General features: G+C 66.1%; 415 protein-coding genes, 11 pseudogenes and 2 riboswitches (2 of these 428 cut by a window edge). Of the genes and pseudogenes, 196 read left to right on the top strand and 230 right to left on the bottom strand.

Annotation, left to right across the window (positions count from 1 at the left end; all coding sequences use genetic code 11):
• Positions 1–1,384: the 5' portion of a class I adenylate-forming enzyme family protein gene (locus tag I6H87_RS22155; protein WP_011616746.1), read on the bottom strand. The gene continues 137 nt to the left of window position 1, outside the view; 1,384 of the gene's 1,521 nt are visible here — the first part of the coding sequence; its start codon is at positions 1,382–1,384; its stop codon lies beyond the left edge, outside the window.
• Between the two features lie 344 nt (positions 1,385–1,728).
• On the opposite strand from I6H87_RS22155, the gene I6H87_RS22150 reads away from it, so the two are divergent.
• The 4 genes from I6H87_RS22150 (at position 1,729) to I6H87_RS34735 (ending at position 5,973) form a co-directional block, all read left to right on the top strand.
• Entirely contained in the window at positions 1,729–2,922 is a 1,194-nt protein-coding gene (locus I6H87_RS22150) for an acyl-CoA dehydrogenase family protein (protein ID WP_010813959.1), read from the top strand.
• A gap of 13 nt (positions 2,923–2,935) precedes the next feature.
• Positions 2,936–4,063 (top strand): acyl-CoA dehydrogenase family protein, encoded by a 1,128-nt coding sequence (locus I6H87_RS22145; RefSeq protein WP_062804632.1) that lies wholly within the window; start codon positions 2,936–2,938, stop codon positions 4,061–4,063.
• 301 nt (positions 4,064–4,364) lie between these two features.
• On the top strand, positions 4,365–5,744 hold the full coding sequence (locus I6H87_RS22140) for a DUF1329 domain-containing protein (RefSeq protein WP_010813961.1): 1,380 nt from the start codon (positions 4,365–4,367) through the stop codon (positions 5,742–5,744).
• 106 nt (positions 5,745–5,850) lie between these two features.
• Positions 5,851–5,973, top strand: a complete 123-nt coding sequence (locus I6H87_RS34735) for a hypothetical protein (protein ID WP_255266304.1) — start codon at positions 5,851–5,853, stop codon at positions 5,971–5,973.
• A 71-nt stretch (positions 5,974–6,044) separates the two neighbouring features.
• Here the strand turns inward: I6H87_RS34735 and I6H87_RS22130 are convergent, their stop codons facing one another.
• From I6H87_RS22130 to I6H87_RS22025, 22 genes are all read right to left on the bottom strand, one after another.
• On the bottom strand, positions 6,045–6,836 hold the full coding sequence (locus I6H87_RS22130) for an SDR family oxidoreductase (protein ID WP_041688004.1): 792 nt from the start codon (positions 6,834–6,836) through the stop codon (positions 6,045–6,047).
• A 26-nt stretch (positions 6,837–6,862) separates the two neighbouring features.
• On the bottom strand, positions 6,863–7,963 hold the full coding sequence (locus tag I6H87_RS22125; RefSeq protein ID WP_011616743.1) for a 3-ketosteroid-9-alpha-monooxygenase, oxygenase component: 1,101 nt from the start codon (positions 7,961–7,963) through the stop codon (positions 6,863–6,865).
• A 75-nt stretch (positions 7,964–8,038) separates the two neighbouring features.
• Complete coding sequence (locus tag I6H87_RS22120; RefSeq protein ID WP_371852264.1) at positions 8,039–9,217, bottom strand: NADH:flavin oxidoreductase; 1,179 nt, start codon at positions 9,215–9,217, stop codon at positions 8,039–8,041.
• An 86-nt stretch (positions 9,218–9,303) separates the two neighbouring features.
• A complete protein-coding gene (locus I6H87_RS22115) occupies positions 9,304–11,745 on the bottom strand; it encodes an efflux RND transporter permease subunit (protein ID WP_011616741.1) in 2,442 nt (813 codons plus the stop codon).
• A 28-nt stretch (positions 11,746–11,773) separates the two neighbouring features.
• Positions 11,774–12,739, bottom strand: coding sequence for a WD40/YVTN/BNR-like repeat-containing protein (locus I6H87_RS22110; protein WP_011616740.1), 966 nt, complete (start codon positions 12,737–12,739; stop codon positions 11,774–11,776).
• 70 nt (positions 12,740–12,809) lie between these two features.
• Complete coding sequence (locus I6H87_RS22105) at positions 12,810–14,012, bottom strand: acetyl-CoA C-acyltransferase (protein ID WP_011616739.1); 1,203 nt, start codon at positions 14,010–14,012, stop codon at positions 12,810–12,812.
• 13 nt (positions 14,013–14,025) lie between these two features.
• Complete coding sequence (locus tag I6H87_RS22100; protein ID WP_010813969.1) at positions 14,026–14,481, bottom strand: MaoC family dehydratase; 456 nt, start codon at positions 14,479–14,481, stop codon at positions 14,026–14,028.
• A gap of 40 nt (positions 14,482–14,521) precedes the next feature.
• Positions 14,522–15,325 (bottom strand): SDR family oxidoreductase, encoded by an 804-nt coding sequence (locus I6H87_RS22095; protein WP_011616738.1) that lies wholly within the window; start codon positions 15,323–15,325, stop codon positions 14,522–14,524.
• Positions 15,322–16,524: an acyl-CoA dehydrogenase family protein gene (locus tag I6H87_RS22090; protein WP_010813971.1), complete on the bottom strand. Its 1,203-nt coding sequence runs from the start codon at positions 16,522–16,524 to the stop codon at positions 15,322–15,324. Before I6H87_RS22090 ends, I6H87_RS22095 begins: the two co-directional genes overlap by 4 nt.
• Positions 16,521–17,684 (bottom strand): acyl-CoA dehydrogenase family protein, encoded by a 1,164-nt coding sequence (locus tag I6H87_RS22085; RefSeq protein ID WP_011616737.1) that lies wholly within the window; start codon positions 17,682–17,684, stop codon positions 16,521–16,523. Before I6H87_RS22085 ends, I6H87_RS22090 begins: the two co-directional genes overlap by 4 nt.
• 11 nt (positions 17,685–17,695) lie before the next feature.
• Positions 17,696–18,580 (bottom strand): SDR family oxidoreductase, encoded by an 885-nt coding sequence (locus tag I6H87_RS22080; protein ID WP_010813973.1) that lies wholly within the window; start codon positions 18,578–18,580, stop codon positions 17,696–17,698.
• Positions 18,581–18,590: 10 nt separating this feature from the next.
• Complete coding sequence (locus I6H87_RS22075; RefSeq protein WP_011616736.1) at positions 18,591–19,742, bottom strand: acetyl-CoA C-acetyltransferase; 1,152 nt, start codon at positions 19,740–19,742, stop codon at positions 18,591–18,593.
• A gap of 20 nt (positions 19,743–19,762) precedes the next feature.
• On the bottom strand, positions 19,763–20,830 hold the full coding sequence (locus I6H87_RS22070) for an acyl-CoA dehydrogenase family protein (RefSeq protein WP_011616735.1): 1,068 nt from the start codon (positions 20,828–20,830) through the stop codon (positions 19,763–19,765).
• Positions 20,831–20,850: 20 nt separating this feature from the next.
• On the bottom strand, positions 20,851–22,017 hold the full coding sequence (locus I6H87_RS22065) for an acyl-CoA dehydrogenase family protein (RefSeq protein ID WP_011616734.1): 1,167 nt from the start codon (positions 22,015–22,017) through the stop codon (positions 20,851–20,853).
• Positions 22,007–22,798, bottom strand: coding sequence for an enoyl-CoA hydratase family protein (locus I6H87_RS22060; RefSeq protein ID WP_010813977.1), 792 nt, complete (start codon positions 22,796–22,798; stop codon positions 22,007–22,009). Before I6H87_RS22060 ends, I6H87_RS22065 begins: the two co-directional genes overlap by 11 nt.
• 19 nt (positions 22,799–22,817) lie before the next feature.
• Positions 22,818–23,900 carry an NAD(P)H-dependent flavin oxidoreductase gene (locus I6H87_RS22055; RefSeq protein ID WP_011616733.1) on the bottom strand — a complete coding sequence of 361 codons (1,083 nt, stop codon included), beginning with the start codon at positions 23,898–23,900 and terminating at the stop codon, positions 22,818–22,820.
• The gene (locus I6H87_RS22050; RefSeq protein WP_010813979.1) at positions 23,897–24,784 is read right to left on the bottom strand and encodes an enoyl-CoA hydratase; all 888 of its coding nucleotides are present in this window, start codon (positions 24,782–24,784) and stop codon (positions 23,897–23,899) included. Before I6H87_RS22050 ends, I6H87_RS22055 begins: the two co-directional genes overlap by 4 nt.
• Before the next feature lie 7 nt (positions 24,785–24,791).
• Complete coding sequence (locus I6H87_RS22045; protein ID WP_011616732.1) at positions 24,792–25,592, bottom strand: CoA-transferase subunit beta; 801 nt, start codon at positions 25,590–25,592, stop codon at positions 24,792–24,794.
• A 23-nt stretch (positions 25,593–25,615) separates the two neighbouring features.
• Complete coding sequence (locus I6H87_RS22040) at positions 25,616–26,506, bottom strand: CoA transferase subunit A (RefSeq protein WP_011616731.1); 891 nt, start codon at positions 26,504–26,506, stop codon at positions 25,616–25,618.
• A gap of 7 nt (positions 26,507–26,513) precedes the next feature.
• Positions 26,514–27,410 (bottom strand): VOC family protein, encoded by an 897-nt coding sequence (locus tag I6H87_RS22035; protein WP_011616730.1) that lies wholly within the window; start codon positions 27,408–27,410, stop codon positions 26,514–26,516.
• Positions 27,411–27,515: 105 nt separating this feature from the next.
• Entirely contained in the window at positions 27,516–28,232 is a 717-nt protein-coding gene (locus tag I6H87_RS22030; protein WP_011616729.1) for an EthD domain-containing protein, read from the bottom strand.
• A 256-nt stretch (positions 28,233–28,488) separates the two neighbouring features.
• Positions 28,489–29,676: a helix-turn-helix transcriptional regulator gene (locus I6H87_RS22025; protein WP_010813984.1), complete on the bottom strand. Its 1,188-nt coding sequence runs from the start codon at positions 29,674–29,676 to the stop codon at positions 28,489–28,491.
• A gap of 232 nt (positions 29,677–29,908) precedes the next feature.
• On the opposite strand from I6H87_RS22025, the gene I6H87_RS22020 reads away from it, so the two are divergent.
• Positions 29,909–30,739: an SDR family NAD(P)-dependent oxidoreductase gene (locus I6H87_RS22020; protein WP_011616728.1), complete on the top strand. Its 831-nt coding sequence runs from the start codon at positions 29,909–29,911 to the stop codon at positions 30,737–30,739.
• Positions 30,740–30,782: 43 nt separating this feature from the next.
• A complete protein-coding gene (locus tag I6H87_RS22015) occupies positions 30,783–31,682 on the top strand; it encodes an NAD-dependent epimerase/dehydratase family protein (protein ID WP_011616727.1) in 900 nt (299 codons plus the stop codon).
• A 45-nt stretch (positions 31,683–31,727) separates the two neighbouring features.
• Here I6H87_RS22015 and I6H87_RS22010 read toward each other — a convergent pair whose 3' ends face one another.
• The 3 genes from I6H87_RS22010 to I6H87_RS22000 are packed head-to-tail and all read right to left on the bottom strand — an operon-like array spanning position 31,728 to position 33,785.
• On the bottom strand, positions 31,728–32,486 hold the full coding sequence (locus tag I6H87_RS22010; protein WP_011616726.1) for an SDR family oxidoreductase: 759 nt from the start codon (positions 32,484–32,486) through the stop codon (positions 31,728–31,730).
• 25 nt (positions 32,487–32,511) lie between these two features.
• On the bottom strand, positions 32,512–33,369 hold the full coding sequence (locus tag I6H87_RS22005; RefSeq protein ID WP_011616725.1) for an SDR family NAD(P)-dependent oxidoreductase: 858 nt from the start codon (positions 33,367–33,369) through the stop codon (positions 32,512–32,514).
• Entirely contained in the window at positions 33,366–33,785 is a 420-nt protein-coding gene (locus I6H87_RS22000) for a nuclear transport factor 2 family protein (protein WP_011616724.1), read from the bottom strand. Before I6H87_RS22000 ends, I6H87_RS22005 begins: the two co-directional genes overlap by 4 nt.
• 205 nt (positions 33,786–33,990) lie before the next feature.
• On the opposite strand from I6H87_RS22000, the gene I6H87_RS21995 reads away from it, so the two are divergent.
• Entirely contained in the window at positions 33,991–34,857 is an 867-nt protein-coding gene (locus I6H87_RS21995; RefSeq protein WP_041688002.1) for an SDR family NAD(P)-dependent oxidoreductase, read from the top strand.
• Positions 34,858–34,953: 96 nt separating this feature from the next.
• On the opposite strand, the gene I6H87_RS21990 is transcribed toward I6H87_RS21995, so the two are convergent.
• The 9 genes from I6H87_RS21990 to I6H87_RS21950 form a co-directional block, all read right to left on the bottom strand.
• The gene (locus tag I6H87_RS21990; protein ID WP_010813991.1) at positions 34,954–35,418 is read right to left on the bottom strand and encodes a nuclear transport factor 2 family protein; all 465 of its coding nucleotides are present in this window, start codon (positions 35,416–35,418) and stop codon (positions 34,954–34,956) included.
• Positions 35,418–37,058 (bottom strand): FadD3 family acyl-CoA ligase, encoded by a 1,641-nt coding sequence (locus I6H87_RS21985; protein WP_011616722.1) that lies wholly within the window; start codon positions 37,056–37,058, stop codon positions 35,418–35,420. Before I6H87_RS21985 ends, I6H87_RS21990 begins: the two co-directional genes overlap by 1 nt.
• Position 37,059: 1 nt before the next feature.
• Complete coding sequence (locus I6H87_RS21980) at positions 37,060–38,127, bottom strand: ferredoxin--NADP reductase (RefSeq protein ID WP_011616721.1); 1,068 nt, start codon at positions 38,125–38,127, stop codon at positions 37,060–37,062.
• A gap of 28 nt (positions 38,128–38,155) precedes the next feature.
• On the bottom strand, positions 38,156–38,920 hold the full coding sequence (locus tag I6H87_RS21975; protein WP_010813994.1) for an SDR family oxidoreductase: 765 nt from the start codon (positions 38,918–38,920) through the stop codon (positions 38,156–38,158).
• Positions 38,904–40,610: an FAD-binding protein gene (locus tag I6H87_RS21970; RefSeq protein WP_011616720.1), complete on the bottom strand. Its 1,707-nt coding sequence runs from the start codon at positions 40,608–40,610 to the stop codon at positions 38,904–38,906. The genes I6H87_RS21975 and I6H87_RS21970 overlap by 17 nt, the downstream gene beginning before the upstream one ends.
• Positions 40,611–40,629: 19 nt before the next feature.
• A complete protein-coding gene (locus I6H87_RS21965; protein WP_010813996.1) occupies positions 40,630–41,154 on the bottom strand; it encodes a flavin reductase family protein in 525 nt (174 codons plus the stop codon).
• Positions 41,151–42,905 carry an FAD-dependent oxidoreductase gene (locus tag I6H87_RS21960; RefSeq protein WP_011616719.1) on the bottom strand — a complete coding sequence of 585 codons (1,755 nt, stop codon included), beginning with the start codon at positions 42,903–42,905 and terminating at the stop codon, positions 41,151–41,153. Before I6H87_RS21960 ends, I6H87_RS21965 begins: the two co-directional genes overlap by 4 nt.
• A gap of 25 nt (positions 42,906–42,930) precedes the next feature.
• Positions 42,931–44,124 carry an acyl-CoA dehydrogenase family protein gene (locus I6H87_RS21955; protein ID WP_011616718.1) on the bottom strand — a complete coding sequence of 398 codons (1,194 nt, stop codon included), beginning with the start codon at positions 44,122–44,124 and terminating at the stop codon, positions 42,931–42,933.
• Positions 44,125–44,317: 193 nt separating this feature from the next.
• Positions 44,318–45,469: an LLM class flavin-dependent oxidoreductase gene (locus I6H87_RS21950; RefSeq protein ID WP_011616717.1), complete on the bottom strand. Its 1,152-nt coding sequence runs from the start codon at positions 45,467–45,469 to the stop codon at positions 44,318–44,320.
• A 211-nt stretch (positions 45,470–45,680) separates the two neighbouring features.
• On the opposite strand from I6H87_RS21950, the gene I6H87_RS21945 reads away from it, so the two are divergent.
• Entirely contained in the window at positions 45,681–46,025 is a 345-nt protein-coding gene (locus tag I6H87_RS21945) for a VOC family protein (protein WP_010814000.1), read from the top strand.
• Between the two features lie 15 nt (positions 46,026–46,040).
• Here the strand turns inward: I6H87_RS21945 and I6H87_RS21940 are convergent, their stop codons facing one another.
• Positions 46,041–47,225 (bottom strand): helix-turn-helix transcriptional regulator, encoded by a 1,185-nt coding sequence (locus tag I6H87_RS21940; RefSeq protein ID WP_010814001.1) that lies wholly within the window; start codon positions 47,223–47,225, stop codon positions 46,041–46,043.
• A gap of 402 nt (positions 47,226–47,627) precedes the next feature.
• On the opposite strand from I6H87_RS21940, the gene I6H87_RS21935 reads away from it, so the two are divergent.
• The 3 genes from I6H87_RS21935 to I6H87_RS21925 are packed head-to-tail and all read left to right on the top strand — an operon-like array spanning position 47,628 to position 50,521.
• Entirely contained in the window at positions 47,628–48,437 is an 810-nt protein-coding gene (locus I6H87_RS21935) for an SDR family NAD(P)-dependent oxidoreductase (RefSeq protein ID WP_041688331.1), read from the top strand.
• Positions 48,438–48,470: 33 nt separating this feature from the next.
• Positions 48,471–49,427, top strand: a complete 957-nt coding sequence (locus I6H87_RS21930; RefSeq protein WP_011616715.1) for an alpha/beta hydrolase — start codon at positions 48,471–48,473, stop codon at positions 49,425–49,427.
• Positions 49,424–50,521: a 3,4-dihydroxy-2-butanone-4-phosphate synthase gene (locus tag I6H87_RS21925; RefSeq protein WP_011616714.1), complete on the top strand. Its 1,098-nt coding sequence runs from the start codon at positions 49,424–49,426 to the stop codon at positions 50,519–50,521. The genes I6H87_RS21930 and I6H87_RS21925 overlap by 4 nt, the downstream gene beginning before the upstream one ends.
• A 4-nt stretch (positions 50,522–50,525) precedes the next feature.
• Here the strand turns inward: I6H87_RS21925 and I6H87_RS21920 are convergent, their stop codons facing one another.
• From I6H87_RS21920 to I6H87_RS21905, 4 genes are read right to left on the bottom strand one after another with little or no spacing between them, the layout of a single operon-like run.
• Entirely contained in the window at positions 50,526–51,491 is a 966-nt protein-coding gene (locus tag I6H87_RS21920; protein ID WP_011616713.1) for a hypothetical protein, read from the bottom strand.
• 15 nt (positions 51,492–51,506) lie between these two features.
• Positions 51,507–52,298 carry an SDR family oxidoreductase gene (locus tag I6H87_RS21915; RefSeq protein WP_011616712.1) on the bottom strand — a complete coding sequence of 264 codons (792 nt, stop codon included), beginning with the start codon at positions 52,296–52,298 and terminating at the stop codon, positions 51,507–51,509.
• 33 nt (positions 52,299–52,331) lie between these two features.
• Complete coding sequence (locus I6H87_RS21910) at positions 52,332–53,525, bottom strand: sulfotransferase family protein (protein WP_011616711.1); 1,194 nt, start codon at positions 53,523–53,525, stop codon at positions 52,332–52,334.
• Complete coding sequence (locus I6H87_RS21905; RefSeq protein WP_010814008.1) at positions 53,522–54,640, bottom strand: DUF1214 domain-containing protein; 1,119 nt, start codon at positions 54,638–54,640, stop codon at positions 53,522–53,524. Before I6H87_RS21905 ends, I6H87_RS21910 begins: the two co-directional genes overlap by 4 nt.
• A gap of 212 nt (positions 54,641–54,852) precedes the next feature.
• Here I6H87_RS21905 and cysD point away from each other — a divergent pair, with 212 nt between their 5' ends.
• From cysD to I6H87_RS21885, 4 genes are all read left to right on the top strand, one after another.
• Positions 54,853–55,749: a sulfate adenylyltransferase subunit CysD gene (cysD, locus tag I6H87_RS21900; RefSeq protein WP_010814009.1), complete on the top strand. Its 897-nt coding sequence runs from the start codon at positions 54,853–54,855 to the stop codon at positions 55,747–55,749.
• Complete coding sequence (gene cysN / locus I6H87_RS21895; protein WP_011616710.1) at positions 55,749–57,683, top strand: sulfate adenylyltransferase subunit CysN; 1,935 nt, start codon at positions 55,749–55,751, stop codon at positions 57,681–57,683. The genes cysD and cysN overlap by 1 nt, the downstream gene beginning before the upstream one ends.
• A gap of 325 nt (positions 57,684–58,008) precedes the next feature.
• Positions 58,009–59,148, top strand: a complete 1,140-nt coding sequence (locus I6H87_RS21890) for a helix-turn-helix transcriptional regulator (RefSeq protein ID WP_011616709.1) — start codon at positions 58,009–58,011, stop codon at positions 59,146–59,148.
• 78 nt (positions 59,149–59,226) lie between these two features.
• Positions 59,227–59,667: a nuclear transport factor 2 family protein gene (locus tag I6H87_RS21885; protein WP_011616708.1), complete on the top strand. Its 441-nt coding sequence runs from the start codon at positions 59,227–59,229 to the stop codon at positions 59,665–59,667.
• A gap of 36 nt (positions 59,668–59,703) precedes the next feature.
• Here the strand turns inward: I6H87_RS21885 and I6H87_RS21880 are convergent, their stop codons facing one another.
• The 4 genes from I6H87_RS21880 to I6H87_RS21865 form a co-directional block, all read right to left on the bottom strand.
• Entirely contained in the window at positions 59,704–60,285 is a 582-nt protein-coding gene (locus I6H87_RS21880; RefSeq protein ID WP_010814013.1) for a cysteine hydrolase family protein, read from the bottom strand.
• 175 nt (positions 60,286–60,460) lie between these two features.
• Positions 60,461–62,407, bottom strand: coding sequence for a sensor histidine kinase (locus I6H87_RS21875; protein WP_011616707.1), 1,947 nt, complete (start codon positions 62,405–62,407; stop codon positions 60,461–60,463).
• A gap of 2 nt (positions 62,408–62,409) precedes the next feature.
• Positions 62,410–63,117, bottom strand: coding sequence for a response regulator (locus tag I6H87_RS21870; RefSeq protein ID WP_011616706.1), 708 nt, complete (start codon positions 63,115–63,117; stop codon positions 62,410–62,412).
• 172 nt (positions 63,118–63,289) lie between these two features.
• Positions 63,290–64,210, bottom strand: a complete 921-nt coding sequence (locus I6H87_RS21865; protein WP_011616705.1) for a pyridoxal-phosphate dependent enzyme — start codon at positions 64,208–64,210, stop codon at positions 63,290–63,292.
• 144 nt (positions 64,211–64,354) lie between these two features.
• On the opposite strand from I6H87_RS21865, the gene I6H87_RS21860 reads away from it, so the two are divergent.
• A complete protein-coding gene (locus I6H87_RS21860; protein ID WP_011616704.1) occupies positions 64,355–65,263 on the top strand; it encodes a LysR substrate-binding domain-containing protein in 909 nt (302 codons plus the stop codon).
• A gap of 80 nt (positions 65,264–65,343) precedes the next feature.
• Here the strand turns inward: I6H87_RS21860 and I6H87_RS21855 are convergent, their stop codons facing one another.
• On the bottom strand, positions 65,344–65,634 hold the full coding sequence (locus I6H87_RS21855; protein ID WP_081050256.1) for an excalibur calcium-binding domain-containing protein: 291 nt from the start codon (positions 65,632–65,634) through the stop codon (positions 65,344–65,346).
• Between the two features lie 132 nt (positions 65,635–65,766).
• On the opposite strand from I6H87_RS21855, the gene glnA reads away from it, so the two are divergent.
• Entirely contained in the window at positions 65,767–67,242 is a 1,476-nt protein-coding gene (gene glnA, locus I6H87_RS21850) for a type I glutamate--ammonia ligase (RefSeq protein WP_010811649.1), read from the top strand.
• Between the two features lie 19 nt (positions 67,243–67,261).
• Here glnA and I6H87_RS21845 read toward each other — a convergent pair whose 3' ends face one another.
• Positions 67,262–68,179 carry a LysR family transcriptional regulator gene (locus I6H87_RS21845; protein WP_010811648.1) on the bottom strand — a complete coding sequence of 306 codons (918 nt, stop codon included), beginning with the start codon at positions 68,177–68,179 and terminating at the stop codon, positions 67,262–67,264.
• 278 nt (positions 68,180–68,457) lie between these two features.
• Between I6H87_RS21845 and I6H87_RS21840 the strand changes: the two genes are divergently transcribed.
• The 4 genes from I6H87_RS21840 to I6H87_RS21825 are packed head-to-tail and all read left to right on the top strand — an operon-like array spanning position 68,458 to position 72,040.
• Entirely contained in the window at positions 68,458–69,660 is a 1,203-nt protein-coding gene (locus I6H87_RS21840) for a CaiB/BaiF CoA transferase family protein (RefSeq protein WP_011616703.1), read from the top strand.
• A gap of 13 nt (positions 69,661–69,673) precedes the next feature.
• Positions 69,674–70,627: a hydroxymethylglutaryl-CoA lyase gene (locus I6H87_RS21835; RefSeq protein ID WP_011616702.1), complete on the top strand. Its 954-nt coding sequence runs from the start codon at positions 69,674–69,676 to the stop codon at positions 70,625–70,627.
• 19 nt (positions 70,628–70,646) lie between these two features.
• On the top strand, positions 70,647–71,033 hold the full coding sequence (locus I6H87_RS21830) for a VOC family protein (RefSeq protein ID WP_010811645.1): 387 nt from the start codon (positions 70,647–70,649) through the stop codon (positions 71,031–71,033).
• A 38-nt stretch (positions 71,034–71,071) separates the two neighbouring features.
• A complete protein-coding gene (locus tag I6H87_RS21825; RefSeq protein ID WP_011616701.1) occupies positions 71,072–72,040 on the top strand; it encodes a Bug family tripartite tricarboxylate transporter substrate binding protein in 969 nt (322 codons plus the stop codon).
• Between the two features lie 49 nt (positions 72,041–72,089).
• On the opposite strand, the gene I6H87_RS21820 is transcribed toward I6H87_RS21825, so the two are convergent.
• On the bottom strand, positions 72,090–73,244 hold the full coding sequence (locus I6H87_RS21820) for a glycerate kinase (RefSeq protein WP_011616700.1): 1,155 nt from the start codon (positions 73,242–73,244) through the stop codon (positions 72,090–72,092).
• Between the two features lie 31 nt (positions 73,245–73,275).
• Entirely contained in the window at positions 73,276–74,232 is a 957-nt protein-coding gene (locus I6H87_RS21815) for a D-2-hydroxyacid dehydrogenase (RefSeq protein ID WP_011616699.1), read from the bottom strand.
• A 349-nt stretch (positions 74,233–74,581) separates the two neighbouring features.
• Here I6H87_RS21815 and I6H87_RS21810 point away from each other — a divergent pair, with 349 nt between their 5' ends.
• Positions 74,582–75,292 carry a DUF899 domain-containing protein gene (locus I6H87_RS21810; protein WP_010811641.1) on the top strand — a complete coding sequence of 237 codons (711 nt, stop codon included), beginning with the start codon at positions 74,582–74,584 and terminating at the stop codon, positions 75,290–75,292.
• 18 nt (positions 75,293–75,310) lie between these two features.
• On the opposite strand, the gene I6H87_RS21805 is transcribed toward I6H87_RS21810, so the two are convergent.
• A complete protein-coding gene (locus I6H87_RS21805) occupies positions 75,311–75,685 on the bottom strand; it encodes a VOC family protein (RefSeq protein ID WP_010811640.1) in 375 nt (124 codons plus the stop codon).
• A gap of 294 nt (positions 75,686–75,979) precedes the next feature.
• Here I6H87_RS21805 and I6H87_RS21800 point away from each other — a divergent pair, with 294 nt between their 5' ends.
• The gene (locus I6H87_RS21800; protein ID WP_011616698.1) at positions 75,980–76,459 is read left to right on the top strand and encodes an SRPBCC domain-containing protein; all 480 of its coding nucleotides are present in this window, start codon (positions 75,980–75,982) and stop codon (positions 76,457–76,459) included.
• A gap of 35 nt (positions 76,460–76,494) precedes the next feature.
• On the opposite strand, the gene I6H87_RS21795 is transcribed toward I6H87_RS21800, so the two are convergent.
• Entirely contained in the window at positions 76,495–77,394 is a 900-nt protein-coding gene (locus tag I6H87_RS21795; RefSeq protein WP_010811638.1) for a LysR family transcriptional regulator, read from the bottom strand.
• Positions 77,395–77,538: 144 nt separating this feature from the next.
• On the opposite strand from I6H87_RS21795, the gene I6H87_RS21790 reads away from it, so the two are divergent.
• Both I6H87_RS21790 and I6H87_RS21785 read left to right on the top strand, forming a co-directional pair.
• On the top strand, positions 77,539–78,576 hold the full coding sequence (locus tag I6H87_RS21790) for a tripartite tricarboxylate transporter substrate binding protein (protein ID WP_010811637.1): 1,038 nt from the start codon (positions 77,539–77,541) through the stop codon (positions 78,574–78,576).
• A gap of 42 nt (positions 78,577–78,618) precedes the next feature.
• Entirely contained in the window at positions 78,619–79,794 is a 1,176-nt protein-coding gene (locus I6H87_RS21785) for a M20 aminoacylase family protein (RefSeq protein WP_010811636.1), read from the top strand.
• Positions 79,795–79,867: 73 nt separating this feature from the next.
• On the opposite strand, the gene I6H87_RS21780 is transcribed toward I6H87_RS21785, so the two are convergent.
• The 5 genes from I6H87_RS21780 to I6H87_RS21760 all read right to left on the bottom strand — a co-directional run bounded on the left by I6H87_RS21780 (position 79,868) and on the right by I6H87_RS21760 (position 82,956).
• Positions 79,868–80,104 (bottom strand): hypothetical protein, encoded by a 237-nt coding sequence (locus tag I6H87_RS21780; RefSeq protein WP_010811635.1) that lies wholly within the window; start codon positions 80,102–80,104, stop codon positions 79,868–79,870.
• A gap of 86 nt (positions 80,105–80,190) precedes the next feature.
• Entirely contained in the window at positions 80,191–80,844 is a 654-nt protein-coding gene (locus tag I6H87_RS21775) for a TetR family transcriptional regulator (RefSeq protein ID WP_011616697.1), read from the bottom strand.
• Between the two features lie 13 nt (positions 80,845–80,857).
• On the bottom strand, positions 80,858–81,235 hold the full coding sequence (locus I6H87_RS21770; RefSeq protein ID WP_010811633.1) for a nuclear transport factor 2 family protein: 378 nt from the start codon (positions 81,233–81,235) through the stop codon (positions 80,858–80,860).
• 23 nt (positions 81,236–81,258) lie between these two features.
• On the bottom strand, positions 81,259–82,044 hold the full coding sequence (locus tag I6H87_RS21765) for an SDR family NAD(P)-dependent oxidoreductase (protein ID WP_010811632.1): 786 nt from the start codon (positions 82,042–82,044) through the stop codon (positions 81,259–81,261).
• A 39-nt stretch (positions 82,045–82,083) separates the two neighbouring features.
• Complete coding sequence (locus I6H87_RS21760) at positions 82,084–82,956, bottom strand: alpha/beta fold hydrolase (RefSeq protein WP_011616696.1); 873 nt, start codon at positions 82,954–82,956, stop codon at positions 82,084–82,086.
• A gap of 126 nt (positions 82,957–83,082) precedes the next feature.
• Between I6H87_RS21760 and I6H87_RS21755 the strand changes: the two genes are divergently transcribed.
• The 8 genes from I6H87_RS21755 (at position 83,083) to I6H87_RS21720 (ending at position 90,879) form a co-directional block, all read left to right on the top strand.
• Positions 83,083–83,871 (top strand): SDR family oxidoreductase, encoded by a 789-nt coding sequence (locus I6H87_RS21755; protein WP_010811630.1) that lies wholly within the window; start codon positions 83,083–83,085, stop codon positions 83,869–83,871.
• Between the two features lie 138 nt (positions 83,872–84,009).
• Positions 84,010–85,572 carry a DUF1302 domain-containing protein gene (locus tag I6H87_RS21750; RefSeq protein WP_011616694.1) on the top strand — a complete coding sequence of 521 codons (1,563 nt, stop codon included), beginning with the start codon at positions 84,010–84,012 and terminating at the stop codon, positions 85,570–85,572.
• A gap of 69 nt (positions 85,573–85,641) precedes the next feature.
• Positions 85,642–86,424 carry a 2-oxopent-4-enoate hydratase gene (gene dmpE / locus I6H87_RS21745; protein WP_011616693.1) on the top strand — a complete coding sequence of 261 codons (783 nt, stop codon included), beginning with the start codon at positions 85,642–85,644 and terminating at the stop codon, positions 86,422–86,424.
• A gap of 45 nt (positions 86,425–86,469) precedes the next feature.
• Positions 86,470–87,378, top strand: a complete 909-nt coding sequence (locus I6H87_RS21740) for an acetaldehyde dehydrogenase (acetylating) (RefSeq protein ID WP_011616692.1) — start codon at positions 86,470–86,472, stop codon at positions 87,376–87,378.
• A gap of 10 nt (positions 87,379–87,388) precedes the next feature.
• Entirely contained in the window at positions 87,389–88,414 is a 1,026-nt protein-coding gene (dmpG, locus tag I6H87_RS21735; protein ID WP_010811626.1) for a 4-hydroxy-2-oxovalerate aldolase, read from the top strand.
• A 92-nt stretch (positions 88,415–88,506) separates the two neighbouring features.
• Positions 88,507–89,499, top strand: coding sequence for a 5'/3'-nucleotidase SurE (gene surE, locus I6H87_RS21730; protein WP_011616691.1), 993 nt, complete (start codon positions 88,507–88,509; stop codon positions 89,497–89,499).
• Positions 89,500–89,510: 11 nt separating this feature from the next.
• Positions 89,511–90,173: a carboxypeptidase-like regulatory domain-containing protein gene (locus I6H87_RS21725; protein ID WP_010811624.1), complete on the top strand. Its 663-nt coding sequence runs from the start codon at positions 89,511–89,513 to the stop codon at positions 90,171–90,173.
• A 295-nt stretch (positions 90,174–90,468) separates the two neighbouring features.
• Positions 90,469–90,879, top strand: a complete 411-nt coding sequence (locus I6H87_RS21720) for a hypothetical protein (protein ID WP_011616690.1) — start codon at positions 90,469–90,471, stop codon at positions 90,877–90,879.
• A gap of 64 nt (positions 90,880–90,943) precedes the next feature.
• Here the strand turns inward: I6H87_RS21720 and I6H87_RS21715 are convergent, their stop codons facing one another.
• The 4 genes from I6H87_RS21715 to I6H87_RS21700 form a co-directional block, all read right to left on the bottom strand.
• On the bottom strand, positions 90,944–92,116 hold the full coding sequence (locus I6H87_RS21715) for a thiolase family protein (RefSeq protein WP_010810369.1): 1,173 nt from the start codon (positions 92,114–92,116) through the stop codon (positions 90,944–90,946).
• Between the two features lie 4 nt (positions 92,117–92,120).
• Entirely contained in the window at positions 92,121–92,513 is a 393-nt protein-coding gene (locus I6H87_RS21710; protein ID WP_010810370.1) for a Zn-ribbon domain-containing OB-fold protein, read from the bottom strand.
• 131 nt (positions 92,514–92,644) lie between these two features.
• A complete protein-coding gene (locus I6H87_RS21705) occupies positions 92,645–94,189 on the bottom strand; it encodes an acetolactate synthase large subunit (RefSeq protein WP_010810371.1) in 1,545 nt (514 codons plus the stop codon).
• 76 nt (positions 94,190–94,265) lie between these two features.
• Entirely contained in the window at positions 94,266–95,042 is a 777-nt protein-coding gene (locus tag I6H87_RS21700) for a GntR family transcriptional regulator (RefSeq protein WP_011616689.1), read from the bottom strand.
• Between the two features lie 328 nt (positions 95,043–95,370).
• On the opposite strand from I6H87_RS21700, the gene I6H87_RS21695 reads away from it, so the two are divergent.
• The gene (locus I6H87_RS21695; RefSeq protein ID WP_010810373.1) at positions 95,371–95,868 is read left to right on the top strand and encodes an acyl-CoA thioesterase; all 498 of its coding nucleotides are present in this window, start codon (positions 95,371–95,373) and stop codon (positions 95,866–95,868) included.
• A 53-nt stretch (positions 95,869–95,921) separates the two neighbouring features.
• Here the strand turns inward: I6H87_RS21695 and I6H87_RS21690 are convergent, their stop codons facing one another.
• From I6H87_RS21690 to I6H87_RS21660, 7 genes are all read right to left on the bottom strand, one after another.
• The gene (locus I6H87_RS21690) at positions 95,922–97,340 is read right to left on the bottom strand and encodes a sensor histidine kinase (protein WP_011616688.1); all 1,419 of its coding nucleotides are present in this window, start codon (positions 97,338–97,340) and stop codon (positions 95,922–95,924) included.
• Between the two features lie 238 nt (positions 97,341–97,578).
• Positions 97,579–97,782 (bottom strand): CsbD family protein, encoded by a 204-nt coding sequence (locus I6H87_RS21685; protein WP_010810375.1) that lies wholly within the window; start codon positions 97,780–97,782, stop codon positions 97,579–97,581.
• 101 nt (positions 97,783–97,883) lie between these two features.
• A complete protein-coding gene (locus tag I6H87_RS21680; protein WP_010810376.1) occupies positions 97,884–98,492 on the bottom strand; it encodes a hypothetical protein in 609 nt (202 codons plus the stop codon).
• Between the two features lie 321 nt (positions 98,493–98,813).
• Complete coding sequence (locus I6H87_RS21675; protein ID WP_010810377.1) at positions 98,814–101,936, bottom strand: efflux RND transporter permease subunit; 3,123 nt, start codon at positions 101,934–101,936, stop codon at positions 98,814–98,816.
• A 13-nt stretch (positions 101,937–101,949) separates the two neighbouring features.
• Positions 101,950–103,149 carry an efflux RND transporter periplasmic adaptor subunit gene (locus tag I6H87_RS21670; RefSeq protein ID WP_011616687.1) on the bottom strand — a complete coding sequence of 400 codons (1,200 nt, stop codon included), beginning with the start codon at positions 103,147–103,149 and terminating at the stop codon, positions 101,950–101,952.
• Between the two features lie 54 nt (positions 103,150–103,203).
• Positions 103,204–104,586: a TolC family protein gene (locus I6H87_RS21665; protein WP_051398555.1), complete on the bottom strand. Its 1,383-nt coding sequence runs from the start codon at positions 104,584–104,586 to the stop codon at positions 103,204–103,206.
• 325 nt (positions 104,587–104,911) lie between these two features.
• Positions 104,912–106,069, bottom strand: coding sequence for an acyl-CoA dehydrogenase family protein (locus I6H87_RS21660; protein ID WP_010810380.1), 1,158 nt, complete (start codon positions 106,067–106,069; stop codon positions 104,912–104,914).
• A 233-nt stretch (positions 106,070–106,302) separates the two neighbouring features.
• On the opposite strand from I6H87_RS21660, the gene I6H87_RS21655 reads away from it, so the two are divergent.
• The gene (locus tag I6H87_RS21655; protein WP_010810381.1) at positions 106,303–106,551 is read left to right on the top strand and encodes a hypothetical protein; all 249 of its coding nucleotides are present in this window, start codon (positions 106,303–106,305) and stop codon (positions 106,549–106,551) included.
• 10 nt (positions 106,552–106,561) lie between these two features.
• On the opposite strand, the gene I6H87_RS21650 is transcribed toward I6H87_RS21655, so the two are convergent.
• Positions 106,562–107,422, bottom strand: coding sequence for a LysR family transcriptional regulator (locus I6H87_RS21650; protein ID WP_011616684.1), 861 nt, complete (start codon positions 107,420–107,422; stop codon positions 106,562–106,564).
• A 124-nt stretch (positions 107,423–107,546) separates the two neighbouring features.
• Here I6H87_RS21650 and vapB point away from each other — a divergent pair, with 124 nt between their 5' ends.
• Complete coding sequence (vapB, locus tag I6H87_RS21645; protein WP_011616683.1) at positions 107,547–107,795, top strand: type II toxin-antitoxin system VapB family antitoxin; 249 nt, start codon at positions 107,547–107,549, stop codon at positions 107,793–107,795.
• Positions 107,795–108,205, top strand: a complete 411-nt coding sequence (locus I6H87_RS21640) for a type II toxin-antitoxin system VapC family toxin (RefSeq protein ID WP_041687997.1) — start codon at positions 107,795–107,797, stop codon at positions 108,203–108,205. The genes vapB and I6H87_RS21640 overlap by 1 nt, the downstream gene beginning before the upstream one ends.
• A 127-nt stretch (positions 108,206–108,332) precedes the next feature.
• Here I6H87_RS21640 and I6H87_RS21635 read toward each other — a convergent pair whose 3' ends face one another.
• From I6H87_RS21635 to I6H87_RS21610, 6 genes are all read right to left on the bottom strand, one after another.
• Complete coding sequence (locus I6H87_RS21635) at positions 108,333–108,695, bottom strand: hypothetical protein (protein ID WP_010810385.1); 363 nt, start codon at positions 108,693–108,695, stop codon at positions 108,333–108,335.
• 232 nt (positions 108,696–108,927) lie between these two features.
• Positions 108,928–109,752 carry a class I SAM-dependent methyltransferase gene (locus I6H87_RS21630; protein ID WP_010810386.1) on the bottom strand — a complete coding sequence of 275 codons (825 nt, stop codon included), beginning with the start codon at positions 109,750–109,752 and terminating at the stop codon, positions 108,928–108,930.
• Positions 109,753–109,894: 142 nt separating this feature from the next.
• On the bottom strand, positions 109,895–110,734 hold the full coding sequence (locus I6H87_RS21625) for an EamA family transporter (RefSeq protein ID WP_010810387.1): 840 nt from the start codon (positions 110,732–110,734) through the stop codon (positions 109,895–109,897).
• 77 nt (positions 110,735–110,811) lie between these two features.
• Complete coding sequence (locus I6H87_RS21620) at positions 110,812–112,143, bottom strand: PQQ-dependent sugar dehydrogenase (RefSeq protein ID WP_010810388.1); 1,332 nt, start codon at positions 112,141–112,143, stop codon at positions 110,812–110,814.
• A gap of 141 nt (positions 112,144–112,284) precedes the next feature.
• A complete protein-coding gene (locus tag I6H87_RS21615) occupies positions 112,285–112,989 on the bottom strand; it encodes a glutathione S-transferase N-terminal domain-containing protein (protein ID WP_010810389.1) in 705 nt (234 codons plus the stop codon).
• Between the two features lie 101 nt (positions 112,990–113,090).
• Positions 113,091–114,896: a hybrid sensor histidine kinase/response regulator gene (locus I6H87_RS21610; protein ID WP_011616681.1), complete on the bottom strand. Its 1,806-nt coding sequence runs from the start codon at positions 114,894–114,896 to the stop codon at positions 113,091–113,093.
• Between the two features lie 224 nt (positions 114,897–115,120).
• Here I6H87_RS21610 and I6H87_RS21605 point away from each other — a divergent pair, with 224 nt between their 5' ends.
• Entirely contained in the window at positions 115,121–115,780 is a 660-nt protein-coding gene (locus I6H87_RS21605) for a response regulator (RefSeq protein WP_011616680.1), read from the top strand.
• A 157-nt stretch (positions 115,781–115,937) separates the two neighbouring features.
• Here the strand turns inward: I6H87_RS21605 and acnB are convergent, their stop codons facing one another.
• Positions 115,938–118,529: a bifunctional aconitate hydratase 2/2-methylisocitrate dehydratase gene (gene acnB / locus I6H87_RS21600; RefSeq protein ID WP_010810392.1), complete on the bottom strand. Its 2,592-nt coding sequence runs from the start codon at positions 118,527–118,529 to the stop codon at positions 115,938–115,940.
• A 443-nt stretch (positions 118,530–118,972) separates the two neighbouring features.
• Between acnB and fliL the strand changes: the two genes are divergently transcribed.
• The 8 genes from fliL (at position 118,973) to nadC (ending at position 124,319) form a co-directional block, all read left to right on the top strand.
• Positions 118,973–119,464, top strand: a complete 492-nt coding sequence (gene fliL / locus I6H87_RS21595; RefSeq protein ID WP_011616679.1) for a flagellar basal body-associated protein FliL — start codon at positions 118,973–118,975, stop codon at positions 119,462–119,464.
• A 59-nt stretch (positions 119,465–119,523) separates the two neighbouring features.
• Positions 119,524–120,543, top strand: a complete 1,020-nt coding sequence (fliM, locus tag I6H87_RS21590; RefSeq protein ID WP_010810394.1) for a flagellar motor switch protein FliM — start codon at positions 119,524–119,526, stop codon at positions 120,541–120,543.
• Positions 120,536–120,985 (top strand): flagellar motor switch protein FliN, encoded by a 450-nt coding sequence (fliN, locus tag I6H87_RS21585; RefSeq protein WP_010810395.1) that lies wholly within the window; start codon positions 120,536–120,538, stop codon positions 120,983–120,985. Before fliM ends, fliN begins: the two co-directional genes overlap by 8 nt.
• A complete protein-coding gene (gene fliO, locus I6H87_RS21580; RefSeq protein WP_010810396.1) occupies positions 120,982–121,437 on the top strand; it encodes a flagellar biosynthetic protein FliO in 456 nt (151 codons plus the stop codon). The genes fliN and fliO overlap by 4 nt, the downstream gene beginning before the upstream one ends.
• 62 nt (positions 121,438–121,499) lie before the next feature.
• Positions 121,500–122,219, top strand: coding sequence for a flagellar type III secretion system pore protein FliP (gene fliP / locus I6H87_RS21575; RefSeq protein WP_136227900.1), 720 nt, complete (start codon positions 121,500–121,502; stop codon positions 122,217–122,219).
• Between the two features lie 40 nt (positions 122,220–122,259).
• A complete protein-coding gene (gene fliQ / locus I6H87_RS21570; RefSeq protein ID WP_010810398.1) occupies positions 122,260–122,529 on the top strand; it encodes a flagellar biosynthesis protein FliQ in 270 nt (89 codons plus the stop codon).
• A gap of 47 nt (positions 122,530–122,576) precedes the next feature.
• The gene (gene fliR / locus I6H87_RS21565; protein ID WP_011616678.1) at positions 122,577–123,362 is read left to right on the top strand and encodes a flagellar biosynthetic protein FliR; all 786 of its coding nucleotides are present in this window, start codon (positions 122,577–122,579) and stop codon (positions 123,360–123,362) included.
• 123 nt (positions 123,363–123,485) lie between these two features.
• Positions 123,486–124,319 (top strand): carboxylating nicotinate-nucleotide diphosphorylase, encoded by an 834-nt coding sequence (gene nadC, locus I6H87_RS21560; protein ID WP_010810400.1) that lies wholly within the window; start codon positions 123,486–123,488, stop codon positions 124,317–124,319.
• Positions 124,320–124,419: 100 nt separating this feature from the next.
• On the opposite strand, the gene I6H87_RS21555 is transcribed toward nadC, so the two are convergent.
• Complete coding sequence (locus I6H87_RS21555; RefSeq protein ID WP_010810401.1) at positions 124,420–124,965, bottom strand: MarR family winged helix-turn-helix transcriptional regulator; 546 nt, start codon at positions 124,963–124,965, stop codon at positions 124,420–124,422.
• A gap of 354 nt (positions 124,966–125,319) precedes the next feature.
• Between I6H87_RS21555 and phnN the strand changes: the two genes are divergently transcribed.
• From phnN to I6H87_RS21540, 3 genes are all read left to right on the top strand, one after another.
• Positions 125,320–127,125, top strand: coding sequence for a phosphonate metabolism protein/1,5-bisphosphokinase (PRPP-forming) PhnN (phnN, locus tag I6H87_RS21550; RefSeq protein ID WP_011616677.1), 1,806 nt, complete (start codon positions 125,320–125,322; stop codon positions 127,123–127,125).
• Positions 127,126–127,168: 43 nt separating this feature from the next.
• The gene (locus I6H87_RS21545; protein WP_010810403.1) at positions 127,169–128,161 is read left to right on the top strand and encodes a tripartite tricarboxylate transporter substrate binding protein; all 993 of its coding nucleotides are present in this window, start codon (positions 127,169–127,171) and stop codon (positions 128,159–128,161) included.
• 510 nt (positions 128,162–128,671) lie between these two features.
• A complete protein-coding gene (locus I6H87_RS21540; RefSeq protein WP_011616676.1) occupies positions 128,672–129,397 on the top strand; it encodes a hypothetical protein in 726 nt (241 codons plus the stop codon).
• A 90-nt stretch (positions 129,398–129,487) separates the two neighbouring features.
• Here I6H87_RS21540 and I6H87_RS21535 read toward each other — a convergent pair whose 3' ends face one another.
• The gene (locus tag I6H87_RS21535) at positions 129,488–130,717 is read right to left on the bottom strand and encodes an RtcB family protein (RefSeq protein ID WP_011616675.1); all 1,230 of its coding nucleotides are present in this window, start codon (positions 130,715–130,717) and stop codon (positions 129,488–129,490) included.
• Between the two features lie 75 nt (positions 130,718–130,792).
• A complete protein-coding gene (locus I6H87_RS21530; protein ID WP_010810406.1) occupies positions 130,793–131,758 on the bottom strand; it encodes a threo-3-hydroxy-L-aspartate ammonia-lyase in 966 nt (321 codons plus the stop codon).
• A 336-nt stretch (positions 131,759–132,094) separates the two neighbouring features.
• Here I6H87_RS21530 and I6H87_RS21525 point away from each other — a divergent pair, with 336 nt between their 5' ends.
• Complete coding sequence (locus tag I6H87_RS21525; RefSeq protein WP_231881491.1) at positions 132,095–133,573, top strand: serine hydrolase domain-containing protein; 1,479 nt, start codon at positions 132,095–132,097, stop codon at positions 133,571–133,573.
• Here I6H87_RS21525 and dmpG (I6H87_RS21520) read toward each other — a convergent pair.
• The 17 genes from dmpG (I6H87_RS21520) to I6H87_RS21440 all read right to left on the bottom strand — a co-directional run bounded on the left by dmpG (I6H87_RS21520) (position 133,534) and on the right by I6H87_RS21440 (position 149,531).
• Entirely contained in the window at positions 133,534–134,598 is a 1,065-nt protein-coding gene (gene dmpG, locus I6H87_RS21520) for a 4-hydroxy-2-oxovalerate aldolase (protein WP_011616673.1), read from the bottom strand. The two genes, I6H87_RS21525 and dmpG (I6H87_RS21520), sit on opposite strands and share 40 nt — an antisense overlap.
• 17 nt (positions 134,599–134,615) lie before the next feature.
• Positions 134,616–135,560: an acetaldehyde dehydrogenase (acetylating) gene (locus I6H87_RS21515; protein WP_010810409.1), complete on the bottom strand. Its 945-nt coding sequence runs from the start codon at positions 135,558–135,560 to the stop codon at positions 134,616–134,618.
• Positions 135,561–135,584: 24 nt separating this feature from the next.
• Complete coding sequence (locus I6H87_RS21510; RefSeq protein WP_010810410.1) at positions 135,585–135,776, bottom strand: 2-hydroxymuconate tautomerase; 192 nt, start codon at positions 135,774–135,776, stop codon at positions 135,585–135,587.
• 23 nt (positions 135,777–135,799) lie between these two features.
• On the bottom strand, positions 135,800–136,588 hold the full coding sequence (gene dmpH, locus I6H87_RS21505) for a 2-oxo-3-hexenedioate decarboxylase (protein WP_010810411.1): 789 nt from the start codon (positions 136,586–136,588) through the stop codon (positions 135,800–135,802).
• 36 nt (positions 136,589–136,624) lie between these two features.
• Positions 136,625–137,407, bottom strand: a complete 783-nt coding sequence (gene dmpE / locus I6H87_RS21500; RefSeq protein WP_011616672.1) for a 2-oxopent-4-enoate hydratase — start codon at positions 137,405–137,407, stop codon at positions 136,625–136,627.
• 9 nt (positions 137,408–137,416) lie between these two features.
• Entirely contained in the window at positions 137,417–138,871 is a 1,455-nt protein-coding gene (locus I6H87_RS21495) for a 2-hydroxymuconic semialdehyde dehydrogenase (RefSeq protein ID WP_041687992.1), read from the bottom strand.
• 115 nt (positions 138,872–138,986) lie between these two features.
• On the bottom strand, positions 138,987–139,922 hold the full coding sequence (locus tag I6H87_RS21490; protein ID WP_011616670.1) for a catechol 2,3-dioxygenase: 936 nt from the start codon (positions 139,920–139,922) through the stop codon (positions 138,987–138,989).
• A 71-nt stretch (positions 139,923–139,993) separates the two neighbouring features.
• Positions 139,994–140,317 carry a 2Fe-2S iron-sulfur cluster binding domain-containing protein gene (locus I6H87_RS21485; protein WP_010810415.1) on the bottom strand — a complete coding sequence of 108 codons (324 nt, stop codon included), beginning with the start codon at positions 140,315–140,317 and terminating at the stop codon, positions 139,994–139,996.
• Positions 140,318–140,328: 11 nt separating this feature from the next.
• Positions 140,329–141,396 carry an NADH:ubiquinone reductase (Na(+)-transporting) subunit F gene (locus tag I6H87_RS21480; RefSeq protein WP_011616669.1) on the bottom strand — a complete coding sequence of 356 codons (1,068 nt, stop codon included), beginning with the start codon at positions 141,394–141,396 and terminating at the stop codon, positions 140,329–140,331.
• A 37-nt stretch (positions 141,397–141,433) separates the two neighbouring features.
• A complete protein-coding gene (locus I6H87_RS21475; RefSeq protein ID WP_010810417.1) occupies positions 141,434–141,793 on the bottom strand; it encodes a phenol hydroxylase subunit P4 in 360 nt (119 codons plus the stop codon).
• Positions 141,794–141,825: 32 nt separating this feature from the next.
• Positions 141,826–143,346: an aromatic/alkene/methane monooxygenase hydroxylase/oxygenase subunit alpha gene (locus tag I6H87_RS21470; protein WP_010810418.1), complete on the bottom strand. Its 1,521-nt coding sequence runs from the start codon at positions 143,344–143,346 to the stop codon at positions 141,826–141,828.
• A gap of 35 nt (positions 143,347–143,381) precedes the next feature.
• Complete coding sequence (locus tag I6H87_RS21465) at positions 143,382–143,663, bottom strand: MmoB/DmpM family protein (RefSeq protein ID WP_010810419.1); 282 nt, start codon at positions 143,661–143,663, stop codon at positions 143,382–143,384.
• 32 nt (positions 143,664–143,695) lie between these two features.
• Positions 143,696–144,691 carry an aromatic/alkene monooxygenase hydroxylase subunit beta gene (locus I6H87_RS21460; RefSeq protein WP_010810420.1) on the bottom strand — a complete coding sequence of 332 codons (996 nt, stop codon included), beginning with the start codon at positions 144,689–144,691 and terminating at the stop codon, positions 143,696–143,698.
• A 50-nt stretch (positions 144,692–144,741) separates the two neighbouring features.
• Positions 144,742–144,966, bottom strand: a complete 225-nt coding sequence (locus I6H87_RS21455) for a phenol hydroxylase subunit (protein WP_010810421.1) — start codon at positions 144,964–144,966, stop codon at positions 144,742–144,744.
• A 502-nt stretch (positions 144,967–145,468) separates the two neighbouring features.
• Positions 145,469–147,196, bottom strand: a complete 1,728-nt coding sequence (gene poxR / locus I6H87_RS21450) for a phenol degradation transcriptional regulator PoxR (RefSeq protein ID WP_011616668.1) — start codon at positions 147,194–147,196, stop codon at positions 145,469–145,471.
• Positions 147,197–147,352: 156 nt separating this feature from the next.
• On the bottom strand, positions 147,353–148,348 hold the full coding sequence (locus I6H87_RS21445; RefSeq protein WP_011616667.1) for a tripartite tricarboxylate transporter substrate binding protein: 996 nt from the start codon (positions 148,346–148,348) through the stop codon (positions 147,353–147,355).
• 64 nt (positions 148,349–148,412) lie between these two features.
• Entirely contained in the window at positions 148,413–149,531 is a 1,119-nt protein-coding gene (locus tag I6H87_RS21440) for a muconate/chloromuconate family cycloisomerase (protein ID WP_010810424.1), read from the bottom strand.
• 112 nt (positions 149,532–149,643) lie between these two features.
• Between I6H87_RS21440 and I6H87_RS21435 the strand changes: the two genes are divergently transcribed.
• Entirely contained in the window at positions 149,644–150,534 is an 891-nt protein-coding gene (locus I6H87_RS21435; RefSeq protein ID WP_010810425.1) for a LysR family transcriptional regulator, read from the top strand.
• Between the two features lie 6 nt (positions 150,535–150,540).
• Here I6H87_RS21435 and I6H87_RS21430 read toward each other — a convergent pair whose 3' ends face one another.
• Entirely contained in the window at positions 150,541–150,714 is a 174-nt protein-coding gene (locus I6H87_RS21430) for a hypothetical protein (RefSeq protein ID WP_010810426.1), read from the bottom strand.
• A 286-nt stretch (positions 150,715–151,000) separates the two neighbouring features.
• On the opposite strand from I6H87_RS21430, the gene I6H87_RS21425 reads away from it, so the two are divergent.
• Positions 151,001–151,210 (top strand): hypothetical protein, encoded by a 210-nt coding sequence (locus tag I6H87_RS21425; RefSeq protein WP_037025585.1) that lies wholly within the window; start codon positions 151,001–151,003, stop codon positions 151,208–151,210.
• Between the two features lie 46 nt (positions 151,211–151,256).
• The gene (locus tag I6H87_RS21420; RefSeq protein ID WP_011616665.1) at positions 151,257–153,461 is read left to right on the top strand and encodes a phosphocholine-specific phospholipase C; all 2,205 of its coding nucleotides are present in this window, start codon (positions 151,257–151,259) and stop codon (positions 153,459–153,461) included.
• Positions 153,462–153,584: 123 nt separating this feature from the next.
• On the opposite strand, the gene I6H87_RS21415 is transcribed toward I6H87_RS21420, so the two are convergent.
• Positions 153,585–154,511 (bottom strand): MBL fold metallo-hydrolase, encoded by a 927-nt coding sequence (locus tag I6H87_RS21415; protein ID WP_011616664.1) that lies wholly within the window; start codon positions 154,509–154,511, stop codon positions 153,585–153,587.
• Positions 154,512–154,838: 327 nt separating this feature from the next.
• Here I6H87_RS21415 and I6H87_RS21410 point away from each other — a divergent pair, with 327 nt between their 5' ends.
• Positions 154,839–155,813: a Bug family tripartite tricarboxylate transporter substrate binding protein gene (locus I6H87_RS21410; RefSeq protein WP_010810430.1), complete on the top strand. Its 975-nt coding sequence runs from the start codon at positions 154,839–154,841 to the stop codon at positions 155,811–155,813.
• A gap of 11 nt (positions 155,814–155,824) precedes the next feature.
• Complete coding sequence (locus tag I6H87_RS21405) at positions 155,825–157,294, top strand: N-acyl-D-amino-acid deacylase family protein (protein WP_041687988.1); 1,470 nt, start codon at positions 155,825–155,827, stop codon at positions 157,292–157,294.
• A gap of 13 nt (positions 157,295–157,307) precedes the next feature.
• On the opposite strand, the gene I6H87_RS21400 is transcribed toward I6H87_RS21405, so the two are convergent.
• Positions 157,308–158,216 (bottom strand): LysR substrate-binding domain-containing protein, encoded by a 909-nt coding sequence (locus I6H87_RS21400; protein WP_136227853.1) that lies wholly within the window; start codon positions 158,214–158,216, stop codon positions 157,308–157,310.
• A 192-nt stretch (positions 158,217–158,408) separates the two neighbouring features.
• On the opposite strand from I6H87_RS21400, the gene I6H87_RS21395 reads away from it, so the two are divergent.
• Entirely contained in the window at positions 158,409–159,875 is a 1,467-nt protein-coding gene (locus I6H87_RS21395; RefSeq protein WP_231881490.1) for an amidase, read from the top strand.
• Between the two features lie 66 nt (positions 159,876–159,941).
• Positions 159,942–160,877, top strand: coding sequence for a LysR family transcriptional regulator (locus I6H87_RS21390; RefSeq protein ID WP_011616661.1), 936 nt, complete (start codon positions 159,942–159,944; stop codon positions 160,875–160,877).
• A 31-nt stretch (positions 160,878–160,908) separates the two neighbouring features.
• On the opposite strand, the gene I6H87_RS21385 is transcribed toward I6H87_RS21390, so the two are convergent.
• Complete coding sequence (locus I6H87_RS21385) at positions 160,909–161,880, bottom strand: aliphatic sulfonate ABC transporter substrate-binding protein (RefSeq protein WP_011616660.1); 972 nt, start codon at positions 161,878–161,880, stop codon at positions 160,909–160,911.
• A 154-nt stretch (positions 161,881–162,034) separates the two neighbouring features.
• Between I6H87_RS21385 and I6H87_RS21380 the strand changes: the two genes are divergently transcribed.
• Positions 162,035–162,400: a glyoxalase superfamily protein gene (locus I6H87_RS21380; RefSeq protein WP_010810436.1), complete on the top strand. Its 366-nt coding sequence runs from the start codon at positions 162,035–162,037 to the stop codon at positions 162,398–162,400.
• Between the two features lie 40 nt (positions 162,401–162,440).
• On the opposite strand, the gene I6H87_RS21375 is transcribed toward I6H87_RS21380, so the two are convergent.
• The 4 genes from I6H87_RS21375 to I6H87_RS21360 form a co-directional block, all read right to left on the bottom strand.
• Complete coding sequence (locus tag I6H87_RS21375; protein ID WP_011616659.1) at positions 162,441–163,817, bottom strand: DUF1214 domain-containing protein; 1,377 nt, start codon at positions 163,815–163,817, stop codon at positions 162,441–162,443.
• Between the two features lie 178 nt (positions 163,818–163,995).
• On the bottom strand, positions 163,996–165,792 hold the full coding sequence (locus tag I6H87_RS21370; protein WP_011616658.1) for an ATP-binding response regulator: 1,797 nt from the start codon (positions 165,790–165,792) through the stop codon (positions 163,996–163,998).
• Positions 165,789–166,478, bottom strand: coding sequence for a response regulator transcription factor (locus tag I6H87_RS21365; RefSeq protein ID WP_011616657.1), 690 nt, complete (start codon positions 166,476–166,478; stop codon positions 165,789–165,791). The genes I6H87_RS21370 and I6H87_RS21365 overlap by 4 nt, the downstream gene beginning before the upstream one ends.
• A 248-nt stretch (positions 166,479–166,726) precedes the next feature.
• Complete coding sequence (locus I6H87_RS21360; RefSeq protein ID WP_011616656.1) at positions 166,727–167,335, bottom strand: glutathione S-transferase family protein; 609 nt, start codon at positions 167,333–167,335, stop codon at positions 166,727–166,729.
• 116 nt (positions 167,336–167,451) lie between these two features.
• Here I6H87_RS21360 and I6H87_RS21355 point away from each other — a divergent pair, with 116 nt between their 5' ends.
• Genes I6H87_RS21355 through I6H87_RS21340 form a run of 4 tightly spaced genes read left to right on the top strand, consistent with a single transcriptional unit; the run spans position 167,452 to position 172,672 of the window.
• Positions 167,452–168,192, top strand: a complete 741-nt coding sequence (locus I6H87_RS21355; protein WP_011616655.1) for a DUF3348 domain-containing protein — start codon at positions 167,452–167,454, stop codon at positions 168,190–168,192.
• A gap of 10 nt (positions 168,193–168,202) precedes the next feature.
• Positions 168,203–171,340, top strand: coding sequence for a DUF802 domain-containing protein (locus tag I6H87_RS21350; protein WP_011616654.1), 3,138 nt, complete (start codon positions 168,203–168,205; stop codon positions 171,338–171,340).
• The gene (locus I6H87_RS21345; protein WP_010813237.1) at positions 171,337–171,984 is read left to right on the top strand and encodes an OmpA family protein; all 648 of its coding nucleotides are present in this window, start codon (positions 171,337–171,339) and stop codon (positions 171,982–171,984) included. Before I6H87_RS21350 ends, I6H87_RS21345 begins: the two co-directional genes overlap by 4 nt.
• Positions 171,977–172,672 (top strand): DUF2894 domain-containing protein, encoded by a 696-nt coding sequence (locus I6H87_RS21340; RefSeq protein WP_011616653.1) that lies wholly within the window; start codon positions 171,977–171,979, stop codon positions 172,670–172,672. Before I6H87_RS21345 ends, I6H87_RS21340 begins: the two co-directional genes overlap by 8 nt.
• A 16-nt stretch (positions 172,673–172,688) precedes the next feature.
• Here I6H87_RS21340 and I6H87_RS21335 read toward each other — a convergent pair whose 3' ends face one another.
• Positions 172,689–173,702 (bottom strand): zinc-dependent alcohol dehydrogenase family protein, encoded by a 1,014-nt coding sequence (locus tag I6H87_RS21335; protein ID WP_174549474.1) that lies wholly within the window; start codon positions 173,700–173,702, stop codon positions 172,689–172,691.
• A 92-nt stretch (positions 173,703–173,794) separates the two neighbouring features.
• On the opposite strand from I6H87_RS21335, the gene I6H87_RS21330 reads away from it, so the two are divergent.
• Positions 173,795–174,715, top strand: a complete 921-nt coding sequence (locus I6H87_RS21330) for a LysR family transcriptional regulator (RefSeq protein WP_011616651.1) — start codon at positions 173,795–173,797, stop codon at positions 174,713–174,715.
• Between the two features lie 22 nt (positions 174,716–174,737).
• Here the strand turns inward: I6H87_RS21330 and I6H87_RS21325 are convergent, their stop codons facing one another.
• Positions 174,738–175,592: an amidohydrolase family protein gene (locus I6H87_RS21325; protein ID WP_011616650.1), complete on the bottom strand. Its 855-nt coding sequence runs from the start codon at positions 175,590–175,592 to the stop codon at positions 174,738–174,740.
• A 119-nt stretch (positions 175,593–175,711) separates the two neighbouring features.
• Here I6H87_RS21325 and I6H87_RS21320 point away from each other — a divergent pair, with 119 nt between their 5' ends.
• The 3 genes from I6H87_RS21320 (at position 175,712) to I6H87_RS21310 (ending at position 178,519) form a co-directional block, all read left to right on the top strand.
• The gene (locus tag I6H87_RS21320) at positions 175,712–176,461 is read left to right on the top strand and encodes a GntR family transcriptional regulator (protein ID WP_010813242.1); all 750 of its coding nucleotides are present in this window, start codon (positions 175,712–175,714) and stop codon (positions 176,459–176,461) included.
• A 26-nt stretch (positions 176,462–176,487) separates the two neighbouring features.
• The gene (locus I6H87_RS21315) at positions 176,488–177,468 is read left to right on the top strand and encodes a tripartite tricarboxylate transporter substrate binding protein (RefSeq protein WP_010813243.1); all 981 of its coding nucleotides are present in this window, start codon (positions 176,488–176,490) and stop codon (positions 177,466–177,468) included.
• Between the two features lie 61 nt (positions 177,469–177,529).
• Positions 177,530–178,519, top strand: a complete 990-nt coding sequence (locus tag I6H87_RS21310; protein ID WP_011616649.1) for a Bug family tripartite tricarboxylate transporter substrate binding protein — start codon at positions 177,530–177,532, stop codon at positions 178,517–178,519.
• 25 nt (positions 178,520–178,544) lie between these two features.
• Here the strand turns inward: I6H87_RS21310 and I6H87_RS21305 are convergent, their stop codons facing one another.
• The 3 genes from I6H87_RS21305 to I6H87_RS21295 are packed head-to-tail and all read right to left on the bottom strand — an operon-like array spanning position 178,545 to position 182,621.
• The gene (locus I6H87_RS21305) at positions 178,545–179,048 is read right to left on the bottom strand and encodes a TlpA family protein disulfide reductase (protein ID WP_011616648.1); all 504 of its coding nucleotides are present in this window, start codon (positions 179,046–179,048) and stop codon (positions 178,545–178,547) included.
• Positions 179,045–180,268, bottom strand: coding sequence for a sialidase family protein (locus I6H87_RS21300; protein WP_011616647.1), 1,224 nt, complete (start codon positions 180,266–180,268; stop codon positions 179,045–179,047). The genes I6H87_RS21305 and I6H87_RS21300 overlap by 4 nt, the downstream gene beginning before the upstream one ends.
• Positions 180,269–180,293: 25 nt before the next feature.
• On the bottom strand, positions 180,294–182,621 hold the full coding sequence (locus I6H87_RS21295) for a TonB-dependent receptor (protein WP_011616646.1): 2,328 nt from the start codon (positions 182,619–182,621) through the stop codon (positions 180,294–180,296).
• A gap of 156 nt (positions 182,622–182,777) precedes the next feature.
• Positions 182,778–182,876, top strand: a riboswitch (glycine riboswitch).
• Positions 182,877–182,995, top strand: a riboswitch (glycine riboswitch). It begins immediately after the preceding riboswitch.
• 56 nt (positions 182,996–183,051) lie between these two features.
• On the opposite strand from I6H87_RS21295, the gene I6H87_RS21290 reads away from it, so the two are divergent.
• A complete protein-coding gene (locus I6H87_RS21290) occupies positions 183,052–184,320 on the top strand; it encodes a D-amino acid dehydrogenase (RefSeq protein ID WP_011616645.1) in 1,269 nt (422 codons plus the stop codon).
• 348 nt (positions 184,321–184,668) lie between these two features.
• Here I6H87_RS21290 and I6H87_RS21285 read toward each other — a convergent pair whose 3' ends face one another.
• The 13 genes from I6H87_RS21285 to I6H87_RS21225 all read right to left on the bottom strand — a co-directional run bounded on the left by I6H87_RS21285 (position 184,669) and on the right by I6H87_RS21225 (position 195,897).
• Positions 184,669–185,262: a type VI secretion system amidase effector protein Tae4 gene (locus I6H87_RS21285; protein ID WP_011616644.1), complete on the bottom strand. Its 594-nt coding sequence runs from the start codon at positions 185,260–185,262 to the stop codon at positions 184,669–184,671.
• A 3-nt stretch (positions 185,263–185,265) separates the two neighbouring features.
• On the bottom strand, positions 185,266–185,832 hold the full coding sequence (locus I6H87_RS21280) for a PAAR domain-containing protein (RefSeq protein WP_010813250.1): 567 nt from the start codon (positions 185,830–185,832) through the stop codon (positions 185,266–185,268).
• A 9-nt stretch (positions 185,833–185,841) separates the two neighbouring features.
• The gene (locus I6H87_RS21275) at positions 185,842–186,258 is read right to left on the bottom strand and encodes a PAAR domain-containing protein (RefSeq protein ID WP_231881489.1); all 417 of its coding nucleotides are present in this window, start codon (positions 186,256–186,258) and stop codon (positions 185,842–185,844) included.
• Positions 186,259–186,550: 292 nt separating this feature from the next.
• Positions 186,551–187,495 (bottom strand): branched-chain amino acid ABC transporter permease, encoded by a 945-nt coding sequence (locus tag I6H87_RS21270; protein WP_371852261.1) that lies wholly within the window; start codon positions 187,493–187,495, stop codon positions 186,551–186,553.
• 71 nt (positions 187,496–187,566) lie between these two features.
• Positions 187,567–188,451: a branched-chain amino acid ABC transporter permease gene (locus I6H87_RS21265; RefSeq protein ID WP_011616641.1), complete on the bottom strand. Its 885-nt coding sequence runs from the start codon at positions 188,449–188,451 to the stop codon at positions 187,567–187,569.
• Between the two features lie 10 nt (positions 188,452–188,461).
• The gene (locus I6H87_RS21260; protein ID WP_011616640.1) at positions 188,462–189,199 is read right to left on the bottom strand and encodes an ABC transporter ATP-binding protein; all 738 of its coding nucleotides are present in this window, start codon (positions 189,197–189,199) and stop codon (positions 188,462–188,464) included.
• Between the two features lie 17 nt (positions 189,200–189,216).
• Positions 189,217–189,990, bottom strand: coding sequence for an ABC transporter ATP-binding protein (locus tag I6H87_RS21255; RefSeq protein WP_011616639.1), 774 nt, complete (start codon positions 189,988–189,990; stop codon positions 189,217–189,219).
• A gap of 49 nt (positions 189,991–190,039) precedes the next feature.
• Entirely contained in the window at positions 190,040–190,729 is a 690-nt protein-coding gene (locus I6H87_RS21250; protein WP_011616638.1) for a DUF2848 domain-containing protein, read from the bottom strand.
• Positions 190,730–190,796: 67 nt separating this feature from the next.
• On the bottom strand, positions 190,797–192,023 hold the full coding sequence (locus I6H87_RS21245; protein WP_011616637.1) for an ABC transporter substrate-binding protein: 1,227 nt from the start codon (positions 192,021–192,023) through the stop codon (positions 190,797–190,799).
• Positions 192,024–192,070: 47 nt separating this feature from the next.
• Positions 192,071–193,414 (bottom strand): amidase, encoded by a 1,344-nt coding sequence (locus I6H87_RS21240; RefSeq protein ID WP_010812509.1) that lies wholly within the window; start codon positions 193,412–193,414, stop codon positions 192,071–192,073.
• 2 nt (positions 193,415–193,416) lie between these two features.
• Positions 193,417–193,797: a cupin domain-containing protein gene (locus tag I6H87_RS21235; protein ID WP_010812510.1), complete on the bottom strand. Its 381-nt coding sequence runs from the start codon at positions 193,795–193,797 to the stop codon at positions 193,417–193,419.
• Positions 193,798–193,842: 45 nt separating this feature from the next.
• Positions 193,843–195,327 carry a 4-hydroxyphenylacetate 3-hydroxylase family protein gene (locus I6H87_RS21230; protein WP_010812511.1) on the bottom strand — a complete coding sequence of 495 codons (1,485 nt, stop codon included), beginning with the start codon at positions 195,325–195,327 and terminating at the stop codon, positions 193,843–193,845.
• Between the two features lie 36 nt (positions 195,328–195,363).
• Complete coding sequence (locus I6H87_RS21225; protein WP_011616636.1) at positions 195,364–195,897, bottom strand: flavin reductase family protein; 534 nt, start codon at positions 195,895–195,897, stop codon at positions 195,364–195,366.
• Between the two features lie 369 nt (positions 195,898–196,266).
• Between I6H87_RS21225 and I6H87_RS21220 the strand changes: the two genes are divergently transcribed.
• Positions 196,267–197,490, top strand: coding sequence for an IscS subfamily cysteine desulfurase (locus I6H87_RS21220; RefSeq protein WP_011616635.1), 1,224 nt, complete (start codon positions 196,267–196,269; stop codon positions 197,488–197,490).
• On the opposite strand, the gene I6H87_RS21215 is transcribed toward I6H87_RS21220, so the two are convergent.
• Entirely contained in the window at positions 197,487–198,029 is a 543-nt protein-coding gene (locus tag I6H87_RS21215) for a MarR family winged helix-turn-helix transcriptional regulator (protein WP_010812514.1), read from the bottom strand. The two genes, I6H87_RS21220 and I6H87_RS21215, sit on opposite strands and share 4 nt — an antisense overlap.
• 108 nt (positions 198,030–198,137) lie before the next feature.
• On the opposite strand from I6H87_RS21215, the gene I6H87_RS21210 reads away from it, so the two are divergent.
• Positions 198,138–198,719, top strand: coding sequence for a nuclear transport factor 2 family protein (locus I6H87_RS21210; protein WP_010812515.1), 582 nt, complete (start codon positions 198,138–198,140; stop codon positions 198,717–198,719).
• Positions 198,720–198,729: 10 nt separating this feature from the next.
• On the opposite strand, the gene I6H87_RS21205 is transcribed toward I6H87_RS21210, so the two are convergent.
• Together I6H87_RS21205 and I6H87_RS21200 are read right to left on the bottom strand one after the other, a co-directional pair.
• Positions 198,730–199,902 (bottom strand): M20 aminoacylase family protein, encoded by a 1,173-nt coding sequence (locus I6H87_RS21205; RefSeq protein WP_010812516.1) that lies wholly within the window; start codon positions 199,900–199,902, stop codon positions 198,730–198,732.
• Between the two features lie 25 nt (positions 199,903–199,927).
• Positions 199,928–201,271: a DUF3100 domain-containing protein gene (locus tag I6H87_RS21200; RefSeq protein ID WP_011616634.1), complete on the bottom strand. Its 1,344-nt coding sequence runs from the start codon at positions 201,269–201,271 to the stop codon at positions 199,928–199,930.
• 187 nt (positions 201,272–201,458) lie between these two features.
• Between I6H87_RS21200 and I6H87_RS21195 the strand changes: the two genes are divergently transcribed.
• A complete protein-coding gene (locus I6H87_RS21195; protein ID WP_010812518.1) occupies positions 201,459–202,379 on the top strand; it encodes a LysR family transcriptional regulator in 921 nt (306 codons plus the stop codon).
• A gap of 18 nt (positions 202,380–202,397) precedes the next feature.
• Here the strand turns inward: I6H87_RS21195 and I6H87_RS21190 are convergent, their stop codons facing one another.
• A complete protein-coding gene (locus I6H87_RS21190; protein WP_010812519.1) occupies positions 202,398–203,633 on the bottom strand; it encodes a CaiB/BaiF CoA transferase family protein in 1,236 nt (411 codons plus the stop codon).
• Between the two features lie 125 nt (positions 203,634–203,758).
• On the opposite strand from I6H87_RS21190, the gene I6H87_RS21185 reads away from it, so the two are divergent.
• From I6H87_RS21185 to I6H87_RS21175, 3 genes are all read left to right on the top strand, one after another.
• Positions 203,759–204,604, top strand: coding sequence for an IclR family transcriptional regulator (locus I6H87_RS21185; protein ID WP_371852257.1), 846 nt, complete (start codon positions 203,759–203,761; stop codon positions 204,602–204,604).
• Between the two features lie 122 nt (positions 204,605–204,726).
• Positions 204,727–205,725 carry a Bug family tripartite tricarboxylate transporter substrate binding protein gene (locus tag I6H87_RS21180; protein WP_011616632.1) on the top strand — a complete coding sequence of 333 codons (999 nt, stop codon included), beginning with the start codon at positions 204,727–204,729 and terminating at the stop codon, positions 205,723–205,725.
• 35 nt (positions 205,726–205,760) lie between these two features.
• A complete protein-coding gene (locus I6H87_RS21175) occupies positions 205,761–206,963 on the top strand; it encodes an acyl-CoA dehydrogenase family protein (RefSeq protein ID WP_011616631.1) in 1,203 nt (400 codons plus the stop codon).
• Between the two features lie 28 nt (positions 206,964–206,991).
• Here the strand turns inward: I6H87_RS21175 and I6H87_RS21170 are convergent, their stop codons facing one another.
• Positions 206,992–207,903: a LysR family transcriptional regulator gene (locus I6H87_RS21170; protein ID WP_081225793.1), complete on the bottom strand. Its 912-nt coding sequence runs from the start codon at positions 207,901–207,903 to the stop codon at positions 206,992–206,994.
• A gap of 98 nt (positions 207,904–208,001) precedes the next feature.
• Here I6H87_RS21170 and I6H87_RS21165 point away from each other — a divergent pair, with 98 nt between their 5' ends.
• Positions 208,002–209,615 carry a sulfatase family protein gene (locus I6H87_RS21165; RefSeq protein WP_011616630.1) on the top strand — a complete coding sequence of 538 codons (1,614 nt, stop codon included), beginning with the start codon at positions 208,002–208,004 and terminating at the stop codon, positions 209,613–209,615.
• Positions 209,616–209,677: 62 nt separating this feature from the next.
• Positions 209,678–210,646 (top strand): Bug family tripartite tricarboxylate transporter substrate binding protein, encoded by a 969-nt coding sequence (locus I6H87_RS21160; RefSeq protein ID WP_011616629.1) that lies wholly within the window; start codon positions 209,678–209,680, stop codon positions 210,644–210,646.
• 18 nt (positions 210,647–210,664) lie between these two features.
• Here the strand turns inward: I6H87_RS21160 and I6H87_RS21155 are convergent, their stop codons facing one another.
• Positions 210,665–211,594, bottom strand: a complete 930-nt coding sequence (locus I6H87_RS21155) for a LysR substrate-binding domain-containing protein (RefSeq protein WP_011616628.1) — start codon at positions 211,592–211,594, stop codon at positions 210,665–210,667.
• Positions 211,595–211,748: 154 nt separating this feature from the next.
• Between I6H87_RS21155 and I6H87_RS21150 the strand changes: the two genes are divergently transcribed.
• The 11 genes from I6H87_RS21150 (at position 211,749) to I6H87_RS21100 (ending at position 224,028) form a co-directional block, all read left to right on the top strand.
• The gene (locus I6H87_RS21150) at positions 211,749–212,738 is read left to right on the top strand and encodes a Bug family tripartite tricarboxylate transporter substrate binding protein (RefSeq protein WP_011616627.1); all 990 of its coding nucleotides are present in this window, start codon (positions 211,749–211,751) and stop codon (positions 212,736–212,738) included.
• 101 nt (positions 212,739–212,839) lie between these two features.
• Positions 212,840–214,135: a hypothetical protein gene (locus tag I6H87_RS21145; protein WP_011616626.1), complete on the top strand. Its 1,296-nt coding sequence runs from the start codon at positions 212,840–212,842 to the stop codon at positions 214,133–214,135.
• Between the two features lie 704 nt (positions 214,136–214,839).
• Entirely contained in the window at positions 214,840–216,132 is a 1,293-nt protein-coding gene (cqsA, locus tag I6H87_RS21140) for an alpha-hydroxyketone-type quorum-sensing autoinducer synthase (protein ID WP_011616625.1), read from the top strand.
• Positions 216,133–216,140: 8 nt separating this feature from the next.
• Complete coding sequence (locus I6H87_RS21135) at positions 216,141–217,469, top strand: sensor histidine kinase (protein ID WP_011616624.1); 1,329 nt, start codon at positions 216,141–216,143, stop codon at positions 217,467–217,469.
• A 464-nt stretch (positions 217,470–217,933) separates the two neighbouring features.
• On the top strand, positions 217,934–218,959 hold the full coding sequence (locus I6H87_RS21130) for an acetamidase/formamidase family protein (protein ID WP_010812531.1): 1,026 nt from the start codon (positions 217,934–217,936) through the stop codon (positions 218,957–218,959).
• Between the two features lie 32 nt (positions 218,960–218,991).
• On the top strand, positions 218,992–219,201 hold the full coding sequence (locus tag I6H87_RS21125) for a XapX domain-containing protein (RefSeq protein WP_010812532.1): 210 nt from the start codon (positions 218,992–218,994) through the stop codon (positions 219,199–219,201).
• Between the two features lie 32 nt (positions 219,202–219,233).
• The gene (locus tag I6H87_RS21120; RefSeq protein WP_010812533.1) at positions 219,234–219,425 is read left to right on the top strand and encodes a DUF1427 family protein; all 192 of its coding nucleotides are present in this window, start codon (positions 219,234–219,236) and stop codon (positions 219,423–219,425) included.
• A 97-nt stretch (positions 219,426–219,522) separates the two neighbouring features.
• Positions 219,523–221,886, top strand: a complete 2,364-nt coding sequence (locus I6H87_RS21115; protein ID WP_041687979.1) for an acetamidase/formamidase family protein — start codon at positions 219,523–219,525, stop codon at positions 221,884–221,886.
• A gap of 192 nt (positions 221,887–222,078) precedes the next feature.
• A complete protein-coding gene (locus tag I6H87_RS21110) occupies positions 222,079–222,765 on the top strand; it encodes a hypothetical protein (protein ID WP_011616622.1) in 687 nt (228 codons plus the stop codon).
• Between the two features lie 232 nt (positions 222,766–222,997).
• The gene (locus tag I6H87_RS21105; RefSeq protein WP_011616621.1) at positions 222,998–223,495 is read left to right on the top strand and encodes a hypothetical protein; all 498 of its coding nucleotides are present in this window, start codon (positions 222,998–223,000) and stop codon (positions 223,493–223,495) included.
• A gap of 311 nt (positions 223,496–223,806) precedes the next feature.
• Positions 223,807–224,028: a DUF1484 family protein gene (locus tag I6H87_RS21100; RefSeq protein WP_041687977.1), complete on the top strand. Its 222-nt coding sequence runs from the start codon at positions 223,807–223,809 to the stop codon at positions 224,026–224,028.
• Between the two features lie 392 nt (positions 224,029–224,420).
• Here the strand turns inward: I6H87_RS21100 and I6H87_RS21095 are convergent, their stop codons facing one another.
• On the bottom strand, positions 224,421–225,647 hold the full coding sequence (locus I6H87_RS21095; RefSeq protein WP_011616620.1) for a hypothetical protein: 1,227 nt from the start codon (positions 225,645–225,647) through the stop codon (positions 224,421–224,423).
• Between the two features lie 794 nt (positions 225,648–226,441).
• On the opposite strand from I6H87_RS21095, the gene hxsA2 reads away from it, so the two are divergent.
• The 5 genes and pseudogenes from hxsA2 to I6H87_RS21070 form a co-directional block, all read left to right on the top strand.
• Entirely contained in the window at positions 226,442–226,738 is a 297-nt protein-coding gene (gene hxsA2 / locus I6H87_RS21090; protein ID WP_011616619.1) for a His-Xaa-Ser repeat protein HxsA2, read from the top strand.
• Positions 226,739–226,796: 58 nt separating this feature from the next.
• Positions 226,797–227,087, top strand: coding sequence for a His-Xaa-Ser system protein HxsD (gene hxsD, locus I6H87_RS21085; protein WP_041687975.1), 291 nt, complete (start codon positions 226,797–226,799; stop codon positions 227,085–227,087).
• The gene (gene hxsB / locus I6H87_RS21080; protein WP_011616618.1) at positions 227,084–228,547 is read left to right on the top strand and encodes a His-Xaa-Ser system radical SAM maturase HxsB; all 1,464 of its coding nucleotides are present in this window, start codon (positions 227,084–227,086) and stop codon (positions 228,545–228,547) included. The genes hxsD and hxsB overlap by 4 nt, the downstream gene beginning before the upstream one ends.
• 146 nt (positions 228,548–228,693) lie before the next feature.
• Positions 228,694–229,713: a His-Xaa-Ser system radical SAM maturase HxsC gene (hxsC, locus tag I6H87_RS21075; protein ID WP_231881488.1), complete on the top strand. Its 1,020-nt coding sequence runs from the start codon at positions 228,694–228,696 to the stop codon at positions 229,711–229,713.
• Positions 229,714–229,812: 99 nt separating this feature from the next.
• Positions 229,813–229,914: pseudogene (locus tag I6H87_RS21070) on the top strand (P-II family nitrogen regulator); the annotation flags it as partial.
• 218 nt (positions 229,915–230,132) lie between these two features.
• On the opposite strand, the gene I6H87_RS21065 reads toward I6H87_RS21070, so the two are convergent.
• The 5 genes from I6H87_RS21065 to I6H87_RS21045 all read right to left on the bottom strand — a co-directional run bounded on the left by I6H87_RS21065 (position 230,133) and on the right by I6H87_RS21045 (position 234,508).
• The gene (locus tag I6H87_RS21065; protein WP_011616616.1) at positions 230,133–231,089 is read right to left on the bottom strand and encodes a 2-hydroxyacid dehydrogenase; all 957 of its coding nucleotides are present in this window, start codon (positions 231,087–231,089) and stop codon (positions 230,133–230,135) included.
• A 78-nt stretch (positions 231,090–231,167) separates the two neighbouring features.
• Positions 231,168–231,629: a type II 3-dehydroquinate dehydratase gene (locus I6H87_RS21060; RefSeq protein WP_010812539.1), complete on the bottom strand. Its 462-nt coding sequence runs from the start codon at positions 231,627–231,629 to the stop codon at positions 231,168–231,170.
• A gap of 18 nt (positions 231,630–231,647) precedes the next feature.
• Positions 231,648–232,268 carry a glutathione S-transferase gene (locus I6H87_RS21055; RefSeq protein WP_011616615.1) on the bottom strand — a complete coding sequence of 207 codons (621 nt, stop codon included), beginning with the start codon at positions 232,266–232,268 and terminating at the stop codon, positions 231,648–231,650.
• Positions 232,269–232,288: 20 nt separating this feature from the next.
• Positions 232,289–233,266: an NAD(P)H-quinone oxidoreductase gene (locus tag I6H87_RS21050; RefSeq protein WP_010812541.1), complete on the bottom strand. Its 978-nt coding sequence runs from the start codon at positions 233,264–233,266 to the stop codon at positions 232,289–232,291.
• A 93-nt stretch (positions 233,267–233,359) separates the two neighbouring features.
• Positions 233,360–234,508, bottom strand: a complete 1,149-nt coding sequence (locus I6H87_RS21045) for an ABC transporter ATP-binding protein (RefSeq protein ID WP_011616614.1) — start codon at positions 234,506–234,508, stop codon at positions 233,360–233,362.
• A gap of 409 nt (positions 234,509–234,917) precedes the next feature.
• On the opposite strand from I6H87_RS21045, the gene I6H87_RS21040 reads away from it, so the two are divergent.
• Both I6H87_RS21040 and I6H87_RS21035 read left to right on the top strand, forming a co-directional pair.
• On the top strand, positions 234,918–236,171 hold the full coding sequence (locus I6H87_RS21040) for a flavin-containing monooxygenase (RefSeq protein ID WP_011616613.1): 1,254 nt from the start codon (positions 234,918–234,920) through the stop codon (positions 236,169–236,171).
• A gap of 108 nt (positions 236,172–236,279) precedes the next feature.
• Positions 236,280–237,425, top strand: coding sequence for an alpha-hydroxy acid oxidase (locus tag I6H87_RS21035; protein WP_011616612.1), 1,146 nt, complete (start codon positions 236,280–236,282; stop codon positions 237,423–237,425).
• Between the two features lie 46 nt (positions 237,426–237,471).
• Here the strand turns inward: I6H87_RS21035 and argE are convergent, their stop codons facing one another.
• The 4 genes from argE to I6H87_RS21015 all read right to left on the bottom strand — a co-directional run bounded on the left by argE (position 237,472) and on the right by I6H87_RS21015 (position 240,882).
• Positions 237,472–238,647 (bottom strand): acetylornithine deacetylase, encoded by a 1,176-nt coding sequence (gene argE, locus I6H87_RS21030; RefSeq protein WP_011616611.1) that lies wholly within the window; start codon positions 238,645–238,647, stop codon positions 237,472–237,474.
• Between the two features lie 59 nt (positions 238,648–238,706).
• A complete protein-coding gene (locus I6H87_RS21025; protein WP_010812546.1) occupies positions 238,707–239,681 on the bottom strand; it encodes a LysR family transcriptional regulator in 975 nt (324 codons plus the stop codon).
• 109 nt (positions 239,682–239,790) lie between these two features.
• Positions 239,791–240,462 carry a DUF1028 domain-containing protein gene (locus tag I6H87_RS21020; RefSeq protein ID WP_011616610.1) on the bottom strand — a complete coding sequence of 224 codons (672 nt, stop codon included), beginning with the start codon at positions 240,460–240,462 and terminating at the stop codon, positions 239,791–239,793.
• Between the two features lie 6 nt (positions 240,463–240,468).
• The gene (locus I6H87_RS21015; protein WP_010812548.1) at positions 240,469–240,882 is read right to left on the bottom strand and encodes a RidA family protein; all 414 of its coding nucleotides are present in this window, start codon (positions 240,880–240,882) and stop codon (positions 240,469–240,471) included.
• A gap of 390 nt (positions 240,883–241,272) precedes the next feature.
• Between I6H87_RS21015 and I6H87_RS21010 the strand changes: the two genes are divergently transcribed.
• From I6H87_RS21010 to I6H87_RS21000, 3 genes are all read left to right on the top strand, one after another.
• The gene (locus tag I6H87_RS21010) at positions 241,273–242,298 is read left to right on the top strand and encodes an ABC transporter substrate-binding protein (RefSeq protein WP_011616608.1); all 1,026 of its coding nucleotides are present in this window, start codon (positions 241,273–241,275) and stop codon (positions 242,296–242,298) included.
• Positions 242,299–242,391: 93 nt separating this feature from the next.
• A complete protein-coding gene (locus I6H87_RS21005; RefSeq protein ID WP_011616607.1) occupies positions 242,392–243,240 on the top strand; it encodes an ABC transporter permease in 849 nt (282 codons plus the stop codon).
• 3 nt (positions 243,241–243,243) lie between these two features.
• A complete protein-coding gene (locus tag I6H87_RS21000) occupies positions 243,244–244,065 on the top strand; it encodes an ABC transporter permease (RefSeq protein WP_011616606.1) in 822 nt (273 codons plus the stop codon).
• A 152-nt stretch (positions 244,066–244,217) separates the two neighbouring features.
• Here I6H87_RS21000 and I6H87_RS20995 read toward each other — a convergent pair whose 3' ends face one another.
• Positions 244,218–244,601, bottom strand: coding sequence for a winged helix-turn-helix transcriptional regulator (locus I6H87_RS20995; RefSeq protein ID WP_011616605.1), 384 nt, complete (start codon positions 244,599–244,601; stop codon positions 244,218–244,220).
• A 137-nt stretch (positions 244,602–244,738) separates the two neighbouring features.
• Here I6H87_RS20995 and gstA point away from each other — a divergent pair, with 137 nt between their 5' ends.
• Together gstA and I6H87_RS20985 are read left to right on the top strand one after the other, a co-directional pair.
• A complete protein-coding gene (gene gstA, locus I6H87_RS20990) occupies positions 244,739–245,371 on the top strand; it encodes a glutathione transferase GstA (RefSeq protein ID WP_011616604.1) in 633 nt (210 codons plus the stop codon).
• A 114-nt stretch (positions 245,372–245,485) separates the two neighbouring features.
• Positions 245,486–246,646: an IS30 family transposase gene (locus tag I6H87_RS20985; protein WP_041687973.1), complete on the top strand. Its 1,161-nt coding sequence runs from the start codon at positions 245,486–245,488 to the stop codon at positions 246,644–246,646.
• 148 nt (positions 246,647–246,794) lie between these two features.
• On the opposite strand, the gene I6H87_RS20980 is transcribed toward I6H87_RS20985, so the two are convergent.
• The 4 genes and pseudogenes from I6H87_RS20980 to I6H87_RS20965 form a co-directional block, all read right to left on the bottom strand.
• Positions 246,795–247,892, bottom strand: coding sequence for a Leu/Phe/Val dehydrogenase (locus I6H87_RS20980; RefSeq protein ID WP_011616602.1), 1,098 nt, complete (start codon positions 247,890–247,892; stop codon positions 246,795–246,797).
• Between the two features lie 209 nt (positions 247,893–248,101).
• A pseudogene (locus tag I6H87_RS20975) lies at positions 248,102–248,487 on the bottom strand (amino acid permease C-terminal domain-containing protein); the annotation flags it as partial.
• Positions 248,488–248,544: 57 nt separating this feature from the next.
• A pseudogene (locus tag I6H87_RS20970) lies at positions 248,545–248,757 on the bottom strand (ABC transporter substrate-binding protein); the annotation flags it as partial.
• A 112-nt stretch (positions 248,758–248,869) separates the two neighbouring features.
• Entirely contained in the window at positions 248,870–249,775 is a 906-nt protein-coding gene (locus I6H87_RS20965) for a fumarylacetoacetate hydrolase family protein (RefSeq protein ID WP_010812556.1), read from the bottom strand.
• Between the two features lie 550 nt (positions 249,776–250,325).
• Between I6H87_RS20965 and I6H87_RS20960 the strand changes: the two are divergent.
• The 7 genes and pseudogenes from I6H87_RS20960 (at position 250,326) to I6H87_RS34470 (ending at position 257,704) form a co-directional block, all read left to right on the top strand.
• Positions 250,326–250,954, top strand: a pseudogene (locus I6H87_RS20960) (tyrosine-type recombinase/integrase).
• A gap of 1,957 nt (positions 250,955–252,911) precedes the next feature.
• Entirely contained in the window at positions 252,912–253,466 is a 555-nt protein-coding gene (locus tag I6H87_RS20955) for a cysteine peptidase family C39 domain-containing protein (RefSeq protein WP_041687970.1), read from the top strand.
• A gap of 15 nt (positions 253,467–253,481) precedes the next feature.
• Positions 253,482–254,555, top strand: coding sequence for a GNAT family N-acetyltransferase (locus tag I6H87_RS20950; protein WP_011616598.1), 1,074 nt, complete (start codon positions 253,482–253,484; stop codon positions 254,553–254,555).
• A 202-nt stretch (positions 254,556–254,757) separates the two neighbouring features.
• Positions 254,758–255,123, top strand: a complete 366-nt coding sequence (locus tag I6H87_RS34820; RefSeq protein ID WP_081225792.1) for a DUF2188 domain-containing protein — start codon at positions 254,758–254,760, stop codon at positions 255,121–255,123.
• Positions 255,124–255,837: 714 nt separating this feature from the next.
• Positions 255,838–256,305: pseudogene (locus I6H87_RS20940) on the top strand (tyrosine-type recombinase/integrase); the annotation flags it as partial.
• Between the two features lie 59 nt (positions 256,306–256,364).
• Positions 256,365–257,294: a bestrophin-like domain gene (locus I6H87_RS20935; RefSeq protein WP_231881487.1), complete on the top strand. Its 930-nt coding sequence runs from the start codon at positions 256,365–256,367 to the stop codon at positions 257,292–257,294.
• A 131-nt stretch (positions 257,295–257,425) separates the two neighbouring features.
• Positions 257,426–257,704: a hypothetical protein gene (locus I6H87_RS34470; RefSeq protein WP_041687966.1), complete on the top strand. Its 279-nt coding sequence runs from the start codon at positions 257,426–257,428 to the stop codon at positions 257,702–257,704.
• 159 nt (positions 257,705–257,863) lie between these two features.
• Here I6H87_RS34470 and nhaA read toward each other — a convergent pair whose 3' ends face one another.
• From nhaA to I6H87_RS34465, 3 genes are all read right to left on the bottom strand, one after another.
• Positions 257,864–259,276: a Na+/H+ antiporter NhaA gene (gene nhaA / locus I6H87_RS20925; protein WP_051398553.1), complete on the bottom strand. Its 1,413-nt coding sequence runs from the start codon at positions 259,274–259,276 to the stop codon at positions 257,864–257,866.
• A 216-nt stretch (positions 259,277–259,492) separates the two neighbouring features.
• A complete protein-coding gene (locus I6H87_RS20920) occupies positions 259,493–259,933 on the bottom strand; it encodes a universal stress protein (RefSeq protein ID WP_010812563.1) in 441 nt (146 codons plus the stop codon).
• 624 nt (positions 259,934–260,557) lie between these two features.
• Entirely contained in the window at positions 260,558–260,797 is a 240-nt protein-coding gene (locus I6H87_RS34465; protein WP_058698841.1) for an SDR family oxidoreductase, read from the bottom strand.
• Positions 260,798–260,813: 16 nt separating this feature from the next.
• Here I6H87_RS34465 and I6H87_RS20910 point away from each other — a divergent pair, with 16 nt between their 5' ends.
• The gene (locus I6H87_RS20910; protein WP_232626217.1) at positions 260,814–261,593 is read left to right on the top strand and encodes a substrate binding domain-containing protein; all 780 of its coding nucleotides are present in this window, start codon (positions 260,814–260,816) and stop codon (positions 261,591–261,593) included.
• 825 nt (positions 261,594–262,418) lie between these two features.
• Here I6H87_RS20910 and I6H87_RS20905 read toward each other — a convergent pair.
• The 7 genes from I6H87_RS20905 to I6H87_RS20875 form a co-directional block, all read right to left on the bottom strand.
• Positions 262,419–262,802, bottom strand: coding sequence for a c-type cytochrome (locus I6H87_RS20905; RefSeq protein ID WP_010812567.1), 384 nt, complete (start codon positions 262,800–262,802; stop codon positions 262,419–262,421).
• A 254-nt stretch (positions 262,803–263,056) separates the two neighbouring features.
• The gene (locus tag I6H87_RS20900; protein WP_011616590.1) at positions 263,057–263,611 is read right to left on the bottom strand and encodes a RidA family protein; all 555 of its coding nucleotides are present in this window, start codon (positions 263,609–263,611) and stop codon (positions 263,057–263,059) included.
• Between the two features lie 235 nt (positions 263,612–263,846).
• The gene (locus tag I6H87_RS20895; protein WP_041687964.1) at positions 263,847–265,310 is read right to left on the bottom strand and encodes an amidohydrolase family protein; all 1,464 of its coding nucleotides are present in this window, start codon (positions 265,308–265,310) and stop codon (positions 263,847–263,849) included.
• Between the two features lie 43 nt (positions 265,311–265,353).
• Positions 265,354–266,109 carry a sulfite exporter TauE/SafE family protein gene (locus tag I6H87_RS20890; RefSeq protein ID WP_011616588.1) on the bottom strand — a complete coding sequence of 252 codons (756 nt, stop codon included), beginning with the start codon at positions 266,107–266,109 and terminating at the stop codon, positions 265,354–265,356.
• Complete coding sequence (locus I6H87_RS20885) at positions 266,106–267,356, bottom strand: MFS transporter (protein ID WP_010812571.1); 1,251 nt, start codon at positions 267,354–267,356, stop codon at positions 266,106–266,108. Before I6H87_RS20885 ends, I6H87_RS20890 begins: the two co-directional genes overlap by 4 nt.
• A 62-nt stretch (positions 267,357–267,418) precedes the next feature.
• Entirely contained in the window at positions 267,419–268,297 is an 879-nt protein-coding gene (locus I6H87_RS20880; protein ID WP_010812572.1) for a polysaccharide deacetylase family protein, read from the bottom strand.
• Between the two features lie 24 nt (positions 268,298–268,321).
• Positions 268,322–269,008: a fumarylacetoacetate hydrolase family protein gene (locus I6H87_RS20875; RefSeq protein WP_010812573.1), complete on the bottom strand. Its 687-nt coding sequence runs from the start codon at positions 269,006–269,008 to the stop codon at positions 268,322–268,324.
• Between the two features lie 154 nt (positions 269,009–269,162).
• On the opposite strand from I6H87_RS20875, the gene I6H87_RS20870 reads away from it, so the two are divergent.
• Positions 269,163–270,146 (top strand): helix-turn-helix transcriptional regulator, encoded by a 984-nt coding sequence (locus I6H87_RS20870; RefSeq protein WP_051398552.1) that lies wholly within the window; start codon positions 269,163–269,165, stop codon positions 270,144–270,146.
• Positions 270,147–270,289: 143 nt separating this feature from the next.
• Here the strand turns inward: I6H87_RS20870 and I6H87_RS20865 are convergent, their stop codons facing one another.
• The gene (locus I6H87_RS20865) at positions 270,290–270,685 is read right to left on the bottom strand and encodes a GFA family protein (RefSeq protein WP_011616585.1); all 396 of its coding nucleotides are present in this window, start codon (positions 270,683–270,685) and stop codon (positions 270,290–270,292) included.
• Positions 270,686–270,804: 119 nt separating this feature from the next.
• Here I6H87_RS20865 and I6H87_RS20860 point away from each other — a divergent pair, with 119 nt between their 5' ends.
• Positions 270,805–271,713 carry a LysR family transcriptional regulator gene (locus tag I6H87_RS20860; protein WP_010812576.1) on the top strand — a complete coding sequence of 303 codons (909 nt, stop codon included), beginning with the start codon at positions 270,805–270,807 and terminating at the stop codon, positions 271,711–271,713.
• 245 nt (positions 271,714–271,958) lie between these two features.
• Here the strand turns inward: I6H87_RS20860 and I6H87_RS20855 are convergent, their stop codons facing one another.
• The 7 genes and pseudogenes from I6H87_RS20855 to I6H87_RS20830 all read right to left on the bottom strand — a co-directional run bounded on the left by I6H87_RS20855 (position 271,959) and on the right by I6H87_RS20830 (position 278,456).
• Positions 271,959–272,357 (bottom strand): VOC family protein, encoded by a 399-nt coding sequence (locus I6H87_RS20855; RefSeq protein WP_081225791.1) that lies wholly within the window; start codon positions 272,355–272,357, stop codon positions 271,959–271,961.
• Positions 272,358–272,482: 125 nt separating this feature from the next.
• Positions 272,483–272,860 (bottom strand): annotated as a pseudogene (locus tag I6H87_RS34460) (ISKra4-like element ISBte1 family transposase); the annotation flags it as partial.
• 386 nt (positions 272,861–273,246) lie between these two features.
• Positions 273,247–274,152: a TauD/TfdA dioxygenase family protein gene (locus I6H87_RS20850; protein WP_011616581.1), complete on the bottom strand. Its 906-nt coding sequence runs from the start codon at positions 274,150–274,152 to the stop codon at positions 273,247–273,249.
• 111 nt (positions 274,153–274,263) lie between these two features.
• Positions 274,264–275,685, bottom strand: a complete 1,422-nt coding sequence (locus I6H87_RS20845) for an aldehyde dehydrogenase family protein (RefSeq protein ID WP_011616580.1) — start codon at positions 275,683–275,685, stop codon at positions 274,264–274,266.
• A gap of 128 nt (positions 275,686–275,813) precedes the next feature.
• Positions 275,814–276,590, bottom strand: coding sequence for an enoyl-CoA hydratase/isomerase family protein (locus I6H87_RS20840; protein WP_011616579.1), 777 nt, complete (start codon positions 276,588–276,590; stop codon positions 275,814–275,816).
• A 34-nt stretch (positions 276,591–276,624) separates the two neighbouring features.
• The gene (locus tag I6H87_RS20835; RefSeq protein WP_011616578.1) at positions 276,625–277,428 is read right to left on the bottom strand and encodes an enoyl-CoA hydratase/isomerase family protein; all 804 of its coding nucleotides are present in this window, start codon (positions 277,426–277,428) and stop codon (positions 276,625–276,627) included.
• A 23-nt stretch (positions 277,429–277,451) separates the two neighbouring features.
• Positions 277,452–278,456, bottom strand: coding sequence for a Bug family tripartite tricarboxylate transporter substrate binding protein (locus tag I6H87_RS20830; RefSeq protein ID WP_011616577.1), 1,005 nt, complete (start codon positions 278,454–278,456; stop codon positions 277,452–277,454).
• Positions 278,457–278,627: 171 nt separating this feature from the next.
• On the opposite strand from I6H87_RS20830, the gene I6H87_RS20825 reads away from it, so the two are divergent.
• From I6H87_RS20825 to I6H87_RS20810, 4 genes and pseudogenes are all read left to right on the top strand, one after another.
• A complete protein-coding gene (locus I6H87_RS20825; RefSeq protein ID WP_011616576.1) occupies positions 278,628–279,443 on the top strand; it encodes an IclR family transcriptional regulator in 816 nt (271 codons plus the stop codon).
• Between the two features lie 39 nt (positions 279,444–279,482).
• Positions 279,483–280,231: pseudogene (gene fabG / locus I6H87_RS20820) on the top strand (3-oxoacyl-ACP reductase FabG).
• 45 nt (positions 280,232–280,276) lie between these two features.
• On the top strand, positions 280,277–280,786 hold the full coding sequence (locus I6H87_RS20815) for a MaoC family dehydratase (RefSeq protein WP_011616575.1): 510 nt from the start codon (positions 280,277–280,279) through the stop codon (positions 280,784–280,786).
• 63 nt (positions 280,787–280,849) lie between these two features.
• Positions 280,850–281,626: a citryl-CoA lyase gene (locus tag I6H87_RS20810; RefSeq protein WP_011616574.1), complete on the top strand. Its 777-nt coding sequence runs from the start codon at positions 280,850–280,852 to the stop codon at positions 281,624–281,626.
• 88 nt (positions 281,627–281,714) lie between these two features.
• On the opposite strand, the gene I6H87_RS20805 is transcribed toward I6H87_RS20810, so the two are convergent.
• A complete protein-coding gene (locus tag I6H87_RS20805) occupies positions 281,715–282,722 on the bottom strand; it encodes a helix-turn-helix domain-containing protein (protein WP_231881484.1) in 1,008 nt (335 codons plus the stop codon).
• Positions 282,723–282,750: 28 nt separating this feature from the next.
• Between I6H87_RS20805 and I6H87_RS20800 the strand changes: the two genes are divergently transcribed.
• A complete protein-coding gene (locus I6H87_RS20800; protein ID WP_011616572.1) occupies positions 282,751–283,491 on the top strand; it encodes an IclR family transcriptional regulator in 741 nt (246 codons plus the stop codon).
• A gap of 49 nt (positions 283,492–283,540) precedes the next feature.
• On the opposite strand, the gene I6H87_RS20795 is transcribed toward I6H87_RS20800, so the two are convergent.
• The 3 genes from I6H87_RS20795 to I6H87_RS20785 all read right to left on the bottom strand — a co-directional run bounded on the left by I6H87_RS20795 (position 283,541) and on the right by I6H87_RS20785 (position 289,778).
• A complete protein-coding gene (locus I6H87_RS20795) occupies positions 283,541–287,242 on the bottom strand; it encodes an alkyl sulfatase dimerization domain-containing protein (protein ID WP_231881483.1) in 3,702 nt (1,233 codons plus the stop codon).
• A 149-nt stretch (positions 287,243–287,391) separates the two neighbouring features.
• Positions 287,392–288,564 carry a porin gene (locus I6H87_RS20790; RefSeq protein WP_011616570.1) on the bottom strand — a complete coding sequence of 391 codons (1,173 nt, stop codon included), beginning with the start codon at positions 288,562–288,564 and terminating at the stop codon, positions 287,392–287,394.
• Between the two features lie 587 nt (positions 288,565–289,151).
• Complete coding sequence (locus I6H87_RS20785; protein ID WP_157886305.1) at positions 289,152–289,778, bottom strand: AMP-binding protein; 627 nt, start codon at positions 289,776–289,778, stop codon at positions 289,152–289,154.
• Positions 289,779–290,165: 387 nt separating this feature from the next.
• On the opposite strand from I6H87_RS20785, the gene I6H87_RS20780 reads away from it, so the two are divergent.
• From I6H87_RS20780 to I6H87_RS20760, 5 genes are all read left to right on the top strand, one after another.
• Positions 290,166–290,510, top strand: coding sequence for a hypothetical protein (locus tag I6H87_RS20780; RefSeq protein WP_011616568.1), 345 nt, complete (start codon positions 290,166–290,168; stop codon positions 290,508–290,510).
• Positions 290,511–290,528: 18 nt separating this feature from the next.
• Positions 290,529–291,134, top strand: a complete 606-nt coding sequence (locus I6H87_RS20775; RefSeq protein WP_011616567.1) for a DUF2889 domain-containing protein — start codon at positions 290,529–290,531, stop codon at positions 291,132–291,134.
• Positions 291,135–291,205: 71 nt separating this feature from the next.
• On the top strand, positions 291,206–292,372 hold the full coding sequence (locus I6H87_RS20770) for a thiolase family protein (protein ID WP_011616566.1): 1,167 nt from the start codon (positions 291,206–291,208) through the stop codon (positions 292,370–292,372).
• A gap of 36 nt (positions 292,373–292,408) precedes the next feature.
• Positions 292,409–292,807, top strand: a complete 399-nt coding sequence (locus tag I6H87_RS20765; RefSeq protein ID WP_011616565.1) for a Zn-ribbon domain-containing OB-fold protein — start codon at positions 292,409–292,411, stop codon at positions 292,805–292,807.
• A 50-nt stretch (positions 292,808–292,857) separates the two neighbouring features.
• The gene (locus tag I6H87_RS20760; RefSeq protein WP_011616564.1) at positions 292,858–294,963 is read left to right on the top strand and encodes an acetate--CoA ligase family protein; all 2,106 of its coding nucleotides are present in this window, start codon (positions 292,858–292,860) and stop codon (positions 294,961–294,963) included.
• A 93-nt stretch (positions 294,964–295,056) separates the two neighbouring features.
• Here the strand turns inward: I6H87_RS20760 and I6H87_RS20755 are convergent, their stop codons facing one another.
• The 4 genes from I6H87_RS20755 to I6H87_RS20740 form a co-directional block, all read right to left on the bottom strand.
• Positions 295,057–295,347 carry a helix-turn-helix domain-containing protein gene (locus tag I6H87_RS20755; RefSeq protein ID WP_011616563.1) on the bottom strand — a complete coding sequence of 97 codons (291 nt, stop codon included), beginning with the start codon at positions 295,345–295,347 and terminating at the stop codon, positions 295,057–295,059.
• Positions 295,337–295,489: a hypothetical protein gene (locus I6H87_RS34455; RefSeq protein ID WP_231881482.1), complete on the bottom strand. Its 153-nt coding sequence runs from the start codon at positions 295,487–295,489 to the stop codon at positions 295,337–295,339. The genes I6H87_RS20755 and I6H87_RS34455 overlap by 11 nt, the downstream gene beginning before the upstream one ends.
• Positions 295,490–295,758: 269 nt before the next feature.
• Entirely contained in the window at positions 295,759–296,595 is an 837-nt protein-coding gene (locus tag I6H87_RS20745) for an enoyl-CoA hydratase/isomerase family protein (RefSeq protein ID WP_011616562.1), read from the bottom strand.
• 22 nt (positions 296,596–296,617) lie between these two features.
• Complete coding sequence (locus I6H87_RS20740) at positions 296,618–297,592, bottom strand: NAD(P)H-dependent flavin oxidoreductase (RefSeq protein ID WP_041687954.1); 975 nt, start codon at positions 297,590–297,592, stop codon at positions 296,618–296,620.
• Between the two features lie 332 nt (positions 297,593–297,924).
• On the opposite strand from I6H87_RS20740, the gene I6H87_RS20735 reads away from it, so the two are divergent.
• Positions 297,925–299,088 carry an acyl-CoA dehydrogenase family protein gene (locus I6H87_RS20735; protein WP_011616560.1) on the top strand — a complete coding sequence of 388 codons (1,164 nt, stop codon included), beginning with the start codon at positions 297,925–297,927 and terminating at the stop codon, positions 299,086–299,088.
• A gap of 103 nt (positions 299,089–299,191) precedes the next feature.
• Positions 299,192–300,163: a Bug family tripartite tricarboxylate transporter substrate binding protein gene (locus I6H87_RS20730; RefSeq protein WP_011616559.1), complete on the top strand. Its 972-nt coding sequence runs from the start codon at positions 299,192–299,194 to the stop codon at positions 300,161–300,163.
• 135 nt (positions 300,164–300,298) lie between these two features.
• Here I6H87_RS20730 and I6H87_RS20725 read toward each other — a convergent pair whose 3' ends face one another.
• The 7 genes from I6H87_RS20725 to I6H87_RS20695 form a co-directional block, all read right to left on the bottom strand.
• A complete protein-coding gene (locus I6H87_RS20725) occupies positions 300,299–301,309 on the bottom strand; it encodes a Bug family tripartite tricarboxylate transporter substrate binding protein (RefSeq protein WP_011616558.1) in 1,011 nt (336 codons plus the stop codon).
• 306 nt (positions 301,310–301,615) lie between these two features.
• Positions 301,616–302,071 carry a MaoC family dehydratase gene (locus I6H87_RS20720; RefSeq protein WP_011616557.1) on the bottom strand — a complete coding sequence of 152 codons (456 nt, stop codon included), beginning with the start codon at positions 302,069–302,071 and terminating at the stop codon, positions 301,616–301,618.
• An 11-nt stretch (positions 302,072–302,082) separates the two neighbouring features.
• On the bottom strand, positions 302,083–303,216 hold the full coding sequence (locus tag I6H87_RS20715) for an acyl-CoA dehydrogenase family protein (protein WP_011616556.1): 1,134 nt from the start codon (positions 303,214–303,216) through the stop codon (positions 302,083–302,085).
• 15 nt (positions 303,217–303,231) lie between these two features.
• Positions 303,232–304,449 carry an acyl-CoA dehydrogenase gene (locus tag I6H87_RS20710; protein ID WP_011616555.1) on the bottom strand — a complete coding sequence of 406 codons (1,218 nt, stop codon included), beginning with the start codon at positions 304,447–304,449 and terminating at the stop codon, positions 303,232–303,234.
• Positions 304,450–304,480: 31 nt separating this feature from the next.
• Positions 304,481–305,392 (bottom strand): SDR family NAD(P)-dependent oxidoreductase, encoded by a 912-nt coding sequence (locus I6H87_RS20705; RefSeq protein WP_041687953.1) that lies wholly within the window; start codon positions 305,390–305,392, stop codon positions 304,481–304,483.
• 411 nt (positions 305,393–305,803) lie between these two features.
• Positions 305,804–309,676: a LuxR C-terminal-related transcriptional regulator gene (locus I6H87_RS20700; RefSeq protein ID WP_011616553.1), complete on the bottom strand. Its 3,873-nt coding sequence runs from the start codon at positions 309,674–309,676 to the stop codon at positions 305,804–305,806.
• A gap of 80 nt (positions 309,677–309,756) precedes the next feature.
• Positions 309,757–310,803: a Bug family tripartite tricarboxylate transporter substrate binding protein gene (locus I6H87_RS20695; RefSeq protein ID WP_011616552.1), complete on the bottom strand. Its 1,047-nt coding sequence runs from the start codon at positions 310,801–310,803 to the stop codon at positions 309,757–309,759.
• Positions 310,804–311,236: 433 nt separating this feature from the next.
• Here I6H87_RS20695 and I6H87_RS20690 point away from each other — a divergent pair, with 433 nt between their 5' ends.
• From I6H87_RS20690 to I6H87_RS20670, 5 genes are all read left to right on the top strand, one after another.
• Positions 311,237–312,202: a Bug family tripartite tricarboxylate transporter substrate binding protein gene (locus I6H87_RS20690; RefSeq protein WP_041688295.1), complete on the top strand. Its 966-nt coding sequence runs from the start codon at positions 311,237–311,239 to the stop codon at positions 312,200–312,202.
• 9 nt (positions 312,203–312,211) lie between these two features.
• Complete coding sequence (locus I6H87_RS20685; RefSeq protein WP_011616550.1) at positions 312,212–313,390, top strand: CaiB/BaiF CoA transferase family protein; 1,179 nt, start codon at positions 312,212–312,214, stop codon at positions 313,388–313,390.
• 72 nt (positions 313,391–313,462) lie between these two features.
• Complete coding sequence (locus I6H87_RS20680) at positions 313,463–314,248, top strand: crotonase/enoyl-CoA hydratase family protein (protein WP_011616549.1); 786 nt, start codon at positions 313,463–313,465, stop codon at positions 314,246–314,248.
• Positions 314,249–314,261: 13 nt separating this feature from the next.
• The gene (locus I6H87_RS20675) at positions 314,262–315,017 is read left to right on the top strand and encodes a 3-hydroxyacyl-CoA dehydrogenase (RefSeq protein ID WP_011616548.1); all 756 of its coding nucleotides are present in this window, start codon (positions 314,262–314,264) and stop codon (positions 315,015–315,017) included.
• Positions 315,018–315,200: 183 nt separating this feature from the next.
• On the top strand, positions 315,201–316,139 hold the full coding sequence (locus I6H87_RS20670) for a LysR family transcriptional regulator (protein ID WP_041687951.1): 939 nt from the start codon (positions 315,201–315,203) through the stop codon (positions 316,137–316,139).
• A gap of 52 nt (positions 316,140–316,191) precedes the next feature.
• Here the strand turns inward: I6H87_RS20670 and I6H87_RS20665 are convergent, their stop codons facing one another.
• Genes I6H87_RS20665 through I6H87_RS20625 form a run of 9 tightly spaced genes read right to left on the bottom strand, consistent with a single transcriptional unit; the run spans position 316,192 to position 326,828 of the window.
• Positions 316,192–318,336 carry an acetate--CoA ligase family protein gene (locus tag I6H87_RS20665; RefSeq protein WP_011616546.1) on the bottom strand — a complete coding sequence of 715 codons (2,145 nt, stop codon included), beginning with the start codon at positions 318,334–318,336 and terminating at the stop codon, positions 316,192–316,194.
• A 7-nt stretch (positions 318,337–318,343) separates the two neighbouring features.
• Positions 318,344–319,114, bottom strand: a complete 771-nt coding sequence (locus tag I6H87_RS20660) for an SDR family NAD(P)-dependent oxidoreductase (protein WP_011616545.1) — start codon at positions 319,112–319,114, stop codon at positions 318,344–318,346.
• Positions 319,115–319,168: 54 nt separating this feature from the next.
• Positions 319,169–320,266, bottom strand: coding sequence for an acyl-CoA dehydrogenase family protein (locus I6H87_RS20655; protein ID WP_011616544.1), 1,098 nt, complete (start codon positions 320,264–320,266; stop codon positions 319,169–319,171).
• Positions 320,263–321,408: an acyl-CoA dehydrogenase family protein gene (locus I6H87_RS20650; protein ID WP_011616543.1), complete on the bottom strand. Its 1,146-nt coding sequence runs from the start codon at positions 321,406–321,408 to the stop codon at positions 320,263–320,265. Before I6H87_RS20650 ends, I6H87_RS20655 begins: the two co-directional genes overlap by 4 nt.
• Before the next feature lie 19 nt (positions 321,409–321,427).
• Positions 321,428–322,198, bottom strand: coding sequence for an enoyl-CoA hydratase/isomerase family protein (locus tag I6H87_RS20645; RefSeq protein ID WP_011616542.1), 771 nt, complete (start codon positions 322,196–322,198; stop codon positions 321,428–321,430).
• Positions 322,199–322,208: 10 nt separating this feature from the next.
• Positions 322,209–323,387: a thiolase family protein gene (locus tag I6H87_RS20640; RefSeq protein WP_011616541.1), complete on the bottom strand. Its 1,179-nt coding sequence runs from the start codon at positions 323,385–323,387 to the stop codon at positions 322,209–322,211.
• A gap of 7 nt (positions 323,388–323,394) precedes the next feature.
• On the bottom strand, positions 323,395–324,408 hold the full coding sequence (locus I6H87_RS20635; protein WP_011616540.1) for an acyl-CoA dehydrogenase family protein: 1,014 nt from the start codon (positions 324,406–324,408) through the stop codon (positions 323,395–323,397).
• A gap of 19 nt (positions 324,409–324,427) precedes the next feature.
• Entirely contained in the window at positions 324,428–325,591 is a 1,164-nt protein-coding gene (locus I6H87_RS20630; RefSeq protein ID WP_011616539.1) for an acyl-CoA dehydrogenase family protein, read from the bottom strand.
• A 25-nt stretch (positions 325,592–325,616) separates the two neighbouring features.
• The gene (locus I6H87_RS20625) at positions 325,617–326,828 is read right to left on the bottom strand and encodes a CaiB/BaiF CoA transferase family protein (RefSeq protein ID WP_011616538.1); all 1,212 of its coding nucleotides are present in this window, start codon (positions 326,826–326,828) and stop codon (positions 325,617–325,619) included.
• 441 nt (positions 326,829–327,269) lie between these two features.
• Between I6H87_RS20625 and I6H87_RS20620 the strand changes: the two genes are divergently transcribed.
• Positions 327,270–328,862 carry a PAS domain-containing hybrid sensor histidine kinase/response regulator gene (locus I6H87_RS20620; RefSeq protein WP_041687949.1) on the top strand — a complete coding sequence of 531 codons (1,593 nt, stop codon included), beginning with the start codon at positions 327,270–327,272 and terminating at the stop codon, positions 328,860–328,862.
• 11 nt (positions 328,863–328,873) lie between these two features.
• Positions 328,874–330,061, top strand: coding sequence for an adenylate/guanylate cyclase domain-containing protein (locus I6H87_RS20615; RefSeq protein ID WP_011616536.1), 1,188 nt, complete (start codon positions 328,874–328,876; stop codon positions 330,059–330,061).
• 42 nt (positions 330,062–330,103) lie between these two features.
• Here the strand turns inward: I6H87_RS20615 and I6H87_RS20610 are convergent, their stop codons facing one another.
• From I6H87_RS20610 to I6H87_RS20585, 7 genes are all read right to left on the bottom strand, one after another.
• Complete coding sequence (locus I6H87_RS20610; RefSeq protein WP_081225786.1) at positions 330,104–330,415, bottom strand: enoyl-CoA hydratase/isomerase family protein; 312 nt, start codon at positions 330,413–330,415, stop codon at positions 330,104–330,106.
• A gap of 249 nt (positions 330,416–330,664) precedes the next feature.
• Positions 330,665–332,557 (bottom strand): LuxR C-terminal-related transcriptional regulator, encoded by a 1,893-nt coding sequence (locus I6H87_RS34450; RefSeq protein WP_011616535.1) that lies wholly within the window; start codon positions 332,555–332,557, stop codon positions 330,665–330,667.
• Positions 332,558–332,575: 18 nt separating this feature from the next.
• Positions 332,576–334,342 carry an IS630 family transposase gene (locus I6H87_RS34445; RefSeq protein WP_011616534.1) on the bottom strand — a complete coding sequence of 589 codons (1,767 nt, stop codon included), beginning with the start codon at positions 334,340–334,342 and terminating at the stop codon, positions 332,576–332,578.
• An 82-nt stretch (positions 334,343–334,424) separates the two neighbouring features.
• On the bottom strand, positions 334,425–335,561 hold the full coding sequence (locus I6H87_RS20600) for an acyl-CoA dehydrogenase family protein (protein WP_011616533.1): 1,137 nt from the start codon (positions 335,559–335,561) through the stop codon (positions 334,425–334,427).
• Between the two features lie 3 nt (positions 335,562–335,564).
• Positions 335,565–336,734 carry an acyl-CoA dehydrogenase family protein gene (locus tag I6H87_RS20595; RefSeq protein ID WP_011616532.1) on the bottom strand — a complete coding sequence of 390 codons (1,170 nt, stop codon included), beginning with the start codon at positions 336,732–336,734 and terminating at the stop codon, positions 335,565–335,567.
• Positions 336,735–336,739: 5 nt separating this feature from the next.
• Positions 336,740–338,896: an acetate--CoA ligase family protein gene (locus I6H87_RS20590; RefSeq protein WP_011616531.1), complete on the bottom strand. Its 2,157-nt coding sequence runs from the start codon at positions 338,894–338,896 to the stop codon at positions 336,740–336,742.
• A gap of 56 nt (positions 338,897–338,952) precedes the next feature.
• The gene (locus tag I6H87_RS20585) at positions 338,953–339,894 is read right to left on the bottom strand and encodes a Bug family tripartite tricarboxylate transporter substrate binding protein (protein ID WP_041687945.1); all 942 of its coding nucleotides are present in this window, start codon (positions 339,892–339,894) and stop codon (positions 338,953–338,955) included.
• A gap of 483 nt (positions 339,895–340,377) precedes the next feature.
• Here I6H87_RS20585 and I6H87_RS20580 point away from each other — a divergent pair, with 483 nt between their 5' ends.
• The 3 genes from I6H87_RS20580 to I6H87_RS20570 all read left to right on the top strand — a co-directional run bounded on the left by I6H87_RS20580 (position 340,378) and on the right by I6H87_RS20570 (position 343,402).
• Positions 340,378–341,355: a Bug family tripartite tricarboxylate transporter substrate binding protein gene (locus I6H87_RS20580; protein WP_136227848.1), complete on the top strand. Its 978-nt coding sequence runs from the start codon at positions 340,378–340,380 to the stop codon at positions 341,353–341,355.
• A gap of 69 nt (positions 341,356–341,424) precedes the next feature.
• Positions 341,425–342,657: a CaiB/BaiF CoA transferase family protein gene (locus I6H87_RS20575; protein WP_011616528.1), complete on the top strand. Its 1,233-nt coding sequence runs from the start codon at positions 341,425–341,427 to the stop codon at positions 342,655–342,657.
• Between the two features lie 43 nt (positions 342,658–342,700).
• Positions 342,701–343,402, top strand: a complete 702-nt coding sequence (locus I6H87_RS20570) for a nitroreductase (RefSeq protein ID WP_011616527.1) — start codon at positions 342,701–342,703, stop codon at positions 343,400–343,402.
• Positions 343,403–343,487: 85 nt separating this feature from the next.
• Here the strand turns inward: I6H87_RS20570 and I6H87_RS20565 are convergent, their stop codons facing one another.
• The 3 genes from I6H87_RS20565 to I6H87_RS20555 form a co-directional block, all read right to left on the bottom strand.
• The gene (locus I6H87_RS20565; RefSeq protein ID WP_011616526.1) at positions 343,488–344,318 is read right to left on the bottom strand and encodes an enoyl-CoA hydratase/isomerase family protein; all 831 of its coding nucleotides are present in this window, start codon (positions 344,316–344,318) and stop codon (positions 343,488–343,490) included.
• Positions 344,319–344,331: 13 nt separating this feature from the next.
• Positions 344,332–345,306, bottom strand: coding sequence for an NAD(P)H-dependent flavin oxidoreductase (locus I6H87_RS20560; protein ID WP_011616525.1), 975 nt, complete (start codon positions 345,304–345,306; stop codon positions 344,332–344,334).
• A gap of 92 nt (positions 345,307–345,398) precedes the next feature.
• Complete coding sequence (locus I6H87_RS20555; RefSeq protein WP_136227847.1) at positions 345,399–346,421, bottom strand: Bug family tripartite tricarboxylate transporter substrate binding protein; 1,023 nt, start codon at positions 346,419–346,421, stop codon at positions 345,399–345,401.
• A 313-nt stretch (positions 346,422–346,734) separates the two neighbouring features.
• On the opposite strand from I6H87_RS20555, the gene I6H87_RS20550 reads away from it, so the two are divergent.
• From I6H87_RS20550 to I6H87_RS20495, 12 genes are all read left to right on the top strand, one after another.
• On the top strand, positions 346,735–347,475 hold the full coding sequence (locus tag I6H87_RS20550) for an IclR family transcriptional regulator (RefSeq protein ID WP_041687941.1): 741 nt from the start codon (positions 346,735–346,737) through the stop codon (positions 347,473–347,475).
• Between the two features lie 25 nt (positions 347,476–347,500).
• The gene (locus I6H87_RS20545; RefSeq protein ID WP_011616522.1) at positions 347,501–348,250 is read left to right on the top strand and encodes an SDR family NAD(P)-dependent oxidoreductase; all 750 of its coding nucleotides are present in this window, start codon (positions 347,501–347,503) and stop codon (positions 348,248–348,250) included.
• The gene (locus tag I6H87_RS20540; RefSeq protein WP_011616521.1) at positions 348,243–349,409 is read left to right on the top strand and encodes an acyl-CoA dehydrogenase family protein; all 1,167 of its coding nucleotides are present in this window, start codon (positions 348,243–348,245) and stop codon (positions 349,407–349,409) included. Before I6H87_RS20545 ends, I6H87_RS20540 begins: the two co-directional genes overlap by 8 nt.
• A 27-nt stretch (positions 349,410–349,436) precedes the next feature.
• Positions 349,437–349,937: a MaoC family dehydratase gene (locus I6H87_RS20535; protein WP_011616520.1), complete on the top strand. Its 501-nt coding sequence runs from the start codon at positions 349,437–349,439 to the stop codon at positions 349,935–349,937.
• Positions 349,934–352,099: an acetate--CoA ligase family protein gene (locus I6H87_RS20530; protein WP_011616519.1), complete on the top strand. Its 2,166-nt coding sequence runs from the start codon at positions 349,934–349,936 to the stop codon at positions 352,097–352,099. The genes I6H87_RS20535 and I6H87_RS20530 overlap by 4 nt, the downstream gene beginning before the upstream one ends.
• On the top strand, positions 352,093–352,863 hold the full coding sequence (locus I6H87_RS20525) for a citryl-CoA lyase (protein WP_011616518.1): 771 nt from the start codon (positions 352,093–352,095) through the stop codon (positions 352,861–352,863). The genes I6H87_RS20530 and I6H87_RS20525 overlap by 7 nt, the downstream gene beginning before the upstream one ends.
• Before the next feature lie 60 nt (positions 352,864–352,923).
• Complete coding sequence (locus tag I6H87_RS20520) at positions 352,924–354,093, top strand: acyl-CoA dehydrogenase family protein (RefSeq protein ID WP_011616517.1); 1,170 nt, start codon at positions 352,924–352,926, stop codon at positions 354,091–354,093.
• Positions 354,090–355,316, top strand: coding sequence for a CaiB/BaiF CoA transferase family protein (locus I6H87_RS20515; protein WP_011616516.1), 1,227 nt, complete (start codon positions 354,090–354,092; stop codon positions 355,314–355,316). The genes I6H87_RS20520 and I6H87_RS20515 overlap by 4 nt, the downstream gene beginning before the upstream one ends.
• A gap of 62 nt (positions 355,317–355,378) precedes the next feature.
• Positions 355,379–356,434 carry a MaoC family dehydratase gene (locus I6H87_RS20510; RefSeq protein WP_011616515.1) on the top strand — a complete coding sequence of 352 codons (1,056 nt, stop codon included), beginning with the start codon at positions 355,379–355,381 and terminating at the stop codon, positions 356,432–356,434.
• Between the two features lie 28 nt (positions 356,435–356,462).
• Complete coding sequence (locus tag I6H87_RS20505; protein WP_011616514.1) at positions 356,463–357,458, top strand: HpcH/HpaI aldolase/citrate lyase family protein; 996 nt, start codon at positions 356,463–356,465, stop codon at positions 357,456–357,458.
• Between the two features lie 630 nt (positions 357,459–358,088).
• Positions 358,089–358,754, top strand: coding sequence for a helix-turn-helix transcriptional regulator (locus I6H87_RS20500; RefSeq protein ID WP_011616513.1), 666 nt, complete (start codon positions 358,089–358,091; stop codon positions 358,752–358,754).
• The gene (locus I6H87_RS20495; RefSeq protein ID WP_011616512.1) at positions 358,751–359,317 is read left to right on the top strand and encodes a DUF6036 family nucleotidyltransferase; all 567 of its coding nucleotides are present in this window, start codon (positions 358,751–358,753) and stop codon (positions 359,315–359,317) included. Before I6H87_RS20500 ends, I6H87_RS20495 begins: the two co-directional genes overlap by 4 nt.
• Positions 359,318–359,765: 448 nt before the next feature.
• On the opposite strand, the gene I6H87_RS20490 is transcribed toward I6H87_RS20495, so the two are convergent.
• Positions 359,766–360,536 (bottom strand): IclR family transcriptional regulator, encoded by a 771-nt coding sequence (locus I6H87_RS20490; RefSeq protein WP_011616511.1) that lies wholly within the window; start codon positions 360,534–360,536, stop codon positions 359,766–359,768.
• A 97-nt stretch (positions 360,537–360,633) separates the two neighbouring features.
• Here I6H87_RS20490 and I6H87_RS20485 point away from each other — a divergent pair, with 97 nt between their 5' ends.
• The 5 genes from I6H87_RS20485 (at position 360,634) to I6H87_RS20465 (ending at position 365,265) form a co-directional block, all read left to right on the top strand.
• Positions 360,634–361,614 (top strand): Bug family tripartite tricarboxylate transporter substrate binding protein, encoded by a 981-nt coding sequence (locus I6H87_RS20485; RefSeq protein ID WP_011616510.1) that lies wholly within the window; start codon positions 360,634–360,636, stop codon positions 361,612–361,614.
• Between the two features lie 42 nt (positions 361,615–361,656).
• Positions 361,657–362,340: an RraA family protein gene (locus I6H87_RS20480; RefSeq protein ID WP_011616509.1), complete on the top strand. Its 684-nt coding sequence runs from the start codon at positions 361,657–361,659 to the stop codon at positions 362,338–362,340.
• Positions 362,337–363,272, top strand: a complete 936-nt coding sequence (locus I6H87_RS20475) for an NAD(P)-dependent oxidoreductase (RefSeq protein WP_011616508.1) — start codon at positions 362,337–362,339, stop codon at positions 363,270–363,272. The genes I6H87_RS20480 and I6H87_RS20475 overlap by 4 nt, the downstream gene beginning before the upstream one ends.
• 91 nt (positions 363,273–363,363) lie before the next feature.
• Positions 363,364–364,329, top strand: a complete 966-nt coding sequence (locus I6H87_RS20470) for a Bug family tripartite tricarboxylate transporter substrate binding protein (RefSeq protein WP_011616507.1) — start codon at positions 363,364–363,366, stop codon at positions 364,327–364,329.
• 12 nt (positions 364,330–364,341) lie between these two features.
• Positions 364,342–365,265: an SMP-30/gluconolactonase/LRE family protein gene (locus I6H87_RS20465; protein ID WP_011616506.1), complete on the top strand. Its 924-nt coding sequence runs from the start codon at positions 364,342–364,344 to the stop codon at positions 365,263–365,265.
• A 102-nt stretch (positions 365,266–365,367) separates the two neighbouring features.
• Here the strand turns inward: I6H87_RS20465 and I6H87_RS20460 are convergent, their stop codons facing one another.
• Positions 365,368–366,636, bottom strand: coding sequence for a patatin-like phospholipase family protein (locus I6H87_RS20460; RefSeq protein WP_010812584.1), 1,269 nt, complete (start codon positions 366,634–366,636; stop codon positions 365,368–365,370).
• 715 nt (positions 366,637–367,351) lie between these two features.
• On the opposite strand from I6H87_RS20460, the gene I6H87_RS20455 reads away from it, so the two are divergent.
• The gene (locus tag I6H87_RS20455) at positions 367,352–368,050 is read left to right on the top strand and encodes a hydrolase (protein WP_010812585.1); all 699 of its coding nucleotides are present in this window, start codon (positions 367,352–367,354) and stop codon (positions 368,048–368,050) included.
• A gap of 300 nt (positions 368,051–368,350) precedes the next feature.
• Positions 368,351–370,015, top strand: coding sequence for an ABC-F family ATP-binding cassette domain-containing protein (locus tag I6H87_RS20450; RefSeq protein ID WP_010812586.1), 1,665 nt, complete (start codon positions 368,351–368,353; stop codon positions 370,013–370,015).
• A gap of 193 nt (positions 370,016–370,208) precedes the next feature.
• Here the strand turns inward: I6H87_RS20450 and I6H87_RS20445 are convergent, their stop codons facing one another.
• Positions 370,209–371,477, bottom strand: a complete 1,269-nt coding sequence (locus tag I6H87_RS20445; protein WP_011616505.1) for an MFS transporter — start codon at positions 371,475–371,477, stop codon at positions 370,209–370,211.
• Positions 371,478–371,585: 108 nt separating this feature from the next.
• Here I6H87_RS20445 and I6H87_RS20440 point away from each other — a divergent pair, with 108 nt between their 5' ends.
• Both I6H87_RS20440 and phaZ read left to right on the top strand, forming a co-directional pair.
• On the top strand, positions 371,586–372,473 hold the full coding sequence (locus I6H87_RS20440; protein WP_010812588.1) for a LysR substrate-binding domain-containing protein: 888 nt from the start codon (positions 371,586–371,588) through the stop codon (positions 372,471–372,473).
• A 336-nt stretch (positions 372,474–372,809) separates the two neighbouring features.
• Positions 372,810–374,048, top strand: coding sequence for a polyhydroxyalkanoate depolymerase (gene phaZ, locus I6H87_RS20435; protein ID WP_011616504.1), 1,239 nt, complete (start codon positions 372,810–372,812; stop codon positions 374,046–374,048).
• Positions 374,049–375,208: 1,160 nt separating this feature from the next.
• Here phaZ and I6H87_RS20430 read toward each other — a convergent pair.
• On the bottom strand, positions 375,209–376,093 hold the full coding sequence (locus tag I6H87_RS20430; RefSeq protein ID WP_011616503.1) for a LysR family transcriptional regulator: 885 nt from the start codon (positions 376,091–376,093) through the stop codon (positions 375,209–375,211).
• 201 nt (positions 376,094–376,294) lie between these two features.
• Here I6H87_RS20430 and argC point away from each other — a divergent pair, with 201 nt between their 5' ends.
• Both argC and I6H87_RS20420 read left to right on the top strand, forming a co-directional pair.
• Positions 376,295–377,248, top strand: coding sequence for an N-acetyl-gamma-glutamyl-phosphate reductase (gene argC / locus I6H87_RS20425; RefSeq protein WP_011616502.1), 954 nt, complete (start codon positions 376,295–376,297; stop codon positions 377,246–377,248).
• Between the two features lie 275 nt (positions 377,249–377,523).
• Positions 377,524–377,628 (top strand): annotated as a pseudogene (locus I6H87_RS20420) (MBL fold metallo-hydrolase); the annotation flags it as partial.
• Positions 377,629–377,734: 106 nt separating this feature from the next.
• Here the strand turns inward: I6H87_RS20420 and I6H87_RS20415 are convergent.
• Positions 377,735–378,631 (bottom strand): LysR family transcriptional regulator, encoded by an 897-nt coding sequence (locus I6H87_RS20415; protein WP_010812593.1) that lies wholly within the window; start codon positions 378,629–378,631, stop codon positions 377,735–377,737.
• A 113-nt stretch (positions 378,632–378,744) separates the two neighbouring features.
• Here I6H87_RS20415 and I6H87_RS20410 point away from each other — a divergent pair, with 113 nt between their 5' ends.
• From I6H87_RS20410 to I6H87_RS20395, 4 genes are read left to right on the top strand one after another with little or no spacing between them, the layout of a single operon-like run.
• Positions 378,745–379,752, top strand: a complete 1,008-nt coding sequence (locus I6H87_RS20410) for a Bug family tripartite tricarboxylate transporter substrate binding protein (protein WP_011616501.1) — start codon at positions 378,745–378,747, stop codon at positions 379,750–379,752.
• 20 nt (positions 379,753–379,772) lie between these two features.
• On the top strand, positions 379,773–380,816 hold the full coding sequence (locus I6H87_RS20405) for an Ldh family oxidoreductase (RefSeq protein WP_010812595.1): 1,044 nt from the start codon (positions 379,773–379,775) through the stop codon (positions 380,814–380,816).
• A gap of 22 nt (positions 380,817–380,838) precedes the next feature.
• On the top strand, positions 380,839–381,576 hold the full coding sequence (locus I6H87_RS20400) for an ABC transporter substrate-binding protein (protein ID WP_011616500.1): 738 nt from the start codon (positions 380,839–380,841) through the stop codon (positions 381,574–381,576).
• A gap of 39 nt (positions 381,577–381,615) precedes the next feature.
• On the top strand, positions 381,616–381,924 hold the full coding sequence (locus I6H87_RS20395) for a DUF302 domain-containing protein (protein ID WP_231881480.1): 309 nt from the start codon (positions 381,616–381,618) through the stop codon (positions 381,922–381,924).
• Here I6H87_RS20395 and I6H87_RS20390 read toward each other — a convergent pair.
• The 3 genes from I6H87_RS20390 to I6H87_RS20380 all read right to left on the bottom strand — a co-directional run bounded on the left by I6H87_RS20390 (position 381,861) and on the right by I6H87_RS20380 (position 385,292).
• A complete protein-coding gene (locus I6H87_RS20390) occupies positions 381,861–382,997 on the bottom strand; it encodes a zinc-binding dehydrogenase (protein ID WP_011616499.1) in 1,137 nt (378 codons plus the stop codon). The genes I6H87_RS20395 and I6H87_RS20390 overlap by 64 nt on opposite strands.
• 314 nt (positions 382,998–383,311) lie before the next feature.
• Positions 383,312–384,280, bottom strand: a complete 969-nt coding sequence (locus I6H87_RS20385) for a Bug family tripartite tricarboxylate transporter substrate binding protein (protein WP_010812599.1) — start codon at positions 384,278–384,280, stop codon at positions 383,312–383,314.
• 31 nt (positions 384,281–384,311) lie between these two features.
• The gene (locus I6H87_RS20380; protein ID WP_011616498.1) at positions 384,312–385,292 is read right to left on the bottom strand and encodes an amidohydrolase family protein; all 981 of its coding nucleotides are present in this window, start codon (positions 385,290–385,292) and stop codon (positions 384,312–384,314) included.
• A 106-nt stretch (positions 385,293–385,398) separates the two neighbouring features.
• Between I6H87_RS20380 and I6H87_RS20375 the strand changes: the two genes are divergently transcribed.
• The 4 genes from I6H87_RS20375 (at position 385,399) to I6H87_RS20360 (ending at position 390,235) form a co-directional block, all read left to right on the top strand.
• Positions 385,399–386,364, top strand: coding sequence for a LysR family transcriptional regulator (locus I6H87_RS20375; RefSeq protein WP_011616497.1), 966 nt, complete (start codon positions 385,399–385,401; stop codon positions 386,362–386,364).
• Positions 386,364–387,677, top strand: coding sequence for a hypothetical protein (locus I6H87_RS20370; protein ID WP_011616496.1), 1,314 nt, complete (start codon positions 386,364–386,366; stop codon positions 387,675–387,677). The genes I6H87_RS20375 and I6H87_RS20370 overlap by 1 nt, the downstream gene beginning before the upstream one ends.
• Positions 387,678–388,020: 343 nt before the next feature.
• Entirely contained in the window at positions 388,021–388,905 is an 885-nt protein-coding gene (locus I6H87_RS20365) for a helix-turn-helix transcriptional regulator (protein WP_010812603.1), read from the top strand.
• A 193-nt stretch (positions 388,906–389,098) separates the two neighbouring features.
• Positions 389,099–390,235, top strand: coding sequence for a helix-turn-helix transcriptional regulator (locus I6H87_RS20360; RefSeq protein WP_011616494.1), 1,137 nt, complete (start codon positions 389,099–389,101; stop codon positions 390,233–390,235).
• A gap of 118 nt (positions 390,236–390,353) precedes the next feature.
• Here the strand turns inward: I6H87_RS20360 and I6H87_RS20355 are convergent, their stop codons facing one another.
• Entirely contained in the window at positions 390,354–391,292 is a 939-nt protein-coding gene (locus I6H87_RS20355; protein ID WP_011616493.1) for a LysR substrate-binding domain-containing protein, read from the bottom strand.
• Positions 391,293–391,442: 150 nt separating this feature from the next.
• On the opposite strand from I6H87_RS20355, the gene I6H87_RS20350 reads away from it, so the two are divergent.
• The 4 genes from I6H87_RS20350 (at position 391,443) to I6H87_RS20335 (ending at position 397,300) form a co-directional block, all read left to right on the top strand.
• The gene (locus I6H87_RS20350; protein ID WP_011616492.1) at positions 391,443–392,642 is read left to right on the top strand and encodes a fumarylacetoacetate hydrolase family protein; all 1,200 of its coding nucleotides are present in this window, start codon (positions 391,443–391,445) and stop codon (positions 392,640–392,642) included.
• Positions 392,643–392,774: 132 nt separating this feature from the next.
• Positions 392,775–394,106 carry an MFS transporter gene (locus I6H87_RS20345; protein ID WP_011616491.1) on the top strand — a complete coding sequence of 444 codons (1,332 nt, stop codon included), beginning with the start codon at positions 392,775–392,777 and terminating at the stop codon, positions 394,104–394,106.
• A 36-nt stretch (positions 394,107–394,142) separates the two neighbouring features.
• Positions 394,143–395,747 carry an aldehyde dehydrogenase (NADP(+)) gene (locus tag I6H87_RS20340; protein ID WP_011616490.1) on the top strand — a complete coding sequence of 535 codons (1,605 nt, stop codon included), beginning with the start codon at positions 394,143–394,145 and terminating at the stop codon, positions 395,745–395,747.
• Positions 395,744–397,300 carry a UxaA family hydrolase gene (locus I6H87_RS20335; RefSeq protein ID WP_010812609.1) on the top strand — a complete coding sequence of 519 codons (1,557 nt, stop codon included), beginning with the start codon at positions 395,744–395,746 and terminating at the stop codon, positions 397,298–397,300. Before I6H87_RS20340 ends, I6H87_RS20335 begins: the two co-directional genes overlap by 4 nt.
• Before the next feature lie 53 nt (positions 397,301–397,353).
• Here the strand turns inward: I6H87_RS20335 and I6H87_RS20330 are convergent, their stop codons facing one another.
• From I6H87_RS20330 to I6H87_RS34440, 5 genes and pseudogenes are all read right to left on the bottom strand, one after another.
• Positions 397,354–398,133 carry a DeoR/GlpR family DNA-binding transcription regulator gene (locus tag I6H87_RS20330; protein ID WP_010812610.1) on the bottom strand — a complete coding sequence of 260 codons (780 nt, stop codon included), beginning with the start codon at positions 398,131–398,133 and terminating at the stop codon, positions 397,354–397,356.
• Between the two features lie 79 nt (positions 398,134–398,212).
• Positions 398,213–399,214 (bottom strand): 4-hydroxythreonine-4-phosphate dehydrogenase PdxA, encoded by a 1,002-nt coding sequence (gene pdxA, locus I6H87_RS20325; protein WP_011616489.1) that lies wholly within the window; start codon positions 399,212–399,214, stop codon positions 398,213–398,215.
• Between the two features lie 36 nt (positions 399,215–399,250).
• Entirely contained in the window at positions 399,251–400,498 is a 1,248-nt protein-coding gene (gene dtnK / locus I6H87_RS20320) for a D-threonate kinase (RefSeq protein ID WP_010812612.1), read from the bottom strand.
• The gene (locus I6H87_RS20315; protein ID WP_010812613.1) at positions 400,495–401,478 is read right to left on the bottom strand and encodes a 2-keto-3-deoxygluconate permease; all 984 of its coding nucleotides are present in this window, start codon (positions 401,476–401,478) and stop codon (positions 400,495–400,497) included. The genes dtnK and I6H87_RS20315 overlap by 4 nt, the downstream gene beginning before the upstream one ends.
• A 235-nt stretch (positions 401,479–401,713) precedes the next feature.
• Positions 401,714–401,895: pseudogene (locus I6H87_RS34440) on the bottom strand (2,4-dienoyl-CoA reductase); the annotation flags it as partial.
• A 367-nt stretch (positions 401,896–402,262) separates the two neighbouring features.
• On the opposite strand from I6H87_RS34440, the gene I6H87_RS20310 reads away from it, so the two are divergent.
• Both I6H87_RS20310 and I6H87_RS20305 read left to right on the top strand, forming a co-directional pair.
• Entirely contained in the window at positions 402,263–403,657 is a 1,395-nt protein-coding gene (locus I6H87_RS20310) for a hypothetical protein (protein ID WP_011616488.1), read from the top strand.
• A 242-nt stretch (positions 403,658–403,899) separates the two neighbouring features.
• Entirely contained in the window at positions 403,900–405,702 is a 1,803-nt protein-coding gene (locus I6H87_RS20305; protein ID WP_011616487.1) for a sulfatase family protein, read from the top strand.
• Positions 405,703–405,755: 53 nt separating this feature from the next.
• Here I6H87_RS20305 and I6H87_RS20300 read toward each other — a convergent pair whose 3' ends face one another.
• Complete coding sequence (locus I6H87_RS20300) at positions 405,756–406,460, bottom strand: GntR family transcriptional regulator (protein ID WP_010812617.1); 705 nt, start codon at positions 406,458–406,460, stop codon at positions 405,756–405,758.
• Between the two features lie 145 nt (positions 406,461–406,605).
• Between I6H87_RS20300 and I6H87_RS20295 the strand changes: the two genes are divergently transcribed.
• The 4 genes and pseudogenes from I6H87_RS20295 (at position 406,606) to I6H87_RS20280 (ending at position 411,446) form a co-directional block, all read left to right on the top strand.
• Positions 406,606–408,300, top strand: a complete 1,695-nt coding sequence (locus I6H87_RS20295) for a thiamine pyrophosphate-binding protein (protein WP_011616486.1) — start codon at positions 406,606–406,608, stop codon at positions 408,298–408,300.
• A gap of 65 nt (positions 408,301–408,365) precedes the next feature.
• Complete coding sequence (locus tag I6H87_RS20290; RefSeq protein WP_011616485.1) at positions 408,366–409,367, top strand: tripartite tricarboxylate transporter substrate binding protein; 1,002 nt, start codon at positions 408,366–408,368, stop codon at positions 409,365–409,367.
• A 94-nt stretch (positions 409,368–409,461) separates the two neighbouring features.
• Entirely contained in the window at positions 409,462–410,154 is a 693-nt protein-coding gene (locus I6H87_RS20285) for a TVP38/TMEM64 family protein (protein WP_011616484.1), read from the top strand.
• A gap of 177 nt (positions 410,155–410,331) precedes the next feature.
• Positions 410,332–411,446, top strand: a pseudogene (locus tag I6H87_RS20280) (sensor histidine kinase).
• 48 nt (positions 411,447–411,494) lie between these two features.
• Here the strand turns inward: I6H87_RS20280 and I6H87_RS20275 are convergent.
• Positions 411,495–412,523 carry an AraC family transcriptional regulator gene (locus I6H87_RS20275; RefSeq protein WP_167686590.1) on the bottom strand — a complete coding sequence of 343 codons (1,029 nt, stop codon included), beginning with the start codon at positions 412,521–412,523 and terminating at the stop codon, positions 411,495–411,497.
• A gap of 252 nt (positions 412,524–412,775) precedes the next feature.
• Between I6H87_RS20275 and I6H87_RS20270 the strand changes: the two genes are divergently transcribed.
• Genes I6H87_RS20270 through I6H87_RS20255 form a run of 4 tightly spaced genes read left to right on the top strand, consistent with a single transcriptional unit; the run spans position 412,776 to position 415,689 of the window.
• Positions 412,776–413,120 carry a hypothetical protein gene (locus I6H87_RS20270; RefSeq protein ID WP_011616480.1) on the top strand — a complete coding sequence of 115 codons (345 nt, stop codon included), beginning with the start codon at positions 412,776–412,778 and terminating at the stop codon, positions 413,118–413,120.
• The gene (locus I6H87_RS20265; protein ID WP_011616479.1) at positions 413,110–413,769 is read left to right on the top strand and encodes a Dabb family protein; all 660 of its coding nucleotides are present in this window, start codon (positions 413,110–413,112) and stop codon (positions 413,767–413,769) included. The genes I6H87_RS20270 and I6H87_RS20265 overlap by 11 nt, the downstream gene beginning before the upstream one ends.
• Positions 413,766–414,641 (top strand): SDR family NAD(P)-dependent oxidoreductase, encoded by an 876-nt coding sequence (locus tag I6H87_RS20260; protein ID WP_010812625.1) that lies wholly within the window; start codon positions 413,766–413,768, stop codon positions 414,639–414,641. Before I6H87_RS20265 ends, I6H87_RS20260 begins: the two co-directional genes overlap by 4 nt.
• 16 nt (positions 414,642–414,657) lie before the next feature.
• Positions 414,658–415,689: an NADP-dependent oxidoreductase gene (locus tag I6H87_RS20255; protein WP_010812626.1), complete on the top strand. Its 1,032-nt coding sequence runs from the start codon at positions 414,658–414,660 to the stop codon at positions 415,687–415,689.
• Between the two features lie 43 nt (positions 415,690–415,732).
• On the opposite strand, the gene yddG is transcribed toward I6H87_RS20255, so the two are convergent.
• The 3 genes from yddG to I6H87_RS20240 all read right to left on the bottom strand — a co-directional run bounded on the left by yddG (position 415,733) and on the right by I6H87_RS20240 (position 418,842).
• The gene (yddG, locus tag I6H87_RS20250; protein WP_011616478.1) at positions 415,733–416,677 is read right to left on the bottom strand and encodes an aromatic amino acid DMT transporter YddG; all 945 of its coding nucleotides are present in this window, start codon (positions 416,675–416,677) and stop codon (positions 415,733–415,735) included.
• A gap of 282 nt (positions 416,678–416,959) precedes the next feature.
• Positions 416,960–417,928 (bottom strand): tripartite tricarboxylate transporter substrate binding protein, encoded by a 969-nt coding sequence (locus tag I6H87_RS20245; RefSeq protein WP_011616477.1) that lies wholly within the window; start codon positions 417,926–417,928, stop codon positions 416,960–416,962.
• A gap of 26 nt (positions 417,929–417,954) precedes the next feature.
• On the bottom strand, positions 417,955–418,842 hold the full coding sequence (locus tag I6H87_RS20240) for a pyridoxal-phosphate dependent enzyme (RefSeq protein WP_413227103.1): 888 nt from the start codon (positions 418,840–418,842) through the stop codon (positions 417,955–417,957).
• A 386-nt stretch (positions 418,843–419,228) separates the two neighbouring features.
• Between I6H87_RS20240 and I6H87_RS20235 the strand changes: the two genes are divergently transcribed.
• A complete protein-coding gene (locus I6H87_RS20235; RefSeq protein WP_010812630.1) occupies positions 419,229–420,140 on the top strand; it encodes a LysR family transcriptional regulator in 912 nt (303 codons plus the stop codon).
• A gap of 110 nt (positions 420,141–420,250) precedes the next feature.
• Here I6H87_RS20235 and I6H87_RS20230 read toward each other — a convergent pair whose 3' ends face one another.
• Complete coding sequence (locus I6H87_RS20230) at positions 420,251–421,699, bottom strand: PQQ-dependent sugar dehydrogenase (protein WP_041687930.1); 1,449 nt, start codon at positions 421,697–421,699, stop codon at positions 420,251–420,253.
• A 142-nt stretch (positions 421,700–421,841) separates the two neighbouring features.
• Between I6H87_RS20230 and I6H87_RS20225 the strand changes: the two are divergent.
• Positions 421,842–422,147: pseudogene (locus tag I6H87_RS20225) on the top strand (LysR substrate-binding domain-containing protein); the annotation flags it as partial.
• Between the two features lie 58 nt (positions 422,148–422,205).
• Here I6H87_RS20225 and senA read toward each other — a convergent pair.
• On the bottom strand, positions 422,206–423,408 hold the full coding sequence (senA, locus tag I6H87_RS20220; RefSeq protein WP_011616473.1) for a selenoneine synthase SenA: 1,203 nt from the start codon (positions 423,406–423,408) through the stop codon (positions 422,206–422,208).
• Here senA and senB point away from each other — a divergent pair.
• The 6 genes from senB to phnE are packed head-to-tail and all read left to right on the top strand — an operon-like array spanning position 423,407 to position 428,770.
• Positions 423,407–424,402 carry a selenoneine biosynthesis selenosugar synthase SenB gene (senB, locus tag I6H87_RS20215; RefSeq protein WP_010812634.1) on the top strand — a complete coding sequence of 332 codons (996 nt, stop codon included), beginning with the start codon at positions 423,407–423,409 and terminating at the stop codon, positions 424,400–424,402. The two genes, senA and senB, sit on opposite strands and share 2 nt — an antisense overlap.
• Positions 424,399–425,472: a selenide, water dikinase SelD gene (selD, locus tag I6H87_RS20210; RefSeq protein WP_174549463.1), complete on the top strand. Its 1,074-nt coding sequence runs from the start codon at positions 424,399–424,401 to the stop codon at positions 425,470–425,472. The genes senB and selD overlap by 4 nt, the downstream gene beginning before the upstream one ends.
• Positions 425,456–426,307, top strand: a complete 852-nt coding sequence (locus I6H87_RS20205) for a putative selenate ABC transporter substrate-binding protein (protein WP_041687928.1) — start codon at positions 425,456–425,458, stop codon at positions 426,305–426,307. Before selD ends, I6H87_RS20205 begins: the two co-directional genes overlap by 17 nt.
• A gap of 10 nt (positions 426,308–426,317) precedes the next feature.
• Positions 426,318–427,160 carry a phosphonate ABC transporter ATP-binding protein gene (locus I6H87_RS20200; RefSeq protein WP_010812637.1) on the top strand — a complete coding sequence of 281 codons (843 nt, stop codon included), beginning with the start codon at positions 426,318–426,320 and terminating at the stop codon, positions 427,158–427,160.
• Positions 427,157–427,978: a PhnE/PtxC family ABC transporter permease gene (locus I6H87_RS34435; protein ID WP_011616470.1), complete on the top strand. Its 822-nt coding sequence runs from the start codon at positions 427,157–427,159 to the stop codon at positions 427,976–427,978. The genes I6H87_RS20200 and I6H87_RS34435 overlap by 4 nt, the downstream gene beginning before the upstream one ends.
• A gap of 3 nt (positions 427,979–427,981) precedes the next feature.
• Positions 427,982–428,770: a phosphonate ABC transporter, permease protein PhnE gene (gene phnE, locus I6H87_RS34430; protein ID WP_231881478.1), complete on the top strand. Its 789-nt coding sequence runs from the start codon at positions 427,982–427,984 to the stop codon at positions 428,768–428,770.
• Here phnE and I6H87_RS34425 read toward each other — a convergent pair.
• On the bottom strand, positions 428,745–428,879 hold the full coding sequence (locus I6H87_RS34425; protein WP_231881503.1) for a hypothetical protein: 135 nt from the start codon (positions 428,877–428,879) through the stop codon (positions 428,745–428,747). The two genes, phnE and I6H87_RS34425, sit on opposite strands and share 26 nt — an antisense overlap.
• Here I6H87_RS34425 and I6H87_RS34730 point away from each other — a divergent pair.
• Positions 428,817–428,945 carry a hypothetical protein gene (locus I6H87_RS34730; RefSeq protein WP_255266289.1) on the top strand — a complete coding sequence of 43 codons (129 nt, stop codon included), beginning with the start codon at positions 428,817–428,819 and terminating at the stop codon, positions 428,943–428,945. The genes I6H87_RS34425 and I6H87_RS34730 overlap by 63 nt on opposite strands.
• Positions 428,946–429,060: 115 nt before the next feature.
• Positions 429,061–429,525 carry a YaiI/YqxD family protein gene (locus I6H87_RS20185; protein WP_011616468.1) on the top strand — a complete coding sequence of 155 codons (465 nt, stop codon included), beginning with the start codon at positions 429,061–429,063 and terminating at the stop codon, positions 429,523–429,525.
• A gap of 249 nt (positions 429,526–429,774) precedes the next feature.
• Here the strand turns inward: I6H87_RS20185 and I6H87_RS20180 are convergent, their stop codons facing one another.
• Both I6H87_RS20180 and I6H87_RS20175 read right to left on the bottom strand, forming a co-directional pair.
• Positions 429,775–430,110, bottom strand: coding sequence for a hypothetical protein (locus I6H87_RS20180; protein ID WP_041687924.1), 336 nt, complete (start codon positions 430,108–430,110; stop codon positions 429,775–429,777).
• Positions 430,111–430,156: 46 nt separating this feature from the next.
• Entirely contained in the window at positions 430,157–430,456 is a 300-nt protein-coding gene (locus I6H87_RS20175) for a hypothetical protein (RefSeq protein ID WP_041687922.1), read from the bottom strand.
• A gap of 177 nt (positions 430,457–430,633) precedes the next feature.
• Between I6H87_RS20175 and I6H87_RS20170 the strand changes: the two genes are divergently transcribed.
• The 3 genes from I6H87_RS20170 to I6H87_RS20160 all read left to right on the top strand — a co-directional run bounded on the left by I6H87_RS20170 (position 430,634) and on the right by I6H87_RS20160 (position 433,643).
• On the top strand, positions 430,634–432,217 hold the full coding sequence (locus I6H87_RS20170) for an MFS transporter (RefSeq protein ID WP_011616467.1): 1,584 nt from the start codon (positions 430,634–430,636) through the stop codon (positions 432,215–432,217).
• A 167-nt stretch (positions 432,218–432,384) separates the two neighbouring features.
• Positions 432,385–433,263 (top strand): alpha/beta hydrolase, encoded by an 879-nt coding sequence (locus I6H87_RS20165; RefSeq protein WP_011616466.1) that lies wholly within the window; start codon positions 432,385–432,387, stop codon positions 433,261–433,263.
• Entirely contained in the window at positions 433,260–433,643 is a 384-nt protein-coding gene (locus tag I6H87_RS20160; protein WP_011616465.1) for a RidA family protein, read from the top strand. Before I6H87_RS20165 ends, I6H87_RS20160 begins: the two co-directional genes overlap by 4 nt.
• A gap of 8 nt (positions 433,644–433,651) precedes the next feature.
• Here I6H87_RS20160 and I6H87_RS20155 read toward each other — a convergent pair whose 3' ends face one another.
• Complete coding sequence (locus I6H87_RS20155; RefSeq protein ID WP_011616464.1) at positions 433,652–434,368, bottom strand: FCD domain-containing protein; 717 nt, start codon at positions 434,366–434,368, stop codon at positions 433,652–433,654.
• A gap of 358 nt (positions 434,369–434,726) precedes the next feature.
• On the opposite strand from I6H87_RS20155, the gene I6H87_RS20150 reads away from it, so the two are divergent.
• From I6H87_RS20150 to I6H87_RS20140, 3 genes are all read left to right on the top strand, one after another.
• Positions 434,727–435,716, top strand: a complete 990-nt coding sequence (locus I6H87_RS20150; protein ID WP_011616463.1) for a Bug family tripartite tricarboxylate transporter substrate binding protein — start codon at positions 434,727–434,729, stop codon at positions 435,714–435,716.
• 9 nt (positions 435,717–435,725) lie between these two features.
• Positions 435,726–436,685, top strand: coding sequence for an NAD-dependent epimerase/dehydratase family protein (locus I6H87_RS20145; RefSeq protein ID WP_011616462.1), 960 nt, complete (start codon positions 435,726–435,728; stop codon positions 436,683–436,685).
• A 134-nt stretch (positions 436,686–436,819) separates the two neighbouring features.
• Positions 436,820–437,914 (top strand): porin, encoded by a 1,095-nt coding sequence (locus tag I6H87_RS20140; RefSeq protein ID WP_136227844.1) that lies wholly within the window; start codon positions 436,820–436,822, stop codon positions 437,912–437,914.
• Between the two features lie 330 nt (positions 437,915–438,244).
• Here the strand turns inward: I6H87_RS20140 and I6H87_RS20135 are convergent, their stop codons facing one another.
• The 3 genes from I6H87_RS20135 to ilvD form a co-directional block, all read right to left on the bottom strand.
• Positions 438,245–438,676, bottom strand: a complete 432-nt coding sequence (locus tag I6H87_RS20135; RefSeq protein ID WP_037025644.1) for a hypothetical protein — start codon at positions 438,674–438,676, stop codon at positions 438,245–438,247.
• Positions 438,677–438,841: 165 nt separating this feature from the next.
• A complete protein-coding gene (locus I6H87_RS34420; protein ID WP_231881477.1) occupies positions 438,842–439,024 on the bottom strand; it encodes an RraA family protein in 183 nt (60 codons plus the stop codon).
• A gap of 43 nt (positions 439,025–439,067) precedes the next feature.
• Complete coding sequence (ilvD, locus tag I6H87_RS20125; protein WP_011616459.1) at positions 439,068–440,927, bottom strand: dihydroxy-acid dehydratase; 1,860 nt, start codon at positions 440,925–440,927, stop codon at positions 439,068–439,070.
• A 225-nt stretch (positions 440,928–441,152) separates the two neighbouring features.
• Between ilvD and I6H87_RS20120 the strand changes: the two genes are divergently transcribed.
• Both I6H87_RS20120 and I6H87_RS20115 read left to right on the top strand, forming a co-directional pair.
• Positions 441,153–441,488, top strand: coding sequence for a DUF3175 domain-containing protein (locus I6H87_RS20120; protein WP_011616458.1), 336 nt, complete (start codon positions 441,153–441,155; stop codon positions 441,486–441,488).
• Positions 441,489–441,573: 85 nt separating this feature from the next.
• Positions 441,574–442,596, top strand: a complete 1,023-nt coding sequence (locus I6H87_RS20115; protein ID WP_011616457.1) for a class I fructose-bisphosphate aldolase — start codon at positions 441,574–441,576, stop codon at positions 442,594–442,596.
• Positions 442,597–442,905: 309 nt separating this feature from the next.
• Here I6H87_RS20115 and I6H87_RS20110 read toward each other — a convergent pair whose 3' ends face one another.
• Together I6H87_RS20110 and I6H87_RS20105 are read right to left on the bottom strand one after the other, a co-directional pair.
• A complete protein-coding gene (locus I6H87_RS20110; protein ID WP_010812652.1) occupies positions 442,906–443,361 on the bottom strand; it encodes a carboxymuconolactone decarboxylase family protein in 456 nt (151 codons plus the stop codon).
• A gap of 9 nt (positions 443,362–443,370) precedes the next feature.
• Positions 443,371–443,787, bottom strand: coding sequence for a cupin domain-containing protein (locus I6H87_RS20105; RefSeq protein WP_011616456.1), 417 nt, complete (start codon positions 443,785–443,787; stop codon positions 443,371–443,373).
• 87 nt (positions 443,788–443,874) lie between these two features.
• Between I6H87_RS20105 and pdxR the strand changes: the two genes are divergently transcribed.
• Positions 443,875–445,287 carry a MocR-like pyridoxine biosynthesis transcription factor PdxR gene (gene pdxR / locus I6H87_RS20100; protein ID WP_011616455.1) on the top strand — a complete coding sequence of 471 codons (1,413 nt, stop codon included), beginning with the start codon at positions 443,875–443,877 and terminating at the stop codon, positions 445,285–445,287.
• Positions 445,288–445,758: 471 nt separating this feature from the next.
• Positions 445,759–446,277, top strand: a complete 519-nt coding sequence (locus tag I6H87_RS20095) for a DUF1697 domain-containing protein (RefSeq protein ID WP_081050322.1) — start codon at positions 445,759–445,761, stop codon at positions 446,275–446,277.
• A gap of 96 nt (positions 446,278–446,373) precedes the next feature.
• Here I6H87_RS20095 and I6H87_RS20090 read toward each other — a convergent pair whose 3' ends face one another.
• Complete coding sequence (locus I6H87_RS20090; RefSeq protein WP_011616453.1) at positions 446,374–446,781, bottom strand: PPC domain-containing DNA-binding protein; 408 nt, start codon at positions 446,779–446,781, stop codon at positions 446,374–446,376.
• A 280-nt stretch (positions 446,782–447,061) separates the two neighbouring features.
• Here I6H87_RS20090 and I6H87_RS20085 point away from each other — a divergent pair, with 280 nt between their 5' ends.
• Complete coding sequence (locus tag I6H87_RS20085; protein WP_231881476.1) at positions 447,062–447,640, top strand: DNA-binding response regulator; 579 nt, start codon at positions 447,062–447,064, stop codon at positions 447,638–447,640.
• A 271-nt stretch (positions 447,641–447,911) separates the two neighbouring features.
• On the opposite strand, the gene flgL is transcribed toward I6H87_RS20085, so the two are convergent.
• From flgL to flgG, 6 genes are all read right to left on the bottom strand, one after another.
• Positions 447,912–449,141 (bottom strand): flagellar hook-associated protein FlgL, encoded by a 1,230-nt coding sequence (gene flgL / locus I6H87_RS20080; protein ID WP_011616451.1) that lies wholly within the window; start codon positions 449,139–449,141, stop codon positions 447,912–447,914.
• Between the two features lie 46 nt (positions 449,142–449,187).
• Positions 449,188–451,107, bottom strand: coding sequence for a flagellar hook-associated protein FlgK (flgK, locus tag I6H87_RS20075; RefSeq protein ID WP_011616450.1), 1,920 nt, complete (start codon positions 451,105–451,107; stop codon positions 449,188–449,190).
• A gap of 136 nt (positions 451,108–451,243) precedes the next feature.
• Positions 451,244–452,287, bottom strand: a complete 1,044-nt coding sequence (gene flgJ, locus I6H87_RS20070; protein ID WP_011616449.1) for a flagellar assembly peptidoglycan hydrolase FlgJ — start codon at positions 452,285–452,287, stop codon at positions 451,244–451,246.
• Positions 452,288–452,289: 2 nt separating this feature from the next.
• Positions 452,290–453,459, bottom strand: coding sequence for a flagellar basal body P-ring protein FlgI (locus I6H87_RS20065; protein ID WP_011616448.1), 1,170 nt, complete (start codon positions 453,457–453,459; stop codon positions 452,290–452,292).
• On the bottom strand, positions 453,443–454,141 hold the full coding sequence (gene flgH, locus I6H87_RS20060; protein WP_010812662.1) for a flagellar basal body L-ring protein FlgH: 699 nt from the start codon (positions 454,139–454,141) through the stop codon (positions 453,443–453,445). Before flgH ends, I6H87_RS20065 begins: the two co-directional genes overlap by 17 nt.
• A gap of 11 nt (positions 454,142–454,152) precedes the next feature.
• Positions 454,153–454,712, bottom strand: partial view of a flagellar basal-body rod protein FlgG gene (gene flgG, locus I6H87_RS20055; protein ID WP_010812663.1) — the 3' portion only. It continues 226 nt past the right edge of the window; 560 of the gene's 786 nt are visible here — the last part of the coding sequence; its start codon lies off the right edge, out of view; its stop codon occupies positions 454,153–454,155.

Below are 454,712 nucleotides of genomic sequence, written 5' to 3'. Positions count from 1 at the left end.
GGTCAAGCTCGGCGCCGTCCTGCATTTCAATGAAGGCCACCACTTCCTCGTTGCCGTCGCCGGTGGTGCGTCCGACCACGGCCGACTGGCGCACGCCCGGGAAGGCATTGATCACAGACTCGACCTCGATCGGGTAGACGTTGAAGCCGGAGCGGATGATCAGGTCCTTGGAGCGGCCGGAGATAAACAGCGCGCCGTCGGCATCCAGGTAGCCCAGGTCGCCGGTATTGAGCCAGCCGCCGGGCAGCAGCGCCTCGGCGGTCTGCTCGGGGTTGCGGTAGTAGCCCAGCATCACGCCCGGGCCGCGCACGCGGATCTGGCCGCGCTCGCCGGCGGGAAGCAGCTTGCCTTCGGCATCGGTGATCTCGATCTCGACGCCTTCGACGATATAGCCGGCCGAGCAGTCGGCGCGCGGGGCTTCCATGCGCGTGATGAAGAGCGAGCCGGCGTATTCGGTGATGCCGTAGCCATGGTGCAGCGCCTGGCCGAACAGGGTTTCGACCTCGCGCTTGAGCGTGGGGTCCAGCGGCGCGCCGCCGGTATAGAGGTAGCGCAGGCGCGGATAGGCGCCGGGCTTCGCGCCGACGGTGGGCGCCACCGCCATGATGCGCGTGAACATGGTCGGCACGCCCTGCAGGATGGTGACGCCGGGCGATGCCAGCGACTCGAACACTTCATTGGCGTCGAAGCGCGGGCGCAGGAACAGGCTGGCGCCCGCATACAGCGTGGCCATCAGCACCGTGGCAATGCCGAAGATATGCGACATCGGCAAGGCGCCGTAGGCCACGTCGGCCGGGCCCATGTCGCGCGAGGTGGCAGAGATGCGCGCAAACTGGGTCAGGCCCGCATGCGGCACCATCACGCCCTTGGGCGCGCCGGTGGTGCCGGAGGTATAGATCAGCGTGGCGACGCTGCGGGCCAGCCCGGCCGGCTCGCGCTGCGGCGCGGTGGCCGCGCGCACCACCCGCATGCCAGCGTCGAACACCGGGCAGCCGGTGGCCTGTGCGCCCAGCCGCTCGCCGTGCGCCGCGGCCACGTCGGAGACATGGCCGGTGAACAGCACCAGCGCCGGCTGCGCATGATCGCGGATATTGTCGATCTCGCGCGCGGACAGGCGCGCATTGACCTGGATCGGCCAGGCATGCAGCAGGCTGCTGGCGAACAGCGTGACCACCATCTCGTTGCAGTTCTCGCCGACCACCATCACGCGGTCGCCCTCGCCCACGCCCCGCGCCGCCAGCCAGTCGCGGGCGGCCTCGATGCGCCGCCACAGCTCGCCGTAGCTGATGACGGCGCCGTTCTCGTGCAGGCACGGCGCGTCGGGCGTCTGCGCGGCCCAGTAGCGGGGGATGTCGTGGATGTATTCGGGGCGGAAGGAAGACATGGTGCTGGTGGGTCTCTCGATGCAGGCTGACTCGGATATGCGGCGGAATACACCCGGCCACATGAAACTGGCTGCATCAGTTTGCTGCAAGCCCCGTGCCGCAGCCATTTGGAATTCACTAAGGCCGTGTTCGTCAACGCCACTGGCCAGCCGCAGTTCGCCCCGCCACCACCCGGCGCAGGTGGTTCCGCCTCCACGAAGGACGGCTTTATCATTGATGAAGCAAAGAATCGCGCCCGGCCCCTACAATCGGCCGGCACAGTGAGGGCCGCCGCTTTGACGCACTGCACAACCAGGCAGGGCAAGAAGCGCCGCGCGGCCCGCGTACCACAGGGGACATTCAGATGGATTTGCGTTTCACCGCCGAGGAACAGGCCTTCCGCGAGGAGGTCCGCGCATTCGCGCAGGCCAGCCTGCCGGAAGACATCCGCAACAAGGTTCTCAACCACCAGCGCGTGGAAAAGGACGACTACATCCGCTGGCACCGCATCCTGCAGGCGCGCGGCTGGGGTGCGCCGACCTGGCCCAGGCAATGGGGCGGCACCGGCTGGACCGCGCTGCAGCGCCTGATCTTCGAGATCGAGACCTTCCGCGCCGGCGCGCCGCGCCTGCTGCCGTTCGGCCTGACCATGATCGGGCCGGTGCTGATGAAGTACGCCAGCCCCGAGATGCAGCAGCGCTTCCTGCCGCGCATCCCCAATATCGACGACTTCTGGTGCCAGGGCTACTCCGAGCCGGGCTCGGGTTCCGACCTGGCCTCGCTGAAGACGCGCGCGGTGCGCAAGGGCGACAAGTACATCGTCAACGGCCAGAAGACCTGGACCACCATGGCCCACTTTGCCGACTGGATCTTCTGCCTGGTGCGCACCGACCCGGAGGCCAAGGCCCAGGAAGGCATCTCGATGCTGCTGATCGACATGAAGTCGCCCGGCGTGACGGTGCGCCCGATCAAGACGCTCGACGGCGGCCATGACGTCAACGAGACCTGGTTCGAAGACGTGGAAGTGCCGGTCGGGAACCTGGTCGGCGAAGAGAACCGCGCCTGGACCTATGCCAAGTACCTGCTCGGCCATGAGCGCACCGGCATTGCCGGCATCGGCCACTGCCACCGCGAGCTGCGCCTGCTCAAGCACTACGCCAGCCAGGCCACCGACGGCGCCGGCCGCCCGCTGATCGAAGACGTGCGCATGCGCGACAAGATCGCCCGCGTCGAGATGGACATCATGGCGCTGGAAATGCTGCTGCTTCGCGTCGCCACGCAGGCCGCCGGCACCCCCGGCCCCGAGGCCTCGATCGTCAAGATCCGCGGCTCCGAGGTGCAGCAGGACCTGGGCATGCTGATGATGGAAGTGGCCGGCCCCAACGCCTGGCCGTATTCGCCGGACTGGCTTGAGCCGGGCGCGACGCAGCCGGTGGCGGGCCCCGACTGGGCCGCCCCTGCCGCCTCCACCTACTACGACATGCGCAAGACCTCGATCTACGGCGGCGCGACCGAAGTGCAGAAGAACATCATCTCCAAGATGATCCTGGGTTTCTGAAGGGATAGCTGACATGGACTTCACCTACAGCGAAGAGCAACAGATGCTGGCGGACAGCCTGCGTCGCTTCATCGATACCGAATACACGTTCGAGGCCCGCCGCAAGAGCGCGCGCGCAGGCGAGAGCCTGGATCGCGGCGTGTGGAACAAGCTCGCTGAAATGGGCGTGCTGGGCCTGACCGTGCCGGCCGACTTCGGCGGCTTCGGCGAAGGCCCCGCCAGCCAGCTGGTGGTGCAGCGCGAACTGGGCCGCGGCCTGGTGCTGGAGCCGGTCACGCCCAGCGGCGTGATGGCCGCGGCCATCCTGGCCGCCCACGGCAGCGCCGCGCAGAAGGAACAATGGCTGCCCGCGATCGCCTCGGGCGAGCGCATCGTCACGCTGGCCTACCTGGAGCCGACCACCCGCTACCGCCCGGAATCGGCCCGCGCCAGCGCCGAGCGCAGCGGCGACGGCTACGTGCTCAACGGCATCAAGAGCGTGGTCTGGCACGGCGCCGCCGCCGACGCCTACCTGCTGACCGCGCGCGTGGCCGGCAGCAATGAGATTGCGTTGTTCCTGGTGCCGCGCGACAGCAAGGGCCTGGGCGTCACCGCCTACCCGACCGTCGACGGCCTGCGCGCCGCCGACCTGTCGCTGCAGGACGTGACGGTGCCGGCCAACGCGCTGGTGGGCCAGCCCGCCGACGGCCTGGCCGCGCTGGGCGTGGGCCTTGAGCACGGCGTTGCCGCGCTGTGCGCCGAGGGCGCCGGCGCCATGGAAAAGCTGATCGAGATCACCGCCGAGTACCTGGGCACGCGCCAGCAGTTCGGCAAGCCGCTGGCCAGCTTCCAGGCACTGCAGCACCGCATGGCCGACATGCTGGTGCAGAAGGAGCTGGCACTGTCGATGGCCTACGTCGCAGTCCAGGCGCTGGACGAGGCCGATCCCGCCGCGCGCCGCCGCATGCTGTCCGCGGCCAAGGTGACGCTGGCCCGCGCCGGGCGCTTCGTCGGCCAGCAGGCCGTGCAGCTGCATGGCGGCATGGGCATGACCGATGAGCTGTCCGTGGGCGACTACTTCAAGCGCCTGACCATGCTGGACCAGTTGCTGGGCGACAGCGACTACCACCTGCAGCGCTTCGGCGAAGTGATGGAAGCCTGACCCTGGCTGCGGCCGCTGGCCGCATGCTGGCGCGCGAGGCCGGGCACTTGCCCGGCCTCGCGCCGTTTAAGTCCCCCTACCCCCGCCCCCCTTCCCGTACCACCCCGGTACGCTCCCGCAATCCTCGCGGGATGCTGGCACGCCACCCGGATTGTCCCCGCCCCCTCCGCCACGCCGGGCGCTAGGGAAATCCACTAGTCCGTTCCAACGATTCCCCGCCGCCGCGCCATCACTACGCTGTCACCACAGGCACAGGCACAGCCGGCGCCGGCAATTCCTCTTTACAAGGAGCGAGACTTCAATGAAATCCAGCACAAGACAACTGATACGCGGTGGCCTGCTGCTCACCAGCATGGCCCTGGCGGCGGCATCGTGGGCGAAGGCCACCCCGGAGGAGCTCAAGCAACTGGATGGCCCCCTCACGCCGATGGGCGCCGAGCGTGCCGCCAGCAAGGACGGCGAGGTCCCGGCATGGTCCGGCAAGTGGCTGGGCACGCCGGCGCATGTCAAATACCAGCGCGGCGAACGCTACCCGGACCCGTATGCCGATGAGAAGCCGCTGTTCGTCATCACGGCGCAGAACATGGCGCAGTATGCCGAGCGGCTTAGCGACGGGCAGAAGGCGCTGTTCAAGAAGTATCCCGACACCTTCAAGATGCCGGTGTACCCAAGCCATCGCGATTTCCGCTACGAGGACGCGGTCTACAAGGACATCCGCACCTACGCCACCACCGTCAGCATGACGAGCGATGCCAACGGCCTGAAGGAAGCGGGTCCGCAGGTTCCCTACCCGATTCCGAAAACCGCGATGGAGCTGTTGTGGAACCAGCGTTTCTCGTCGGCCATCGGCACCGAGAAGGCTCAGTTCGACCAGGCCGTGGTGTATCCGAACGGCTCGATCGCGTGGGGGCGCGTCTCGTACAGCATCCTGTCGCCGCGCAACAATGGCAAGTTCGACCCGCGCAGCGCCCTCAACGAGCGCTCCTTCTTCCGCACCGCCACCGACCTGCCGTTGCGTGACCGCGGCCAGGTGATCGTTGGCTACGCGGTCTGGGACCAGGAGGGTTCCGACACCAACCGCACGTGGATCTACAACCCGGGCACGCGGCGGGTGCGCCAGGCGCCGGAATTCGGCTTTGACCAGCCCCAGGGTCCCGGCGGCTTCCGCACCGTGGACGACGACCGCCTCTTCAACGGCTCGGGCGAACGCTACAACTGGAAGATCGTCGGCAAGAAAGAGATCTTCGTCCCGTACCACAATTACAAGCTGCAGAGCACTTCCGTCAAGTACAAGGAGCTGCTCACGAATGGCCATGCCAATCCGGACGCGATGCGCTATGAACCGCATCGGGTATGGGTACTGGAAGCCACGCTCAAGTCCGGTTTCCGGCACCAGTATGCGAAACGCGTGCTGTATCTCGACGAAGACAGCTGGCTGGCCCTGGCGGCCGACAACTACGATGGCCGGGGCCAGTTGTGGCGCACCAATCTCCAGGCCTCGGTGTACGCCTATGATGCACGCCGCTACTATCCGACCACGGTGTTCTACCATGACCTGATTTCGGGTGCCTACATGGCCGACCGCCTGACCAACGAAGGCCCGATGGCAACGCTGAACAACAGCCCGGAATTCAACGAGGCGTTCTTCTCCCCGGACGCCGCGCGCGGGTCGGGTACCTGATCCCATCGTGATATCCGGCCGGGCGCAGCCTTTGGCGCCCGGTCGCGCTCCCCTCCCCGCCCTGAACTGCCCCCAGAAGTCGGAGACGACTTTTGGGGGTTTTTACATGGCAAAGCCCAGCCGCTCCGATTGCAACCCGGGCTGCGCCGAGTGCTTCTACCTCGAAATGAAGGCCCTGTATCCCGGCGAACGCGAGCGCCGGATGCAGGACGATGTCATGGTCACGTAAGTCCGGAGCGCCATCGAACAAAAATGGGGCATCCGCCGCGGCTCGCGGCGGATGCCCCATTGGCCAGGAGATCAGAAGTTCAGCGGTCGCTGCGCGGCATCCAGGCCGCCGTCGATGAACACCACGTTGCCATGGATGTAGGCAGCGTGCGGCCCGCACAGGAACGCGATCAGCGCGGCCACCTCTTCAGGCTGGGCGCGGCGCCCAAGCGGCGGCAGGAAATCGCGAATGGCATCGCCATAGCGCGGATCCTTCAGCCCGGCCTGCAGCAGCGGCGTTTCCACCGCCCCCGGCGCGACCACGTTGAGGCGCACGCCGGCCTGTCCCCACGCGGCCGCACGTTGCCGCGCGGCCGCCGCCACCGCATGCTTGGAACTGGCATAGGCGATATAGCCAGCCTGGTCCCGGGTGGCTTCCGCCGCCGCGGCGGCCGCCACCATCGTGCACACGCCTGGCTCATCGCCGGCAAGGTAGGCATCACGCAGCGGGCTGCCCTCCCAGGACTGGAGCGTGGCCGAGTTGGACGACACCACCACGGCGCACGGATCCGAGCCCTGGCGCAGCGCCTCGAACAGGCCATCCAGCAGTGCTACCAAGCCGAAGTAGTTGACCGATGCCACCAGCGTTGCGGGTTCGACATGCGGGCCCAGGCCGGCGCAGCAGACCAGCCGGTCGATGCGGCCGCCTGACCGCGACAGTACGGCGTCGATCGCGGCAGCGCGGCCCTGCGGGCTGGACAGGTCGGCAACGATGTCGGCATCGCGCAGGTCGATGCCGATGACCCGGCAGCCGTCGGCGAGCATGCGCTGGCGCACGGCCGCGCCCATACCGGACGCGGCTCCGGTAATGACGACGGTTTTCATGGTGCGAGGTTCCGTGGAGGTTGCCATCAGGCCTCGAACACATGCCGCAGCGCCGGCGGTTCGATATTGCCCGGGTTCAGCTCAAAGATGCGCCGTGCCACGCTGGACGGCCGCACCTGCTCCACGTCGGTGTAGAACTGCTGGTACCAGTCACGCATCTGGTAGAGGGGCCCGTCGCCTTCGCACAGCAACGGGTTGTCGATGCGGATCTTGCTGTCCCAGATCGCCACGTCCTCGTAGAAGGCCTGTTTGGCCTGCTCCACATAGGCTTGCGCCATGGCACGGTTCTGTTCCTCGGACAGCCCCGGGATCTTCTTCACCAACACGCCGTAGCGCAGCGCGAAGCTGTTGAGGTCGATCGGCACATGGCAGTTGAGCAGGATCGAGTGGATCTGCTGGTCGCCCATCTGTCCGATCATCTCGGTGATGTGGTATGCGGGCCCGAAGTACGTGGACAGCGCCGTCAGCTGCGCATCGCCCGAGAGCCGGGCACTGCGCCCGATCATCAGCTGCGTGGCCTTGTGGTCTTCGAACAGGTTGGCAAAATAGTCCACCGGCGCGCCATGGACCGTGCCGAAATGCGCCATGTCGGAGATATTGTCGACCAGCTCGCGGCAATTGGTGCGGATCAGCATCTCGTCGATGGCCCAGTCCGACCAATCCGAAGAGAAGCAGGCATCGATGCGCGGAATCGCCACCTCGAGGGGTGCCGGGCGGCCTTCGGGATCGTGCCAGATGAAGAGCAGGTGGTTCTGCTCGCAGGTCTCCCAGGCGCCGACGCGGGCCTTGGGCGGCACCCGCTTGCAGTAGGGAATGGACTTGCAGCCGCCGTCGCCGCCCCACTGCCAGCCGTGGAACGGGCAGACCAGGTTGTCGCCCTGCACGGTGCCGGTGCTCAGGTCTGCGCCCATGTGCGGACAGTAGCCGTCGATCACGCGAATCGCGCCGGTCGAGTCGGCAAACGCCGCCAGGCGCCGGCCGAAGATATTCAGCGTGTGCGGCACGCCGTCGCGGTAGCCATCGGCCAGGCCGAGGCAATGCCAGCCGCGCGCGTAGCGGGCCTCGAGCGGGCGTGATTCGATCTTGTAGCCGGTCTTGTAGCCAGTCTGGTTGCCGTCAGCGGTCATGGCGTCTGTCTCCTTGAATTCCCGTGGGACCTTCAAGATAAGAGCGTCTGGCCGGCGGCTCATCGTCCCATCGGACTACTGCAGCGCGGCAATCTTCGTCAGCGCCGGGTCATTGCCCGGGCCATGCACGCAACTGACACCGGCCGGATCGTAGATCCGCGCCACGCAGCCATTGCAGCTGTCACAGGCCGAATGCGCCACCGCGCCGCTGCGCCAGTTGGCGACCAGTGCGGGATCGTGGATCAGCGCGCGCGCCAGCGCGATGCAGTCGAAGCCCTCTTCCATCAGCTGCGCGACATTGCCGATCGACTTGACGCCGCCGATATAGGCCAGCGGCATGCGCACCGCCCGCCGCACCACGCGCGACGCCTCCAGGAAGTACAGCTCGCGAAAGGCCAGCGCGCGCGGCGTGCGCTTCTCCAGCATGGTGATGCCGAAGCGCGCCACCGCGGTCGGTGCGGCGGCCTTCATCTGCGCCGTGGGCATGGGGCTGCCGAACAGCGCCCACGGGCTCTCGACGTTGCGCCCGCCGCTGAGGGTCAGCAGGTCGGCGCCTTCCGCCTCCAGCAGGCGCGCGCTCACGGCGGAATCCGCGGGTTCGTTGCCGCCCGGCACGCCGTCGCTGACGCTCAGCTTGCAGCAGACCGCCAGCTCGGCGCCGACCGCGTCCTTCACCTGGCGCAGTACCGCGGCCGGAAAGCGGGTGCGGTTCTCCACGCTGCCGCCGAACGCATCGCGCCGACGGTTGCTCAGTGGCGACAGGAACTGGTTGAGCAGGTAGCCGTGCCCCATGTGGATTTCCACCGCGTCGAAGCCGGCTTCGCGCGCCAGCCGCGCCGCGGCGGCAAACTGGCCGGCAACGCGCGCCATGTCCGCCTCGCGCATGGCACGCTGGAAATACACGCCATGCAGCATGCCAAAGGCATTGAGTCCGGATGAAGCACTGCCCGGCGCGCGGCTGCCGCCATGGCGCATGGTGGTGAACGAGCCCGCATGGGTGATCTGCAGGCAGGCCGCCGCGCCTTCGCGATGCACGGCATCGGTCAGCACGCGCAGGTGCGCAACCTGCTCCGGGCGCATACTGAGCTGGTGCGAAAAAGTCAGGCCGTCGTCGGCCACCGCCGCATACGCCACCGTGGTCATGCCCACGCCGCCCGCGGCAAGCTCGCGGTGGTGCCTGACCAGCGCCTCGGTCGGCAGGCCCTGCGGCGTCATGCCCTCGTTGGCGCCGGCCTTGATAATGCGATTGCGCAGCGTGAGCGGGCCGATGCGGACCGGTGTGAATGCCGCCGCCGCGTAAGCCTGGTGATCGTGCATGCTGTCTCTCCGGGTCATCGGCCTTACACCGCGTCGGATTTCAGGGCGTGCGCCGGCGGCACCGTCTCGCCGCGCGCGGCGCCACCGGCACCACCGGCGGCCACGCGCGCACGCTCTTCTTCCTCCACCCCCAGCCACGCAGCCAGCGCCGGCAGCAGCGACACCGCGCCGAACAGGTTCACCAGGAACATGAAGGCCAGCAGGATACCCATGTCGGCCTGGAACTTGAGCGCGGCAAAGGCCCAGGTGCCCACCCCGATGCACATCGTCAGCGCCGTGAACAGCGCCGCCGAACCGCGCTGGCGCATGGCCTCGGCAAAGGCCTGCGGCAGGGCCTGCCCTTCCTCGCGGATCTGGTGCTGGATGCGCTCATACAGGTAGATGCCGTAGTCCACGCCGACGCCCACGCCCAGCGTGATGACCGGCAGCGTCGACACCTTCAGCCCGATGCCAAGCCGCGCCATCAGCGCATTGCACAGCACCGACACCAGCGTCAGCGGCACGATGATGCACAGCACCGCGCGCCACGAGCGGAACGTCAGCAGGCATAGCAGCGTGATCGCACCGAAGATCGACAGCAGCATGGTCACTTCGGCTTCTTCCACGGCCTCATTGGTGGCCGCCATCACGCCGATATTGCCCCCGCCCAGGCGGAACGCCACGTTGGGGGTCTTGTCGGCGGCGGTGAAGCGGCGGATCTCGCGGATGATGTGGGCGATGGTGGCGCCCTCATGGTTGGCGGTGTAGATCAGCACCTGGATGGCCTGGCAGTTCGAGGTATTCATGCCGTTGTCCGGGTCGAAGGCCTTGGCGCCCTGGCTCAGGCCCTCGCTGCTGCGCGGCAGCGCCTCCCAGCGCGGGTTGCCCTCGTTGTAGGCGCCGATCACCACCTTGGCCAGCGACGACACGCTCACCACCGACTGCACGCCGGACACGCCGCGCATATGCATCTCGAAGCGTTCCACCGCACTCATCACCGGGTAGTGCAGGCAGCCGTCGTCGAAGCCGGTGGGTTCCACCACCACGGTCAGCGCATCCGAGCCGATGTTGTACTGGCTCACGATGCTGGCGCTGTCGCGGTTGTAGCGCGAATCCGCGCGCAGTTCCGGTGCGCCGCTGCCGACATCGCCAATCTTGAGGCCGCGCGAATCGATGGCGCCGGCCGCCAGCAACGCGAGCGCGGCAACGAACACGCCCAGCGCCGGGCCCGGACGCGCCAGCGCGCCGAACTTCTGCCACAGCCCGCCGGTTCCGTGCGCGCGCCGGGCCTGCGCCGATGCCAGCGCCGACGGCTCCAGCCGCGTGTACGACAGCAGGATCGGCAGGAACACCTTGTTGGTCACGATCATCAGCAGCACGCCCAGGCAGGCGGTGATGCCAAGCTCGCGCACGATGTCGATCTCGATGCGCATGATGACCATGAACCCGAGCGCGTTGGTCAGCAGCGCGACCGTGCCGGGGATGAACAGCTTGCGGAAGGCCGCGCTGGCGCTGTCCAGCGCACCATGTCCCTGCACCACCTCTTGCTTCCAGGCATTGGTCATCTGCACCGCGTGCGAGACCCCGATCGAAAAGATCAGGAACGGCACCAGGATCGACATCGGATCGATGCCGTAGCCCAGCAGCGGCAGCAGGCCCAGCAGCCAGGCCACGGGCAGCAGCGCCACCGCCAGCGACAGCAGCGTGATACGCAGCGAGCGCGTGTACAGCCACAGCAGCAGCGCGGTCACGGCGAAGGCCAGCGCGAAGAAGCCCATCACGCCGGCGATGCCCTCTTCCACATCGCCCACCAGCTTGGCAAAGCCGACGATATTGACCTCGACGTCGGTGCCGCTGAAGTCCCCGCGGATCTTCTCCAGCTGGCGCGCGACCGAACCGTAGTCGATGGTCTTGCCGGTGGCCGGATCGGTCTCGCGCAATTCCGCGCGGATCAGCGCGGACCTCAGGTCGTTGCTGACCAGGCGGCCGATCTGGCCGGAGCGCGCCACGTTGCGGCGCACCTTGTCGAGCTCGGCCGGCGTGCCGGAGAAGCGCCCCGGCACCACCACGTCGCCGCGAAAGCCCGCCTCCGTCACCTCGGTGTAGCGCACATTGGGCGTGAACAGCGAGAACACGCGCGAGCGGTCCACGCCGGGGATGAAGAACACGTCATCGGTGGCGCGGCGCAGCTTGTCCATGAAGGCCGCGTTGTAGATATCGCCGTCGCCCTTCCAGCGCAGGCTCAGCAGCACCGTATTGGCACCGGAAAAGGTGCTCGCGTACTTGGTGAACACCTGCATGAACGGGTGCTGCAGCGGGATCATCTTGTTGAAGCCGGGATCGAGCCGCAGCCGCGTGGCCGAGGCGCCCAGCGCCACGGTCACGGCCAGGCACAGCACCAGCAGCAGGCGGCGCCGGTGCATCAGCAGGCTGGCGCAGGCATCGACAAGGCGGCCCAGGCGGCCGGAGGAATGGGGGCGGGTCATGATCGTTCTCGCATTCGGTAAGCCAGGGTCAGCGGGGGTTGGCGGCGAGCGTGGCGCCGGCAAGGCCGCCATTGCCGCCCAGCGCCAGCTTGTCCTTGCCGGCAGGGGCCAGCGCGGCCAGGGTCTGCGGGCTGCCGGCGGGCAGGGCGGTGAAGTGGCGCCCGCCGTCGGCGGACATCACCATCGTGCCACCCTGCCCGGCCAGCACGATGCGCCCATCGGGCAGCTCGACGCCGCCGAAGAACGAGGTCTTGAGGCCAGTGTCCGCGGCCTGCCAGGTGGCGCCGAAGTCCTCGCTGCGCAAGGCGTTGCCGCGCATGCCGAAGGCCAGCCAGGCGCCATCGCGCAGCGGCTGCACGCCGTACAGCGATCCCTCGTAGGGGGACTTCACCACCTCCCAGCGGCTGCCGCCGTCGGGCGAGCGCAGCACCAGGCCGGTTTCGCCGACCAGCATCAGGCGCCCCTGCCCGTCGCCGGCAATGCCGTTGAGGTGGCGGTCCTGCATGGCCTTGTCTGCGGCCGGCTCCCAGTGCCTGCCCTGGTCGCGCGAGACCAGGAAGCGGCCAAAGCTGCCGACCGCGAACCACGGGCCGCCCGCCTGGGCCCAGGCGCCGAGCAGCGGATCGGACGAGCTCGCGTCGAACGCCACCTGCTGCCAGTGCGCACCGCCGTCTTCCGTGCGCAAGATCCAGCCGCTGTGCCCGACCGCCATGCCGTGGCGGCTGTCGGCAAAGGCCACCTGGGTCAGCGCGGCGCCTTGCGGATGATCCACCACGGCCGTGCGCCAGTTGCCGCCCTGGTCGTCGCTGAACAGGATCTGGCCGCGCTCGCCCACTGCCACCAGGCGCTCGCCGGCGCGCGCGATGCCGTTGACCTGCAGGCCGTCCGGGCGCAGCGTCGTGGCCGCGAACGGCGGCAGCGGGCGCGGCGCGAAGGCCCATACCGCGGTGGCCAGCACGGCCAGCGACATGGCGACGCCGATCAGTCGTTTCATGATGTCTCCTCCGGTTGGAGTGATGGCAGGCGGCCTCGTTGCGGGCCGTCCCTGCAGGGGCTGCTTGTAATTACAGAACGTCGAACAGCGCGGCGGCACCCATGCCGCCACCGATGCACATGGTCACCACTGCCTGCTGCACGCCGCGGCGCCGGCCTTCAATCAATGCATGCGCGGTCATGCGCGCACCCGACATGCCGAACGGATGGCCGATCGAGATCGCGCCGCCGTTGACATTCAGGCGCGCATCCGGGATGCCCAGCTTCTGCTGGCAGTACAGCACCTGGCAGGCAAAGGCCTCGTTCAGCTCCCACAGGCCCACGTCGGCCACCGTCATGCCATGGCGCGCGAGCAGCCTGGGTACGGCGAATACCGGGCCGATCCCCATCTCGTCCGGCGCGCAGCCCGCCACCGCCATGCCGCGGTAGCGGCCCAGCGGGCGCAGGCCGCGCCGGCGGGCCTCGTCGGCACTCATCATCAGCACCGCGGCGGCGCCGTCCGACAACTGCGAGGCATTGCCGGCAGTGATGTGCTCGCCGGCGGCCACCGCCTGGCCGCCGCTCCAGACCGGCTTCAGCGCCTCCAGGCTGCTGGCCGTGGTATCGGGCCGGTTGCACTCGTCGTGCGCAAGCCGAACGGTCTCGTGGCCGGTCAGCGTGCCGGCCTTGTCGAACAGCGCGCGGCGCGTTTCCAGCGGCACGATCTCGTCATCGAAGGCACCGCGCCGCTGCGCCTCGGCGGTGCGCTGCTGGCTGCGCCAGGCGTAGGCGTCCTGCTCGGCGCGGCTGATGCCATAGCGGCGCGCCACCACCTCGGCGGTCTCGATCATTGCCATATAGGCTGCCGGCTGCCGCGCCAGCACCGCTTCGGACTGGGCGCGGTAGCTGTTCTTGTGCCTGGTCTGCGTCAGCGAGATAGATTCCGCGCCGCCGGCGATGATGATGTCGGCCTCGCCGCACTGGATCGCGCGGGCGCCCGCAGCGATCGTCATCAGGCCCGAGCCGCACATACGGTCCATGGTCATGCCGGGCACGCTGTCCGGCAGGCCGGCCGCCACAGCGCACAGGCGGCCCAGGTTGTAGCCCTGGGTGCCCTGCTGCGCGGCCGCGCCGATCAGCACATCTTCCACCTCGGACGGATCCACGCCGGCGCGCTCCACCACCGCGCGCACCACGTGGCCGCCCAGCACCGGGGCCTCGGTGTCGTTGAAGGCACCGCGGAAGGCCTTGCCGATCGGTGTGCGCGCGACGGCGACAATGACTGCTTCTTTCATTCTGGATTCCTGTTCAGAAGTAATAGCGGCTGATGGTCTCGGCCACGCAGGCCGGCTTGTCTCCGCCTTCGATTTCCACGGTCATGCGCACCACCGACTGCACGCCGCCCTGCAAGGTCTCGGCCCGCACCAGTTCCCCCACCCCGCGCACGCGCGCGCCCACGCGCACCGGCGCCGGGAAGCGCACCTTGTCGCAGCCGTAGTTGACGCCCCACTTCATGCCTTCGACCGTGACCAGCTCCGGCAGGAACTGGTTGACCAGCGCCAGCGTCAGGTAGCCGTGCGCGATGCAGGCGCCGTATGGGCCCTGCGCGGCGCGCTCCGGGTCCACGTGCAGCCACTGGTGGTCGCCAGTGGCATTGGCGAACTGGTTGACCTGTTCCTGGGTGATCTGGGTCCAGGCGCTCTCGCCGAGGCGCTGGCCGACGGCGGCGTGGATGTCTTCGGCAGAACGGAAGATTCTTGGCATGTCTGGTTCCTGCGTTGTTCCCGGTCCCAACTGTTTCCCTTCAAGCCCGCTGGCTGCTCACCGGCAGCACCTCGCCCGTCATGTACGAGGCATAGTCGCTGGCCAGGAATACCATCACATTGGCCACCTCCCACACCTCGGCCGCGCGCCCGAACGCTTCGCGCTCGCTGAGCTGGCGCAGCAGGTCGGCCGGCGCCGACTTCTTCAGGAAGTCATGCAGCGCGATGCTGGGCGCCACCGCATTGATGCGCACGCCAAATTCGGCGGCTTCCATCGCGCTGCAGCGCGTCAGCGCCATCACCCCGGCCTTGGCCGCGGCGTAGTGCGACTGCTCCTTCTGCGCACGCCAGCCCAGCACCGAGGCGTTGTTGACGATGGCGCCGCGCCGGCGCGCCTGCATGTGCGGCAACATCGCTCGCGTCATGCGGAAGGTGCCCGTGAGGGAAATATCGATCACGCGCGACCACTCGGCATCGTCCATATCAACTAGGCGGCGCGAGCCGCCCAGGCCGGCGTTGTTGATCAGCACGTCGGTTCCGCCCAAGGCTTCTTCGGCGGCGGCCACAAGTGCGCGCACCTGCGCTTCATCCGATACATCGCAAAGCTGGCCATGGATCGCCTGCAGGCCGGTTTCCGCGCGCAGGCGCCCGACCGCTTCGGCCAGGCGCTTCTCATGGACGTCGGAGATCATCAGCGCGCGGCAGCCCTCCTCGGCGCAGCGGCGCGCGGCGGCAAAGCCGATGCCGGCGCCCGCCGCGGCGGTGATGAGCACACTCTTGCCGGCGAGCAACTGATGGCCAGGCACATAGGCCGGGCCGCTGGGGATTTCGGTGTTCAGGGTCATGACTGTCCTCGTGCTTCGCGCGGCATGCCGAGGCCGCGTTCGGCGATGATGTTGAGCTGGATTTCGTTGGTGCCGGCGTAGATGGTGTCGGCGCGCGAGAACAGCGCCATCTGCTGCAGCCGCGTGCGGCGCGTGTCGCCGGCGTCCAGCACATTGGCCAGCGGACCCAGCACGTCCAGCGCCAGCTGGCCCAGGTCTCGGTGCCAGTTGGACCAGTAGTACTTGTAGATCAGCGCGTCGCGCTGCAGCGCGGTGCCGCCGTCCTGGCCCGCCTGCGCCGCGCCCGCCAGCATGCGCAGCGCATTGGCGCGCATCACGCGCAGGCCGGCCCAGGCGCGCGCGATGCGCTGGCGCACCAGCGCGTCGCGGCTGCTGCCGTTGTCGCGCGCGGCCTGCGCCACCCATTCCAGTTCGTGCGTGAACTGCATCTGCTGGCCCAGCGTGGAGATGCCGCGCTCGAAGCCCAGCAGCGCCATGGCGATGCGCCAGCCATCGCCGGGCGCGCCCAGCACATCGGCGGCGGCGGCACGTGCGCCGTCGAAGAACACCTCGTTGAATTCGGCGCCGCCGCCCATCTGGCGAATCGGCCGGATCTCGATGCCGGGCTGGTCCAGCGGCAGCATCAGGAAGACCAGGCCCTTGCTGCCGCGCGAGCCGGGCTCGCAGCGCGCCAGCACGAAGATCCAGTCCGAATCGTGCGCGAGCGAGGTCCACACCTTCTGGCCGCTCACCAGCCAGTCGCCGGTGGCCGCATCGCGCTCCGCCCGCGTGCGCACATTGGCCAGGTCCGAGCCCGCGCCAGGCTCCGAATACCCCTGGCACCAGAACGTGGTGCCGTTCAGGATGCCGGGCAGCAAGCGCGCCTTCTGGTCGTCGGTGCCGAAGGCGACCAGGGTCGGGCCGATCAGCCCCTCGCCGATATGGCCCATGCGGCCCGGCCCCCCTGCCCGCGCGTATTCCTCATGGAAGATCACCTGCTGCATGACCGGCAGCTCGCGCCCGCCATGCGCGCGCGGCCAGCCCAGGCCGGTCCAGCCGCCTTCGGCCAGCCGGCGCTCCCACGCCTTGCGCAGTTCGGGATAGGCCTCTTCGTCGCCGGGGCCGCCGCGGTGCTTCAGGCAGGCGAACTCGCCGGCCAGGTTGGCGGCCATCCACTGCGCGACTTCGGCGCGGAATGCCGCCTCTTGATTCGCTGTCATGCTGTCCTCCACGCGTTCGGGCCATTTGCTGCGAGATACGCCAGCGCCGCGCCGGCACCGCCCAGCCAGTGGCTGGCGGCCTGCGCGCGCTTGAAATAGAGCTGGGGGTCGTATTCCCAGGTGAAGCCGACACCGCCATGCAACTGGATGGCCTCCTGCGCGCAGAAGCGCAGGGCATCGTCGGCTGCCACGGATGCGGCGGCGATGTCGAGGCGGATGCCGGTACCATCGGCCACCTCGCCCGTTTCCCACGCCTGCGCCGCGCCATACACCGCCGAGCGCGCCGCCTCGACCAGCACCATCATCTGCGCGCAGCGGTGCTTGACCGCCTGGAACGAGGCGATGGCGCGCCCGAACTGGATCCGTTCCGAGGCATAAGCTACGGTCAGGTCCAGGCATTGCTGGGCCGCGCCAAGCTGCTCCGCCGCCAGCATCAGCTTGCCGTGCCACCAGGCCTGGGCCAGGCCAAACGCCGCCGCGTCCGCGCGCGCCAGGCAGGCGCTGGCGGGCACGGGCAGCCCGTCCAGCCGCAGCGCGGCCTGCGGCCGCGTGCGGTCCAGCGTATCGAGCGGCGCCAGCATGATTCGCGCATCCTGTGCCAGTGCTGCTGGCTCCAGCAGGAACAGCGCAGGCACGCCGTCTTCGAGCCGGGCCGGCACCAGCAGCCAGTCGGCGCCGGCGGCATCGGCCACCTGGGCGGCGCAGCCGCGCAGCACGAAGCCATCCGCGCCCGCCTGCGCGCCAATGGCGACGCCGTCGTACTGCCAGCCGCCATCGTCCGGCAACACCGCGGCGGCACGCAGCTCGCCACACGCCAGCCGTTCCAGCCAATGCGCGCTGCCGCGCGGGCCCAGGCTGGCCTGAAGCCAGGGCGCGGCCACGCACACGGCGGACCAGAACGGCACGCAGGCCAGGCGCTGGCCCAGTTGTTCCTGCAGCAGCACCAGCCCGGGCGCCCCCAGGCCGGCGCCGCCCACGGCTTCGGGCAGTGCGATGCCGCACCAGCCGAGTTCGCCCGCGACCGCGTGCCACAGCGCTTCGTCGTGCGCGGCGCCCGCCTCGGTCACGCGCCGCACCGCCGCCGAATCGCTGTGCGCGGCGAGGTAGTCGCGCGCGCTGTCGCGTACCATCTGCTGTTCGAGGCTAAGGGAGAAGTCCATGGCCGTCGCGCTCAGCTGCCGTAGACCGGCTGGGGCGGCTGCGCCTGCGCCAGCAGTTCCGCCACGGCTGCGCCCAGTTCGGCCGGCTGCCAGCGCGATCCCTTGTCGGTCCTGGGTCCGGTGCGCCAGCCGTCGGCCACGGAAACCATGCCGCCGGCCGCCTCGAACATGCGCCCGTTGACCTGCGCGGAGGCGGCGCTGCCCAGCCACACCACCAGCGGCGCGACGTTGGCCGGGTCGTAGTAGTCGAAGCCGTCGGCCGGCGCCCGCATCATGTCGGCGAACACGTCTTCGGTCATGCCGGTGCGCGCCGCCGGCGCCAGCGCATTGGCGGTGATGCCATAGCGGCCCAGCTCGGCGGCCTGCACCAGCGTGAGCGCGGCAATGCCGGCCTTGGCGGCGGCGTAGTTGGACTGCCCGACAGAACCCTGCAGGCCCGCGCCGGAGCTGGTGTTGATAATGCGCGCGTCGACGGCGCGGCCGGCCTTGGCGGCATCGCGCCACCGTTTGGCGAGCAGGTTGGCCAGGCAGAAGTGGCCGCGCAGGTGCACGCGCATGACGTCGTCCCAGTCCGCTTCGGTCAGGCTGACAAACATGCGGTCGCGGCAGATGCCGGCGTTGTTGACCAGCACGTGGACCTCGCCGAAGGCCTCGACCGCGGCATCGACGATGCGCTGCGCGGTGGCCAGCTGCGTGATGTCGTCAGCGCTGGCCAGCGCCGCTTTTGCCTTCGCGCCGGCTGCACGGATCTCCGCGCAGACGGCCTCGGCCGCCTCGCGCCGGATGTCGTTGACGACCACGTTGGCGCCCTCGGCGGCGAAGGCCAGCGCATAGGCACGGCCCAGCCCGCCGCCGGCGCCGGTGATGATGACGGTGCGTGCGTCGCAGATTCCCATGGCGGTCTCCTTACAAGCGTTCGATGATGGTGACGTTGGCCAGGCCACCGCCTTCGCACATGGTCTGCAGGCCGTAGCGCCCGCGGGTGCGTTCCAGCTCATGCAGCAGCGTGGTCATCAGGCGCGCGCCGGTGGCGCCCAGCGGGTGGCCCAGTGCGATGGCGCCGCCGTTGGGGTTGGTGCGCTCGGCCGCGTAGCCGGTTTCGGCCAGCCATGCCATCGCCACCGAGGCGAACGCTTCATTGATCTCGACCACGTCGATATCGGCCAGGCGCAGGCCGCTGCGCTCCAGTGCGCGTCTGGTTGCAGGGATCGGCGCGGTCAGCATCCACAGCGGGTCGTCGCCCAGCACGCTCATATGCGCGATGCGCGCACGCGGCTTGAGCTGGTAGCGCTTGAGCGCGTCTTCCGAGACGATCAGCAGCGCGGCGGCGGCATCGGCGGTCTGGCTGGACACAGCCGCAGTCAGCGAACTGCCGGGCATCAGCGGTTCCAGCGCAGCCATCCTGGCCAGCGTGGTATCGGGGCGCGGGGTCTCGTCATGCTTCACGCCTGCGCACGGCACGATCTCGCGCGCAAAGCGGCCGCCTTCGATGGCCGCGGCGGCGCGCTGATGGCTTGCCAGCGCGTAGGCTTCCATGGCCTCGCGCGACAGCTTCCAGTGATCGGCAATGCGCTGCGCCGCATGGAACTGCGACACCGGCGCATCGCCAAAGCGCGTCTGCCAGCCCTTGCTGCCCGAGAACGGGTCGGCAAAGCCCAGTGCCTGCCCGGCCAGCATGGCCGACGAGATCGGGATCTGGGTCATGGTCTGCACGCCGCCGGCGATCACCACGTCCTGCGTGCCGCTCATCACTGCCTGCGCGGCAAAGTGCACGGCCTGCTGCGACGAGCCGCACTGGCGGTCCACGGTCACGCCCGGCACCGTCAGCGGCAGGCCGGCGGCCAGCCACGCGCTGCGGGCGATATTGCCGGCCAGCGGGCCGATGGTGTCGACGCAGCCGAACACCACGTCGTCATAATCCTCGGCGGGAATGCCGTTGCGGCGCACCAGCTCGGCCAGCACGAAGCCGCCCAGGTCGGCGCCGTGCATGTGCGACAGTCCGCCCTTGCGGCGCCCGGTGGGCGTGCGCAGGGCATCAACGATATAGGCGTCTTTCATGGTCTTGGTTCTCTTTGGATTCAGGCGAAGGTGGCGCCGGCGCCGATCTCATGCACGCCGTCAAGGATGTGCGCGCCCATGCGCGCCTTGTGGAAGGCACGGTCGCCCCAGCTTCCCGCCAGGGCCCAGGCGCGCTTGGTGAAGATCTGCAGGTCCAGCTCCCAGGTGTAGCCCATTGCGCCATGCACCTGGATCGCCTGGCGCGCCGCGCTCCACGCGCAGCGCGCGGCGGCCACGCGGGCGTGCGAGACATGCAGGCCCGCATCGGGCAGGCCGTGCGCCAGCGCGGCGGCGGCGCGCAGCAGCACCGGCCGGGCGAACTCGAGCTGGATCGCCACGTCGGCCAGCAGGTGCTTGACCGCCTGGTAGGCGCCGATGGCCTTGCCGAACTGCTTGCGCTGCGCGCTGTAGTCGATCGCCAGGTCCAGCATGCGCTGGGTCAGGCCCAGCTGCTGCGCGGCCACGCCAAGCGCGCCGCGGTTCAGCGCGCTGCTCCACAGGCCACTACCGGACGGGATCAGTTCGGACTCCGCGGCCGGCGTCCACGCCAGCTCGAACAGGCGGCGCGAAGGATCGAGCCCGGTGCGCGCCGTCAGCACGGCCTGGTCGGGCCGCAGCAGGTGCACGGCACCTTCGTGCGCGCACAGGATCGCGTCGGCGACATGGGCGTCGGCCACCAGCCGCTCTTGCGGATGCGCCACCGCCACGCGGGCATCGCCGGCGGCGATGCGCTCCAGCAGCGTGGCGCAGCGTTCGTGCGCCGAGGCGTTCGGCGCCGCCGCGAGCGCATCGCGCAGCAGCCCGGCCGCGACCAGCGCAGTGTCCAGCAAAGGCTCGGGCAGCGCAAAGTAGCCGCAGGCCTGCGCCAGCGGCGCCCATTCGACCTCGCCCAGCCCCAGTCCGCCCTGCTCCTGCGGCACCATCACCGCGGTCAGGCCCTGGTTGGCAAGCTGGCGCCACAGCGCGTCGGAGCGGCCAGACTCGGTGGCCCACAGCTCGCGCGTCAGTTCGGGCGTCATCTCGGTCATCAGGAAGCGCCGGATCGCCTCGGCAAACTGCTCCTGCTCTTCGGTCAATGCGAAATCCATGGTGTTTTCCCCGGGTGCCGTCATGCGCGCGGCATGCCGAGCAGGCGCTCGGCGACGATATTGCGCTGGATCTCGTTGGTGCCGGCATAGATCGGCCCGGCCTGCGAGAACAGGAAGCCATCCAGCCAGTGGCCGAGCGAACCCGGCGGCTGGCCGTCGGGCGCGACCTCTGCGGACTGCCCCAGGATGGCCAGCGCGGTATCGTGCATATGGATGTCCAGCTCGGACCAGAACACCTTGTTCGTGCTCGACTCCGCGCCGATATGGCCGCCGCGCACCAGGCGGCTCGCGGTGGCGTAGGTGGACAGCGTGTAGGCCTCGGCGTCCATCCAGGCGCGCAGCACCGCCTCGCGCAGCGACGGGTCGCGGTCCGCCGCCTCGCGGTTGGCCTGGTACAGCCTGACCAGCGCGCGCGCGGTTTCCTGGAAGCGCGCCGGCGAGCGCAGCATCAGGCCGCGTTCGAAGCCGGCGGTGGCCATGGCCACCTGCCAGCCGGCGCCTTCTGCGGCCAGGCGGTTTTCCACCGGCACGCGCACGTCGTCGAAGAAGATCTCGGCAAAGCCGGTCTGGCCGTTGAGCTGGCGGATCGGGCGCACGATGATGCCGGGCGTGTCCAGCGGCATCAGGATGAAGGTCAGGCCATGGTGTCGGGTCGAGGCCGGGTCGGTGCGGAACAGGCCGAACAGCCAGTCCGCCCACACCGCCCGCGTCGACCAGATCTTCTGGCCGTTGATCACATAGTCATCGCCCTGCCGGATCGCGCTGCAGCGGATCGCGGCCATGTCCGAGCCTGCGCTCGGCTCGGACCAGCCCTGCGCCCAGACATGCTCGCCCGAGGCCATGCGCGGCAGGAAGCGCGCCTTCTGCGCCTCGGTGCCGAATTCCATCAGCGTGGGCCCGAGCAGGAAGATGCCGTTCTGGTTGACGCGCATCGGCGCGCCGGCACGCCAGTACTCCTCCTCGAAGATCAGCCACTCGATCAGGTCGCAGCCGCGCCCGCCCAGCTCGGCCGGCCACGTGACCATGCTCCAGCGGCCCTGGTTGAGCGTGGCCTCCCACGCGCGGTGCTGGGCGAAGCCCGCTTCGGTATCGAAGCTCGCCAGCGGCGTGCGCGGCACGTGCGCGGCCATCCAGTCGCGCACCTCGGCGCGGAAGGCGCGCTGGGCGTCGGTGTATTCAAGCTGCATCGCGCTCTCCCTGCGCAAAGCGGGCTTCGCGGCCTTCGACAAAGGCGGCGCGCGCCTCGCCGGAATCGGCGCTCATGTAGGCCTGCAGCGTGAAGCCCTGTTCCCAGCGGTATTTGTCCTCCAAGTTGCCGTCTTCCACGCCGTTGAGCGCTTCCTTGGCCAGCTGCAGCATGGCCGGGCTCTTGGCGGCGATCTGGCGGGCCAGCGTCATGGCGGCCTCGCGCAACTCTGCGCGCGGCACCACGCGCTCGACCGCGCCCAGCCGGTACGCCTCGGCGGCATCGATCATCTCGCCGGTGAAGTACATCGCCCTGACCTTCTGCACGCCGAACATGCGCTGCAGGTGGGCGCCGCCGCCCATGGCGCCGCGGTCGATCTCCGGCACGCCAAAGCGCGCACAATCTGCGGCCACGATGATGTCGGCCGCGCCGCAGATGCCGATGCCGCCGCCCAGCACGAAGCCGTGCACGGCCACGATGACCGGCTTGGGATTGCGGTGCACGGCGCGGAAGGTGGCGTAGTTACCGGCGTTGACATCGACGATGCGCTGCGGGTGCGCGGCCAGCTCCTTGATGTCGACGCCGGCGCAGAAGCCGCGGCCTTCGCCGCGCAGCACGATCACGCGCACGGCGGGATCGGTGCCCAGCTGGTCGATCGCGGCGGCCAGCGCATGCCAGCCGGCGCAGTCGAGCGCATTGACTGGCGCATGGTCGATCACCAGTTCGGCGATGCCATCGGCGGTGTCGATGCGGAACGGCCCGGTCTTTTTGTTCGTTTGCATGGTTTCCTCTGTCTGTGGGTCAGGCCGCTGCAGCCAGTCCGGCGCCAGCCAGCGCCGCCAGGCGCGCCTGTGCCTGCGCGGCCATGCCGGCCACGATCTGCTCGCAGGATTCGATGGCCCGGATCGCCGCGGCGGCCTGGCCGCTGGGCAGCACGCCTTCATCGGGGCATCCCTCGACCATCGCGCGCTGGATCAGCACCGGCGCGTTGGCGGCCATCAGGGTCTGGGCGGCGCTGTAGTCCTGCTCGCGCATCGCGCGCCAGGCGGTGGCCAGCATCTGCGCGCTGCGCATGCCGGTACGCGCCTGCCACTTGCGCGCGGCCGCCAGCGCCAGCCAGGTGCGCCGCAGCGGACCGGCCTTCTCCAGCGCCAGCAGCAGGTCGTTGTCGATCATTCGCTGCGGCAGGCCGTCAATGGCCAGCGACACGCGGATGCTGGCCGGGTCGCGCACCTTGACGTAGCGCTCCAGCGTTGGCGCCGGCACCGGCGATTCGGCCGACATCAGGAAGCGCGTGCCCATGGCCACGCCGGCCGCGCCGTAGGCCAGTGCCGCGGCCAGTCCGCGGCCGTCGAAGAAGCCGCCGGCGGCCACCACCGGCACGCTCACGCTGTCCAGCACCTGCGGCAGCAGCAGCGTGGTCGGCGTGCCGCCGGTATGGCCGCCGCCCTCGCCGCCCTGCACGGTGACCACGTCCGCACCCAGTTCCACGGCCTTGGCCGCATGCTTGGCCGCGCCCACGGTCGGCATGCAGACCACGCCGGCCGCCTTGAGCTTGCCGATCATCTTCGCGTCCGGGCCACGCCCGTAGCTGACGGCGCGCAGCCGGTGGCGGATCGCCATCTCGATCACTTCATCCGCGTTGGGCTGGAACATGTGGAAGTTGATGCCGAAGGGCCGGTCGCTGAGCGCCTTCACGCGCAGGATCTCGCGCTCGACCTCGCCGGGCGCAATGGTGGCGCCGGCCAGGAAGCCGAAGGCCCCGGCATTGCCGCTGGCCGCGACCAGCTTCGCATCCGCCACCCAGCCCATCGCCGTCTGCACGATGGGGTAGCGGCAGCCCAGCAGGTCGCACAGCACGGTGTGCAGGCTCGCGGGGCTCATGCCTTGTCCTCGCCGGTGCGTTGCGAAGCGGCCATGGCGCGCGCGTCATAGCCGCCGAGCTTGTCGCCGCTGACCAGCTCGTTGTGCGCATGGGCGAAGTGGTGCCAGGCAAACACCGCATCCATCGCGGTGCGCTTGCCCTGCAGGTCTTCCACATGGTTGACCGCCTGCTTGGTCAGCGTCAGGCCCAGCCGCGGCATCTGCGCGACCTTGGCGGCCATGCCGTAGACGGTGTCTTCCAGCGCGTCGCGCGGCACCACGCGGTTGACCATGCCCATGCGCTCGGCGCGTTCGGCGCCCATGCGCTCGCCCAGGAACAGGAACTCCTTGGCGATGCGCGGATGCAGCTCGTAGGGATGCGCGAAGTACTCGACGCCGGGAATGCCCATGCGCACCACCGGATCGGCAAAGAAGGCATCGTCCGACGCCACGATCAGGTCGCATACCCATGCCAGCATCAACCCGCCGGCGATGCAGGCGCCATGCACCATGGCGATGGTCGGCTTGGGCAGCTCGCGCCAGCGCCGGCACATGCCCAGGTAGACCTCCTGCTCGCGGGCATAGAGAAACTCGCCGCCCGGCTTGTTGACATGGTCATACCAGAGCGAGGCACGCTCGAACGACTCGTTGATGTCGCGCCCCGGCGTGCCGATGTCGTGCCCGGCCGAGAAATGCTTGCCAGCACCGCGCAGCACGATCACCTTGACCGCGTCGTCCGCGGCGGCGCGCCGGTAGGCCTCGTCCAGCGCGTAGGTCATCTTTGAGTTCTGCGCGTTGTGGAACTGCGGCCGGTTCATGGTCACGGTGGCAATGCCGTCCGCGACCTGGTAGAGCACCTCGGCATTGGGGCCAAGGCTGATGGCTTCGGTAGCTGGCGTTGTCATGTCGGCCTCACACGCGTCCGGAAGGATTGCCGCGCACGATGGCCGCGCGCAGGTTGTGCGGATCAAGCTGGGCGATCAGCCGCAGCTCTTCCGGTGTCGGCGGCGCCGTCTCCGGCAGGGCCTCGCCGGGCGTGTTCGCCAGCGCAAAGCCGGTGGCCGCCTGTACCTGGTCGAAGCTCGCCCCCGGGTGCAGCGAGCGCACGCGGATGGCATGGTCAGCCCCCCCGAAATCCATCACGCACAGGTCGGTGACAATCACGCGCAGGTCAACGAAGCTGCGCATGCCCTCCAGCCGGCGGGCCGGGTTGTAGCCGGCGCTGCAGACCATGTCGACTTCACCGGCGACGAACGCGCGCGTGCTGTGCGCCGGCACGAAGAAGGAATTGGCGTGGTGGATGCTGTTGCCGGGAAAGCCGCGCGCGCCCAGCAGCTGGGTCCTGGGCTGCGCATGGGTGCCGCCCAGGCAGGAAATATTGGCCTGGCCGAAGCGGTCGATCTGTGTCGGCATCACCAGCGCATGGCGCCGCCCGCCCCACAGGCAGTCGAACACGCGCGAGTAGCCCATCCAGCCGCTGGCGCGCACCTTGTAGCCGGGCTCGCGCGGGCCCAGCGGCACCGGCGTTTCCACCAGGTAGGCCTCGCCGTCGGTCAGCAGCAGGCCCGGGTTGTGCGCAAGCCGCGCCAGGCTGGCGGCGATGCGCGGGCCGGTGCCGATGCCGGTGGCCAGCACCTCGCCGTCGTCGCGCCATTCGCGGGCGGCGGCGGCAATCATCAGCTCGGCGCGGGTGAATTCATAAGTGGCGCTCACGGTCGCTCCTTGGGTTGGCGGGTTCAAAGTACCGGCAGCGGCAGGTCGTGCACGTGGCCAAGGCCGCCGATGCGCTCCAGGTAGGCCGCTTCGCTCGCGCCCACCACCTCGTCGCGGTAGGCACGGAAGCCGTCCTCGGCCTCGGCGCCGGCGCAGTACGCCTTCAGCGCGGGCAGGTCCCAGCCGTAGGCCGGCGCGCAGGAAGTGGGATGGGCGCCGCCGGGTGCGTGCACCACGCCGCTTACCAGCGAGCGCTCGAAGGCGTTGTTGCGCGCGCGCGCCAGGTCTTCATCCTCCAGGCGCAGGTGCAGCGCTTCGCAGCTCACATAGCAGCGGTGCGCGGCGCGTGCGAACCATTCATCGAAGAACGGATCGGGCCCGTCGATGCGGGTGTTGCCGAGCACATCGCTGTCGTTCACGTGCAGCAGCGCGGCATCGAGCTCGATCGCCGGCATCGCCAACAGCACTTCGCCATCGGCATAGGGCGAACGCACCGTCCTCAGCTGGGGGTTCATGTCCAGCACGTCGGTGCCCAGCGCGGCGCGCGTCGGCAGGAACGGCAGGCGCGCGGCCGCGGCGCGCAGGCCCAGCTGCAGCATGCCTTCGTCAAGCTCCATCACTTCCAGCACGCCGCGCTCGCGCGCCTGGCGGAAGTAGGGCTCGAGCGGAATCACGTCGAGCGAGACGAAGCCGAACACCAGCCGGCGCACCTTGCCGGCCGCGCACAGCATGCCCACCTCGGGGCCGCCGTAGGCGACCACGGTCAGGTCCTTCAGCGGCGAGCGCAGGATCTCGCGCACCAGCGCCATCGGCTTGCGGCGCGGGCCCCACCCACCGATGCCGATGGTCATGCCGTCGGCGAGCTGGCCGACCACGTCGGCCGCGCTCATGATCTTGTCGATTGTCTTGGTCATGATGTGTTTAGCGGTATCCGATGCTGAAGTCGTGTCCCCACAGGCTGACGCGCGTGGCCTCGTAGGCGGCGTGGTGGCTCCAGTCCACCTCCAGGCCGCCGTGGCCGAACTCGAGGTCGAAGCCGCCGGGGGTCTTCATGTAGAAGGAAGTCATGCGGTCATTGCAGTGCTGGCCCAGCGTGGCCGAGAGCTTCACGCCGTGCTGCTGCGCGCGGTCCAGCGCGCGGCCCACCTCGGCCATGTCCGGAACCTCGGCCATCACGTGGATGCAGCCCGCTTCCGACGGCATCTCGAAGATCGCCAGGCTGTGGTGGCGGGCGTTGCCGCAATGCAGGAAGTGGATGCGCTTTTCCGATTCGGCCGGGTCATTGGTAAAGCGCACGCGGAAGATGTCGGACAAACCGAAACCCATCACCTCGCACAGGAAGGCATAGGTCTCGTCGAAGGCCGGCGCGGGCAGGACCGCATGGCCCGCCCCCATCGGGTCAGTGACGAAGCGCGGCACGCCCACCGGCGAGATAAAGCGCAGGAAGTCCGAGCGCATGCCCCAGGAGATCTCATGGCGGTTGCCCGAGGGATCGGCAAACCAGGCCATGGCCTGCACGCGGCGCTGTGCCAGTTCCGCGGCGCTGGCGTGCACGACCTCAACGTTCGCCTGGCGCAGCGTGTCGAGCGCATGGCGGTAGGCCGGCTCGTCGGCAAGCTCCCAGCCCGATGCCAGGTAGCGGTCGCGCGCGCCCGGCACCACCAGGTAGCGGTAATCGCGCTCATCCATCTTCAGGTACAGCGCACCGCCGGGGGCGCCGGAACAGGTCATGCCCAGCACCTGTTCGGCATAGCGCCGCCATTGCCCCAGGTCGGTGGACTCGACCACGATGTAGCCAAGCGCACGGATATCCAACATGCCGGTCTCCTCAGGTTCGTTGCCACTGCTGGCTGATGGGACCATTCTTCCGTGCGCTGGAGCCCGGCACATCGTCCAGTGGGACTAGCCGGTCCGGCGCGGGCGTCACGCCGCTGCCGGGCGCACGAGGTACTGGCTGGTGGGGATCACGTCGATCTTGTCGAAGTCGATGAAGCGCTGGCAGCTTTCCATCATGGCCTGCAGGTTGCGCTGGAACTTGTCTTCGTCGCCGGCCGCGTCGAAGAACGCCTGCGGGTCGGTCATCGCCGCATCGGGGAAGCCCTCTTCGACAATGGCGTCGTAGTGCGGCGCGGCGTAGGTGAGCGGCCGCACCACCACGTTCTGCACGTAGAGGAAGTTGTCCTGGGTCTCGACCGCCACCGGCGTGTGGTGGTTGTGCCAGATGTCCAGCCAGGCCTGCGGCGTAAGCCGGGGCGGCCGGGTAAGGAAGGCAAGCTGCGCGAAGCCGGGCGTGCGTTCGCCGGGCGCGGCCGGGAAACGTGTATTGCGAATGGGCTGGGACTCGGTCACGAGGTAGCCGGCCATGCGGCCCACGGCGGCCGCGATCGCCTGGTCGAACGGCTGCCGCTGGCGGTCGATGGCGCTGTCCATCCAGACCGAGACCAGCCCGTCCATCTGCGGGCGGGTATTCGCCTGGCGCAGGCCCGCGGCCGGCAACACCGCGTCATCGGCCACGTTCACCTGCAGTCCGCGCGCGCCCAGCGCCAATAGCTTGTCCGCAAGCGTCGTGCGCAGCCGGCGCGCGAACTCCCCCGGCTCGGTCTGAGAATCGCGCCAGACGATATAGATGACTTTTTCCATGCTCCACGCTCCCTGGTACAGGTGCCGGCCGGGGCCGGACAGGTTGATGCGTGCGCGGAACAGGACCAAGCGCGGACAGCACGCGTCGCCGCGTCCGTCTGAGGTGCCATCCGTGTGCCGCGCCCGCTTGTCGGATGCATGCTAGGGGCGCGCATGGCGGGACTCATCCTCCATTCGGACTAGGAGAACCGATCGTCGGGCCACGAGGGAGTTACGCGTGCCCTGGAACACGCGTGCGTGGATGACGCCCTGGCGCTCAGCCGAGCGTCACCACACTGCTCAGCAGCATGCGCACCAGCGTGGCCTGCCGCGTGACCCCGGTCTTGGAGAAGATCGCGCGCAGGTGGGCGCGCGCCGTGTTCTTGCTGGTGCCCAGCGCCTCGGCGGCTTCGTCGAGCGTCATGCCGTCGGCAAGCACCAGCGCCAGCGCGGTCTCGGCGGGCGTGAGGTCGAACAGCTTGCGCACCACCTCGTGCGAGGCGCGCGACTTGCGCTCGGGATCGCGGATAAAGACCGCGCAGGCCGGGCGATGGCGGTGGTCTTCGGACCATTCGCTGAGCGGAATGGTGCGGATCAGCACGCCCAGCTTGCCGCGCCCCGAGGGGCGGGTGATCGACATGGCTTCGGCCAGCGCCGGCGCGCTGCCGTGATGCCCCATCTGGGCGCGGCGCAGCAGGTACTGGAACTTGCGGCTTTCCTGTGCGTAGGCGATCTCGAAGTTGGCGCCGTTGAGGCGGATGCCGTCGTTCTCCGCCAGGATCTCGTCGGCTTCCGCATTCTTCTTCAGGATTGCACCGGCTGCGTCGAGGATGACCATGCCCACCAGCATGCGGTCGATCGCGCCCGCATAGAGGCTGCGCTCCGATTCGACCACATCCAGCCTGGAATGCAGCCGGACCGCGCGCCTCAGGTGCGGCAGGATGGTGGCGCACGCCGCCTTGTCCACCTCGGAGAAGTCCTGCGCGTCGTGCTGGCGGCAGACGCGCAGCCGGCACTCGACCCCGTCTTCGGTGCGGATGTCGGCGCCCAGCAGGTAGCGCACCCCAAGCGGCTGCAGGAACTGCCGGTAGATCTCGCTGCGGCACCAGTTGCCGGCGCCCATCGCTTCGTCGACCGTCACGGCCCGGTCCGTGGGCAGGTTGATAAAGGGATCGATGGCGTAGTAGTAGGTGTTGTACGACGCCTCGGCCTCCAGCGAAGTGCCGTCCTGCGACGCGTGCACCGCGATGCCACTGCGGTCGCTCGCGGGCGAGCGCAGGATGAAGCTCACATAGCTGGCACCAAGTTGCTTGCGCAGCATTTCCAGCGCGCGGCCCCAGGGCACGGGTTCCATCGGCCCTTCGTAGACCGCCGCCAGCAGCGCGCTGAATTGCGGCAGGCTCAGTCCGGACTGCGCAAACCAGGGCGACGCCACCCCTTGCGCCTCAACGGTCGCCATCAACATTGTCTGTCTCCTGTTTCCTCGCCCCATGCATGGACTGGCCGGTGCTCTGCGGCACCTGAGCAGCGCAGATTATAGGGAGGCTGCCTGCCGATGTCCGGCGCGCGGCGCCCTTGTTCGCCCTGGTTTGCACCATCTAAGTGTTTTCCCTGACCTGCAATCGGACGATGCCGGTCCCGCCTGCCGCCGATCAAATGGCCGCACACCACAGGGCAACCGAAGGAGAACGACTCAGATGGATTTCACCGACAAGACCGTGCTGGTCACCGGCGGCGGCGCCGGCATCGGGCTCGCCACCGCGCAAGCCTTCCTGGAACAGGGTGCGCGCGTGGCGCTGATCGAGATCGAAGCACAGCGCGCCGGGCAAGCCCGGGAGTTGTTGAACAAGCCCGGCACGGAAGTGCTGGTGGTACAGGGCGATGCCACCGATGCCGGCACCGTGCGCGAACTGGCTGCGCAGGTCGAACAGCGTTTCGGGGTGCTGGACGTGCTGGTCAACAACGTCGGCGATTTCCTGCGCATCGCCAAGCCGTTCGAGCACTATGCCGACGACGAGATCGCCAGCCTGTACGCCGCCAACCTGGGCCACGTCTTCACCGTCACGCGCGCCATGCTGCCGCTGCTGCGGCGCAGTGGCGCCGGCAGCATCGTCACGGTGTCGTCGATCGAGGCCTTCCGCGGCATTCCCTACTGCAGCGTCTACGGCGCCTTCAAGGCCGCCATCACCGGCTTCACGCAGAGCCTGGCGCTGGAGCTGGCGCCGGCGGGGATCCGCGTCAACCTGATCGCCCCCGAGACCACCGAAACGCCGCAGGTTCCGGTGTCGCAGATGGTCGCTGCGGAACACCAGCACCATATCCCGCGCTGGATTCCGCTGGGCCGCTTCGGCACGCCGCGCGACATTGCCGACGGCATCCTGTTCCTGGCCAGCGAGCGCGCGGCCTGGATTACCGGCACGGCGCTGCATGTCAATGGCGGCGCGCTGGCCGCGGCCGGCTGGTATCGCGACCCCAAGGGCACGTGGACCAACATGCCGGTCATCGGCGGCAACGGCATGAACCTCTGATGGCCGCGCACCGCGGCCACACCACCCCACCAAGGAGACAAGCATGAAGATACTGATCGTCGGCGGCACCGGCATGATCGGGGGCCACGCGGCCCTGCACCTGCGCAGCCGCGGGCACGACGTCACCATCGCGGGGCGCAACCGCCCCGCGCCCGGCACGACGCTGGGCGGGCTGGACTTCCTGCGCTGCGACTACATCGCCAACGACGTGCCGGCCGCGCAGCTCGGCGCCTTCGACGCGCTGGTCTTCGCCGCCGGCAACGATGTGCGCCACGTGCCGCCCGGCGGCGACGAAGCCGCGCACTGGGAGCGCGCCAACATCGAGGGCGTGCCGCGTTTCCTGCGCGCGGCGCGCGCTGCCGGGATCCGGGTCGCCGTCTACGTCGGCAGCTTCTACCCGCAGGCACAGCCGCAGCTGGCCGAGGACAACGCCTATATCCGCTCGCGCAAGCTGGCCGACGAAGGCGTTCGCGCGCTGGCCACCGATGCCTTCCGCGTGAGCAGCGTGAACGCGCCGTTCGTCGTGGGCACGGTGCCGGGCCTGATGGTGCCGATGTTCAAGGCCTATACCGACTACGCGCGCGGCAACTTTGCGCCGATGCCGGATTTCGCGCCACCCGGCGGCGTCAACTTCATCTCGGCCACTTCGCTCTCGGAAGCGATCGAAGGCGCGCTGTTGCGCGGTGAAAACGGCAAGGCTTACCTGGTAGGGGACGAGAACCTGTCGTTCCAGGACTATTTCGGTGCCTTCTTCCGCGACGCGGGCCGCCCGGTGCCGCCTGTCATCGACCAGGAGCATCCGTTGCTGCCGGACTCGGCCATCTGCTTCGGCCGGGGCAACACCCTCTACTATGAGCCGGACGCGGCCGAGGCCGCCCTGCTCGGCTATCGCCGCCGCGACATCCTGCGCACGGTCGGCGAGATCGTGACGCAGTACAGTTAGCCCGGCGCTGCGGCAGCCTGCTTGCGCGGGCCGCCGCAGCGGGCCTTACAGCCCCGAGATCAACTGCGCGTTATCGATGCGCAATTCCGCGCCATTGATAAAGCGCGACGCGTCCGAAGCCAGGAACAGGACCAGGTTGGCCACATCCTCCGGCAGGCACATGCGTGCCATCGGGTCCGTACCGATACCAAGCGTGGCCGGATCCAGGTCCGGCACCAGCGCCTGCGTCATCGGCGTCCAGACGCCATCGGGATGGATCGAGTTGCAGCGGATCCGGTAGCCGTTCTGCTTGCAGTGCACGGCCACGCTGCGCGTCAGCGCGGTAACGGCGCCCTTGGCGCCGCTGTATGCGCACATCATGGGCAGCCCGCCCAGCGCCGCCACCGACGACATCACCACGATGGAGCCCCCGGCGGGGTTGCCCTTCATTGCCTGCACACCGAACCTGCAGCCCAGGAAATAGCCGTCGGCATTGACGCGCATGACCTGCCGCCAGCTGTCGAGCGAGGTTTCCTCGATTGACCCGAGCGGACAGATGGCCGCATTGTTGACCAGCACGTCGAGCCGGCCGAAGCGGTCCTGCGTGGCGGCCATGGCTTTGCGCCAGTCCTCCTCGCTGGCAATGTCGTGGCGCACGAACATGGCCGCATCCCCGATCTCGCGGGCCAGTGCCTGCCCGGCCTCCTGGTTGACATCGCTGATGACCACGCGCGCGCCTTCGGCCGCCAGCATCAGCGCGTCGGCGCGCCCTACCCCGCTGGCCGCGCCGGTGACCAGCGCAACCTTGTCCCTGACTTGATGCATCGTTTCTCTCCTTGAGTTGCCGGCTTCAGCCGGCTTCGGGAATCCTGCCGGCCAGCACGGCCTGCAGCGCGGCTTCGCCATACACCGCAGCCACGGTTTCATCGAGGATGGGATTGCCGCGCAGCTCGCTGCCACCGTCCACGGCGATGCTCTGGCCGGTCACCCAGCCCGATTCCGGCCCCGCCAGGTAGCGCACCGCACTGGCAATGTCGTCCGGTTCGCCGGCGCGCCCCAGCGGCATCTGCGCGACGAACTTGTCGAGGATGGCCGGGTTGTCGAACATCGGCCCGGTCGCGCCGGAGCGGGTTAGCCCCGGCCGCACCGCATTGACGCGGATGCCGCATCCCGCCAGCTCCTCGGCCGCGGCGCGCACGAACGCTTCCAGCCCCGCCTTGGCGGCGCAGTACGCCGACAGCCACCGGCAGGTCATGCGCGCCGCGTTCGACGAGATACAGACGATGGTGCCGCCATGCGGTGCCATCAGCGGCGACGCGTGGCGCACCGCCAGGAATGCGCTGGCGATGTTCAGCTCCAGCTCCGCCATCAGCGAGGCCGCGTCATGCATCAGCAGCGGACGGAAGCCGCCCCCACCAACGGTCGCGACCACGATATCGAGGCGCCGCTGCAGCTCCCAGGCTTGCTGCAGCGCGGCCTGCACGTCATCCTCGCGGCACGCGTCGCCGACGCTGATTGCCACGGTGGCGCCGGCCACCTGCGCGCACAGGCTGCGCCGTGCCGCTTCCAGCGCTTCGCCCCGCCGCCCCATGAGGACCACCGTCGCGCCGTCGCGCAGCAGCGCCAGCGCGCTGGCCGCACCGATGCCGCCGGCGCCGCCGGTGACTAGGGCTGTCTTGCCTTCCAGTACACGGGTCGTCGTCATCATGCCCCTCGCAGCGGCAGGTCCTGCGTCCAGTCCACCACCAGCTCGCGCGCGGCAATGCGCCACTGGCCGTCGCGCCGCACGAAGCGGTCCTGGTACCGGATGCCCCAGTCCAGCTTGCGCGGCACGCCGTCCTGTTCGTACAGGTGGTTGGCCACGCAATAGGTCTCGCCGGTCGCGGTATCGCCATCGACTTCGACCAGTTGCTGGTGCACGTGATGCTGCGTGGCGCTGTACTGGCCGAGCGATGCCATGCCGTCAGCAATCGCCTGCGCTCCGTCCATGCGGAAGCCCGGCCCGCTCAGCCATGCGTCCGCCGTGAACAGCGCTGCCAGTTTCGCGAAATCGCGCCGGTCCACCGCCTGCGCATAGCGGCAGGTCAGGGCATGGATGGCTTCCTTGCACTCCAGTTCAGACATGGCCAGTCTCACTCCTTGTTGTGACCGCCAGCGCCGCGATACGCCGCGCGGGCAGTCGTTGGGATGGGGACTATCGTCGGCCTTGCCGCGCCGGGGGCCATCGTCCGCGTGGAGTATCCGGACCGGGTATCGCTTAGTCCGAACGAAGGATGTCGCGATGCCGTGCCCGTTCCAAGCTTCGATGACATCAATGAAGGAGACACACATGAAGCAGGCGGAACAGGCCATCGTCGCCGTCGTCACGGGCGGCTCGCGCGGTGCCGGCAAGGGCATCGCACTGGCGCTCGGTGCGGCAGGCGCCACGGTGTACGTGACCGGACGCACCGAGCAGGAAGGCAGCGCGCCGCTGCCCGGCACCATCCACGCCACCGCACGCGAGATCGATGCGCTGGGCGGGCGCGGCATCGCGCTCGCGTGCGATCATCGCGACGATGCGCAGGTGGCGCGTCTGTTCGCGCGGGTGCGAGAGGAATCCGGTCGGATCGACATCCTGGTCAACAATGCGACCTTCCTGCACGACGAGCTCATCATGCCGGGGCCGTTCTGGCAGAAGCCACTGGAGATGGCCGGCATCCTCGACGTGGGCCTGCGCTCAGGCTACGTCGCCAGCTGGCATGCCGCGCCCATGATGGCCGCGCAGGGCCGCGGGCTGATCGTGTTCACCTCGTCATTCGGTGCCAACTGCTATATGCACGGTCCGGCCTACGGCGCGCAGAAGGCGGGCATCGACAAGTTCGCGCACGACATGGCGGTCGACCTGCGGCCCTACGGCGTCGCGGCGGTGTCGCTGTGGATGGGGCCGCTGCGCACTGCGCGCACACTGCGGGTATGGGAAAAGCATCCGGACAAGTACGCGGGCTTCGCGCCGGTGGCGGAGACGCCGGAGTTCACGGGGAGGATTATCGATGCGCTGTACCGCGACCCTGCGCTGATGGAAAAGTCCGGCCGGGTGTTGATTAGCGCCGAAGCGGCGCTGGCCTATGGCATCGTCGATTCGGAGGGGGTGCAGCCGCCGTCGTACCGGCAGACACTGGGCGGGCCCCCGCCGGTGCATCCGGCGATTGTGGAATAGGAATTGGGCGCGCGCGAGCGTTGGAAATTGCCACCACCTCTCGCATGCGCACCCCTCTCCCGCAAGCGGGAAAGGGGTGCAAACAAGCGCGGCCTCCTACCCTCCCTGCGACACCAACCCCGTCGTGAACATCGTCGAGCGAATCAGCCACGCACCATCGATCCGCACATACTCATCCGCATAACGTCCCGTTAGAAAGGTACGCGAACCACTGGCATCATCCAGCGCCAGGTAGGCCAGATCCCAGCTGCCCTGCGCCAGATTGTCATCCAGCACACGGATATCCCCCTGCCCCGCAAAATGCATCTCCCGCAGCGTCGGCCGGCACGCCAGTTCCGCAAAGCACTGCACCAGTGCCTCGCGCCCGGCAAAGCTGCCGATCCGGTCATAGTGGATATGCGCGTTGTCCGGCACGAAACAGGCGCGCATCGCGTCAGGGTCCTTGTCATCGCAAGCGCGCAGGTAGCGCAGCTTGAGCGCGCGGATCGCCTCCGCGGCTTCCAGCCGCGCGACGCGGTCGGCAATGGCGGCAATGTCGGTCATGATCGGTTCCTTGTTCATCAGGCTTCACGCAACTGGTACTTCAACACCTTGCCTGCCGCGCTGACCGGCAGCGACGTCACGAACAGCACCTCGCGCGGCACCTTGTAGTTGGCCATGTGCCGGCGCGCCCAGGCGATCAGGGCTTCGGCGTCCACGCGCGCGCCGTGGCGCAGCACCACGTAGGCACGCCCCACTTCACCGAGCCGCTCGTGCGGGATGCCCACTACCGCCACCTGGGCCACGGCCGGATGCGCCACCAGCAGCTTCTCCACCTCCGCCGGATAGCAGTTGAAGCCGCCCACGATAAACATGTCCTTGATGCGGTCGGTGATGCGCAGGTAGCCGCGCGCATCGAGCGTGCCGACATCGCCGGTATGCAGCCAGCCTTCGCTGTCGATGGCTTCGGCGGTGGCTTCGGGCAGGCCGAAGTAGCCCTGCATCACGTTGTAGCCCCGCACCAGCACCTCGCCCGCCTCGCCGGTGGCGGCCGGCTGCCCCTGCCCATCGATGCAGCGGATCTCGATGCCCGGCATGGCGCGGCCGGAGGTGGCGGCGACGGTTTCGGCGTCGTCGCCGGCGCGGGTCAGCGTGGCAAAGCCGCACGACTCGGTCAGGCCGTAGCCGGTGATGATGGTGTCGAAGCCCAGTTCGTCGCGCATGCGCTGGATCAGCGCGGGCGCGATCGCCGAGGCACCGGTCACCGCGACACGCAGCGACGACAGGTCGAACTCACGCAGGCGCGGCGCGTTAAGCAGGGTCTGGTAGAGCGTCGGCGGCCCGGGCAGCACCGTGATGCGCTCGTTCTCCACGCGCGTCATCACGGCCTCGGCGTCGAACACCAGGTGGGGCAGCACCGTAGCCCCGCGCGACAGCGCGGCGAGCCATCCGGCCTTGTAGCCAAAGGTATGGAAGAACGGATTGACGATCAGGTAGCGGTCGCCCGGCCGCACCCCGGTGATGGCGGCCCAGCCGTCGACGGCACGCAGGTTCTGCGCGTGGGCGGTCATCACGCCCTTGGGACGCCCGGTGGTGCCCGAGGTGAACATGATGTCCATCAGCGTGTCGCCGCGCACCCCGTCCTCGCGCTTGGCGAACGCCGCCATGTCCGCCTGTGGCGCCAGCGCGAGGAAGGCTTCCCAGGCCAGCTCGTCGGGGCCGGGCGTCCGGCCCTGCCCGGGGCGCAGGATCACCAGCCGCTCCAGCGTGGCGGGGCGGTGTGGCGCCAGCATCTGCGGATAGCTTTCGCCGAGGAAAGCGTCGACGCAGAGCAGCAGGCGCGCGCCGCTGTCGGCCAGCACGGCGCCGGCCTCGGCCCCCTTCATGCGCGTGTTGAGCGGCACCAGCGCCGCGCCTATGCTGTGCGTGGCCAGCGCCGCGATGATCCATTCGGAGAAGTTCGGCGCCCAGATGGCAACCCGGTCGCCGGGCTGCACGCCCAGCGCCATCAGCGCCCGGGCCGCCTGTATCCGGCTGGCGTCGAGCGCGGCGTAGGTGAGGCGCAGCCCGTCCTCCTGGATGGCGATGCGCTCGCCGTGGCGCCTGGCCGCGCGCCGCACCAGCTCGGGAATGGTCGCGGCAATGTCGTCGTTGGCGGCGGCGAGGTCGAGGTCGAGGCCGGCCGGTGCCGCAATGGCGTCGATGATGTCAGATGGGGTCATGTCAATCCGGGAACTTCAGGTGGATTTCGGCGCTGGACGGGCGGGCCTGGCAAGCCAGGGTCCAGCCCGCCTCCAGGTCGGCGCGGTCGAGCACATGGTTCTCGCCGAGCGTCACGTCGCCCTGCGTCACCTGGCACATGCAGGCGCCGCACAGCCCGGCGCGGCAGGAATTGGGCGCGGCCACGCCGGCGCGCTGCAACGCGTCGAGCACGGTTTCGTCCAGCGCCACGCCGACGTGGTGGATCTCGCCGTCGAGCTGCACGGTCAGTGCGGCGCCGCGCATCGCGGGCGCGGGCGATGCCGTGGCGGTGTCCCCCGCGCTGGCGGCCCCGCTTGCCGGTGCCTTGGCCGCCGGCACATCGGGCAAGGACACGAAGCGCTCGACGTGCAGTTGCCCGCGCGGCACCCCCAGGGCCTGAAGCGCGGCCTGGGCGCCGTCCATGAACGGGCCGGGCCCGCAGACAAAGCATTGCGCCATGCTCCACGGCCGCACCAGTTCCTCGATCTGGCGCTGCGTGGGCGGCCCCTGCACGCTGTCCAACCAGTGGATCACGCGCAGCCGGCCGGGGTGGTTGCGCGCCAGTTCCGCAAGCGCCTCGCGGAAGATGATGGAGCGCTCGTCGCGGTTGGCATAGACCAGCGTGACCGCGCCGCGCCCGTGGCGCAGCGCCGCCTTGGCGATCGACAGCACCGGGGTGATGCCGCTGCCGCCGGCCAGCAGCAGGAAATCGCCATGCAGCGCGGGCGGGGTGAACACCCCGGCGGGCGGCATTACCTCGACCGTATCGCCCGCGCCCAGGTGGTCGCAGATCCAGTTGGACACGCGCCCGCTCTGCACGCGCTTGATCGTCACGCGCAGGGCGTTGTCCACCTCAGGCGTGCTCGACAGCGAATAGCAGCGCTGCAGCGGCACGCCGTCCACGGGCACGCGCAGGGTCAGGAACTGCCCGGGACGGTAGGCAAACGCATCGCGCAGGCCGTCCGGCAGCGCGAATACCAGCGAATGCGCCTGGTCCGTTTCCGTGACGACTTCGGCGATCTGCAGCCGGTGGAATTGCACTGGCGCCATGATGTCCTTCTATTGCTTGAGGGCGGGGTCAGGCCACGCCCATGATGGTCTGCGCGTTGTCGATACGCAGTTCCGCACCGTTGATAAAGCGCGATTCGTCGGAGGCCAGGAACAGCACCAGGTTGGCCACGTCGCGCGGATGGCACATGCGCTGCATCGGCTCGGCGCCACCCACCTCCTCCGGCAGGGCCGTGGCACCGCCCGGCAGGAAGGCCGCGGTCATCGGCGTAAGGATGCCGTCCGGGTGGATCGAGTTGCAGCGGATCCGGTAGCCGCTCTGCTTGCAGTGCCCCGCCACCGCGCGCGTGAGCGCAGCCACCGCGCCCTTGCTCGCGCTGTAGGCGCAGAACGCGCCCATGCCGCCCAGCGCCGCCACCGACGACATATTGACGATGCTGCCGCCGCCCGCCTTCATCGCGGCCACGCCGTACTTGCAGCCGAGGAAGTAGCCGTCGGCATTGATGCGCATCACGCGCTGCCATTGCTCCAGCGTGGCGTCCTCGACCGAACCCAGCAACAGGATGGCGGCATTGTTGACCAGCACGCTGGGGGCGCCGAATTGCTTTTCGGTGCGCGCCATTACCTGCTGCCAGCCGGCTTCGCTGGCGATGTCATGCGGCACGAACAGCGCGGTCTCGCCGATCTCGCGCGCCAACGCATGGCCCGCCTCCTCGTTGAGGTCGGTCAGCACCACGCGCGCGCCCTCGCGCGCCAGCAGCAGCGCGTCTTCCTTGCCGACGCCGCTGGCGGCCCCGGTGACGATGGCGATCTTTCCTTCAGTACGTTGGCTCATGGGTGGTCTCCTCGTTGGTGTGTGCCTGCCGGTCGCCGGCAGGCTGTCGTGTCAGATGGCGGCCCGCGTTGCGCCCCGACCAGATGCAGTCGGCAAGCGACAGGCCGCTTACGTAATGGTTGGATGCGATGCCAACGGCAGTGCGGCCCACGGCGTAGAGCCCTGGAATGGGCGCCCCGCCAGCGGCGGCCAGTACACGGCCGCTGGACTCTTCCACCGACAATCCGCCCAGCGTGATGGCAGGGCACGGAAAGACGCGGCTGTTGGCCGAGATGTCGATGGCAAGCCACGGCCCGGTTTCGAGCGACGCGCACATCGGCGCCGATTTGCCGGCCGGATCCGGGATCTCGCCGCGGGCCGCGGCGTTATAGGCATCGACGGTGGCCCGCAGCGCCGCGCCGGGCATGCCCAGCTTGCCGGCAAGCGCTTCGAGGCTGGAGGCACGCCGCGCCCCCGCCAGCATCAGCAGCGCCGCGGGCAAGGCCTGGAAGGCCCACAGCCGGCCGCCCAGGCATTCACGCAGCGCGGCGCGCGCCAGTTCGCGGTTCAGGACCAGCCAGGCCCGCCCGCCGTGCTGTTCGCAGATGGCGTGGCCAAGGGTGGCGCCGTAGGTTTCCTCGTTGGCGATGCGCGCACCCTGCGCATCGACCACGCAGCCGCGCGCCCAGTCGAACGGCGGATTGATGAAGCGCCATGCCGAGACCCGCTCCAGGTGCCGCGTGGCCGCGCCCGCCGACTCACCAAGGCGGATGCCGCTGCCGTCGCAGCCGGTCGCGCCAAGGCGCCAGTTCTGCAGGTATTTGCCGGCGTGGCGCGCCACCATGGCGCGGTTGAAGATAAAGCCGCCGGTGGCCAGCACCACCGCGCCGGTGCGCACCGCGACCGGGCGCGCATGGCGCAGTTCCAGTTGCAGCACGCGCTCGCGCAGCAGGTCGGCCAGCGCAGGCGCTACGTTGTGCAGGCGCTCGGCCAGGCGCGCCAGGCGGGCGTGGCGTTTCTGGTGGCGGCCCGGCGGCAGCTGCCACAGCTCGATGCCGACGACCGCGCCGTCCTGGTCGAGAATCAGCCGCCTTGCCGCGGTCTGGCGCATCACCGTCACCTCCGGCCGGGCCTGCACGGCGGCGCGCAGGACGGCGTACAGCGTGCGGCCGGACATGCCGGGGCCTTTCACGCGGTGACCGCGCGGCGCGGGCGCGGCATGCTGCGCGTAGGCGGCGACCGCTTCGTTGCCGGAGTAGTAGAGGTAGTAGGGCTGCGCCGGATACGAGGTCTTGCGCGGCGGCACGGTGGCGGCAAAGCCCACGCCCAGGCCTTCAAGCCAGCCGATCATCTCGCGGCTGCGCTGACAGAACGCCTGCAGCGTGGCATCGCTGACGACCCCGCCCGTCTCCTGGCGCAGGTAGTCCGCCATCGCCTGCGGTGTATCGGCATAGCCCGCGGCAGACTGGTAGGGCGTGCCGCCGCCGGCGTAGACCACCCCGCCGCTCTTGGCGCTGGCGCCCCCGCCTTCGAAGCGTTCCGCAACGATCACGCGCGCGCCGCCATGCGCGGCCTCCAGCGCGGCGCAGGCCCCGGCGGCGCCGAAGCCCACCACCACGGCATCGCAGGCGGCCTGCCACGGGTGTGCGTCCGGATCGTCGAGGCGCAGCGGCGCGTGGACCGGCGTGGCGGAATCGGTCGGAGGGTACATGCTGGCTTGCGCTCCCGGCTTAGGCCGAACACAGTGCGCCAAGCGGCGCGGACGTGGTGTAGGCACCATCGACATAGACCAGCGGCGACACCTCGCCAGCCAGCTTTACCTCGCGCAGGCGTCCGATGAAGACCGCGTGCGTGCCGTAGTCGAAGCGGCCATCCTGCTGGCACACCAGGTTCGCCTGGGCATCGCGCAGGCACGGCACGCCGAGCAGATCGTCCTCCCACTCGCCACTGGTGAAGCGTTCCTCGCCCTTGAGCCGGCCGCTGCAATCCACTGCGATATCGCGGTGGTCGGCTGCCAGCAGGTTGATGCAGAAGTCCGCGCCGGCATCCAGCGGCGGGTAGATCGAAGAATTGCGGTTGATGCAGATCAGCAGCGAAGGCGGGTCCGCGGACAGCGAATCGACCGCGGTCACGGACATCGAATAGCGGCGCTCGCCATGGCGGCAGCTGATCACCGCCACCGAGCGCGCCATGCGGCGCATCGCCATCAGCATGTCTTCGCGCAGCGCGGTGCTGGGTTCGGGGTTGGCGCTCATAGGGCCTCCTGTACGGTTTGAGCATGGGGCGCGGCGGCAGGCTGGCGCGCGTTCTGAGAGAGCACGTCGGCAGCGATAAAGCCGAAGGTCATGGCCGGGCCCAGTGTCGAGCCCGCGCCGGGATAGCTGGTGCCCATCATCGAGGCACTGGTATTGCCGATGGCGAACAGCCCGGCAATGGCGCTGCCGTCGTCGCGCAGCACGCGCGCGCTGGCGTCCGTCACCAGGCCGCCCTTGGTGCCGATGTCGCCGGCATCGATGCGCACGGCGTAGAACGGCGCCTTGCCGATCGGCGCCAGGCACGGGTTGGGCCGCACTGCCGGGTCGCTGTAGTAGGTATCGAACAGGTTGTCGCCCTTGCCGAACTCCTCGTCCACGCCGGTGGCAGCATAGTGGTTCATGCGCGCCACGCTGTCGGCCAGGCCGCCGGCATCGACACCGATCCGCTGCGCCAGCTGCGCCAGCGAGTCGGCGCGCACCAGGATGCCGGACAGGCTTGCCGGAATGCTGCGGTCCGGCATGACCGAGCCGGGCAGGATCGGCCCGCACGGATATTTGTGGCGGAAGGCGGCGTCGAACACCATCCACGCCGGCACGCTGCTGCCGGTTTTCTCGTGGTCGCGGTACATGGCGGGAACGAACTCGGAATACGGCGCGGCCTCGTTGACGAAGCGCCGGCCCTGCCCGTTCACCACCAGGCAGCCGGGCATGGCGCGCTCGATAAAGAGCGCGCGCTGCTTTTCCTCGCCCTGCACATGCACGGTGGGTGCGCCCCAGACGTGGGACATCAGCGCCACGCCGGCGCCGGCGGCCTGGGCGGCGCGGATGCCGTCACCGGTGTTGTTGGGCGGGGTCGCGCTCCAGGCGGCCTGGGTCGGCTGCGGCAGGTACTGTTCGCGCATGGCCTGGTTGCGCTCGAAGCCGCCGGCGGCCAGGATCACGCCGCGCAGCGCGCGGATCTCCACCACGCGCCCGTCCTGCACCGCGCGCACGCCGCGCACGGTGCCATCCTCGACGATCAGGTCCTGCAGCGCGGTGTCGAGCCACAGCGGAATCGCGCGGTCCATCATGGCCCGCCGCAGGCCGCCGACCAGGCTGTTGCCGAGCGTGAGCCGGCGGTCGCGCCGGGTCTTGCGGCGCCAGCCCAGGTCCAGCCAGTAGCGGGCAAACTGGCGCACCGCCAGGCCCAGCCAGCCGGGCGCGCGGCACAGCAGCGCATGCGCCTCGGCCGAGGTCACGGCCACGCGCCCGCCCACCAGCGTGCCCGGCGACGGCGGCCGCAGCCGTGCGAATTCCTCGCGCAGCTGCGCGCCGTCGAACGGCATCGGGTCGAGCGCGCGGTAGCCCGGCATCGCGCCCGGAACCTTCTGGAAGTAGTCCGCGTAGCGCGGCAGCGTGTAGTAACGCACGCCGGCCTGCTGCTCCAGGTACTGGAGCATGCGGGGCGCCTGCTCAAGATAGGCGCGCACGCGCTGTGGATCGCCGTGCTCGCCGGCGCACGCCAGGATGTATTCCAGCGCCGTGGCGTAGTCGTCGCGCCCGCCCGCCGGCGCGATATGGTGGTTGAGCGGAATCCAGATGCCGCCGCCGGACACCGCCGAGGTGCCGCCGTACTGGCTGCTCTTTTCCAGCACCACCACCGACAGTCCGCGGTCCGCGGCGCGGCAGGCGGCCAGCATGCCGCCGGCGCCCGAGCCGACCACCACCACGTCGAACTCGCTGGGCTGCATGCGCGCTCTGCTCTGGCTCATATTGGATCTCCGTGCGGCGCGCGGCTCAAATGAAGAAGTCAGTGTTGGCGCGGCCCATCATCACGCCGCCCAGGTTCTGGCCGAAGCGGTCCAGGTTGTTGGCGTAGTGGGCGCGGGCCGCATGCAGGTCGAGGAAGCGGCGCACCATCGGGTTGCTGCGGTAGATGCCGTTGCCGCCGGCATAGCGCAGCAGGCCGTTGGCCAGCTGCGCGCAGCGCTCGGCCACTTGCGCGGACTGGTAGCGGAAATGCAGGCGGCGCGGGGTCTGCACCTGGCCGCCTTCACGCGCAACGGCCAGCAGCTCGTCGAAATTGCGCTCAAGGATGGTCCGCATCTCGTCGATGGCGACCTGCGCGTTGGCGCAAGCCATCTGCGCGCCGCCGTCTTCCGCGGTCTTTCCGCCACCGTTGCTGCTGACGCGGCCGTCGGCATAGGCGACAAAGTCATCGAGCGTGCCTTCCAGCGCGCCGATGCAGGCGGTGCACACCGCGCGCACGAAGATCTGCGCGAACGGCAGCCGGTACAGCGGAACGTCATTGACCGCCAGCCCCGGGCTGGTGCCCATGGCGCCATCGACGGCGCGGTGGGTGCGGTACTCGGGCACGAACACGTCCTCGACCACGATATCGTGGCTGCCGGTCGCGCGCAGGCCCAGCACATCCCAGTTGCGCACGATCTTGTAGTCGGAGCGCGGCAGCAGGAAGGTGCGGTAGTCATAGGCGCCGCCCGGCTCGGCCGGCGGCACCAGCCCGCCCAGGAAGATCCAGTCGCACAGTTCGCTGCCGCTGGAGAACTTCCAGTGGCCGGAGAAGCGATAGCCGTCTTCGACCGGCGTGACCTTGCCCACCGGCATATAGGTCGAGGCGATCAGCGTGGCAGGGTTGCTGCCCCACACTTCCTGCTGCGCGCGCTCGTCGAACAGTGCCAGCTGCCAGTTGTGCACGCCGACCACGCCATAGACCCAGGCGGTGGACATGCAGCCCTTGGCCAGCGCCATCTGGATGCGGAAGAAGGTCTGCGGATCGAGTTCGTAGCCGCCGTGGCGGCGGGGCTGCAGCACCTTGAAGAAGCCCGCGGCCTGCATGTCGGCAATGGTCTCGGCGGGAATGCGCGCTTCGGCCTCGGCCTGCGCGGCGCGCTCGGCCAGCACCGGAATCATCTGCTCGGCACGCGCGATCAGCCGTGCCGCCAGTTCCTTGGGATTGTTGTCGTGATGCACCGCGGTCTCCTTGTTGCTTGGTCTTGTAGCTGGCCTTGATGTTTGCACCGGTGGGGCCGGGTGCCATCGTCTGTTGGGACTAGCTATGTCGCGATTTGGTGAGTGGGACTTCGTGGATGCTCTGGCCCTCTCCCCCGGCCCCTCTCCCGCAAGCGGGAGAGGGGAGCAAACCCGCAGGCTTGCATAGCGCCGATCAAGCCAGCGCGCGCAGCTTCCGTCCCTGCTTGCGGAAGTGCGGGATCACGTGCTCGCCGATATTGCGGATGGTTTCCAGCTGCGCCCACTGCGGCACCGTGCCCATCTGGCAGATGAACAGGATCTCGTCGGCGCCGGAATCGATCAGGCGCTGCACGTAGCCGATACAGTCCTCGACGGTACCGTAGGCATGGTTGGGGTTGAGCATCATCATCGACGGGTCGCTGAAATCCACCGAGACCTTCTCTGAGGCGAACTTGGTGTTGATGACGGCCTTGCCCTGCGCGTCCGTGGCGGTGACATGCTCGTCGTCCCAGGTGGACGGGTCGGGCCGCTCGCCGCCGGCATACCAGTACGACAGCGACTCCATGAAATAACGCTGGCCCTTGATGCCGATCTTGCGCGCGGCCAGGCCGTCTTCCAGCACGATGGTCGGGCACAGCGCGGCCAGGTGCTGGTGCGGGCGGAAGCCCACCTGGTCCTCAGGCTTGCGGGTCTCCCACGCGGTACGGTAGATCTCGTTCTTTTTGGCGACATCCTCGGGGCCGCCAAAGCCAAGCACCAGCGCGCCCATGCCGCGCGCGCCGGCGCGCTGCAGCGTGTCGGCATTGGTGCAGGCCAGGTACATCAGCGGGTGCGGGTCCTGGCGCGGCTTGGGGTGGATCGGGCGGCGCGGGATCTTGATGAACTCGCCGTCGTGCTCGATCTCGTCCTGCGTCATGATCTTCGGGATCAGGTACATCGATTCGTCGATCATCGGGTGCAGGCTGTTCAGGTCGTAGCCGAAGGTGCCGGCCTCCTGCTGGGTGCCGCCCTTGCCCACGCCGAAGTGCACGCGGCCTCCGGACAGGATGTCCAGCGTGGCGATGCGCTCGGCCACCTTGACCGGATGGTTCATCGCCGGCGGCAGGCACACCACGCCGTGGCCGATGCCGATGCGCTGCGTGCGCCCGGCGACGAAGGCCAGGAAGGTTTCCGGCGCGCTCATGTGCGCATAGTTGGTCAGTGCGGTGTGCTCGACCGCCCAGACCACGTCAAAGCCCATGTCCTCGGCCAGCACCACCTGTTCCATGATTTCATCGAACACCTTGTGGTCGCCGGCACGCGAGGCATCGACGGTCTGGGCTTCATAGATCAGTGAAAAACGCATTGCAGTCCCCTTGTCTGGCATTGATGGTTCAGGACCGCCGCCGGGGCGCCGCCCGTTGCCGCGCCACCGGCCCGAAACGGCCTGTGTGATCGCAGTGTGGTCGGCGCAAGGCGTTGCAACATCGTCTGATTGGATTATGAACAGGACATGGAGCATCCCTATCATTGGCCGCGGGCATCACGCCCGCTTTCACCAGGAGGATCAGGACATCATGCAAGCCAGGCTGCTGCTTTACCCCGTCGCGGACATCGACACCGCGCTGCCGTTCTTCACGGAAGGACTCGGACTACCGGTGAAGTTTCGCGACGGAAACCGCTATTGCGCGCTCGACGCGGGCGCGCTGACGCTGGCGCTGGTGGCCGGCGAGGAACGCCTGGTGGACCAGCCCGCGCTGGCCTTCAAGGTGGATGAGGGTGACGATATCGCCGCGGCAATGGCGCGGCTGGTGGGTGCCGGTGCCGGCGTGACGCTGCCCGCGGCGCAGGGGCCGCATGAGACGCGCGCGGTGCTGGAAACGCCGGAAGGCTTTGCGCTGGTGCTCAGCGCAAAGCCCTGACGTGCGTTACGTGGTTTAGCCGAGAGAAATCACGCTGCTCAGCAGCATGCGCACCAGCGTGGCCTGCCGGGTCACGCCGGTCTTGGAGAAGATCGCGCGCAGGTGCGCGCGCGCCGTGTTCTTGCTGATGCCGAGCTCGTCCGCAGCCTCATCGAGCGTGAGCCCGTTGGCCAGCTGCAGCGCCAGCTGCGTCTCCGCCGGGGTGAAGTCGAACAGCTGGCGCACGACCTCGTGCGAGGCCTGCGAGCGCCGCTCGGGGTCGCGGATGAACACCACGCAGGCGGGGCGCTTGCGGTTGTCCTCGGACCACTCGCTGAGCGGGATGGTGCGGATCAGCACGCCCAGCCTGGCGCTGCCGGACGGGCGCGTGATCGACATCGCTTCCATCAGCGCCGGCGTGGTGCCGAGGTGGCCCATCATGGCCTGGCGCAGCAGGCGCTGGAACTTGCGGTTCTCCTGGCCGTATTCCACGTCCAGGCTGCCTTTGGCGACACGGATGCCATCCTTGGCGCCCAGGATTTCATCGGCGGCGGCATTGGTCTTGATGATGGTGCCGGACTCGTCCAGGATCACCATCCCGACCAGCATGCGGTCGATGGCGCTGGCATAGACGGTGCGCTCGGATTCAACCACGTCGATGCGCGAGTGCAGGTCCACCGCGCGCTTCAGGTGCGGCAGCAGCGCGGTGCACAGCGCCTTGTCCGCGGCGGAGAAGTCGCGTCCGTCATGCTCGCGGCACACGCGGAAGCGGCATTCGACGCCGTCATCGGTACGCAGGTCCGCGCCAAGGATGTAGCGGATGCCGATGTCCTTGAGGAACTGCTGGTAGAGCTCGCTCTGGCACCAGGCGCCGGGCCCGAGATGCTCATCGATGGTCACCACCCGGTCCGACGGCAGGCCGATGAACGGGTCGAGCGCGTAGTAGTAGTTGTTGTAGGAGGTCTCGCCCGGCAAGGTCGAGCCATGCTCGGACGCATTGATCATCAGCCCGGGCCGGTCCGTGGCCGGCGAGCGCAGGATCAGGGTGCAATAGTTGGCATTGAGCTGGCGGCGGATCTGTTCCAGTGCCTTGCCCCAGGGCACCTGCTCCATCGGGCCCTGGTAGATATTGCCCAGCAATGTGCTGAACTCCGACAGCGACACCGTCGCCTGCGCGAACAGGTGTGCGGCCGCCTGGTTCTGGCTAACCTCCATCAGCATTTTCCTCTGTCTCCATTGTGGCGTGCGCAGCGCTTCGGGCGTGCCGGGTCGGCGCTGGCCTGCTACGGGCTCTGTGGCCCTTTTTTGTGCCCTGATTATAGGGACGGCAAAGGGGTCGCGGCTTGCCCCCGCCTTCGTGGTTTGCCCTAGGCAAGACCGGCTGCACACGCTGGCCGGACTAGTCCTGCGGGACAGGCCAATCCTCACGCGCCGGCGGGCCGAACACATACTCCAAACAGACTAAGGACAGACCCGTCCCGGCCGTTCAAGGGCAAACCCCTACACGCCGTGTGATGCCACCCTGTCCTACCCAAACAGACGATGCCGTGCCGCCGCGCTGCCGCTACAAGTCAGCCATGCGCGGCGATCCCCGCCGCCTTCTTTTCACGGAGAACCATGACCATGGCGGCAAACCCGCGGCAGCAGGCCGCAGTGATCACCGGAGCGGCAAGCGGCATCGGCCGCGCGCTCGCGCAGGCGCTGGCAGCGCAAGGCTACGCGCTGGCGCTGGCCGATATCGACGCCGGCGCGCTTGAAGCGGTGCGCGAGGCGCTTGCCGGCCAGGGGGCGAACGTCATCGCCGTCCCCACCGATGTCTGCGACGCGCGGCAGATCGAGCACCTATGTGAAGAGAGCTTCCTGCGCCTGGGCCGTGTGGACCTGCTGGTCAACAACGCCGGCGTGCTCGTCACCGGCCGCTGCTGGGAGCTGCCGCCGGAAGTGTTCGACCACGTGATGCGCGTCAACCTGTGGAGCGTGCTGCACGCGCTGCGCTGCTTCGTGCCGCGCATGGCGGCACAAGGCGCCGGCCATATCGTCAACGTGGCCTCGATGGCCGGCCTGGCCGTGGGGCCGTGGCTGGCCCCCTACACGCTGTCCAAGCAAGCGGTGGTGGCGCTCAGCGAAGGGCTCGCGCTGGAGTTGCAGGCGGCGGGCCTGCCGCTGGGCGTGTCCGTGGTCTGCCCCGGTCCGGTGGCCACCGGCATCGCTGCCGGCCTCGACGGCGGCGGCGCGCAGGAGGTGGACCACATGAACGGCGCGCTGCGCAGCGGCATTGCCGCCGGCATCACGCCGGACGCGGTCGCGCGCTACATCCTGGACGGGGTCTCGGCCGGCCAGTTCTGGATCCTGCCACACGAGCAGGCCGTGCATGCGGCGCTTGCGCGCGCGCAAGGCATTGCCGCCGGCACCGCGCCGGCGTTCGCGCTCTGACACCGATTTCCCCACTGCAATCCAGGAGACCCCATGCCGCTCGATCCCCAGGCCCGCGCCGTGCTTGAAGCCATGGCCGCCATGCCCAGCCCCGACTTTTCCGCGCTGCGCGCGGCCGACTACCGTGCCGCGCTGGCTGCCATGCCCGCGTTCGCGCCCGGCGACACCGTCGCCGCGCAGCAAGACCTCACCATCGATGGCGCCGCAGGCCCGCTGAAGGCCCGCCTGTACCGGCCCGACGACGGCACCGCACTGCCGCTCGTGGTCTATTTCCATGGCGGCGGCTTTGTCCTCTGCGGCCTCGATTCGCACGACAACATCTGCCGCGGCCTGGCGCGCCGCAGCGGCGCGCTGGTGCTGTCGGTCGACTACCGGCTCGCGCCGGAGGCACGCTTCCCGGCCGCGGCCGACGACGCCGTCGCGGCCGTGCGCTGGGCCGCCGCGCATGCGGCGCAACTGGGCGCCGACCCGGCCCGCCTTGCCGTGGCCGGCGACAGCGCCGGCGGCAACCTTGCCGCCGTTGCCTGCCAGCAGCTGCGCGGCAGCGCCATCGCGCTGCGGCACCAGCTGCTGCTCTACCCCTACCTGGACTGCAGCGACGCCGCGGCCACCAGCGCCAGCTACCGCGAATGCGCGCAGGGCTACTTCCTCAGTGCCGCGGAACTGGACTGGTATCGCGCCCAGTACCTGGCCAACCCGGCGGACGCCACCGATGTGCGCGCCAGCCCGCTGCACCAGCGCGAGCTGCATGGCCTGCCGCCAGCCACCATCATCACCGCCGAATACGACCCGCTGCGCGACCAGGGCGAGGCCTATGGCGAGGCCCTGCAGCGCGCGGGCGGCAGCGCCACCGTGCGCCGCTGGCCCGGCCAGTTTCACGGCTTTATCAGCATGCAGGGGATGATCGATGCCGCCAGCGATGCACTGGATGCGGCCGCGGCATCGCTGCGCCAGGCCTTCGGCAGTACCAGCCGGCAGGAGGCAGCATGAGCGCCACCACACTGCCGCCGATGGCCGACGTGCTCGCGGCACTGGCCGCGGGCCAGCGTGTGCTGGTGATCGAGGACGAGACCGACGAGGCCACCGGCTGCGTCCTGGTTGCCGCCGAGCGCGCCAGCGAGGCCGATGTCAACTTCATGGCCGCCGAGGCGCGCGGCCTGGTCTGCATGGCAATCACCGAGGCGCGCCGCGCGCTGCTGCAGCTGCCGCCGATGGCCGCGAACCACCGCCAGCGCGAGCGCTACACGGTGTCGATCGAAGCGGCCAGCGGCGTCAGCACCGGCATCTCCGCCGCCGACCGCGCGCTCACGCTGCGCGTGGCGGCGGCAGCGCGCGCGCAGCCGCATGACCTGGTCCAGCCCGGCCACATCTTCCCGGTGGTGGCCCAGCCCGACGGCGTGCTGCGCCGCGCGGGCTTTGCCGAGGCCTGCTCCGACCTGCCGGCGCTGGCCGGGCGCGTGGCCGCCGGCGCCTACGCGATGCTGCTCGATGACGACGGCGACCTGCTGCGCGGCCCCGCCCTGCTGGCCTTCGCGCGGCACCACGGCCTGCCGGCGGTTTCGATCAGCGGGCTGATCCACCACCGGCTGCTGACCGAAAGCGCACTGTGCCGCACGCATTCGACGGAACTGGCTACGCCCTATGGATGCTTCACCGTGCACGCCTACCATGACGCGCCGGTCGATGCGCTCCATCTGGCGCTGGTGCTGGGTCAGCCCGACCCGCAGCGCCCGGTGCTGACGCGCGTGCAGGCAGTGGAAATGCAGCGCGACGTGCTCGGCTTCGGCGCGCCGGCCCTGCCCGCCTGGAACCTGGAGCGCTCGCTCGCCCGCATCGGCGCCGAAGGTTGTGGGGTGCTGGTGCTGCTGGATGAGCGCGAATCGCCGCAGCAGCGGCTGGAGCGGCTGGCAGCGCCGGCCGCCGCCACGCCGGCGCCGGCCTTCGCGCAACGCGCGCTGGGGGTCGGGGCGCAGATCCTGCGCGATGTGGGGGCGCACAGGCTGCGCCTGCTCAGCCACCCGGTGCCGTATCGCGCCGTCACCGGCTTCGACCTGGAGGTCACCGAGTTCGTGCCGCCGTGCTGAATTATCAGGAACGGGGACCGAAGCAATCTGCAAAGCAGCGCGTGAAGCGCTCCACTTCGGCGTCCGGCAGGTGGTTGATGCCGCCTGCCAGGCGCCGGCCGCCGCCGGTCTCGAAGCCGCGGCAGAAATCGGCCGCCCCGGTGGGACTGTGGGCGGGCACCCGCACGCTGACGGCAAAGCCGCCGCCGGACTTCGGCGAGAGCAGGCCGATGGCGTCGCCGGGCCGCCCGCGCACCAGTTCATTGGCCAGCACGCCGATCGCGCGCCGGGCCCACGGCGCGTCAGGCAGCACCAGCAGCGCGGCGCCGGGCACTTCGTGCGCGGGCGCCAGGCAGCGCGCGCGGGCCATGTCGTCCGCATAGCCGTCGCACAGCACCGCATAGGCCCCGCATTGCGCGGCGAACGCCAGCGGGTCGGCAAACGGCAGCATGTGCCGCGCCAGCTCGGCGGGATCGAAATGCAGGTCCGCCACGCACTCGCCATAGGCGTTGTAGTTCAGGCACGTGCCCAGCTGTTCCAGCACCGCGGTTTCGCGCTCGCCCAGCCCGGCCTGCGCCGCCAGCGCGCGCGCCACGCTGCCCAGGTTGTCGCCGAACGCGGCGGTGATCGCCCAGCGCCGGTGGCAGCCGTCCAGGTGGCGGTCGACCAGGAGGCTGGTGCAGACCTCCGGCCCCTCGTCGATATGCGCGCACAGGCCGGCATGCCCGGGCAGTTCGCCGGCATGGTGGTGGTCGAAGTAGTCCACCCGCGCACCGGCGCCGAGCAGCCGCATCAGGCCATCGCGGTTCTGCTCCAGCGAGATGTCCAGCGCGGTCACGGTATCGCCGGGCCCGGCGTCGATGCGCTCGAGCAGCCGGATATCGCGCTTGACGCCGGTGACCAGCGTGGCGTCGCCGGGCTGCGCCAGGCGCAGCTGCTGCAGGGCGCACAGGCCGTCGGCGTCGCCGTTGAAGGCAAAGTAGCGTGTCATTGGTGTGGTCAGGACTCAGGGCATGAAATCGCCGCCGTTGGCATCGAGCGAAGCGCCGGTGATGGCCCTAGCGTAGTCTGACACGAGAAACAGCGCAGCGCGCGCGCAGTCGTCGTCGGTCGGCATGCGGCCCAGCGCAATCTGCGCGGTCACCGGCGCGATCACGGTGTCCTCGCTCACGCCCTGCTCGGCCGCGGCGTGGCGCACATAGCCCTGCACCGGCTCGCCCCACATCCAGCCCATGAAGATGCTGTTGGCGCGGATGCCATGCGGGCCCAGTTCGCGCGCCAGGTACTTGACCGCCACCGCCAGCGCGCCCTTGGACGTCGCGTAGCCGGATTCGCCGGGCATCGGCTTGCGCGTGGCCTGGGTGTTGATCATGACAATGGCGCCGCCGCCCTGCGGCTTCATCAGCGCCGCCACTTCCTGCGTCAGCGTCATGGTGCCGAACACGTTAGTGTCGAACACCTGGCGCCAGACATCCAGGTCGGCCGCTTCCACCGGCTCGGGGAAGTTGCCATGCTGGAAGGCGCTGTTGACCAGCGCATCGATGCGGCCGAAGCGGCGCATGGTCTCGCCGGCCAGGTGCCGGGACTGGGCCCGGTCGGTGATGTCGGTCACCACCTTGAGCACTTCGCAGTCGGCGCCTAGTGCATCGATGCGGGCTTGGGCGTCGTCCAGCTTCGCCGCGGTGCGCGCGGCGATGGCAACGGCGCGGGCGCCTTCGCGCGCCGCCTCAACGGCCAGCTTGACGCCCAGCCCGGGACCGATTCCCGACACGATGACGACCTTGTCTTTCAACAGCATGGTGTTGTCTCCTGTGATGCGCAGTGCGCAGTCTTAGTTTTGCTTCAGGATGTGCCGTGCGCGGTAGCCGGCGAAATCGCGTTCCAGTTGTTCCTGGCTCAGTCCGAACTGCTCCAGCGTATAGGCGTGCGCCGCGCGCTGGTTGCGCGGGTTGCCCTCCATCCATGCCCACATGCCGGCGCGCGCGGACTCGGTCAGCGGCATGCCGGCAAAGCGGTAGACCGCCTGCGCCACGCCGAAGGGATCGCGCACGGTATCCTCGAAACGCACGTCGAGGAAGCAATCGGCAGGCAGCCCGTCGCGCACCGTCATGGCATGGGCGGTGGCGCGCTGCATCTGCCCGCTCCACTGCCGCCCCACCGTGGCGGCATCGGGCGCGTCGGCGTACAGCTTCCACAGCGTATGCGCCATGCTGGCCATCGACGGAATGGTCTGGGCGGGGTCGCGATGGGTCAGCACGACCTGCGCGCCGGGGAAGACCCGGAACAGGATTTCCAGCGTATGCAGGTGCTGCGGCGTCTTCAGCACCCACCGCTGCGCCGGCGGCTCGCCGCGCTGCCGCTTCTGCCACTGCAGGAACTGCAGCATGGTCTTCAGGTAGGCATAGACCTGGGTGTGGTCCTGGCGCGCCAGCCAGTCGGTATAGGACGGCACGTTGGCGTAGGAATCCATCGCGCACAGGAAGGAATGCTCCATCAGCATGAATTCCTCGTCGGCCGCCATCGCGTCGAGCGGATGGATGGCGAGGATGTCCGGGATAAAGCGGATCATCTGCGCCACCTCCTCGCGCGCCAGCCCGATGCGCCGGCCGGCATCGCGCACGTCCTCGCCGGGCAGCGGCGCCGGGTAGCGCGTTTCCCACCACGCCGCCGAGTGGAAGCGCGCGTCCGTGGCCAGCATGCGCTGCAGCAGCGTGGTGCCGGTGCGCGGCAGGCCGACGATCACCAGCGGATCGTCGACGCGCTCTTCCAGGATTTCGGGATAGCGCCGGCAGTAGTCCTGGATCACCAGCCGGTTCACCAGTTGCGCCTGCAGCTTGCCTTGCAGCATCTGCGCGCCCTGCGGCGACAGCCCGGCTTCGCGCGCAAGCGAGTCGGACAGCACCGCCAGCGCCTCGCGGTAATCGCCCGGGCCAAAGTCAGTCAGTCCGCCGGACTGTGCGCTGGCCTGTGCCAGCAGTCGCTCCACGTCAAGCACTGCGGTGTGGTCGGATGCGATGGTGTTCATGCGTTCTCCCGGCATTCATTCCTGAGCGATTCAAGCTTGACCACGCGCGTGCGCGGATGCACCGGCTGCGCCGCCCCCACCCAGCGCCAGCACATGGTGCCGTTGCGGTGGCCCGCGGCTTCCAGCCAGTTGGGCAGGCCCGGATCGCGCGCGCTGAGGACGACGGTGACGCCGCCGTTGGCATCCAGGCGGGCACTGTGCTTGTTCAGGCAGATGTCGTGGTAGCGGTAGTCGAGCGACTCCATCCAGTAGTTGTTGATCTGGAAATTCCAGAAATCGCAGGCCGGCACCCGGTCCACCTCGACCACCAGCGCCTCGTCGTCCGCCAGCGCCCAGCAGGAGTGGTAGTAGAAGATGTTGGGATCGCCGCCGGCCGCCTGGCATACGGCCTGGTCGGCGGGCGGCAGCGCATTGACATGGCCGCCATAGCCCTGGGCCCAGTCGGCGAAGATGCGCGCGGTCCCCTCGACAAAGCCAGCGGCGCGCAGCAGGCCGCCATGCAGGCGTTCAGCGTCGAGCACGGGCGGCTTGTCGCTGCCATTGAGGCGCTCGATGTGCAGTTCGGCCGGGGTCTCGGCCTTGCGGTCCATAAAGGTCTGCCGCACCACCAGCGCGTTGGTGCCCGGCTCCATGCGCACCCAGTTGCCTTCGTGCTGGCGCGCGCTGAGGGCGATCTCGAAACTGCCATCGGCCGCCACTGCCAGCTTGTTGCTGTCGAGAAAGCCGGTCTGGACCATGCGCCCGTCGGTTTCATAGCCGCCCTTCTGCGTGCCGAAACTCAGGTACGCCACCGTGCCGCGCCGGCCGCGGATGCGGTACTCGGCACTGCCGTCCAGGCGTGCGTATCGGTACAGGTTGTCCGGATTGTCCGCGCCGATCTTGGCGGTTTCGTGCGACGGCGAGAAGAAGCCGGGAAACGCCGGATCGGCAAATTCCACATGCATCTCCAGCGCAATGCGCAGCAGGCGGCTCAGGTAGCGGAAGCCCTCGGCGCGCGTGAGCGCGTCCGACGGGGCCTCCGGGCGCAGGATCTGCTGCCCGCTGCGCTTGAGCACCTCGCAAAACTCGGCCCAGGTCTGGCCGCTCAGCAATTGTTCTTCGGCGGAGTTCGCCATCTGCCTGCTCCCGTGGTTCGTCGGCGAAGCAACGATACCGAGCGCGGGGCCGCCCCAGCCTCGTCCGGGTGGACTAGGAAATGCGCGCCGCGTCCCGCGACTTCTTAGTCCGCCCGGACGAAGTGGCGAAGGGCCCCGGCTCGCTACCTTGTGCCCATGCCAGACCGCCGCGACATCCCTGCACGGCGCCGGCAAACCAAGAGGAGATCCCGATGTTGACCCACCTGGAGCAACTGGAGGCGGAGAGCATCCACATCATGCGGGAGGTGGTGGCGGAATGCGAAAACCCCGTCATGCTCTATTCCATCGGCAAGGACAGCGCCGTGATGCTGCACCTTGCCATGAAGGCCTTCCATCCCGCGCGGCCGCCGTTCCCGCTGCTGCATGTCGATACCACATGGAAGTTCGGCGAGATGATCGCGTTCCGCGACCAGACCGCCGCGCGGCTTGGCCTGGACCTGCGCGTGCATGTCAACCCTGAAGGGCTGGCGCGCAATATCAGCCCGCACGAGCACGGCTCCGCCGTCCATACCGACGTGTGGAAGACCCAGGGCCTGAAGCAGGCGCTGGACCACTACGGCTTTGACGCCGCCTTCGGCGGCGCGCGCCGCGACGAGGAAAAGTCGCGCGCCAAGGAGCGCGTGTTCTCGGTACGCACCGCCCAGCACCGCTGGGACCCGAAGATGCAGCGCCCCGAGCTCTGGCGCCAGTACAACACCCGCAAGCGCAAGGGCGAAAGCCTGCGCGTGTTCCCGCTGTCCAACTGGACCGAGCTGGACATCTGGCAATACATCTACCTGAACGACATCCCCATCGTGCCGCTCTACTACGCCAAGGAGCGCCCGGTGGTGGAGCGCGACGGCACGCTGATCATGGTCGACGACGAGCGCCTGCCGCTGCGCCCCGGAGAAACGCCGCAGCTGCGCAAGGTGCGCTTCCGCACGCTGGGCTGCTACCCGCTCACCGGCGCGATCGAGAGCGAGGCCGACACCCTCGGCGGCATCATCCAGGAAATGCTGCTGGCAACCACCTCGGAGCGCCAGGGACGGCTGATCGACAGCGACTCGGCCGGATCGATGGAAAAAAAGAAGCAGGAGGGATACTTCTGATGGAAACCCTGATCGACACCGCGCCCGCGCTTGCGCAGGACGCCGCGCAAGCCACCGGCACCTCGGGCGAGATCGCCCACTACCTGCGCGCCCAGCAAAACAAGAGCCTGCTGCGCTTTATCACCTGCGGCAGCGTCGACGACGGCAAGAGCACGCTGATCGGCCGGCTGCTGTATGAATCCAAGATGCTGTTCGAAGACCAGCTCGCCCAGCTGGAGGCCGACTCGAAGAAAATGGGCACGCAGGGCGAGAACCTCGACTTCGCGCTGCTGGTGGACGGCCTGGCCGCGGAGCGCGAACAAGGCATCACCATCGACGTGGCCTACCGCTTCTTCGCCACCGACAAGCGCAAGTTCATCGTCGCCGACACGCCCGGGCACGAACAGTACACGCGCAACATGGTCACCGGGGCCTCCACCGCCGACCTGGCCATCCTGCTGGTGGATGCGCGCCGCGGCGTGCAGACCCAGACGCGCCGCCACAGCTACCTGGTGGCCACGCTTGGCATTCGCCGTGTGGTGCTGGCCGTCAACAAGCTGGACATGGTCGACTACTCGCGCGAGGTCCATACGCGCATCGAGAACGAGTACCGGGAGTTCGCCCGGCAGATCGGCCTGACCGATATCACCTGCATTCCGATGTCGGCCCTGCGCGGCGACAACATCACCGAGCCCAGCGCCAATACCCCGTGGTACCACGGCCCGACGCTGATGGCCCACCTGGAAAACGTGCCGATCGACAACGCGCCCGTGCAAGGCGAACCGTTCCGGTTGCCGGTGCAGTGGGTCAACCGGCCCAACCTGGACTTCCGCGGCTTTGCCGGCACCGTCAGCGCCGGCGAGATCCGCCGTGGCGACCGCGTGCGCGCGCTGCCCTCGGGCCGCGAGAGCCGCGTGGCCGGCATCGTCGGCGCCGCCGGCGCGTGCGAGCACGCCATGCGCGGCCAGGCGGTGACGCTGACGCTGGAGGACGAGATCGACATCAGCCGCGGCGACGTGCTGGCCTGCCCGCAAGACCCGCCGGCAGTGGCCGACCAGTTCGAGGCCACGCTGGTGTGGATGAACGAGGACGCCATGCTGCCCGGGCGCCCCTACCTGCTCAAGCTCGGCACGCGCACCGTGGGCGTGACCGTGGCGCAGCCCAAGTACAAGGTCAATGTCAACACGCTCGAACACCTGGCCGCGCGCACGCTGGAGCTGAACGAGATCGGCGTGTGCAACCTGCACCTGGACCAGCCGGTGGCCTTCGATCCCTACGCGCGCAACCGCGAGCTGGGCGGCTTCATCATCATCGACCGTCTCAGCAACAACACGGTCGGCGCCGGCATGCTGCACTTTGCGCTGCGCCGGGCGCAGAACGTGCACTGGCAGGCCATCGACGTGGACCGCCGCGCCCATGCCGCGCTCAAGCACCAGTCGCCGCGCATCGTCTGGTTCACCGGGCTCTCCGGCGCGGGCAAGTCCACCATCGCCAACCTGGTGGAAAAGCGCCTGCACGCGCTGGGCCACCACACCTACCTGCTCGACGGCGACAACGTGCGCCACGGCCTGAACAAGGACCTGGGCTTCGCCGAGGCCGACCGCGTCGAGAACATCCGGCGCGTGGCGGAAGTGGCAAGGCTGATGCTCGATGCGGGCCTGATCGTGCTGGTGTCCTTTATCTCGCCGTTCCGCTCGGAACGCGAGATGGCCCGCGCGCTCGCCGGCGACGGCGATTTCGTCGAAGTCTTCATTGACACGCCGCTGGCGGTGGCCGAGCAACGCGACCCCAAGGGCCTGTACCGCAAGGCGCGGCGCGGCGAGCTGAAGAACTTCACCGGCATCGATTCGCCGTACCAGCCGCCCGAGCGGCCCGAGATCCGCATCGACACTACCGCCGACACCGCGCAGCAGGCGGCGGAGCGGATCGTGGCGTGGCTGCGGGAGAAGCCCTAGGCCGAACGGACGATGAGGCGACGGACGGGGTCGGTACGATGGGAACAGCGGGATTTGCGTCTCGGAGTGCTGACAAGCTTGCCAAGTGCCATTGAGTCTGAATGACCAGTTGTGTGCTCCCTCTCCCGCTTGCGGGAGAGGGTTGGGGAGAGGGCCGGTGTGTCGACGAAGTGCAGGCTGTCGATACTGCCAATGCCTGCCCTCTCCCCCGGCCCCTCTCCCGCAAGCGGGAGAGGGGAGCAAACCCGCGGCATGCGGGTTTTGTCAGCAATCAGGGGCGAGATTCGCGCTTTTGACTGTTGCCACGACCCGACGGACCGCCATCATGCTGCCAGCCCCCCTGCCCGCCGCCGAGCTGAGCGCCCTGCTCGCCCAGCTCTACCAGGGCCCGACCGAAGCCATGCCCTGGGCCGGCTTCCTGGAAAGCGTGCGCCAGCGCCTGGGCGCCGCCTTCGTCACGCTGGTGCTGCGCCACCCTGCCACCGACCGGCCGGGCCTGATCGTCAATGCCTCCGACTACGGCCCGCACCTGCCGGGCGAGCCCTCGTACAGCGAGCAGTACTACGCGCTGTGCCCCTTCCTGGACCTGCACCCGGACCGGCTCTTCAGCGCCGACGAACTGTTTGGCGAAGCCGGCTGGCTGGCACACCCCTTCTACACGCAATACCTTCAACCGCTGGGCCTGCGCTATATCCTGGCGGCCAACCTGGTCACGCCCGACGGCGTGGAATGCGCGCTGTTCATCAGCCGCGTCCACGCGGGACAGGACTTCGGCGAGGCCGACAAGGCACTGCTGCACGGCCTGCTGCCGCACCTGAAGCGCGCAGTGGACCTGCATGCCGCGCTCGACGTGCTTGCATCCGAACGGTCCCTGTACGCGGATGCCGTCGACCGGCTGCAGGTCGGCACGGTGATCCTGGACGAACACGGCAGGACCATCCGGACCAACGACGTCGCCGGCCGCCTGCTGCAGGCGCGCGACGGCCTCTACCTGTCAGACGGCGCGCTGCACGCGCACTGCCCGGTGGAAAACCGCAGGTTCCGCAAGATCCTGGAAGGCGCGGCCCAGGCCCACGCGCTGGCCGCACCGCGCAGCGAAGTCACCACGCTGAGCCGGCCCGCCGCGCCCACGCCCCTGAGCGTGCTGGTGCGGCCGATCCCGCTCAGCTATCGCAGCGAAGACAAGTCGCGCCGACCCGCGGTGGCGGTGTTCATCCGCGACCCGGCGGGATCGCCGCGCAACACCCACGCCAACCTGCGCAAGCTGTTCCACCTGACCCCGACCGAGATCGAACTGGCTTTGCTGATGGTCGACGGGCTGACGCTGGACGAAGCCGCGATGCGGCTCGGCATCAAGAAGAACACGGCACGGGCGCACCTGCGGGGCATCTTTGCCAAGACCGGGGCGACGCGGCAGGCGCTGCTGGTGAAGATGTTGCTGTCCAGTGTGGTGGGGATGGGGTAAGGGCTTCGTACTCCAAGCGGACGATGCCGGAGTAGCGCCGGACTGCTTTAATCCTCGCAAACCACCGGAGACGAGTCGATGACCGAGGATGCCGTGCAGCTTGCCAATCTCCTCTACATCTATGCCGAGCGCATGGACGCCGGCGATCTGCCTGGGGTCGCCGCACTGTTCGAGCATGCAGAGATCGACACCGGAGATGCAGTGCTGCGAGGTTCCGAGGCCATGCTCAAGCTCTGGCAAGCCTATGTGAAATTGCATGCGGATGGAACGCCCAGAACCCGGCATGTCATCAGCAATCCGATCATTGAGATTGCTTCGGGCAAGCTGACAGCTACCGTCAGATCGTACTACACGGTCCTTCAGGCATCCGACCGAATCGCGCTGCAGGTGATCGCGGCCGGTCGCTATCATGACGCCTTCGAAAAGGTCGACGGACGCTGGCGCTTCAGCCGCCGGAATTATTCGATGCTCGATCTGAAGGGCAACCTGACCGATCATCTGCTCTTCCCGTCTGCCTGAGAGATGGCGCGGCGGCACTCCTGGCAGGTCGAAATGCTAGGCAAGCAAGCGCAAGGCATCAGCGAGCGAAAGCACCGTTGTGCGCGAATCGAACGCCGTTGAAAAGAGATGGTCGTGCACGACCTGATCCGGGTCGTAGCAGCAATCCTTGACCGTGAATAGCCGGAAGTCCGCATCGCTCGCATAGGCGACCGACGACAGCACCACACCGGTCGAAGCAATGCCCACCATGAGCAGGGTATCGATACCCTGCGCGGAAAGCCGTACCTGCAGGTCAGTACCAAAGAACACGCTGGCGCGATGCGCGATGATCAGCGGCTCGGTGGCCTGCTGGCCGAGTTCCGGCGAGATCTGGTCGTCGACGAAAAGACCAAGCTGCTTGATTCCCTGCCCGTTCCGGTTCAACGGACTGACTTCCGGATAGCCTGGAGCAAAGTGGATCTTGGCAAAATAAACGCTGACGCCCCTGGCCCGCGCGGCGTCACACAGCTTGCGCGTGTTGGAGAGCAGAGTGGGCGCGACCGAGGGAAATAGCGCCAGGATGTCGGTCTGATAATGCATGACCACCAGCGCGGTTTGCGCGGGAACAATTGCCGGAATCTCAACGGGTGGCGACATAAGGCTACACGATAAGAAATGATGGTCGACTCTACCACGACCAATCGGTTGGCCGTTCTGGGTCGTCTACGGAAGTTGGCCGTGGGATCGTCAGCGAACGACCTGCACCCGGCTTCGAGGGTTCGAATGCATCCGCAGCCCGTTCAACATTGACTATGTTCGTCTCGCCGGCGGCCTAACCTTGGCCCTGAACCGGAGGATCAGTCTCTATGGCGAAGCCGGCAGGCTTTGGGCCACGGGGGGTAATGCCAGGGTCAGGAACTCGATCACTGGATCGGCCGGGCTGCAGGTCAAGTGGTGATCCAAGGGTGTCGGCCGCGATTGGGATACGCACGGTCAGCATTGTCCCCTCCCCTGTGGATCGCACGCTGAGCGTCCCGCCAAGACGCCGGGTACGCGCGCGCATGCTGCGCATGCCGGTGCCCGGATGCCGTTCGATGGCGGCGGGTTCGAAGCCCATTCCGTTGTCGCTGACAACCAGCTCCAGCCCCCGGGCATCATTGCGCAGGACGACGTCCGCGCGACTCGCCTTGCTGTGCTTCAGCACATTGGTCAGCGCCTCTTGCAAGGTCCTCATGACATCAAGAATTTGCGAAGTCGGCAGATAGCATTGATCGAGGCCAGTGAGCTGCCACCGGCACTCGATGTCGTGGCTCTCGAACAGCCGCGTAAGACGGTGCCGCAGCGGCACGATCTGACCTGCCAGCGCGTGCTCGCCAAACTGCTGGCTGGAGGTGGTATCGATGATGATGCGCAGGTCGTCGCGCAGCTCCTTGAGGATCGACAGGACCTGGCCTGGCGGGATGTCGTGAGGGATGCGCTCCAGTGTCGCAATTCCGCTGACGAGCGTGCCGCCGAGCCCGTCGTGCAGGTCGTGTGCGAGATTGAGCCGTTCACTGAGCCGCGCATTGGCGACTTCGAACTCGCGCTGGCGATCCAGGTTGGCTGCGAGCTCCGCCTTGGCCGCGTCGATCTTGCAGTGCAGTTCGTCATTGAATCGTTCAATGCGGCGCAGGTTGGCGACGAAGCGCCAGGCCAGCACCAGCGCCATGGCGATCATCTGGAACTGCGAAGTGAGGGCCGCGTAGTAGAGGTTGTCCTTGAGGATGCCAAGAAAGCTCAGCAGGTCGTGTACCGCGGCGACAAGGAAAATTGCAATGCAAAACGAGAGGATGCGATGGTCGGTGCGACCACTGCGCCCGGCAAAGCAGAGAAATACGAGGCACGTCGCGAAGAAATTGCACGCCAGTCCCACCGTCAGCGTGTTGCGCACGTCGGTCAGGTAACCGTGCGGCGCCCCGAGCATGACGGCGGCGCCCAACACTACCAGCGTCCAGAGCACCGCTTCGATGCGCGGCAGGCGCCGTTCGCAGAAGCGCACCATGGACATCGTGAAGGCAGCACTGTAGATGAGCAGCGCGATGATATTTGCGCGCCCCCAGGCATCGGTACTGGCAAACGGCCAGGTGCTCGTCGCCACCTGATTCAGCGCCACCCACCACCAGGCCAGCGACATCAGGCTGAACCATCCGTAGGTCACTTCTTGCCGGCGCATCACCCAGAGCGAAAAGAAGAAGCAACCTAGCGCGACGGTGATTGCAAGGCTGACCAACTGCAGGTCATGACGCAGCCGGTAGGCCTGTTCGTAAGCGGCCCGCAGGCGGTCCGGGTCGGCGACCGATACTGGTCCAAGGCCGGGTTGGTATGCCGACAGCCCCGAGACGCGAATCAGCAGCGTGTTGGTGCCCTCCCGCAGCAACGGCGGAGATATCAACTGATAACGGGGAGTATTCCAGGCTCGCGTGAGCGGTTCGACGAGGCTCGCGTCACGCATCAGCAAGCTGCCGTTGAGATAAACCGCCCCCGCCATATTCAGGTAAGCGAGCATCAGCGCCGTGGGTTGGCTTGCATCTGCGCACTGCCAGCTCAGCCGGTACCAGACCACGCCGTCGAAATCGGGCCAGCGCGAGGACCAGTCGTCCGGCAGCTTCACTGGGACCCAGCCCGCCGCCGGCGGGCTATCACCCTGCCAGGTCGATCGGGCAGCCTCTATGCGGGTAAAGGCGGTGGCGCCCGGCCCTTCCTGCGCGTTTGCAGCGCCGGCGAGGAGCGTGGCGCCCAAGATCAGCGCAACAAGCCATGCGCACGCGCTTCGAAAACGGCCTGCGTGCGGGAGTGGACGGCCAACTTCTTGTATATGTTCCTGATGTGGCATTCGACCGTCAGTCTGGACAAGGACAGCAAATCCGCGATCTCCCGATTGGTCAGGCCCTTGCCGACCAGCGAGAGGATTTCGATTTCCCGTGCGCTCAGCGGCGACGCGCCGACCAATCGGCGCGCATGAATTTGCGCCCCGCCTGGCAATGGTGCCGTCGTGGCGACCAGATCGAGGATGTGCCTGGCAACGAAAGGATCGATCGGCGCTCCGCCGCGCAGCGCACTGCGGATCGACAAGGAAATCTCGAGGTCGTCGCGCTCCTTGAGCAGGTAACCGGTGGCACCCGCCTGCAGCGCGCTCACGATGACGCGCTCCGTGTTCCAGGTCGAGATTACCAGAGTTGGCAAGGCAGGATCGCGCTCGTGCAACGCGCGAATGAGGTCGATGCCATTGCCGTCGGGCAACCCGACGTCAACCAGCACCATCGCAAATGGCTGGGCGGTTAGCAGCGCATTGGCGTCGGCGAGGCTGCCGGCAAACCACAAGGCCTCCTCGGCATAGCCGAGCGTGGCCAGGATCGTGCGTAGCCTGGTCTGCATCAGTGGCTCGTCCTCGACGACCAGCAAGGGAGCGGGCAACACCGATTCGCCGGTGTCAGTCAATGGTTGGCTCATTGGGTACGGTGCGGTCACGGCCAGAGTTTAGCTGTACCACCGGAACTGGCCGATCTCCGGATCACGCCAGGCTGACAGAAATCGGCCGTGAGGGGCATCCCCGGAACCAGGTAATTCGGGCGAATCTCGCCGGCGGGTAGCCGAGCTTACCAAATTGCTACCTTAAGCCCGCTCAGTCCAGCCTTGCAGCAAAGTCAAGCAGTTGCTGTGCCGTCACCGTGGCCCCGCCACATACCACCACGGCAATGCTGGACGCCGCCTGCAGCACCGGGGTGTCGCAATCCAATGCCGCCAAGGCTGCGCCGCATGCCGGCTCAACCAGGACGCGGTGTTCGTCAAGAAGCCTTATCGCTGCCTCCACCGCCTGTTTGTCTGACACAACGACGCTGTGGATCTCGTGACGCTGCGCCCATCGGAGCGCGCCATCACACGGCCGCCTGGCGCCAAGCGACGTCGCCACGCTGGTGATCTGTGCGAGTTCGACCGGCCTGCCTTCGGCAACCGAGCGGGCGTAGCAGTCCGCACCGTCGGTTTCTACCGCGATCACAGGCACGTCGGACCAGCCATTCCGCTGAAGCCCCTCCAGCACGCCGCACAGCAGGCCACCACCGCCCACGGCAAGAACGATGGCGCCTGGCTTCGGCCCGGATGCCGCGATCTCGTCCACCAGCGTGGCGTGCCCCTGCCAGATGAGCGGATCGTCGAACGGGTGCACGAAGGCATCGCGTGGCCCGATCAGGGACAGTGCAAACTCGTGCGCTTCCGCCCATGTGCCTCCGCGCACGATCAACTCCGAGCCCTCCAGGCGGATCAGGTCGCGCGCTCGCGATGGTGTGCTCTCCGGTACCACCACCACCACGGGAACGCCGAGTTCGCGTCCGCAATAGGCTGCCGCAAGCCCGGCATTTCCGCCTGAAGATGCAACGAATCGCTGTACGCCCGCGGCGTGCCGCGCTTCACACAAGGCTCCGACACCCCGAAGCTTGAAAGACCCGGACGGCTGTGCGGCTTCCATCTTTAGCCAGACCGGTTTGCCGAGCCGCCGCGAATTGGGCTGGGACTGTACAAAAGGTGTGCTGATGTGAAGCGTCATGTTTGGTAGCGAAATGTGGAAAGCGAGCCGTCCCCGCAACGCGGGAAGCTGCGCCATCGTAGTCGCAGGAAGCTATGCAAACCAATGTTATTTAGGTAGCCTAGCTATGCTTCATGAGTATGGAAATGAATGGGCGGAAACGGTATGCGGAACATTGAATTGCGGCATCTTCGCTACTTCATCGCGGTAGCGCAGGCCGGCAGCGTGGTGGCGGGCGCCCGTGCCGTCGGCATTGTCCAGCCAGCCCTGTCGCGGCAAATCATCGAACTTGAGGCGGCCATCGGTACGCCACTGCTGGCGCGCAAGGCAAGGGGCGTGCAACTCACCGTGGCGGGCGAGAGCTTCCTGAGGGATGCCACACAACTTCTGGCAAACCTGCAAGCCAGCCGCGATCGCGCCCTGCGTTGCGCCGCCGGGCAGCTCGGCGAGCTGCGCCTTGGTGTGTTGCCGAACTACCTGAGTTCAGCCGTCGTGACGGAGGTGCTCCGGGCCTTCCGGATAGCGTGCCCGGAAGTCAAGGTCCTGGTGGACCCGATGCTGTCGACGGAGCAGATTGCCGCGATCCGGAACAGGCAGGTGGATGGCGGCATCATGGCCTGGCGTCGGCATGAGGCGCCGCATCTGACTGGCATCGTGTTGCTCAGCGACCGCTTCGTATTGGCCATGCCTTCATCGCAGACCGCCCGCCACAAGCAGCCGAAACGACTGGCGGACGTGGCGGATCTGCCCTTCGTCTGGTTCGATCCGGCGCGGTCCTCGTCCCAGCATCGCTTCCTGATGACGCAGTGTGAGCGCGCCGGCTTCTCGCCTCGCGTGGCCCAGGTGGGCAGCGACATCCCGACCGTGCTCGGTCTGGTTTCGGCGGGGATGGGTTGCGCGTTTGTCCCCGCAAGCCTGTCAACCGTCTGTCCGCCGACCGTGCGGCTGGTGCCACTGCCTGAGGTCGCTGACCGCTTCGACGTGGAATTCGCGTTCGACGAGGAGGTAGCGACGCCAGCAGTCAGGCAATTCGTGCAGGCGCTGCAGCAGGTGATCGATGATCGGGCAAGCTGAGCCATTGACTTCGTGGCGGCCCGTGCCGGTCGGTCACATGACGCATTGCGTGGTTCCGGTGTCGGACAGCAAGCGGCACGTCAAAACATGCACTGGAGGGGCGGCGTCTCACATGGAATACCGTCGCCGTCCCCATCCATCTTTACCGCCGGGCAGTTTTTCAGATAGAAGCGCGCTTCCGCGCAGGATGCCATCTGGCTGCAGTGCTGTTTGCCCTCGCAGCGGAATGCCGGTTCCGCCGTGGCTGCCACTGCTGGAGCCTCGATCTGCTGTGGCTCGGCCTGGGCAACGGGATTTGCCAAAGGCGCGTGCGTTTTGTAATAGATGAAGGCGGCCGCGGCGGCCGCAACTACCAGCAAGCCCTTATACATGTTGACCCCTACCCTTCTTTTTCTTCTTGGAAATGGAAGGATGCCACAACAGCGTCGTTGGTAAGGCACTTTCCATTCGGAATCCGACAGACTAATCTTGGACTAGGCTGCGGGCAGACGATGGAGGCGGATATGGGCATGGTCTCAATAGAACCCGGCAGCTATCACGTTGTACCGCCGCAAAACCCCGGCGAGGTCATCGATCTGATCCGGACGCACGCGATCCAGGTGGTTGACCTCAGGTTCACCGACTTGCCCGGCGTGTGGCAGCACTTCTCGATCACGCTGCCGGAAGTCAACGACGACTTATTCTCTGTCGGCATCGGCTTCGACGGGTCTTCCATTCGCGGGTTCCAGGAAATCCACGAGTCCGACATGCTGGTCAGGCCTGACCCGGCCACGGCGTTCATCGATCCGTATTGCGCAGCACCAACGCTGGCGCTGATCTGCGACGTGCTGGACCCTGTCCTGCACCAGCCGTACTCGCGCGATCCGCGCCATATCGCACGCAAGGCCGAGCTGTACCTCCGGCAAACCGGTCTTGCCACGGTTTGCTACCTTGGCCCCGAACTGGAATTCTTTATTTTCGACTCCATACGCTTCGGGCAGGACCAGCACTCTGGCTACTACCATGTCGAATCCGCCGAAGGCGAATGGACCTCGGGCCGTGACGAAGGCGCCTATGGCGGGGGCAATCTCGGCTACAAACAGCGCTACAAGGGCGGGTACTTTCCCGTGCCGCCAAGCGACACGCTGCAGGACATCCGCTCCGAAATCGTGCTCGCGCTGATGCAGGCCGGCATCCAGGTCGAAGTGCATCACCATGAGGTCGCCACGGCCGGCCAGAATGAAATCGACATGCGCTTTGCGCCACTGATGCGCATGGCAGACAACGTGATGATGTACAAGTACATCTGCAAGAACGTTGCGCGCCGCCACGGCAAGGTCGCCACCTTCATGCCCAAGCCGCTGTTTGCCGACAACGCGAGCGGCATGCATTGCCACCAGAGCCTCTGGCGCGACGCCGAGAACCTCTTCTATGACAAGAACGGTTGGGCGCAGACGTCCCAGATGTGCCGTTGGTATATAGGCGGCTTGCTCAGCCACGCCCCCGCGCTGATGGCATTCTGCGCACCGAGCACGAACTCCTACAAGCGGCTGGTGCCCGGATACGAGGCGCCTGTCAATCTGGCCATGTCGCAGCGCAACCGGTCCGCCGCGGCCCGGATTCCAATGGTTTCGGATTCCCCGAGCGCCAGGCGCGTTGAATTTCGCTGTCCTGATCCGTCGGCCAATGCCTACCTCGCCTTCTCGGCAATGCTGCTCGCCGGCCTGGACGGCATTGAAAACCAGACGGACCCCGGCGACCCGCTCGACAAGAACATCTATGATCTGCCACCGGAGGAAGCCGCCCGCATCCGGCAGGTACCAGGCTCCCTGGAAGAGTCGCTTTGCGCGCTGGAAGCCGATTCAGCGTTCCTGCGCAAGGGGGATGTCTTCACTGAAGACCTGATCACGACCTGGATTGATTACAAGCGCACGCGCGAGATCGATACATTGAAGGTGCGGCCACACCCGTGGGAATTCCAGCTCTACTTCGACATCTGATGACGGCACTACCGTGTCATCAGCGACTCGCGCTGGCAGAGCCCGCTGCACGCAGATGCTCCAGGAGCGTCCTTGCCTCCGGCAAGAGACCAGCTTCGTCCCTCACGCCCAGCCAGAGAATGCGTGAGGCCCAGGCGTCGGACAGGTAGACGGCATGCAGCCCGGCACCCAGCAGTTCGGGCCGGACCGCGCCATCTGGCAGGACGCCGATGCCCAGGCCGGCCTCGATCATCCGGCAGATCGCATCGAAGCTGCTGACCTGGATCCTCAGCCGCACCACCTTGTCCAGTGCCGATGCGGCGTCGGTCAGGCGCTGCAGCAGCGAGCTGCCCTGGTTGAGGCCGACAAAGTCGTACTCCAGGGTTTCGTCGAAACTCACTTCCGGGCGCCCGGCCAGCGGATGCCCGGCAGGCACCAGGACGACCAGGCGGTCACGCCGATAGACAGACTTCCTGATGTCATAAGCCGGCACGTTGTCGGCGAACACGCCGATATCGGTTTCACCGGACAGCAGCGCTACCACCACGTCCTGGCTCAGGCGCTCCTCCAGGCTGATCCTGATCATCGGCTGCGAGGCCAGGAAGCTTGCCAGGTCGTGCGGAAGGAACTGGATCACGGCTGACGTATTGGCCCAGACCTTGACGTGTCCGCGCACGCCGGTGGCGAAGTCGCTCATCTCGCCCGCCATCTGGTTGACCTTGTCGAGCACCATGCGCGCATGCTGGACCAGCTCATGGCCAGCGGGGGTCAGCTCAAGCCCGCGCCGAACCCGCAGGAACAGCGCGCATCCCACCGTGCGCTCAAGATCCGCGATCCGTTTGCTCAGGGCCGACAGCGTCATGTGTGACTTGTTCGCCGCCTGCGTCAGCCCGCCGCATTGGGCCACCAGCTGGAAGACGCGCAGGGACTGGAGATCGAAATGGGCAGGATTGATCATGGTATTGCACTGGCGACGCGCGCCGACTGGATTGAAAGCCAGGAAAGGCTAGTAAGCCGCTCGCGCCTTGTCAAACGGCGCGCCCGGCTCCCGGCAGCGCAATGCAGGCCTTGATCCGCCTGGGATAGCCGACAAAGTGGCGGGTTGTGCCGGCCGTGGTGCTCCCGTACGGCAATATGCACCACCTTTTCCCGTAAGGAAAGGACGGTTGAGAATCCATCGATTACCAGGCAACGGCTTTTGACCCACTATCTCCAGCACACAGCAGGAGCCTGGAGATGGAAACAAGCAAGTCAAAGCCCCTTGCCGGCGTACGCGTCCTGGAACTGGGGCAGCTGATCGCGGGGCCGTTTGCCGCGCGCATGCTGGCGGCGTTCGGCGCGGAAGTGATCAAGGTCGAGCCGCCGGGCACGGGCGATCCGCTGCGCAAGTGGCGGCTGTTGCATGAAGGCACCTCGGTCTGGTGGGAGGCACAGTCCCGCGACAAGCAGTCGGTCACGCTGGACCTGCGCACGCCGCAAGGCCAGGAAGTCGTGCGCAAGCTGGCCGCGCAAAGCGACGTGCTGATCGAGAACTTCCGCCCGGGCACGCTGGAAGGCTGGGGCCTGGGCTGGGACAGCCTGTGCGCGGCCAATCCCGGGCTGGTGATGCTGCGCGTGTCCGGCTATGGCCAGACCGGCCCCTATCGCGACCGGCCGGGCTTCGGCGTCATTGGCGAAGCGATGGGCGGCTTGCGCCACCTGAGCGGCGAGCCGGGCCGCACCCCGGTGCGCGTGGGGGTATCGATGGGGGACTCCCTGTCCGCGCTGCACGGTGTGATCGGCATCCTGCTGGCGTTGCGGCACCGGGAGCAGAACGGCGGCCAGGGCCAGGTCGTGGATGTGGCCTTGTACGAGTCGGTGTTCAGCATGATGGAGAGCCTGCTGCCGGAATACTCGGTGTTCGGCGCCGTGCGGCAGGCGGCCGGCAGCAGTCTTCCCGGCATCGCGCCGACCAATGCGTACCGCTGCGCCGACGGCAAGTATGTGCTGATCGCTGGCAATGGCGATGGCATCTTCAGGCGGCTGATGGACATGATCGAGCGCCCCGACCTGCGCGACGACCCTGCGCTGGCCCACAACGACGGCCGGGTCAGCCAGGTCGCGATGCTCGACGCCGCCATTGGCGAATGGGCGGCACAGCGCAGCCTGGAAGCGGCACTCGACGCGCTCAATGGCGCCCGCATCCCCGCGGGCAAGATCTATGACGTCGCCGATATCGCCAGCGATCCGCACTACCGTGCGCGCGACATGATCCTGGACGCGCAATTGCCGGACGGCACCCCCGTCCAGTTGCCCGGCATCGTGCCGAAGCTGAGCGCCACCCCCGGCGCACTGCCCAACCCCGCCCCCGCGCTTGGCCAGCATACCGACGCGGTGCTGGAAGGCCTTGGCATCGGCACGGCACAGCGCGAGGCATGGCGCATGGCAGGGATTATCTGACAAGGAGACCGGCATGACTGCCAGGAAGGTGTACATACATGAAGTCGCCACGCGAGACGGCTTCCAGAACGAGGCCCGCTTTGTCGAGACCGATGACAAGGTTGCCCTGATCGACGCGCTGAGCGCATGCGGCTACGCCAGGATCGAGGTGACTTCCTTCACCTCGCCCAAGGCGATTCCCGCGCTGCGCGACGCGGAAGCGGTGATGCATCGCATCGCGCGGCGCCCCGGTGTGGTCTACACGGTGCTGGTGCCGAATGTGCGCGGCGCCGAGCGGGCCCTCTCCTGCCAGGTCGACGAGGTCAACCTGGTGATGTCGGTCAGCGAAAGCCACAACCGCACCAACCTGCGCATGTCGCGCGAGCAATCGTTTGCCCAGCTTGCCGACGTCATCCGCGTGGTGAGGGAGACGCCGACCGCGATCAACATCTCGCTGTCGACCGCGATGGGTTGCCCGATGGAAGGCGACGTGCCGCTGGAAAACGTGCTGGGCTGGATGCAGCGCTTCGCCGACCTGGGGGCTCACGGCGTGACGCTGTGCGACACCACTGGCATGGCGTTCCCGTCCCAGGTCGCGAGGCTGTGCCAAGCCGCGCGGCGGCAGTTCCCCGGCCTGGCGCTGACCCTGCATTTCCACAATACCCGGGGCCTGGCGCTGGCCAATGCGCTCGCCGCGCTGGACCAGGGCATCGACCGCTTCGACGCTTCGCTGGGCGGCCTCGGTGGCTGCCCGTATGCGCCGGGCGCGACCGGCAATGTCTGCACCGAAGAACTCGTCCATATGCTTGAACTGGACGGCTACGACACCGGCGTCGACCTGGCTGCCATCCTGGATGCCGCCGCGCGCTTGCCTGGCCTGATCGGCCATGACGTCCCAAGCCAGCTGCTGAAGGCCGGCCGCCGCCTCGACCTGCATCCGATGCCTGCCGCCGACGCGATCCCCGAACAACGGGCCTTCCAGCCCTGACACCCACCCGGAAACCATCATGTCCCTGATCGACCATCTTGACCATCTGGTGCTCACCTGTGTTGACCTCGAAGCCACGCGGCACTTCTACACCGAAGTCATGCAGATGCAGCCTGAAACCTTCGGCAACGGTCGCCTGGCCTTCCGCTTCGGCAACCAGAAGATCAATCTCCACCAGCGCGGCGCCGAGTTCGAGCCCAAGGCACACCTGCCCGTTCCCGGCGCACTCGATCTCTGCTTTATCGCTTCCGTCCCGCTCGACGACGTCATCGCCCATCTTCGGCGATGCCAGTGGCCCATTGTCGAAGGACCGGTGGCGCGCACCGGCGCAACGCAGAAGATCCGCTCGGTCTACGTGCGCGATCCGGACCTGAACCTGATCGAGATATCAGAACTGGTCGACTGAAGATCGGCCAACCCGGCAAAACGATGGAGGAGACACCCATGAAACGCATGACGATCGCCGCGGCCGCCCTGGCGGCCCTGGCTGCGGCCGCCCCGGCCCACAGCACCAACGCCTATCCCACCAAGCCGGTCACCCTGGTGGTGCCCAGCGCACCGGCCGGATCCACCGATATCGTTGCCCGCCTGGTCGGCGAACAACTGCAGGCCGCGCTTGGCCAGCCCGTGGTGGTGGACAACAAGCCCGGTGCCAGCGGCAATATCGGCACCGAAGCCGTGGCGCGCGCCGCGCCGGACGGCTATACGCTGCTGCTTCAGTATTCCGGCTACCACGTCGGCAATCCGGCGCTGTTCCCGCAGATCCGCTGGAAGCCGTCCAGCTTCGTCCCGGTGGCGCTGGTCATGCGCGCGCCGCACGTCATCGCCATCAACGGCAAGCTGCCCGCGACATCGATAGCCGAACTGGTTACCTACGGCAAAAGCAATGGCAAGGGCCTGTTCTATGCCTCGTCCGGCAATGGCTCGATCCAGCATATCGCCGGCGAGATGCTGGCGCGGCAGACCAGGGTGCCGATGACGCACGTACCGTACAAGGGCGCCGGGCCCGTGGTCACCGACCTGATCAGCGGGCAGGTCGACATGTTCATCACGACCCCGCCGAGCGTGATCGGGCATGTGCAGGCGGGCAAGATCAAGGCGCTTGCCTATGCCGGACCGAAGCGCCATCCCTCCATGCCCAATGTGCCGACCACCGCGGAGGCTGGGCTGCCAGGGTATGAGGTGGAATCCTGGTTTGCACTGTTTGCACCGGCGAATACACCGCCGGCCATCGTCGAGCGCTTGTCCCAGGAGGTGAAGAAGATCGTGGCCAGCGACACGTACAGGAAGAAGATCGAGGAACAAGGTGCCTTTGCCGCCTACATGGGGCCGCAGGAGCTGGGCAAGTTCGTCGATCAGGAACTGGCGTCCTGGTCGCGTGTGGTCAAGACATCGAATATTCGCGCGGACTAAGTGTCGTCGATGCGTGGAAGGTCTCCCCGGGTGGGGAGACCCGTTTTTTCTATACGCCCAGGCGATTTTCCAGCCGGCTGGCGGCGACATACAGGCGCGCAAGCTGGCACGCAGCATCCTCAAGCAATGCCGCCGCATGCTCCATCGCAAAGCCGATTGATACCGGCCCCTGCTGAATCGAGATGCACCCGTCGAAGGCTTCGGCCAGTCCGGCATCGGGCTCGACGGCGCCTGAGAGCAGCGTCACCGGCACACCGGCCTGGCGCGCCATGCGCGCGATCATGGCAGGACCTTTTCCCATCATGGTCTGCGCATCGGACCGTCCCTCGCCGGTAATGACCCAGTCGAAGGCGCCGAGCCCTGCATCGAGGCCGGCAGCACCCAGCACAAAGGCCGCGCCGGGAACGATCTCGGCGCCGAGCAGGTGCAACGCAAAGCCGATGCCGCCGGCGGCGCCGCTGCCTTGCGCATCGGCAACCTCCAGCCCGACCACGGCGGCGCATCGCGTTGCAAACCGTTCCAGCCGGGCATCCGCAGCGGCCAGGTCTTGCACGCCCTTCTGCGGGCCGAAGACAAAGGTCGCGCCGTTTGGCCCGCAGAGCGGATTGTTGACGTCGGACAGGCCCAGCAGCCGGACCCGGCCAAGCTGCGCAGGCTGCTGATACGTTGCGGCGCAGATCGCGTCCAGCGTATCCAGGGTTGGCCACAATGCGTTGCCCTGCGCATCGGTAAAGCAAAAGCCGGTTTCCGCCAGCAGGCCGGCACCTGCGTCATTGGTGGAAGATCCGCCCAGCCCGATCGCGATGGTATCGACACTGCGCTCAGCGAGCGCGCGGATGACATGGCCGATGCCCCTGGTCGTGCGTTGCCCCGGCGCCAGCAGGGCGTGCGGAAGGCCGACGATTTCAGCCACCTCGACGATCGCGAGCTCGCCAAACTCCTGCGTGCGGACGCGGAAGTACCGCACCGGCCTTGGCACGCCATTGGCATCGGTGGCAACCACCGCTTCCCACACGCCCGCACGCGTGGCCGCCAGGACTTCGGCGGTACCTTCGCCGCCATCGGCGATCGGTGCCACGGTGACATCCGCACCAGGCACCGCGCGCCGGATGCCGGCGCGGATGCGATCCGCCACCTCGGTCGCGCTGAGGCTGCCTTTGAACGAGTCAGGTGCAACCAGCACCTTGAGTCCTGCTGCTTTCATTGTCGGCACCATCCTTCGTCCGGCGGGCACGTCATGCGGCCACCACGTTCCTGGGCGCGCCTTGCGCGAAGGCACAGATATTGTCGATAAGCTGGTCGGCCAGGCCTTGCACGGCCTCGTCGCTGGCCCATGCAACGTGCGGGGTCAGGATGAAGTTCGGCGCATCCTTCAACTGATGGAACGGGTGTTCCGCGCCGGGCGGCTCCTGCGTCGCAACGTCGAAGCCGGCCCCGGCCACCTTTCCGGATTGCAGCGCTTCCACCAGCGCCGCTTCATTGACCAGCCCGCCTCGGGCGGTGTTGATCAGCAACGGGCGCCGCTCCATCTTCGAGAACTCCGCGGTGTCGATCAGGTTGCGTGTCTGCGCCACCAGCGGGCAATGCAAGGTGATGATGTCGCTACGGCGCAGCACCTCGTCGAAAGGCGTGTAGAGCGGGCCCATGCCCTCGCGTCCCTTGTGGGCCGCAAACAGCGGCTGCATGCCCAGCGCACTCGCCATCCTGGCCACCGACTGGCCGAGCACGCCGTCGCCGATGATGCCAAGCACCGACCCGTGCAAGTCCTTGATCGGGTAGTCGAAGAAGCAGAAGGATCCGGATTCCTGCCAGCGGCCGCGCCGGACCGCATCGTGGTAGGCGGCCAGGCTTCGCCGCAGCGCGACGATCAGGGCAAATGTATGTTCCGGCACCGTATGGACGGCATAGTTGCGGATATTGGAGACGACGATGCCGCGGGCGGCACAGGCTTGCAGGTCGACAACATCGGTGCCGGTCGCCGCAATGGCGATGAGCTTCAGGTTCGGTGCCTGCTCAAGCTGGCGGGCATCCAGCTTCACCTTGTTGGTGATGACCACGTCCGCGGCGGCGATGCGCGCGGCGACGTCCTCGTCAGGCGTTTCCCCGTAGAGTTGGAGCTCATGCGGGAACGGCAGCGCTGGCAGCGTGACCTGCGGCGAGATGGTGGAACGGTCCAGGAATACGATCTTCATTGCCATGACATCCAGGTTGCGGGCCCCCCGCAGCGTGCCGATGTGAGGCACGGCTTGTCACACTGGCGCGTAGGGACGGGCTGCGGTCGAAGGGCGGCAGGCATCTGCCGCGTTATTGCGCCACAGACATGATGAGGGGAGGCAGGCCCAGCTGGAATCGCGGCTTTCTCCACCTTCCTTTCTCAAATGGAAAGGCAATGGCCACGTCACGGCAGCATCGGCCCTGCATGGCGTGGAACATTTCGGCCTGGGCTGACACGAACTACGTGAGGGGCCGCGGAAACGCCGACGCTGCGCGACGGCATCACATTCCCCGGCCATTCGCGGTAGCTATGGCAGGAGGACCCACATGAACACCACTGCAAAACTCATTCCCTCAACCGAGTTGGCGCAACAAAACCCCGTCCGGTTTCCCAATGAAAGCGCGGAGTACCGCAAGGCGCGCAATGCGCTGCTCGCGGAGGAGATCGAGCTGCGGCGCCACATTGAGCGCGTGGCCGAACAGCGCCGCGGCCTGCCCGCGGGCGGCGAGGTGACAAAGCGCTATACCTTCCAGGGCGAACGCGGTCCGGTCACGCTGGCCGAACTGTTCGGCGACAAGGACACCCTGGTCATCTACAGCTATATGTTCGGACCGCAGCGGGAGCAGCCTTGCCCGATGTGCACGTCGGTGATGGCGTCGTGGGATCACAAGGTCCCGGACATCGAGCAGCGCGTGGCGCTGGCGATGATCGCCCGCTCGCCCATCGATCGCCTGGTCGCCGCCAAGAAGGCGCGGGGCTGGACCAAGCTGAAGGTCTATGCGGACGTCGACGGCGATTTCACCCGCGACTATGTCAGCCCCGAAGATGCCGACGCTCCGGGCTACTCGGTGTTTACGCGCCGGGACGGCAAGATCCGCCATTTCTGGAGCAGCGAGATGTATGCCCTCTCGGTCGACCCGGGTCAGGACCCGCGCGGTGCGCCGGACCTGGATCCGCTGTGGACCCTGCTGGACACCACGCCGGAAGGCCGGGGGGCGGATTGGTATCCGAAGCTGGAATACCCCGAGGGGAAATAATCGTCCTCGATGGCAGGGTCAGGCCTCGGGTTGGTGGCAAACCACTTCGATGTTGTGCCCGTCCGGACCAATCACGAACGCCGCATAGTAGTTGGCGTGGTAGTGCGGGCGCAGGCCAGGCGCACCATTGTCTTTGCCACCCGCCTCCAGGGCCGCGCGATAGAAAGCTTCGACTTGCCGGCGATTCTCGGCCGTGAACGCCAGGTGAAGATGCGCCGGCTTTTCCTCGGTCTGGAACAGGCACAATGAAGCCTTGCCCTTTGGGCAAAGCTCGACACCGTACGCCGGCGGCCCCTCCGAGGCAACCGCTACGCCGAGCGGTTCGAGTGCCTTGAGGAAGAACGCCTTGCTCGCTGCATAGTCGCTGACTCCGAATTTGACGTGGTCAAACATGGGTTCTCCTGAAGTGTGTGGGCCCTGCGCGCGGCCCGACCCCAGAGTTTGACGATGAACCAAAAAAAATGCCAGCCATCCCCGATGGCCGGCACCAAGCTCACAGCAGTTGGAGACTGAGACCCCGCCGCGCGTCGCCGCCGCCGGACCGCGCGCGCTCGGGGCAAGCCTCAATCTGCCTGACCTCGACAACATCGCCTTCGTCCACCCGGACTCGTCCGTTCGGGGTATGCGAACCGAAGTCACACGGCTCTAGTGTGTCCCTTCCCGATGACTTTCATGAAGGAGGGGCCGATGGCCAAAGCAGAGAATCTCGTGACGTCGATCCAGGTGGAGATCGACGCACCGGTAGCGCTGGTGTGGGAAGTGCTGACCGACTTTGCGCGCTACGCGGAATGGAATACGTTCTGCCCGGAGCTGGAGACCACCGGCCGGCTCGGCGACATGGTGTACATGCAGGTGCGCATCCCCGGCACCGACCAGGTCATCCCGGTCAACGAGTACCTGGTGGCGTGGGAGCCGGAACGCCTGCTCTCGTGGGAGCAGCGCCCCACCGACGAGAACAAGGATGCAGCCCGGCGCGACCAGTACCTGGAAGCCGTCGGGCCCGGGCGCACCCGCTACTTCACCACTGACCTGTTCCTGGGGCTGAACGCGGAGACCATCATGCGCGAGCACGGTGCCTGGGTGAAGCAGGGCTTCGACCAGGTGGCACGGGACGTCAAGGCGCGCGCGGAAGCGCTGAATGCGCAACGGCAGGCTGGCCTGCGCTGAGCAGTCATTGCCTGTACGCGCGGGCGGGAGCGCCGCTACTCCCGCATCCTCTCCGCCATGAATGCCCGCAGCATCTCCATTGCGGGCGTCTCGGTCCGTCCCTGCAAGGTGATCAGCGCGAACTGCGCGCTGGTGTGCAAGGGCGGCGTCAATGCCAGCTCCACCAGTTCCCCGCTTGCCATGGGCTCGCGCGCGGCGGCGATGATGCCGAGGAACACCGCATCGGTGATGCGGGCGGCTTCCACCAGGCTGGAGATCTCCTCGCAGCGCAGCGTGACCATCTGGTCGGGATGCGCGCGTGGCCCGAAGTGGGCGATCAGGATGCGCGCCACCTCGTCCGACAGGGGGCTGGAAGCGATCGGATAGGCCAGCAGATCGTCGAAGCTCACGCGGCGCAGCTTGCACAACGGATGGCCGCTGCGGCACATGAAGCCGGCGCGCAGGTCCGGCAGCCGCTCCACGCGCAGGTCGGGGCCCGGCACTAGCGAGCGCAGATCGATGACCACGCCGTCAAGCGCGCGGGCGCGTAGCTGCTGAAGCTGCAGATTGGTCGCGCCGCGCGAAATGGTCAGCCTGACCCTGGGATGGTGCCTGGCCATATGCACCAGCAGCGGCGTCATCAGCATAGCGCCCGGCCCGGATCCCAGGCCGATGCGCAGCGTGCCCGCCTGGCCGGCCTGCAACGCCAGCGCGCTCTGCCTGAGCTCGCCAGCCTCGAAGACGATGCGCCGTGCCCTTTCCAGCGCCAGCTGCCCGAACGGCGTCAGTTCGTTGCGCTTGCCGATGCGGTCTACCAGTGGCATGCCCAGCTCCGCTTCCAGGGCCTGGATGCTGCGGCTGAGTGCCGGCTGCGTCAGATGCAGCCGCGCGGCAGCCTGGCTGAACGAGCCGGTCTCCGCCAGCGCGATCAGGTGCTTGAGCTGAATCAGGTTCATCGCCGTCCTCGCATGCAATCTTGTAATGATAATGAGAAAAATGATGCATTGGACATCAGGTTGCCGCCTTCCTAACATGGCTGCCAGCCGTGCGTCCCGCCGGGGCAACAAGACAGACGCGGCATCCATGATCAGGAGACGACGATGACCCTCACACAATGCCTGCGCCGCCCGCTGACGAGGCTGACTGGCGGCCTGCTTGCCGCCGTGCTGGCCAGCCCGATCTGCGCCGGCGCGGCCGGCGCGACCGCAGCCGCGGGGGCGACCGGGGCGTCCTATCCCGCCAAGCCGATCGCACTGATGGTGCCCTATCCCGCCGGCGGCGCCTCCGACGCCATCGCCCGCGTGCTGAGCCAGCCCGTCGGCAAGCAGCTCGGCCAGACCGTGCTGGTGGAGAACCTGGGCGGCGTCAGCGGCGCCATCGCCGCGCAGAAGGTGCTGTCGGCGCCGGGCGACGGCTACTACCTGTTCCAGGGCTCTCCCAACGAAGTGATCCTGTCTCCGCTGGCCAATGCCGCGGTCAAGCTGCAGGCGGAGGACTTCCAGCTGGTGCAGCCGATTTCCACCGCGGTGCTGGCACTGATCGCACGCAAGGACCTGGAAGCCAACTCCGCGGACGAACTGATCGCCCTGGCGCGCAGCCGCAAGGACAAGCCGCTGTCTTACGGCAGCGTGGGAGTGGGCTCGCTGTACCACATCCTGGTCGAGCATATGCAGCAACTCACCGGCACCAGGATGACCCACGTCCCTTACAAGGGCGCGGCGCCGCTGGTACAGGACCTCGGCGGCGGCCAGCTCGACTTCGCCATCGTGCCGTTCAACGCCGCGCTCGGCGCGATGGCCCAGCAGGGACGGCTGAAACTGCTCGCCACCGCGGGCGCCACCCGGGCGCCGCTGTTGCCCAATGTGCCCACCATCGGCGAAGGCAAGCTGCTGAAGAACTTCGCCTTCACGATCTGGACCGGCTTCATGGTGAAGAAGGGAACCCCGCCCGAGGTGGTGCAGCGCCTGAACCTGGCGCTCGGCAATGTCCTCAAGGATCCCGCCGTGCGCGCCGGGCTGGAAGCCCAGATGCAGACCGTGGCCACGCCGATGACGCTGCAGGAGGCGGCCCGCTTCTACGAAGGCGAGACGGCGCGCTACCGCGGCCTGGCCAAGGCCATCGGGCTGCAGCCGCAATGACGCAACGCCAATGCCATCGCATATAGAGAGGAGAGAAATCCCATGCACGCCATCCTGGAATCGCTGCGCTCCCGCGCGGACAAGTTCGTTGCGCTGCGCCGCGACATTCACCAGCATCCGGAACTTGGCTTCCAGGAGCACCGCACCAGCGACGCCGTGGCCGAGCGCCTCGCCCAATGGGGCTACGACGTGGAGCGCGGGCTGGGCGGCACCGGCGTGGTGGGCAGGCTGCGGCGCGGCAGCGGCACGCGCCGGCTCGGCCTGCGCGCCGACATGGACGCCCTGCCGATCGGCGAGGCGACCGGCCTGCCCTACTCCAGCAGCCATGCCGGCGTCATGCATGCCTGCGGGCACGATGGGCACACCGCCATGCTGCTTTGCGCCGCGGAATACCTGGCGCAGGAAGCGCAGTTCTCCGGCACGCTAAACCTGATTTTCCAGCCGGCCGAGGAAGGCATGGGCGGCGCCGTGCGCATGATCCAGGACGGGCTGTTCGAGAAGTATCCCTGCGACGCCGTCTTCGCCATGCACAATATGCCTGGCATCACGCAGGGACGGCTGGTGCTGCGCGACGGTCCCACCATGGCTTCGTCGGACTACGCCACCGTCACGGTCAGAGGCGTGGGCGGCCACGGCGCGCTGCCGCACCGGGCAGCCGATCCGCTGGTGGCCGCCGCCGGCATCGTGCTGGCCCTGCAGACCGTGGTCTCGCGCAACGTCGACCCGCTGCAGATGGCGGTGGTGACGGTCGGCGCCATGCATGCCGGCAAGGCCAACAACGTGATCCCGCAGGAAGCCACGCTGGAAATCAGCGTGCGGGCGCTCGACCGCGACGTGCGTGCCACCCTGGAGCGGCGCATCAAGGCGCTGGTGCAGGCCCAGGCGGAAAGCTACGGCGTGCGCGCCGAGATCGATTACCGGCAAGGCTATGCGGTGCTCGTCAACACTCCGGAAGAGACGGAATTCGCGCGCCAGACGGCGCTCGCCTTGCTTGGGCCGGACAAGGTCGTGCCGCAAGGCCCGGCGCTGCCCGGCAGCGAGGACTTCGCCTTCATGCTGGAGCGCTGCCCCGGCAGCTATCTGCTGATCGGCAACGGCGATGGAGACAGCGCAGGCGCCTGCATGGTGCACAACCCCGGCTACGACTTCAACGACGACAACGTCACCATCGGCGCGGCCTATTGGGCGCTGCTGACGCAGCGCTTCCTGATCGACTGAGGTTGCAGATCGCTGTTTCGGCTATTAGGGACTGGCCCGTCGATCGACCTGCATAGGCAGGTCGATCGACGGGTCAATGCGGAGGTCTCTGGCTTAGCACCACCAACGCCGCGGTGCCGCGGCTGCGCACGCAGGCGTCGTTGCAGTGGTCTTGCGCCGCGTCGGCGGAGGCCACGCTGACAGCGGGCATCTCGTCCTGGCTGCCATGCGCGGTGGCAAGGTCGCCGCCCACGGCAATCGCCCAGGCCGCGCCCATCGCGGCGCCGGCCCCGGCCAGGCCCGCCGCCCAACGAAATCCGAGCCGCTTCATGCTGTCTCCTCCGCACCCTTACTGGGTTTCCATGCTTTTGAAAGCATCGTAGTCAGCGCCGGCCCGAAACGCTTCGTCCGAGCAGACTAAGGGGTATCCCGCAGCAGCGCCGGATCGAAAGTGGCGTCGGGTCGACAGGAAGGGATGGTGGACAGGGCCGGATGCGGCGGCACGTCGGGCCCTTGATACAGCCGGGCCAGCGCTGCGGCACAGCCGGACAGGCCAGACGGCGCGAGATGCATGGCGTGCGCGCTCAGCAGGCCCCACAGGTGCGCCACCAGCAGGCCGGCCATGCCTGGGGCCGGCAGCAGGCCGGCGAAGGTTGCGCGCAGGGTCTCGACGCCCGCCAGCACGCGGGCGCGCAGCGGGCAAAGCTCGCAGTCGTCGCCGCACTTGTGCTGCAGCAGGGCGGCCAGCAGGCTGACATGGCGCGCCAGGTCATCGCCATCGAGCAAGGCGGCCAGCGCCTGCTCCAGCGTGCCTGGCCCGTTGGCGGCGCGGCCTTGCGCCAGCGGCGCGAGGCGGGCGGCGAAGTCGGCTTCGGCGCACGACAGCAGCGCGCCGAGCAACTCGGCGCGGGAACGGAAATGCCCGTAGACGGCCCCGCGCGTCATGCCGATGGCGCGGGCCACATCGTCCACGGTGACGCAATGCAGGCCGCGGTGCCGGATCAGTTGCAGCGCGCTGGCCAGGATGCGCGTCCGCGTGACGGCGGCATCTTCGCGGGTGTGGCGGGCCATGGGCGCGGCGGGCCTACAGGAAATGCACGTCGTCCGGCCCCCAGTGGGCGCGCATGCTGCGGATGCGGCCATCTGCGCCGAACGTCATGATGTCGGTCACGTCGATGCGGGCCGGCCGCCCTTCCAGGCGGGCATGCACGGCAAAGGTCAGCGCGGCGGCGTCACCGTGCGAGCCGCGCGGCGGCGCCACCACCTCCAGGCGCGCGCCCAGTGCGGTGGTGTGCTGGTAGAAGGCCAGGATGGCCGGCTTGCCGGCGATCGGCTGCGCGCCGACCGGGTCTTCGACGGTGGCATCGTCGGCGTAGAGCGCGGCAACGCCCTGCGCGTCACCGGCATTGAAACGATCGACATAGGCGAGCAGCGTGGCTTTCATCGCGGCGCTATCGGGCATGGGGTTCTCCTTGTCTGGTGGTTCTAGCGTGCGGTGTAGCCGCCGTCGATCACCAGCTCGGCGCCGGTGACGTAGCGCCCGGCGTCGGACACGAGGTACAGGATGCCCGCGGCGATGTCGCGGGGCTGGCCCACCTTGCCCGCGGGGGTCTGTCCACCCAGGTAGTCAAACAGCGCCTCGCCCTGCCCCGAGGCCTGGGCCACGTGTTCGAGCATCGGCGTGCGGATATAGCCGGGATGGATCGAGTTGGCGCGAATCCCCTTGCCGGCATAGAGCATGGCATCGGTCTTGGCCATCATCCGCACCGCGGCCTTGGATGCGTGATAAGGCGGCACGTCCGGCCCGCCGGCGATGCCGTACATCGACGACACGTTGACAATGGCGCCGCCGCCGGCGCGCTCCATGTGACCGATGGCGTGCTTGGTGCACAGGAAGGTGCCGGTCACGTTCACGGCCATGACCTGCTGCCATTGCTCCAGCGCGAGCTCATGGGTCGGCGCATTGGGCCCTTCGATGCCGGCGTTGTTCACCAGGATGCCGAGGCCGCCGAAGCGCGCCGCGATCTCCGCGAACACGCGCTTCACGTCGCTTTCGCTGGTGACGTCGAGCTTCCAGAACTCGGCCTCGCCGCCTTCGGCGCATATCGCTTCCGCGGTGGCCTTGCCGTCGGCTTCCAGCACGTCTAGTACCGCGACCTTCGCGCCGGCCGCCGCCAGCACGCGGGCGGTTTCCGCGCCGATGCCGCGCGCGGCACCGGTGATGGCGGCAACCTTGCCGCGCAGGTCGAACAGGCTATACGGGTATTCCATGATGTCTCCTGGGTCTTCTTGTGTGGACGTGCGAGCCAATTATGCCGCCCCGCCCTGGGCGGTATCCGCCAGGAAGCCGATACATTCACGGTTGAAATATGCGGCGTGCTCGACCATCACCCAGTGGCCGCAGCGGTTGATCATGACGAAGCGCGCGTCGGCGCAGCCGGCCAGGAATCTGGTGGCGCCCGAGGCGGGATTGAACTGGTCTTCCGTGCCCCAGAAGCCAAGCACCGGGCAGCGGATCTCGCCCAGCCGCTCGGTCAGGTTGGGCACCTTCATGGTGGCCAGCACCTCGCGCGGCTGCTCGCGGCACACCGCCATGCGCTCATCGACCAGCGCGTCGGTGACCAGGCTGGCGTCGTGCACCAGCAGTTGCAGCAGCTGCCGCATGGTGTCCGGGTTCATGTGGCCGCCGGTAAACAGCGACACCATGCGCTGGATGCCCTCCATCTGGAAATAAGTTTCCCGTTCTTCCACGCCGCCGGGCGCCATCATCACCAGGCGGCTGACATGCTCCGGGAAATCCAGCGCGTACTTCAGCGCGATGGCGCCGCCAAGCGAATTGCCCACCAGCACGCAGCGCGGCAGCTCCAGTGCCAGCAACTGCTCACGCAGCGCGGCGACAAAGAAGTCCAGGGTGTACTCGACATCGTCCGGCTTGGACGACAGGCCATACCCGGGCAGGTCCACCACCACGGTGCGAAGGCCCGCCTCGGCGAAGGCCGGCGCGTTGTGGCGGAAGTTGCTGTGCCCGCTCGCGCCCGGCCCGCTGCCGTGGATAAAGACCACCGGCTCGCCGCTGCCGGAGTCCAGGCAGTGCAGGCGCAGGCCCGTTGACGTGATGACGAAGCGCCCGACCGGCAGGTTCGGGTGTGGGGACAAAGGCGTGTGCTGTGACGTAGCGGACATGAGGGCGTCTCCCGTGGTTTGCCCAGCATATTGCGCAGCGCTGCCCGCGCGGGCATCGTTCATTCGGACTACGATCCGGACGGCCACTTCTCCTACGATGGGCGCTCCATGCATCAAGGGGGACCCATGACAGGATTCGACTACACCGGCCAGACCGTGCTGGTCACGGGCGGCATGCGCGGCATCGGCCGCGCCATCAGCGAGGCCTTCCTGCGCGCCGGCGCGCAGGTCTTCGTATGCGGCCGCACCGCGCCCGCCGACGACAGCGAACTGCCGGCCGCGGATGGCCGCAGCGCCCGCTTCATCCCGGCGGACATCCGCGACATCGAACAGGTCGATGCCATGCTGGCGCAGATCGCGCACGCCAGCCCGACGCTCGACGTGGTCATCCACAACGCCGGCGGCTCGCCGTTCGCGCTGGTTGCGCAGGCCTCGCCACGGCTGCTGGAATCGGTGATCCGGCTCAATCTGGTGGCGCCGCTGCAGCTCGCGCAGCGCACCAATGCACGCATGCAGCAACAGGCTGGCGGCGGCACCCAGCTGTTCGTCGGCAGCGTCAGCGCGCTGCGCCCTTCGCCCGGCACGGCGGCCTATGGCGCCGCCAAGGCCGGCATCCTCAATGCGGTGCGCACGCTCGCGGTGGAATGGGCGCCCAAGGTGCGCGTTGCCGCGGTCAGCCCGGGCGTGGTGCTGACCGAGACCTCGCAGCAGCAGCACTACGGTGACCCCGAGGCGTTGCGCACCATGGCCGCGACGGTGCCGCTGGGCCGGCTCGCGCATCCGGACGACATCGCCGGCGCGTGCCTGTTCCTGGCATCGCCGCAGGCGTCGTACGTATCTGGCGCCAATCTCGTGATCGATGGCGGCGGCGAGCGCCCGGCCTTTCTCGACGCCGCTTCGGTCAATCGCGGCTGAGCGGCCCGCCTGTAGGGAAACCGCCTAGTCCGTTCTGCCGATTTGTGCATGGCTGCCCCTCTCTACGCTTGCGACCAGGCGAGCGCCATTCGAAGTGCCAGGCAACGAACCAACACCGACACCACGGGGGAGACCACCATGCACCATCCACAACTCGGCCCACTGAAACGCCGCAACCGGCTGCGGCCAATCGCTGCCGCGGCGGCACTGGCCGCGCTGCTTGCAACGCCAGCGAGGGCGGGCGACACCATCGACCTTGGCCACGACACCACGCTCGACTACAGCGTCACCGCCTCCTACGGCGCGGCGGTGCGCACCGGCCACCAGAGCAACACACTGCTGAGCCCCGCCAATATCAACGGCGACGATGGCAACCGCAACTTCAAGCGCGGCGACCTGATCGCCAACCGCGTCTCGCTGCTGGGCGAAGCGCATCTCAAGCACGACGTCTTCGGCGCGCTGGTGCGCGGCAGCGTGTTCCAGGACTGGGCCTACAGCGGCACCAACTCGAACAATGCGCCGTTCACGGTCAACCACAGCGGTCCGTTCAACCAGTTCACCAACTCGGCGCAGGACTATCACGAGCACCGCGCGCAACTGCTCGATGCCTATGTCTATGGCGCGGCGCCGATCGGCAGCACGCAGCTGAGCTTCAAGCTGGGCAACCAGGTGGTCGCCTGGGGCGAGAGCCTGTTCTTCGCCAATATCGCCGGCGCGCAAGGGCCTGCCGATGCCACCAAGGCCTTCGTGCCGGGCGCCGAGGTCAAGGACATCCTGCTGCCGGTGCCGCAGGCGTCGCTGCAGCTGCAGGTCACGCCGGCATTCAGCGTGATGGGCTATTACCAGTTCACCTACAAGCCGAACCAGATCTTCGCACCGGGCAGCTATTTCAGCTCCACCGACGTGGTCGGCCCGGGCGCGGAGTTCATCATCGGGCCCGGTTTCAACATCCCGCGCGGCCCGGATATCCGCCCCTCGGACTGGGGGCAATGGGGCGTGGGCGCGCGCTTCCGCGTATTTGACAGCACCGAGATCGGGCTGTACCAGCTGCGCTATCACGACAAGAACCCGAGCGTGGTCACCTCGCTCTTTCCCACGCTGCAATACCAGCAGAAGTTCTACGGCGGCATCAACCTGACCGGCGCCAGCTTCTCCACGCAGATGCTGGGCGCCAACGTCGCCGGTGAAGTCAGCTACAAGGACGGCGTGCCGATGCTGGTGGACGTGGCCGGCTCGCCCACCGCGACGCGCGGCAAGGCGCTGCAGGGCCAGCTCTCCGCGATCTACTCGGTGGGCCCGACCTTCCTGGCCGACTCGCAGACGCTGCTGGGCGAAGTGGCCTACCTGCACGTGCTCGACGTGGACCCGGTGATGGGCTTCAGCAAGCTGTCGAACACCCGCAACTCGGCGGCGTTCCAGGTGGGCTGGTCGCTGAACTACAACAATGTGTTCGATGGCTGGGACATGAGTGTGCCACTCACCTACGCTCAGCAGTTCAGCGGCCAGTCGGCGGTGGCCGGCGCCTTCGGCACACTGTTGGGCTATGGCGACAAGCGCGCCAGCGTGGGGCTGACCTTCAAGTACCTGAACAACCTGGAGCTCAACCTGACCTACGCCGCGTTCATCGGCGGGGCCAACATCGCCAACCGTCCGCTGGCTGACCGCGACTACGTGGCCTTCAACGCCAAGTACTCGTTCTGACCTTTTGTCCTGACCCGAACTGCCGCGGCGCGCTGCCGCCGCGGCAGTGCGGCCCGACCCTCCCCTGCCATGAACGCCGACCTGATCACCACGCTCAGCAATGAACTCCACCATGCGCTGGTCACGCGCTCGCCGGTGCCGCCGCTCAGCGGCCGCGGACTGGGGCTCGACGTCCACGCTGCCTATCGCATCCAGCAAGGCTTTATCGCCCACCGGCTGGCGGCCGGCGACCGCGTCACCGGCAAGAAGATCGGCGTGACCAGCGCGGCCGTGCAGCAGATGCTGGATGTGCACCAGCCGGACTTCGGCATCCTGCTGCAGAGCATGCAGTACGCCGCCGGGCAGCCCATCCCCACCGAAACCCTGATCCAGCCGCGCGCCGAGGGCGAGATTGCCTTCTTCCTGCGGCGCGACCTGCGCGGCCCGGGCGTGACGCGCGCCGATGTGCTCGACGCCACCGAAACGGTGGCGGCCTGCTTCGAGATCGTTGACTCGCGCATCCGGGACTGGCGCATCCGCATCGAGGATACCGTCGCCGACAACGCCTCTTGCGGCGTCTATGTGCTCGGCGAGGAAAGCGTCAGCCCGCACGCGCTGGACCTGGGCGCATGCGCGATGACGCTCGAGAAGAACGGCAAGTGCGTCGCCACCGGGCTTGGCAGCGCCGCGCTGGGGCATCCCGCCGACGCGGTGGCGTGGCTGGCCAACACCCTGGGCAGCTTCGGCATTCCGCTGCTGGCCGGCGAGACCATCCTGTCGGGTTCGCTGGCGGCGCTGATTCCGGTGCAGGCGGGCGACCGGCTGTCCATGCATATCACCGGCATCGGCGGCTGCAGCGCCGTGTTCCGCTGACTTACACGACTTTCCTGACTTCCTGACTTTGCCAAGCGAGACCCCATGAACAAGATCCGATGTGCCCTGATCGGGCCCGGCAATATCGGCACCGACCTGCTTTACAAGCTGCGCCGCAGCGACATCCTGGAACCGGTCTGGATGGTCGGCGTGGAGCCGTCCTCCGAAGGCCTGGCGCGCGCGCGCGAGCTGGGACTGAAGACCACCAGCGACGGCATCGACGGCTTGCTGCCGCACCTGGAGGCCGACGATATCCGCATCGCCTTCGATGCCACCTCGGCCTACGTCCACGCCGAGCACTCGGCCAGGCTGACCGCGCGCGGCGTGCGCGTGATCGACCTGACGCCGGCGGCGATCGGGCCGTTCTGCGTGCCGCCGGTCAACCTGGACGCGCATATCGGCAGCAACGAGATGAACGTCAACATGGTCACGTGCGGCGGCCAGGCCACCATCCCCATGGTGTATGCGGTCTCGCGCGTGCAGCCGGTGGCCTATGGCGAGATCGTGGCAACGGTGTCGTCGCGCTCGGTCGGGCCCGGCACGCGCCGCAATATCGACGAGTTCACGCGCACCACGGCGGGCGCGATCGAAGCCGTGGGCGGCGCGCGCCAGGGCAAGGCCATCATCGTGATCAACCCGGCCGAGCCGCCGCTGATCATGCGCGACACCATCCACTGCCTGACCGACGATGCGCCCGACGTTGCCGCGATTACCGCCTCGGTGCACGACATGATTGCCGAAGTGCGCAAGTACGTGCCCGGCTACACGCTGAAGAACGGCCCGGTGTTCGACGGCAAGCGCGTGTCGATCTTCCTGGAGGTCGAGGGCCTGGGCGACTACCTGCCCAAGTATGCCGGCAACCTGGACATCATGACCGCCTCGGCCGCCCGCACCGCCGAGTGCATTGCCGCCGCCATGCGCGCCGGCAGCGCGCAAGAATCCGCCAACGCCTGAGGAGCCAGCCATGGTCCAACACATCACCCTGCACGACATGACCCTGCGCGACGGCATGCACCCGAAGCGCCACCAGATCTCGCTGGAACAGATGAAAGACATTGCCCGCGGGCTGGACGCCGCCGGCGTGCCGCTGATCGAGGTCACCCACGGCGATGGCCTGGGCGGCGCCTCGGTCAACTACGGCTTCCCCGCGCACAGCGACGAGGAATACCTGCGCGCGGTGCTGGGCGAACTGAAGCAGGCGCGCGTCTCCGCGCTGCTGCTGCCCGGCATCGGCACCGTCGACCACCTGCGCATGGCGCATGAGATTGGCGTGCATACCATCCGCGTCGCCACCCACTGCACCGAGGCCGATGTCTCGGAGCAGCATATCGGTATGGCGCGCAAGCTGGGCATGGATACCGTGGGCTTCCTGATGATGGCGCACATGGCACCGGTGCAGACGCTGGTGCAGCAGGCGCTGCTGATGGAAAGCTATGGTGCCAACTGCCTGTATATCACCGACTCGGCCGGGCACATGCTGCCGCACGACGTCACCGAGAAGCTGGGCGCCGTGCGGCAGGCGCTGCGCCCCGAGACCGAGCTGGGCTTCCACGGCCACCACAACCTTGCCATGGGCGTGGCCAATTCGCTCGCCGCGATCGCCTGCGGCGCCAGCCGCATCGACGCCGCCGCGGCGGGACTGGGCGCCGGTGCCGGCAATACGCCGATGGAAGTGCTGGTGGCCGTGTGCGAGCGCATGGGCATCGAGACCGGCGTCGACGTCTACCGCATCGCCGACGTGGCCGAAGACCTGGTGGTGCCGATCATGGACCACCCCATCCGCATCGACCGCGACGCGCTCACGCTGGGCTATGCCGGCGTGTACTCGTCCTTCCTGCTGTTCGCCAAGCGCGCCGAGGCCAAGTACCGCATCCCCGCGCGCGAGATCCTGGTCGAGCTCGGCCGGCAGCGGCTGGTGGGCGGGCAGGAGGACATGATCGAGGATACGGCGATCACGCTGGCGCGCGAACGGGGCCTGCTGGTGCCGTGACGCTGTCGCCCCGGTTTCGATCAAGCCTGGCGGCGCCGCTGCGCGGCCGGGCATGGCTTTCATCAGGCACCAGAGAATGGAGACAGGTTCCCATGCTTCGACTTCCCACCCGCCTGCGGCTCGCTAGCCTCGGTATCGCGGCCGCGGCACTCGCCGCCGCGGCCAGCCCCGCGCACGCGCTCAATATCCTGCTGACCAATGACGACGGCTGCGCCGCACCTGGCATCACCGCGGTCCGCAAGGCCCTGCAGGACGCCGGCCACCGCGTCATCACGGTCGGGCCGGCCACCAACCAGAGCGGCTCGGGCGCTGCCTATGCCGTGCCCGACGGGCGCACCCGGCTGGTAGTGGATCCGCTCGCCGGCAGCGCCGACACCTACTGCGTGCACCGGGTCAAGGCCACCTTCGTCGCAGGCGGCGCGCTCAATGCCACCAACCCGGAATACCTGGGCAGCGGCTCGCCGGTGGACGCCACCGCCATGGGCCTGAAGATCGTCGGGCCGGAAAGCAGCTTCACGCCGGACCTGGTCGTCTCCGGGGCCAATTTCGGCGAGAACCTGTCGGACTCCATCCCGCACTCGGGCACGGTGATGAACGTGCTGTTCGCCGCGCGCCGCGGCGTGCCCGGCATCGCGCTGAGCGTTGGCGTGGACTTTGCCGAGGCACGCACCGGCTTCGGCAGCACCGTGGCCGCGTTCCCCAGGGCCGGGGCCTTCCTGGCCCGCGTGATTGCCAGCCTGGAAGCCACGCGCGCAGCCGGCCAGCCATTGCTGCCGGTGGCCCACCCGCTGAGCATCAACTACCCGATCGCTGCCGGCGGGACTCCTGCCGGCGTGCGCCTGACCACGCCTGGCACGGTGGATTCCTTTACCACCGCCTACAAGCGCAATGCCGACAACACGGTATCGATCGACGTGGGCGCGCCGGAGACCGAAGCGGCAGCGCTGGCGCGGATCGCGGAGACGCCGGCCTTCCTGGCCAAGTTCATCACGATCTCGGCGCTTGACGTCGACTTCCGCCCGACGCCGCTGGCGCGCGGCCTGTTCAACCGCTCGCGCCGCGAGCTGGCCACCCTGGCACCTTAGGCGGAGCAACCATGGGCAAGGACCTTAGATCCTGGCGCCACCTCGTGCTCGCATGCGGGGTCGCGGCGGTCGCAGCATGCGGGGATGACCATGCGCCGGAAGTGAGCGGCACGGCTGCCGTCGGCGCCGCGCTGGCAGGCGCCACCGTGCAGTTGCGCGATGCGCAAGGACAAGTGCACAACACAACCACCGATGCAAAGGGCGCATTCCGCCTGGCCGCAGTGCCGGGCGGCGCGCTGATGGTGCGCTGCGAGGGCGGGCTCGCGCAGGGCGAGCCGAACCGCCTGCGGCTGCATGGCCTGGTGCTGGGCGCGCGCACCGTGAACTGCTCGCCGCTGACCGAGCTGGCCTTGTGGAAGCTGCTGAGCGGGCCGCCGGATCAGGCGTTCGACAGTTTCGGGCAGGGGCGCGCCAGGGACCTGTCCGCCGACGCCATGGCCGAAGCGGAGGCCGCGGTGCTGGCTGCGCTGGCGGCAGGTGCCGGCGTCGATATCGACCCCGCTGCCTTACCCCGGCGCTGGCATGACACGCCGCTGGAGGCAGGCAATGCCAGCGATCCCCATGACGCCGCGCTGGATGCGCTGCGCGACGCGATTGCCGACCAGGCTTCCATGGACTTCATGGGCGAGATGGTGGTGCGCGGCGTGTGCGTGGCCGACGGAACCTGCGGGTGAGGCGGTTGCCGCTGCGGCGCGAACAGGTGGCCTGAAGCGGCCGGTGTGTTAGCCGCAAACGCCGCCCCCTGGCAAGGGGGGCGGCGTTTCTGTTTTCTTATATCACCCCTGAATCTTTCTTAAAACCCGGCGAAAATGTGGCGCGCCCGGTGTAGCCCAGGTGGTGAAGCAAGCGCACGAAGGCTGAGGCATTCGGTTCATTGAAGACATGGCTATCAAACTAGCCCGCGAAGCGCCGTAATCGCTAGAATGCGCGTTAATGCGCAGTGCGCGTTGGCCTGATCCCGGAGCCGGTATGGAACCCCTCTCTTTTGAATTCGTCACCGTTGAGGAAGCAAAGAAGGTACTGGACGGCGCGCCGCCAGTGCAAACCGAGCCTGACTGGAGCGGCGTGCGGCGCCCGCCGTCGCCGAAAGATACGTTGCTGTCAGACGTCGCCATGCGGTGGCTGGCATCGCTGCCGGCCGAGGCGCGCCCCGTTGAGCTGTGCCGCCGCTATGCGCGCATCGGCAACCACCTGGCTGCGCTTTCTACCAACCCGGCGGCTCTGCGTGCTTTCCTGGTTGAGCTGCTGATAGACAAGCGGGGTGGGCGGCAGGGGTTTCCGGATGGCATTGCGCTGGAACTGTCGCGGTTGCATGAATACATGGTGCAACAATTGCCCGGGTCCGGCGGCGGGCAGGGGTGGCCTGAGTTGGGGGATTGAACTGCGTTGGGGTGGGGGCGACAGGCCCGCATGGCGCCAAGCCAATAGCCCCCCCGCTCCCGCCTTAAACCGTCGCCCCAGTCCCCAGAATCGCCGTAGCCTGACTCGACAACGTCCCCCCATTCCCATGCACCACGGCAACCTCGGCATCCCGTACCTGCCGCTCCCCACATTCCCCACGCAACTGCCGCACCGCCTCAATGGTGATGAACATCCCATACATCCCAGGATGCACGCATGACAAGCCACCGCCATTGGTATTCACCGGCAGCCGCCCGCCCGGCGCAATGCCGCCACCGCTGACAAACTGGCCGCCCTCACCCTTGGCGCAGAAACCCAGGTCTTCCAGGAACAGCAGCGTGTTGATGGTGAAAGCATCATAGAGCTCGGCCACATCGACATCCGACGGCTTGAGCCCCGCCATGGCAAAGGCGCGCTCGCCGGATTCCTTGGCAGCCGTGACGGTCAGGTCCGGCATGCACGAGATCTGCCGGTGCCACGTGGCAGTGGCATTGCCCAGCACATAGACCGGCGGCTTGGCCAGGTCCCTGGCGCGGTCCGCGCGCACCATCACATAGGCGCCGGCGCCATCGGTGACCAGGCAGCAGTCACGCACGGACAGCGGGTCCGACACCATGCGCGCATTGAGCACATCATCGATGCTGAGCGGGTCTCGCATCATCGCTTCCGGATTCAGCTGCGCCCACTTGCGCGCGGCCACGGCGACCTCGGCCAGGTGCTCGCGCGTGGTGCCGTACTGGTGCATATGGCGCGCCGCGGCGAGAGCATATGACGTGATCGGCTGCAGCGGGCTGTACGGGTGCTCATACGGCTGCGGGTCCAGCACCGCGCGCACCTTGGAGATGCCGGCGCGGCCAACCGTGGAGGTGCGCTGGTTGCTGCCGTAGCAGACCAGCACCGCATCGCACTGCCCCGATTCCAGCGCCATCATCGCCGGCAGCATGTGCGAGACAAAGCTGGAGCCTCCGATCATGGTGCTGTCGACAAACTTGGGCTTGATGCCAAGGTACTCGGCCACCGGCATCACCCACATGCTGGCGCCGACGCTGGCGGTGGCGATGCCGTCGATGTCGCGCATCGACAGCCCCGCATCCCTGACGGCGGCCTTGGCGGCCTCCACCAGGATTTCCATTTCAGTCTTGCCGTGGGCCTCGCCCAGGCCCGCCTGGCCGACCCCGACGATGGCGACGCTGCCACGCAAATTCGACAAACTCATGGCCTCAGCCCTCCACCGGATCGAACACGACGAGAGCGGCCTCGCCTTCCTTGCCCTGCGCCACGCGTGCCTGCACACGCATGCCGATGCGCACGCTGGCGGGCGCAATGCCTTCCACGCGGCTCATCATGCGCACGCCCTCATCCAGGTCGACCAGCACCACGTTGTAGTCGCCGCCGGCATCCGGCTTGCGGCGGATCACGCTGGTGGAGTAGACCGTGCCGGTCCCCTTGGGCTCGACCCAGGCGAGCGTGTCGCCGCCGCAGTGCGGGCAGATATTGCGCGGGAAAAACACGTGGCGCTTGCAGTCCTGGCAATGCTGGATGCGGAACTGGCCAGCGGCGAGCTGGTCCGCGTAAGCCTTGTCCGGACCCACCGCCGCTTGTTGTTGGGGCATGGAGTCTCCTTCACTTTTGATGGTGCCGCCATGGACCTGCCATGGCACAGCAATCAGCTTGCCGCAGTCTGTGCATTGCAACAATTCACATCTGCCGAAGGCTGGATTTTTGAATCCGGAAAGCGCTGCGCTCAGATCACCAGTTCGATCACAAACGGCCCCCTGCGCGCATTGGCCATGCGGAACAGGTCGGCAAAACTTTCCATGTCCCTGGCCTGCGCGCCCTCCACGCCCATGCCGTTGGCCAGCTTGACCCAGTCCAGGTCGGGATTGCCGATATCCAGCATGTCCAGCGCGGTCTTGCCCGGGTTGGCGCCTACGCCCGCGAGCTCGCCCAGCAGGATGGCGTACTTGCGATTGGCCAGCAGCACCACGGTGACGTCGAGCTGCTCGCGCGCCATGGTCCACAGCGACTGCAGCGTGTACATGGCCGAGCCATCGGCCTGCAGTGCCACCACGCGCCGGTCCGGCGCCGCCACCGCCGCGCCCACGGCCAGCGGCAGGCCTTCGCCGATGGCGCCGCCGGTCAGTTGCAGCCAGTCGTGCGGGGCCGCATGGACCGTGCCCGGATAGAAGGCGCGGCCGAAGCTGATGCTCTCTTCCACCACGATCGCCTGTTCGGGCAGCAAGGCGGTCAGCGTACGTGCCACCGCCTCGGACGTGACCGCGCCGCGGGCGGGCTCAACGGATGCGGGCGCTACGGCAGCCGGCAGCGGTGCATTGCGTGCACCCACCTCGTCGGCCAGGCGGGCCAGCGCTTCGGCAAGGTCTTCCTCCGGGCGTGCCAGCACGTGGATCACGGCATCTTCCGGATACGGGCGCGGCGACTTGCCCGGGTAGGCAAAGAACGTCACCGGCGCCGGTGCGCCGACCAGGATCACGTTGCGGATGCCGGCCAGCTTGTCGCGCGCGACGTCGCCCGAATATGGCACGCGGTCCACCGCCAGGCGGCCGCTGCCGCGCGACACGCGCGCATTGGACATGGGCGAGATCAGGCGGGCGCCGGTGGCCGCGGCAATGCGGTGCGCATCGGCCAGCGGCGCCTCGCGCAGCGCGCTGCCCCCCAGCACCACCAGCGTGGGCTGGCCCGAGCGCAGCACGCGCGCGGCCTGCTGCACGGCGTCGGGCGAGACCTTGGGCACCGCCAGCGGCGGCAGCGGCGCGGCCACCACGCCGCCCGCATCCCAGCACACATCGGAAGGCAGGATCAGGCTGGCGACCCCGCCCGGCGCGGCGCATGCGGCCTGCACCGCGGACGAGGCATCGGCGCCGACGGACGCAGCCTGCGTGGCCGTGCGCGTCCACACCGAGACCGGACGGGCCCAGCCTTCGGTATCCGCGGTCAGCGGTGCGTCCAGCGGCCGGTGGTAGGTGGCCTGGTCGCCGATGATGTTGACCACCGGCGTCTGCGCGCGGCGCGCGTTGTGCAGGTTGGCCAGGCCGTTGGCCAGCCCCGGGCCGCAATGCAGCAGCGTGGCGGCGGGCTTGCCGGCCATGCGCGCATAGCCATCGGCCGCGCCGGTGACCACGCCTTCGAACAGGCCCAGCACGCAGCGCATGCCCGGGATGCGGTCCAGCGCCGCGACGAAGTGCATCTCGCTGGTGCCCGGGTTGGCAAAGCAGGTGTCCACGCCGTTGGCGAGCAGGGTCTTGACCAGGCTCTCGGCGCCGTTCATCGGTTGGGTAGTTTCCATGTCTCGGGTTCCGCTCAGGTTCTGGGTCAGCAGGTTGGCATTGGTTGCACGGGAGGCGTCAGGCCGGGCACGGCCGCGCCGCCAGCAGGTCGAAATCCAGGCAGACAAAGTCGGTCGGGAATTCGATGCGTGCGTAGTAGACGATCAGCTCGCCGCGCTCGCCCGGGACACAGGCAAAACGGCGCAGCTCAGCCACCGGCGCGCCCACGGCAAGCGCCAGCGCGGCGGCGGATTCGGCCCCGGCCGCGACGATCGACAGGCGCTGGCGCGCGGTGCTGACCGACAGTCCGGGGAAGCGGTCCAGCACCGGCACCGAGGCGCCCTGGCGGAAGGCCTCGGGCTCGCGCGCAAAGACGCCGGCCTCGATATAGACCTCGCCCACCGCGAACGGCCGTCCTTCCAGCCGGTGCAACCGGCGCAGGAAGTGGTATTCGGCGGCGCGCTCACCGGGGCACGGAATGCCGAGATCGGCGGGCAGCGGCACGTTGCCGGCGGATTCGACCATCGCTTCGGTGTCCAGCTGAGCGCCCACCGCCACCGCCTCGTCCCAGCTGGTCGACAGCGACACCTGCCGCCGCGACTGGCACGGCGCCTTGACGAAGGTGCCGCGCCCGCGCGAGCGCGCCACCAGCCCTTCTTCATCGAGCATCGACAAGGCATGGTGCATGGTCATGCGCGCCACGCCGTACTGGCGGCACAGCTCTTCCAGCGACGGGATGCGCTCACCCTCGCGCCAGGCGCCGCTTTCGATCTGGCGGCGGAAGATGGTGGCCAGCTGCAGGTAGACCGGCTGGCGGCTGCGCGCGAGGAGTTCGCTGGACGTGGTGTCTGCCATGCGGCAAGGGAGGTTGGGAAACGCCGGTGAACGTCGGGGAAAAGGGGCGAGGCGTGGGCCGCCCGGAGGCAGCCTGGCCGGACGACTATATAAAAGTCTATAAACCTAGACTACTCGGGTTAACGCCGATCCATGCCGCTCCGGTATTGCCAGGCCCGGGCGTGCATTCCGGGACTTTTGTCGCCCGTGCGTCACGCGCCGGAACGTGCCGCACCCCCCACTTCAGCGCACACCTTGACACTGCCCAAGCGGACAGAATGCCACCATGCCCCAACCTTCCCGGGGGCAGGCGTGGCTGCCGCTTGCAGCCATCTCAAGGAGTCAACTTATGTTGATGCGAGACGTGATCCCCCAAATCCTGAATCGCGGCGCGGCCCAACTGGCGCCCGACGCGTTCGAGACCGCTTCGCACAAGACCTTCCACCATGCGATCGACATCTACCTCAAGGATTCCAATGCCTTTATGAACACCTACTTCGCCCGCTATTTCGAGTGGCAGGGTATTTGCCGGGAGCGCTGGTTCCATGAATGCATCCACGACAACCTGCTGGCCGCGGGCGGCGTCTTCGTGACCAAGCGCGCGCACCAGGAGTATGTCGAGGAGACGTTCCCGTTCCAGCGCGTGGATTGCTACCTGAACACCTTCCAGGTCCGGCAGTGCTCGGCCTACCTGCTGTTCCGCTTCTGCGTGGGGGGCAAGCCGGTGTCGCTGGGCTACCAGCAGATCGTCTTCGCCGACCGGCAAAAGCGCATCACGCGCTTTCCGGCGGGCATCATCGAACGGGTCAGGGAATATGAACTGGCGCTGCCGGCACTGGCCAGCTGAGCCAGGCGCGGCTGACCCCGCGCGGGTCTGAATCCGGCACCGCCGGCCGTGGCTCAGCCGGCGGTGCTGGTGCGCAGCCGGCTGTCGGCCATGGCGGTGAAGCGCGGCAGGCTGAGGGTAAAGGTGGTATGCACGGCCGGCACCGACTCGCACTCAATGCGCCCGCCGAAGGTCTCGATCACGCGCCGGCAGAAGGCCAGGCCGAGGCCGGCACCGGTGCCATGCGCCTTGGTGGAGAAGAACGGATCGAAGATGCGCGGCATGACGTCGGCCGCAATGCCCGGGCCGGTGTCGCGAAAGCGGATCACGTGGTACTGGCCCTCGGTCGCGCCGGTGATGTCGATGCGGCCGCCGCCGGCCGCGCGGATCGCATGCAGCGCGTTCTTCAGCAGATTGAACAGCACGTAGACCAGCAGCGTGTCGGAGCCGACAAAGCGCCAGCCCTGGTCGATGCCGCGCACCTGCACGCAGCCGCGCTCCTCGCCCTGGAACGGGTAGCGCTCCAGCGCCGCATGCACGCAGTCGGCAATGCCGTGCGGGGCAAAGCTGCTGCGGTCCAGCCGCTCCAGCGTGACCGAGGCCAGCGCCATGTCGATCACGGTGCTGGTGCCATCGACTTCCCGCGTGATGGCGCCGACCAGGCTCGACACGCGCTCAAGCTGCCCGGGCCGCATGCGGTCCTCGCACAGCCCCTGCTGGACCGCCAGCCGGTAGCCATGCAGCACCTGCGGCCAGGTGCGCGCCAGCTCCTGCGCCTGCATGCGGATGGTCGCCAGCGGCGTGCGCACCTCGTGCGCCACGGTGGCGGCCAGCGAATACGGATGCATCAGGTCGTAGCGCACCACGCTGACCGCCAGGATGCCCAGGCTTGCCGCCACGAACACCACGCCCGGCGGATAGAAGGCCGCGCCATAGTTGACGGCGTAGTCCACCGCCGCCAGCGAATAGAGCGCCACCGCCACCAGGCACAGCTTGTAGCGCTTGCGGCGTTCGGCGGTTGCATTGCGCCGCGCCGCCACCAGCAGCCAGGCGCTGCGCAGCGCCACCAGCACCGTCTGCACCAGGTGCAGCGGATGCAGCGGGCCGGCCCTGGGATAGTCGCCAAAGAAATAGCTGTAGTAGCCGGAGACCACCTGGTCGGTGGTCAGCAGCAGCACCGCCAGCACCAGGCTCAGGCCGTACGAGGCCAGCAGCAACGGCCGCTCGCGGCGGCACTCGGTGACTTCGGCGATGAAGTGGTAGAAGGTGGTCGGCAGGAACAGGATGAAGAGGTAGCCGAGCCGGGCCAGCATCAGCGACACATCGGGATGCGAGGCCTGGAACAGGAACACCCACGTGCCCTGCCAGGCGAAGGTGGTCACGCACAGCAGGAAGAACGAAGTGGAGACGCGCGTCACGCCCTTGGTCACCAGCACATAGAGGCCGTAACCGAGGAAGATCGACGAGACGAAGGCGGGCAAGGCTGCGTACATGCGGAGCGCGAAGGCAAGCCGGGCGGATGGCAGGGTCGGCGACGCGACATGTTATGCCCTGCGCGGGTGGCGCGTGCATCATTCGGTTGCATTCAGAGCTAATCCGCGCTTAATGCTGTGCGATACGCGCCGGCATACCCCTCGTTCCGGGGGTGCCAGGTTCCGAGCACGCGCCGCACGCAAAAAGCAAGGCGGGACGCCCGCTGGCGTCCCGCCTTGCCTAGCTGCCACGCATTGCTTACCAGCGCGTGTCCCGTTCCCAATCCTTCATTTCTTCCTCGGCGCGCTCCTTGGTGTAGCCATAGCGCTCCTGGATGCGGCCGGCAAGCTGGTCACGCTTGCCGTTGATCTGCGCGATGTCGTCGTCGGTCAGCTTGCCCCACTTCTCCTTGATCTTGCCCTTCGCTTGTTCCCACTTGCCTTCGATCTGGTCCCAGTTCATCTCATGCTCCTTCATCCGGTGGCAAGGGGGCGCATTGGAGGCGTCCCCTTGCGGGTGGTGCGGTGCGTGGCCCGCCAATGCTGGCGGGATGCCGCGAAGGCTTACTTGCCGTACTTGGCCTTCACATCGGCCTGGCACTTGTCCTTGGCATCGCCCGACATCGCGTCGCAGCGTTCCTTGTCGGCCTTGTAGGCGGCGTCGGTGGCGTCCTTCTTCGCGTCGGCACGGGCTTCCGCCACGTCGGCACGCGAACCGGTCGCCGCGGCCTTGTCGACCTTGGCAGCCATCAGTGCCTTTTCATGGGCGGCCTTGGCGTCCTTCTTGCAGACGTCCTTGTCGTTGCCCTTCTTGTCGTCGCACATTTCCTTGGCTACGTCATAGTCGCGGTCAGCCTTGGTCTTCTCGGCCTTGGCGGTCGCCTTCTGCGTGCCGTCGCGGCGGGCTTCGGCCTGGGCCTTGGCCACATCGCGGTCGCGCTTGGCCTCGGCCTTGCAGACGTCCTTGGCGTTGTCCTTCATGCCATTGCACTTGGCGGAGGCAGCCTTGTAGTCCGCATCAGCCTGCTTCACCGCGGCGTCATAGTCTGCCCTTGCCCCGGTTGCAGTCGTTCCGGACGCGGTTGTTGGTGCGGTCATCTGCGCCAGCGCAAATCCCGCCGGTGCGGCAACCATCATCGAACACACTGCTGCGGTCAGCCATTTCTTCAACATGTCGATCTCCTTTCCGGGTGATTGCGTAAAGGTACGCATGAGAGGCCGGCGGCTATGCTGCTGGCCATGCCGTAAGTACAGAGTAGGCCCGGGGGGGTATGGGAAGCAGGCGTCCGGTTCCGAAAGGCGCGTCAGACTATTCCGACATTGCAATGCGGGCGAGGCACGCGGCGGGGCATGCACCTGGTTGCTGGAGGGGGGATGGTGCGGTCAGCGCGTCATGTGCGCGACGGCGGGCGAGCATGCGTGCCGCAGAACAAGGCGCCCCTCTCCCGCGCAGCGGGAGAGGGGCGCAAATTGCCAGTGAAGTCAGGGCGGTCGTCAGCCCAGAATCGACGGCGTCAACCGGTTCTCGTCAGGCGCTTCGCCCTCTTCGTCCGGCCAGTTGCGCCCCACCATCCATTCATACAAGGTGGGCAGCACGATCAGCGTCAGCATGGTGGCGGTGATCAGCCCGCCGATGATGACGATGGCCAGCGGGCGCTGCGTCTCAGAGCCGATGGCGCGAGAGATCGCCATCGGGAACAAACCCAGCATGGCCAGCAGCGCGGTCATCAGCACCGTGCGCAGCCGGTCCATCGAGCCCGTCAGCACCGCCTGGCGCACCGGCATGCCTTCATCGCGCAGCTGGTTGAAGTAGGTGACCATGACCACGCCATTGAGCACCGCCTGGCCGAACAGCGCGATAAAGCCGATCGCCGCCGACACCGACAGCGGGATGCCGGTCAGGAACAGCGCGAACACGCCCCCGATCAGCGCGAACGGGATGTTCGAGATGATCAGCGTGGCGCTCTTGAACGACTTGAACGCATTGAACAGCAGCAGGAAGATCACCAGCACCGACAGCGGCACCACGATCGAGAGCCGCGCCATGGCGCGCTCCTGGTTCTCGAACTCGCCCGACCAGCTGATCTTGACGTCGTCGGCCTTGACGTTCTTCGCCACCAGCTTCTGCATGTCCTTGACCACGCTGCCCATGTCGCGGTCGCGGATAAAGATGCCGATCGAGGTGGTGCGCTGGCCGTTCTCGCGGCTGATGTTCATCGCACCGGATGCCGCGCGGAACGTCACCAGTTGCGACAGCGGCACCTGCGCGCCGTCCGCGGTCTGCATGAAGATATTGGGCAGGTTCGGCAGCGCGCGCTCCGACGGCTTCAGGCGCACGGCCACGCTGAAATGCTTCTCGCCCTCCCACAGCTCGGTCGCGGCCTTGCCGGCCAGCGCGGTTTCCATCAGGTCCTGCACGTCGGCGACATTGATGCCGTAGCGCGCGGCCTGGGCCCGGTCGAACTCCAGCACGTACTGCGGCAGTTCGCCGTCACGGTCGATAAAGGCGCGCATCACGCCCTTGACCGTCTGCACGTTGGCCAGGATCTGGTCGGCCACCTTCTTGTTCTGCTCCAGGCTGTCGCTCTGCACCTTGATCACGATCTGGCCCTTGATCTGCGAGATGCTCTCCAGGATGTTGTCGCGCACCGGCTGCGAGAAATTGGGCTCGATGCCGGGGAGCTGGCGCAGGTTCTTGTCGATCTCGCCGATGATGGCGCGCTTGTTGAAGCCGTCGCGCCATTGCTTCTCGGGCTTCAGGTCCACCAGGATCTCGACGGTGTTGATCAGCTTGGGATCGGTGCCGTCGTCGGGGCGGCCCACCTTGGAGATGGTGGTATTGACCTCCGGGGTCTTGCGGATCACGCTGCGCAGCAGCCGCGCCTGGTCGCGCGCCTCGTCGATCGAGACCGATGCCGGCAGGTCGAAGCTGACCCACATCGAGCCTTCGTCCAGCTCGGGCAGGAACTCGCTGCCGAGGAACTTGCCCACGCCCACGGTCACCACCAGCAGGCCCAGCGCCGAACCCACCACCAGCTTCTTATGGTCCAGCGCCCAGGCCAGCATCGGCTCATAGAGCCGCTTGCAGTGGCGCACGATGAAGTTGTCGTCGTGCGCGATGTTCCTGGTGAGCAGCAGGTGGCACAGCAGCGGCACCAGCGTCAGCGAGAGGATCAGGGAGCCGATCAGCGCGCCCGTGACCGTGTAGGCCATCGGCGCGAAGATCTTGCCCTCGTGCCGCTGCAGCGTGAAGATCGGGATGTGCGCCGCAATGATGATGACCATCGAGAACACGGTCGGACGGCCCACTTCCGTGGTGGCCTGCAGGATGGCATGCAGGCGCGCCTTGCTGTCCTTGATCTGCTGCGCCTTGAGCTCGCCCAGCCGCTTGAAGATATTCTCAACCACGATCACCGCGCCGTCGACGATGATACCGAAGTCCATCGCGCCAAGAGACAGCAGGTTGGCTGGAATACCCACCCAGGTCAGCCCGATGAAGGTCGACAGCAGCGCCAGCGGGATGATCAGCGCCACGATCGCCGCGGCGCGCACGTTGGCCAGGAACAGGTACAGCACCGCCATCACCAGCAGCGCGCCTTCCACCAGGTTGCCGAACACGGTGTGCAGGGTCTTGTCGATCAGCGTGGAGCGATCGTAGTACGGCACGATCTTCACGCCCTTGGGCAGGATCTGGTCGTCCAGCAGGTCGATCCTCTTCTTCAGCGCCTCCAGCACCAGCGACGGGTTCTCGCCCTTGCGCATCACCACGATGCCCGAGACGATGTCGTCCTCGTCGTCCTGGCCCATCAGGCCCTGCGGCGGCGCGCTGCCGACCCTCACGTCGGCGATGTCCTTGACCAGGATCGGGGTGCCCTGGTTCTCGGCCACCACCACGTTGGCGATATCGGCCGAGGTGCGGAAACTGCCCAGCGAGCGCAGCAGGAACTGTTGCCGGCCGTGCGCCACGGCGCCGCCGCCGGCATTGGCGTTGGCGCGCTGCAGCGCGGTGAACAGCTGCGACAGCGAGATCTTGGCATCGCGCATGCGCGCCAGGTTGGGATTGACCTCGTACTGCTTGATGGTTCCGCCGATGGTGACCAGGTCGGCCACGCCCGGCACCTGGCGCAGGTTTTTCTCCACCACCCAGTCCTGCAGCGTGCGCAGCTCTTGCGCGGTATAGCCCTTGCCGGCCAGGCGGAAGCGGTAGATCTCGCCGATCGCGGTGGACAGCGGCGCCAGGTCCGGATGCACGCCGTCGGGCAGGTCCACGCTGCGCAGGCGCTCCAGGATCTGCTGGCGCGCGGTCACGTCGGTGGCGCGGTCGTTGAAGGTCACCATCATGAACGACAGGCCGAACTGCGTATGCGAGAACACCCGCACCGCGTTGGGCGTTCCGGCCAGCGCGGTTTCAATGGGGATGGTCACCTGGCGCTCCACCTCTTCGGCGGCGCGGCCCGGGTACAGCGTGATGACGTTGACCTGGATGTCGGAGACATCCGGGAAAGCTTCGATCGGCAGGTTCTTGAATGCAGCCAGGCCGCCCCCGACGAAGATAAGCAGGCCCAGCCAGACAAAGAGCTTCTGGTGCAGGGCAAAGCTGACGATGCGCGAAATCATGTGGCGGCCGTCCTCACTTCTTCTCGGACGCACGCGCCGCGTTCACGGCAGTGGCATCGCGCAGGATGTCCTGCAGGTAGAGGTTGCCGTCGGTGATCACGGTCTCGCCGTCCTTCACGCCTTCAAGCAGCTCGGTGGTGCCGGGCAGCGTCACGCCCACGCGCACCAGGCGGCGCTCGAAGGTATTGGCGGTGGTGCGCACGAACACATAGTTGCGGTTGTCGGCCAGGAACACGGCCTTGGACGGCACGGCGATGCCCTTGAACGACGCGGCCGGCAGCTTCGCGGTGACGAACATCTCTGCCTTCAGGCGCCGCTCCGGGTTGGGCACGTTCAGCCGCACCTTGATACTGCGCGCGGTGGGATCGACATAGTCGGCGATCTTGACCACGGTGCCGGAGAAGGTCTCGCCGGGCCAGGCAGCGGTGGTGAGCTGCACGTCCACGCCCGGCTTGAACAGGCTCAGGTCGGCCTCGCCCGCATCGACCTGCGCCCACAGCGTGGTCGGATCGGTCACCAGGAACAACGGCGCGGCGGGCGGCTGGTCGGGGCGCAGCTCCATGCCGAGGTTGATGTTGCGTTCGACCACCAGGCCGTCGATCGGGCTGCGCAGCGGAAAGCGCTGGTTTACGATGCCTGAGGCGCCCGCGCCGCCCGCGGCCGCGCCGTACTGGGCCAGCGCCGCCTGGGTGCGCTGCAGGTCCGCCGCGGCGCGCGCGGCGTCGGCCTGCGCCTGCTCCAGCTCCTTCTGCGCGATGATGCCGGCGCCGTACAGCTCGCGCTGCCGTGCCAGCGCCTTGGCCGCGACCGCGCTGTCGGCGGCGGCCTTGCGCGCATCGGCCTGGGCCACGCCGAAATCGGGCGAGGTCAGGCTGGCCAGCGGCTGGCCCGCTTTCACGGTGGCGCCGGGCTGCACCAGGATCTCGGTGACGCGGCCGGCAAACGGCGTCGACACGCGCACGGTCTTGTCCTCGTTCCACACCAGCCGGCCGGGCAGGCTCAGCATGCGCTCGCCGCCGGTCCTGGCGGCTTCGCCGGCGATGCCCGGCAGCGTCTTCACGCTGGCCGGGAACTGGATGGTATTGCCGCTGACCTTGGGATCGTCATCGGCCTTGGGCGCTTCAGACTTGCCGCAGGCGGCCAGCGCCAGCGCGCACAGGGACAGGGCAGCAAACCGTGCGGGCAGGCCGGCGGGGAAATGGACGGAAGACATGCGGCGGGACATGCGTGACAGGAGGGAGTGCATTGGATTCGCTGGGACTGCGGTTCAGGGACGCGAGCTTGTCGCAGTGCCGGTCGTGGAGGTCTGCAGCGCGGCGCGGTAGGCCGACAGGGCCTTGGCGTAATCGCCCTGGGCGCTGACGGAATCGAGCCGGGTCTGGCGCAGCGCGCGGCGGGCATCGAGCAGGTCGAGCACGCCGGTGGCGCCCTTGCCGTAGGCAAACTCGGCGCTGCCGGCCACGCTTTCGGCGGCGGGCAGCACGTCGTCGCGCATCTGCCGCAGTGACTGGCGCGCGGCTTCGAGCTGGCTGCGCAGCCGTTCCATCTCATTGCCGGCTTCCAGCAGCACGCGGTTGCGGTCGTCCAGCGCGGCGTAGTAGTCCACCTCGGCGCGGCGGGCCTCGCCGCCGTTGCTGTGGCGCACGTACAGCGGGATCGTCAGGAACACGCCGTAGCTGTTGCCGCTGCCGTTGGTATTGGTGGCGGAAACCGGATAGTGCTCAGCCTGCGCGCCGACGGTCACGTCGGGCACGCGGCCGGCGCGCGCCAGGTCGCGCGCGGCGGCGGCCGCGGCCAGGCGGGCCTCGGCCGCAGTTACGTCGGGGCGGCGCTGCAATGTGTCGGGATCGACCTGCGGCACGGGCGTATCCAGCGGCGGCCAGTCCGCCACCAGCCGGTTGCCGGCAAGCGTGCCGGGCACGCCCATGGCCTGCGCCAGCTGGGCCTTGTCGCGCGCGTGGTCGGTCATGGCCTGGCGCATGTCGCTCTGCGCGCGCAGCGCGTCTAGCTGCAGCTTGGTCACGTCGGCGCGCGAGACGTCGCCGGCCTTCAGGCGGGTCTCGCTGGCCTGGCGCGTGCGGTCGTAGAGCGCCAGCATCTCCTTGAACACCGCCACGCGCTCCTGGCTGACCACCGCGTCATAAAAAGCCTGCTCCGCCGCGGCGCTCTGCTGCGCCACCACCGCCTGCACCACTTCGCCGGCGGCCGCGCTGGCCTTGCGCGCGGCGTCCACGCGCAGGCCGCCCTTGTTGGCGGTCTCGATCAGCTGGTCCACGCGCAGGGTAGAGTCCACGGTCTTGCTGCGCAGGTTGCCCGAGCCGATGCCGGCATGCGGGTTGATATTGGTCACGCCCAGGCTCAGCACGGGATTGGGCCGCTGCGAAGCGATCTGTATGTCCGCCTGGCTGGCTTCGACGCCGCGGCGGGCGGCGATGATGTCGCGGTTGCAGCGCAGTGCGTCCAGGCGCGCCTGCGCCAGGGTCAGCGTCGCGCCCGCCGGCGGCGGCACGCAAGGACCGGCAGCATCTGCGGAATCAGCGGAAGGAAGCGGATCGGCGGGGCCTTCGGCGGCAAGGATTGCCGCGGGCCGGGCCAGAACCCCCAGTAGCAGCAGGGCACCTACGGCAATACGGGAAAAGACAAAAGGCACGGTCAGTCAGGCTCGGTTCGACAACGGTCTGCGGTAAACGACCGTGCTCGCCGAACGGTGCACCAGGGCGGCAAATATTCATCCGACCCTGATCCCGCCAATGCGGCCGCGAAGCGTGGCTGTCCTGGTGCGCCCTCGCCCGCTGTCCTGGTGCATCAGACGCCACCGGACACGATCTCCCGCACGCATTCAAACCGAATCGCATTACAAACGGCTTTCATAAAGCTGACAAAAGCCTTTAACTGCGCGAAAACCCTAGCCAATCGGAAAACCATGAAAAACGGCACGGCCGTTGCCGGCCGTGCCGTCTGTACTGCCAGGCGGCTTACCCCTTCATGCGGTCATCCAGCCCCAGGCTGCGGCCGATGATCTCCTTCATGATCTCGCTGCTGCCGGCGTAGATGCGCGAGATGCGCGCGTCGGTGTACATGCGGCAGATGCGGTACTCCTCCATATAGCCGGCGCCACCGTGCAGCTGCACGCCCTCGTCGACCATGCGTCCCTGCAGTTCCGACGTGAGCAGCTTGGCCGACGCCGCCGTCTCCACGGTCAGCGTGCCTGCGTTGTGCTGCAGCACGCACTGGTCGACGAAGGTCTGCAGCGCATCCAGCTGCGCCCGCAGTTCGGCAAGCTTGAAGCGCGAGTTCTGGAACGTGCCGATGGCCCGGCCGAAGGCCTTGCGCTCCTTGACATAGTCCAGCGTGAGGTCGAACGCCACCTGCGCCGACGCCATGTAGCCGCAGGCGCCAATCAGCCGCTCTTCGGCCAGGTGGCGCGTCAGGTAGCGGAAGCCCTGGCCGGGCTCGCCCAGCACGTTGGCCTTGGGCACCTTGACGTTGTCGAAGAACAGCTCCGAGGTGTCCTGCGAGTGCAGGCCCATCTTGCGCAGCTTGCGCCCGCGCTCGAAGCCGGGCATGCCGCGCTCGACGATAAAGAGGCCAAGGCCATGGCTGCGCTCCGGATCAGTGCGCGCGACCACCACCACGTAGTCGGCCAGCTGGCCGTTCGAGATATAGGTCTTGGCGCCGTTCAGCACCCAGTGGTCGCCGTGGTCCTCGGCACGCGTGCGCATGCCGGCCAGGTCGGATCCCGCCTGCGGCTCGGTCATGGCAATGGCAAAGATCGACTCGCCGCGCGCGGCCGCCGGCAGCAGGCGCTGGCGTTGTTCCTCGTTGCCGATGCGGCCGATATACGGCGCCACCAGCCGCGAGTGCAGCGTGCCGAAAAAGCCCGAGTCGCCGTGGCGCGCATTCTCTTCGATCAGGATCTGCTCATAGCGGAAATCCTCCACGCCGGCGCCGCCGTATTTCTCGTCGGCCCACATCAGCAGGTAGCCCTGCTCGCCGGCCTTGCGGAACACTTCGCGGTCCACGCAGCCCTGTTCGCGCCAGCGCTCGCCGTGCGGCCCCACCTCGCGCTGGTAGAAGCGGCGGGCGGATTCGCGGAAGGCGTCGTGTTCGGCTTCGAAGATCAGGCGTTGCATGCGGGGTCTCCTGGTGTTTTTGAGAGTGACCGGCTGAGTGTCTGCCGTGCAGCGTCTATGAGATTCGTCGGAAAGGATGATTTTTCCTCCCGCAGCCGAACGGCCCAGGTTTGAAGGAGAAGCCAGCTTGAATGCAATTTTATTGATATGAAGTGGAAATAACTTTCATTTACCCGCCGGAACGCTTTGCACAATACTGGAAGCACAGATACCTATTCGATGGAGCGGGGAACATGGAAGCCGTCCTCTGGATCGCCCTGGCGCTGGCACTGGTGGCGCTGGGAGGCACCGTCACCTGGCTGATCGGGACCCGGGTGCCCGAGCCGGTGTTCGAACGCGCGCAGCGGCATGGCCGCTTTGCCGGGCTGGAACCGCGCCCGCCGCGCGGCGGCGGGCGCGGCCGCCGGGTGGGGCGCGTGCGGCAATGGCGCCTGGTGGCCGTGCCCGGCCCGATGGGCCAACTGGTGCCGGTCCGGATCTGACCGCTTTGCGCTATTGCGGGAAATCCCAGCGCTGCGACCAGTCGGATTCTTCGCGCACGATGTCACGCAGGATGCGCACGGCATCCTGCGACGCCCCTGCGGGGGTCCTGGCGCAGACGAGGAATACCGGATAAGAGAACTCTGACGCGCCTTCCACGCGCGCCAGCACCCCGCTGTCCAGGTAGCTCTGCACCACGCGTGTCCGGAAATACCCACTGCCACCGAACTGCAGGATGTACTGCAGCGCCAGCGGCCCCAGGTTGAAGTACAGCGAGGCGCGCGCATGCTCCGGCAGCGCGCTGTCATGCTGGCAGCGGAATTCCGGTCCCCAGTCGATATAGACATAGCCGCCGTCGCGCTGCGTCGAGCGGATCAGGATCAGCTTCTCTTCCATCAGCGCCTCGACATGCATGCCGGGCGCGTACTCCGGCTGGTAGACCAGCGCCGCATCCAGCGTGCCTGACTGCAGCTTGCGCTGCAGCTCCGCCCCTTCCCCCACTTCCGCCCGCACCGCCTGCGCCGGCATCAGTTGGCGCAGGCGCGTGGTCCACAGCAGCACCAGCGGGTTGCCCAGGCTGATTTCCGTACCGAAACGAAACAGGCTGGCCAGCCCGGCCGGCAACGGCAGCTCGCGGCAGGCCGCCTCCCAGGTCTGCACCAGCTGGCTGGCGTAGCCGAGAAAGCGCTGACCATCGGGCGTCAGCCGTGCGCCCGCCTTGTTGCGCTCGAACAGGCGGCAGTTGAGCTGCGATTCCAGGCTCTTGATGCGCGCGGTCACGGCGGTCTGGGTGACATGCAGCTTGTCAGCCGCGGCCAGCAGGCTGCCGGTGCGGACGACTTGCAGGAAGGTGCGGGCGAGATTGATGTCCATTGGGCGGGGAATTACCAGTGTGACGAATTGTAGGTAATGACAGACGAGATTGAGAATTATGGACGTACACACGCAGACGTACTTCTGATTGGATGGTGCTATGCTCGTACCTACAAGGATGTACATGGAAACCACAATGCCTTTCACCCGGATCTTCCGTAACGGAAACTCCCAAGCGGTGCGCATTCCCGCGGAACTGGCCTACCCCGACACCGATATGCAGCTGGAAATCGAGCGGATCGGCGATGAGTTGCGGATCCGCCCCGTGCGACAGCGCCTGACAGGCCTGCTCGACGCCTTCGCCGCGTTCCCGGCCGACTTCATGGCACAAGGCCGCGGCGACCAGGAGCAGGCTGAGCGGGAGGGATTCTGATGGCCAGGTATATGTTCGACACCAGCATGTGCATCTACCTGATGAAGCACCAGCCGCCCCAGGTGGCCGAACGCTTTGCACAATGCTTCGAGGGCGATGTGGTGCTGTCTGCGATCACCCTGGCCGAACTCGAATACGGTGTAACCGCCTCGGGCAATCCGGAGGCTGCGCGGCGCGCGTTGCACGGGCTGGTCGCGCGGGTCCCAGTGCTGCCGCTGAACGCCGAAGCCGCGCGCGCCTATGGCCCGATTCGTGCCGCCAGGCGCGAACGCAAGGCAGATGTCATGGACAAGCTGATTGCCGCCCATGCCATTGCGGAGGATCTGACAGTGGTCACGCGCAACGTGCGCGACTTTGCGACGTATCCGGGCCTGCGCATCGAAGACTGGACCGCGTCACCCCAGGCCTGAACTCAAATACCCCAGCCTTCCCGAACGACTTCATGTCGGCAGGGCGGGACGAACAGGAACAGGTCAGGCGCTAAAGGCCGCACTGCGCCACTTGTTTCGCCACCCTGCTCCCGGGAGCCCCGCCAGGTCAGCGCGCCGGCTGCGGCCGCACCGCCGCTGGCATGGCAACCGGCACGGCGCCTGGCGCCGGCGCGCTGCGCGCCTCGCGCGGCAGCCTCAGCGGCGCGAGGCCTTCCGGCTCCCGCAAGGCCAACCCATTGTCATAACCGGTGGCAACGGCCTCCAGGTATCCGGGCGCAAACTTCTGCTCCGGCGTCACGGCCTGCACGGCAGGCGCTGCAGCCTGCGGCGCTTCGGACTGGGCGCAGGCGACACTGTTGATGCATAAGCCCAGCACGCGCAGCAGCGCCATGGCCTGGCGCGAGCGGTGCAGGATTGCGGGCGGGCGCGGCGCGGCCTGCCCTGTCTGGCATTGGGGTCGGGTGTACATCGGGGTTCTCCGGGAAGCCATTGCTGGCTGGTGGCACAACGAGCCGCGGCGCCGCGCTCGCTGTCCATTGCGCAATGACCGTGCCACCGCCACAAGGCTGGTTGCGGCGTGGATTACGGCACTTTCCGGGAATGGGATGGTGGGGCCAGGCCGACGCTGGCGGCAGGGATGTCGGTCGATCTCCAACACCCTCGGCGGCGTCCGCGCCGCCACAGGTGCGTAAGCCCCGCCCTCAGGGCTTGACCGCCGCCGCCAGCACTGCCGGCATCGGCACCTCGAAGCCGCTGCCGCGCATATAGGCGGCGACGGTGCCGCGCAGCACGGCGCGGATCTCGTCGCGGGCCTTGGGAGTCTGCGCGCGCAGCGTGGCGGCGGCGCGCACGGTGCCCTGGGCCAGCGCATCGAACAGCTGGTCGGGCGTGGAGAAGCGCCATACCTGCGGCACGTTGCGGCAGGTGGGCGAGACAAAGCCGGCCTGCTGCAACGCGGTGCGGCAATGGCCCGGATCGCTGAACAGGAAGAAGTTCGGCCCCACGGGGATATCGACCTCCATCGAGCCGTAGGCGCGGATCGCGGCATAGACCGCGCCGAAACCGACCGCGCGCTCGGGCGTGTCCCACACGGTGAAGGCGATGCGCCCGCCCGGGCGCAGCACGCGGAAGGCCTCGGCCAGCGCGGCATCGGGGTCGGACAGGTGGCACATGCCGAAGCCATTGACCACGGCATCGAAGCTGGCATCGCCGAACGGCAGCGCCTGCGCATCGGCCTGCTCGTAATGGACATCCGGATGGAGCTTGCGCGCCAGCTGCACCTGCGCCAGCGAGAAATCGATGCCGACGGACTCTGCGCCGCGCCGCACCGCCCCCGCCGCGACATGGCCGGAGCCGGTGGCCACATCCAGCACGCGCAGCCCGCTGGTCACATGGGCCTCGTCCAGCAGGGACTCGACCGATTGCCGGGTCACGTGCGACAGATGCTCCTGGTACTGGCTGACGACCTCGGGATCTTCCCAGCCAGCCAGCTCAAAAGCCCGAAACGAATCTGCGGTGTGGTCCATGCCCTCTCCTCGGCGTCGACGCCAGGCTGCCGGTTTGCGCGGACGCAGTGCCCCTCCGCCGTCTGACCCCGGTAAAACCAAGTATAGACAGCGCTGGCGGCGCTCAGCGGCCGGGCGTTCAGAGCGGCACCCGGACGTGCCCTCAGGCAAAGCGCAGCGTGGCCACGCCGGCGGCAATCAGGCAGGCCGCGCCCAGGCGGGCGGCGCCCACGCGCTCCTTGAGCAGCAGCCCGGAGATCAACGCGCCGAACAGGATCGAGGACTCACGCAGGGCCGCTACCGGGGCCACCGGCGCGCGTGTCATCGCCCACAGCGACAGCCCATAGGACGCCAGCGTGCCGCCGCCGCCCACCAGCGCGAACACCAGGTTGCGCCGCACATAGCCGCCCAGTGCCGGCCGGCGCGCCACCAGCGCCCACGCCGCCAGCGGCACCGCGGTCAGCACGAAGATCCAGAATGCATACGCCACAGGTGCGCCGGAGCGGCGCACGCCGGTGCCGTCGATCAGCGTATAGGCGGCGATCACCACTGCGTTCAGCAGCGCCAGCCACATGCCCTCACGGCTGCCAGGGGCACCGCGGGCACCACCCGCCATGGCCAGGATGCCCAGGCTGATCACGGCGATGCCGCTCCACGCCAGCGCCGACAGGTGCTCGCCCAGCCAGCCCACGCTGGCCACCGCCACCAGCAGCGGCGCGGTGCCGCGCATCAGGGGGTAGGTCTGGCTCATGTCCGCGGTGTGGTAGATGCGTGCCACCAGCGCGAAATACACCACGTGCACGCCCACTGACGCGGCGATGAACGGCCAGCTCGCCGGCGCCGGCTGCGGCAACGCCGGCAGCGCCACGGCGCCCGTCAGTCCGGCGCTCACCGCCACCATCACCGTCGACAGCATCTTGTCGCCGCCGCCCTTGACCACCGCGTTCCAGGCGGCATGCAGGAACGCGGCGAGCAGGACGACAGCGAAGACCGTGAGAGACATGGACGGCAGCGGGCTCGGCGTGTGGGGACGCCGTCATTCTAGCGGTGCGGTGCCGCCGCTGCCGCGCCCTGGCCCGCCTACTTCGCGCCGCTGACCCGCCACACGGTATTGCCGACATCGTCGGCCACCAGCAAACCGCCTTGCTTGTCGATCGCCACGCCCACCGGCCGCCCGCGCGCGTTGCCGTCCTCATCGAGAAAGCCGGTCAGCACGTCGAACGGCGCGCCGTTGGGCCGGCCCTTGCTGAACGGCACGAAGATCACCTTGTAGCCCGCCAGCGGCCTGCGGTTCCACGAACCGTGCAGGCCCACGAACATGCCTTCGCTGAAGCGCGCCGGCAGGTTGTTGCCGCCGGCGGCGGCCAGCCCGAGCGATGCGGTGTGCGCCCCCACGGCATAGTCCGGCACGATGGCCCTGGCCACCAGGTCCGGCGCCGGCGGCTTCACGCGTGCGTCGACATGCTGGCCGTAGTAGCTGTAGGGCCAGCCATAGAAGCCGCCGTCGCGCACCGAGGTGATGTAGTCCGGCACCAGGTCGCTGCCGATTTCATCGCGCTCGTTGACGGCGGTCCAGAGCATGCCGGTGACCGGTTCCCACGCCATGCCGTTGGGATTGCGCAGGCCGCTGGCAAAGATCCGGTGCGTGCCGGCCTGCGGGTCGACCTCCCAGATGGCGGCGCGGCCGACCTCCTTGTCCATGCCGTGCTCGCCCACGTTGCTGTTGGAGCCCACCGTCACGTACAGCTTGCTGCCGTCGCGGCTGGCGATCAGGCTCTTGGTCCAGTGATGGTTGAGCGGCCCGCCGGGCAGGTCCACCACCTTCTGGGGCGCGGCCGTAATCCGGGTCTGTCCGGGCTGGTACGGGAAGCGCAGCACCGCGTCGGTGGCGGCTACGTAGAAGTCGTTGCCGACCAGGGCCATGCCGAACGGCGAGTTCAGGTCCTTTAGGAACACCGAGCGCTGGTCGGCGACGCCGTCGCCGTTGGTGTCGCGCAGCAGCGTGATGCGGTTGGCGCTGGGGGTGCCGGCGCCCGCGCGCTTCATCACCTTCTTCATGATCCAGCCGCGGAAGCCCTTGCCGTCGTCGGGCTTGGGCGGGGCATTGCTCTCGGCCACCAGCACGTCGCCGTTGGGCAGCACATAGACCCAGCGCGGATGGTCCAGCTTGTCGGCGAAGGCCGTCACCGCCATGCCTGCGGCCGGCACCGGGCGCTGGCCCGCGGCCCAGCCGATGGCCGGCGCGATCTTGACGGTGGGGATCGCGGTCTGGTTGGGTGGCGGCAGCTGCGGCGTGGGGCCAAAGCCCGCTTCGGAAGGCAGCTTGGCCGTTTCACCGCAGGCGGCGAGCGCAGCGGTGGCGCCCGCCAAAAGAACGACACGCAACAGGGAAAAGGTGATGGGCATCGGCATGGTCCGGGCTCCTCAGGCAACGCAGGGCGATGCGCCTGTTCCTGGACTATAGGATGCGTGCCGCCCGCCCCTCTGTAGGCGCCGGGGAGGCCGCCGTGTAGGACGATGCCCACGCCCGCGGCGCGCACGCCGCAGGCTGCCTCAGCCGCGGTGCGGCGTATCGAGCCCCTTCACCACCGCCGGGCGCTTCACGAAGGCCTCCAGCACGCGCCTGACATGCGGGAAGTCCTGGATGCCGACCAGTTCGCCCGCCTCATAGAAGCCAAGCAGGTTGCGCACCCACGGGAAGGTGGCGATATCGGCAATGGTGTAGGTGTCGCCCATGATCCAGTCGCGCCCTTCCAGCCGCTGGTTCAGCACATTCAGCAGGCGCCGGCTTTCGGCCACGTAGCGGTCGCGCGGGCGCTTGTCCTCGTACTCCTTGCCCGCGAACTTGTGGAAAAAGCCCACCTGCCCGAACATCGGCCCGATGCCGCCCATCTGGAACATCACCCACTGGATGGTTTCGTAGCGGCGCGCGGGGTCGGCCGGGATCAGCTGGCCCGACTTGTCGGCCAGGTAGAGCAGGATCGCGCCCGATTCGAACAGCGCCAGCGGCTTGCCGCCCGGACCGTTGGGATCGAGGATGGCGGGAATCTTGTTGTTCGGGCTCAGCGACAGGAACTCCGGCGACATCTGGTCGTTGGCGTCGAAGCGCACCAGGTGCGGTTCATACGGCAGGCCGGTCTCCTCCAGCATGATCGACACCTTGACCCCGTTGGGCGTGGGCAGGGAATACAGCTGGATGCGGTCGGGATGCTGCGCCGGCCATTTGCGGGTGATGGGGAAAGCGGACAGATCGGGCACACTGGCTCCTGGTTCAGGCGCTTGCGCACTGCGCAAGAAGGCGCCGGACAACGGAAAAGCCCGATCATAAACCGCTCCTGCCATGCATGCAGCGCAGGGCCTCAGGCGGCCTCGGCCAGTTGCACCGCGCGATGCAGGGCCGCGCGCAAGGCCTCGCCCTGGATCGGCTTGTGCAACACCGGGAAGCCGCTGTCATGCAGCGCCTGCAGCCGGTCTGGCGCGGTGTCGCCGGTGACGATCAGCGCCGGCACCGCGCGGCCCAGGCTGGCGCGCAGCATGCCGACCGCAGCGATGCCGGTCAGGCCTTCGGCCAGCCGGTAGTCGGCCAGGATCAGGTGGACCGGGGCGGGCCCGTCCTGGCTGGCGGCGCGGTACGCAGCGCGCACTGCGGCAACGGTGCGCCCGCCGTAGACCACATGGCCCCAGAGCGACAGCAGTTCGGTGAGCGCGCCCAGCACCTGCGCGTCGTCGTCGACCAGCATCACGCAGAGCGGCTCGCCAGCGGCCGCGGGAATGGCGGGGGTGGCTGGATGCACCTGCGCCGCGGCGGCAGCCAGCGGCACGCGCACCGAAAACACGCAGCCGCGCCCCGGTGCGGAACGCAGGCCCACCTGGTGGCCAAGCAGCGCCGCCAGGCGCCGCACGATCGCCAGGCCCAGGCCCAGTCCCTTTGCGCCCGCCTGGTCGTCGCCTGCCATGGCAAGGCCCGGCACCTGGGCGTATTCGTCGAACACGCGCGACTGCTGGGCCGCGGCGATGCCCGGGCCGGTGTCGATCACCTGGATCTCCATGGCATCGCCGCGGCGCCGCGCGCCCACCAGGATGCTGGCACGCGGCGCATGGCGCAGCGCATTGGCCACCAGGTTGTCGAGGATGCGCTTGAGCAGGTCCGGATCGCTGTCGATCCACGCGCGCGCCGGCACCACCCGCAGCACGCTGCCGCGCTGGCACGCCTGCTCGGCGTACTCGTCGCGCAGCTCGGCCAGCAGCCGCGCCAGATGCAGCGGCTGGCGGCGCACCGGCATCACGCCGGCATCCAGGCGCGAGGCGTCGAGCAGGCCGTCGAGCAGGTTGTCCATGCGCGCCAGCGTGGCTTGCAGCCGGTGGCCGATGGCATGCGCCTGGCCGCCTGCCACATCGCCGCGCTCGCCCAGAGTCAGCAGCGATGCCGCCTGCAGGCCGATGGCATACACCGGCTGGCGCAGGTCGTGCCCGGCGGCCGCCAGGAAGCGCGTCTTGGCCCGGTCCGCGGCGGTGACGCGGTCGCGCTCGCGCTCAAGCTCGCCGATCAGCGCGACGTTCTCGAAGCGCAGTGTCACGCCATCGCGCAGCGCGCGATAGGTGACCTGGCTGTAGTAGATGTTGACGCACAGCAGGCACGCGGCAAAGCCCGCGTAGACGCCATACACCGGCCCCTGCTGCACCAGGCAATAGATGGTGAACGGCAGCAGCATGGCCGCGACTGAACCGCGGTAGGTGGCCGGATGCGCCGACAGCGACGGGATCGCGCCACTGGACATGCCGGCCAGCACGATGCAGCAGAACGCCACCAGCTGCGGCTCGGGCGGCAGCAGGATGGCAGAGCCCACGGCGCCCCACAGCAGGCTGGACAGCCAGGACAGCACCATGAAGCGGCGTGCCCACACCTGCGGCGGCGTGCTGCCGTCGCGCCGGAAGTAGCGCCGCGACAGGCCGATGCGCAGCGTGGTCAGCAGGTACACCGCGGCCATCCAGCCGGCCAGCATGGGCAGCGGCACGCTGGGACGCAGCACATAGACCACCGGCAGCGCAATGACGAAGTTGGCAAACAGGACCGCGTTGGACTGGCGGTAGAGCAGGTCCACCATCGCCGCCGGCACATCTCCGGGCTGCCAGGCCGGCGGCAATCCGGTGCCTGTGGCTGTCATGATGCGAGCGCCCGTTGCGGGCGGCAGGAAACGGTACGGCAACAGGACAACGGAAGCTTGCGCATGCTAGGTAGGCCGTGGGGCAGGTTGGGCGTGCAACGCTATAATCCAGCCGGCCGCCGGTTCATTGGGGCATTCAGCAGGCCACCTGCAGCTGCCGGACTGACGGGCTGCCGTTTTATACCACCTTCCCTTTCCCATTCGCCACCGATGCACCTGCCGCGATGAGCCGCTTTTCCGTCCCGACCCGCGTGGCCCTCGCCGATGACCATGCCATCGTGCTGGAGGGCCTCAAGCAGGTGCTGTCCGGCGTCGGCAACCTGGTGCTGGCGGGCGAGGCAGCAGATGGCGCGCAACTGCTGGGGCTCCTGGAACGGGTACCGACCGACCTGCTGGTGATGGACCTGGGCATGCCCGGCGTCGATGGCCTGGCCTTCGTGGAACGCCTGCGCACAAGGCATCCTGCGCTGCGCATCCTGGTGCTGACCGGCAGCGCGGGCGCGGGCATGGCCCACGCGGCGATCGATGCGGGCGCCAATGGCTACCTGGTCAAGAGCGGCGATATCAGCGAACTGGTGCCCGCGCTCATGGCCCTGCGCGAGGGCCGCAACTTCGTGGCCGCGCGCGCCACTGCACCGGCCACCGCGGCACCGGACGGAATTGCCACGCTCACCCGGCGCGAACTGCAGATCCTGATGCTGATCGCGCGCGGCGCCACCGCCGGCGACATTGCCGCGCAACTCGACATCAGCCCGCTGACTGCGCGCAAGCACCGCGAGAACCTGATGCGCAAGCTCGACCTGCACAATACCGCGGAGGTGGTGGCGTACGCCGCGCGCCAGGGGATTCCGCTGGGTGCTCCAAAACCGCCCGAACTAGCCTGAGCAAGGTGTTCTCCCTCTCCCCTCATGGGGAGAGGGAACATCCCAGCGGCAATTTGGTGGTGGTGGTGGCGTATGCCACCCGTCAAGCCGGCGAAATCCAAATACAAAAGGGCCCCGCAAGCGGGGCCCCTTCTTCATGCCAGCCTGACTGCGCGGCTTACACCGTCACGCCGTCGGCCACTTCCTTGAAGTCCTCGATCTGGTCGAAGTTCATGTACTTGTAGATCTTGTCGCCATTGGCGTTGAGCACGCCCATGTCGGCCATGTACTCTTCCTTGGTCGGGATACGGCCCAGGCGCGAGCAGATCGCCGCCAGTTCGGCGGAACCCAGGTACACGTTGGTGTTCTTGCCCAGGCGGTTCGGGAAGTTACGCGTGCTGGTCGACATCACCGTGGCGCCTTCGCGCACCTGTGCCTGGTTGCCCATGCACAGCGAGCAGCCCGGCATTTCGGTGCGGGCACCGGCGGTGCCGAACACGCCATAGTGGCCTTCCTCGGTCAGCTGCTTCTGGTCCATCTTGGTCGGCGGAGCCACCCACAGCTTGACCGGGATGTCGCGCTTGCCTTCCAGCAGCTTGGAGGCTGCGCGGAAGTGGCCGATGTTGGTCATGCACGAACCGATAAACACTTCGTCGATCTTGGCGCCGGCCACCTCGGACAGCGTCTTGACGTCGTCCGGGTCGTTCGGGCAGGCCACGATCGGCTCATGCACGTCGGCCAGGTCGATCTCGATCACGGCGGCGTATTCGGCGTCGGCGTCCGGCTCCAGCAGCTTGGGATCGGCCAGCCACGCTTCCATGGCCTTGATGCGGCGCTGCAGGCTGCGCGGGTCCTGGTAGCCCTGGGCGATCATCCACTTCAGCAGCGTGATGTTGCTGTTGATGTATTCGATGATCGGGTCCTTGTTCAGGCGCACCGTGCAACCGGCGGCCGAGCGCTCAGCCGATGCATCCGACAGCTCGAACGCTTGCTCGACCTTCAGGTCGGGCAGGCCTTCGATTTCCAGGACGCGGCCCGAGAAGATGTTCTTCTTGCCTTGCTTGGCCACGGTCAGCAGGCCTTGCTTGATCGCGTACAGCGGAATCGCGTTGACCAGGTCGCGCAGCGTCACGCCGGGCTGCATCTTGCCCTTGAAGCGGACCAGCACCGATTCCGGCATGTCCAGCGGCATCACGCCGGTGGCGGCGGCAAAGGCCACCAGGCCCGAACCTGCGGGGAAGCTGATGCCGATCGGGAAGCGGGTGTGCGAATCGCCGCCGGTGCCGACGGTGTCGGGCAGCAGCATGCGGTTCAGCCACGAGTGGATCACGCCGTCGCCCGGGCGCAGCGAGATGCCCCCGCGGGTGCTGATGAACTCGGGCAGCGTGTGGTGGGTCTTGACGTCGACCGGCTTCGGATAGGCGGCGGTGTGGCAGAACGACTGCATCACCAGGTCGGCCGAGAAGCCCAGGCAGGCCAGGTCCTTCAGTTCGTCGCGGGTCATCGGGCCGGTGGTGTCCTGCGAGCCCACCGAGGTCATCTTCGGTTCGCAGTAGGTGCCCGGGCGGATGCCCTTGCCTTCAGGCAGGCCGCAGGCGCGGCCGACCATCTTCTGCGCCAGCGTGAAGCCGCGGCCGGTATCGGCCGGGTTCTGCGGCAGGCGGAACAGCGTCGACGGGGCCAGGCCCAGCGCTTCGCGCGCCTTGGCGGTCAGGCCACGGCCGACGATCAGGGGAATACGGCCGCCGGCGCGGACTTCATCGAACAGCACGTCGGACTTGACCTTGAACTCGGCGATCACTGCGCCGTCCTTCAGGGCCTTGCCTTCATACGGGCGCAGTTCGACCACGTCGCCCATTTCCATCTTCGACACGTCCAGCTCGATCGGCAGCGCGCCGGCGTCTTCCATGGTGTTGTAGAAGATCGGGGCGATCTTGTTGCCCAGGCACACGCCGCCGAAGCGCTTGTTCGGGATGAACGGGATGTCTTCGCCGGTGAACCACAGCACCGAGTTGGTGGCGGACTTGCGGCTGGAGCCGGTACCGACCACGTCTCCCACGTAGGCGACCAGGTGGCCCTTTTCCTTCAGCGATTCAATGAACTTGACCGGGCCGCGCTTGCCGTCTTCTTCCGGCTGGAACGCAGCGCCTTCGCGCTTGTTCTTCAGCATGGCCAGCGCGTGCATCGGGATGTCCGGGCGGGTGGTGGCGTCCGGGGCCGGCGACAGGTCGTCGGTGTTGGTTTCGCCCGGCACCTTGAACACGGTGATGGTCAGGCTTTGCGGCACTTCCGGACGGCTGGTGAACCACTCGGCGTCGGCCCAGCTTTGCAGCACGGCCTTGGCGTTGGCATTGCCCTGGTCGGCCTTTTCCTTCACATCGTGGAAGGCGTCGAACATCAGCAGGGTCTTCTTCAGCGCCTCGGCGGCGACGGTGCCCACTTCGGCATCGTCCAGCAGCTCGATCAGCGGCGAGATGTTGTAGCCGCCCAGCATGGTGCCCAGCAGCTCGGTCGCCTTGGCGCGCGAGATCAGCGCGCACTTTTCCTTGCCCAGCGCCACGGCGGCCAGGTACGAGGCCTTGACCTTGGCGGCGTCATCCACGCCGGCCGGCACGCGGTAGGTGATCAGCTCCACCAGGGTCTGCTCTTCACCGGCGGGCGGGTTCTTCAGCAGTTCGACCAGCTCGGCCGTCTGCTTGGCGGTCAGGGGCAGAGGGGGGATGCCAAGCGCGGCGCGCTCGGCCACATGTGCGCGATAGTTTTCAAGCATGGGAACCTGCTGAGTAATTAGGTTTAGAAAATCTCGTTACGTCGCGATTGTAGTCTGAAGCCGCTCCCCGGTCAAATGTCTTATATCTTATATAAGAGTGAAGACAAAAAACATCATGCAAATCAACGTATTGGAGATTGGATGACGTGCAAACCCACATGAATCACTACCCGACTGGCGTAGTAGGGAATGCATGGCGGCGCTACCGCGCCCCTGCCCGGCGGCCCGGCCAGGAATCGCGGCAGCTTGCACCGGCACTCAAGTTCACACGACATCAAGCGTTAACCAGCCTGCAGGCGCGCAACAAACGGCGCCCGCTCGCGTAGCCGTGCCTGCTCCCTTTCCGCTCAAATGGCCAAGCTGAAAGGGTTTCCCCCTTTTTTTCGGCCCTTTGCTGGCCTGCGATTCCGGAAGAATGGCAGGCATTCCGATACAGGCTTCTCATGGCGAACACGGCTTCCCCTCCCCGGACTGGCAACACAGGCAAGCGCGGCCGGCTGCTGCTGATCGGCGCCGGCGTGCTGGTGGTGGCACTGGGCGCCGGAGGCTTCGTGCTGGGCAGCGTGCTGAGCAACCGCCAGCCGGCGGCGCCCGCCGCGCCTGCCGCCCCGGTCGTGCCGCCGCCGATCTTCGTGCCGCTGGACGCGTTCACCGTCAACCTGCGCAGCGACGACGGCGACCGCTTCCTGCACACCGGCCTGTCACTGAAGGTGGCCGATGCCGAGACCCAGGCTCGCCTGGCCCAGTACCTGCCCGAGGCACGCAGCCGCATCCTGCTGCTGCTGTCGGCCAGGCAGCCGGCCGACCTGGCCACCGTCGAAGGCAAGCGCAAGCTGGCCGACGACATCCGCGACACCATCAGCAAGCCGTTTGCCAGCGGCCTGCCGGCGCAGCGGGTGCTGGACGTGCTCTTCACCTCTTTCGTGGTGCAGTAAGCGCAAGCCAGGGCCGCACCGGATTCATCCATAACGCCGCACAAGGGGCAGGACACTAGATGGCCTACGACAAGTTCCTCTCGCAAGACGAGGTCGACGAGCTGCTCAAGGGCGTATCCGGCGAAGCCGATACGCCCAAGGCCAGCGAGCCTGCGCTCGACGAGGGCGGTGTGCGCCCCTACAACCTGGCCACGCAGGAGCGCATCATCCGCGGCCGCCTGCACACGCTGGAAATCATCAACGAGCGCTTTGCGCGCTCGATGCGCACGGCGCTGTTCAATTTCATCCGCCGCGGCGCGGACATCACCGTGGGCAGCATCAGGATCGAGAAATTCGGCGACTTCGCGCGCAACCTGCCGATGCCGACCAACCTGAACCTGGTCCACCTGAAGCCGCTGCGCGGCACGGCGCTGTTCGTCTACGACCCGAACCTGGTGTTTCTGGTGGTGGACAACCTGTTCGGCGGCGACGGCCGCTTCCACACCCGCGTGGAAGGCCGCGACTTCACCCAGACCGAGCAGCGCATCATCCAGCGCATGCTGGAGCTGACGCTGGCCAGCTACGGCAACGCCTGGCGCACCGTGCACCCGATCGAGACCGAGTACATCCGCTCGGAGATGCACCCCAAGTTTGCCAACGTCGCCACCCACAACGAGGCCGTGGTGACCACCGCCTTCCATATCGAACTGGGCGCCGTCGGCGGGCAGCTCCACGTGTGCCTGCCGTACGCGATGATCGAGCCGCTCAAGGACCTGCTGATGAATCCGCTGCAGGACGAGAAGGAAGTCGACAAGGGCTGGGTCACGCAACTGTCCACGCAGCTGCGCGCGGCCGAGGTGGAGCTGGTGGCCGAGTTCGCGCACCTGCAGAGCACCGTGGCCGAAGTGCTGGCGATGCGCGCCGGCGACGTGCTGCCGATCGAGCTGCCGGAGAAGGTGTTCGGCAAGGTGGACGGCGTGCCCGTCATGCAATGCGGCTTCGGCACGATGAACGGCCAGTACGCGCTGCGGGTAGAACGAATGATCAATCACCAGGACGGCGATTCCCACCTGGACACCGAGGACAGCGATTATGAGTGACGGCATCGAGGACAAGCCCGTCGATCCGATGGACGACTGGGCCAGCGCGCTGGCCGAGCAGACCAGCGCCACATCCGCCGGGATCCCCGCAGCTGCCGCACCGGCGGCCCAACCCGCGGCCACTCCGGCCGCCGCCACCGTGTTCCAGCCGCTGGCGAAGGAAGCGCCGAGCGGCTTCCGCAACGATATCGAGATGATTCTCGATATCCCGGTGCAGCTGACCGTGGAACTGGGCCGCACCAAGGTGCCCATCAAGAACCTGCTGCAGCTGGCGCAGGGCTCGGTGGTGGAGCTGGACGGCCTGGCCGGCGAACCGATGGACGTGCTGGTCAACGGCTACCTGATCGCGCAGGGCGAGGTAGTGGTGGTGAACGACAAGTTCGGCATCCGCCTGACGGACATCATCACGCCGTCCGAACGCATCCGGAAGCTGAACAAATGATCATGCACACGCGCGCCAGCCTGGCCGTGCTTGCGGCGCTGCCGGGGGCCGCCATGGCCGCCGACGGCACGCACGCGCCCGCCATCAGCGGCGCGGCCAGCCTGGCGCAGGCCGGGCTGGGGCTGTTCGCCATCGTCGCGCTGATCCTGGGCATGGCCTGGGTGGCCCGGCGTGCCGGCCTGGTCCGTCAGGCCACCGGCGGCGCGATGAAGGTGGTCGGCAGCACCATGCTCGGCGCACGCCAGCGCCTGGTGCTGGTGGAAGTGGGCGATACCTGGCTGGTGCTGGGCGTGAGCCCCGGCGAAATCCGGCCACTGCATACCCTGCCTGCGGGCACCACCGCAGCCAATCCCCTCGCCGCCACCGGCGGTGCAGGCCCTTCGCAACAGCCGGGTGGCGGCACCTTTGCCGAAAAGCTGCTGCGTTCGATGCAAAATCACTTCAAGTCATGAATTCCCCGCGTGCCGCGCTGCGGCGCCCGCTGCCGGGCCCGCTGCTGTCCCTGCTCGCGCTGATGCTGGCCATTGCCGCGCTGGCGCCCGCGCCGGCCTGGGCCCAGGCACTGCCCGGCGTCATCAGCAAGCCCGCCCCGGGCGGCGGCCAGATCTGGTCGCTGCCGGTACAGACGCTGGTGCTGCTGACCTCGCTGTCGTTCCTGCCTGCGGCGATGCTGCTGATGACCGGCTTCACCCGCATCATCATCGTGCTGGGCCTGCTGCGCAGCGCACTGGGCACCGCCACCTCGCCGCCCAACCAGGTGCTGGTGGGCCTGTCGCTGTTCCTGACCTTCTTCGTGATGGCACCGGTGTTCGACCGTGTCTACAACGACGCCTACAAGCCGCTGTCGGAAAACAAGATCAGCCTGGAAGCCGCCGCGGCCAAGGCCGCGGAGCCGCTCAAGGCCTTCATGCTGCGCCAGACCCGCGAGAAAGACCTGGCCATGTTCGCGCAGATGGCCAAGGCGCCTGAGATGCAGGGCCCCGAGGAAGTGCCGCTCAGCATCCTGGTGCCGGCCTTCGTCACCAGCGAGTTGAAGACCGCGTTCCAGATCGGCTTCACCATCTTCATCCCGTTCCTGATCATCGACCTGGTCGTCGCCAGCGTGCTGATGGCGATGGGGATGATGATGGTGCCGCCGGCCACCATCTCGCTGCCGTTCAAGCTGATGCTGTTCGTGCTGGTCGACGGCTGGCAGCTGCTGCTCGGTTCGCTGGCGCAGAGCTTCATGAACTGACACGGCCCCAACGCCCGCCACCCACCGCAGAGTCCGAGCCATGACACCCGAGACCGTAATGACCATCGCCACCCAGGCGATGAAGATGACCCTGCTGCTGGCCGCCCCGCTGCTGCTGGTGGCGCTGGCCGCCGGCCTGGTGGTGAGCCTGTTCCAGGCCGCGACGCAGATCAACGAGATGACGCTGAGCTTCATCCCCAAGCTGATCGCGCTGTTCGCCACCATGGTGCTGGCGGGGCCGTGGATGATCAATTCCATGGTCGACTACATGCGCGAGGTGTTCCAGAGCATTCCCGCGCTGGCGCACTGACGCTGGCCAGCCCCCGCCGCCGCCCTCCCGCCCCCTGACTCCCCGCCGTGGTCGAATTCACCTCAGCCCAGCTCTACAGCTGGCTCGCGGCGTTCCTGTGGCCTTTCTTCCGCATCCTGGCCCTGATCGGCACCGCGCCGCTGTTCGGTGAGTCCACCATCCCGCGCCGCGCCAAGATCGCGCTGTCCGCGATGGTCGCGGTGGTGGTGTCGCCCACCATCGCGCAGCTGCCGGTGGTGCCGGTGTACTCCTTCGGCGGGCTGATGATCATCCTCAACGAAGTCGGCATCGGCCTGGCCACGGGCTTTGCCATGCGGCTGGTCTTTGCCACCGTGCAGCAGGCCGGCGAAATCATCGGCCTGCAGATGGGCCTGTCCTTTGCCTCGTTCTTCGACCGCGCCGCCGGCGGCCAGACCATGGTGCTGTCGCGCTTCCTGAACCTGATCGCGATGCTGCTGTTCCTGGCGCTGGACGGCCACCTGCTGATGCTGGGCGCGCTGGTCGACAGCTTCAGCGGCCTGCCCATCGGCGGCACGCCGCTGTCCGCCGGCGGCGCCATGGCCGTGGCCCGCGCCGGCGGCATGGTGTTCTCGTCCGGGCTGCTGCTGGCGCTGCCGATGATCGCGGCGCTGCTGACGCTGAACCTGGCGATGGGCATCCTCAACCGCGCCTCGCCGCAACTGTCGATCTTTGCGGTCGGCTTCCCGGTCACGCTGTCCGGCGGCCTGCTGGTGCTGATGCTGGTAATGCCGCAGATGGGCACCTACATGCAGCATATGATCGGGGCGGGGCTGGAGGCGGTCGGGACGGTGCTGGGGCAGTTTGCGCGGTAGGTTTGCGCTTTATCTTAGATCTCGAATATTACTTGACATGGCGCCTGAAAGGGCTAGTATTGCGCCATGTACTTCGATCTCTAAGATTTATGAGGTACCGCAACCACCGTTCAGGAGCCCTTCATGTACGACATTTTCGCCACCGACAAGCTGATCGACCTCTGGCTGACCGAAGACATCGGCATCTGCGACTTGACCGTCCAGACCATGATTGAACCGGGAGAGACCGGCACCTTCTGCATGAACGCCCGCGAGCCGATGCTTATCGCCGGCATCGACGTGGCGGCACGCATCTTCGCGCGCTACGATCCGACGCTGTCGGTCGATGTGCGCGTCGCCGACGGCGACAAGGTTGAAAAAGGCGCGGTGCTGCTTAACGTGAGCGGCAATGCACGCAGCGTCCTGACGGCCGAGCGCACCGCGCTGAACATCATGCAGCGTCTGTGCGGCATCGCCAACCATACGGCAACCTATGCCCAGGCCATTGCCCATACCAAGGCGCGCCTGATCGACAGCCGCAAGACCACGCCGGGCCTGCGCGCGCTGGAAAAGCATGCGGTGACCTGCGGCGGCGGCCTGAACCACCGGCTGAGCCTGGACAACGGCGTGATGATCAAGGACAACCACATCGCCGTGTGCGGCAGCATCGCTGCCGCCGTGGCACGCGTGCGCCGCAAGCTGCCCGTGCTGACCAAGCTGGAAGTGGAATGCGACCGGCTGGAACAGGTGCACGAAGCACTGGCAACCGGTGTCGACGTGATCATGCTGGACAACATGTCGGTGCCCGACATGAAGGAAGCCGTGCAGATCGTCAATGGCCGGACCAAAGTCGAGGCGTCAGGCGGCATCCGCCTGGAAACGATCCGGGCCGTGGCGGAAACGGGCGTGGACTACATCTCCACGAGCAAGATCACCCAGTCGGCCCCTGCCGTGGACATCGGGCTCGACGAAGCCTGACACCCGCGGGGCTCAGGCCCCCTGACCGATTCACGCCTTCTACCCAAGGCATTCACCCTTGCCGTCTCGCCCGGCGAGGGTCTTTTCCGTTGCGGGTCGTCTACAGGTCCGAGAGCAGGCGCCCTACCTCCTGGGTGGACGGGACCCGCCGGCCATGTTCCGCCGACGCGGCTTCGTCGGCGACCAGCCGCTTCGCAATCGTGATCAGCACGCGGCGCGTGGTCAGCACGTCTTCTTCGCTCAGCCCTGCCACGCTGAGTTCATTCACCTCGGTCGCCAGCGGTTCAAGCTTGCGGCGCAGCCCGCGTCCGGTCTTGCTCAGGAACACATGCACCTTCTTCCTGTTGCCAGGAAGATGCGTGCGTTCCACGTAGCCCAGCGCCTCCAGCGCCTTGACTGCCGCAAACGTCGTCGGCTCGGTCACCCCGGCGCGTTCGCTCAGCTCTCGCTGCGACACGCCGTCATGGCGCCACAGGATACGCAGGATGGTCCAGTGGCCATACGAAACCGAATGTTCCGCCAGCCGCAGCTGCAGCGCCCGGATGTAGGCCCGGGCGGCATCCTTCACCAGGTGGGCAAGCCGTTCTTCATCGGCTTCATCCGCAGGCGTGATCGGGACCGGAGCATCCGGTTTCTTTGTGGCCATAGTCGTGAGGGAAAGTAGAGCGTATGCATGCGGCAGCGGACGGCCCGGTGCCAGCGACAGCGCACATGATAGCGCCTCCGGCGCTCGCACGCCGACATCACCGCTTCATCGGCCATGCCTCTCCATGTAGCGTTCACTCCATCAGTGCACGATGCCCGCAACCCATGCATGAGGCACCGTCACTGCGCACCCGTATCCCCGTGTTTTCCCCTACAAGTCCGCGAATCCCGCGTACACACTGGATTTGCGGGCGCTGGCCCGTTGTTTGCATTACCTTAGACATCGAACTTATCTTGACACCCCCCTGGCCGGTGCTAGCATAGCCACATAACTTCGACATCTAAGGTAATACTCATGAAGGCGACCGGCACATTCTTCTTTGTTGTGGGGCCCAGTGGCGCTGGCAAGGACTCCCTGATCGACGGTGCACGTGCCGCGCTCGACGGCGACTACGTTTTTGCGCGGCGCGTCATCACGCGTCCCGACGGGTCTGCTGGCGAAGAGCACGAAGGTGTCACGGAGGCCGAGTTCGCGCGGCGCCAGCGAAGCGGAGAGTTCCTGGTGACCTGGGACGCGCACGACCTGCGCTACGGATTGCCCAAGTCCCTGATGTGCGAGCTCGAACGCGGCCGCAACGTCGTGGCCAATGGCTCGCGCGGCGTCATCGCGGAACTCGCGGCGCGCTTGCCCCGTTTCGTGGTGGTCCTGGTAACGGCACCGCATGACGTGCTTGCCCGGCGCATTGCCGCACGCGGGCGGGAATCGGGCGACCAGGTTGCCAGCCGCGTGGCACGCGCGGGAGCTCCGGTGCCGCCACACGTCCCGTGTATCACGGTGTCGAACCACAGCACGCTGGAAGCAGGCACGGCACGCTTTGTCGAAGCCTTGCGCACCGGCACCAGGACATCCGCCGCCGAACGGCCGGCCAGCCGCACCAACCTTATGGCCAAGCTGCGCGGCGAGCCGCTCGACGAAGCGGCCTACGTTGCCGTGCTGCAGGACGCCATCGCCGGGCGCTACACCGAGGCCGAGCTGACCGAGTTCCTGGTTGCCGCAACCCGCACGCTCACGGACGAGGAAGTGGTGGCTCTGGCGCGCGCGCGTACCGCCTTCACACCCCGCATCGACTGGGACGAACCGGTAGTCGTCGACAAGCATTCGATGGGCGGCGTTCCCGGCAGCCGCATCACGCTGATCGTGGTGCCGATCGTCGCGGCCTACGGGCTGGCGATGCCCAAGACATCGTCACGCGCGATCACCTCTGCCGCCGGCACCGCCGATGCCATGGAGACCATCGCACGGGTCGACCTGGCGCATGAAGACGTGCGCCGATGCGTGGCCCAGGCACGCGCCTGCATCGCCTGGAACGGACGGCTGAACCATTCCGTGGTCGACGATGTGATGAACGCCATCACGCGACCGCTGCGGCTCGATTCGCGGCGCTGGTCGGTGGCGTCGATCCTGTCGAAAAAGTACACCGCCGGCGCCACCCACGTCATTGTCGACCTGCCCTACGGGCCGCAAACCAAGCTGGCAACACGCGCCGACGCCGAGGCGCTGGGCGCGCTGTTCGAACACGTCGGCAAGGGACTGGGCCTGCACGTACGCGCACTGGTCACGGACGGCAGCGGCCCGATCGGCCGCGGCATCGGCCCCGCACTGGAAGTGCGCGACGTCCGACTCGTGCTCGACAACGCTCCCGATGCGCCCGCCGACCTGCGCGACAAGGCCCTGCGCTTTGCCGGCGAAATCATCGCATTCGATCCCCGCGTGGACTCCCCCGAACACGGCATGCAAATTGCGGCGGCGCTGCTGCATGAAGGCAAGGCCAGGGCCGCGTTCGATCGCATCGCCGCCGCGCAGGGCGTCCGCTGCGATCCAGTGGCGCCGGGTACGCATACGCTGGTCGTTCCCGCCACCACGCGGGGCCGGGTGGCGGGCGTCGATGGCCTGCAGATTTCCGGCGTGGCGCGCGCCGCCGGCGCGCCGCGCGATGGCGGTGCCGGGGTCGACATGCTGTGCGCGATCGGTGCAAAGGTGGCGCCAGGGCAACCGCTCTACCGTATCCACTCGGACTCCGCTGAAGCGCTAGAGGCGGCTGCAGCACTGGTGCGCGCCGGCGGCGAGTGCTGCCAGGCGGTGCGTATAGACCCCGATTGACCGGCTTTCCCGCTTCCTTCACCCTAACCGACGAGGCATATCAATGAGACCCCTATCCGTCGTCAGCAGTCTGGCATCGCTCCTGTTTGTCGCAGGCAGCCTGGGCACCCTGCCCGGGCGCGCCGAAGCCAATATCGCCAGTACCTTCCCGCAAAAGCCGATCCGCATGGTGGTGACGTTCCCGGCCGGAGGGGGGACCGATTCTCTCGCGCGCCTGATCGGGGCCGACATCAGCAAGTCGCTGGGGCAGCCGGTGGTGATCGACAACCGGCCCGGCGCCAGCGGCAATATTGGCGCCGAGTTCGTCGCCAAGAGTCCTGCCGACGGCTATACGCTGCTCATTGTCAACAGCAGCTTTGCCATCAACCCGAGCGTCTTCAAGAAGCTGCAGTTCAATCCCAAGTCCGATTTCAGCGCCGTCATCACCTTCGCTTCGGTGCCATCGGTGATCGCCGTGCCATCGCACTCGAAACTCCGCACCTTCAGCGACCTGCTGGCGGCGGGCAAGAGCCCATCACCCCCCAGCTATGCGTCGTGCGGCAACGGCACCCCGCAGCATCTGGCCGGCGAACTGCTCAAGGTCTCGGCAAGGATGGACATGCTGCACGTGCCGTACAAGGGTTGCGCCCCCGCCATCGCCGACGTGCTCGGCAACCAGGCCGATGTCAGCGTCAACACGCTGACCAACACCATCCCCTACCTGAAAAGCAACAAGCTGCGCGCGCTGGCCGTCACGTCGAAGGCACGCTCGCCGTTCCTGCCCGACGTACCCACCGTGAGCGAGCTTGGCGTGGCCGGCTATGACGTCGACCAGTGGTTCGGCATCCTCGCCCCCGCAAATACGCCGCCCGAGATCGTGCAAAGGCTCAACACGGAAATCGCCAGGGCCATCGCCAGGCCCGAGGTCAAGGCATCGCTGACGCAGCTCGGCTTTGCCACGACGACAAGCACGCCCGCTGAATTCCAGAAGCTGGTGAGCGCCGACATCGATCGCTGGCAGAAATTCACGACGAAGATAAATCTGCTCGTCGACTGACCCGGCTGGGGCACCGGCCAGGCCACAGCAGACGGATCCCCCGACTTCCCGTAGTACATCGTTGCCACGCGGGCGCAAGCCAGCCCCGTGAGAGCGCGTTCGTGCCTGCGGGATGGCCGCGACAATCCGGTGGCACCGGGGGGGCGCATGCCAACTGGCCATCAGGCCGGATCAGAATCCGACCGTCGCCGACATCATCAAGGTTCACCTGCAGCGATGGGGCGCCGATGACGGCGCGTATCAAAAACGGAACCGATCTTGTTGTTTCGCATGTTTGCCGAATATACACGCTTGAAAAAACGTAGAAGAATCAAACGCGATGGCATGGATGGCATATTTGTTGCGCGAGAATTTTCGCGACGCCATCGTAAGCCAAGCCTTCCCGGCAGCCTGGCATTTTGAGGATCGGCAGGAACGAGAAGCCTGCGATTTACGCCAGAGCCTTCCTTTCCTGCCGCGGCGCGCCTTACAAAGATTTCGAATCCGGGGCACTTCCGTCAGGAGCCGGCGATGCCCAAGAGATTCTTATTTTTGTTCGCATTTTCGTTCTTACTTGGCAGCTGTGGCGGCGGCGGAGATGACGGCGGCAGCAGCGAGGCAGCGAGTCCGCCGGCGCAAACTCTGACAGTGCCGCTCACCACCGCCATGGCGGCGCTGGCGGCCAACGGCATAACCGCGAATTTTTCCATCTCCGGTTCAGTCGAGAATAAGCCAGTTTCAGGCTCAGGAACGCTCAACGCGGCGCCAGCCGATTCCGCCACGCTGAACAGCGCCGTTGTCCTGAAGACCACCGAAACCGTCACAGGCACAGTCATCACGAACGGAAACTCGGAGCCGTTTTCGGGCGCCAGGTTTATCTTCAGAAACTCGGCAACCTTTGCCGTGGTCGCTATCGACCAGGGGGCGGATGGTTATGCGGCTTTCGCCGACTACACATTCCCGGCAACTGTAAAGGCTGGCGACTCCGGCCCGCTGGCAACCGCCACGATTTTCTCGGACAACACGCAAGCCGCGAAACTGGGCTCGCTCACCCAGTCCTTTTCCGTGGCACCCGATTCTGGGACCACGCTCCTCGTGACATTCCTCAACACAGAGTTCGATAACAACAATGCCCGGGTCGGAGAGGAGGAAACCACGTTCCGGATCGACACCAGCGGAAACATCAGCTTTGTCTCGTCCAAGTTCACTTTCTTCGGTGCAAACGGACAACCGGTGAGCACGCTGATCTTCCAGTAGAGTGGCCCCGGCTGCAATGCCTCTGCGCAGGGCGGATTCAGTGCCGGATGCCCCTGCCAGAGGCCGCTCGGCGGCGAGGGCAACCGCCGTTCAGCCTTTCACGCACACCACCTGCCGCAACGTGTGCACGATCTCCACCAGGTCAGCCTGCGCCGCCATCACCGCGTCGATGTCCTTGTACGCCATCGGGATCTCGTCGATCACCGCGGCGTCCTTGCGGCATTCGACCCCCTCGGTCGCATGCACCTGGTCGGCCACGGTGAAACGGCGCTTGGCCTCGCTGCGGCTCATGGTGCGCCCCGCGCCGTGGCTGCATGAGCAGAACGATTCCGGGTTGCCCTTGCCGCGCACGATGAACGAGCGCGCGCCCATCGATCCCGGGATGATGCCCAGCTCGCCCACGCGCGCACTGACCGCGCCCTTGCGCGTTACCAGCACGTCGGCGCCGAAGTGATGCTCCTTCTGCACGTAGTTGTGGTGGCAGTTGACCGCCTCCAGCTGCGCCTGGAAGGGCTTGCGCAGCACGCGCTGCGCAGCGGCCAGCACCGCCTCCATCATCAGCTCGCGGTTGCGGCGCGCGTAGGCCTGGGCCCATGACACGGCGAAGATGTAGTCCTCGTAGTGCGTGGAGCCTTCGACCAGGTAGGCCAGGTCGCGGTCCGGCAGGTTGGCGAGGTGCTTGCGCATGTCCTGCTGCGCCAGCGAAATGAAGGTCGTGCCGATGGCATTGCCGACGCCGCGCGAGCCGCTGTGCAGCATGAACCAGACTGACTGGGCCTCGTCCAGGCACACCTCGATAAAGTGGTTGCCGGTGCCGAGCGTGCCCAGGTGATTGCGATGGTTGGTGCGCGCCAGGTGCGGATACTTGTCGGTGATGCGGCGAAAGCCCGGCGCCATTTCGGCCCATGCCGCGTCAACGGGCGCCGGCGCCGAGCCCCAGGCCCCCTGGTCGCGCCGCCCGCCCTGCGCGGTGCGACCGTGAGGAACGGCGTGCTCGATCGCGCTGCGCAGCGGCCCGAGGTTGTCGGGCAGGTCAGCGGCGGTGAGCGAGGTCTTCACGGCCATCATGCCGCAGCCGATATCCACGCCCACCGCGGCGGGAATCACCGCGCCCACGGTCGGGATCACCGAGCCGATGGTCGAGCCCTTGCCCAGATGTACATCCGGCATCACCGCAACATGGCGGAAGATGAACGGCATCCGCGCCGTGTTCAGCAGTTGCTCGCGGGCAGCGCCTTCCACCGGGACGCCGCGCGTCCACAGCTTGACCGGCTTGCCGGCGCCGGTGTCCAGCACGTCATAGTGGCGCTTGTCCGTCATGGCCGCCCCTGGCTTTGTCGTCGCGGATTGCAGGTTAGACGGCCAGGGCCAGTCCAGGATTCCCTGCCGCCCGACTCAGCCCAGCAGGAAGCTGCCGAAGGCGCCCAGGTCGACATTACCGCCCGAGATGATGATCCCCACGCGCTTGCCCTTCACATCCAGCTTGCCGTGCAGCACCGCGGCGGCGGCCAGGCAGCCGGTGGGCTCAGCCACGATCTTCATGCGCCCGGCGAAGAACTTCATGGTGTCGACCAGTTCCGCATCCGACACCGTGACGATGTCCGTCACCAGCTCGCGGATCACGGCAAAGGTGTGGTTGCCCAGGAACGGCGTCTGCGCGCCGTCGGCAATGGTGCGCGGGGTGTCGATGCGGACGATCTCGCCGCTGCGCAGGCTGCGCTGGCCATCGTTGCCGGCCTCGGGTTCGACGCCGTACACGGCACAGCCGGGCGACATCGCCCGGGCCGCCACCGCGCAGCCCGACAGCAGCCCGCCACCGCCGAGGCACACCACCAGCATGTCCAGCGGCCCGGTTTCCTCGAACAGCTCCTTGGCCGCCGTGCCCTGCCCCGCCATCACGTGCGGATGGTCATACGGCGGGATCAGCGTCATGCCGCGCTCGGCGGCGATGCGCCGGCCCAGCGCTTCGCGATCGTCCTGGTAGCGGTCGTACAGCACCACTTCGGCGCCATAGCCGCGCGTGGCTTCGATCTTGATCGCGGGGGCGTCCTGCGGCATCACGATCACCGCCTGCACGCCCAGCAACCGGGCCGACAGCGCGATCGCCTGCGCATGGTTGCCGGAAGAGAACGCCAGCACGCCGCCCGCCTTCTGCTGCGGCGTGAACTGGGCGATGGCGTTGTAGGCGCCGCGGAACTTGAAGGCGCCGATGCGCTGGAAGTTCTCGGCCTTGAAGAACAGCTGCGCGCCGGTGGCCACGTTCGCGGTGGCGGAGGTCAGCACCGGGGTGCGGTGAGCCGCCGCGCGGATGCGTTCGTGTGCGGCGGCGACGTCGTCGAAGGAGATAGGCAGGGCGGTCATGGCGGTGGCAAGGAGGCTGGGACCGGCCAGTTTACCCGCCCCGGGGCCACCTTGCAGCCAGGCCGGCCCGGCGTGGCGCTATGCCGCGGCCCGCCTGTGCGCCGCGCGCCGCTGCGTGGCCAGCGTATCGGCACCCCGGTCCGTGCTCCTGTTGCGCTGGCTAACGACGCGACGCGCCGAACTGATCCCTACGAGAGAGGGGCATGGCGTGGCCAGCAGGAGGAATGGCTGTCAACGCTGGGGATGTTGCAAGCAAGGCACGGTCACTTCGACCCGGCGATGACTGCGTCGCCAGGACATGGCAGCATACGGAGCCCATGCCCCCAGGAATGCCCCATGCTGAACGGATTCGATGCACTGGTCGAAGAGTCGATGGCGGACTGGAAGATCCCCGGGCTTGCGCTGGCCGTGATCCGCGACGGCGAGCCCGTCCTGATGCTGGGCTACGGCGTCCGCGACAGCGCCGGATCAGCACCGGTGACAACGGCCACGCAGTTCATGCTGTGCTCGATCACCAAGTCCTTCACCGCGGCCGGCCTGGGCCTGCTGGTGGACGAGCGCAGGCTGGACTGGGCCACGCCCGTACGCGACCTGATCCCGGGATTCCGGCTGCACGATGCCGTCACCACCGAGCGCATCACGGTGCGCGACCTGCTCTGCCACCACAGCGGCATGCCGCGCCACGACTGGCTCCATACCCCGGGCGACCTCGACACCGGCGAACTGCTGGCACGGCTGCGCCACCTGGCGCCCAGCCGTGACCTGCGCGAACGCTGGCAGTACCAGAACCTTGGCTACGTGATCGCCGGCCATGTGGCCGAGCGCCTCAGCGGCCAGCGCTGGGAGGACTTCACCGAGGAGCGCCTGCTGCGGCCGCTGGGTTTCTCACGCTTCGGTTTCTGCGCCGAGGCCCTGGCCGCCGCTCCCGACCACGCGCACCCGCATACGATGGTTGCAAGCGAGTGCTTGCGTGCGAACTGGTCCTCCATTGTGAAGCCGGCCGGTGGCCTCGCCACCTCGGTGGAGGACCTGGCGAAATGGATGCGCTGCCTGCTGGATGAAGGCAAGGTTGGCGGGCGTGCCCTGCTATCGCCGGCGATCGTGCGCGACATGATGACGCCAGGCGTGCATATCGGCATGTCGGAGTTCCCGGAGGTCGGCGATCAGCATTACGGCCTTGGCCTCACGGTCGAGCAATACCGCGGCGAGCGCACGGTCTCGCACAGCGGCAGCTGGCTGGGCTGGGCGGCGCTGATGACGCTGATGCCATCCAGGCGTATCGGCATTGCGGTGCTGACCAACCGGGCACCCAGCGCGGTGACCGCGCTGCTGACCTATGCGGCCCTGGACCAGTTGCGCGGCCATGCGCCCATCGACTGGCTCGGCCGCATGCGCGCCCGGCGCCAGGAAATGCTCGCGCAGCTGCGGGTCGACAAGTCTGGCGCTGGCGCGGCATGTCCGGCCAGCTCGCCCATCGTCATTACGATGTGTTCACCACCGCCGAAAAACCCGCCGAAATCCATCCTGACAACCTGGCCCTCACCTTCCTCTACAACCGGGAAGGCACCATCGACCGCATTGCGGCACCGCTGGAACCGCTGGTCGACGATATTGTCTTCCACCGCATGGCAAGCGGCGACGCGACCACGGCGGGGACCGACTGACGCGCAGGTTGCCGCGCAGCCGGCCCTGGCCATTGAGCGTGAGCGGCCCGATGCTGGCGATCGTTGCGGCGCGCGCCGCGCCGGCGTCGCCCTGACCGCGCCTGCCGACGGTCAGGCCACCGCCGCCGACGGCACTGCCTGCCCCGCCTGAGCACTGCGCCGCGCCAGCAAATCCAGCGCCACATCCACGATCATGTCTTCCTGCCCGCCCACCATGCGCCGCCGGCCCAGCTCGACGAGGATGTCGACCGTGCCCAGGCCGTAGCGCGCCGCGGCGGCCTCGGCATGGCGCAGGAAGCTTGAATAGACCCCGGCGTAGCCCAGCGCCAGGGTCTCGCGGTCGACGCGCACCGGGCGGTCCTGCAGCGGGCGCACGATGTCGTCGGCGGCATCCATCAGCGTGTAGAGGTCGCAGCCGTGCTGCCAGCCCAGGCGTTCGGCGGCGGCGATAAAGACTTCCAGCGGGGCGTTGCCGGCGCCGGCACCCATGCCGGCCAGGCTGGCGTCGACGCGGTCGCAGCCCTCTTCCACGGCGACGATGGAATTGGCCACGCCCAGGCTCAGGTTGTGATGGGCGTGCATGCCGGTCTGGGTTTCCGGCCTGAGCACGTCCTTGAAGGCGCGGAAGCGCTCGCGCACGTCCTGCATGCCCAGCGCGCCGCCGGAATCGACCACATACACGCACTGGGCGCCGTAGCTTTCCATCAGCTTCGCCTGCTGCGCCAGCGCCGCGGGCGTGGTCATGTGGCTCATCATCAGGAAGCCGACGGTGTCCATGCCGAGTTCGCGCGCATATTCGATGTGCTGGCGCGAGACATCGGCTTCGGTGCAGTGCGTGGCCACGCGCACCACGCGCGCGCCGGCATCATAGGCGGCGCGCAGGTCGTGCAAGGTGCCCACGCCCGGCAGCAGCAGCGTGGCCACGCGGGCATGGCGCACGGTCTCGGCCACGGCGGCGATCCATTCCAGGTCGGTATGGGCGCCAAAGCCGTAGTTGAAGCTGGAGCCCGACAGCCCGTCGCCGTGCGCGACCTCGATCGAATCCACGCGCGCGGCGTCGAGCGCGGCCGCGATGCGGCGCACGTGCTCCAGGCTGTACTGGTGGCGGATGGCGTGGCTGCCGTCGCGCAGCGTCACGTCCGAGATGTAGAGCTTCTTGGTGGGTTGTGCGGTCATCTTTGTCTCCCTGCGGCTCATGCGGACAGCCGGGTCTCGGCCAGGCGCTCGGCGCAGGCCAGTGCGGCGCTGGTCATGATGTCGAGGTTGCCGGCATAGGCCGGCAGGTAATGGGCGGCGCCCTCCACTTCCAGGAAGATCGAGGTCTTGAGCCCGCTCATCGGTCCCAGTCCGGGGATATTCAATGGCGCCGACGCGGCGATACGCTCGAACTGCACGCGCTGCTTGAGCCGGTAACCCGGTACGTAGCCCTGCACTGCCTGCGCCATCGCTTCGACGCTCGCCGCAATTTCCGCTTCATCGCCGTCCTCCGACAACGTGAAGACCGTGTCGCGCATCATCAGCGGCGGTTCCGCCGGGTTGAGCACGATGATGGCCTTGCCGCGCGCGGCGCCGCCCACCGAGCACAGCGCCTGGCTGGTGGTCTCGGTGAACTCGTCGATATTGGCGCGCGTGCCCGGCCCGGCCGACCTGCTCGAGATCGACGCCACGATCTCGGCGTAGTGCACTCTGGCCACGCGCGACACCGCCGCCACCATGGGGATGGTGGCCTGGCCGCCGCAGGTGACCATATTGATGTTGGGGGCATCCAGGTGCTGGTCCAGGTTGACCACGGGCACCACGTACGGGCCGATCGACGCCGGCGTCAGGTCGATCACGCGCACGCCGTGCTGCTGCAGCACGCGGTTGTGATGCGCATGAGCACCGGCCGAGGTGGCATCGAAGGCGATGCGGATATCGCCGAAGCCCGGCATGCCGACCAGCCCGTCGATGCCCTCGGCCGTGGTCGGCACGCCCAGGCGCGCGGCGCGGGCCAGCCCGTCCGACGCGGCATCGATGCCCACCATGGCGCCCATCTCCAGGCTCCGGCCGTGGCGCATTACCTTGATCATCAGGTCGGTGCCGATATTGCCGGAGCCGATGATGGCCACCTTGTGGTGGCCGCTTGCTTTCATGTCCATGTCGTTGTCCTTATCGCGTGGGCGTCAGCGGCCCAGTTCCGTGGCGGTCTTGCCGCCGATGCCGAACTGCGCCTTCGGCACCTCGGTGATCATCACGCGCACGGTTTCCACCGGTGCGCCCACCGCTTCGACCGCGGCATCGGTGAGCGCGCGGATCAGGCGCGCCTTCTGTTCGTCGGTACGGCCTTCGATCAGGAAGACCTGCATGATTGGCATGGTGTGTCTCCTTGCTACGCGGTTCAGGTGAAGCGCATCGATACCGTGCCCAGGTGCTGGTAGCGAACGGTGATGTTGTCGCCGGCCGCCACCGCGATGGCCTCGGTCACGCCGCCGGTCATGATGAAGGTGCCCGCCGGCAGCTCGCGCCCGCGCGCCCCCAGCATATTGGCCAGCATGGCGACGCTGTTGGCCGGATGCCCGAGCACCGCCGCGCCGGCCGCGGTGGCCACCACCTCGCCGTTCTTCTCCAGCACCACGCCCAGGTTCTTCAGGTCCAGCCCCTCGGCGCCGCGGTGCGTGCCGCCCACGACGAAGCGCGCCGACGAGGTGTTGTCGGCAATCACGCTCTTCAGGTCGAAGCGGAAGTTCTCGTAGCGCGAGTCGATCACCTCCACCGCCGGCACCACGAAGTCCGTCGCGGCCAGCACGTCGCCGATATGGCAGCCAGGCCCCTTGAGCGGCGCCTTCAGCACGAAGGCGATCTCGGCTTCCACCTTGGGATGGATCAGCGTGCCGGTATCGATGGCGGCGCCGTCCATGCAGGCGCCATAGTCGGTGAGGAAGCCGTACACCGGGTCGCTCACGCCCATCTGGCGCATCTTGGCGAACGAAGTCAGGCCCATCTTGAGCCCGGCGATGCGGGTGCCGCGCGCCTCCTTGCGCGCGCGGATGGCGTCCTGGATGGCGTAGGCGTCGTCCCAGTCCATGTCCGGGTATTCGTCGGTGATCTTGCGCACCGCCTCGCGCTGCAGCTCGGCGTTCTCCAGGTGCTCGGCGAGCCGGGCAATGGTGTCGTGTGTCAGATTCATGGCATGTCCTGCGCTGAATTGAAAAATGGGTCGGGTTCAGACGAAGCGCACGCCGGCCGAGCCGATGCCGCCCAGGCTGATGCGCAGCTGGTCGCCGGCGGTTACGGGCACCATCGCGGCAAGAGAGCCGGACAGGATCACCTCGCCCCGCTTCAGGCCAATGCCCAGCCGGCCAAGCGTATTGGCCAGCCACGCCACCGCATTGACGGGATGCCCGAGCGCGGCCGCGCCGGCGCCGGTCGCGACGATCTCGCCGTTTTTCTCCAGCGTCATGCCGACCGTGCCCAGGTCCACGCTGCGCGGGTCCACCGCGGCATCGCCCAGCACGAACACGCCTGACGATGCGTTGTCAGCCACGGTGTCCTGGATGCGGATCTTCCAGTCGCGGATGCGCGAGTCGACGATCTCGAAGCAAGGCAGCACATAGGCGGTGGCGCGCAGCACGTCGGCATTGGTCACGCCCGGCCCCTCCAGGTCTTCCTTCAGCACGAAGGCAATCTCGCCTTCGGCCTTGGGCGCGATCAGGGTGTCGGCGGGAATCGCCGCGCCGTCGGGGTAGACCATGCCGGACAGCAGGTGGCCAAAGTCGGGCTGGCGCACGTCGAGCATGTCCATCACCACGCGGCTGGTCACACCGATCTTCTTGCCGACCACGCGCTCGCCGGCGTCGAGCCGATGCTGCACCATCGCCAGCTGGATGCGGTAGGCATCGTCGATGCTCAGCTCCGGCCACGATTCGGTCAGCGGCGCCACCGGGCGACGGGAGGCCAGCGCATGGTGCAGGCCGGCGCCGATCTCAAGGATAAGTTCGTTATGCATGACGGGACCTCACAGGCGGACGCAGACGTTGCGCAGCTCGGTGTAGAACTCGAGCGAATGGACACCGCCCTCGCGGCCGATGCCGGACTGCCTGGCGCCGCCAAAGGCGGTGCGCAGGTCGCGCAGGAACCAGGCATTGATCCAGCAGATGCCAACGTCCAGCGCGCTGCCCATGCGGTGCGCGGTGCCGAGGTCGCCGGTCCAGACCGTGGCGGCCAGGCCGTACGGGGTGTCGTTGGCCAGCGCGATGACTTCCTCTTCGGTGTCGAACGGGGCGATATGGCAGCACGGCCCGAAGATCTCCTCGCGGATCACGGCGGCGCTTTCCGGCAGGCCGGTCCAGATGGTGGGCTGCACCCAGGCGCCTTCGGCCAGCGCCCCCGGCATCTGCGGCACGCCGCCGCCGGTGACCACGGTGGCGCCGGCCCCGGCGGCCTTGCGGTAGTAGGACAGCACCTTGTCGCGGTGCTCGTGCGACACCAGCGGGCCCATGTTCACGCCGGGCTCGGTGGGCCGACCCAGCTTCAGGCCCTCGGCCTTCGCCTTCAGCGCGGCGACAAAGCGCTCGAAGATCGGCCGCTGCACGTAGACGCGCTCGGTGCCCAGGCACACCTGGCCGCTGTTCTCGAACGCCGAGCGCGTGATGCCGGCCACGGCCTTGTCGAAATCCGCATCGGCGAACACGATGCCCGCGTTCTTGCCGCCCAGCTCGAACGACACCGGCCGCACGCCGTTGGCCGCTGCCTTCATGATGGCCTCGCCGGTGCGGGTCTCGCCGGTGAAGGTGATGCCGTTGACCTGCGGGTGCGCGGTCAGGAACGCGCCGGCCGAATCCGGGCCAAAGCCGTGCACCACGTTGTAGACGCCGGGCGGCACGCCGGCCTCGTTCATCACCTCGCCCAGCAGCGTCGCGGTGGCGGGGGTCTCCTCCGAGGGCTTGACCACCACGGTGTTGCCGCAGGCCAGCGCCGGCCCGACCTTCCATGTCATCAGCAGCAGCGGCAGGTTCCACGGGCACACCACGCCGATCACGCCGCGCGGGCTGCGCACCGCGTAGTTGATGGCCTTGCCGCCGTCGGGCGTGTCCATGGCAAAGCTTTCGGTCGGCACGTTGCGGATCAGGTCGGCAAAGACCTTGAAGTTGGCCGCGCCGCGCGGGATGTCGATATGACTGGCCAGCCCGAAGGGCTTGCCGGTATCGGCAATCTCGGCCTGCACGAATTCGTCGAAGCGGCGGTTGATGCCGTCGGCCACCGCGTGCAGCAGCTCGACCCGCTGCGCCACCGTCATGCGGCCCCACGGTCCCTGCAGCGCGCTGCGCGCGGCCCGCACCGCGGCGTCGACCTCGGCCTGTCCGGCCTCGTGCACGTGGCCGATCAGGCTGTTGTCGGCCGGATTGCGGTTCTCGAAGGTCCGCGCGGTGCCGACCCACTCGCCGTTGATGAAGTTCTTGAAGTCTTTCATGTTGTTTCTCTGGTATTGAAGCATTCGTGCACGGCAATCCTCCGCTCATCGATTGGGTGCTCCCTCTCCCGCAAGCGGGAGAGGGAGCAAACGAGCGGGAGGCGAGCGTTCGCGCTCAGGTCAGCACATTCAAGAACGCTTCGTTCAGCTTCCTGTCGTGGTAGAAGATCGCGCGCCCCAGCTCGTTATCGGTCCAGGTGATGGTGGGCTTGTCCGGGTAGTGGATATAGCCGCCGGAGAAGACCTCGTTGCGGTTGCCCGAGGGATCGAAGAAGTAGATCGTCGCGCCACGCGTAATGCCGTGACGGGTCGGGCCGATGTCGAGCGACACGTCCTTCTTGGAGATGATGTCGGCCGCCTTCAACACTTCGCTCCAGTTATCAAGCAGGAACGAGGCATGGTGGAAGCGGTTCTTCTCCGGGTGGCGGATAAAGGCAATGTCGTGCGCCTTGTTCGAGCAGGTCAGGAAGGCACCGATCAGCATCTCGCCGTCGGCCCCGGCCACGACCTGCTCGGCCAGAGAAAAGCCCAGCACGTCGCGGAACAACTTGACGGTGCCGTCGACATCGTCGCCATACAGCAGGCAGTGGTCGAAGCGGCTGGGCGCCATGCCGCGCAGGTCGTCCGGCCAGGGGTCGGGATTGAGGTCGCCGGTCTTGCAGCCAAGCTTGTCCTTGTCGGCAAAGAGTTCGATCGCATGCCCTGTCGGGATGGTGAAGCGAAAGCGCACGCCGGTATGCGGGTGCTCGCCCGCGGCGATCCACTTGCAATCGCTGGCCAGGCCGGATTGCTCCACCTCCTGCGCCAGCCGCTCCAGCGTGTGGCCGCTGTCGACGCGAAAACCCATGTAGTCCATGCCCGGACTGTCGGCCTCGCGCAGCACCACGCTGTGGTGGTCGTGCTCGTCCCATGCCTTCAGGAACACCCGGCCCTGCGCATCGCGCGCGGTTTCGATCAAGCCGAGTACCTCGGTGTAGTGTTTCAGCGCCGGTTCCAGCTCCAGCACGCGCAGGGCTACATGCCCCGGTCGCAATACGCCTGTCAATGCCATGATGGGTCTCCTGGTGTGGTGGGGTGGCGTTGTGTGGGTGCCACCTTCCTTGCTTGTGCTTCGTTTGCGTGCTACCGGCCCTGTTCGCGCCACCGCTGCTTTTCCAGGCAGCGCTGCAGCAGGGCCACCGGCCGCAGGCGGATATCGCTGTCCGGGTAGGTCTTGCAGGCCAGCACCAGTCCGTCGCGCTGCTCCGCTTCGGACAGGCAGGCGCGGCTCATCTTGCCGGCGTGAAAGTCGCCGGCTTCGATGCGGACCTTGCACACGCCGCAGCCGCCGCCGCGGCAGCCGGCGGGGATGCCGCGCTGGCCCAGCACTTCCATGGCCCGCAGCAGGTTCTGCTCCGCCGCGCAGGGGTAGCGCAGCCCGCTGCCGGCGATCTCGACGGTATGCATGGCCGGCCTCCTCAGATCTTGAACAGCGGACTGCGCGCGCTGTTCTGCGCATCGGCCGCGGACAGGAACTTCTCGGTGTGGATATCCGCCTCGAACAGCCGGCCCTGCATCAGCGTGCGGATGCAAGCCTCGATCATCGGCGGCGGCCCGCACAGGTAGGCCTTGTGGCCGCGGAAGTCGGCATTGCCGTCCTGCGCGTAGAGCTGGTGCAGCACGTCATGCACGTAGCCGCGCGCGCCGCTCCAGCCGCTGTCGGCGGGTTCGTCCGACAGCGCGGGCACGTAGCGGAAGTTGGGGTGGGCCTGCGCCAGTGCCTGGAACTCGGCGTCGTAGTACAGCTCGCCGCGGTTGCGCGCGCCCTGCACCAGCGTCATCGGCAGGGTCTCGCCGGCGGCCAGCAGGTCCAGGATCATCGCGCGCGGGCTGGACAGGCCGGAGCCGCCCGCGAGGAACAGCATCGGCACCTGCGCCGACTTGCGCACGAAGAAGCGGCCATAGGGCGCTGAGAACGACAATTCGTCGCCGACCGCCAGCTGGTCGTGCAGGTAGCCGGTGGCCTGCCCGTCCGGCACGCGCCGCACGTGCAGCTCGACCAGCTCGTCGCCCGGCGCGTTGGCCAGCGAGAACGCACGCGGCTGGTCGCAGCCCGGCACGTTCAGGTTGACGTACTGACCGGCCTGGAAGGTCGTGCGTCCACCATCCTTCACACGCAGCCAGATGCCCAGGATGGTGGGCGTCAGGGCGCGCGTCTCGACAACTTCGGCGCGATAGTCGGCCAGCGGCAGGCCCAGCGCATCGGCGTCTTCCTCGATGTCGGCCTCGATCACCAGGTCCGACTGCGCGGTCGCGCAGCAGGCCAGGCACTGGCCGTTGTCGCGCTCGAAATCCATCAGCGCGAAGCTGGAGGCCTCGCCCTGCTCGACCTCGCCGTCCACCACCTGCACCTTGCAGGTGGCGCACAGCCCGTGGCAGCAGGCATGGGGCAGCCACACGCCGTTGCGCAGGCAGGCGTCCAGCACGGTCTGCCCGGGAGCGATGGGGATGGTCTGCCCGATCGGTTCAATGGTCAGCGAATACATCTTGGTCTCCTTCCGGTGGTGCGTTCGACCATGCGCCTCAGCTGCGGCTGCCGCCGATGCCGTCCAGCCCCGGCGTGCGGAAGCGGATCACGTCCTTGTGGCCCAGGCCGTTCTCTTCCAGCGAGCGGTCCAGGTCGGGCTGCCAGGGCTGGCCGCCGCGCAGCCACTGCACCTGGCCCCAGTCGATGCGGGCAAAGTCGGGGTGGTAGCCGTAGACGCCGGGCAGCACCTTGTCGACCACGTCGCGCAGCGGCATCGACGGCGGGAACGGGAAGCAATGCGGCGCGCAGAACAGCAGGTGGCCGTCCCAGCCGATATAGAGCAGCCGGTTGCCGTGGAACACGGCCTCGCGGTCGGCCGCCTCGAAGGCGTAGTCGCCGATGGATACGACGGGCATGGTTGTCTCCTTGTCTTGTGATGGGGGCCGCTTCAGGCGGCGTCCGCGGCAGGCCCGATGCCCTTCCACGCGTTCCAGTTGCGCTGGTCCTGCGAGCCCTCGAAGTCGAGGTTGTCAGCGCCCGGGTTCAGCCGGTACCACTTGAGCACGTCCTCCAGCGTGGCGCCGCCGCAGTTGCCCTGGTAGATCTGGTGCACCGGCAGCCAGGCCTGCGCGTACTTGGCGGGCTCGTCGTCGAAGATGTCCTTGCAGCCGTCCGAGCAGAAATGGAACTTCATGCCGTGGTAGCTGCTTTCGCGGTAGCAGGTCTGGGTCGGGTCGTCCGGCTCCGAGAACACCATCGGGATCTGGCAGGTCTGGCACAGCATCGGCAGCGTGGTGTTGTAGAAGCGCTCGCCGGCCTGCTGGCGCTCCTGCCAGTGGTCCAGGCGCGGCTTGTAGTAGCGCTCGAAGGTCTGGGGGTACTTCTCGGCCAGCCATGCCATCTCGTCGGCCTTGGGCACCCAGGTGTGGAAGCCGGCGGCGCCCGCGTAGTTGTAGAAGGTGGCCCAGGCCTCGTGCGTGATGCGGTCCTTGGTCCTGGTGGCCACTTCGTGGTACTTGGGCATGCGCAGGCCGTAGCGCTCCAGATCCTTGAACAGGGCCCCGCCCGCCTGCTCGAAGTACATCTCCCAGGCCTCGGCCCACGACATCACGCGCTTGGGCAGCATGTAGTCCATCATCATGCCGACCAGCGTGAGCAGTCGGAAGCCGCGCCAGAACCACTTGTCCAGCCACTTCTGCAGGATCGGGATATTGCCGGGGTCCTGCTCGCACAGGAACTTGACCACTTCCAGGCCCAGCGTCATGTGGCGCGACTCGTCGGACTGCGCGGAGAAGCCGAAGGTCACCGTGGCCATGTCGCCGTTGTAGGCGGCGCCGGACATGAACGGCATGAACAGCAGGTTGGTCAGCACATACTCGAACGAGAACGAGATCGCGGTGATGAACTCGAACGGCCCCGCGCTCATCGCGTCCTCGAAGTAGGACTTGGGCACCGACAGGTACCAGACCCGGTCGTGCATGTGGCGCCATTCGCCAAAGCCGTGGAAGTACTTGTTGTAGACCGACAGCGTGTGCAGCTGGGTCTGGGCGTGGCGCAGCTCGTCGACCGACTGCATCTGCGCCGCCACGCGCGCGCCGGCGCCGCGGAAATGGCGGCCCAGGTGCGCGTAGCCGCGGTGGGCGGCGTATTCCAGCGGCGTCACGCCGGTCAGGAACAACCGCAGCGCGTTCAGGTAGCGCGGGTCGGATACGTTCAGGTGGCCGTTGTTCTGCACGAACGAGTCGATGATCGCGTACAGCTTGCGCTCCTTCTCCGACTGGTACTTCCAGTAGGCATCCATGGTCATGCGGAACGGGTCTTCCCATTTGTCCCAGTCGTGGATGCGGATGCCCTCGTACTTGTCGAACGGGAAGACCTTGTCCATCGGCTCGTAGGTCGTTTCCCAGGCCAGGTCCCGCGTCATCGAGGCGTACTTCTCGCGCAGGTTGAGCTTCTTGCGTGCGTCCATGATGTCTCCGTGATGTTCTGTGTGCCGCTGCCCGGTCAGGCGTTCCAGCGCAGCGTGAAGGCGTCTTCGTCTTCGTCGATGTTTCCGCACAGCGAGATCAGGTTCAGGTGGATCTCCTGCAGGTCCCAGTCGCGGCCGAGCTTGCCGGCCACCAGTTCGCGCACGATGGTCAGGTGGCCGGGGGCGTCGATCTTGACCATGGCGGGAAACTGCGACACCACCGCATGCGGGTTGGCCTCGGTGATGGCGTCGATGATGGGTCGGGTGTCGTCGTTGTTCTGCAGGGCGATATAGACGTTGGCAGCGGTGGCTGACATGGCGTGTCTCCGTGGGGTACGTCGTGGGCGGATCAGGCAGCCAGGCCGAGCCTGCCCAGGCGGACTTCGAACTGCTCGCGGCACAGCGCCACCATCTGCGCGCCGTCTTCGCCGGTGAGCGCATCGGCCACCGGCACCAGCGCCTGCGCCACCTCGGCGCAGGCGGCGCGCGCCCAGCCCGACAGCAGCGCGCGGTTGGCGTCGGACTCGGCCGCTGCGGCCTGGATCACGGCATCGACCCAGCGTGCGTGCTCGTCGCGCCAGTCGTTCATGAATTCGGTCAGCACCGCCAGCCCGGTGCCGCAGGCGCGCGCGATCACCGCGTCGGCATGCTGGTAGACCAGCGGGTAGAGCAGTCCGTCGAGCACCAGGTTCTGTGCGACGAAGGTCTCGAACCAGTCCCCGGTGACAAAGGTGTGCTCGACAAAGCGGCGCAGCGGCTGCCACGCGGCGCTCTCCAGCCAGGCCACCCTGGCCCGCTCCAGCGCCACGCCGGTATTGCCGTCCAGCAGCATGCCGATGCGCGACAGGTATTGGGCGATACCCAGGCGGTCCATCGCGCAATAGGTGCAGGCCTGCGTGATGGCCGTGCCCCAGCCATAGTCGGCGCAGTAGAAGTTGTTCATGTTGGCGCCCCACTCCACATGGCGCAGCGGCAGCAGGCCAACGGCCAGGCGTTCCTGCCATTCGGCCGGCAGCGCCTGCAGCAGCCCGCGCTTCTCGACGAAGGCAAAGCTCTTTTCGGTTGCATCCTGCTGGCGCCCACGCGCGGTCACGTAGGCGCCGTAGTAGAACTGGCGCGGGTCTTTCAGCGCGTACCAGTCCTGCATCACGATCGCCGTGCGGCGCTTGTCATACAGCTCGAAGCCTGGGTCCCAGGTGGGGCGGTAGTGGAAGTTCACCTCAGACTGCACGTCGTAGGTCGCCTCCTGGTAGCGCGACGCCGGCTTGTCGCCGAAGCGGCGCGCGACATGGCCGTAGGTCTGGCGCAGCGGCTGGATCTGCTGGGTCTTGATATCGACTTGCATCGCTTGGTCTCCTGTATCCCTTCTCTCTTTGTGATGCGGTGGCTGCGGCGTCAGTCGTCGGCTTGCGGCTGCGGCGCGGTTTCCAGCGGGGGCAGGAAGCGCACGCGGTTGACGCAGCAGAAGGCTTCGAACATCGGTTCCGGCATGATCAGTTCGACGTTGAGCTCCGGGTCGGCCACGCTGAAGGCGAACTGCACAAACCCTTCGGGGGTGCGGCCCTCGACCCGCACATAGCGCGGCGTGGCTTCGAACAGGGGAACCGACGGGGTGTTCATGGCGCGCTCCGTTGCGTTGGCTGGACGCAGGCCTTACTGCGAAGACCGTGCCAGCAAGCGCGAAGCGTTGTGGGACAAGGGTTACGGGGAATCGGCGATGGCGAGCGTGCGCGTTAACCCGGAAAGGTCCGCGCGAAACGCATCGATGAATTGATGAAGCTGCGCACAGGTCTTGATCAAATGATCAAAAGCCGCGCCGGGCGGGCGTTTGCGGGCAGCGAGCAGATGCGGATGGGATTGCCCTGCGGCGCAGCAGCGTGCGTGGGCAACCTGGGTGAGAAGACTTGATCTGGCAGGGAAAAATCGCTGGCGCGGTGCAGCATCGGGCAACTTCGGGCCGATGCGCGGCCCGGAGGGGCTGCATCAAATGATCAAGTGGGGAAGAAGCTGGAATTCGAGGCGCGTGGAAGACGCGATCGATGTTGATGACCACCGGCGCGCTCCCTCTCCCGCAAGCGGGAGAGGGGAGCAAACCCTCGGCACTTGAGGCGAGGAAACGGCGTCAGTTACCGTTGCCGTGCCCGTTACCGGCACGCGTACCGCGCATCTTCCACCGATACGCCAGCTGCGGCCGCGTAATGCCGAGCAACCGCGCCGCCTGGCTCATGTTGCCGTCGGCGCGCTGCATGGCCGCCTCCATCAGCACGGTCTCGACGTCGCCCAGCGCCAGCTGCTGCTCTGACATCTGGTCCAGCAGCGCATGGACCGCGGCTTCGCGCAGGTCTGGCAAGGTGCCGCCCGCGCCCAGCCGCGGCGCGGTATCCACCACCGGTGCCACGGTGCCCGGCAGGAACAGGTGGTCGGCGGTGATCTGGCCGCCCTGGCTGGCCAGGATCACGCCGCGCTCGATCACGTTCTCCAGTTCGCGCACATTGCCGGGCCAGTCATAGTGGCGCAGCTCGGCCAGCGCGCGGTCGGTGATGCCGACGATGCGCTTGCCGTGGCGCGCGCCGTAGCGGGCCACGAAGCGCTCGGCCAGCGGCCGGATGTCGTCCAGGCGCTCGCGCAGCGGCGGGATCGTGACCGGGTAGACGTTGAGGCGGTAGTACAGGTCCTTGCGGAAGGTGCCCTGCTTCACGGCTTCGGCCAGGTCGACATTGGTGGCGGCCACCAGCCGCACATCCACCTTGCGCGTGCCGGTGCCGCCCACGCGCTCGACCTCGCCTTCCTGCAGCACGCGCAGCAGCTTGGACTGGGCCGAGGCCGACAGCTCGCCCAGTTCGTCCAGGAACAGCGTGCCGCCATGCGCACGCTCGAAGCGCCCGGGGCGCGACTGGCTGGCGCCGGTGAAGGCGCCCTTTTCCACGCCGAACAGCTCGGACTCGATCAGCTCATCGGGAATCGCCGCGCAGTTCACGGCAATGAAGGGCTTGTCGGCGCGCCCGCTCACGCTGTGCAGCGCCTGCGCGAACCGCTCCTTGCCCACGCCGGTCTCGCCCAGCAGCAGCACCGTCACGTTGCTGGCCGCGGCCCGCTGCAGCAGGCCCCAGGCGGCACGGAAGCCGGGCGAGGTGCCGACCAGGTCGGCCGGCGTGGCCGGGGTGCCCTGCAGCGCGCGCAGGTGCTCTACCTCGCTCTGCAAGGCGATGATGGTTTCGATCACGGGATCGGGCTGGTACAGCGCCAGCGCCTGCGTGCCGTCTTCCCAGGCTTCCACCGGCTTGCCGATGATGCGGCAGTGCGGATGGCCGCAGGCGATGCACTCGACCTCGCGGTACAGGATGGTGCGCCCCATCAGCGCCGAGGTGTAGCCGGTGGCGTAGCCGATCTGCATCCAGCAGGCAGGCTCGTCGACGATGCCGAACAGCTGGCGGTGGACGTCGCCCTCGAAGGAGTCTTCCCACAGGAATTCGCCATCGTAGATGCCGGCGGCGATGTCGATGTCGACCTTGACCGGCGTGACCCGCACCACCCCCTCGATGGTATGCAGGCAGGGCCCGATCTCCAGCTGGCCGAAGTCGCTGTGGCCGGCGCGCAGCTTGCGCGCGACCTCCGCATCGCGCATGCCCGAATGGAAGCCCATGCGCATGAACAGGCCGCGCGCGCGCTCCATGCCCAGGGTGTCCACCAGTTCCTTGCGCAGCGCGCCCAGGGCGGCGGTATGGATCAGGATCATGCGCTGCTCGTCCAGCCAGATCGCACCCTCCTCCATGGCGAAGCGCAGGCGGCGGGCAAGATCGGCCAGGCCATCGCGCATGGTGGCCGAGAACTTGTCGGTTGAACTGCTCATTGTCTCCCCTCAGTGCCGGCGGGTGATCCGCTCGAGTGTGCCTTTCGGCTGGCATCTTACGCACATTATGTGCCAGGGAGACGGGGGCAGGGCAATGACATTCCCCCGGAGCATTTCCGGGGGCGTCTCCCTATGAACCGCGTTGGTCCGGGCCGCTCAATCCGCCCGGATACCCCGCTGGCGGATCAGCACACCCCACTTGTCGGTTTCCTTCGCCAGGTGCTCGCGCAGCACCGCCGGCGAACTGCCGATCGGCTCGGCGCCGATCAGCGCCAGCCGCTTCTGCACCGCAGGCTTGCGCAGCGCCTCGAGCATGGCGCGGTTGAGCGTGTCGATGACCGGCTGCGGCGTCTTCGCCGGCACAAAGGCGGCGAACCACGGCGACAGCTCATAGCCCGGCAGGCCGGCCTCCGCCACCGTCGGCACGTTGGGCAGCGCGCTGGAGCGCTTGCTGGTGGTGACCGCGATCGCCGTCAGCTTGCCCGATTCGATATGCGGCCTGGCCGAGGTGATGCTGTCGAACATGTAGTCGACCTGGCCGCCCAGCAGGTCCGTCATGGCCGGGCCGCTGCCCTTGTAGGGGATATGCAGCATGTCGACGCCGGCCATCGAGGTGAACAGCTCGCCCGCCAGGTGGATCGAGGTGCCATTGCCCGCGGAGGCATAGGTGTACTTGCCCGGCGCCGCCTTGGCGTGCGCCACCACGTCCTTGACGGTGCTTTCCTGGCGCCGCGCCTTGCTGGCCACCAGCACGTTGGGCACCACCGCCAGCAGCGACACCGGCGCGAAGTCCTTGACCGGGTCGTAGCTCAGCCGGCCGTACAGCGCCGGGTTCACGGCCATGCCGTTGGCAACGATGATCAGCGTGTAGCCGTCGGCGGGCGCGCGCGCCACCAGTTCGGCGCCGATATTGCCGCCGGCGCCCGGCCGGTTCTCGACCACGATGGCCTGGCCCAGCGTGCGCGACATGTCTTCGCCCAGCGTGCGCGCGATATTGTCCATGGCACCGCCCGCGGGGAACGGCACGATCCAGCGGATCGGATGGTCGGGATAGGCCGCGTGCGCGGCCGGCGCTGCGAACGACAGGCCGGCAGCCAGTGCCAGCGCCCCTGCGCGGCCGGTGCTTGCCAGCCGCTGGAATAACGTCTTCATTGGTCTCCTCACTTGATGCGTGCAGGCACCGGTGTGCCATGCGGGGGGTGCGCTGCCTGCCAGTTCAGCCGCGCCGGTAGTGCGCCAGCTTGTCTTCGTCCAGCGCCAGCCCCAGGCCGGGGCCTTCAGGCAGGTGCAGGCTGAAGTCGCGGTACTCGGGGCGCTGCTGCACGATATCGTCCTTGAGCAGCAGCGGTCCGAACAGCTCGGTGCCCCAGGCCAGCTGCGGCAGCGTGCAGAAGCCATGCGCCGCGGCGATGGTGCCGACGCTGCCCTCCAGCATGGTGCCGCCGTACAGCGCGATGCCGGCGGCGTCGCCCACCGCGGCGGTGCGCAGCATGCCGAAGATGCCGCCGGCCTTGGCGATCTTCAGCGCGAACACGTCGGCGCCGCCGATGCGCGCCAGTTCCATCGCGTCCTCCGGGCCGCACACCGCTTCATCGGCCATGATCGGCACCACGAAGCGCGCGGCCAGCCGGGCCAGCGCCATGCGCTGCTCACGCGGAGTGGGCTGCTCGATCAGGTCGATGCCGGCGGCTTCCAGCATGGCGATGCCGGTGGCGGCGTCGGCCTCGTTCCAGGCCTGGTTGACGTCGACGGTGACGCGCGCCCGCTCGCCCAGCGCGCGCTTGATCGCGGCCACGTGGGCCACGTCGTCGCGCACGCTGCGCCGGCCGATCTTCAGCTTGAAGGTATGGTGGCGGCGCTCGGCCAGCAGTTGCTCGGCCTCGGCGATGTCGCGGGCGGTGTCGCCGCTGGCAAGCGTCCACAGCACCGGCAGGGTTGAGCGCACCGCGCCCCCCAGCAGCGTGGCCAGCGGCACGCCCAGGCGCTTGCCCTGCGCATCCAGCAACGCGGTCTCCAGCGCTGACTTGGCGAAGCGGTTGCCGCGCGCGACCTTGCCCAGGCGCGCCATCGCGCCATGCACGTTGGTGGCATCCTGGCCAGCCAGCGCGGGGGCCAGGTAGGTGTCGATGGTCAGCTTGATGCCTTCCGGACTTTCGTCGCCATAGGACAGGCCGCCGATGGTGGTGGCCTCGCCGATGCCCTCCACGCCGTCGCTGCAGCGCAGCCGCACGATCACCAGCGTCTGCTGCTGCATGGTGGCCATGGCCAGCTGGTGTGCCCGGATGGTGGGCAGGTCCACCAGGATGGCTTCCACCGAAGTGATAGTCGTGGTCATACCTTGTCGATGCGAATTGATCATTGAAGCCAAGTATGCGGCTTGACTTTGCCGGCGTCCAAGACCGATGATGTCTCAATCGATACCCTACAGGTATGGGAGCAGGACACCAATGGAACTCCGGCACCTGCGTTATTTCCAGGTCGTGGCCCAGGAACTCAACGTCACCCGCGCCGCCGAGCGGCTGCATATGGCGCAGCCGCCGCTGTCGCGCCAGATCCGCCAGCTGGAAGAAGAAGTGGGCGTGGCACTGTTCGACCGCGTCGGCCGCGGGCTGCGGCTGACCGAGGCCGGCCGCTTCCTGCTGGAGCAGACCACCCAGCTGACGCAGCGGCTGGAAGAAACCATCGAAGGCACGCGCCGCATCGGGCGGCAGGACAAGCGCTGGTTCGGCATCGGCTTCGTGCCGTCGGTGCTGTATGGCGTGCTGCCGGAACTGATCCGCGAACTGCGCGAATCAGACCGGCACGACCAGCAGGTAGAGGTAGGACTGGCCGAGATGATCACCGTGGAGCAGATCGAGGCGCTCAAGGCCGGCCGCATCGACCTGGGCTTCGGCCGCATCGCGCTGAACGATCCCGCCATCCGCCAGCAGGTGGTGATGGCCGAGCCACTGGTGGCAGCGCTGCCCGCACGCCTGCCCGCGCCGCGCCGCAAGGCGCTGACGCCACAGGCGCTGGCGGCGCAGCCGTTCATTCTTTACCCGGCCCGGCCGCGGCCCAGCTATGCCGACCACCTGCTGTCGATGTTCCGCGCGCAGGGCCTGCAGTTGCGTGTGGCGCAGGAGGCCAACGAACTGCAGACCGCGCTGGGGCTGGTGGCGGCCGGCATCGGCATCACGCTGGTGCCGGCCTCGATCCAGCGCCTGCATCGTGACGACGTGCGCTACTGCCCGATCGACGCGCCGGGCTTCGTGTCGCCGGTGATCATGAGCTATCGCGAAGGCGACACGTCACCGTTCCTGGCGCGGGCGGTGGAATGGGTGATGCGGCAGGCGCAGTAAGCTGCATCAGGTGCCGGTGAACTGCGGCGTGCGCTTTTCCTTCCAGGCCAGCGCGCCTTCGCGGATGTCCTGCGACTGGGTGGCCCGGCTGATGTCGCCAGCCAGCGCCTCGGCATCCAGCGCGCCGCGCCCGATCGCGTTCAGGTGCCGCTTGTGTGCACACGATGGGGCCCCACGCACGCCAGCCTGACTGAGAGCGGGCGGGGCCAGCCAGCAATTGCCAACTCTGCCAGCGCGACACTTTTGGTTACAAAACCAAATCGCCAAATGTGTTTGATGTCAAACATCTGACATTTGACCAATCAACAATCGCTCGCTGTCACGACAAGCCAAGGCCAACCGCACCCGAACCGGCCAGTTCCCCGCGCTTGTCGTCCGCGCGGCGGAAGTCCATGGGCCTGCATCCGATGTCGGCGCATGGGCTCGGCAATCGTTATCCCCCTCAACGACTACAGGGCATGCACACATGAGACCTTCATTGCTGTCGCGTTCCGCCCGGCCATGGCTGGCGGCCGGCACCCTCACCCTCGCACTGATGCTTACCGCCTGCGGCGGCGACGATTCGCCGGGCGCGACGGGCGGCACCCTCCAGCCCAGCGGCGCCAATGGCACCAAGCCGGACCAGCCAGGCAAGCCTGACCAGCCCGGCACCTGCACCACGCGTTGCGCCCCGTGATGCGGGCCCGCTTTCCGATCCAGCGACAGACCGACCAGCGACAGCCATGACCTTCAACCCGTCTAAGCGACATTTCCTCAAGACCAGCCTCGGCACCGGCGCCGCCGCCGCGGTGCTGGCCAGCTTTCCGCCCAGCATCCGCCGCGCGCTCGCCATCGAGGCCAACAACGCCACCGGCACCATCCAGGACGTCAAGCACGTCGTGATGGTGATGCTGGAAAACCGCTCGTTCGACAACTACTTCGGCACCTTCAAGGGCGTGCGCGGCTACGGCGACCGCTTCGCGATCCCGTTGCCCAATGGCAAGAACGCGTTCTACCAGACCGATGCCAACGGCAACCTCCTGACGCCCTACCATCTCGACGAAACCCAGGGCAACGCGCAGCGCGCGGGCGGCACGCCGCACACCTGGCCCGATGCGCAGGCCGCGTGGGACCACGGGCGCATGGACCGCTGGCCGGTCGCGAAGAAAGCGCTGTCGATGGGCTACTACGATGACGCCGAGATCCCGTTCCAGCGCGCGCTGGCTGACGCCTTCACGCTGTGCGATGCCTACCACTGCGCGATGCACACCGGCACCATTCCCAACCGCCTGTTCTACTGGACCGGCAGCAATGGTCCCACCGGCGACAACGTCGCGGTGATGATTAACGAGTTCAACGCGGGCGCGGATGTTGGCCCCTCCACCGAAGGCTGGACCTGGAAAACCTATGCCGACCGCCTGCAGGCCGCCGGCGTGGGCTGGAAGGTCTACCAGAACGTGCCGGACAACTATGGCTGCAACCAGATGATGAGCTTCCGGCACTGGCGCGCAGAGATGGAGAAGATGCCCGTCGGACGCAAGCTCTCCAACACCGCCGGCACCGGCGTCAACCCGCCCTACAACCCCGACATCGACGACCAGTACAGCCCGCTGGCCAAGGGCTTCTGCAACACCATGTCCGACGGCGGCTTCCTGCAGTCGCTGCGCGACGACGTGCTCAACGGCAAGCTGCCCGAGGTGTCGTGGATCATCCCGCCGGCCGAGTTCAGCGAGCACCCCGGCCCGTCCAGCCCGGCCAAGGGCGGCTGGTACGTGCAGGCCATCCTGGACGCGCTGACGGCATCGCCCGAGGTCTGGAGCAAGACCGTGCTGCTGATCAACTTCGACGAGAACGACGGCTTCTTCGACCACAGCCCGCCGCCGACCGCGCCGTCGCGCAACCTGGACGGCACGCTGGCCGGCAAGTCGACCCTCGACGACGCGCAGATGGCGTACGAGTACTTCAACTTCCAGCCCGCCACGGCCAAGCAGCCGCCGCAGGACGGCAAGCCCTTCGGCCCCGGCCCGCGCGTGCCGCTGTGGGTGGTGTCGCCGTGGAGCCGCGGCGGCTGGGTCAACTCTGAAGTGTTCGACCACACCTCGGTGCTGCGCTTCCTGGAGGCGCGCTTCGGCGTGATGGAGCCGCAGATCAGCGCCTATCGTCGTGCCATCTGCGGCGACCTGACCAGCGCCTTCAACTTTGCCACGCCCAACACCGAGACCCTGCCCACGCTGGCCGGCCGCACCACCCGTGCCGACGCCACCAGCCTGACCGCATGGCAGCAGACCCAGCCGGCGATCCCGGTGCCGGCCACGCCCGCGCTGCCTGAGCAGGACACCGGCACGCGTCCGTCGCGCAAGCTGCCATATGAACTGCATACCAGTGCACGCGTCGATGCCGCATCCAAGGCAGTCCGCCTGCTGTTCGCCAACGCCAGCACCAACCAGGCCGGCGCGCTGTTCCACGTCTATGACAAGCTGCACCTCGACCGCATTCCGCGCCGCTACGTGGTCGAAGCCGGCAAGACGCTGGACGACGTGTGGAACATCAATGCCGACGGCGGCAAGTACGACCTGTGGGTGCTGGGGCCCAACGGCTATCACCGCTCGTTCTCCGGCGATATCAACGAAGCGGTGACCACGTCCACCGAAATCCAGGTCTGCTACAACCCGTGCAGGAAGCCCACGATCCAGGTGAAGCTGCATAACGACAGCGATGCCGACGTGACCTTCACCGTCACGGCGCTGGCCTACCGCGACGACGGCCCGTGGACCCAAAGCCTGAAGCGGGGCAAGGTGGAAACGCTGGAATGGCCGGTGGCCGACAGCGGCAACTGGTATGACTTCGTCGTGACCTGCGAGGCCAGCCCGTCGTTCGCGCGGCGCCTTGCGGGGCGGATGGAGACCGGCGAGGACGCGGTCAGCGATCCGGAGATGGGAGTGGTTTGATGCCCTGCCTGCGGGGATGAGCGGAGTCCGTCGTGCCTCGGCGTGGCGGGCTCTTGCATGCAGCATGCAGGATCAAGGCGCAGTCGCATCGACTTGCCAGGTACAGCCATCGCATTGACAGCCTCACCGCCCCATGCTGTATTCGGCCGGCACCCACGCGAACCCCTTGCCCTCGCGCCGCACGTGGCCGATACCCGGGAAGGAGATATGCGCCGCGCCCACCCAATAGCCCTTGGCCGCTGCATCCGCCATGGCGCGCTTGCGCATCTTCACCGCGGCCGTGGAATCCACGTCGAAATCGATGGCTACGCCGGGCTCGGGGAACTGCAGGTGCTGCGCATGGATGGTGTCGCCCCACAGTTGCAGCCGCTGTCCTTCGCTACTGATCTCATAGAACGTGTGGCCCGGCGTATGGCCCGGCATGCGCAGCGGACGGATGCCGGGAAACAGCTCATGCTCGTCGTCGAAGCTGCGGACCTTGTCGGCTTTCAGATAGGGTGCGAACACTGCCTCCGCCTGCGCGAAGTTGTGCCGCTGGCCCGATGCCGCCCTGGCGGCGTTGGCCGGATTCAGCCAGAACTCAGCGTCGCGGCGGTCGACGTAGACCACGGCATTCGGGAATATGGCCTTGCCATCGACGGCAAGCCCGCCGGAGTGATCCACGTGGATGTGGGTCAGCAGCACCGCATCGATCTGCTCCGGCTGGTAGCCGGCCGCACGGATGTTGTCCGGCAGCTTGCCGCCCACGCCCGGGCCAAACAGGCTGCCCGCGCCCGCATCGACCAGCACCAGGTGCTGGCCGGTGTTGACCAGGAACGCATTGACAGAGGTCTCGGGCTGAGTGGACTGGTAGTTGCGCGCCTGCACCGACGCAATGTGCTCATGCAACGCATGCTTGAGCAGCTTGCTGATCGGCACGTTGACAGTGCCGTCCGACAGCGCCGTGATCTCGAACTTGCCGAGCTTCATGCGGTAGTAGCCGGGCGCCTGCGCGCCGACCTGGGGTGCGCCGGCATGTGCCGGGATGGCTACCACTGACCAGAGCAGCATACCGACCAGAAGTGCGCAGTGCCACAGGGGGGGCTTAGCCGGGGAATGAGGTGTGTTCATTGTGTTTGCCTGGAAAATGACCGCGAGCGAAAGGGATGCCCGCGTGTTGTGCAGGATTCTGGCGGCCGCGACGGCATCGCACAAATCGATTGGAATGATTGCCGGTATCGCTACAGGCGATACCGCAGCGGAGGCCGCGCGAGCCCTGTGGCGCCCGCGTCATTCATTCCGCCACGGAAACTATCGCATCAAAAAACTTCACTAGGCCCGCACGGGGCCGTCGCCGATACTCGTCCACAGTTACACCACGACGACGAGGGAGTCAGCATGAGGAAGTCAGCAGTTCAAGTCCTGGCCGCGGGGATCTTCGGCGCGCTGCCATGGGCACCGGCGGCCGTGCAAGCGGCGTGGCCGGAGAAGCCGGTGCGCCTGATCGTGCCGACCGCGCCGGGCGGCGCGCCGGACATCGTCGCGCGCCTGTTCGGCGATGCGCTGTCCAGGCGCCTCGGCCAGGCCGTAATCGTCGAGAACCGGCCGGGCGCGGGCGGAAATATCGGCATGCAGGCGCTGCTGGCCGCACCGTCGGACGGCTATACGATCGGCTACGGCAACAATGCCACGCTGTCGACCAATCGCTTCCTTTACAGCAAGCTCCCCTACGATCCGGACAAGCTGGTGCCCATCGTCGGCCTGGTCACGACCTTCAACATCCTCGCCGTCAATCCGTCGCTACCGGTCAAGTCCACCGGGGAACTGGTGGCATACTCCCGCGCCAATCCGGGCAAGCTCTCCATGGGCTCGGCGGGCAACGGCACCACCAGCCACCTGGGCGGCGAGCTGTTCAAGGTCATGGCCAATCTCAGCATCACACACGTGCCCTACAAGGGCAGCACGCCGGCGCTGCAGGACCTGGTCGGCAACAACGTGCAGTTGATGTTCGACAATGTGCCTTCGATCGGACCGTACGTGACGTCCAACCGCGTACGCGCGCTGGCGGTGACCTCAAGCAAGCGCTCGCCGCACTTCCCGGATTTGCCCACCATGGCGGAGGCCGGCCTCAAGGGCTATGAACTGACGGCATGGGCGGGCCTGGTTGCCGCGCCGGGCACTCCCACCGAGGTGATTGAGCGGATCAACCGGGAAATCAACGCGATCATCAATGACCCGGCATTCCGTGCCCAACTGGACAAGCTCTCATTCGATCCGCTGGGCGGCACCGCGCGCGACTTCCAGGCGCTGATCGCGAGCGAGACCGTCAAGTTCGGCGAGCTGGTGCGCAAGAGCGGCGCCAGGGTCGATTGAGAGAGAACACCATGCAAACGCACCAAGACCTGCACTTCAAACTGATCATCCGCAATGGCGACGTCATCGACGGCACCGGCGCGCCGCGCCGCACGGCCGACGTCGGCGTGGCGGATGGCGAGATCGTCGCCATCGGCAACCTCGCGGCAGCGCGGGCAGATACCGAAGTCGATGCCACCGGCCTGATCGTAGCGCCTGGGTTCATCGACACGCACACGCACGACGACTGGATGGTGTTCCAGTCCCCCGACATGCTGCCGAAGGTCACGCAGGGCGTGACCACCATCATCGCGGGCAACTGCGGCATCAGCCTGTTCCCGCTGGTCACCGACAGCATTCCGCCGGCTCCGCTCGACATCATGCGTGGCGGCTACCGCTTCGATTCTGTGCGCGCCTACCGGGAAGCGTTTGCGGTGCGGCCGGCGGCTGTGAATGTCGCGGTGCTGGTGGGGCAGTCCACGCTGCGCGCCAGGCGCATGGGACAGCTCGGCCTGCCCGCCAGCGATGCCGAGATCGAGAGCATGCGCCAGGATGTGGAGAACGCCCTGCGCCAAGGCGCGATCGGAGTGTCCACCGGCACCTTCTATCCGCCTTCGGCCGCGGCACCCGAGGATGAAATCGTGCGCATGTGCGAGCCGATGAAGCGGCTCGGCGGTGTGCTGGTGTCGCATATGCGCGATGAGAGCGACAACATCAGCGAGTCGATCGACGAGACCGCGCGCATTGGCAAGGCGCTGGGCGTATCGACCGTCATCTCGCACCACAAGCTGGTAGGCAAGCAGAACCATGGCCGCAGCCGCCATACCCTGGCCCAGGTGCGCAACCTGGCCGAAACCATGCCGCTGTGCCTGGACTGCTATCCGTATGCGGCGTCATCGACCATGCTGCGGCCCGAACGGGTGCATCAGTGCGACCGCATCCTGATCACGTGGTCGGCCCCGCACCCTGAGGCCGCGGGGCGCTACCTGGAGGACCTGGCGCAGGAGTGGGGGCAGACGCGCCATGAGGTTGCAAGGCAGCTGGTACCAGGCGGCGCGGTTTACTTCATCATGGACGAGACGGACGTCCGCGACATCCTGACCTATCCGGACACGATGGTCGGCTCAGACGGCATTCCCTCCGACGAAACCCCACACCCGCGGCTGTGGGGCACGTTCCCGCGCGTGCTGGGGCTGTACTCGCGCGACCTGGGCCTGTTCCCGCTGGAACGCGCGGTCCACAAGATGACCGGACTGCCGGCGCAGCGCTTTGGACTGGAGCGGCGTGGAGAACTCAGGCCGGGCCATGTCGCCGACATCACCGTCTTCGATCCGGCAACGATCCAGGACCGCGCCACCTTCGACGACCCGCAGCAGCCGTCAGTGGGCGTGCGGCATGTGTTCGTCGCCGGTGAGGCCACCCTGCGCGACGGCCTGCCGGCCAGCACCCGTCCCGGGCGCTTCGTCACTTCCACCCTGGTGAAGGCGGACCAGGCCGGCTGAGGACGCGCTTCACCTAGCGCCCGCTTGCATCGGCGCTTTGCTCAAGCAGCCACGCGATGAAGGTCTGCATCGCCGGGTTGTCGCGCTTGTCCTCCGGACAGATGAAGTAGTAGGCCTTGGGTGAGACATAGGGCTCGTCGGACAGGCGCAGCAGCCGGCCGGCCTTGATGTCTTCACCCGCCACATAATCGGGCAGCAGGGCCACGCCCATGCCGCTGACGGCGGCCTGCAGACCCATGGTCAGCAGACCATAGCGTGAGCCGTCGTCGGGATGCGGCAGCTTGATCCCGGCCTGCCGGAGATAGGCGGGCCAGGCCTCCAGCGCGGCGATCTGGTGCAGCAGCGGCAAGCGCTTCACGGCCTTGGCCAGCGTTCCGCCGCCAGGCAGCAACTCAGGCGCGCACATCGGATAGAGCACCAGCGGCATGACCTTCAGGCTGAAATGGCGTGGCGGCGGCCCCGCGCAATACATGATCGCCGCATCGAGCCCGGTGCTTTCCAGGTCGACCGGCCCCACCTTGGTCGTGACGTTTAGCTGGATCTGCGGCTGCGCCTTGACGAACCTGAGAATGCGCGGCAACAGCCAGATATTGCCCAGCGAAACCGGCACCGACAGGTTCAGCCGCCCGCCCGCGGCGCGGCCGGACTGCACCTCCATGGTCGCTTCCTCCAGCAGCGCCAGCGCCTTGCGCACGTTCCTGAGGTAATCCTCGCCCGCGGGTGTCGCCGCCACCGCGCCTTTGCGCCGGTTCAGCATGCGCGCGCCGAGGAACGATTCCAGCTCGGTGATCTGCTTGCTGACCGCGCTCTGCGTCAGGCAGAGTTCCTCGGCCGCCCCGGTGACGCTGCCCGTGCGGGCCGTGGTCTCGAATGCGATCAGGTTCGCCAGCGCAGGCAGGTGGCGGCCGTTTGTACTTTTCATGGCGGTAGGGCGTGACGGGAAGCCGACTTCGGTTTGAGGGGCCGTTCGCGTGCTGGCATTGTCATCCATTCATTCCCTGAAGGAAAGAAGCATGGACAAAACTTCCATTGCCTGCCGGCACGGCTGCACCAATACTGGCGTCATGCCGCCTGATTGCCGATGACTCCGATGCCTGCTGCCGCCCCTCGCCTTGTGCCTGATCGTTTCGACCTTCTCGAGGCCTCCATCGGGGAACTCGCCGCCGCCATGCACGCCGGCCGGATCAGCGCAGCGGGTCTGGTGGACTACTACCTCGCGCGTATCGCCGCCTTCGACAAGGACGGGCCGCGCATCAATGCGATCAGTTGCATCAATCCCGCTGCCATGCACGAGGCGCGAGTCCTGGACGACGAACTGCGCACGCACGGCCCGCGCGGGCCTCTGCACGGCATACCGATGGTGGTCAAGGACAATATCGATACTGTCGGCATGCCGACCACTGCCGGCTGCGCGGCACTGCGGCAGGCCTACCCGCGCGCCGACGCGGCCTGCGTGGCGCGCCTGCGCGCGGCCGGTGCCATCGTACTGGCCAAGACCAACATGTCGGAACTGGCCGCCTCTAACGGGCGCTTCGGGTACAGCTCTGCCAACGGCCTGACGTTGAACCCCTATCGCTTATCCCGCAACGCCAGCGGTTCCAGCAGCGGCACCGGTGCGGCAGTGGCGGCCAATTTCGCGGCGTTCGGGCTGGGGACCGATTCGTTCGGCTCCGTGCGCGGTCCGGCATGCGTGCATGCGCTGGCCGGTATCCGGCCTACGCATGACCTGGTGGAGTCGGCCGGCGTACTGCCGCTGGCCACATCGTTCGATATCGTCGGGCCCTTGGCCCGTAACGCCGACGATGCGGCCATGGTCCTGGATGCACTGGTGCCGGGCTCAGGCGTTATCGCACAGCCGGCGTCGCTGGCTGGCCGCAGGCTGGGCATCGTGACCGACTTCGCCGGAGGCAGCGACGAGGTCGACGCGCTCTTTGCAACCGCAACGGAGGCGATGCGGGCGGCGGGCGCCGTGACGATACCCGTGCGTCTGCCGGCATTGGCGCTCACGCTCTACGCCGACCTGCTGGACGCTATCGTACAAGCGGAATGGGTGCGTGGGCTCGATGCCTACCTGGGACAGTTGCCGGGCGGTGCTCCGGCCAGCACGGCCGCACTGCTGGCGCACATCACCACCACGGACCTCTCCACGGATGCGCACCAAATGAACCCGCTTACGCTTGCCGCGCTGCGGCATGCGTTCGAGATGCGAGACACGCTGCCCCAAGCCAATGTTGCAGCGGCACGCCGCTTCGGCGCCATGCTCGACGACATCCTGCGCGGGCGTGGCCTGGAGGCCCTGGTATTTCCCACGCTGGCCTGCCCGGCCTCGCCGCGCTTTGACATGGCGGACGCCACTTACCATTGCCGGGCGCAGCAGCCGCTGGCGGCAATGCATATGGCAAGCGCCAGCGGCTTTCCGGAGGTCAGCGTACCCATGGGATTCACGTCGGCTGACATCCCAGCCGGGGTGTCGTGGCTTGGACGTCCACGCAGCGATGCCGTGCTGCTGGCCATTGCGTCGGCCTTCGAGCGCGCGACCGGGCACCGCCGCCCACCCGTCAGCACGCCGGCCCTGGCATGACGACGGCCGGCTTGCCGCGGATTGCACGCGATGTTCCAATGCCCTATCTGCGGGGGAGGGTAGCAGATGAGCATTAAGGAAGGCCATTTTCGCGGCGTCGACCTGAACCTGATGGTAACGCTGACCGTGCTGCTGCGCGAGCGCAGCGTCTCGCGCGCCGCGGCGCGCCTGCACCTGGGACAGCCAGCCGTCAGCGGTGCACTGGCACGGCTGCGGGAGATGTTCGACGACCCGTTGCTGGTACGCACCGCTCACGGCATGGAGCCGACCGAGCGCGCACTGGAACTCGAGCGGCGCCTGCTGCCGGCCCTCGGCGAGATCGAGGCCGCCCTGCTGCAGCGGCGCGACTTCGACCCGCTTACGTCGGACCGGACTTTCGTGGTCGGGATGCCGGACTGGGTGGAGCTATGGCTCGCGCCGCGCATTCTGCCGAGCCTCAGCACCTGCGCGCCGGGCGTGCGACTGGCCATCGTGCCGACGGACCCGTTCCGTGGCACCGAGATGCTCGAGCGCAATGAGATGGACCTCGGTATCGGGCCATTCGCCAAGGGCGCGGCATGGCGGCGCGAGCGCGCCTGGCAGACCATGGGCTTTCGCTGCGTCTATGGGGCCGCGCCGCTGGATGCCTGCCAGATCCTGTCGCTGCAAGACTATCTGCGGTTTCCGCATGTGCTGGTGTCATATCGCGGCGCTTTCGACAGCACCGCCGATACGTGGCTGGCCACCCAGGGCCAGGCGCGGGACGTGCGCTACAGCAGTGCGCGCTTCGCCAGCGTACCGGCCATCCTGAAGGGAACCGCTGCACTGGCAACGGTGCCGGCGGTGCTGGCGGACCAATGGTGCGCCACCGAAGGCCTGCGCCAGCTTCCCTGCCCCGTGCCGATGCCTGACTTCACGGTGACCGCAGTCTGGTCCGCGGCAAGGGACAATGATGCGGGCCTGATGTGGCTGGCAAATACGTTCGCCGGGCTTGCACAGGATGGCGTGCCCGCTGGCATATGACGCTTCCCTGACGGGCGATGCTCGGACCCGGTCAGGCCTTGCGCCAGACTGGCGAAGAAGAAATCGCTACCTTGCGCGGCAGGATCTGCTGCGCGGTGAAGGCATCGGCGATGCGCTGCTGCTCGGCCAGCGCGGCGGCGTCGACCGTGCGCACCGCATAGCTGCGCCGTGCGTTCGCGGCTTCCACGGTGGCCGCATCCAGGCCGATCAGTGGCGCATGCCAGCGCGCTGCCTCGGCCGGATTGCGCTTGACCCAGTCACCCGCGTCGCCCAACGCATCGAACACCACCTCAAGCACCTCGGCATGCGCGCGCGCGAACGGCGTCGCCGCCAGGTAGAAGCGCCGATAGCTGGCCAGCCCCTCGCCATCGCGCAGCAAGCGCGCATTGGCCTGGCGCTGCACCGCGGCCAGGAACGGGTCCCAGATCACCCATGCCGCCACGCTGCCGCGCTCGAACGCCGCGCGGGCGTCGGCCGGGCTCAGGTATGCCGGTTCGATATCGCGGATCGACAGACCCGCGCGCGCCAGCGCTTCCAGCACCAGGTAGTGCGCGCCTGCGCCCTTGGCAAATGCCACCCGCTGCCCCTTGAGCTGCGCCACCTCGCGGATCGGCGAGTCGCCACGCACGACAATGGCCTGTGCCTGCGGCGAAGGCGTCTCGCTGGCGTAGTAGGTCAGCGCGGCACCCGCGGCCAGCGCAAACGGCGGCACCGCATCGGCCACGTCGGCGCTCAGGTCGATATTGCCGAGGTTCAGCGCTTCAAGCAGCGGCAAGCCCGAGGTGAATTCGTACCACTGCACCGTCACCCCCTTGGGCGCCAGCGCCTTCTCCAGCGTCTGCCGCGACTTCAGCAGGATCATCAGCGTGGAGGACTTCTGGTAGCCGATGCGCAGCGCGGTCTGTCCTTGCCCCCAGCTGACGCCTGGCAGCACACTGGCGGCAGCTGCGGCGCCCGCTGCCGTCAGAAGCAGGCGGCGGCGTGAGTCGTGGGTCGGGTTCATAGCGGTGTTCCGGGATTTCATTGGAGCGCCAGCTTAGTCACGGGCCCGCACAAAGCCAACGAAGATTGTCGCGGATGCTTATGCGCCGCGCGCGCGGATCACCGCGGGCCGGCGCTATCATCTGCCATTCCTGCGCAACTACCGAACGAAAACCATGAACCTGTCTGCCGGCATCCCCATCCTCCGGATCTTCTCGGTCGACAAGGCCAAGGAGTTCTACCTCGACTTCCTCGGCTTCTCGCTCGACTGGGAGCATCGGTATGAAGAGGGATTTCCGCTGTACGCGCAGGTCAGGCGCAGCGGCCTGACGCTGCACCTGAGCGAGCATTATGGCGACGCCACGCCCGGATCGACGGTGTTCGTGACGGTGGAGGATGTCGATGCGCTGCAGCAGGAGCTGTCTGCCAAGGACTATCCGTACGCGAGGCCCGGTGTGGAGGATGTGGGCTGGGGGCGGATGCTGCAGGTGGCCGATCCGTTCGGGAACCGGCTGCGGTTTTGCGAGGTGGCGGAGGATTAGGCCAGCACTGGCAGGCGCCTTCCTGCCAAGACTGGCCCGCTCAGTTGCGCTTGACCAGCGGCGCCGGGAACCACTCCCCGGACAGGACCGGCTGGTCCGCCCCATAGAGCCGGAACGTCAGGTGGTAATTCTTTCCCTTGGGCGTGGGCAGCCAGTTGCCGTCAGGCGCGTCCTTCGGCCTGGCAGGCGCGAAGTACAGCGTCAGCGAACCGTCCTCGCCATAGCTCAGCCTGGACTGCTTGTTGATCAGGAACCGGTTCTTCGCATTCGGGATCACGCGGAAGTTTTTGGCATCCACCGCAATCACCGACCAGAAGTATTTGACGTGGCGCGCGGGCAGCTCGTCCTTCGGGAAGGTGATGGTGTAGGTATTGCCGCCGTCGAGCTTGGTGCCGGTCCCGTCTGCATCCGTCTTGAAATAGACGACCTCATCCGTGCTGTTGGCCCAGATCCCGCCCAGGTTGATGCGGGTGCGGGTCTGGAAGTCGCTGCCGTACTTGCCGATGGTAGCGGGCCGGTTCCAGCCGTTCCTGATGGTACCTGCGGTGGAGAACGACTGTAAGAACGCCGGCAGCGTCTTCTCGCGGATGACCTTGTCCACCCGCGCGCGTTCGGCGAGGCTGCTGGCCACCGCGGCACTCACCGCGCGCACCTTGGCCTGGATGGGCTCCATGCCCGGATTGATGTCCGGCTCGGAGCGAAGCGCAACGGCTGCCGAGTCAAAGGCTTCAACGCCGGGGAGCTTGTCATTGCTGAAGGCGGGCGTGGCAGGTACCGGGGCAATCGTCGCCGTGCCAGTGATCCGTGTCGTGATCCGATGCTGCAGGGCAATGGCCTGCTTCTTGTCTGCGCCGATTTCCACCCGGGCCAGCACCCGCGAGGTCTTGCCCGGCAGGTCGATGCGCCTGGCATTGGGCGAAAGTGCCGCAGTGGCACCCTTCAGGCACATCGCGAATTCGCCGCCTGGATGGTCCGGATAGTTGCGTTCGTTGATATTGGCGACGGTTTCGCCCCAGCCGTTCAGGAACTGAATGGTGTAGTAGCGCCCCTTGATGGCCGGCACGCTGAAGACCGTGCAGGTCTTTTCGTCGACCGCAATCCAGGCCTCGCTGTAGGCGACATCCAGATTGGGGTTGGCCCACGACACACCGCCGACGTCGCGATGAATGATCCGGTTCCACTGGAAACCTTCTTTCCGGAAGTCGATTTGCTGCTGGCGCAGGACAAGCAGCCGGCCCAGCAGGTAGATGTAGGCATCGTTGATGTCCTGTTCCGACACCGCGGCCGGCGCGGAGCCCGACGAGACAGCCGACGCGGCAGCCAACGCCGCAGCCGGCGGGTTACTGCATCCGGCCAGGCCCGCGAACATGGAAACGGCCAGCACCGAGGCACCGACGGCGCGGTTTGAGATAGACATGGGGCCCTCTCTTTCCAGTATCGCGATTTGCGGTCGCTAGACTGTCGCTGAGAGGTGGAAAAAAGTGAACTAAATAAATTCTTCAGGTGATCTGAATAAAGTCGATCCGGACACTTCTTTCGCCCCGGAGATGCCTGAGTGGGGCCACCGCCGCAAGCAGAACCACCGATCTATGCTGTCAGGCAGCACAAAGCCATTGGAACAACAAGGCATGCAGCTGCGACGGCTCCAGTGGCTTGTGCAGGACCAGATAGCCTTCACGCTCGGCCTGCTGGAGCGCCTCGGAATCGAACTCGCCGCTGACCATGGCGCCGCTTGCGTCCGGGCAGCGTTCGAACAGCGCCTTGAGCACCTCGAAGCCGCTCTCGCCGGAGCGCAGGCGCTGGTCGCACAGGATCGCCTGGGGCTGCAGGCCGGCATCGACCAGTGCCAGGGCTTCCTGCCCCGACGCCGCGCACGCCGCCTGCACGCCCCAGGCCTCCATCAGGCTGGTCCACGCGGCGGTCACCAGCGGGTCGTCCTCGACGACCAGGCAGACGCCCTGCAGCAGGGTGGACGCCGACAGGCCTTCGGGTTCGTAGACCGGCTCGATCGCCGCCGGCGCCAGCGGCTTCGCTTCGGGAAAGCGCAGCCAGAACCTGGAGCCGCGGCGCTCCACCGAGTCCAGGCCGTAGGTGGCGCCCATCAGGGTGGCGCAGCGCGCCACCACGGCAAGGCCCAGCCCATGGCCCGCGCTGTCGATGCGCCACGCATGTTCGTTGCGATAGAACGGCGAGTAGACCCGCCCCTTCTCTTCGATCGCGATTCCCACGCCGGTGTCCCAGACCTCCAGCAGCCAGTGGCTGCCGCGCCGCCGCGCGGACACCAGCACCCCGCCGCGCTTGGTATAGCGCAGCGCGTTGTGCACCAGGTTGACCAGAGACTGGCGCAGCAGTGCGGGATTGGCCAGCACCGCGGCGGCGCCTGCGGGCAGGCGCACGCGCAGGTCCAGGCCGCGGCTGCGCGCCTCTTCCCGGAACAGCGACGCCACCTCTTCGACCAAGGGCGCAAATGCCACGGCGGTATTGCGCGGGCTGGCAATGCCGCCTTCGATCCGGGACAGATCGAGCAGTGAGTTGAACATCAGGTGCACCGAGCGCACGCTGCGCCGCAGGTCGTCCAGCGGCGGGATCAGGGCCGGGTCGCGGTTGCGCCGCGCAATGGCTTCGATCAGGAAGCCCATGGCATGCACGGGCTGGCGCAGGTCGTGGCTGGCGGTGGTGAGAAACAGGTTCTTGGCCTGCAGGGCTTTCTCGGCCTCTTCCTTGGCCAGCCGGTAGCGCTCGGCCAGGCGGATGCCGTCATCCTCCATCCGTACCTGCTGCCGGAAGAACTGGTTGGCGATCAGCGCGTGCCGGTAGATGGCCAGCGCATACAGCAGCGCCAGCGGCAGCACGAACGGCCAGTGCTCAGGGAAGCTGCGCGGGGTGTTGACGATCTGCAAAGTCCAGCAGGCAACGAAGAAGCGCTGGAATACACCGAGGATCGGCGTCTGGTGCGTGGCATTGGCCGCCACGATGGCGGCGATGCTGATATACAGCAGCAGCTTGAAGTCAAAGCCCCCCAGGCTGGCCGTCAGGACCGCGGCCAGCGACAGGCAGAAGCCGTGCACCAGCGCCACGCGCTGCACAAACGGCAGCCAGCGCCGGACCAGGGCGTCATCGTCTTCCCGCTCTTGCTTGTAGCGCCGGAAGCGCAATTGCATCCACACCGCCGCGGCGCCATACCCCAGTGTCCAGGCCAGCAGCGCGCCGCCGTCCAGCTTCTGGACATACAGCCAGATGACGAAAGGCATCCCCACGAACGGAATCGCATTGACGCTGAACACCAGGCGCCCGAACGTCATGTCCAGCAACCGCGCACGCGCGCGCGGGCTGATGCCGGCATCCGCATCCGGGCGCGACAAGCCCAGCAGCCGGGCGAGGGCCTTCTTCATGACTCCAGCCTGCGTCCGTGCAGCAGGGCGATAGCCTCGATCCGGTTGCGCACGCCGAGCTTGCCGAGGATCGCGGTGACATGCTCCTTGACGGTCTGCTCCGACACCGACAGGGTCATGGCGATGCGCTTGTTCGGCAGGCCGCGCAGCATCATGCCAAGCACCTCGGCCTGGCGCGCCGTCAGGCCCAGTTCGCTGGGCTCCAGCGGCAACTCGCGCCGCGCCGACGGCGGCCCCGCCTGCTGGAACCAGCGCCGGCCCTGGCGCAGCGACGCCACCGCAGTGGCGAACACCTCCGGAGGCTCGTTCTTCAGGATAAAGCCGTGCGCGCCGGCCTCGCGTGCCTTGATGCAAACGCGCGCATCGTCGTCGGCGCTCATCACCAGCAGCTTGCAGGCGGGCAGGCGCGCCGCGGCTTCGCGCAGCAACCCGACCGCGGTGCCGTCCGGCAGCCAGAAATCCACCACCAGCAGCGCCGGGCAGCCCTCCCGTTCCGTCAGCGCCGCGCATTCCCGCGCATCGGCTGCATGCAGGGCAGCGTCAAACCCGCAATGCGCCGCAAGGTAGCCGGCAATGCCGCGCGCCATCAACGGGTGGTCATCCACCACGATGGCATAGTTGCGGCACGCGCTGGCGTCGATGCTGGCGTCGTTGTTGTTCTCTGCGGCGCCTTGACTTCTTGTCATGAGTTCCCACCCCGGTTCGCGCGTATGGTCTTGTCGATTGGTCTCGTCGCCTGGTCAGGTGGATTGTATTACCTTGACTGCACATGGGCACGCCGGCGCCGGGGCAAGCCCCGGCGCCTGGCGCTTACAGGCCGAATAGGCTGCGCGTATCGCAGAGGAAGCCGGTGCAGCGCGTTCCACAGGGGGCTGATGTTGCATCGGAATGCCTGCGATTGGCACCCTACCGCGGTAGGCGCGCCAGCGGCCAACTATGCGCAGGGCAATGCCTCGAATGCGGGTAGCCGCTCAAGCGCCGCGGTCAGCGCAACCAGCGCCGGATGCCGCGCCGGATCGACCGCGCCCGGCATCATGAACTGCGAAAAGGTCCAGGTGACCGCGGCGGTCAGCTCGGCCTGGCCGGTTTCCGCCTCGCCAGCCGGGACCGGACGCGTGGCGAGTTCCGCCTCCAGCAGTGCAAAGGCGCTCTCGCGCTGGGCATCGACACGGTCCAGCCACGGCTGGTGCAGCTTGCCCGCCGGCCGCTGGCTGTGCTCATAGAAGTTCTGCACCACCTTCTCGCTCGCCGCCAGCGCCAGCCCGACGATGCGCAGCGCGGCCTGCCGTGACGCGGTTTGCGCCGGCATCAGGCTGCGGCCCGCCAGTGACTCGGCATAGTCGATGATAAGCGTCGAGTCCATCAGTACGACCCCGTTGTCGCAGACCAGCGAAGGCGCCTTGACCACCGGGTTGATGGCATGGAAGCGCTCGAATTCACGGAAGACGGACACCGACTCATGCGTGAACGGCAACCCGAGCAGGCGCAGCGAGATCGCCGTGCGGCGGACATAAGGGGAATCAAGCATGCCAACCAGTCTCATGGTTTCACTCCGTGGTGGGATGGGTCCGGGACGGATTCCCGCCAATCATCCACCACGCCAGCCGGCCACGCCACCGCCCGGGCGTGTAAACTGCTGGATTTTTCGAATCCGGCGCAATGTTACAAGTGCCCCGGCGCACAGGTTTCAGCGGCCCGACGCTCGTCCGCCTGCTGGCTCGCCTGACTGACGCCGATGCCCCTCCTCCTGCAAGCTCGCTCTCGAGCCAGCTGAGCCAATGGCTTGGCTGGGCGGACGCGATCGCGCTGTCATCGGCGCTGAAGGCCAATGCGCCGGCAACGCCGCCTGCCGCACGTGCTGCCGACAGCACTGAGGCACGCGAATGCGCGCGCGTGCGCGCCGCGCTGGCCGGTGCCATCGTGGAAGACACCACGCTTGCCGGCAAGCGGCGCGGGCCGGGCCGGCCGTCCGCGCTGCCCGACCCCGTGGACGCGCAGGTCGACTACGCGGTCTATCGCCAGCGCTACCTCACGCTGCAACAGACCATGGAGACCGCGATCGGCGACCTGCGCGGGCGCCTGCGCGGCGCGTTGTCCGGCCACGCACCCGGCATGGCCAAGCTGGCCATGGTCGATGCCGTGATGGAGCGCGTGCTGGGCGCGCGCGAACAGAGCCTGCTGGGCGCCGTGCCGACGATGCTGGAGCCGCACTTCCAGCGCCTGCGCCAGGCCGAAGCCGCGGCGCTGGCCGAAGCCCAGGCCGCGGGACAGCCCGCAACGGCCAGGCCCGGTGCATGGCTGGGGGTATTCCGCAAGGATATGCAGAGCGTATTGCTCGCCGAACTCGACATCCGCTGGCAGCCCCTTGAAGGCTTGCTGGCGGCGCTGCAGGACAGCTAACCAGAACATCATGACCCGATACCTTACCCATATTGTCGCTTTCCTGGCGGGCCTGGCCATCGTGTGCTGGATCGCCGCCGGCTATGCAGGCACGAACTTCCTGGCGCTGGCCGTGACGCTGCTGATCGGCGGCTGCTACCTGGCGGGGGCGTTGGAGCTGTACCGCTACCGCCAGGCCACCGCCACGCTGGCGCAGGCCGTCGCCGGATTGTCCGAAGCGCCGGCCAGCCTTGGCAACTGGCTGGAACGGCTGCATCCCAGCCTGCGCGACAGCGCCCGCCTGCGCGTGGAAGGCGAGCGCGTCGGCCTGCCCGGCCCCGCGCTGACACCCTACCTGGTCGGCCTGCTGGTGCTGCTGGGCATGCTGGGCACGTTCCTGGGCATGGTGGCGACCCTGCGCGGCACCGGCATCGCGCTGGAGACCGCCACCGACCTGCAGGCCATCCGCGCCTCGCTGGCCGCACCGGTCAAGGGCCTGGGCTTTGCGTTCGGCACCTCGGTCGCGGGCGTGGCCACGTCCGCGATGCTGGGCCTGTTGTCGGCATTGTGCCGGCGCGAGCGGATCCAGGCCGCGCAGGCGCTGGATGCCCGCATCGCCACCACGCTGCGTCCCTACTCGCGCGGCCACCAGCGTGATGAAGCGGTCCGGCTGCTGCAGCGCCAGGCCGACGTGATGCCGGCACTGGTCGAGCGCATGCAGGCCATGATGACCACGATGGCCGAACAGAACCAGGCCCTGACCGAGCGCCTGGCCGCCAGCCAGGACGCCTTCCACGGCAAGACCGAAGTGGTCTACACGCGCCTGGCGTCTTCGGTCGAGCAATCGCTGAAGGACAGCATCGCCGACAGCGCCCGTGCCGCAAGCGCAGCGATCCAGCCCGCGGTGGACGCGACCATGGCGGGCCTGGCACGCGAAACCTCGGCCTTGCGCGACAACGTGACCCAAGCCGTGCAACAGCACCTGGATGGGGTATCGAGCCGCTTCGAGAGCGCCACCGCGGGCGTTGCGGATACCTGGAACCAGGCGCTGGCCGGGCATCAACGCGCGAGCGAGGCACTGGCAGCGGACCTGCGCACATCCCTCGACGGCTTTGCCCAGACCTTTGAACAACGCTCGGCCGGGCTGCTGGACAATGTCGCCACCCGGCTCGACACGGCAGCCGCCAGCGCTGCCGACGCATGGCGCGAGGCGCTGGCGCGCCAGGAGCGCACCGGCGAGAAGCTCGCCGGCGACAACCGGCAGGCCCTGACGGCCGCCGCAGCCGCGTTCGGCGAGCATGCGGCGACACTGGTGCGCACCGTGGGCGAGTCGCATGCCGGGCTGCAGACGCAGCTGGCCGCGCACGACGCGCAGCGCCTGTCGGCCTGGACCGATACGCTCGGCACCATGACGACTGCCCTGCGCCAGGAGTGGGAACAGCTGAACGCGCATACGGTAAGCCGCCAGGACGAGATCAGCACGACGCTGGCGCAAAGCGTGCGCGACATCTCGGCCCAGACCCAGGCGCATGCCAGCCAGACCCTCGCGGAAATCGACCGCCTTGTGCAAGCCGCTTCGGACGCCCCGAAGGCGGCCGTTGCGCTGCAGGCGGAACTGGCCTCGCGCGACGAACAGCGCTTTGCCACCTGGGCCGATACGCTCGACAGCATGACCGCAGCGCTGCGCCAGGAGTGGGAGCAACTGAACACCCACACGGTAAGCCGCCAGGACGAGATCAGTACAACGCTGGCGCAGAGCGTGCGCGACATCTCGGCCCAGACCCAGGCGCATGCCAGCCAGACCCTCGCGGAAATCGACCGCCTGGTGCAAGCCGCGTCGGACGCGCCGAAGGCGGCCGTCGCGCTGCAGGCGGAACTGGCTGCGCGCGATGCACAGCGCTTCGCCGCCTGGACCGATACGCTCGGCACCATGACAGCCGCGTTGCGCCAGGAATGGGAACAGCTGAACGCGCACACGGTAAGCCGCCAGGACGAGATCAGCACGACGCTGGCGCAGAGCGTGCGCGACATCTCGGCCCAGACCCAGGCGCATGCCAGCCGCACCCTCGCTGAGATCGACCGTCTGGTGCAGGCCGCAACGGATGCCCCAAAGGCGGCCGTTGCGCTGCAGGCCGAGCTGGCTGCGCGCGATGAGCAGCGCTTTGCCGGCTGGACCGATACGCTCGGCACCATCGCCGCCACGCTGCGCCAGCAGTGGGAACAGGCCAGCACGCACGCCGCCACGCGCCAGCAGGAGATCTGCGAGGCGCTGGCGCAGACCGCGCGCGCGATCTCGACCGAGACGCAGGCGCATGCCAGCACCACACTCGCCGAAATCGACCGCCTGGTGCAAGCCGCGGCCGAGGCACCCAAGGCCGCCACCACATTGCAGGCGGAACTGGCATCGCAGGACGCGCAACGCATGGCCGCCTGGACTGACACGCTTGGCACCATGGCCGCATCGCTGCGCCAGGAATGGGAACAGGCCAGCGCGCACACCGTCAGCCGCCAGCAGGAAATCTGCGAGACGCTGGCCGTCACCGCGCGCGACATGGCAGCCCAGGCGCAGGCCCAGGCCACCGGCACCATCGCCGAAGTCGCCCACCTGATGCAGGCCGCATCCGAAGCGCCCAAGGCCGCCGCGGAGGTCATCGCAGAACTGCGCGAGAAGCTCACCGACGGCATGGCGCGCGACAACGCCATGCTGGAAGAGCGCAGCCGCATGCTGGAAACGCTGGGCACGCTGCTCGATGCCGTGAGCCGCGCCTCCACTGAGCAGCGCAGCGCGGTCGACACCCTGGTCGCCACCACGGCGGACCTGCTGGACCGCGTCGGCACGCGCTTTACCGACAAGGTCGAAGCCGAAACCGGCAAGCTCACCGACATCGCCGCGCAGGTCACCGGCAGTGCGGTGGAAGTCGCGAGCCTGGGCGAGGCCTTCGGCGTGGCGGTGCAGCTGTTCAGCGAATCCAACGGCAAGCTGATCGACCACCTGCAGCGCATCGAGGCCGCGCTGGACAAGTCGATGACGCGCAGCGACGAGCAACTGGCCTACTACGTGGCGCAGGCGCGCGAAGTCGTCGACCTGAGCATGCTGTCGCAAAAGCAGATCCTTGAGGACCTGCAGCAGCGCGCCGGCCAGCAAGCGCCCAGCGCAGAGGCGGCATGAGAGAGGACCTTGACGCCGGCGTCGAGCCGACCGTACCGGCCTGGGCCGTCTTCGGCGACCTGATGTCGGTGCTGCTGGGCGCGTTCGTGCTCGTCCTGCTGGGGGTCATCGGCGTGCAGATGGAACTGTCGGCCAGGCTGGAAGCCGAGGTGAAGCAGCGGCAGGAGGAAGCACAGCGCCGCGAGACGCTGGAAAAGGCGCTGGCGGCGCCGCTGGCGGCCGGCCGCGTGACGCTGGTGAACGGCCGCATCGGCATCAGCGGCAACGTGCTGTTTGCGCTCAACTCAGACCAGCTGCAACCTGAAGGCCGCGATCTGCTGAAGAGCCTGGCGCAGCCGTTGTCGGCCTACCTGCGCAGCCGCGACGAGATCCTGATGGTGAGCGGCTTTACCGACGACCAGCAGGTGCGCGAAGGCAACCGCCGCTTTGCCGACAACTGGGAGCTGTCGGCGCAGCGCGCGCTGACCGTGACCCGCACCCTGATCGATGCCGGCATCCCGCCCACCTCGGTGTTCTCGGCCGCCTTCGGTTCGCAGCAGCCGGTGACACCGAATGCCGATGCCGAGGGCCGCGCGAAGAACCGGCGCGTCGAGATCTCGCCGGTGCCGCGTGTGACCGCGGGCACCGTGAAGCCGCATGGCTAGCCTCGACGTGGCAACCGATATCCGCGCGCAACTGGACGCCTGGCAGGCCAGCGGCGCCGATCAGGCCGATCCCGTGCGCTTCCGCCTGATGGAAGCACTGGCCCGCCGCGCCGCCGCACACAGTGGCGCGGTGCGGGGCTTGCTGGATGAGCGCCTGCGTGGCCTGGCCGCCGCGTATGCAGCCATCGTGCAGCGGCACACAGGCCAGGATAGCGATGGTGCCGATGGTGCCGCGCCGTCCGCGCCAACAGCCGGCCCGACAGCCAGCGCGCTTGGCGCACTCGTGCACGACATCACCGCACGCGCCAGGCCCGCCATCGCGATCGCCTCGAACGATGCACGATCGCCCACGCCGGTGCCGGCAACCGCACCCCAGTCCGACGCGCCGCTGGTCGACGCCCTGGCCGACTACTTCCGCGAGACCTGGGCCAGGGTCAGCGTCGAGCAGCACTTCCGCCTGTCGCTGGAACGCGTGCCGGAGAATGCCGGGCCGCTCAATACCGACCATCTCGTGCATCGTTCGCTGTCCCTGATGCGCGAGACGTCGCCGGAATACCTGCGGCATTTCCTGTCCTATGTCGAGGGCATGTCCTGGCTGGAGCAGTTGGGCGCGGCGGCAGCGGCCGAAAAAGAAGCGGCGCGCGCCGCCGCGGCCAAGAAGAGCGTGCGCGGCAAGGCTCGCAAATAGCAGTCCGGCCCGCGCCTCAGCGCAGCCGCACCACCACCTTGCCGAAGGCCCCGCGTTCCAGGTGGTCGAGCGCCGCGGGCAAGTCCCCGAACCCGTACTCGCTCTCGATCACCGGGCGCAGCCCCAACCAGTCCACGGCACGCACCAGGTCCTGCAGCGCGCGCCGGTGCGACACGCCGATCCCCTGCACGGTCACGCGGCCATGCAGCACCGGATAGACGCTGGCGCGCAGCTCATCCCCCTGAAGGTTGCCGATCACCGAGATCCGGCCGCCCTGCGCCAGCGCGGCAAGCGACCGGCCGAAGTTGTCTCCGCCAGCCAGTTCCAGCACATGGTCGGCACCGCGGCCTCCGGTCAGCTCGCGCACGGCAGCCGGCCAGTCAGCGGTGCGGCCGCGATGGACGCCATGCGCCGCGCCCAGCTCCTGCACGCGCGCCAGCTTGTCGTCGCTGCCTGACACCACGATCACGCGCGCCCCCTGTGCGCGGGCGATCTGCACCGCAAACAGGGCCACTCCGCCGGTGCCGATCACCACGACGGTGTCGCCGGGCCGCGTCACCGTCGCTTCAGCCAGGGCTTGCCAGGCCGTCAGGCCGGCGCAGGTCAGCGTGCTGGCCTGCGCGGCGTCCAGCGTGCGCGGGGCCGACACCAGCGAGTCCTCTGCCAATACCACGTACTCCGACAGCATGCCGGGACCCGGCACGCCCAGCGGCATGCTGCGGTGCGGCTGCACGCCATCGAGCCAGCCGGTGAAGAAGGTGCTGATCACGGCGTCGCCAGGGGCAAAGTCGGCTACACCATCGCCACTCGCCACCACCTCGCCGCGCATGTCCGACCCGAGAACCAGCGGCGGCTGCACGGGCATGCCCATGCCGTCCTGGATGATCAGCAGGTCGCGGTAGTTCAAGGCCACGGCATGGACCCGCACCAGCACCTCGCCGGGACCGGGCACGGGAATGGGCGCGTCGACGCGACGCAGGTTGTTGCGGCCGAAAGCGGACAGTTGCCAGCGCTGCATGGAGGAAGTCATGGGGTACTCCGGTCTGTTGAAAACGGTGAACCCACTATACTGATTCCCTGCCAGCGCCATTGGGCAATCGATGTCCTTCTCATGTAGATCTTATGGAACCAATTACCCATGACCGGCTGGCCGGGATCTCCGCCTTCGTTGCCGCCGCGGAGGCCGGCAGCTTTGCCCAGGCCGCGGCGCGCCTTGGGCTGACGCGCTCGGCCATCGGCAAGGCCATCGCCCGGCTTGAGGCTCGCGTCGGCACGCGCCTGTTCGTGCGCACCACGCGCAGCCTGGCGCTGACCGACGATGGTCAGGCCTTCTACGAACGCTGTGCCCAGGCGCTGGAAGACCTGGATGCCGCCCAGCACATGCTGGAAGCCGGGCGCAGGGAAGTGGCCGGCCGCGTCCGCGTGAGTGCCCCGGTAGTGTTCGGCCGCCACCATGTGGCGCCGCTGCTGCTGGAGCTGGCAGACCGTCATCCGCAATTGCGGCTGGAAGGGAATTTCACCGACCGGCTGGCCGACTTCGCCGACGACGGCATCGACCTGGCCATCCGCAGCGGGCGCCTGCCGGACAGCGACATGCTGGTGGCACGTCCGCTGGGCATGCAGGCTATGGTGCTCTGTGCCGCGCCCGGCTACCTGCGCAAGCATGGCACGCCGGCCAGCATTGCCGACCTGGCCTCGCACCGCTGCCTCGTCTACATGCATGGCGGCCAGTCCGTGCCCTGGTCACTGGCCGGGCCCGACGGCAATATCGCGCGGCCTGAGCTGGCTCACCGTCTCGGCTTTGACGATATCGACACCATCGCTGCGGCAGCCATACGAGGCGCGGGCCTGGTCAATGTCCCCTTGTGGCTGGTGCGGGAGCCGCTGGACCGGGGCACGCTGGTGCGCGTGCTGCCGCAAGCCTCGGTGATCCGGACCCCGCTGCACCTGGTGTGGCCGCGCACCCGTTTCCTGCCGCACAAGCTGAGGGTGACGATCGATTTGCTGGTGGAGGCGATTCCCGGGGTGCTGGCGCTGGATTGAAGCCGGCGGCGCAAGCCGCCCGCTATCCCTTCACCGCAAACCCGTACAGCGCTGCGGCGTTGCGCCACCGGAGCGCAGCGGACAAGGCCACTCCGGCCGCTTCGCTGTCACCGGGCGCCCCTTGCCCCGGCCATGCGGCAAGCATCCGGCACTCGTCGACCCGAGCCGGCGCCTCGTGGTTGGTCCATGGCCAGTCGCTGCCCCACAGCAAGCGGTCATCGCCCACGACTTCGCGCCATCTCTGCGCAAGCCCGTGCCAGTCCTGAGGGGATGCAAGTCGGTACGGCGCGCTGATCTTCACCCAGACCTGGCGGCGCGCGCGCACGGCAGAGGCCACGTCAAAGATCGCGTCCGCGGTTCCTGCGGGGCCGGGCCGGCCAAAGTGGTCAAGCACGACCGGCGCGCCGGTATCGCCAAGGGCCGCGTCAAGCTGTGCCAGCACCATGGCGCCATCGCCGTTGCGGGTATGGAGCTCGACATGCCAGCCGAGCCCGGCGATCCTGGAGAACAGCCCGCGCCACGGCACGGTGGCGATGCGCTGCCAGTCCGGATCGCCGTACAGGTTCAGGCGGATGCCCCGCACGCCGGCCGCGTGCAACGTAGCCAGTTCCGCATCCGTTACCTCAGGGCCGACCACCGCGACGCCGCGCAAGCGCCCGGGCATGGCCTGCAGCGCGGCCAGCAGCGCCGCATTGTCGGTGCCGAGAAAGCTGGTCTGCACCACCACCCCATACATGTCCCCCAATCCGGCAAGCCGGGCGTGCCAGTCCTTCAGGTCAGCGGCATAGGGCGGCCGGTAGCGGGCCGATGGCACGGCCGCTCCGGCATCGAAGACGTGGAAGTGGGTATCCACCAGCGGCAAAGCGCGCTTGCTCATCAGTCAGCCCCTCCGTGGCGCGGCTCAGTGGCGCGGGTATATCCGGATATGGCATCCGTATCCGCGTCAGTATTCTAGTCCTCTAGATGACATCGACATCAATTTAGCACGGGTTCGGCATGCCAGACAACGCGCTGCTCCAGACTACAACCACCGCCGCTGGCCTGAGCCGCTACGGCCAGATCGCGGCGGAACTGCAGGCAAATATTGTTTCGGGCGCGTGGACGCCCGGCAGCGCCATCCCTGCGGAAGGCGCGCTGGCCAGGGAGTTCGGCATTGCGCTGGGCACCATCCGGCAGGCCATCGCCGTGCTGGTCCAGCAGGGCCTGCTGGAGCGCGTGCAGGGCAAGGGCACCTTTGTGCGCAAGGGACTGAGCGGGGCCAGCCTGATGCGGTTTTTCCGCTTCGGCGGCGTCGATGGCGCGCCGGCGGTGCCGCGCTCGGAAATCCTGTCGTGCCGCGCCGTGCGCCTGGACAAGGCCATGGCAACCCGCTTCGGGCTGCCGACCGGCGCGCGCGGGCTGGCGATCTCGCGCCGCCGCTGGCTGGAGGACACGCCCCGGCTGCTGGAATCGATCTGGCTGCCGCTGCCGCGCTGCGAAGCCCTGCAGCAACTCCCGCCGGCGCAATGGGGCGACCTGCTCTACCCGCTGCTGGGCAGCGCCTGCGGCATCACGGTCCATCGCGCCGTTGACGAAGTGACCTTCCGCACGCTGGCAGCAGACGAGGCGGCCTTGCTGGACCTGCCGGATGCGCATCCGTGCGCGGTCGTGACCCGGCATGCCTTCGACCTGGGCGGCAACTGCATCGAATACCGGCTGACGCGGGGCGACGCCTTTGCCTTTCGCTATACCGCGGACGTCCGCTGACGGACCGCACCCGAGGAGACAGACCCATGCACGCACGCCACGCGATCGCCGCCACGGTCGCTGCCATGATCGCCACCACCACGCTGGCGCAGGCCGCCGACACCGCCGCGGCCTGGCCGGCACGGCCCATCACGATCGTGGTGACATATCCGCCGGGCGGCGGCGCGGACCTGATGGCACGGCTGATCGCGCCGGGCCTCGGGCGCGAGCTGGGCCAGACCGTCGTCGTCGAGAACCGCCCGGGTGCCGGCGGGCAGATCGGTGCCGCCTATGTCGCCAAGGCGGCACCGGACGGCTACACGATGATGGTCGATGCCTCCTCTTATGCGGTGAATCCCAGCCTCTATCCGCGCCTGCCCTACGATCCGGACAAGGCCTTCCGGCCGGTCGGCGTGCTGGCGCGCTATCCCAACGTGCTGGTGGCCACGGCGGGCTTCCCCGCCAGCAAGGTCAGCGACGTCCTGGCCATGGCCAGGCAAAAGCCAGGCTCGGTCGCCTTTGCGTCCTCGGGCAATGGCTCGGCGCAGCATCTGGCCGGCGTGCTGTTCGAGCAGCGCGCGGGGGTCGATCTACTGCATGTGCCCTACAAGGGCGGCGGCCCCGCCATGACCGATGTCATCGCCGGCCAGGTGCCGCTGTTCTTTGCCAACGTCGCTTCGAGCCTGCAGCACATCAAGGCCGGCAAGCTGAAGCCGCTGGCGGTGACCAGCCATGCCCGCACCCAGGCATTGCCGTCCGTGCCCACCATGCAGGAAGCCGGCGTGGCGAGCTACGAGGTCTATGAATGGAACGCGGCCTTCCTGCCCGCCGCAACGCCGGACCCGATCGCAGCGAAGCTCGCCGACGCCCTGCGGAAAGTCATGACCAGCCCCGAGATCCGGCAACGCGTGGCCGAGCTGGGCGGCGAGGTCGTGGCTGCGCCGCCAGCACAGGCACGGCAATTCATCGACGGGCAGGCCCGGCTATGGGCCAAGGTCATCCGGGACGGCAACATCAAGCCCGAATAGCACCAATTGGCACCGACTCTGCCCCACCACGGCCCAGCTACAGAACTTTGAGGAGAAATACATGACCCCGATAAATCCCCTTCGCCGCCATCTGCTCAAGACCACCGCCGCGCTGGGCGCGTGCGCGCTGGCACCAACACTGGCCCGCGCACAGGCCTGGCCGGCCAAGCCGATCCGGCTGGTGGTGCCGTTCGCGCCGGGCGGCAGCTCGGAGATCGTGGCGCGCTCCACCGCGGCGGAGCTGACCAAGCTGCTAGGCGTGTCAGTCTTCGTCGAGAACAAGCCCGGCGCGGCCGGCAATATCGCCATGGCCGAAGTCGCGCGCGCCGATGACAACCACACGCTGATCCTCGGCCATATCGGCACGCTGGCGGTCAATCCGTTTATCTTCCCGAAGCTGCCCTACGACCCCGTCAAGGACTTCCGCGCGATCTCGCTGCTGTCCAAGGTGCCGAGCCTGTACGTGGTCCACCCCGACGTGCCCGCGAAGAACCTGAAGGAGTTCGTGGCGCTGGCCAAGAGCAAGCCTGGCAAGCTGAACTACGGTTCGGCCGGCAACGGCAGCGCCGGCCACCTGGCCTTTGAATACCTGAAAGCCGCGAGCGGCACCTTCATCACCCATGTGCCGTATCGCGGCAGCGGCCCGCAGATCACTGACCTGTTGTCCGGACGGCTGGATGCGGCCGCGGTCGGCGCGCCGGCGATCATCCAGTTCATCAAGGCCGGCAAGGTGCGCTGCATCGCCACCGGCACGACCCAGCGCATTGCCCAGCTGCCTGACGTGCCTACGGTCGCGGAACAGGGCTATCCCGGCTTCGAAATGACGCAGTGGTACGGACTGCTGGCGCCGGCATCGCTGCCGCAGGCGGCCGCCGACAAGCTGGCGGACGTCACCGCAAAAGCCGTGAAAAGCCCGACCTCGGTCGAGCGCCTGAGCGCGGATGCGGCGATTGTCGTGGGCGGCACGCCGGCCGAGTTCTCGCGCTTTATCGCGCAGGAACAGCAGCGCTGGAAGCCCATCATTGCGCGCGCCGGGATCAAGCCGGATTGAGCGGACAGCCGCTCCCGGCACAGCCTTAGCCGGCGATGCCAGCCCAGCGCAGGTGCTTGTCCCAGTCGGCGTCGCTGATCACGCCGGACACGCCCTGCCGCTGGCCATCGGCGCGATAGAAGTAGGTGCGCGGCATCTCGCCCATCCAGTCCGGATCGACCGCATAGCGCAGCCGCTCCTGCGGCTCGTGCCCGAACACCCACGCGTTGCGCGTGAGCCTGACGCGCTGGAGCAGTTGCTGCACCTGTGGCAGCGCGTCGGGGTTGTCCGTCGCCAGCGTGACGACGCGCAGGTTTGGATGCTGCGCGCGCAGCTTGCCGATGGTGTCGAAGTTGCGCTTGCAATAGACGCAGTCGAGCGACCACACCACCAGCACAAAGGGCTTGCCCTGCTGGCTGGCTGCGAGCTGGGCGGCGCTGGCCGATGCGAACACGGCAACGCGCTCGGCCGGTTGACTGCCGGCATTGGCGGCAGTCATCGCCAGGGTCAGGACTGCAGCGGCGAGCAGCTTGCGGCGGGATGGCATCATGCGCCCTCCTTGCCCAGCGGGAACACCTGGAAGCCCTCGGCATCGGTACGCCACAGCACGTAGGCGCGGCCGGCGTGCTGCAGCAGGTGCGGCTGGTCCGAGTCGCGCTCCGTGCCGGCCAGCTTGCGCGTCTGCCAGGTCTTGCCGCCATCGTGCGACAGCATGGCGGACAGCCGTGTCTGCCGGCCGTCGAACGATTTCCAGGCCACCGCGATCTCGTTGTCGTTCAGCGCGACGATGTCGGCATGCTGCGCACGCGGATCATCCAGCGGGCGCTGTGCCTGCAGCTTGCCGTCCTTCCAGCGCCCCACCGAGACCGTGGGCTTGCCTTCGCGCACGTTGAACCAGATCATGTGCACCGTGCCATCGGGCGCCACCGAAGCGCCGGGGCCGTGGTGCGGACAGGCATCGATGCGCCAGTCGTCGAAGGTGGCGCGCTGCACCGGCGTGGCCTTGCCGTCGGTGCCCAGCAGCGCCAGCGCGTGGTCGCGCGCGTTGGGCGGGAATACATGGCGCCACAGCGCCAGCATCTTGCCGTCGGGCGTGGGCGACAGCGCGATGCGGCAGCATTCGCACGACTGGTCGGCGACCTTGTAGTCGCCCTGGAAGGTCTTGCCGTGATCGGCCGAGACCGCGTAGTAGACCGCGGCGCCGGCGTACGGCTGCTTGCGCGCCTCGGCGGCAACCACGTCGCGCTTGTCGATCCAGCTGACGAAGACGCGCCCGGCATTGTCCACCGCGATGGCGTCGAAGCGGTGGGCGATCTGGTCGCGGTTGGCATGCACCGTCAGCGGTTCGGCGAAGGACTTGCCGCCATCGGTGGAACGCGCAAAGCGGATAAAGCCGGTCCACGGCTTGGGCAGCGGCTGGGTCCAGGTGACGAAGATCTCGCCGTCGCGCCCGGTGGCGACCTTGGGCCGGCTTTCGTGATCGGCGGCGGCCTGCTCCGGCACGCTGTTGACATGCTGCGCCGGCCCGAAGCTGCGGCCGTAATCGGTCGATGCACGTACCGCGACGTAAGGGCCGTCCTTGTAGGCGACCCATAGCTTGCCGTTTCGATCGAACGCGGCGCCGGTGCCCAGCTCGCTCATCTTCGCGGCCTTGGCCTGCGCGCCGTGGCCGCTGTGATCGCCGTGCGTTTGCGCGGTCGCGGCCAGCGCGGCACCGGCCATCATCAGCCCGGCAACGATCAAGCGGAAACCGGGGCGAACGCCTTGCATGGTTGTGGTCAGCCTGTTCACGTGCTCAGAAGGAGAGTTTCGCCTCGGCGTAGAACGTCCGGCCCGGATACGGGTGATAGACGTAGTAGCGCTGGTCGGTGAGGTTGTCGATGCCAAGCCCGAGGCGCACGTTCTTCGCGGGCCGGTACGTCAGCTTGACGTCAAAGGTCAGGAAGCTGCTGGTGCCGCCGAAGGTGTCGGGGTTGACGTCGGAATTGTCGAGCGTATTGTACTGCCGCCCCGAATAGGTCATGGCCAGCGTGCCGGCCCAGGCCGGCGTGATGCGATAGGTGCCCATCAGGTTGGCCCGCCACTTGGGGATGCGGTAGAAGTACTTGCCCACCGAGGCCGGGTTGTTGGCGTTCTCAAGCGTCTTCGAATGGTTGTAGGCCCCGCTGGCCGACAGGTCGAAGCCGCTGACGAACACATCGCGCGCGTCATAGGCCAGCTCGATGCCGCGGGTGCGCACGCGGTCGACGTTCTGAAAGCTGGTGACAGTCGGGAATACCGTGGTGTTGGTCTGGCTGACCAGGGCATCGCGGATATCGTCCTCATACACCGAGACCCGGAAGTACGACGAATCCAGCGTGCGCTCGAAGGTCAGGTCCTTCGAGAACGACCGCTCGGGCTGCAGGTTGGGATCGTTGTTGATCAACGCGGTCCCGGTGATGCGGCCCTGGAACAGCTCGCTGACAGTCGGATAGCGATAGGCCTGGCCCAGCGACAACCGGCCCAGCCAGTCCTGCCCGAATGCCTTCTCCAGCGCCAGCTTGGGCGACCAGTTGGATTCGCTGCGCACCGGGTAGCCGATATCCACGCCGGGCTGGCTGCGGCTGCCGTCATAGGCGCGCCAGTGTTCGTAGCGCACGCCGGGGATCAGCTTCCAGTCCTCGGCAAAGTACCAGGCGTCTTGCGCATACAGCGCCTGGGTCTCGGTCTTGCCGGCAAAGGCGTTGTTGAAGGCGCTGATGGTGGCCGCCTGCCAGTCCGAGGTGTTGTAGGTGGTGTTGCTCAGCCGGTAATTGTCATAGTGGTAGCCGAACGTGACCCAGTGCCCGCCCTGCAGCTGCCGCGGCCGGTAGTCGGCCTTCAGGTCGAGCGTGCGCCAGCCGGTGCCGTCGCCATAGGTCACCGTGCCCGGCCCGCTGCCGACGGTGTTGGCGCTGCGGCTGATGTCCTTGCTGACATCGAACAGCGACGCCACGCCCGAGAAATTCCAGCCGGTCTCATTGCGCGTACGCAGCGACAGGCCATAGAGCCAGCGCGCGTCCTCGCCATTGCTCGGGGCGAAGGCGTTGGCGGGAATCACATAGCGATAACCGCCGATATTCACGGGACCGCTCGACACAACATTGCCATCGGCATCGCGCAGGTAGCTGCCGGTGGCACTGGAGCGGTCCTGCTGCCAGTAGGCCGCGGTGAACTGCGCCTGCAGGGTATTGGTGATGTCGTAGCCGAGCTTGAGCTTGAGCTGGTCCTGCACGGTATGCGTGACGCCCTCGCTGTTCACGCCCATCACCACGCGCTCGCGGCCGGTCTGGTCCTGGTCGAAGTGCGCGCCGGTGACCGGCTTGTCGGCGGAAGTGGCACGGGCCGTGGAACGCGCCGCGGTATAGAAACTCAGCGGCTGGCTCTTGCTGTCCTGCCGGTCCACGCTGACCAGCCACGAGAACGGGCCGACGCGGTCGCCCACATAGGCGTTGGCGTGGACCCCGTTGAAGTTGTCGTGCGTGCCATACAGGCTGAAGCGCTGCGTGAACAGCTGCACGCTGGCATCGCCCTCGAACTTCTCCGGCGTGCGCGTGGTGATCAGCACCGTCGCGCCCAGCGAGTTGCCGGGATACAGCGCCGAATACGGGCCGTACAGCACATCCATGCGCTCGATCTCGGCGCTGTTGACCAGCGACCAGCGCGGCGGGAAGCTGAAGTCCGATCCCAGCAGGTTGGACAGCAGCAGGCCGTCCGCATAGACCAGCCCCCGCGCCGACTGGCGCGAACTGGTGCTGCGCACCGAGATGATCGAATTCATATCGCCGATGAAGCGCTTGCGTACGGCGAGGTTGGGCGCGTACTTGAGGGCGTCTTCCGTGTTCACCACATTGAAGTCGGCCATGCGGCGGCGGCTGATGCCGTAGGCCGGCGAGGGCGTGTTGGGCGGTATGGCCGGCGTCTCGGCGCGCTCCGACTTGGCCGAGACCACCACCTCCTGCAGCGGCTCGGGCGCGTCCACCACCTGGGCGGCGGCGACGGCGGGGCCCATCAGCACCGCCGAAACGGCCAGTGCAATGCGATTCTTCTTCACTGGAAAACCTTGTTGTCGTCTTTTTCGACTCACTCCACCTGAGCGCAGCATACGGCGCCTCTCCCCGAGAGCGAGCGCTGACATTTTATGGGGCACGGGGGCGCAGGCCGATGCGACATAGCGACGCGGGCGGCAGGCTGCCTAAGCGTTAACCCGCATATCCAACGTCGAGCCTTGTCACTACATTGCCCGGATTGGCGTCAAGCCAATGTGATGCAGGGAGAGACTGTCGCGGTGCCCGCCGCGGACAGCGCCGAAGGAGCAACCGCCCCGGAAACTCTCAGGCAAAAGGACCGGCATCACCAGTCAGTGCACTCTGAAGAATGCCGGACGCTATCGTCCGCCGGCATACCGAAGGAGCAAGCGCGCCCCGCCCTCGCGGCCGGGTGGCGTGAATCTCTCAGGTCCAGAACAGAGGGGGCGTCCGCCACGCATATTGCGTCCGGGCTCCCACCATCGACGTTCCTGGAACCTGCAGATCATGAAATCAATCGCTGTCATCGGCGGTGGCATCACGGGTGTCACCACGGCCTACGCGCTGGCCCGGCGCGGATTCTCCGTCACGCTGTTCGAACGGCACCGCTATGCCGCCATGGAGACCTCGTTCGCCAACGGCGGCCAGTTGTCGGCCTCCAACGCCGAGGTCTGGACCCACTGGTCGACCCTCGTCAAGGGCATGAAATGGATGCTGCGCAACGACGCCCCGTTGTTGGTCAATCCCCGGCCCAGCTGGCACAAGCTGTCCTGGTTCGCCGAGTTCATCGCCGCGATCCCCCACTACCGCCGCAACACCATCGAGACCGCGCGCCTGGCCATCGCGGCGCGTGAGCACCTGTTCGCCTGGGCGGCGCAGGAAGGCATCGATTTCGACCTGAAGAAGGAAGGCATCCTCCATATCTACCGCGACAAGACCGGCTTCGAGCATGCCGGCCGGGTCTCGGCACTGCTGGCGCAGGGCGGGCTGGAACGGCGCGCCGTGACGCCCGAGGAGATGCGCGCGATCGAGCCGACGCTGGCCGGCTCGTACTACGGCGGCTACTTCACCGAGAGCGATTCCACCGGCGACATCCACAAGTTCACCAGCGGCCTGGCCGCAGCCATCGATCGGCTGGGCGTGCGCTGCCTGTACGGCCAGGACGTGCGGGCGGTGAAGACCGACGGCAGGCGCGCCACCGTGACCGTGCAGGACGGCGCCGACACGGCCACCTCCACCTTCGACGGCGCCGTGATCTGCGCCGGCACCGCCAGCCGCGCACTGGCCGCCGGGCTGGGCGACCGCGTCAACATCTATCCGGTCAAGGGCTATTCGATCACGGTCAACCTGACCGATGAGGCCAGCCGCGCCGCCGCACCGGTGGTCAGCCTGCTCGACGACGAAACCAAGCTGGTCACCAGCCGCCTGGGCGACGACCGCTTCCGCGTGGCCGGCACCGCCGAGTTCAACGGCTACAACCGCGATATCCGCGCCGACCGCATCCGCCCGCTGGTGGAATGGGTGCAGCAGTGCTTCCCCGGCGTCAGCACGCGCAGCGTGGTGCCTTGGGCCGGGCTGCGGCCGATGATGCCGGATATGCTGCCGCGCGTGGGGCGCGGGCGTGCGGCCTGCATCTTCTACAACACCGGGCATGGGCACCTGGGGTGGACTTTGTCGGCGGTGACGGCGGATATGGTGGCAGGGGTTGTCGACCAGCATGTCGGCGCGAAGGTGGCAGTCGCGGCGGGTGCGCCGATGGCATTGGCCAAGGCTTGAGTTCGCGGGTGTTTTCTCCCCTCTCCCATTTGTAAGATAGGGCCACCGTGCTCGAACAGCGCCGCGCCATGATGGAATCATGGCGCGGCGCATGTATACGCTTGAAAAATAGTGGATTTGTGCCCTATTTTCGCCCGGATGAATACCCAAGCCATCCACCAATTAATGAGGCTGCGACCATAGACACGAACCAGCCAACAAAGAACAGATTCGCTGCATGCTGATTCGTGTCGAACAAACTTCCTGTCCCGCGCAAAACTACAACGCCGAAGAGATATAACCCGCCCCAAGCAGCAAGCGTAGCCAGGACAGCACCAGTCATAGCGCCGATGACTGCTCTCAGTATCTTCATTTTACGGGGAAGAAAAGAATTGTTTTCGAGTTGCGAAAATCTGACCAAATACCCGGAACCACAATATTCAAACTTACTCTTAGACCAGTACCAAAGCCTGTGAGCTTTTCTCCATTCCATAAATCGATATGGCCTCCGCTAGCATTCCCTGCCACCTCTCCGTCACGCGTCCAATAGCCATCGAACATTATTATTCCGGTTCGCCCCTTTACCTTGCCCACCCAGTCCCGCCCTGTAATATTCTCCGCCTTCCCTAGGCCGGCAAAAGGTTGCAACTTCAACCATTCCCCGAGTTCGTTTGCTCGCGTGGCAGTGACCTTCCCGTCTGCGGGAAGAATAATACGCCCGATACTCGGCTGCCCCGACAGCGGCTTCACAAGCTTCGATGAAAAGGACTTCATCTCGATGCCGACTCGATGAAGAGTAACACTCATACGGATCGCGCACTGATCGGAATAGGCCGGATTGTCGTATGGATTACCCGACGGATAATTTTCCCAGAGTTCCTGAAACGTTACCACCTTAAGCTGCACTTCCTTAATGGAGTTCGGTGTCGCGTTTGTTGTCACGATCGTTTTCTTATTGGGCATACCTCATACCTCTATCTGTTTTGCTAGAGCGTCATCGCCCCAATAAATTGCGTACTCGTTGAGGTTCTTTGTATATATGCGGGGTAACTTGCGGCTTTCGTCTATACACCCGGAGAATGCCCGCCCGTCGGGCGTCGCGATGAAGTAGGGGTAGCCTTCCAAGGGTGTATTACCCGCTCGGACTCGGACTTGCTCGTCGTAGTCACCTGTCGCGGGCGAAGTCAGGTTCGAAGAGGCCAAGGACGCGGACGATGGCGGCGGCGGCGCATTGCGGCCTCCCCGGTTCACCTCAATAATGAAATCCATCCGCGAGTGGATGACAACCGGGTGAGTCGGGCACTTGCAATTGACTCGCGCACCAGTCACCAACATCTGTTTGCCATCTACATCGACGGCCGGATAACAGTCATTCATCACCGGCCCGCCCACCTTGCAGGCGGGGCAGGTTGCATGGTCGCCTTCGACACCGACTATCAGGTCATGATGGAATATGCTGCGGCCCGTGGCGAAGAGTATGCCGCCCGAGCTTGTCTTGTCTCCGTTCCGGAGTGCGTAGCGAATATCCGGCATGACGGCCTCTTAGGCACGCACGGAATAGTAGGCGGGATCGAGCAGGCCAAGGATAGACTTGTCTGCCGATTCGTGGAATTCCAGCGCCGTCACGGGACTGAACACAATGGTGTCCCCATTGCTCAGGGGGCTGCCGATGAGGGCCACCGGCACGCCTGCTGACTCGCACGCCTTGCCTGCGCCCGCCATAATCACCGCCGTACTGCCATCCTGGCAGGTCGCCACGTCGCCAACCCGGACGATGGGACGGCCATCGTAGCTTTGATTGCCGGAACCCTTCACGACTTCACCGCCGTTGGCGGTCTTCGCACCTTCGAATGCTGCAACGTAAATCTTCTTGGTTTTCCTGTCTTGCATCATTGATCCTCGGTTAGAAACGGCTGGTTTGCCGAATACCATTGAGCCGAAATCGGCAGTGGGGATCAATCAGACATGGCCTAAATTTGGGGATGATTTTTCAAAGGCTTTGCATGACGGCCGGGCGGTTTGAAGCCTATTGTTCGCGGGACGACCGCGACCGGCCTCCTGGCTGTGGGGCGCTCGGTGCGGCAGCCGCACGCTCGGCCTGCGCCCGCACTACCAGCTCCCCGATCGCCTGCGCGAGCCGCGTGTGGGCTCCCAGCCCCATCTTGTAGGCCGCATTGCGTGAGGGATACCCTCTCCCCGGCCCCTCTCCCGCAAGCGCGAGAGAGGAGAAACTCCTTGGACGGCTTTCACCTCATCCGGGTCCGCGCCCCAAACTCCCCACAATCCCCTTGCGGAAGGTCAGCACACATACGATGAAGATGATGCCCGTCACCATCGACACCGATTCACCGAGCCCGTTGAACCAGTCGATGTCCGTCACCGCCGCAAGGTAGCTGCCCAGTTCGCCCAGCTTGTTCTCCAGCGCGATCACAACAAACGCGCCGACGATCGGGCCGGTGAGTGTGCCGAGCCCCCCCAGCAGGGTCATCAGGATCACCATGCCGGACATCGACCAGTGCACGTCGGTCAGCGTCTCGAAGCCCAGCACCAGCGCCTTGATCGAGCCGGCCAGCCCCGACAGCGCCGCCGACAGCACGAAGGCCGTGAGCTTGAAGCGGTCGACGTCATAGCCCAGCGACACCGCGCGCGGCTCGTTCTCCTTGATCGCCTTCAGGATCTGGCCGAACGGCGAATGCACCGTGCGCACGATCAGCGCAAAGGCGGCCACGATGATCGCCAGCGCGACGTAGTACAGCGTCAGGTCGTCCGACAGCGGCAGCACACCGAACAGCTTGCCGCGCGGGATGCCCTGCAGGCCGTCCTCGCCACCGGTGAACGGCGCCTGCAGGCAGATAAAGAACAGCATCTGCGCCAGCGCCAGCGTGATCATCGAGAAGTAGATGCCCTGCCGGCGGATGGCCAGCGAGCCCACCACGTAGCCGATCAGCGCGCCCGCACCGGTGCCCAGGATCAGGCCGATTTCCGGGGTCACGCCCCAGACCTTCATGGCATGGCCGGCCGCGTAGCCAGCGCCGCCGAAGAAGGCCGCATGGCCGAACGACAGCAGCCCGGTATAACCGATCAGCAGGTTGAAGGCGCACGCAAACAGCGCAAAGCACATCACCTTGAGCACGAACACCGGATACGCACCGGCCAGCGGCGCGGCCAGCAGGCACGCCAGCACCACGCCGTACATCACCTGCTTTGGCAGGCGCCCCGCCGCCTGCTGCTGCCGCATGCCGATTGCGGCGATAGATTGTCCGCTCATCACTTCTCCTTTCCGAACAGCCCTGCCGGGCGCAACAACAGCACCACCACCATGATGACGAAGACAACGGTGGAAGATGCTTCCGGGTACAACACCTTGGCCAGCCCCTCGATCACGCCCAGCCCCAGGCCGGTCAGGATCGCGCCCATGATCGAGCCCATGCCGCCGATCACCACCACCGCGAACACGACGATGATCAGGTTCTGCCCCATCAGCGGCGATACCTGCATGACGGGCGCCGCCAGCACCCCGGCAAACGCGGCCAGCGCCACGCCGAAGCCATAGGTCAGCGTCACCATCCGCGGCACGTTGACGCCGAACGCCTCGACCACCTTGGCGTTCTCGGTGCCGGCGCGCAGGTAGGCGCCCAGCCTGGTCTTCTCGATCACGTACCACGTCGACAGGCAGACCGCCAGCGATGCCCCGACCACCCACACGCGGTAGTTGGGCAAGCGCATGAAGCCGAGGTCGGAGGCGCCCTGCAGCGCCTCGGGCGGTGCATAGGGCAGCCCGGACACGCCATAGACCGAGCGGAAGATGCCTTCGATCACCAGCGTGATGCCTAGCGTCAGCAGCAGGCCGTAGATATGGTCGAGCTTGTAGATCCAGCGCAGCATGGTCTTCTCGATCCCCACGCCCAGCGCGGCAACCACCAGCGGCGACAACAGCAGCATCACCCAGTAGCTGAGGCCGGCATAGGCCATGCCGGCCCACGCCAGCACCGCACCCAGCATGAAGAGCGCGCCGTGCGCAAAGTTGATGACATTCAGCAGCCCGAAGATGACCGCCAGCCCCAGGCTCAGCATGGCGTAGAAGGCGCCGTTGACGAGCCCGAGCAACAACTGCGACAGCAGCGCCGGGAGCGGGATTTCAAACAGATTCATGAGTCGCTCCTTATACGCCCAGCAGTTCATGCAGCACCGGCATCCTGGCCTCCAGCTCATTGGCCGCGAAGCGCTCGACGATGCTGCCGTGCTCCATCACGTAGAAGCGGTCCGCCAGCGGCGCGGCAAAGCGGAAGTTCTGCTCCACCATCACCACCGTGTACCCCTTCTGCTTGAGCATCAGGATCATGCGCGCAAGCGCCTGCACGATCACCGGTGCCAACCCTTCCGAGATTTCATCGAGCAGCAGCAGGTTGGCGCCGGTGCGCAGGATGCGCCCGACCGCCAGCATCTGCTGCTCGCCGCCGGAAAGACGCGTGCCCTGGCTCTGGCGGCGCTCCTTCAGGTTCGGGAACATCTCGTAGATATCGGTTTCGCTCATGCCCTTGCTGGTGTCGGCGCCCTTCAGCACCGGCGGCAGCATCAGGTTCTCTTCGCATGAGAGGCTGGAGAAGATCGCCCGCTCTTCGGGGCAATAGCCAATGCCGTAGTGCGCGATCTTGTGCGTGGGCAGGCTGATGGTCTCGTGGCCATTGACCTTGATCGAGCCCTTGCGCGCGCCGGTCAGTCCCATGATCGCGCGCAGCGTGGTGGTGCGGCCAGCGCCGTTGCGGCCCAGCAGCGTGACCACTTCGCCGCGGTTCACGGTCAAATCCACGCCGTGAAGGATGTGCGATTCGCCGTACCAGGCGTGCAGGTCCTTGATCTCGAGCGCGGGTGTGTTGGCGGGTGTGTTCAATGAAGTCATATCGTTCCCCGGCCCTCTCAGTGCGCGCCCTGCAGTTCCGCGTCGACGGTGCCCATGTAGGCCTCCATCACGCGCGGATCCCTGGACACTTCGGCATACGGGCCTTCGGCCAGGATCGCGCCACGCTGCAGCACGGTGATCTTGTCAGCGATCGACGAGACCACGCTCATGTTGTGTTCCACCATCAGGATGGTGCGGCCCGCCGAGACCTTCCTGATCAGCTGCGTGACGCGGTCCACGTCTTCGTGGCCCATGCCCTGCGTGGGCTCGTCGAGCAGCATCAGCTCGGGCTCCATCGCCAGCGTGGTGGCGATCTCCAGCGCGCGCTTGCGGCCGTACGGCAGGTTCACCGTCAGCGTCTGCGCGAACTCGGTCAGGCCGACCTGCTCTAGCAGCTCCATGGCGCGGTCATTGAGCACGTCCAGCGAGCGCTCGCTGCGCCAGAACTGGTACGCCGTGCCGAGCTGGCGCTGCAGCCCGATGCGCACGTTCTCCATCACCGTCAGGTGCGGGAATACCGCCGATATCTGGAACGAACGGATCACGCCGCGCCGCGCGATCTGCGCGGGCTTTTCACGGGTGATGTCGATGCCGTTGAAAAGGATGGTGCCGGTGGTCGGCTCCAGGAACTTGGTGAGCAGGTTGAAGCAGGTCGTCTTGCCGGCGCCGTTGGGCCCGATCAAGGCATGGATCGACCCGCGGCGTACCCGCAGGTTGACGTCGCTCACCGCGGTAAAGCCGCGGAAGGCCTTGCCGAGGTTGCGGGTCTCTAGTATCAGGTCTTGGTGCATGGCGGTGACTCCGTGGCGCTGCCGTGTCTGTGGGGATGACGCGGCATGCTCAGCCCGCCACGGGCAGCGCAGCGACCGCGTAGGCGTGGCGCAGCGTGCGCCCCAGCACCGGGTCTTCCAGCTCGATCTCGAAGCGCTCGGCCGGGCGGATGCCGCCGATCGCGGGCAGCGTGCCGCACAGCATCGCCGAGCCTTCGCCAAAGTCGCCGCCATGGCCGCTGAAGTGCTGCAGCAGGTCCGCCGGGGAGCGCATGGCGGTCACCGGACCTTCCTGGTACAGCACGCGCTCGCCGTCGATGGTGGCGTAGGAGCGCAGCATCAGCTGGTCCCAGTGGCCTTCCACCTCAGAAAGGCGCCACAAGGCCGACGCACAGGGCTTCTCGCACATCTGCTTGGACACGGTGATGCCGTAGGTCTCGGCTTCGCGGTCGGTATGGTCCGAGGCAATGCCCACCAGGATTTCATCGCCGTCCCGGACCAGCAGGAACTCGGCTTCCCCGCTGCTGGCCTCGCCACTGACCTGGATCTCCGGGGCCGGCCCCAGGCGTTGCGCAGCGACGCGATAGAACACCGGCGTATAGGGCGGGCGCTTCACGCCCAACTCCTCCAGTTCGCGGATATGGGCTTCCATGGCTTCGACGTCGCGCCCGGTCCATCCCGCCACGATGAGCTGATGGATGGTGACGGTGCGCTGCGACTTGCCCTGGCAGCTGTCGAGTTCAAAGGTAAGGGTCTGCATGATCGGTTGCTCTCTGCAACGGGGTGGAGTGCCGGCTGGAATGCCGGCCTCGATGAGGGATGTGGGCTTACTTCCTGACCAGCGGGCAAGTGCTTGCGCTGAGCGGGCGGAACGCTTCGCTCGCGGGAATCACGCTCTTGATCTTGTAGTAGTCCCAAGGACGCTTGGACTCCTGCGGCCGCTTCACTTCGACCAGGTACATGTCGTGCACCATCAGGCCGTCGGCGCGGATCGTGCCGTTCTTCGCAAAGAAGTCATTGACCGGGGTCTCGCGCATGCGGGCCAGCACGGCATCGCTGTCGTCGGTTCGCGCGGCCTGGATCGCCTTCAGGTAATGCGTGGTCGACGAATACACGCCGGCATGCACCAGGGTCGGCATGCGCCCGGTCTTGTCGAAGAAGCGTTGCGACCAGGCGCGCGTGGCGTCGTCGCGATCCCAGTAGAACGATGTGGTCAGCGTCATGCCCTGCGCGGCTTGCAGCCCCAGGCTGTGGATATCGCTGATAAACATGTGAAGCCCGGCCAGCTTCTGCTTGCCCGCGGTGTTGATGCCGAAATCCGCGGCGGTCTTGATCGCATTGACCGTGTCGGCGCCAGCGTTGGCCAGGCCGATCACCTTCGCACCCGAGGACTGTCCCTGCAGCAGGTAGGACGACAGGTCGGCGGAGTTGATCGGATGCCTGGCCTTGCCCTTCAGGGTACCGCCGACACTGGACAGCGCCTCGGTGCCGTCCTTCTCCAGCGACGCGCCCAGGGCGTAGTCGACCGTCAGGAAGTACCAGCTGTGGTCGCCGCGCCGGGCCAGCGCCTTGACCGTGTTGGCGGCAAAGGCGTAGGTGTCGTACGAATACTGGATGGTGTAGGGCGAGCAGTCTTCATTGCTCAGGCGCGTGGTGCCGGCACCGCTGGCGATGACGATCTTGTGCTTGAGCTTGCCCAGGTTGGATACCGCCAGCGCGACCGAGGACGGCAGGGCGTCCTGGATCACGTCGACCTTCTGGTTGTCGAACCAGCCGCGCGCCAGCGTGGCGGCGACGTCGGTCTTGTTCTGGTGGTCGGCGCTGACCACCTGGATGGGGGCGCCCAGCACCTTGCCGCCGAAATCGTCCACGGCCATCTGCGCGGCCACCACCGAGCCCTTGCCTCCGATATCGGAAAAGATCGACGACATGTCGGTCAGCACACCGATCTTGACCACGCCGTCGCTGATGGGGGCCGGGTCGGCTGCGGAAGCAGTCGCCGCGAACAGGGTGGCGCAGGCCAGTACGGCGGCGCCGGTACGGATATCAGGCATTGTTGTCTCCACTGTAGTTATGGGTACTTCTGTACTGCTGCGGGGGCTCAACCCCGCTCGTGCCGTAATGCCCCCTCGATGCCCATGCCGATGGCCAGCAGCCTGCGGTCGGACAGGTGGCGCCCGAACAGCATCAGCCCCACCGGTGCGTCGCCCGGGCGATGGCACGGGACCGACAGCGCGCACAGGTCGAGCATGTTGGCGATGGCCGGGTTGCGCAGCAGCAGCCGGTTGGTGCTGAAGAAGGCTTCGTCGTCGTCCAGGTCCGCGATGCGCGGCGCCACGACCGGCACGGTGGGCAGGACCACGGCATCGAATCCCGCCAGCTCGGCATCGGCCTGCCGGCACAGCTCGCCCCGGCGCTGCAGCATGCGCAGGTAGTCGGCGGCACGCTGCCCGTCAGCCAGCCGGATGCGCGACAGCACGCGCGGGTCATATCGATCGGCCTGCTCAGCCAGCAGGCTGCCGTGCCAGGCACTGGCTTCCGCTGCGACCAGGCCGCCGTTCGCGCCGATGCCGGCCAGCTGGTCCCAGCTGTCGAAGCTCACGTCCTGCAGCAGCGCGCCCGCCGCGGACAGCCGGCGCAGCGTGCGGCTGAAGACCTCGGCCACCTCGTCCGACATGCCTTCCAGCACCAGGCCGGTGGGCACCGCCAGGCGCAGCCCTGCCAGCGGCGCCGGCCCCGCGGGCGGCACCTCGCCCGCCATCACGGCATCAACTGCGGCGCAGCACGCCACAGTGTTGGCCAGGCAGCCCACCGAGTCATAGCTGGGCGACAACGGCACCGTGCCCTGCAGCGGCACGCGCCGCGCCGTGGGCTTGAAGCCGGCGATGCCGCACAACGCGGCCGGGATCCGGCACGAACCGCCGGTGTCGGAGCCGATCGCGGCCAGGGCCATGCCGTCGGTCACCGACACCGCAGCCCCCGACGACGAGCCACCGGGAATGCGGCCCGCCTGCCGGTCGTAGGGATTGCGTGGCGTGCCGTAGTGCGGATTGATGCCGACGCCCGAGTAGGCGAACTCGGTCATATTGGTACGCCCGACAAACACCGCCCCCGCCGCACGCAAGCGCGCAATGACCGGCGCGTCGGCACTGGCCGCACGCTCCGGCAGCACACGTGCGCCGGCGCGAGTCACGTCGCCCTGCACGTCGAACAGGTCCTTCACGGACACCGGCACGCCCGCCAGCGGGCCGGCCACGCCCTGCTCGCGCAGCATGTCGCTGGCCTGGGCCTGCTTGCGCGCCGCCATGCTCACGCCATGCGGGAATACGCGCGCGCCCTCGCCGCCTGGATTGCAGATACGTTCGACGCATGACGCCAGCAGGGACAGCGCGTTGGCGCTGCCCGCGGCAAGCTGGCGCTGCGCGGTTGCGATAGTCGCTTCCATGATCAGGCCGGGTCGTAGTAGTGGATCTCCAGCAGCATGCAGCCGCCGTCTGACTTGAACGGGCCATGGAAGGCGCCGGGCGGGCGGCAGGCGTAGGTGTTGGGGACGAAGGCCTCGCCGCCCTTGCCATTGGCGTCGTTGCCGACGGTCAGGTCGCCGCTGAGCAGGTAGACCTCTTCCCAGTACTCATGCACGAAGGGCGAGGTGGTGAACACGCCGGGCTGGAAACGCAGCAGGCGCGTACGGCTGCCGCTGCGGCCGTTCTCGTCCAGCGAGCCGGACAGGATCTTCTGCTGGATACCCGACGGATAGCCGTGGGGGACCTCCCAGCCGGACTCCAGGTCCAGGGTGTGGAACTCGTCGTGAAGTTTGGTGATTGCCATGTCGATCTCCGTGTTCGATGCGGGAATTGGGAAAGGTGCGGAAAGTCAGGCGGCCTGCGGCAGCTTGGCCAGTTCGCTTTCAAGGGAATAGCTGCCGAGCATGTTGTCGACCAGGCCGGATGCGTTCTGCCAGTCGTAGGTGCGATAGGCATGCCCCTTGGTGACAAAGGTGGCGCCGGCATAGAACATCTCGTACTGGTTGTGGCGCGACGCAAACTCGGAGCCGACCGCGTCCCAGGCGAGCTTGAAGAACTTGACGCGCTCTTCCGGGCTGCACACCGGCGACTTCTGCGTCTTGGCGATGATCCCGGCGAGCGACGGATTGGCGAAATCCTCGATGCTCGACGGCAGCATGATCATGCCGCCGCCGGCCAGCTCGCGCAGCGTGGCCAGCACCTTGCCGTAGAGCTGCTGGGTCACCACCTGCGAGCCGTACAGCATGCTGCGGTCCGGCACGAAGTAGCCATGCTTGCCGACCTGGCCCTTGGCCTCCATGCCGTAGACCCAGGCCTCGACCATGCCTGCTTCGGCGGCGAGCTGGCCCAGCATTTCCCTGACCTGCGGGAAGCTGTTGGTGCCGTTGATCTCGGTGATGCGGTGCGCCAGGCCCACCAGGAAACGCAGCTTCACCATCAGCCGCACCTGGCACTGGTAGTTCTGGTAGACGTGCGCCGGCGTGGCGTGGAATTGCCTGGCGCACAAGCCCACGTCGCCCGCGACGAAGATGCGCTCCCACGGCACCTTGACGTCGTCGAAATAGAGCACCGCGTCGTTCTCGTCAAAGCGGCTGGCCAGCGGGTTGTCGAACACCGAGGTGGCATTGGCTTCATACGACTTGCGCGACATCACCTTCAGGCCCTTGGTGTTCATCGGCACCGCGAAGGACAGCGCATACATCTCGTCGCCCTCGCGCAGCGGCTGGATGCAGCTGCAGAAGACCTCGTTGGCCATGATGCCGCTGGTCGCCAGCATCTTGGCGCCGCGCACGGTGATGCCCTCCGCGTCCTGGTCGACGATGCCCACCGCCAGGTACTTGTCTTCCTGCTCGTGCGCGGACTTGGACTGGTTGGCCTGCGGGTTGACGATCACATAGGTGAGGAACAGGTCGTTGTCGCGGGCATAGCGGTAGTAGTCGCGCAGCGCGCCGGCACGTGCCGGATCGGCCTGCTCGAAGACATCGATGCCCATGTACATGCCCGAGATGCAGGAAGCCACGTGGTCGGGCGAGCGGCCCATGAAGCCGTAGTGCAGTTCGGTCCAGGCTTCCAGCATCTGGCGGCGTTCGACCAGTTCGTTGTAGCTGGCCGGCAGCTCCCAGATCCGGCTGACGCGCCGGTCGGTGCCCGCCGGCTGGAAGGTCATCTTGTCGATATTGCCCGGCTGCGCCTGGAAGTCGTAGAGGTTGGCGTAGCTGCGGATCGAATTGCGGAAGGCCGGGTGGCTGGTGACATCTGTCACCCGCTTGCCGTCCAGGTACACCTCGCGGCCATCGCGCAGCATGGCGATGTGCTGGTTACCGGTCTTGATCATGTCGTTCTCCTGTGCTGACTGTCTGTTCTTGTGGATTCAGGCGGCGGCCGGGCTGTCTTCCAGTGCCCGGTACTTGCCGCCAAAGAAGATGAGTGGCCGGCCGTCCTGGCGGGCCTGGTGACGGACCACCCGCCCGATAAAGATCACGTGGTCGCCGCCGTCGTGCATGGCATAGGGCTCGCACTCGAAGGTGGCCAGCGCGTCCGGCAGCAGCACGTGGCTGTCCTCGTTGCGCTTGCTGAAACCGATGCCTTCCCACTTGCCGGAATTGGCCCTGGCGAAGCGGTTCGAGATATCCTGCTGCGCCTCGCCCAGCACGTTGACGGCATAGCGCCGCGCGCTGCGCAGGTCGCCAAGGCTCAGGCAGCGGCGGTCCACCGAGAACAGCACCAGCGGCGGATCCAGCGATACCGAGTTGAACGACGCCACCGTGATGCCGACCGGCAGCCCTTCTTCGCGCGGCGCGGTAATCACGGCGACGCCTGTTGCAAACATCGCCAACGCATTTCTGAAGCGGCGCTGCGCCTCGGCGTCCACATTGACGCCCTGACCGACAGATGACTCAGCCATCACGACTCCTACGCAAGTGTTGTCACCAAACCTGTTATTTTGTTTATTTACCTTTGTAACTTAGGTTTTATTGAATGCTATAAAACAACGGCATTCAAGTTGGTGGAAACCCTAGAGTGCGGAGCCGGACAGCTCCCGAGGCGACTCAATGAAATCCGGAAACCGTTGCTGGACAAGTTTTTCCGGCTAGCGGACAGGTGGCGCCACGCGGCCTGAACTGCAGCTGTCCGCGCGTCAAGCAACCCTACCGGCAGCATGGCGCTGCCGCGAACGGCCGCTACCCGGTGCTAGACTCGGCCCCACTTTCCTTGACCAGCGGGTACGCTTTGCCCACGGTCGTCCCCACATCCGCCTCCAGGAATGAGCGCCATGCAATCCGAGCCGAACACCCTTCCGATCTACATGGACTACAGCGCGACGACACCGGTCGACACCCGGGTCGTCGAGAAGATGGTTCCCTACCTGCACCAGCAGTTCGGCAACCCCGCATCGCGCAGCCACTACTACGGCTGGCAGGCGGAAGAGGCGGTCGAGACCGCACGCGCGCATGTGGCGGCGCTGCTGAATGCGGACCCGCGCGAGATCATCTGGACCTCCGGCGCGACCGAGGGCAACAACCTGGCGATCAAGGGCGCGGCGCATTTCTATCGCGGCAAGGGCAACCACATCATCACGGTCAAGACCGAGCACAAGGCGGTGCTCGATACCTGCCGCGAACTGGAGCGGCAGGGCTTTGAGGTGACCTATCTCGACGTCGGCACCGACGGCCTGGTCGACCTTGACGCGCTGCGCGCGGCCATGCGGCCGGACACCATCCTGGTTTCGGTGATGATGGTCAACAATGAGATCGGCGTGATCCAGCCAGTTGCGCAGATCGGCGAGCTATGCCGCGCGACGGGGGTGGTGTTCCATTGCGATGCGGTGCAGGCCGCCGGCAAGATCGCCATCGACCTGGATACCCTGAAGATCGACCTGCTCACCGTGACGGCGCACAAGGTCTATGGCCCGAAAGGCATCGGCGCGCTCTACGTGCGGCGCAAGCCGCGCATCCGCATCGAGGCGCAGATCCACGGCGGCGGGCATGAGCGCGGCATGCGCTCAGGCACCCTGCCAACGCACCAGATCGTGGGCATGGGCGAAGCCTTCAGGCTGGCAAAGCTGGAACTTGCGGAGGAAGCGCGCCGCGTGGGCGCGTTGCGCGACCGGTTGCTGGCGGGGCTGTCGCGGCTGGACGAGGTCTACGTCAACGGCAGCCTGGCGCACCGTATCCCGCACAACCTGAACATCAGCTTCAACTATGTCGAAGGCGAATCGCTGATCATGGGCATCAAGGACGTGGCGGTGTCGTCGGGCTCGGCCTGCACCTCGGCTTCACTGGAGCCCTCGTTCGTGCTGCGGGCGCTGGGCCGCAGCGACGAGCTGGCACATAGCTCGATCCGCTTTACGCTTGGGCGCTACACCACCGAGGCAGAGGTGGACGAGGTCATCCGGCAGGTCAGCGAGACCGTTACCCGCCTGCGTGAACTGAGCCCGCTATGGGAGATGCACCAGGAGGGCATCGATGTCGGCACGGTGCAGTGGGCCGCGCACTAGCCTTTCTGCCGGCGCGCCTGCAGGTGTTCGAGATCCAGCGCGGCGCGATCGCCGTTGGCGACCAGCCGGTCGACCACCGAACACAGCACCTTGAATTCGGTGCGGGAAACGCCGTCGAACAATACGTCGTTGATCTGCTGCTGCACCGGCAGCAGTTCATTGAGCAGACGCGTCCCGGCGGCGGTGATGGTCAGACGCATCTTGCGCTTGTCTTCGGGATGGGCCTTCTTGTCGATCAGCCCCAGCTTCTTGAGCTTGCCGGTCTCGATGGTGATGAACGGGCCGCTCAGGTGCAGATGGTCGGCGAGCTGGTTGACCGTCACCTCGCCTTGCTGCGACAGGTGCAGGATCGAGCGGATCAGCGAGTACTGGACCCCCGTCAGGCCGATCAGGCTGCCAAAGCCGTCGCGCACGGACAGCAGGCGCGCGGCAAACGGCAGCAGGCCATTCACCAGGTGCCGGAATTCACGGTCCGAGCCGTCGACCAGGCACGCCGGATGCGTTACGGTCAGGTTCTTATTTGCAGGAGTCGTTGCCATCGGCGGTATGTCCACTTAGCTTTTGATACAAGCTTTGTGCCAAATTCTAACAAACTCGCCGCAACACCCTGGCCGCCCCGCCTTTCAACCCATACCCCCGAGTCCAGCATGAACACAATCCCGCTCGCCACCGCCAAAGCCCGGCTGGCCCAATACGTCGAGGCCAAGGACAACAACCGCCCGGCGCTGATCCACGAAGCCTTTGCTCCGGATGCGTCGCTGACCTTCTCGATCGATACCGACTCCATCAGCTTTCCGCCCAAGGCCGAAGGCGCGGATGCCATTGCCTCGACGCTGGTCAGCGAGTTTGCGAAGACGTTCGACCGCTGCCGGACCTACTACATCGGCGACGTTGCGGCCGCGCTGGACGGCAACGCCATGACGATCCCCTGGCTGGTGGTGATGCGGGAAACCGCGGCCAGCGCCTTGCGCGTCGGCAAGGGCCATTACCGCTGGGGCTTTGCCGCCGGCGATGACGGCACGTACCGTATCGCCAGCCTGCATATCCATATCGAACGGATGGACACGATCGCCGATCCCGGCGCGGTCACGCTGGCGGCCCTGCAGGCGGCGCTGCCCTATCCCTGGCTGCCGGCGCCGGTGCTGGCTGCCGCCATCGAAGCGCACACCGGCGCGCAGCCCGCGCTGGGCTTCCTGAACGTGTTCGCGCAAGCAGCCCGCAGGTCCTGACGGGCGCGGATCATCTGGCCGGCAATTGCTGCGCGACCAGCGCCACCCAATACGCCGCGCCCAGCGGCAGGATCCTGTCGTTGAAGTCATAGTAGGGATTGTGCAGGGGCGGGTCTTCCGCGCTCTCGCCGGCGCCGATGCCGATATAAGCGCCGGGGCGCTTTTCCAGCATGAAGGCGAAGTCCTCCGATCCCATTGCCGGCTTGATATCGGTCTTCACGTTGTCGGCGCCCACCAGTTGCGCGGCGGCGGCAATGGCGGCGTCGGTCTCGGCGGGGGTGTTGACCACGCCGGGGTAGCCGGGGCGGTAGTCAATCGCGATCCGCGCCTCGTGGGTCGTGCCCACGCCCTCGCAGATCTGCCGCATCGCCGTCTGCGTGCGATCCCGCACGGCGGGGTTCAGCGTGCGGATGGTGCCGCGCAGCACCACCGACTCAGGCAGCACGTTCCAGGTATCGCCGCCGTGGATCTGCGTGATGCTGACCACGACCGAATCGGTGGGATCGGTGCGGCGGCTGGCAATGGTCTGCAGCGCGGTGATCAGGTGCGCGGACACGACCACGGAATCGATGCCGTGGTGCGGCTGGGCGCCATGCGCGCCCTTGCCGGTGATGACGATCTCGAAGTTGTCCAGGAACGCGGTCATGGTGCCGGCGCGGATGGCGAACTTGCCGCGTGGCAACTGGGGGAAGTTGTGCATGCCATAGACGGCATCGGCCGGGAACTGGTCGAACAGGCCCTCTTCCACCATCACGCGGCCGCCGCCTTCATTCTCTTCGGCGGGCTGGAACACGAAATGCACCGTGCCGCGGAAGGCATCGCGGTTGCGCGACAGGTGCGCGGCCGCACCCAGCAGCATGGCGGTATGGCCGTCGTGGCCACAGGCGTGCATCTTGCCCGCGCAGGTGGAAGCGTGGGCGGCCTTGCCCAGCTCCTGCATGTTCAGCGCATCCAGGTCCGCGCGCAGCGCGATGCTGGGGCCGTCGCCGTTGCGCAGCGTGCCGACCACGCCCGTCGTCGCCAGTCCCCGCTGCACTTCGATGTCCATCAAACCCAGCGCCTGCGCCACGATGCCAGCGGTGCGGTGTTCTTCGAATGCGGTTTCCGGAACAGCGTGGATGTCGCGGCGCCAGGCCAGCATGTCCTGGCGGATGTCGTCGGCAATATCGGGGTCGCGGTACATGGGTAATCTCTGCTACGGGTGGGATTCAGTGGAAGAACTCGGCAATCAGCGTGGCGCCGAGGAAGGTGCCGGCCGTGGCCGTCAGCGACACCACCACGATGCGCCAGCCGAGCAGCCGGAACACCGGCAGGTCCTTGGCCACCGAGAAGCCCGCCAGCGCCAGCACCGGCGTGGTGAAGGTCATGAAGTTGAGTTTTTCCGTCATGGCGATGACGGCATCGGAGAACGGGAACATCCCCGGCACGCCGATCAGCGTGACCGCCACCGACATCGTCAGCAGCAGCGGCACGCGCGGGAACACGCGCTTGAGCATGTCGCAGGCCACCACGATGGCAATGGCTACCAGGATGCCCTTGAGCGATACCGACAGCGGCACGTTGTATGACAGCTTGTTGCCGATCAGCACGCCGGCACCAACCAGGAACCAGCCCAGGGCGGCATCCCGCGCCGAGGTGCCGTGCGCCAGCGCGCCATCGAGCTTGACGCCCTGCACCTCGCGCATGGCGTCACGGCGCGAGAAGCGGCCCAGTACCGGCTCCAGCTTGCCGTACAGCCATGAGCACAGCGGCAGCGACAGGAACAGCGTGAAGTAGAAGCCGGCCACCGAGGTCAGCAGGTTCGACGCCGCGGCAATCGCCATGATCTCGGAAGCCTGCCCGGGGTGCTGCGCGACGATGGCGCCGACGGCCGCCGCCATCAGGCTGCCCGAGCCCACGCCGGCACCCATGGCCAGCGAACGCGGATCGAAGATGCCCAGGCTGCTGACAAACCCCGACAGCACCGCGATGAAGAGCGCGCCCAGCACGGTGCCGGTGATGTACTCGGCCAGCACGCCGCGGCCTTCCGGCGACGCCATGCCGTATTTCTCGCCGATGATGACGATATTGCCCTCGCGCCCAACCGAGAAGGTCGCGCCGACGGCCTCGCGCTTGATGCCTAGCAGCAAGGCCAGCGGCAGGCCCAGCGCCAGTGTCCCGAGCGCGTGCCCGAACTCCTGGAACAACAGCGCCCAGCCTGCGCCCTTGAGCTGCGGCAGCGCGCCGCCCACGGTCAGGCCGAGCTTCACCACGAACAGCAGCAGCCCGGCATTGAGCAGCCCGGTGGCAAGCGATTGCAGCGGCGCGTCGATGCGCACCGCGCGCGGCACGTTCCGGGCCGCGATGCCCCACGCCGCGGCCATCAGCAGCGCCCACAGCATCGGCATCAGCACGACCTTGCCGGGCCCCAGCTTGAACTGCACCGCGCCAATGGTTTCGGCAATCGCCACCACGACCAGCGTGACAACGGCCAGTCGTACCTTGCCACTGCCGGTGACGGCGGCAATCGGGGAAGCGGACGCAAGCGCCGGCTGGGCAATGGGGTTGGTCATCGGGTGTCTCCGCGGGAAGGCTGCTTATGTCGCACAAACGTGCTCTCTTCGGCATTCCGGTTCGATCTTGACCGCTTACCGAAGGATCGGGCTAGTATTCCGGCGCCTGAGCGTTTCATCAATGATCGTGATATGGGAAACTTGTTGCATTCAATGCAACGCTCAACCGGAGTGACACGTGCTTTCGATGGACGACAAACTGGACACGCGGCGCGTGCGTTACTTCATGCAGGTGCTCGACAGCGGCTCGGTCCGCGGCGCCGCCGAAGTCCTCGACATGGACCCCTCAGCCGTCAGCCGGGCCATCGCCGTGCTGGAGAAAGACTGCGGCACGCGCCTGCTGGAGCGGCACGGCCGCGGCGTGGTTGCCACCGAGGCGGGCGATCTGCTGGCCGCCTATGTCCGCAACCAGAACAACCAGAAGCAGCAGTTGCTGGCCGAACTCGACAGCATCCAGAAGGTGGCGCGCGGCCATATCGACATCGTGGCGGGCGAAGGTTTCGTCGAATGGCTGATGCGCCATAGCCTGCGCACCTTCATGCTGGCCCACCCGGGCATCACGGTGGACCTGTCGGTGGGCAGCACCGACGAGATCGTGCAGCGCATTGTCGATGGCAGCGCCCATATCGGGCTGGTGTTCCAGCCCCCCAAGGACGCGCGGCTGCGCTGCCACCACGCCCATCCGATGCCGATCCAGACCCAGGTGCTGGCCTCGCACCCGCTGGCGCAGCTGGGCCGGCCGCTGGACCTGCAGGACCTGCTGCCCTACCCTGGCGCCACCCTGCACCGGACCTTCGGCGTGCGCCAGCACATCGAGGCCGCAGAGATCAGCGAGGGCGTGCGCCTGCAGTCGCTGCTGACCACCTCGTCATTCAATGCGCTGGGGCACTTCGCGGCGGCGGGGCTTGGCTACGTCCTGTGTACGCGCCTGGCCTTGTGGAACCAGCTTAACGAGGCGCCCGTGGTGTCGCTGCCAATGAAAAACCCCCTGCTTTACCAGGGGGAAATCCAGACCGTGTCGCGCCAGGGCCGGGTGTTGTCGCCGCCGGCGGCACGGCTGTTGCGGCAGATCGTGGGGGACTTCTCGGCGCTGATGACTGGGGAGTGAGCCTTCGCGCCCGGTGTGTCAGACCACGCCCTCCGCCCGCAGCCGGACCAGCTCCTCATCCCCGATACCAAGCCGCCCATAGACCTCGGCATTGTGTTCGCCCACATCCGGCCCGGTACGCGGTGACGGCGGCGCATAGCCCGAGAAGCGCGGCACCACGCATGGCGCCGGCACCGAGCCCAGGTCCGGATCGGGCAGCCGCACGATGGCCTGGCGCGCCGCCATCTGCGGGTCGTCGACGATATCGGCGATGCTGAATACCTTGCTGAATGGCACCTGGCACTGCTCCAGCCGGGCCGCCACGGCGGCATAGGGCTGTGCGGCAAACCACTCGGCAATGCTGCCGTCCAGCGCTTCGATATTGCGCACGCGCCCGGCGTTGGTGGCGTATTCCGGCGCCTGCGCCAGTTGCGGTGCGCCCATGGCCTCGGCCAGCCGGCGGAAGGTGGCGTCGGAGGAGGCCACTACCGTGACCCAGATCTCGTCCGCGGTGCGGTACATGTTGGACGGCGCCGCGTAGGTGGTGCGGTTGCCGGCGCGCTGGCGCACATGCCCCAACTGTTCATATTCGATGGCCAGCGGATCCAGCAGGCGGAACAACGCCTCGGTGGCGGCCAGGTCGATCTCGCGGCCGCGCTGGCCGGGCCTGGCGCGCTGCTCTGCCACCGCAGTGGCAATCGCAAACGCGCCGAACAGCCCGGCGATCATGTCCCCCACCGGGTAGTTCATATGCATCGGTCCGCTCTGCGCGGTGCCCGCCAGGTTGGTGAAGCCGCTCCTGGCTTCAAAGATGCGGGCAAAGCCGGGCCGCGCCGCATCGGGCCCGGTCTGGCCGAAGCCGGTCAGCCGCAGCACGATCAGCTTCGGGTTGGCCGCATGGAGGGTGTCGAGATCCAGCCCCCAGCGCGTGAGCGTGCCGGTGCGGAAGTTCTCGACCAGCACATCGAACTGGGGCAGCAAGCGCAGGAAGATCTCGCGGCCGCGCGGCGTGCGCACGTCGAGCGAGATGCCGCGCTTGCCGCGGTTGGTCACCTTCCAGTACAGGGCGTGGTCCTCGGTAACCGGTTCAAGCCCGCGCAGCGGATCGCTGCCGTCGGGCAGCTCGAGCTTGACCACATCGGCGCCCATGTCGGCACACAGCGTGGCGGAAAACGGGCCGGCCACCACGGTGGCCATGTCCAGGATGCGCAGTCCGGCCAGCGGGCCCGTGCAGTGTGCGTCTGGCGATACAGCGTGTGTGTCCTGGTCTTGCATGGCGGGCCTCCGGCGGCATTGGCGTCTGCTGCAAGGTGGCAGGCGGCTTGCCCGGATGCAAGCACGGTTTCGCTGTGCGGAACTGTCGTGCTACAACATTGACGCCCCCATCTCCGGATCCCAGCATGGAACCCAAGCAACCACCGCACAGCATGGACCGCAACCCGGAACACCTGCCCCTGCCCGGCCTGGCCAGCGAGGATGCACTGGCCACCGACCGCCAGTTCGCCACCAACCTGGCGCGCGGGCTGGAGGTGCTGCGTGCCTTCACGCCGTCCAGCCCGGTGCTGGGCAACCAGGACATCGTGGCGCGCACGGGGCTGCCCAAGGCGACGGTGTCGCGGCTGACCTACACGCTGGGGCTGCTCGGCTTCCTGAGCCGCGTGCCCGGCAACCAGAAGTACCGGCTGGGCGCCGGCGTGCTGGCGCTGGCCTACCCGATGCTGGCCGGGCTGGCGATCCGCCAGGTGGCGCGGCCTTATATGGAGGCCATTGCGCGGGAAACCGGCTGCACGGTGAACCTGGGCATGCGCGAGCGGCTGTCGGTGGTGTACGTGGACAGTTGCCGGCTGGATCCCGGCAACCTCTACCAGCCGGACATCGGCAGCACCCGGCCGCTGCTGGCCAGCGCGATCGGCCGCGCGATCTTGCTGGCCTGCAGCGCAGACGAGCGCACGGCGCTGCTGAACCGGCTGCGCGTGGACGATCCGGAGCGCTTCAACGTTGAGCGCCAGATGTGGACGGACGACCAGAAGCATTTCCGCGCCCACGGCTACTGCCTGAGCCGCGGCGAGTGGCGGCCAGAGATCCACGCGATCGCGGCACCCGTGCGCCAGTCGCTGCACGAAGACCCGTTTGCGCTGAACTGCACCATCGCCGCATCGCGCAACCGCGACAACATGCTGGAGCGCGAGGTGGCGCCAAGGCTGCGCGAGGCGGTGCGGCAGATCGAACTGAGCTGCGCGCGCTAGCCGGCAGGACGCAGCAATGCACTCTGCCGGCGATGTCGCCGGCATGACAAGCGGCCCGCCAGAGGCCCGCATGAAACCGCGCCGCGGGAAATCCCCCGGCGCAGGCAACCCAAGGAGACAAGATGGATGCCATCCAACCGTTGCGCCGGCTCGCTGCCGGCATGCTGGCCTGCGCCGCGCTGATGCCGCTGCCAGTGCTGGCCGCCCCTGACAATGCGGCGCGCTTCCCGGACCACCCGATACGGATCATCGTGCCGTTCTCGGCGGGCGGTGTGGTCGACTCCGTCACCCGCATCACCGCGGAGAACATGGCCAAGGTACTGAAGCAGCCCGTCATCGTCGAGAACAAGACCGGCGCCGGCGGCGCCATCGGCGCGGACTTCGTCGCCCGGTCACCCGCCGACGGCTATACGCTGCTGGCGGTCAGCCCCAGCTATGTGGTCGGGCCGATGCTGAACCCGTCGATCCAGGGCAAGAGCGGCAAGGACTTCCGCGCGGTGGCGGGCATTGGTGCCGTACCCAACGTGATCGTGGTGCCGGCTTCGTCGCCGCTGCGCACACTGCCTGAACTGCTCGACGCCGCGCGCAGCAAGCCCGGCACGCTGACCTACGCCAGCGCGGGCGTCGGCACCTCGAACCATCTGTCGGCCGAACTGCTGGCGCAGATGACGCACGTGAAGCTCACCCACGTGCCCTACAAGGGCCAGCCCGAGGCCATGAGCGACCTGCTGGGCGCGCGCGTCTCGATGATGGCGCTGACCTCGGCCATTGCCCGCCAGCAGGTGCAAAGCGGCAAGCTGCGCGCGCTGGCGGTGACTTCGGCAAAACGCTCAGCCGTGATGCCCGACGTGCCCACCGTGGCCGAGGCCGCGCGCCTGCCCGGCTATGAAGTGGGCGGGTGGTTCGGCCTGGTCGCGCCGCAGGGCACGCCGGACGCGGTGGTGCGCAAGCTGGCCGAGGCCGCCGCGCAGGCCACCGCGGACCCCGCCACGGCACGCCGCCTGGCCGAACTCGGCATGGACCTGGCACCGCAATCCACCGCCGCATTCGACCGCTTCCTGGACACGGAAACCAAGAAATGGACCGGCGTGCTGAAGACCGCCGGCATCACGGCACAGTAGCCGCACACGCTCATCCAACCTACCGGAAACATTCCATGATCCGCGACTCCGCCCGCCAGCAAGCGCTGCTTGCCGATATCCGCCGCTTCGTGCTCGAAACCTGCATCCCGCTAGAGGCGGAGATCGACCGCACCGATGTCATCCCCGAGCCCGTGGTCGAACAGATGCGCCGCCTCGGCCTGTTCGGCCACAGCATCCCCGAAGCGTACGGTGGCGCAGGGCTGACCACCGAGGAGCTGGCGTTGGTGAACATCGAGGTCTCGCAGGCCGCCACCGTGTTCCGTGCCCGCTTCGGCGGTAATACCGGGATCGCCTCCGAATCGCTGGTGGCCGACGGCACCGAAGCGCAGCGGCAGCGCTACCTGCCGCAACTGGCCTCCGGCAAGGTGACCGGCTGCTTTGCGCTGACCGAACCGGAAGCCGGCTCCGATGCGACATCACTGCAAACCACCGCAAGGCAAGACGGCGATCACTACGTGCTGAACGGCAGCAAGTGCTTTATCACCAATGCGCCGATCGCCGACCTGTTCACCGTGTTCGCCCGCACCAATCCCGATACACCGGGAGCCCATGGCATCAGCGCCTTCCTGATCGAGCGCGGCACCCCGGGCCTCAGCACCAGCGAACCGGAACGCAAGATGGGACAGCACGGCTCGCCGGTGGGCGATGTCTACCTGAAGGACTGCCGCGTGCCGGCCAGCGCCATCGTCGGCGGCAAACCCAATGTCGGCTTCAAGACGGCGATGAAGGCGCTCAACAAGCAGCGCATCAACCTGGCCGGCCTGTGCGTGGGGCCCGCCATCCGGCTGGTCGACGAGATGGTCCGCTACGCGGCGCAGCGCCGGCAGTTCGGCAAGCCGATCGCGGACTACCAGCTGGTGCAGCAGATGATCGCCGACAGCAATACGGAACTGCACGCCGCCCGCGCACTGGTGCTCGACACCGCGCGCAAGCGCGACGCCGGCGAGGACGTGACCATGGAGGCGTCGATGTGCAAGCTGTTCGCCTCCGAAATGTCCGGCCGCGTGGCCGACCGCGCGGTGCAGGTGTTCGGCGGCAGCGGGTATATGGCACGCACCGTGGCCGAGCGCTTCTATCGCGATGTGCGGTTGTTCCGGCTGTATGAAGGCACGACGCAGATCCACCAGCTCAATATTGCGCGCAGGACGATGGAGGCGCGTGGGGCGGCGCTGGAGGGGAGTGGGCCTGAGCCAGATGCGAGGCAACCGGCGCGGTAGCCGGATTGCGTCCTTGCTGACTATCTGACTATCCGTGCGCGCTGGCAGCCAGCGCGTCCATGAACGCCTGCCGCAGCGGCGTCTGCTCGGTGTCCCGGCGCCGGAGCACGCCGACCATGCCCTCGCGCCGGTATGGCAGCCGCAATATCGCCACCTGCCCCAGGCGACTGAAGAACGCTGCCATCCGGCCTGACATCACGGCCAGCAGTTCTCCCTGCTGCAGCAGCGACACGTTGGCAAGCAACGTCGCGCTCTCGATCCGCACACATGGGGCGGGTTCGCCGGCCAGTGCCAGTTCGTAGTCCAGCTCGCGCCGGATCTGGCTGGTCACGGGCGGCCCCACCCAGGTATAGGCGCGCGTATCCGCCCACCCGACCTTGCGCTTGCGCGCAAGCGGATGCGTGGGGCCGGCGATCACGCGGATGGTCTCCGGATATAGCAGGTCGCAGCGCAGCTCGCCGTCGATGCCCTGCACTTCGGTACGCCCCATGACGAAGTCCAGCCGTCCTTCGCGCAGGGCCGGCAGCATGTCTTCGACGGTGCCCTCTGCCAGCGTCAGGTGGGCATCGGGAAAGCGCTCGCGGAACCGGCTGATCGCCGACGGCAGCAGGTCGACCGATACGGTTGGCGTCGCGCCGATCGCCAGTTGCCCAGCCGCGCCTTCTGCCATCACGCGAATGGTGGCCTGGGTGCGTTCGATCTCATTGAGGATGGTGCGGGCATGTACGACCAGCGCTTCGCAGAAGCGGGTCGGCACCAGGCCGCGCGAATGCCGCTCGAACAGCGCCACCCCCAGTTCACTCTCCAGCTCGGCCAGCCAGCGCGACAGGGCTGGCTGGGTCATGTTCAGGCGCGCAGCGGTACGGCTGACATTGCGGGTTTCATGTAGCGCCACCAGCACATGCAGCTGGCGGATACGCATCCGTTGGGTCCAGTCCATGGTATGAGTTTCAGGTTATAGCAGAGGTCATATTAATCATTTCAATGGAATCGCGGACGATGCAATAATTTTTCCATCCCCCGCAAGCCGCCATTGCCATGCCCCCGTCCAGCATTCCCGCCAGCGCCCGCCCCAATTTCCTGCTGTTCATCACCGACCAGCATCGCGCCGACCATCTCGGCATCTATGGCAACGCCGTGGTGCAGACGCCCAATATCGACCGGCTCGGCAGCCACGGCTGGGTGGCAGAGCGCTGCTATGTGGCCTCGCCGATCTGCATGCCGAACCGCGCATCGCTGATGACCGGGCGCGTGCCGTCGGTACACGGCGCGCGCCACAATGGCATTCCCTTGCCGCTGTCACAGACGACGTTTGTCGAGCGGTTGCGCGATGCCGGCTATCGCACGGGGCTGGTCGGCAAATCGCATCTGCAGAACATGACCGGCCTTGCGCCCGTCTGGCCACGTCCCGGCGATCCGCGCACGGAGGGCGAAGCGCGCCGGCCTGAAAGCGGGCGCTTCGACCAGGAATGGGGACCGGCCTGGCGCGACGATCCTGACTTCGCCATGTCCCTGCCGTATTACGGCTTTGCCGACGTGCAGCTGGTGACCGACCATGGCGACACGGCCGGCGGGCATTACCGGCGCTGGCTGGAGCAGCGCCATCCCGAAGTAGCGCGTGCCTGCGGCCAGGAGCATGCCATCCCGACGCCTGGCTATGTGTTGGCCGAAGCGCGGCAGGCCTGGCGCACGCGCGTACCGGAAACGCTGTCGACCACGGCATGGATCGGCGATCGCACCATTGACCTGCTCGGGCAATACGCGCAGGAGGACGCCCCCTTCATGATCCAGTGTTCGTTTCCGGATCCCCATCACCCGTTCACGCCACCCGGCCGATTCTGGGACATGTACCGGCCCGAGGACATGACCCTGCCGCCCTCGTTCGACGCCGATCCGGCGCTGGCGCCGCCGCACCTGCGCTGGATGCACGCGCAGCGCGACGCCGGCCGCGCCGTCAAGCATACGCCGGCGATGTTCGCCTGCACGGCGCGCGAGGCCCGCGAAGCGCTGGCGCTGAACTATGGCTCGATCGCGCATATCGACGACACCATCGGCCGCGTGATGGCGCACCTGGCCGCGCTCGGCCTGGATCGCAACACTGTGGTCCTGTTCACCAGCGACCATGGCGACTTCTTCGGCGATCACCAGTTGCTCTGGAAAGGGCCGCTGCACTACCAGGGCCTGATCCGCACGCCGCTGATCTGGTCGGAACCCGCAGCGCGCACGGCCACCGATGCCCGCGCCGCGCGCAGCCAGGCACTGTGCTCGAGCATCGATATCGCGCCGTCGATCCTCGCGCGCGCGGGCTGCGCGCCCTACAACGGCATGCAAGGCCTGTCGCTGCTGCCCGCCATCGCCGGCGAGGCATTGCCGCGGGAAGCCCTGCTGATCGAGGAAGAGAACCAGCGCACCATGTTCGGCTTCCCGATGCGCACGCGCATGCGGACGCTGCAAACCGCGCGCTATCGGCTCAGTGTGTACGAAGGCGCGCCGTGGGGCGAACTCTACGACCTTGAAACCGACCCAACCGAATCGCACAACCTGTGGGATGCGCCAGCGCTGGCAAGCACGCGCCAGGCGCTGCTGCACCAGCTGCTGGTCACCATGATCTCGCACAGCGACGCCAGCCCCAATCCGACCGCGCTTGCCTGAATCGGGTCCGCCCGCGCCACCAGCGGCAGCACCCCATGACAACAATATCCACGGAGACAACCATGACACCCCGTCCCTTCAGAATACTGATCGCCGCAGCCATGCTGGCGGCCGCGGTCCCCGCCTGCGCGCAGGATGCCTACCCGGCCAAGCCGGTCCGCCTGATCGTCAACTTTCCTGCAGGTGGCCCGCTCGACACCGTGGCACGGCTCATTGCCGAGCGTGCCGGGCGCGACCTGAAGCAGCCGGTCGTGGTGGAGAACCGCTCCGGCGCCGGCGGCAACATCGGTGCCGAAGCCGTCGCGCATGCGACGCCGGACGGCTACACGTTGCTGATGTCGACTGACACCGTTGTCACCGTCAATCCGTTCGCCTATCGCAAGATGTCGTTCGACCCGGTCCGCGACCTGGAGCCGGTTGGCCTGGCCGGCACCTTCAATCAGGTGCTGGTCACGCATCCCGGCCTGAAAATCCGCGACCTGAAGCAGTTCCTGGCTGCCGGCAAGGACAAAGACCTGTCCTATGCATCGGCTGGCGTAGCATCGCCGGGCCATATTGTGTTCGAGATGCTGAAGGCACGCACGCAGATCCGGGGCACCCATGTCCCCTACAAGGGCAATGCGCCAGCGCTGAGCGACGTGCTCGCGGGTCAGGTACCGGCAGGATTCCTGGCCACGCCGACCGCCGTGCAATACATCAAGGGCGGCAAGCTGGTCGCGCTTGCGGTGTCCGGCCTCAAGCGCGACCCCTTGCTCCCGGACGTGCCGACGGTGGCAGAGACCGGCATCGCCAACTTCGATGCCGAGTTCGCCTTCGTCATGTTCCTGCCCTCAGGCACGCCCGCGGCCATCCGTGCGCGCTGGGAGCAGCAGCTCAAGACCGTCTTCGCGGACGCGGATTTCCAGAAGAAGCTGCTGGCACAGGGCGTGCGGCCGCAGACGAGCAACGGCGCGGCGGCAGCGCAATGGCTGGCCGCGGGGCGTACGCGCTGGGGCGAACTGATCCGCAAGCTCGGCGTGTCGCTGGACTGAGCGACTGCCCCGGGGCCTTCAGCCCCGCCCCCGCCCCGCCTTCTCCGCCAGCGGCGAGCGCACGCGAAAATGCGCCGCCAGCAGCGCCGCGAATTCCTCCGCGATCTCCGATGGCGCGGAATGCCCGGAGAACGCCATGCGCACCTCCACCGGGCAGCGCGGTGCGAGCGGCACCACCCGCAAGCCGTGTCCGAATACAGCCGCGACATAGGGATTGACGATCCCTATGCCCGCCCCTTCGGCCGCCATCGTGCAGATCGTGCCTGAGTAAGTGGTCTCGATGGTCGCCGACGGCTCGACGCCGGCTTTTTGCATGAGCCGCTGCACCGCCAGGTGCAGCGCATCGTCTGCGTTCAGCAGGATCAGGAACTGCCCGCGCAAGTCGCGCACGCGAAGGGTGTCGCGCGCCGCCAGCGCGTGTTCCGGGTGCATGACGCACACCGCCCCCGACTCATGCACCACGTTGACATCCAGGTGCGGATGATCGATCTCGCTGGTGGTCAGCACCAGGTCGTAGAGGCCATGCAGCAACCCTTCGCGCAACTGGTGCCCGCCGACCGTTTGCAGGCTGATATGCACGTCCGGGTGGCGCTCGGTGAACGGCCGGATCACCTTGGGCATCACCCCCAGCCCGAGTGAAGGCGTGCAACCGATACGCAGCACGCCGGTGCCGGACTTGCGCAGCACCGCCACGTCCTGTTCGATCCGCGCCAGCCCCTGGAAGTGGTTCTGCACCGTGTCGAACAGGCGCCGCGCTTCCTGCGTCGGCCGCAGCCGGCCCTTCTGGATATCGAACAGCTTCAGTTCAGTCGCCGCCTGCATCTGGGCCAGCAATCGGCTCACCGACGGCTGGGTCGTATGCAGCATGGCAGCGGCCGCGGTCGTAGTTCCGGTCAGCATGACCGCGCGGAACGCCTCGATCTGGCGGAAATTCAGGGGACGGGACATGGCATCGGCAAGGGACGGGCGCGTCGGGCAATGTATATCAAATCTGCATAGGGTGCATTGAACAAAGAATTATTCAGAATGCCAACCCCTCCTCTACACTCGCTTCGCATTGCCGCTTCCAAGACGGCAGGACCAGAACCCAAGGAGAAAGTTGATGAAGCGGCATTCACCCCGGAATGTTTGGAAACGCGCGATCGTTGCGGCCGTGCTGGCCATCGCCGGCACGGGCAGCGCGCTCGCCCAGCCGGGCTATCCGGACCACACGATCCGGATCATCGTGCCGTTCAGCGCCGGGGGCAGCTCGGACCTGCAGGCACGCATGCTGGCCGACCGGCTGGGCAAGCTCTACAAGCAATCGGTGGTGGTCGAGAACCGGCCCGGCGCCGGCGGCCATATCGGGGGCAAGGCCGTGGTCGATGCGGCGCCCGACGGCTACACGCTGCTGCTGGGCTCGCTGGGCCTGCACGCCACCTATGCCACCTTCAAGAAGCTGAACTACAACCCCGCCACCGACCTCAAGGTCGTGACGGTGCTGGCCGAGATGCCGCACGTGGTGGTGGTCAACCCGAAGCTGGCGGTGAACAACCTGCAGCAACTGGCCAGCCTGGCGCGCCAGCAGCCAGACACGCGGACCTTCGGCTCGGCCGGCGTCGGTTCCTCGGTGCACATGATGGGCGAGCTGTTCCGGCTCAATGCCAATGCGCCGATCACGCATGTGCCGTACAAGGGCAGCTCAGCGGCCATGACGGATCTTCTCGGTGGCCAGATCGACATGATGTTCGAGAATCCGCCCACCACGCTGGCCTATATCCGCTCCGGCAAGCTCAAGGCGCTGGCGGTGACCGGCAAGACCCGCTCGGCCGCGCTGCCCGATGTGCCCACTGCCAGCGAAGCCGGCTACCCGTCGTTCGTGGCGACTTCCTGGACCACGGTTGCGGTTGGCGCCAGGGTGCCCGATGCGATCGCGGACAAGCTCAACGCCGATATCCGCCAGATCGTGGCCACGCCGGAGTTCCGGCAGGGACTGCAAGAGCAGGGCATGACCCCGGTGGCCAATACGCGCGATGCCGCGCAGAAGTTCGTCGCCGCGGAGAAAGTGCGCTGGGACCAGGTGATCCTGAAGGGCAGGATCAGCGCCGAATAAGCGGCTTCCATCCGCGCACGGACACGCCCCCTTCATGGCTGGCCGCGCGGCCAGCCATTGCCCCTTCCAGACTTCAGCTTCAACACGGACACACACGCTTCATGTCAACGGAACGCATCATTGCCAAGCCGCTGCCCTGCCGCCGCGTCGGCGCGGGCGAGCCTCATCACTTCTTCGGCTACTACAACAAGACCAACTGGGACCGCAGCGGCCGCTACCTGCTGGCGCAGCGCGTGCCGATGGCCGATGCCGACCTGACCCCCGACCTGGTTGCCGAGATCGGCTACTTCGACCTGCAGGACAACGACCGCTTCCATCGCGTGGGGGTAACTACCGCCTGGAACTGGCAGATGGGCTCGCAGCTGCAATGGCTGGATGGGGAAGCACAGCGCCAGCTTGTCTACAACTGCCGCACCCAGGACGTGAAGGCCTTCTATCCCAACCTGGGCGCCACCATCTTCAACCTCGATACCGGTGAAGCGCGCCAGTTGCCGATGCCGGTCTATGTGGTCGCGCCGGACAGCCGCTATGCACTGTGCGTGGACTACCGCCGCCTCTACGTCACGCACCAGACCATCGGCTACAGCGACCACGGCACCCAGCCCGCGCTGGACAATGCGCCCGCCGACGACGGCATCCACTACATGGACCTGCGCACCGGCCAGACGCGCCTGGTCGTGAGCTACGCTGACCTGCGCAACTTCAATCCGCGCGCCTCGATGGACAAGGCCATCCACTGGGTCAGCCACATCGAAATTAACCCGTCCTCATCGCGCGTGCTGCTGCTGCACCGCTGGACCGAACGGGTCGAGGACGAAACCTGCTTCCTGCACCGGCTGATCACGGTCAATCCGGACGGCAGCGACATGCGCTTGCTCGAATGCTCCGACCATCCGCTGCCGCAGCTTGCCGAAGATTTCGATCCGAACGCGGTCGGCACCTTCGACTATGAGAAGTCCGAGTACCAGATCTCCCATCCGCTCTGGCAAGACGATAGCAATATCATCGTGTGGGGACCGCACGCGGGCAGCATCCACTACCACCTCTACCACGACAGCCCCGGCGGCAAGGTTGAAGTCATCGGCGACGGCATCCTGACCGAGAACGGTCACATGACCTTCTCGCCCACCAACAAGCGCTGGCTGCTCAGCGACACCTATCCCGACGCGCACACCAACGAGCGCGTGCTGTTTCTCTTCGACATGGCGCAGGGCGTGCGCCATGACCTGGGCAGTTACTACACCAGCCCGGTCCTGAAGAAGGAAAACCGCTGCGACCTGCATCCACGCTGGAGCCGCGACGGGCGGCACGTGTGCATCGATTCGATCCACGACTCCGAGCGGCAGATGTATATCGTCGACGTTTCCGCGCTGATCGACGAGGCAGGCCAGGCGTAAGGCGCCCCCGACACAAGCGTCGCAGCACGCTGCTGCCCTGTACCCCTGCGCCAAAGGCACCAGCCTGGAAGCGCCATGGGCAGCGCCCTCTCTCCGAAGCCCCCCTCCCCCACACGCCGCCAGCCAGGTCACGCTGGCGGCAACCTGCGTACCTGGCAGTCCCCTTGTCTCCCGCCCTCGGTGCCAAGTCCCATGTTGCCCCGCTTCCTGGCTATGGCGCGCTGCCGCAGGCGCCTGCCTGTAAACAGGGCGTGCAAAAAGGGCATTCTTCACCAAAACTGATGATGAGCATTCGGCAGTCCCGGGCCTGACAAGGTCCCGCCAAGCGCGAGCCCGCCCGGTCCGGGCTTCACGGACCGGCGCAGCAGGTAGCGCAAGCATCACATAAGTGATGCTAAAGGCATTTTACAGTGAGAAATCGGCCTATCGGCCGGCGAAGGTGCGGCCACGACGCGGCTGTCTCAACCCGGCACCCCCCACTCCAAACGGACGTTGGATTGGTGGAAGTCCGGTCACAATCGCTGAGTAAGGCTGGCACAGTGGTCGCTACGTCAACAGGACTCCCCCGACTTGTCAGCAATGGCACCTCGCCGGAAGGACTGGGTGCGGCCGCGTCGCGCGCGGACGGCAGCTTTTTGCCGCAACCGCCATGCAGAGCCTTGCCACCGATCTCACTGATTACCCGACCTGTAGAAGGAAAGCCGATGTTCTCCGAAGCCGAGCCTCCGCACTCGATGCGCCACGCCTCTCGCGCCAAAGCCCCCACGCTGCCGCCATGGATCACGGCGCGGATGGCACAACATTTCGACGAGCGGATGGGCAAGCTCTGGGGCGGCGATCATCTGCTTCACGGACGCACGCCCGGGCCCGATGCACTGCACCTGAGCAGCAACGACTATCTCTGCCTGCTCGGCGAGACCTCTCTGGTACAGGCGCAGGCGCGGGCCTTCCTCAATGAGGAGCCGGAGTTGCTGATGTCGTCCGTGTTCCAGCACGGCGACACCCCGCAGCGGCGCGTCGAGCGCAAGATCGCAGACCTGATGCAGGCCGAGGACGGGCTGATCGCCCAGTCCGGCTGGGCCGCCAACGTCGGCCTGGTGCAGTGCATTGCCGGCCCCGGCATTCCGGTCTATATCGACATGAACGGGCATGCCTCCCTGTGGGAGGGCATCATCGCCGCGGGCGCGCAGGCCGTGCCGGTGCGCCACAACGATTGCGAGCACGTGCGCCGCCAGCTTGAGCGCTTCGGCCCGGGCGTGATCATGGTGGACTCGGTCTACAGCACCACCGGCAGCGTGGCGCCGCTGGAGGACTATGTCGACCTGGCGGAGGCGTCTGGCTGCGTGCTGGTGGTGGATGAGTCGCACTCGCTCGGCACCCATGGGCCGTCTGGCGGCGGCCTGGTGCGCGCGCTCGGGCTGTCCGAGCGCGTACACTTCCGCACGGCCTCGCTGGCCAAGGCGTTTGCCGGCCGCGCCGGCTATGTTGCCTGTTCGACCGACTTCAAGGACTTCTTCGCGGTTGAGTCCCGGCCGGCCATTTTCAGTTCCGGGCTGCTGCGCCATGAGGTTGCGTGGTTCGATGCCGTGACGGATTTCGTCGCCACGGCGGATGAGCGCCGTGCGCGCCTGCACGCCATCACTCGCGACACCCGGGCTGCGATTGCCGAACTGGGCTACAACATCAGCGAAGGCTCCGAGCAGATCATCGGCCTGGAGGCGGGAACCGAGCCGCAAGTCAAGGTGCTGCGCGATGCGCTGCAGAGCCGCGGGATCTTCGGCGCGGTATTCTGTGCGCCGGCAACACCGAAGAATCGGGCATTGATGCGACTTACGCTGCATGCGAAACTTGCCGCCAATGAAATCGACCGCCTGGTCGGCGTGCTCGCCAGCATCCGCGACGAAGTCCGGCTGGATGAATGGTCCTCGACGCGCCGGGCCCGGCGCAAGTCTCAAAATCCCACAAGCGGGTCGCTGGCAGGCTCCCGCGAGGAGTAGTCCTGGAGATGGATGCAAAGGTAGCGCAAGCGGAAGACGGCCGCACCTCACTTGCCGGCGTCGCCCGCGATGCGTGGCAGACTGTATTCGAGACCGCCGCGCGGGCTACGCTGCTGGACGAGGAGAGCGTCATCCGGCTGCGCCGGATCCAGATGGTGGGGGCGCTGGGCGTGATCGGACACCCGCTGTACTACGTGATCTGGTCCTACATCTTCCCGCAGCCCTATGAAAACCTCTGGCTGCGCCTGGTCTGCACCGCGCTGTTCGTGCCGCTGCTGTTCGCCTCCGCCTTCTCGGACCGGCGCTGGCTGCCGCCCTATGCACTCTTTGCCATTACCATAGGCCTGCCGTTCGCCTTTATCTTCTTCTACCTGGAGAATGGCGGCTCCATGGTGTGGGCCGAATCGGTCATCATCGCGGTGGTGATCCTGTATCACTTCAACACCGCGTTCGCGACCATTGCCTTGTTCTCAGGGGCCGCAGCAGCCATTGCGCTGTTCGTGCTGGCGGGCAACTCCATGGGCGGAATCCCGTGGGAGCCGGTACTGCTGCAGCTGCCGGTGATCGGCTTTGTCATCGCGGTGCTGGTGGTGATCAAGATGGACCGCCAGCTGCTGGCCGAACAGAAGCGGCGCGGGATGGCCGCCGCGCTGGCCACCGTCGCGCACGAACTGCGCACGCCGCTGACCAGCCTGGCCATGACTGCCAGGGGCCTCAAGGCGCGGCTGCCGGCAGCCCTGGACCAGGACACGCCGCAGCGCGACGGCCTGATGCAGGCCGTGGCCCGGATGGAATCAGACCTGGCCCATATTAGCAACAGCATTGAACTGCTGGTCGCCAACTCCAAGAACCCGGACAACGCCACGCAGGAGCTGTTCGAACTGGGCGGTGTGATCCGCGACGCTGTCGGCCGGTTTCCGTTCGAGCACAGCGACCTGGATCTGGTCACCGTCGACCTGCCTGGCCCCGCCTACGTGATGGGCAACGCCCAGTTGTTCGGGCTGGTCACGACCAACTTGCTGAAGAACGCGCTGGAAGCGACCAAGCGGGCCGGCAAGGGCACCATCCATATCCGCTGCGAGGTCCGGCCCGACGCCGTCCATGTGGTGTTCCGCGACACCGCCACGGGCGTGCCGCCGCAAGTGCTGGCCCGGATGTTCCAGCCCTTCTTCTCTTACCCGGCACATCGCGGCACCGGCATCGGACTGGCGTTTTGCCAGAAGGTGCTGAACAGCTGGGGGGCAAGCATCAGCTGCCGCTCCGAGGAGCACGTGTTCACCGAGTTCGATATGCGCCTTCCCCGCAAGGGGAAATGGCCCGAGGCGCCATCGCAATAGCAATAGCAGGCGCCGGCATTGCGCCGGCGCCGCACAGCGACTTACACCACCCCCGGCGGCCTTCAGCCCCGCAACCTGCGCGGCATCCATGCCCAGGGCCCCTGCCATCCTCAGCATCAGCCCCTGGCTCTGCCGGGCTTCCGCACTGTCAAGGCGTTGTCGACAATTCCATAGATCGTTGACACGATGTCAACCAGGAATTAACAGCCCGCCGCGACCCGGCATCGTGCAGCGGGTTTACCTTAGTACGCAGCAACACAAGAGTTTGGGGTGAATCGCCCTACTGCCCCGCAACGCCCTGTCCCTAGTATTGACTCACCGCGCGGCGCCAGCAGGACTGCCGCGCGGTACCAGGCATACCCCGCCTGCCACGCATAGCCAGTGTCCCTGATTACCTCATCGAATCCAGCCGCTCACCGGGTGAACGGCTGCGGACACGGCTGCAAGAAAACATAGGAGACAACATGCTGCACGACCTGCCCGCCCGCCCCGAGACCGTCCACTGGGGCTACTTCGATGCCGCCAAGGCGCCCGCCCTGACCGTGAAAAGCGGCGACCTCATCCGCGCCGAAGCGGTAACCCACCATGCCGGCGATGCCCCCGACCTGATGATGGACGACGCCATTCGCGAGATCTTCCGGGCGATTCCCCACGACGACCGCAACCCCGGCGTGCACATCATGACCGGCCCTATCTATGTCGAAGACGCCAAGCCCGGCGACGTGCTGGAGGTGCGCTACCTGCAGATGATTCCGCGCTTCCGTTTCGGGGCGAATGCCGCGGCGCACTGGGGCCAGCTGTACAAAGAGTTCGAGAAGGAGCGGGTCACCATCTATGAGCTGGACCAGCGCTCCAACACCGCGCATGCCCTGTACGCCTTCGACTACCCCGGCAAGATGACCATCCCCGGCAAGCTCGTGGATGAGCGGGAATGCTGCAGGCAGCCGGCGCTGGCCGGTGTGCGGGTTCCCGTGCGCCCGCACCTGGGCACCGCTGGCGTCGCGCCCGACGCGCGCGGCCGCGTCACCACCGTCGAGCCCGGCCTGCATGGCGGCAATATCGACAACTGGCGCATCGGCGCGGGCGCCACCATGTACTACCCGGTCCAGGTCGACGGCGCGCTGTTCTCGATCGGCGACCCGCATATCTCGCAAGGCGACGGCGAGATCAGCGGCACCGCCATCGAGGCCTCATTGAACGTCCTGTTCCAGGTGGTCCTGCGCAAGGACTTCCACTTCCCCTCGCCGCTGCTGGAAACGCCGGATTGCTGGGTCGTCCACGGCTTCCATGAAGACCTGGATGAAGCCGGCAAGAACGCGGCCCGCGACATGATCCACCTGCTGACCGAGCAACAGGGACTCTCGCGCGACGATGCCTATTCGCTCATGAGCGTCTCGGCTGACTTCGGCGTGACGCAGGTCGTCGATGGCACCCAGGGCATCCATTGCACCATGCCGCGCTCGATCTTCCCGCCCAAGGACAAGGGCTGAGCCGTCAACTCAATACAAAGGGAGAGCGCCATATGCAATACGTCTACATAGGACGCAACGAGCTGGTTGCACTGATTGTCGGCCTGGTCACCGGCACGCTGTATTCCTGGCTGAACCTGCCGATCCCCGCGCCAAACGTCACCGGCGGGATCTGCGCCATCCTCTTCACCTACATCGGCTATCTGATCGTGCACGCGTGGCGCAGGACCATCGCCTTCGGGCGGCCGCCGGAAAGCCGCTGAATCACGCGCAACTCATGAGATTGGGGAATGACATGGTGGAAATTGCATTGGGCAGCACCGAGCTGCAGGCCGCAGCCGTTGGCTTGGTGACCGGCGTTATCTACACTGCGGTACGTGCACCGATACCGGCCCCGAACGTGCTCGGCGGGATCTTCGCCATCTTTGGCACGTTCGCGGGATTCGTACTGGTGGCCGCGATGCGGGGGCAGTTGCTGTTCGGCTAGCGGAGGGCCCGGCCTTCGCAGGAAATGCTTTGGATGCGCGGCGGACAGCAATGTCCGCCCGTTTTCGCTGTTGCAGCGTGATGCCAGGGAGGTTCAATTGCACCTTTTGCGTTTTTCCACCGAAGCCTATCCACACAACCGGCGCGGCGCAGCCTGGCGTGACGAACTCCGCGCCGCACGCCTGCATTGCGAAAGCCTGTGCGCCGATCACACCCTGCACGGCACGATCGAGTCGCGGACCACCCCCGCGGGCATCGAGCTGACCTGCATTGCATCGGTCCCCCAGACGCTGGCCATCACCAGCGGCGACGGCCGCGGCCTGATGCTGCTGATGCTGACCGAAGGCGAAGCGCACCTCGCTGCGCCGGAACTGCGTGAACCGCTGCGGCCGGGGCAGGTGGTCTGCGTGCCGGAACACGCCGCCCGCAGGCTGGCCCTGGCCACCAGCTTCCGCATGCTGATCGTGCATATCGGCCAGGCATTGCTGAGCGCACGCATCACGGCCCCCTTGCCTCGCTCCGCGCTGGTGCTGAGCGGCGACGCCGCTGAACTGTTTGCCCGCCTGCTCCAGTCCATGGCGGCCAGCTTCGACACCATCGTGTCCGCAAACGCCAAGGCCATCCAGCCCTTCGACAACACCATCACCGCCTGCCTTGACGCCGCGCTGGCCGACAGCCAGCCCAGCGCACCGCCGGACATGACGCCCTCGCGCGCGGCCGTTTTTGCGCGCGTCTGCAGCCGCATCGACGCACGCCTTGCCGAGCCGGAACTCAGCCTCGCCGCCATCGCCGCGGACGAGCGCATGTCGGCCCGCTACCTGCAGAAGCTCTTCGAGAAATCCGGCAGCAGCTTTTCCGCCTACCTGCGCACCAGCCGGCTCGAGCGATGCCGGGCCGACCTGGCGAACCACCAGTACGACAAGCTCTCGGTCTCCGACATCTGCTATCGCTGGGGCTTCAACGACCCTTCGCACTTCAGCCACGCGTTTCGCGAACAGTTCGGGATCTCGCCCCGCGCCTACCGTGAGCAGACCGCGAACACGCCCGAGCATCGCCCACCGCAGAATGTCTCCCGCGGGCTTCCGGCCAATGCGAAGCGGGCTCCCGCTAGCCATGGCGCGCCCGCGAACGATGGCCCTGCTGCGCGCCTGCAAGCGGCGCCCACCATCGTCCCCATCACCCAGGCGCGCTCGCACGCCGCCCGCCCGGAAGGCCGGCACCACTGGCTGCAGGCCACGGACAAGACCGTGCACTGGGGCTATCTCAGCCACGACCTGCCGCCCGTGCTTGAGGTCATGCCCGGCGACACCGTCACCATCGAAACCCTGACGCAGCACGCCTCTGACGACCGGGAACGCATGATCGACGGCGACGCCGGCGCCGAAAGCGTCTTTCACTGGACCGCGGAGCAGAAGAACGTCAACCGGCGCGGCGCGGGCCCCATCGATGCGTCGGTCTACGGCCGCGGCGCCGGCGAAGGCTTTGGCGTGCATATCTGCACCGGCCCGGTCGCGGTGCGCGGCGCCATGCCCGGCGATGTGCTGGAGGTGCGCATCCTGGACGTGCGCCCGCGCCCGTGCTGCAACCCGCGCTTTGCCGGCAGGGCCTTCGGCAGCAACGCCGCGACCTGGTGGGGCTTTCATTACCGCGACATGCTGACCGAGCCGCGCGAGCGCGAAGTGGTCACCGTCTTCGAGATCGATTGCGAACGCGCCGACAGCCGTGCGCGCGCGGTCTACAACTTCCGCTGGACGCCGCAGCGCGATCCGTTCGGCGTGCTGCACCCGACCATCGACTATCCCGGCGTGCCGGTCGACCACGACACCATCGTCAAGAACTACGACGTGCTGCGCGATATCGAGATACCGGTCCGCCCCCACTTCGGCGTCATCGCCGTGGCGCCGGCGCAGGACGGCCTGATCGACTCCATCCCGCCCTCCAGCTTCGCCGGCAACCTGGACAACTGGCGCGTCACCCGGGGCGCCAGCGTCTACCTCAGGGTAGCCGTGCCGGGCGCCCTGCTGTCGATTGGCGATCCCCATGCCTCGCAGGGAGACTCCGAGCTGTGCGGCACGGCCATCGAATGCTCGCTGACCGGTGACTTCCAGCTCGTCCTGCACAAGAGCACCATGATCGACCGCGACGCTCCCTTCGCCGACCTGAGCTACCCGCTGGTGGAAACCGCCGACGAATGGATCCTGCATGGCTTCAGCTCGCCCAACCACCTGGCTGAACTGGGCCAGATGGCGCAGAGCCATATCTACCTGAAGTCCACCCTGGACGACGCCATGCGCGACGCCTTCCGCAAGACACGCCGCTTCCTTATGTCGGTCAAGGGGCTGAGTGAAGATGAGGCGGTTGCGCTGATCTCTGTTGCAGTGGATTTTGGTATCACGCAGGTGGTGAATGGCAACTGGGGCGTGCATGCCATTATCAGGAAGTCGATGTTCAGCCGCGCCTAGCAGACTGTCGCACGGCGCAAGACCCATATGCGTATCCGACGCTGGCCGCGAACGGCACCCTGATGGGCTGTCCCGTGATCGATAGCGCAAGCGCCCCGGCTACTGCCGGCGCGGCGCTAGCCATGGCATCATCGGCGGAAGCCTAGGTTATTCGGGCGCGGACTGGGTGGTCGATCAAATGGAGTGAGATAAGTGCTCAAGAAATTGCGCGACATGTTGACTCACAGGCGTATCGCCGAGGAGCGGAATCGAGCCCTCCGAGCACGCTTCGGCCGCTCGCTGGAAGAATTGAAAGGTTTATTTTCTCGTCCGCTAGATATGGTGCCAATATCAGCGACTGAAAAGAGGCCTTCTAGGTACCCTGAGATTTCCAGCTTATTACCCGGAACGGGTATAAATGCTTTTTACGCTCACTTTCAACTGGAGTCGAATAAGGTACATGAGCTTATCGAAGGCATTAAAAACGGATTCGATAAAGTTGATGAGCACTTGTATATAAGACGCAGCGGCAATGAGGCTGGAGATTTTTTCATCTCCATTGCGTTCAGTAATGAATTTTCTGGATCAATAGTATCAATGATGACCAACGATACTTCCGTGTTGGATCGCATAGTAGTGGCCAACTCAAGTCCACCGCCTCCGTGGGTCGCCTTTCCAGAGATTAGCGAACCGCTTAAGCTGGGATTCCTGCAAGGCGACATTGAATATTGGTGGGATAACTATTGGTCTTCATTCTGGGAATCCTTAACCGCCGAAGAGCGCGAGGCATATTTAGGAAGGCACGGAGCCACCGAAGAATGGAAGCGTTGCATTTGGCTTCATGGAAGGGAGGCACGTGAGCTACTGGAAAGCGCGCTGTCCGAGAAGGATCAGGGATAGCATGACCTTCCGGCATGTTCCTGAAGGTGCGTCCGCAATGCGAGCATTGCTCCTGAATTCCAATCGACCGATGACTGTCGAGCGCTTGATGAAGGAACTCATTTAAGAGGGGAGCAACCCCGCCGCCGGCCGGTCTTTCAGCAACCTGCCAGGCGCCCACACGCACGGCCGAACGCTGCCTGTCGGCCCCTATAGTATCCTCGCGGGTTCCCCGACCCGTACCACGAGATTGATGCACCACACCGACGACGCCCTTTCCGAGCACGAATCCACCGCCATCCACGAGCCCCGCCTCTGGCGCGACAAGGGCTGGACCGCCCGCGTCATCAAGAACGAGGACGGCGACGGCTGGGCAGTCGAAATGATCCGCGGCGGCAGCGCCGAGCCCGCGCTGGTCGGTCCCTGGACCATGGGGCGAAACAAGGTCGATCCCAAGCCGCTGGATGCCACTGCGCACCAGACGCTGGTCAAGACGGCTTCAGAGGTTATCCGGCGGCATGAGCAGCAATTGCATGCGCAGCTCAACAAGCAGGTCAGTATCGAGTCTGAATCCGGCACTGTGATTGTGAAGCTCGTCATTACGCCGGATGAATTCGAGCCCTTTGGCACGCTCACGGCTGAGGATTCCTTCGGCGATGTGCTGGCGACTGTGAAGGTGCGGCCCGACTTTCGGCTGACGCGGGACAGCGCAGAGCGTTGGGCTGCTGGTGGGTTCGACAGGATTCGCTAGGCAACTGCCTGACAGCGAAGCGCCGGAAGATTGCGAATCGTCTGATCGCCACAGACGACAGAGATGGGAACACTGGAGCCATCACCGAGACAACGGTGATCGGGCGTACCAACCCGGATCTTTACAGACGGCCGTCTCATACGGCCAAGTTCGCGCGTCCACGTCTCCTCAGTTTTTGGCGGGCCGGGCGGGGCAGCCGAAAGGCTGGCCGGATTACTCTGTGAAGACCGGTTTGGTACCCCCGCTGTCTGGCCCGCCACCCTTCATTTTTATCCATCAGGCGGGTCTTCCAACTTTGATAGGAGTTCGCAATGGAAGAGCAAACCGCGTCGAAACAACAAACCGTCTTGATCGCCAATCCGGAAGATTGTCGCGAATCGCTGAATTGCATCAGTGCTGGATTGGACAGGGTGCTAGTGCTGTTGGAAGTGGAAAGCGAATGTTCGGATGCTTGCTTTGGTATCCGGTGTCTGGTGGCGATGATTAAGGCGAAGTTTGACCGGACGGCGGGGGAGATTTGTCCGGTGGAGTGAGTGGTGGTGCTGATGTGGCCGGGGGTGTTGCTCCGGCGTGAAGGAATAACCGCAGCTTCGGCTGCGGTTTTTTTTTGGATCTTCGCCGATCTGCGTGATTGATCTTACTGTCTCTGGGAGAGTGCCTGGGCCGTTGACGTCGCAACCGGCCGAATCCGACCCAAAGCAGCCCGCGGCCCGCGCTGGACGCACTCTGACGGCAGACTGTGACAAAGGCGCGCTTGGACCCACACGTCGTGGAGACGTGCAAGATGGTGCCAAAGGTGGCCGCCGTCCGTTGCCCTACGCCGTTTCGATGCTGGAAGGACCCGCCTTCGCGGTATAGCGGAGGCTGCAGGTAGTCGACGAACTCGATCGTTCCGCTACTCCGGCCGGGCGAATCGCACGCGTTGCTACTGGCCTCCGGGACCGGGATAGTGGAAGGTCCAAGCCTGCGGGCCGTGCTGGGGAAAGACGAAGATCGGCCCAGTGGCCGCCAACGCTGCTGGTGCGATGTTCGTCCAGAACCCATCGTCATACCTCGGCAACTCGTCCGGAAAGCCAAGGTCGTCGCTGAAGCCCGCCATGTGACGCAGGATTGCGATGTGCGAATTGCGATCCCATTCCTCACGCTGCAGGTAGGCCGACATGGATGACCAGAATGCCGGCGTGAGTGCGGCCGGAAACTGCGTGTTTCGCCAGAATGCTTGTGCGAGTTGTGTCTTCTCTTGGGGCGCGAGTCGCAGTAGCGCCATGTTCATGAGGTATTGGTCTCGTGCGGACAGTCTTGGCCGTCCTTGTGGGTCCTGCGTATAGATGCCCAACACGGCGTCAGTTTTAGCAAGGTAGTCCATGGCAATGGGGTTCCGTCGCAGGCTATCGATCAGCCGTCCCAGTTCGACCTCGTCCGCTTGCGTCAGGGGATAGTCGCCTGGCACATCGCGATACCGCTGCGCGGGCAGCGCGCGCATTTGTATTTGCCCATTCGGCTCCCGCTTGATACCGCCGTCGCGATACCTCCCCGGCTCGCGGATCAGATCTTCCATCCGCTGCCACATGCGACCCTCTTGGGTATGGGCGCGGCTGGGATTGATGTAGCCTCGAACATAGTCCAAGGCCTGGGCGCGCCAAGCTGCTGCAAAGATCGAAGGCGCCGACAGCACCATTACAGTCTCGTCGATGTTGAAATCGATCTGACTCAGATCGGGCTCGGTGACGAGTCCAAACATTGCGAAAAGGGTTGCGGCTGCAGCGACAAGCTGTCCGACGTGGCCGGTCGCGTTGTACGTCTTGATAAATTCCTTCAGGTCCGCCTTTGCTTGAGGCGACACCATGTAGGTGACGCCTCCCACCGTGACAGGAACAGCATCCTTCCCGCTGATTCGACCGCGGGACATTTCCGCAACTACATCAATGGGTTGAGCCTGAATCGTGGTGGTTGGGCCGTTAGCTGGCTTGTCGCGTGGGCCCTCCGGGCCACCCTTTTCTGCTCCACCTGCATGTTGTGGGCCATTTTTTTCCGACACGTGGCCTTCGATATTGATGGGGTCGTGGAAATTGACCTCATGCTGCGCGAAAGTGGCGCTGCTCGCAATGAGAAAAGCAATCAGCAGACTGGTCCTGGACTTCGAGTACGCCATGTGCGTTAGCTCCGTAAGGCGCTTGTGGATTTGTACGGCAGGGATGATGCACTACGGCCACCGAGGACGGCAAGCGCGCCCGTTGAATCATCGCAAATTGCGGTGGCGACAGCTCTTGGCCGATCTGTGCCTTCCCGGAAATCAGCGATGAACCTTAAATTCCGGAATCAATGTGTACTCAAAACTGCGATCCGCAAATCGGGGCTCCTAATAGTTCCCGCCCCCACGGTCAATTCCCACACGCAGGACTAGCATTTGCCTTCGCATTGAAAACCTCTTTGCTGTCAGTTAGCATATTCACTCGATAGGGGCTGCAACCCGGGAAATTCATCTTCCCCTCGTCCGCCTGTGGCCAATGGGTCGGGCTGACGTATTTGATCTCGTTGGAATCCCCGTTGCCTCGGACTGGTGAACATCCACGACCAACCCCCGCACTTCTGTCCAGAGTTGGCCGGACCGCGCCAAAGGTTCGGAGGTACCACTCGGGATGGGCTTCCGATGTCGCACGTCGATCGATCATAAGCGCAGAACTTCCAAAGCGCCTCGGTATCCACTTTCGATTTAGGATTCTTGTCAAAAACCACATGTGCGAGAGCATAACAAAGCACACATAGCACCTTATGCCGCCAATTCAAAAATCGGATGTTACACTTCCTTACAAGGTGTACCAAGACCTTACACGGCCAATACGCCTTGCCTCCCATTTAGTACAAATGGGAGGAATTTAACTCAAATGGGTTATACATCCGCAGGCTGAATTTCTAGAGAGGCGGACTAATAAAAAGGGAGACGGTATGAAGGGGTTCCTCAAAACATTTGCGGCAGTCGCCGCAGGTTTTGCGGCGCAGGGCGCCACTGCAGCGCAGCTGCCGTCGCAAGCGCCGACACATTCGGTTGATGCTTCATCGACCACTTCGATTGACGCCAAATCTCTCGAAAGAATCGCAGTGACAGACTCTGCCGGCGACGTCTTCAATTTCATCCTGAAGCGCTCGGACGCCCATGAGGGAAAGCTGATGGCGTGGCATCAGTCGCACTCATCACATTCGTCGCACCGGTCGCATTCGTCGCACTACTCCAGCCGGTACTAAGCAGAAACAAACACATTTCATAGCCGACTCCTCGTGGGTCGGCTCCTCCAAGGTCCCCATGACAACACGTTTGGAACTAGATTCCGCCGTCTACTGCCTGGAGGCGGTACAAAAGGCGGCATACAGATTCATAGACCGGCTCACGGTGCTGATCTCGCAAAGTCCGACCTCCGTAGTTTGCGAAATTGAATTGGTCGGGGGCATCGCAGCACCACTGGAAGACGTTCTAGCCAACTTCAAACGTGAACTCCTCGACCAACAACTCCGCCTGCAAATAAAAAACGAAACAGAGGCAGCGAGAAACCTGATTTTAGCGTACGCGTTCTCGCGCACAGGGTTGCAACAATGAATAAGTTTCGCAGCCTAGAGAGCTATCAAAGCAAGAATGCGGGGCGATATCAGTTACTACCGTTTCGGTTTGAAGCCCTGGATAACGAAAATGTGGTGGCCACGAATGCCGTCGGCGAGTTTGCTTTTTTATCTCGCCGGCAGCTTGAGGACCTCGTAGCGCATCGTTTGAGTCCTAGCGACCCCGACTACATTACGCTGAGATCCCGGCATTTCCTCCGTGAAGCCGGTGACGAAGCTAGTTTGGAACTGCTCACACTGAAGACGCGGACCAAGTTTAGTAAGCTTTCCAACTTCACGAATCTGCACATATTTGTCGCATCGTTACGCTGCGATCATAGTTGCCAGTATTGCCAAGTCTCTCGCCAGTCGGAGAACAAAGCGGCCTTCGATATGACACCGGAGACAGCGGACAAGGCTTTGGACCTCGTTTTCCGTTCCCCGAACCCCGCTATAAAAATTGAGTTTCAAGGTGGTGAGCCATTACTGAACTTCGAGCTGATTCGATATGTAGTGAAAAAGGCTGAGAAAATAAACAAAGTGGAAGGCCGGGATCTCCAGTTTGTTATCACCACAACCTTGTCGCTGGCCACGGATGAGATTCTGGAGTTCTGTCGCGACCACAAGATCTTCCTGTCATCCTCCCTGGATGGCCCGGCGGACCTGCATAACAAGAACCGGCCGCGTCCCGGTCGGGACAGTCACGAGCGCTTTGTCTCAGGCCTCAAGCGCGCCCGCGACATGGTGGGCTACGACTCGGTATCCGCGCTGATGACCACTTCGCCGGCAAGTCTGAATCGCGTCCGCGACATCATCGACGAATACCTCAAGCATGGCTTCGACGGTATTTTTCTGCGCCATCTCTCCCCCTACGGCTTTGCGCTCAAGACGAAGAGCTTTCAGGCCTACAACACCGAACGGTGGCTCGAATTCTACAAAGAGGGAATGGACTACATCCTCGCCCTCAACAAGGCAGGAACGCCCTTCACCGAGTACTACTCCACCCTGTTGCTGACCAAGATGATGTCGGCCGAAGACCCTGGCTTTGTGGATCTGATGACTCCTGCAGGCGCCGGCATCGCAGCCGTCGTGTTTAACTACGACGGTGACGTCTATGCGTCTGACGAGAGCCGCATGCTGCGTGAGATGGGCGACACGACGTTCCGCATCGGTAATGTTCATCAGAACAGTTACGAGGAAATATTCACCGCGGACGCGCTACTGACGGCCCTCGAAGACTCCTTCACGGCGTCTGCACCAATGTGTAGCGATTGTGCGTTCGAGCCGTGGTGTGGATCCGACCCTGTGTTTCACCATGGCATGTATGGCGACGTTCTTGGACGGAAGCCGGAGTCCGACTTCTGCAAGCGCGTCATGGGGATTACCAAGTACCTGCTCGATAAGATGCGCAATGACGAAGCAGCCAGGGAAATTTTCATGCGGTGGGTGAATCGATGCTAACACTTTCAGGACGCGTTATCCGCCTCGCCGAGGAGAAGGCTCCACAGCCGCAATCGCCGGCACCTCGGCGGCAGTTCAGCCTCAGTACGAATCCTGCCCTTCCACTCCCATTGAGGGGGGCAAGGGCTTACCTGTCCCGATCTAATGTGCCGGCCCCCACCGGCTTCGCTCACTATTTCGCGTTCAACGAACGGCCGACGAGCCTGACCGATGACATCCCCTGCACCCTGTTGACCGACGAGTTCTCTTACCTGGCTGAGGGCGATGTTGTCAGCTTGACCGGCGACGGTAGGATCAGAGCGCTTTTCCGGGCGGAGTCCAACCACAACAGCATCCTGCTTACAGAGCAGTGCAACAACTATTGCTTGATGTGTTCGCAGCCACCGAAGAAGGTTGATGACCGCTGGTTGCTGGACGAGGCCATGGAGACCGTTCGCCTGATTCCGCGGAACACGCGTTCGCTGGGCATTACAGGCGGAGAACCAACGCTGTTCGGCGACGGATTCATCGATCTGCTTCATCAAATTAGGAACTGGCTACCACGTACCTCCCTGCACATCCTGTCGAACGGGCGAACATTCGCCGCCGCGGCGTTTGCTGAACAATATGCAGCAGTTCAGCATCCCGATGTGATGATAGGCATCCCAGTCTACTCGGCCGACCCGGCACGTCATGACTACGTTGTCCAAGCCGAAGGGGCCTTTGATGAAACAATTCGAGGCATCCTGAATCTGAAACGCCTGAATCAGAAAGTTGAGATTCGTGTTGTGGTCCACAAGCAAACCTATAAAGGTCTGCCTGCGCTTTCAGAATTCATTGCCCGGAATCTTCTGTTTGTCGACCACGTCGCGCTAATGGGATTGGAAATGACCGGGTTCACCCGCGCGAACCTGGATGCGCTCTGGATCGACCCCGCCGACTACAAGACGGAGCTTAGTACGGCTGTCGGGATTCTAAGAAGCTATGGACTCAAGACGTCTGTGTATAACCATCAACTCTGCTTGGTGAATGCGGATGTCGAGCCAGCATATGTCAAGTCCATCTCTGACTGGAAGAACGAATACGCACCAGAATGCGAGCCCTGTGCGCGAAAGGCGGAGTGCGGCGGGTTCTTCTCATCAGGCATCCGGAACGGCTACAGCAAATCGATTCGACCATTTGCTTAGGACATAGTTGGGGAACTTGCGCACGGGGGGCCAAAAGGTGGTCCACTGACGGCTTGGCGGCTCTCACTGCAAGGTGACTCGGTACGAGGTCGGGCGCCAGCTGCGCTTACCGGCAAGATCGGCGACGGCAAGATTTTCGTGACGCTGATCGACCGCGTCATCCGCATTCATACGGGTGAGCAGGAAGAAGCGGCAGTCTGACGCTGGAGACGCGATCAAAATGATCTGTCATTGTTGCGTGGCCTCGCCGGACTACCTGTACTGTCTGCCGCCACCCTGGCACAGCGGCATTGGAACAATTCGCCTCGCGATCCAAGTCCCCTGCTTCGCCCCCTAGCCAGAACCGCTTCGCTCCATTTTGATCGCGTCTCTCATCCCTTCCACGCGTCCGGCGCATTGCACCGGACGTAGCCCATACCTCAATATCCGCGTGCTGGATCAATGATGTTATCCGGCGATTCGCCGGCAGAAACCCGAACAATATTCTCCGCAATCTGCCTCGCCGCAGACGACGGAATCGCCACCGAAGCCAGATGGGGTGTGATCAGCACATTAGGCATGCTCCACAGCGGATCCCCGGCAGGCAAAGGTTCGCGCTCGAAAACGTCCAAGGTTGCCCCGCCAATGTGGCCGCTTTGGAGCAGGTCCGTAAGCGCCGCCTGATCGACCAGTGCGCCCCGCGCAACGTTGATGAAGGCCGCGCCTCGCGGCAGCTGCTCGAGTCGCGCCCGATCCAGGATGCCAGCCGTCTGCGGCGTGAGCGGCAGCATCACGACGACAATGTCCGCCTGTCCTAGCACGGTGTCGAGCGTTTCCAGTCCGGCAAAGCATTCCACGCCTTCGATCTGCGCCGGGCTGCGCGACCAGCCGATCACCTTGAACCCCTGGCGCTGCAGTTCGTGGGCCGCTTTCGCGCCCAGCTGACCGAGCCCCAGAACCGCCACGCGGATGTCTTCCGGAGAACGGGGATGACGGTAGGCCCACTCACCCCGCCGCTGCGCCTGCTCGAAGTACGGGATGTCCCGGGCGTGCCGCAGCACGGAGAACAGCACGTATCCCGCCATCATGCGCGCCATCTGCGGGTCCGTGAGCCGCGTGATGGGAATGCCTTGGGGAAGATCCTGCCGCTGGACCAGTGAATCAACCCCCGCTCCCAGATTGACGATCAGGCGCAGGTTCGTCATTTCGGCAAAGAAATTCTCCGGCGGTTTCCAGGCGAGCGCGTAGTGAATGTCGGCTGGCCGGGTGATTTTGCTGGAGTGAATGACTTTCAGGTTCGGGAGCTGGGCCTGGAGCGCGCGCTTCCACGTGTCGAAATCGTCGAAGGCGCTGTAGAAAGCCAGCGCGCCCGAGGGGGTGTCTTCAGAAATTGGCATCTTGGCAACTGCCTTGAGAATAATGGCAAGGACGGCAGCGAGAGTACATCCTGCTGCCGTTCCGCGTGCGCATGGAAATCAGACCGCTGCTCTGCCCTTCTGCACCAGCCGCGTGACGGCCTCGATGGCGAATTCGTAGCCGTCGCCGCCCAGCCCGGCGATCACGCCATCCGCCACCTTTGAGATGTAGGAGTGGTGGCGGAACGGCTCGCGCTTCCAGATGTTGCTCATATGGGTTTCGATGATCTTGCCGGGGAAAGACAGCAAGGCATCGAGGATCGGAATCGACGAGTAGGTCAGGCCGGCCGCATTGATGATGATGCCGTCCGCCACGCCGCGCGCTTCCTGGATCCAGTCGACCAGCTGTCCCTCGTAGTTCGACTGCAAGAAGCGCAGGTCGGCATTCAGCGACGCGGCCTTTTGCTCGCATCGTGACTGCAGCACCGGAAAGCTGTCGCTGCCGTAGGTCTTGTTGGCGTCCAGGCCATAAAGATTGGCGTTGGGGCCGTTCAGGAACCAGATGGTGATCTTCTCGCTCATGTTCTGACCTCTGTTATCTCAACCTTCGTGGGGGCGCGTGGCCAGCATGGCGGGCAGGCTTTGGAAAGCCTCATTCCAGCGTGCCGCGTTGCCGTATCGGGCGCGCCAATCGAGTTCGGGAAACCGGAAGTCCAGATACCCCAGCGCGCAGCCGATGGTGATTTCACCGATGGTGGGCTGTTCTTCCGCCAGGTCCGGTGCGATGGCGTCGATTGACTCGAGGCAGGCGCTGACTTTCGTCAGCAGCGCTTCGCGCCACGTGGGCCACTGGACTTCCTCGGGGCGCGCGGTCCGTTCGTAGCGCGCGAGCAGCGCGGCGTCGAGCAGGCCATCGCCGAGCGCCTGGCGGGTCAGGGCCGTCCACCGCGCGGGGCCGGAGGCGGGAAAGATGTCCGCGGCGTCTGCCCGGCTGGCCAGGTACTCGCAAATCACCCGGCTGTCATAGATGGCCTGGCCATTTTCGAGGAGCAGCGTCGGGACTTTGGCGAGCGGGTTGTGGGCCGCGATGCGCGGGTCGCGCCGCACCGGATGGGCGGCGCTGTCCAGCAGTTCGATGTTCTCGGCCTGCCCCGTCAGGTGTGCGCAGACCATGACCTTGCGCACGAATGGCGAGGTCGGAGCGAAAAGAAGTTTCAGCATGCTTGATTGGATGACAGGCTCTAGGGGATCAGGACCAGCTTGCCGAAGACCTTGCCGCTTTCCAGCATCCGGTGGGACGCGACCGCCTCCGCGAGCGGGAAGGTGGCGTGGATGCGCGGCTTGACCCGTCCGTTTTTCAGCAGCGGGATGACATGGCGGGCAAGGCTCTGGGCCATCCGGGTCTTTTCGTAATGGCTCTGGGGGCGCATGGTGGACGAGTGCAGGCTCACCTGGCGCTGCATCAGCGTCAGCAGTTCGACATTGACCGCCGAGCCTTGCATGAAGGACAGGCTGACATGGCGGCCGCCGAAGGCCATGGCGGCAAGATTGCGGCGGACATAGTCGCCGCCGACGATGTCGATGACCACGTCGACCCCGCGCCCATCGGTGTACTCCAGGCAGGCCTTGGTGAAATCGGTGGTGGGCCAGCAGATCGTCGCGTCGGCGCCCATGGCGCGCAGTTCCGGAAAACGGCTTTCGTCGTTGTCCGTGGCGATGACGGTTGCGCCGGCGGCATGCGCCATCCGGATCGCGAGCGTGCCGATACCGCCGGCTGCGCCGTGGATCAGGACGGTTTCACCCATGGTCAGGCGGCCCAGCTCGAACAGGTTGTGCCACACGGTGAACAGCCCCTCGGGCAAGGCGGCTGCCTCGGCATCGGAAAGCGTGCCGGGCACGATGAAGGACTGATCGACCGGCGCCGTACACCACGGCGCATAGCCGCCGCCGGGTACCAGGCTCATCAGCCGCTGGCCCATCAGCTGACTGTCCACACCGGGGCCGCAGGCCACCACTTCGCCGCAGACTTCCAGGCCGAGCACGTCGGTGATTCCGGGCGCGGGCTTCGCGATACCTTGACGCTGCATGATGTCGGGCCGGTTGACGCCGGCGGCAAGCACGCGCAGCAGGACTTCGCCAGCACCGGGCTCGGGCATGGGGCGCTCGGCCAGCGTTAGCACACCGGCGTCGCCGGGTTCACGGGCGATGATGGCTTGCATGGAGCGAGGAAGACTGGTCATGGGTGTGTTCTCTCAGGCTGCGTTGTCTGACGCGTTGTGTTACGCCTTCGCGTTGCGCTCTTGCATCTGTTCTTACGTCCGCTTCTGCGGACTGAAAATGCTGACGCCCTCATCGGGCAGCGCAAGTCCCGCGACCGAGCCGATGGGCCATTGCTGCATGGCGCCCAGGCCCGCACTGCGCACCGTGACGACCTGACGGGCCGTCATCGGAATGTCCACGTCTATGAACGTATTGATGTGATCGCCCTGGTAGACGTGATTGATCACCGTGCCACTCAACACCGATTCGGCATGCAGATGCTCAAGCTTGATGTGCTCCGGGCGCACGTACACGTCCAGCCTTTCCCCATCGTGCGATGCGTCGGCCAGGCGGGCATGCGGGAAGCTGATGAGCCCCGAGCCCAGGCGCAGTTGCACATCCGTTGCCGTCTGGCCGTGATAATGAGCCGGCAGGATGTTCACGTCGCCCAGGAAGGACGCCACGAACGGGTCTTGCGGGTTCTGATACAGATCGGCCGGCGATGCGATCTGCCGAATGGTGCCGTTCGACATCACTGCGATCCGGTCGGACATGGCCAGCGCCTCGCCCTGGTCGTGGGTGACGAATACCGTGGTCAGGCGCAAGCGGCGCTGGATTTCCCGGATCTCTACCTGCATGGAGCCGCGCAGGTTCTTGTCCAGGGCCGAGAAGGGCTCGTCCAGCAGCAGTACCTTGGGCTGGATCACCAGCGCCCGCGCCAGCGCCACGCGCTGCTGCTGCCCTCCCGAAAGTTCGCGCGGCTTGCGGTGCCCGAGGCCGTCCAGCTTCACCAGGTCCATCACCTGCTTCACGCGCTGTGCGATTTCGTCCTTGCCCACGCCCCGCATGCGCAGGCCATAGCCGATATTGCGCTCGACGGTCATGTGGGGAAAGAGCGCGTAGTTCTGGAAGACGATGCCGATCTGCCGCTTGTGCGGCGGCTCGCAGGTCACCGGCTGGCCATCGATGAAAATCTCGCCGGTGTCGGCTTCCGCAAAGCCGGCGATGAGGTTGAGGAGCGTCGTCTTGCCGCAGCCGGACGGGCCCAGCAGGGTGAGGAATTCCCCGCGTCGTATCTTCAGCGAGAGCTCGTGCAGCACGGTGTGGTCGTGATACTTCTTGACCACCTTTTCCAGGCTGACTGCGGTATCGGGCTGTGCGTGGGGTTGCTGTGCGGCAGGCTCGGAGTTGGCTACGTTCATAGGTGTACAGAGATTGAGGAGTATGCCGTGCTCCAGGCTTGGGCCCAATGACATCGAGGCCGAGCTGGTACTGGCAAGCAGGATAAGTCAAACAGCCAGTATCGGGACTTTGCCGAAACTGATGCGGTCCCTCGGAAAAAACGAAATGTCCGTTTTCAGGCGCAGGCGGCGCGGATGCGATGGCCGGGAACGCCTTGTGGTGCACGGGTGCGGGGGGCAGTGCGGAACCCTTCGGCCCGCGCTTTACTTTTTCCTAAGTGCTGAGTTTGAAAAACGTGATTTTCAAACGAGGTGGGCTTCATCAAACTGGCCAACGTCGATGAGCGATGTCTCCAGGGCCAGTACGCCTTGCCGTCGAAGCTTCCGTGCCGGGGCGACTGACCGGGGCGATCATTCTTAGGAAATTCAAATGTCAGTGGAAAAAATCAACACCGTGGTGGTCGGTGCTGGCCAGGCGGGCATCGCGATGAGCGAGCATCTCGCGCACATGGGTGTGCAGCATGTCGTGCTGGAACGCAGCCGAATCGCAGAACGCTGGCGCTCGGAACGTTGGGATTCTCTGGTCGCGAATGGACCGGCCTGGCATGACCGTTTTCCCGGGATGAAATTCGAGGGCATCTCGCCGGAGGCCTTTCCGTCGAAAGAGCGCATGGCGCAGTATTTCGAGAGCTATGCCGCCATGCTGAAGGCGCCGGTCCGTACCGGCGTGGAAGTCAGGCAGGTGGAACGGCATCAAGGGCGTCCCGGATTCAGGGTGACGACTTCCGACGGCATCATCGAGGCAGACAACGTGGTTGCCGCAACCGGCCCGTTCCAGAAGCCAGCCTATCCGAAGATCGTGCCTGAGAGCGAAAAAATCCGGCAGCTGCATTCCTCGGCCTACAAGAATCCGGGCCAGTTGGCGGAAGGCGGGGTGCTCGTGGTGGGCGCGGGCGCTTCCGGCTCACAGATCGCCGAAGAGCTGCGCCAGGCCGGCAAGACGGTTTATCTCTCGGTCGGCGAGCATTACCGCCCGCCGCGCGCGTACCGTGGCCGTGACTACTGCTGGTGGCTGGGCGCCCTCGGCCTGTGGGATGAAGTGAGGATCCGGCCCAAGAAGGCGCACGTCGCTTTCGCCGTGAGCGGCTATGAAGGCGGCAAGACCGTCGATTTCCGGCGCCTGGCGCACGCGGGCATCAACCTGGTCGGCCTGACCCAATCCTACAAGGATGGCGTCATGACATTCGAGCCAGGCCTGCCCGAGAACATCGCCGAAGGCGACCGCGCCTACTTCGACGTGCTGCGCGAAGCGGATGCCTATATCGAAGAGAATGGCCTGCCGTTTCCGCCGGAACCTGACGCCTGGGAGCTGCTGCCGGACCCGGAGTGCCTTAAGCACCCGATCCTCAGCCTCGACCTGGCTGAAGCCGGCATCACCACGATCCTCTGGGCGACCGGTTTCAAGTTTGATTTCAACTGGCTGAACGTGAAGAATGCCTTCGACGAGAAGGGCGATCCGTTCCACAAGCGCGGCATCTCCGCGGAAAGCGGCATCTATTTCCTGGGCCTGCCGAATCTGGTCAACCGGGCGTCGTCCTTCATCTATGGTGTCTGGCACGATGCGAAATACATCGCTGACCATATCGTGCTCCAGAACGGATATATGACGTATGAGCGGTCTTGAGCCTGTTCCTGAGGCTGCACGGTGACCTGTCATTGGTAACGAGGTTGCACGCACGAGCTGCCGGATCGGGCGATCCGGCAGCTTTTTGTTTTTTTCAAGGGAGTTCCCATGGCCGAGATGACGTGCATTGAAGACCTGCGCAGCCTGGCGAAAAAGCGCGTGCCGCGCATGTTCTATGACTATGTCGACGGCGGTTCGTGGACCGAATATACCTACCGTGCCAACGAGGCGGATTTTCAGCGTATCGAATTCCGCCAGCGCGTGGCGGTGGACATTACCGAGCGCAGCACCGCCAGCACCATGGTGGGCCAGCCGGTCAGCATGCCGGTGGCGATCGCGCCCACCGGGCTGACCGGCATGCAGCACGCCGATGGAGAAATCCTGGCCGCGCGCGCGGCGAAGCGGCACGGCATCCCGTTCACCTTGTCCACCATGAGCATCTGCCCGATCGAGGCGGTGGCGGAAGCGACCGGGCGCCATCCGTTCTGGTTCCAGCTGTACGTGCTGCGCGACCGGACCTTTGTCGAAAGCCTGATCGACCGTGCCAGGAATGCCAATTGTTCGGCGCTCGTGGTCACGATGGACCTGCAGGTCTTCGGCCAGCGGCACAAGGACAAGAAGAACGGTCTGTCCACGCCGCCCAAGCCGACCCTGCGCAACCTTGTGAACATGGCGAGCAAGCCGCGCTGGTGCATCGGCATGCTGGGTACCAGACACCGTCAGTTCGGCAATATCGTCGGGCATGCCAGGGGCGTCGACAAGATCGGGTCGCTGGTGGAGTGGACTCAGGAGCAGTTCGATCCGCGCCTGTCCTGGCAGGATGTTGAATGGATCAAGAAGCGGTGGGATGGGAAGCTGATCGTCAAGGGCATCCAGGACCCAGAGGATGCGCGGCTGGCGGTGGCAAGCGGCGCCGATGCCATCATCGTGTCGAACCATGGCGGGCGCCAGCTGGACGGCGCAGCGTCATCGATCTCCACCTTGCCGCGCATCGTGGAAGTGGTCGGGGATCGGGTGGAAGTCCATATGGATGGCGGCATCCGCTCGGGCCAGGATGTGCTCAAGGCGATCGCGCTCGGGGCGCGTGGCACGTATATCGGCCGCGCCATGATGTATGGCCTGGGCGCCCTCGGCGAGCAAGGCGTGACCACGGCCTTGAACATCATTCAGAACGAGCTCGATCTCTCCATGGCGTTTTGCGGCAAGACGGATATCCAGTCGGTCGACCGCAGCATCCTGCTGACTTCATTTTGATAGCGTCTATGAGGCGTCCGGGCCGAAGCTGGCCAGGACGCCAGGCTTATCGACAGAGAAATTCGACGAGGCCGGCCAGCATGCGGTCGCAGGCTTCGATCTGCGCCAGCTCCACATACTCGTCGGCCTTATGTGCGACTTCAATGCTCCCGGGCCCGCAGATCAGCACTGGCGTTTGATTCCAGCTCTGCTGGAACAATCCACCCTCGCTGCCATAGTCCACCCTGGCGCATGGGGTGCCCGCGGGGAGCAGCGAGGCGAGCAGGCCGACAGCAGGCGAATCCTCGCGGGTGTTCAGGCTGGGATAGCTGTTCGTCATCTGGATGTCTGGCAACGGCGCCGCAGGATCCAGCGCCTCTTTTTTGACGCGCTCGGCCAGGCGTTCCAGGACGCGCTTCAGGATCTGCTCGGGTTTATCTTCCGAGACGTTGCGAATCTCGAAGCTGACTTCGCATTCGCTGGGCACGATGTTCAAGGCGCGGCCGCCGTGGATGACGCCGGCGTGGACCGTGCTGTAGGGCACGCCGTAGCCCTCCTCGCGCGGGCCGCTTTGCGCCAGTTCACGCTGCACGTCTCGCAGGGATGCGACGAGGTCGCTGGCCATGTGGATGGCGTTGAAGAACCTGGGCGCCAGGCCTGAGTGGCCGGCCTGGCCGCAGCAGACCGCCCGGTAGGCAGCCTTGCCCTTGTGACCGGTGCCGATCCGCATCAGGGTCGGCTCGCCGACAATGCACAGGTAGGGTGCGGGGAGGCTGTTCTCCAGGCGGCGCAGCAGGTGGCGCACACCTACGCAGCCGATTTCCTCATCGAAGGACAGCGCCAGCTGCAAGGGGCGCCGGAGCGGCTGCCGGGCGGCCGCCACCATGGCGGTGACGGCGCAGGCCACGAAGCCTTTCATGTCGGCTGTGCCGCGTCCGTAGATGCGGCCATCCCGGTGCGTTGCCTCAAACGGGGGTGAAGTCCAGGGCTGGCCTTCCACCGGCACCACATCGGTATGGCCGGAGAGCAGGACGCCCGGAACGCCCACCGGACCGACCGTCGCAAACAGATTGGAGCGGCTGGGGTCTTGCGGGTCGGGCGCGAGCATCGATTCGATGCCGGCTTCCGCCAGGATGTCCTGGACCTTGTGGATGAGCGCGATGTTTGGCGTCAGGGAAACCGATGCGAAAGAAACGAGCGTTTCCAGGAGAGAGGCGCTTGCGGAGGAGGCTTGATTTTCCATCTCTGGCCCTTCTTGAGGGGGCATTGCCGAAACACGGCATGACCGATGCGGCTGGCGCTTCAGGACGCCGATTTCAGCGGCGCTGCTATATGGGGATCGAAGAAACTTGGAGCGCTCATTCCGGGGATGTATTGGTCGGAGATATAAGCGCGGCAGCGTTCCATGAAGATTCTCGTCAATCTTGACTGTTTCATCGGCTTGTAAGTCGCCAGGCCGAGCAGCATGGGCCGATGGGTACCGGCAAGGCGGACCCGCACCATGCGCTTTCCATCGAGCGATTGATCGGATTTGGGGCGCACATTGAAGAGTGCGTAGCCAATGCCGTTGGCGACCATGGACCGGACCACTTCCGTGGACTGCGAACGCGCCGCGATGTTCGGCGTCACGCCGGCCTTTTCAAACAGGGAGGTGAAATAGTCCCGGCTCATCGGCATATCGAGCAGGACGTAGGGTTCGGGCGCCAGCTCTTCGAAGGAGACGACTTTCTGCTGCGCCAGCGGATGGACCTCGCTCACCAGGACATAGGGCGGCATCGTCGCCAGGCTCTCGAACTGGATGTCGTCCTCAAGGTGCAGGTCGTAGGTGATCGCCACGTCGATCTCAAGCGCATGGAGCTTGTTCATCAAGACTTCCTGATCGCCTTCGACCATCTGCAGCTCGATTTTCTTGAACGCGCGCGAAAAGCCGAAGATGACCTCGGGCGCAATCATTGCCGTGAGCGACTGGAAGCTTCCCACCCGCAAGGTGCCCTGGATGACGTCGCTCGAATCGGAGGCGATTTCATAGAGTCGGGACGACCGTCCGAGCATATCTTCGCAGTGATGCAGGACCAGCTTGCCGATGGTGGTCAGGCCAATGCCCTTGGAAGAATGGCGCACGAACAGCTGCACGCCCAGTTCGGCCTCGATATGGGCGATCGCTGCGGAGATCGAGGGAGAGGAGATATGGATTTGCGTCGACGCAGCGGCAATGCTGCCATGCTTCGCCGTTGCGACGAAATACTCCATCTGGCGCAGGGAAATGCGATTGAGCATGTCGAGATCAGGAAAAGGGGAACGATCCAGTGTACTGGAGAAGGTTTGCCCTTTCGAGTGCCGGCTGCCTGACCGGCGCTGTCACGCTTCATTCGATGCGTCGGACTGGTCACAGGTTTCCGGGAACGCCAAAGCTGGGCGCCGCGCGGGGATCGAGCGCTCGCTTGACATAGTCCTTCAGTTGCGGCGCGTAAACCTGCCAGGCGGCATGGAGGGCCTCGACCGGGTCGTTTTCTACCCAGTCCAGGCGCAGATCCACGACAGGCCAGTTCTGCGCATCGTACACCAGCAGGCCTGCCGAGTGCACCGGACCTTCCTCGCCGCCGGCGGCCTGGCCGGCGAGCATGGCCTGCATCAGCCGTTCCGCGAGCGCGCCTTCGGTCTGCTCGAAGGCCGACAGCATGGCCTGGGGCACTTCACGCGTCGCCAGCATGTTGCCCGCGCATGCGGCATGGGTGCCGACCACGCTTGCCAGGGTGCCGAGCGCCTTGGCACCCGTGAAAACCACTGGCGGGTTGTGCGCGTCGATGGCCATGAGCTGGCGATACTCGATATGGGGGCGCTTCTGCAGTTCCGCGAGGGCGCGTTCCGGCGTCAGGCCGCTGGCCATCAGGTCCAGGGCGAGGAGCCCCAGATCCGGGTCGGTAATGTTCTGGCTCGCGGCTGCGCCGACCCCTTTGCGGCCGCGGATGCAGCGCGAGGCAACCGCCGGTGACGAGGACGCCACGGCGGCGCCGAACTGGCCGGTGGCCGGGCACCGTGCAATGATGGAAAAGGTCATGGCAGCTCAGTCGGGGATGACAGCGGTGGCGTCGATCTCTACCAGCCACTCGGGGCGGGCCAGGGCCGATACGACGATGCCGGTCGAGACCGGGAAGACACCCTTCAGCCAGCGGCCCACGACGCGATACACCGCCTCGCGGTAGCGAGGGTCGATGATGTAGATCGTGATCTTGCAGATGTCCTCGAGCTCGCCGCCGGCTTCCTTGAGCAGCATCGCGATATTGGCCATGGCCTGCTCCGCCTGTCCGGCGACGTCCCCGATGCACACGCTCTCCGAGGTGTCGAGGTTCTGGCCGATCTGCCCTCGCAGAAAAACGGTACGGCCTCGCGCGACAACGGCCTGGCAAAGGTCGTTGTCCAGATTCTGTTCCGGGTAGGTGACTTTGGTGTTGAAGGTGCGGATGCGGGTATGCTTCATGGTCGATTCGGATCGATTCGGCAGGTGGCGGGAGATTGGGGGCGATGCACCCGACTGCATGGTCATGTGCAGCCGCTGTCGGCGCCATTTGTATTTTCCTGCCGGCCGTTTAGGAATTTCCGAATACCACCGAACCTCACACGACCGCTAACCTGCTCCAGACGGCGGAACCATCCACAACCCCATCGGGAAATGTGAGGCACCCCTACGAAAAAGCCGACTTGGCCGCCTGGTACGACTTTCACATCATAGGCTCCGTAATTCGAAGTCATTGCGTCAACGTCGTTGCGTCAGCAACGCGTCGCTGCTTGTGATTGCATTTCGCGGTGGCACGTTCAAGCGTATTTCCAGTTCTATCAGATGTTTATCTTTTCGATTGGGGGTTAGTAAATGACGATTCGCAAGCTTTTGGCACTTTGCGCGCTCTCCGCCACGCTTGGCAGTACGGCGGCATGGGCCCAGGAAGCCTTGGTGGTGAGCACCTGGGGCGGCAGTTTCCGCGACCTCATCGATGAAAGCATCGGCAAGGAATTCACGCGGCAAACCGGCGTGCCGGTCAAGTACATCACCGGCGGCACCATCGACCGCCTGAACAAGGCGAAGCTTGCCTCCAAGCCCGAGAGCGACGTTACCTTCACGACTTCCCACGTCGGCTGGCTCTACGCCAACGGCAATCTCTTTGAAAAGCTGGATACGAGCAAGATTCCGAATTACAAGCATCTTGTCGATCGCGCCAGGATCAGCCCGTATCACATCGGCAGCTGGGCCTATGTCTATACCATCGGTTATCGCGCCGACCTGGTGCCGCCCAGCGTCAAGTTCGAGAGCTGGAACGACCTGTGGAGCCCGGCCCTGAAAGGCAAGATTGGCGTGCCTGACTTCGATCCGAGCCATGTGGTCGCGGTTTCCGCCATGCTGTCGGGTGGCGATGCGCAAAGCTGGGAAAAGGGGCAGGACAAGCTCAAGGCGCTCAAGCCCAACTTCAAGGCGTTCTATACCAATGACGCCAATGCGCAGCAGCTGATCGCCACCGGCGAAACGCCCGTGCAGGTCATCCTGTCGATCAACGCCTATCACATGATCAGCCAGGGTGTTCCCGTCAAGTTGGTCACGCCCAAGGAAGGCGCTGTGCTCGGCATCGATACCATGGCCATCACGAAGGGCTCCACCAAGGCCGATCTGGCTTACAAGTTCATGAACATCGCCTTGTCCCCGGAAGTCCAGTCGAAGATCGTGGCCTTGAAGAAGGCCAGCCCCGTCGTCGACGACGCCAGGGTTTCGCCTGAAGACGCCAAGCTGCCCGGCGTGTTCACGACGAAGGAGCAGTGGGACAAGGCCATCCTCGTGGACCACAAGCTGCGCGCCGAGAAGACTGCGGAATGGCGCAAGTGGTTCACTGAAAACGTCATGAACTGAGCCCGCTAGCAAGAGTGTGGAGGGAGGGTCGCCGCGGCAATGCACCGCGCCGATCCTCCCTCGCCGATTGAGCATCTGGAATAAGGTTTAAGAATGCGCCCCGATTCACGAGCCTGGTTGGTCTCCCCGGCAGTACTTGTCGCGCTGTGCATCGCAGTATCGTTGATTGCGGTCCTGCAGTTCAGCTTCCGGGCGTATGTGCCCGGCTCCCTGGATGTCGGCGGATTCACGTTCGCCAACTTCAGCGACCTGACCAAGTCGATTTATCTCGACGCGTTCTCCAACACCTTGTGGCTGAGCGTGGAGACGACCGTGTTTTCGCTGCTGGTTGCGTACCCGCTGGCCTATGCCCTGGTGCGCGTCAGGAGTCGGGCGCTCAAGTCCTTCATCCTCGTGGTGTCCATCACGCCCCTGTTTCTGGGGGAAATCGTGCGGACCTACTCCTGGATCGCCGTCCTGGGCAGCAATGGCTTCATCAATGGCGCGCTGCGAAAGCTCGGCCTGATCGACTGGCCACTGGAACTCATGTTCACACACCTGGGCGTGCTGGTCGCGCTGGTGCACGTGACGATTCCCGTCGTGGTCCTGATGCTTGCCACGGCAATTTCGCATATCGACCGCGACTACGAAAAAGCCGCCCAGAGCCTGGGTGCCGGCCCGGTCAGGACCTTCCTCACGGTCACGCTGCCGCTTTCGATGCCGGGTATTCTGGCTGGCATCACAACTGCGTTCGCCTGGACCTTCAGCGCCTTTGCGACGCCTCAGATGATAGGCGGAGGCCGCGTGCCGACGGTTTCGACACTGGTGTACCAGCTTGGCTTCGCTTCCATGAACTTCCCGCTGGCGGCCAGCCTGAGTGTGATGGGCTTGCTGCTGACGGCCGCAGCGCTCTTTTCCCTGGGGCTGTTCACCAAGCGACTGAAAGTCGTTGGAGGACACTAAGAAATGAGAATCAAAAGCGCTTTGCCTTTGCCGCTGCGTGTCGCGGGCCCGCTGCTCGTCGCCATCCTGCTTGCATTCGTGCTGCTGCCGGTCGTGGTGGTGACGATCGCCGCCTTCAACGAAAAGGCGATCATCACTTTCCCGCCTGAATCCTATTCGCTGACATGGTTTGCACGCGTCTTCAGTTATCCGGATTTTCGAGATGGATTCCGCGCCAGCCTGGTCATCACCGGATGGTCCTCGTTGATTGCGCTGGTGATCGGGACCTGCCTGTCGATTGCCGTCAAACGGCTGGAATTCCCCGGCAAGCAGACGCTGCTGGCCATCCTGCATTCCCCGCTCGTGGTGCCGCACTTCACGCTGGGGCTGGGCCTGCTCATCTTGGTATCACAGGCCTCCATACACCGCTCATATGGCGTCGTCATCCTGTGTCACGTGATGCTGGTGCTGCCGTTCGTGCTGAAGAGCGTCTATGTTTCCATGGAAAACCTGGACGCAAGGCTGGAACAGGCGGCAGCAAGCCTCGGTGCGTCGCCGCTGAAGGTGCTTTTCACGATTACGATTCCGCTGCTCGCGCCGGGGCTGTTTGGCGGCTGGTTGTTTGCGGCAATCATGTCGTTCAGTGAATTCACCGCATCGCTTTTCGTCACCACGCAAGACACGCAGACGCTGCCCGTTTCCATGTACAACTATGTCCGGGAGTTTGCCGATCCGACGCTGGCCGCGCTGTCAGTTGTCTATATAGCCGTGACGGCTAGCGTGCTTGCCTTTGCAAACTATTTCCTGGGCCTGGGGAAAATCCTCAATATCGAGGAAGGGCATTGACCGGCATGCGCTGCTGAAAGCCGCGCCAATGGCGGGCTGCCTCAGCGCGTGGCGGCGCCGCGGCACTCACTGCCACACAGGGGCGGCGTAGTCGGCAAAGCCCCCCTTTATGAGAACCTGTCTTGATGGCCACGTCCATGACGACGCTTCTGCTATTGCACGACGCCGCCGGCCGGATTTTCGTGGGCTAATGGATATGGTTCTGGCGCCTGCGGTGGCCTTGGCCGGCTCTTCACCCAAAGCCCAAACTCCCGCATCACCTCCACAACAGGCGCAAGGCGCGCGCCATCCTCTGTCAGTTCGTACTGCACCGTAACAGGAACAGTCGGAAACGCTGTTCTCTTCACCAGGCCGACTTCCTGAAGTGCTTTCAGGTCCAGGGTGAGCATGCGCTGCGAAATGTCTGGCATCTCTCTTCGCAGTTCGTTGAAACGCTTCGGCCCTTCGAGTAAGTACGAGGCGATCAGCAGCCGCCACCGGCCGCCCAGCAGGCGCATTGCTTCCTCTACCGAACATCCCGACACAGCCGTCTTCATGGAAGCCTCTCAGTCATAGGTATAAAAAATGTACCTACACCACATTTTAGTGCCTTCTTCCCTTTCTATACCATCTTCAGCATCATTCGATCCATCAGCAAGGCACGCCGCTTTGCGATGACCTTTAGGGATATGAAATGAAGCTGTACTACATTCCGGGTGCTTGCTCGCTGTCGCCCCACATCGTGTTCAATGAATTGGGGCTGGACGTAACCCTCGCGAAGGTGGACTACAAAACTCACGAAACTGAAGACGGTCGCGATTTTTTCGAACTCAGTCCTTTTGGCTACGTCCCACTCCTTGAACTCGACGACGGCACGCGGCTGTGCGAGGGGCCGGCCATTGTTCAGTATCTGGCAGATATGAAACCCGAGTCGAACTTGGCCCCGGCGAACGGGACCATCGACCGCTATCGTCTGCAGGAGTGGTTGAGCTTCCTGACTTCCGAGATCCATAAGGGCTTCATTCCGCTGCTCTATGCGAGGCTGGCGGGCAAGTACGGCGTCGAGACTGCGAAGCCGAAGTTGGAAAAGCGTTACGCCTGGCTTAACGAGAAACTCGCCGGCCGCGACTATCTGATGGGTGACACCTACACTGTCGCCGACGCCTACCTTTATTCCCTAACCCAATGGGGCCAAGCCGAGTGGCTTGAGTCGGTCTACAAGACCGACATCCACTTCGACGGCCTGGAGAATCTCAGGACCTGGTATCTCCGTATGCGGGAGCGGCCGGCTGTGCGCAAGTCCCTGGATACCGAAGGCCTCAGGTAAGGCTTCGGTTCACCTAAGAAGCCGCGTTCACGAGGCCAATGGCGGCTATGCGTTGCAGATTCCACCGGTCGATGCAACACACTAAAGGCTTTGCGAGCCTGAGGGGTGCTGCAAATGAAACAAAGACGGCGGATCTACTACACCGAGACTCAAAAGGCACTGATGTGGGAGCGGTGGCGCAAAGGTGACACGCTTGCGCAGATTGCCCGACTGTTCGATCGCTACCACTCCTCCATACAAGGGATTCTCGCCAAGACTGGCGGAATACAGCCAGCGCAACGACACCGCTCCAGGCTGGCCTTGACGCTTGCCGAACGAGAGGAGATTTCGCGCGCAGTAGTCGCCGGCCACTCCATCCGATCCGTAGCAGCCCGCCTGGGGCGTGCTCCTTCTACTATCAGCCGCGAGGTCCGGCGAAATGGGGGCAGACAGGGCTATCTGGCGAACCAGGCCGACGAGCTCACATGGGAGCGCGCGCGGCGCCCAAAGGCATGTAAGCTCGTCAAGAATCGGACACTTGCCCAGGTGGTGGCAAGCAAGCTTCGATTGCAGTGGTCGCCAGAGCAGATTGCGGGTTGGCTCAAGCACGTGTACGCGGTCAACAGGGACTATCAGGTGTCGCACGAAACCATCTATCGGAGCCTCTACATCCAGGCCCGTGGCGCGCTGAAAAGGGAGTTGCTGGAACACCTACGGCGTTCTCGAGCCATGCGTAGATCGCGCCAACACACACTGAAGACCGACAACCGTACGAACATCCGAGATGCCGTATCGATCAGTGAACGCCCTGCCACGGCAGAGGATCGCGCGATACCTGGGCACTGGGAAGGCGATCTGCTGTTCGGCAGCGCCAACAGTCAGATTGCAACACTCGTCGAACGCCAGACCCGGTTTGTGATGCTGGTGAAGATTGCCAGCAAGGACTCTGAGGCTGTAGTCAACGCCCTGATCAAGCACGCTGGCAAGCTACCGCAGGAATTGTACAAATCGCTGACGTGGGATCGCGGCACAGAGATGGCTGGCCACAAGCGCTTCACTGTCGCGACCGATATCAAGGTCTATTTCTGCGATCCTCAGAATCCCTGGCAGCGCGGCACGAACGAAAACACGAACGGGCTCTTGAGACAGTACCTCCCGAAAGGAACCGATCTCTCGGTCTATTCACAAGCCAAGCTCAATGCCATCGCCAGGCGGCTCAACGAACGCCCGCGCAAGACACTAAACTTCGATACACCGGCTGAACGATTCCATCAAGCTGTTGCGTTGACCGGTTGAATCTGCGGTTGGTAGCTGCCTAAATCAGCCGCGCCGTCTCCGCTCGCGCCCGTGCGTATTCCCCAGCCAGCACATCAACCAGCGCTGGCGCTGGTCGAACTGTGGGGCTTCGGGAATTCGTTCATCGGCTTCCTGGTCGACGCGACGCTCAGTTCGGCCCGATGCCACGCGACAACACCTCGTGCGCCCATGTCACCGCCGCGCGCGCCGGCGCCTGGCCGGTCGACTCCACGCGTTGCGCCAGCCTGAGCACCCGTTCGCGGATGCCTGCCACTTCGTCGCGCAGGTCCGAGTCGTCGACACCGCCGAGGTATTCCCGGGCGCAACTCACGATGCCGCCGGCATTGATGAGGAAGTCGGGCGCATAGAAGATCCCGCGCTGGTGCAGGATGTCACCTTCGGCGAGCGAAGCGAGTTGATTGTTTGCCCCGCCGGCGATGGCCCGGAAACGGCAGCTTTCGGCCACGGCCGGGGTGATGACGGCACCCAGCGCGCAAGGCGCGAATACATCGGCGTCGACGGCCGTGATGGCTTCCGGCGATACGACGCGGGCGCCAAACTGCTGTTGCGCCTGCGTCGTGCGGCCGGCGTCGATATCGGCCACGGTCAGGGTGGCGCCCGCTTCATGGAGACGGCGGCAAAGCTCCCAGCCCACCGAACCCAGTCCCTGGACGGCCACGGACAAGCCGGCGAGCGACTTGCGGTCCAGGCGATACAGCGCCGCCGCCTCGATGCCGACGAACACGCCGTATGCCGTCCACGGCGAGGGATTGCCGCCGAAGCCGCCGTCGCGCGGCATGCCGCTGACGTAGCGGGTCTCGGCCTGAACGGCACGCATGTCGTCCACCGTCGTGCCGACATCCTCGGCCGTAATATAGCTGCCTTGCAGCGACTCGATCATGCGGCCGAAGGCGCGGAAGAGTTGCTTGCGGTCGGTCTGCGCCGGGGAACGCAGGATCACCGCCTTGCCGCCACCGAACGGCAGCCCGGCGAGGGCGTTCTTGTAGGCCATGCCCTGTGACAGGCGCAGCGCATCGGACAGCGCGTCGGCTTCGGCGGGATAGGCCCAGTACCGGCAGCCGCCGAATGCGGGGCCCAGTCTGGTGTTGTAGATGGCGATGATGGCCTGCAGGCCGGATTCCGGATCGGTGGCGAGCGTTACGCGCTCGTGGGACAGGCCTTCGCCGGTGCCGAAAAGGCGGACAGCGGCCGCCGCGTGGGTACGGTCGTTCAACTTCTTCTCCATGACGTGGGGAATGCAAAGCTGTAGCTCTGCCTTCCTTGACACACCGCCTGGGTTGCAGTGCGGTGCGGCGTTGATGGGGCCTGGAGCCCCAATCCCGTTCGGCTGCGGGCGATCTTGTCGCGCCGGCGCCGGGTTGGCATCTTACCCAGTTTCTCGGTGCGGGCGGGGCTAGGGTTTTCGCTTACCCCAAGGTCGGCCTCCACATCCGCTTACCGTGTCTCGGGACTCTTACGGCTGGCACCGCGTGCTACCTGGCCACCGTGCAGCACCGCGTTGCGGCGCGCGTACAGGAAGTAGATCGACAGGCCGATCCCCAGCCAAATCAGGAAGCGATCCAGGTCAGCGCTTGAAGGTGCGCCATCAGAAACAGGCAGAAGCCCACCGATAGCAGCGGAACCACCGGCACGCCGGGACAGCGGAAAGCTCTCGGCAGCTCCGGACGGGTCCGGCGCAGCACCAGCACCGCGATCGAGATCAGCGTGAAGGCGGAGAGCGTGCCGATATTGATCAACTCGGCCAGCACATTGAGCGGCATGAATGCGGCGATCATCGCGAACACGATGCCGACGGTCCAGGTGGCGAAATACGGCGTGGCGACGCGCTCAAGTTCGAGAAGTCGCCGCACCCCCGCAAGCCCTGCGTCCGGGCGCGCCTGGTCATCTTCCTTGATCAGGCGGACCGGCTGTCCGCCGAGCTTGCCGCCGCCTTGCTCAACGGCAAGCAGAAAGCCATCGTATTGGTCGCGCCCGACATCGGCCGACGGCCCCGAAAGGGTGGCAAGAATGCCGACCTTCACTTCAGCACTGGCCAGCGCCGGCGCGAGCAGCGCCAGCGCGGCGGCGATTGCCACGCATTTCTGTTTCATGTCTCCTCCGTCGAATTGTCATTGCCCGTCAGGCACTCTATGTGGTGCCCGTGCGGACGCGAGCCTGAACGGCTCCCCATGTCAGGCGGCGAACGCCGCCCGTGGTATTGCCCTACTGCAACGATGTCTCCAGTTCGCCCAGTCCATCAATCCAGACGCGGATACTGTCGCCGCGCTTCAGGAAGACTCCCGATTCCATGCCAACGCCGGCAGGCGTCCCGGTGAGCAGCACATCGCCCGGATACAACGTGAGCCGCTCGCTCAAGTAGGCGATCTGCTCGGCAACCGTGTAAAGGTGATTGGACGTATTCGAGTTCTGCTTGAGTTCGTCATTGACCCAAAGCTTGATATCCAGCGCTTCAGGGGACGCCACGAAAGCCGCGGGAGTCAGGTAAGGACCGAGGGGACAGGAGCCTTCAAAGCACTTGTGGCCGATCCAGTCAAAGCGGAACGGCGAACTTGCATCGACCTGCTCGCGACGCAGGTTGTCGCGTGCCGACAGGTCGTTGGCAATGGTATATCCCGCTACACAGTCGAGCGCGTCGCCCGGCGAGATGTTGCGGCATGCCTTGCCGATCACCACCGCAAGTTCAGCCTCCCAGTCGAGCATTCGCGTGTGCGAGGGATAAGGCAGCGCCTGGCGGTGGGCGGACAGTGTTCCCCGGCCGGCCTTGATGAAGTGCCACGGCGGTACGCCATCGGCCTTCGGATCTGTCGTCAGGTCCATATTGACGGCCTTTGCCATGGCCACGACATGGTCGCGGTAGTTCGCCCCTGCCCCATAGATGACACCGGGCTGGCTCAGCGGCGGCAGGAAGCGGATCTGTGCGGGCTCCATCGTCTCGGCGGCCAGCGGCAGTTGCGCAATGAAGCGCGCAATGCGTAGCTGCGCGGCGGGCCAGTCCTGCAACAGGCCGTCAACGGTGCCTGCGGCGAATTGCACATGCCGGCTGTCCGCGTGCACGCCGACGTTGATCGTGCCATCGCGGCCTTCGTAGTTGAACAGTTGATATTTCATTTCACCTCACTGGTTGGGGGATTCTGGCGCTTACGTGTCCGCCAAACCAGCCGTCCTGGATGATGTCAATGTATAAACTGGCGTAATGCCCGGCCAGAACGCGACCGGCACCGATGCGGCAGGCGCAAACGGCTCGACCGGGGCATGACGGCCGCCACTTCCTGCTGGACATGGCAATGAGCGTGGCCGCGCGCGCCAAGATTCGCAATGCACTAGCGAGGGGCTCGAAATTGACGGGGCTCCCGCCCGGCGAAAGCCGTAGGTGACCTCACTCGCACGGCTGGAGCGTGGCCTACGCGGACGTTCAGTCAGATGCTGGAAACCATCCGAGATGGGCTCGATCAGTCGACAGCACTGAACTGCGCAGATGTCGCATCTCATGCCTTCAACGGACATTCAACAGCCATGTTTGGGGGTCGGAGAAGGGTCGGTCGGCGACCGTCTGCGGCACAGTTTTCGAGGCACGCGTTGCAGCCCGACTGACGGAGACATCAGCGAAGATCTGCAGCGCGCGCAAACTGATTCTACCTTCGTTCGAAAGGAGATGATCATGGAGACGTCGAATTCACCCGTGACCCCGCGTGCGCCATTGAATAAGGGTAAGGTCACCGGACAAAAGCCGCCGCTGAAGCTCTGCGAGATCTGGGCGATTCGTACAAGGCTACAGATGTCGTCGAATCTTCGTGAGCTCGCACTGTTCAATCTTGCGATCGATAGCAAGCTTCGAGCGTGTGATCTCACAAGGCTATGCGTACGAGACGTTTGTCAGGGCACCCGCGTTAGTATCCGCGCGATGGTGATCCAGCAAAAGACGCATAGACCGGTTCAGTTCGAGATTACGGAGCAGACCCGCTCAAGTCTTGAGGGCATGGATCGCCCATCGCGGATTGCGCTCGTCGGATGCTCTGTTTCCGAGTCGGATTCACGCCTCGGCCCACCTGTCCACACGTCAGTACGCCAGGCTCGTACATCGCTGGATCGAGTCCATCGGCTTAGATGACACGGCGTACGGCACCCACACCATGGGGCGGACCAAGGCCGTCGCTCATCTACCGTAGAACCAAGAACCTTCGCGCAGTGCAATTGCTGCTGGGCCACACGAAGCAGGAGAGCACGGTTCGCCACCTCGGTATCGAAGTCGACGACGCGCTTGAAATGGCTGAGCAGACCGAAGTGTGACAAACCTCTGGCCGGCGAGGGGAGCGCTTGCCGGCCAGCTTCTGCCGCTCAATCCTCATGCATCCACTGGCCGAAGTTCCGTCAAAGCGGACAAACGCCGAAGATAGGCGAAGAGCTCTCTGGCCCAGTCCTGCTTGCCTCAAACATTGAGGTTTCTCCTACGGCGAAATTTTCGTAGGAGAGTGTCTGACAACAACAACGCTTCTGGCATCCTCGGGGTGCTCGGCGCGCAGGTTCCACAGTACCCTCAAGAGAGCCTCCTCACATCGGGGCAGAGGTAGTACTGTGGCTTTCAAGCGAGCTTGCCTGGCGCAATGGCGACAATCAGTGGAGCGTCATGGAACGAACTCAGGATGCCTGACGCCCGATCGCGATCACGCTCGGCCATCCGTCTGCAACTTCAATGCGCGGAAGGACGCCCGAAGCAATGCTCCGCCTAACCGCAACCTTCAGCTTGGCAACATCCCAACGTCCCTGCTCGATGGCGCCTAGAGCATCGCCAGTGACTGCGAATCGCCCACCACAGGCAGCACAGCGATAGATGCGGCTACCACGCCCGCGATCTCGTTGGTCGACCCAGCGTCGCGCAAGAACGGCGCATAGTAAGCAAGGGACGGCTTCGGTCGTACTCATAGTCTGCCCCCCGGTCGATTGCCCAACCCGCCAGATCGCGGGCCTAGAGAGTTGCCGCATATTCCCCACAGCATTCGGAATGCGCCACTGCAAGAGCGTGCCTTGTGGAATGCACGCCTCATTCCCCACCTTGATGGCCAGTGCACAGAGTGGGAAGGCATGCCAGCATGCGCAATACCCCGGAGGCGAGCCACCCCTAATATGCTTCTGATCGCAGTCGCCATGCGCTCCAGAGTTCAGGGGGCAGCATCAGGAACGACAGGATAGAAATAGCCAATCCTGTGGGCGCCTCGTGATGTCCCCGCAGTCGCCAGCGGCATTGCCCTAAGTTTCATTTAAGAAACGTGCCCTGACGAGGTAGAACTGTTTGCGACACAACAGAACCATTTCACGCGACGACTCAGCATGTCGTTGTCCCCGCTTTGGGGGTAATCCCGGCAACGAGCCCCTTTCCAATCCCGCCGTACAGAGTCATCCTTATGGCCAATGCCGCGCACTAGTTCCATTGTGTAGCTTCTTCATACAACCCGCCGATGAGTGTTGGGGCAAGTGAATAACGAGATCAAAGCTCTGACTGAGCGTTGAGGCATATGGCCTCTTGGGGCGAGTCTCCACATTCAGAGTCCACGCACCGGCGAGCTGTACCTTTCATTCACCCGGGTTTCTCTTGGCCGAACTCTTCCTTGGTCATTTGCATTGTTGTCATGGCATCGACAGATTCCAAAATGCTGTGACGGCTTTTGGCCTCTAGCCTCTGTCGAGGCGGAACGCCTCGCTCGCGTCTGTGCGGTTCCCGCCCAAGGGACTTAGCGCGCTCAGGCGCGCCCAGGATAATTCGCTGGGCCCAGGCCGCCGCTAGCGCTGTCGCTGCTTTACTCGTGGAGCGATAGCGGCCAATGTGGTGGCATTCCACCGCTTCCGATTCGGCACACTAACTCTGCACGCCATCCTGCGCGAGGATCCGGCAATATTGGGAGGCCCAGTAACTGGGGCGCCTAAGGGGACGGCTCCTCCATTCTGGTCGCCACCATCAAACGGACAACAGGCGCACTAGGCTGTTTGCATGATGGGCTCTGGCGCTCTGGTGCGCTACGCTGGCAGTACAGATCACACCACTGAAGCCGGGGGGACTATCATGGGTGAGCGGTATCCACGCGAGCGACACGCGGCGGCTGGCCTTGCGCTGTGCGAGGCGCCGGCACAAGACATAGAAGTTGCATCAGTGCCATCGCGGCAGACACAGCAACCCAGGAGGACATCCGCCGCGCATTCCGGCACTTCCGACCTGTATTTCATTACTGGCCGCCGGGAGCCGCCTGCCGCAATGAGACAGCTGACGGGAGCGGACGATCCGATGCTGGGTTGCCTGTTATTGCTGAACCGGGCCTTGCAACGGCCTGTACCGTCCGCTGTACTACTCGAAGGGCTGCCGCTGGAAGGACAGGGCCTGACGTTTCCGCTCCTCTGCGCCGCGGCGACACGCGCCGGCTTGTCGACCCGGCTGGTAGAGCGGGAGCTTGACGATATCGCGGACACCTCGTTGCCGGTCATCCTGTTGCTGGGCAAGAACCGACCGTGCGTTCTGCTTCAGCGCTGCGAACACGGGCGGTTTTTGGTCGCCTTGCCAGGTTGGGACGGCGGGGTGCAGGAAGTTAGTCGCGAGGACTTGCTGTCCCAGCACAGGGGGCACGCTATTTTCGCACTGCCTGGATTACGGCCTGAAGTGTCGACAGAAATCGTCCAGCCGTGCCCGTCGCCGGGTGCCGTTCTGCGGCAGTCATGGTTGCGCCATTGCGAGCGGCTGCTTGCCTCGTCGCTCAGCGCACTATGCCGGCGCCGCAGGCACCCGGCTGAAGATGTGGTCCGCGACGGTGGCTAGAAGCCGGGCGCTTCGATGCATTCTAGCCTGCTGGAGCCAGCCAACCCGGCGTGGCGCACAACACTGGCGCGCTGCCACCATGACTGCCACCACACGCCCGGCTGGTACGCCGCTGCGCAGTGCATCGACCACGGCAGCGCCGCTGCCGTCCGCGTTACTGACGGCACTCATATACTGCTGGTTCCCTTGGTGCGCCGCGCGATTTCCCGCGGCACCTGGGACGCAACCACGGCCTATGGCTACGGTGGCCCGGTACTGAGCGCCGGGGCACCGGCGCAATTTGCCGACGAAGCACTGGCCACTGCCACGGCTCTGCTGCGCGAGCGTGGTTGTATCTCCTGGTTTATCCGCCTGCATCCGCTGCTCAATGCAGGCTGGGACAGCCCTCTGGGACGCGTGGTCAACCATGGCACGACCGTTTCGATCGACCTGTCCAAAAGCGCAGATCGACTGTGGCAGGAAACGCAGAAGCGCCACAAGGAAGGCATTAGCCGCGCTCGGCGCGCGGGCGTTACTGCGCGGCTGGACCGGGACTTCGCCACGCTGCCGCGCTTCATCGAGCTGTACAACTGGACCATGAGACGGTTGGGTGCCGCGCCTTACTACTTCTTCCACGCGACGCACTACCAGATGCTGGTACGTGCGCTCGGCGGCGATCTGCTGCTGTTCGTAGCCGAACAGGCCGACACGGTGATCGGCGGGGCTTTGGTCACCGTAGCCCGCGGCACCGGCATCATGCAGTATCACTTGGCCGGATGGGACCGGGCGTATCACCATTACCAGCCCACCAAGACGGTTATCCACTCCGCACGCGAGTGGGGCCGCGTCAACGGCCTGCGCTACCTTCACTTAGGCGGCGGCCTGGGGGGCTCGGCCAGCGACTCGCTGCACGAATTCAAACGGGGCTTTTCGCCCGACACGCATGTGTATCGGACCCAGCGCCTGGTGGTCGATCCCGACCGCTATGTGGAGTTGTGCGGCGGTGACGAATCAACGCTGGAGGATCTGGACAGCTACTTCCCCGCCTACCGCGGCCCGGGGGCGCGTCTCGGCCGCCGCGCCGCACCGGTACAGGCCGGGCGCTCCTAGATGTTGCGCGTCGCCTTGGCTGGCACATATAACCGACCTAAAAAAGCGAGGCCGGGAATGCTCGTGTGGGCAGGCTCCTCCCGGCCTCACAAGACATTGCTCGGACTTGCCACACTTGGTAGCCATGTGCCCCCGCGCGCTACTGGCTTGACGCAGCGCGTAGCCGCGCTGTCGCTTCCCGCGCTGCGTTCGCCGCCGGGGGCTGCGACGTCCAACGATTGGAGGCCGCTGGCCAATTGAAACGGAATGCGTCGGACGTGAAACGTTCGAAACGCAAGATGAAGCTCTCGCCGCCGGAACCGAACGCGCCAAGGAGAAGCAGGTCGAGTTGCTGGTCCATGTCCTCGACGGCAAGGTCCTTGAGCGCAACTCCTTCGGCAACGAGCCACGCAACGTCAAGGGTGAAGCGGTGGTGCGACGCTTTCTCGTGGGTGGGTGTTTTGGAAAACACGGCCCCGAAAAATGCGACCCTTCCAGCGAGCTAGCGAGTCACTGGAGTCAATGCGGTGCGATATTCGAAATGCTCAGTGCGAATCGCTCGCGTCTCGCTTACCGAATAGAGCATTGAAGGTTTTCCGTCGCCCTGACCGGCGGCGGCTGGCTGCGTGTTACGTTGTTCCCACTTCCGCCGTTCCGCGGCTCTCCTCACCGAAGCGGATTCCCAGTTCCACCTGCTCATGGATGACGGAAACCTGACAAAGAGGGCCGAGATGCCAAGTTGCTACGGCAAGGCAGCGTAAAAAAAAGGGCATTTGCCGATGCCGCTGCAAAGGGATATTGGGTGGCCGCGGCGCACATCTCTTTTCCTAGTCTGGGGCATATCCATCGTGATGGGAATGCATATAGCTGGGTACCCACCAACTACGGCAGCGGTCTCTAACTCAAGAGGTGTGTCCAAAACAGATTTTTTCTTTCCACGAATATAGAAAAGGAGGCTTCAAAGGGAGCCTCTTTTTTCGATCAGGAAGGACTTGATGTAGAAATAGCGGAGCAAACTGACGTGTGACAACCTGACAGCCGGCGAGCGGTCGCTTGCCGGCCAAGAACCGTCATTCCATGGACGACATACGAACGATCGAGATGGGTCGAAGAGCGTCCGTTTTCACCGCCACGCCCAGGCATGCGTTAGCGCCTGCCCGCGGAAAATGAACCGCCGCCCTGTACCCTAAGTACGAACAGCGTCGAACTGCGGCAGGGATGACGTTGCCAGTAGCAGTCCAGCCTGCACCTGATCAGACTCCGGCGCCAGGGGCAACTTGAATGGCCGGGCGCATGGAGGTGGATCGATAGCAAGCTTCGAGCGTGTGATCTCACAAGGCTATGCGTACGAGACGTTTGTCAGGGCACCCGCGTTAGTATCCGCGCGATGGTGATCCAGCAAAAGACGCATAGACCGGTTCAGTTCGAGATTACGGAGCAGACCCGCTCAAGTCTTGAGGCATGGATCGCCCATCGCGGATTGCGCTCGTCGGATGCTCTGTTTCCGAGTCGGATTCACGCCTCGGCCCACCTGTCCACACGTCAGTACGCCAGGCTCGTACATCGCTGGATCGAGTCCATCGGCTTAGACGACACGGCGTACGGCACCCACACCATGGGGCGGACCAAGGCGTCGCTCCTCTACCGTAGAACCAAGAACCTTCGCGCAGTGCAATTGCTGCTGGGCCACACGAAGCAGGAGAGCACGGTTCGCCACCTCGGTATCGAAGTCGACGACGCGCTTGAGATGGCTGAGCAGACCGAAGTGTGACAAACCTCTGGCCGGCGAGGGGAGCGCTTGCCGGCCATCTACGGACGTTGGCTTATGCCGTGACGCCGACGCTCAAGCGTCAGTTCCACCCGGCTATCGGACGCCTGTGCGGAAGCGCACATACTGTGACGAAGCTTTTCCATACCGTCTTCAACGTTGAAACCGCGCATCGCGGAAATGCACCGGAGACGATTTTGGCATCACTACTTTATGGTGCCGATTGGGCCGGCGGGCTGGTGTTGGCGGTCGGAATATTCATAAGTATCCTGATCGCCCTGGAGCTCGGCCGGCTGGTGTGGCAATGGCAGGTTTCCTCCGGTCGCGAACCGGAGACAACGGGCGTCAGCGCGGTCGCAAGCGCGATATTCGCACTGCTTGGGCTATTGATCGCCTTCACCTTTTCCGGGGCGGCAAGCCGCTTTGATATGCGGCGTACGCTGATCGTCCAGGAAGCCAACGATATCGGCACTGCTTACCTGCGTCTGGATCTGCTACCGCCACCAGCACGTAGTGAGTTGCAGGAGATATTCCGGCAATATCTCGATGCCCGGCTTGACGCCTATCGAGCCGTCCCAAACCGCAAACGCGTCGAGGCTTCCTTGGTACGTTCGGACGTGCTGCGTGAACGCCTCTGGACAAGATCCGTAACGGAGTCCCAGCGAACCGCTAGTACGGCGGCCACCATGCTTCTGTTACCAGCCCTCAATGCAGCGTTCGACACGGCATCGACCCGACTCGCAGCAACAAAGGAACATCCACCCGTCGTCATCTTCGGCATGCTTTTCGCGCTTTGCTGGGTTGGGGCCTTGTTTGCGGGCTATGGCATGGCCAGCCGCAGTCCTCGAAACTGGTTGCATGCGCTTTTTTTCGTGGCCTCGCTGACGGTGACACTCTATGTCATCGTCGACTTGGAGTTTCCGCGGCTGGGCATGATCCGCGTTGACACTTTCGATGAGGTGTTGCAGGAAGTCCGCAATGGAATGCGATGACCATTGACGCCAGGAAGCCTGCGCCCAGATGGTGCAAAGATGGTGGTCTGTGGAAATGTTAGATTTGTGACACGTCTCATAGCACAATTCTGTGCATGAAACGATCCTTGCATCCGACCCGGACCGTCGCCATGGGTTTCCTGCTGGCCATCATGGCAGGCAGCGTACTGTTGATGTTGCCTTGGTCACGCGTCGATGGCGGGAGCGCGCCCTGGCTCACCGCATTCTTTACCGCAGTCTCGGCGGTCTGCGTGACTGGCCTAGTTATCGTCGACACGGGAACTTACTGGTCCGGATTCGGATTCGGCCAAGCGGTGATCATGGCACTGTTCCAGCTTGGCGGCTTTGGGATGATGACGGCCTCCACCCTTGGGCCTGATGGTCAACCGCTCGCTGCGATTGCGTGCTAGGTTGATTACCCGGGTTGAAACCCATTCGATCAGTTTGGGTGACGTCACCGGCGTGGCGAAGCTGGTGCTGGTGGTGACATTGAGTTTAGAGGCGATCATCGCGGTATGGCTAGCCTCGATTCTGTAGCAACTTCCCACGCCGATGCACGCGTAGCCCCTTCAGTCGGACGCCGCCGCAGTAGATTCGTCGGCTCGTTCCATGCTCGGTCTTCGGCCCCTGGCATAAATGAAACCCCAGGTCAGCCCTATGGTGGCAGCTATCGCCGATGCCAAGAGCACGCCAAGCTTGGCAGCCCCAAGTAGGTTGACATCCTCGAACGCAAGCGTGGCGATGAATATCGACATCGTGAAGCCGATGCCGGCCAGTAGTCCAACCAGGCATACGCCGCGCCAGGTCACGTCGGGCGGCAACTGGCACCAGCCCAGGCGTACGGCCAGCCAGCTGACCGACACGATGCCGAGAGGTTTGCCTACGACCAGTGCAAGGACAACACCAAACATCGCGCCTAGCGATCCGCCGCTAGTGAGATCGACGCCATCAATGCTCACTCCGGCATTTGCCAAGGCAAAGAGCGGCATGACAAGGTAGGCGACCCAAGGGTGAAGCGCCATCTGTACACGGATCACGGGCGGTAGTAGCTCCCGCTGGGCGTGACGCAGTTGCTTAAGCGGTGCCGCGATGTGTTCTGGTTTAGGTGTCCGAGCGGTCGCGCGAGCGCGCAGATCAAGGAGCGCACGCATGGCCACATCCAAAGGCCGTTCTCGCGTGCGACCGGGCAGTACCGGCGTCATCATGCCAAGCACGACGCCAGCGAGCGTCGGGTGGGCACCGGTCTTCAGCATTCCCAGCCACAGAATGGCCCCCGGTACGACGTAAGCATAGGCGGTTCCGACGCCGATCCATTGCAGCCCCAGGACCATTAGAATACCTGTACCTGCAACAAGAAACCCCCCATAGTCCAACCCGCCCGAGAAGGCCACTGCGATAATCAGGACCGCGACAATGTCGTCGATGATCGCCAGCGCGAGCAGGAACACTCGAACGTTGCCGGGTATGGATTTGCCGAGTAACGCGAGCACCCCGACGGCGAACGCGATGTCAGTAGCGGTTGGCACCGCCCAACCCTGGCGCTGGGGCATCTCTGTGTTTATCGCGAGGTAGATCAACGCGGGGACGATCACGCCACCAAGCGCCGCAGCCATTGGCAGGGCCGAAAGGCGCACGTTCGCCAGCGCTCCCTCATGGATTTCGCGCCGGATTTCCATCCCAACGACGAGAAAGAAGATGGTCATCAGGGCGTCGTTGATCCAGAAATGCAGGGATTGCGATACCAGATGGCTACCTATCCCGAATGAGAGCGGGGTATGCCATAGGGCGTGGTAGCTGTGGGAAGCGGGGGAATTCGCCCAAAGTAGCGCGATCCCGGCGGCGGCGAGCAGGACAATGCCGCTGACGGCCTCGATATGAAGAAAATGTTCGAGCGCCGAGAATGCCTTCTCGGCTAAAACTTGAGCACGCGGCAATGGTTGCCGTGGTGGGGGCGGTGGGGGCGGGAGTCGGTCCACAGTCATAGAGCATTTGCGTTGGCGGCCCGACCAACGCATTAACCTGTCTCACTGCGACGTGCAGCGTAGACACCCTATCGGCGATTGTACATGAGCTGCCGACAAGCGACGGCACGACAACATGCGGTCTGTGACGGCAGCCGTCCCCCTGCGCTAGCAGCGGAACCCGCAGACATGCACTGCTGCAGACTCACCTCTATCGCGTGTCACCGTGGCCGCACTTCAGTCATGGCCATGGTGCTTAGGCACCAGCAAGACCGGAACGGGAGAGGAAGCTAACACGCGCGCTGCCACCGACCCGAGGACGGCCGACAGGAAAGCGCCCCGGCCGTGCGTGCCCATGACGATGACGTCGGCTCGGCACGCTAGCACCACGTCTACGATTCGTGGCGCTGGCTCACCAATGCAAGCATGTTCGGTCACCGCACAGTGAGCCGCCTTCAGTAATGGGCGAATTGCCTGGAATGCGTTATCTGCGGCCTCGTTTGCCCACTGATCGATCTGGGGCTTCGAGAAATATGCCTGCGCCCTGCCGCTGATATCGGGAAACGCGTGCACTAGGTGCACTTCCAGCGGGCGCTCAAAGAGACCGGGAGAAACCAGTCTTCTCGCGGCTCTAATGCTGTATGGCGAGCCGTCGCTCGGTAGCACGACAATGGTCATCCCGGCCTCCTATAGCAACGATTCAAGCTTACGTAAGCTCTTCCGCCTGTGATTGATTCACGTCAAAGCAGCACGCTCTCAAACCTGTAACCAGGCAGAACCCGGTGTACCACCCGCGCCGGAGTACGTCGCACACGTACCTGAATGTTACCCCCGGCATGGCCCGACTCCTTGCTGTCGATGGAGCGGTCTCCGATCGCTTCGTGCTAGGCACTATCAGCCGCCGTCCGACAATAGAAAAGCTGTCGACAATGTTGACGAGGGCTTCAAGAATGGGTGGGCAATCGCGGCGACGTCCGAAACAATGCTCGCAAACAACGCGAGGTTATCGAAGCCTACTTATTGGTGGTATCGCGTCGGTGCAACGTTCGAAGCACTCAGGACTCCTAAAGCGGTAAGTAGAGGATCAGCCGCAGATGGCGGCTCTTTCGTGCGCCGCAATTAGCCTGGTTCGGTGCTCATGGAGCCAGCAGGAAGAAAGTCATGAGTTTGCGCGACGTCCGGGCCCGGCACGTCAGCCAGTAGCGACAAGAAGATCGTTGAAGAGCGCCGGCCGGCGTGAGGCTAGGTCAATGTCGTCCCCGGCCAAACGGAACCTGGCCGTTGGCTGCCGGCAAGGCCGGCTCAAACCAGGCGCTGGCCGCCGTCGATGTGCAGCGTCTCGCCGTTCATGAAGTCGTTCTGGATCAGGAACATGACGGCGGCGGCAGCCTGTTGCATAGGAACGATCTTCTTCAGCGGCAGCCGTGCGCTGAGCTCCGTGACATAGCCGCCGCTGGCGTCGCCGAGCGTGCGGCCCAACAGCGGGGTGTCGGTGGTGCCGGGTGAAAGCGTGTTGAAGCAGCTCGGGATCCCGCTGTTCATCCGCACAACGAGGTCGTTGCGCCTGACCCACGAGGGCGAGGGGTTGCGCGAGCGCGCGATGCGCCTGTTGCACGAAGCGGAGGAAATACAGCAGGCCGCGATTTCCACTAGAAACGGTCCTTCCGGGATAATCCGCGTGGCGGCGCCGTATCCGATCGGCGTGCATGTGCTGGCACCGGCGCTGGTGCTATTTCGCGCGCGGCATCCCGCCCTCGCGGTCGACCTGCGCATCCGCGACCAGATGGCCGACCTCGTTGCCGAGGGCATCGATATCGCCATCCGCGTGGGCGATCTCCCGAATTCCCGCCTGATCTCGCGCCATCTGGCGCCGCACCGGATCTGCGCGTTTGCCGCGCCCGCGTACCTGGCTCGGAAAGGCACGCCCACGCGCCCGGAGGAGCTGGATCGGCATGACTGCGTGAAATTCCGCTTCCAGAGTTCGGGCCAGGCGTTGCGCTGGCCGTCTTCCGTGGATGGGGAGCTGGTCGAGATTGCTCCGGATGCGGGCATCGTCGCGGATGTAAGCGACGTGGTGGCGTCGATCGTCATCGCCGGCGGCGGGATCGGCATCATGCCGACCTATCTGGCGGCGACGCATGTGATGCGAGGGGAGCTGGTCCCGGTCATGCCGCGGTTAGCGGTCCCTCGCGCGAACATTACCGCGCTATGGCCCGAGAGCCGGCGCGCAAGCCCCAACGTGCGGGCATTCCTCGACTTGCTGGATGAGGTATTTACCGCGCCGCCAAGATGGGATGCGCTGATCGACGGCTTCGGGGGGGACGAGGGAAACGGCTGATGGTAACCCCGCCGGGCTACTTGAGTCTGTACTAAAGGCAGATAGCAGCGCGCCGCGCTCTTCATCAGATGCGAGGCGCACCGCATTTGCCGGATCGGCCGAGGTCAGCCACGCCAGCGCGACACGACGCGCCGGCTCCTCGCCGGGGTGCGGCGTCGACGGGCCAGGCCGATTCCCGCTGCATGCTGCCCAGGACCCGGTGATGGAAAGGGATCGACGCAAGTGAGATGGCTGAGCACTGCAAGACTGGCCATGTTAAGGCGTGGCATAAGGTCGTACCGCCAGCATGTTTTCAAAAGTCGGCACGGGCGTGCGTTCTGTGCACCGCCTGGTCTCTTCGTTGAAGTTGGCCCGTGAAGCAGTGAACCTGTCCTGAGACAGCAACGTCGTGTCGAAGGTAGGGCAGGAGGCACGGTCTACGATCACAGTCATCCACCAACCTGCGCGGTCGTCCGGGTCCGGCCAGTGGACTAAACCGCTCGCGCGGTAGCCCTCCGGCCATTGCACAAAGTGACTGAACCGCCTGTGCTGTTCCCTATGTTGAGGATCGAGGCAATTTGCCTCGATCCTCGACAGGAGCACAGCCATGTCAATCCCGACGCCTACCATCAGCCCGCCGCGCCAGCGCATGATCGAGGACATGCGGATGCGCAAGCCCCATAGTTGAACTGCCTACGAACCGGCGCAGACAACGGTTCAAATCCAGAGCAGTCACTTAGAATCTGGCCGCCCTTCACGCCAGACTAATGTCGTCTGGCTAACGGCCGGACACAAGGAAAAGTGGCCGCGATCACCGAACTTCCGTATCGTCTTCTTGCCTCAAGATCACCGGCTATTTGAAATCACACCACTCATGTATTTATTTAAATCTCGAAAATCTTGAACAGTCCAAGAGTGCGGCGCCAGCCTCACACCATTCTCTTGCAAAGTTCTTGGAATCAAGTCTCCATTTGGACGAAGTATCACCGATGAAACAATAACACCAGGATAATCATTGAGTCGTCTTTTGAAAGCGGCGGTTGTCAGATCAGGTGTGGGAGGAATGCTTTTCTTGGCCAATGGCCCTGTCCCTTTGAGGTCTGCTCCATGGCATATGGCACATCTCTGCGTAAAGAGATTTTTCCCATTAAAATTTTGCGCACAGGATAGTGATGTTTGAGTTAGCACCACAACTCCTAGCGAAGCGATACATAATGCTCTTACTTTCATTTGGCCTTATTGTATAAATCAGATCATAATCGAGAGCAAATACCGGGGAGCACCACTGCAACACATGAGGGCCACGACACGCGACAGCTCGTCGGGCCGCCAAGCCGATCCCTGGGCAACCCGCCTCGCAGGCGGCGGCTCGGCGCACTCAGTCATGTTCCAGCGAGAGTTAGGTGCGCTGTCCCACTACCTGCGCCCGGCCACGCGAGCTCCGCCCTCCCGGTTGCGGCACACCGCTAGTTAGCCTATGTCTTCTACTGTGGCCGCCGCGACGGCACACGGCTCGCCATGACGGTGACTTCGACTAGCCATCCCGGCGGCACCAGCCGCAAGACTTCGGCTCGCGTGCGCACCGGCACGTTGGGCTGCTTGTCTGTTCCGAAGTATTGCTTATAGGCGCTCGAGAAGCCGGTGAAGTCTGGCTCGCCCGTGGCCGGGTCTGCCACAATCAACGCCTGCATGGAGACGATGTCGCCCATGCGATAGCCGCGATCCTGGAGGATGCGCTCGATCTGGCCAAGCACGCTGCGAGTCTGGGTTGCGGTGTCGCCATAGGAGGCCGCGGTATCGGGCGGCGCCGAGGCATTCGCCACCGTGGGCCCCACGCCGCTGAGCACAAGCAGCTGCGCATTGGCGGGAATCTCGATCACCTCCGCGAACTCACGCGCCCACGGTTCGGTCATGTGCGCCGGGTTGCGATGCCTGACGATCTGCTCGGCGGCGTTGGCATTGGCGATGCAGAGCGCCGGCACAACGAGGGTGGCAAGGGCCGCGATAGAACTACATGATAGCAAGCGTGCTGTGCGCATGGGCAGGGCCTGGGAAGTAAAGGATGAAGGTCCGGACAACGCGGCGTTGCCTTGCCGGACCGTACAAAACGAAGAACGCATATGCGAAGAACGTGCTCGCGTTCGTCTCGACTAAATCGAGTGGTCGCCCCTTGGGCGGACAAATAACTCCCGCTGCCTGGTCCACGGAGGGAGTTCGGTGTGCATTTCATCTCGAACAGAAGGCGGCGTTCGTCCCACTCACTCTTTAGACTACTCATAACTTCATCATCTCATCAGCCGCATTGAGAATCCGATTGGAGGACTGCTGAGCACCGCGAACAATGCTGTCCACGTTGTAGGCTAGCAAGCGACCGCTTCTCTTTATTATTCGGCCATCGACTAACACCGTGTCGACGTTGCTGGCGCTGCCGCTCTGCACAATCGCCGTTTCGATATTGCCTATTGGCCAGATGTTCAGATCCTTGGCCCGCACCAGAATGATGTCTGCGCGCTTGCCTTCAGTGATCGATCCAGTGATGTCGCCGATCCCCATCGCGATGGCTCCATTGATCGTCGCCATCTCGATCACCTCTTGCACGCTGACCGCCCTTGCCCGCTCGCTGGGGGTGCCAACCCAGGGCACCCCGAGGTTCCAGGTGAAACGCATCATTTCGAACATGTCCGGTGGGGCAATGGACGTCGCGTCGCTCGACAATGAGATAGTCAGCCCCGCGGCACGCATCGCGAACAGCGCAGCCCGGGCATCGCCCGTGCTGCTGAGCCGGAGTTCGGAATGTGTCGCAAAGGAGAGCGGTGTCTTCGTGCGCGCCATCGCCATCAAGTCCTCGGTCGTCGCCGGGACGTAATGCGCGATCATAAAATCGGGGCCGAGGTAACCGCGCCTCTCGTAGTCGACAGCATCGACATTGTTGGGCGACTCCTGCGGCGCGTGGATCGCTACGGGAAGCCCACTCTTCTTGACGAACTTCATTTCCTCGTGAAAGACAGCATCGGTGCTCTGTTGCGGACCACGCAGATTCAGTCCCAGGTGCACCAAACCTTCGAATGGGGAGTTTGCACCGAACCATTTGCGCTGGACGCGCGCAAGGTCGCCGAACCTGTTCACCTCGTCTACCGGGAGCTTGTCAATGTGGCCGTACGAGTAACGGGCCCTCAGCAGAGAGTGCTGGTGCGCGCGAAGTTCGGCATCCGCATGGGCCGCGGAGCGGGTGTTATGCGACCAGTTGTGCACGGTAGTGGTCCCGCCGTTCGCTAGTTCGGCGCACGCAAGGAGCACGCTGTTGTAGAAGTCCTCCGGCGTGTACAAGGCGGATGTGGCGCTCTTGGCCGGGTAGTAGGAGAAGCCGCCGTTCCGCGCGGTGAAGCTGCGTCCGATCGCGCTCCACATATGGTAGTGAGAGTTGACGAAGCCGGGCATGACGATCATGTCCGCGGCATCGATCGTCTGCGCGCCGGCCGTGCTCAGACCCCGACCGATCTTCTCGATCACGCCGTTTCGAATCAAGATGTCGGCGCGTGGCATGACGCCATTCTTCCGGTCGACCGTGATGACCATGCCGTTCTTGATCAGGTAGGTGCCTCGACGGGCTCCGGACGCCGCGGATGGCATGCCGCCTCCCGCCGAAGCCGATGCCGAAGCGACAAGCGAGGGGATCCCGGTTGCCGCGACCATCATTGCGCCGGCGACCTTGGCGAATTCTCTTCTGGTTGTTCTCATGTTCCTTTCCGATGCGATTTGGATTGCAGGAAGACGGTTGTGGTCAACTCGTCTCGAGAAAGAATGCTGCGGTCATTGCCAGCCCTGTCAGGACGACGAAGCCACGCACCAGGGCCGGTTTAAGTCGCCGAGCCGTGACGCCGCCGAAATACCCGCCGGCTGTGGCGCCGATCGCCATCCATAGTGCATGCGTCCAGGCGATGGCGCCGCTGGCCGCATAAATGACGACAGCTATCAGCGTCAGGATCACGGAGACGAAGTTCTTGATGCCGTTCATCCGGCTCATGTCGGTGTGCCCGAGCGCAGCGAGAACCGCCAGCAGCAAGATGCCGAGACCGTCGTTGAAATAGCCACCGTAGATCGCGACCGCAGCGATGCAGATGTCCGTGATCCATTCACTGGGGGACTGCGATGCGACGGCTCCTTTGCGCAGAAGCCTTGGCCCACAGGCAAAGAGAAGGGTCGCGGCCAACAGCAACCATGGCACAATGCGCCCGAAGTCGCTGTTCGAGGTCGACAGCAGCAACGTGGCGCCTGCCGCACCACCCAGCACCGACAGCACGCTTAGCCGAAGAAGCGAGGGTGCCATCGGCCCCGACAGATCCTTGCGCTGTGCCCAGGCACCCGCCATATAGCCAGGCAGGAGCGCGGCGGTCCCGGTGGCGTTGGCAGATACCGGCGGCACGCCGACCATCGCCAAGGCCGGCAGTGTCAGGAAACTACCGCCGCCTGCCACCGCATTCAGCGTCCCGGCGAAAGTCGCAGCGCCACCGAGCAGCACCCATTCGGCCGGCGTCATGGCTTACGCACAGGCAAGGACATCCGGTCGGTCCGCAGTAGCACGGTGAGTACTATTCCGAAGACCGATAGCAAGGTGATCTGCGCAAAGCCGGCGGTGCTCCAGCCAAAGCGCGCCGCGATGCCGCCGATGATGTAGCCCGCGAAAGCGCCCGCGCCGTAGAGCGTCGTGACAAAGACACCGGTGGCCCGATTCGTGAGCGAAGAGCGCACGGACTTGATATGGTAGCCGGCCAGGTTCACGTACAGCACGCCACTTACCACCAGCCCCCACACGAATGACAGCACCGATTGGACCAACATGCCCGTCGGCCCCGAGAACAGAAGGAAGCCGAGCAGCCCGGTCCCCGCAAAGCTCAGCGACAACACAAGCTTGGGGTGGAAGCGGTCGCCAAGCCAGCCGCCAAAGATGGAGGCGAACACGCCGCACCCGAAGATACTCATGACGCGACCAGTGTCCGACGGCGTGTAGTGCAGATGCTCGCGCAGGAACGTGGGGTACATGCCGAGGTAGCCATAGATGCACAACCCGCCAATGATGCTCATCACAGTCAAGAGAGCCGTGTTGCGGTTCCACATCGTGGTTGCACCGCGCGTGTCGATGTGCGTGGCGATCGCGCTGGCCTTTTCGGTCATGCGCTTGCTCACGGTAGCCGCGATCAGCGCCATTGCGACAAATCCGGTCAGGCCGAACACCACCAGCGGCAAGCGCCAGTTTCGCTCAATGCCGATCAGGTGCCCACCGAGCAGCGGTCCCACGATGGCTCCGACACCGAAGGAGAAGTTGATGGCCCCAACGGCCGTCGCGCGGAAGCGAGCGAAATAGCTCGCCGCGATGGCGATCACCACAGTCAGCTGCATCGCTTCGCCGATGCCAGTAGCGGCGCGGTAGAGGATCATGTCGGCAAAGCCGCTCGAGTAGGCAGTCAACAGCGTGCCAAGCGAGAAGATCGCGATGCCAATCTGGAGCACGGCCTTGCGCGACCACCGCGCCAGCAGGTAGCCTGTCGGCACCCCCGCTAGTGCCATGCCGAGCGTAAAGATGGTCGAAAGCAGGCCGGTGTCGGCGAGGCCGAACCCAAACTCCCTTCGCACATCTGCGGCGATCAGCGGAAAGATCTGCCGGTCCATCGCGTTGAGCGCATAGGAGGCAAGCAGCACAAGAAACATGCCGATCTCCAATGCCGTGACGGGCGCATCGCTGCGCACGTCTCCGGTCAGCGGGCCGGCCGAAGTCGAGGAATTCACGTGTTGTCTCCTTCTCGTCAAGCGAGAGATTTGTTCGAGTTTCTGGCGATGTACGGATCCGGCTATGAGGCCGCGCGCGCTGCCTTATACCAATCGAGGATCTGTTCTCCCGTCAGGAAGGCAACGTCGTCGTGTGCCCGAATGTGCGCCAGCGCCTCCCGGAAATAGCGCAGGCGGTGTGGCGCGCCCATGATGTACGGATGCACGACCAGCGCCATCACGCGGGCTGAGTCCTTCGCATCGGCGTAGAGTTGCTCGAACTGGTCGATAGCGCGGTCGCGATACTCGCTGGCCTTGTGATGCTGGATCAGCATCATCGCTACATCGTTGCACTCCTGTGTGTAGGGCACGTTCACGATACAGCCGCCATCTCGCGTCCTCAGTTCCACGGGCTGATCGTCGAGCACCCAGTCGCACACGTACTCGTAGCCTTGCTCCGCGAGGATGTCGGGTGTATTCCAGGTCTCGGTGAGCCCCGGTCCGAGCCAGCCGCGGGGGCGCTTCCCGGTGTAGGCGCGAATGGCCTCGGTGGTCTTTGCGATGTCGACCGCTTCGTCGGGCACCTTCTGCATGTTGCGCTGCCCAAAGCCATGGCCGATGAACTCCCAGTTACGCGCCTTCGCCGCCTTGGCGATAGGCTCGTAGGCATCGATGGCGGCGCCGTTGATGGCGAGCGTTGCATTGATCCCAAGCTCGTCAATGACGTCCAGCATGCGCCAAAAGCCGACGCGGTTGCCGTACTCGTGCCAGGCCCAGTTCGGGATGTCTGGCATCGGCGAACCGCCCGCCGGAGGCGTGAGAACCGTGCGCGGCATGGTCTCGTTGATATCCCATTCCTCAACATTGACGATGACCCAAACGGCCAGGCGCTTGCCAGCCGGCAGCGTCAGGGCGGGACGCTCGGAAATGGCCGAAAATGAGATGCGTTCGAGTGGTTTCATGGCGTGTTTCCTTTGACCCGGGACTCAGACGATCTCGACCTGCAAGGGGTCGAGTCCTTCAATACGGCCGATCAACCTGTCACCGCGCTGCACCGGACCAACGCCTTCTGGCGTGCCGGTAAAGATCAGGTCGCCAGGAAGCAGGCGATACTGCCTGGACAGCTCGCTGACGATTTCATGGACGTTCCAGATCATCTTCTCCAGGACCGAGTGCTGTCGTACGTCACCGTTTACCGCCAGGCTCAGTGCGCCCGAACGGAGATGGCCGACCTTCGCCACGGGATGGATGGGACCGCATGGCGCCGAATGGTCGAATGACTTGCCCAGCTCCCACGGCAGGCCGCGCTTGTTGCATTCGCGTTGGCGGTCCCGCCGCGTCATGTCAAGCCCTGCGGCATAGCCAAAGACATGATCCAGTGCAGTGTCCGGCGGCACTTCCGTCGCTTCACGGCCGATGGCAACGACGAGTTCAAACTCGAACTGAAAGTCATCAGTAAACGTCGGATAGGGGACGCGGCCATCGGTCACAATGGCATCGGCCGGCTTCTGGAAGAAGAATGGGGGGTCGCGTTCGTCACCCTCCCCCATTTCCCGGATATGGGCAAGGTAGTTGCGCCCCACGCAATAGACGCGCCGCACCGGGAAGCGTTGATCGCTGCCAACGATATCAATGAAGGCGGGGGTAACGCTCAGGACCTTGGTCGATTGCACGACGCTGTCCGCACTGGCTCTAGGCATAAGGATTGTCTCTGTGTAAGATTATTGAACGGAGTGGCTAGAGTTTAGAGACGCGGTCGTTCGGCCTCAACGCACAGGCTTGCGAAAAGATGCGCAATCCTTACGATCCTTTGCCCCCCACGTTTCCATGCACCGAGCGAAGCCCTCGAACGACCCGCTGCTGCCCCTCCACCACGACGGCGAGAAGGGTGCTGTCATCCGGAACTACACCATGGCGGCCCGGGCGCAGAGCGCCTACTTTGGCATCCACGATCAGAGCAACTGTCTGCCGAACCCGGTGCCGCACCGTCACGAGTACTTCCAGATTTACGTCAACACACTAGGCGAAACCACTCACTACATTGGGGGCCAGCAGCGGCCCATTCGCCCCGGCACCGTAAGCTTCGTCCTGCCGTTTCTGGTTCACTACATTCCGAACGTAGCGGACGGCAAGTTCCACGTAATCAACATCAGCAAAGAGTATCTGCTACCGTCGCTTAACCTTGATGTCTTCGAGTTGTCGGAAGTGCCGCTCGCGCGCGCGCCAGAGCTTGGTCCCTTCCGCTTTCAGCATTGTCTGGATTTTCAGTTCGATGAACTGGACACCGAGTACCTTCAGGAGCTATGCGAGCGCATGGCGCAAGAATCCCAGCAATCGCCCAGTGACGATACGGCCAGCAACTTGCTGATCCGCAGCCACTTGCTAAACCTGATTGGCATGGTGTGGCGACGCCACGGTGACAAGATTCGTCTTTGCGAGAGCAACGGGATGTTGCTGCAGTCGTACAAGCAGTCCGTGCTGCGCTGCATTCGGTATATCACCCAAAACCTTTCGCGGGAACTGACCTTGGGCGACGCTGCGCAGGCCAGTCATGTATCAGCAACACACCTGGCCCACCTGCTGAAGAGTGAAACCGGAAAGACCTTTCTGGAGATCGTGACTGAAAGGCGGATCGAGCGGGCAAAGACTTTGCTGGCTTTCACATCCGCCTCGGCCGCAGAAATCGGGCAAAGCACGGGATTCGGTGAACCAAATAACTTTGCCAGGCGGTTTCGGCAGATCGTGGGTTCGACACCTTTGGCATATCGACGCCAATTCCAGGACGTGGGCGCGCGAACTTGGGTTGAGTAAGACCACCTGTCAAAAGACATAGCAAAGTGGTGAGCTGAGGGCTAGCCGATGAGACTGGCATTGTTGTGGCTTTCCACTAGTCTTTATTTTAAGCTTCTTATTCGTGATATTTCCCTTGTATGTGTACTGCGTTCCGACTGGCCTCAGTATTCCTTGTGCTGCAGAAGCGTATCGGTGATGTCATACCACGACGCCTTGCTGCCGACAAAAACATGGCGCTCGGCCTTCACGCCGGGATCGCTATCAAGCGTACCGAGCGGGAATCCGATTACATCGGGATTGCTGTCAAATCGCGTCAATATGCTTGAGCCACATTCGCTGCAAAATCCCTTGTGCTCGCCAGGCGAGGACTCGTAAAACTTGACGGTGTTCTGCCCGGATACCCATTCCCAATCCCTAATCGCCACCTTGGCTCTCGTGCGGAAGGCCGAGGCATGAAGCTTTCGGCACATCGAACAATGACAATTCAGGACGTCGGTTAGCGGGCCGTGGATTCGGTATTTGACGTGTCCGCAGAGACAACTGCCGTGCTGGGTCATGGGCTTCTCCAGGAAGTGTTGCGATGAATGCTAAATTGGAGAAGATCGTAGGGTGTGCGGAAATTTTGATAAAGTAGCCGCCCATGAATGGATTCTTCATGATTTACGAATAATCGACGATGGATCAGCTGTTCAGCATGCAGGTGTTCTGCCAGATCGTGGACTCGGGGAGCATGGCGCAGGCAGCCCGGGTCCTCGGACTCGCGCCTGCGACGGTGACCGGCGCACTAGCCCGAATAGAAAAACGGCTTGGCGCGCGCCTGCTCGACCGGACGACGCGTCGCATCGCCGTGACCGAGGCAGGCAGGCTCTGGTACAAACACGCGAAGCGCATCATTGAACAGTCGCATGAAGCGGAAGATGCGGTCCGGCGCCTTGCGTCGGAACCAAGGGGTGAGTTACGCGTCACATTACCGCTGGGCGTGGCGCTGACCTTTGTGTACCCGCATCTGGATGAGTTCACGGCACGCTTCCCGAGAATCAGCCTCGATCTCCAGGTTAGCGACCGGATTGTCGACCTTGTGGCCAACGGCTTCGATCTCGCCCTGCGGGCGGGGCGACCCGGGGATTCCGCTTTCTCGGCTCGATGCCTCAGCACGTACCGCCGCGTAACATGCGCCAGTCCCGGCTATCTGGCATCTCATGGCGCCCCCCGGCATCCGACCGAACTGGCACGACATCAGTGCCTGATTTACCGCCATGAACCGCATTCCTCATCTTGGCAGTACCAGGTGGACGGCACAACTATGGCAATTCCGGTAGATGGGGCATTTTCGAGTAACGAATCGCATGCGCTGATTGCATGGGCCAAAGCAGGCAAGGGAATCACCCGGCAGCCCGACTGGCTTGTCGAGCAGGACTTGCTCAGCGGCGGCTTGATTCGGCTGCTGGAAGAGTACGACGAGATTGGTGCATCTGAGCAGCCGGGAATATATGCGGTGTTTCCGAAACCTCGCAATCACCCGAGGAAGGTCGAGGCTTTCGTGAAGTTTTTTTCTCAAAAGATCGCCTCAGCATCCCACCAGTAGCGTCACAAACGGGGCGAGGGTCGTGCGCCATAATCGAGTGTCCTGCTGGGATCGCAGGCGCCCATCGTTTCCTTGACCGGACGGATGGCTCGGATGACAACTATCTCAGTCCAGCCGCGTTTGTCGACTTCCTGCGCTGCATGGCATCGACCGGCTTCCGTTGCCCGCGCCAGCGCGTCGACGGCCATCTGAGGTGAGGGCCGCGTCGACAGGCGCAGAGGCAGGTCAGTGCTAAATCGATAACGCTAAACCGACACCGGGTGATGGCAGCATACGCAAAGCTTGTTTCCATCAGCATCTCGGAAGTATGCGCCGTAGTAGTGAGGGTGATACTGGGCTCTTAGGCCAGGAGCGCCTTCGCAATTTGCTCCGTTTGCGAGCGCGCGGGCGTATGCCTGGTCAACGGTCTGCCGATCACGCGCAAGCAATGCCACCATTTGACCATTCCCACCTCGCGCAGCATTGCCGTCATATGGCTTGCCAATAAGGAACAGCGGCCGCGGTGCGTCCGTTGCCATCCACCCTGCCCATGGCGTGTCGCGCTCGCAGAATTTGAGGTTGTGTCCTAGTTCATGCATCAACGCCGAATAAAACTCAAAAGCACGATCGAAGTCGTTAACGCCAAGAAAAATGTGCGAAATCACTTTGCGTCTCACAGGAGGGTGGTGGCGACGAACATTATCACGGTTGTGAGCATGGGATCGCTCCTAGCCTCCCCACGAAGCGTCAGCCTCGCCGGTCCGATACGGAGACGCAAAATCGGGGCTAATCAAGCGGCAAGGCGATGTTGTTCTTCTGCGGCAATAGATGGATACCGTCGCTCAACGTGCGATCGCAACTGGTCATTGAGCACGGCCATCCGGATTTATGGCAGGTTGTGCGCGCGCCGAGGCCGCCAAGCCATCTGCTGTCGTTTGACGAAGCGCCTGCTCACCACTTGGTTGACGGCCGACTCGACGAAACCTTGCAATGTGCTCCCCATGCCGACAGCGGTCACCGTAGTTCACGATGAAGTGCCGGTTGCTGTCCAGGCAGACGATGACACCTCGAGTTTGACGGGCCGGCCTCAGCGACCAAATTCCACCCCAGGGCTTTCCAATCAACGCAACGCCGGATAGGAGCAGCCGTGCCAGAAGTGCCACGGCGCTATGCCTTGACCAAGGCCGCACGCTTGGCCGCTCTCCTCCGGTGAACAATGTGCGACGACCAGCCCGGGCTTGGACTTGCCGCAACCGACGACGCGATAAGGCCCCGTTATCGTGCCTTATCGCCGCGCCTTGGCCCAGTAAGGGCCGACCGCCTCCGGCCGACGGAAATCGCTTCCCGGCCACAAGCAGCCATCACCCATACCTCAGGAGCGGCCGAGTTCGCCCAATGCAGCCCAAGAGGCATCGCGCAAGCCGTCTATATCTGTCCGCCGACCAAGTCCTGGACTGTCGGGCCCGTGCACTTGCAGTTCGTGCGTTTCCTGGTGATCTCAGGCCGAGAGCGTGCAATGAAATCCAGCGAGCCGCGCGGTGTTGGGAACGTCGATCAGACAGGCCGGTCGCCGATGATGGTCGCTCGCATCATGCGGCGCACAGCCGGAAAGTAGTCCTGGATCGCGTAATGCTGGGTCGAGCGGTTGTCCCAGAAGGCGATGGTGTTGGGGCGCCAGCGCAGGCGCATCTGGTACTCCAGAATCGCGGGCTGGCGGAACAGGTAGTCGAGCAGGTCCTGCTTTTCCGACTGCGACTCGAACGCACCACGCAGCGGATTGCGCGATTTGAAATTGGCGAAGTGCGTAACAAACCCTGAATTCACGTAGAGGATCTTCTCCCCGCTCTCCGGGTGCGTGCGCACGACTGGATGCGCGACGGGAGGAAACTGGCGCTGCTGCTCGGGCGTCATCTTGTCGCCGAACGCCGGCCCGATGTCATGCACGGCCAGCAGGCCCTCGATCTGCTGCTTGCGGTGATCAGGCAGACGTTCGTAGGCCAGCGCCATATTGACCCACACAGTATCGCCGCCAATCTCCGGACACTGCGCGCAGCGCAGCATCGACCCCATCGACGGCAGTTCCCGCCACGATACGTCGCTGTGATAGCCATTTTCCATGGCGGGCTTGCGCTCATCGCCGCCAAGCAGCACGAGTTCGGGAAATTGCTCGTGATGCGGGAACGCAGGATGGACTTCCAGCTCGCCGAACCGGCGCGCCAAGGCCACATGCTGCGCCGGCGTGATGTCCTGGTCGCGGAACACGAGGACCTTGTGTTCGACCAGCGCGCGGCGAAGCGCGGAAATGGTGTCATCGTCCAGCGGCGCCGCCAGGTCGATACTGCCGACCTCGGCGCCCAGCGCCGGCGAGATGCGGCTCACCGTGAACGAGGCATGCAAGGCGTTAGGCCGCACCACCGCAGGGGTGGACACAGTGGGGGACTCGGGGCTGGCTGTACGCATGAGTTGTCTCCGATTCTTGATGGTGATGACATTTTTGACGTACGCTCCGGCCCCGGGCAAAGGGTTCGCCGGGTGGGAGCGGGAAAACCATAACGAGCTTAAGCCCGGCATTCAGCCGATGATCGACTTCGTCTCCAGGAACTCCGCGATGCCTTCCGGCCCGAACTCGCGCCCGTTGCCGGACTGCTTGTAGCCGCCGAACGGCAGCGACAGATCGGGGGGCGCGCCATTGATGCGGACCATGCCTGCCCGCAGCCGCCGTGCCACCTTGCGCGCACGGTCGGCGTTGCCCGACATCACATAGCCTGCGAGGCCGAAGGGAGAGTCGTTGGCAAGGGCCACGGCGTGGTCGTCCCCGTCATGCGCAATCATGACAAGCACCGGCCCGAAGATCTCCTCGCGCGCAATGGCCATGTCATTGCGCACACCGGCGAAGATGGTCGGCCTCGCAAAGAAGCCGCGTTCCAGGCCCCGAGGCCGCCCCAGGCCTCCCGCCGCAACGCGCGCGCCCTCCCCCATGCCCACGGCGATCAGATGCTGGACCCGCTCGTACTGCGCCCGGCTCGACAGCGGCCCCATGCTGGTCGCCGGATCTTCCGGATCGCCGACGTTCGTGGCATCCGCCAGGGCGGCGGCGATGCCGACCGCCTCGTCATAGCGCTCGCGTGGCACCAGCATGCGCGTCGGCGCCACGCAGGTCTGGCCACTGTTCGCCATGCACTGCGCCACGCCGCCGCTGACGGCGGCGCGGAGGTCGGCGTCATCCAGGATGACCAGTGCCGACTTCCCGCCCAGCTCCTGCGCCACACGCTTGACGGTCGGCGCTGCGTTGATGGCCACCTGGATGCCGGCGCGCGTCGAGCCGGTGAACGAGACCACATCCACGTCGGGATGGGACGACAACGCTGTTCCCACGGTCTGCCCTGTCCCGGAGAGCATGTTGAACACGCCGGGCGGCGTGCCGGCGTCGTGCATGATCTCCGCGAAGATACGCGCATCGAGCGGGGCAATCTCGGATGGCTTCAGCACCACGGCGCAGCCCGCCGCAATGGCCGGCGCCACCTTCGCCACGATCTGGTTCAGCGGCCAGTTCCAGGGCGTCACCAGCGCGGCCACGCCGATCGCCTCGCGCCGTATGACGCCCTTGCCCCGCGCAGTTTCGAATTCGAAGGTCCTCAGCGCCGCCAGCGTCGCGTGCAACTGTCCCAGGCCCGCCATGGCGTGTACGTTGCGCGCCAGCGTGGCGGGCGCGCCCATTTCCAGCCGCACCGCCCGGGCCATGTCGTCGAGCCGCTCTTGATAGCGGGTAATGATGCGCTCAAGCAGCGCAATGCGGTCTTCGCGACCCGACTCCGACCAAGCGGGGAACGCGGCGCGCGCGGCGGCGACGGCGCGATCCACGTCTGCCGCCGTGCCCATTGCGAGCGTGCCGATCACCGCTTCGCTCGCCGGGTTGACGATTTCTGCCAGGGTCGAGCCGGGCGACGGCGCCACCCATCCGCCGGCAATGTAGAACTTCTCAAGCGTCTCCATGCGTATTCCTCGTTGGTTCCAGGCGGGGACCTGTGCGTCATCACTATATGGGCGGGCACCTGCCCGCATTTGACAGAATCGGCAACACGCAGGCGGGAAGTTGTTACACGGCCGTGCCCGAAGCACCCTCAGCGGCCGACGAAGACCGGCGCCCGCTTCTCGCGGAATGCCGCCTGTGCCTCCCTGCAGTCTTCCGTCTTCGAGAGGATGGCGGTCTGGTCCTGTTCGTAGCGATAGCCGTCGCGCAAGCCCATGTGCTCGATCGTATTGAGGGTGTGCTTGGCAAGCTGGGACACCACCGGACTCTTGGAGGCGACCTGTTCCGCCAGCTCCAGCGCTGCCGGCATCAGTGCATCGGGCGCCACGCACGCTTCGACGATGCCGAGGCGATACAGCTCGGGCGCGGGAACGCGATAGCCGGTCAGCATCATGCGGCGCACGCGCGAATGCCCGAACAGGCGCATGGCATGCCGGCCGCCGCCAAGCGCCCCGACGTCGATTTCCGGCAAACCCGCGCTGGCCTGCTCGCTGGCCACGAGGATGTCTGCGGAAGCGGCAATGGCCAGTCCCGCGCCCAGCGCGGGGCCATTGAGCGCCGCCACCACGGGCTTGGCACATTCACGGATCGCATGGAAGCACTCCCGTGTGCGGCGCGAATGGGCGCGCAGGGCGCCGGGGCCATCGACCAGCGCGCCACGGCCCTTGATGTCCGCGCCGGCGCAGAACACCTTGCCTGCGCCTGTCAGGACAATGACGCGTACCTCGGGTGTGTCGGAAAGCTGGTCGAGCACGGCAACGAGCTCGTCGTTGAGCCCGCGCGTCAGCGCATTGACGGGCGGCGCATCCATCGTAACGACCGCGATGTGGCGATCCACGGACAACTTCAACTGGGTCCAGTCGTTCATGTTTCCTCCTGGTTGTGGATTGGCTGGTCGAGGTTCAGTCGCGCCGGCGCGGCCACGAGAACAGCGGCGGCTCCTTGTCCAGGAATCGCCTGACTGCCGTCAGGTGATAGTCGGTGCTCATCGCAATACCCTGCCCGTCTGCTTCGTGCATCAGCATGGTCGGCAGATCGGAATGGAGAGAGGTATTCAACGCGCGCTTGGATACGCTGAGCGCGAGGGGCGACGCTTGCGCCATGCTGCGGGCAATCTCCCGCGCCCGGTCGAGCACGGTACCGGGCTCGTGCACCTCCATCACGATGCCGAGATCGCGTGCCTCGGCCGCCCCGAATTCGCGCGCGGAGAAAACGAGTTCCTTCGCCCGTTGCAATCCGACGATGCGCGGCAGCGTATAGAAGGCGCCGTAGTCCGGCACCGCGCCGATCCTGCCGAACGACAGGCAAAAGCGCGCGTCGCGCGCGGCGAGGACCATGTCAGCGGTCAGTGCCAGCGAGCAGCCAGCCCCATAGGCAACGCCCTCCACCACCGCGATGACAGGGCGGTCGAAATTCAGGAACGCGCCGGGGGTAGCCTGCCCGTCCAGGATGCGCTGGCGGCGCCCCTCCGCCGAGCCTTCGCTGCCCGCGCTGTCGCGCACCGCGCGCAGGTCGCCACCCGAACAGAAATTGCCGCCGGCGCCAGTGACGATGAGTACCTTGAGCGTGCGGTCGGTGTTCAGGGCGCCCATCAACTGTGGCAGTTCGCGGCGCATGACGGCGTCCACGGCATTCTTGGTTTGCGGGCGCTCCAGCGTGAGCACGCCCACGCCATCTTCGTTCTCGTACTGGATAGCTTCGTACATGGTGATCTCCTCGTGGTGATGCGTTATTCGATCCGTGCGCCGGTGCGTTCGATCACCGCCTTCCATTTGACCCGCTCGGAGACGATGAAGCTGCCGAACTGCTCGCCGCCCAGCGGCAGCGGCACGCCGCCCATGCGCTCGAAGGACGCGATGACATCAGGCCCCTGCAGGACGAGCGCCACCTCCCTGGTCCACCGGTCGACAATCGGCTGCGGCGTCCCGGCCACCGCGAACAGGCCGATCCAGTCGGTGGATTCGGCGCGCGGGAATCCGGCCTCGGCAATCGTGGGAACCTGCGGCAACTGCGGCAGCCGGTTCGGCCCCAGCACGGCGAGCGCGCGCAGCTTGCCGCTCCGGATGTGGCCGACGGTGGTCGCCGGATAGTCGAAGCACAGGTCCACCTGCCCGCTTACGAGATCGGTGATCGCGGGCGGACTGCCCTTGTACGGCACATGCACCAGGTCTACGCCGGCCACGCTCCGGAACTGCTCGATGGCAAGGTGCATTCCGGTCCCGTTGCCTCCGGATGCCGCCGTCACCTTGCCGGGATGCGTCCTGGCATAGGCGACAAATTCACCCACCGACCGATATGGACGACTGGCATTGACCACCAGCACGTTGGGCAGCGAAATGATCCCGTGCACCGGCACGAAATCTTTCTCGGGATTGAAGCGCAACGATTTGAAGAGGAACTGGTTGGTCGACTGGGTGCCCTGCGTGCCGACCATCAGCGTGTAGCCGTCCGGCGCTGCTTTCGAGGCGTACTCCGCGCCGATATTTCCGCCCGCGCCGCCTCGGTCATCGACGATCACGGTTTGCCCAAGGCGCGCACCGACCTTGGTGGCGATCAGCCGCGCGGCCTGATCCGTGACCCCGCCGGCCGGTCCGACGGAGACGATCGTGACTGGCCTGGCGGGATAAGCGGGCTGCGCGAGCGCATCGCTCGCAGCCACCGCTGCCGCCACACAGGTCGCGCCGATCCGGCGAAGGCGTGGCGCCAGCGTGCGCGTGATGGTCCGAAGTTCCATGCGAAGAGTCTCCTTTGGGTGTGTTGGTGTGGCTTCGCGGCGTCGCCAGCCCGACAGGCCGGCGAAATTTCCCAGTTGCATTGCTACGAGTTGTAGAGCAATACTACGACATACCGTAGCAATTCGTCTTCAAGAATTTTCCAGCCATCGGGATTTTTTCGGACATCGCAAATGCCCTTCCTCAGTCCCGTCGTCCAGCGCACCATGGCCGTCTTCGAACTCTTCGCGAAAGAACGGCGCGAGCTGTCCAACTCGGACATGGCCCGCCTACTGTCGGTACCGGAGAGCAGCAGTTCGGACCTCCTGCACACACTGCACATGCTGGGCTACCTGATGCGCACGCCGCTGACGCGGCGCTTCTATCCCACTGGCCGCCTGTTCGAGGCGGCACGCCAGATCAGTTCGAACGATCCGCTCACGGCAGCCGCGCAGGAAACCGTCGAGGAAGTTGCGCGAAAGACCGGCGAAACCACCTATCTCGGCATCCGCGAACGCTCGGTCGCCAGGATCGTCGCCACGGTGCCGAGCCGGCATGCACTGCGCTACACGGCCGAAGTGGGAGAGCGCTACGGCCTCCATTCATCCGCTTTTGGCAAGGCCTTGCTCGGGTTCATGCCGCGCGAAGACATGCTGGCCGACGTCAGCCAGTTGAATCTCAAGCGGGTCACGCCGAGAACGCTCGACACCGTCGACGCCGTCGTCGCCAATATCGACCTGGGCCGCGAGCGCGGCTGGTACCAGACCCGCGGTGAAAGCGGGGTGGGTGTGTGCGCCCTCGCGGTCTCGGGCTGTCTGAGCGGCCGCGTCGTCGGCCTGTCGGTGGCGGGACCTACCGAACGCATGGAAGAGAACCACGACGCCTACCTGGCCGTGCTGCTCGAAGTGCGCGACGTACTGCTCACGCACGAACCATTCCCCGCGCCGAAAGCATCGCGGCCGGATCGCGCTGCGCCACGGCCGCGGGAACGGCGCAAGACACTGAGCTAATGGATTAACCACGCATTGACTACAACGGAAGGAGATTCAATGGATCTGGGATTGAAGGACCGTGTCGCCATCGTGACCGGGTCGGCGCGCGGCATCGGCGCCGAGACGGCGCGCATGCTCGCCGCCGAGGGGATGGCCGTGGTCATCGCCGACCTCGATGCCGACGCCGCCGCCGGACTCGCGGCATCGATCGAAGCCGGCGGCGCGCGCGCGATGGGCTTGCGCTGCGACGTGCGGGACGCGGAACAGGTGCGCCAGATGACCGGCGCAGCCCGTGAAGCGTTCGGCCGTCTCGACGTACTTGTGAACAATGCCGGTCTCGTGAAAGACCGCACCCTGCTGAAGATGGACGAGAGCGACTGGGACATCGTGATCGACGTCGTCCTCAAGGGCGCCTTCCACTGCTGCCGCGCGGCGCTGCCGCCGATGCAGGAGAACGGCTGGGGACGCATCGTGAACATCGCCTCGCGCCGCTGTTCGGCAACCCCGGACAGACCAACTATTCGAGCGCCAAGGCGGGCCTCGTCGGCTTCACCCGGGCGCTCTCGCAGGAACAGGCCAGGCATGGCATCACCGTGAATGCGATCGCACCCGGCTTCATCGAAACCGACTGCATCAAGAGCCTGCCCAACTACGAGACCGTGCTGCAGAACGCGGTGGCGCGCATCCAGGTGCCCGGCGTCGGCCAGCCCGGCGACATCGCTGCGGCCGTAGCGTTCATGGCATCCGAGCATGCCCGCTACATCACGGGGACCACGCTGTTCGTCACCGGGGGCCGATATGGCTGAGCGCACCTGCAACGGCTTTCAACCACTGAACCTCGGAGAACCGCGATGACGACTCAGCCCCTGCTCACCTTCGAATCACTCCAGCGCCTCAGCCTCTGCTGGGACGACCTGACGGTCGGAACGAAGTACACGACGTCCTCGCGCACCATCACCGAAGCCGACGTCGCCGCATTCGCCGCGCTGACCGGCGACATGAACCGCCTGCACGTCGACGCCGAATACGCCGGCACTTCGGTGCACGGCCAGCGCATCGCCCACGGCATGCTGGTCGCCTCGTTCATGGCCGGACTGACCTCGCGGGCTATCCCGAACCAGCTCATGGAAGACGCGCTGTTTGGCGTGCTCGAGAACCGCATCCGTTTCCCGCGCGCCACCCATATCGGCGACACCATCCGCGTCGAGGTCGAAGTCGTCGAGCAGAGGCCCACAAGCAAGCCGGAGCGTGGCCTGACCGGTTTCCTGCGCAAGGCCGTCAACCAGCGCGGCGAAGTATGCGCCGAAATGGAAACCACCTATCTGATGCGACGCCGCCGCACCTCTCACCCGGGGTCATGAGCATCGGCCAGAACGCCACCGTTTCTGCCACACCACCCTTTATCCGGAAAGGAAGCCCATCCCATGATAACGACCGACATCGGCTACACCACGCGCGACACCATTGTCGTACGCAACCTCAACCTCTCCACGGAGATCATCGGCAAGTTCGACTTCGTCGACATGATCTTCCTCCTCACGCTCGCACGGTCGCCGAGCCCACAGGAGAAGACCATGGTCAACGCGCTGCTCGTGACCGCCGCCGATCATGGCCTGACGCCAAGCTCGGTCTCGACCCGCATGACCTACACGGGAGCCCCCGAGGCCATGCAGGCGGCCGTCGCGGCCGTCGCGGCCGGCCTGCTCGGCGCGGGAAGCGTGCTGCTCGGCACGATGCAGAACTCGGCCGAAATGCTGCTGGAGGCCGCGCGCGACCTGGACCAGGACGCGGACGATGGTCAGGTCCGCGACGTGGCGCGCGCGGTCATCCGGCGGCACAAGCAGGAACGGCGTGCCATCTACGGGGTCGGCCACCCCATCCACGTCGACGGCGACCCGCGCGTGCCCACCTTGCGTGCGCTGTCGGTCGCCAACGGCTGCTACGGCGTGCACTGGCGCGTGATGGAGGCGATCGCCGACGTCTTCGACAAGGAGTTCGGCAAGAAGCTGCCCCTCAATGCGGTGGGTGCCATTGGCTCCATCGTCGCCGACATGGGACTGGACCCGGTCATGGCGCGCGGCCTCGCCTTGGTCGGCCGCTCGGCCGGCCTGCTTGCGCACATCCTGGAAGAACGGCAGGCACCGGTCGGACAGAAGATCTGGACGCTTGTACTCGAGCAGGATCCGCGCAACGTCCTCTGAGCAGAGAGAGCCGGCGCCGCTGCACGGGATGCGGCGCGCCACCCTCTTTTTCGCCGCGCCCGCGCGCATCCGGGGACAGCGCCAACGCCTACGCGCGCGGGGCTTCCGACGGCAGGCACCCGAACATCCGGCCATACTCGGCGGCGAACCGGCTCATGTGGACAAAACCCCAGCGGGCTGCCGCCTGGCTGACGGTCAGCCGATCGGCACTGGTTTGCCGCAGCAACCGGCGCACCGACGACAGCCGTATCGCCCGCAAATAGGTTTGCGGCGTGACGCCGGTCACCTCCATGAAGGCCGTCTGGATCGTGCGCCGGCTCACCCGCAACAGCCCGGACAGTTCGAGCACCCCGACCGGCCGGTCCGCATTCGCCCGCAGATGCTCCCGGCTCCGGTGGACGATATCGCTGTAGGTCAGCCGGGTAATGTCGCGGCGCCGGCCCGGCAGCTCCGCGTCGATCAGCAGGCAGAACAGGTGTTCGAGCACATCGTCGCGCAGGGTCATGCGCGCCGCCGGGCAAACCAGGGCGCTCACGTTTTTCGTCGCGCCGAGCAGGCAGCACAGGATGCGCGAGGCAAGACGCTCCCGGGCGGCGGCAGGAGCTTCCAGCAGCGGCTCGCCGGTCCAGGCGAGACGGGGAACGCCGCCGAGGTAGTCGGCATGGATAGAGAATGTGCTGTCCGCGAGTACGATCCCGAGGTGTTCGCTCGGTCCGGGAGACTGGACCGAGTACTCACGGCCACCGGCGAGGTGGGCGACGGCGGCGCCGACCGCACGCCCATGGAACGTGGCGCGGCTCTCCACCGGCAGCGCAATGGCGAACATGCGCAAGCCCTTCCTCGTCCAGCCCTCCCTGAGGATCGGGACGTCAAGGCGTTCCCGGTAGACCAGCAAATCGGCGTCCGGCCTGACCTGCTGAAGATGGCCGGCATACCGCCCCGGGCCGGTCTGCAGGTATCGCTTGTTGAGTTCCGGGAGTCCCAGCCGGTGATCTTCCGGGCTTGCGAACGACTGCACGCCGCAATGTGCCACCGCGCAAGCGCCTCCGGACGGCAGGCTTTCGATAGCCTCCGAAATCTCGTATAGTTGCCCCAATTTTCGAGCCACTCCCTCACTTGTCCATATGCCCACGCTGATCCCGTCGGCCGCCCGCGCCATGGCGGTCTTCGAAGTCTTCGCGCGTGAGAAGCGCGAATTGTCCAACTCGGACCTGGCCCGGCTGCTGCAATTGCCCGAAACCAGCACCTCCGACCTGCTCCACACCCTGCATTCGCTGGGCTACCTCACGCGCACCGCGCGCAACCGCCGCTTCTACCCCACCGGCCGCCTGCTGGAGATCGTGAGGCAGATCGCGGAGAACGATCCGCTCGGTGTCGTGGCGCGCGAAGCCGTCGAGCGGCTCGCGGCCCTGACTAACGAGAGCGCCTACTTCAGCGTACTGGAGGGGCAGCACGTCCGGGTGGTGGCCGTGCAGCCCAGCCGCGAACCGCTGCGCTACATCGTCGAAGTGGGCTCGCATGCCGCCCTCCACGCCTCCGCGACCGGGAAAGCATTGCTCGGCCTGCTGCCCCCGGAAGAGGCGCGGGCAATGCTGGCAAAGTCGGGCATGCGTCGCCTGACCGAACGCACGGTGGTTGATCCCGACAAGCTCATGGCCGAAATCGCGAAGATGCGGCAGCGCGGCTGGTACGACTCACGCGAGGAAGGCAGCGACGGCGTCTACGGGCTCGCCGCGACCGGGTGGCTGGCCGGCACGCCGGCAGGCGTGGCGCTGGCCGGCCCCACCGAACGGGTCAAGAAGAACCGTGATGCCTACGTGGCCGCCTTGCTGGAAGTGCGCGACACGGTCCTGGACAAAGAATAAGCGGCGCCGGAGCCGCCTTGTGCGGCCCCGGCGTGCCACCGCTCGCCCCCTACTGCGTTGCCAGCGGTGCCACGATGCCAAACGACGGATCGAACGTGGCCAGCATGCCTATGAGCTGCGTCAGCTTGCCCGCGTCGCCCTCCACCTTCACCTTGCCCTCGCGTACCGCCTGAGGCAAGTCCAGTTCGCGCAGGCCGATGCCGTCCAGCGTCGCCTTGGTCATGGTCACGGTGGCATCGGCCCTGGCATGGCGGCTGTTCTCGCGGTATGTCAGCACGCCGTTGCGCAGCGTCAGCGCGAAAGGCTTGCCCAGATCGGTGAACACCCAGTTCAGCGTCATGTCGTGTCCCTGGGCCTTGTCCGAATCCAGGCGCACGCCCATGTAGTCGAAGAACATGGACGGTTCCATCGCCCTGACGAGGTCGGCGGCGTTGCGAACGGAGCCCAGCGTCGGCACGCCGCCGCGCAGCTCCTTGGCGCCGCTCAGGTACATATTGCGCCAGAGCGAATTCTCGCTCTGGTAGGCAAGCTGTTCCAGCGTATCTGCCTGCGCCTGGCGGGCCGCGGTATTGCCGGGTTCGGCGAACACAAGGTTGTTGCCGAGCTGCGCCGCCCAGCGGAAATCGCCCTTCGCCATGGCATCGCGCATCAGGTCCAGCACGTGGCCGGACCCGCCCATGGCTTGCACGTAGCGCTTGCCGGACTCGACCGGCGGCAGCGGGTCGAGGTTGGCCGGGTTGCCGTCATAGAAGCCCATGTAGCGCTGGTACACGGCCCGCGCGTTGAAGCTGAGCGAGCCGTAGTAGCCGCGCGTGTACCACGTCTGATCCAGCTTGCCGGGCAACTTTTTCATGGTGTCGGCAATCTCCAGCGGCGTCATGCCCTGGTTGATCAGGTGCAGCGTGCGGTCGTTGAGGAAGGTGTACATGTCGCGCTCGTCGGCCAGCATCGTGCGGATGTTCTCGCCGCCCCAGGTCGGCCAGTTGTGTTGAGCGAACAGCACGTCGGCGCGATCGCCATACCTGACCAGGCTCGCGTCCAGGAACCTGCCCCACGCCTTCGGATCGCGCACCAGCGCGCCGCGCGGCGTCAGAATGTTGTGCATCGTCCGTGTCGCGTTCTCCGCCATGCACAGCGCGCGCTTGCCGGGCAGGTAGAAGTTCATTTCGGCGGGCGCTTCAGTGCCGGGCGTCAACTGAAACTCAAATGCCACACCATCGATGTGCCGCGCCTCGTAGGGTTTAACGATCTGCACCGTGGGTGGAATGAGGCCTGTAGTGCCGCCCAGCGGCACGCCCTTGCCGATCCCGGTATCGACCTGGCCCCGGGCGCCGCGCACCACGCCGTATCCTCCCTGGTAGATGGCGCGACGGAACATGGCCGTCCCGGCAAAGACGTTTTCGCTTGCCGCCTCCTGCATGAAGCCCGCCGGCGCCAGGATCGCGACCTTGCCCGCCTTGACGTCCGCCTCGTCGACCACGCCCCGTACCCCTCCGAAGTGGTCCACGTGGCTGTGGCTGTAGATGACGGCGACCACCGGCTTGCGCGGCCGGTTGGCGTAGTACAGTTCCAGCGCCGCCCGCGCGGTTTCCGATCGGGTCAGCGGATCGACCACGATCACGCCGGTCCGGCCTTCGATGATCGACATGTTGGCGAGGTCCATGCCGCGCACTTGGTAGACCCCGTCGGTGACCCGGAACAGTCCGGCGTGCGCGTTGAGCTGCGCCATGCGCCAGAGGCTGGGATTGACCGTGTCCGGCGCGGCCTCGGCACGCAGGAAGTCGTAGTCTGCCGGATTCCAGATCACTCGGCCGGACGCGTCGCGGACTTCCCCGCGAAACGGCGCGACCAGCCCGCGCTCGACCGCCTCGTAGTCGGCGCGGTCCGTGAACGGCAGTTGCTGGTGCACCGCGGCGTTGCTGGCGGCGGTCGTGGCGCTCGCGGGCTTGGCCGGGTCCGGCGCAGTGACGGCGTGAGCGCCCGAGGACAGCGCCGCCACCAGGGCGCTCGCCAGCATCGCTTTGCTGATGGAGGGCGCCGCAGCCCGGGAAACGTCAGCTTTTGCCCAAGCCGTACTGGCTGCGCCGGCTTCCGTCACCGGTGCACGCCCGGGTGCGTGGCCGTCGACTATCGCGTCGCCGCCCGCGCGCGCGATGCCGCGCACAAGGTCGGCCGCCTTTTCGCCAATCATGATCGCGGGCGCGTTGGTGTTGCCACCGATGAGGGCCGGCATGACCGAGGCGTCGGCCACGCGCAGTCCTTCGACGCCGCGCACGCGCAGTTGCGGGTCGACCACGGATCCGCTGTCGCTCCCCATTCGGCAAGTGCCGACAGGATGGAAGACAACGTCGGCGCGCTCGCGGATCAGTTCGCGTACCGCTTCATCGTCGCTGCCATCGAAGCGCAAATGTCCATACTTGTGGGGCTTTCCGCCAAGCCGCGCAAGCGGCTCCTGGCCGAGAATGCGATGGATGATCTTCGTGCCCGCCAGCAGGGTCTCCATGTCGTACGCATCTGCCAGCAGGTTCTGGTCGATCTTCGGTGCCTGGCGCGCGTCCGGGCTGGCCAGCAGGACCTCCCCGCGGCTGCGGGGGCGAAGCACGCACACATGCAGGCAGTAGCCGTGGACGTTGCGCGCGTTCGGATCTCCCAGCGTCGCGGTGAAGTGCAGCTGCAGGTCGGGATCGGCGAGGTCCGGACGGCTCTTCAGGAAGCCGCCGCACTCGGCGATATTGGAAGCAAACATGCCGAAGCGCTGCTTCCGGTAGCGTCGCCACTCGCTTGCCAGACGCAGCGCCCCGCGTAGCGTAAAGGCGTACAGGTCGGCGCTGACCAGCCGGTGCCCGAGTTTCATGTCTGGGTGTTCCTGCAGGTTCTGCCCGACTTCCGGGGCGTCATGGATAACGTCGATACCCATGTCGCGCAGATGGCCCGCCGGACCGATGCCGGAGGCCATCAACAGTTGCGGCGAGCCGAATGCGCCGGCGGTGAGGATGATCTCGCGGCGCGCGCGAAGCACTTGCTCGACCCCGCCGCGCACCACTGCAACGCCGGTCGCTCGCTTGTTCTCGAACACGATACGCAGGACCTGTGTGTCCGTCAGCACATCGAGGTTCGGGCGGCCGCCATTGAGCGACGAGGCATCGCCGCCATGCAGATAGGCGCGCGCCGTGTTCCAGCGCTCGCCGTCGCGTTGGGTGCGCTGGTAAAAGCCGATGCCTTCCTGCTGCGCGCCGTTAAAATCGTGGTTGTACCGGTAGCCGGCGGCCTGCGCTGCCTCGACGAATCGCCGGTCGAATGGATTGAGCGAGCGGGTATCGACCACATGCAGCGGACCACTCCCGCCGTGCCAGTCGTCTTCGGTACCGCCGCCCAGGCGTTCATTGCATTCCGCCCGTTTGAAGTACGGCAGGACATCGCTCCACCCCCACCCTTCGCAACCTGCGGCCGCCCAACCGTCGTAGTCGGACGGCGTTCCGCGGATATAGATCATACCGTTAATCGACGAGCTTCCACCCAGCACCCGGCCCCGCGGCTGGTAGCCGCGCCGCCCCCCGAGCGCACGCTGCGGCTCGGTCGTGAAGCCGTAGTTGAACGGGCCGGGCTTCGGCACCGTCGACGCAAATCCGATTGGGACCGTAATGGCCGGGCGGCAGTCATGCCCACCCGCCTCAAGCACCGCAACGGTGCCGGCACGGGCGTCAGCCAGGCGGCCTGCGACGGCGCAGCCCGCAGACCCGGCGCCAATCACGATATAGTCATAGGTGGTTTGCAACGCGTACTCCTGGGTTAATTGCTCGCCGGCACCGCGCGCGCACCCGCACAGAGCGGATGTCGCGGCACCGGTAGTGGCGGGCGGCTGCGGGCAGCAACCCGCCCTTGCTACGAACCGTCTGCGGATCAGAAGGTGTGACGAATGCCGGTGGAAACGCCGAACATGCCCTTCTGTCCGGCCATCGACGGATAGTTGAACAGGAACGCGGTCTGTGTGGAGTCGAAGTTCAGGCCCGCGTTGCGTGCGTAGGCCGTGGCCAAGTAGACGTCGGTACGCTTCGAGAGGCGGTAGTCGAGAATAAGCGTCGTCTGCCACGGGTTCGCGGGAGCAAGGCTCGGCGCGGTCGGCCCCAGGCGCAGGGATTTGAAGTCGGCGTAGTAGTAGGCTAGCGTCAGCTCGAGTGCCCGGGTAATGTCATAATTGATGCCAGCCCAGTAATAGTCGTCGCGCGCCAGCGTGTTGCCATTGGCGAAGTCGGTCTTAGCCCAGCGATAGCCCAGCATGGCCTTGAACGGGCCAGCGGCATAGCTGACGGCGGTGCCAAGCTTGCGGGCGACGCCTTGCTGGCCCGACGTGACCGCGGGATGCCATTCGTCATACGCCAGCGTCGCGCCGAAGGTGCCGTTCAGGTATGTCACCGCCGCGCCATAGCCGTTGTTGTCGCGGAACGCCCCCGGCGTCTCGCCGGCACCGCCGCCTGCGAGCGGCGTGGCGCCAATCAGCGGCACGCCAACGCCAAACGAGTAGTGCGCCGCCACCGTTACCGGGCCGAACGTGCCCAGGTATTTGATCGTGTTGTCCTCGCGATAGTTGATGCCGAGCTGCCAGGCGACGGGGTCATACGTCGACGCATACCGCGTGGGCGTGAAGTTCGACAGCCCCTCGAAAAGAGAGGTGTACTGGCGGCCGAACATCAGCTTGCCGTAGGTCTTGCTCTGCAGGCCGACATAGGACTGGCGGCCGAACAGCCTGCCCGATGTCATGGCGCCCGAATCAGCCGTGAAGCCGCTTTCCAGCACGAAGATGGCGCTGTTTCCGCCCCCCAGGTCCTCCACGCCGCGCAGTCCCCAGCGCGACGGCGCCCTGCCGCCCAGCGGCAGCATCGACACGCGCGAGCCGCCGGTGTTAGCGAACACCGGCTGCCCGTTCACCACGGTCGGCTGCGCCGTGGCGACCCGGTTTACATACTCGATCGGCACGTCGATCACACCGTACAGCGTCACGCTGCTCGTTTGCGCGGCAGCATTGAACCCGGCAAGCGCTCCCCATACCGCCAGGGCCAATTTTGTTTTCTTCATAGCTCGTCTTCTCCATGTGGATCCCCTGCGCCCCGGTTGAATGGCGGAGGCCACCGTCTCTGGCCCCGGACCGCCGGGTACGCGGCGCACTTCGAATCCCTGTGTGCGCACCGGCAAGGAGACCACTGTCTGCCGCCGATCCACCTCCCAGACGGGAGGGGGTGTGCCACCCCGCCTGCCCCCTCGTCTCTGGGGGGGGGAGATGATAGGTCCATGCCTGCGCCGGAAAACGGGTATTAAGCGCCACGCCGACGACGGCAAGGATAACGTGGGCGACCAGTGAGGCGCACCGACACCAGCGCTTATGACGCGACCGGACAGGTCACGGCGCGCAAGCGCAACATATCGGCGCCCGTCGGCAGCCGTTGCACATGACCCCGCGCGTATCGCAATCGTGCACGCTCAATGCGCCGGGCGCAGCATTCCGGATCGGGTGGTTTGAAAAAAAGAACGCTCCCGCCGGGTGGCCGGAGCGATAAGTCCCGCTGGGCCCGAGCAGACCGCAGGGGGTGGAGACTCGATGCGCCGGACCGGGCAATCCGCCGCGGCGCATCGACAGAAACAGGGGCGACTGCGGCGCAGTGTCGTTAGCGGAGGAAGTTGTGCGGCGTACGGGCGCCACGCGGGGAGGCGGGCGCATTGCCCGAGCCCCGCGCCGGCATCGCCTCGATGCCCGCCGCCAGGGCATCGCCGAATGCATGCACCCGTGGATGCTGTCCCGCGCCGCCCGAGCGGCGCCAGTCTGAAGCGGGCGGCGCCGCGGCAATGCAGGCGCGCAGCCGTCCGTTCTCCAGCATGGGATTCACGCTGGCCAGCGCGTCCGCCAGGACAATGGCCACGCGTGCCCCGGACTCGCTCAGGCATACCGCCACTTCCCCAGCGGAGCTGCAAGGGTCCAGCGAGACCACGCCAGCATCGCAGCGCAGCGCGGCATACCAGCCAATTGCCAGCGGGGGATATGCCGGCAGCATCAGCAACACACGCTCGCCGCCGCGGACATCCAGGCGCTGCTGCATGTATCCCGCCAGCATGAGGCTCGCATTCAGCAACTGCGCGCAGGTCAGCGGTCCGCCGGCCTCGTCGGTGGCCACGACGGCGTCCGGATTCGCCTCGGCCATGACCTTCAGGCTTCGAAAGGGATCACCTTCATGCGCCGCCACGGGAAGCGTGACGCCGGCTGGAACGTAATGAAGATGCGGGTTGGTCGTAGGCATGCGGTAACAGGAAGGCAGTACTGGAAGCATGATTGCCGCTGCCATGGCGCCAGGCACTCCCCGACGCGGGTGGCGCATCGCGGCGCATATGGCCTGCGGCGGACGGGCAGTTGAATGGGCCCGTTTCTGTCACCTGGAGCGCGGGGCTGTTTCACTGCAAGGCGGACTTAAGGCGTCGTGCGGCGTACCGGGCGCACTCGCCCCCCCTCGTCGAGTGGGGATGCCGGACGGCTGCCGGCTTCACACTGCTTCGCAGGCTCCGCGCCGCCATCGTGGCCGGCGCATCACCCGCACATTCCGATGTCAGCATACGTTTGCACCACGCCGCTACCACCACGGCCCCGCGCAGGGCACCAGCCTGCCCACGCCACCGCGCCGCGAGAGCGCATGATGGACCTCCTGCAGGAAGTCAGGCAGGCCAGCCGCCAGCTGCAACAGCGGGCGCTGGCAAGCTCGAGCCGCCCCGGCGCACCGTCCTACCCGGAAGCCCTGCGTGCCTTGCTCGGCGAATGCCTGCAGCACGGCGACGCCCGCGTGAGCGTGGTGGGATATGCGTCGGCAGCCGAGCTTGGCGTGGCGGTCGAACCGGATGCCGTGCAATGCCACGACGCCAGCGGCAGCCTCGACCTCCCTTTGCGCGTGCTGTTCTGGGCCGCGCACCGCCGCATGCAGGGATTGCGGCGCCCCTCTCCTTTCCATGCCGGCAACGAGTCCTGGCGATACGCTGCCTGAGCCCCGCGACGAGCCCCCATGAAGCCGACCCTTCCCGACCGCAATCGCATCCATACGCGCCACGTGACCTGCAACGGCTACGAGCGCGCCGACGGCCTGTTCGACATCGAGGCCGAGATGACGGACATCACGCCAACCGGCACGCACCTGCTGTTCAAGCGCCTGGGCCCGGGCGAAGCTATCCATCACATGCGCATCGTGATCACGGTGAGCCGCGACCTGGTGATCCATGACATCGGCGCAACGCTGTCCGCCGGCCCGACCAGCCAGTGCGCCGACATCGCGTCCGCCTATGCCGGCCTGAAGGGCTTGCAGATCCGGGCAGGCTTTCGCCGCCAGGCCAGCGCCATCGTCGGTGGTGTGCGCGGCTGCACCCACCTCACCGAACTGCTCGGACCGCTGGCCACCACGGCCCGGCAGACCATTTTCGCGGTCGACCGCCGCGAGCGCGGCGGCCGCTGGCATGCCGACGGCACCGCGCCGCTGCCGCAGCCCGCGGCACTGAACACCTGCCACACCTACCGCGAGGACGGCGAGGTCGTGAAGCTGCTGTGGCCGCCGCATCGCCGCGGCGCCCCGGACGTGCAAACGGAGCCGAACCCGGCCAGCGCAGACAGCCGTTAGCGCAACACACTGCCGGAAGGCCATCCGCCCGCCGGAACCCCCAACCCTTTGTCCACACACAGGAAGCAAGCATGAGCATCAAAGGCAAGGCATACATCGTAGGCGCCTACGAGCACCCCACCCGCAAGGCACCCGACAAGACCGTGGCGCAGCTCCACGCGGAAAGCGCCAAGGGCGCACTGGAAGACGCCGGGCTGACGCTGGCCGATGTCGACGGCTACTTCTGCGCCGGCGATGCTCCCGGCCTCGGCGTGATCAACATGATCGACTACATGGGCCTGAATGTGCGCCATGTCGACTCGACCGAAACCGGCGGCTCGTCCTACCTGGCCCATGTATCGCATGCCGCGCAGGCCATCGCCATGGGCAAGTGCAACGTGGCGCTGATCACGCTCGCCGGCCGTCCGCGCTCGGAAGGCTCCAGCGGCACCAAGGCGCGCAACTGGGGCGACAACACCCCCGACCTGCCCTTCGAAAGCCCGTTCGGCCAGGTGACCGTCAACAACTACGCGATGGTCGCCATGCGCCACATGTACGAGTACGGCACCACGCCCGAACAGCTCGCGTGGATCAAGGTGGCGGCATCGCACCACGCGCAGCACAACCCGAACGCCATGCTGCGCGACGTGGTGACGGTGGAGGACGTGCTGAACTCGCCCATGATCTCGGACCCGCTGCGCAAGCTGGACTGCTGCGTGGTGTCGGATGGCGGCGGCGCGCTGATCGTCGCGCGCCCGGAGATCGCCGCGAAGCTCAAGCGCCCCAAGGTGAAGATCCTCGGCGCCGGCGAGTACGTGAAGGGCCAGCTTGGCGGCGAAGTCGACCTGACCTGGTCGGGCGCACGCTTCTCCGGCGCCGCGGCCTTCGCCGAGGCCGGCGTCACGCCCGCCGACATCCAGTACGCATCGATCTACGACAGCTTCACGATCACCGTGCTGCTGCAACTCGAAGATCTGGGCTTCTGCAAGAAAGGCGAAGGCGGCAAGTTCGTGATGGACGGCAACCTGATCTCCGGCGTGGGCAAGCTCCCGTTCAACACCGATGGCGGCGGCCTGTGCAACAACCACCCGGCCAACCGCGGCGGCATCACCAAGGTCATCGAGGCCGTGCGCCAGCTGCGTGGCGAGGCCCACCCGGCGGTGCAGGTACCCGACTGCCGCCTGGCGCTCGCCCACGGCACCGGCGGCCTGCTGGGCGCCCGCCACGGCAGCGCCACCCTCATCCTGGAACGTGAATAACGCCGGCGCCGCGTCGGCCCGCATTCGGACATCGCCATGACGACTCCCCACACCCCCATCCCGTACAACCCGCCCATCGAGCACCCCGACAACGCAGAATTCTGGGCCGCCGCCCGCGAGGGCCGCCTGCTGGTCAAGCATTGCGACAGCTGCGGCAAGCCGCACTGGTATCCGCGCCCGCTGTGCCCGTTCTGCATGGGCAGCACGCACTGGAAGGAAGCGAGCGGGCGCGGCACGATCTACTCGTTCAGCGTCACGCGCCGTGCCGGCCCCACGCCGTACTGCATCGCCTACGTCAAGCTCGACGAAGGCGTAACGGTCATGAGCCATATCGTCGATTGCGATCTCGACACCGTGCGCATCGGCCAGAAAGTGGTACTGCGCTTCGCGCCGTCCGAAGGCGGCGCGCCGGTGCCGACCTTCACGCTGGCCTGATCCCGAAGGCGGCGCGCACCGCGCCGCCCTCCCCCTCCGACGGGTGATTCATGACTACCAAGAACTCTCTATCCTGCCTGCTCAATCCGCGCTCGGTCGCCATCATCGGCGCGTCGAACGACCCTGACCGCATCGGCGGCAAGCCGATCTCCACCATGCTGGCAACCGGCTATGCCGGGCGCATCATGCCGGTCAACCCGAATCGCCGCGAAGTGCAGGGACTCGAAGCCTGGCCTACCGTTGCCGACCTGCCCGAAGTGCCGGACGTTGCCGTCGTCGCGGTTCCCGCCGAGCAGGTGCGGGGCGTGATCGAGCAGCTCGCGGAGCGCCGCGTGCCGGTTGCCATCCTGTTCAGCGCCGGCTTCGCCGAAGTCGGCGGCGCGGGCGTCGCCATGCAGGACGAACTGGTGGCCATCGCGCGGCGCGGCGGCACGCGCCTGCTCGGTCCGAACTCGCTCGGCTGCGTGAACCTGCACACGGGCTTCGTCGGCAGCTTCACCACGCTGGCCCGCCTTGACGGCGTGTTCCCCGGCAACGTCGCCGTCATCAGCCAGTCGGGCGCGTACGGCAGCCATCTCGTGTCGTCCCTGGTGGACGCGGGCGTGGGCCTGTCCGGCGTCGTCATGACCGGCAACGAAGCCGATGTGTCGCTGGCCGACGTCGTGCGCCTGATGGTGGACGATCCGAATACCGGCGTGATCGCGCTGTACTCCGAAGGCATCCATGACGGCGACGGCCTCGCCGACGCGCTCAAGGCCGCCCGCGCGGCGCGCAAGCCGGTGGTGATGATGAAGGTCGGCCGCAGCGAGGTCGGCAGCGCCGCGGCGCAATCGCACACGGCGTCGATCGCGGGCAACGATGCCGTGGTGGACGCGGTGCTGGAAGAACTCGGCGTGGTGCGCGCCAACACCACCGAGCAGATGCTTGACATCGTGCGCCTGGCCGGGCGCGGCATCTTCCCGGCCGAGAATACGCTGGGCGTGGTGACCCTCAGCGGCGGCGCGGGCGTCATCATCTCCGACGCGGCCGAGGAATACGGCCTGCCCATGCCGGAAATGCCCGCCGCCGCGCAGGCCCGCATGCTGGAGCGCCTGCCGATCTGCTCGCCGCGCAACCCGGTCGATACCACGGGCCAGTTCCTCAACGATCCGACGCTGGTGCGGCCCTTCCTGGAGATGATGCTCGACGAAGGCGGCTATCGATCGATCGTCGCCTTCTTCAGCTATGTTGCGACCATGCCCGCCGTCGCGCCGATGCTGCGCGAACAGCTCACGCGTGCGCGCGAGCGCTTCCCCGACCGGCTCTACGTGCTGGTGACGCGCGGCGCGCGCGAGGCGATCCGCGAATACGAAGCCGCCGGCTTCACCGTGTTCGAGGACCCGAGCCGCGCCGTCGCCGCCATCGCCGCCATGGGCCGCTTCGGCCGCGCCTTCGCCGCCGCGCCTGCCGCGCCGGCGCCGTCCGTGCCTGCGGTGACGCTGCCCGCGCAGACGCCGACCGAGGCACAGGCCAAGGCGCTGCTGGCCGAGGCAGGCATTGCCAGCGCGCCGGAACGGAGCTGCGCGACGGGCGATGCCGCGGTACTTGCCGCACGCGAGATCGGCTTCCCGGTGGTCATGAAGATCCTGTCGCCCGACATCCTGCACAAGTCCGAGATCGGCGGCGTGCTGCTCGACGTGCGCGACGAAGCCGCCGTGCGCGCGGGTTTCGACACCTTGCTCGAACGCGCGCGCCAGGCGGCGCCCGACGCGCGCATCGAAGGCGTGCTGGTGGCCAAGCAACTGTCGGGCGGCGTGGAATGCATCATGGGCATCAACCGCGATCCGGTCTTCGGCCCCATCGCCATGTTCGGTCTCGGCGGCGTGTTCGTCGAAGTGCTGAAGGATGTGGTGTTCCACCGCTGCCCGTTCGGCGAAGACGTGGCCGAGCAGATGATCCGCTCGATCAAGGGTGCGCCGCTGCTGCTCGGCGCGCGCGGGCGGCCCGTGGCCGATATTCCCGCGCTGGCCCGCACGCTGTCCCGGCTCTCGGCATTCGCCGCGGCCGCCGGTCCGCGCCTGCAGTCGGTGGACCTGAATCCGGTCTTCGCCATGCCGGCCGGTGAAGGCGCGTATGCGGCCGACGCGGTTATCGAGATCCGGGGGGAAGGTGCATAAGCGCCGGATGCGTTGGCAGTGAATGCAAAATGGCCGGGCATGCGCCCGGCCATTTTGCCTGGTTCAGCGCCGATTTCGCGCCCCGATGACGCGCTAAGCCTTATGCAACTCACGCAGCACCTCGGGATGCATCGTCACCACGCGCAGCAGGGTCTGCGCTGCGCCTGTGGGTTGCCGGCGGCCTTGCTCCCACTCCTGGAGGGTACGCACAGAAACGCCCATCAGGTCGCCGAACTGGCTCTGCGACAGGCCCGAAAGCTTGCGCGCGTGCGCGACGGGCGAGACTTCGACCTTCGTGACGCGGGCGGCCTGGCCGGCTTTCATTTGCTTGACCGACTTCAGCAGGTCAGCCTGGAATTGGTCAATTTCCTTATCAGTGGCCATCTTCGACTCCTTGTCGCAGTTGGTTGAGGAACGCCGTCGGGAGTTTGTCGAACTTTGCCTTGGTGTAGGCGATGAGCAACCAGATTTGCCCGTCGTCGAGGATGTTGTAGTAGATCAGCCGTGCGCCGCCGCGCTTGCCCATGCCTGCGCGCGACCACCCGTCACGTCTGCGGCCTCGGCGTTGTTGGCCAGTCAGCTAATGAAGGCCTGGGGCGCTCATCGTCGCACCAGATTCCGTCAGCGTAGCGCTGGAAGACTTCCGTTTCGATCACCGTGTACATGCGACCACTATACGTCAATGACGTATAACAGCAAGCAATCGGTGGCAAGCCGTTCTTTGCAACGTCCGAAATGCAAAATGGCCAACGCCCAGGCGCTGGCCTTGTCATTACCGCAACAGGCGGCAAGCTGTCACCCCTTCGCCACCCGGTCCCAGTCATACCGCAACGGCTTGCCCTCGGCAAAGCGGCGCAAGGCGTCGGCATGGTAAGCCGTGGTGGACGCCACCGCCTGTGCATTCGCCTCCAGCTCCACGAACGCGCCGTAGCTCGTCTCGAAGCTGCTGTTCAGCATGCGCTTCATCGCGCCCATCGCCTGCGGGGGCGCGTCGACGAAGCGCAGCGCGAACTGCCGCGCCTGCTCGGCCAGCGTCTCGTGCGGATAGATCGCATGAACGATGCCGAGCTGCTTTGCCTCCTCGGCACCGACCTTGCGGGCCGTCAGCATCAGTTCCTTGGCCATCGACATGCCGACCACGCGCGGCAGGAAGTAGGCCGAAGCCATGTCCGGCACCAGCCCCACCTTGGCAAACGACATGCCGAAGAATGCGCGCGGCGACGCCAGCACGAAGTCGGCCACCAGCGCCAGCCCCATGCCGGCGCCGAGCGCCGGCCCATCGACCGCGGCGATGACAGGCATTTCCAGGTTGCGCAGCCGCGCGACCCGGTCATGCAGCGCGAGCAGGCGACGCCGCATCGCGTCGGGCGAATTCTGCGGCGCATCGGGCTGCTCGACACGGCTCTTCAGGTCGCCGAGGTCGCCCCCCGCGCAGAACGAGCCGCCCGAACCGGTGATGATGAGCGCGCGGATCTCGGGGTCGCGCTCCACGCGGTCCAGCATGTCGGTGTAGTCCTGGCGCAGCGTCAGCGACATCGGGTTGCGACGTTCCGGCCGGTCATGGATGAGCTCCGCGATGCCGTCCCCGATTTCGAGCCGGGCTTCGCGCAAGGGGATCGTCTCTCTTTGCATGGGTTGCCTCCTTGGTGAATCGTCAGTCGTCGAACCGCGCCAGCGTCTCGCACAGCGCAGTGCGGCACTCGGCCATCATGCGCGAGACCAGTTCCTGGCAGGCCGGGATATCGTCGATCATCGCGATCGCCTGGCTGGCGCCGATCAGGCCGGACGGGACGTCTCCGGTCTCCAGCACCTTGCGCCCGCGCTCGCCGGCCAGCAGCGGCGCGAGGTCGTCGTAGGTGGCGCCGCCGGGACGCAGTTCCATCGCCAGGACCTGCTCCGCCGCCTCGTTCCTGAAGTAGCGGGCCGAGCGCTTCAGCGTGCGCTTGAGGAGGATCGTGGAGTGCTCATTGCCCTTGAGCAGCGCTTGCTTGACGTTGTCGTGCGACTCGCATTCCTGGGTCAGCGCGAAGCGCGTGCCGATATTCACGCCATCGGCACCCAGCGCCAGCGCGGCGGCAATGGCCCGTCCGCCCCAGATGCCGCCCGAGGCGATCACCGGGATCTTCACGGCCTGCACGGTGGCGGGAATCATGACCATGCTGCCGACGTCGCCCTCGCCCATATGGCCTGCCGCCTCGAAGCTGTCGATGGAGATCACGTCCACGCCCATGCGCTCGGCCGACAGCGCGTGGCGCACCGCCGTGCACTTGTGGATGACCTTCAGGCCCGCCTCCTTGAACGCCGTGATCACCGGCTTCGGGTTGTTGCCGGCAGTCTCGACGATCTGCACGCCGCTGGCGACGATGGCGTCCACCCAGTCGTCGTAGGTCACGTCGGTGTTGGTCAGCGACAGCGTCAGGTTGACGCCGAACGGCTTGTCGGTCAGTTCGCGCGTGCGGTCGATCTCGCGGCGCAGGTCGTCGGGCGTGCGCTGGGTACGCGCCGTGATCATGCCAAGCGCCCCGGCATTGGATACCGCTGCCGCCAGCTTCGCGCGGCCGATCCATTGCATGCCACCCTCGACGATCGGATAGCGGGTGCCCAGCAGCTCGGTGATACGTGTCTTCATGTTCGCTCTCGCAAGGTTCGATACACGCCTGAAGATACCCGCCGATCGCGCAACCCCCGCCCCCCCGGCGGGGGTTGCGCATATCGCATCAAGCGGCGCATATGACGACTTCCGGAAATCGCCGACGCCGGACCGCTGCGGGGTCGGGGGGGCGGCAAAGCGCAGCCTGCGCCAGGGCACGCCGCCCATGCCGCGCCAGTGCCGGCCCTGCGCGATCAGGCGCACTTATCCGCCATGCCGCGCTTATCCGTGCCCCTCCAAAAAACCGTTTGCCGGCCTCTCCCGCGCGCCGCCAACATGGCGCCAAACCCTTTCTTATTTGCGGAGGCCGCATGGCTGACACCACCCTTGACATCGATGGCCTGGACGACACCCAGCGCCTGCTGCGCGATAACATCCGCCGCTACCTGAAGGACAAGATCACCCCGATCATCGACGAGGCGGAGAAGAACCGGCGCTTCCCCCACGAGGTGCTGCCCGGCCTGGCCGATTTCGGCTACTTCGGCGGCTACATGCCGGAATCCGAAGGCGGGCTGGGGCTGGATTACCTGACCTGGGCGGTGATGATGGAGGAAGCCGGCTACTGCTGGCAGTCGCTGCGCGCCATCATCAATTCGATGAACATCGTCGCGGGCATCATCCAGGCCTACGGCACCGAGGCCCAGAAGGAGCGCTTCCTGTGGCCGCTGCTGCGCAACGAGCGCAAGAGCTATGTGTCGATCTCCGAGCCCGATGTCGGCTCGAACGTGGCCGAGATCAAGACCCGCGCCGACAAGCGCGGCGACACCTACGTGCTCAACGGCAGCAAGCTGTGGATCACCAACGGCATGTTCGCCGACTTCGGCATCGTGGTGGCGCGCACCTACAGCGACACCTGCAACGGCGATCTGTCGATGTTCCTGGTCGAGCGCGACGCCACGCCCTACACCGCCACGCCGGTCGAGATGATGTTCGCGCGCACCACCGGCACCGCCGCCTTCACCTTCGAAAATGCCGAGATTCCGGCAGCGAACCTGCTGGGCAAGGAAGGCCAGGGCCTGCGCCAGACGCTGATCGGCCTGAATTTCGGCCGTCTCAACGTGGCGATGGGCGCGGTCGGCGCGGCGCAGTATGCGCTGGACCTGGCGACCGACTACGCCACCCAGCGCAAGCAGTTCGGGCGCCCCATCGGTTCGTTCCAGCTCGTGCAGAAGCATATCGTCGACATGACCACGCGCGTGCAGGCGGCGCGGGCGCTCGGCTACCGCGCCGCGCGGGCCTTGCAGAGCGGCAACGCGCGCAGCGAATGCTCGATCGCCAAGCTGTATGCGACCGATAACGCCTATGAAGTGTCCCACCTCGCGCTGCAGGTGCATGGCGCGATGGGCTGCGCGGTGGGCTACCCGGTCGAGCGCCTGTTCCGCGACGCGCGCGGCGGCCTGATTCCCGAAGGCACCACCGAGATCCAGACGCTGATCATCGGGCGCGAGATCCTCGGCCTCAACGCCATCAACTGATTGCCGCCCGGCCGGCCACTCGCGGCGACGGGACCGGGGCCGGCCGGGCGACTTTCCGGGCCAGGCCCGGCCTTCATGACAAGACCCAGAAGAGGAGACAACGATGAAGTGGAAAGCGATCGCCGGTGTGGCCATGCTGTTCTGCGGCATCACCGCGCGGGCCGACACCTATCCCAGCCGGCCGATTACATTCGTCGTGCCCAACGCCGCAGGCGGCGCGATGGACTCCATCGCCCGCACCATGGCGGAGACGATGAGCAAGCAACTGGGCCAGCCAATCGTCATCGACAACCGGCCCGGCGCCGGCGGCATGCTCGGTGCCCAGTACGTGGCCCGCGCCGCGCCGGACGGGTACACGCTGCTGGTCACCACGTCCGGCCCGATCCTCATGGCGCCGTTCCTGTATGCAAGGGTGCCCTATGACGTCAAACGCGACTTCACCTTCGTCTCGCAGATTTGCGACGGCCAGCTCGTCATGGCGGTCAATACGCAAAAGGTGCCGGTGAAGTCGGTCAGGGAATTTGTGTCTTGGGCGCAGCAGCACAAGGGCAGCGTGACCTATGGCTCGTACGGCATCGGCTCGTCGGCGCACCTGATGGCGGCGTACTTCAGCGAGTCCAACAAGCTGGAGATGACCCACGCCGCCTACAAGGGCGAGGCGCCGATGATGCAGGACCTGATCGGCGGCCAGATCGACTGGGGCATCGGCACCACCGGTACGCTGGCACCGCACCTGAAAAGCGGCCGTCTTCGCGCGCTGGCCGTCATGGGCAACCAGAAGCTGGCCGAGCTGCCCGACGTGCCGACCATGGCCGAGGCCGGCTTTCCCGGCGCCGAGTACAGGACCATCGGCTGGGGCGGCATCCTGGCGCCCGCCAACGTGCCGGCGCCGGTGCTGGCAAAGCTGGAGCAGGCGGCGCGCGCCGCCGCGCAGACCACCGCGATGAAGGCCCGCTTCCAGGTGTTCGGCATGCAGCCGCTCGGCACCACCGGGGCGGATTTCAAGCGCGATGTGGAGGCCACGGCTCCCGTTGTGGAACGCCTGGTCCGCCTGTCCGGGGCGCGGGTGGAATAAGGCGCCCCCCCGGGTTAATGCGGTTCAGTTAGTCCGCCGTCGTCCCCGCGAAAGCGGGGACCCAGTGGCTTTGAAAGACGCTGGGTTCCCGCTTTCGCGGGAATGACAGCAGGAATAGAAACCTTAACTAATTCACTACTCGGGCTGCACGCCAGCCGCGGCGATCAGCGTTTTCCAGACCTGCTGGTCGTCCAGCACCGCCTTGCCCAGTTCCGGGCCCGAGCCGGGATTCGCCAGGCTGCCCCGGCTGGCGTAGTGCGCCGCCGCCTCCGGCGAATTGACGAACTCCAGCGACAGCCGCCCGAGCCGCTCCACGATCGGCGCCGGTGTGCCCGCGGGCGCGAACAGCCCGCTCCAGTTGATGCGCGACACCGACTCCACCAGCGTGCCGTTGCGCATGCCGGCTTCCGCCAGCGTCGGCACGTCGGGCAACTGCGGCAGCCGCTTCGGACTCAGCATGGCAAGCGCACGCAGCTTGTTCGAGCGGATCAGCGCCAGCGCCGCCCCGAACTCCACCATGGTGAAATCGACGCTGCCCCCCATCAGGTCCGTCAGCAGGCTGGCGGTCGCCTTGTACGGCACGTCGGTCGTCCGGATGCCCGCCGCCTGCGTGAACGCGGCGGCCATCAGCCGGTAGCCGGTGCTGCTGCTGGCGCCATTGAGCTTGCCCGGATTGGCGCGCGCGGCGTTGACCAGGTCGGCCACGGTCCTGTATGGCGATGCGGCCGGCACCACCAGCACGATGGGCAACGTCGACAGCCGGGCCACCGGCACGAAGTCCTTGTTGGGGTTGTACGGCAGCTGGCGGAACAGGAAGGGATTCGCCGCCATCGAGCTCGATGCGGTCAGCAGCAGCGTATAGCCGTCCGGCGCTGACTTGGCCACGTAGTCGCTGGCGATGATCATGTTGGCCCCGGGCCGGTTCTCCACGACCACGCCCTGGCCCAGCTTCTCGCCCAGGAACTTGGCCAGCAGGCGCGTGTAGTCGTCGATGCCCGATCCCGGGCTCGCGACGGACACGATCCTGAGCGGGCGGTCCGGGTAGCCGCGCGCCTGCGCCCGCGCGGCCGGTGCCAGCGTCTGGATGACGCTGCTGGCGGCCAGCGCCAGGATGTGGCGGCGGCGTGTCGAATGGGGTCTGGTCATGCCTGTCTCCTCCTTCTATTGAGTCCCCTGCATGGGGATGACGTAGTCCTGTTAAGGCATCAAGCGCTACCGTCATTCCCGCGCAGGCGGGAATCCAGCGTCTTCACGTCCCCTTCGGGATCAAAGTCACTGGGTTCCCGCCCACGTGCCCTTCGGGTATGCGCGGGAACGACGGTGGTTGGCTAGACGGCAACACTGCCGTGGGGGCGGTCTGTCTGCCGGGGTGCCTGAATGGCAAAAGACGGGCGGCCTGCCAGCAGACCCGCCCGTCGTCGTCACCGCGCGGCGTGCGGCGCCTTATGGAAATCAGGGAAAGCGCCGCAGGATCGATTCCGCGATGCACACCGGCTTGCTGCCGCCCTGCCGCTCCACCATCATCTCGACCTTGAACTGGGCGCCGCCGTTCTCCAGCGCCTCGTACGACATCAGCTTGAATTGCGCACGCAGCAGGCTGTCGACCGGAACCGGGGCGGGAAACCGCACCTTGTCGAGGCCATAGTTGACGCCCGTGCTGCTGTTCCGGATCCGGTACGCGGAGTGCGTAAAGGCAGGCAGCAGGCTCAGCGTCAGGAAACCGTGGGCGATCGGCGCGCCGAACGGGCCGTTCTTCGCGCGCTCGACGTCGACGTGAATCCACTGGTGGTCGCCCGTGGCGTCGGCGAACGTATTGATGCGGGCCTGGTCCAGCGCCAGCCATTCGCTCGTGCCGATGACTTCTCCAACCAGCGGCTGGAGATCGGCGATGTTCTCGTAGGTCTTCATGCTTGCTCTTCCTATTCAGTCAGGGATGCCTGCCATGCCTCGGCATTGCGCGCATCGTGCATGTCGGCATTGCCGAACAGCGCGTCCGCCACGACGGCGCGCTTGAAGTAATGGCCGACTGGATATTCCTCGGTCATGCCAATGCCGCCGTGCAGCTGGATGGCCTGTCCGCACACAAAGCGCGCGGCGCGCACCACCAGGCTCTTGGCCTGCGACACGGTGCGGTCCAGGTCGGGGCTGTCGTTTTCGATGGCTGCCAGCAGCACGTAAAGCATCGAGCGGGCGACTTCCATCTCGGCGGCCATGTCCGACACCCGGTGCTGCAGCGACTGGAAGCTGCCGATCGCCACGCCGAACTGCTTGCGCACCTTCAGGTACTCCGCCGTGATCTCGATGGCCTTCTCCATGGCGCCCACCAGTTCGGCGCACAGCGCGGCGGTGCCATGCGCCAGGCCCTGGCGCAGCGCGGCCTCGCCGTTGCCGGCCTCGCCCAGGAGCGCGTCGGCCGGAACGAAGACGCCGTCGAAGCTCACTTCGGCGGCCCAGCTGCCGTCATGCAGCGGCAGTGCGCGCCGCTTTACGCCTTCCTTTCCGGCCGGCACCACGAACAGGCTGGTGCCCACACCGGCCACATCGGCCGAGACCACGAACGCATCGGCGTCGCAGCCGCCCAGCACCAGCGTCTTGGTGCCGTGCAGTGTGTAGCCGCCCTGCGTCGGCATGGCGCGCGTCAGGACCGGGCCGGCGAAGCCGCGCGACTGGCTTTCGCTGTAGGCCAGCGCCAGCCGGCGCGAGCCGTCCGCCACGGCGGGCAGCAGCGCTTCGCGTTGCAGCGCAGAGCCGCCTGCCAGCACCGTCTGCGGCGCCAGCACGGCGCTGCCGAGCCAGGGCTCGATCACCAGGCCGCGGCCGAACTCGGCGCTGATCAGCGCCATGTCGATGACATTGCCGCCCAGTCCGCCCGCCGCTTCCGGCAGCGCCGCGGCCAGCCAGCCGTTATCGGCGAAGGTGCGCCAATGGCCGGCATGGCACGGCTCGCCGCTGCGCAGGCGTGCCGTGCGCGCCGCGAGGTCGTATTCCTTGTCGACAAAGCGCCGCACGCTGTCGCGCAGCAGGCCTTGCTCATCATTCAGGTTGAATTTCATGCTCGGTGACTGCCTTCAGAAATTGAACAGCGACTTGGCGATGATGGTCCGCTGGACTTCGCTGGTGCCGCCATAGATGGTCGAGGCGCGCCGGAAGAACATCTCGCTGGCGATGCCGCGGCCCAGGTCCTGCATGGGCAGCTCGGCGCGTTCGTCGCCATGGCCGTTGCCACCCTCGTCGTCCAGCGTCGGGTACGCCACGGCGCCGTAGTCGCCCAGCGCTTCCACCAGGAAGGTGCTCATGGCCTGCTGCAGTTCCGTGCCGCGGATCTTCAGCATGGAGCCCATCGCGTGGGCAGCGGGACTATGGTCTTCCTCCATCGACGCCACGCGCTGCACCAGCATGGCGATGGCGTTCAGCTCCGCCTCGAAGCGCGCCAGCCGCAGCGAAAACTCGTGCCGCTGCGCCAGCGTGCGGCCGCTGACATCCTTGCGCGCGGCGAGATTGCGCACCTGCGTCAGGTAGCGGCGCAGCATCGGCAGGTCGGCGGCCGTCGCGTGTTCGTTGTTGAGCAGGAACTTGGTGATACTCCACCCGGCGCCTTCCTCGCCCACGCGGTTGGCCACCGGCACCCTGACATCCTCGAAGAAGGTCTCGTTCAGGTGGTGGCAGCCGTCGATGCTGCGGATCGGCCGCACCGTGATGCCGGGCGACTTCATGTCCACCAGCAGGAAGGTGATGCCGGCCTGCTTCTTCGCCTCGGGATCGGTGCGCACCAGCAGGAAGATCCAGTCGGCGCGGTGGGCGCAGGTGGTCCAGATTTTCTGGCCGTTGACCACATAGTGGTCGCCATCCCTGACTGCGCGCGTGCGCAGCGAGGCGAGGTCGGAGCCGGAACCCGGCTCCGAGAAGCCCTGGCACCACTGGCGCTCGCCGCTCAGCATGTGCGGGATATGCTCGGCGCGCTGCGCCGGCGTGCCGAAAGCGTTCAGCACCGGTCCCAGCAGGCGCTGGGCGGCGGTGTCCGGCGACGGGGCGCCGGCGGCCACGCATTCCTCGTCGAAGATTAGCCGTTGCAGCACCGACCAGCCGGTGCCGCCATGCTCTTTCGGCCAGGACGGTGCGCCCCAGCCACGCTGGTTCAGGATGCCCTGCCAGCGAGTCAGGTCCGCGCGCGAAGAGCGAGTGCCGCTGCGCGGCCTGCCGGCCAGGTCGGCAGGCAGGCTCTCGCGCAGGAAAGTCCGTACTTCCTGGCGGAACGCCTCCAGTCCGAGATCGGGCTCGAAATCCATTGCATTGCTCCTTTGAAGCCGTGATCCGCGGTCAGACCGGGTCCCAGGTGAAGATGTCGCGCGACAGCTCGAACGGGACGAACGAACTCTTGAGCATCGGGATGGCATGCTCCACGCAGGACTGCACGGTCCAGCCTTCGCTCCTGTGGGCCGAGCGGATCGGCCGCGGCTGGGAGAACAGGAAGACTTCGTTGTTGCGCACGCCGAAGACCTGGGCGTTGACGTGCTTCGCTTCGTCGGCCAGCAGGGCCAGCGTGAACGGCGCGATCTTGCCGGCCTCCAGGCGCATGTTGACCTTGCGGCGTTCCAGCGCTTCCGGCGTATTGGCGGGCACGCTGTCGACCATGCGCGTGAAGGCGAACGGCGCGATGCAGTTGGAGCGCACGTTGAACTTCTGCATGTCGATGGCGATGGACTTCGACAGCGCGACGATGCCGAGCTTGGCCGCCGCATAGTTGGCCTGGCCGAAGTTGCCGATCAGGCCGGTGGTCGAGGTCATGTGGACAAAGGCGCCGCTCTCCTGCGCCTTGAAATGCGGCGCCACCGAGCGCGAGACGTTCCAGCTGCCCTTGAGGTGGACCGCGATCACGGCGTCGAACTCTTCTTCGCTCATCTTGTGGAAGAGGACGTCGCGCAGGTTGCCGGCGTTGTTGACCACGCCATCGATGCGGCCATACAGGTCCATGGCCTGCTGGGCGATCTTCTGCGCCGCGCCCCAGTCGGCCACGCTGTCGGTGTTGACCGCCGCCTCGCCGCCAGCCGCGCGGATTTCCGCGACGACCTGTTCGCCGGGGCTGGCGCTGCCGCCCGAGCCGTCGATGTTGACGCCGATGTCGTTGACGATCACGCGCGCACCCTGGCGGGCCGCCTCCAGCGCGATCCCCTTGCCCACGCCGGCGCCGGCGCCGGTCACGATGATGACTTTCCCTTCAAGCAGGCTCATGTCTTGGACACTCCAGTAAATCGGGTTGAACGAAAGGTGTGTGTCCATGATTGGCCGGCGGGCCCGGGGCAGGTACTCCCCGACTCGGGTGGCATGGGGAGGAGCGGAGCTTATGGCGCGCGGATAAGCATGCGTAAGGTCCGCGCGCCACCACCACCCGCCGCATGAGGCGCGCTAGCGGAGCACTCCGGCAATCCGCAATGCGCCCGCAACAACACGCCCGCATGACGCTTAATGCCGTTCAGTTGAGCATTCCTGGTCTTACCGTCATTCCCGCGAAAGCGGGAACCCAGCGTCTTTCAAAGCCACTGGGTCCCCGCTTTCGCGGGGACGACGGTGGACCAGCTGAAACTGAACGGCATTACCCGCATGACGCGGGCGTGCGTGGACAGCGGCAGGAAGGCGGCAGGATCAGGCCGGCACCACGCCCGGCCCCATCACGTCGCGCAGCAGCGCGGCGGCGCCGCCGCGGCCGCCGACACCCAGCTTGGCGTAGATGTTCTTGAGATGCCATTTGACCGTCTCGGCGGAGACATTCAGGACTCTCGCGATCTTCTTGTTGGACATCGCCTGCGCCAGCAGGTACAGGATTTCGCGCTCGCGCTCGCTCAGCAGGGCGATGGGGCCGCTCTGCGGCCCGGCATCGGCGGCGCCGCGCTCGCTGGCCGCCGTGCGATGCGCCGCCAGCAGGCGCTGCACGTAGAAGCCGAGCACAGGGTCCGGCAGCGGCTCGCGGATAAGAGCGTCGGAGGCGTCCGACATGACCTCCAGCGCGTCCAGCAGCGTGCGCGACAAACCCAGCCCGTGGCCCAGCCGGCAGGCCGTCACGAAGTCCTGCCGAGCCGCCGCCCCCTCCCCCAGCCCCTGCCGCGCCACGGCAAGCTGCATGCGCAGGCTGGCCGTGGCGGGTCCCTGCGCGGTGGCATCGAGCAAGGGCTGGATGCGCTCCAGCGCCCCGGCAAAATCGCGGGTGTGCAGGGCCATGTCGATCGCCGCGCGCTCGGCCGCGTGGGCGAGCGCGCGGGCCCGCTCGGGGCCCGAATCCGAACCCGAAGCGGCATGGCGTTGCGCAAGCCCCCGCACGCATTCGAGGACGATATTGGCCCGCTCCATCGCGCCCTGCTGGAGATGCCGGCGCAACCGCTGCACCAGCGCCTCGGCCAGCAGCCGGTCCAGGCCATAGCGCACCGCATAGGCCTCCAGCCGGTCCAGACAGGCCAGTGCCTGCTGGCGCCGCCCGGCGATCCAGTGCGAATTCGACAGCACCAGGCTGGCCCGCAGCACCACCTCCGGCAACGAAGTGCGCTCCACCATGCCGATGCGCGGCTCCAGAAGCTGGCAGGCCGCCTCGGTTTCGTTCAGCTCGTACAGCGCATCGGCCAGCAGCCCGGCGGCCATGCTCGCCATCGCCACGTAGCCCGCGCCATACCCCTCGGCTTCCGCCAGCACCTCCCGCACAATCTTGCAGGCCTGGCGGATCTTCCCTTCCCGCACCAGGCTCAGCGCGTGCACGCAGCGGCCGAACTGGCGGCTGCGCGGCGAGCGGCTGCGCAGGTCGGCCTCTTCCAGAATCCCGCGCGCCAGATCGTGCTCGCCGCGCTGGATCAGCAGCCAGGACAGCGCGTTGGCGCGGGCAAGCCATGTGAAATCGCCGGCCTCCGGCGGCGGGTTCCAGATTTCCGGCAGCAGCGCCGCCGCGGTGTCGATATCGTCGAGTTGCAGCGCCATGCCCGCGCGCAGCAGCGACACGGTATAGCACCCGACCGTACCAACGCTGGCGCGCTGCGCGTCCATCTCGTCGAGGCTGCGGCGCAGGCTGTCGAAATCGCGCGCGTAGAGCAGCATGTAGGCGTGGGCCACGTGCAGGCGGAAGCTGCGCCTGACCTGCTCTTGCGGCAGCATGCGCAGCAGGCCCGCCACCTGGCTCAGTTCGCCGCCGACGAGCAGCGCCTGCGCGCGCCCTTCGACCAGCTTCGCGGCGGCGTCCGGCTCGCCCGCGCTCACGGCGTGCAGCACAGCCTCGTCGAGGTGGCCGCGGGCGTCGAACCAGCGCCAGGCCGTGGCGTGCAGCGCGCGTATCTCCGCTTCGTCGCGGGCCGCCAGGTAGCCGAGCAGCGTTTCGCGCAGCAGCGGGTGGATGCGGTACCAGGTTTCGTTGTCGTGGCTGCCGACCACGGTGATGAACAGATGGTCGGCCACCATCCGCGTCACGCGCGCCTTGATGCCCGCCACAGCGTCGGGCTGCCCGAGGATTTCCGCGCACAGCGGCACGCAGAAGCGCTGGCAGATGGCCACCCGGGTCAGCATGTCGAGATCGTCGGGCGCGAGCCGGACCAGCACTTCGCGCTCGAAGAAGCTGGCGAACGCCCGGGCGTCGCGCACCTGCGTCACCGGGTAGCTGCCGGCCTGCCGGGTGCGCAGGCCGATGGCAAACAGTTGCAGCCCGGCCACCCATCCGTCCGTCAGTTCATGCAGCGCCGCGGCGTCGCTGCCCGGAATGTTGCCGAGCTGGTCGCGCAGGTAGCGCGCGGATTCCTCGGGCGAGAAGCGCAGGTCGCGCATGTCGAATTCCGCGAGCTGGTTCTGCAGACGCAGGCGCTCCATCGACAGGTCCAGCGCCGTGCGCGAGGCCAGCGCCACGTGCAGTTGCGGCGGGGCGTACTCCAGCAGCCACTGCAGCGCCAGCAGGATAGCGGGGTCGGAAACATGGTGCAGGTCGTCGATCATCAGCACCAGTTCGCGCTGGCGCCGGGCCAGGCCCTGCACCAGCGTGATCGCCCACAGTTCGATCTCGGCCTCGTCGTGTCCGGCGGCCACGACTTGCGAGGCTTCGCGCGCGGCGGCGGGATCGGCCTCCGCAATGCTGGCAAGCAGATAGTCGAGGAAGCGCGCCGGCTCGTTGTCCTCGGCCGCCAGCGACAGCCAGCAGACGTCGTAGCCCAGCGAGATCATGGCCTTGCGCCACGCCATCAGCGTGCTGGTCTTGCCGCTTCCCGCCTGGCCGTGGATCATCACGCAGCGGTGGCGGCGGGCGTCGAGCAGGCGGCCCATCAGCGCTTCGCGCGGCATCAGTTGCCGGGCGCCGCGCGGCGGCAGCACCTTGGTGCTGGTGATCGCCTGGATGGGACGTTCGCCCTCGGCCACGGCATGGCCAGGCAGCAACAGCGGGCTCGCGGCTTGCGGCTCCAGCGGAACGTCCGGCGCATCCGGCATATCCGGCATATCCCGCGATTGGCCGTTGGCCGGACCGTGCGGCACGGTCTGGCGGATCCAGCGATACGGCGTCGCGCCGCGCGACCGCGCAGCCGCTTCGATGGCGGCCAGCGCCTCCGGAATGGCGGCCGGAAAACTCGACCGGCGCACGGTCTGCGCATCGCACAGGAACCGCTGCACCATGCGCAGCCAGGCGGCGCCGTTGGGTGCCAGTTGCACCATCACGCGCGGATGGCGCCGGACCCAGTGCTGGACGTCCGCATGCTGGTGGCTGGCGTAGTTGTCCGACAGGACCCAGATGTGCCGGTCCGCGGGCGTGGCCGCCTCCACGTCGCGCAGGAAGCCCAGCCAGCTTTCGTGCTGGGCGCCGGCGCTTGCGTCGCCAAGCCCGCCATCGAGCATCCGCAGCGCCGTCAGCAGCGATGCGGCAAGGCTGCGCTGGTGCGCCGGCAGCGAGCGCAGGTTCTGGCCCCCCGCCCCCGACGTGCCAGGGGCGGCCAGCGGATGCGCAGGCTCGTCGAACGCCAGCACCAGTGCATGCTCGGGCCCGGCTGCGTAGAGGGCAACGATTTCGACAGCCCGCCCGGTGAAATGGAACGGCGCCGGGCCGGATGCACGGCCGTTGATCCCATTCAACCCGCCAAGTCCGCCAAGGCCGCCAAGCCCGGAAGCGAGTCCCGCCGCGCGCCAGTGACGCGAGACGCTTGCGGCGCTGACGCCCAGTTCCGCCGCCACGCCGCGCATGCTCCAGCCGCGCGTCGCGTCGGGGCCGTCTGCGCCAGTCAGCCTCGCCAGCCTCGTCAGGTCCACCCTGACGGGCGGAGCGCCGCGCGGCAGGTCATGCAGGATGCCGCCGAGCCCCGCGTGGGCATAGCGCTCGCGCCAGCGCGCGACCTGTGCGCGCCCGATGCCGAGGCGGGGCGCAATCATCTTGTTCTGCTCGCCTTGCGCCGCCAGCAGGATGATGCGGGCGCGCTGCGCCACCTTGGCCGGGGTCTCCGGCGCGGTGGCAAGTGTTTCGAGCTGGGAGCGATCCTGGTCGGTCAGGATGATCTGGTGTGCTACACGCATATGCGCCTCTGCCGATGGGGCAGCCTCGCGCCGCGCCATGCAGGGCGGCCTGGGACTGCCTGGGTGTCGGGGAGCCGGGCTCAGTCAATGCTGGCGCCGGAGCGCTGGATGATGGCCTTCCACTTCCCGCGTTCGGATGCCACGAAGGCGCGGAAACGTTCGCCGCCAAGCGGCAGCGGCGCGGCGCCCATCCGCTGGATCTCGGCGGTCACCGCCGGATCGGCCAGCAGGCGGCCGATATCGGCCTGCCACCTGGCCACGATGGCCGGACTGGTGCGGGCCGGGAAGAACAGGCCGATCCACGACGTGGCTTCCGCCCCGGGATAGCCGGCCTCGGCCACGGTCGGCACCTGCGCCAGCGCGGGCAGGCGTGCCTTGCTCGTGACCGCGAGCGCGCGCAGCTTGCCCGCCTGGATCTGCGGCAGCGTCGAAACGGGGTAGTCGAAGGTCATGTCGACCTGTCCCGCCAGCAGGTCATTGATGACAGGCGCGCTGCCCTTGTAGGGGATGTGGACGAACTTCACTCCCGCCTGGGCCTGGAAGAGTTCGGCGGCCAGGTGCGTCCCCGTGCCGTTGCCCACGGACGCCACGGTCAGCTTGCCGGGATTGGCCCTGGCGTACGTGACCAGGTCCGCGACCGAGCGGAACGGCAACCGGCTGTTCACCACCAGGATGTTGGGAATGGTGACCAGGCCTTGTGCCGCGATAAAGTCCTTCTCCGGATCGAAGCGCAGCGCCTTGTAGAGGAACTGGTTGCCGGCAAACATGCCCTGCGTGCCCATCAGGACGGTGTAGCCGTCAGGCTGCGCACGCGCGCCGATTTCCGCGGCAATGTTGCCGCCGGCGCCGCCCCGGTTGTCGACCACGACCTGGATCCCGAAGTCCCTGGCCATATGCGAGGCGACGAGCCGGGCAAGCTGGTCGGTGATGCCGCCGGGCGGCGCGGGCACCACTATCGTGACCGGCTTGGCGGGATACCCGTCCTGCGCACGCGCGGGCGATGCGCTCGTCGCGGCGGCGAGGCCGCACACGACTGCGGCGGCCGCCGCCAGGGTTGTTCCGAAGCGCCTGGGAAGGCGGGCGAGGCCGGGGAACCGGGGGCGCCGGCTCCGGATTCGTGACAGCATGTCCAACTATCTCCTGTGTATCGCACCGGTCTCTTGCCGGATCCAAAGACTCCCTGTGCCGGCTGATTCCTACGAGATGTCGTGGACACCTTCCAGATACCGACGATCCAATACTACGTGTTTTCGTAGTGTTTCGCCATATATCGTAGGAAAACCCTAATCAAAGTTCGTGGCGCAGGGAACGATCCGCCACCTGGATCAGGCATTGCGGGTCCCTCTGCCTTGCCGTGGCCGGCACGCGCCGATACATCCCATGTATTGATCGACATACCGAAAGTATTTTTCACAACTGCGCCAGCTTCTTAGCATCTGTCGGACTCCCTCAAAGGACGGCGTGCCGTCCCCTTGCAGGATCACGACCAGACCAGGGAACCAAGGAGACGACATGGCCTTTCATCTACCCCGATTGCCGTATTGGCGGCGCTGGCGCCTCATGGCGACATGTGTGGCGGCGTGCGCGGTGGCCGCGGCGTCCGCGTGGATGCAACCGGCCCTGGCGCAGGCGGCTTACCCGAACCGCCCGGTCAAGATCATTGTCTCGCTGCCGCCCGGCAGCGGCACGGACACGACCGCGCGCTTTGTCGCCCAGGCACTCTCGGCGAAGTTCCACCAGCCGTTCGTGGTGGAGAACCGCCCAGGCGCCAACGGCTTCATCGGCGCACGCGCCGCGGCCGAGGCTGCGCCCGACGGCTATACGCTGTTTGTCGGCAGCAACTCGACCATGGTGACCAACGTCGCCGTGTTCAGGAACCTGCCGTATGACCCCGTCAAGGACTTCGCGCCGGTGGAACGCATCGCGCGCTTCGCGCTCGTCGTCGTGGTGCCGACCGGCTCCCCGTTCCGGACGCTCGCGGAGCTGGTCGACGGCGCGCGCAAGGCGCCCCGCAAGCTCAACTACGCCGCCGGCAGCCCCGGCTACCAGGTGTTCGTCGAACTGCTCAACGAGCGCTTCGGTATCCACGCCGCCCCGATCGCCTACAAGGGCACCGCCCCGGCCATGACCGACGTCGCCGTCGGACAGGTGGACTACTCCATGGCCGAGATCAGCGCGGTCATGCCGCTGGTCCGGGCCGGCCGCCTGCGCGCGCTTGCGGTCACCGACACCCATCGGCTCAAGGAACTCCCGGAGGTGCCCACCGTGGCCGAAAGCGGCGCGCCGGGCTTCGACGTTTCGGCGTGGACCGGGGTCTTCGCGCCCGCCAACGTGCCCGCGCCGATCATCAAGAGCCTGTCGGACGCCGTGCGCGCGGCCCTGCAGGCGCCCGCCGGCGTGAAATTCGTCGAGAGCCTGGGCGGCACCGTGTACACCGGCAGCACCACCCGCCTGCGCGACTTCCAGCTCGCCGAGATACAACGCACGCGCGACATCGTAAAGACTGCCGGCATCCCCGTGGAGTAGAGCAAAAACATGCACGCATCAGACCAGGAAACCAGGAAGGGCCCGCTCGCGGGCATCCGGATCATCGAACTGGCCGGCATCGGCCCCGGCCCGCTGGCCGGCATGATGCTCGCCGACATGGGCGCGGAGGTGCTGCGCATCGAGCGTCCGGGCGAGGTCGATCTCGGCGTGAAGCGCGAGCGCCGGTACGACCTCATGCTGCGCAATCGCAAGTCCCTCGTGCTCGACCTGAAGGATCCCGAGGCCGTGGCGACCGTGCTGGAACTGGTGGAGAAGGCCGACGCCCTGATCGAAGGCTTTCGCCCCGGCGTCACCGAGCGCATGGGCCTCGGCCCGGACGCGTGCATGGGGCGCAATCCGCGGCTCGTGTACGGCCGTGTCACGGGCTGGGGCCAGAGCGGTCCGCTGGCCAACGCGGCGGGGCATGACGTCAACTACATCGCGCTGACCGGCGCGCTCAATGCCATCGGCCAGCGCGGCGGCCCGCCGGCCATCCCCCCGGCTTACCTTGGCGACTTCGCCGGCGGCGGCATGTTCCTCGTCGCCGGCGTGCTGGCCGCGCTGATCGAGGCGGGCAAGTCCGGCAAGGGACAGGTGGTGGATGCCGCCATCGTCGATGGCGCCGCCGCGCTGGGCGCGGTGTTCTTCGGCCTCGCCGCCGCCGGCCAGTGGCGCCCGGAGCGCGGCACGAACGTGCTCGATTCCGGCGCGCACTTCTACAACGTCTACGCGTGCAAGGACGGCGGCTGGATCTCGGTCGGCCCTGTCGAGGCGCGCTTCTACCGAGACCTGCTCAGCCGGATTGGCGTGGACCCTGCGAGCCTTGGTGACCAGAACGACCCCGCCAACTGGGAAGCCGGAAGCGCGGCACTGGCCGAAGTCTTCCGCACCCGCACGCGCGACGAATGGTGCGCCCTGCTCGATGGCACCGACGCCTGCTTCGCCCCCGTGCTGAACTACCACGAGGCGCCGCACCACCCGCACCTGCGCGCGCGCGGCACCTTCGTCGAGGTGGACGGCATCATGCATCCGGCGCCCGCGCCGCGCTTCAGCCGCACGCCTTCGGTGCCGCCCGCGGCGCCGCGCGCGCCGGACGCCGCCGGGATTGCCGAGGTCCTGGCGGGCTGGCTGCCGCCCGGCCGCATCGACGCTGCGCGCGCCGTGTCGGAGAAATGCCAGCGGCGCTGACACCGCGCCCCCCTGCCCCGGCCGTTGCCTGAACGCGGCCGAAACCACACGTCTTCCCCACCACAGTCTGTCATGAGCAATTTCCTCGATATCCAACGCGAAGGCGCCATCGCCATCGTCACCATGAACCGTCCGCAGACGCGCAACGCGCTGTCCGACAACGACGCCGTGGAGGCGCTGGTCGAGATGTGCGAAGCCGTCAACCGCGACCATTCCGTGCGCGTCGTGGTGCTGACCGGCGCCGGTCCCGCCTTTTCCTCCGGCGGCAACCTGAAGAGCCTGCGCGCCACCTTCGGGCGCGAGTCGGGCGAGCCGGTGATGGCCCGCTACGCCTACCGCGACGGCATCCAGCGCCTGCCGCTGGCGCTGTCGAACCTCGAAGTGCCGGTCATCGCGGCAGTGAATGGTCCGGCGCTCGGCGCGGGCAATGACCTCGTCTGCACGTGCGACATCCGCATCGCATCCGAAACGGCCGTGTTCGCCGCCACTTTCGTCAAGCTCGGCCTGATTCCGGGCGATGGCGGCGCGTGGCTGCTGCCGCGCGCCGTGGGCATGTCGCGTGCGGCGGAGCTGTGCTTCACCGGCGATACCATCGACGCCGCGCAGGCGCTCGAATGGGGACTGGTCTCGCGCGTGGTCCCGCAGGAGGCGCTGATGCCCACGGCAATGGAACTGGCGCAGCGCATCGCGGTCAATCCCGGCCATGCGCTGCGCATGGCCAAGCGGCTGCTGAAGGAAGGCCAGCACGCCCGCCTCGACACCATCCTCGAAATGTCGGCCGGCTTCCAGGCGCTGGCGCACCACACCAACGACCATGAGGCCGCGCTTGACAGCTACATGGCGCAACTGAAGCGCTGAGCGGGAGACTGGCATGGACATCCGCGACAACGTCTTCCTCGTTACCGGCGGCGCCTCGGGCCTCGGCGAAGCCACCGCCCGCATGATTGCCGCCGCCGGCGGCAAGGTCGTCATCGCCGACATCAACCCCGCCGGCGAGGCGCTGGCTGCCGAACTGGGCGGCCGCTTCGTGCGCTGCGACGTGAGCAGCGAGGCCGACGGCCGCGCCGCCGTCGACGCCGCCACCGCGCTCGGCCGGCTGGCCGGACTGGTGAACTGCGCCGGCGTGGCGCCCGCGTGCAAGACGGTCGGTAAGGACGGCCCCCATCCGCTCGACGCCTTCGAGCGCACCGTGCGCATCAACCTGATCGGCACCTTCAACATGGTCCGCCTCGCCGCCGCGGCGATGGTGGGCAACGCGCCCGATGCCGGCGGCGAGCGTGGCGTCATCGTCAACACCGCGTCGGTGGCGGCGTTCGAGGGGCAGATCGGGCAGGCGGCCTATGCCGCGTCGAAGGGCGGCGTAGCGTCGATGACGCTGGCCATCGCCCGCGACCTGGCGCGCGACGGCGTGCGCTGCGTGACCATCGCGCCGGGCCTTTTCGAAACGCCCATGCTGATGGGCTTGCCCGAAACCGTGCGCGACGCGCTGGGCAGGATGGTGCCGTTCCCCTCGCGCCTCGGACGGCCCGCCGAGTATGCGCGGCTGGTGGAAGCCGTGGTCGGCAACCCGATGCTGAACGGCGAGGTCATCCGTCTCGACGGGGCGATCCGGATGCAGCCCAGGTAAGCCGGCGCGGCAGGAGACCTGAAAGCAATACGCGGGGCGGCCAAGGCCGCCCCGATGCATTTCCACGCCCGCCAAAGTGCGCGACGCTACGCAACCCGATCAGGGAATACCCGAATCCGGTTGTCTTATTCTGCGACAATTCGTATTCTTCAACCACATATCGTATATCAGGCAACTTCCAAGATGGACCTCCGACAGATGCGCCAGGCCCTGGTGCTGAGCGAAACGCTTAACTTCCACCGCGCCGCCGAGCGCCTTTGCATGGCGCAGCCGCCGCTGTCCACGGCCATCCGCAAGCTGGAAGAGGAACTCGGCGTGACGCTGTTCGACCGCCACCCGTCCGGTCTCACGCTCACGCCGGTGGGCGAGCTGGTGCTGCGGCAGATGCGCAGCACGCTGTACTTCGCCGACGAGATCCGCCACGCGGCCAGCGAAGGCGAGAACGGCGTGCGCGGCAAGGTGCGCGTGGGCTTCGTCGGCTCGTCGGTGTATTCGCTGATGCCGCGCCTGATCCGGGCATTTCGCGGCCGGTATCCACACGTGGAGCTGATCATCGAGGAATCGACGACGGTCGACCTGTTGCGTGCGGTCGAGGAACACGTGCTCGATGTCGCGCTGGTGCGCTATCCCGTGCTCGCCAAGACGCCGCTGCAGATCGCGCTGCTGCAGTCCGAACCGATGATGCTCGCCGTCAGCGCCGATTCTCCGCTGGCACGGCGCAAGCACATCGCGCTGTCCGAGTTGGGCGACACGCCGTTCATCGTCTATTCGCAGGCCCGCGTGCCGGCGATGCATTCGCTGATGATGCATGCGTTCCAGGTGGCCGGCATCCAGCCGCCTATTGCGCAGGAAGCGGTGCAGGTACCCACCATCCTCGCGCTGGTGGAGAGCGGGCTGGGTGTGGCGCTGGTGCCGGCCTCCACCGCCCGGCTGGGCGGCGACGGTATCCGGCATGTTCCGCTGACCGGGCTGCCGGCGCAGATGGAATTCGGCATCGCACTGGCAACGCTGCCGGGCAACATGCACGCCACCACCCGCAACTTCGTGGCACTGGCGCACGAGGTCACCGGCGCGGCCAGCCAGGAGGCGGCGGTCGAAGCGCCGCTTCGCGCCGCCGCCTGAATGTTTCCGATGCCGGCGGGAACGCCCTCCCCGCCGGCACCGGAGCGGCCCGTCAGGCCCCCACTCTCCGTTCGATCAGCGCATCCACCGCCACGATGCGGTCCGGCGTGCAGATCAGCGGATTCACATCGAACTCGGCGATCACGTCGCGCTGGTCCGCCGCGAACTCGGACAGGCTGGCGACGATTTCCGCCAGCAGGTCCATGTCCACGCCCGCCGCGCCGCGGAAGCCCTTCAGCAGCGCCACGCCGCGCAGCTGCTCCAGCATGGCGCGCGCCTGCTGCGCCGAGCACGGCGCGATGGTCGCGACCGTGTCCTGCATCAGCTCGACCATCACCCCGCCCAGCCCCACCACCAGCAGCGCGCCGAGGTGCGGGTCCACGCGGGCGCCGACCAAGATCTCGATGCCGGTCGGCACCTGGCTCTGCACCAGCACGCCGTTGATGCGGTCGTCGGCGGTCACCTTGCGCGCATTCGCCATGACCTCGCGGTACGCGACGGCAACCTCCTGCGCCGAGTTCACGCCGAGGCGGATCACGCCCGCTTCCGACTTGTGCGGGATGGCCGGGCTCTCGACCTTCAGCACGACCGGATAGCCGCAGGCATCGGCGGCGCGCACGGCGTCCTGCTCGCTCGTCGCCAGGGACTCGCCCACCACCGGCACGCCGTACATGGCAAGGACGTCCTTGGCTTCACGCTCGGTGAGCGTATCGGCCGGCGCGGCAACGATGCGCGCGCGCGCTTCGGCGGCCACCGAAGCGTGTGTCAGGCGCGGCGGCTTCGGCGTGGCGCGCGACAACAGCCATTGCTCCCGTGCCTGCCACGCGGCCAGCGCCGCGAAGCAGTGCGAGACCGAGCGGAACAGCGCAAGGCGCGGCAGCGCCTCGGACTCGACCGCCTCCGGCCCTTCCATCCAGTTCGACATCCACAGGCCGCACGCCATCTTGCCGTGCTTGACGGCTAGGTCGTTGAACACCTGGAAGCGGCGGCCGTTGCCGTCGCCGGTCACCACCAGCGGCACCACGGCGGCGCCGTAGGCGGGATCGGCGAAGACCGCGTCGCCGCACTGGATGAAGGAGTCGAAGTTGTTGGCGGCCTGGGCGGTCAGGTCGCACGGGTTGCGCGCGGCGCCGAAGTCAGGAATGTGCGATTCGAGCACGGCGCGGGTCGCGTCACACGGCTGCGGCAGCGGCACGTTGAAACGCTCGGCCTCGTCGGCGGCGACAATGCCCGCGCCGCCCGAACCCGAGACGATGGCCACGCCGGACGTCGTCGGCCGGGGGGCCTTGGCGAAGAACACCGTCGTCGGCACGAGCTGCTCGATGGTATCGACCTGCACCACGCCAGCTTCGCGCAGCGCCGTGCTGTAGGCGCGGTCGGATCCCGCCATCGAGCCGGTATGCGACATGGCCGCCGCCGCGCCCGCCGTCCCGCGCGCCATCTTGTAGACCACCAGCGGCTTGCCGGCTTCCGCGCAGACTTGCGCCGCGCGAATGATCCGGCTGGCGTCGGACAGCCCTTCGAATACGCATGCGATCGCCGCGCACGAGGGATCCCCGGCGAGATAGGCGATCTGGTCGGTCACGTCGATATCGCACGCATTGCCGCACGAGAACACGTGGCTGAACGCCGTGCCGTGGTTGGCCGCCTGTTCCAGCGCAAATGCCAGCGCGCCGGACTGGCTGACCAGCCCGATCGCATGGGCCGGCAGTTCGCCGCCACGCGCGGGCAGCGGCGTGAACGACACCAGCGCATGGTTGATGTAGTTCGCATAGCCGATGCTGTTCGGACCGAGCAGCAGCATGCCGCTTTCCCGGGCAATGGCGACCAGCCGAGCCTGCTCGGCAATCTGCTCCGGATTGCCGGTCTCGGCATAGCCCGACGCGAACAGCACCACGCCGCCCACGCCCAGCCCCGCGCACTCGCGCACGATGGGCTCCACCGTTTCGCGCGCGGTGGCGATCAGCACGCAGTCGGGCGCCTCGGGCAGCGCCGACAGCGACGGATAGCAGACCTGCCCGTTCACCTCGGGGTAGCGGGGGTTGACCAGCAGCACGTTGCCGTCGAACTGCTGCAGGTTCGTCATGGCCCGGCCGGCGAACGAGCGAGCGTTCGGCGTCGCGCCGACCACCGCGATGGTGCGCGGATGGAAGAGGCGCCGCAGTTGCGCGTGGGTATAGAGATCGCGTGTCGACATGCCGCCCTCAGCTCGCCATGTGCAGGCCGCCGTTCACGCCGATGTGCTGGCCCAGCACGTAGCCGGCGGCGTCGGACAGCAGGAAGCAGATCGGCGCGGCGATTTCTTCCGGCTGCGCCCAGCGGCCCATCGGGATCATCGCCAGGTAGGTGTCGCGGAAGCGCTCGCCGCGGATGGTCTCGGTCATCGGCGTTTCCACCATGCCCAGGCAGACCGAGTTCGTGCGCACGCCGAACTTGCCCCACTCGCGCGCGGCGCTCATGGTCATGCCCAACATGCCGGCCTTGGCCGACGCGTAGTTGATCTGGCCGACCGAGCCGCGGCGGCCGGCATCGGACGAGACGTTGATGATCGAGCCCTGCACCTTCTCGCCCGCCTTGGCGCGCTCGACGAGGCGCGAGCCCACCGCCTGCAGCCAGAGGAAGGCGCCGGTCAGGTGGCAGTCGACCACGTCGTGCCAGGTCTTCAGCGTCATGTTCTCGATCATCGCGGCGCGCACGATGCCGGCGCAGTTGACCAGGCCATCGACCTTGCCGAAGCGGGACACCGCGTGCTCGACGGACGACGACACGAAGTCGGGATCAGCCACGTTGCCGGCATAGGCCTGGACATGGTCGGGGTGCTCGGCGGCAAACGCCTCGATCGCTTCGCGCTGCAGGTCGACCACGCAAACCCTGGCGCCCAGGCTCAGCGCGAGTTCGGCGGTGGCGCGGCCGATGCCCTGCGCGGCGCCGGTAACGATGATGACCTTGCCGGCCAGGGACATGATGTCAGACATGGTTTGTCTCCTTGGGATGTATGGGGATTGCTTTGGGGTGGCGCTGCCAGCCGATCAGGCGGCGCGCCGCTCGAGGTAGCCGAGGTGGTATTGCATGTCGCCGTGCAGCTGGTCGAGCACGAGGATGCGGCGCAGGTAGTGCCCCACGGCGTACTCCTCGGTCATGCCGATGCCGCCGTGCAGCTGGATGGCTTCCTGCGCGACGTGGCGCGCGTTCTGCGTCACCAGCACCTTGGCCGCGTGGACCGGCACCTCGGCGCCGGTCAGGTCATTGCGCCCTGCCAGTGCAAGCGCCAGCGAGACCGACATGCTGCGGCTCTGCTCCAGCGCGGTCAGCATGTCGACGACGCGGTGCTGCAGCGCCTGATTCGCTCCGATCACGCGACCGAACTGCGAGCGCGTCTTCAGGTACGCGACGGTGAGCGCGCAGGCGCCATCCATCGCGCCGACCATCTCGGCGCAGGCGGCACTGATGCCGGTTTCCAGCAGACGGGTCAGCAGCGCGGGCGTCAGCGTGCCAAGCCGCTCGCCCTCGGCGTCATCCAGCGCCAGGTCCGCCGCCGGGGTGCCATCGATCAGGCGGCCGCCGGCGTTGCGCACGCCCGTGGTGCTGGCATTGACCAGGAACAGCTGGACGCCCTCATTCGGCGCCTGCGCGGTCACGAGGAAGTAATCCGCCCCGGTGCCATGCAGCACGCAGGGCTTGGTGCCATAGAGCCGCCAGCCATCCACGCCATGGGCAGCGCGCGTGGCGATGCGCCCGGGCACCGATTCGCCATGTGCCCACGCCACCTGGAGTTCGCCCCGCGCGATCCGCGGCAACAGGCTGGACTGCTGCGTGGGCGAGCCCAGCTGTTCGATGGCCGTGGCCGCCATGACCACGGTGCCGTGATACGGCTCCAGCGACAGGCACTTGCCGAGTGCCTCGGAGATCATCATGTGGTCGACGGCGTCGCCGCCGAAGCCGTCATGCGCCTCGCCGATGGCCGCGGCCGTTACGCCCAGACCGGCCAGTTGCGCCCACGCCTCGGGCGAATGCCCGGCAGCGGACGCCGCATATTGCTGGCGGCGGCCGAAGTCGTACTCGCGGGCCAGCAGCCGCCCCAGGCTGTCCTGCAGTTGCTGCTGGACGTCGTTCAGTTGCAGGTTCATGACAGATCCAGGAGGGAAGCGGAAAGGATATTCTTCTGCACTTCGGTGGTACCGCCGAAGATCGAGACGGCGCGCGAGTACAGGTAGGACCGGGTCAGCGTCACGTCGGCGCCGTCGGCGGGCAGCGAACCGGTGCCGGTCATCCGGCAAAGCAGGTCGGTGACGGCCTGGAAGATCTCGCTGCCGCGAACCTTCAGCATCGGCGACAGCTTCGCGTCGGCGTGCCCGCCGTGCACGCGCAGTTGCGTCACTTCCAGCGCATGCAGGTCGGCTTCGATCATGGCAATCCGTCCGCGATAGGCTGCCAGCGTCGCCTCCGGGTAGCCCTCGTCCTCCATCTTCGCCAGCAGCGCCCTGGCACAGGCCACGCGCTCCTTGTTGCGGCCGATGCCGGCGATGTGGGCGCGCTCGTGGCCGAGCAGGAACTTGGCGTAGCTCCAGCCCTTGTTCTCCTCGCCCACCAGGTTGTCGGCAGGCACGCGCACGTTCTCGAAGAAGACTTCGTTCAGGCTGTGGCGGCCGTCGATGCTGATGATCGGGCGCACGGTGATGCCCGGCGACTTCATGTCGATCAGCAGGAACGAGATGCCGGCCTGCTTCTTCACCGCGTCGACGTCGGTCCGCACCAGGCAGAAGGCCCAGTCCGCGTAATGCGCCTGGCTCGTCCAGATCTTCTGGCCGTTGACGATGTACTCATTGCCTTCGCGAACAGCCGTGGTCTTCAGCGAGGCAAGGTCGGAGCCGGAGCCCGGTTCCGAGAATCCCTGGCAGACCTGGATGTCGGCGTTCAGAAGCTTGGGCAGGAAATACTCACGCTGCACGTCGGAGCCGAAGTGGATCAGCACCGGCCCCAGCATGGTGATGTTGAACGGGTGCGGCGTCGGTGCCGGCGCGGCAGCGCATTCGTCGGCGAAGATGCGCTGGCGGTCGGCGTCCCAGCCGGCGCCGCCAAATGCCTTCGGCCAGGCGGGCGCGCCCCAGCCGCGCTGGTTCAGCCTGCGTTGCCAGAGTGCGTTGTCGTCCTTGGTGGCGAAGCCGCCGGCGCGCAGGCGCTCGCGCATGTCGTCCGGCAGGTTGGCGGCGAGAAAGTCGCGCACTTCCTGCCGGAACGCCTTGTGCTCCTCCGAGTAGAGCAAGTCCATGGTGGTTCCTTGTGTCGGTTCAGCAGCCCTTGAAGACGGGCTGCCGCTTTTCGGCGAAGGCCAGCAAGCCCTCGCGCATGTCATGGGAGCGCTGGTGGTTGCGCAGTTCGAGCAGTTCCTGACGGAGCGCGTCGGCAACCGGCTTGTCGGCGGCCTCGGCCACCACGCGCTTCATGCGGGCGAGTACCAGCGGGCTCCTGGCCGCCAGCAATTCGCCCACGGCCTGTGCGCGGGCAGCGAGTTCGGCGTCCGGCACAACTTCGTTGACCAGGCCGAAGCGTTCCATCTGCGCGGCGGTGAAGCTTGCGCCGGTGAACAGCAGCCAGCGCGCCACGTTGACAGGCACCTTGCGCGGCAGCACCGCCGCGCCGCCCGCCCCGGGGAACACGCCGAAGTTCGAGTGCGCGTCGCCCAGCTTCGCGCTCTCGGCGGCGAGGACGAGGTCGCAGGCCATCACCGTTTCCAGCCCGCCCGCGAGCGCCATGCCATTCACGGCGGCGATGACGGGCCTGGGAAACGCGCGCAGCGTGTCGACGAAGCCGACCACCACGTCGAGGAAATCCGGCTCGCCGGTCACAGGCGGCTCGGCCACTTGCTTGAGGTCGGCCCCGGCGCAGAACGCACGGCCGTTGCCGGTAAGCACCACCGCGCGCACGGCGGGGTCGTCGCGCCATGCCCTGAGTTGCGCGGTCATGGCGGCGGCCATCTCGCGGTTCAGGCTGTTCATGGCCGCCGGGCGGTCCATGGTCAGCCAGCCGACGCCGTTCTCGATGCGATGCAGAACGCTCATGGCCGGCTCCTCAGCACAGTTCGAGGCCGATGGCCGTGGCTTCGCCACCGCCCAGGCACAGGCTGGCGAGCCCGCGCTTCAGGCCGCGCTGCTGCAGCGCGTGGACCAGCGTCACCAGCAGGCGGGCCCCGGTCGCCCCGACCGGATGACCGAGCGCGCAGGCGCCGCCGTTGACGTTGAGGCGGTCGTGGCCGATGCCAAGCTCGTCCAGCGCGATCATCGTCACCACGGCAAACGCCTCGTTGACTTCATAGAGATCGACGTCGCGCGCGGTCCAGCCCGCCTTGTCGAGCACGCGGCGCGCGGCGAGCACCGGCGCGTCGGCGAACTGCTGCGGCGGGTTGGCGTGGGTGGCGTGGGCGACGATGCGGGCCAGCGGCGCAAGGCCCTCGCGGATGGCATCGCGCTCGCGCATCAGCACCAGCGCGGCGGCACCGTCGGAGATCGACGAGGCATTGCCGGCAGTCACCGAGCCGCCGTCGCGGAACACGGCCTTCAGTTTCGGCAGCCTGGCGGCGTCGCACTGGCCCGGCGTCTCGTCCTCGGCAAACTCGCCGCCGCGCTTGAGCGTGACGGGCGCAATCTCGTCGCGGAAGCGCCCTTCGGCGACCGCCGCCTGCGCGCGCAGCAGGCTCTCGCGGGCGTACGCATCCTGTGCCTCGCGGCCCATGCCGCGCGCCTCGGCGGCGAGGTCTGCGTAGTAGCCCATCAGGTGGCCTTCGTAGGCGTCCTCCAGCCCGTCGCAGTACATGTGGTCGAGGAACTGGCCGTGCCCAAGGCGGTAGCCGTAGCGGCCGCGCGGGACGATGTACGGCGCGTTGGTCATCGACTCCATGCCGCCCGCCACCGCCACGTTGCAGGTGCCGGCAAGCAGCAGGTCATGCGCGAGCATCACGGACTTCATGGCCGAGCCGCACATCTTGCTGATAGTGGTGGCCGGCGTAGAGGTGGGCAGCCCGGCGCCGAGCACCGCCTGCCGCGCCGGTGCCTGGCCGACGTTGGCAAACAGGCACAGGCCCATGATGGCTTCGTCGACCGAAGCCGGATCGACCCCCGCCTGCGCGACGGCGGCACGGATGGCCACGGCACCAAGCTCCGGCGCCTTGAACGCCGACAGCGAGCCATTGAACGCGCCGATCGGCGTGCGCTTCGCGCCGACGATGACGATGGATTCCTTGTTGTTCAGCATGGTGGCCTCAGGCGTGGAATGCGAGCTGGGTGCGCGCGAAGTCGAGAATCACCTGGCTCGACGCGCCGCTCTGCGCGAACAGCGCGTCACCGATCAGCTTCGCGCAACCGGTCTCGCTGCCGCCCACGCTGCGCCATTCATGCAGGCGCCGCGTGAACAGGCCCAGTGCCAGCTCCTCGGTGATGCCGATGGCGCCATGCACGGCGTGGGCGATGGCCGCGACACGTTCGCCCGCCTCGCAGGCGCGCAGCTTGGCCGACGCGGCGCGCAGCGGATCGGGCAGCCAGCCGGCGGCCGCGCAGCCCAGGCGGGCGGCGAACACCGACGAGCTGGCCTGCTCGGCCATCACGCTCAGTTCCTGCTGCATCGCCTGGAACTGGCTGATCGCGCGCCCGAACTGCTGGCGATCGTTGACGTACGTCACGCTCATGGCCAGCACGCGTTGCATCGCACCCGCCATGCCGGCGGCGTGGGCGGCGTTGCAGAGCGCGAGGAGGTCGGCGTCGTCATCGCGGAAGCGGAAGACCGCCACGTCAGCCGACTGCCATTGCAGCGAGGCCGATGCCAGCGGGCGGTAGATGCCCGGGGTGTGCATCGCGGCGCTCACCGGCAAGAGCAGCCATTCGCCGCGCCACTGCGTCAGCACGAGATCGGCGAGCGCGCCGCCTGGCACGTTGCGGCAGGCGATGTGCTGGCAGCCAGCGGCGGCGGGAGCGATGGCAATGCACTCGCCCGTGCTCTCGCGCCCCGCCTTCGCCAGCATGGCGCGGGCGATGGCGGTCTCGGCGAACGGGTGGCTCAGGCCGGCCCGGCCGGCGGCGAGGAACAGCGGGAAGGCTTCAGGAAGCGACAGCCCGGCGCCGCCGCACTCTGCGGGCACGAGCGCATCGGTGTAGCCGAGCGCGTCGATGGCGGCCCATTGCCCGGCGGCGCCTTCGGCCGCTTCGCTGCGGCGTACCGCTTCGTCGGCACACAGGTCGGCGAGGGCGCGCTCGAAGCCTTCCAGGAGGGAATCAGTCATGGTCGTCTCCGGTAATGTCTTAGCGCAGGCCCAGCGAGCGGGCGATGATGCCGCGCAGGATCTGGCGGGTGCCGCCGCGCAGCGAGAAGCTCGGGCAAAGCTGCGTGATGTAGGCGAGCGCGCGTTGCAGCGTCTCCGACGGCGCGAAGTCCGGCATCTGCTCGATGGCCGAGGCAATCCAGCCCGGCACGGTCTGCTCGAACTCGGTGCCGAGGTCCTTCACGTAGGCGGCGTCGGTCTCGGGGTTCTGGCCCTTGTCGAGCAGGTCGGCGACGGCGAGCGACATCGTGCGAAGCGCCGCCAGGCGGCCGGCGATGCGGCCGGCGATGACCTTCACCGAATCGGGCACGGCAAGGCCCGACGCACGCACTTCGGCCAGCCACGTCTCGGCCAGCAGCTGGCTGGTCAGGATGCGCTCCGGTCCGCTGCGCTCGAAGGCAAGTTCCGCAGTCACCTGCTTCCAGCCCGAGCCTTCTTCGCCGACGATGGCGTCGGCCGGCAGGTCCACGTCCTCGAAGACGACTTCGCAGAAGTGCGCGTCGCCGGCGAGGTCCTTGATCGGGCGGTAGCTGATGCCGGGCAGGCTGAGGTCGATCAGTACCTGCGACAGGCCCTTGTGGCGGTCGCCGTGCTGGCCCGACGTCCGCACCAGCGCGCACATGTACTGCGTGCGGTGGGCATTGGTCGTCCAGATCTTGCGGCCGTTCAGGCGCCAGCCCGTGCCGGTGCGTACGGCGCGCGTGCGCACGCTGGAGAGATCGGAGCCGGTGTCGGGCTCGCTCATGCCGATGCACATGAAGATCTCGCCGCGCACCATGCGCGGGACGAAAAACTCGCGCTGTGCCGGCGTGCCGAACTTCAGGATCAGCGGGGCGGTCTGGCGATCGGCGAACCAGTGGGCCGACACCGGCGCACCGGCGGCGATCAGTTCCTCCACCAGCACGAAGCGGGCGAATGCGCTGCGGCCGGCGCCGCCATACTCCTTTGGCAGGGCGAGGCCGAGCCAGCCCTGTTTCGCGAGCGCGCGGCTGAAGTCGGCGTCATAGCCCATCCAGGTGCGGGCGCGGATATGCGTCGGCACGTTGGCCAGCTTTCCTTCGAGGAATGCGCGGATCGGGCCGCGCAGCGCTTCGTCCGCCGGCGGGATGGCGACGAGCGGCAACGATTCGAGACTTGCAGTCACGATGAAACTCCGGAATGTGGGGGTATCACTCGGTGGCGGGCGCGATCAGCGTCACGCCCTCTTCCGCGAGCTTGCGGATCTCGTCGGCACTGAAGCCGGCCTCGGCCAGCACTTCCGCGCTGTGTTCGCCGAGGCGCGGTGCCTGGCGTTCCACTTTCGGCGTGGTCTTCGACCAGTGCGACGGGATCGCCATCGAGCGGATCTGCCCTTCGGTCGGGTGCTCGACCACGTCGATGAAGCCCACCGCGTCGAGGTGCGGGTCGGTCATCAGCGAATCGACGGTGTGGAGCTGCATCACCGGCATGTCGGTGGACTCCAGCAGCGCGGTCCACTCCGCGCTGGTGCGCGTGGGCATCACCTCGGCAACCATGCCATAGAGAGCGTCGATATGCTTCGTGCGCTCGCCGATGGTGGCGAAGCGCGGGTCGCTGTCCATCAGGCCCGGCTTGCCGATCAGCTCGAAGAACTTGCGCCACTGCTTGTCGTTGTAGACCAGCACGCAGAGGTAGCCGTCCTTCGTGCGGTACGGGCGGCGGTTAGGATCGAGCACACGCCCATAGCCCGTCGGACCGAGCGGCGGCTCGAAGGTCGCGCCGCCCATGTGGTCGCCCAGGATGAACTGCGCCATGGTCTCGAACATCGGCACGTCGATGGACTGGCCTTCGCCGGTACGCAGGCGGTGGTAGAGGCCCGCGGTGATGGCGTTCACGGCGGAGATGCCGACGATGCGGTCCGCAATGGCGCTGGGCGCGTAGCGCGGGATGTCGGCACCGGCCATCTTCGACAGTGTGGGAATGGCGACGGCGCCCTGGATCAGGTCGTCGTAGGCCGTCTTGGCCGCATAGGGGCCGGCCTGGCCATAGCCGTAGAGGCCCACGTACAGGATGCCTGGATTGACCTTGGCGATTTCCTCGTAACCCAGGTTCAGCCGCGCCATCGCCTGCGGACGCACGTTGTAGACCAGCACGTCGGCGTCGGCCACGAGGCGCAGCAGCGCATCGCGCCCGCAAGGCTTCTTCAGGTCCAGCACGATGCTGCGCTTGCTGCGGTTGACGTGCAGGAAGATGCCCGCCATGCCGTCGTTGCGGCGGTAACCCACGTCGCGGACGGTGTCTCCCGTCGGAGGTTCGACCTTGATCACGTCGGCACCGAGGTCGCCGAGGATCTGTGTGGCGTACGGTCCCATCAGGACCGTGGTCATGTCGATGATGCGAACGCCTTGGAGGGGGCCTGTCATTGCGCGCCCCCGTTTTTGCGTGGTGCTGCCGGGATCATGTCGTCTCCTCGAAATCCATGAGGCGATGGTACGGATCGGAAGTCCGGCGGAAAAATACTTTCGGTATGTCAACCGATACATTGGATGTATTGGTTGGCATCGCGGCGATGACACCGGTGACCGGAGATTGCCGGTGCACCAGGCAATCCCGGCTTGGCCGCCGTGCAATGCGCAATGGGGGCGGAGCGCGGAGCCTGGCCTAGCAGTGCTGCTCGAACTCGCACTACCCGGGGAATCCAAGATGTCGTGGAAATGTGCCGGCTTGGATACGTCGATGTTCAGCAGCCAGCAAAATTGCCCTGCCGGCGGCGGAAGCGCATATCCTCGTCAGGAGTCCCTCGTTGAAACTGACATCCGCCCCGCGCGGGCAGTCTCTCCTTTGCTCCTTTGTTGTGGCAGATCATGCGCAAGCCATCCACGCACCGGTCGGCAAAGCCATCTCCCTCAGCCTCCGGCATTCAGGAGGGGGAACAGCACTTCAGATTGCTGGCCGACGGCATACCCCATATCGTGTTTACCGCGAAACCCGATGGCTGGATCGACTACTGCAACCAGCGCTGGTCTACCTATACCGGACTTACGCTTGAGCAAACCCAACTCGGGGCTTGGCAGACTGTCGTCCATCCGGATGATATGCAAGGCACCAGCAAACGCTGGAGAAGCGCCCATGCAAGCGGGTGCGAATATGAACTCGAATTTCGCCTGAGGAGAGCTTCCGATGGCGCCTATCGATGCCACCTTGCCCGCGGAGCGCCATTCAAGGATCGCGACGGAAATATCGTAAAGTGGTTTGCGACCTGCACCGACATCGAGGACCAGAAGCGGGCGCAGGCAGCGGCCGAGGGCGCCAACCGTGCGAAATCCGATTTCCTTTCCAGCATGAGCCATGAATTGCGGAGCCCCTTGAATGCGATCCTTGGCTTCGCGCAGTTGATGGCTTCGGATTCGCCGCCGCCGCCCCCCGCGCAGCAGGCCAGCATTGACCAGATTCTGAAAGCCGGCTGGCATTTGCTGGAATTGATCAATGAGGTCCTGGATCTCGCGAAGATCGAGGCCGGGCAGGCGTCGCTGTCGCCAGAGCCGGTATCCCTGGCCGAAGCCTTGCGCGAATGCCACGCCATGGTCGAACAGCAGGCACTGAAGCGAGGGGTTCGCATGCGCTTCCCATCGTTCAATTTCCCATGTTTTGTTCGCGCGGATCGCACCCGGCTAAAGCAGATCCTGCTCAATCTCCTGTCTAACGCCATCAAATACAACCGAGATCAAGGAACAGTTGAAGTGAGCGTTACCGCAGGGGACCGCATTCGCATCAGCGTGCGCGACACGGGCGCAGGATTGGCACGGGAGCAGCTCGCACAACTTTTTCGGCCGTTCAACCGCCTCGGGCAAGAAGCGGGCCCCGAAGAAGGCACAGGCATCGGCCTCGTGGTGGCCAAGCGCCTGGTGGAACTGATGGGAGGCAGCATCGGCGCCGAAAGTGCGGTTGAGGCAGGCAGCGTATTCTGGGTTGAACTGCCCGCTTCCCGCCCCCCGGAATTGGCGGGCGAGAGCGTCGAGCCGGCGGTACCGGCGCAGGCGCAATCAGAGCACGGCCCTTCAGCGCATACCCTGCTGTATGTCGAAGACAACCCCGCCAACCTGAAACTGGTCGAGCAACTCATCGCGCGCCGGGCGGGTATGCGGCTGCTGACCGCGATCACCGGAACGCTTGGCCTCGAACTCGCGCGCACCGCCCTGCCAGAAGTGATCGTGATGGATATCCATCTGCCGGATATCAACGGCATCGAAGCGCTGGGACTTCTGCGCGAAGACCCCAGGACAGCGCACATTCCGGTGATCGCCCTCAGTGCCAATGCGATGCCGCGCGATATCGAGAAAGGTACGAAAGCGGGCTTCTTCCGGTATCTGACCAAGCCGATCAGGCTCAACGAGTTCATGGACGCACTGAACGCGGCATTGGAGCTCGCCCACGGAGGGCCTGTCCGGAGTCCGTGAAGCAACACGACATGATCAGCGCATCGGACATTCTGGCGGCAAGGATCCTGGTCGTTGACGACCTGGAGGCCAATGTCCTGCTGCTCGAGCAGATGCTGCGCGGGGCCGGCTATGCTCGCGTTGCGTCAACCATGGATCCACGCCGGGTCTGCGAGCTTCACAGCAGTAACCACTATGACCTGATCCTGCTGGATCTCCAGATGCCCGGCATGGATGGTTTCGAGGTCATGGAAGGCCTCAAGCAGATCCAGGCAGACAGTTATCTTCCGGTGATCGTCATCACGGCCCAGCCAGACCACAAGGTGCGCGCGCTGCAAGCCGGTGCGAAAGACTTCGTCAGCAAGCCGTTTGACCTGGCCGAGGTACTGATGCGGGTTCGCAATATGCTGGAAGTGCGCCTGCTGCACGGGGAATCGCTGAAATACGGCAAGGAACTCGAGCGGAAGGTGCGCGAACTGGAAACGAGCCGGGAGACCATCGTTCGCCAGAGCGACGAGCTCAGGCGCCTTTACGACAAGCTCGTCTGCGAGCAACAGGTGACCGAACGGCTGCTGCTCAACGTGCTGCCCGCCCCCATTGCCGAGCGTCTGAAGCTGCGCCCCGATCTCATTGCCGCCGCCCCTCCGGAGGTCATTGCCGACAAGTTCCAGGAAGTGTCCGTTCTATTTGCAGACCTCGTACAGTTCACCCGTTTTTCCCCCAGCCTGAACCCGGAACGGCTGGTGGCAGTACTGAACGAGATATTTGCCGAATTTGACAATATCGCGGACAGCCGGGGGCTCGAAAAGATCAAGACGATCGGCGACGCCTACATGGCAGCCGCCGGCCTGCCGGTGCCAGCGGCCGATCATGCCGTTCGGGCCGCTCATATGGCGCTGGACATGATCGAGTCGCTGGGCAAATTCAATCGGCGAAGCGGCTACAACCTGCAGTTGCGGGTTGGCATCCACAGCGGCGCTGTCGTGGCTGGCGTGATCGGGCGCAGGAAGTTCATCTACGACTTATGGGGCGATACCGTGAATATCGCCAGCCGGATGGAGTCCCAGGGCGTGGTCGGCCGCGTTCAGGTAACGGAAGCCACCCGGCAGAAGCTTGGCGAACCATTCCTGCTTGAAGCGCGCGGACTGGTTCCGGCAAAGGGCATCGGTGACCTGCAAACGTGGCTTCTGATTGGGAGGACCACCGACACACCGCGATGACCGCGGCAACGCACGGCAAGCCCTTGCCGGCAAGCGCGAGCATCACTCTGCACGGTCCCAGTCGAAACGCAAGGGTTGGCCGCGCGCGAAGCGCTGCAGCGCCTGTGCGTGATAAGCCGTGGTGGTCGCCACGGCCTGCGCGTTCGCTTCAAGCTCCACGAATACTGCGTAGGAGGTCTCGAAACTGCCATTGAGCATCCGCTTGGTCTGCCCGAGCGCCTGCGGGGGACCCGCCAGGAAACGGCGCGCGAGGCGGCGGGCCTCCTCCGGCAATGCCTCCGGCGTGTAGACGGAATGGACGATACCAAGCTCCCTTGCCTCTTCCACGCCGATGCGGCGCGCGGTCATCATCATGTCCTTCGCCACGGCCAGGCCCACCACGCGCGGCACGCGCCCGGAACGTAGCCGCCTCCCCGGCACGGGTTGGAGATGTGGCCGGAGCCGGAGTTTGACGGGGTGTGCGCCAGTTGGTATGAGAACGGATGTGCGCCGCCGGTACACGGCATGGACTGCGCCGCGAGCGCCCCGAGGGCGCAGCTTCCGTGGCTGCAGGGATGACTGCGATGTCGTGGGTTTCCGGATCAGTCCTGCCCTGCGGGGAGATCAGTGGTTCGCCGCCGCCGGCCCGGCCATGTCGCGCAGCAATGCCGCAGCGCCCGCGCGACTGCCGACGCCCAGCTTGGCGTAGATGTTCCTGAGATGCCATTTGACCGTCTCGGCGGAGACGTTCAGGATCATCGCGATCTTCTTGTTCGACATGGCCTGGGCCAGCAGTTGCAGGATCTCCCGCTCGCGCCCGCTGAGCAGGCGCAAGGCGTCGGCTTCGTGGCCGCCTGTCGCGCGGCCATGCCGGCCCGCAGCCGAGCGCAGCGCATGCATCAGGCGCTGGACCTGGAACGCCAGGACGGGATCAGGCAACGGATCGCGCGCCAGCATATCGAGAGCATCCGGCACGGTCTGCAAGGCATCCAGCAGCGTCCGCGACAGGCCCAGCCGATGTCCCACGCGCATTGCCTCGATGAAGTCGTCCCGGCCAGCCTGCGTCTCGCCGAGGCCCAGGCGCGCCGCGGCAAGCTGCATGCGCAGGCCGACCGTGCCGGCGCTCTGGTCGCCGCCGGCGATCAGCGGGGGGATGCGCTCCAGCGCACCGGCGAAATTGCGCGTGTACAGCGCCATATCGATCCAGGCGCAGCTTGCCGCGCGTGCGATCTGGGCAGACTTTCCAGGGCCGGACCCGGCGTGGCGCGACGCCAGCGCTTCGACACGATCCAGCACGAGCGCGGCCTGCTCCATCTCGCCGCCGTGCAAATGCCGGCGCAGACGCAGCACCATCGCTTCGGCCAGCACGCGGTCCAGCGCGTACCGTCTGGCATAGGCTTCGAGGCGGTCAAGGCAGGCCAGGGCCTGCGCGCTGCGGCCGGCCTGCCAGTGCGAGTTCGAAAGCACCAGGCTCGCACGCAGCACCACCTCCGGCAGCGACGCACGCTCCAGCGCGCCCATGCGCGGTTCCAGCAGATGGCAGACGGCCTCGGTCTCGTTCAGTTCGTACAGCGTATCGGCCAGCAGGCCCGCTGCCATGCCCGCCACCGGCACATAGCCCTGCCCGAGGCCTTCGGCCTCTTCCAGCACCTCCTTCACGATCCTGCCGGCTTCCTGGATCTGGCCTTCCTGCGCAAGGCCAAGCGCATGGATGCAGCGGCCCAGCAGCCAGCTGCGCCGTGAGCGGGTGCGCTGGTCGGCCTCTTCCAGAACGCTGCGGGCGAGGTCATGCTCGCCGCGTTGCGTGAGGAGCAGCGACAGCACATTGGCACGCGTATGCCAGACGAATTCGATCGTGTCCGGCGGCGCATTGCGCAGCTCATCGAGCATCGCCGCGGCTTCGTCGCTCTCGTCGAACTGCAGCGCCAGCCCTGCCTTCAGCAGGCTCAGGCTGTAGCGCCCGCTCGCGCTGAGGGCGTCGCGCTGCGCCTCCAGCAGCGCCAGGGAGACCCGCAGGGCCTCGAAATCGCGTGCGTAGAGCTGCATGTACGCCATCACGCCATGCAGGCGGTAGCGCTGGCGGACTTGTTCGTCCGGCAGCATGCGCACCAGGCCGGCCACCCGGCTCAGCTCACCGCGCGCCAGCAAGGCCAGCGCGCAGCCTTCGACCAGATTCGCTGCCGCTGCGGGTTCACCGGCCCTCACGGCATGCAGCACGGCATCGTCGATGTGGCCGCGCAGCGTCTCGCGCCACAGCGGATGGATCCGGTACCACGTTTCATCATCATGGCCGGGCACGACCGAGATGAACAGGTTGTCGGCCACCATCTGCGAGATGCGGCTCCCGAGCCGCGTCACGGCTTGCGGCTGGCCCAGTATCTCGGCGCACAGCGACGCACAGAATCGCTGGCAGATGGCCACGCGCGTCAGGACATCGAGATCGTCCGGAGCCAGCCGGACCAGCACTTCACGCTCGAAGTAGCTCGCGAACGCGCGGGGATCGCGGAGTTGCGCCACAGGGTAGCTGCCGGGCCGCTACTTGCGCAGCCCGATTGCCAGCAGTTGCAGGCCGGCCACCCATCCGTCGGTCAGTTCGTGCATGGCTGCCGCGTCGGCGGGCGTGATGCTGCCCAGGCGGTCAAGCAGGAAGCGGGCCGACTCCTCGGGCGAAAAGCGCAGGTCGCGCATGTCGAATTCCGCCAGCAGGTTCTGCAGTCGCAGTCGCTCCATGGACAGTTCCAGCGCGGTGCGGGAAGCCACCGCCACGTGCAGTTGCGGCGGGGCGTAGTCAAGCAGCAACTGCAGCGCGCGCAGGATGCGCGAATCGGACACGTGGTGCAGGTCGTCGATCATCAGCACCAGGTCGCGCGTGCGCCGGGAAAGCTCCTGTACCAGCGCAATGATCCGCAGTTCCAGCGTCTCGCCGTCGTGTCCGGCCCCCACCTCCTGAACCTTGCCCGCTACGGTGGGGGCGGACTCGGCAATGCTGGCAAACAGGTAGTCGAGGAAGCGCGCAGGATCGTTGTCCTCCACGGACAGCGACAGCCAGCAGACGTCATAGCCGAAGGAGATCATCGCCTTGCGCCAGGCCACCAGCACGCTGGTCTTGCCGCTTCCCGCCTGACCCTGGATGACCACGCAACGGTGCCGGCGCGACTGCATGAGGCGGGCCATCAGGGCTTCGCGCGGCATCAGCTGGCCGGTGCCGTGCGGCGGCAGTACCTTCGTGCCGACGACCGGCAGCACAGGCCGCCGTGCCCCCGAAGGGGTCCGGGCGTCTGTCACCCGCGCCGCGGCGCGCTCGCGTATCCATCGGTAGGGCACGGCGCCGCGCGAGCGCCTGGCGGCCTCGATCGCCGCCAGCGCCTCCGGAATGCCGGACGGAAATCTCGTCCGGCAGGCCGCCTGGCCGGCCCGGGACTCCCGCAGGAACCCCTGGACCGTGCGCAGCCAGCTTGCCGCACTGGGTGCCAGCTGGACGGTGATGCGCGGATGGCGCTCCAGCCATTGCTGCACTTCGGCGTGCTGGTGGCACGCATGGTTGTCCGCAAAAACCCAAAGGCTGCGGCCGGGCACGGTGGCCGCATCGACCTCCTGCAGGAAGGCAAGCCACTGCCTGTGCCGGCCGGACCCGGAAGGCGCCTGCGCAAGTTCGCCGTCGAGTACCCTGAGTGCGGTCAGCAGCGATGCGGTCAGCAGCGATGCGGTCAGGCTGCGCTGCTGTGCCGGCGCCGGGCACATGCGAGGCAGGGCGCCGGCATTGCTGTCCTGGTCCTCGCCTCCATCGAACGCCAGGACCAGCGCATGCTCCGGCGCCGACACGTACAGGGCAACGATCTCGGCCATGCCACCGGTGAACGGCGCGGGGGGGAGATAGCCAGTCCTGCGCATATTGCCGGAGACAAGTCCCGCGGCACGCCGGTGGCGCGAGACGCTTGCCGGACTGACCCCCAGCTCGGTGGCCAGGCTTTGCACGCCCCAGGCCCGGGGCTGCCCGTTGCCATCCGTGCCCGTCAGCACCGCCATGCGCGCCACGTCCACCTTGACCGGCGGCGCGCCGCGCGGCAGGTCGTTGAGGATGCCGGCCAGCCCGGCTTGCACATAGCGCTCGCGCCAGCGTGCCACCTGGGCCCGCCCGATGCCGAGGCGCGGGGCAATCGCCTGGTTCTGTACTCCCGCCGCGGCCAGCAGGATGATGCGCGCGCGCTGCGCCACCCTGGCCGGTGCATCCGCCGCCGCAGCGAGCGCTTCGAGCCGGGTACGATCCTGCTCGGTCAGAACGATCGGGGGAGCGCTACGCATGTCGAGCCTGGGCGAGCAAAGGGACAGCCCCGGCCGTGACTGCGCCGGGGCCCTGACCGGAAATCACGCGATCGCGCAGCGCTCAGCCCAGTTGTCCGGCCAGCCACCGGGTATGCGCATCGCAGTCCCCGAACAACTGGTCCAGCACGTGCACGCGGCGCAGGCAATGCCCCACGGCGTACTCTTCGGTCAGGCCGATGCCGCCGTGCGACTGGATCGCCGCGTGGCAGAGCGTGCGGGCATGGCGGCCAATGACGAGCTTGGCACGCGACAGTTCGGCCAGCCCATCGTCCCCGGACGGATCATCGCCCGCAACGGCGGCGGCCACCGCCATGCTGCGCGCGAGTTCGAGGCTCACGCACATGTCCGCGATGCGGTGGCGCATCGACTGGTAGTCGCCGATCGGCCGGCCGAACTGCTTGCGCGTGCGAACGTAGTCGGTGGTGAGCTGAAGCGCCGTCTCCATGGTGCCGACCATGTCGGCGCAGGCCGCTGCGATGCCGGCGGCCTGCGTGGCGCGGATCACCGCGGTCGCGCGGACGCTGTCGGAGACATCGCCCAGCGGGCAGGCCTGCGCGTTGCGCAGCGTCAGTTCGACGGCTGGCGTGTCGTCAACCAGCCGGTAGGCGCGCCGCGTCACGCCGTCCGCCTGCGGATCGACAAGGAATAGCGCAAGGCCATCCTCGTCCTGCGCCTTGCCGCGCGTGCGCGCGGTCACGACGATGCGCGAGACGGCGCCACCGTGCAGCACCAGGGCCTTGGCGCCGTCCAGGCGCCAGCCATCGGGACCGGACCTGGCGGTCGTCTCGACCCACAGCGGCGCGTGCCGGCCGGCCGCCTCGTCATGGGCCCACGCGATACGCATTTCCCCGCTTGCCAGCGAAGGCAGGAGTTCCGCCTGCTGCGCGCTGCTGCCGCCCTCGCGCACAGCCGTCGTGCCGAGCACGGCCGAGGCGAGGTAGGGCTCGATGGCCAGCGCCCGCCCGAAGGCCTGCATGACCGGCAGGCGGTCCTGTGTGCCGCCGCCCAGGCCGCCGAATGCCTCGGGGATGCCTAGCGCCGTCACGCCAAGCGCGGCAAGGTGCGTCCAGATTGCGGGCTCGCAGGTGGCTTCCGGCCTTGTCAACGCACGGCGCTTCTCGAAGCTGTAGTGATCGGCCAGCAGGCGTGACAGGCTGTCGGCAAGCTGGCGCTGCTCGTCGTTCAGATTGAAGTTCATGATTTAACCCCGGGTTGCCTTGGCAAGAATGTCCTTCTGGACTTCGCTGGAACCGCCGAAGATCGTCGAGGCCCGATGGAAGAAGTATCCCCACACGGCGGCGCCCATCGGATCGGGCACGGCGGTATCGAGCGCATGGCGCTCCACGCCCGCGGGCCCGGCAATGCCGGCGATCAGGGTGGTCAGCTCCTGCGCCATCTCCGAGCCCTTGAGCTTGAGCACGGACGCGAAGCCGGGATTGGCGCGCTCGATGTCGGGGTCGAGCAGGAAGCGCCAGTTCGTCAGTTCCAGTGCCCGGATTTCCGCTCCCAGGCGGGCCAGGTCGGCGCGCACCCGGGGGTCGTCGATCAGATAGCCGTCCCCCTGGCGGGTGGCTGCGGCGAGTTCGCGCGCGTAGTCCAGGCGCTCCCAGCAGAAGCCGACGTTGGCGACGTGGATGCGCTCGTTGCCGAGCAGGTACTTCGCGCACGCCCAGCCCCGCCCCTCTTCGCCGACCAGGTTTTCGACGGGCACGCGGACGCTGTCGAAGAACACCTCGTTGACGTTGTGGTAGCCGTCGATCGTCATGATGGGGCGCACCGACACGCCCGGGCTCTTCATGTCGATCAGGATGAACGAGATGCCGTCCTGCTTGCGTTCGCACTGCGCCGTGCGTACCAGCGCGAACATCCAGTTGGCGTGGTGCGCATGCGACGTCCAGATCTTCTGTCCATCCACCACATAGTGGTCGCCCTCGCGGCGGGCACGCGTCGACAGCGATGCCAGGTCGGAACCCGAGTTCGGTTCCGAAAAGCCCTGGCAGAAGATCACGTTCATGTCCAGCAGCTTCGGCAGGAAGTACTGTTTCTGCGCCTCGGTGCCGTAGCGCAGCAGCAAGGTGCCGAGCATGTTGATGTTCATGACCAGCGGCTGCGGGGCGCAGGCGCGATACAGCTCGTCGGTGAGGATGATGCGCTCGATGGCGCCGAGGCCGGCACCGCCGTATTTCTTCGGCCAGTGCGGAGCCACCCAGCCGCGCTCGTTGAGCGTCTGATGCCAGACGGCGTTGTCTTCCATGCGCGGACGCATGCCGCGCCGCAGGCGTTCGCGGATGCCGGCAGGCAGGCGCGCCGCGATGAAGGCGCGCACGTCGTCGCGGAATGCGAGTTGGGAGGGAGTCAGACAAAGATCCATGTCGATCAATCCTGTTTGGCAGGCGGGTGTGCAATGGGCAGGCCCGGTGCGCCGGTCTGCACGACGGCGTCGAGGGCCACGACGCCCTGCCCTTCGGGCAGGACGCACAGCGGGTTGACTTCGAGTGCCTGAAGGCGGTCGGCATTGCGTGCGGCAAGCCGGGAAATGCTCGCGATGGCGCGCGCGAGGGCTGGCAGATCCGCCGGCGGCCTGCCCCGGAAGCCGGTCAGCAGGCGATGGCCTTTCACCCTGCGGACCAGCTCGAGCGCGCCGGCTTCGTCCAGCGGCGCCAGCGCGAACGCGACGTCCTGCATGACTTCCACCATCACGCCGCCGAGGCCGAACATCACTACCGGGCCGAACAGGGGATCTGCATGCACGCCGACGATGCACTCCACGCCGTCGTTCAGCATGGGCGACACCAGGTAGCCATCGATGCGCGCCGTTGGCGCCTTGCGCGGGATCTCGCCCGCCATGCGCCGCACCGCTTGCGCAGCCTCTTCCGGCGAGGCAAGCGACAGCGCCACGCCGCCGACGTCGGACTTGTGCTGGATGTCGGCCGACACGACCTTGACCGCTACCGGCCGGCCGATCTCGCGCGCAGCCTCGGCGGCTTGCGCCGGGGTATGCACCAGCCGCTCGTCGAGCAGGGCCACCCCGGCGCCCGCCAGCACCCGCTTGGCATCCACCTCGTTGTACGTGGTATCCGGCGCCAGCAGCGTCATCTGCGACACGTCGGGCCGGACCGGCAGCGGCCGCGAGAACACGCGCTCGAAATACCGCAGTGCGGCCAGCGCCTGGACCGCGCGGCGCGGTTCCTCGAACAGCAGGCAGCCGGCGGCTTCGTAGACGCTTGTCACCTCGGCCCCGCCGATCAGGTTGATGGTCTGCAGCACATCCGGGCGCGTGGCGGCAATGCGTTCGATGGTTGCCCGAATCGGAGCACCGGCGCGCGCATTGGTCACGGCCGGGCCGAGCCACATCAGGAGCGAGTCATAGCCGGCGTCGAGCAGCCGGTCCAGCGTCGCCGTGAAGATCTCGGGGTCGTTGGAGATCTGTGCCGTCACATCGACCGGATTGGCGGGCGAGCCGAACGGTGCGATCTCGCGCAGTGCGCGTTGCGTGGCTTCCGATGGCATCGGCAGGTCCAGCCCCGCTTCCGATGCGAAATCGGCAATCTGCACGCCGGCGCCACCGGAGATGGTGACCACGCCCAGCTTGCGCTTGCGCAGGGGCTTGCCGGCGCTCAGCGCGTACACGACGTCCAGCACTTCCTCGTTCGACCTGGCGCGGTAGGCGCCATACTCGCGCAGCAAGGCGTCGTACACGGCATCGGCGCCGGCAAGCGCGGCCGTGTGCGATGCGGCCGCCGCTGCGCCCGCCTGCGTGGCGCCCACCTTCATCAGCACCACGGGCTTGCGCTTGCGATGCGCAGCCTCCAGGCCGCGAATGAACGACGCCTTCGAGCGGATGCCCTCGATATAGCCGACGATGATGTCGACATCGGGCGACTCCGCCATCCACTCCATCACCTCGCCCAGTTCGATGTCGGCCTCGTTGCCGGTGGTCACCACCTGGTCGACGGCGAGGCCGCGCTGCAGCGCCAGCTTGTAGATATGCGCGCCATAGCCGCCGCTCTGGCTGACCAGTCCGATACGCGGCTTGCCGGCCGGCAGTGCGCCGTCCACATCGCTGAGAAAGGTCACGTAGGTCTTGCGGCTGAGGCAGAAGCAGCCGATCACATTGGGGCCGAGCAGCCGGATGCCGTGGGCCCTGGCGATCCGCGTGATCTCCTCCTGCTTGCGCTGGCCCGCTTCCCCGAGTTCGGCGAAGCCGCTGGTGAAGAGCACCACGGCACGGATGCCCTTGCCAGCGCACTGGTGCAGGGCGTCGATCACGAGCGCGGCCGGCAGCGCGATGATCGCGCAGTCGATACCGTCGGGCGCGTCGCGCAGGCTCGGATACGCCCGCAGGCCCTGCACGGTCTGACGCGACGGATTGATGGGATAGATGGCGCCTTCGTAGCCGAAGCGCCTGGCGAAGGCGATCGGGCGTCCATTGATGCGCGTCGGATCATCCGACGCGCCAACCACGGCGATGGATCTCGGGCGGAACACGGCATCCAGGGACCGGATGCCTGATGGAAATTCTCGTTGCGACATACTCTCCTCGACAAACGGACTTCACATGAAAACGGGACCAGACCGCCAGGCCGCGCTCATTCCCCCGCGGCGCCGGATACCTTGATCAGGCGCTCCATGACAGGCATGAGTGCTTCGAAGTTATGGCGGAACTCGGCCGAACTGTTGCCGACCGGCTCGATGCCGTAGGCCTGGAAGCGCGCCTTCATCGGCGTCGAATGGATGATGTCGCGCGAGGTCTTTTCGACGAACGCCAGCACGTTCTGCGGCGTGCCCGCCGGTGCCATCAGCACGATCCATGACTGCGGACGGAACTCCGGATCGCGCAGACCCGCTTCGGCCATGGTCGGCACGTCCGGCAGGGCTGCCAGGCGCTTGTCCGCAATCACGGCCAGCGCGCGCACCCTGCCGCTTGCCAGATGGGGCGCCAGCGCGCCGGCCGAAGCAATGGCGCATTGCACTGCGCCGCCGGCAAGCCCCTGGATCTCCGGCGCTTCGCCCGGATAGGGGACGTGCGACATCTCCAGGTTGCGGGAACTGCTCAGGTAGGCGGAGACCAGATGCGCGGTGCCGCCGACGCCGTACGAACCATAGTTGACCTGGCCACGGTTGGCCTTGGCCCAGGCGATGAACTCCTGCATGTTGCGGGCGGGGACGTCCTTGCCTACGGCCACGACGAGGTTCCCGGTACCCACCTGCGTGATGAATGCCAGGTCGCGCCGCGCGTCGTACGGCATCTTTTTGGTCATCAGCGGCCCGTTCAGGATGGACGTGGCTTGCGTCATCAACAGTGTGTAGCCATCGGGGGCCGAGCGCGCGGCCATCTGCGTCCCCACCATGGCCGAGGCACCCGGCTTGTTGACGACCACCATGGGCTGCCCCGTGAGCTTCCTGAACTCGTCGCCATAGGCACGGGCCAGAGCGTCGACCACCCCGCCTGCGCTGGCCGGCACGATCAGCGTGACAGGCTTGTCGGGGTAGGTTTGCGCAAGGCTGCCGGTACCCCAGATGATTGCCATCACGGGTAGCAGCGCCCTTTTGCACCTGATGAGCATGTGTCTCCTCCTCTTCGGGATATTGCGGCCCGGGCCATGCAGCCGTCCGCTTCGGGATTGCCCGATGCGTCCATGGTCACCCCCGCTGCCGATCATTCCTACTACCCGCCGCAGGGGGCAAGAGCAGCGCTTATGCCGTCGGGGGCGTGCATCGGCTGTCGCCGTGCCGCCGCAACGGTTCCGCGCATCGCCAAAAGCGCCGTTTCATGTGAAATCCATCGGCCACGGCGGACGCTAACGGCGCCGACTGCCATCGCGGTCAGACGCCTCTGGCCTGCAGGCAGTGCTGGCGTAAAGGCAGGCTTATGGACTTAAGCCCCGCTCCGATCCCCCCTGCGTCAGGGAGTATCGATGGCGCCGGATGGCGGCAACCATGGCGTAGCGACATCTCGACAAGCTTTCGGGCCGGATCTGGCTCCCCGCAGTACGTGTGAGGAGAAGACAAATATGTTGATGAAGCAGAAGAAGGCGCTGCTGCCGATCCTGGCACTCGCCTGGAGTGCCGCCGTGATGGCGCAGGCCTACCCCGGCAAGCCGGTTACGCTCATCCTGCCGAGCGCACCAGGGGGACTGGTCGACACCATCGGACGGGCCTATGGCGATGAGTTCACCCGGCGCACGGGCCAGCCCGTCGTCGTGGTCAACAAGCCGGGTGCCTCGGGCGCGCTCGGCACGCTGGCGGCGGCGCGGGCCGCGCCCGACGGCTATACGCTGCTGATGGCGCAATCCACGGCGATCTTCAATGTCCCGCTGACCATGAAAAAGGTGCCCTATGAGGTGCGCCGCGACTTCGCCTTCATTACGCAGGTCAGCGCCGGGACGCTGGTGCTTGCCGTCAATGCCGCCGTGCCGGCGCGCAACCTGCAGGAATTCGTGGCCTGGGCGAAGAACAACCGGGACAAGGTGAACTATGGCTCGTACGGCGTGGGCAGCAATGCGCATCTCGTCATCGGCCATCTCAACAGTTCCCGCGGCCTGGAGATGTCGCACATTCCCTATCCCAGCGAGATGCAGGATCTGCAGGGACTGGCAGGTGGCTCGGTGCAACTCACCATCGCCTCGGCCGGTGCGCTGGCGCCGTATGTGGCCAGCGGCAAGATCCGCCCGCTTGCCGTGGTCGGCGATACGCGGCTGCCGGCGATGCCGGACGTGCCGACCATGGCGGAAGCGGGGTTCAGCGACCCGGAGTTCCGCTCGCATGCCTGGATCGTGCTGATGGCGCCGGCGGGCATACCGCCGAACGTGCAGGCGTTCCTGGAGAAAACCTCGCGCGAGATCATCCGCTCGACCCCGTTGAAGGCACGCTTCCAGGCCTACGGCTTCGAGCCGATGGGTAACAGCTCGGCCGAGTTCCGCCAGAACTTCGAGGCCGCACTGCCCGTGATCGGGCGCCTGATCAAGCTATCCGGCGCCCGTGAAGAGTGACCGCCTGACCGTGAAGTCCGGTCGCAAGCACACCATCTGTCCCATGGTCGATCGTGAGGAAAACACCAAATGAATGAGCCGGGAGCCAGCAAGACAAGCGCCAGCCAGGGACGCGGACCGCTCGCGAACCTCAAGGTACTGGATCTGGGAACCATGATCGCCGGGCCGGTGGCGTGCACGCTGCTGGCCGACTTTGGCGCGGAAGTGATCAAGGTCGAGCAGCCAGGCGGCGGCGATCCGCTCCGGCAGATCGGCCCGTTCATCGAGGACGAGAGCCTGTACTGGAACGTCGAGGGGCGCAACAAGAAGTCGATTACGCTGGACCTGCGCAAGCCGCAGGGGCAGGCGCTGGCGCGCAGGCTGGCTGCGAAGGTCGACGTCGTCGTGGAGAACTTCCGTCCCGGCACGCTGACTGCATGGGGACTTGCCTACGACACGCTGGCCACCGTCAATCCAGGGCTGGTCATGCTGAGCGTGTCGGGCTTCGGGCAGACCGGTCCATACGCGCAGCGCGCCGCCTTCGATCGCATTGCACTGGCGTTCAGCGGCATCCTGCACCTGACTGGCTATCCGGATCGGCCGCCCGTGAGACCGGGAATCACGATGGCGGATTATCAGGCCGCACTGTTCGGTGCCTACGCCGTGATGATGGCGCTATATCATCGCGACGCGAAAGGGGGCATCGGGCAGCATATCGACCTTGGCCTGTATGAATCCGTATTCCGTTTCACCGACACTCTGGTTCCCGCGTATGACCGGCTCGGTGCCATCCGGCAACGGCAAGGCAATCTTTCCGCCGCCGGGGCGCCGGGCGATATCTTCGAGACCTCCGATGGCCGATACCTCGTGCTCACGCTGGCCACTGACGCCATGTTCGCACGGCTGTGCAGCGCGATGGGGCAGCCGGGCCTGGCCCGCGAGCCCCGCTACGCCACCCACAGTCAGCGCTGGGAGCACATCGGCGAACTGAACGCCACTGTCGCCAGGTGGGTCAGGAGCATGGAAGTGGCGGGCATCGAGGCCGCGTTGCAGGAGGCGGGACTTGCGTACACGCTGACCTACACCATCGAGGACATCTTCGCGGACCCACACTATGCCGCGCGCGCAAGCATTCAGAGCGTGGAGAACCCGCGCATCGGGAGCCTGAAGATGCCCGGTGTGGGGCCAAGGCTGTCGGCCACTCCCGCGCAGCCGATCCAGTCCGCGCCGCAACTGGCCGAGCACAATGCCGAGATCTTCGGAGAATGGCTGGGCCTGAGCGATGCCGCGCAGCAGGAACTTCGCCAGGCCGCAGTGATTTGATCCCGGGCGGCGTGTCGCATCATCAGATCAAAGGAGACAGGCAATGCCACAGCACCCGCCCCGCGAACAATGCGCCGGCGACATCGATGTCCTGCGCAGGTTGATGTCCGACCGCTTCACCTGCCGGGCGTACCGGAGGACACCGGTGCCGGACGACGAGATCCGCAGTATCGTCGGGCTCGCCAGGAAGAGCGCATCGTGGTGCAACACGCAGCCCTGGCACGTGGTCATCGGCACGTCCGATACGACCGAGAAGTTCCGCAGCGCGCTGATGGCGCAGGCCAGGAAAGTTCCGCAGGGCGACGCCGACCTGCCGTTTCCCGAGGCCTATCTCGGCGTCCACGCGGAACGCAGGCGGGAGACGGGTCATCGGCTCTACCAGGCGCTCGGCATCGAGCGCCACGACCACGAGCGCCGCGACAGCCAGATGTTCGAGAACTTCAGGCTGTTCGGGGCACCGCACGTTGCGATCGTCACGATGCCCGCAGACCTCGGGCACTACGCGGCGATGGACTGCGGCGGTTTCATTGCGTCGTTCCTGCTTGCCGCCCATGCGCATGGCGTGGCGACGACCGCCCAGGGAGCGGTCGCCCGGCACGCCAGGTTCGTGCGTTCCCACTTCGGCATCGGCGAGGACCGGAAGATGGTCTGCGCAATCGCGTTCGGCTTTGCCGACCACGATCACCCCGCCAACAGCTTCCGCACGATCCGCGCGCCCGCTGACGAAATCATGCAGCTGGTGTAATGCGAAAGCCGCAGCCGTTTTCGGCTGCGGCTTTGCTTTCCCCCCTTCTTGACGGCTCGTCTCTAAACGGACCTATGCCGGTGGCTCACGCCTGGCGATCCCAGTCATAACGCCCGGGCTGGCCATCGACGAAGCGTTGCACGGCCTCCCGGTGGAACGGCGTGGTGGTGACCACGGCCTGCGCGGCGGCTTCGAGCTCGACGAACGTGGCGTAGGTCGTCTCGAAAGCGCTGTTGAGCATGCGCTTGGTCATGCCGAGCGCCTCGGGCGGGCCGTCGACGAAGCGCCGGGCAAACCGGCGTGCCTGCTCCGCAAGCGTCTCGTGCGGGAAGATGGAATACACGATGCCGAGGTCTTTGGCTTCCTCGGCGCTGACGCGGCGCGCCGTCATCATCAGGTCCTTGGCGGCGGCCATGCCGACCACGCGCGGCAGGAAATAGGCGGCGGCCATATCGGGGATCATGCCTACCTTGGCGAACGACATGCCGAAGAATGCGCGCGACGACGCCAGCACAAAGTCGGCAATCAGGGCCAGCCCCATGCCCGCGCCCACCGCGGGACCGTCCACGGCGGCGATGACGGGTATCTCCAGGCTGCGCAGCCGGCTGACCCAGTCGTGCAGCACGAGCACGCGGCGGCGCGTGGCGTCGGGCGTGTGCTGCGCAGCATCCGGGTTGTCGATACGCGCCTTCATGCCCCGCAGGTCGCCGCCGGCGCTGAATACCCCGCCCTCGCCGGTGATGATCAGCGCGCGCACGTCGGGGTTGCCCTCCACGCGATCCAGCATGTCGGTGTAGTCCTCGCGCAGTTCGAGCGAGAGCGGATTGCGCCGTTTGGCCTGGGTATGCGTGAACTCGGCGATGCCGTCGCGGATTTCCAGGCGCGCTTCGCGCAGCGTGATGATGTCTTCCTGCATCTCGTGATCCTCCTCAGGCGTCAAAGCGGTTGAGCGATGCCTGCAACGCGCTGCGGCACTCGGCCACCATGCGCGACACCAGTTCGTCGCAGGTCGGAATGTCGTCGATCAGCGCAACGGCCTGGCTGGCGCAGACCAGGCCCGCATGCACATCGCCGGACTCCAGTGCCTTGCGGCCGCGCGGACCGGCCAGCAGATGGGCAAGATCCTCGTAGGTAGCGCCGCCGGGCCGATACTCCATCGAGCGGACTTCATCGGCCACCGGGTTGCGGAAGTAGCGCGCGGTATGGCCGAGCGTCCGCTTGATCAGGCTCGTGTCGAGTTCGGTGCCCTGGAGCAGCATCTGCTTGACGTTCTCGTGGATCTCGCATTCCTGGGTCAGCGTGAACCGCGTGCCGACGTTCACGCCTTCGGCACCCAGCGCGAGCGCGGCGGCCATGGCGCGGCCCCCCCAGATGCCGCCGGAGGCGATCACCGGGATGTTCACGGCCTGCACCGTGGCCGGAATCATCACCATGCTGCCCACGTCGCCGTCGCCGATATGTCCGGCCGCCTCGAAGCTGTCGATGGAGATCACGTCCACGCCCAGGCGCTCGGCCGCCCGCGCGTGGCGCACCGAGGTGCACTTGTGGATGACGGTGATGCCCGCCGACTTGAAGGCCTCGATCACGGGGCGCGGGTTGTTGCCCGCGGTCTCGACGATCTTCACGCCGCTGGCGACGATCGCGGCGACCCAGTCGTCGTAGACCACGCCCTGTGCCGCGAACGACAGCGTGAGGTTCACGCCGAACGGCTGGTCGGTGAGTGCGCGCGTGCGGTCGATCTCGCGCCTCAGCTCGTCCGGATCGGGCTGCGTGCGCGCCGTGACCATGCCGAGTGCGCCGGCGTTCGACACGGCCGCGGCCAGCGGGGCGCGGCCGATCCATTGCATGCCGCCCTTCACGATCGGGTATCGGATGCCCAGTAATTCAGTAAGACGTGTCTTCATGTCTGCTCTTGGTCGATGTTGGGTAGGTGTTGAAATGCCCCGCGCCTGCCGCCGCCGCGATCCGCGCTCGGCGAGCCGGCATGGGGCGGTATTCAGTCGATGCTCGCGCCGGAACGCTGGATGACCGCCTTCCACTTGCCGCGCTCCGACTCCACGAAGCTGCCGAGCCGCGCGCCGCCGAGCGCGAGCGGGACGCCGCCCATCTTGCGGATCTCGGCAATGACCGCGGGATCGGCCAGCAGGCGGCCGATGTCGGCCTGCCACTTCGCCACGATGGCCGGGCTGGTCCGGGCCGGAAAGAACAGGCCGATCCACGACGTCGATTCGACGCCCGGGAAACCCGACTCCGCGGTGGTCGGCACCTGCGGCAGCGCGGGCAGGCGCGCCGCGCCGGTCACCGCCAGCGCACGCAGCTTGCCGGCTTCGATCTGCGCAAGCGTCGAGACGGGGTAGTCGAAGGCCAGGTCGACCTGTCCCGCCAGCAGGTCGGTGATGACCGGCGCGCTGCCCTTGTAGGGGATGTGGACGAGCCGGATGCCGGCCTCGGTCTGGAACAGTTCGGCCACCAGATGGGTGCCGGTCCCGTTGCCGGCGGACGCGACCGTCAGCTTGCCGGGATTCGCCCGGGCGTAGTCCACCAGCTCCCTGACGGAACGGAACGGCAGCCGGCTGCTCACCACCAGCACGTTGGGGATGGACGCAAGTCCCTGGGCGGGAACGAAGTCCTTCGACGGATCGAAGCGCAGCGACTTGTAGAGGAACTGGTTGCTCACCATCATGCCCTGCGTGCCCATCAGCACGGTGTAGCCGTCCGGCTGCGCGCGCGCGCCAAGCTCCGCCGCAATATTGCCGCCGGCCCCGGGCCGGTTGTCCACCACGACCTGCACGCCGAAATCGCGCCCCATGCGGGCCGCGACGAGGCGCGCGAGCTGGTCCGTAATGCCACCGGGCGGCCCCGGCACGACCAGGGTCACCGGCTTGGCGGGATAGCCCTCACCAGTCGCTGCCCGTGCCGGCGCCAACGGCATCAGGGCAATCAGCGCCCCGGCCACGATCGCGGCGCCCATCGTTCTTGCCATCCCGGCAAACCGGTTCCTGATAGCCCTTCTGGTCATTCCCTCGTCTCCTTGCGGCAGCGTGGGCGGGGACCGCAACCGCAGTTTCCCGGCACCAGCATTTTCGACATCTCGTAGATTGCTCCCGTTCATCGAAATTTATTCTACGGCATACCGGATATATCTTCCATATATAGGAAAACCCCTAGATGAACCGAGAGATAGCCGGAGACGCAGCCGGGACGCGGGATTCCGGATAAATACGACATTTCGTACGAAATACCGAATCCTCGAATTATCTTGACATCCCATATACGATCTGTCGTACATTAATCCCACACTCCGTACACAACTCAGATCGGCGGAGCCTAAATTGCCCACCTTGATTCCTGCCGCGAGCCGCACCATGGCCGTATTCGAAGTCTTCGCCCGCGAACAGCGCGACCTGTCGAACTCCGACGTGGCGCGCCTGCTTTCCGTGGCGGACAGCAGCTGTTCCGACCTGCTGCACACGCTGCATTCCCTCGGCTACCTGATGCGCACCTCGCGCACGCGGCGCTTCTACCCGACCGGCCGCCTGCTGGAGACCGCGCGCCGCATTGCCGAAAGCGATCCGCTGACCCGCGTGGCGCAGGAAGCCGTCGAGCAGCTCGCCGAGCGCACCAATGAAAGCGCCTTCTTCGGCGTGCTGGAGCCGACTGCCGTCAAGGTGGCCGCCGCCGCCGCAAGCCGGCTGCCGCTGCGCTACATCCTCGACGTGGGTCAGCGCGTGGCGCTGCACGCCTCGGGGCTGGGCAAGGCGATGCTGGGCATGCTGCCCGAGGACGAGGCCCGCTTGCGTCTGAACGCGATTCGCCGTCCCGCCGTCACCCCGCACACCGTGGTGGACGTGGACCGGCTGCTGGAGCAGCTGCGCCGCGGCCGCGAACTGGGCTGGTACGAAGCCCATGACGAAGGCACCCCCGGCGTCACCGCGCTGGCCGTATCGCTGCGGCTCGGCGGCCAGCCGGTCGGCCTGTCGCTGGCCGGCCCCGTCGACCGCATCGAAAAGCATCGCGAAACCTATCTGTCGGCCCTGCGCGAAGTCAGCCAGGCGCTGCAGGCCGACCACTGAGCAACCCCTGGCAACTGGAGGAGACATGGATCTTGGATTGAACGATCGTGTGGCGATCATCACCGGCTCGGCGCGCGGCATCGGCGCCGAGACCGCACGCATGCTGGCAAAGGAAGGCGCATCGGTCGTCGTGACCGATCTCGACCTTGACGCAGCCGCCGAAAACGCCCGCGCCATCGAGTCCGCCGGCGGCAAGGCCATCGCCGTGGCCTGCGACGTGCGCAAGGTAGAACAGGTCAAGCAGCTCGCCGGCGCCGCGCTGGAGGCCTACGGCCGCATCGACGTGCTGGTGAACAACGCCGGCCTGGTCAAGGACCGCACCATCCTGAAGATGGACGAGTCTGACTGGGACCTCGTGCTCGACGTCACGCTGAAGGGCGCGTTCCACTGCTGCCGCGCCGTGCTGCCCGCGATGCACGAGCGCGGCTGGGGCCGCATCATCAACATCAGCTCGCGCGCCCTGTTCGGCAACCCCGGCCAGGCCAACTACTCGACCGCCAAGGCCGGGATCATCGGCCTGACGCGCGCGCTGTCGCTGGAGCAGGCGCGCAAGGGCGTGACGGTCAATGCGATCGCCCCGGGCTATATCGAGACCGAGTACATCAAGAGCCTGCCCAACTACGAAACCATCCTCGCCAACGTAATGGCGAAGAACGCGGTCTCCTTCCCGGGGCAGACCGGCGACATAGCCGGCGCGGTGTGCTTCATGGCGTCCGAACACGCGCGCTACATCACGGGTACCACCCTTTTCGTGACCGGAGGCCGCTATGGCTGATCAAGCGAGTGTCGACGTCGATGGCCTGGATGCCAGCCAGCAACTGCTGCGCGACAATATCCGCCGCTACCTGAAGGAACATATCGCGCCGCGCATCCCGCAGGCCGAGCGCGACAAGCAGTTCCCGCACGAGGCCATGACCGGCCTGATCGACTTCGGCTATTTCGGCGGCATCCTGCCCGAAGCCGACGGCGGCATGGGCCTGGACTACCCGACCTGGGCGGTGATGATGGAAGAAGCCGGCTACTGCTGGCTGTCGCTGCGCATCCTGCTCAACGGCCTGAACATCGTCTCCGGCATCATCAACGCCTACGGCACCGAGGACCAGAAGGCGCGCTTCGTGCGCCCGCTGCTGCGCAACGAGCGCAAGCCCTTCGTGTCGATCTCCGAACCGGACGTGGGCTCCAACGTGGCCGAGGTCAAGACCCGCGCCGACAAGCGCGGCGACACCTACGTGCTCAACGGCAGCAAGCTGTGGATCACCAACGGCATGTTCGCCGACTTCGGCATCGTGGTGGCCCGCACCTACAGCGAGACCTGCAACGGCGAGCTGTCGCTGTTCCTGGTCGAGCGCGATGTGACGAAGTACGACGCCACACCGGTCGACGTGGTGTTCACGCGCAGTACTGGCACCGCCGCTTTCACGTTCGAGAACGCCGAGGTCCCCGCGGCCAACCTGATCGGCACGGAAGGCCAGGGCCTGCGCCAGATCCTGATCGGCCTGAACTTCGGCCGCCTCAATGTGGCGATGGGCGCGGTGGGCGCGGCGCAGTGCGCGCTTGACCTCAGCATCGACTACGCGCTGCAGCGCAAGCAGTTCGGCCGCCAGATCGGCTCGTTCCAGCTCGTGCAGAAGCATATCGTCGACATGACGATGCGCGTGCAGGCCGCGCGCTCGCTCGGCTACCGCGCCGCGCGTGCGATGCAGAACGGCACCGCGCGCACGGAATGCTCGATCGCCAAGCTGTACGCGACCGAGGCGGCATTCGAGGTGGCCAACCTCGGCCTGCAGGTGCATGGCGGCATCGGCTACGCGACCGACTACCCGATCGAGCGCATCTTCCGCGACACGCGCGGCGGAATGATTCCCGAAGGCACGACCGAGATCCAGACGCTGATCATCGGCCGCGAGATCCTGGGCGTGAGCGCCCTGACCTGAACCACAAGATACCCGGAGACATCCACCATGACCCAACCCGCCATCCTCGACCAGGTCGCCAACACCACGCTCTACTGGGAAGACCTGACCCCGGGCATGACCTACAGCACCTCGTCGCGTACCATCACCGAGGCCGACGTGGCAGCCTTCGCCGCCCTGACCGGCGACTTCAACAAAGTCCACGTCGATGCCGAGTACGCCAAGGGCACCATCTTCGGCCAGCGCATCGCCCACGGCATGCTGGTCGCCGCGTTCATGGCCGGCCTGACCTCGCGCTCGATCCCGAACCAGTTCTTCGAGGGCTCGCTGTTCAGCGTGCTGGAAAACCGCCTGAAGTTCCCCAAGCCGACCTTCATCGGCGACACCATCCGCGTGGACATCGAAGTCACCGAACAGAAGCCGACCAGCCGTCCGGAGCGCGGTGTCATCAGTTTCCTGCGCAAGGCCGTGAACCAGCGCGGCGAAGTCGTGGCCGAGATGGCCGCCACCTGCCTGTTCAAGCGCCGCACGCCCGGAGAAGCGCAATGACGACAACACCGGAAGCCAACGGCCTCTGGTTCAGCGACCTCACCCGCCTGGTCGAGCCGCGCTCGATCGTGCTGGTGGGCGCTTCCGAGAAGCCCGACAGCATCGGCGCCCGCACCTTCGAGAACCTGACGGTCTACTCGCAATTCCAGGGCGAACTGTACCTCGTCAATCCGGGCCGCAAGGAAATCTCTGGCCGCCCGTGCTACCCCTCGGTGCGCGACCTTGACGCCGTGCCCGACCTGGCCATCGTGGCCGTGCGCGCTGACATGGTGCTCGACGCGCTGCGCGAATGCGGCGAGTGCGGCGTGAAGTTCGCCATCGTCTTCACTTCCGGCTTCGGCGAGACCGGCGAGGAAGGCCGCGCCGCCGAGGCCGAGATGCGCGCCATCGTCGCGAAGACCGGCATGCGCATCTATGGCCCGAACTGCCCCGGCCTGAACAATATGAACGCGCGCCTCGGCATGACGTTCTCGCCGGCCTGGCGCATCGACAATGCCAGGCCGGGCCCCATCGGCGTGGCCACGCAGGGCGGCGGGCTGGGCCGCTCGTTCATCCAGTCGATGGACCGCGGCGTCGGCATCGGCCTGTGGTGCTCGGGCGGCAACGAGGCCGACCTCGAGGTCAGCGACTACATCCACTACATGGCCGATGCGCCCGACATCAAGGTCATCGTCACCACGCTGGAAGGCGTGCGCAACGGCCCGCGCTTCATGGCCGCCGCGCTGCACTCCGCGCGACGGGGCAAGCCCATCGTCGCGCTGAAGGTCGGCAAGTCGGAAATCGGCGCCAAGGCCGCCGCCTCGCACACCGCCGCCATCGCCGGCGTGGCCGAGATCAACAGTGCGGTATTCCGCCAGCTCGGCATCATCGAAGTGGACGACATCGATGAACTGATCGACGTGGCCTCGCTGCTGTCGCGCGCCACGCCGACGGGCAAGGAACAGCTCGCCGTCTACAGCTTCTCCGGCGGCACGGCGGCGCTGTGCACCGACATGGTCGGCATCGCCGGACTGACGCTGTCGAAGTTCGCGCCGCAGACGCTCGAAGCGCTGGCCCGCGCCCTGCCCGGCTACGCCGCGTTCGACAACCCGGTGGACGTGACCGCCGAGGTGCTGGTCAATGCCGAGGTCGGCTACGCCGCGCTCAAGGCCACGGCGGGCGACCCGAATACCGACCTCGTGCTGGTCCCGATTCCCGTCGAGTACGGCAAGACCAGCGCCATGCTGGCCGACAGCATGGTGCGCGTGCAGTCAGAGGAAGCCACGCCGATCGTCCCCGTCTGGATGAGCGACCGCACCGGCGAAGGCCAGCGCAAGATGATCGAGGGCGGCCTGATGCCCATGCGCGCGGTCGGCAACGCGGTGCTGGCCGTGAAGCGGTTCATCGAGTACGGCAAATGGCAGGCGCAGTTCGACCACAGCTGGCGTGCGCTCGGCGAGACCGCACCGCGCAAGGCTGCAGGCGCCTGTGCGGCCCTGTCGGAAGCCGCCGGCAAGGCGCTGCTCGCAAGCGCCGGCGTGACCGTACCGGGCGGCGTGGTTGCCACCTCGGCCGACGAAGCGGCGCAGGCCTTCCGCAATGCAGCTGCGCAAGGCACCGGCAAGGTGGTGATGAAGATCGTCAGCGCGGCCATCACGCACAAGACCGACATCGGTGGCGTGCGCCTGGGCATCGCGTCGGAAGACGCCGCGCGCGCAGCGTTCGAGGAAATTTACGCCAACGGTTGCAAGGCCGCGCCGGCGGACCGTATCGAGGGCGTGCTGGTCGAGCCGATGCTGCCGTCGCCATTCGTGGAAGCCGTGGTCGGCATCCACCGCGACGAGGTGTTCGGCCATGTCTGCACGTTCGGCCTGGGCGGTGTCGCGATCGAACTGTTCAAGGACGTCAGCCGGCGACTGCTGCCGCTCACGCCGCAATCGGCGCGCGCGATGATCGCCGAGACGCGCTGCCACGAACTGCTCAAGGGCCACCGCGGCCAGACGCCGTTCGACATCGATGCGCTGGCCGACACGCTGGTGAAGCTGTCCGACTTTGTCGCCAGGCACGCCGACCGCATCGACGAACTCGAAATCAACCCCCTCGCGGTGCGTCCGCAGGGCCAGGGCGTGGTGGCGCTGGACGCTGTCATCGCCTTCCGTGGCACGGAGCCTTCCCAATGGTAAAGACCGACATCGGCTATACGACGACCGACACCATCATGGTGCGCGGCAAGAATTTGTCCACCGAAATCATCGGCAAGTTCGACTTCGTCGACATGATCTTCTTCACCACGCTTTCGCGCATGCCCACGCCGCGCGAGAAGGTCATGGTCAACGCGCTGCTGGTGACCACGGCCGACCATGGCATCACCCCCAGCTCGCTGTCCGCCCGCCTGACGTACATCGGCGCGCCTGAAGCGCTGCAGGGCGCGGTGGCGACCGGCCTGCTTGGCGCGGGCAGCGTGTTCCTCGGCCCGATGCAGAACGCGGCCGAGATGCTGCTCGAAGGCGCGAAAGAGCTGCGCGACGATGCGACCGACGCCGATGTCATGCAGGCCGCGCGCGATGTGATCCGCCGCCACAAGGAGCGCCGCCAGCAAGTATTCGGCGTGGGCCACCCCATCCACGTCGACGGCGACCCGCGTGTGCCCGCGCTGCGCGACCTGTCGCGCGAGAACGGTTACTACGGCCTGCACTGGCGCCTGATGGAAGCCATTTCGGCAGTGCTGATGACCGAGCACAACCGCAAGCTGCCGATGAACGTGGTCGGCGCCATCGGCGCGATCATCGCCGCGATGGGACTGGACCCGCTGATCGGGCGCGGCCTGGCATTGGTGGGCCGTTCGGCCGGCCTGCTGGCACATGTGCTGGAAGAGAAGAGCCAGCCGATGGCCCGCGAGGCGTGGGAACTCGTCCTGAAGGCCGACCCGCGCAACGTCCTGCCCTGACGTGGGCACCGGCCCGGCCGCCGCCGGGCCGGCGAGAAGAATTCGCTGAGAGACATTCCGATGCAGAAGCTCACCGCCGAACGGCGCATGATCCAGGAAGCCGCCCGTCAGTTCACGATGGAACGGGTGCTGCCACTGGCCAACAAACTGGACCCGGAGAAGGGCCAGATTCCGCGCGAACTGATCGACGAGATGGCCGAGCTGGGCTATTTCGGCATCCTGATCCCCGAAGAATACGGCGGCCTCGGCCTTGGTGCCTACGAGTACTGCCTCGTCGCCGAGCAGCTGTCGCGCGGCTGGATGAGCGTGGGCAGCCTGATCGCGCGCGGCAACGGCCTGATCGGCGCGCTCAAGGCGCTCACGCCCGAGAAGAAGGCCGAATACCTGCCGCGCATGGCGGCCGGCCAGTTCCTCGGCGCATTTTCGCTGTCCGAGCCCAACGCCGGGTCCGACGTCGCCAACATCTCCTGCCGCGCCGTGCGCAACGGCGACGAGTGGGTCATCACCGGCAACAAGTACTGGTGCACCTTCGCCGACGAGGCGGACTTCATCCTCGTGATCTGCCGCACGGATGCTGTGATCGACCCGAAAGCGCGCCACAAGGGCTTGTCCGCCTTCATGGTCGAGAAGCCGCGCGGCGCATTGCCCGAGGGCGTCAAGGGCAGCGTGATTCCGAAGATCGGCTACCACGGCTGGACCACCTGGGAACTGGCGTTCGACGGCTGCCGCGTGCCGCATTCGAAGATGGTTGGCGACGAAGGCAAGGCGTTCTACCTCGCCACGGCAGGGCTGGAAGCGGCGCGCGCCCACACGGCCGCGCGCTCCATCGGCCTCGCGCAAGGCGCGCTCGAAGATTCGATCCAGTACGCCAGGGACCGCGCCCAGTTCGGTTCGCCAATCGGCAACTTCCAGGCCATCCGCTTCAAGATCGCCGACATGGCTACGCAGATCGAGGCCGCGCGCGCCCTGCTCTATTCGGTGTGCGAGAAGATCGACGATGGAGGCCGTGCCGACACCGAGGCGTCAATGGTCAAACTGTTCGCCAGCGAGATGTGCGAGCGCGTTACCAGCGAAGGCCTGCAGATCCACGGGGGCGCCGGATACACTACGCATTTCGCCGCCGAGCGCTACTGGCGCGATGCACGGCTGACGAAGATCTTCGAGGGCACCTCGGAAATCCAGATGCGCATCATCTCCGACGCGCTGATGGGCAAGGTGGTGGTGGCATGATGCAGCAGTCATCCCCCGGCGCCCTCGCCGGCCTGCGTGTGATCGACCTCACCCAGATGCTGGCCGGCCCGTTTTGCACCCAGATCCTGGCCGACCACGGTGCCGACGTCATCAAGGTCGAGGCCATGACGGGCGACGGCACGCGCCTGACCGCCCCCTTCTGCGAGGACGACACGCTCCGCGAGTATGGCGGCTATTTCCAAAGCGTCAACCGCAACAAGCGGTCGATTGCCGTCGATCTGAAGACCGTCGAGGGGCTGGCGCTTGCCCGCAAGCTGATCGACGGCGCCGATATCGTGGTCGAGAACTTCCGCGCCGGCGTGATGGAACGCCTCGGGCTGGGCTGGGAAAGGCTGCGGGAGCGCAACCCGCGCCTCGTCTATGGCACCGTGCGGGGCTTCGGCGATCCGCGCTCGGGCGCCAGCCCCTACGCGGACTGGCCAGCCTATGACGTAGTCGCACAGGCGATGGGCGGCATGACGGGCATCACCGGCCCCGACCACCAAACACCGATGAAGATTGGCCCCGGCGTAGGCGACACCATCCCGGCGCTGATGCTCTGCATCGGCATCCTGTCGGCTGTACACCGGGTGAAGGAAACCGGCAAGGGCCAGTTCGTGGACGTGGCGATGACGGACGCCGTGCTGGCCATGTGCGAGCGCATCGTCTACCAGACCTCCTACACCGGCGTGGTACCCGGGCCGGAAGGCAACCGCCATCCCCTGCTGTGCCCGTTCGGCCTGTTCCGGGCGCGCGACGGCTACGTGTCCATCGCCGTCGCCAACGATCCGCTGTGGGAGAAGCTGGCCGCCGCCATCGGCCATCCGGAACTGGGCACCGATCCGGCTTTCTCGACCAATGCGGCGCGCGTCGCCAACATGCAGCAAGTCATCGATTTGCTCGAAGACTTCACGTCCGGCCGCACCAAGGAACAAATCGCGGCCGTCCTGGGCGGCAAGGTGCCGTTCGGGCCGGTCTGCACGTCCGCCGAGATCTTTGCCGATCCGCATTATGCGGTGCGGCAGATGCTGGTGGATGTCGAGCAGCCCGGTTCGGCGCAGCGCGTGAAGATCGCCGGCGTGCCGATCAAGCTGAGCGACACCCCGGGGGCGGTCCGGCGCCGTGCCCCGATGCTGGGCGAGCACACCGATGAAGTCTTGCGCGCCGCCGGCTACAGCGGCGACGACATCGACGATCTGCGCGCGGTCGGTGCTATCCGCTAACCACTGGCGTCTCCGCGAGGGCACGTTCGAAGCTGGAGGCTACTGAGCCACAAGGAATGGAAATGAATAAAAATCGCCGCGGAAATTTTTTCGAGGACTTCCATATAGGGATGCGGATCCGTCATGCCACGCCGCGTACGCTGACTGAGGGCGACCGCAGCCTGTATATCGGCCTGACAGGCAGCCGCGCGGCGCTGTGCACGGCGCAGACCAATGCACACCAACTGGGCTTTGAAAGCCAGCCGCTGGAAGACCTGCTAGCTTTCAACACCGCTTTTGGCAAGACGGTGCCGGATATCTCGCTCAATGCTGTGGCGAACCTCGGCTACGCGGAAGTACGCTTCCTTTCGCACGTGTATTCAGGGGATACGCTTTCCGTCGAATCGGAGGTCATCGGCCTGAAGGAGAATTCCAACCGCAGGAGCGGGGTGGTTTACGTGCGCTCCACGGCTCGCAACCAGTATGGCCGCGAGGTGCTCGGCTGGGTGCGCTGGGTAATGGTGCACAAGCGCGATCCCGAGGCGCCATGCGGCGCGCCGGTCGTGCCGGCCACCCAGCCCGTGGTGACAGTCGAACACCTGCGCGGGAGCGGCTACACGGCACGCGTGCGCGAGATCACCGCCATGACCTGCATCGACGACCTGTGGGAGGACTACGCCGTGGGCGAACGCATAGACCACCCCGGCGCGATGACCATCAATGACAGCGACCATAGCATCGCCACGCGCCTGTACCAGAACACCGCGCGCGCCCATTTCGATGGCCATGCCATGGCCGCCGGTGGCGGGAAGCGGCTGGTCTATGGCGGCCACGTCATCTCGGTATGCCGCGCGCTGGCCTATGACGGACTGGAGAACGGCCTGTCCATCCTCGCCATCAACGCCGGCAGCCACGTGAACCCGGCCTACGCGGGCGACACCATCGCCTGCGCCACCCGGGTGCTGGACAAGATCGACCTCGGTCACGAGCACATCGGGGCACTGCGGCTGCGCATGATCGGCGTGAAGAACGCCTGCGCCTCGTCCATCGTCTTTCCTGAGCCGGGCGAAGGGCGGGCCGCGCACCCGTCCAATGTGGTGCTCGACCTCGATTACACCATCGCCATCCCCCAACGATGAATACTCCAACCCTCCATCAAGACAACACATGATCACCCCAACGCATCCGAACGACGCCCTCTTTGCAGGCGAAAAGGCCTTTCCCGTGCTGGCCGCGTGCGAGCACTTTGCCGGCAGCGGGAAGCTGATCGGCAAGGCCATGGACCTGCAGGTCGAGTACGGCGCGGCCTTTGACGTGACCTGCGACTGCGAAGACGGCGCTGCCGCCGGGCAGGAGCGCGAGCACGCGCAAATGGTGGCGCGCATGATCGCGTCGGAACGCAACCGCTTCGGCCGTGCCGGCGCACGCATCCATGACCCGTCGCACCCCGCCTGGCGCCAGGACGTGGACATCATCGTGAGAGAAGCCGGCAGCCGGCTGGCCTACATCACCGTGCCCAAGGCCACCGGCAGCGGACAGGTCGCGGAGGTCATCCGGTATATCGACGAGGTCCGGACAAAAACCGGATTGGACAAGCCCGTGCCGGTACACGTGCTCATCGAGACCCACGGCGCGCTGCGCGACGTCTTCGAGATCGCCGAATTGCCCCACATCGAGGTACTGGACTTCGGCCTGATGGATTTCGTCAGCGGCCACCACGGCGCTATTCCCGCAGCGGCCATGCGTAGTCCGGGCCAGTTCGAACATGCGCTGCTGGGGCGTGCGAAGGCCGACATGGTGGCAGCAGCGCTGGCCAACGGTATCGTACCGGCGCACAACGTCTGCCTGAATCTGAAGGACGCTGAGGTGATAGCGAGCGATGCCCGGCGCGCGCGCGACGAGTTTGGCTTTCTGCGCATGTGGAGCATCTATCCGGCGCAGATCCAGCCAATCGTGAACGCCATGCGTCCCGACCTTGCCGAAGTCGAAGACGCGGCCGGCATCCTGTCGGCGGCGCAGGACGCGGATTGGGGGCCGATCCAGTACAAGGGCGAACTGCATGACCGCGCCACCTACCGCTATTTCTGGGAAATCCTGCGGAAGGCGAAGGTCACCGGCATGACGCTTCCGGCCGAGGCGGTCCGCAGATTTTTCGTCCGTTAGAGCCGGCTGGTCCGGTACGGCACCCGACCTTGCTATGCGCCGGGAAACCGGGGCCAACAACTAGGCCATGGTGCATCCTGGTCCGCACTATCGGATCATTCGCCGCGTCGAAATACCGAACACATGTCAGCCAGCCAACTTAGTCCGCCGCCCGGCTTTCTTGTTGGGCGTTGATGCTTGCTAACGCTATTGCCTCAGTGTGGCGAACGCCGCTTTGATGGCCACCAGGTAGCGCCGCTAAGGTATAGCTCCACTGCGAGCTTCCTCGCAAAGGATAGGGCACGCCTATTGCCCTCAAGCGCCCCATCGTCCGGGGTCGGCCACTGTGAGGTGTCGATCGTGTTGCCGCCAACTATCCGGCGGGCGCAAGAGTTGCCGTGTCCAATATCGCCTGCATGCAAACGGACGGTTGGTTTGCACAAGTTTATTCGTGGCCCCATAGGCACTGCCTACTGGCGGCGCCAGAGAGACGCGCGTCGGCTGCAAGCCCACCTATAACAGGGGTGTGGCGCAGGAACTCTGCGGTCGACTGAGATACGTCCAGGTGGATCCGACGCAACACGCTGCCCAACGTAAAATCTGTTCAGTAAACTAGTCAAACCTGTGAATTTTGTCTAAAATACTGGACATATGCCAGCCTTTACCGATACCACCTCGGTTCTCGAGCGCCATTTGCTCCTGCAACTCGGCGACCGCATCAAACGCCTGCGGAAGGCTCAGGGCTTTGGCACGGTTGAGATGGCCAAGCGCGTCGGCATCTCGCGGACGACCCTCGCTGCCGTTGAGGCAGGCGACCCCGCGCCAACCATGGGCACATATCTGCGTGTTATGTCCGTGCTGGGGGTTGCCGGTGACCTTGCCCTGTTAGTCAGCGATACTTTTCAACCGGCGCCGGCGAACTCTGCGGCCGCCTCATCCAAGCGCGCCATTCCGCAGGTTCAGGTTCGGGTAAGGACTGATCCAAGCCGCCATGAGGCTCAGGACTTGCAGAGCATGGCGCTGCACAAGGAAGCAATCCGCCTGATTCAGGATAACCCAGCGCTACTGGACCGGGCCCGAGAAGTCCTCAGGCGATGGCGCGCGCAGGGAGACTCACGGTCTGATTCACTCTGGTCCGAGTGGGAAACGATTCTTGCGAACCAGTCGTGGCGCAAAGCGCTTGGCCGAACTCGGCGTGCTCAAGAGCTGCGCCAAGCGTCTCCCCTGCCCACGCTTTTACCAGATGCCATTCGGCAGGAAGTGCTAGCACAGGTTCAGGCGTTGAAAAAAGGCGTTGTCCTCGGGGACCAGGAATGAAGCGGGAAGATCTGGAACACATCATTCGGGCTGCTGCCGACATCACGAACGAATATGAGTTCGTTGTCGTTGGCAGCCAATCCATCCTGGGGCCGATCCCTAATCCCCCGGCGGTTTTCACGATGTCCGCGGAGGCTGACATCTACCCGCTCAATGCTACCCACAAGGCGGATGCGATCGACGCGGCGATTGGCGAAGGCTCGCGCTTTCACGAGACGTATGGTTACTACGCGCAGGGCGTCGGGCCAGAGACAGCATGTCTTCCGACCGGCTGGGAAAACCGCTTGCAGCGCATTCAGACGGTGGGCACGAATGGGCGGGTCGGCTATTGCCTTGACCTTGTTGACCTCTTTATGGCGAAGGCGGCAGCGGATCGCGACAAGGACCGAGTCTTCTGTATGGCCCTGATACAGCTTGGCTATGTCTTGCCGCGTACAGCGATCAGCCGCGTCGACGACATGCCGATAGACAGGGCTGCACAGGGACGACTGCGTGCACGCATTAAGCGCTGGACGAAGGCCTTGCGGGATCAAGGTCATGCGGTTCCCGCTGACGACGTCTAGCTCTGCTTTCAGCAAACGACGATTTGCATAAAACGTTCGAAAGTGGTGGGTGCGTTCTGCCAGTCAACTGCAGCTTTCACGCTGTCTGGCACATACCGATTCGCAATTTGGCTCGGCAACTACATCTTTTCGCAGCCGCTGCAATTCTGGATCAACGATGCCCCGGCGTGCCATCGCGCTAGTATTTCGCTGACGACACGATAAGGCAGCGTTATCGGACCCTATCCCGCCTTCCTCCCCGATCCAGGATTTCCGCACCCTTGAGCCAGTTGAAATGCCAACGATGGAGCATCGCAACGGCCGCAGCCATATAGCGTCGTTCGGCACCTGCATTGCCGAGACGCTGAATCGACCGGTTGAATCCGCAGTCGAAAACCGACGCCCGGCTCGCGACTGACAGAGGTCATCTAAGATTTCTATCGGCTCTCCTTGCCCCACATCTGCAATCTCAAGGGTGCCAGGTCGACGGCCTTTCAATTTGCATCGCAGGCCGTTGGCTTCCTGCCATGGCATACGAAAGCTTGTTCGCCGCGTCGACGACTGTCTGTGCCAGCTCCAGCAAACGCTCTTCGCTTAGCCGGGCGGTCGGTCCCGAAATGCACATGGAGCCTAGCAGCCGCCAGTGCAATCCGAAAACCGGTGCCGACACGCTCGAGACTTCGGCCTCGCGCTCGCCGAGCGACAGATGAAATCCACGGCGGCGGATCATTTCATAAAGCTCGCCCGGCTCACCTGAGAACGCCAGGATGACGCGGCCTGGCGAACCGCTGTCCAGCGGCAGGGCCGCCCCGATCCTGACGTGATGCCGGATGGCCTGCGGTCCTTCGACCCGGACGAGGCAGGTTCGCTGTTGTCCCTCCCGGACGTAGAACGAAGCGCTTTCGCCGGTCTTGATCGTCAGCTCCCGCAGCACCGGCTCCACCACTTCCTGAACGTTGAAGGTGGCCTGGTAGCACGCGCCCAGCCACCCGGCTGCGCGGCCGAGCCGCCAGTTGCCGTCTTCCTTCTGCACCAGATAGTTGTCCGCCGCCAGCGTGCGCGCCAGCCGCAGCACGGTGGTCTTGTGGATGCCGGTCCGCCGGCTCAGTTCGGCAAGTGAGAGCTGGGGGTCGTTCACCCCGAACGCCTCGAGTACGCGCAGGGCGCGGGTGACCGCTATGACGCCCCCAGCGCCATCGTCGCCTTTTGAGGCGCCCCTTGGATCACTATTCGCATTCATAGAACGAAACGCGGTGCACGGTATGAAACAGCATTGTATGCCGTGAAACGGTCGACCACAATCCGAAGCACAACGAAACCGAGATTCGGAGACTGTAATGAAGGCAATTTCCCGTCGCTGCATATTCATGCTCGCCGCAGGTCTGGTTCTGGCGTCCGCCACTACCCAGGCCGCGCCGCAATACCCCACCAAGCCCATCCGCGTCATCGTGCCTTTTCCCGCCGGCGGGGGCACGGACATCATTGCGCGCGAGGTGACCAATACGGTGGCCAAGTCGACCGGCTGGGTCTTTGTGGTGGAGAACAAGCCAGGGTCCGGTGGCAACCTCGGGGTGGACGCGGCAGCCAAGGCGCCGGCCGATGGCTACACCATCGTCATGGGGCAGACCAGCAACCTTGCAATCAATCCCTCGCTGTATGAACGGTTGCCGTATGACCCATTGAAGGATCTGGCGCCCATCAGTCTGGTCGCCTCCGCGCCGCTCGTCCTGGTGACGCATGTCACCTCGCCCTACAAGACGATGAAGGACGCGATTCAGGCTGCCAAGGCAAAGCCCGGAGCGATCAATTTCGCATCGCCGGGCAACGGCACGGTGGCGCACCTTGGCGGCGAGCTGCTTCAAGGTACCGCGAAGGTGAAGTTCACCCATGTGCCGTACAAGGGCGCAGCCCAGGCGGTCAACGACCTGATGGGCGGCCAGGTCGATCTCTACATGGCATCCGTGCCAACGTTGCTCGGGCATATCAAGAACAACAGGCTGCGGCCGCTCGCGGTGACGTCGCCGAAGCGTTTGCCAGACCTGCCCCAGGTGCCGACAGTCGCCGAACTGGGCTATCCCGGCTTTGATACCGCGACCTGGTTCGGCTTCGTCGCGCCTGCCGCGACACCGAAGGACATCGTGGTACGCCTCAATACCGAGTTCAACAAGGCGCTCAAATCCCCGGAGCTCGCCAAGAAGCTGAATGAACAAGGTGCATCGGTGCTGGCCGGCACGCCTGAGGCGTTCAGCGCGCTGATCAAGCAGGACATCGGACGCTGGGCATCGGTCATCAAGACCTCCGGCACGAAGCTGGATTGACGCCCTTATCTACCTATCCATTTCATATTGCTGGAGTCCATCATGACCTTGCCCAACATCATCAAATCGTTTGAGCGCGTGCCCGCCGAGATCGTGGCGCGCGCTGCCAGGTTCCAACCGGCGATCCTCTCCGATGTCGGCGGACGCCGCGGCGCGTTGCATGGCCGGATCAGGGCCTTGCGCCCGACCATGAAAGTCGCCGGGCCCGCCTTCACTGTCGAGGTACGCCCCGGTGACAATCTGATGATCCACGCAGCACTGGCGCTGGCGCAGCCGGGCGATGTTCTGGTCGTCGACGGCAAAGGGGACCAGACCTCTGCGCTGATGGGAACGATCATGATGCATGCCGCTCGCCAGCGCGGCCTTGCTGGTGTCGTCATCGACGGCGCGGTCCGCGACAGCCTCGAGCTGGACGAAATGCAGTTCCCGGTCTTTTCGGTGGGCACGAACCCTAACGGCCCCACCAAGGAAGTTGGCGGGCGTATTGGACACCCCATTTCTGTTGGTGGCGTCACGGTGAACCCTGGCGACTACATCTGCGGCGATGCCGATGGCCTGGTCGTGGTGGAGCGCGAGAAGATCGAAGCCTTGCTCGATGCGGCGGCAAAGAAGGAAGAGGCGGAAGCCAAGCGCATCGCCCAGATCAGGGAAGGCAATACCACCGCGCCCTGGCTGCTGGCATCGCTGGTGACGGCGGGCGTCCTGAGGCAGGGAGAAGCACTGTGACGAAAAAGCAAGTCATTATCGTCACGGGTGCCGACCTCGCGCCGGAAGCCCTCGCGCTGCTGGGTGACTATGAGATCGTATTCGCGGGGAAAACGCCCCAGACCGCCGATATTGCAGCCCTGGCAAAGGAGCACAACCCGGTCGGCATTATCGTGCGCTACGGCAGCTTGACCGCTGAAGTCATGGACGCAGCACCAGCCTTGAAAGTGATTTCGAAACACGGCACCGGAACTGACACCATCGATAAATCCGCTGCGCAGGCGCGCGGCATCAAGGTGGCCGCCGCAGCCGGGGCCAATGCCGCCGCCGTGGCAGAACATGCGTGGGCGCTGATCCTTGCGTGCGCCAAAGCGGTTCCACATCTCAACGATCGCATGCGCCAGGGTCATTGGGACAAGGCAACTTATAGGGCCGTCGAGCTGAACGGTTGCACGCTCGGTATTGTGGGGCTCGGAGAGATCGGCCGCCGCGCCGCCGTGATTGGTGTGGCGATGGGCATGCATGTCACCGCTTTCGATCCTTATGCGACGACAGTCCCGGAAGGCGTAACGCTTGTCGACCTGCCTCGGTTGTTCAGGGAATCGGACGTGGTGTCGCTGCACTGCCCGTTGACGGAAGAGAACCGTGGCATGTTGAACCGTGAAACACTGGCGACGTTCAAGGACGGCGCGATCCTGGTCAATACGGCGCGAGGCGGGCTCATCGACGAGCCTGCACTGGCCGAAGCGCTGCAGAGCGGCAAACTGTATGCCGCTGGCCTGGACAGCTTTGCCGTGGAACCGATGCCCGTGCCGCATCCGTTCCGCGACATTCCCAGCCTCATCCTGTCGCCGCACATCGGCGGCGTCAGCAACGCGGCGTACGTGAACATGGGGGTTGGGGCGGCGAAGAACGTCCTGGCGGTGCTGCAAGGCGTGGCGACGCCGGCCTGAACGACGCACGGCTGCATCATCAACTAGAACAGAAGTGTCGCGGGAGGAGCCGACGGACAGTCAGGCCTCCCCCCAGCACAAGGAGACAAAGGTGTTTTATCGAACCATTGGCTGCCTGGTGGCAGCAACGACGCTGCTTGTCAGCCTGTCCGCTGTGGCGGCGTACCCGGACAAACCGGTCCGCATCATCGTGCCGAATCCTCCCGGCGGCGCCGTCGACGTCGTGACGCGCAAGGTTGCGCAGAAGCTCTCCGTGCAGACAGGGCAGAGCTTCGTCGTGGAGAACAAACCGGGCGCGTCCGGCACGATCGGCACGTCCCTGGTCGTGAACGCACCCGCCGATGGCTACACGCTTCTGGCGAACGACAACTCCTATACCACCCTCCCCTATGTCTTCAAGAAACTGAACTGGGACCATCAGACAGCTCTGATCCCTATCGCGCCGTTCGCATTTTCGCCGGTGGTGCTTGGCGTCAAGGCCGATTCGCGCTTCAAGGACCTGGCCTCCCTCATCAGCTATGCCAAGGCGCATCCCGGAGAAGTGACGTTTGGCACCGGCGGCCCCGGTAGTTCGCCGCATTTTTCTGCCGAGGCGTTCCAACAGGCCGCAGGTATCAAGCTGATGCATGTGCCGTACAAGGGGGCTGGCGAGGCCATGGTCGGGCTGCTGTCCGGTAGCGTGGATCTGCTGGTCGTGTCGACCCCGACCGCGCTGGCGCCGGTCAAGGGTAATCAGATGCGTCTGCTGGGCATCAGTGGCAAGACCAGGGTGGATGTGTTCCCGGGCGTCCCTACGTTCGCTGAAGCTGGTGTACCCAACTTCAGCCTGTTCAACTGGTCAGGCCTTGCCGCGCCAAAGGGCACGCCGAACGATGTCATTACGCGCCTGCAAACGGAAATCCAGAAGGCGCTCCAGGCGCCCGACATGAAGGCATTCCTTGCGCAGATGGGGTCGCAGCCGGGCAACCTGGACAGCCCCGCGTTCGCGCAGCTGATCCAGCGCGAAACCGCGCAATGGGCAACGGTTGCGCAAAAGGCGCATATTGAGAAGCAATAACCAGGAGCGGCGATGTTCCTACTTCAGCAACCGGCCGTACGCGATGCACAGGTGCTCACCCGGCTTCCGGAGTCGTTCCGTCGGCACGACCCTGACAACGCGTGGGCACACGCCAATCGCGGCGGGGCGACGATCGACTCATTCCTGGAGGGGCCGGTCTGGGCCGATGGCCAACTCTGGGTAACGGACATCCCCTACGGCCGCATTTTCCGTGTTTCGATGCAGGGCGACTGGGAGCTTGTTGCCGAGTATGACGGTGAACCGAATGGCATGAAGCGCCTGGCCAGCGGTGACTTCCTGATCACTGATTATCGCAACGGCCTGGTGCGTCTGGATGCAAAGTCGGGAACCGTCACCCCGTTTCTCGAGCGCAGGAATTCCGAACGCTTCCGGGGCGTCAACGACCTGACCTTCGATTCGCAGGGCAACCTCTACTTCACCGACCAGGGCCAGACCGGCTTGCACGATCCGACGGGCCGCGTCTATCGGCTGACGCCCGACGGCAAGCTGGACGTCCTGCTGGACAACGCACCGAGCCCGAACGGTGTCGTCCTGTCGCCTGACGAGAAGGTGCTGTTCGTCGCGATGACCCGCGGCAACAGCGTATGGCGCGTGCCGTTGCAGGCCGACGGTTCGGTCAGCAAGGTCGGGCAGTTCTTTACCTCTTACGGCCCGAGCGGCCCCGACGGTCTGGCAATGAGATCGGATGGCCATCTGCTGGTGGCCAATCCCGGACTTGGCTATGTCTGGGTGCTCAATCATCGCGCCGAGCCTGTGGAGGTGATTCGTAGCCCGGATGGCACATCGCTGACCAATCTGTGCTTTGGCGGCACCGAGGGCGCCACGCTACTCATGACCGAGTCGACCACCGGGACGATCCTGTGCGCCGACATGTCGGTGGGCGGTGCACCGGTGCATGGAGGGCGGCTGGCGTGAACGGAGTACCGGGCGTTCTCGCCATGCCGGACGCATGCCACCGTCAGAGCGCCGCGGCCGAGCAGCAAGAACGCGGCCTCACCCACGCCGCGTGCCGCGGGACTATCGCGCCTCGGTCGATTCGCGCTCGAACTCGCGGATCACCGGGTTGCCAAGGATGACATCCCTTCCCGCTTCGATCAGGCGATCGACGTCCTTCTCGGGCAGTCGAAGCCTGGTCGGCAGATCGTTCAGGCTTGCAGCTCGCTCCTTGTCGAGGGCCTCAAACGAGATCCGCGTGACGAAGAATTCGACTTCATTGCACCGCCAGCCTGGGCGGCGTGCAGCGATCTCCTGCTGCCGGGAATGCGGCAGCGCACACCGATACGCCACGAGATCATCGCGCCACCGTTGCATCATGGGAACGAAGGCGTCATAGGTCATTCGAACGCTGGTCGCCATTCCCGCGTCGATGGCTGCGCTTGCGACTTCGATTCCGGATGGGCCACCCGGGCTTTGGTTCCAATCGCCGCGCGGGCCCTGACCGGCGTCAACAACGATGAAGAGTAGCCGCCGCACATTGATCGCGTCGTTCTCGCTCATGGGACCGTAAGCCGTGCCCAGCAGCAGGCGCGATTGCAAAATTGTGGCCAGGCCGTAGTTGTCGGTCACCCCACCGTCGACCAGCTTGATGTACTTTCCCTTCGAAGTGTCCCGGTGACCGCGAACGGCGGTTGCCAACGCGCCAAGCAGCAGCGATTGCCCGGGCCTCTGGGCGTGGTCAAGGTTCGGCAGCGGTGTACTGCAAGCCTCGGGATATTTTTGAAGGACGATCGGTGCGAAGAAGAGCGGGACCGCCATGGATGCGGCGACGGCCTCGGAAACGGGAAAGCTCGCGAGATCACTGCATAGCGCATCGAATGCCAGCTGGCTGAACGGGAACGCGACCCGGTAGTAGACGTTCGTGGCGTTGATCCAGACGAGCGGCTTGCCGCGGCGGAACATGTCGGCGAACGTCGCGCCCTTGAACACGTCTTCGTCGAGCCATGTCTGGAGATCTTCCCGATTGTTGAGGCCTCCCGCGAAGAGGCGCGCAAGGTTGACCGGATTCAGGAGACTGAAGCGAAGTCCCGCCTCTCCGTCCTTCAAGAGCACTGATCGAAAGGTCGCCAGGCTGGCCTTGCCGTGCAGACCGTAGTACGCCGCGGTGATGGAGCCTCCGGACACGCTGCTGATAAATGAGACGTCGTCGAGCAGGGACGCGCCCCCGGGACCTCTCATGGCGTCGAGCCCCTGCAGCGCGCCGAAGGCGAAAGCTGCGGCTCGCGTGCCACCGCCAGAGAACGACATGGCGACGGTTGTCGGGCCAACGACGTCGGTGGGTTCGCGCATGGTCGCGGATGCGCTGCCAGCCGCTGCCTGAGGCAGATTGCGCGGAGCATTGTGAGAAAGCGACCCACAGGCACTGAGTCCCGCAAGCAGAAGCAGCATCAGAGCGTGGCAGGCCCTGCCGCGGGCGTGCCGCTCTCTCCCTGCCTCCCCAACTCGCCAAGGCAGGCTGCTCTTGCGGCAAAGAGTCTGGTCATGTCGAAACTTCCACATTGGACTAGGTCAGAAAGGTGCTCGGCGTGGTGGCGGCCCGCGGGAAGGGAAGGTCGAGCTTCGTTGGCGCCAGGATCCGGTGTGTCCGGCTCCCTCGGAATCTTACGGCATCGCCATGGGGCCGCGCGACCCGCAGATGGCGCCTGAGTAGCGTCGGGAGAAAGTCGGAGGGCGGACGAAGATCAATCAGATACTGAATGCTAACTCGACCGGGCTTGCCTGGTTCGCCTGGTGCCGCGCCGCTGGCGGTCATTTTCGATCTCCTCCATGTCGGAGCCCGCCACGCTCGCGGGCTTCAGGAACCAAACGCCCACCGGAGCCAGGGTCGTACATGTCCCGATTTAATCAAATTTTTTGAATAATACTTACAACTCTGGCTGACTGCCTCCGCACTTTCCTCCGCTATAGTTCGTCACATGGACGGCACGACAACGCAACACAGCGAACAAAGCGCCGCCCAACGAGAACTCAAGATCATTGAATAAATTTCATCGGAGAGAGCAGCATGTCGAACGCCAAGCTGGAAGTCCTGACCCCGCGCAACAGCCAACTGATCATCATCGACCACCAGCCCCAGATGGCTTTTGGTGTGCAGTCGATGGACCGCCAGACCATGAAGAACAACGTCGTGGGCCTGGCCAAGGCAGCGAAGATCTTCGATGTGCCGACCACCATCACCACGGTCGAGAGCGATTCATTCTCCGGCTATACCTACCCCGAACTGCTCGACGTCTTCCCCGGCAAGCAAACGCTCGAACGCACCTCGATGAACTCCTGGGACGACCAGAAGGTGCGCGACGCGCTGGCCGCCAATGGCCGCAAGAAAATCGTCGTGGCCGGCCTGTGGACCGAGGTCTGCAACACTACCTTCGCGTTGTGCGCAATGCTTGAGGGCGACTACGAGATCTATATGGTGGCCGACGCTTCGGGCGGCACGACCAAGGAAGCTCATGACTACGCCATGCAGCGCATGGTCCAGGCAGGCGTGGTGCCCGTGACCTGGCAACAGGTCATGCTGGAATGGCAACGCGACTGGAAGAACCGCGAGACGTACGACGACGTGATGGCCGTGGTCAAGGAGCACTCGGGCGCCTATGGCATGGGGGTCGACTATGCCTATACGATGGTCCACAAAGCCGCGCAACGCACGGCAACCACGCACGAATCGCTGGCTCCCGTGCACGCACCGGTCATCGAGCGCTGATGCATGTCCGCCACCAGCCATCCCTCGGAGCACACAAGATGATTCCAGGTCGAAGCGTGGCCAACGGCGCCTTCCTGCTGGGATGCTGGCTGGCCATCAGCACGTCCAGCGTAGCGGCGGCAGCGATCGTCGCCAACGCGCTGATCGCATGATCGTCCCCTCCGCGGGGGAAACCCTCCCCCGCGGGCATGCCCCCGCTACAGGATGGATCTCAGCCATGAGCGCAAACGTCAACGCATCAGACTACAGCCCTGCACATCCGGTCGGCTATCATGCGAATCCTCTCTGAAGTAGCTCCCTATGATTTCCGTCCGTAATGTCACGCTGCGCCGCGGCGTCAATGTCGTACTCGACCGCGCGTCCGTCACCTTCAACCCCGGCGAAAAGATTGGTCTTGTCGGCCGCAATGGCGCCGGCAAGTCATCCTTCTTCGGCCTTCTCAACGGGACGCTACACGAAGACAGCGGTGAGTTCTCGATTCCCGCTGCATGGAAGATGGGCCAGGTCGCGCAGGAGATGCCGGAGACCGGGCAGAGCGCGACCGACTTCGTAGTCGAGGGTGATACCGTGCTGTTGGCCGCGCAGGCCGAAGTAGCCGCCGCCGAGGTCAGCGACGACGGCATGCGCATGGCGCACGCCTACATGGCCCTGCACGACGCCGGTGCACACGATGCCCCCGCGCGTGCCCAAGCGCTGATCCTCGGCCTTGGCTTCAGTGCTGCGCAGCTTAGTCAGCCGGTCAACAGTTTCTCCGGCGGCTGGCGCATGCGACTGCAACTGGCGCGCGCGCTCATGTGCCCGTCCGACCTGCTGCTGCTCGACGAGCCGACCAATCACCTCGACCTCGACGCGCTGGTCTGGCTGGAAGCCTGGCTCAAGCGCTATCAGGGAACCCTGGTAGTGATCAGCCACGACCGCGAATTCCTCGATGCGGTGACGCAGGTGACGGTGCACGTCGACAACGCCAAGCTCGTGCGTTATGGCGGCAACTACAGCAAATTCGAAGACATGCGCGCTGAGCAACTCGTATTGCAGCAGGCCGCGCTGGCCAGGCAGGCGGACAAGATCGCCCACCTGCAGAAATTCATCGACCGTTTCAAGGCCAAGGCCTCGAAGGCGAAGCAGGCGCAGAGCCGGGTCAAGGCGCTCGAACGCATGGAGAAGATCGCACCGGTACTTGCCGACGCAGAGTTCAACTTCGAGTTCAAGGAGCCGCTCAACGTCCCGAACCCGCTGTTGTCGATGCTGGACGCGAGCTTTGGCTACCCGGCGCCGACCGGCGCACTGCCGGGCACGCCGCCCACGATCATCGTGCGGGGCATCAACCGTTCCGTGCTGGCCGGGCAGCGCATCGGCATTCTCGGTGCCAACGGCCAAGGAAAGTCCACGCTGGTGAAGACGGTGGCGCACGCGCTGGCACCGATTGCCGGCGAAATCAGCGAAGGCAAAGGCCTGAATATCGGCTACTTCGCACAGCAGGAACTCGACGTGCTGCGCCCGCTCGACACGCCGATGGAGCACATGATCCGCCTTGCCAAGGACACGCCGGCGCACATGCGCGCTCCCGGCCAGAGTGGCACCGAACAATCCCTTCGCACCTTCCTCGGCACCTTCAACTTCAGTGGCGACATGGTCCATCAGGCGGTTAGCACGATGAGCGGCGGCGAGAAGGCGCGGCTCGTGTTGTGCATGATCGTGTGGCAGCGTCCCAACCTGCTGCTGCTCGACGAGCCTACCAACCACCTCGACCTGGCCACCCGCGAAGCGCTAGGCATGGCGCTCAACGAATTCGAAGGCACAGTGATGCTGGTCAGTCACGACCGGGCCCTGCTGCGCGCCGTATGCGATGAGTTCTGGCTGGTCACCAAGGGCGGCGTCGAGCCCTTCGACGGCGATCTGGACGATTACCAGCAGTTCCTGCGCGACGAAGCCCGTCGCCTGCGCGAGCAGCCTGCCGCAGTGTAGAAGGTCATCGCCTGAAATGGTGGGACCCAGGCATGAGCTTTACAGGATTCAGCGCGAAGGTCGCCATTGAGCGCCTCGTGATTGATATGGCGAGTTCCGAAATCCCGTCGCAGTGGTTCTCCTTTTCAGAACCCTGCGCATGCCTATTAATGGGAAGCTGCTCGCCGGTCGAAGCAGTGACTGGAAACGTCAGTCAGTTGCCGGGACCATCGCCAGCCCGGGGAAAAAGCGGCCACGCCGTCGCCGCGCAGGCCCCGGCCAGGAGCCAGACGCCGGCCCAGCCGCCGCTATCGAGCAGTAGCGGAATCGCCGCAGGGGCAGCGAAGTACGCGGCGAAGACCAGCGTATTGGCCAGTCCGAGGGCCGTACCCGCCCGCTCCGCGCCCGCCTGCGTCGCCAGTTCGGTGTAGGCAACCCCATGCCAGGCCGAAACCGCGATGCCAGCCAGCACGACCGCGACCATGGTCAGCGTCGCAGGAACACCCTGCCCGACCGCCGCGCAGAGGGCCAGCGGCACGAACATCAGCGCGGCGATCAGCGTGCAATGGCGCAGCCATGCACGGCGGTTGCCACGCCGATCGGTATGGCGGCCGCTCCAGATCCGCATCGCCATCGCGCCGAGCTGCACAGCGCAAAGGGTGGCGGCGATGCCCGACACAGCCACATGGGCCGCATCGTGCAGGAACACCGAGGCGAAGCTCAAGACCGCGAACTGGGGCGCGCACAGGATGCCGATGGCCAACGCAATGCGCCAGACCCGCAGGCTGCGCAACGGGCTGGCATTGTCATGCGCATGGCGTCGTGCCGACGCGGGGGCAGCGAGATGCGTGGGTTCGTGCAGCCATCGCCAGGTCAGCCAGGCAGAGGCAAGGCAGAACGCGGCCAGGACTGCGTACACCCAGCGAAAGCCCATGGCAAAGGCCAGCCACGGCAACACGAGCGCCCCTAGCCCGCCGCCGAGGGGCACCGCCGTCTGGCGGATACTCATCGCCAGGCCGCGCTCGCCGTCGGCGAACCATCGCATCACCGCCCGCCCGCTGGCCCCGTTGACGCTGCCGCCCGCCAGTCCCAGCAGCGCCATGCAGGCCATCGCCACCGGCAAGGACGGCACGCGATCCGGCCTTGGGGCCAGGAACAGTGCCATCACCGCCAGTATGAGAGCGGTGGCGCCGAGCCCGTACAGCAGGACGCGACGGTCGCCCCACCGGTCGGCCGCTGCGCCCCACGGCAGTTCGGACAACGCGGCGCCGATGCCCAACGCACCAAGCAGCAGGCCAAGCCCCCCGTTGTCGATCTGATAGGCGCTGCGCAGCCACACCGCGGTGGCGGGCAACCCGTTGGCGGCAGCGATGAAGCTGGCGTTCGCGGCAACGCCGACGCCCAACACTTTCCAGCGATGCGAAGCGGCGGAAGCCGCGAGGGAATTGCCACCAGGGCGGGCAAAACAGACGGACTCGGCCACGACGGCCCTCCGATAAGGCTGTTGACAGGGCGTCAGTATTGCAACCAATATTCGTCTTGAAAATCAGAAAGTTTGGGACCAATTGTTTCGTTTTTCCGCACGATTGCCATGACGTCGAATCTTGATATTGCCGCGCTGCGCAGCTTGATCGCCGGCATCGACCTGGGCAGCTTCGCGCGCGCTGCGGAGCAGGTCGGGCGCTCCACTTCGGCCGTCAGTGCGCAGATTCACAAGCTCGAGGACATGGCAGGCACGCCGCTGTTTCGCAAGGCCGGCCGGACCCTGGAACTTACCGAGGCGGGGAGTCTGCTGCTTGGCTACGCGCGCAGAATCGTTGCCCTGAACGACGAAGCTGCCGCGGCCGTGAAAGGGGTGGACCTGTCCGGCGGCGTGCGATTGGGACTGCAGGAAGAGTTCGGCGAGGCAATGCTGCCGGAGGTGTTGGGGCGGTTTGCGCGAGCGCATCCGAAGGTCCGGGTCGAAGCCATGGTGGCGCGCAATCACGATTTGTTCGCCCGCATCCAGGCGCGGACGCTGGATCTCGCGCTGGTCTGGGGCGGCGCGGATGGCGCTCGGACGGCAAGAGAGCCCGGCGCCGATATCGCCGTGGTCGGCGAACCGCCGATGTGCTGGGTCGGACCGGCTGCGCTGCCGTGGCACATCGAGCCCGGCCAGCCGATACCGCTGGCGGCGTTCGACCGGCCCTGCCATTTCCACGATGCCGCCACGGCGGCATTGGACCGCGCCGGAATCCCCTGGCGCGTCTCGTTCACCAGCCCCAACCTTGGTGGCCTGTGGGCCGCCGCGGCAGCCGGACTTGGGTTGGTGGTCCGCACGCCCTACGGCTTGCCGGCATCGCTGCGGCAACTTGGGGCTGCCGAAGGATTGCCGCCGCTCGGCAAGATGCCCCTGATGCTGCTGCGCGCGCCGGGACCCGCGTCCGAGGTATCGCAGCGCCTGGCTGACATCATGCTTGAGGCGTTGCGTCCAGTGTGATGGCGGCGGCGGGATGGCTGGTCACGCCCTATCGGATCGGCGGTGAACCATCGAATTCCGGCCGTTCACGTAACAGGATGCGGAAGACCGGTACGGGGTCGCAAGCAAGCGGGCCCCGCCAGCGGCGCGGCGCTTGATGTTTGGCGTTGCAGCAAGGCCTGTCCGACATATAGTGAAATCCTGGCCCGTGTTTATGACTGCACGTTCCCCCCCCGCGGTGACACCTGTTGCCATGGAGAGGCACATCGACCCCGGCAGCATGCCCATCGCCGTGAGCAACACAGCGCGGATGTCATTGCCAGCCGGAATCTTGTGCGCGTTCCTACGGGAGTCTTCATGCTGTACCAGCTCGTCGAGTATCAGCGCGCGCTGCTCGCGCCATTCACCGCATGGGCGGCGAGCGCAGCAAATGCGTTCATCGATCCGGCCAGCCCCTTCGCGTATGTCCCGGGCGCATCGTGCTTTGCTGCTGGCTATGAGATGCTCTACCGGCTCGGCAGGACCTGCGAGAAGCCGTCGTTTGGCATCATCACCGCCATCCGGCGCGACGGCCACGTCATCGCGGTGGCTGAGCAGGTCATCGTGGAAGGGCCGTTTTGCCGGCTGCTGCGCTTCGCACCCGACATGGGCGCGCTTGACCCTTGCACCGCACCGACGCCGCCGGTGCTGGTCTGTGCGCCGCTGGCGGGCCATCATGCCGTCATGCTGCGTGAAGTCGTGCAGGCCTTGCTGCCCGAGCATGTCGTGTATGTGACGGATTGGAACGATGCGCGTCGCGTGCCGGTGGCCGAAGGACCGTTCCACCTCGATGACCAGGTGGCCCACCTGCAGGCCTTTATCCGTCGGATCGGGGCGGAACCGCTACATGTGCTGGCCATCTGTCAGGCCACCGTGCCAGCGCTGGCTGCGGTTTCCCTGTTGGCGAGCGCGGGTGAGCCGACGCCCAGGAGCCTCATCCTGGTGGGCGGCCCGGTCGATGCACGCCGCAGCCCGACTGCACTCGGACGTCTGGCCGCGCGCCACTCTCTCGCGTGGTTTCAGCGTAACCTGATCTATGCGGTACCGCAGCCCTACCCGGGTGCCGGACGCAAGGTGTGCCCAAGCTTTCTGCAACTTGCCGGCTTGGCGGCGGCACAGCCAGAACGTCTGGGGGAGGCTTATTGGGACTATTGCCTGGATCTCGTTCGCTGCGACCCCGTGCGTGCCAAGGAGCACCGGCGTGCCTGCGATGCCTACCACGCGGTGCTCGACATGGCGGCCGAGTTTTACCTGGACACCATCCAGCTCGTGTTCCAGGAATTTCAGTTGGCGCGCGGCAGCTGGCAGGTGCGGGGCGAGGCAGTACGGCCACAGGACATCCGTACCACCGCACTGCTGACCATCGAGGGCGAACAGGATGAGATTTCCGGCCGGGGCCAGACGCAGGCCGCGCACGATCTGTGCCAAGGCATCGCCGCATGCGACAAGCGGCACCTCACGGCCCGCCAGTGCGGCCACTATGATCTGTTCTGCGGGCCTCGCTGGTGCACCGACGTCTACCCCCGCATCCGCGATCTGACCGGGCACGATACTTAGCATCGCCTGCCCGCGGGCAGGCGCAAGCGATCACCCAGTCAAGGGTTGTGCAATCCCTATTGGGGAACAAGAACTCGCGGTGGCCAGCTCAGGGCTGGCTCTCGGGCGCCGATGCAGGACGGCCACGCGTTGCCGCGGCGGAAGCGCCTTGGCCGCCGGCACGCCCCTTGCTGCGGTCAACCTTGCCGTGCGCTTCGCTCTTGTCTTTCTTGGCACTCTCGCCGGAAGCTCCGCTGGCGGCCTGCACAGTTGGCTCCGCGCGCCTGCCAGTGTCAGTCCCCGGTGTTGGAGGCGAACCGTAGCGACCGCCCTGCGCCCACGCCGCAACGGCCGTTAGCGAAAGGGCGGCGAGGAAAGCTAGCTTTTTCATTGCTGTCTCCTTTCCTGTGGGATCGCCTTTCACGGTAGACGCTCGCGCTGTAAACACAAGCCTGCGAACCCAATAGCGCTCAAGTAGCTGCAAACTCTGCTCCGCGCCGGCGTGCGATGAGGGTGCACGCGAGTTCAAGAATGACGCTGACCCTCCGGCGCCGACGACACATCGTGCGTGATCTGCCCCACGCCCAGCTTGTTCACGCGTCATCGCGCAGTCGGTAGTGGTACCGGTGATCGCTGATGCCGACACAGACTATGGCAACGAACTGAACGTCACGCGCCGGCGCGTACTTCGATCGTGAAGAAGTGATCGAGTGCCTGTACGGGACCGGCCGGCCCATCGACCGAGCCGCCGGGCGCGAAGCCGACCAGCCGCTGCAGGTCCCTACTTGCCGCCGACGCCGACCTTGCCGCGCCCGACCTTTCGATGCGGCACACTGGGGCGTAGCCTCTTCCTGGAGCCAGCCGTCAGCGTGACGTGCTCCGCAGGGTAGCGGGGGGTCCTGTGCGGCGCGGCCTGATGGGCGGAATGGCCCGGATCGATGCGCTTGATAGCTGACATGACTGACACCTCCTCAGAGGATTCTAGTCCGAAACTGCACGGCGCTTATGCCGCCCGTCGCTAGCAGCCCCATGGGCGCTGAGCTTGGGGCGCTCACCAGTGAGGGGCCCATGACCGCAACATGCAGACAGGCGCGGCAAATGTCTCCATCAATGCAATCGAGGACACGATCAACGCGTGGCGGCGCCGCGCACAGCCGCCGGCCGACGTGTGGCCAACGGCACTATCCCGCCCGCAGCGCCCACAGGGCCTCCCGTACGTATTCCGTGGCGCGTTCTACCCGCTCCCCGCTGTGCGCCAACCCCAGTCGCCGCCACAACGCCGGCCGCAGCGGCCGCATCACTATGCGCGCATCCGGCGCCGGCGTGGTGACCTCGTGTGGCAGCAGGGCCGCGCCATAGCCGGCCGCCACCAGGCTCTTGATGGCGTCGTTGTAGTTGAGCTGAATCCGCGGCGCCGGCCTGTGGCCACCGCTGGCGAACCACTCGGCGGTCAGGCGCGACAGGCGCGTGGTGCCGTCATTGAGGATCAGCGGGCGCGTTGCCAGCCAGGCCGGCGTGATGCGCGCCGGGCAGGGCCAGCTCGCTGGCAGGAAAGCCCGTACCGGATCGCGCCGCCAAGGGCGGATGGTCAGCCCCGCCACGCGCGCCTGTGGCAGTGCCACCAGACCGATCTCCAGCGTGCCGGCGGCCAGCCGCGCCAGCGTCTCCTCCGAGGTAAGCACGGCCACCTGCACGTCGATGTCGGGATGCCGCTCCGCCAGCATGGCCAGCGCCTGCGGCAGCAGGTGGGCGATGGCCCCGGTCGAGGCGCCGAGGCGCACGCGGCCGGTCAACCCCTGCACCTGACGCTGCACGTCGTCCAGCGCAAGGTCGGCATCGGCCAGCAGGCGGCGGGCGCGATCGACCAGGGTCTCGCCAATGGACGACGGACGCACCTCACCGCGCCTGCGCGTCAGCAGTTGCGCACCGACACGGGCTTCCAGCTCGGCAATGTGAAGGCTGACGGTGGGCGGAGCCAGGTGCAACGCGCGCGCGGCTTCGGCGAAGGAACCCAGATCGGCGATGGCGACGAGGGTACGCAGGCGGTCCAGGCTGATCTCGCGCATGGGGCGGCACTCCGGTTAAGGGCGTATCTGCTGACGAGGAATATCGTTCAGGAAACGTGAATTTCATCGTCATGAAATTCAACTTCTTCGATTCTAGCCGGTGGCGCAAGATGGCGCTTCCTGTACCGGCCGCACCAACGCAGAGCTGATGCTGAACCGGCCGGGGCCGCCACTTTCACGCCACTGCCAAGGATCCATCCCATGCGCTACCCTCTTGTTTTCATCGACGGCGACCAGGGCACCACCGGCCTTCAGATCCACGAGCGCCTGCGCGGACGCGACGATCTGCGCCTGCTGACACTGCCCGCCGGCCAGCGCAAGGATGCGCGCGCCCGCGCCGACGCCATCAACGGCTGCGACATCGCCATCCTGTGCCTGCCGGACTCCGCCGCACGCGAGGCGGTGGCGTCCATCGTCAACCCTGCGGTGCGTGTGATCGACGCCAGTTCGGCACACCGCACGCAGCCCGGCTGGACCTACGGCTTTCCCGAGATGACCGCCGGCCAGGCGCAGCGCATCGCGGGCGCGCTGCGCGTCAGCAATCCGGGCTGCTATCCCACCGGGGCGATCGGCCTGTTGCGCCCCCTGGCGGAGGCCGGCCTGCTGCCGCACGACTACCCCATCGCCATCCATGCGGTGTCGGGTTATTCGGGTGGCGGCCGCATCGCCGTCGATACCTACGAGGGACCGGAGGCCACCCGGGCCCTGCCCTTCCAGGTCTACGGCCTGGACCTGGCGCACAAGCACACGCCTGAAATCCGGCAGCACGCGGGCCTGGCACGGCGCCCCGCCTTCGTGCCGGCCTACGGCGCCTTCCGGCAAGGTATCGTACTGACGGTGGCGCTGGAGTTGGACCTGCTGGCACCCGGCACGGACGTCGGCAGGCTGCACGCCTGCCTGCTCGACCACTACGCCAACGCCCGCCATGTCGAGGTGATGCCGCTAGCCGAATCGGCCGCCGCTACTCACCTCGACCCGCAGGCACTGAACGGCACCAACGACCTGCGCCTGGGCGTGTTCGCCAACTGCGAGCACGGGCAAGTGCTGTTGGCAGCGGTGTTCGACAACCTCGGCAAGGGTGCTTCGGGGGCGGCAGTGCAGAACCTCGACCTCATGCTGGCCGGGGTGGCGGCGGAGGTTCACCGGGCCGCCTGAAGCCTACCCAGCGTCGAAATAAGAAGCGGGCCGGCAGCTTCCCGGCTTCCGGCCCGCCTGGTGCGATCGGGTCAATCACGCGTGATTCGGCGCGTCTGTGAATCCGCATGCCACGCATGGCGTGGATGCGTTCGTGATATTTCCGCATGCGCTCGTACTGACGCAGGAGCAATTGTTGCCGTTCGGTCAACATACTGAGGGCCTTCGCGATGCTACTGGCGTTCGCCCCCGCTGCCTACAATCGGTTGCAACGATGGTTGCACAAGACGTGCGACGGTCGAGGCCTGGCTGCGGTCACCGACATCGTGATTACGCATATGCACATGGATCACGTCGGGGGCCTGAACGTGGATGGCGTCAAGGCCAAACTGCGCCCGGACGAGCCTGGGTCGGCCATTCTCGGTCGATCATCGCTTCCTTCCCGAGTGACCATGGGTGCTCTGACACCGGTGGTCACTGACACGGCAGTAACTTCGTGCCACGCGCCTAGGGTTTCGCTGTTCCTCTTCGGATAAGCATGTCAAAGAGAAACTGAGCGGCCGGCGCCAACGGGCGTCCTCGTCGCGAGATCAATCCCAACGTTCGAGTTATCACTGGGTCAGTCAGCGGGATCGCAAGCAGACCACTGCTGGACTTCGGCGGCAAAGCCATTCGAGGCACAACACCGATTCCCAGGTCGGCCTGGACCAGGCTTACCAAGGCGGGAACATGATTTACCTCGCAGTACCATCGCGGTCTTACCGGCAGCCGCGCAAGGGCCTGGTCGATCAGGAAGCGGTTGCCGCTGCCTTGCGCGAGCGTAATGTAGTCAAAGCCTTCAAGGTCTTTCCATTTGACGCTTCTTCGCGTCGCCAGCGGATGCCCCTTGCGACAGGCGACAACGAACGCCTCTTCAATCAAGGGGCAGAAATCGATGTCAGGCTCCTGCGTCCCGATATAGGTCAGGCCGAAATCCGCATCGCCGCGCGTGACCGCGAGAAGGACATCCCCGGAAGACTCGTCAATGATGCGGATCCGTATCCCCGGATAGCGCTCGTGATACGGCCCCACGACAGAGGGCAGGAAATGCCCGACCGCAGACGGTACGCATGCAAGCGTCACCTCGCCCGACAGCCGATCGGCAACGGTCTGGATGCCGAGCATGGCCTCTTCCAGCTCGTTGATGACGTTTCGCGCCTTGTGCACAAACATGCGGCCCAGGGTAGTCAATTCGACTTTCCGGGTGGTCCGCGTGAACAGCGCGACGCCAAGCGCTTCTTCCAGTTTATCGACGCGACGCGACAGTGCCGACTGCGACAGGAACATCGCATCGGATGCCGCCTTGAAGCTGCCCAGATCGGCTACGGCCAGGAACGCTCGCAAGTCCGCCAAATCGAAATTCATGTGTCTTACGCAAGAATACTTGTGATCTTTGCACTTTACACTGGAATCCGGTCAGCGTGATCATTCGCCCTATGGATGGAACGAAACACTGTCCTGACCAAGCAGGAGACACAATGCCCAACAAAGTACAAGAGCCGTTACGGCGCATGTCGCGCCGTAACGCCCTAGCCGCCCTCGCGATCCCGCTAGCCACTGCACTGATTCCCGCACAGGCGCAGACCTGGACACCCGCCAGGCCGATCCGGCTGATTGTCCCGTATGGGCCCGGCGGAAGCTCGGACGCCATTGCCCGCGTCATCGCGGCAGAGATGTCGAAGAATCTGGGCCAACAGATCGTGGTGGACAACAAGGGCGGCGGCCAGGGTGTCATCGCCATGCAGGAGACCGCACGCGCAGCGCCTGACGGATACACACTGGTTCTCGGCCACGTTGGCACGCTTGCCGTCAATCCCGCCATGATGCGCAAGCTTCCCTACGATCCTCTGAAGGACTTCACGCCGGTGACTTTGCTGGCGAAAGTGCCGATGGTGTTCGCGGTGGGGCCTACCGTCCATAGCGATTCCATCAAGGCATTCATCGCCCAGGCCAAGACGAAGCCTGGTGCCATGACCTATGGATCGGCGGGCAACGGAAGCGCTGGCAACGTTGCCTTCGAGATGCTCAAGCAGACTGCGCATATCGATCTTGTGCACGTGCCATACAAGGGCACCGGCGCCCAGATTTCCGACTTGCTCGCCGGAAACATCGACGCCGCATCGGCGGGCCTGGCGGGGATCCTGCAACACGCCAAGGCGGGCAAGCTGCGCATCCTCGCCGTTGGATCGTCACAGCGCCTCGCGCCGATTCCCAACGTTCCCACCATTGCCGAGGAAGGCTACCCGGGATTTGAAAGCTCGCAATGGTTTGGGCTGATGGCGCCAGCGCGCACGCCAACGCCGGTGGTCAGCCGCCTGCATGCCGAGGCAGTCAAGGCCCTGGCCACCCCGCTGGTGCGACAACGACTTGCCGAGGACGCAAGCACGCCTGTCGGCGCGGGCAGCGCCGAATTTGCGTCATTCATTCGTGCCGAGCAACAACGCTGGGGCACCGTCATCCGCAGCGCGGGAATCCAGGCAAACTAAGTCTTCCGAGAATATCCAGCATGCAACAAGATCGAATCACTGTATCCGAAGCCGAACTCCGCCAGCTCGGAGTGCGCGCGTTCCAGGGCCTGGGCCTGACCGAAGGGGACGCCATCGATGTCATTGACATCCTGGTACTTGCAGACCTCTTCGGGCTCAGCACCCATGGACTGTCTCGCATTGAATCCTATGGCGAACGGCTCCAGTCCGGCGGTATCTCGGCACGCCCCACCATTACAGTCGAGCGCGCCGCGCCAGCGCTGGTGAAGGTCGATGGTGGCAACGCAGTCGGCCCGCTCGCTGGCATGAAGGCGCTGCGCGCCGCCATGGAAGTCGCCGAAGAATTCGGCATCGGCATGGCCTTCGTCCGGGGCAGCAATCATTTCGGGCCAGTTTCACCGTACAGCTACATTGCGGCGGAAGCAGGATTCGCCAGCATGATTGGCAGCAACGCCACGACGACCATCGCGCCATGGGGTGGAAGCGACGCACGCCTGGGCAACAGCCCGCTGGGTTTCGGCGTACCGGGGCATGACGGCCGCCACTTCCTGCTGGACATGGCCATGAGCGTGGCCGCACGCGCCAAGATTCGCAATGCGCTCAAGGCAGGACAATCCATCCCGGATTCATGGGCTACCGACGCGCAAGGACGACGGACCACCGATCCCAAGGCTGCCCTCGATGGCTTCCTGCTTCCGATTGGCGGGCACAAGGGCTATGGACTGGCACTGATGGTCGATCTTTTCGCAGGACTGCTGTCGGATGCGGCGTACCTGACTCACGTCAAGTCGTGGGTCGATGCACCCGACCAGCCCCAGAACCTGGGCCATTTCTTTATCCTGGTTGATACCCGGCGACTGGGATCGGCCCAATGGCTGGCTGCCCGCATGCAAGACTTTGCGGCGATCCTCCACGGTAGCGCACCCGCGGAGCCTGGCAAGCCTGTCATTGTTCCCGGAGAGATCGAACTCGACAAGCTGGCGCGTCAGCGCGAAAAGGGCATTGCCATGGATCCAGCGGTGAAGGCGCTACTGGATCGACATGCCAACGCAAAGACGAACTGAAATGGCACACGCCGGAAGCATCATGACAAGTCAATATGCAAGGCTCGCAGCGGAGCTTGCGCCGACGGGAATCCTTCGCGCATCCATCAACGTAGGCAACCCTATCCTGGCAAACCTCGATGCCGGCGGCAATCCATTCGGCGTTTCAGTGGACCTCGCCCGTGAGCTTGCCAGTTGCCTGGGTGTTCCGCTTGAGCTTGTCGTATTTGACTCAGCGGGGAAGTCGGTCGAGGCCGTCACGGCCGAACAGGCGGACTTCGGATTCTTTGCCGTCGACCCGGTCCGGGGGGCCGGCATCGCATTCTCCGAACCCTACGTGCTGATCGAAGGCGCGTATTTGGTGAAGGAGGAATCCACCGTCAAGGCCAACGAAGAGGTCGATCTTGCCGGACGCCGTGTCGTGGTAGGAAAAGGGAGCGCCTACGATCTTTATCTCACTCGTACGCTGCAACATGCACACATCGTGCGCGCGCCGACGTCCCCGGCCGTTGTGCAAACATTCCTGGAGCAAAGCGCGGACGTGGCTGCAGGGGTGCGACAGCAATTGGAAGCAGATGCCAAGCGCACTGCGGGCCTGAGGTTGTTGCCGGGCCGGTTTATGGTCATACAGCAAGCCATGGGCCTCCCCATAGCCCGCAGCGCTGAAGCCGTGGAATGGCTACGGCGGTTCGTCGAGCAGATGAAGGCCTCCTGCTTCGTTTCGGACGCTCTCAGGCGTCACGGAATCGAGGGCGCGTCCGTCGCGCCCGCAAAATCATAGCCTGCACGCAACGCCGGGCTGGCAATGCCGGCGACGCAGGTGCTGATCTATGACAACGCCAGGCGGGGAACGCCATTGATGCTCGCCGCACCCAGCGTTGCGCTGGACTTGCCCCTGCGCGTGCTGGTGCGCGATGACTGCCAGGGCAGCACCTGGATGAGCTGCCACACCGCCGCGGAACTGGAAAGCGCCCTCCCATTGCCGGCCGGCAGCGCCGCGCCGCCGGCTGTGGCGCAGCGGCTGATTCTTGACACGGGTGGGCGCGCAAGGCGCCCCACGGTGATTTATCCGGCCAGGCCCTTGTTCGGGTTGATCAGGTACTTCTCCCCCGTCGCGCGCTTGTTGTAGACGGCGATCACGTCCAGGTCCAGCACCTCGGCCAGCGAGATCTCTTTCGAGTAGTGGCTGGCAAAGGTGGTCTTCAGCTCCGCCATCACGCGTTGCTTCAGCGCGTTGGCCCGCTCGCGCCCGATCTTCTGCAGAAACGGGAACAGCAGCCAGCCGCCCATGCCCCACGCCATGCCGAAGTTGCGGTTGAACTCGGTCGGGCTTGTGTCCAGGCCGCCGTAGAGATAGACCTGCTTGTGGGTGGTCGAGCCATAGCGGCTGTATTCGCGGGCCGTCTTGTTCAAGGCCGCTTCCATGCAGGTGAGGATCTGGCCGCCGAGCTTGCCGCCGCCCGTGGCGTCGAACGCGATCGTTGCGCCAGTGGCGACGAGTGCTTCGGTGAGGTCCTGCATGAACGTGGGCGACGCGGCGTTGCAGACGTGGACCGCGCCTTGTGCCTTGAGCAGGTCCGCCTGCTCTTGCTTGCGCACGATGTTCACCAACTTGATGCCATCCTTGAGACAGATCTGATTGAGCATCTGGCCCAGGTTGGAGGCCGCGGCGGTGTGCACCAGGGCGCTATGTCCTTCGAGGCGCATGGTCTCGACCATGCCCAGTGCGGTGAGTGGGTTGACGAATGACGACGCGCCGTCAGCAGGCGTGGCGCCTTCGGGCAGGACCAGGCACTGGTCCGCGGAAATGCAGCGGTACTGCGAGTACATCGCGCCGCCGATGGCAGCCACGGTCTTGCCCATCAAGGCTTGCGCCGCAGGGGACGAGCCTGCATCGACGACCACGCCCGCGCCCTCATTGCCAACCGGCATGGACGCATCCAGGCGGCCCGCCATGCTGCGCATCGCGCCTTCCGGAACGCGCGCGGTGACGATGGGGCGCTCTGCCGTGCCGCTGGCCTTGGCCGTGCTCATGTCGGCCGCACCGAACAGCAGGCCGAGATCGGACGGGTTGAGGGGGGAGGCTTCAATGCGGATGAGCACTTCATCCGGACCAGGGTGCGGCGTGTCGATGCTGTCTAGCGACAGCTCGAGTTCACCGCTGCTCTTGATTTGCGAACGAAGTTGAAGTGCGGTGTGCATTCGATGTCTCCTTGGTCTGTCGGTTTGCGGTGAGCGCGGCAGCAGCAGGGGGCTGTTTTCGCCAGCAGTCAGCAATGTAGCAAGTTCCTGCGAATGCCGTACTGGGCCGGAAATTCAGGTCATGCGTCGGCCGACAGGCCATCATGCATCGCACTGATAACGGTGGATATGCCAATCACCTGGCGGTCAGCCCTGTTGCGCTTTACGTTCCAGTCGCCGGCTCGACTCGGACTGAAGGAAACGATTGACCCGCCTGTGCGGGACCGGCCGGCCCACGAGCGCGGCCAGCCCCTGCATGCTGCACGGCGGCAACATCATTCGGCCTTGTAGCCCGATGCCTTGATGGGCCGCTCCCAGCGCCTGAGGTCGGCGACCTGGGTCTCGCCAAGTTGCTGCGGGCCGGCGTAGTTCGCATTCAGGCCGATCTCGCGGATGCGCGCCTGGAGATCGGGCGCCTTGAGCACTTCGGCGATCGCGTCGGACAGGCGCTTGACCTTGTCGGCCGGCAGGCCTGCCGGGGCGAACAGGCCGACGAAGGCCTCAGCTGTGGCGTCGATTCCGGACTCCTTGAGCGTGGCCACGTCGGGCAGCGCCGGCGATCGCGCGTTACCCGTGACCGCGAGGATGCGCAGGCGGCCCGCGCGGTGATGCTCGATGGTCTCCGATATCGTGTCCACCATGATGGGAATCTGTCCGCCCAGCAGATCGGACACTGCCGGCGCGCCGCCCTTGTAGGCAACGTGCGTGAGCGGCACGCCTGAGGCCTGCGACAGCAGCACGCCCGCAAAGTGCGGCACGGTGCCTGCGCCCGAAGTGCCGTAGTTGGCGCGGGCCGGGTTGGCCTTGAGCCAGTTCAGCACCGCGCGGATGTCGCCGGCCGGCGCCGCCGGACCCGCCGTCACCGCGAAGTCGAAGGTCACCACGCGCGCGATGGGCGTGAAGTCCTTCACCGGGTCGTAGTTGAGGTGGTATAGCCATGGCGAGATCACCAACGCGCCGCTGGGTGAAATGACCAGCGTGTTGCCGTCGGCCGGCGCGCGCTTTGCTTCCCCAAGCACCAGGCGACCGCCGGCTCCGGGCTTGTTCTCGACGATCACCTGCTGGCCGAGCGGCAGGCGCAGGCGCTCGGCCAGCAGCCGCGCCACGACATCGACCGAGCCGCCGGGCGCGAAGCCGACCAGCAGCTTGAGGGGGGGCTTGTCCTGGGCAAGGGCGCCCATGGGCAGCGCGGCGGCCAGCGCCATGGTTGCAGCCACCCGATTGAAAACGCGTCGCTTCAACATGCTGAGAGTCTCCTTGGTCAGCCGAAGTCGATCAGAAACCGAATACTCGCATGGCATTGCCCGAACGCACGGCGTCGCGCTGCGCGGCGGGCAGCCGCTCGGTATTGGCGAAGGACCCGCGCGTGTCGTGAACCTGGTGCGGCCAGTCGGTGCCGAACATCACCCGGTCGGCGCCGACGACCGAGATCAGGAACTCCAGCGAAGCCGGACTGTACGAGATGCAGTCGTAGTGGATGTGGCGCAGGTAGTCGATGGGCGTGCGCTGCATCTTGCGCCGCTGGGGGATCTCGACCTCGTGGCCCTTCCCGAAACGGCCGGCCAGGTAGGGCAACGCACCGCCCGCATGCGAGGCGATGATCTTGAGGTTGGGGTATTGGTCGAAGAAGCCCTCGAAGATCATGCGCGTGATGGCGAGCGTGGTGTCGAACATGAAGCCCACCGACCAGCTCAGGTCGAACTTGGTCATGTCCATCAGGTCGGCGCCCGGCGGGTCGGTGGGGTGCACCAGCACCGGCAGCGCGCGGCGGTCGATTTCGGCCCAGATGGGTGCGAAGGCCGGGTCGGTCAGGCTGCGGCCGGCGATGTTGGCCAGCACCATGACGCCGCTCGCACCGTTGTCGCAGGTGCGCTTGAGCTCGTCGAGCGCGCGCTGCGGGTATTCCCACGGCAGCGACGTGAACCAACGCAGCCGGCTCGGGTGATCGGCCTGCGCCTGCGCCAGCGAATCGTTGGATTCGCGCGCCGCTTCGCAGCTGGTTTCCTCGTCGCCCCAGAACACATTGGGGCAAGTCAGCGACATGACTGAGATATCGATGCCGGCCGCGTCCATGTGCTGGATGCGCAGATCGTAGTCGAAGTGTCCTTTCTGTGGGATGACCACGGGCGTGTCGCCACGGAATACCTCGTGCTGGCCGTCGGGGCGCTGCTGGATGTTGTAGAGGCCGCCCTTGCGCTTGAGCAGCTCCAGCCAGGGCTTTGTGAAGATGTGGGTGTGGACATCGATGACAGGCATCTAGGGGGCTCCTGTGGTGTGTGAGTGACGGATGTCTAGACACTACTGTAGTGATCTGGCATAAACGTATTGGCAGATATCTTGATACCAGGATAAGTAAATACTTATGCCCGACCGACTCACCGCCCTGGCCCTTGAAACGCTGGGCCGCATGCGCTCACGCCTGAAGGCGCGCCAGCTCAACCTGCTGGTCGCGCTGAGCGAGTACGGCTCGCTTTCCCGCGTGGCGCAGGAATGGGGGGTGACCCAGCCCTACTTGACGCAGATGCTGGCCGAGGTCGAATCCATGATGGGCACTGCTCTGTTCACGCGGCAACGCGGTGGCGTCACGCCCACGCCGGTGGGGTGCATCGCGATCTCGCGCGCATCGCGCCTGCTGGTCGACCTGCAGGACTGGGCCAACGACATGGCCGCAGCCCGCCTGGGCTTCACCGAGCGGCTCAGCATCGGCGTGATCCACTACCTGTCCGGCCAGTTGCTGTGCGACACGCTCTCGCACACGCGCGAGCAGGTCGGGCCGTTCGTGTTCTCGGTGGAGGAAGCCAGTAGCGACCGCCTGCTGGCGCTGCTTCGCGAGCACAGGCTCGAAGGCGTGGTGGCACGCGCGCGCGGCGCGGCACAGGTGCGTGACCTGCGCTGCGACATCCTGTTCCGCCAGCGCCCTGCGCTGGTGTGCCACCTCAAGACTGCCAGGCATCTGGGCAAGCGCGCGCTGGACTGGCACGAGCTCGCCACCATGGACTGGGTCCTGCCGCCCGCGGGAACGGCGCTGGGTGCCTCGGTGCTGGACCTCTTCCTGCACGTGGGCGAAGAGCCACCGGTGCCGGCCATCGAAACCCATTCGCTCAAGATCGTCGGCCGCATGATCGAGCGCAACCCGTCGATGGTGGCCATCGTGCCTGCCGACGTGGCGCACGATCTGTCCACCCGCGCGCACGTGGCCAGCGTGCCCTGCGACCTGGAGTGGCCGCTGCCGCCGGTGGCGCTTTACCGGCGCCAGGGTGCGGGTGACTCACCTACCATGGCGACTTTTGTGCGCACGCTGAAGACTCTGTGCAAGGAACGGTTCTGATGACCGCCAGTCACCTCTTCCCGACCTCCCCAATGTCCGCATCTCCCGAACCAACACCGTCCCGACAACTCTCCGACCAGCAACTGGTGCAGGAAATCTGTTCGGCTCCCAATGCGCTGGAAGCCCACCGCCGGTTCGAGAAGAACGCGGCCGCCTTGGAGGAATGGCAGATCATCTTTGCGGAGGAGAGCAACGCCGGATCCATCAAGCTGCTGGATCGGACACTAGGCCCCGCCGGCGTTGCGACGTCTGTATTCCGCGGGAAATCGCTATGGCTGATGGACGCGCCATTTGTCTCGCAATCCGGGCCAATGGGCTTTCACGGCGGCTCGGCCATGTTCGTAGACTCCAATGCGGCCACCTATATTCGCAAGATCGCCTACCAGGACAACCCGTCTCCGGAAGCGTTGAACCGGGCTGATCTGATCAACCAGATCGGACCAAGGCTGCAACAGCTCAACCCCTATCTGTATCTGTGGGAGGCGCTCCGGTCCTGGAACGATGAGACGGTCGCCAGATGCAAAGAGTCAGTAGCCGCGATCCATGCGCTGTCGTCCTCCGGCAGCAAGCTGACTGCGGAATGGGGTCGGCGCTTCCGCGCGGAGTTCCGTGAGAGTGCAGAGAATTTTGCCACCGGCCTGATGGCGGAATTCGAACGGAACCTGAAGGCTGGGCTTTTCGCCGGCCTGGAGGACCAGCTCGATCTGATGGAGGCGATCCTGGTTCGGAGCCAGATCATCGAGCTGAGTTCCAACAAGGCCAAGGAGCACAAGCTGGCGCAGTTGGTCGAGTACATGCACGAAGAACTGTCCACAATCATGCTACGGGAGCTGATCGTCTGCGGTGACATCCTGCTGCGCAGCAACCGATCAAGGATCTCCAGGAAGCTCAATTCCATCCAGAACCATGCCGATCCCCTCGCGCTGATCAGAAACTGCGCTTGGGACATGTACATTCCTCGCGCCCTGGATGCCTTGACCTCCGTCACTCCTGACCAGGCTCCTCACGTGGACTTTTATGTGGCGGAGGTGCTCAGCTTCGACGGCGACGTATCAGACATCATCAACACCACGAAGTTGAGGGCGATCGCCGTGCATCGGCCTTCGAAGAAGAACTTCCCGTTCTTCGATAGCGATGTGGCCGAGTGGTTGGGCAACCGCCTCGGGCCGAAACGCATGGACGCGCTGTCGGACTACTTCCTGCCGGAAGCCTTCATGGATCGAGCCAGGCGCCGGCCCTCAACGTCGGTCCGGTCCATTCTGGAAGCAGACCGCGAGGAGCTGATGCAGTTGATCCGGCAAAAGAAGGGTTGAACTCGAAACCGGGCCGCCCAGACTGTTGGCAATTTGCTGCATGGCCCGGCCCCCTCGACTGCCGAAGCCGCCCCCTGCAGTAGTCGAGAGGCTGCTCAGGGTCGGAAGCGGCAGTTTGCTGGAACGCCACCAAACCGCTAAAACGACCACAAGCTGTATATACTCGCTCCACACATAGCGCACGACCTGCCGCCAAGGCAGTAGCGAAAGGTGACGGTACAAAAAGATGAAAAATACCGTATATCTCGCCTTGCCCGCGATGTTGGGAGCGGGTTGACCCGCGCCAACCATGGGCCAGACTCCTCCACGCACCCAGTTGCTGGCAACAACGGCCGGCGGCACCATGCCAGCGATCCCTACCACGCCGCGCTATGGCAGCGCGACTTCTCACTGGGACGGCTTTGTACTGGAGCGCCACCTGCTGCCCGCCGGCGCCCTGGACACCACGGTCATGCCCGTGCACTGCCTGGCCGTCCCGATCGGCCGGCATCCCGTCGCGATCCGCTGGCACGTCAACGGGCGGCGCCTGGACGGGGCGATGGCGCCAAACCAGGTCTATTTTCGCGCCGCAGGCGATGCGCTTTCCAGCGCCTGGTCAGCCCCGCTGGATGCCATCTATTTTTCCGTGCGGCCCGATGCCGTTGTCCTGGCGCATGAACAGACGCACGAACGCAGCGCGCCCGAGCTGCGCTCGGACTTCGCCGGCGGCGCCGACAATGGCCTGGTGCAACTGGTGCTGGCGCTGGACGCCCATGTCCGGGGCGGCAGCGTGGGCGGCAGCCTGCTCGACCAATCCTTGCTGCTGGCCATCAGCCTGCGCGTGGGCCTCCTCTATGGCGGCGGGAGGCAGGACGCAAGCGCTCTGGCAGGGCAACGGGGCCTTTTGTCCAGGCACACGCTGGCGCGGCTGGACGATTTCATCCTCGCCCACCTGTCTCAGCCGCTCACCATCGACGCGATCGCCGCAGCGGTTCATATCAGCCCCTTCCACCTGTGCCGGATGTTCCGCAAGACGCGCCAGGTCAGCCTTTGGCAATACGTGCTGAGTTGCCGCGTCGAGTATGCGCGCAAACTGATACGGCGCCACCCCGATATGTCCCTGTCCGATGTGGCGGCCGCAAGCGGGTTCGATTCCTACACACAATTCTTCGCTGCCTTCCGCAAGTTCAGCGGGGCATCGCCAAGCGATTTCCGCCGCAATGCGCATGTGCAGGCCAGGCAAGCCTGACCTGACAGCCGACGCACAAGCCTGCTCCCCAGAATTATTCGCAAGAAACCGCAAGTACGGGCGTGGCGGATCTCGTATTGTCCTTGCATCCCCCCGAATGGGGGACAAGTCATACAGAGCAAGGCGGGCAATCAGGCCGCGCGGGGTAACCCCCCCGGCAGGTGCGCGGCGCAGGCGCCCAGGGGGGAGCGCGATGGAAGAAGAAGTGATGCATCAGACCATACGAGGTCTGTACGAGGGCATCCTTGACGAAGCCGCCTGGCAGTCCAGCCTGGCCCTGCTGCGCGATGCCAGTGAAAGCATGCACGCCGCGCTGGTGGAGTTCGACGCGCTCAGCCAGCGGTTGCGGGTCAGCGAGATCCATGCCCTGAACCAGGAACTGGTCGACGCCTACAACGACCACTACCAGGCCGAGGACCCGTCGCGGACATACACGCGCCAGATGGCGGTGGGTGACTGGTATATCGATTCGCGCGACCTGGGCCTGGCAAATATGAGCCGGCTGCCCTTTTATAGCGAGTTCATGCACGGGTTCAATCTGAGTTCCGTCATGGGCTGCCTGGTCGAGCGCAAGCCGCACCGCGAAATCTATTTGTCGCTGCAAAAGCCGCTCGGACAACAACCGTTCCACGCTGACGACGCGCGCCGGCTAGGCTGGGCCATCCCGCACCTGCGTCAGGCACTGAGCCTGCGCGAGCGCACGCTGGACGTCACCATGCTCGGTGAACTGTCTGCGCAAGTGCTGGAACGACTCCCCTTTGGCCTGATCGTCGTCGCGCCCGACGGCAAGGTGCTGCTCAGCAATGCCCGTGGCGAACACTGGGTGAGGCGGCTGTTGCCGGGCAAGCAGGGTGAGCCCGGAGCCCGGGCGTGCCATGACGACTGGTGCCTGAGCCGGCCGTTCCGGGAGATGCTGGCTGCGGCCTGCAGCCCTGAAGCGGCCATGCCGGCCCAGGCCGCGCATGCCCGTGACGATAGCGGGCACAGCGCAAGCGTCATCGTGCTGCCGCTGCCGCCGGCCCATCGCCTGGCCAGCCGATGGCAGCGCCCCGCCGCCCTGGTTGCAGTCCGCGAGGTCGGCGCTGCTCCGCCCCAGCCCCTGCTGGCGGGCGTGCTACGCGAACTGTATGGCCTCACCGCATCCGAGGTTCGACTGGCGACCGTGCTCACCGCGGGCATCGGGCTGCCCGAAGCCTGCGCGCGGCTCGGCATCCGCCACGAGACTGCCCGCAGCCAGCTCAAGGCGATCTTCAACAAGACCGAGACCGGCAGCCAGGCCAGCCTCGCTCACCTGCTGAGCGAACTTGGTGCGTGCATGGGCCCTGGCTGATGACGGTCCGTTGCCGCTTTCGAGGGCCACGGACATTTCGAATACCAGGGAGCAATATTCACGTCTACACCGGGCCAGCGCATCCGACCCGCCTGCTATCTCCGATCCCCGTGCCGTCTCACCGGGCCGCCGCCCGTAGTGCCGCCATGAACTGCAGCATGGCCTCCGACGGCAGCTCATTCTTGCGGGTGACAATGCCGTAGCTCGACATGGCGCGCCGGATCGGCACCGGCACGTGCGCCAGCATGCCTTCCGCGACGAAGCGCTCGACCACGGCGCGCGGCTGCAGCGAAAGCATATCCGTCGCCTGCAGCAGTTCCAGGGTGGAAAAGATTGACGGTGTTTCCACCATGCCGACCAGGCCCTGGATGCCTGCCGCCGCAATGGTTTCATCGAACAGTTGCCGGATGGCGGTGAGCTGCGGGTAAAGGATCCACGGCCATGCGCCGATGTCGGCAATTTCCAGCGTGGGCCTGTCCAGCAGGGGATGTCCCGGCCGGCAGACGACCCATACCGGCTCTGGCGACAGTGCCTCGAAATCGAAGATCGCCTGGTGCCGTGGCTCGGTCAGACGCCCGACCATGATATCCAGCTTCCGGTCCTCCAGCCAGACGGCGAGCTGGTCACTGCTCTGCTCGATCAGCTTGACGACCAGCCGCGGGCGCTGCTGCAGGATCTCGCGGATCGCCGTGGTCACCACCTGCGCGGCCGACGCCGAAATCGCGCCAACGGTGAGGTGGCCGTGCCCGCCGGCCCGTAGCGCTTCCAGCTCGCTCACAAACTTGCCGAGCTCGGCCAGCGCCGTCGACGCGTAGCGCAGCGCGAACTCGCCCAATTCGGTCGGGCGCATATCCCTTGGCAAGCGATCGAACAGCCTGGCCTGCAGGGTGTCTTCAATATCGCTCAGTATCTTCGTGGCAGCCGGCTGGGTGATATGCAATTGCTCGGCCGCGATGCGCAGGTTGCGGCTGCGTCCCAGCACATCCAACAGCTGCAGGTGCCGGAAGCGCAGCTTGGCGAGCACGGCGGAAGGGGCGGAAGCAGTCTGTCTGGCCATGAAGGGGGTAAACCCGGCTGAATCAATAACTAAACGGAATCGATTCTACCCAATAATCGATTGGATGTTTATGGGACTGCCACGTAGAGTTCCACCCGACGCCGCGGTGGTCGCGGCGCTCATGACAACAACATCAGGTGGAGACAATCGATGGCATTGCCGCTCACGCTCAGCGCAACGCAAACGCTTCCTGCCGACGGGCTGGCGGGGACGCTGGTCGGCCGCGCATGGATCCCGGCCAGTGACGGCGCTCCGGCCGGCCCGGCTGTCGTGGTCCTGCGGCCGGCTGGGGTATTCGACATATCGGATGTCGCTCCGACCATGAGCACCCTGCTCGAACAGGGCGATCCGGTGACGGTCGTGCACAATACGCCCGGCCGCTGGATCGGCAAGCTCGACGACCTGCTGGCCAACACGGCCGATCCGCGCGGCAGCGACAGCGTGGCCCGCCTGCTGGCGCCATGCGACCTGCAGGTGATCAAGGCGGCAGGCGTGACCTTTGCCGGCAGCCTGGTCGAGCGTGTCATCGAAGAGCAGACCAAGGGCGACCCGCAAGGCGCCGCCGAGGTCCGCAACCGGATCCAGGCGTTGGTGGGCGAGCGCCTGTCCCGGATCCGGCCGGGTTCCCGCGAGGCGGGCGAACTCAAGGCCTTGCTGATCGAGCATGGCATGTGGTCGCAATACCTTGAGGTGGGCATCGGCCCGGACGCCGAGATCTTCACCAAGGCACCGCTGCTTTCGGCGCTTGGCACCGGTACGGAAATCGGCCTGCATCCCGGCTCGGCATGGAACAATCCGGAACCCGAGATCGTGCTGGCCATCAACAGCCGCGGTGATGTGCTCGGCGCCACGCTGGGCAATGACGTCAACCTGCGCGACTTCGAGGGCCGCAGTGCGCTGCTGCTGGGCAAGGCCAAGGACAATAACGGATCCTGCGCGATCGGCCCGTTCCTGCGCCTGTTCGACCAGAGCCTCTCGCTCGACGACGTGCGGCGGGCGACGGTGGATCTGCGCGTCGATGGCCTGGATGGCTTCGTGTTGTCCGGCACCAGCTCGATGGACCAGATCACGCGCGACCCGCTGGAGCTGGCCGAGCAGGTAATGGGGGCGACCCACCAGTATCCCGATGGCGCCATGCTGTTCCTCGGTACGCTGTTCGCGCCGGTGGAAGACCGCGACACCGCGGGCGGCGGCTTCACCCACAAGGATGGCGATCTTGTCACCATCTCCAGCCGCCAGCTCGGCAGCCTGGTCAACCGCGTGGGCCGCAGCGACCGTATCGCTCCGTGGACGTTCGGCGTACGCGCCCTGATGGCCAACCTGGCCGCACGTGGCCACACCACTTTCTGAACGGCGATTTCTGAACGGGCGCCACGGACCCCGCCCTGAACACCGCAGCTACCCTCGCGCAAGCAAAAGACGGGGATGCCGCAATCCATGACATGAGGCCCGCGCCACGCGGCTTTGTACCGGAGACAACCCATGCAGACTCAAGCTGCCAACCGAGATCCGCTCGCAAGCGCGGTAAGCAAGGCCCGCCTGCGCCTCGCACCTTTCCTTGCACTGATGTTCGCGCTGTCGATGCTCGACCGCTCCAACGTCGGCTTCGTCAAGCAAGCCCTGATGGTCGATTCCAATATCGGCAACGCGGCCTATGCGCTTGGCGCCGGCATCTTCTTCATCGGCTATGCCGTCTTCGAAATCCCCAGCAACCTGATCCTGCACCGGGTCGGCGCCAGGGTCTGGCTCAGCCGCATCATGGTCACCTGGGGGCTGGCGTCGGCCGCCATGATGTTCGCGCATGACGAGACCTCGTTCTACGTGCTGCGCTTTATCCTTGGCGTCGCCGAGGCGGGCTTCTCGCCGGGCGTGATCCTGTACTCGACCTACTGGTTCCCTGCCAGCCAGCGCGGCAAGGCGCTCGGCGTCTACTACTTCGGCTTGCCGGTGGCACTGGTGCTGGGCGGGCCGGTCTCGGGGCTGCTGCTCGATGTGATGGGTGGCCAGCTGGGCCTGCGCAACTGGCAATGGATGTTCATCATCGAAGGCCTGGCGGCGTCCGTGGTGGGCGTGATCGCCTTCTTCTACCTGGTCAGCAAGCCGCGCGATGCCAAGTGGCTGAACGCCGACGAGAAGACTGCGCTCGAAGCCGCTATCGCCGCGGAAGACAACCAGAAGACCGCGCATGGCCCGGCAACCGCACTGAGCGCGCTGGGCAACTGGCAAGTGCTGCGTTTCGTCGCCATCTACTTCGCCATCCAGGTCAGCGTCTACGGCGTCATCTTCTACCTGCCGACGCGTATTTCCGAGCTGACCGGCACAGCGATCGGTGCCAAGGTCGGCCTGCTCACCGCGATTCCGTGGCTGTGCGCGCTGGTTTCCCTGCGCCTGATCACCGGCATCGCGGATGCCAGGGGCAAGCAACGGGAATTCGCCATGGCCATGCTCGCCATGGCGGCCACCGGCATCGCACTGTCGACGCTGGGGCACGAACTGGTGCCCGTGCTGATGGCGTTCTGCCTGGCTACCGTCGGCTTTGTCGTGGTCCAGCCGCTGTTCTGGACGCTGCCCACCGCGTACCTGAGTGGCACCGCCGCGGCCAGCGGCATCGCCCTGATCGGTGCGCTGGGCAATCTCGGTGGCTTTATCGCGCCGACGCTGAAGACCGCGGTTGAATCCGCATTCCATAGCCAGCAAGCGGGCATGCTGGCCCTGGCCATCGCGGGCGTGGTCGGTGTGCTGCTGCTGATGAGCATCGGCGCACGGGCCCGCCGCACCGCGACATTGCGGCTTGGCTCCTCCGAGGCGGCCTGACTGTGTCCCGTATTCCCTGCACCAAAACACCCTGACATGACCATCCTCGGACTTCACTACATCGGCGGCGAACGCCGTGCTGCCGGCACCCCGCTGTTCAGCATCGACGCCGTGACCGGCGAGCGGCACCCGGTCAGCTTCCAGGAAGCCACCGAAGCCGAAGTTACAGCAGCCGCGCTGGCCGCGCACCAGGCCTTCCCCGCATTGCGCGCCACCAGCCCGGCCGAACGCGCCGCGCTGCTGGAGACCATTGCCGATGAAATCGATGCGCTGGACCAGGCGTTCATCGCGGCGGCCAGCCGCGAGACCGCCCTGCCGCCGGCGCGGCTGGAAGGCGAGCGCAAGCGCACCAGCAATCAGCTGCGCATGTTCGCGGCCACGGTACGGCGCGGCGACTTCCTCGATGTCCGCATCGACCGCGCGCAGCCTGCGCGCCAGCCGCTGCCGCGACCCGACCTGCGGCAGTACCGCGTCGGCGTGGGTCCGGTGGCGGTCTTCGGCGCAGGCAATTTCCCGCTCGCATTCTCGGTGGCCGGCGGCGACACGGCTTCGGCGCTGGCAGCAGGCTGCCCGGTGGTGGTGAAGGCGCATCCGGGCCACATGGTCACGTCTGAATACGTTGCCAATGCGATCGAACGCGCGATCGCGCGCTGCGGTGCGCAGGCGGGCGTCTTCAACATGGTGTTCGGCACCGCAGCCGCCGGGGCGGCACTGGTACGGACGCCGCACATCAAGGCAGTAGGCTTTACCGGATCACTGGCTGCGGGCCGGGCTTTGTTCGATCTGGCGCACTCGAGGCCGGATCCGATTCCGGTGTTTGCGGAGATGTCGAGCGTGAACCCGGTGATCCTGATGCCCTCGGCACTGTCCGCGCGCGGCGCGCAGATTGCGCGCGAACTGGCGGCCTCGGTCACCTTCGGCTGCGGCCAGCTCTGCACCAACCCGGGGGTGGTGCTTGGCATCCGCTCACCGGCATTCGATGCGTTCGTCGCCGAACTTGGCACGGCACTGGCGCTGGCCGAACCGCAGCCCATGCTGGGCGCCGACATCCGGGAGAATTTCCAGCGCGGGCTGGCCGGCTTGCGCGAAGTCCCCGGCGTGGAAGTCCTGGTGTCAAAGCAAGCTGACGGCCGCATTGGCGGACATCTGCTGAAGGCAGATCGCAGCGTGCTGTTTGCGGAAAATCGTCCGCTGGAGGAGGAGGTATTCGGCCCGTCGACGGTGATCGTCGCGCTGGATTCCGAAAATGACTTCCTGGCCTTTGCCGAACGGATGCGCGGCCAGCTTACGGCCACGCTGATGGCCGACGACGGTGACCTCCATCACCACGCCGCGCTGATCGAGCTATTGGAAAGCAAGGTCGGCCGTTTGCTCTTCAACGGTTATCCGACCGGCGTGGAGGTCAGCGACGCCATCGTCCACGGTGGCCCCTACCCGGCTACCACCGATGCGCGCGGCACCTCCGTCGGCAGCGCTGCCATCGAGCGCTTCCTGCGCCCGGTGTGCTACCAGAACTATCCCGATTCCGTGCTCCCACCGGCCTTGCGCGACCGTAACCCGTGGCAGCTGCCGCGCCTGGTCGACGGCGTGCCGACACGCGCCGCGCTGCAAGGCGCGCACGATCTGGAGGCCGCAGCATGAGCGTCGTCCTGGAACAGGAAGCAGCAACCGCCGCCGAACCCGTCATACGGCTGCATCCGGATGACGATGTCGTCATCGCGCGTGCGCAACTGGTGGCAGGCGCGCGCCTCGGCGCAGGCCTGGTGGTACGCGGCCTGGTGCCCGCAGGGCACAAGCTGGCAGTGCGCGCACTCGAGGCTGGCGCGCCAGTGCGCCGCTACGGACAGGTCATCGGCTTCACCACTCGCCCGGTCGCGCCTGGCGAGCACGTCCACACCCACAACCTGGCCATCGGCGAGTTCGAGCGCGACTACGCGTTTGGCACCGGTAAGCGCCCTGCCCCGGTCGCGGCGCAGCGCGCGCAATTCATGGGCATCGTTCGCGCCGATGGGCGGGTCGGCTCGCGCAACTACATCGGCATCCTTACCTCCGTCAATTGCTCGGCCACCGCGGCACGCGCCATCGCCGAGCATTTCCGGCGCGAGCTCAATCCGCATGCGCTGGCAGACTACCCGAACGTGGATGGCGTAGTGGCCCTGACGCACGGGCAAGGCTGCGCGGTGGATGGCGAAGGCGAAGGCCTGGCGCTGCTGCGGCTCACGTTGTCGGGCTATGCGCGCCACCCCAACTTTGCAGCCGTGCTGATCGTCGGGCTGGGCTGCGAAACCAACCAGATCGACGGCCTGCTCGACAGCGAGGGACTGGCGCGCGGCGCCGCGCTGAAAACCATGACCATCCAGGCCACCGGCGGCACGGCCCGTACGGTGGCGGCAGGCATCGAGCAGATCAAGGCGATGCTGACCGACGCCAACCGGGTGCGACGCGAGCCCGTCGATGCCAGCCACCTGGTGGTCGGACTGCAATGCGGCGGCTCCGACGGCTATTCCGGCATCAGCGCCAATCCCGCGCTTGGCGCAGCCGTCGACCGGCTGGTGGCGCACGGGGGTACCGCCATCCTGTCGGAGACGCCGGAGATCTATGGCGCCGAGCATTTGCTGACGCGCCGTGCCGTCTCGCCGGAAGTCGGGCACAAGCTGCTCGACCGGATCCGCTGGTGGGAAGCCTACTGCACGCGCATGAACGCCAGCCTGGACAACAACCCGTCCGCCGGCAACAAGGCGGGCGGGCTCACCACCATCCTGGAGAAATCGCTCGGTGCCGTGGCAAAGGGCGGCACCACCAACCTGGTCGACGTATACCGCTACGCAGAGCCGGTGGAGGCGGCTGGCCTGGTCTTCATGGACACCCCTGGCTACGATCCGGTCTCGGCGACCGGGCAGGTGGCCGGCGGCGCCAACCTGATCTGCTTTACCACCGGGCGCGGCTCCGCCTATGGCTGTGCACCGTCCCCGTCCCTGAAGCTCGGCACCAATACTGCCTTGTGGCAGCGCCAGCAGGAGGATATCGACATCAACTGCGGCACCGTGATCGATGGCTCGCAGACGATCGACGAGCTTGGGGAAGAGATCTTCCGCCTGATGCTGGCGACGGCTTCGGGACAGCGGTCAAAGAGCGAACTGCACGGTTACGGCCAGAACGAGTTCGTTCCCTGGCAGCTTGGCGCGATCACCTGACGGGGCGTCGCTCGCAGAATTAGCGCTTCTCAGCAGCAGCTGCGCGCGGGGAATCAGTCGGGGGCGACCGCCACACGTACCTGCTTCAATGCCTGGAACGGTTCCAACTGCTCGGCCGTGGCCGCCGCATCGGTAATCAACGTCCATGCGCGGTCGAGCGGCGTCCAGTGCTGCTGCTGTGCCCGGCCCAGCTTGGTAGCGTCGGCCAGCACAAAGATATCGGCCGCCTGGCGGACGATGCACTCCTTCAGGTAGGCCTGCTCCGCGCTGGCTTCGCACAGCCCCACGCCTGCAACCACGCCGTCCGCGCCAAGGAACGCCTTGTCGACGCTGATGCGCGACAGCGTTACCTGGGCCAGCGGACCGAAGGTGCCCATGCTGGAGGGGCGCACGTCGCCGCCGATCAGCGTCACGCGGATGCCGGGCAGGCCGGTGAGCGCGGTGACGGCCAGCAGGTTGGTGGTATAGACATGGAGGTCCTCGCGCGCCCCCAGCTGCCGAGCCAGCGCGGCGGCCGTGGTGCCGCTATCGAGCAGCACGGCGTCGCCGTCCTGCACGAAGCTCGCCGCCAGGCGGGCAATGGCTTCCTTCTGCTCACGCTGCAGCGACTTGCGCTCCTCAAGCGAAGCCTCTGGCTCGTGGCCGCCCACCTGCATCAGCGCGGCGGCGCCGCCATAGGTCCGCACAATGCGACCCTCGCGAGCCAACGCGGTCAGATCGCGGCGCACCGTGGCCACGGATACCCCGAGGCTGCCGGTCAACTGTTCGACATTGGCGACCTCGCCCGAGAGCACGAGTTCGAGAATGGCGCGGCGGCGGTCGGCGGCTTTCATGGCAGGCGAAATGAAAATGGGGGATCCTCAACGATCCCCGATCTTACAGGAGCCGGCAGCCCCGGCGTACGCCGATGGCTCAGGCGCGGCGCGTGGCCAGCTCAGCGCCCTGGCGCAGCGCCTCCAGCAGGCTGCGTTCGTCGGCGATCCCCTTGCCGGCGATGTCGAAGGCGGTGCCGTGATCAACCGACGTGCGGATGACCGGCAGGCCCACCGTGATGTTGACGCCGGCCTCCAGGCCGAGCACCTTGACCGGCCCGTGGCCCTGGTCGTGGTACATCGCCACCACCAGATCGAAGTCGCCGCGGCCGGCGCGATAGAACAGCGTGTCGGCGGGCAGCGGACCTTCCACGTCCCGGCCGCGCGCGCGCAAGGCCTCGACCGCCGGGATGATTTTTTCCTCCTCCTCGCCGTGGCCGAACAGGCCGTTCTCGCCGGCGTGCGGATTGATGCCGCACACGCCGATACGCGGCGCTGCAATGCCAGCGCGCTGCAGCGTCTGATGGCCGCGCTCAATGGTGCGCTGGACCAGCCCCGGCTCGATCTTGCGGATGGCGTCGAGCAGGCCGATGTGCGTGGTGACGTGGATCACGCGCAGCTTCGGCGCCACCAGCATCATCGACACCTCCGGGGTGCCGGTCAGGTACGCCAGCATTTCCGTGTGGCCGGGAAACTTGTGACCCCCCGCGTGCAGGGCTTCCTTGTTCAGCGGCGCTGTGCAGATCGCATCGATCTTCTCGTCGCGGGTGAGCGCCACCGCGCGCTCGATGTAGCGGAAGGCGGCATCACCGGCGACGGCGGACAGCTTGCCGAAGGGCAGGCCTTCCGGGATCAGGCCCAGGTCGATGCAGTCGATGGTGCCGGACTGGAAGCGCGCTTCCTCCGGGGCCTGGATGGCGCGCAGCTTGAGCGGGGAGCCGACGAGCCGGCCGGCCACTTCCAGCCGGCGCACGTCGCCGATGACGAGCGGGCGGCATTGCGCACGAACGCTGTCATGCGCGAGGCTCTTGACGATGACTTCGGGGCCGATGCCTGTGGCATCGCCCATGGTGATACCGATGACGGGGAGGTAGTCGCTCATTGATGTGTCTCTTGTCGAGTGTGGCGCGGCGCGCCGTCAGGCTGACGGCGCGCGGGATTCAGTCATAGCCTGCCAGGCATGCCACAGGGCGGCCTCGGAGCCGAATGCGCCGGCCTTGGTAGCAACGCGGCGCGCGGGCACGCCGGGCAGCGCAGGGGTGTCGGACAACGGCACACCGGGCTCGACTTCGCGCCGCAGCATCAGGGCGCCGATGCCGGCCGCCGAGAGCATGGCCCGGGCCGTCTCGCCGCCGGTGGCGATCAGGCCGCGCGTATGCTGGAAGCCGGGCAGGGACAATTGCGCCAGCGCGGCGCTCAGGCGCGGCCCTTCGCCCGGGTCGAACGCGTCGTCGCGACCAATGCTGACCAGCAGGTCGCGGCCAGCCCGCAGGCATCCGGTGATCGATTGCTGCGCGGCGTCCCAGTCAGCGTGGCCCGCGCCTTCACGCAAGATCCGCGGCGGAACCACCAGCGACTGCATCCCGGTGCGTTCGCGCAGGCAAGCGGCCTGTCGCCCGGAGATGCCCGAGAGGCTGCCGACCAGCGTCAAGACCGGGCCGCCCTCAGGGGCAGGCAGCGGCTGCGGCGCACCGCCCTCGAACAGGCATGGTGCAGCCAGCGCACGAGCCAGGCCGCCCGAGCCGACCCAGAATGCGGGGACGTCGAGCTGCGCCGTGGCCGCGGCGAGCGCCGCCAGGTCTTGCTCCGTCTGCGCATCGCAGACTACCGCCCGCACACCTTCGCGCGCCAGTCCGGCGATGGTTAGCCGCAGGGTCGCGTCACCCGCACGCACCGTGTCCAGCGGCAACAGGGTCGCCCGCAGCCCCCGCGCGGCCAGCAGCGCGACAAGGTCGGCACGTCCGGTAAGCGCTTCCAGGCGCCAGATGTCGGAGTCTTCCAGCGGCTGGCCGTTCACGAACATGCAGCCGCCGGCCGTGGTGCGGCCAGTGGCCGGAAAGGCCGGCGCGACGATGGCAAGGCCGGCCAGCGGCGCCAGCGCCGCGGTTTCGGCAGCCCAGTTGCCTCGCAACGTGGAATCGATCTTCTTGTACAGCCGCCGGCTGGCGCCCTGGCCGCGATGCCAGGCTTCGAGATTGCGCGCCGCCGCCTCCTGGGGCGCCATGCGGCGGCTGTCGACGTCGCAAGCCACTACGTCGGCCTGCGACAGGTCCGCGCCCGCAGGCGCCGCCTCCAGCGTTACAACGGTCCGGGCGCCAGACATGGCGTAGCCGATCGCGCAGTCTGCAGCGCCTGACAGGTCGTCGGCGATGATAAGCCAGCTCATGCGGCGGTCCTCACCAACGCCTCGGCCTCCTTGCCCGCCACGCGGCGGGCAATCCAGGCGGTCACCAATGGCGTCAGTACGGCGGTGACCACCACGCAGGCGGCCACCAGGATCGTGGCGCTCTTGGCCGATTCTGCGTAGACCGGATTAGCCGCCGCTACCAGCGTCGGCACGGCGGCGGCATTGCCGGCGGTGCTGGCGGCTGCGACACCTGCCACACCCGTGCCGCCGGTGAGGCGGTCAGCGAAGTACAGCGCGCAGCCGGTGACGGCCACCACGGCAACACCAAGGCCGAGGCCCAGCATGCCCGCCTGCCAGACCTTGTGCAGGTCCAGGCCTGCGCCCAGCGCCAGTGCGAAAAAGGGAATCATGACCGGCACGGCCTTACCCAGGAAATCGCGCATCTCCCGATCCAGGTTGCCCAGCAACATGCCGAGCATGAGCGGAAGAATGCTGCCGACCATCGTCGGCCATGGGAACGCGGACAAACCCGCCACGCCCAGCGTCACCATCGTCAGGAACGGGCCGGACTCGAGCGACATGATGCTGTAGGCGCCCACGTCTTCAGGCTTGCCGTACTGGCCCATCAGCGCCATGTACAGGCCGCCGTTGGTGTCGTTCATCGCGGCCACCACGGCAAGCGTCGACAGGCCGGCAAACATCCCGGCACTGATCGGCGCCTCGCCCAGGAAGTGCCCCATGATCACGCCCAACACCATTGCCGTGCCGACCTTGGTGCCGAACAACACGCCGCCCTTCTTGAGAATGTAAGGCGTGGCTTTGATGTTGATGCTTGCCCCCATGCAGACATAGAACACCGCGAGGATGGGCAGGGCACCGGTAAAAAGCGCGCCGGTAAACGATCCAAAAAACTTCGGCCCATCCGGCGCGAACGTGGCAACGAGCGAACCGATCAGCAGCGGCACGATCATCATGCCGCCGGGCACGCGCTCGATGGCGCGTTTGATAGAAATCTGCATGGTTGTCTCCTGCCGCTGAGGATGCGGCCTTGTATGTTTCGAGCAAACATTTGATCGAATCGATCAAATATCATCAGAGTGTAGTGCAGCTGACTGAATTTGACTAGTTCAATCATTTATTTGATCGAAAGGATCACATCGAGACAGAATACTGGCAGGTAGCGGGTTCAGAAAAGGCACCGCAGGTCACTCCATTGTGTCCTGCGACATGCCGAGCACCGGCCCTCTGCGTCGTCTATCCGCGATAGCGCCGCGTCTGGCACGAGGTGCTGCAACACTGGCGCCGTGAGGGGCGAGATGCGTGGATCCGTGACACGCCCCTCGCTGAGCCGTTTGAGCTGGAATTTGACGACGGCCATTGGCCAGGGAGCCCGGCATCTTGTTCCTCCAGGTGATCGACCGCAGCGCGGGCGCACTGATCGACGAGATCAACGGCAACAGGGAAGGTGAAGATTGCGAGGACAAGGCCAGGCGGGTCCTAAAGCGATTGAATCAGGATGACAACAGCGCCCGGGCTGGTCTCCCTGGCCGTAGGACGAGGACGTCAAGAAAAGGAATTCCTCTGTAACGAGGCGTCAGGTTCGCCTATGCTGTCCAATGCGGCAGATGCAAAATCCGCACAGGTCCGACGGATCTGAAAACAAGAAGGGGGAAGTCCCCGGAACGGAAAGCGCCATCCGGATTGCGCTTTCCGTGCGCTTGCTTGGCCGAGTCACGGGGTGGTGACCCATCGCACACGAGGCATATTGCCAGCTCGTGGGCGGGATTCTCCGTTGACGACAACATGACAGACGCTTTCCTGTTCAGTAAGCCGTTCACGTTTCTCGCCTGCGCCGGCATGTCGGAAGTCAGGGAAGGGGTTGATGTACTGGAAGCCCTCCCCGGCCACTTGTTCTGGCTCGAGAACGAGGACTATATCCGCCGGGTCTTCGTGCCCGATTTCCTGGAACAGAGCCGCGCCGCCCTTGAGGCGGTGATGCCGGACGGGCCAGCGCTGATCGATGCGATGGCCGACGAGATCCGGCACAGCCCCCGCCTGCTGCCGGAGCTGCAGCGCCTCTCTCCGGAGGTGGCCGCTGCCGCCCACTCGTACTGCTATTGGCGCTACAGCGCAGACGTGGTCGGGCGCGCGCAGGGAATTCCGCGCAGCGCCATCGAGCGCCAGTTCGACCGGGCCGCGCGGCCTCGGGACGGCGCGCACAAGCTGCAATGGATCTGCCCGTGCTGCGACGGACTGGCGCACTATCAGGTCGACGGGCTGCTGGCCTCGCAGCGGCCGGCACGGCAAGGCGGTTTTTCACTCGAATGCGCACACTGCGGACACCAGGAACGGCTGTACGCCGGTTTCCTGCATGCGGGCCGGCTGGAATGCCGCTGCGCGCATTGCACGGGGTTTATCAGGACGCTGGCCGGCCAGCTGGCCAGGCCTGCGCGCAGGCTGTGCGCGGCGCTGGAGGACTATGCATGGATGCATGCCGTGGATACCGCGGCAGAAATCCGCGAACTCTGGGAAACGTCATTGCAGATGCTGGCAAGCGGTGCCAGGCCGTCAGACAACGCGATGGCATTCGCCCTGGCCATCCAGTCAGGCGAGGCGCGCCCGATCCCGGAGATCCTCAGCCAGATCGACCCGACCCTCGAAGGCCGGTTCGACAAGAATCCAAGGGCCTGGGTACTGCTGTGCGAGCTGCTGCGCGAAGGCGTGCTGGACGCCGACTGCGCAATCTATGACCACGACGGCCGCCAGCACGTGGCACTTGAGCTAGCCCTGCTCGAAGACGACCAGGCGGCCGACAGCGCCACTGCACAGGACAGCCTGGCTACCTTGCTGAAGGGCTACCAGCCACCGGAGCGTGATGCCTTCATCAACTGGCTGAAGGCGCTGAAGCGCTTGCGGCTTTGCACCGCCAGGTTCAATGCCGCCGTGGACGTTGCCTGGAAGCCCAACCTGGAGCATTGCCGCATCCTGACCGCGCGATGGTCTGACGGCCAGGGAGCGCCCGCCGTGCAAGCCAGCGCCGCGTGGCTGCCCCCCGCGCCGCGCCCGCGCCGCCCGGAACGGCCGGTGTACCTGGACGCAGAGCTGGAGGCGGTGCAGTTGCTGAAGTCGCTGGGCTATATCGTCCTCAGTCCTGAGGAGATTCGCTCGCAACGAGATCCCATCGAGGATATGTCGTGAACCGGAAAGCGCAGTCCCAGGGTGTCGGGAATTTTGTCCGCACTCCGATCATCTGCGGAACGTAGTTCGACTGCCTGAGCCGCGAATGTGTGTGGTTGCCAACCATCGCCTCCTGCCGGCGCCGCACGCTGCCTTGGCGGCAAAAAGTGCGCTTGCTAGACTGTCTTACGCATGCCTGGGCGGGCCTGCGGCAGCACAGCGTCCACCCGCCATGGGCCGCGCAATCAGGCAGGGAGAAGCCAATGAGCAACGACGACAAGCCTGGCGGCACATTGACGCGGCGCGATTTCCTCCTGACTACCGGGATTGGGGCCATGGCCCTGGGTCTTGGCGCAGGCGCGGATGCCAAGGATGCGCCAGCCGGGGCAAGCGACGCGGCCCAGGCCGCTGGGAGCCTGCCTTCGGGACCGTACAACATCCTGTTCATCCTTGTTGACCAGGAGCGCTACTTCCGACCTGGCGAGTTGCCCAGGGGCTATGGCCTGCCTGCACATGAACGCTTGATGAAGCGCGGTACGACCTTTGTCAATCACCGCATAAATTCATGTGTTTGCACCCCGTCCCGCTCAGTTCTGTACACGGGCCAGCACATCCAGCACACCCGGATGTTCGACAACACGAACTTCCCGTGGATTAGCAGCATGTCAACAGAAATACGGACGCTCGGTGACATGCTGCGTGACGCCGGCTATTACACCGCCTACAAGGGCAAGTGGCACCTCACCAAGGAATTCGAAACCGTCAACAAGCTTGGCACGCCAACCAAGATCTTCACTCAGGAAATGGAAGCCTATGGCTTTTCCGACTACATCGGAATCGGCGACATTATTGCCCACACCAGCGGTGGGTACCTGCACGACGGGGTGATTGCAGCAATGGGTGTGAGCTGGCTGCGCGGGAAAGGGAGCGAGCTCGCGGCACAGGGAAAGCCATGGTTCCTGGCCGTCAACCTCGTCAACCCGCACGACGTGATGTTCTACGACACCGACGCGCCCGGCACCGAGGTTCAGGCAATGCGCGGCCTCGCACATGTCGCGCGCGACCCGGCCGACCCGCTATACGGCAAGCAGTGGCAATTCATGCTGCCGGCAAGCCGGAAACAGGCGCTTGACGCGCCGGGGCGCCCTGCGGCACACCGCGATTTCCTGCGCTCGCACGACGCCCTGGTCGGAGCCATTCCAAATGAAGACGCGCGCTGGCACCGGCGGCACAACTATTACCTGAACTGCATGCGCGATGTCGACCGGAATATCGCTGCCGTATTGGCCGCGCTCGATGCTGCAGGACTTTCCGACAAGACCATCGTAGTCCTGACATCGGATCACGGTGACATGGACGGTGCCCACCAGCTCCATGCAAAAGGCGCTGTCTCCTATCGGGAGCAGAACAACGTGCCGTTGGTCATTGCCCATCCCTCCTATCACGGTGGCAAGCAGTGTCGCGCCGTCACCTCGCATCTGGACATCGCGCCCACCCTGGTTGCATTGACTGGCGTCGCGACTGACAAGCGCGCAGCCATCGTCAAGGGATTACCGGGAAAGGATTTTTCCCGCTTGCTCGCAAAGCCTGGGGCAGCCGAAGCAAACGCCATTCGCGATGGCGCGCTGTTTTGCTACAACATGCTGGCCTACCTGGATGGCGATTTTCTTTTCAAGGCTGTTGCCCATCTGCAGGGCGGTGGCAAGCCCGACCAGCTCAAGCAGGCCGGTATCCGCCCGGACCTGATGAAGCGCGGCGCAGTGCGTTCGATCTACGATGGACGCTACAGCTTTGCACGGTATTTTTCCCCCAGGCAGCATAACAAGCCGACGACCCTGGAGGAGCTCTACCGGTTCAACGACGTTGAGTTGTACGATCTGCAGACCGATCCATTCGAGATGAACAACCTGGCGGCAGGCGAAAAGCAACGGGAACTACTAGTCGCCATGAACGAAAAGCTGAATCAGCTGATTGATGCCGAGGTTGGCGAGGACCGTGGCCAGATGCTGCCCGGTGGCATTGACGCAGGATGGGAAGTCAGTGCGGAAACGATGGCGGGAGCCTGACCGCACCGGCCCGGACAGCTTAGGCTGCCCGATGGGGCGGCATTGGCTGGCCGCTAGCGCTGTTCGGCCAGGTAGATCCTGGTGAGGCCTTTCGCAATGGCCTCGACGATCTGCTCGCGCCGCAAGGCAATATGCGAAGTCAGGCATTTTTCCCCCTTCTCCCAGTCGTGGGCCTGCAAGGCGTGAACGATTTCAGCGTGTTCGCTCTGGGTGGAATCGCGCCCGATATTCTCCATGTCGATCCAGCGGATAAACCGGATGCGTTCGTTCAGGCTGACCAGCATCCGCTTGAGTTCGGCGTTGCCCGCCATGGCGGCGATGCGCAGGTGAAAACCTTCGTCCAGTTCCACCAGTTGCGGGATCGGGGTATTTGCGGGCACCGACTTGCTGTGCTCGAGGTATCGCGCAAGCTCCTCGATGCTCTCGGCCGAGGCCCGCTCGAACGCCAGGCGCAGGCAATCGCGCTCGATCGTTACGCGTGCTTCGTATAGGTCCAGCATTTCCTGGATATCGAGCGGCCGGCGCACATAGCCGCGGCTGGACTCCACCAGGAAGCCCTCGGTGGCAAGCCGGGTCAGCGCTTCACGCACTGGCGTCCTGCTCACGCCGAGGCGTTCCGCCAGTTCGATCTCATTGAGTCGTTCGCCCGGCTTGAGCTCGTAGGAAATCGCCATCTCGCGCAATCGACTGATGACATCGGATCCCCGTTTGCGCCTGACAGCGGAGATCAGCGGCTTCATGCCGTTGGTTGCTTGCATAGATATTCCTCGTTGGCCGCGATCATACCCGACGCTGCCGAGCCTTCAGGTGACGCATCCATCCCTTCAAGTTTAAGTATACTTAATTGTATCCTGCAGTGTATTCTTATCTCGCCTGCTCGACACTGACTTGGAGACTCCTGGAATGACGAAGATGAACGGCGCTGAAGCCATGGTCCGAATGCTTCAACTGAATGGTGTAAAGCACGTCTTCGGGCTGTGCGGCGATACCAGCCTGCCCTTCTATGACGCCATGGCCCGCCTCGACCATGGGATTGACCACATCCTGACGCGCGATGAGCGCAGCGCCGGCTACATGGCTGACGCCTATGCCCGCGTAACCGGCAAGGTTGGCGTATGCGAGGGGCCCAGTGGGGGCGGAGCCACCTACTTGCTGCCGGGTCTGGTCGAGGCCAATGAGTCTTCAGTGGCTGTGCTTGGGATTACCTCGGACGTATCGGTCGGCTCGCGCGGCAAGTACCCCCTGACCGAACTCGACCAGGAAGCGCTGTACCGCCCCCTCACCAAGTGGAATACCACAATCGACCGCGCCGACCAGATCCCGGGCGCGGTGCGCGGCGCCTTCCGCGCCATGACCACCGGCAAGCCCGGATCCGCGCACCTGTGTTTGCCATACGACGTGCAGAAGCATGAGGTGGATGCTGCCGAGGTATGGGCGCAGCCTGGCCACGACCGCTTCCCTGCCATGCGCTATGCGCCGGACCCGGCCGAGATCGAACGGGCAGCGCAGCGGCTGGTCGCAGCGCGCCTGCCGGTCATCATCTGCGGCGGTGGCGTGGTCATCTCTGGCGCCTGCGCAGAACTGGAAGCGCTGGCCGGCATGCTGAATGCCCCGGTCTGCACCACCGTCAGCGGGCAAGGCAGCCTGGCCGACACCCATCCGCTGAATACCGGCGTGGTCGGTGCCAATGGCGGCATCATGGCCACGCGCGAGATCGTCGCCAAGGCCGATGCCGTGCTGTTCATCGGTTGCCGCGCCGGCTCGACCACCACCGAGCATTGGCGCTTCCCGTCGCGGGACATCGCAATCCTGCATCTCGATGCGGATCCGATGGTGATTGCCGCGAACTACCGCACTGACGTCGCCATGGTTGGCGATGCCCTGCTCGCCCTGAAGGCGCTCAACGCCGCCGTGAGCGACCGCCTGCCCCACCGCCCGTCCGACGCCGCCGACGGCGCCGCGCTGGCCGGTGCCGCGCGTGCCGCCAAGCTTGCCGCCTTCGCACCGCTGGCAGCCTCGCTCGATGTGCCGATCAAGCCGGAACGCGTGGTGGATGCCCTCAACCGGCTGCTGCCGGATGACGCCGTCGTGGTGGCCGACCCCGGCACGCCCTGCCCGTATTTCTCCGCGTATTACAACGCCAGCAAGCCTGGGCGCCATTTCATCACCAACCGGGCCCACGGCGCCCTTGGCTTCTCGATGTCGGCCGGGATCGGCGCGGCCGTTGGGCGCCCGCGTGCGACCGTGGTATCGGTCATGGGCGACGGCAGCTTCGGCTTTACCTGCGGCGAGATGGAAACGCTGACGCGACGCAAGATTCCGCTGAAGATGATCGTGTTCTCGAATGCCGTCTACGGCTGGATCAAGGCAAGCCAGAAGGCCGGCTACGAACAACGCTACTTCTCGGTCGATTTCAGCCGCACGGACCACGCGCGCGTTGCCGAGGCGTTCGGCATCAAGGCCTGGCGCGTGGAAGACCCGGGACAGCTCGATGCCGCGATTCGCGCGGCGCTGGAGCATGATGGTCCGGCGCTGGTCGACGTGATTTCACAAGAACTGCAGGACACCGCCGCACCCGTGAGCCAGTGGATGGGCTGACATCCAGGCCATGTCCAGAACGCTTATCTGATCCGAACCAAAGCTCAACGATGGGAGAGGTATCTATGTCTAGCCGACTTGCGGCACCAGGCCGCCAGAAAGCGCTTGGTGCCGGCGTGGTGGCCCTTGCCTGCCTGCTGCTGCCGCTGACAACGGCAGCAGCAGGGCCTGACAATGCCACGCCACTGAAGCTGGTGGTCACCTTCCCGCCCGGCGGCAGCACCGACATTGCCGCACGCATCATCCAGCCGAAACTGGCGGAGGCGGCCGGGCGGCCCGTGGTCATCGAAAACCGGCCCGGCGCAGCCAGCCAGGTCGCTACCCAGTACGTGGCTCGATCCGCGCCGGACGGCAATACCCTGCTGGTCGCCTTCGATACGCATGCAATCAACCCCGTGGCGAAGTCCAGGCTCCCCTATGACACGTTCAAGGACTTCACTGGCGTCACGTTTGCCGTGCGCTTCCCGCTCGTGATCGGCGCATCGCCCACCGTTCCTGGCAAGGACCTGCGCAGCTTCCTCGACGCTGCGCGGCGTGAGCCGTCCAAATACAGCTACGCCTCCACCGGGCTTGGCTCGATGAACCATCTTGTGGCCGAGGACCTGAAGCGGCAGGCTCGGGTCGAGTTGATGCACGTGCCGTACGCCGGCGGGGGTCCCGCGGTCCAGGCAGTGCTGGGCAATGTGTCCAGCATCACGCTGCTGAGCTATGCGGCCCTGAAGGGCCAGATCTCTGCCAACAAGATCAAGCCGCTGGCCGTGACGGGCGCGCGCCGCCTGCCCGACCTGCCCGATGTTCCAACCGTCATCGAGTCCGGGTTCCCGGACTTCGAGGCCTACTCGTGGATCGGCATCTTCGCACCGGCAGCCACCCCACCTGCGGTCGTCAGGAAACTGACGGAAGATTTCCAGACCGCATTGTCGGACCCGGAAACCAAACGAAAGCTGACCGCGGCCGGCTTCGAGGTCATGGCCACCGATGGTCCCACCGTAGACCGCTATGCGCGCGAGCAATACGAGCGCTGGCACAGCTTCGTCAAGAAGACCGGGCTGAAGCTGGAAGACTGAGGCGGGGCCGAACGCATCGTATTCGGGGGTGTCGCGGACCGGGCCTCGGGGAATCACCTCGAAACTTTGGCCCGGCCTGCGGTTCTAATTTCGTATGGTGAGCAAATTGTCTGCCAATCGGCGCCCCGTCTGGTTCTGGCTTGCAGTCGGCGCCGCGACGGTGCTGATTGGCCTGGTCGTCCTGTCGCCTCCGTTCAAGGCCTTCGTCGACCAGGCCATCGATTGGGCGCGGGCGACGATGGAACAGCACCCCGCGGCAGGCGCGCTGGTCTTCTTCCTGTTCTCGGCCGTGTCTGCCATGCTCGCCTTCGCCTCGAGCGTGGTCCTGGTGCCGCCGGCCACCGAGGTGTGGGGCAAGCCGCTCACCATTGTTCTGCTCTGGGGCGGCTGGCTGCTGGGCGCTGTGGCCGCCTTCGGCATCGGCCGCCTGGCTTATCCATTGCTCGCCCGTAGCGGTTACGAGGACAAGCTCGCGAAATACCAGGACTACGTATCGCAGCGCATGAAATTCTGGGCGGTGCTGCTGTTCTGTATCGCGGTTCCGTCGGAAATTCCCGGTTATCTGTTCGGCTCCATGCATTACCCCTTCCGGAAATTCCTGGCCGCGATGGCCATCGCCGAAGCGGGCTATGCGTTGGGTATCGTCGTCGCCGGGGAAAGCCTGGCAATCGACCGGCCCTTACCTTTCTTTGTCGCCATCGGCATCCTGGCGGTCGTCGCGGTGCTGGCGGGCCTGGTGCTGCGTGCGGTCAGGAAGCACAGGTCTGGCGGCCTGCAACGGCGTTGAACGGGGCCGCCAGGGATCTGCGGGAGACGAATTTCGCCCCCACGGCTCAACCGACGTTTGTGCCGAATCGGTCATTCCAGGCCGTTTCCGACGCTACTTGGAACCGCTGACAACTAGCCTAAGATAAATTCTCAAGAGTGCATTTCCGGGGCTTGCTCAGTTGCTTCAGGGGGAGACATGCGACTAGCTGACTTCATCTTGCGGAATACAGGGCGCATTGTGGCGGTATGGGAGGAGTTTGCGACCACCCTGCTGCCTGCCGCAAGAAGCATGGACTCCCTCGCGCTGCGTGACCACGCACCGCAGATCCTGCAAGCCGTGGCGAAGGATTTGTTGACCCCGCAAACGAGGGAAGCTCAACGCAAAAAATCAATGGGGCAGGCCCCCAGGCTACTCGGTGCGCCGGAGACCGCCGCACAATCACACGCCCTCATGCGCGCGCGCGGTGGCTTCAACATCAATCAACTGGTCGCTGAATACCGGGCGCTGCGCGCCAGCGTGCTGCGTTTGTGGATTGACGAATGTCAGCCGGCCGCCCCGGATCTGGACGAAGTAATGCGGTTCAACGAGGCTATCGATCAGGCAGTCGCGGAATCCGTGGATTTTTTCCATTCGGAGGTAGAGCAGGCTCGCGACCTGTTGCTCGGCATGGTTGGGCACGATATGCGCAGCCCACTGCAGACCATCCAGACGACCGCCACATATCTGGCGCGCTGAACGCTGGGGAGAAGGTATCGGAAGCTGCAGCCCGGCTGATTCGAAGTGGTTCCCGCATGAATTCTCTTCTGAATGATCTGTGCGATTTCAACCGAACAAAACTCGGCTTGGGTATCAACATCACGCCTGACGACGTCGATCTGGCTGACTTGGTTGCCGATACCGTGGACCAGTTGCGTGCGGCGTATCCGGCCCGCCGCATCGATCTTGAGGTGAAGGACAACGTGCAGGGTATTTGGGACGGTCCGCGCCTGCAGCAACTGCTTTCTAATCTGGTGCTCAATGCGATAAGGTACGGCGCGCCGGACGAGCCGGTCCGCGTTGTAGTCACCGGCCATGACGCGGAAGTCCGTCTCGAGGTCAGGAACAGTGGTCCCGCCATTGACCCGCTGTCGCTGCAGCGCCTTTTTGACCCGCTAAGGAGAGGCCCGGATCAGGAGCACAAAAACGCGGACGGCCTCGGACTCGGGCTGTATATAGTGAGCGAGATTACCAAGGCCCATCAGGGATCGATCGAGGCGCGCTCCGACCAGACAGGGACCGCGTTTGACGTGCGTCTGCCGCGTCGCAGGTAACGGGCGCGCGCAGCCTGTTCTCTGTCGCCGACAGCTGGAATTACCGCTTCACGAACTCCCGTTCACCACCTCACCCCTGCTTTCCCGCCTGAAGCGCGTCGGCGCATGCCCGTTCCAGCGCTGGAACGCCCGGCGAAACGCTTCCTCGCTGGCAAAGCCAAGCTGCTCCGCGATTCTTCCTACCGGCCAGTTGGTCGTGCACAGGCATTGTTCCGCGTATTCCTGCAGGCTGTGTTCGCGCAGTACCCGGTAGCTGCTGCCGTCGGCAGCGAGACGGCGGCGCAGGGTCGGTTCGCTCACGTCAAAGCGCATGGCCAGTTCAGCCAGCGTTGGCAGCCGCGCGCCATGCACCAGCGCTGCATGCAGGATGCCATGCACCTGCTGGCTCAGTGATACGACCTCGACCGGCGCACCGATCAGCCGGTAAGGAAAGTCTTCCAGGAACGCATCGAGCTCCGCGGCCTGGCGCACGACCGGCCGGTCGAGCAAGGCCTCATCGAATTCGAATCCGTAGGTCTGGGCCCCGGACGTGACCGCGGCATGGAACAAGCCCAGGAAAGGCATGGCGTCCTCGCGCCGGGGATGCGCCAGGTAGACGTGCGTCGGGCGCAGCGGCTGGCCGACCAGCCAGCCGAACAGCAGCATATAGAAGAAGAGCCCGGTCAGGTCCACCAGGCAAGCCGCGGAGGAGTTCGCACGCCGCAGCGAATCCATGCGGAACACCGCCTGCCCTGCGCTTTGCCCGAGGCTGAGCGCACCGGCGCGCGGATACAGCATCGCGCAGAAGTCGGCAGCGCAGCGGATCGCCTCCCTCAGCGTCTGGCTGCTCAAGACGCAACGGCACAGCAAGTCCACTTCCTGCTTGCGCATGGGGGGATGGCCGTTGCCTTTGGCGACCAGGGCTTCCAGCCGCTCGATCGCGGCGCGATAGAGCGCGGTGAACCTGGCGGGCGGCGCATGCCCGGATGCGCCGGCGGCAGGTGGTACCTCGACGCCCTGCCGCTTCAGTTCGTCCAGCAGGCGCTGCACCATGCCGTGCGGAACAGGTACGGGATTCCCCGGTATGTGGGCATTCATGGTCGCTGGTCGTGATTGCTTCGGTAGCGATGGTTGATCGTTCGGGTGGGGATCCGGTGCGACCTGGCCTCCCATAATCATCCCGGCACTTCCACCCGCGCGACAGCTTGCGCACGGCCTGGGCGATGGAGGTTGCCATGCGATGAACACCATGCCTATACGGGACAACCCAATGACCGCGCTTCCCTCCCGCAAACCCGCGGCTCCGGCATCGCAGCCCTGCTGCCCTGCCTGCGCCGCGTGAGACACACAATGATCCACATCCTCGATGAAATCGTGCTCGCGCCCGGGCACCTGCCCACTGTGCTGAGCCTGCTGGAAAGTCAGTACTTGCCTGGCAGCGCCGCCAGGGGCCTGGCACTGCTGCAGCGCTGGGTGTCGCCGCCCGTGGCGCTGGAAGATGCACCCAATACGCTGTGGCTGCTGTGGCAAGTGGCGGATGCGCCGGCTTACTACGCCATGCGCGCAAGCATCGATGCTCCGGCCCTAGCCTTCTGGTCGACAGTCGGCACGCTGTGTGAAGCCCGCCGCCGCCATGTGATGGCCGAGGCGACAGCTGCGCGGCCCCGGCGCAAGGAGCATGGCGATGCGGCTTGAGACAGCACAGGTGCGATTGCACGCCGGCTTCAGCGCCGGGACGTGCACACAGGAGCAAGCCTTGCTTGCCCGCGTTAAAACACTGCCGGGCCTGCGCCATGTGGCGATTGGCCGAAACCTGGCGGGAAGCTGGGGCGCTGGCGACTACACGCTCGACCTGCGATTCGGCGCGACTGCATCCGGCTCGCCCGGTCACGGCACCGGCCTGGCTGCCGCGCTGGACGGCATGGCAGAGGTGGATAGCGTCGCCTATCACCCGATCTCGGGCGGTCTGCGCGCCCCTCAGCTGCGCCACGGGATCTGGCGCACGCTGATGTTCCGGGTCCGGCCTGAAGCGCCGGACCGGCAGGTCCGCGCACTTGAGCAGGACCTGCTGCGGATGCCCGGTTACATGCCCGGCATCCGCAACTGGCGCCTTGCCCGCGTCTTGTCGCCCGGCACCTGGACCCATGTCTGGCAGCAGGAGTTCGCCAGCGCGGACGACCTGCTGGGCGAATACCTGATGCACCCCTTTCATTGGGGCCGCGTCGACCGATGGTTCGACCCCGAGTTTCCCGAATGGACAGTCCAGGCGATCTCCCACGCCTTCTGCCCGCTCGCGACAAGCCTGATTGCCAACCACAACCGCACAGAGGAATACGCGCCATGACCGCACACGGAAAACTGACAGGAAAGATTGCGCTGGTGACCGGCGCCAGCCGCGGCATCGGCCGTGCCATCGCGCAGCGCTTCGCGGTGGAGGGCGCGCTGGTGGTTGCCACGGCACGGCGCGCAGGCGAGTCCGAGGACGAACCTGGCACGCTGGCCGAGACGGTTGGCCAGATCAGGCGGCAAGGGGGCAGTGCCATCGCGCTGGCGGCGGACCTCGAAGACCCGGCGCAGCGCGACAACCTGGTGGCGCGGGCGGCAAGCGCCGCGGGCGGTCTCGACATCCTGGTCAACAATGCCGGCATGGCGGAATACAGCGGCATCGAATCGATGCCGCTGGAAATCTTCGACAGGACGGTCGAGCACTACCTGCGCATCCCCTTCGTGCTCAGCCGCGCAGCGATCCCGCTGCTGCGCACGCGCGGCGCGGGATGGATCCTGAACCTGGGCTCCGTCACCGCCCTGTCGCCTGCTCGCCCGTATCAAGACTTTGACCGGGCTGGCGGGGTCACGGCCTACGCCGCGGTCAAGGCTGCCATCAACCGGTTCACAGAGGGCCTGGCGGCAGAACTGGAGGCCGACAATATCGCGGTCAATTCGGTAGCGCCAAGCACGGCGATCCTCACGCCAGGCAGCGAGCGCTATATCCCGGACGGCTATCCGACCGAGCCGGTGGAGTACCTGGTGGAAACGGCGCTTGCACTCTGCAGCGTGCCGGCCCGGCTGCGCACCGGCCACATCGCCCATAGCCTGCACTTCCCCCTGGCGCACGGGCTGGACGTCCATACGCTGGATGGCAAGGGCATGCTGCCGCCGCCCGTGATCCCGTCCTGGGCACATCCCGGCCTGAGCCACGACCTGTCCGCAAGCTAAGCCCATGGAGAAGAGCATGCGCGCTGTCGTCATTGATCGTACCGGCGGACCCGACGTACTCAGGCTTGGAAACCTCCCGACGCCGGAACCCGCTGCCGGCGAAGTCCTGCTCCGCGTGGCCTGTGCCGGCGTGAATCCCGCTGACTGGAAATGCCGTGAAGGCTATCTGAGCCACTTCATGCAGTACAGCTTCCCGTTCGTGATCGGCTTCGATGCCAGCGGCGTCGTGGCAGCGGTGGGAAGCGGCGTCAAGGATTTCGTCCCGGGACAGCGCGTGTTCGCGCAAACCGCGGTCGGCGCAGGCAAGTGGGGTTCCTATGCCGAATACGTCGCGGTCAGCCAGGATTGCGTGGTGCCGATTCCCGACAATCTGGGATTTGCCGAGGCCGCGGCCGTCCCGACCCCGGCGCTGGCCGCCTGGACGGGACTCTTCGACGAAGGCGGACTCAAGCCAGTGCAGACGGTGCTGGTTCATGGCGGTGCCGGCGCGGTCGGCACGTTTGCCGTGCAACTGGCAAAAGCAGCCGGGGCAACCGTCGCAGCCACCTGCAGCGCGGCACGCCGCGACGAACTGATGGCGCTCGGCTGCGACCTGGCAATCGACTACCGTGGCGGCGACATCGCTGCCGCGATGCAGGCATGGGCGCCGGCTGGCGTCGACCTGGTACTGGACGCCGTTGGCTGCGGCACCCTGCCGAACGGCATGGACCTGCTCAGGCCCGGCGGCATCCTTGTCGCCATCCTGACGCTGGTCAGCGGCGACAACGGCCCGGATCCTGCCGCAGCCGCGCAGCGCGGCGTCCGCACCGCGGTGGCGTTCAGCAAGATGCCCAGCGGCGCGCGGCTGCGCGAGATCGCGGCGCTGCTCGACAGCGGGCGCCTGCGACCGCCCCGCATCGAATGCCTGCCGCTGGAACACGCGGGGCGCGCACTCGATCTGGTCCAGTCGGGCAAGGCGGCAAGCAAGCTGGTGCTGCGTATCGCCGAGCCAGCCAATGCACACGACCTGGTCGCTGGCTTCCAGTCAGGCAGGCCGACCGAAAAATAAGTTGGATACTGCTTGCTTGATCAAACAGCGCGGTCGCACGCACTCACGGTTCCTGGACACGTTCGCGCGACTGCGGTAATTCCGGCAACGGAGGTGCCTTGGAACGTTGCCCACGTGTTGCCAGCCAACAGAGGATCGACCCCGCACATACCATGGATGCGCCCTTCCAGAAGGCGATCGACAGGGGTGTACGCAAGAGCATGGCCGCCAGGGCGGCGGAAAGTACCGGAATGAAGTAGGAAGCGCCGGCAAGGACGGTGACATTGCCATGCAGGATGCCAACATTCCAGGCCGCATAGCCGAATCCCATCGCAGAGGCGGCCAACGCAAGATAAATCACTGCCTGATAGCTAAATTCCATCGACCCGCTCTCTGTGGCGAAATACTTGATCCACAACGCCAGCGCTGTCAGCATGAAGAACAGCGTGATGCCATTCCTGCCTTCGGCAATCCGGTTGGTCACAGTGCAATACGCCGCCCAGATCAGGGCACCAAGGAAGGCCAGCCCATAGCTGAGCGGATTGTCCTGGATGTTCTCCGCCATCCCGGCGAAGTCCAGGCCCTGATCCCCGCCAAGCACCCAGCAGATCCCGAGAATGGCGATCAGGAAGCCGGGAATGATCAGCAAGTTGGCCTTCTGCTTGTTGAATGCGATGGCACACAGCATGGTGAAGCTCGGCCACAAGTAGTTGACCATCCCCACCTCAATGGCTTGCCTGCTGCTGTTGGCGTAGCCAATGGACAAGGAAAGACACAGCTCGTACGAAACGAACAGAATGCTTCCCCAAACCAGATAGCGCCGGGGAAAATCCTGCATTCTGACGAAACCGACTGTCAGCAAGAGCAGGGCCGAGGCGACGGTATAGATCATTGCCGCCCCACCGGTTGCCCCAAGGTTTTCGCTGACACCGCGAATCAGGCCGACAATCGAGCTCCATAACAGAATCGCGATGAGCCCGATGAGAGTTGCTTTGCTCTTGCTTTGCATGACACCTGTTTGCGCCTACCAGTCGATCTGAACCATCGGCATTGTAAGGGCACCATGCTCAGCCGCAGCCAACGCGGGTATGGCCCGTCATTTCACCTGCTTGGCGTATTACCGGCCGGATACGTCGATCCAGATGGGAACGAAGTCGAGAAGGTGCCGGGGTTTTCACCGCTCCCAGAGCAGGCATTTTCAGCAACTGGGCCAGCCGTCATGTTGTGGCGGTCACGACGCGGGCCGATATAGACTCCCCATGTCAGGATCCAGGCGCTTGTCCAGGTCTAGTCATTCGGGTTGAATGCCAGCCTGCTTAGCCAGATTCGCCCAGCGATCCGTCTCTGCGCGCAGCCGGTCTCCGAGTTGAGCAGGCGAGGACGCCTTGAGGTCGATACCTTGGCTGTCGAGCCGTGCCTTGGTCTGCGGATTCGTCAATGCCGCGCGGACTTCGTCCGCAAGCCTGCTCACGACGGCAGACGGTGCCCGCGCGGGAGCCACCAGGGCCCACCATTGGCTGACCTGCATTCCCGGCAGCCTGGCTTCGGCTGCGGTCGGAACACCGGGAAGCGAAGTCACGCGCACCGGCCCCGTCACCATCAAGGCCGCGATCTTGCCACCGCCAAGCAGGCTGCTGCCGCTTGCCAGCGTAGCGAAATGGCCTTTGACCAGTTGGGCGGACACATCGGTCAGCGCGGGCGCCGAGCCCCGGTACGGTACGGCATCGACCGGGATGCCCGCCTGCGCTTCAAGCATCTTGGCGGCCAGATGGCTGATCGTGCCGTTCCCGCTGGTGGCAAGCTGCAGCGGCGTTCCTGCCTTGCGTGAGTCCGCAAGGAAGCGCTGGACGTCGCCAGCGCGATAGTGCGTGCTGTCCGCGAACAGGATGAGCGGCGCCTCGCCGAGCAGTGAAACCGGCGTGAAGTCGCGCAACACATCATATGGCATCTGGCGGAACACCGACGGCGCCACGGTATGAGCCAGCTCGATGACGCCCAGCGTGTAGCCGTCGGGAGCCGACTTTGCGAGGATGTCGGCGCCGATGCGGCCGGAGGCGCCGGCGCGATTGTCGACGACCACGGGCTGGCCCATCGATTCGCTCATTCGCTGCGCGACCGCACGGGCCAGCGCATCGGTGCTGCCGCCGGCAGCCCAGGGCACGATCAATCGGATCGGCTTTTCAGGATAGGCGGCCAGGGCCGACGGTACCTGAGCCGCGAGGCCGAAGGTGATGGCAGTCAACAGAGAACGCAAGTTCATGGGTGGCTCCGAATATTGTCTGGAAATCAAGCTTGTCCCGGATCGCGATCGCCGCGTGCAGTCAGCATCAGCATGACTGCTTCCGTCCTGGCGATGCGCCCGTCGGCGCGCAGCGCTTGCGTGGCGGCAAACCCCGCTCCCGCGCACAGCTCGACCCAGAATCCGGCCGCAGCGAGACGGCGGGTACCGTCGCGTGCTGCCGCGTCGTCGATGACCACCGCGCCGCCGCCCGATTGCCTGACGGCGTGGACCTGCTGCGCGGTCACGGTCGAGCCGGCCGTGGAGAATTGCTGGGTCGTGCCCGGGAAGTCGGACTGCTGCGGCGCGCCCGCCAGCACGCGCGACAGCCGCGGGAACGGCTCGATCGCCCAGAGGCGGGGCAGCTTCGGGAGATGTCCCAGCGTGACCAGGTCACGCAGCGCGCTATAGATGCCCCACAACAGATCCCCCCGCGCCGTCGGCACCATGACATGGTCGGGGCGGCATCCTTGCGCCACCCACTCCAGTGCGACAGCACGGTAGCCTTCCACACCAAATACCGGGCTACCCACCGCGGGCACGCTGTAGTTGGTCAGTGCAAAGGCTCCCTCTTCCCTGACGCGGCGGCGGACATGCGCCCATCGCGCGTGACCGTTGTCGCAGATGACACGCCGCGCACCGTAGTAACGCAACGCCGCATCGAAAACGGACGGAAGCGCCTGGTAGGTCGCGACTTCGCAGTCCAGTCCCGCGGCGGCGCAATAGGCCGCGGCCGAGACTGCGGCGTTGCCGCTTGACGCCAGCACCACCTCGCTCGCGCCAATATCCAGCGCCCGGCTTACGGCCTGCGCCGACATGCGATCCTTGTGCGAGCCGGTCGGATTTGCGCCTTCATTCTTGATCCATACGGACGCCACGTCCGCCAGCGACGCCAGGGTTGGCACCGGTACGCATGGCGTGGCGCCCTCCCCCAAAGACACGCCTTCCAGGTACGGCTGCCAATGCCCCCATGTATAACTTCCGCTTCTTGGTGCAAAATCCAGTGCGTGGTGCTGGTAGGCAACTTCGAGACTACTGGGCCGGCCGGCGCTTGCGCAGTTCGGGCACCCTTCCGGCATGTCGCTGACTGGATATTGAGCGTGGCAGGTAATGCATTGCAGGGCATGCATCGCCGGATTGACGAGCGCTTCGGTCGGATGCGGATAGCGACTGGCGCGCATGATAAAAGCCCAAGTGGTCATGACCCGAGTCTATGTGATGTCACGCCTGGGCAGCGCAGGCATTCCGATTATCGAATTAAGCAAAACTTATAGGGTTGGGTATGGGGACAGCCACCGACATCGTGATCAGCGCCCGCCAAATCGAGGTGTTTCGCATGGTCATGCGCCTGGGATCGGCGCGCCGGGCCGCCGAAGCCCTGCACATCAGCCAGCCCGCCGTGACACAGATCGTGCTGCAGCTTGAACAGGCAGCGCGGTTAAGACTGTTCGACCGAAGCAAAGGGCGTATGGCGCCCACGCCCGAGGCGGCGTCCCTGATCGACGAAGTCGAGCGCGTCTATGTCGGCCTCGACGCCGTGCAGCGCAAGATAGATCAGTTGCGTTCCTATGAAGATACGATCCTGCGCGTCGGCGCCTTGCACGCCATGGCCTCCAGCGTGATGCCGTCATCGGTGGCGGACTTCATCCACAACCACCCCCGCGTTCGTTGCCAGCTGGAGGTCGACAGCTCCAGGGGCTTGCGCGAGCGCCTGCTTCAGCGCGAACTCGATATCGCGTTCATGGGCGACGAGGCGGACACCAGCGGCCTGACCGCGTCCGAGTTCTACGCAGTGCAGGCGGTTTGCGTCGCTCCCGCGACGCATCCTTTCGCGGCGCGCGCGAAAGTCGGCATCGAGGATCTGATCGAGGTTCCGTTGATCGGCCTGGACGCTTCGGATCCTGCGCAACGCCGGCTGGAAGCGTGCTTTTCCGAGTCCGGCATCGAGCCGCGTTTCGTGGCGACAACACCGTACAGCCACACGCAGTGCTCACTGACCCTGGCCGGTGCTGGCCTTGCGATCACCAATCCATTGGTGGCCCGTGGCTACGTTGCGCTCGGGCTGCGCAGCGTACCGCTCACCGCTCCCGTTCGATTCCGGGCAATCCTGGCATTCCATCCGGCACAAGGCCAGTCGACTGCGGCACAGCAGTTCGTGAGCCTATGCCGGCAGCGGTTGGCCGATTTGCTGTGATGCACGTGCAGCAATGAGGGCGCGTGCAGGAAAGTGCCATAGCAGCACGTCCGCGGCGGTTCAACGGCCAGGAGCCCCTGCCCGAAGCGCAGTGCTCCTGCGCCCCGCCGTTAAGGCGTGCCGTCCGACACATCGATCCGATACACCCGCCCGCTCGTCGCCGACGTGCCCGGATCGGCCAGCACGTACAGCGCCTGCGCGTCATCCACGCCAAACGAGAACACACTGCCCGGGATCGTGACGTTCCAGTCGACCTGTTCTGCGACAACGCCGTCGCGATACATGAAGCTCAGCAGCTTGCCCGTGCAAAGGTCGGAATAGAAGTACCGCCCATGCAGCACCGGGTTGGCACTGCCCCGGTACGCATAGCCACCGACGATGGCACAAGCGCCCGCTTCGTGGCCGTATTCGAAGACCGGCATGGTCAGCCCGGTCTTGTCGCACGTGGCCGCACCCACGCAGGCGGTGCCTTCGGTCCGGTTCCAGCCGTAGTTCAGGCCCGCGCTGGTGGCCGGCGCCACGTCGACTTCCTCGCGCTGGTCCTCGCCGACATCGGCGATATACAGCAAGCCGGCGTCGAACGTAAACCGCCACGGGTTGCGCAGGCCGAGAGCCCAGATTTCGCCGCGGCTGCCGGACTGGCCGACGAAGGGATTGCCGGCAGGCAAGCCGTAGCCGGATGCCCCGCTGACGTCGATGCGCAGCATCTTGCCGAGCAGCGTTGCCGGGTTCTGGGCGTTGCCCGACGGATCGCCACCGCCGCCGCCGTCGCCCGTGCCGATATAGAGCATGCCGTCCGGGCCGAACGCGAGCTGGCCGCCGTTATGGTTGGAGAAGGTGCCGTGCGGAATCGACAGCAGCACGGTGCCGGATGCCGCGGCGATATCCGGATTCGCGGCCGATACGTTGTAGCGGGCGATGGTGATGGCCCCATTGGTGTCGGTGTAATAGACGTAGAAGCGGCCGTTGGTCCCATAGTTGGGATCGAACGCCATCGACAGCAGCCCGCGCTCGCCATCGGTCGTCGTCAGCGCGGCGATATTGAGGAACGGCGTAGCGACCAATGCGCCGTTGCGCACGATCCGGATGCGGCCGGCCCGCTCGACCACGAACAGGCGCGGATCGCCGGGGGGCGCGGTCAGGAAGATGGGCTCGGATAACCCGCCGGCAACCTGCGTCAGCGACAACTGCACTGTTTCCGGTGAGCCGTATTCCACGCTTGCCAAAGCACTGCCGCCCGCGGTCACCGCCACGGTCTGCGAAGGCGGCTGCGGCTTGAGGAGCGTGCTGCCAGCCAGCACGCTGGCGGCACTGACGGTATAGCTGCCAGCAGCCAGGTTGGACAGCGTGGTCGACTGGGTCACGGTCTGGCGGAACTGGCCGGGCCCCAATACCGTGATGGCCGCCGACGTCCCGGACGGCAGGCCGGAGATGGAGAGCGTCAGCGTGCCGGTGGCGCTGTCACCGCCCCCGTCTCCCCCGCCCCCTCCGCAAGCTGCGATACCCAGGCAGCAGGCGATGAAGAATCGGCAAAGCGAGGATCGAAGTGCTTCGGACATGGCGCGCTCCTGTCACGGCTCGGGCACAGCCTGCCATGCAAGAACCGATCCACGGCCCTGGCACAAGTCCCGCCGGGCCTTTCCGGCGGCTGGCGTGCCTCGCCCTTGTAAAAGATACCTCATGCGCGCGGCATCGGCGATGCATGCGGGCTTGTCCGTCTGGGACTTCGAGCGCCGTGGCCGTCAGTTGAAGGTGCGCGACGACGGCCAGGCCGTTTTCAACAGCACGCCCCATATCGTGATGGCCGCGCTTGAGGGGCTGGGCGTCGCCTTCCTCCCGGAAGAGGAATTTGCACCCCACATCGAGGAAGGTCGGCTGGTACGCGTGCTGGAAGACTGGTGCCCTCCGTTTGCGGGCTACCACCTGTACTACCCCAGCCGCCAGGCATCGCCAGCCTTTTCGCTGGTGGTGAATGCACTTCGCGTTGGTGGGTCGGCCCGCCGCTAGGGTGGTCAGGGCGGTGTCAGCCGCATCGTTGATATCACCGTGAAGACGCCCTCCTTCCTCAACCGCAGCAGCGGAATCCGACGAAGGGGTCGCTGCGGTGCGGCAGGTAGAAGTTCCGGTAGCGAGGATGCTGCATGCGGGCATGGGTGGCGAACGATCCGCCGCGAACCGAGCGATGCGTGTGAAACCAGGGGGCGGAATATTCCTGGTAGGGATCGGGCGAGAACCCTGCATAGGGCACGAAAGGATCAGCCGTCCATTCCCACACGGCGCTACCCCAGCGGATCAGGTCATGCGTTGCCGCATACTCCCATTCGGCTTCCGTGGGCAAGCGCTTGCCGGCCCAGCGGCAATAGGCTTCCGCCTCGTGGGCATTGATATGACACACCGGCTGTTCGGGCGGCAGCGGCACCCACTGCCCGAACCAGCGCAACGCCCATTGCCCCGCGGTGCCGCCGGCTGTCCGGCGCCAGCGCACCGGATGCGCCAGCCTGCTCTGTTGCAGCCATGCGCGTCCGTCGTCTGACCACCATTGATGGTCGCGGTAGCCGCCGGCGGCCACGAATTCCGCAAATGCGGCATTGCTGACGCAAGTGCGATCGATGTGGAAAGGGGCGATGTGGACCGGGTGGGACCACTTCTCGTTGTCGAAGACGAACCCGTCGCCCCCGATGGGCGACCCCATTGCGAACGTGTCGCCGCCTGCGGCTGCCGAGCCGGCGCCCGGCGCAATGGAAGGCATGCCGAGCGGGGCATGCAGCGGATAATCGAGCGTCTGGCGCATATAGGTCAGCGCCTCCGCATGCATGTCTTCGTGGAACAAGGCGAGCCGGAAGAAATAGAGCGCAGCGTCGGTATCGTCCGACGTGGCGAGCCTGGCGCGAACGTGCTCCAGCACGGCGGCTGCGTAGTCGCGAATCTCGGAGAGCCGGGGCAGCGCAAGATGCCATCGGTCCCGGTGGGCGACGCGCATGGAATCGAAGAGGCGGTCGGCGTCCGGCAGCATGGACGGGAGGCTGGCCACCCAGCAGCCGTCCTCGCCGGCACGTGGCTCCCGCAGCACCCATTGCTCCGTGAACCAGGCGATATGGGCATACTCCCACAAGGGCGGATTGATTCCCGCGTCATAAGGAACCTGCCATTGGGACGGCGACAGCTCCTCAAGCACGGCCCAGGTGCGCCGGTGCGCATCGGCAAACGCCGCATCCAGCTCGAACTTGTTTATCCTTCTTGCTGCCGCCCCCTCAGAACCTGTCATCATGCGTCCTCCCAAGGCCACCGTCGCGATTATCAGTCCAGCGCTGCGCAAAGCCAACAATGGCAACTGGCAAACCGCCAATCGCTGGGCCCGGTTCCTGCAGGGGGACTACGATGTCACGCTGGCCGCTGAATGGTCGACGGCCAGCCAGGGCGGCGCCCTGCCCGACTGCCTGATCGCCCTGCACGCCCGGCGCTCGGCCGAGTCCATCGCCAGGTTTGCCGAGGCTTGTCCGGATCGTCCGCTGATCGTCGTGCTGACCGGCACCGATCTGTACCGCGACATCCGCACCGATGCATCGGCCCAGCGCTCGCTCGAACTCGCCACCCACCTGGTGGTGCTGCAGGACGAAGGGCTGGCCGAACTGGCGGCCGCGCATCGCGCCCGGTGCCGGGTGATCTACCAGTCTGCCCCGGCATGCGCGCCCGCGGCGCCCCGCCAGAATCACTTCGACGTCGTGCTGGTCGGCCACATGCGGGCGGAAAAAGACCCGCTGACGCCCATGCGCGCGCTCTCGCTGCTTCCCGACGATTCGCGCGTGCGCCTGATCCACATCGGCGGCGCGCTGGATGACGCCTATCGGCAGGAGGCCCTGGCGCTGGAAGCACGAGCCTGGCCCGGCGTGCGGCGCTATGTCTGGCTCGGAAACCTGCCCCATGACGAAACCCTGCAGCACATCCGGAAAGCACAGGCCATGGTGATCTCCAGCGCCATGGAAGGCGGCGCCAACGTGATCATCGAGGCCGTCGCCAGTGGCGTGCCGGTGCTGGCCAGCCGCATCCCGGGCAACGTCGGCATGCTGGGCCGTGACTACGAAGGCTATTTTCCGTTGGGTGACGCCGCGCAATTGGCGCTGGTGCTGGAACGCACCAGCCGGGATGCCGGGTTCCTGGACCGCCTGCGGCAGCAATGCGCAATTCGCGCGCCGCTGTTCGCGCCGGCGCGGGAACGGGCGGAAGTGAGTAAACTTGTCGCCGACGCCTTGAAACCAGAATGACTCGGAGCCCCGCAGTGGACCAGCCAAACAACGCAAAGATCAAGCTCACCGCCTTCTCCCACGGCGGCGGGTGTGGGTGCAAGATTGCCCCCGGTGTGCTTTCTGAAATCCTAAGGAATTCGGTCGGCTTCGCTGCTCCGGCAGCACTGCTGGTCGGCAAAGAGACCAGCGACGACGCGGCGGTCTACCAGCTCAATGACAGCCAGGCCCTGATCGCCACCACGGACTTCTTCATGCCGGTGGTGGACGATCCGTACGATTTCGGGCGTATCGCCGCCACCAACGCCATCTCCGACGTCTATGCCATGGGCGGAACCCCGATCATGGCGCTGGCGCTGGTCGGCATGCCCATCGAGAAGCTGCCGCCTGAGGTCATCGGCAAGATCCTCGAAGGCGGCGAATCGATCTGCGCCCAGGCGGGCATCCCGGTCGCGGGCGGCCACACCATCGATTCCCTTGAGCCGATCTACGGGCTGGTGGTCCTTGGTCTGGTGCACCCGAACCGGGTCAAGAAGAACAGCGGCGCCAAGGCGGGCGACAAGCTGATCCTCGGCAAGCCGTTGGGCGTGGGCGTGTTGTCCGCCGCGGTGAAGAAGGACAAGCTCGACGCGGCCGGCTATCAGGAACTGATTGCCTGCACCACCAAACTCAACACGCCCGGCCGACTGCTGGCCGAAGTGCCGGCTGTCCACGCGCTGACCGACGTGACCGGCTTCGGCCTGCTCGGCCACCTGCTGGAGCTGTGTCGTGGCGCGGGCGTCGGCGCGCGGCTGGACATGGCGCGGATTCCACTGCTGCCGCGGGTCGAGCGCATGGCCGCCGAAGGGCTGGTGACCGGCGCATCGGGGCGCAACTGGGTCAGCTACGGCAGCGAGGTGGACCTGTCCACGTCGGTCACGCCAAGCCAGCAGGCACTGCTGACCGATCCCCAGACCAGCGGCGGCTTGCTGGTGTCGTGCGCACCGGAAGCCGTGGACGAGGTCCTGGAGATCTTTAACCGGGAAGGCTTCGCAGACGCTGCCGTGATCGGAGAAATGACGCAAGGAGCCGCCCGTGTTGCCGTTGCTTAAGCGCCTTGCCGCGCTGACCCTGCTGGGCTTTGCCGGCCTCGCCAGTGCCCAGGCTGTCCTGAAGGTCTCGGCCATTCCCGACGAGTCCCCCACCGAACTGCAGCGCAAGTTCGCGCCGCTCGGCAACTACCTGGAGAAGGAAACCGGCATGAAGGTGAAGTTCGTGCCCGTCACGGACTACGCTGCGGTGGTCGAAGCGCTGGCCACCGGCAAGATCGACATGGCGTGGCTGGGCGGCTTTACCTATGTGCAGAGCAAGATCCGGACGAAGGGAGCCACCATCCCCATCGTCCAGCGCCAGGAAGATGCCGCCTTCACCAGCAAGTTCATCACCGCCGACAGCGCGATCAAGTCACTGGCCGACCTCAAAGGCCACACCTTCGTCTTCGGCGCGCCGTCCTCTACCTCCGGCCACCTGATGCCACGGCACTTCCTGCTGCAGGCGGGCATCGACCCGGACAAGGACTTCAAGACGCTCGCCTATTCGGGCGCCCACGATGCGACGGTGGCTTTCGTGCAGGCCGGCAGGGCCGACGCCGGCGTGCTCAATGCCTCGGTGTGGGACAAGCTGGTGGAGCAGCGCAAGGTGGATCCCGCCAAGGTCAGGGTATTTGCTGTCACACCGCCCTATTACGACTACAACTGGACCGTGCGCGGCGGGCTCGATCCCGCCTTGCGCAAGAAGCTGACCGAAGCATTCCTGCGGCTGGACCCGGCCAATCCCGAGCAGCGCGAGATCATGGCATTGCAGCGGACCGCCAGGTACATTCCCACCCGGCCCGAAAACTACGACGGCATCGAGGCCGCAGCCCGGGCCGCGGGCCTGATCCGGTGATGCCGGTCTGATGAGCTTCCGCCTGGACGCCGCCAGCGTCAGTTACGCCAACGGACAGCGTGCGCTCAGCCAGATCACGTTGGCGGCCAGCCGCGGCGAGCCCATCGCCGTCATCGGTCCGTCCGGAGCCGGCAAGACCTCCTTGCTGCGCTTGCTGGCAACGTCGCTGCGGCCAAGCGAGGGCCGTGTGGAGGTGCTGGAGCAAAGCCCCTGGGCGGTATCCGCCGCACGCCTGCAGCAGTTGCGCTGCCGCATCGGCATGGTGCACCAGGCGCCGCCGATGCCGCCGCGCCAGCGCGTGGTCACGGCCATCCTTGCCGGCCGCCTGGGCATCTGGCCCGCCTGGAAATCCTTGCTGTCGCTGGTCTATCCGGCAGACATCGATGGTGCCGGCGAACAGCTCGCCCGCCTTGAGCTGGCCGACCGCCTGTTCGACCGGTGCGACCAGCTCTCGGGCGGTCAGCTGCAGCGCGTGGGCGTCGCCCGCGTGCTTTACCAGCGCCCGGAATTGATCCTGGCGGACGAACCGGTCTCGGCAATGGACCCGGTGCTGGCCAACCTCACCCTGGGCGAGCTGCGCAGGGAAGCGGATACACGCGCGGTGCCCCTGGTCGCCAGCCTGCACGCAGTGGATCTGGCGCTGCGCTGGTTTCCCCGCATCGTCGGCCTGAAGGCGGGCGAGATCGCCTTCGACCTGCCGGCCGAGCGCGTCACCGACGCGCTGCTGCGCGAACTCTATGCCTCCGAAAGCGCATCGCCACCGGTACAGGGCAGCCAGGCCCTGACGAGCATCGCGGCAGGTGCGAGCGCCGCCATCGGTGGCGACACCCAACCCAGGCCGGCGTGCCGATGACCGCCCACCCGCGCGATCCCCAGGCGCTGCGGCGCGCCAGCGGCCTGGTGCTCGCGCTGCTTCTGCTGTGGCCATTGTTGCAGCTGTCCCGGTTCAGCCCTTCAGCCTTGTTCGACACCGGAAACCTCAAGGTGATGGGCGCCTTCGTGCGCAACTTCCTTCCCCCCGAGGTTTCGCCCGGATTCCTCGGGCTTGTGGTCAACGCCACGCTGGAAACGCTGGCGATCGCCACCGCGGGCATTGCGCTCGCCTTTGTGATCGCAACACCTCTGGCCGTGGCCTTGACGGGCAGCCTGTCGGTGTCGCGCATCGGCCCCGGCCGGGGACGCAAGCCGCGCATGGCGGTGCGCGCTGGCGTGCGCGCCCTGGTGCTGCTGCTGCGCGGGGTGCCGGAGTTGGTGTGGGCACTGGTCTTCGTGCGCGCCCTCGGCCTGGGGGCGGCGGCGGGCGTGCTCGCCCTGGCCATCACCTATGGCGGCATGCTGGCAAAGGTCTATGCGGAAATCCTCGAATCCAGCGACACACGCGCCGTGGATGCCCTGCTTGGCAGCGGCAGCGGGCGCCTGGCGGCACTGTTCTATGGGCTGCTTCCCCATGCCTCGCAGGAGCTGGTCTCGTACACCGTCTACCGCTGGGAATGTGCCATCCGGGCTTCCGTGGTCATGGGCTTCGTTGGCGCCGGCGGACTTGGGCAGTTGATGGACCAGGCCATGAAACTGCTCAACGGCGGGGAAGCCGCGACCATCCTGCTAGTGTTCCTGCTGCTGGTCCTGCTGGCGGACGCGCTCAGCGCGCACCTGCGCAAGCTGCTCGACTGAATCATGGCGCACAAGGTCAAGGCCGCTCAATTCTGCATGCGCTGCCTGCTCACCCTGATCGCGGTGGCCGCCGCGGTTTCGGGCAGCTTCGCGTATCTGTCGCTCGATCTGGGTCAGCTTTTTTCCGCGGACGCTGCAGCCGAGATGGCGCGCTTCCTGCTGACGTTCTTCCCGCCGCAGCTGTCACCCGCTTTTTTGGCCAGAACCGCTGGCAGCATGCTCGAAACGCTCGCGGTTTCCGCGGTGGGCACGCTGTGTGCGGCGGTGCTGGGTTTTGGCCTGGCACTACCGGCTTCCGGGCTCTACGGCGATGCGCTGCGCGCCTTGTCGCGCTTGCTACTGAACCTGTTGCGCTCGATCCCCGAGCTGGTATGGGCTGCCCTGACCGTACTCGCAGTCGGCCTTGGACCGTTTGCCGGCACCCTCGCCCTGGCACTGCATACCGCGGGCGTGCTCGGTCGCCTGTTCGCCGAGGCGCTGGAGAATGCGCCGCGCGCACCCGCCCGCGCGCTGATGGAAGGGGGCACTCCTGCCGCGCTGGTCTTCATGTACGGGACGCTGCCCTGCGTATGGCCCCAGTTTCTGGCCTACATCCTGTACCGCTGGGAAACGAATATCCGCGTGGCGGCAATCCTTGGCTTTGTCGGCGCCGGCGGGCTTGGGCAGATGTTGTATTTCGAGCTGTCCCTGTTCCATCTGCCCCAGGCTTGCACGGTGATCATCGCCATGCTTGCCCTGGCGGCCGTGGTCGACACGGCCAGCGCGATCATGAGGGGTGGCCGGCATTCGTGAAGAGGCGCCGGCGAGGCTTGCGGGTACATCCTGCCAACAGGTGGACGTGATCGTCCTCTCCATCGATTTCCACAATGTCCGCCTCTACTTCGGTGCAGACGTTGGCCAGGATTCCGCGCAAGTCGTCGATGATTTCTTTGGCGAACACCTCACGACGGTGCGGCGCGGGAAGTAAAGGCGAAGGTGCGTTCGGGCCGGCTACCGCCGGACCAGGGGTTGGCCGAATAACAAACGAACGGGACGCGCAGGCAGTAAGATGAGCGTTCCCTCCCCCCATTGGAAGTATCGCGATGCAAGTACTGGTTGACGCAGACGCCTGCCCGGTTGTCGTCAAGGAAATGTTGTATCGGGCCGCACAACGTGTCGAAGTGTGCGTCACGCTGGTTGCCAACCAGTACATGCGCACGCCGCCTTCGCGCTTCATCAAGTCACTGCAAGTGCCTGCGGGCTTCGACGTCGCCGATGACCGTATCGTCGAGTTGGTCAGCAGCGGGGACCTCGTCATTACGGCGGACATCGTTCTTGCCGCCGCCGCCCTTGACAAGGGCGCCTATGTGCTCGACCCGCGAGGAAGCTGGTTCAGCCGTGAGAACATCCAGGAGCGCCTGACCATGCGCGAGGTGATGGAACAACTCCGCAGTTCAGGCGTTGATACCGGCGGGCCGGCAGCGTACGCCCAGCAGGACAGCAAGGCGTTCGCTGGGCAATTGGACCGCTTCCTGGCACGCCATGCGCCGCCGGGTGCGGTCGCCTGAGGCGTGCTGGCCATCGCAACGCAGTAGTGGGCCGGCCTTGGGGTTCAAGGCGGCAACATCGGGCGGCAGTTTCGCGGAGGGCATCCGGCCGGTACCGGCTGAACGATTCCATCAAGCTGTTGCATCGACCGGTTGAATCTGCAATCGGAAACGGCCGTCGACCGGAATCGCTGGCTGGTGGGGATTGTTAAGCAATGCGCCAACGAAAAGACGCTCTGTTGCCAGCAAAGCGTCTCGCGTTCGCCAGAGTCAAGATGCCGCCGACTGCAAAAGCTCCTCGACGCCAGGCTGCTCTTTCGTCCGGCTTTGACTAGTTTTGTTGACGTAGCCCTCCGGAGCGCACTCGCCTGGCATAACGCCTTGGTTGCGAAGATGGGCCGCGACCATCTCGCACCATTTGAGCAACTGGTGCTTATCAAGATCCGCGACCACGTCTTCACCGAATAGATTCGAAAGCTCAAGCGCGACTCCTGAAAATGCGGCGCCGTCATCTCGAATGGTCAATACCCCGTCGCCATCCTGGTCGCACATCTCAATCCTTGTGGCAGACATATCCATTACCTCCTGAAGCTTCGTAACCGTCATATCAAGCGCTCCCTGCCTTGTCGGTCGCTTGGCCAGCGTATCTATGCTAGAAGATCGACTTCCCTCCCACCAAGGGGAGTAACGGGCCCAACCGCCCGACCTGGAATCCCGCGTGCGCGGCCTGATTCGCGACAGCTACGCCGACTTCGGCCCAATGCTGGCCTGCGAGACCCTGCGCGAGCGGCACGACATCAAGATTTCGCCAGTCTTCGTATGCCGGATCATAGACATTCCCGCCGGTTGCACGGCTGATGCTTTTGGGTGGGCGCAGCTTCCAGGACACCCGGAAGCCGGTGTCGAACAGCAAGTCTGGAGCGAACCGGTGCAGATCGATGGCAGCGATCACGCCTGGTTCCATGCGCTAGATGAGGCGGACCGCGCAACTGATGGGCGCCGCGACCGCTCGCACGCACGCACCCGTCCCAACCGTATCGGCGGTCCCGCACTCCCACTACTATGCTAGTCACCATCGACCGGCACGGGAGCGAGCTTGGCCAACCCGGATCTTCCCGATAGCGACCAAATGATCGCGCACGTCATCGCTGCACAAGCAAGCCCGTGCGACGAACTCGTCATCCGCACGCAGCCCACCGCAGTCGACCGCCCGTGCCGGCGCAAGCGTCTAGCACTCGCCGCGACGATCCTCGGCTCAAGCATGGCGTTCATCGACGGCTCCGTCGTCAATGTCGCGCTACCCGCCATTCAGAGCGAACTCGGCGCGAGCGTCGCGGCAATGCAGTGGATCGTTAACGCCTACCTGCTCTTTCTCGGGTCCCTCGTGCTGGTGGGCGGATCGATGGGCGACAAGCTCGGCCGCCGCACGGTATTCATTGCGGGCATCGGGGTCTTCACGCTGACGTCGGCCGCTTGCGGGTTCGCGCCGGACGCGAATTCGCTGATCGCCGCGCGCGCAGTGCAGGGCATTGGTGCAGCACTCTTCGTACCCAGCAGTCTCGCGATCATCGGCGCCGTGTACGAAGGCGAAGCGCGCGGACGGGCAATCGGCACCTGGGCGGCCGTCGGGGCGATCACGTCGGCGGCGGCGCCGGTGGCGGGCGGCTGGCTCGTCGACGTGTTGTCGTGGCGCGCGATATTCTTCCTCAACGTCCCGCTTGCAGCGGTGACGATCGCGCTCGCGATTTTGTCGGTGCCGAACAGCCACAAGCTCGATGCGCCTCGACAGTTGGACTGGCCCGGCGCGCTTAGCGTCGCAGCGGGGCTGGCTGCCCTCACCTATGGTCTGACCGAGGCGTCTGCGCGCGGTTTCGCAGATCCGCTTGTACTGTGCGCGATCGGCGCCGGCGCGCTCGTGCTGGTCGCATTCGTGATGATCGAAGCGAACAGCCGTCACCCCATGATGCCGCTCGACGTGTTCCGCTCACGCGATTTCACCGGCGCCAACCTCGTCACACTGCTGCTCTACTTCGGCCTGAGCGGCGCACTGTTCTTCCTGCCGTTCACGCTGATCCGCGCACATGCCTACACCGCAACTGAAGCGGGCGCGGCGCTGCTGCCGGTGCCGGTCATCATCGGCTTGTTGTCGCGCTTCACCGGCGGCCTGACGAGCCGCTTCGGCTCGCGGATCCTGTTGAGCGCTGGCCCGGGTATCGCGGGAATCGGATTCGTGATGCTGGCGTTGCCGTTCGTGGGCGGCAGCTATTGGGCCGGATTTTTCCCTGCGCTCACCGTGCTTGGGCTTGGCATGACGATCACCGTCGCGCCACTCACGACGATTGTGATGGGCTCGGTGCCGGCTGACCACGCAGGCGTTGCATCCGGCATCAACAATGCGGTTGCACGTATGGCGAGTCTGCTGGCAGTTGCGGTGCTCGGCATCGTGTTCGTGTGGTCGCACCAGGCGGCGCTGTCGGCGCGGCTCGATGAACTGGGCGTTCCCAGGGACGCACGCCGGACCGGGCAGTTGCTGGAGCCGGGCGCGCAAGCCGGGGCGGCAGCGGGCGACGCCCATTTGCCGACCCAGCCACCCGTGGCGCTGGCGGAAGCCGAAGCTATCACTGAAGCGCTGCGCGCGGTTGCGCTGGTGTCCGCCGTGTGCGCGTTCGCCGGAGCGGGTCTCGCGGTAGCGACCATCCAACCCCGCAGGTGATATGCGTCGTGTCGCCGGAGGCGTCCGTTGCCTATCCGGCACGGACATTGCGCCTTTAATTTATAAATTGTTCTCTTGCAAACATGAATAATTGAGATGTATATTTTGCAAACTGCCAGGAGCGGCGCAAGCCGGTGGCTCGTACTTGATATGGAAGCAAAGTGAAAATGTCAGACCAGTTCGCAACTGAACCAGAGCCATCTCAGCCACCGCTGTCGTCCGCGGCCGCAGTGGCGTATGAACGTACCGTTCTTGACTGGGCCGAACACCTGCCGGAAAGCGTCGTCGCTGTGCGCAACCTCACCTACGGTACCGACCAGCGGCAGCGGTTCGACGTGTTTACGGCACGAGGGTTGCGCGACGCGCCTGTCCTGATCTTCTGGCATGGTGGGGGCTGGACGAATGGCTACAAGGAATACGCCTCGTTCCTTGCGCCTATGGTGATAAGCCTTGGCATGGTGCTGGTGGCGCCCACGTATCGGCTGGCACCGGCCCACAGGTTGCCCGCAGCGTTTGACGACGCGGCGTTGCTCCTGGGCAGCGTGCAGAAAAGCATTGCCACCTGGGGCGGCTCACCCTCTCACCTCTATCTTTCCGGCCATTCGGCAGGCGGCGGTATTGCGGCCATGGCGGCGATGCGAAAACCACAACTGCGCGCGGTGGGTATTGACCAGCAGGCCATTCGCGGTTGCCTGCCCATCAGTGGCATCATGAACCTGCACCACCCGAACCCGGCGCCCGGGAGTCTTGAGGAGCGGGTGTACACCGCATTGCTCGACTCGCAGGAACTGGATGCGGCAATGAGTCCGCTGACGTGGTCTGCCGGCAATACCGTTCCGATGGTGCTCAGCTACGGCGAACATGACAGCGAGCGCGTGATCCGCTCCAATCTCACCCTGTACGCCATGCTGAGGATGCAGCCGGCTCCCGTTGATTGCTACATGCACGCGGGCGAGGATCATTTCCGCACGCATACTGCGCTTTCGGACCCTTCCCACCCTTGGTATGCGCGGCTCGCGCAACTCGTCAAGGAGACCTCACAGTGAAGCAAGTCATTGAGACTGGCTTGCCCACTCCGGCACAGCCATTTTCCTGGGCGACCCAGGCCGCAGGTCTGCTGTTCACTGCGCACGGTCCAGTCCGTCCTGACGGGTCGGTGGATACCGGCGATATCGCCCGGCAGGCCCGCCTGACGTTTGAGAACCTGAAGTTAGCGACCGAAGCAGCGGGCGCGGACCTGAACGATGTGGTGCAGGTGCTGATCACCCTGTTGGAAGCCGATGACGTGCCGGTAGTCGATGCGCTCTATGGAGAGTTCTTCGCCCCGCCTTATCCAAACCGCTCGACGGTGATCGCCAAGGCCTTGGTAGTGCCAGGCATGCGCATCGAAATCGTGGCCTATGTCGCGCTGCCCGACAAGCCCTGAAATTGGGGCTAGTCGGCAAAGCGCTTGCTGAGGACTTCGGCGGTGCGCATCAGGTGGTGCCGCAGCAGCGCGGAGGCTTTCTCCGTGTCGCGCGCGAGCACCGCCTCCATGAGATCCAGGTGTTCCTTCAACACATCGTCGGCCAGTTCCTTGCTCGAGCGCGGGTAGGCCAGGCGAATTCGACGATACCGCTCAGAATGGTCGACCAGTTGTTCGTCGATGCGCAGTAGCCACTTCGACGTAGCCGCTGCAACCAGCGCGAGGTGAAAGCGCCGGTGAGCCGTTTCCCACAGTTCCACTGCCACCGTGTCCGATGCATCGGTCGGGAGCCGCGCCCTGGTCAGCTTGTAATAGGCGGCCATGATGTTCGCGCCCCAGTCATCGTCGCCATGCTCAATGGCATCGGCCAGCAGGAGCAGTTCGATCGAGGTGCGCGCATGCATCAGATCGAGCAGATCACTCCTGGAGAGCTTGGTCACGCTGAAGCCCCTTTGGCCCTCATTGCTGACCAGTCCTTCGCCGCAGAGAAGCATCAGGGCCTCGCGGATCGGGCTCACGCCGAGTTCGTAGCGTTCCTGCAATGCCTGCAGGCGAAGCTTTTCCCCAGGGGCCAGGCTGCCCGCGATGATGTCTGCGCGCAGCAGTTGATACGCCTTCTCGGAAATGGTCTGGGTCGGCGCCGGCTCTGCGTGCTGCAGCCTGCGCGGCAAATCGGAAGTCCGCATGATTTGTTGTTGGATGGATGAGCGGCAAGGGCTGGCCGGCATCTATAGGACACTGGCAATTTCATAAATTTACCTCCAACAACGAAATTTTGCACTATCCGGGGACCAGAGCAGGTGCTGCCGGACCCGTCGGATTACCGATTCAGGCCCGAATTTCGCCCGTCTGCAGCCGATACAGGCCATTTCCGCGCTCCTCGCCCACGCAGGGTAAACTCCACCTTTTATTCAATAGATATAAATTTATAATTTTTCATGAGTGTTCAATGAGACGCCGTTTCATATATGAACAATGCGCGGTGAGCGCCGGATCTGCTGTGAGGCCCGGCGGGCCGCAATGCACCTAGAGGAGTTGGATCACATGAAGAAATCCGCGAGACGCCGGGCATTGGTTGCCCTGACAGCTATTGCCACCCTACTTGCGACGGGCGGGGCCACTGCGCAGGGCAGCTATCCAACCAAGCCGGTCACGCTTCTCGTGGCCTATCCAGCCGGCGGCGATACAGATGTGCTGGCACGCCTCTTTGCCGAGAAGCTGACTGCTCGGCTTGGGCAACCTGTCGTGGTGGAGAACCGCACCGGCGCCGGCGGCACCATTGGCACGGCGTACGTGGCAAAGGCTGCGCCGGATGGCTATACGCTGCTGTTCGCCCCGAACACAATCTCGATCTCTCCGCACGTGCTGCGGCCCGGCACGGGTGCCTCCTACGACCCGCGCAAGGATCTGACGCCGATCACGCTACTCGGCACGCAGTCGCTGTTCGTTGTGGTCAACAAGGCCGCCGGTGTCACCCGGATTGAAGACTTCGTCACGCATGCTAAAGCCGGTACGCTGAAAACCTATGGCAGTCCGGGCAACGGATCGCCAATGCACATACTGGCGGAACTGTTCAACAAATCGGCCGGCATCAAGCTCACGCAGATCCCCTACCGCGGCAGCGCCCCCGCGGTGGTCGACTTGCTGGGCGGGCAGGTGCCGATGATGTACTCCACGCTTGGGCCGGTGTCCCAGTACTTCCCGTCGGGCAAGCTGATTCCGCTGGCCGTCGCGGACAAGAAGCGCTCGCCTTTCGCGCCGAACGTGCCGTCCCTGGCCGAGCTTGGCTACAAGGATGTCGAGGTTGGTGCCTGGCAGGCCGTGGTGGGCCCGAAGGGCATGTCCCCGGAACTGGTTCTGACGCTGAACAAGCACTTCAACGACATCCTGAAAATGCCGGACGTCGTCGCCCGGATGGCAACGGTTGCCGTGACTCCGCAGGGCAGCGACCCAGCCGCCCTTGGCAAGCTGATCGCTGCCGACTACGAGCGCTATGGCCGGATCGTCAAGGAATTCGGCATTCAGGCCGACTGAGGAGCAGCCATGACGATATTAGTCACCGGTGCCGGCCTGATCGGCCGTCTGACCGCCGCGCAGTTGCTGGCCCAGGGAGAACCTGTGCTGCTCGCCGACGTCAGGCGGCCCGATTCTGCTGAACTGGGCGCGCTGCCGCTGGCATTGTGCGATGTGACCGACTACGACGCATTGTCCCGCCTGGTGGACGAGCATGGGGTCACCGCTATCGTCCATACGGCGGCCTTGCTTTCCACTGCCATTCGCAAGGATCCACTCGCCGGCATCCGGGTCAATACGATGGGAACGGCAAACGTTCTTGAGCTGGCACGCCAGCGTAAGCTCTCGCGTGTCGTGATTGCCAGCTCGACCACCGTCATGTACTCAGCCTTCCCGTCCCTGCCTGCCACACCGATCGCCGAGGATTTCCCGTTGCGGGTCCTCAGCGAACGGCCTGGCAGCATCTATGCGGCCACCAAGCTGGCTGGCGAGCATCTCGCGCTCGCCTACGCCTCGCTCTATGACGTCGATGCGGTCGTGCTGCGCTACGGCGCTGTGCTCGGCGCCGGACGGGACGCGGTCACCAGTGTGCCGGGCCGGCTACTGGCCACACTGCTCGAAGCCGGACGCACCGGAGTGCCTGCAAGGCTAGACGATCCGATCCTGTTGTGGAACGGCCGTGAGGAATTCATCGATGCCCGGGACTGCGCTATCGCCAACATCGCTGCACTGACCGCACCGGCACCGCGTCAACGCGTGTACAACATCGCTACCGGCGAATGGTTCTCGGTTGAAGCGTTCATCGATGTCGTGCGCCAATGTTATCCGGCGCTGCAGACCACCGATCTCAGGCTGCCCGAGGGCGGCTTTGCCGGATTTCCGCATGTGCGACCGGCGTCGTCCGACGTCAGTGCCGCTCACCGCGAAATCGGCTTCAAGGCCTCCTATTCGCTACTAGAGACCACGCGGCACTTCGCTGCAATGCTGTAGATCCGCGCCGCCGCACCCGGCAGGACCCCAACCAGGAGCAGGCTCACAGTCCACCAGGCTGACTGGCGCCCTCGTGCGCGCCACGCAAAAATTTAGATATTTCATACATATTTGCATATTTTAAAAAATTTAGAATGAGAATCGATATGGGAATGAAGCGGGCGATGTTGGCAAGATGCGTGCTCGGCGCGGCAGTGGCATTCGGCGCAGGTGGGCACTCGATATATGCCGCGGCGCAGTCGTCCAGCGTGAATCTGTATGGCGTAGCGGACGTCGGGCTGGTACACGAAAACGGCGCGGCAGCCGGTTCGGTAACAAAGGTCACGAGCGGCATGATGTCAGGCTCGCGCGTTGGCATGCGCGGACGCGAAGAACTAGGCGGGGGCACGGCAGCGTTCTTTACGCTGGAAGCCGGCATCCTGATGGATACTGGCGCATCAGGTCAAGGTGGCTTACTGTTCGGCAGGCAGGCCTACGTCGGACTCGACGCATCGCCGGGCCGTATCACGATGGGGCGGCAATATACAACGCTGGCGCTGGCACAAGTGGAGTTCGATCCGTTTGTGACTGGCCTGGCCGGCACGTCTGCAAACCTGATTTCAGCCGGCGGTCGAGGCGGCAGCAACCGTGTCGACAATGCCCTTAAATACAACCTGCCGGGCACACTCGGCGGCCTCGATGGCGAACTGTCCTACAGCTTTGGCGAAGTGCCCGGCAGTGCGGCCACCAACAGCCAGTTTGGCGCGTCACTTGGCTATTCGGGGGGGAGCTTCATGGGACGCGTCGCCTACGCGGACGCCCATGACGCCAACGGCCCTGGCAAGAATGCACGGGAAGTGTTCTTCGGCGCCAAGTACGACTTCGGGCTCGCGACTGGTTACCTCAACTACGTGATCAACCGAGGCGCCATCATACCGGGCACGCCCAACTTCAAATCGGAAGACGTGCTGGTCGGGGCTTCGATTCCGGTCGGCGCCGGGCGGGTCGTGACCTCGTACATCTACAAGAACGATCGGACCGACGCCGACAACGATGCCCATCAGTTTGCGATCGGCTACGTACATAACCTCTCCAAGCGGACCAGGCTCTATACGTCTTACGCCCACATCTGGAATCGCGCGGCGAACACGGCCAAGTCCGGCTTCTACCGCGTATGGAATGCCAATGATGTCGGCAACCCGCTCGCCGGCAACTCTGCTTTCAACGTTGGTATCAACCACACTTTCTGACCTCTCTGCCGCCTACCGTCCGGTGGAATCGTGCCCACCGGCCTTCTTGCCCGATGCCAGCAAATGCTCGCATCGGGCCTTTCTCATAGGCAGGCACCAGATTTAAGAGCACAGGCAATCGTGCGAAGTACGCACCGCTGGGCGCCATTGATTTTTCGGAAAACGCAGTCTGACGAATTCCGGTTCCCCACGAATCGCGCGATGTTGCGCAGCGCGTCTTATCAGGCAGTCTGGCCGCGGCGGGAAGTGGCCCTTGACCAAGGGCAGATAGTCAGCTCCCGCAGGCGGATCGGATTAACCGTCCGTTTCAAGACCCATGGAATGACCGGATCACCCACGCATCCGCAACAGATCAGCGTAAGAAACCAGCTTGCGTTTCTCGTTAGCAAGCGTCTTTCGTTTGGACGCCGAGCGGGTTGGTTGGCCGCGCTCGAACTTGGCGGCGGCGCGTGCGTCCTCCCGCGCGTAGGCCCGCGCGGTCCTGGCTTCCGCCTTCAGGCGTTCAGCCTCCAGCCGCGCAGCAGTGCGTTCCTCTCGGGCAACATCTTGCACGGCCGACATGATTTCGGCTCTTAGCAGATCGCGCCTTTGCCTGGCAGCGGCACGGGCAGCCTGCAATTGCTCTTTCCTCTGTCGCAGCCAGTCTTTCCCGTTGACCGGCGCAGGCCTGGCCTCTGGCGGCACGCTCAGGCGCAAAGCCCTGCTGGTTGAAACTCTCTCAGTCGGCGGCGCGCGCCGCGCATCCTGCTTCGCATCACTCACGCTGCATCACTCTCCCAGCACCACATAGCTGCGGCCCATGCGTCACTGGTTGAAGTCCGTAAACTCATGCCAGCAACCTTACCATAGGACTGCATCTCGGGCCTGGAGCGTCCAGCCTCCTTTTACTTGGCGGCATGAATCGCTTAAACATGTGGGCTTTCGCCGTCACCGCGCGGTAAGTGCCGCGATATCGCGTACGCCGCCGTCGATCACCAGTGCGGCAATACCCGCCGCCTCGGCCGCGACCGTCAGCACTTCGCCCCAATAGCCAGCAAACGAATTTCCTGGATCGATCGAAGGCCAGCCACGGGGCGCGTTCTTATAAGAACCAAAAAAAAGCCGCTCCAAAGAGCGGCCTTATCGGCAAACGAAGCAAAGCTTCGCCCCGGGATCAGTCATCCAGCAACGACAAGTCCCGCACAGCCCCCTTATCCGCCGACATCACCAGCTTGGCATAAGCCTTCAGCGCAGCAGACACCTTGCGCGGACGCGCCTTGGCCGGCTTCCACCCCCTGGCGTTCTGCTCTTCGCGGCGGCTCGCCAGTTCCTCGTCGGACAGCAGCACGTTGATGGTGCGGTTGGGAATGTCGATGCGGATCTTGTCGCCGTCGCGCACCAGGCCGATGGCGCCGCCGGCCGCAGCTTCGGGCGAGCAGTGGCCGATGGACAAACCCGAGGTGCCGCCGGAGAAGCGGCCGTCGGTCAGCAGCGCGCAGGCCTTGCCCAGGCCCTTGGACTTGATGTAGCTGGTCGGGTAGAGCATCTCCTGCATGCCGGGGCCGCCCTTGGGGCCTTCGTAGCGCACGATCACCACGTCACCGGCCTTGACCTTGTCGTTGAGGATGTTCTCCACCGCCTCGTCCTGCGACTCGGTGACGTGGGCCGTGCCTTCGAACACGAGGATGCTCTCGTCCACGCCGGCGGTCTTCACCACGCAGCCGTCGAGCGCGATATTGCCCGTCAGCACCGCCAGGCCGCCTTCCTTGGAGAAGGCGTGCTCGTAGGAGCGGATGCAGCCCTCGGCGCGGTCCAGGTCCAGGCTGGGCCAGCGCGTGTTCTGGCTGAACGCCACCTGGGTGGGAACACCCGCCGGGCCGGCCAGGTAGAAGTTCCTGACGGCTTCGTCCCGGGTCCGGCTGATGTCCCACTGCTCCAGCGCGTCCCTGAGCGTGGGGGCATGCACCGTGGGCACATCAGTGTGCAGCTTGCCGGCGCGCTCCAGCTCGCCCAGGATGGCCATGATGCCCCCTGCGCGGTGCACGTCTTCGATGTGGTACTTGTTGGTGTTGGGCGCCACCTTGCACAGCTGCGGCACCACGCGCGAGAGGCGGTCGATATCGGTCATGCTGAAGTCGATGTCGGCCTCGCGCGCGATCGCCAGCAGGTGCAGGATGGTGTTGGTGGAACCGCCCATGGCAATGTCCAGCGTCATGGCGTTCTCGAACGCCTTGAAGCCTACCGAGCGCGGCAGGATGCGCTCGTCTTCCTGCTCGTAGTACTGGCGCGCCAGTTCCACGATGCGGCTGCCCGCGCGCTTGAACAGCTGCTCGCGGTCGGCGTGGGTGGCCACCACGGTGCCGTTGCCGGGCAGCGACAGGCCCAGCGCCTCGGTCAGGCAGTTCATGGAGTTGGCGGTGAACATGCCCGAGCACGAACCGCAGGTGGGGCAGGCGGAGCGCTCCACCTCGGCCACGTCGGCGTCGGAATAGGCGCTGTCGGCGGCGATCACCATGGCGTCCACGAGGTCGAGCTTCTTGAACTCCATGGCCTTGGTGACGGGGTTGGCCAGGCGCGTCTTGCCGGCTTCCATCGGGCCGCCGGAGACGAAGATCACCGGGATGTTGAGCCGCATTGCGGCCATCAGCATGCCCGGGGTGATCTTGTCGCAGTTGGAGATGCACACCATGGCGTCGGCGCAGTGCGCGTTGACCATGTACTCCACCGAGTCCGCGATGATGTCGCGGCTGGGCAGCGAATACAGCATGCCGTCGTGGCCCATGGCGATGCCGTCATCGACCGCAATGGTGTTGAACTCCTTGGCCACGCCGCCCGCGGCCTCGATCTCGCGCGCGACCAGCTGGCCCAGGTCCTTCAGGTGCACGTGCCCGGGCACGAACTGGGTGAAGGAATTGACCACCGCGACGATGGGCTTGGAAAAATCTTCGTCTTTCATGCCGGTGGCGCGCCACAGCGAGCGCGCCCCCGCCATGTTGCGGCCGGCGGTGGAGGTTTTGGAACGGTATGTGGGCATTTTTATTGCTGAAGGAATATCGCAGAAAGGAAGCGGGCCACAGGAATAAGGACCCTTGCGCGCCCGTGCGAACAACCTCTTGAGCTGCGCCCTGGGCAAAGGGGCAATTATCCCACACCGCCCGGGCCGTCTTGCCACCACGCGCCGGTCCCCCCTGACCCCCCCGGGACGGCGAGAAGTTGCCTAGGCTAGACGGATCCCGATAAAGCTATGGGAGGACCGGAAATGGCTGCCGCGAAATCCACCCGCCGGCCGGCAAAGGGCCGCGCCAAAGCTGGCGCCAGCAAGGGGCGGCGCTGGTCGCAGCAGATAACAGAGCACAGCAACGCGCTGGACCTCGAACCGCACATCTTCGCCTCGGACAACCCCGAGGAAATTGCCGCCTCGCTCAAGCGTTCCGCCGTGAGCAGCCGGCGCCGCAAGGGCACGGCGTTCCAGTCGGCGATGTCGATGCTCAATTTCTACATCAATCGTGCCGGCCGCCATCTGCCCAGGGCGCGTCGCGCCACGCTGGAAAAGGCCAAGGGCAAGCTGCGCGAAGCGTTCGGGCGGCCACCTTAGGCAGGCGCTACGTGCCCCACCTGGCTTGCGCGACGGCGTTTTCGCGCCAATGCTTGTTCCTATGTCACCTGCACGGAGCCTGATCATGGACAGAAAAAGCGAACTGCAAGCCACCGTGGACGCCCTGGCACAAGCGGGCAAAGGGTTGCTGGCGGCCGACGAGAGCGGGCCGACCATCGCCAAGCGGTTCGAACGCATCGGCGTGGAGTCGAGCGAGGAAAACCGCCGCGCGTGGCGCAACCTGCTCTTGTCGAGCCCAGGCCTTGGCCAGTTCATCAGCGGCGTGATCCTGTACGAGGAAACCCTGGGCCAGCGCGCCGACGATGGCACGCCGCTGCCGGAACTGGCGGCGCGCCAGGGCATCGTGCCCGGCATCAAGGTGGACAAGGGCAAGATCGCACTCGCCCTGGCACCCGGGGACGAGGTCACCGAGGGTCTCGACGGGCTGGCCAAGCGGCTTGCCGGCTATCGCCAGCAGGGCGCGCGCTTTGCCAAGTGGCGTGCGGTCTACAACGTGTCGGACAAGTTGCCGGGCTGGGCTGCCGTCCAGGCCAATGCGGAAGCGCTGGCACGCTATGCCGCGATCTGCCAGGAAGCAGGCGTGGTACCCATCGTCGAGCCCGAGGTGCTGATGGACGGCGCGCACTCAATGGCGCGTTGCGCCGAGGTCACCGAGGCCGTGCTGCATGCAGTCTTTCATGCCTTGCACCGGCATGCGGTGGTGCTCGAGCACATGCTGCTGAAGCCGAGCATGGTGCTGCCCGGCAAGGAGGCCGGGCACGCGGCCCCGGCCGAGGTCGCCATGCAGACCGTGCAGGTGCTCAGGCGCACGGTGCCGGCGGCGGTGCCGGGCATCTTCTTCCTGTCCGGCGGCCAGACGCCCACCGAGGCCACCGTCAATCTGGACGCCATGAACCGGCTTGCCCCGCTGCCCTGGCGATTGTCCTTCTCCTACGGGCGCGCCTTGCAGGAGCCGCCCCTGCTCGCCTGGCGCGGCGACGCCGCCAACGCCGCGCAAGCGCAACGGGTGCTGCTGCAGCGCTCACGGCTGAATGCCATGGCCTGCCTGGGTCAATACGACGAGGCGCAGGAGAACGCCGCAGGCTGAGCTTGCCGATGCGCCTGCGCTCCTTCGGCGCAGGCGCGCAGCCCCGCAGCAAATTCCGCATACGCCAGTGCCCGCGATCCTGGCTCGCCTCAGCAACTGGATACTGATGTGGACAGGCCGGCCGACCGGTACCGGCCCAGTTCCGGTCAGTCGGTGCGTGAACTACGGGCGCCCCGTTCGGAAAGGAAGCGGACCTCTGAATGGAAAGCTGCGAAGCGCAACTCGGGGGCTACGTGCCCCCAAAAGGGAAACGCCCCTAAAGGCGCGCTTCTCAACAGACTTCACCCGGCACCCGAGGGACAACAAGCATCAGTCTTTGGCGGCCAGTGCGGACTCGGGGGCGCGCCGGAAGCTGATGGCGAGCCGGTTATAGGCGTTCATCAGGCTGATAGCCATCGTGAGGTCAGCGAGCTCTTTCTCGTTGAACGCCGCGGCCGCGACTTGGAATTCCTCCTCGGGCACGTGTGTGTCCGCCACCAGGGTGACCGACTCGGCCCATGCGAGTGCGGCCTTTTCGCGGTGAGTGAACAACGGCCCCGCTTCGCGCCAGGCTTGCACGAGCGCAAGCTTCTCGGGCGTAGCGCCCTTCTTGATCAGGTCACGGGTATGCATGTCCAGGCAATAAGCGCACGCGTTGATCTGGCTCACGCGCAGATAGACCAGCTCGACGAGGACGTCTTCGAGGCCCGACTGCATGACATAGCCGTACACGCCGCCAAATGCCTTCACACCGCCTGGCGATGCCTTGGTGTAATCCAGTCTCATTTCAAACTCCTACTTGTCGTTGATCGTCAGTTCCTTGTCGTCTGAATCGACGACAAACACGGCGAGCAGTTTTGCCGGCTTGGTCTTGCTCGCATTGCGGCTCACCGGATGGCGTGCGCCTGGCTCCTCGAAGAAGCTCTCACCAGCCTTGTATACGCGTTCCGGCTCGTCGTTCACCTTGCTGGCGACGCTGCCCGAGACGACGTATGCATAGATGAATGACGACTTGGCATGGGTATGAGGATGCGAAGCGCCTCCGGGCGGATAAAGGACCTCCACGGCGATGAGCGACTTGCCCGGGATGTTGGGAATCGCCCGGGAGAAATTCGGCTTGACCGTATCGCCAACGGTGTGTGCAGCGGCAGCCCCGGTGAAGGCGATGCTCGTAGCCGCGACGAGAGCGCGAAGAATGCGCTGAAGTTTCATGTTTATCTCCTGTGAGGCTAGAATCATGCTCTCCCGGAGGTTCATAAAAAAGAACCAAAAATTCAATTTCCTGATGTACCAGAGGCTATGGGACTCCTGGATCTGAAGCTTGACCGCGCGTCGAAAACTTCACTGGCGGAGCAGATTCGGCTCGGCATTACCGGCGCCATTGAGAACGGGGTACTCGTTCCCGGTGCCAGACTGCCGTCCTGGGTAGATCTTGCCGCACAACTCGGGGTTGCCCGAGGCACCGTCAAGACTGCATATGAGCGGCTGGCCGACGCACAACTGGTCGTTTCATCGCGCGCTTGGGGGACCAGAGTCTCTGAGCATGCTGCCGTCGCGAGCCCGATCACGGAGCGTGCGCGTTCCATCGAGTCTGATCTGCGATCCGAGCTGTACCAGCATTTCCTGCCCGGACCTGCGGTCTTTCAAATGGGCGTGCCGGCATCGGACTGCTTCCCGGCTACATTGTTTTCGCGGCTGCGAGCCCGTGCGGCACGCGACGAAGTCGAAGCGCCTGCAGCGTATCCGGACCCAAGAGGCGAACATGAACTCCGACGAGAGATCGCAGCGCATCTGGCCCTGGCACGCGGCATTGAATGCCAGCCCTCACAGATTTTCATTACGGCGGGATGCTCAGGGGCGCTCGGTGTGGCGCTGCGAGTGATTCAGGCCGAAGGCCGGAAGGCATGGGTCGAGAACCCGGGATTTTTTCCCAGCCGCAGGGCATTGGAAATTTCCCGGCTCGCAACGGTTCCCATCCCGGTAAACGAAGAAGGCATTGATGTCAGCTACGGTGAAACGCACGCACCAGATGCCGCGGTGGCTTTGGTCACCGCGGGCCAACAAGCGCCTCTGGGTCCTACCTTGTCGCTCGCTCGTCGGGTGCAGATCCTCGACTGGGCGACACGCGCGGATGCCTGGATCATCGAAGACGATTACCTGGGCGAACTCCAGCTGGCACGCCGCGCGGCTCCCGCATTGGCGTCACTCGATCGTGCGGGGCGGGTGATTCATATCGGGTCCTTCAGCAAGACCATCAGTCCGACGCTGCGGCTTGGATTTGTCGTGGTGCCGGCCTCCCTGGTAGCCCGATTCGATGAAGCCGTGGCCTGCCTTGCTTCAGCGCCCGGACCGGCAGTGCAAATGGCAACTGCTGAATTCATGCGGGATGGGCACTATATCCGACACTTGCGTCGGATGAAGCGCATCTATGCAGGCCGAAGCCATGCACTGCTGGCTGCGCTGAGGTCCAGGGGATTCCAGGCCTATCCGGCCGGACTTGCCGTGGTGATGAGGCTTCCCGATGGCGCCGACGACAAGACGATCGCTCGGGAAGCCTATGCCTACGGCCTTGCGCCCGCCCCGTTGTCGGGGTGGTATTGCTCGGCGTCTACGCAGCGATCGGGACTGCTCCTTGGTGTTGCGACAGCGATTGAACAGCAGCTGCCGGCTGCCTGTGATCGCTTGCAACACCTGATCAGCAAGTTCTCCTAGCGCAAAGGCACTGACAGCACATGGGAGGGGTGGTACACGAATTCTTCAGCTTTTTGGTGCTTTTTTAAGTCCCAGGACCAGAAAAAATGGCGTTCACCGAATCAGAACGGGGCGTCACTCCGCTCCGCTGTGTCGTCGACTTTGCGCTGCGCTGCCAGCCTGCGCAGCTCAATGGAGAAAAGCCATGAAGATTTTCGTTGCAGGCGCAACTCGCGCCATCGGACTGCCGCTCGTGCGGGTACTTCGCGCACTGAACCATGAAGTACCCGGCTCGAGAGTCCGTAACTGCGCGCTAGCAGGTCGTTTCGCCATCTCCTGTGAGATTGTTAATTCTCCCCTTTTCATAGCGGCCATGCGCTGACACGTGGGTGGGCTGAACCGCTGGCCGGCACTCGTCTATCATTGACCAGCCTGTTTACCGTTGACCGCGAGCGAGCTGTGTGGCGGTTTGCCAGCAATCACGAGATAGCCATGTCCCGATACGTTGCCTTTCTTCGCGGCGTCAGCCCGATGAACGCCCGGATGCCCGAACTCAAGCGCTGCTTCGAGGCGGCGGGCTTCTCCGAAGTGAAAACCCTGCTCTCCAGCGGCAACATCGTGTTCAACGCGCGATCGTCGTCACTGGCCAGCCTGGAGCAACGCGCCGAGAAGGCGATGCAGTCTGAACTGGGCCACAGCTTCGACACCTTCGTCCGGCCGTCCCGCTATCTCCAGGACCTCATCGACTCGGACCCTTTCGCCGAGCTCAGCCTTGCACCTTCGGCCAAGCGGGTTGTCACCTTTCTCCGCAACCCGGTGCCACCAGACGTGGAGCTGCCCATCGAGCGCGACGGCGCAAGCATCGTCAAGGCCAATGCCACGGAGGTCTTCAGCGCCTACGTGCCCGATCCGAAGAAAGGCCCGGTGTTCATGCGCCTGCTCGAACGCTCGTTCGGGAAGGGCATCACCACTCGCACGCTCGATACCGTCGTCAAGTGTGCCAAGGCATAGGCTTCATGCGTAAGGCGGTCGCCCGAACACTCGCACCGAGTGGCTGAAACGGGCCGAACGACCTCATTCATCCACGCTGCCCGGGTTGCTTCGAATCTAATCCAGCGGCGGCTCGTTCCGTACCACCAGTTCCATGAACCCTGAACTCTGGTCGTACTCACGGGCGAAACGATGTTCGGGAAGCAGCGCCAGCAATATCTCGGCAGTCGTACGGACCGTGCAACCGCGCGCCACATGACCACCGAGCACCCGACCTCGCGAGTCCGCAACCGACATGTGCAGGTGCGCTCCATCCGGTGACAGGGATCCGGCGAGCGTCAGGATCTCCAGATCGCCACGCAGTTCGGTAGCGTCTTCCGCCCCGGCAAATCGCAATTGGGCAACGCTGAGGCTCCCGATTCCCTGGATGACGAAAGCCGCATGCAACTTGAGCCGACTCAGCACGTCTTCGAGTGCGGCACGCAGATCGTCGCCGGGAGAGAGGCGTAAGGGATGTGCTTGCATCGCGCGGTTCCAGGGTGGGGCTATGTGACAGGTTAAGGCGAATTGAGACCGATCGCAATTGAGCACCAGCTTTCGGTCATTGGCGTCCTGCTCTGCGCGGGACGCTGGTTTCGACAGCCTCCGGCGTCCGGCCGAGGCTGGTCGCGTAACACGTTACGTTACACGTAACACCCCACCGCGGCTGCCAGTCGTCCGCAAAGGCCGGCAGGTCCGCGTCAACCTCCCGGAAACCCGCAGCGGGCCTGGCTCCCGCGCCTGTGCGCAATTGCACGAGGCGGCCTTGCCAGAGTTGGCATTGCCCTTGCTGGTACTGGTGCAGGGCGCTGGCCACGAAGCCAACGCCGGCAAACCGGAGGAAACAAGGATGAGCTGGACGAACCGTGGAGCGGCCGCCTGGGAACAAGTCCTGGGGCGCAACCGCGAGGCACATGCCGTGGTGATCGACGACATGCCGGTGTACCGGCACGGAGTCATGCGCCTGCTCGGAGAAATGCCGGGCATTGGCCGGGTCGAACTCGTGGAAACGGACGCCCTGGCGGCACGCAATGCGCGCCTGCCGGCTCCGGCATTGCTTGTGTTCGGCATGCCGCCGGATCTTGCCGACGGCTGGCACCTGCTGCGCCTGGCCAGCCTGGCGCTGAAGCCAAGGCGCCTGCTGCTGGTCTCGGACAATATGTGGCTGCGTCTGCCACCAGGCCTCGACAGCCGCTTTGCCCGCTCCCTGTCCAGGTCCGCTTCGCTCGCGACGGTAGAACGGGACGTGCGCGCGCTGCTGGACCTTCCACCTTCTGCGGAAGCCCCGCTCGGGCAAGACGCCGGGTCCGTAGCCTTCCAGCGCCCGTTTCACGTGCTCGCGTAAGCCGTTCACGCTGGCACCGGAGCGGGCAAGGCGCTTGGCAAGAGCCGGCGATCTTGCGCTTCGGAAAAATAGAAAGGTCCCCCGGGTTACGTGGGGCCAGGCGGAAGTGCAGGCCGAGGACGGTGCCATCTCCTGATGGCTCCTGCGTGTCCGCCTTCGTGCACGTCGCTAAATGGAGCTGCTACCCGCGGATGCAAAACTTCTTTCGGGGTTTTGCGGGACTTTGTTCCGGCTAGACAAGAACACACCTGAGGCCGCCGCCCCACCCACCTTACAAATACTTAAACAAATTCATCCCCTGAATCTGCATAAACGACTGCTGCGCCCCCTGCAGCGCCGTCTGCCGCTGGTAATACTCGGTGATCGCCTTCGCGTAATCCAGATCCTGCAGTCCCGACAGCGTCTGCGAGTACGTCAGGTCACGGTTGGACCCCACATCATCCAACGCATCGAGCTCGTTCATGCGCGAACCCACCGATGCCCGCACGGTCAGCACGTTGTCGAGCGAGTTGGAGAACTGGCGCGTGGCGGTGGAGATGACGTTGCCAAGATGCGCCCGATCACTGCTGTCGGGGGTGGGCTGGCGCAGCGTGTCGATCACGGTCTGCAGATTGGCGAACATGTCGGTGCCGGCCTCGCTGGCGGGAGCCATGGTCATGGTGTCGCCGTCCTTGGGATCGCCGGTCACGTTGAAGCTGACGCCGGCGACGTCGATATGGGCTGGCGACGTGTAGGCGATGGGGCCCTTCACGACCGGTGCGGGGGTCGTGCCTGCCGACAGGTCGGTGATGGTGTATTCCATCTGGCCGCTGGCATTGGCCGCGAACGTGACCTGCATCGAGAGCCCATAGTCGGGATCGCTCGGGTTCGTGGTCGACACCGTGCCGAACGTGGCGCTGCCGGTGTTGTTGGCATTGCCCTTGACGACATAGCCGGCGCCGCCGGTCACGCTCATGAACACTTCGCGCCCGGTGTTGCCGGCGGGCATCTGGCGCGCCACATCGACCTGCAGCAGTTGCTGGCCGTTGTCGCCGATGTAGGCGCCCGGACCTTTGCTCTGCGTGAACGGCGCGCTGCCGGAGCGGGTGCCGCCAAACAGGTACTGGCCGTTGCCGTCGTCGGAGTTGGCCAGGCCCACCAGCTGGTTGTACAGGCCTTCCAGCGCCGTGGCCAGCGAGCCGCGGTCGGCATCGCTCATGGTGCCGTTGCCGGCCTGCACCAGCAGCGTCTGGATGTTCTGCGTGACCGTGGTCACGGACTGCAGCGCGTTTTCTTCCGCGGCCAGCGCGATATTGGCCTGCTTGCGCGAGGTTGCGTACTGGCCGTTGACGGCCTGTGCCTGGCTCACGCCCAGCGCGCGGGTGGCGCCGACGGGGTCGTCGGACGGCGTCAGGATGCTGCGGCCGGTGCCTAGCTGCTGCTGGATATGCAGCAGCGAGCCCTGCTGGTAGTTCATCGAAGCCAGGCCTTGCTGGTACAGGGTGGAGCTTGCAACGCGCATATTGGTTACCTCTTCTGACTCTGCTGACGCTTGTGGGTGCCGCAGCTTACCTGCCGATGCCGATGATGGTGTCGAACAGCGTGCCGGCCGTCTGGATCACCCGGGCGTTGGCCTGGTACAGCTGCTGGAAGCGCAGCATCGACACGGTCTCCTCGTCCATGTTGACGCCGGACACCGATTGCTGCGCGGTCTTGATCTGGGTGGTGATGCTGTCCTGCGAGGCCGAGGCGATCTTGACCGACTTGGCGCGCGTGCCGACGTCGTTGACCAGCTGGGCATAGCCCTCGCTGAAGCTGGACACACCGCCGATGGTCTTGGCGTTCTGCAGCTTGGCCAGCGCCAGCATGTTGCCGTTGTCCTTGACCGCGCCGGCGTTGCTGCTCAGCGTGAAGGTGTCGCCCGTCGCGGGCGTGCCGCCGAAGCTGAAGGTCAGGCCGTTGAGGGTGTAGTCGGTATTGCTGCCGTTGGACACGGGCGCCGGCTGGGTCGCGAGCGGTCCGTTGGCATCGCTGAAGACATAGGTGGTTCCGTCGAACCTGGCGGTGATCGTGCCAGCCAGCAGCGAATAGCCGGGCGCGACCTTGCCCAGGCTGACCGTGCCGTTGCCCTTGTTCGACGCCGCCGCGTCGGCGCGAGCCGGCGATGCCGCGGCGATCCTGGCCGGGTCGCTGATCGCCATGTCGAAGCCGGTGGCGGCATTGCGCGTGGGCTGGATCGTGAACGAATCGTTGGTGCCCATCGCCGCATTGATCTCGACGGTGAAACCGTCGGCGCTGAACTGCAGCGGGTAGCTGGCGCCGCCGGCGGGCACCGGCGTGACCACCTGCTGGTTGTCGGAGAGACGCGTCAGCGTGTAGTTGGTACCGTCGAACTGCAGCTTGTAGTCGCTGGTGGTCAGGGCCGAGGCATTGTCGATCCTGGTCGTTGCCACCGTGGTCTTCACGGTGTTGTTGGCGTTGGGGATCGAGGTGGCGCTACCCAGTTCAAACATGTCGGTGCCAATCGCGCCGTTCAGGTCGATGCCCAGCTTGTGCTGCGCATTGAAGCTCTGGCCGATTGCCAGCGACAGCCGGCCGATGGCGTTCTGCGCCGCGTCCAGGGATTCGGTGCGGAACTGCAGCAGGCCGCCCAGCGAACCGCCGGTGATCGCGCCCGGCTCGCTCTCGAACACGTTGCCGTTGGGCAGGGTGTAGGCCACCACGGTGCGGTTGGGATCGGCCGCCGAGGCTACCGCCTTCAGCTCGTACGCGTCATTGCCCATCACCAGCGGCTGGCCGTTGCCGACGAAGACGTTGTAGGTGCCGCTGTCCTGCACCACCACCTTGGCGCCGACCAGCCTGGTCAGCTCGGCCACGGCCTGGTCACGCTGGTCCAGCAGATCGTTGGGCGGCTGGCCGCCGGAGGCAGCCTTCAGGCGGGTGATTTCCTGGTTCAGGTTGGCAATCTGCCTGGTGTACGCGTTGACCTGCGTGACGGCGGTGCCGACCTGCTCATTGACGCCCGATTGCAGCTGCTTGAAGTAGTTGCTGGCCGAGCGCACCTGCCCCACCAGCGCCTGCCCCGCCGACAGCATGCCCTGGCGCGCTGCCGGATCGGCCGGGGTGTCAGCCACTGCCTGCACCGCCGCGAAGAACTTCTGCATCAGCGGCGCCAGGCCGCCCTTCTGGTCGGCGAGCAGGTTGTCGATCTGGGCGATCTGGTCCGAGTACGCCGCCAGCGATGCGCTGGCCGAGGTGGCGCCGCGCAGCTGGCCGGTCAGGAACTCGTCATAGACGCGGATCACCGTGGTGGTGTTGGAGCCGAAGCCATAGAAACCCTGGCTGGTGTACTGGCCGCCGGCCGAGGCCACGATGGTATTCTGGCGCGAATAGCCTTCGGTCGCCGAATTGGCAAAATTGTGGCCGGTCGTCGTCAGCGCGTTCTGCGCGGTGTTCAGGCCGGAAAGACCAATACTGAAGAGAGACATTGTGCTCTGACCCCGGATTGATGGGACTACCGCGGCGAGGGCCGGCGGTGGTGGATGTGGAAGTTATCGGCTGGGTGGGGGCGGGACTTTAGGTGTGGAAGTGATCTTCGCCAGATCCGCTGGCTTCCCCCTGCCCTCAGGCTGCGACCTTCTTCATGATCTTCACCAGCTTGTGCCCGTACGCCGGATCGGTGGCATAGCCCGCGCGCTGCAAGCCATGCGCCGCCTCTTCAGCCGACGCCGCGCTGACCACGCCCGCGTAGCGCGGGTTGTTCGTCAGCAGGCGGGCATAGTCGGCACAGGCCTCGTCATACGAGCCATAGGCGCGAAACTTCGCCCGCACCTTCTGCGGCTGCCCGTCGACATATTCCGTGGTGGTGATCTCGGCCACACGCCCCTTCCAGCTGGCCCCGGCCTTGATGCCGAAGACGTTGAAGGTGGTGGAGCCGTCGGCGTGCGTGATCTCGCGCTGGCCCCAGCCGGATTCCAGCGCGGCCTGGCCTACGATCAGCCGCGCCGGCACGCCGCTGGCGCGCGCGGCGGCTTCCGCGGGCCCGGCCATGCGGGCGACAAAGGCGCTGACGTGGGACGGCGCGTCGTCCGGCAACCGTCCCAGCCTGTCCTCGCCCTGGCCACGGTCCGCGTACCACTGCGGCTGGTACTGGCGCAGGCCGGCAGTGGGATTCCAGTTCTGCCCCGGCACGATGGTGCCGATCGCCGGCAGGTCGGCCTGCTCGCCGGCGTCGGCCGGGATCGCCCCGGCGCCGCGGCTGTCGAGCAATCTTGCCATCTCGGCATCGGCCGCCTTGCCTGACTCGGCCGGGCTCATGGCGCTCATGCCGGCCGGCATCGGCGTGCCCGTGGCGCGCGCCAGCTGCCGCACCATCACATCGGCCAGGCCGATCCCGCGCGACGACATCTGCTGCGCAAGCTGCTGGTCCATCATCGACATATAGAGCTTGCTCTGCTCGTTGTCGAAGAGGCCGTCCTGCGGGGTGGCATCGCGCATGCTCTTGAGCACCATCTGCGTGAACACCGCCTCGAACTGCCTGGCGACGGCTTGCAGCGTATTGGCGTCGGCGCCGCCGCGCGCGCTGTGCTTGAGCGCCTCGAAGCCCTGCGTGTCCAGCGCAAAGCGCTGCGTCAGCTCCGCCGCCTGCGGGGGTCGTGCCGTGTTCATGGTCAGATCACTTCCAGCTCGGCGCGCAGCGCCCCGGCCGCGCGCATGGCTTCCAGGATGGTCTGCAGGTCGGCCGGGGTTGCGCCCAGCGCGTTCAGCCCCTTGACCACGGCGGCCAGCGAGGCGCCCGCCTTGACGATCTGCAGCGAGCCGCCCTGCTGCCTCATGTCGATCTGCGACACCGGCGCCACCACCGTCCGCCCTTCGCTAAATGGCGCGGGCTGGCTGATCACCGGTTGCGTGTTGATCACCACCGACAGGTTGCCGTGCGCCACCGCGCAGTCTTCCACGGTCACGGCCTGGTTCATCACGATGGAACCGGTGCGGGCGTTCAGGATCACCTTGGCCGCGGCCTTGGCCGGGGTCACGTCGATGTTCTCGATGCGGGCCAGGAAGCCCACGCGCGCGGCCGCCGAGGCCGGCGCACGCACCTGCACCACGCGCCCGTCCAGCGCCGCGGCAACGCCGCCGCCCATGGAGCGGTTGATGGCTTCCACCACGCGCTCGGCGGTGCCGAAATCGGTGTCCTTCAGTTCCAGGTTGAGCACGCCGCCATCCGGCTGGAACGGCGCCACCGCGCGCTCAACGATCGCGCCATTGGCGATGCGCCCCACCGCCAGCTGGTTGACCTGCACCTTGCTGCCGTTGGCCGACGCGCCCGCGCCGCCCACCAGCATATTGCCCTGGGCGATGGCATAGACCTGGCCGTCGGCGCCCTTGAGCGGGGTCATCAGCAGCGTGCCGCCGCGCAGGCTCTTGGCATTGCCCATCGACGACACCACGATGTCCAGCTGGCTGCCGGGTTGCGCGAACGCAGGCAGCGAGGCGGTCACCATCACCGCCGCCACGTTCTTGAGCTGCATGTTCTTGCCGGCCGGCAGCGTGATCCCCAGCTGCGAGAGCATGTTGGTCAGGCTCTGCGTGGTGAACGGCGTCTGCATGGTCTGGTCGCCGGTGTTGTCCAGGCCGACCACCAGGCCGTAGCCCACCAGCGGGTTCTCGCGCACGCCCTGGAACGTGGCCAGGTTCTTCAGACGCTCGGCCTTGGCGACGCTGGCAAAGGCGCCAAAGGCCACGCCCAGCGCCAGGCTGATCACGCTCAGGCGCAGCAGGCGGGACAGGAAACGGGCGAGCATCGGAGCAGACATGGCGCGGTCAGAACGGTGAAACATTGAGGAAGAAGCGCTGCAGCCAGCCCATGTTCTGCGCTTCGTCGATCACACCCTTGGCGGTGTATTCGATGCGCGCATCGGCGACCTGCGTCGACAGCACGGCGTTGTCGCCGGTGATCGTGCGCGGATTGACCACGCCGGAGAAGCGGATGAACTCGGCGCCCTGGTTGATGGCCATCTGCTTTTCGCCGGAGACCACCAGGTTGCCGTTGGTGAGCACCTCCAGCACGGTCACGGTGATGGTGCCGTTGAAGGTATTGGCCGCGCTGGCGCCGCCGCTGGCCTTCATGGTGTTGGCGCCGTTGATGCTGGCGTTGCTGCTGCTGTTGAACAGGCCGCTGAGCGCGCGCGGCACGGCATCGAACGCCAGCGCGGTGTTGCCGGTGCGGCTGGTATTGGTGCCGGAATTCTTGCTGGCGTTGACGTTCTCGGTTATCAGGATCGTCAGGATGTCGCCCACATTGCGCGGACGCCGGTCCTCGAACAGCGGGTTGCCGGCGTAGGACGACTGGTAGATCGAGCCCGAAGCCGGCCCCATCGGCCGCGGCTCTGCGCGCGCGGTGGTGGGCAGTTGCACCAGCGGCTCGCGCGGCATCAGCGCGCAGCCGCCGCTGGCCAGCATTGCCACGCCGGCCAGGCAAACCAGCGCATGCGCGCCCAGGCGGGAAAGCAAGGTGGCCATGTTCACACCAGTCAACCCAGTTGCGACAGGCGCTGCAGCATCTGGTCGGATGCCTGCACGGCCTTGCTGTTGATCTCATACGCGCGCTGGGTCTGGATCATGCTGACCAGCTCTTCCACCACGTTCACGTTGGACGCTTCCACGTAGTTCTGCTGCACCACGCCAGCGCCGTTCAGGCCCGGCACGGTGGTGTTGGGCGCGCCCGAGGCATCGGTCTGCACGTACAGGTTCTCGCCCATGCTTTCCAGGCCGGCCGGGTTCATGAAGGTGGCCAGCTGCAGCTGCCCCACCTGCACGTTGGCGCTGGAGCCGGGCTGCGTCACCGACACGGTGCCATCGCGCGCAATGGTCATCGACAGCGTATTGGCCGGGATGGTGATGGCGGGCTGGATCACGAAGCCGCTGGAGGTCACCAGCTGGCCGTTCTGGTCCACCTGGAACGAGCCGTCGCGGGTGTAGGCGGTGGTGCCGTCGGGCAGCGCGACCTGGAAGAAGCCCTGGCCCAGGATGGCCACGTCCTTGGCATTGCCAGTCTGCTGCGGGTTGCCCTGGGTGTGGATGCGCTCGGTGG

The sequence above is a fragment of the Cupriavidus necator genome (genome assembly GCF_016127575.1).
GTDB classification, from domain to species: domain Bacteria; phylum Pseudomonadota; class Gammaproteobacteria; order Burkholderiales; family Burkholderiaceae; genus Cupriavidus; species Cupriavidus necator_D.
The sequence above is the reverse complement of the archived record's forward strand: the minus strand, read 5'-3'. Positions and strand labels throughout refer to the sequence as shown.

Bases quoted from the DNA above. Each gene is read 5' to 3' on its own strand.
- I6H87_RS22150 (WP_010813959.1), top strand. From the start codon at position 1,729: ATGGATTTGCGTTTCACCGCCGAGGAACAGGCCTTCCGCGAGGAGGTC.
- I6H87_RS22145 (WP_062804632.1), top strand. From the start codon at position 2,936: ATGGACTTCACCTACAGCGAAGAGCAACAGATGCTGGCGGACAGCCTG.
- I6H87_RS22140 (WP_010813961.1), top strand. From the start codon at position 4,365: ATGAAATCCAGCACAAGACAACTGATACGCGGTGGCCTGCTGCTCACC.
- I6H87_RS34735 (WP_255266304.1), top strand. From the start codon at position 5,851: ATGGCAAAGCCCAGCCGCTCCGATTGCAACCCGGGCTGCGCCGAGTGC.
- I6H87_RS22130 (WP_041688004.1), bottom strand. From the start codon at position 6,836: ATGAAAACCGTCGTCATTACCGGAGCCGCGTCCGGTATGGGCGCGGCC.
- I6H87_RS22125 (WP_011616743.1), bottom strand. From the start codon at position 7,963: ATGACCGCTGACGGCAACCAGACTGGCTACAAGACCGGCTACAAGATC.
- I6H87_RS22115 (WP_011616741.1), bottom strand. From the start codon at position 11,745: ATGACCCGCCCCCATTCCTCCGGCCGCCTGGGCCGCCTTGTCGATGCC.
- I6H87_RS22110 (WP_011616740.1), bottom strand. From the start codon at position 12,739: ATGAAACGACTGATCGGCGTCGCCATGTCGCTGGCCGTGCTGGCCACC.
- I6H87_RS22105 (WP_011616739.1), bottom strand. From the start codon at position 14,012: ATGAAAGAAGCAGTCATTGTCGCCGTCGCGCGCACACCGATCGGCAAG.
- I6H87_RS22100 (WP_010813969.1), bottom strand. From the start codon at position 14,481: ATGCCAAGAATCTTCCGTTCTGCCGAAGACATCCACGCCGCCGTCGGC.
- I6H87_RS22095 (WP_011616738.1), bottom strand. From the start codon at position 15,325: ATGACCCTGAACACCGAAATCCCCAGCGGCCCGGCCTATGTGCCTGGC.
- I6H87_RS22090 (WP_010813971.1), bottom strand. From the start codon at position 16,524: ATGACAGCGAATCAAGAGGCGGCATTCCGCGCCGAAGTCGCGCAGTGG.
- I6H87_RS22085 (WP_011616737.1), bottom strand. From the start codon at position 17,684: ATGGACTTCTCCCTTAGCCTCGAACAGCAGATGGTACGCGACAGCGCG.
- I6H87_RS22080 (WP_010813973.1), bottom strand. From the start codon at position 18,580: ATGGGAATCTGCGACGCACGCACCGTCATCATCACCGGCGCCGGCGGC.
- I6H87_RS22075 (WP_011616736.1), bottom strand. From the start codon at position 19,742: ATGAAAGACGCCTATATCGTTGATGCCCTGCGCACGCCCACCGGGCGC.
- I6H87_RS22070 (WP_011616735.1), bottom strand. From the start codon at position 20,830: ATGGATTTCGCATTGACCGAAGAGCAGGAGCAGTTTGCCGAGGCGATC.
- I6H87_RS22065 (WP_011616734.1), bottom strand. From the start codon at position 22,017: ATGCAGCTTGAATACACCGACGCCCAGCGCGCCTTCCGCGCCGAGGTG.
- I6H87_RS22060 (WP_010813977.1), bottom strand. From the start codon at position 22,798: ATGCAAACGAACAAAAAGACCGGGCCGTTCCGCATCGACACCGCCGAT.
- I6H87_RS22055 (WP_011616733.1), bottom strand. From the start codon at position 23,900: ATGAGCCCCGCGAGCCTGCACACCGTGCTGTGCGACCTGCTGGGCTGC.
- I6H87_RS22050 (WP_010813979.1), bottom strand. From the start codon at position 24,784: ATGACAACGCCAGCTACCGAAGCCATCAGCCTTGGCCCCAATGCCGAG.
- I6H87_RS22040 (WP_011616731.1), bottom strand. From the start codon at position 26,506: ATGACCAAGACAATCGACAAGATCATGAGCGCGGCCGACGTGGTCGGC.
- I6H87_RS22035 (WP_011616730.1), bottom strand. From the start codon at position 27,410: ATGTTGGATATCCGTGCGCTTGGCTACATCGTGGTCGAGTCCACCGAC.
- I6H87_RS22030 (WP_011616729.1), bottom strand. From the start codon at position 28,232: ATGGAAAAAGTCATCTATATCGTCTGGCGCGATTCTCAGACCGAGCCG.
- I6H87_RS22025 (WP_010813984.1), bottom strand. From the start codon at position 29,676: ATGTTGATGGCGACCGTTGAGGCGCAAGGGGTGGCGTCGCCCTGGTTT.
- I6H87_RS22020 (WP_011616728.1), top strand. From the start codon at position 29,909: ATGGATTTCACCGACAAGACCGTGCTGGTCACCGGCGGCGGCGCCGGC.
- I6H87_RS22015 (WP_011616727.1), top strand. From the start codon at position 30,783: ATGAAGATACTGATCGTCGGCGGCACCGGCATGATCGGGGGCCACGCG.
- I6H87_RS22010 (WP_011616726.1), bottom strand. From the start codon at position 32,486: ATGCATCAAGTCAGGGACAAGGTTGCGCTGGTCACCGGCGCGGCCAGC.
- I6H87_RS22005 (WP_011616725.1), bottom strand. From the start codon at position 33,369: ATGATGACGACGACCCGTGTACTGGAAGGCAAGACAGCCCTAGTCACC.
- I6H87_RS22000 (WP_011616724.1), bottom strand. From the start codon at position 33,785: ATGTCTGAACTGGAGTGCAAGGAAGCCATCCATGCCCTGACCTGCCGC.
- I6H87_RS21995 (WP_041688002.1), top strand. From the start codon at position 33,991: ATGAAGCAGGCGGAACAGGCCATCGTCGCCGTCGTCACGGGCGGCTCG.
- I6H87_RS21990 (WP_010813991.1), bottom strand. From the start codon at position 35,418: ATGAACAAGGAACCGATCATGACCGACATTGCCGCCATTGCCGACCGC.
- I6H87_RS21985 (WP_011616722.1), bottom strand. From the start codon at position 37,058: ATGACCCCATCTGACATCATCGACGCCATTGCGGCACCGGCCGGCCTC.
- I6H87_RS21980 (WP_011616721.1), bottom strand. From the start codon at position 38,127: ATGGCGCCAGTGCAATTCCACCGGCTGCAGATCGCCGAAGTCGTCACG.
- I6H87_RS21975 (WP_010813994.1), bottom strand. From the start codon at position 38,920: ATGAGCCAACGTACTGAAGGAAAGATCGCCATCGTCACCGGGGCCGCC.
- I6H87_RS21970 (WP_011616720.1), bottom strand. From the start codon at position 40,610: ATGTACCCTCCGACCGATTCCGCCACGCCGGTCCACGCGCCGCTGCGC.
- I6H87_RS21965 (WP_010813996.1), bottom strand. From the start codon at position 41,154: ATGAGCGCCAACCCCGAACCCAGCACCGCGCTGCGCGAAGACATGCTG.
- I6H87_RS21960 (WP_011616719.1), bottom strand. From the start codon at position 42,905: ATGAGCCAGAGCAGAGCGCGCATGCAGCCCAGCGAGTTCGACGTGGTG.
- I6H87_RS21950 (WP_011616717.1), bottom strand. From the start codon at position 45,469: ATGCGTTTTTCACTGATCTATGAAGCCCAGACCGTCGATGCCTCGCGT.
- I6H87_RS21945 (WP_010814000.1), top strand. From the start codon at position 45,681: ATGCAAGCCAGGCTGCTGCTTTACCCCGTCGCGGACATCGACACCGCG.
- I6H87_RS21940 (WP_010814001.1), bottom strand. From the start codon at position 47,225: ATGCTGATGGAGGTTAGCCAGAACCAGGCGGCCGCACACCTGTTCGCG.
- I6H87_RS21935 (WP_041688331.1), top strand. From the start codon at position 47,628: ATGGCGGCAAACCCGCGGCAGCAGGCCGCAGTGATCACCGGAGCGGCA.
- I6H87_RS21930 (WP_011616715.1), top strand. From the start codon at position 48,471: ATGCCGCTCGATCCCCAGGCCCGCGCCGTGCTTGAAGCCATGGCCGCC.
- I6H87_RS21925 (WP_011616714.1), top strand. From the start codon at position 49,424: ATGAGCGCCACCACACTGCCGCCGATGGCCGACGTGCTCGCGGCACTG.
- I6H87_RS21920 (WP_011616713.1), bottom strand. From the start codon at position 51,491: ATGACACGCTACTTTGCCTTCAACGGCGACGCCGACGGCCTGTGCGCC.
- I6H87_RS21915 (WP_011616712.1), bottom strand. From the start codon at position 52,298: ATGCTGTTGAAAGACAAGGTCGTCATCGTGTCGGGAATCGGTCCCGGG.
- I6H87_RS21910 (WP_011616711.1), bottom strand. From the start codon at position 53,525: ATGAACACCATCGCATCCGACCACACCGCAGTGCTTGACGTGGAGCGA.
- I6H87_RS21905 (WP_010814008.1), bottom strand. From the start codon at position 54,640: ATGGCGAACTCCGCCGAAGAACAATTGCTGAGCGGCCAGACCTGGGCC.
- cysD (WP_010814009.1), top strand. From the start codon at position 54,853: ATGTTGACCCACCTGGAGCAACTGGAGGCGGAGAGCATCCACATCATG.
- cysN (WP_011616710.1), top strand. From the start codon at position 55,749: ATGGAAACCCTGATCGACACCGCGCCCGCGCTTGCGCAGGACGCCGCG.
- I6H87_RS21890 (WP_011616709.1), top strand. From the start codon at position 58,009: ATGCTGCCAGCCCCCCTGCCCGCCGCCGAGCTGAGCGCCCTGCTCGCC.
- I6H87_RS21885 (WP_011616708.1), top strand. From the start codon at position 59,227: ATGACCGAGGATGCCGTGCAGCTTGCCAATCTCCTCTACATCTATGCC.
- I6H87_RS21880 (WP_010814013.1), bottom strand. From the start codon at position 60,285: ATGTCGCCACCCGTTGAGATTCCGGCAATTGTTCCCGCGCAAACCGCG.
- I6H87_RS21870 (WP_011616706.1), bottom strand. From the start codon at position 63,117: ATGAGCCAACCATTGACTGACACCGGCGAATCGGTGTTGCCCGCTCCC.
- I6H87_RS21865 (WP_011616705.1), bottom strand. From the start codon at position 64,210: ATGACGCTTCACATCAGCACACCTTTTGTACAGTCCCAGCCCAATTCG.
- I6H87_RS21860 (WP_011616704.1), top strand. From the start codon at position 64,355: ATGCGGAACATTGAATTGCGGCATCTTCGCTACTTCATCGCGGTAGCG.
- I6H87_RS21855 (WP_081050256.1), bottom strand. From the start codon at position 65,634: ATGTATAAGGGCTTGCTGGTAGTTGCGGCCGCCGCGGCCGCCTTCATC.
- glnA (WP_010811649.1), top strand. From the start codon at position 65,767: ATGGGCATGGTCTCAATAGAACCCGGCAGCTATCACGTTGTACCGCCG.
- I6H87_RS21845 (WP_010811648.1), bottom strand. From the start codon at position 68,179: ATGATCAATCCTGCCCATTTCGATCTCCAGTCCCTGCGCGTCTTCCAG.
- I6H87_RS21840 (WP_011616703.1), top strand. From the start codon at position 68,458: ATGGAAACAAGCAAGTCAAAGCCCCTTGCCGGCGTACGCGTCCTGGAA.
- I6H87_RS21835 (WP_011616702.1), top strand. From the start codon at position 69,674: ATGACTGCCAGGAAGGTGTACATACATGAAGTCGCCACGCGAGACGGC.
- I6H87_RS21830 (WP_010811645.1), top strand. From the start codon at position 70,647: ATGTCCCTGATCGACCATCTTGACCATCTGGTGCTCACCTGTGTTGAC.
- I6H87_RS21825 (WP_011616701.1), top strand. From the start codon at position 71,072: ATGAAACGCATGACGATCGCCGCGGCCGCCCTGGCGGCCCTGGCTGCG.
- I6H87_RS21820 (WP_011616700.1), bottom strand. From the start codon at position 73,244: ATGAAAGCAGCAGGACTCAAGGTGCTGGTTGCACCTGACTCGTTCAAA.
- I6H87_RS21815 (WP_011616699.1), bottom strand. From the start codon at position 74,232: ATGAAGATCGTATTCCTGGACCGTTCCACCATCTCGCCGCAGGTCACG.
- I6H87_RS21810 (WP_010811641.1), top strand. From the start codon at position 74,582: ATGAACACCACTGCAAAACTCATTCCCTCAACCGAGTTGGCGCAACAA.
- I6H87_RS21805 (WP_010811640.1), bottom strand. From the start codon at position 75,685: ATGTTTGACCACGTCAAATTCGGAGTCAGCGACTATGCAGCGAGCAAG.
- I6H87_RS21800 (WP_011616698.1), top strand. From the start codon at position 75,980: ATGGCCAAAGCAGAGAATCTCGTGACGTCGATCCAGGTGGAGATCGAC.
- I6H87_RS21795 (WP_010811638.1), bottom strand. From the start codon at position 77,394: ATGAACCTGATTCAGCTCAAGCACCTGATCGCGCTGGCGGAGACCGGC.
- I6H87_RS21790 (WP_010811637.1), top strand. From the start codon at position 77,539: ATGACCCTCACACAATGCCTGCGCCGCCCGCTGACGAGGCTGACTGGC.
- I6H87_RS21785 (WP_010811636.1), top strand. From the start codon at position 78,619: ATGCACGCCATCCTGGAATCGCTGCGCTCCCGCGCGGACAAGTTCGTT.
- I6H87_RS21780 (WP_010811635.1), bottom strand. From the start codon at position 80,104: ATGAAGCGGCTCGGATTTCGTTGGGCGGCGGGCCTGGCCGGGGCCGGC.
- I6H87_RS21775 (WP_011616697.1), bottom strand. From the start codon at position 80,844: ATGGCCCGCCACACCCGCGAAGATGCCGCCGTCACGCGGACGCGCATC.
- I6H87_RS21770 (WP_010811633.1), bottom strand. From the start codon at position 81,235: ATGCCCGATAGCGCCGCGATGAAAGCCACGCTGCTCGCCTATGTCGAT.
- I6H87_RS21765 (WP_010811632.1), bottom strand. From the start codon at position 82,044: ATGGAATACCCGTATAGCCTGTTCGACCTGCGCGGCAAGGTTGCCGCC.
- I6H87_RS21760 (WP_011616696.1), bottom strand. From the start codon at position 82,956: ATGTCCGCTACGTCACAGCACACGCCTTTGTCCCCACACCCGAACCTG.
- I6H87_RS21755 (WP_010811630.1), top strand. From the start codon at position 83,083: ATGACAGGATTCGACTACACCGGCCAGACCGTGCTGGTCACGGGCGGC.
- I6H87_RS21750 (WP_011616694.1), top strand. From the start codon at position 84,010: ATGCACCATCCACAACTCGGCCCACTGAAACGCCGCAACCGGCTGCGG.
- dmpE (WP_011616693.1), top strand. From the start codon at position 85,642: ATGAACGCCGACCTGATCACCACGCTCAGCAATGAACTCCACCATGCG.
- I6H87_RS21740 (WP_011616692.1), top strand. From the start codon at position 86,470: ATGAACAAGATCCGATGTGCCCTGATCGGGCCCGGCAATATCGGCACC.
- dmpG (WP_010811626.1), top strand. From the start codon at position 87,389: ATGGTCCAACACATCACCCTGCACGACATGACCCTGCGCGACGGCATG.
- surE (WP_011616691.1), top strand. From the start codon at position 88,507: ATGCTTCGACTTCCCACCCGCCTGCGGCTCGCTAGCCTCGGTATCGCG.
- I6H87_RS21725 (WP_010811624.1), top strand. From the start codon at position 89,511: ATGGGCAAGGACCTTAGATCCTGGCGCCACCTCGTGCTCGCATGCGGG.
- I6H87_RS21720 (WP_011616690.1), top strand. From the start codon at position 90,469: ATGGAACCCCTCTCTTTTGAATTCGTCACCGTTGAGGAAGCAAAGAAG.
- I6H87_RS21715 (WP_010810369.1), bottom strand. From the start codon at position 92,116: ATGAGTTTGTCGAATTTGCGTGGCAGCGTCGCCATCGTCGGGGTCGGC.
- I6H87_RS21710 (WP_010810370.1), bottom strand. From the start codon at position 92,513: ATGCCCCAACAACAAGCGGCGGTGGGTCCGGACAAGGCTTACGCGGAC.
- I6H87_RS21705 (WP_010810371.1), bottom strand. From the start codon at position 94,189: ATGAACGGCGCCGAGAGCCTGGTCAAGACCCTGCTCGCCAACGGCGTG.
- I6H87_RS21700 (WP_011616689.1), bottom strand. From the start codon at position 95,042: ATGGCAGACACCACGTCCAGCGAACTCCTCGCGCGCAGCCGCCAGCCG.
- I6H87_RS21695 (WP_010810373.1), top strand. From the start codon at position 95,371: ATGTTGATGCGAGACGTGATCCCCCAAATCCTGAATCGCGGCGCGGCC.
- I6H87_RS21690 (WP_011616688.1), bottom strand. From the start codon at position 97,340: ATGTACGCAGCCTTGCCCGCCTTCGTCTCGTCGATCTTCCTCGGTTAC.
- I6H87_RS21685 (WP_010810375.1), bottom strand. From the start codon at position 97,782: ATGAACTGGGACCAGATCGAAGGCAAGTGGGAACAAGCGAAGGGCAAG.
- I6H87_RS21680 (WP_010810376.1), bottom strand. From the start codon at position 98,492: ATGTTGAAGAAATGGCTGACCGCAGCAGTGTGTTCGATGATGGTTGCC.
- I6H87_RS21675 (WP_010810377.1), bottom strand. From the start codon at position 101,936: ATGATTTCGCGCATCGTCAGCTTTGCCCTGCACCAGAAGCTCTTTGTC.
- I6H87_RS21670 (WP_011616687.1), bottom strand. From the start codon at position 103,149: ATGTCTTCCGTCCATTTCCCCGCCGGCCTGCCCGCACGGTTTGCTGCC.
- I6H87_RS21660 (WP_010810380.1), bottom strand. From the start codon at position 106,069: ATGCAACGCCTGATCTTCGAAGCCGAACACGACGCCTTCCGCGAATCC.
- I6H87_RS21655 (WP_010810381.1), top strand. From the start codon at position 106,303: ATGGAAGCCGTCCTCTGGATCGCCCTGGCGCTGGCACTGGTGGCGCTG.
- I6H87_RS21650 (WP_011616684.1), bottom strand. From the start codon at position 107,422: ATGGACATCAATCTCGCCCGCACCTTCCTGCAAGTCGTCCGCACCGGC.
- vapB (WP_011616683.1), top strand. From the start codon at position 107,547: ATGGAAACCACAATGCCTTTCACCCGGATCTTCCGTAACGGAAACTCC.
- I6H87_RS21640 (WP_041687997.1), top strand. From the start codon at position 107,795: ATGGCCAGGTATATGTTCGACACCAGCATGTGCATCTACCTGATGAAG.
- I6H87_RS21635 (WP_010810385.1), bottom strand. From the start codon at position 108,695: ATGTACACCCGACCCCAATGCCAGACAGGGCAGGCCGCGCCGCGCCCG.
- I6H87_RS21630 (WP_010810386.1), bottom strand. From the start codon at position 109,752: ATGGACCACACCGCAGATTCGTTTCGGGCTTTTGAGCTGGCTGGCTGG.
- I6H87_RS21625 (WP_010810387.1), bottom strand. From the start codon at position 110,734: ATGTCTCTCACGGTCTTCGCTGTCGTCCTGCTCGCCGCGTTCCTGCAT.
- I6H87_RS21620 (WP_010810388.1), bottom strand. From the start codon at position 112,143: ATGCCGATGCCCATCACCTTTTCCCTGTTGCGTGTCGTTCTTTTGGCG.
- I6H87_RS21610 (WP_011616681.1), bottom strand. From the start codon at position 114,896: ATGACAGCCACAGGCACCGGATTGCCGCCGGCCTGGCAGCCCGGAGAT.
- I6H87_RS21605 (WP_011616680.1), top strand. From the start codon at position 115,121: ATGAGCCGCTTTTCCGTCCCGACCCGCGTGGCCCTCGCCGATGACCAT.
- acnB (WP_010810392.1), bottom strand. From the start codon at position 118,529: ATGCTTGAAAACTATCGCGCACATGTGGCCGAGCGCGCCGCGCTTGGC.
- fliL (WP_011616679.1), top strand. From the start codon at position 118,973: ATGGCGAACACGGCTTCCCCTCCCCGGACTGGCAACACAGGCAAGCGC.
- fliM (WP_010810394.1), top strand. From the start codon at position 119,524: ATGGCCTACGACAAGTTCCTCTCGCAAGACGAGGTCGACGAGCTGCTC.
- fliN (WP_010810395.1), top strand. From the start codon at position 120,536: ATGAGTGACGGCATCGAGGACAAGCCCGTCGATCCGATGGACGACTGG.
- fliO (WP_010810396.1), top strand. From the start codon at position 120,982: ATGATCATGCACACGCGCGCCAGCCTGGCCGTGCTTGCGGCGCTGCCG.
- fliP (WP_136227900.1), top strand. From the start codon at position 121,500: ATGCTGGCCATTGCCGCGCTGGCGCCCGCGCCGGCCTGGGCCCAGGCA.
- fliQ (WP_010810398.1), top strand. From the start codon at position 122,260: ATGACACCCGAGACCGTAATGACCATCGCCACCCAGGCGATGAAGATG.
- nadC (WP_010810400.1), top strand. From the start codon at position 123,486: ATGTACGACATTTTCGCCACCGACAAGCTGATCGACCTCTGGCTGACC.
- I6H87_RS21555 (WP_010810401.1), bottom strand. From the start codon at position 124,965: ATGGCCACAAAGAAACCGGATGCTCCGGTCCCGATCACGCCTGCGGAT.
- phnN (WP_011616677.1), top strand. From the start codon at position 125,320: ATGAAGGCGACCGGCACATTCTTCTTTGTTGTGGGGCCCAGTGGCGCT.
- I6H87_RS21545 (WP_010810403.1), top strand. From the start codon at position 127,169: ATGAGACCCCTATCCGTCGTCAGCAGTCTGGCATCGCTCCTGTTTGTC.
- I6H87_RS21540 (WP_011616676.1), top strand. From the start codon at position 128,672: ATGCCCAAGAGATTCTTATTTTTGTTCGCATTTTCGTTCTTACTTGGC.
- I6H87_RS21535 (WP_011616675.1), bottom strand. From the start codon at position 130,717: ATGACGGACAAGCGCCACTATGACGTGCTGGACACCGGCGCCGGCAAG.
- I6H87_RS21530 (WP_010810406.1), bottom strand. From the start codon at position 131,758: ATGACCGCCCTGCCTATCTCCTTCGACGACGTCGCCGCCGCACACGAA.
- I6H87_RS21525 (WP_231881491.1), top strand. From the start codon at position 132,095: ATGCTGAACGGATTCGATGCACTGGTCGAAGAGTCGATGGCGGACTGG.
- dmpG (WP_011616673.1), bottom strand. From the start codon at position 134,598: ATGACCGCACAACCCACCAAGAAGCTCTACATCTCGGACGTGACGCTG.
- I6H87_RS21515 (WP_010810409.1), bottom strand. From the start codon at position 135,560: ATGGACATGAAAGCAAGCGGCCACCACAAGGTGGCCATCATCGGCTCC.
- I6H87_RS21510 (WP_010810410.1), bottom strand. From the start codon at position 135,776: ATGCCAATCATGCAGGTCTTCCTGATCGAAGGCCGTACCGACGAACAG.
- dmpH (WP_010810411.1), bottom strand. From the start codon at position 136,588: ATGAATCTGACACACGACACCATTGCCCGGCTCGCCGAGCACCTGGAG.
- dmpE (WP_011616672.1), bottom strand. From the start codon at position 137,407: ATGCATAACGAACTTATCCTTGAGATCGGCGCCGGCCTGCACCATGCG.
- I6H87_RS21495 (WP_041687992.1), bottom strand. From the start codon at position 138,871: ATGAAAGACTTCAAGAACTTCATCAACGGCGAGTGGGTCGGCACCGCG.
- I6H87_RS21490 (WP_011616670.1), bottom strand. From the start codon at position 139,922: ATGGCATTGACAGGCGTATTGCGACCGGGGCATGTAGCCCTGCGCGTG.
- I6H87_RS21485 (WP_010810415.1), bottom strand. From the start codon at position 140,317: ATGCATACCGTCGAGATCGCCGGCAGCGGGCTGCGCTACCCCTGCGCG.
- I6H87_RS21480 (WP_011616669.1), bottom strand. From the start codon at position 141,396: ATGTATTCGCTGACCATTGAACCGATCGGGCAGACCATCCCCATCGCT.
- I6H87_RS21475 (WP_010810417.1), bottom strand. From the start codon at position 141,793: ATGCCCGTCGTATCCATCGGCGACTACGCCTTCGAGGCGGCCGACCGC.
- I6H87_RS21470 (WP_010810418.1), bottom strand. From the start codon at position 143,346: ATGGACGCACGCAAGAAGCTCAACCTGCGCGAGAAGTACGCCTCGATG.
- I6H87_RS21465 (WP_010810419.1), bottom strand. From the start codon at position 143,663: ATGTCAGCCACCGCTGCCAACGTCTATATCGCCCTGCAGAACAACGAC.
- I6H87_RS21460 (WP_010810420.1), bottom strand. From the start codon at position 144,691: ATGCAAGTCGATATCAAGACCCAGCAGATCCAGCCGCTGCGCCAGACC.
- I6H87_RS21455 (WP_010810421.1), bottom strand. From the start codon at position 144,966: ATGAACACCCCGTCGGTTCCCCTGTTCGAAGCCACGCCGCGCTATGTG.
- poxR (WP_011616668.1), bottom strand. From the start codon at position 147,196: ATGAGCAGTTCAACCGACAAGTTCTCGGCCACCATGCGCGATGGCCTG.
- I6H87_RS21445 (WP_011616667.1), bottom strand. From the start codon at position 148,348: ATGAAGACGTTATTCCAGCGGCTGGCAAGCACCGGCCGCGCAGGGGCG.
- I6H87_RS21440 (WP_010810424.1), bottom strand. From the start codon at position 149,531: ATGACCACGACTATCACTTCGGTGGAAGCCATCCTGGTGGACCTGCCC.
- I6H87_RS21435 (WP_010810425.1), top strand. From the start codon at position 149,644: ATGGAACTCCGGCACCTGCGTTATTTCCAGGTCGTGGCCCAGGAACTC.
- I6H87_RS21425 (WP_037025585.1), top strand. From the start codon at position 151,001: ATGAGACCTTCATTGCTGTCGCGTTCCGCCCGGCCATGGCTGGCGGCC.
- I6H87_RS21420 (WP_011616665.1), top strand. From the start codon at position 151,257: ATGACCTTCAACCCGTCTAAGCGACATTTCCTCAAGACCAGCCTCGGC.
- I6H87_RS21415 (WP_011616664.1), bottom strand. From the start codon at position 154,511: ATGCTGCTCTGGTCAGTGGTAGCCATCCCGGCACATGCCGGCGCACCC.
- I6H87_RS21410 (WP_010810430.1), top strand. From the start codon at position 154,839: ATGAGGAAGTCAGCAGTTCAAGTCCTGGCCGCGGGGATCTTCGGCGCG.
- I6H87_RS21405 (WP_041687988.1), top strand. From the start codon at position 155,825: ATGCAAACGCACCAAGACCTGCACTTCAAACTGATCATCCGCAATGGC.
- I6H87_RS21400 (WP_136227853.1), bottom strand. From the start codon at position 158,216: ATGAAAAGTACAAACGGCCGCCACCTGCCTGCGCTGGCGAACCTGATC.
- I6H87_RS21390 (WP_011616661.1), top strand. From the start codon at position 159,942: ATGAGCATTAAGGAAGGCCATTTTCGCGGCGTCGACCTGAACCTGATG.
- I6H87_RS21385 (WP_011616660.1), bottom strand. From the start codon at position 161,880: ATGAACCCGACCCACGACTCACGCCGCCGCCTGCTTCTGACGGCAGCG.
- I6H87_RS21380 (WP_010810436.1), top strand. From the start codon at position 162,035: ATGAACCTGTCTGCCGGCATCCCCATCCTCCGGATCTTCTCGGTCGAC.
- I6H87_RS21375 (WP_011616659.1), bottom strand. From the start codon at position 163,817: ATGTCTATCTCAAACCGCGCCGTCGGTGCCTCGGTGCTGGCCGTTTCC.
- I6H87_RS21370 (WP_011616658.1), bottom strand. From the start codon at position 165,792: ATGAAGAAGGCCCTCGCCCGGCTGCTGGGCTTGTCGCGCCCGGATGCG.
- I6H87_RS21365 (WP_011616657.1), bottom strand. From the start codon at position 166,478: ATGACAAGAAGTCAAGGCGCCGCAGAGAACAACAACGACGCCAGCATC.
- I6H87_RS21360 (WP_011616656.1), bottom strand. From the start codon at position 167,335: ATGAGACTGGTTGGCATGCTTGATTCCCCTTATGTCCGCCGCACGGCG.
- I6H87_RS21355 (WP_011616655.1), top strand. From the start codon at position 167,452: ATGTTACAAGTGCCCCGGCGCACAGGTTTCAGCGGCCCGACGCTCGTC.
- I6H87_RS21350 (WP_011616654.1), top strand. From the start codon at position 168,203: ATGACCCGATACCTTACCCATATTGTCGCTTTCCTGGCGGGCCTGGCC.
- I6H87_RS21345 (WP_010813237.1), top strand. From the start codon at position 171,337: ATGAGAGAGGACCTTGACGCCGGCGTCGAGCCGACCGTACCGGCCTGG.
- I6H87_RS21340 (WP_011616653.1), top strand. From the start codon at position 171,977: ATGGCTAGCCTCGACGTGGCAACCGATATCCGCGCGCAACTGGACGCC.
- I6H87_RS21335 (WP_174549474.1), bottom strand. From the start codon at position 173,702: ATGACTTCCTCCATGCAGCGCTGGCAACTGTCCGCTTTCGGCCGCAAC.
- I6H87_RS21330 (WP_011616651.1), top strand. From the start codon at position 173,795: ATGGAACCAATTACCCATGACCGGCTGGCCGGGATCTCCGCCTTCGTT.
- I6H87_RS21325 (WP_011616650.1), bottom strand. From the start codon at position 175,592: ATGAGCAAGCGCGCTTTGCCGCTGGTGGATACCCACTTCCACGTCTTC.
- I6H87_RS21320 (WP_010813242.1), top strand. From the start codon at position 175,712: ATGCCAGACAACGCGCTGCTCCAGACTACAACCACCGCCGCTGGCCTG.
- I6H87_RS21315 (WP_010813243.1), top strand. From the start codon at position 176,488: ATGCACGCACGCCACGCGATCGCCGCCACGGTCGCTGCCATGATCGCC.
- I6H87_RS21310 (WP_011616649.1), top strand. From the start codon at position 177,530: ATGACCCCGATAAATCCCCTTCGCCGCCATCTGCTCAAGACCACCGCC.
- I6H87_RS21305 (WP_011616648.1), bottom strand. From the start codon at position 179,048: ATGATGCCATCCCGCCGCAAGCTGCTCGCCGCTGCAGTCCTGACCCTG.
- I6H87_RS21300 (WP_011616647.1), bottom strand. From the start codon at position 180,268: ATGCAAGGCGTTCGCCCCGGTTTCCGCTTGATCGTTGCCGGGCTGATG.
- I6H87_RS21295 (WP_011616646.1), bottom strand. From the start codon at position 182,621: ATGCTGCGCTCAGGTGGAGTGAGTCGAAAAAGACGACAACAAGGTTTT.
- I6H87_RS21290 (WP_011616645.1), top strand. From the start codon at position 183,052: ATGAAATCAATCGCTGTCATCGGCGGTGGCATCACGGGTGTCACCACG.
- I6H87_RS21285 (WP_011616644.1), bottom strand. From the start codon at position 185,262: ATGCCCAATAAGAAAACGATCGTGACAACAAACGCGACACCGAACTCC.
- I6H87_RS21280 (WP_010813250.1), bottom strand. From the start codon at position 185,832: ATGCCGGATATTCGCTACGCACTCCGGAACGGAGACAAGACAAGCTCG.
- I6H87_RS21270 (WP_371852261.1), bottom strand. From the start codon at position 187,495: ATGTACGGCGTGGTGCTGGCGTGCCTGCTGGCCGCGCCGCTGGCCGGT.
- I6H87_RS21265 (WP_011616641.1), bottom strand. From the start codon at position 188,451: ATGAATCTGTTTGAAATCCCGCTCCCGGCGCTGCTGTCGCAGTTGTTG.
- I6H87_RS21260 (WP_011616640.1), bottom strand. From the start codon at position 189,199: ATGACTTCATTGAACACACCCGCCAACACACCCGCGCTCGAGATCAAG.
- I6H87_RS21255 (WP_011616639.1), bottom strand. From the start codon at position 189,990: ATGCACCAAGACCTGATACTAGAGACCCGCAACCTCGGCAAGGCCTTC.
- I6H87_RS21250 (WP_011616638.1), bottom strand. From the start codon at position 190,729: ATGCAGACCCTTACCTTTGAACTCGACAGCTGCCAGGGCAAGTCGCAG.
- I6H87_RS21245 (WP_011616637.1), bottom strand. From the start codon at position 192,023: ATGCCTGATATCCGTACCGGCGCCGCCGTACTGGCCTGCGCCACCCTG.
- I6H87_RS21240 (WP_010812509.1), bottom strand. From the start codon at position 193,414: ATGGAAGCGACTATCGCAACCGCGCAGCGCCAGCTTGCCGCGGGCAGC.
- I6H87_RS21235 (WP_010812510.1), bottom strand. From the start codon at position 193,797: ATGGCAATCACCAAACTTCACGACGAGTTCCACACCCTGGACCTGGAG.
- I6H87_RS21230 (WP_010812511.1), bottom strand. From the start codon at position 195,327: ATGATCAAGACCGGTAACCAGCACATCGCCATGCTGCGCGATGGCCGC.
- I6H87_RS21225 (WP_011616636.1), bottom strand. From the start codon at position 195,897: ATGGCTGAGTCATCTGTCGGTCAGGGCGTCAATGTGGACGCCGAGGCG.
- I6H87_RS21220 (WP_011616635.1), top strand. From the start codon at position 196,267: ATGCAATCCGAGCCGAACACCCTTCCGATCTACATGGACTACAGCGCG.
- I6H87_RS21215 (WP_010812514.1), bottom strand. From the start codon at position 198,029: ATGGCAACGACTCCTGCAAATAAGAACCTGACCGTAACGCATCCGGCG.
- I6H87_RS21210 (WP_010812515.1), top strand. From the start codon at position 198,138: ATGAACACAATCCCGCTCGCCACCGCCAAAGCCCGGCTGGCCCAATAC.
- I6H87_RS21205 (WP_010812516.1), bottom strand. From the start codon at position 199,902: ATGTACCGCGACCCCGATATTGCCGACGACATCCGCCAGGACATGCTG.
- I6H87_RS21200 (WP_011616634.1), bottom strand. From the start codon at position 201,271: ATGACCAACCCCATTGCCCAGCCGGCGCTTGCGTCCGCTTCCCCGATT.
- I6H87_RS21195 (WP_010812518.1), top strand. From the start codon at position 201,459: ATGGACGACAAACTGGACACGCGGCGCGTGCGTTACTTCATGCAGGTG.
- I6H87_RS21190 (WP_010812519.1), bottom strand. From the start codon at position 203,633: ATGCAAGACCAGGACACACACGCTGTATCGCCAGACGCACACTGCACG.
- I6H87_RS21185 (WP_371852257.1), top strand. From the start codon at position 203,759: ATGGAACCCAAGCAACCACCGCACAGCATGGACCGCAACCCGGAACAC.
- I6H87_RS21180 (WP_011616632.1), top strand. From the start codon at position 204,727: ATGGATGCCATCCAACCGTTGCGCCGGCTCGCTGCCGGCATGCTGGCC.
- I6H87_RS21175 (WP_011616631.1), top strand. From the start codon at position 205,761: ATGATCCGCGACTCCGCCCGCCAGCAAGCGCTGCTTGCCGATATCCGC.
- I6H87_RS21170 (WP_081225793.1), bottom strand. From the start codon at position 207,903: ATGGACTGGACCCAACGGATGCGTATCCGCCAGCTGCATGTGCTGGTG.
- I6H87_RS21165 (WP_011616630.1), top strand. From the start codon at position 208,002: ATGCCCCCGTCCAGCATTCCCGCCAGCGCCCGCCCCAATTTCCTGCTG.
- I6H87_RS21160 (WP_011616629.1), top strand. From the start codon at position 209,678: ATGACACCCCGTCCCTTCAGAATACTGATCGCCGCAGCCATGCTGGCG.
- I6H87_RS21155 (WP_011616628.1), bottom strand. From the start codon at position 211,594: ATGTCCCGTCCCCTGAATTTCCGCCAGATCGAGGCGTTCCGCGCGGTC.
- I6H87_RS21150 (WP_011616627.1), top strand. From the start codon at position 211,749: ATGAAGCGGCATTCACCCCGGAATGTTTGGAAACGCGCGATCGTTGCG.
- I6H87_RS21145 (WP_011616626.1), top strand. From the start codon at position 212,840: ATGTCAACGGAACGCATCATTGCCAAGCCGCTGCCCTGCCGCCGCGTC.
- cqsA (WP_011616625.1), top strand. From the start codon at position 214,840: ATGTTCTCCGAAGCCGAGCCTCCGCACTCGATGCGCCACGCCTCTCGC.
- I6H87_RS21135 (WP_011616624.1), top strand. From the start codon at position 216,141: ATGGATGCAAAGGTAGCGCAAGCGGAAGACGGCCGCACCTCACTTGCC.
- I6H87_RS21130 (WP_010812531.1), top strand. From the start codon at position 217,934: ATGCTGCACGACCTGCCCGCCCGCCCCGAGACCGTCCACTGGGGCTAC.
- I6H87_RS21125 (WP_010812532.1), top strand. From the start codon at position 218,992: ATGCAATACGTCTACATAGGACGCAACGAGCTGGTTGCACTGATTGTC.
- I6H87_RS21120 (WP_010812533.1), top strand. From the start codon at position 219,234: ATGGTGGAAATTGCATTGGGCAGCACCGAGCTGCAGGCCGCAGCCGTT.
- I6H87_RS21105 (WP_011616621.1), top strand. From the start codon at position 222,998: ATGCACCACACCGACGACGCCCTTTCCGAGCACGAATCCACCGCCATC.
- I6H87_RS21100 (WP_041687977.1), top strand. From the start codon at position 223,807: ATGGAAGAGCAAACCGCGTCGAAACAACAAACCGTCTTGATCGCCAAT.
- I6H87_RS21095 (WP_011616620.1), bottom strand. From the start codon at position 225,647: ATGGCGTACTCGAAGTCCAGGACCAGTCTGCTGATTGCTTTTCTCATT.
- hxsA2 (WP_011616619.1), top strand. From the start codon at position 226,442: ATGAAGGGGTTCCTCAAAACATTTGCGGCAGTCGCCGCAGGTTTTGCG.
- hxsD (WP_041687975.1), top strand. From the start codon at position 226,797: ATGACAACACGTTTGGAACTAGATTCCGCCGTCTACTGCCTGGAGGCG.
- hxsB (WP_011616618.1), top strand. From the start codon at position 227,084: ATGAATAAGTTTCGCAGCCTAGAGAGCTATCAAAGCAAGAATGCGGGG.
- I6H87_RS21065 (WP_011616616.1), bottom strand. From the start codon at position 231,089: ATGCCAATTTCTGAAGACACCCCCTCGGGCGCGCTGGCTTTCTACAGC.
- I6H87_RS21060 (WP_010812539.1), bottom strand. From the start codon at position 231,629: ATGAGCGAGAAGATCACCATCTGGTTCCTGAACGGCCCCAACGCCAAT.
- I6H87_RS21055 (WP_011616615.1), bottom strand. From the start codon at position 232,268: ATGCTGAAACTTCTTTTCGCTCCGACCTCGCCATTCGTGCGCAAGGTC.
- I6H87_RS21050 (WP_010812541.1), bottom strand. From the start codon at position 233,266: ATGCAAGCCATCATCGCCCGTGAACCCGGCGACGCCGGTGTGCTAACG.
- I6H87_RS21045 (WP_011616614.1), bottom strand. From the start codon at position 234,508: ATGAACGTAGCCAACTCCGAGCCTGCCGCACAGCAACCCCACGCACAG.
- I6H87_RS21040 (WP_011616613.1), top strand. From the start codon at position 234,918: ATGTCAGTGGAAAAAATCAACACCGTGGTGGTCGGTGCTGGCCAGGCG.
- I6H87_RS21035 (WP_011616612.1), top strand. From the start codon at position 236,280: ATGGCCGAGATGACGTGCATTGAAGACCTGCGCAGCCTGGCGAAAAAG.
- argE (WP_011616611.1), bottom strand. From the start codon at position 238,647: ATGGAAAATCAAGCCTCCTCCGCAAGCGCCTCTCTCCTGGAAACGCTC.
- I6H87_RS21025 (WP_010812546.1), bottom strand. From the start codon at position 239,681: ATGCTCAATCGCATTTCCCTGCGCCAGATGGAGTATTTCGTCGCAACG.
- I6H87_RS21020 (WP_011616610.1), bottom strand. From the start codon at position 240,462: ATGACCTTTTCCATCATTGCACGGTGCCCGGCCACCGGCCAGTTCGGC.
- I6H87_RS21015 (WP_010812548.1), bottom strand. From the start codon at position 240,882: ATGAAGCATACCCGCATCCGCACCTTCAACACCAAAGTCACCTACCCG.
- I6H87_RS21010 (WP_011616608.1), top strand. From the start codon at position 241,273: ATGACGATTCGCAAGCTTTTGGCACTTTGCGCGCTCTCCGCCACGCTT.
- I6H87_RS21005 (WP_011616607.1), top strand. From the start codon at position 242,392: ATGCGCCCCGATTCACGAGCCTGGTTGGTCTCCCCGGCAGTACTTGTC.
- I6H87_RS21000 (WP_011616606.1), top strand. From the start codon at position 243,244: ATGAGAATCAAAAGCGCTTTGCCTTTGCCGCTGCGTGTCGCGGGCCCG.
- I6H87_RS20995 (WP_011616605.1), bottom strand. From the start codon at position 244,601: ATGAAGACGGCTGTGTCGGGATGTTCGGTAGAGGAAGCAATGCGCCTG.
- gstA (WP_011616604.1), top strand. From the start codon at position 244,739: ATGAAGCTGTACTACATTCCGGGTGCTTGCTCGCTGTCGCCCCACATC.
- I6H87_RS20985 (WP_041687973.1), top strand. From the start codon at position 245,486: ATGAAACAAAGACGGCGGATCTACTACACCGAGACTCAAAAGGCACTG.
- I6H87_RS20980 (WP_011616602.1), bottom strand. From the start codon at position 247,892: ATGGAGAAGAAGTTGAACGACCGTACCCACGCGGCGGCCGCTGTCCGC.
- I6H87_RS20965 (WP_010812556.1), bottom strand. From the start codon at position 249,775: ATGAAATATCAACTGTTCAACTACGAAGGCCGCGATGGCACGATCAAC.
- I6H87_RS20955 (WP_041687970.1), top strand. From the start codon at position 252,912: ATGAGACAGCTGACGGGAGCGGACGATCCGATGCTGGGTTGCCTGTTA.
- I6H87_RS20950 (WP_011616598.1), top strand. From the start codon at position 253,482: ATGCATTCTAGCCTGCTGGAGCCAGCCAACCCGGCGTGGCGCACAACA.
- I6H87_RS34470 (WP_041687966.1), top strand. From the start codon at position 257,426: ATGGGTTTCCTGCTGGCCATCATGGCAGGCAGCGTACTGTTGATGTTG.
- nhaA (WP_051398553.1), bottom strand. From the start codon at position 259,276: ATGACTGTGGACCGACTCCCGCCCCCACCGCCCCCACCACGGCAACCA.
- I6H87_RS20920 (WP_010812563.1), bottom strand. From the start codon at position 259,933: ATGACCATTGTCGTGCTACCGAGCGACGGCTCGCCATACAGCATTAGA.
- I6H87_RS34465 (WP_058698841.1), bottom strand. From the start codon at position 260,797: ATGAACAGCGGGATCCCGAGCTGCTTCAACACGCTTTCACCCGGCACC.
- I6H87_RS20905 (WP_010812567.1), bottom strand. From the start codon at position 262,802: ATGAAAGTAAGAGCATTATGTATCGCTTCGCTAGGAGTTGTGGTGCTA.
- I6H87_RS20900 (WP_011616590.1), bottom strand. From the start codon at position 263,611: ATGCGCACAGCACGCTTGCTATCATGTAGTTCTATCGCGGCCCTTGCC.
- I6H87_RS20895 (WP_041687964.1), bottom strand. From the start codon at position 265,310: ATGAGAACAACCAGAAGAGAATTCGCCAAGGTCGCCGGCGCAATGATG.
- I6H87_RS20890 (WP_011616588.1), bottom strand. From the start codon at position 266,109: ATGACGCCGGCCGAATGGGTGCTGCTCGGTGGCGCTGCGACTTTCGCC.
- I6H87_RS20880 (WP_010812572.1), bottom strand. From the start codon at position 268,297: ATGAAACCACTCGAACGCATCTCATTTTCGGCCATTTCCGAGCGTCCC.
- I6H87_RS20870 (WP_051398552.1), top strand. From the start codon at position 269,163: ATGCACCGAGCGAAGCCCTCGAACGACCCGCTGCTGCCCCTCCACCAC.
- I6H87_RS20865 (WP_011616585.1), bottom strand. From the start codon at position 270,685: ATGACCCAGCACGGCAGTTGTCTCTGCGGACACGTCAAATACCGAATC.
- I6H87_RS20860 (WP_010812576.1), top strand. From the start codon at position 270,805: ATGGATCAGCTGTTCAGCATGCAGGTGTTCTGCCAGATCGTGGACTCG.
- I6H87_RS20850 (WP_011616581.1), bottom strand. From the start codon at position 274,152: ATGCGTACAGCCAGCCCCGAGTCCCCCACTGTGTCCACCCCTGCGGTG.
- I6H87_RS20845 (WP_011616580.1), bottom strand. From the start codon at position 275,685: ATGGAGACGCTTGAGAAGTTCTACATTGCCGGCGGATGGGTGGCGCCG.
- I6H87_RS20840 (WP_011616579.1), bottom strand. From the start codon at position 276,590: ATGAACGACTGGACCCAGTTGAAGTTGTCCGTGGATCGCCACATCGCG.
- I6H87_RS20835 (WP_011616578.1), bottom strand. From the start codon at position 277,428: ATGTACGAAGCTATCCAGTACGAGAACGAAGATGGCGTGGGCGTGCTC.
- I6H87_RS20830 (WP_011616577.1), bottom strand. From the start codon at position 278,456: ATGGAACTTCGGACCATCACGCGCACGCTGGCGCCACGCCTTCGCCGG.
- I6H87_RS20825 (WP_011616576.1), top strand. From the start codon at position 278,628: ATGCCCTTCCTCAGTCCCGTCGTCCAGCGCACCATGGCCGTCTTCGAA.
- I6H87_RS20815 (WP_011616575.1), top strand. From the start codon at position 280,277: ATGACGACTCAGCCCCTGCTCACCTTCGAATCACTCCAGCGCCTCAGC.
- I6H87_RS20810 (WP_011616574.1), top strand. From the start codon at position 280,850: ATGATAACGACCGACATCGGCTACACCACGCGCGACACCATTGTCGTA.
- I6H87_RS20800 (WP_011616572.1), top strand. From the start codon at position 282,751: ATGCCCACGCTGATCCCGTCGGCCGCCCGCGCCATGGCGGTCTTCGAA.
- I6H87_RS20790 (WP_011616570.1), bottom strand. From the start codon at position 288,564: ATGAAGAAAACAAAATTGGCCCTGGCGGTATGGGGAGCGCTTGCCGGG.
- I6H87_RS20785 (WP_157886305.1), bottom strand. From the start codon at position 289,778: ATGCCTACGACCAACCCGCATCTTCATTACGTTCCAGCCGGCGTCACG.
- I6H87_RS20780 (WP_011616568.1), top strand. From the start codon at position 290,166: ATGATGGACCTCCTGCAGGAAGTCAGGCAGGCCAGCCGCCAGCTGCAA.
- I6H87_RS20775 (WP_011616567.1), top strand. From the start codon at position 290,529: ATGAAGCCGACCCTTCCCGACCGCAATCGCATCCATACGCGCCACGTG.
- I6H87_RS20770 (WP_011616566.1), top strand. From the start codon at position 291,206: ATGAGCATCAAAGGCAAGGCATACATCGTAGGCGCCTACGAGCACCCC.
- I6H87_RS20765 (WP_011616565.1), top strand. From the start codon at position 292,409: ATGACGACTCCCCACACCCCCATCCCGTACAACCCGCCCATCGAGCAC.
- I6H87_RS20760 (WP_011616564.1), top strand. From the start codon at position 292,858: ATGACTACCAAGAACTCTCTATCCTGCCTGCTCAATCCGCGCTCGGTC.
- I6H87_RS20755 (WP_011616563.1), bottom strand. From the start codon at position 295,347: ATGGCCACTGATAAGGAAATTGACCAATTCCAGGCTGACCTGCTGAAG.
- I6H87_RS34455 (WP_231881482.1), bottom strand. From the start codon at position 295,489: ATGGGCAAGCGCGGCGGCGCACGGCTGATCTACTACAACATCCTCGAC.
- I6H87_RS20745 (WP_011616562.1), bottom strand. From the start codon at position 296,595: ATGCAAAGAGAGACGATCCCCTTGCGCGAAGCCCGGCTCGAAATCGGG.
- I6H87_RS20740 (WP_041687954.1), bottom strand. From the start codon at position 297,592: ATGAAGACACGTATCACCGAGCTGCTGGGCACCCGCTATCCGATCGTC.
- I6H87_RS20735 (WP_011616560.1), top strand. From the start codon at position 297,925: ATGGCTGACACCACCCTTGACATCGATGGCCTGGACGACACCCAGCGC.
- I6H87_RS20730 (WP_011616559.1), top strand. From the start codon at position 299,192: ATGAAGTGGAAAGCGATCGCCGGTGTGGCCATGCTGTTCTGCGGCATC.
- I6H87_RS20725 (WP_011616558.1), bottom strand. From the start codon at position 301,309: ATGACCAGACCCCATTCGACACGCCGCCGCCACATCCTGGCGCTGGCC.
- I6H87_RS20720 (WP_011616557.1), bottom strand. From the start codon at position 302,071: ATGAAGACCTACGAGAACATCGCCGATCTCCAGCCGCTGGTTGGAGAA.
- I6H87_RS20715 (WP_011616556.1), bottom strand. From the start codon at position 303,216: ATGAAATTCAACCTGAATGATGAGCAAGGCCTGCTGCGCGACAGCGTG.
- I6H87_RS20710 (WP_011616555.1), bottom strand. From the start codon at position 304,449: ATGGATTTCGAGCCCGATCTCGGACTGGAGGCGTTCCGCCAGGAAGTA.
- I6H87_RS20705 (WP_041687953.1), bottom strand. From the start codon at position 305,392: ATGAGCCTGCTTGAAGGGAAAGTCATCATCGTGACCGGCGCCGGCGCC.
- I6H87_RS20700 (WP_011616553.1), bottom strand. From the start codon at position 309,676: ATGCGTGTAGCACACCAGATCATCCTGACCGACCAGGATCGCTCCCAG.
- I6H87_RS20695 (WP_011616552.1), bottom strand. From the start codon at position 310,803: ATGCTGTCACGAATCCGGAGCCGGCGCCCCCGGTTCCCCGGCCTCGCC.
- I6H87_RS20690 (WP_041688295.1), top strand. From the start codon at position 311,237: ATGGCGACATGTGTGGCGGCGTGCGCGGTGGCCGCGGCGTCCGCGTGG.
- I6H87_RS20685 (WP_011616550.1), top strand. From the start codon at position 312,212: ATGCACGCATCAGACCAGGAAACCAGGAAGGGCCCGCTCGCGGGCATC.
- I6H87_RS20680 (WP_011616549.1), top strand. From the start codon at position 313,463: ATGAGCAATTTCCTCGATATCCAACGCGAAGGCGCCATCGCCATCGTC.
- I6H87_RS20675 (WP_011616548.1), top strand. From the start codon at position 314,262: ATGGACATCCGCGACAACGTCTTCCTCGTTACCGGCGGCGCCTCGGGC.
- I6H87_RS20670 (WP_041687951.1), top strand. From the start codon at position 315,201: ATGGACCTCCGACAGATGCGCCAGGCCCTGGTGCTGAGCGAAACGCTT.
- I6H87_RS20665 (WP_011616546.1), bottom strand. From the start codon at position 318,336: ATGTCGACACGCGATCTCTATACCCACGCGCAACTGCGGCGCCTCTTC.
- I6H87_RS20660 (WP_011616545.1), bottom strand. From the start codon at position 319,114: ATGTCTGACATCATGTCCCTGGCCGGCAAGGTCATCATCGTTACCGGC.
- I6H87_RS20655 (WP_011616544.1), bottom strand. From the start codon at position 320,266: ATGAACCTGCAACTGAACGACGTCCAGCAGCAACTGCAGGACAGCCTG.
- I6H87_RS20650 (WP_011616543.1), bottom strand. From the start codon at position 321,408: ATGGACTTGCTCTACTCGGAGGAGCACAAGGCGTTCCGGCAGGAAGTG.
- I6H87_RS20645 (WP_011616542.1), bottom strand. From the start codon at position 322,198: ATGAGCGTTCTGCATCGCATCGAGAACGGCGTCGGCTGGCTGACCATG.
- I6H87_RS20640 (WP_011616541.1), bottom strand. From the start codon at position 323,387: ATGCTGAACAACAAGGAATCCATCGTCATCGTCGGCGCGAAGCGCACG.
- I6H87_RS20635 (WP_011616540.1), bottom strand. From the start codon at position 324,408: ATGACTGATTCCCTCCTGGAAGGCTTCGAGCGCGCCCTCGCCGACCTG.
- I6H87_RS20625 (WP_011616538.1), bottom strand. From the start codon at position 326,828: ATGACAGGCCCCCTCCAAGGCGTTCGCATCATCGACATGACCACGGTC.
- I6H87_RS20620 (WP_041687949.1), top strand. From the start codon at position 327,270: ATGCGCAAGCCATCCACGCACCGGTCGGCAAAGCCATCTCCCTCAGCC.
- I6H87_RS20615 (WP_011616536.1), top strand. From the start codon at position 328,874: ATGATCAGCGCATCGGACATTCTGGCGGCAAGGATCCTGGTCGTTGAC.
- I6H87_RS20610 (WP_081225786.1), bottom strand. From the start codon at position 330,415: ATGATGATGACCGCGCGCCGCATCGGCGTGGAAGAGGCAAGGGAGCTT.
- I6H87_RS34445 (WP_011616534.1), bottom strand. From the start codon at position 334,342: ATGCGTAGCGCTCCCCCGATCGTTCTGACCGAGCAGGATCGTACCCGG.
- I6H87_RS20600 (WP_011616533.1), bottom strand. From the start codon at position 335,561: ATGAACTTCAATCTGAACGACGAGCAGCGCCAGCTTGCCGACAGCCTG.
- I6H87_RS20595 (WP_011616532.1), bottom strand. From the start codon at position 336,734: ATGGATCTTTGTCTGACTCCCTCCCAACTCGCATTCCGCGACGACGTG.
- I6H87_RS20590 (WP_011616531.1), bottom strand. From the start codon at position 338,896: ATGTCGCAACGAGAATTTCCATCAGGCATCCGGTCCCTGGATGCCGTG.
- I6H87_RS20585 (WP_041687945.1), bottom strand. From the start codon at position 339,894: ATGGCAATCATCTGGGGTACCGGCAGCCTTGCGCAAACCTACCCCGAC.
- I6H87_RS20580 (WP_136227848.1), top strand. From the start codon at position 340,378: ATGTTGATGAAGCAGAAGAAGGCGCTGCTGCCGATCCTGGCACTCGCC.
- I6H87_RS20575 (WP_011616528.1), top strand. From the start codon at position 341,425: ATGAATGAGCCGGGAGCCAGCAAGACAAGCGCCAGCCAGGGACGCGGA.
- I6H87_RS20570 (WP_011616527.1), top strand. From the start codon at position 342,701: ATGCCACAGCACCCGCCCCGCGAACAATGCGCCGGCGACATCGATGTC.
- I6H87_RS20565 (WP_011616526.1), bottom strand. From the start codon at position 344,318: ATGCAGGAAGACATCATCACGCTGCGCGAAGCGCGCCTGGAAATCCGC.
- I6H87_RS20560 (WP_011616525.1), bottom strand. From the start codon at position 345,306: ATGAAGACACGTCTTACTGAATTACTGGGCATCCGATACCCGATCGTG.
- I6H87_RS20555 (WP_136227847.1), bottom strand. From the start codon at position 346,421: ATGACCAGAAGGGCTATCAGGAACCGGTTTGCCGGGATGGCAAGAACG.
- I6H87_RS20545 (WP_011616522.1), top strand. From the start codon at position 347,501: ATGGATCTTGGATTGAACGATCGTGTGGCGATCATCACCGGCTCGGCG.
- I6H87_RS20540 (WP_011616521.1), top strand. From the start codon at position 348,243: ATGGCTGATCAAGCGAGTGTCGACGTCGATGGCCTGGATGCCAGCCAG.
- I6H87_RS20535 (WP_011616520.1), top strand. From the start codon at position 349,437: ATGACCCAACCCGCCATCCTCGACCAGGTCGCCAACACCACGCTCTAC.
- I6H87_RS20530 (WP_011616519.1), top strand. From the start codon at position 349,934: ATGACGACAACACCGGAAGCCAACGGCCTCTGGTTCAGCGACCTCACC.
- I6H87_RS20525 (WP_011616518.1), top strand. From the start codon at position 352,093: ATGGTAAAGACCGACATCGGCTATACGACGACCGACACCATCATGGTG.
- I6H87_RS20520 (WP_011616517.1), top strand. From the start codon at position 352,924: ATGCAGAAGCTCACCGCCGAACGGCGCATGATCCAGGAAGCCGCCCGT.
- I6H87_RS20515 (WP_011616516.1), top strand. From the start codon at position 354,090: ATGATGCAGCAGTCATCCCCCGGCGCCCTCGCCGGCCTGCGTGTGATC.
- I6H87_RS20510 (WP_011616515.1), top strand. From the start codon at position 355,379: ATGAATAAAAATCGCCGCGGAAATTTTTTCGAGGACTTCCATATAGGG.
- I6H87_RS20505 (WP_011616514.1), top strand. From the start codon at position 356,463: ATGATCACCCCAACGCATCCGAACGACGCCCTCTTTGCAGGCGAAAAG.
- I6H87_RS20500 (WP_011616513.1), top strand. From the start codon at position 358,089: ATGCCAGCCTTTACCGATACCACCTCGGTTCTCGAGCGCCATTTGCTC.
- I6H87_RS20495 (WP_011616512.1), top strand. From the start codon at position 358,751: ATGAAGCGGGAAGATCTGGAACACATCATTCGGGCTGCTGCCGACATC.
- I6H87_RS20490 (WP_011616511.1), bottom strand. From the start codon at position 360,536: ATGAATGCGAATAGTGATCCAAGGGGCGCCTCAAAAGGCGACGATGGC.
- I6H87_RS20485 (WP_011616510.1), top strand. From the start codon at position 360,634: ATGAAGGCAATTTCCCGTCGCTGCATATTCATGCTCGCCGCAGGTCTG.
- I6H87_RS20480 (WP_011616509.1), top strand. From the start codon at position 361,657: ATGACCTTGCCCAACATCATCAAATCGTTTGAGCGCGTGCCCGCCGAG.
- I6H87_RS20465 (WP_011616506.1), top strand. From the start codon at position 364,342: ATGTTCCTACTTCAGCAACCGGCCGTACGCGATGCACAGGTGCTCACC.
- I6H87_RS20460 (WP_010812584.1), bottom strand. From the start codon at position 366,636: ATGCGCGAACCCACCGACGTCGTTGGCCCGACAACCGTCGCCATGTCG.
- I6H87_RS20455 (WP_010812585.1), top strand. From the start codon at position 367,352: ATGTCGAACGCCAAGCTGGAAGTCCTGACCCCGCGCAACAGCCAACTG.
- I6H87_RS20450 (WP_010812586.1), top strand. From the start codon at position 368,351: ATGATTTCCGTCCGTAATGTCACGCTGCGCCGCGGCGTCAATGTCGTA.
- I6H87_RS20440 (WP_010812588.1), top strand. From the start codon at position 371,586: ATGACGTCGAATCTTGATATTGCCGCGCTGCGCAGCTTGATCGCCGGC.
- phaZ (WP_011616504.1), top strand. From the start codon at position 372,810: ATGCTGTACCAGCTCGTCGAGTATCAGCGCGCGCTGCTCGCGCCATTC.
- I6H87_RS20430 (WP_011616503.1), bottom strand. From the start codon at position 376,093: ATGCGCGAGATCAGCCTGGACCGCCTGCGTACCCTCGTCGCCATCGCC.
- argC (WP_011616502.1), top strand. From the start codon at position 376,295: ATGCGCTACCCTCTTGTTTTCATCGACGGCGACCAGGGCACCACCGGC.
- I6H87_RS20415 (WP_010812593.1), bottom strand. From the start codon at position 378,631: ATGAATTTCGATTTGGCGGACTTGCGAGCGTTCCTGGCCGTAGCCGAT.
- I6H87_RS20410 (WP_011616501.1), top strand. From the start codon at position 378,745: ATGCCCAACAAAGTACAAGAGCCGTTACGGCGCATGTCGCGCCGTAAC.
- I6H87_RS20405 (WP_010812595.1), top strand. From the start codon at position 379,773: ATGCAACAAGATCGAATCACTGTATCCGAAGCCGAACTCCGCCAGCTC.
- I6H87_RS20400 (WP_011616500.1), top strand. From the start codon at position 380,839: ATGACAAGTCAATATGCAAGGCTCGCAGCGGAGCTTGCGCCGACGGGA.
- I6H87_RS20390 (WP_011616499.1), bottom strand. From the start codon at position 382,997: ATGCACACCGCACTTCAACTTCGTTCGCAAATCAAGAGCAGCGGTGAA.
- I6H87_RS20385 (WP_010812599.1), bottom strand. From the start codon at position 384,280: ATGTTGAAGCGACGCGTTTTCAATCGGGTGGCTGCAACCATGGCGCTG.
- I6H87_RS20380 (WP_011616498.1), bottom strand. From the start codon at position 385,292: ATGCCTGTCATCGATGTCCACACCCACATCTTCACAAAGCCCTGGCTG.
- I6H87_RS20375 (WP_011616497.1), top strand. From the start codon at position 385,399: ATGCCCGACCGACTCACCGCCCTGGCCCTTGAAACGCTGGGCCGCATG.
- I6H87_RS20370 (WP_011616496.1), top strand. From the start codon at position 386,364: ATGACCGCCAGTCACCTCTTCCCGACCTCCCCAATGTCCGCATCTCCC.
- I6H87_RS20365 (WP_010812603.1), top strand. From the start codon at position 388,021: ATGCCAGCGATCCCTACCACGCCGCGCTATGGCAGCGCGACTTCTCAC.
- I6H87_RS20360 (WP_011616494.1), top strand. From the start codon at position 389,099: ATGGAAGAAGAAGTGATGCATCAGACCATACGAGGTCTGTACGAGGGC.
- I6H87_RS20355 (WP_011616493.1), bottom strand. From the start codon at position 391,292: ATGGCCAGACAGACTGCTTCCGCCCCTTCCGCCGTGCTCGCCAAGCTG.
- I6H87_RS20350 (WP_011616492.1), top strand. From the start codon at position 391,443: ATGGCATTGCCGCTCACGCTCAGCGCAACGCAAACGCTTCCTGCCGAC.
- I6H87_RS20345 (WP_011616491.1), top strand. From the start codon at position 392,775: ATGCAGACTCAAGCTGCCAACCGAGATCCGCTCGCAAGCGCGGTAAGC.
- I6H87_RS20340 (WP_011616490.1), top strand. From the start codon at position 394,143: ATGACCATCCTCGGACTTCACTACATCGGCGGCGAACGCCGTGCTGCC.
- I6H87_RS20335 (WP_010812609.1), top strand. From the start codon at position 395,744: ATGAGCGTCGTCCTGGAACAGGAAGCAGCAACCGCCGCCGAACCCGTC.
- I6H87_RS20330 (WP_010812610.1), bottom strand. From the start codon at position 398,133: ATGAAAGCCGCCGACCGCCGCCGCGCCATTCTCGAACTCGTGCTCTCG.
- pdxA (WP_011616489.1), bottom strand. From the start codon at position 399,214: ATGAGCGACTACCTCCCCGTCATCGGTATCACCATGGGCGATGCCACA.
- dtnK (WP_010812612.1), bottom strand. From the start codon at position 400,498: ATGAGCTGGCTTATCATCGCCGACGACCTGTCAGGCGCTGCAGACTGC.
- I6H87_RS20315 (WP_010812613.1), bottom strand. From the start codon at position 401,478: ATGCAGATTTCTATCAAACGCGCCATCGAGCGCGTGCCCGGCGGCATG.
- I6H87_RS20310 (WP_011616488.1), top strand. From the start codon at position 402,263: ATGACAGACGCTTTCCTGTTCAGTAAGCCGTTCACGTTTCTCGCCTGC.
- I6H87_RS20305 (WP_011616487.1), top strand. From the start codon at position 403,900: ATGAGCAACGACGACAAGCCTGGCGGCACATTGACGCGGCGCGATTTC.
- I6H87_RS20300 (WP_010812617.1), bottom strand. From the start codon at position 406,460: ATGCAAGCAACCAACGGCATGAAGCCGCTGATCTCCGCTGTCAGGCGC.
- I6H87_RS20295 (WP_011616486.1), top strand. From the start codon at position 406,606: ATGACGAAGATGAACGGCGCTGAAGCCATGGTCCGAATGCTTCAACTG.
- I6H87_RS20290 (WP_011616485.1), top strand. From the start codon at position 408,366: ATGTCTAGCCGACTTGCGGCACCAGGCCGCCAGAAAGCGCTTGGTGCC.
- I6H87_RS20285 (WP_011616484.1), top strand. From the start codon at position 409,462: ATGGTGAGCAAATTGTCTGCCAATCGGCGCCCCGTCTGGTTCTGGCTT.
- I6H87_RS20275 (WP_167686590.1), bottom strand. From the start codon at position 412,523: ATGAATGCCCACATACCGGGGAATCCCGTACCTGTTCCGCACGGCATG.
- I6H87_RS20270 (WP_011616480.1), top strand. From the start codon at position 412,776: ATGATCCACATCCTCGATGAAATCGTGCTCGCGCCCGGGCACCTGCCC.
- I6H87_RS20265 (WP_011616479.1), top strand. From the start codon at position 413,110: ATGCGGCTTGAGACAGCACAGGTGCGATTGCACGCCGGCTTCAGCGCC.
- I6H87_RS20260 (WP_010812625.1), top strand. From the start codon at position 413,766: ATGACCGCACACGGAAAACTGACAGGAAAGATTGCGCTGGTGACCGGC.
- I6H87_RS20255 (WP_010812626.1), top strand. From the start codon at position 414,658: ATGCGCGCTGTCGTCATTGATCGTACCGGCGGACCCGACGTACTCAGG.
- yddG (WP_011616478.1), bottom strand. From the start codon at position 416,677: ATGCAAAGCAAGAGCAAAGCAACTCTCATCGGGCTCATCGCGATTCTG.
- I6H87_RS20245 (WP_011616477.1), bottom strand. From the start codon at position 417,928: ATGAACTTGCGTTCTCTGTTGACTGCCATCACCTTCGGCCTCGCGGCT.
- I6H87_RS20235 (WP_010812630.1), top strand. From the start codon at position 419,229: ATGGGGACAGCCACCGACATCGTGATCAGCGCCCGCCAAATCGAGGTG.
- I6H87_RS20230 (WP_041687930.1), bottom strand. From the start codon at position 421,699: ATGTCCGAAGCACTTCGATCCTCGCTTTGCCGATTCTTCATCGCCTGC.
- senB (WP_010812634.1), top strand. From the start codon at position 423,407: ATGCGTCCTCCCAAGGCCACCGTCGCGATTATCAGTCCAGCGCTGCGC.
- senA (WP_011616473.1), bottom strand. From the start codon at position 423,408: ATGATGACAGGTTCTGAGGGGGCGGCAGCAAGAAGGATAAACAAGTTC.
- selD (WP_174549463.1), top strand. From the start codon at position 424,399: ATGACTCGGAGCCCCGCAGTGGACCAGCCAAACAACGCAAAGATCAAG.
- I6H87_RS20200 (WP_010812637.1), top strand. From the start codon at position 426,318: ATGAGCTTCCGCCTGGACGCCGCCAGCGTCAGTTACGCCAACGGACAG.
- I6H87_RS34435 (WP_011616470.1), top strand. From the start codon at position 427,157: ATGACCGCCCACCCGCGCGATCCCCAGGCGCTGCGGCGCGCCAGCGGC.
- phnE (WP_231881478.1), top strand. From the start codon at position 427,982: ATGGCGCACAAGGTCAAGGCCGCTCAATTCTGCATGCGCTGCCTGCTC.
- I6H87_RS20185 (WP_011616468.1), top strand. From the start codon at position 429,061: ATGCAAGTACTGGTTGACGCAGACGCCTGCCCGGTTGTCGTCAAGGAA.
- I6H87_RS20180 (WP_041687924.1), bottom strand. From the start codon at position 430,110: ATGACGGTTACGAAGCTTCAGGAGGTAATGGATATGTCTGCCACAAGG.
- I6H87_RS20170 (WP_011616467.1), top strand. From the start codon at position 430,634: ATGATCGCGCACGTCATCGCTGCACAAGCAAGCCCGTGCGACGAACTC.
- I6H87_RS20165 (WP_011616466.1), top strand. From the start codon at position 432,385: ATGTCAGACCAGTTCGCAACTGAACCAGAGCCATCTCAGCCACCGCTG.
- I6H87_RS20155 (WP_011616464.1), bottom strand. From the start codon at position 434,368: ATGCGGACTTCCGATTTGCCGCGCAGGCTGCAGCACGCAGAGCCGGCG.
- I6H87_RS20150 (WP_011616463.1), top strand. From the start codon at position 434,727: ATGAAGAAATCCGCGAGACGCCGGGCATTGGTTGCCCTGACAGCTATT.
- I6H87_RS20145 (WP_011616462.1), top strand. From the start codon at position 435,726: ATGACGATATTAGTCACCGGTGCCGGCCTGATCGGCCGTCTGACCGCC.
- I6H87_RS20140 (WP_136227844.1), top strand. From the start codon at position 436,820: ATGAGAATCGATATGGGAATGAAGCGGGCGATGTTGGCAAGATGCGTG.
- ilvD (WP_011616459.1), bottom strand. From the start codon at position 440,927: ATGCCCACATACCGTTCCAAAACCTCCACCGCCGGCCGCAACATGGCG.
- I6H87_RS20120 (WP_011616458.1), top strand. From the start codon at position 441,153: ATGGCTGCCGCGAAATCCACCCGCCGGCCGGCAAAGGGCCGCGCCAAA.
- I6H87_RS20115 (WP_011616457.1), top strand. From the start codon at position 441,574: ATGGACAGAAAAAGCGAACTGCAAGCCACCGTGGACGCCCTGGCACAA.
- I6H87_RS20110 (WP_010812652.1), bottom strand. From the start codon at position 443,361: ATGAGACTGGATTACACCAAGGCATCGCCAGGCGGTGTGAAGGCATTT.
- I6H87_RS20105 (WP_011616456.1), bottom strand. From the start codon at position 443,787: ATGAAACTTCAGCGCATTCTTCGCGCTCTCGTCGCGGCTACGAGCATC.
- pdxR (WP_011616455.1), top strand. From the start codon at position 443,875: ATGGGACTCCTGGATCTGAAGCTTGACCGCGCGTCGAAAACTTCACTG.
- I6H87_RS20095 (WP_081050322.1), top strand. From the start codon at position 445,759: ATGTCCCGATACGTTGCCTTTCTTCGCGGCGTCAGCCCGATGAACGCC.
- I6H87_RS20090 (WP_011616453.1), bottom strand. From the start codon at position 446,781: ATGCAAGCACATCCCTTACGCCTCTCTCCCGGCGACGATCTGCGTGCC.
- flgL (WP_011616451.1), bottom strand. From the start codon at position 449,141: ATGCGCGTTGCAAGCTCCACCCTGTACCAGCAAGGCCTGGCTTCGATG.
- flgK (WP_011616450.1), bottom strand. From the start codon at position 451,107: ATGTCTCTCTTCAGTATTGGTCTTTCCGGCCTGAACACCGCGCAGAAC.
- flgJ (WP_011616449.1), bottom strand. From the start codon at position 452,287: ATGAACACGGCACGACCCCCGCAGGCGGCGGAGCTGACGCAGCGCTTT.
- I6H87_RS20065 (WP_011616448.1), bottom strand. From the start codon at position 453,459: ATGTTTCACCGTTCTGACCGCGCCATGTCTGCTCCGATGCTCGCCCGT.
- flgH (WP_010812662.1), bottom strand. From the start codon at position 454,141: ATGGCCACCTTGCTTTCCCGCCTGGGCGCGCATGCGCTGGTTTGCCTG.